Raw genomic sequence first — 456,426 nt, 5'->3', positions numbered from 1 at the left:
GCCATGATCGACACCACGGCGGTGATGCGGCCGATGGCGTTGGCCGTCGCCAGCGAAGCGAAATTGGGCGCATGCAAGATGAAGAACAGCGTGATCAGCCCGAAGACGACGAAGGTGATGTGGTCGCGCGCCAGGCGCTTTGCCTTTTGCCAGCCGGCAGCGCCTTTGGGCGCGGCGGCATCGGCGATGGAGACGGTGTTGGTCATGCGGCCTCCGGGGAATTGGCAAGCTGTTGCAGCACGGTGCGGATTTCTTCCTCGCCACGTGGCGTGGTCTCGCCCGGCACGAGCCGGCCATCGACCATGTAGATCAGCCGGTCGGCGAGACCGGCCAGTTCATCGAGTTCCGAGGTGATCAGCAGCACCGCCATACCCTTTTCGGCGGCACGCAGCACAAGCGCCCGCATCTCCGCCTTGGCGTTGATGTCGACGCCTGCTGTCGGCTCGTCGAGGATCAGCAATTTCGGATCGCTGGCAAACCATTTGGCGAACACCACCTTCTGCTGGTTGCCGCCGGAGAGCTCGGAAACCTCCTGTCCCGGCTCGCGGCAAGCAATGTGCAAGGCATCGCGGAAGCTGAAGAACATTTCGGTCTCGCGCCGTCGCGACAGAACGCCCGGCCAGCGCGACTGCAGGTCGCCAAGGTTGGGCAGCGCCACATTGGCCGCCAGGCTGTGCTGGGCGACCAGGCCCTCGGCGCGGCGGTCCTCCGGCACCAGCGCCATGCCGGCGCCGATCCGTGGCGGCGTCGCCAGCATGCCGATTTCGCGCCCACCAAGCCTGATGCTGCCGCGCGCATCGGGGATCAGCCCGAACAGCGCTTTGGCGAGCGTCGACCGGCCGCTGCCGACCAGGCCGGCGATGCCGACGATCTCACCCGCTTGTATCGAAAGGCCGACGTCGCGCAGCTTTCGCGCGCTGGTCAATCCCTTGACCTCGAGCATGGTCTTGCCGGGCTCGCGCGTCGAGCGGGCCACCGTTGCCGAGGCCGTCGAGCGTGCCATCAGTTTCGACACTTCGGGAATGGTGATCTCGCCGACGGCGAAGGGTCCCTGGATGCGGCCGTCCTTGATGAGGCTCAGCCGGTCCGCCACCCGAAAGATCTCCGACATGCGATGGCTGATGTAGACGATGCCGATTCCGGTGCCGCGCAACTGGGCAATGGTGGCGTGCAGCACGTCTTCCTCGCGCACGGTGAGCGACGATGTCGGCTCGTCCATGACGATCACCGATGCGCCGCGCGACAGCGCCTTGAGTATCTCCACCTGCTGGCGGGCGGCGAAGGGCAGATCCTCGATGCGCGCGTCGGGGTCGAGCGCAAAGCCCTGCCTTTCTATCAGCGCGGTTGCTTCGCGCCGGATGCGGCGGCGGTCGATGCGGCCGCCAAACAGCAGCGGCTCACGGCCGAGAAAGAGATTGTCGGCGACGCTCATCGCCGGCACCAAGCTCAACTCCTGGAAGATCATCGCGACGCCCGCTTCGAGCCGGTCGCGGGTCGAAGTGGCGAGCAGCGGTTCGCCGCGCATCAGGATCGTGCCTTCATCGGCCTTGCGGACGCCAAGGAGCACTTTCATCAGCGTGGATTTGCCGGCGCCATTCTCGCCGAGCAGCGCATGAACCTCGCCAGCGCGAACCTCGAAGTCGACCGTGTCCAGCACGGTGTTGGCGCCGAACCGCTTGACGATGCCGCGCATCGAGACCAGCGCGGCTTGAGGGTTGGCGGCAACGGACATAGCGGTCCTCGAAGCAAGGAGGGCGGCGGCACGATCCGCCGCCCGGATCGCGGGATCAGTAGCAGGCGCCGGCGCAAGCCTTGACGACATCGTCCGGCACGTCCTGCTTGGTCACCTGCTTGAGGGCCGAGAGCAGGTTGGCCTTCTTGACCCGCAACGACGGCAAGGAAATGTAGGGCGGCACTTTCTTGCCGAGCAAGGCGGCCGCACCAGACTGCGCCTCGGCTATGCCGAGATCGTAGGGCAGTTGCGCGCCGATGGCGACGATCTGGTCGCGGGCTATATAGAGCGCACTGTCCGGCCCCAGATCGTTGGTGGTGACGACGAGGTCGTTGCGGCCGAGCGACTCGGCGCCGGCCAGCGTCTGCATTGCAGGGTCGCCCCACACCGCGAAGATGCCCTTGATGTCGGGATGAGCGGTGAGCATGGCGACAGCCTTGTCATAGGCCTCGCGCGGCTGGGTGAATTTTTCGCGCGCCGCCACCGTGACGCCGGGATGGGCAGCCACCGACTTTTCGAAGCCGGCAACGCGGGCCGCGATCGAATAGTAGGATTCCTGGATGTAGGTCATCAGGCCGACTTCACCCTTGCCGCCAATCGCCTTGATCAGCTCGTCGGTGGCGAATACCGCGTTCTGCTCATTGTCGGACGCCACCACGGTGACATAGTCCTTGCCCGGCTCCATGCCGTAGGCAACGTTGTCCATGAAGACGATTTTCACACCGCTCTCGGACACCCGCTTGTAGGTGTCGGCCTGGCCCTTGGGGTCGATCGGCACGGAGAAGATCAGGTTGACCTTCTGGGCGATCATGCCCTCGAGCTGGTCGGCCTGGGCAGTCGGCGCCTGCTTGGCGTCGGTGACCGCCACGACCTTGATGCCATACTCCTCGAGCGTCTTCTTCAGCGCCTCGACCTGCAATGTGTTCCAGGGCGAGTCCATGGCCTGCATGGCAATGCCGGCGGTGAAATTGCCGGCCTTCAGCGTTGCCAGTTCTTCCGCGGTGAAGGTCAAGGACGCAGCCGGGCTCGCCGGTGCGCCATCGGGATAACCGACCACCGGCTGGCCCGTCGGCGAGAGCGGCAGAGGCACCATGAGTTCAGCGGCCTCGGGCGGCAGGTCGCCAGCAAAGGCCGGGGCGGCGATGGGCGAAGCCGAAAGCAATAGAGCAAGCGCGAGTGGACGAAGGCGAGACGGTCTGGTCACGAGTGTTCTCCGTATTGTTCCCCTGAACGGTTGATTCCGCTGCAGTTTTTCAAAGAAAATATTGCGGTAGATCCTTCTGAAGGCGGCGCAGCTCGCCTTCGTTGTAGCGAATGTGATGGGCGATGGTGTTGGCCGCCTTGCGCGGCCGCCCCGCTTCGATTTCGTCGACAACCATCGAGTGCTCGGCATAGGAAATCGCCAGGCGGCCGGGACGCGGCAGGCCGAGCCGGCGCACCCGCACGAGATGGAGCCGCGCCGCCGCGATCTGATCCCACAGCCCTGGCAATCCGGCGAGTTCGGCCAGCATGCGGTGAAACGCATCGTCGGCTTCATGGAAGCCGTCGACATCGCCGGCGGCGACGAGTTGCACCTGCTCGGCGAGCTGGTTGCGCAGCGCCGTCACCATTGCAATCTTCGGATGGGAGGCGAGCTCATGCACGACCTGCGCCTCGACAGCGCTGCGCAGGAACGAGCTCTCGATCACGTCGGCCGGCGAGATGCGCGAGACGTAGGAATTGACCTGCGGGATGACGGTGACCAGCCCGAGCCCAGCCAGACGGTTGATCGCATCGGTCACCGGCTGGCGCGATACGCCGAGCTCCCTGGCGATGTCGTCCTTGAGCAGCAGATCGCCCGGCCGGCGATCGACGCGGACGATGGTCTTCAGCAGTGCTTCGAACACGAACTCGGCGCGGCTGCGGCGCGCCGAAGCATCGATCGCGACGTCATCGTCATCTTCGTTTGCAGCCATTTCAGTGCCCTTTGCCTGGGGGTCGATGGCCACAGGCTAAGCACCAATATCGGTACAATCAAGCTGATTTTTGCCTATTTATTCAAATCAGCGGATACGCAATTCGTTATCATATTGTTTTTATTATATATTATTTTTTGATTGAGCTGTACTAAAATTTCAGTTTGCGACCTGTTCGGTTTCCACATATGGATACGAGGCGGCGTTCGGCGCGAGAAACCCCACTATTTCGGGATTCTCGTCAGCCGACCGCTGTCATGAGGGCGAAAGCAAAAATTTTAGTACGAGGCGTCGATGCTGTTGCGGAATGATCCTGTCGGGGCCTTTGTGGACTATCCGCCAATCCCGGTGGCGTACGCCAAGGCAGGACCGCTGGCCGGCCTGACGCTGGCGGTGAAGGATCTTTACGACGTCAGCGGCTATCCCACCGGCGGTGGCCATCCATTGCGGCGCGACTGGAGCGGTGGCAAGCCCGATACGGCGTCGGCGGTCCAGGCATTGCTGAACGCTGGAGCCCGGTTTATCGGCAAGACCCACACCGATGAGTTCGCCTATTCGATGAATGGCGAAAATCCGCACTACGGCACGCCGGTCAACCCGCGCGCGCCTGGCCGCATCCCCGGCGGGTCGTCGTCAGGCTCGGCAGCGGCGGTGGCGGCCGGCCTTGCCGATATCGCACTCGGCACCGATACTGGCGGCTCGATCCGGCTGCCCGCTTCCTATTGCGGGCTGATCGGGCTGCGACCGACGCATGACCGCATCGACACCCATGGCCTGCAACCGCTGGCGCGCAGCTTTGACACGGTCGGCTGGTTCGCGCGCGACATCGACGTCTATCAGACCGTGGCGCAGCTGCTGCTGCCGACAGCAGATCGACCGCCGATCACCCGCCTCTTCGTCGCCACGGATATTGCCGGTTATGTGCTGGACGAAGCCGGGCGCCACGCCTTCGAGGCAGCGCTCGACCGCCTCGCGGAAATCATTGAGGTCGCGGATGGCGTGACCGTTGCGCCGGATGGTTTCGATGCCTGGCGACCCATCTTTCGCACCATCCAGGCCTATGAGGCCTGGATGGACCATGGCGCCTGGATCAGCGAATACCGCCCGGATCTCGGCGACGGGGTGAGGGAACGCTTTGCCTGGGCTGCCAACGTTTCCAGGACAGACTACGCGATGGCTGTCGCTGCCAAGGCGACAGTCGGGCGACGCCTCGCCTCTCTCGTGCCTCCAGGCAGCGCCCTGGTCTTTCCGACGGCACCTTCGGTGGCCTTGCCGCTCGGCATGGCCGGAAGCGATCTTGAAGCCTATCGCGCGCGGTCGATCTCGATGCTCTGCTCGGCGGGACTGAGCGGATTGCCGCAGGTCTCGATGCCGGTCGCCGAGATAGAGGGCCTGCCCTTCGGAATTTCCCTGCTCGGCGCACCAGATTCCGAATTGTCATTGCTGGCTCTGTGCCGGCGGATGATGGAACTGGACGAGACTGACCGTCTCGGAAGAAAAAAGCCGCAACCGGCGAACCGGCTGCGGCCTTGAGGTCGAACGCCTTGGGAGATCAGGCGGCCTGGAGGTCGCCCGACAGTGCGAGGTCCGCTTCCTCGGACAATGTGCCGGCCATCGCGGCGGCGAATTTCTGCTGGTCGAGTTCACCTTCCCAGCGCGCCACGACGATGGTCGCCACCGCATTGCCAACGAAGTTGGTCAGCGCGCGGCATTCCGACATGAAGCGGTCGACACCGAGGATCAGCGCCATGCCGGCGACCGGAACCGTCGGCACCACCGAGAGCGTCGCCGCCAGCGTGATGAAGCCGGCGCCGGTGATGCCGGCGGCACCCTTGGAGCTCAGCATGGCGACGAGCAGCAGCAGGATCTGGTCGCCATAGGTGAGCGGCGTGTCGGTCGCCTGGGCAATGAACAGAGCAGCCAGCGTCATGTAGATGTTGGTGCCGTCGAGGTTGAAGGAATAGCCGGTCGGGATGACCAGGCCGACCACCGAACGGTTGCAGCCGGCGCGCTCCATCTTGGCCATCAGGCCGGGAAGAGCGGCTTCCGAGGACGAGGTGCCGAGCACGAGCAGCAGCTCTTCCTTGATGTAGCGGATCAAAGCGAGGATCGAGAAGCCGTTGTACCAAGCGACAGCGCCAAGGACGACCAGCACGAAGAGCAGCGACGTCAGGTAGAAAGTGCCGATCAGAAAGGCGAGGTTGGCGATGGCGCCGATGCCGTATTTGCCGACGGTGAAGGCCATGGCGCCGAAGGCGCCGATGGGGGCGGCCTTCATCAGGATGGCGACCAGGCGGAAGATCGGCGAGGTCAGCGCCTGCAGGAAATCGACGACCGGGCGGCCGCGCTCGCCGACCAGAGCGAGCGAAATGCCGAACAGCACCGAGAAGAACAGCACCTGCAGGATGTCGCCCTGCGCGAAGGCGCCGGTGATGGTGTCGGGGATGATGTTGAGGAGGAAGCCGACGATGGTCGTGTCATGCGCCTTCTCGGTGAAGGTCGCGACCTTCGTGGGATCGAGCGTTGCCGCATTGATGTGCATGCCGGCGCCCGGCTGGACGACGTTGGAAACGACCAGGCCGACAACCAGCGCCAGTGTCGAGAACACCAGGAAATAGATCATCGCCTTGCCGGCGACGCGGCCGACCTTTTTCAGGTCGGAGACGCCGGCAATGCCGGTCGTCACCGTCAGAAAGATGACCGGCGCGATCACCATCTTGACCAGTTTGATGAAGGCATCGCCAAGCGGCTTCAGCGAAGCACCGAGTTCGGGATAGAAATGACCGAGCAGGACGCCGGCGGCGATCGCCGTCAGAACCTGCACGTAGAGATGCCGGTAAAAGGGTACCTTGCCGCGCGGTTCGGCGGCAGCGAATGCTGGCTGCATGACGTCCTCCATGGCGCCCCGATCGAAAGCTCGACCTCCCGGGGCAAGTTTGTTTTGACCTCCAGCAGCCTCGCGACTGCTGAGCAGGTCATTGCAACTGCCGTGCCAGACTGAACGGCAAGCCTCCACCTTTGATTTTGTTGACTGTTTTTTGACATCGAGCCCGATGACGTCTGAGCGGAAGTGCGGACATCCGCATGAGCGAATTGTGCTTTGTGCGAAATCATGCACAAATAGGCGATGCTGCAACGTCCTGCCGCGGTCCTGTCGCCGACGCCCGAGCAACTCGGCAAACGTGCGCGCCGTGCCTGGCTGCTGTTTGCGACAATAGCGCTTGTGATCGTGGCGACGGCGCTCACCGGCGCCGGCCTTTATGCGCGCCGTGCCGAGGTCGCAACACTGGCGGCGCAAGGCCGCACCGACGCCAATCTGAAGGTTGCGCTGCTGCGCGCGGTGCTGGAAAGCCCGCGGGCGCTGCCGCTGCTTTTGTCGGAAGACCAGCAGGTGCACGACGCCCTGCAAAACAAGGGCGCAGTCGCGATCGACGTGCTCAACCGCAAACTCGAAGGGCTGGTCTCCGGCACCAAGGCTTCGGTGCTTTACGTCACCGGCGTCGACGGGTTCGCAATCGCTTCCAGCAACTGGCGCGAGGCAACCAGCTTCGTCGGCAACGACTATGGCTTCCGTGCCTATTTCTCCGGCGCCATGCAATCCGGAACCGCCGAGTATTTCGCCCTCGGCAACACCAGCAAGCGTCCCGGCCTCTACATTTCGCGGCGTGTCGGCAATGCGGCCGCACCGCTCGGCGTCGTCGTCGTCAAGATGGAGTTCGACCAGCTCGAGGCCGACTGGCACGAGGCCAACCGTCCGGCCTATGTCAGCGACGACCATGGCGTCGTGCTGATCACCAGCGTGCCGTCCTGGCGTTTCATGACCACCGCGCCGCTGGCCGGCCCCGTGGCTGCCGCCATCCGGAGCAGCCAGCAATTCGGCAACGCGCCGTTGATCCCGTTGCCGATCACGCGCCCCGAGGCATTGAGCCCTGACGTATCGATGGTCCATGCGATAACGCCGGGCGGCAGCGATGCCGAATATCTGAGGCTTTCGACACTGGTCCAATCGACGCCATGGCGGCTCGACTATCTCGTCCCGGCCGAGGCGCCGATCGCGGCCGCGGTGCGTGAAATGCGGCTCTTGGCACTGGGCGTGGTGGTGCCGCTGCTGGCGCTGGCCGGCTATCTCCTGTGGCGCCGGCAGTCGGCGCAGATGCGCATTGCGGCCGAACACGCAGCACGCATCGAGCTCGAACGCCGTGTCGTCGAGCGCACGCATGACCTCAGCCTCGCGCGCGACCGGCTGCAGGCCGAGATCACCGATCACCGCAGCACCGAGGCCAAGCTGCAGGTGATGCAGCAGGAGCTGGTGCAGGCCAACCGTCTGGCGACCCTCGGGCAGGTTGCCGCCGGCGTCGCGCATGAGATCAACCAGCCGGTGGCAACGATCCGCGCCTATGCCGACAATGCGCGTGTATTCCTGGAGCGCAAGCAAACCGCCTCGGCTGAAGAGAACCTTGGCGCGATTGCCGCGCTGACGGAGCGTATAGGCGGCATTACCGAGGAGTTGAAGGTCTTTGCCCGCAAGGGTCGCACGGCAGCCGAACCGGTCGAATTGCGCGGCGTCATCGAAGGCGCAGTGGTGCTGCTGCGAAGCCGCTTTGCCGGCCGGCTGGACGCGCTTGACATCACGCTGCCGCTGCCGACGCTCAAGGTGATGGGCAACCGGCTGCGGCTCGAACAGGTTCTGATCAACCTTTTCCAGAATGCGCTGGAGGCGCTGGATGGCCGCGACGACGCCAAGGTGCAGGTGTCGGCGGAGGAGACGGCGGACGGCGTGGCGCTTGCCGTCGCCGACAATGGACCAGGCATTTCGCCCGCTATCCTCAAATCCTTGTTCACGCCGTTCAACACGTCGAAGGAAAAGGGCCTCGGCCTCGGCCTCGTCATCTCGCAGGACATCGTCGCCGATTATGGCGGACGCATCGAGGTGGCGAGTGGCAGAGACGGCACGCGCTTCACCGTTCACCTCGCCAAGGCCCAATGATGGACACGGTCATCCTGATCGACGACGATAGCGAATTGTTGAGAGCCACGCGGCAGACGCTGGAACTGGCCGGTTTTTCGGTGTCGGCCTTTGCGACTGCCGCCGAGGCGCTGTCCGGGCTCGACACCAATTTTCCCGGCGTGGTGGTGTCCGACATCAGAATGCCGGGGATCGACGGCCTGCAGCTCTTCGACCGCGTCTTGCAGCTCGATCCTGATATCCCGGTGATCCTGGTTACCGGGCATGGCGACATCGCGGTTGCGGTCAAGGCGATCAAGGACGGCGCCTACGACTTCATCACCAAGCCTTTCGCCGCCGACCGGCTGGCGCAAAGTGTGGCGCGGGCGGCCGAAAAGCGCCGCCTGGTGATGGAGAACCGCCTCTTACGCGAAAATGCCGAGCAGGCGCAGGACGGGCTGCCGCTGATCGGCCAGACGCCGGCCATGGAGCGGCTGCGTCGGACGCTGCGGCAAATCGCCGACACCGATGTCGACGTGCTGGTGACCGGCGAGACCGGCTCCGGCAAGGAGGTGGTGGCCAGCCTGCTGCACCGCTGGAGCCGACGCGCCAAGGGCAATTTCGTGGCGCTGAATTGCGGCACGCTGCCGGATACGGTGATCGAGAGCGAACTGTTCGGCCACGAGGCCGGCGCCTTCACCGGTGCGCAGAAGAAGCGCATCGGCCGCATCGAGCATTCGAGCGGGGGGACTTTGTTCCTCGACGAAATCGAAAGCATGCCGGCTTCGACCCAGGTGCAGATGCTCAGGGTGCTGGAAATGCGCGAGGTGACGCCGCTCGGCACCAACGAAATCCGGCCGGTCGATCTGCGGGTCGTCGCCGCCGCCAAGGTCGACCTCGGCGATCCGGCCCAGCGCGGCGCCTTCCGCGAGGACCTCTATTACCGGCTCAACGTGGTGACGATCTCGATCCCGCCGCTGCGAGAACGCCGCGATGACGTGGCGCTTTTGTTCTTCTACTTCGCCGAGCGCGCCGCCGCCCGCTTCCGCCGTCAAATGCCGGCCGTGCCTGCTTCGGTGCACCGTTATCTCAGCCAGCATGACTGGCCGGGCAATGTGCGCGAACTCGCACATTTCGCCGAGCGTTTCGTGCTCGGGCTGGAGGAAGCGGCGCAAGCGCCGCCTTCCGCCGCGGTGGAGTCGGATGACGCCAGCTCGCTGCCGGAACGGCTGGAACGCTATGAGGCCGATGTGATCCGCGAGACACTTGGCCGCAATGACGGCGATGTCCGGCGAACGATCGAGGCGCTCGGCATCCCGCGCAAGACCTTCTACGACAAGCTGCAGCGGCACGGCATCGTGCGCAGCGATTTTTCGAGGTAAATCAGGGATGTGAACCATAGAGCGGTTTGCCGTTTCACCGAAACGGCGAACCGCTCTATCTCTTTGTTTCTGCGCAATTCCGGACGGAAAACCGCTCACACTTTTCCTAGAATTGCTTTAAAGCGTGGCGGATTTTGCGACCCTGCCCGAAAAAACCGTGGCAAGTCGGCATCAGAAGGTGTTGAACACCGCATCGGCCGCCTTCGGCAAGGCGCGATCCGGTTGCGCTCGGCAGATGTTGATGATTTGTTGCCGGTCAGCGGAGAATGAGTGATGCGAGAACCTGTCGGTCAAGATGAATATGGGTCGACGAATCCCTTCGATCCGGACGATCTGCCGAATTTGAACGCGATCGGCCCGGCCATGGGTGGTGGCAACGATTTCGAAAAATACGCCGTTGCCGTGATCATCGTGTTCGGCGCGCTGATCATTGGCGGGCTGATGGCTGCTTCCATGGCCTTCGGCCACCGCAACGGCTTCCTGTTCGCGCTTGGCGGCGCGACCGCAGCCTGGATATCGGGCAATGCACTGCTGCTCGACCGGCCGCGCATCTACGCGCTGTTCGTTGGCATCGCGGCGCTGATGCTGGTGGGGTCGACCCTCACACTCGTCTTACCCTGATCTAATACCCAAGAGCCTCGCCGGATGCGGCGCGGCTGTCGATGGCGCCGTTGTAGCGGGCGCCGCCGCCCTTCTCGATTTCCGCCAGGCTCTTGCCGCCGACCAGAATGCCGGCCGCCTGGCCCCATGTCTGCTTGGCGACATCGAGATGGTAGCCCATGCCGGCCAGCAGTTTTTCGGTGTCGGGCGACAGGCCGAACGGTTCGACCGAGATGGTGTCGGGCAGCCATTGGTGGTGGATGCGCGGCGCGTCGATCGCCTCCTGGATGTTCATGCCGTGGTCGATGACGTTGATAATCGCCTCCAGCGTGATGGTGATGATGCGCGACCCGCCGGGGCTGCCGATGACCATGAACGGCTTGCCGTCCTTGGCCACGATGGTCGGGCTCATCGATGACAGCGGCGTCTTCCTCGGCTGGATGGCGTTGGCCTCGCCCTGGACCAGACCATAGAGATTGGGCACGCCGGGCTTCTGGGTAAAATCGTCCATCTCGTTGTTGAGCAGGATGCCGGTGCCGTCGGCGACGACGCCGGCGCCGAACGAGCCGTTCAGCGTGTAGGTGACGGCGACCGCATTGCCGTCATTGTCGATGATCGAATAGTGCGTGGTCTCCTTCGACTCGCCAAAGCCCTTCGGCATCAGGTCCTGCGAGACGCCGGCGCGGAACGGATCGATCTTGGCTCGGATATCCTTGGCGTAGGCCTTGTCGAGCAGTTTCGAGACCGGATTGTCGACGAAATCGGGATCTCCGAGCGCCGAATTGCGGTCGACATAGGCGTATCGCATCGCCTCGACCATGACATGCACCGTCTCGGCCGAACCGGCGCCGAGATAGGACAGCGGATAGCCTTCCAGCACGTTGAGGATTTCGCAGATGATGACACCGCCGGAGCTTGGCGGCGGCGAGGATGTGATCTCGTAGCCACGATAGGTGCAGCTCACTGGCTTCAGTTCGCGCACCGCATATTGCTCGAAATCGGCCTTGGCCAGAATGCCGCCCTTGGCGCCGCTCGCCTTGACGATGGCATCGGCAATCGCGCCTTTGTAGAAGGCATCGGCGCCTTTCTCGGAGATCGCGACAAGCGATGTGGCGAGGTCCGGCTGCACCAGCCGCTCGCCGATGCCATAGGGCTTGCCATCTCTGAGGAAGATCGCGGCCGCGGCCGGGTCCTTGGCCAGACGGTCGGCGTTGGCAGCCAGCGTGGCGGCGTCGCCCTGATTGAAGATGAAACCGTCCTTGGCCAGCGCAATCGCCGGCGCCATCAGGTCTTGGCGCGACAGCGTGCCATACTTCTCGCGCGCCATCTCGAAGCCGGCGACGGAGCCGGGCACGCCGACAGCGAGGTAGCCGTCGAGGCTGGCGCCCTTCACCGGCTTGCCATCCTTGTCGAGATACATGGTCTTGGTCGCCGCCAGCGGAGCGCGCTCGCGAAAGTCGAGGAAAGTCGATTTGCCATCCTTGAAGCGGATGGTCATGAACCCGCCGCCGCCAATATTGCCGGCATCGGGATAGACGACAGCCAGCACATAGCCGACGGCGACCGCGGCATCCACAGCATTGCCGCCCTTCTTCAGCACCTCGACCCCGGCTTCCGATGCGAGATGCTGGGCGGTGACCACCATGCCGTGCTCACCCTTCACGGGTTGTGGCGAAGCGGCGAAGACGGCGGCGGATGGTGTGAACGCAAGCGCGAGTGAAAGGGTGACGCCAATCAGCGTCCGGCGGGTCAAGGGCATGGCGGTGCTCCTGGTGGCGGGTACGCCTAGGAAAGACCAGTCGGATGGATGAGTCCAATCAATAGTGACGGTCGGCGTTCCGTCACACCCCTCTCTGTCCTGCCGGACATCTCCCCCGCAAGGGGGGAGATTAGCAGCCTTGGCCACGGCGCTTTTCCTGCAAGATTGATAGTTGGCGAAAGCAGGAATCACGGCCGATCTCCCCCCTTGCGGGGGAGATGTCCGGCAGGACAGAGAGGGGTGCTCAAGCGCAAGCGATGGAGCGTCTAGACAATCCCACCAGAACCGCCCGCCACAGCCGGCCGTTCCGCCGCTACCTTCTCCCGGTATCCCGCCGCACGGTACGCCGCGACCGGATCGATGGCGCCCCCGGTCCTCAGCCGCGCCATGGCCAGGATCGGCTCGACATCGGTGCGGTAGGCCGCCTTCAGGGTCTGCGTCGCCATCAGCGCGTCATTGCCGTCCTGGAATCCTTCCAGCGCCTTGCGATCGACCAGCAGCGCCTGGGCGTAGGCGCGCTGCACCTCGACTGCCGACAGCATCAGGCTTTCGATCGGGTCCGTGACGTTGTGGCTCTGGTCGAGCATGTGGGCGGGGTCGAAGCCTTCGGCGCCCGAAAGCTCGGCATCGACCAGTTCATTGAAGACCAGGAACAGCCGGTAGGGGTCGATCGAGCCGGCGTCGAGATCGTCGTCACCATATTTGGAATCGTTGAAGTGGAAGCCGCCGAGTTTCTTGAACTGGATCAGCCGCGACACGATCATCTCGATGTTGACGTTGGGCGCATGGTGGCCGAGGTCGACGAGGCAGAAGGCCTTGTCGCCCAGCTCCTTGGCGATGAGGTAGTTTGTGCCCCAGTCCTGGACGACGGTGGAATAAAAGGCCGGCTCGTACATTTTGTGTTCGGTGAACAGCTTCCAGTCCGCCGGCAGCCCGGCATAGATCTCTTTCATGGCGTCGAGATAGCGCTCGAAGGCCTTGGCGAAATTGACCTGGCCGGGAAAATTCGAGCCGTCGCCGATCCACACGGTCAGCGCCCTGGAGCCAAGCGTCCTGCCGATCTCGATGCATTCGAGATTGTGCTCGACGGCCTGCCGGCGCGTGCCGGCATCGGCATGCGACAGCGAGCCGAATTTGTAGGACAGCGTCTGGTCTTTCGCGTCGGAGAAGGTGTTGGAATTCATGGCGTCGAAGCCGAGGCCAAAACGCGAGGCCGCCTGCTTCAGCCGGTTCGGATCGGCCTTGTCCCAAGGGATGTGCAAGGAGACGGTCGGCGTCGCCTGCGTCAGCTGGCTGATGACGGCGCAATCCTCGATCTTGTCGAAGATGTCGCGCGGCTCGCCGGCGCCTGGAAAGCGGGCAAAGCGGGTGCCGCCGGTGCCGACGCCCCAGGAGGGAATGGCAACGGCGAATTTTTCGACCTTGGCTCGGATAGCGTCGATGGCGATGCCGCGGCGATCGAGGCGTTCGCCGAGCGAGGCGTAGTCGCGTTCGAGGTCGGGTTTGCGAGCGGTGTTGTGACTGGCGACGAGGTCGGCGGAGATGATGGTTTCGGACAAACTGCTATTCCTCCCAAATGCGTTCCGTCAGCGCTGCCCCTCATCCGGCCCTTCGGGCCACCTTCTCCCCGTGAACGGGGAGAAGGAAGAAGGGCTAGCGCGTGAAGCTCTGCGCGTTGCCGGCGTCGACGTTGATGATGTTGCCAGTCGATTTGGCCGACATTTCGGAAGCGAAAAAATAGATCGCTTCGGCGATGTCTTCCGGGAAGACCGAGCGCTTCAGCATCGAGCGCGAGCGGTAGTGTTCTTCGAGATCGTCGGTCGACATCTTGTAGGCGGCGGCGCGCTGTTCCTTCCACTCGCCGGTCCAGATTTTCGAGCCGCGCAGCACCGCGTCGGGATTGACGACATTGACCCGGATCTGCGCTTCCGCGCCTTCGAGCGCCAGGCAGCGCGCAAGATGAATCTCGGCCGCCTTGGCGGTGCAGTAAGCGGCGGCGTTGGGCGATGCGGCCAACCCGTTCTTGGAAGCGACGAAGACGACATTGCCGCCGATCTTCTGGGCGCGGAACAGCCGGAAGGCTTCGCGCGAGACCAGGAAATAGCCGGTCGACAAGATATCCATATTCTTGTTCCACAGCGCCAGCGTCGTCTCCTCGATCGGCGCCGAGGAGGCGAGACCGGCATTGGACACCAGAATGTCGATGCCGCCGAACTCGACCGCTGTCTCGGCAAAGCCGGAGACGACCTGCTCTTCCGCGGTGACGTTGATCCGAACCGGCCGGACGAAGTCCTTGCCATAGGCTTTAGCCAGTTCCTCGCTGGCGCTGGCAAGTGCGGTCTCGTCGATATCGGCGAGCACCACGCAGGCGCCTTCGCGCAGCAGGCGGTTGGCCGTCGCGCGGCCGATGCCGCCGGCGCCGCCGGTGACCAGGGCGATCTGGCCGGCAAGCGATTTCGGCTTCGGCATGCGCTGCAGCTTCAAATCTTCGAGCAGCCAGTATTCGATGTCGAAGGCCTCCTGCGCCGGCAGGCCGACATAGGACGAGACGGTGGAGGCGCCGCGCATGACGTTGATGGCGTTGACATAGAACTCGCCGGAGATGCGCGCCGTCGCCTTGTCGCCGGCGAAGGTGAACATGCCGACGCCGGGCATCAAATAGACCACCGCATTGGGATCGCGGATGGCGGGCGAATCCGGATGTTTGCAGCCGTCGTAGTAGGCCTGATAGCCGACGCGATATTCGGCAATGTCGTCGGCGAGCCGCGCGATGACGGCGTCGACATCAGGCTTGGCCGGATCGAACTCGATCACCAGCGGCCGGATTTTTGTTCGCAGGAAGTGATCCGGGCATGAGGTGCCGAGCGCGGCCAGCGGGCGCAGATCCCTGGAGTTGACGAATTCGAGCACGGCGGCGGAATCGTCGAAATGGCCGAGCTTGTGGCTCTTCTCCGAAATCAGGCCGCGGATCCTCGGCATCAGTCTTGCCGCGATGGCGCGGCGCTCGGCGGCGTCGAGCGATTTCACCACTTCGCCGCCGAAAATGGCGAGACCCTCGGAGCGGCGCTCGAACCACTCGATCGCCTGGTTGATGACCGAGATCGTCGTTTCGTAGCATTCCTTGGGGCTGTCGCCCCAGGTGAACAGGCCGTGGCTTTCCAGGATGACGCCCTTGGCCTCGGGATGTTCGACGCAGAACTTTTCCAGCCACAGGCCGAGTTCGAAACCCGGCCGCTTCCAAGGCAGCCAGCCGATGGCGTCGCCGAAGATTTCTTTCGTCAGCGCCTTGGAATCCTTCGCGGCCGCAATGGCGATGATGGCATCGGGATGCATGTGGTCGACGAAAGGCTTCGGCACATAGGCATGCAGAGGTGTGTCGATCGAGGCCGCGCGCGGGTTGAGGTTGAAGGTGCAGTGAGGCAGATAGCCCACCATCTCGTCCTCGTGCGCGACGCCGCGATAAAGGCCTTTCAGCGCCCTGAGCTTATCCATGTAGAGGGTGGCGAAACCGTCGAGCTTGATCGAGGCGCTGTCGCCGCCGGAGCCCTTGACCCATAGCACTTCGACATCGGCGCCGGTGAGCGGATCCTTCTGCCGGATCTTCGACGAGGTGTTGCCGCCGCCATAGTTGGTGACGCGCTTGTCTGAACCCAGCGTGTTCGAACGATAGACCAGAAGCTCAGGCCCGCTCAGCCCCTTGGCCTTGGCGTCGTCCCAAAGGTTGGCGAGGCGCGAGCCGGAGCGCTTGTCGAGCATAGGTATCCTCCCTGGGACGCAAAAGGGTGCAGTCCATTTTGCCGGAAATGTCTACGCAAGCAGGCCACTTGTCAATCACAAACGATCAGAATCGATCATATTGCACTGCACAATGAAATTTTATGATCGGAAATGATTGACACTGGTTGTTTTCTAGTGCCTCATGACGATGCAGGGAGGAACCATGCACGAAAAAGAGCGCCACAGGATCATTCTGTCCGCCGTCCAGGAAAAACCTGTGGTGACGGTGCAGGAGATGGTCGATCTGACGGACTCCTCCGAGGCGACGATCCGGCGCGACATCGCGGCTCTCCACGTGCAAAAGCGCTTGCGCCGGGTGCGCGGCGGCGCCGAGGCGATCTCGCCGCCGCAATTCATCGGCCTCGCCGGCCGGCCCTTTTCGGTCAACGAAACGCTCAATGCGTCGCAGAAGCGGGCGATTGCACGGGAAGCGGTCGAGCTGTGCACAGACGGCGAGCCGATCATCATCAATGGCGGCACCACCACCTTCCAGATGGTGCATTTCCTGACCGGACGGCGCATGCCGATCTTCACCAATTCGTTCCCGATCGCCGAGCACCTGCTCAAGCACTCCAAGAACACCGTGATGCTGTCGGGCGGCACAATCTACCGCGAGCAGAACATCATCCTGTCGCCTTTCGACAATGACGTGACGCGCAATTTCTATGCGCGCCGCATGTTCATGGGGGCGCAGGGACTGGGGCCACTCGGCCTGATGGAAGGCGATCCGCTTTTGATCCAGGCGGAACAGAAACTGATCGACCAGGCCGACGAGCTGGTGGTGCTGGTCGATTCCTCGAAATTCCGCCAGCGCTCCAGCCTGATCCTGTGTGGTCTGAAGCGCATCGCCACCGTCATCACCGACGACGGCATCGAGGATCGCGAAGCCAACATGCTGGAGACCGCGGGCGTGACGCTGATCGTCGCCCGCAAATCGGCAAAGGAAGAATCTTCGCTGCAGGCCTGAGGGCCAACCTCACGCCCGCAGCGGTGATGGAATGCAACAACTCTAGGGAGGAACGTCAGATGAGCTTTTTGAAGAAATTGATGGTCACAGCGGCATTCTCGGCCGCCATGTTCGTGAATGCCGCCTATGCCGAAAACGTCAAGATCGCGCTGGTGGTGAAGTCGCTCGGCAACGGCTTCTTCGACGCCGCCAACAAGGGCGCCGAAGAGGCGGCCAAGGAACTCGGCGATGTCGACATCATCTACACCGGCCCGACCAAGGCGACCGCTGAAGCGCAGATTGAAGTGGTCAATTCGCTGATCGCGCAGAAGGTCAACGCCATCGCCATTTCGGCCAATGACGCCGATGCGCTGGTGCCGGTACTGAAGAAGGCCATGGAGCGCGGCATCACCGTCATCTCATGGGATTCGGGGGTTGCCAAGGAAGGCCGCCAGTTGCACCTCAACCCGTCCGACACCGGGCTGATCGGCGAGACCATCATCAAGCTTGCCGCCGACTATCTGCCGGAAGGCGGCGAAGTCGCCATCCTGTCGGCTTCGTCGACCGCGACCAACCAGAACGCCTGGATCGACGCGGCCAAGAAAATCTTGCCGGAGAAGTTCCCCAAGATCAAACTCGTCGCCACCGTCTATGGCGATGACGATTCGGCCAAGAGCACCGACGAAGCCAAGGGCCTGCTGAAGTCCTATCCGAACCTCAAGGCGATCATCGCGCCGACCACCGTCGGCGTCGTTGCCGCCGCCCAGGTCGTCACCGATGCAAACCTGATCGGCAAGGTCAATGTCACCGGTCTGGCGCTGCCGTCCGAGTTCAAGAAGTTCATCGACAATGGTTCCAGCCAGGCGGTTGCGCTGTGGAACCCGATCGACCTCGGTTACTCCGCCGTCTACCTCGCCCATGATTTGGCGGTGAAGAAGGAAGAGGCCAAGCCCGGCGCCACACTGTCGATCGGCCGCGTCGGCAAGGTCACGCTCGACGATACGAACTCGGCTGCAATGGCTCCGCCCTTCCAGTTCGACAAGACCAACATCGAGAAGTTCTCCAAGATCTATTGATCCGGAGCGCCAGTACCCTCCCCCTTGTGGGGAGGGTCGGCGAGGCGGTCTTGCGAAGCAAAACCGGCGAGACGGGGTGGGGGTGGCGACATCTCCATGTGCCAGGACCTTGATATGCTAGTAGACCCCCACCCCGCTCACGTTGTTCGCGACCCTCCCCACAAGGGGGAGGGTAAAGTGGCCCCGCGCCTGACGCTGTCGGGCGTCTCCAAAAGCTTTCCCGGTGTGCGCGCGCTGCACAATGTCAGCCTGTCGCTCTACCCCGGGGAGGTGACCGCGCTGATCGGCGAGAACGGCGCCGGCAAGTCGACGCTGGTCAAGATCATGACCGGCATCTACCAGCCGGATGCAGGCACGATCAGCATCGACGGCCAACCGGTGACCTTGCCCAGCGCGCATGCCGCCTTCGGCCATGGCGTCACCGCCATCCATCAGGAAACCGTGCTGTTCGACGATCTCAGCGTCGCCGAAAACATTTTTCTCGGCCATGCCCCGCGCACACGGTTCGGCACCATCGACTGGAGCACGATGCGAAAGAACGCGCGCGAAGTGCTCGACACCATGCATGCCGGCCATATCGACGCCGATGCTCGGCTGAAAGACCTCGGCATCGCCAACAAGCATCTCGTCGCCGTGGCGCGCGCCATGTCGATCGACGCGCAGATCGTCATCATGGACGAGCCGACCGCCGCCCTTTCGATGAAGGAGATCGAGGAGCTCTTTCTGCTCATCGAATTCCTCAAGGAGGAAGGCAAGGCGATCCTGTTCATCAGCCACAAGTTCGACGAGATTTATCGGATCGCCGACCGCTACACGGTGTTTCGCGATGGCGAGATGGTCGGCGAAGGGCTGATCAAGGATGCCGGCCAGAGCCAGATCGTACGCATGATGGTCGGCCGCTCGGTCGACCACATCTTCCCGCAACGCAAGGCCGAGATCGGCGCGCCGGTGCTGTCGGTCTCCGGTCTGTCGCATCCGACCGAGTTCAACGATGTCGGCTTCGAGCTGCACAAGGGCGAGATCCTCGGCTTCTACGGCTTGGTCGGCGCCGGGCGCAGCGAGGTGATGCAAGCGATCTCGGGCATTACCCGCACGAGCGCCGGCACGATCACTTTGGAAGGCAAGACGATCGCGCCGAAATCGGCAGCGGATTCGATCGACGCCGGCATCGTCTACGTGCCGGAAGAGCGTGGCAAGCAAGGCGTGGTGATCGGCCTGCCGATCTTCCAGAATGTCTCGCTGCCTTCGCTCAAGCGCACCTCCAAATCCGGCCTGCTGCGGCTGGCGGAAGAGTTTTCGCTCGCCCGCTCCTACACCGAGCGGCTCGACCTCAGGGCCTCCTCGCTCAGCCAGGATGTCGGCACGCTGTCGGGCGGCAACCAGCAGAAAATCGTCATCGCCAAATGGCTGGCGACCGCACCAAAAGTGATCATCCTGGACGAGCCGACCAAAGGCATCGATATCGGCTCCAAGGCCGCCGTGCACGGCTTCATGGCCGAGCTCGTGGCGCAAGGCCTGTCGGTGATCATGGTGTCGTCGGAACTGCCGGAGATTCTCGGCATGTCCGACCGCGTCGTCGTTATGCGCGAAGGCCTGGTCGCCGCGGTCTACGACAATAAAGACCTCGACGCCGAAACGCTGGTCCGGACGGCAGCGGGGATCGCGGTATGAAGGCTCTCCTGAAATACCGCGAAATCTGGCTGGCGGCGGCCATCATCGTTTTGATCGCTCTCATCTCGACGCGCTTCCCGGCCTTCGCCGATCCCGGCAATCTCGGCCAGGTGTTCAACGACACCTCGATCCTGATGATCCTGGCGCTGGGCCAGATGGTGGTCATCCTGACGCGCTCGATCGACCTGTCGATGGCCTCCAACCTCTGCTTCACCGGCATGGTGGTGGCGATGCTGAACGCCGCGCATCCGGAAATCCCGATCCCGCTGTTGATCGTCATCGCACTGCTGGTCGGGCTGGTGCTCGGCGCCATCAACGGGCTGCTGGTCTGGCGGCTGAACATCCCTTCGATCGTGGTGACGCTCGGCACGCTCACCATCTATCGCGGCGCGACTTTCGTTTTGTCCGGGGGCGCCTGGGTCAATGCCGACAAGATGAGCCCTGACTTCATCGGCTTCCAGCGCGCGGCCTTCCTCGGCATACCGGTTCTGTCGTGGATCGCCATTCTGGTCATCGCCCTGTTCTTCGTCGTGATGACACGCACGGCACTTGGCCGCTCGATCTATGCCATCGGCGTCAATCCGACGGCGTCGGTCTATGCCGGCATCGATGTCGGCCGCACCAAGTTCATCGTCTTCTGCATCTCCGGCATGATCGGTGGCCTCGCCGGCTATCTCTGGATCTCGCGCTATGTCATCGCCTCGGTCGAGGTCGCCAATGGCTACGAGCTCAACATCATCGCCGCCTGTGTCATCGGCGGCATCTCGATCGCCGGCGGCATCGGCTCGGTCGGCGGCGCGGTGCTCGGCGCACTGTTCCTCGGCATCATCTCCAATGCGCTGCCGGTCATCAACATCTCGCCCTTCTGGCAGATGGCGATCTCGGGCAGCGCCATCATCCTGGCCGTCGTGCTCAACGCGCGCGGCGAACGCCAGCAAGGCCGCATCATCCTCAGAAAAGCGGAGGCGGCATGAGCGACGTTCCGGCACCGCGCCACATCCCCGACCGGCTCGACAAGCCGCTCTCCTCGGCAATCTTTTCCTGGGAAGCGCTGCTGGTCGTGGTGGCGGTCGCGATCTTCGCCATCAACAGTTTCGCTTCGCCCTATTTCCTCGACGCCTATTCGCTGTCGGACCTGACCTTCAATTTCACCGAGAAGGGCCTGATCGCCTTCGCCATGGCGCTGCTGATCATTTCCGGCGAGATCGACCTTTCGGTCGCGGCAATCATTGCGCTCGCCTCGACCATGATGGGCATGGCGGTGCAGGCCGGCGCCGACACGCCCGTGCTGGTGGCGATCGGCATCGTCGTCGGGCTCGGCTGCGGCGCCTTCAATGGGCTGTTGGTGACGAGGCTCGGCCTGCCCTCCATCGTCGTCACCATCGGCACGATGAGCCTGTTTCGCGGCATCGCCTTCATCATCCTCGGCGACCAGGCCTACAAGGGTTACCCCGAGAGTTTCGCTTTCTTCGGACAGGGCTATGTCTGGTGGGTGGTGTCGTTCGAGCTGGTGCTCTTCCTCATAGCGGCCGTCGCCTACTGGTTCCTGCTGCATCGCACGAGTTTCGGCCGCCGCGTCTTCGCCATCGGCAACAATCCGGTGGCAGCACAATTTTCCGGCGTGCGCGTCGGCCGCATCAAATTCATCCTGTTTTGCCTGACCGGGCTGATGGCCGGCATCGCCTCGGTGCTGATCACCTCGCGCCTCGGTTCGACGCGGCCGTCGATCGCGCAGGGCTATGAGCTCGAAGTCATCACCATGGTGGTGCTCGGCGGGGTCTCGATCCTGGGCGGCTCCGGCAGCATTTTGGGCGTCGTGCTCGCCGCCTTCATCATGGGCCTGGTGACCTTCGGGCTCGGCCTGCTCAACGTGCCCGGCATCGTCATGTCGATCTTCATCGGCCTGCTGTTGATCGTCGTCATCGCGCTGCCGATCGTCTGGCGGCGACTGCGTGGTGGACGCTGATGCCTGAGAAATACGCCTTCAGGATGCAGCTCAAACCCGGGATGAAGGCCGAGTACAAAAAACGCCACGACGAGATCTGGCCGTCGCTCGTCGCGCTGCTGAGAGAGGCCGGCGTCTCCGACTATTCGATCCATCTCGATGAAGAGACCAACATCCTGTTCGGCGTGCTGTGGCGCCGTGACGATCATTCCATGGCCGACCTGCCGAAGCATCCGGTGATGAAACGCTGGTGGGCCCATATGGCCGACATCATGGAGACGAAGCCGGACAACGAGCCGGTGGCCATCCCCTTGGAAACCGTGTTCCATATGGCATGAGCGAACTTCGCCATATCGCCGTCATCGATATCGGCAAGACCAACGCCAAGGTGGCGCTGGTCGACCTCACGACGCTGAGCGAAGTCGCGCTGCGCCGCATGGCCAATGCACCGGTGCGGCAGCCACCCTACCCGCATCACGATGTCGAGGCGCTGTGGACATTCATCCTCAACAGCCTCGCCAGCCTCAACCGCGAACAGCACATAGACGCGATTTCGATCACCACTCATGGCGCGACCGGCGCGCTGGTCGACGCCGCGGGCGAATTGGTGCTGCCGGTGCTCGACTATGAGTTCGACGGACCCGACAGGCTGGCTTCGGAGTATGACGCGCTCCGTCCGCCCTTCACCGAAACCGGCACGCCGCGCCTGCCGCTCGGCCTCAATCTCGGTGCGCAGTTCTTTTGGCAGCAAAAGCGTTTTCCCGCCGAATTCGCCAAGGCCGCCGCGATGCTGATGTACCCGCAATACTGGGCCTTGCGCCTGACGGGCGTCGCTGCGAACGAAGTGACCTCGCTTGGCTGCCACACCGATCTGTGGGACCCATGGAAGGCCGATTTTTCCTCGATGGTCGACAGCCTGAAATGGCGCAGGCTGATGGCGCCGGTGCGGCCGGCCAGGGACCGCCTCGGCGCGATCCTGCTGGAGATCGCTAAACGGACCGGGCTCAATCCACAGACGCAGGTGTTCTGCGGCCTGCACGATTCGAATGCCTCGCTGCTGCCGCATCTCCTGTCCGACGCGCCGCCCTTCTCGGTGGTCTCGACCGGCACCTGGGTGGTATCGATGGCGGTCGGCGGCAGAGAGATTGCGCTCGATGCGGCGCGCGACACGCTGGTCAATGTCAGCGCGCTGGGCGCTCCCGTGCCCTCGGCCCGCTTCATGGGCGGGCGTGAATTTTCCCTGCTGACCAAGGACAAGCCGCAGGATTGCAGCGGCAGCGATGTGCTCGCGGTTCTGACCAAAAAGATGCTGCTGTTGCCGTCGACGCAGCAAGGATCGGGGCCGTTCCCGCACCATGCCGCGGCATGGCTTGGCGCCGACGGCATCAGCAAGGGAGAGCGCTTTGCCGCCATCTCGTTCTATCTGGCGCTGATGACGGCGACCTGCCTTGAGCTGATCGGCGCCGACGGGCCGACCACCGTGGAGGGACCATTTGCCCGCAACCGCCTCTTCGTCGGCATGCTGGCCGCAGCGACCGGGCGAACCATCATCGCCTCCGAGGCGGCCACAGGCACCAGCATCGGCGCAGCACTGCTGGCATCTCAGGAGAAGCCGATGCACGGCAAAGGCGAGCGGATAGAACCGCAGCCCGACCCGATCTGGGCGGCCTATGTCAGCGCCTGGCGCGCGGCCGTCGACGCGCGGAGCTGATCAGAGGATCCGCTTGCCGAAGGCCGACATGACGAAGTTGACGGCGTCGGTGGCGATCCTGGGCTCCAGATCGGCAGTCAGTCCGGAAACGTCCATCGACAGCAACCCGCCCGAAAGTGCTACCGCCTCCATCGCCTGGTGCGTCTCGCGCACCGTCAGTCCGCCGGAGCCTGCCGCCCATCCGGCGAATTCGGTGGCCGTCGGCGAATAGCTGACATGAAAGCCTTGCGTGCCCGACGAGGCGATGCGGATCGCCTCATGCATGAGGTCGCGCATGCCCATGGCGTCGATGTCGGTCATGGTGAAGGCCGAGACGCGCGAATCCTTCAGCACCCGCGCTTCGGCCGGATCGGCATGGCGCAGTCCGATGATGACGACATTTTCCGGCGACAGCTGCGGCTGCAGCGCGCCGGCCTTGTGATCGAGACCGAGCGTGCGCGCCAGTACCGAGGCTTCCGGCAATTCGCTCCCGTCCTCGTCCTCGGGCATCAGAGCGGCGATGGAATCGATCCAGATCAGGCCAAAGGAATGCGTCGCGCGTGCCGTTGCGGTCAGCGCCCTGTGGGCAATGCTGCGATCGGCGCCGGCAGCGAGCCGGATGAGCCCCGAAGGCGGCCGTTCGATGTCGGCCAGTTCCACCACATCGAAATTCATCCCCTCCAGCCGCGCGCCGGTGCCTTCGCGGGCGAGAATGCCGGCGGCTTCCCGTTCGGCCGAGATCGACACCATCTTGCGGCCGGAGAAGTCGGCGACGTCATGCATCGGCGCCTTCTCGACATATTCCGAAGTCATCGCGAGCAGCATGGCGCCGTAGTTCATGCGGAAGGCAACGCGGTCACCGACGGCGGGTCGCGGGTCGGCATCCTGCACATCGAGCAGCAGATGGTCGCTGGAGGCGCCGAGCACACGCACCCCGTTGGCGATCGGCGTCAGCCCTTCGACCAGCACGTCTTCGCGGCCGATATTGGCAATGGCGCGCAGCCGGTCGCCCTCATCGGGGAAGACTGGCTGGTTGCCGAAGGCGTCGTAGCCGGATTCGCCTATGGGACGCGATGGCTTGAGCTTGACCTCGATAATGTCGCTGGTCAGCCGGCAGGCATCGGGTTCGAGTTCCGGCCACGGCACATCGCGGAAGGTCTCGATGCCGCCTTGCAGGATCGCTTCGCCCACGCGCAGATTGTTGATGCCGGTTGGCAGCTTGCCTTCGAGCAGCAGCGTCAGCGACGACGAGGCGCCGCCGGAAATGAAGTCGAGGCTTTTGCCGGACAGACGCTCGGTCTTGTAGGCATGGGCGACGAGCTGGCCGAGATTTTCCGGCGTCGGCATGATGGCGCCGAAACAGCCGAGATTGGTGCCGATGCCGGCGATGCGTACCCCCTTGAACGCCAGGATCTGCTCGACGGTCGGGATCAGGTCGCTCGGCCAGATGCCTTCGCGGAGATCGCCGAGGTCGATCATCAGCATGATGTCGTGGACGCGGCCCATGCGCTCGGCGATGCGCGATATTTCGCGGATGGTGGTCAGCTCCGATTGCAGGCTGATGTCGACGGTGCGCACCACTTCCTCGACGCGCGCCATGGGTGGGCTGCGCAGCAGCATGATCGGCGCATTGATGCCGCTGTCGCGCAGCCGGCGGATGTTTTCGAAGCGCGATTCGGCAATGCCTGAAACGCCGCCGCGCAGCATCGCGCGCGCCACTTGCGGCATGCCGCAGGTGCCCTTGGTGACGCCGAACACCTTGATGCCTGCGAGCTTACAGCGTTCGACGATGGTGCGGGCGTTGCGCTCGATGCGGCCAAGGTCGATGGCGACTTGCGGTCCCGACATCGTTCAGCCCCTGTAGACCAGCCCTTGCGGGTCAATCTCCGGCTTGCGGCCGGCAACAAGGTCGGCCAGGAATTTGCCGGAACCGCAGGCCATGGTCCAGCCGACATGGCCGTGGCCGGTGTCGAGGTAGAGATTGCGATATTTGGCCTGGCCGATGACTGGCACGGAGTTCGGCATCATCGGTCTGAGCCCCGCCCAGAGCACGGCCTTCTTCTCGTCGAAGGCGCCGGGAAACAGATCCTTGCCGGTCCTGAACATGGTGGCGAAGTCGCTGGGCTTGTGAGTGCGGTCGAAGCCGGTGAATTCGGCGGTCGAGGCCAGCCGCAAGCGGTTGCCAAGGCGCGAATAGGCCATCAGCTGGTCCTCGTCGGCGCCGCCCATGGTTGGGCCCTTGTTCTCGTCTTCCAGCGGAATGGTCGCGGTGTAGCCCTTCACCGGATAGACCGGCAGGTCGATGCCGTAGCGGCGGCCGAGCAGGCCGCTCTCCGGACCCATCGAGATGACCACTGCATCGCCAGTGACCGGGCCGGCCGAGGTCATCACCGCGCGCACCCGGTCGCCGTCGATGTCGAGCCCTTCAACCGTGGTGTCGAACAGGAATTTAACGCCGAGCTTTTCGCTGGCATAGGCGGCGAGATTGTCGACGAACAGTCTGGAATCGCCTGTCTGGTCGATCGGCGAATAGACGCCGCCGGCGATCTTTTCCTTCACCCCGGCGAGGCCCGGCTCCAGCTCGATAAGCCGGTCGCGGCCGACGATTTCGATCGGCAGGCCGTGTTCGGCGAGATAGCGATAATTGTCGGTGCCGGTGTCGAGACTGTGCTGCGAGCGGAAGAAATAGAGGATGCCCTTCTTGCGCTCGTCATAGTGGATGCCGGTGTCGGCCGAGATGGCATTGATGCAGTCGCGCGAATAGAGCGCCAGGCGCAATTTGACCTGGCTGTTGGCGCGCAGCCGCGTCACCGTGCACTGGCGCAGGAAGCGCAGGCTCCAGGCGAGGAAATAGGGATCGAAGCGCAGCCTGACCTTGATGCCGAGATCATGGTTCCAGAGCGCGCGCAGGAAAGTCTTCAGCGCCGCCGGCGAGGCCCAGGCAGTGGCATCGCCCGGCGAGACCAGGCCGGCATTGGACTGGCTGGTTCCGCGTGCCGGCGCCGGATGGCGCTCGATCACGGTGACCTCGTGGCCGTCGCTCGCCAGGTAGTAGGCGGCGGCCGTGCCGACGACACCGGCTCCAAGCACCAAAACCTTCATGCCGCGCCCCCCAAGGATCGAACCGGGCAGCGCGCCTCCATGCACCGCCTTCGGACCCTCAATAGCGCGTCTCGCCGCGCCGGACGAGCCCTTGGCTCAACAGGTCAGCTTCGAACCGAGTTCTTGCTTGTGAGAATGCGCTCCCAGGCCAGCGCATCAGCGACGATCTGGTCGAGATCGTCACGCTGCGGCGCCCAGCCGAGTTCGGCGCGGGCAAGATCCGAATTGGCGACGATCGCCGCGGCGTCGCCGGGACGCCGGTCACCCATCTTGACCTCGAAATCCCGGCCAAAGGCGCGGCGCACGCTGTCAATGACCTCGAGCACCGAATAGCCATGGCTGTAGCCGCAATTGGCGACCAGGCTGTCGCCGCCGGCGCGCAGCCGCTGCAGCGCCAGCCGATGCGCCGCGGCGAGGTCGCTGACATGGATGTAGTCGCGCATGCAAGTGCCGTCCGGCGTCGGATAGTCGGTGCCGAACACCTGCATGAAGGGGCGCTTGCCGAGCGCGGTCTCGCAGGCGACCTTGATCAGATGCGTGGCGCCCGGGGTCGACTGGCCGGTGCGGCCCTTGGGATCGGCGCCGGCGACGTTGAAATAGCGCAATGCCGTGTAGCGCAAGGGATGGGCAAGTGCTGCATCGCGCAGCATCCATTCACTCATCAGCTTGGACAGGCCGTAGGGCGATTCCGGCGCCAGGCGGGCATCTTCGCGCACCGGCTCAAGGCCTGCGCCGCCATAGACGGCGGCGGTCGAGGAGAAGATGAAATTGGGCACGCCCTCTCGTACCGCGGTTTCGATCAGAGTGCGGGTCTTGGAAGTGTTGTTCTCGTAATAGGCGAGCGGATCGGAAACCGATTCGGGAACCACGATCGAGCCGGCGAAATGGATGATCGCGTCGACATGATTGTCCCGGATGATTGAGGCCACCAGTTCCCTGTCGGCGACATCGCCGACAACCAGCTTGGCTTCCGGCGCCACAGCCCATTCGAAGCCGGTGGAAAGCCGGTCGAGCACGACGACGCTCTCGCCGGCATCCAGCAGTTCCCAGACCATGTGGCTGCCGATATAGCCGGCGCCGCCTGTCACCAAAACCGTCATTCCGTATCCTCGCTATTCAAGATTTATCGGAAACTGTCTCAAACGCCGCCTTACTGGAAAGACCGCCGCAGGGCTATACAAGACCGGAATGTTAAATCCGTAACAGTCTCTCCGGCCCAAGGCATCGTACTGAAACAAAGTTGATCCACATCAAGGGAATAGGCCACGATCCCTGATCGTTAGGAACAGTGACGGGGCGTGGCATTTTGACCAAAACGGCCCGGTGGACGAGGAATGGGCCAATGATTATGATCCCGCGCAAAACTGGGAAGGCGACATGAACTATCAGCGGTTCTTCGAGGAAGCGATCGACCAGCTCCATGCCGAGCGGCGCTACCGTGTCTTCGCCGATCTCGAGCGCATTGTGGGTAAATTTCCCCGCGCGATCTGGCGTTCCAATGGCCGCGCCGAGGAAATCACGGTCTGGTGTTCCAACGACTATCTCGGCATGGGCCAGAACCCCGATGTCATCGCCGCGTTCCAGAACGCGGCCGGCAAGATGGGCTCGGGCGCCGGCGGCACCCGTAACATTTCCGGCACCAGCAACCCGCTGGTCGAGCTCGAAGTGGAACTGGCCGACCTGCACGACAAGGAAGCGGCCCTGGTCTTCACCTCCGGCTTCGTCTCCAACGAAGCCTCGATCTCGACCATTGCGCGGCTTTTGCCCAACTGCCTGATCATCTCGGATGAGTTGAACCACGCCTCGATGATCGAGGGCGTGCGCCGTTCGGGCGCCGAAAAGAAGATTTTCCGCCACAATGACGTCGCGCATCTCGAAAGCCTGTTGCAGGCGGCGGGTCGCGAACGCGCCAAGCTGATCGTGTTCGAGAGCGTCTATTCGATGGACGGCGACATTGCGCCGATCAAGCAGATCGTCGAACTGGCCGAGCGCTACAACGCCATGACCTATGTCGACGAGGTCCACGCTGTCGGCATGTACGGGCCGCGCGGCGGCGGCATCACCGAGCGTGAAGGCCTGGCCGACCGCATCGACATCATTGAGGGAACGCTGGCCAAGGCGTTCGGCACGCTCGGCGGCTATATCGCCGGCAACAGCGCCGTCATCGACGCGGTGCGCTCCTACGCGCCGGGCTTCATCTTCACCACGGCGCTGCCGCCGGCGATCGCCGCTGCCGCCACCACCTCCATCCGCCACCTGAAGCGCTCGCAGGCCGAACGCGATGCGCAGCAGCGCCAGGCGACGCGGACCAAGGAGGTTCTGTCTGCCGCCGGCCTGCCGGTGATGGAATCGCCCACCCACATCGTGCCGGTGCTGGTCGGAGACCCCGAACTCTGCAAGATGGCCAGCGACCGCCTGCTCGGCGTGCACGGCATCTACATCCAGCCGATCAACTACCCGACCGTGCCACGCGGCACCGAGCGGCTGCGCATCACGCCGACGCCGTTCCATACCGACGCGCTGATCGCGGGACTGCAGGACGCGCTGGTCGAGACATGGGATGCGCTCGGCATTCCCTACGGTTCGGCAGGCCGGCCCTCGGTGGCCAAGAGCGACCGGATCGTTCCGCTCCTCGTCCCCAAGTCCGGCGGCTGATGGCGGGCGGCCAAGGGCCGCCGCCTGGTCAAACCGTCTTCATCCACTTTGCCAGCCGGTGTGCCGCTTCCTCGAGCTGATCGAGGCGGCGGTGGAAACACAGCCGCAAAAACGCTTCACCGCCGGGGCCGAAGGCCGTTCCCGGCGCCAAGCCGACATTGGCCTTGTCGACAATGTCGAAGGCGGCCCGGCGCGGATCGGTGAGGCCGTCCACCGTGAAGAACAGGTAGAACGCACCTTGCGGCACGGTGAAGCGCGCCTTGCCGGTGGCGCCGATTATGTCGCAGACCAGGTCGCGCGCCGCGTGCGCGCGCTCCACCTGCTCGACGATGAAGCCATCGCCGTGGTCGAGGGCGGCGACCGCACCGCGCTGCATGAACTGGGCGACACCCGAGGTCGAATACTGGATCAGGTTCTCGAACACCTGCTGCAGGTCGGGATGGGTCTTGATCCAGCCGATGCGCCAGCCGGTCATCGCCCAATTCTTGGAAAAGGAGTTGACGAACAGGATGCGGTCTTCCGCGGTCGAAATGTCGAGGAAGGACGGCGCACGGCCGTGGCCGTAATGGAACAGCGCATAGATCTCGTCGGCGATGATCCACAGGCCCTTTTCGCGGGCGAGGTTCAGGATCGCCTGCAGCGTTTCCTTGTCGGCGGTCCAGCCGGTCGGGTTGGAGGGCGTGTTGACGAACAGCGCCTTGGTGCGCGGCGTGACCGCGGCGGCGATCTTGTCGACGTCGCAGGACCAGCCATTGCCGGACTGGTCGAGCGTGACGGCAACGGGAGTGGCGCCGGAGACACCGGCGGCAGCGGCGAAATTCGGCCAGGCAGGCGACAGATAGATAACCTCGTCGCCACTGCCAGCGACGGCAGCAAGCGCCAGCTGGATGGCATGCATGCCGGAACCGGTGGCGATGAATTCCTCTTCGGCGAAGCTCTTGCCGAAATGCCTGGCATAGTAGCGGGAAAGCGCTTGCCTGAGCTCCGGAATGCCCTTCTGCCAGGTGTAGAAGGTCTCGCCATTGGCAAGTCCCTTGGCGGCGGCTTCGGAGATGAAGGCAGGCGTCGGCAAATCGCCTTCACCGGCCCAGAGCGGGATCATGCCCTCGCGCGTACGGCCGTAATTGACGACGGCGACAATCCCGCTTTCGGGCGCGGCAACGGCTTCGGCGCGCAGGCTATCGATCAGGGTCATGGACAGGTCCGTTTTGATATCGAGCGAGTGCTTTTAGCAGATAGGACAAAAGAAAACCCCGGCCGCGAACGACCGGGGTTTTGGTCCAAGGACCTGCCTCGGCGCTATTTCCTGGCGAGCAGATCGCGAATTTCGGTGAGCAGCGCGACATCGGCCGGCGGCGGAGCCGCAGGTGCAGCCGGCTTCTCGCGCTCCAACCGCCGACGCAGATTGTTTACGCCCTTGACCATGAGAAAGATTACGAAGGCGATGATTACGAAATTCAAGGCGACGGTGATGAAGCTGCCATAGGCAAAGACCGCGCCTTGTTTGCGGGCATCTTCCAGGTTTGTGGCCGTCACAGCCTGCGACAAGCCAAGGAAGTAGTTGTTGAAATCGACGCCACCGAGCGCGCCGATGAAGGGCATGATGACGTCGTCAACCAGCGAAGTGACGATCTTGCCGAAAGCAGCGCCGATGATGACGCCGACGGCCAAGTCCATCACATTGCCCTTGGAAATGAATTCCTGGAATTCTTTCAGCATTCGACCCTCCTTGTCATGGCAGGCCGCGCTGCCGCCGTCCTCCGGCGCCGGCCCGGGCCCACAATAACAAAAACCCCCGGTTGCAAAACCGGAAAAGGAGCCAAAGCACCGCTTTGTGTTTACGCAACGTCATCAAGGACATATCAGCCGAAAGCCGCGATGGACTCGGGCTTCAAGCTGTGATTGCGTCGTGACGGCCAAAGAATAAAAGCGGCCACGGAGGGATTTTCGGGCCGTGCAGGGCTGGTTCATCGTCATCATTGCCGTCGCCTATGTGACGCTGCTGTTCGTCATCGCCAGTCTCGGCGACCGGCGCTCGGCGGCTTCCGGACCCGGTCGTGCCCGACCCTTCATCTATGCGCTCAGCCTTGCCATCTACTGCACCTCCTGGACCTTCTTCGGCTCGGTCGGCCTGTCCTCCGAGCGCGGCCTCGAATTTCTGGGCATCTATACCGGCCCGGTGCTGGTGTTCGTTTTCGGCTTTCCCTTGCTCAGCCGCATCGTGCGGCTGGCCAAGAGCGAGAAGATCACCTCGATCGCCGACTTCCTCGGCGCGCGTTACGGCAAGAGTTTTGCCGTCTCCGCGATCGCTACGCTGATCGCCACCATCGGCGCGGTGCCCTACATCGCGCTGCAATTGAAGGCGATCTCCGGCTCGGTCGGCCTGATGGTCGAGCACTATACGGGATCGCCGCCGTCCTTCGATCCGTTCGTCAGCGACATCTCGCTGGTCGTGGCCATGCTGCTGGCACTGTTTGCGGTGCTGTTCGGCACCCGCCATGCCGATGCCACCGAGCACCAGGACGGACTGGTGCTGGCGGTGGCTGTGGAAACCGTGGTCAAGCTCGCCGCCTTCCTGGCGATCGGCCTGATGGTCACCTTCCTGATCTTCGGCGGGCCGGGGGACATGATCGACAAGCTGGCCGAGAACAATCAGGTGCGGCAAGCGATGGGCTACAACACCTCGCTTGCCACCTGGCTGGTGCTGACCTGCCTGAGCGGCTTTGCCATCATCATGCTGCCGCGACAGTTCTACGTCACCATCGTCGAGAACCGCGGCGAAGCAGAACTGCGCACCGCGACCTGGGTGTTTCCGCTCTATCTTGTGGCGATCAACCTGTTCGTGCTGCCGATTGCCTTCGCCGGCCTGGCGCTGGTCGGTTCAAGGACCAGCAGCGACCTCTACGTGCTGTCGCTGCCTTTGTTCAGCGGCCATGATGTGCTGGCCATGGCGGCCTTCATCGGCGGCCTGTCGGCGGCGACCGCCATGGTGATCGTCGAAAGCGTGGCGCTGTCGATCATGATCTCCAACGACCTCGTCATCCCACTGTTCGTGCGCCGCCTGCTCAAGACCACGACGTCGGAGAATGAGGACTGGTCGACGCTGATCCTCAATGTGCGGCGTGGCGCCATCTTCATCCTGTTGTTCATCGCCTTCCTCTACTACCGCGAGAGCACCAATTCGGCGCGGCTGTCATCGATCGGCCTGATGTCGTTCGCGGCCATCGCCCAGTTCGCGCCGGCGCTGATCGGCGGGCTGATCTGGCGCGGCGCCAATGGCAGGGGCGCGGCACTCGGTATGGTCGCCGGCATCCTCGTCTGGGGCTACACGCTGCTTTTGCCTTCGCTGTCGGCGCCCGACGCCGAAATCGTCGTGCAAGGCCTGTTCGGCTTCGAGGCGCTGCGGCCGCAGGCTCTGTTCGGCACCGTCGCCGAGCCGTTGAACCACGGCGTGCTGTGGAGCCTGTCCGTCAACACGCTGTTCTTCGTGCTTGGCTCGCTGTCGCGCGCATCGGTGCCGCTGGAACGCATCCAGGCGTCGATCTTCGTGCCGCGCGAGGCCGGCCCGATGCCGAGCCTGCGCCGCTTCCGCACCGCCATTACCGTAAACCTCCTCAAGGACACCATATCGCGCTATCTCGGCGTCGAGCGGACCGAGCGCTCCTTCCAGTCGTTCGAAAAGGCCAATGGCGTCTCGCTCTACGGCAATGAGCAGGCAAGCATGGATGTCATCCGCTTTTCCGAGCAGCTGCTGGCGAGCGCTGTCGGCTCGTCGTCGGCGCGGCTCATCCTGTCGCTTTTGTTTCGCCGCAACGACCGCGAATCCAAGGATGCCTTCCGCCTGCTCGACGATGCCACCGAGGCGCTCCAGCACAATCGCGACTTGCTGCAGATCGCGCTCGACCAGATGGAACAAGGCATCACCGTCTTCGACCGAGATTTCCGGCTGATCTGCTGGAACCGACAATATCGCGAGCTGTTTGACCTGCCCGACGAAATGGGCCAGGTCGGCGTCTCGCTCGACCTGATCCTGCGCCACCTTGCCGACCGTGGCGACATCCCTGCCGACCAGCGCGTGGCGATGCTCAACCGGCTGACCAGCGTCGGCAGCCCATGGCAAATGGAGTTGAAGACCAGCGGCCGCATCCTGGAACTGCGCTCCAACTCGATGCCGGATGGCGGCATCGTCGCGACCTATGCCGACATATCGGGACGCGTCGAACAGGACCTGGCGCTGAAGCGGGCCAATGAATCGCTGGAGCAGCGGGTCAAGACGCGCACCATCGAACTGACGCGCGTCAATGAGGAACTGGCACAGGCGCAGATGCTGGCCGAGGAGGCCAATCTCGGCAAGACGCGCTTCCTCGCTGCCGCCGGCCACGACATCCTGCAGCCGCTGAACGCCGCCCGTCTCTACTGTTCATCGCTGATCGAAAAGGCCGGCAAGGGCCCGGCCGGCAAGGCCGCGGTCAACATCGAATCCTCGCTGGAATCGGTCGAGACCATTCTGGGCGCCGTGCTCGACATTTCTCGCCTCGACGCCGGCGCCATGAAGCCTGACGATACCGCCTTCCGCCTGGACGGGCTGCTGCGTCAGATCGGCAACGATTTTCAGCCACTCGCCGCCGAAAAGAAGCTCGACCTGACGATCATGGCCTCATCGCTCAGCGTCATGACGGACCGCAACCTGCTGCGCCGGCTGATCCAGAACCTGGTCTCCAACGCCATCAAATACACCAGGCATGGCCGCATCCTGGTCGGCGTGCGGCGGCGTGGCGAGCTCGCCGAGATCCAGGTGATCGACACCGGCATCGGCATTGCGGGCGACAAGCTGAACACGGTCTTCAATGAGTTCACCCGGCTCGACGAAGGGGTGCGCGAGGCCGAAGGCCTTGGCCTCGGCCTCTCCATCGTCGACCGCATCGCCCGCGTTCTCCGCCTCGAAATCCGGATCTTTTCCAACCCGGGCAAAGGCACGCGCTTTTCCGTCATCCTGCCGGTTGCGGCGGTTGAGGCGCCGCGGCGCGAGGTCGAGCCGAAGGCGCCTGCCCGCACTGCGAACTCACTGGCAGGGCTGCGCGTCATGTGCATCGACAACGACGCCCGCATCCTCGACGGCATGCGGCTTTTGCTCGAAGGCTGGGGCTGTAGTGTCGGCACGTTTTCCGGCTCGGAGGATTTCGCCAGGGCCGACATCCATCGTCCCGACATCGTGCTTGCCGACTATCATCTCGACGGCAGGAGCGGCCTCGACGTGATCGCGCGGCTGCGTGAGATCCACGGCCGCGACCTGCCGGCCGTGCTGGTTACCGCCGACCGCTCCACGGAGGTCCGTGCCGCTGCCGCTGCGCTTGACGTGCCGGTGATCAACAAGCCGCTGAAGCCGGCGGTGCTGCGCTCGATGATGGCCAGAGTCAGGCCGCTGGCTTCGGCGGCGGAGTAACGCAGTCTGCTATCGCGCTTCAGCGGTGGCCGAGGCTTATGACGTAGGCGCAGAACATGTCGGCCATGGCATCGGCATAGGCTTCGATTTCCGCATCCGTGCGCGGGCTGCCGGAAAAGTCCTTTCCCACCGAACTCAGCGTCGTCGTGATCAGATCGGCGGCGAGGTCCCGCATCGCTTCCGGTGTCTCGGGCAATGCCTCGCGCAGAAAAGTCTGGACCGTGCGCTCGCCTGACGCCTTTGCCTCATGCGCCTCGGGCGCGTCGCGATAGAGGGGTGCGGCGTCATGGAGCGCCCCGCGCACGGAAGCCTCCTCGCACTCCGAGCGGATGAAGGCATGGACAAGCCTGCGCAGCCGTTCGAGCGGCGGACGCTCGCCGTCCTCGAGTATGGTGCGCAGCAGGCCGCCCGTCTGCTGCCACTCATCGCTTTGCAGCCGGAACAGCAGTGCCGCCTTGTTGGGGAAATACTGGTAGAGCGAGCCGACGCTGACGCCGGCCCTTTCAGCGACGCGCGTGGTGGTGAAACGCTGCGCGCCCTCGCTCGCCAAAACCTGAACAGCCGCTTCCAAAATCGCCGAGATGAGCTCGACCGCACGCGCCTGCTTGGGCTGCTTTCGCGAGGAAATAGAAGGGCTTGGGCGTTCGGTCACGGTGCTTCCCGGCAATGCGAATTGGAAACCTGAAGGATTATTCGTATTTTCAGCACGACACAAGAACGCAGTCCTTTCGACAGGAGACTTTTCATGACCACCCTCACCAACGCCCCACTGGCACCGCTGCTTGCCCGCCTGTTCAAGGAGGCCGAAGCGGCGACGAGCCCTGCAGCGGCCGGGCTCTCGCCTGACGAGCGGGCACGCCTGCTCAGCAGCAAGACCGAATATGTCGATTTCTACGGACGGCTGAAGGACCTCTGGCTCGCGGTCTCGCCGGAGACCGGTACGCTGCTCTACATGCTGGCGCGCAGCAGCGGCGCGCGTGTCATCATCGAGTTCGGCACCTCGTTCGGCATCTCGACGCTCTATCTCGCGGCAGCGCTGAGGGACAATGGCGGCGGCCGCCTGATCACCACCGAGTTCGAGCCGTCCAAGGTGATGCGGGCCAAGGCCAACCTGACCGAGGGCGGTCTCATCGATCTGGTGGAAATCCGCGAGGGCGATGCGTTGCAGACGCTGAGCGCCGATCTTCCCGAGACGATCGATCTCCTGCTGCTCGATGGCGCCAAGGCGATCTACCCGGAGATACTGAGCCTGGTCGAAAGCCGGCTCAGGCCTGGCGCGCTGGTGATCGCCGACAACGCCGATTTCAGCCCCGACTATCTGGAGCGCGTGCGTTCCCCGGCCTCGGGCTACATGTCGACCCCGTTCGGCGACGATGTCGAACTGTCGGTGCGGTTGAGCTAAAGCCGACGGCAGACTGGTTGGCGGCAACCGAACAGAGCTGAGCGCGCCCCGTGCTCAGCCTACCGGCTGCAGCGGATCGCTGCCGATCTTGGACAGCTGGATCACCGCCTGGGTGCGGCTGTCGACGCCGAGTTTTTGCAGGATGGCCGAGACATGCGCTTTGACCGTCGCTTCGGAGACGCTGAGCTCATAGGCGATCTGCTTGTTGAGCAGGCCTTCGGCCAGCATGCCGAGCACGCGCGTCTGCTGCGGCGTCAGCGCCTGCAGACGCTTGATCAGGTCCGATATTTCCGGGTCGCGCTCGACGCCAAGGTCGATGCCGACGGGTGCGGCGATGTCGCCGGCGAGCACCGTCTGCACGGCGCGGCGGATCTCTTCCATGCTGGCCGATTTGGAGATAAAGCCCGAGGCGCCGAGATCGAGCGCACGCCTGATCGTAACCGGGTCGTCATGCGCCGACACCACCACCAGCGGCACCGCCGGATGGATGCCGCGCAACGAGATCAGGCCGGACAGGCCGCTGGCGCCCGGCATTGAAAGGTCGAGCAACACGAGGTCGACATCCTCATGGGCCACGACCAGCGCCTTGGCGCTTTCGAAATCGCCGGCCTCGTGAATGGCGGCGACATCGCCGACGCCGGCAAGCGCCTCTTTCAGCGCGCCGCGGAAAAGCGGATGGTCGTCGGCGATGACGAAGGTGTAGCCCGACGGCAAATATTCCTCCCAAATCCCGTTGTTGATTAGCGGCTTTTGCGGGACCGGACGATTATGCGGCGAAGCGTTCTGTTTTCAAGCGGCAAAGGCCGGACGGGGCATTTCCCCGCCGGGGCAGTTCAGGTCTTTTGCGAATTGAGCTTGGCGCCGTCGCCACTATCCTTGTCCATTTCCTTGACGATGCCCATGAAGCCACGCAGCATGCGCTCCATGTAGGTCATCGTCTTGTCGAAATCCTCCTCGCTCGGCAATTTCGATTCGAGGCGGGCGGACAGCGAATTCTCCAGCTTGGTGACGCGCTCGTCCATGGCCTTCATCGAGGCCTGCAAACGGTCGACCTCGTCCTGGAAGGCGGCGCGCTCGTCGGCCGCCATCTTGCAGACGAGCTGGCCTGAACGCTCCTCACAGATCGACATAGCGCCGGTCTGGGTGTCCATGCGGACGTAGCCGTTGGCCGATTTTTCCAGCCGGTAGCGATCGGTCTCCTCGGACCAGGCCGATGCCGCGACCAGCGAGACCAGTGCGGCGGGGATCAGTATGTGCTGCAGACGCATGTTCCATCCTCCACGAGCCAGTGTCGAGAACCTATCACAGCTTTGCGCCGTAAATGCGGAAGAGTTCCCTTCCCGGCATGATCGGTTCGGACTATAGCGCACTCATGTCTCAGATTATCTACAAGATCGCGCCCGAGGCGCTTTGGCGCGAGGCGGAGAAAAACGGCCGCTTCACCGGCGCTCCGATCGACATCGCCGATGGCTTCATCCATTTTTCCACCGCCGAACAGGCCAAGGAAACGGCGGCAAAGCATTTCGCCGGCCAGACCGAGCTGCTGCTGGTCGCTATCGACGGCGCGCGGCTGGGTGATGCGCTGAAATACGAGGTCTCGCGCGGCGGCGCGCTGTTTCCGCATCTGTACGGCGTGCTCGACATGAGCGCCGTGCTGTGGGTGAAACCATTGCCGCTCGGCGCCGACGGGGCACACCAGTTCCCGCGGATGGAGGCCGAATGAGCGTGCTCGACCGCATCGGCCAGAAACTGCTGTTCAGCTTCGATCCGGAAACGGCGCATGGCATGTCGATCGCGGCGCTGCGCTGCGGCCTGCCGGTCGGCGCGCGGCCGGTTCGCGACGACAGGCTGAAGGTCAGCCTCTGCGGCCTCGCCTTCCCCAATCCGCTCGGCATGGCCGCCGGCTATGACAAGAACGCCGAAGTGCCCGACGCATTGCTCGGCCTCGGTTTCGGCTTTGCCGAAGCCGGTACGGTGACGCCGCTGCCGCAGGCGGGCAATCCGAAACCGCGCATCTTCCGGCTGACCGAGGACGACGCGGTGATCAACCGGCTGGGCTTCAACAATGAGGGCCACGAAGCGGCGGAAAAGCGCCTGGCCGCGCGCAAGGGGCGCGGCGGCATTGTCGGCGTCAACATCGGCGCCAACAAGGACAGCGCCGACCGCATCGGCGACTATGAACTGGGCGTCTCGCGCTTTGCGAAATACGCCAGCTATCTCACCGTCAACATCTCGTCGCCCAACACGCCGGGCCTGCGCACCATGCAGGCGCGCGAACAACTCGGCGCGCTGTTGTCTCGGGTCATGTCGGCGCGTGCAGCAGCTTCGGCGCAGCCGCCAATCTTCCTCAAGATCGCACCGGATCTGGTCGAAGCCGAACTGGAGGACATCGCTGCCGAAGTCAGCGAAAAACAGATCGACGGCGTCATCGTTTCCAACACGACGCTGGCACGGACGGGATTGCGCAGCACGACCGGTGCAGGCGAGACCGGTGGTCTCTCGGGAAAACCGCTGTTCGAGCGTTCGACCATCGTGCTGGCGAAGATGCGCAGATTGCTTGGTCCGGAGCGCGCCATTATCGGCGTCGGCGGTGTCGATTCGGCCGAAACGGCGCTGGAAAAAATCCGCGCGGGCGCCGATCTGGTGCAGCTCTACACCGGCATGATCTATGCCGGACCGGCGCTGCCCGGCCGCATCCTTGCCGGAATGGTGCGGTTTGCCGACAGGGAAAGGCTGAAGTCGCTGCGCGAGTTGCGCGATGCCAGGCTCGATCAGTGGGCTGCCAAGCCGCTCTAAAAAGCGGTCCGCATCCTCAGCCGCAAAATCGTCAGCAGGCTGAAGCCGCGCACCAGCAGGAAGACGTGCAGCGCCGCCCACAGGCCGTGATTGCCCAGCGACGGCGCCAAGGTGAACAATGCGGCGCTGAAGGCGAGGAACGACAACAGCATCATGTTGCGCATGTCGCGCGACCATGTCGCACCGATGAAGACGCCGTCCATCTGGAAGGCCAGCACGCCGCTGAGCGGCGTGAGCGCCGCCCAAGGCAGATAGACATCCGCGACGTCGCGAACGTCCTGCGACGTGGTGATCACGGCGACCAGGCCGGCGCCGGCGAGCCAGAAGATCAGCGTCGCGGTTCCCGCCAGGCCGAAACCCCAGAACAGCGTCAACCGCACCGCCCGCCGGAACGAGGTTTCGGCGCGCGCGCCAATGGCGCGTCCCGCCAGCTGTTCGGCCGCCGTGGCAAAACCGTCGAGGAAATAGCCGGCGACAAGGAAGAAGTTCATCAGCACGGCATTGGCGGCCAGCATCAGCGTGCCGAACTGTGCGCCCTGGCGGGTGAACAGCGCGAAGGCGGCGAGCAGCGAGAACGAGCGGATCATGATATCGCGATTGAGCGACAGCATGCGCAGGAAGGCGCCCATGTCGAGCAGGCGATGCCGCGGCAGGCGCGGTGCGGCCCGAAACCGCCAGACGATGATGGCGAGGCCCAGCAGCATGGCCAGAAACTCGCCGGTGACGGTCGCCCAGGCGACACCGGCGACGCCCCAGCCGAGCTTCAGGCCGAGCAGGATGCAGAGCACGATGTTGATGCCGTTGAGCACCGCTTGTAGCATCAACCCAAGCCCGCCCTCGCCGCGCCCCAGCACATAGCCGAGGATGGCGTAGTTGATCAGCGCGAAGGGGGCGGCGAGCATCCTGATCCTGATATAGACGCCCATGGCCTCGCTGACGCTCGGTTCGCCGCCGATGAATTTCTGGCCGGCGATGGCGATCAGCGGCGCAAGGGCGGCAAGCGCGATGCCGGCGGCGACCGCGATCAGCACCGCGCGCCAGAACACGGCCTGCTCCTCCAGTTCGTCGCCGGCTCCGAAAGCCTGGGCGACGAGGCCGGTGGTGCCGGAGCGCAGGAAATTGAAGGTGTTGAAGACGACGTCGAAGACCAGTGCGCCGGCCGCCAGGCCGTCGAGCAGGGCGGCGTCGCCAAACTGCCCGACCACCGCCGTGTCGACGATGCCGAGCAAGGGCGTCGTCAGATAGGCGAGCGTCATCGGCACGGCGATGGCAAGCACCGAACGGTTGGTGACGGCGAAGGGCTTCGCGCCTGCTGGTGTTGCACCCGTGTCCAGGGGATTGCTGCCTTGCTGATTGCGGCTTGATCGAGCAGACGATGTGCCCCATTTTCCGGCCACCGTGCAACCACCCATGCCGTGACGGCCAACCGAAATCCCGGTCTGGCGCGAGCCCGCCGGATCCAGCCCATGCCTCTGCAGATCGTCCACCATCCCGACTATGATGCCGGCTTCGCCGTCAATCATCGCTTTCCGATGAGCAAATATCCGCTGCTGATGCAGGCCTTGCATGTGCGGGGTCTGATCCAGGCCGAGGCGCTGTCGATGCCCGAGCCGGCGCCGGCCTCCTGGCTGAAGCTTGCCCATGCGGCTGATTATGTCGACCAGGTCATCGCTTGCGCGGTGCCTGAAAAGATCGAGCGCGAGATCGGCTTTCCCGTGGGGCCACGTGTTTCGCTGAGGGCGCAACTCGCCACCGGCGGAACGGTGCTGGCGGCACGACTGGCGCTTGTCGACGGCATTGCCTGCAACACCGCCGGCGGCAGCCATCATGCGCGGCGCGCGCAAGGCGCGGGGTTCTGCACCTTCAACGACGTCGCCGTCGCTTCGCTGGTGCTGCTGGCCGAAGGTGCCGCCCAAAACATCCTGATCGTCGATCTCGACGTGCACCAGGGTGACGGCACCGCAGACATTCTGAAAGACGAACCACGCGCCTTCACATTCTCCATGCATGGCGAGCGCAATTATCCCGTGCGCAAGATCGCCTCCGATCTCGACATCGCGCTGCCGGATGGCACCGGCGATGCGGCCTACCTCAAGCGGCTGGGCGGCATCCTGCCGGTGCTCTCGGCCAGAGCGCGCTGGGACATCGTCTTCTACAATGCCGGCGTCGACGTCCATGACGAGGACCGGCTCGGCCGGCTGTCGCTCAGCGATGATGGCTTGCGCGCCCGTGACGCGATGGTGATCGGCCATTTCCGCGCGCTGGGCATTCCGGTCTGCGGTGTCATCGGCGGCGGCTATTCCACGGACGTGGCGTCACTGGCAGCACGCCACGCCATCCTGTTCGAGGTGGCCGCAGGCTTCGCGTGACTGGCGAAACTCACTTCCGAAAGTTGGCGACCCTGAGCAGGATGAAGACCGGCACCACGATCGCCGCACCGAGCACGATATAGCCGAAGAAGCGGTAGACGGCGTTGAAGCCGAGATTCCACAGATCGATGAAAAACGCCTGGATGCGGTAGAAGACGTCCATCGGCGTCCAGCCGAACGCGTTCATCACCAGGCCGACGAGGAACGACACGACCAGCAGCTTGATGATCACCCTGATGGGTGAGTCACCGAGAAAGCGCGTCACTGCGGACAAGGGCCTGCCTCCAGATTCGTGTGCCCCGGATTCGGGCTACAGGCCCACGAATACGCACTTGCTGCGCCCGTATCAAGGCAGGCCGGCCGGTGGAATCGTTAAAGACGGGTAAACAGATCAGCTATAAATTGCTGAAAATAAATAGAAAAATCTTCACCACTACGATCCGCGCAATGTGCGTGCAATTTTCGCCTGCGAGACAGGACGCGTCTTTAGAGCAATGGCCGTGCCGACATTTTCAACCGCAAGGCAGCGCCTTGCCGGCGCGGATTTCTGTTGCCCGTGAAAGACATCTAGCCGGAGCGCGGCCATCCCAAGGGCCGGCTCCACGATCAATCCGCGCGGCGGTGTTTCGTTGCGCATGCGTTGGAGTGTTGCAGTGTTTACTCAAACCAGAATTCTCATGGCGGCGGCGAGCGTTGCCATCTGCGTTGACGCACCGGCGATGGCCGCCGATCTCACGCCTGCCTATACCGATCCGCCGGCCTTCCAGTGGAGCGGCGCCTATGTCGGCGTGCATGGTGGTACCGCCTTCACCAAAATGCCGAACCCGTTTGCCGGCCGTAATGGCTGGAGCGGCGGCGTTCAGGCCGGCTACAACATCCAGACTGGACCGGCCGTGTTCGGCGCCGAGCTCGAAGGCTCCTATCTCGGCGGCGCCGAGCACGGGGTGGAAGGCGGCAAGATCAAGGAGAAATGGCGCGCCGCCGCCAAGGCCAAGGCCGGCCTCGCTTTCGACCAGACGCTGGTTTTCGGCACCGCCGGCGTCGCCATGACGACGTTCGAAAAGGGTGGCGGCGTGCGCGACGTCGACAGCCGCAAGCTCGGCTATCTCGTCGGCGGCGGCGTCGAGCAGGCTTTCGCCGGCGGCCTCTCGGCCAAGATCGAATATAACTATGTCCGCACGCCCAATGTGGAGACGAGATCGGCCTTCGGCACAGCGAAGACCGGTATCGGCAGCCAGGAACTGAAGGCCGGTATCAACTACCGGTTCTAGGAGCATGATCCCGAAAAGTGGGAACCGGTTTTCGGAAAAGATCATGCTCCAACTCACCTGATGCATGTCGCCCGGAAGTGCGCCGCGGTTCCGGGATAACGACATGCATCAGGAAAAGACCTGGCTGACGGAGAGCAGTTTTCCGTGGCGGCCCCCGCCGATCTCCACCGCGGGAAACTGCTTTTCTCCGTCGACCTTTGCGGAGCCATTCAGGGCCGGCCGCGTAATGTCGAGGCAATTTTCAAGGCCTAGCTGCAGGTCGTCTTTCAGCGCAGGAACCACACTCATGTCCACGTCGATAACGGGCCGCAAATGGGTCCCGAAAGTCTTGCTCGCGGCGGCCTTGCTGACGATCTCCGCCTGCGCGTCCGACATCATGAAAAACTATATCGGACAGCCGGTCGAATCGGTGGTGCTCGACTATGGTCCGCCAACCGCAATCGTCGATCTCGGTTCGGGCGAGCGCGCCTATCAGTGGCGCAAGACATCGACCAATGTCGTTGCCGGCTCGACCAGCGGCGAGGTCCGCCACACCAAGCACGGCACCGAATATGAGACGACCGAGACGCCGGGCTATGTCGAACGCCAGGAGTGTTTCTACACCTTCTATGCCCGCGCCTCCGGCGGCCGCTGGTTCATCACCAATTTCCGCCAGCCGAAGCTGGAATGTGAGTGAACGCGATTGCGCTTCTGGCTCTTGTGGCGGGGACGGGAACTGTCTACCGCCATGATCGCCTGCCGCAGGCTCCAGCAATGGCATCCCGGCATGAGTGAAGGACATCGGGCATGCGCATCCTTTTGATCGAGGACGAGCCGGAGATGGCGTCGGTGCTGAAAACCGCGCTGGAGCGCCAGGACCTTGTCGTCGATCACGTGTCGACGCTGGCCGACGCCGAGGCCATGGCGAGGCTGGGGACATTCGACGCCGTTGTGCTCGACCGCCGCCTGCCCGACGGCGACGGCCTCAGCCTCATCCCGCGCCTGCGCGCTTTGCATGTCGACGCACCGGTGATCGCGCTGACGGCGATGAGCGGTCTCGACGATCGCGTCAGCGGGCTCAATGCCGGCGCCGACGACTATATGGTCAAGCCTTTCGCCATCGAGGAACTGGTGGCGCGGCTGCGCGCGCTGCACCGGCGCCAGTTCACGGTCAGGGCCGAGCAGGCGGTGGTCGGCCGCCTCACCTATGATTTCCGCCATCGCGAAGCGCTGGTCGAGGATCAGGCGCTGGAACTGCCCAGGCGCGAGCGCCTGGTGCTGGAGACGCTGATCCGCCGGCCGGGCCGGGCCATCATGCGCAGCGCGCTGGAGGAAGCCGTCTATGCGCTCGATGACGAGATCGGCTCCAATGCGCTGGATGCGCATATATCGCGGCTGCGCCGCAAGCTCGACGATGTCGCCGCCGGCATCGAGATCAGGGCGATCCGCAACATCGGCTATCTCTTGCGGGCCACGCCATGAAGGCGGCGCGGCCGCGCTCGCTGCAATGGCTGCTGGTGCGCAGGCTGATCCTGCTGCAGGCGGCGATGCTCGCAATCTTCATCGCGCTGTGCGCCGCCGCGCTATGGATCTCCAATCCGCACTGGCTGGTCGACAACGAGGCCGCCGTCGCGGCGTTGAAGGGAGCTGTCGAGCGCAGCGACGACGGTGGGCTGGAGGTGCGTGAAACGGAAGAGCTTCGCCAGTTCCGCGAGCGCTTCCCGCACCTCTGGTACGTCATCCGTGACAGCAGCGGCCATGCCCTTCGTGCCGGCACCATTCCCGATGTCTATGCCAAAACCCCAGGCGACTTGCTAAGTGGCGTGGACCGCGCGACCCTTGAATTCTCCAGGGACGATGCGCGGCCCGAGGCCTATGTCGAAAACGTCGCTACCAAGGCCGGCCTGGTGCAGATCGTCACCTCGACACGGTCATCGCGCGGCGAGACCGACGGGCTTGAGATCAACATCTCGGCGACGGTCGACGTCGCCCACAATCCCGACGGCAGCCGCAACTGGCAGCGCGCTTTGCCGGCGCTGGCGCTGATCATCGCCACGCTGGTGCTGCCGATCGTCATCGTCATGGGCATCGCCACGCTGGTGACGACGCCCGCGGTCATCCGCCGGTCTTTTGCCGGCCTTGTCGACACCGCCCGGCAGGCGGCAGCGATCGACATCGGCACCAGGGCGACGCAGCTCGCCGTCGCCCAAGTGCCGCAGGAGATCGCACCGCTGGTGCAGGCCTTCAACCAGACGCTGACGCGGCTGGCCCAGGGCTATGACCGGCACAACCGCTTCCTCACCGACGCAGCACACGAGCTGCGCACACCGATCGCGATTTTGCGCACGCGCGCCGAGCTGTTGACGAAGGAGCCGCAAAGCGTGCGCATGCTCATGGATATCGAGCGCTTGTCGCATCTGGCACAGCAACTGCTCGACCACCAGATGCTCGAACGCCCGGCAAACGAGCGACAGATCGTCGATCTCGCCGAGCTGGCCAGCCGGGTCGCTGCTGACTTCGCCCCACTCGCCATCGAAGCCGGCTACGATCTCGCTTTTGAGCCGCCGCCCTGCAAGGTGGAGGTCGAGGCCAATGCGCTGCAGATCGAACGCGCGCTGGCCAATCTGGTGCGCAACGCCATCGACCATGGCGGCGGCGCCGGCATGATCACCATAGCGGCCGACGCGACGGGTGGCCTTGAAGTGCGCGATGAAGGCCCCGGCATTCCAGCGGCGGAGCACGAGAACATCTTCGAACCGTTCTACCGCCTGCAGCCGCAATCGCGTGGCGCCGGCCTCGGCCTCAACCTTGCCCGCCAGATCGCCAGACTGCATGACGGGACGATCCGGATTCTGGACGGTTCATGGCGCGGCGCTCGGGTGCGCATGGGACTGCCAGTGCGGCATTGATGCGGGCGCCAATCGGTTTCCAACAGCCGTTTCCGAAGAGCTGTCCAAGGGCGATTGCCCGAAGCAGGCCCATCATGATATCGAAGTGCCGACGCGGGTATGATGTAATGGTAGCTTGTCAGCTTCCCAAGCTGAACGCGCGGGTTCGATTCCCGCTACCCGCTCCAGCAAGAATCAATGATCTAGACGGAGTTTGCCGGCGCCTGACGCAAGCCTGCGCATTGCGACATTGTTCACGCCTGCACCTCGGCGCATATGGGAAGGTGCATGGCCACCTCATCGGCTTCCATCCGCATCAGTGTGTGCGAGAGGCCGCCATGATCGTCGATCCACTGCCGCACCCAATCGGGGTATTGCGAGAGCAGGTAGTTGGCAGCGACGGCGTTCTGACGAGCGCTGACGCCGTATGGCAGATGGAAGCCGAAGGATGCACGCGGGGTAACGCAAAGCTGCTCTACGGGCAGCGACAGATAGAGCGTGCAGGCGCTGTCGCACTCCCCGTCAAAGTACACTGGCTCGTCGGCGGCGCGCAGTTTGGCGACGTGCAAGGCGAAGGTCACGATCTGGCCACCGGGATTGCGGCTCACCGTCTCCGCGTTCGCGGGCAGCGCCGTCAGGGTGGCGGCGAAGAGCCCAATCGCCATGGTCTTCAACGTCCATCCAAGCTTTGCAAGCGACAGTTCAGTGTGCATCCTGTGGCCTCGCGTTTGTTTCGCGACGCCAACGCTAGCATCAAGATGGTTAACATTAGGCAGCGCTCATCAATCTTCCGATCAGTCTGTCATACTGGCGCGAGCGAGACGCCCGCCACCCGCTCCAGCTTGCTTCCGCGTATGCATTGAACAACAATAGGCCTGTCCGGACCCAGATCGGCGGCGGCAGGGAGCGAGTTGTTTGTGAAGGATCCGAATAAAAAAGGCGGTCGCCCAAATATCCTTGAAACGACGCTCGCAGCGGCTCTGCAGGACCAGAAAACGGTGGATGAGCAGCGCCAAAGCATTGCGCCGGTTGTCGACGGAATGTCTTTTCACGACAGCATTCGACACAATGACGATCGCGGCAGCGTCACCGAGGTCTATGATCCCCGCTGGGGCTGGCATCCCGATCCGCTGGTCTTTTCCTACATTTTCACCATTCGTCCGGGGATGGTGAAGGGCTGGGGCCTGCATAAGCTGCACGAAGACCGCTACTTCGTGATCAGCGGCGAGATGGAACTCGTTCTCTACGATCCAAGGCCGGACTCCAGCACGTATGGTAAAATTGCGAAGGTCTACCTTTCCGGTAGCCGTCCGCGTCTCGTCAACGTTCCAAAATTTGTCTGGCATGCTGACCGCAACATCGGGACGTCGGATGTCATCGTCATCAATTTTCCGACCATACAATACGACCACGCCAAGCCCGACAAGTATCGCTTGCCTATCGATACCGATCTCATTCCACATGATTTCGGTCCTGCTAAGGGATGGTGAGCAAACCCCGGTTCTCCATTCTGATGCCGACCCATTCACGCGTCGATGTCATCGGTCTGGCCATTCAATCGGTTCTGGATCAAACCGTCGGGGATTTCGAGTTGCTGGTCGTCGGCGACGGTGCCGTGGCCGGTACGAAAGACGTAGTCGACGGCTTTCGTGACTCCCGTATTCGCTTTTTCGATCTGCCAAAGGCACCAAGCTACGGTTATGCAAACAGGAACATCGCCCTGCGAGAGGCACGCGGCGAATTCATCGGCTTTGCCGCCGATGACGACCTGCTTTTTCCAGACCACTTTGAAACATTGGCGGAAGGGCTCAAGAATGGAGCGGCTATCGCGTACAGCCAGGCGCTCTGGGTTTCCACCGACGGCATCGCCGCACCGTTCCTGACCAATCTGGAACTGGCCGACGAATTTAAATTCTTTGTGGAAGTCGGAAACTCCATACCGGCCAGCTGCTTCCTCTACCGCACCGATTCCCTGCCGTTGCGAGACGCTTGGCCGGAGGATGAAGTTGCGGCGGCCGACTGGCGACTATGGCAGCGTATCATCCACGAAAACCCGCAGAACCCCTTCTGTTATTGTCGTGTTCCAACCGTTTTGCACTTCAGTGCGCGATGGAAAAACTCTCGCTTTTCCCTGTCTCCGCAACTTGCCATGATTCTTGATATCGCGGACAAAGCAGGCTGGTGGCCGCTGGCCTTGCGTGTCTCGATCCCGATGGACAGTTGTGAGCAGCGCGAATATTCGCGCCTGATGCGCTCCGAGCCCACGGCGTGGAGCCGGCGGACGCGTCACGCGGTCGGCGACGTGGTGGCCAAGCTTGCCTGGGAGGACATCAACGCAACGCGGCCAGCATTGGCGAAAGCCGAGGCTGAACGGGCAGCCTTGCAATTGGAGCTCTCAGCGCTGGGGAACAAGTTCGACCAGGCGCATCAAAGCAATGTGGAGCTGCAAAAGTCTCTTTCCGATGCAAAGCAGGAAAAGGACGAAATCGAGCGAGCGCTGCAGGGCCGTCAAGCAGATATCTTGGCGATTCATCAATCCAACAGTTGGCTCGCCACAGCACCGTTGCGCTGGATTTCCACAGCCCTGCGTTCAAGAAAACCCCGGAAGAAATAGCGCGCGACCTCTCATGAGTCGCCACTCAGGATTGAGGCAACGCGCCTCTATGGGCTGGCAAGTATTGCGGAATGCGAGGTCGATTGTTCCGCTATCCCACCTCCCGCAAGATGAAATCGTGCAGCATCTTGGCGGCCGGCGACAGCGCGCGGTTCTTGACCGTGATCAGGCTGTAGGGCCTCACCTCGATGTCGAACTCGGTCTGGACGACGTCGATGGCGCCGGCGAGACCGTCGGGGTTCTGGATGAATTTTGCCACCTGGATCGACACTGGGGCGATGGCATCGGACTGCGCCACCATGACCAGAGTCAGCAGCAGCGAGGAAGTGTTGAGGATGCGGTCCGGCAGCGCGATGTTGCGGTTCAAAAAGTTGCTTTCCATGGCCTGGCGCAGCGGCGAGCCGCCGGACTGGAAGACCCAGTCATAGGCGGCCGTATCTTCCAGCCGCACGGCCTTGCCATTGCTCAGCGGATGACCGCGGCGCACAATCAGGCAGGCCTTCTCGACGCCGATGACGCGCGATTCGAACAGCCGCGGATTGAGGTCGTCGGGGATGCGGGCGATGATGAAATCATGGCGGGTGGCAATCAGTTCGCGCGCCAAGACGTTCGACGTCTCGACCTGCATGGTGATCTCGATGCGCGGATAGAGGCGGCGGATTTCGCGGATCGCCGGCACCGCCAGTTCGATCGCCGGCGCCGTCACCGCGCCGAGGAACACCGAGCCGCCCTTGCCCGCCTTGAGTTCTGAAATCTCGCGGTCGGCCTCGCGCATTTCGAGCAGAATCGAACGCGCGCGCCGGGCCAGCGCCTTGCCGTAAGGGGTGAGCGTGATGCCGCGCGGCAGCCTTTCGCAGAGCTTGACCTGGAGCACCGCTTCCATCTCGGAAATCATGCGCGAGGCCGCCGGCTGCGAGATGTTCATCACCTGCGCCGCCGCACTCACCCGACCGTGATCGTCGAGTGCGGCGATCATGCGCATATGGCGCAGGCTCAAGCCACTGCGCAGAAGTGTTCCGCCATCGCCCGGCAATTCATCGTAACTGCCTGAAATTCCCTGAGGATTTGGCAACGTCGCCATGTTCTTGTCCGCTCCCAGCAATGTTCCGGCCCCTTTTAGTCATATACCGGTTTCGGTATAGCAACCACCGAAGATCGCATTTGACAGTTATGGCAAAGGGACACACCCTTCGCGCGTCCTCAAGACTTGACGGTCGATGACGAGCAAAATCGTATCGATTGAAATCAGGCGACTGAGGGCCGATTGGGAGGATACCGGAGATCGATATGACGGCGGCGGCGCTTTGGCGCATCCGCCCGACTGCGCGGCCCGCGAAGCCCCGAGGTGTCGCGTCCATCAACCAGGGAGAGTTTTACGTGAAAATCATCAAGACACTGGCCGCCGTCGCGGCCCTTGGCATTGCTGCCATGACCTACTCGGCGCACGCAGCCGACAAGGGTCTTGTCGGCGTGCTGATGCCGACCAAGACCTCGCAGCGCTGGATCAATGACGGTGACGCCGTCAAGTCCCAGCTCGAAGCTCTCGGCTACACGGTCGACCTGCAGTACGCGCAGGACGACATCCCCAACCAGCTCAGCCAGCTGGAAAACGAAATCACCAAAGGCCCGAAGGCGCTGATCATCGCCTCGATCGATGGCACCACGCTGTCGGATGCGCTGCAGAAGGCCGCTGACGCCGGCGTCGTCGTCGTCGCCTATGACCGCCTGATCAAGAAGACCGCCAATGTCGACTACTACACCACCTTCGACAATTTCGGCGTCGGCGTGATCCAGGCGAATTCGCTGGTCAAGGGCCTCAAGGAGCGCTTCCCGAACACCAAGCCGTGGAACGTCGAACTGTTCGGCGGCTCGCCGGACGACAACAACGCCTTCTTCTTCTACAACGGCGCCATCTCCGTCCTGCAGCCGCTGATCGATGACGGTTCGATCAAGATCAAGTCCGGCCAGACCGGCATGGACAAGGTCGGCACGCTGCGCTGGCTCGCGGCCACCGCCCAGGCCCGCATGGACAACCTTCTGTCGGCCAACTACTCGGACGGCAGCCGCGTCGATGGCGTTCTGTCGCCCTATGACGGCCTGTCGCGCGGCATCACCGCCTCGCTGCGCGCCGTCGGTTACGGCACCGACGCTCAGCCCTGGCCGATCGTGACCGGCCAGGATGCCGAGACCGCTTCGGTCAAGCTGATCATCACCGGTGAGCAGTACTCGACCGTGTTCAAGGATACCCGCGAACTGGCCAAGGCCACCGTCGAACTCGTCGACAAGGTGCTCTCGGGCGGCAAGCCGGACGGCCTCGACGAAAAGACCTACAACAACGACGTCAAGGTCGTTCCCTCGATCCTTTTGACGCCGCATGATGTCGACAAGTCGAACTACCAGGCGCTGGTCGTCGACTCCGGCTACATCAAGGCCGACGAACTGAAGTAAATTCGGTTGTAAAATCAGGGGTCCTGCGCAACGCAGGGCCCCTTTTCGTTCACCAGCGAGCCCGGTATTGTTACCGACCTCGCCGGCAGTGTTTGCCGACCTCTCAAGGAGCGGTAGTTCCCATGGCCTCGACGATTTTGGAGATGCGCGACATCACCAAGACGTTCCCCGGCGTGAAGGCGCTGTCGAACGTCAACCTCAGTGTCGAGGAAGGCGAGATCCATGCCGTGGTCGGCGAGAATGGCGCCGGCAAATCAACGCTGATGAAGGTTCTGTCGGGCGTCTATCCCGTAGGCACCTATGACGGCCAGATCATCTTCCAGGGCCAGGAATGCCATTTCAAGGGCATCCATGACAGCGAACACAGGGGCATCGTCATCATCCACCAGGAGCTTGCGCTGGTGCCGATGCTGTCGATCACCGAAAACATCTTCCTCGGCAACGAAAACGCCAAATACGGCGTCATCGACTGGGATGCCAACGAGGCGCGCACCGCCGCTTTGTTGAAGAAGGTGGGCCTCAATGAGGACCCCAAGACACTGATCACCGATATCGGCGTGGGCAAGCAGCAGCTGGTCGAAATCGCCAAGGCGCTGAGCAAGGACGTCAAGCTTCTGATCCTCGACGAGCCGACCGCGTCGCTGAGCGAGAAGGACAGCCAGGCGCTGCTCGACCTTTTGCTCGAATTCAAGCGGCAAGGCATGACCTCGATCCTGATCTCGCACAAGCTCAACGAGATCAACCGGGTCGCCGACAAGGTCACCGTCATCCGGGACGGCCGCACCATCGAGACGCTGGCCAAGAAGGACATCTCGGAAGACCGCATCATCACCTCGATGGTCGGCCGCTCGCTCGACGACCGCTACCCGCCGCGCGAGCCCAAGATCGGCGAAGTCGTGTTCGAGGTGAAGAACTGGTCGGTCTATCACCCGCTCCATGCCGAACGGCAAGTGATCAAGGGCATCGACATCAATGTGCGCAAGGGCGAGGTGGTCGGCATTGCCGGACTGATGGGCGCTGGCCGCACCGAATTCGCCATGAGCCTGTTCGGCCGCTCCTATGGCCGCCGTATCTCCGGCGAGGTGCTGCTCAAGGGCAAGCCGGTCGACGTCACCACGGTGAGCAAGGCTGTCCAGCACGGCATCGCCTACGTCACCGAGGACCGCAAGACCTACGGTCTCAACCTCATCGACCACATCAAGCACAACATCACGCTCGCCAATCTCGGCGGCGTGTCGCGCCACAGCGTGATCGATGATTTGCGCGAGCTTGCGGTCGCCAACGATTATCGCAAGAAGACCAACATCCGCGCTTCCAGCGTCTACCAGATGACGGGCAATCTTTCCGGCGGCAACCAGCAGAAGGTTGTGCTGTCGAAATGGCTGTTCGCCGATCCCGAGGTGCTGATCCTCGACGAGCCGACACGCGGCATCGATGTCGGCGCCAAATACGAAATCTACACGATCATCGCGCGCCTTGCCTCGGAGGGTAAGGCGATCGTGGTCATCTCGTCGGAAATGCCGGAATTGCTCGGCATCACCGACCGCATCTACGTCATGAACGAAGGGCGCATCGTCGGGGAAATGCCGGCGGCCGAAGCAAGCCAGGAAAAAATTATGCGCGCTATCGTTCGGGGAGAAGGAAAAGCAGCATGAGCACCGAGAGCGCCCCCGCCCCGCAGGGCAACGTCGTCGAAGAACAGCGTCCACGCATTGCCGTCTCGGCGCTGACGACGAATTTGCGCGAATACGGCCTGATCATCGCGCTGATCGTCATCATGCTGTTCTTCCAGTTCACCACCTCGGGAACGCTGTTCAAGCCGGTCAACCTCTCGAATCTGGTGCAGCAGAACTCCTTCATCATCGTGATGGCGCTGGGCATGCTGCTGGTGATCGTGTCCGGCTATATCGACCTCAGCGTCGGATCGGTGGCCGGTTTCATCGGCGCGCTGGCGGCCAACATGATGGTTATCTGGCAGCTCGGACCGCTCAGCAATCCGCTGGTGGTTTCGATCGTCTGCCTGATCGTCGGCGGCCTCATCGGCGCCGCGCAAGGCTACTGGATCGCCTACCACCGGATACCGAGCTTCATCGTGACGCTTGCCGGCATGCTGATCTTCCGTGGCATCTGCCAGGCGCTGCTCGGTGGTGGCTCCTCGGTCGGCCCGCTGCCGGACGACTTCAAGATGCTCAGCTCCGGCTTCATCCCAGACGTCATCGGCCCGCTGACGCTCGTCCCGCCGGTTGTGAACGCGGCCGGCAAGACCATCATGGGCAGCGGCGTGACGCTGCACATGACGACGGTCGTGCTGGGGCTGATCGCCGTGCTGGCCTATGCCTATTTCGGGGTGAGGACGCGGCGCAAGCGCGAACGCCACGGCTATGAAGCCGAACCCTTCACCCTGTTCGTCATCAAGACGCTGGTCGCCAGCGCGCTGGCGCTGTTCCTGGTCTATGAGTTCGCCAGCTACAGGGGCCTGCCGGTGGTGCTGCTGGTGATGGGCGTGCTGATCACGCTGTTCGTCTTCGTCACCAAGCGCATGACCATCGGCCGGCGCATCTACGCAATGGGCGGCAACCCCAAGGCGGCGCAGCTGTCGGGCATCAACACCGAGCGGCTGACGCTGATGGTGTTCATCAATATGGGCGTGCTGTCGGCGCTCGGCGGCCTGATCATCGCGGCGCGTCTTGGCCAGGCCGTGCCGGCCGCGGGCCTCGGCTCGGAGCTCGACGTCATCGCCGCCGTGTTCATCGGCGGCGCCTCGGCGATGGGCGGCGTCGGCCAGGTCATCGGCGCAGTGGTCGGCGGTTTCATCATGGGCGTGATGAACAACGGCATGTCGATTATGGGCGTCAATGTCGATTGGCAGCAGGTGGTCAAAGGCCTGGTGCTGCTCGGCGCCGTGATCTTCGACGTCTACAACAAGAACAAGGCCTGACCGGAGCAATTCCAGGAAAAGTGCATCGCGGTTTTCCGTCCGGAATTGCGTAGAAACAAAAGAACTGGGAGCGGGTTAGCTCAAACCTGAACCGCTCCCACGAGGCAAGCAGGAGGCATACGCTCGCGGCGCTGCCGGCAAGTTGTCGGCACAGAAGTCCCCCTGGGGATCAAGCCCGCGAGCGCAATCCGGACGAAGAGTTCAACCCGTGGCGCGGCGAGGTCCGAGCCGCGCAGGTCAAGGTTTGCCAAGACGCAACCGGGCCAAGGCACATGAGAGAGGGTTTCATCATGCTGATCTCCCAGATCCTCGACGACGCCGAGACCATCCGCGTCGTTGCCCGCAATGGCGGCGGCAAGACCAGGGTCATCAACGGCGCGCGCAGCGTCTATTCGCTGGCGATGGAAGCCGCCCGCACCGGCACCGGGCTGGCCGCGCTGATCGAGCGCAAGGGATACGGTGAAGCCGTCGACCTCGACGCTGTCTACAAGAAGGGCCGGCTGGTGTCGCCGATCAACCATCCCGATCCCGCGCATCTGCATCTGACGGGCACCGGGCTGACGCATCTGGGCTCTGCGGCAACGCGCGATTCCATGCACAAGAAACTCAGCGACGGCGGCGAGGAGCAGCTCACCGATTCCATGAAGATGTTCCGCATGGGGCTGGAGGGCGGCAAGCCGGCCAAGGGCCAGACCGGCGTGCAGCCGGAATGGTTCTACAAGGGCAACGGCACCATGGCGGTGGCGCCTGGTGCTGCGCTGATGTCGCCAGCCTTTGCGCAGGACGCCGGCGAGGAGCCGGAGATCGCCGGCATCTATGTCATCGGCGATGACGGCGCGCCCTTCCGCGTCGGCTTCACGCTGTCGAACGAGTTTTCCGACCACGTCACCGAGCGGGTGAACTACCTGTTCCTGGCGCATTCCAAGCTGCGCAACGCATCGTTCGGGCCGGAGATCCTGATCGGCGAACTGCCGGCCGACATCAGGGGCGCATCGCGCATCCTGCGTGATGGCAATCTTTTGTGGGAAAAGCCGTTCCTGTCGGGCGAAGCGAACATGTCGCACACCATCGCCAATCTCGAGCATCACCACTTCAAATACTCGGCCTTCCGCCAACCGGGCGACGTGCATGTGCACATGTTCGGCACGGCGACGCTGTCCTTCGCCGACGGCATCAGGACTGAGGCCGGCGACGTCTTCGAGATCGAAGCCGGGGATTTCGGCCTGCCGCTGCGCAACCCGCTGGAGATCGAGCAGCCGGTGAAGGTGGCGGTGAAGGCGTTGTAAACTGGGTGATCTCCCCCCTCGTGGGGGAGATGGCCGGCAGGCCAGAGGGGGGCGCTGTCCCGCCAGCGTTTCCGATCTAGCCAGCCCCTACCTTCGAACTTTTTTCTTAGCCTCGAAGAGGCCGCGTTCCTTCGCGCCCCCCTCTGCCCTGCCGGGCATCTCCCCCACGAGGGGGGAGATCAGCAGTTCCCGCGTCTCAATAAATATCGAAATCGAAATACTTCGCCTGGATCTTCTTGTACGTGCCGTCGGCAACAATCGCGTCGATCGCCGCGTTGAGCTTGTCGCGTAGCGCCGTGTCTTCCAGGCGCACGGCGATGCCAGCTTGCGTCTCCGTGCCCTTGACGTCGCCGACCAGCTTGCAGCAGCCGTCGCTCGCCTTCTTCAGCCAGTCCATCAGCACGAACTTGTCAGAGATGACCGCATCGAGACGGCCATTCTGCAGGTCGGTGATCGCCTCTTCCTGGGTCGGATACAGTTTTGCCTCCGCACCCGCCTTGCCATAGGCGTTCTGGGCGTAGTCGGCCTGGGTGGTCGAGGCCTGCGCGCCCACCGTCTTGCCGGCGAGGGCTGCCGGTTCGGTGGAGGTGAGCTCGCTGTCCTTCGGCGCCACCAGCGCCAGCGGCGTGGTGTAGTATTTGTTAGTGAAGGCGACCTGTTTCTTGCGCTCCTCGGTGATGCTCATCGACGCGATGATGGCGTCAAACTTCTTCGCCTGCAGGGCCGGGATGATACCGTCCCAGTCCTGGGTGACGATCTCGCACTCAACCTTCATTTGCGCGCACAGCGCATTGGCAATGTCGATGTCGAAGCCCTCGACCTTGCCGTCCGATGTAATGGTGTTGAAGGGCGGATAGGCGCCCTCGGTGCCGATCTTCAACTTCTCCTGCGCCTGCGCCATCGAACCGGCCGCGATCACCAGCACGGCGGCCGTTGCCGCCGAGACAATCCATTTTGAAATCTGCATGTTTGTTCCCCTTAAGCCGTTGTTTTTCCGGCAGCAGGGACAGCCAAGCATGGCAAGCCGACGCAGGCAAGTATTTTGCCCGCCTGTGATCGAGGGTCAGCCGGCGGTGCGGAAATGCTTGGAGAGCTTCAGGCCTTGCGCCTGATAGTTGGAGCCGAGGTCGGTGCCGTAGAGCGCCTGGGGCCGCTTGAGCATGTGTTCGTAGACCAGCCGGCCGACGATCTGGCCATGGTCGAGGATGAACGGCACTTCATGACTGCGCACTTCGAGCACCGCCCGGCTGCCGGTGCCGCCTGAGGCCGAATGGCCGAAGCCCGGATCGAAGAAGCCGGCATAGTGAACGCGGAATTCGCCGACCAGCGGATCGAACGGCGTCATTTCGGCGGCGTAGAGCGGCGGCACGTGCACCGCTTCGCGCGAGACCAGGATATAGAACTCGTCGGGATCGAGCACCAGTTCGCCGGCGCCGCTCTTGTAGAGCGGCTCCCAGAAGTCGACGGCGTCCTGCGCGGCGCGCTTGTCGACATCGACCAGGCCGGTGTGATGCTTGCCGCGATAGCCGACCAGGCCGTTCTGATCGCCGTCGAGATCGATCGACAGCGCAATGCCGCCGCCGGAAATGTTGGGCGGCTCGGTGGCGACCAGCATCTCGGCGCGGTGCAATTCGTTCAGCTCTGCCTCCGACAGCAAGGCATTGCCGGTGCGGAAGCGGATCTGCGACAGGCGCGAGCCGGCGCGTACGACGATCGGGAAGGTGCGCGGGCTGACTTCGAGATAGAGCGGCCCGTGATAGCCGGCGGCGATCTTGTCGAACTCGTGGCCGCGGTCGGTCATCACCCGGGTGAAGATATCGAGCCGCCCGGTCGAACTCTTCGGATTGGCCGAGGCGGAGACATTTGCAGGCAGCGCCAGGCTTTCGAGCAGCGGCACGATGTAGACGCAGCCGGTTTCCAGCACCGCGCCCTCGGAGAGACTAAACTCATGCAGTTTCAGCCGGTGAAGCTTGTCGGCCACCAGATGATCTGGACCTGGCAGGAACGAGGCGCGCACGCGAAAAGCCTTGTCGCCGAGCCTGAGATCGAGGCTCGCCGGCTGGACCTGATCGGAATCGAGCGCGCGCGGCGACTTCAACGCGCCGGATTGAAACAGCGCGGAAATGTCCTGATCGGGAAGAATGCCTGTCTGCCGCAAAGGCTGGCTCCGCTCGAAGGCCTCTATGTGGCAGGTTCTTGCCCGCAAAACCGCTGGACACTTTTGCGGAACCTGCCTTGGTACAAACCTCTTAATGAAGCCGGCAATTGACGCAAGCATGGCTGAGGTCTAAAGGGTCGTTATCCCGTGGTGATTTGGCCGGTCGGCTTGCAGCCACGTTAAACAAGTCGCTAAAGGACCGTCGGGCCGCAAGGCCGTATGGACCGGTTGCGACTTTCGCGGCCGGTTTTTTTGTGTCTGGAACAAAAGCGATGAGCACCAAGAAGCGTAACTGGAAGCCTCAGACCGCACTCGTGCACGGGGGAACGCTGCGTTCCCAGTTCGGCGAAACGTCGGAAGCGATGTACCTCACCCAGGGCTATGTCTATGAGACGGCGCAGGCCGCCGAAGCCCGTTTCAAGGGCGAAGAGCCCGGCTTCATCTATTCGCGCTACGCCAACCCGACCGTCGATATGTTCGAAAAGCGCATGTGCGCGCTGGAAGGCGCCGAAGATGCCCGCGCCACGGCGTCGGGCATGGCGGCGGTGACGGCGGCGCTGCTGTGCAGCGCCAAGGCCGGCGACCATATCGTTGCGGCGCGCGCGCTGTTCGGTTCCTGCCGCTGGGTGGTCGAGACGTTGGCGCCGAAATACGGCATCGAGGCGACACTGGTCGACGGCACAGACATCGCCAACTGGGAAAAGGCGGTCAGGCCGAACACAAAACTGTTCTTCCTGGAAAGCCCGACCAATCCGACGCTGGAAGTGGTGGACATATCAGCCGTCGCCTCGCTCGCCACCTCGATCGGCGCCAGGCTGATTGTCGACAACGTCTTTGCCACGCCCTTGCAGCAGAAGCCGTTGCAGCTCGGCGCCCATATCGTCGTCTATTCCGCAACCAAGCACATTGACGGCCAGGGACGGTGTCTCGGCGGCATCATCCTGTCGGACAAGAAGTGGATCGACGAGAATCTGCACGACTATTTCCGCCATACCGGGCCGAGCCTGTCGCCGTTCAACGCCTGGACGCTGCTGAAGGGCCTGGAGACACTGCCGGTGCGCGTGCGCCAGCAGACGGAAAGTGCCGGCAAGATCGCCGATTTCCTCGCCGGGCAGCCGCAGATCGCCCGCGTCATCTATCCCGGCCGCGCCGACCATCCGCAGGCCGATGTCGTCAAGAAGCAGATGACGGGCGGCTCGACGCTGATCTGCCTCGACGTCAAGGGCGGCAAGCAGGCGGCCTTCGCCTTGCAGAACGCGCTCGACATCGTGCTGATCTCCAACAATCTCGGCGACGCCAAAAGCCTGATCACCCATCCGGCGACGACGACGCACAAGAACCTCAGCGACGAGGCACGCGCCGAACTCGGCATCGGACCGGGAACGCTGAGACTGTCGGTCGGTCTGGAGGATACGGACGATCTGCTTGAGGACGTTGCGCAGGCACTGAAGGCGGCCAAATAGCGGAAAGCGGCAGACCGGGAACTACAGGCCCACTGCCTTGCGCAGGGCTTCGTTCATGCGCGTCTGCCAGCCATCGCCATCAGCTCTGAAGCGTTCGAGAACATCGGCGTCGAGACGCAACTGTATGGCGCGCTTTGGCCGTGCAAGCGGCGGCCGGCCAGCCTTGCGGCGCGAAACCGTATCGGTCAGTTGGGCATCCGGATCGGCCTCGGCGGCAGCCGTAATCGCTGCGTCTTCTTCGTCGGTCATCGCAGCGCGTGCCTTGCCGGCGAGCGCCAAAGCATCGGCACGCGACTGCCTTGGCGCAGTAGCCTCGCGGCGCACGATCGTCTTAGAGGTTTTCGACATAGTCCGTAATTTCCTGCCTTGTGGCCTTGCGTAGCGAAATAACGCGGATGGCGTGGCGTCGCTCGACATAAACCATCACATAGACGCTAACGTCGATCAGCCCGATGGCAACGAGACGATCCTCGCCAAAGTCCTCACTGTCATCGAGCCTGATAAGAGCATTGGCGAAATCGAAAGACGGAGCGATCGCAAAATCCACGCCGTGCTTGGCTCTGTTGGCCTTTGCCTTGTTCTCATCCCACTCGAACTGCATCGCGGCCAGCGCATTCCACAATTAATGTATACACAAAAATAGGGCAGTTCAATAATTTTTGTGTATACGATAATAGCCTCTGGAATCAAGCCGAACCGTCGCCTTCAGGCGCCCGACGAGGCCTCTTCCAGTTCCGTCATCGCCTTGGTGCGGATGGTCATGGCATTGCCGCGCCATTCGACCGCGCCGCCGAGCCAACCGCGCGACCAGATGGCGGGGAGCATCACATCGCGCACGATCATGGCGGTGACGATGCGCGGCGACAGATACCAGCCCTTGGCCCAGGCAAGCAGGCATTCCGGCACATAGGCAAAGGCCAGGACGCCCAAAGCTGTGCTGGGAAGGCTGACGCCGGCGCTTGCCGCCGCGACCAGCGCCAGCAGCAGCGGCACCGCGACGCCGGTCAGGATTTCGGGCGTGTAGAACAGCGGGAAGGTGACGCGGCGCAGCCGCGCCCAGCGCGTCTGGCGCGACCAGATCTCGGCAAAGGTACGCTGCCCGAGCGGCTGTTCGAAGGGCGAGGCAACGAGATTGACGCGCAGGCCGAGCCCATTGACCAGCTTGGTCGCGGCGGCATCTTCGGCGATCTCGGCGGCAAGCGCCTCGATGCCGCCATTGGCGTCGAGCATCGGCTTGTTCCACAGCATGCTCTTGCCCTGGGCAAAGCCGAGGCCCAGCGCCTCGCCGGTATATTGCCAGCGCGCCTGCAGCGTGTTGAGGAAGGCGCATTCGACCTCGGCCCAAAAACCATCCGGCCGCGAGCCGATCGGGGTCGAGCAGACAAGCCCGGTGTCCGGCCGCCAGGCCGCCATCAGATGCTGGACATAGTCGACAGGCATCAGCACGTTGGAATCGGCCAGGATGACCCAATTGTGCTGCGCCGCCTGCCAGCCCTTGACGCAGTTGTTGAGCTTGGGGTTGGCGCTGACCCGGTCATCGCCGATGAGGAGCTGCGCCGGGATCTCGGGATGGCCGGCGATCGCGGCGTTGATGAGCTTGACCACCGGGTCTTCGGCATGGGCGACGCAGAAGATCAGCTCATAGCGCGGCCAGTCGAGCGAGAAGGCGCGGGCAAGCGTCTCCTGCGTGAACGGCTCGACACCGCGCGAGGGCACGACGATCGAGACCGGCGGCGCCTTTCTGGCCGGCGGCGCAATCGGGCGCGGCCGCCTCAGGCTGAGCGAGGCGAGCACAATGCTGGCGAGATTGGAGAGAAGCAGGAGTGTCGAAAGCAGCGCTGCTATGACTGTCAGTTCCATCGAGATCTGGTCACTCCGGGAAAAAGCGGCCAGGAATGGGCCGTTTTCAACAGTTCGACAGAGCGCTGAGTCGCCCGACATGGTTTCATGCACACCACCATTGTCGTGTGTCACTTAAATGACATTGTTGTTCGGCACCTGCGCATGAGGCCTAATGCGGGCGTACGGCAAGAGCGCCGACAGGTCCGTTGGTGTCGTTTGGAGCAGCCTATGTACCGCGCCGTCACGCGCAACATCGAAGTGCAGGTCAGACCGTTCTACCTGGAGGATCGCTCGGATCCCCAGGAGAACCGCTATGTCTGGGGCTACCAGGTGACGATCGACAACCAGTCGGACGAGTTCGTGCAGCTTATGTCACGCTATTGGCACATCACCGACGGCACAGGCCGGGTCGAGGAAGTGCGCGGCGCCGGCGTCGTCGGCGATCAGCCCGAGCTCAATCCCGGCGACAGCTATCAATACACGTCCGGCTGCCCGCTATCGACGCCGTCGGGCATCATGGTCGGTCACTACACCATGCGCAACAAAAAGGGCGAGACGTTCGACATCGCTATTCCCGCGTTTTCGCTGGATCTGCCGGGGACGCGGCGAACGGTGAATTAGCTCTTTCTCCCCGTCACTATACGGGGAGAAATGTCCGGCAGGGCAATGAGGGGCGGCGCCGGCTTTTGAGATTGATTTCGTGAACATACATCGCGGCGAAATACGCGCGGCCATTCACTGATGGTCGCGCCGCCCCTCATCCGCCCTTCGGGCACCTTCTCCCAGTGGAACGGGGAGAAGGAAAAGGCGTCACTGCTTCGCAAATTCCGCCGGGTCGAAGTCGTACTGCTTCGAGCAGAACTCGCAGGCGACGTGGATGCCGCCATCCTCGGTCGAGTCCTTGATCTCCTGCGCCGAGAAGCCTTCAAGGATGCCGCGGATCTTGTCGCGCGAGCAGGAGCACTGATCCGCGACCGGCACGCCACCGAAGACGCGCACGCCATGTTCGTGGAACAGCCGGTAGAGCAGCCGTTCGGCGCCGATGGTCGGGTCGATCAGTTCGGTCGGCTCGATGGTGCCGAGCAGCGCCACCAGCTCACGCCACGAATTGTCGGCCGGCTCCTGCGTCACATCGCGCGGATCGCCGTCGCCGCCTGAGATATCAGGCACGCGCATGCGCTCGGGCGACTGCGGCAGAAACTGCGCCAGGATGCCGCCGGCCCGCCACTGTTCGCGCGCGCCGCCGGGACCCGGCGTCAGCAGCTTGGCCACCGACAGCCTGAGGTCAGTCGGGATCTGTTCCGACTGGCGGAAGTACGTGCGCGCGGCGTCTTCCAGCGTCTCGCCGTCGAGCTGGACGATGCCCTGATAGCGCTGCGTGTGCGCGCCCTGGTCGATGGTCAACGCCAGCACGCCGCTGCCCAGCAGCGTCTGCTGCGAGGTCTCGCCAGCGGCCACCAAGGCTTCCAGCCGGTCGGCGTCGAAGCGGGCATAGGCGCGCAATGCCGAGGGCGTGGAGAAATCCGCGACAAGCATGTCGACCGGCCCGTCGGTGCGGGTCTGCAGGATGAACTTGCCCTCGAACTTCAACGAGGTGCCGAGCAGCACCGTCAGCACACAGGCTTCCGCGAGCAGGCGGGCAACCGGCTCGGGATAGTCGTGGCGGCTGAGGATGGCGTCGAGCATCGGCCCGAGCTGCACAGTGCGGCCGCGCACGTCGAGCGGGCCGACCTCGAACGGCACGACGTGATCGTCGCCGGCATAGCCGAACTCGCCGAGTTTGGGGTGATGTTCAGTCACTTGATGCGTTTCCAACATGACAAAGCTCCAGGGCGCGGCCATGCGGCCCGGAGGGGTGCATGCGTCCAAACGCGCTTGATTTGCGTGATGCGGCGCAGATAGGCATCACGCCGCCCCAGATCAAGCGCCCAAGCACGTCAGGCACCAAGACACTTCAAGCCCCAAGACACCAGGCGAGCACGGCCTTCTGGGCGTGGAGCCGGTTCTCGGCCTCGTCGAAGACCACCGAATGCGGCCCGTCGATGACCTCGTCGGTCACCTCCTCGCCGCGATGCGCCGGCAGGCAGTGCATGAACAGGGCGTCGGGCTTGGCCCGCGCCATCAGCGCCGCATTGACCTGATAGGGTGAGAAGACATTGTGGCCGCGGGCGCGGTGTTCCTGGCCCATCGACACCCAGCAATCGGTGACGATGCAATCGACTTGGTCGACGGCTTCCTCGGGCGAGCGGGTGAAATGCAGCTTACCGCCATTGGTCTTCGACCAGTCGATATGCTTCTGCGCCGGCTCGCTGCCTTCCGGAACCGCGACATTGAGGTTGAAGCGGAAGCGCGCCGAGGCTTCGAGCAGCGAATGCAGCACATTGTTGCCGTCGCCGGTCCAGGCGATGGTCTTGCCGGCTACCGGACCCCGATGCTCCTCGAAGGTCATGATGTCGGCCATCAGCTGGCAGGGATGGGTGTCATCGGTCAGCCCGTTGATGACCGGGATGGTGGCGTTCTCGGTCAGTTCGAGCAGCCGTTCATGCGAGGTCGTGCGGATCATGATGGCGTCGACATAACGCGACAGCACCTTGGCCGTGTCGGCGATGGTCTCGGAGCGGCCGAGCTGCATCTCGGTGCCGGTCAGCATGATGGTCTCGCCGCCGAGTTGGCGCATGCCGACGTCGAAGGACACGCGCGTGCGCGTCGACGGCTTGTCGAAGATCATCGCCAGCACCTTGCCTTCGAGCGGCCTGGTGCGCTCGCCGGCCTTGAGGCGCGCCTTGCGCACCACCGCATCGTCCAGCATGAACCGCAGATCGCCTTCAGAAACGGCGGAAAGATCGGTGAAATGGCGAAGTGACATCAGGAATGGTTCCGGGGTTACTTCGCGGCGGCCGCGGTGATGGCGTCGGCCAGGCCCTTGGCGCCGGCGCGGATGCGGTCGAGCGCCTCGCCGATTTCGGTGTCGGTGACGGTGAGCGGCGGCAGCAGGCGAATGACGTTGTCGCCGGCCGGCACCGCCAGCAGATGCTGGTCGCGCAGCGCCATGTTGACCTTGGTGTTGGGCATCACGCATTTCAGGCCGAGCATCAGGCCGGTGCCCCTGATGCCTTCGATGACATCGGGAAATTCGTCGGCGACGGCCGCCAGGCCCTGCTTCATCAGCAATGCCTTGCGCTGGACGTCTTCGAGGAAACCGTCTTCCAGCACGACGTCGAGCACGGCATTGCCGACCGCCATCGCCAGCGGATTGCCGCCGAAGGTGGTTCCATGCACGCCTGCCGTCATGCCGACGACAGCTTCGTCGGTGGCCAGGCACGCGCCCATCGGGAAACCGCCGCCAATGCCCTTGGCGATTGCCATGATATCGGGCGTCACGCCGGTCCATTCATGCGCGAACAGCTTGCCGGTGCGGCCGATGCCGCACTGGACCTCGTCGAAGATCAACAGCAGGCCGTGCTGGTCGCAGAGCTGCCGCAGCCGCTTCAGCGATTGCACCGGCACCGGGCGGATGCCGCCCTCGCCCTGCACCGGCTCGATGAGGATCGCGGCGGTCTCTGGTGTGATCGCCTTCTCGGCGGCGTCGATATCGTCGAAGCCGACCTGGTCGAAACCTTCGACCTTGGGCCCAAAACCTTCGAGATATTTGTACTGGCCGCCGGCGGCGATGGTCGCCAGCGTGCGGCCATGGAAGGCGCCCTCGAAGGTGATGACGCGGAAGCGCTCGGGGTGGCCCTTGACGAACTGGTAGCGCCGCGCCGTCTTGATCGCGCATTCCAGCGCCTCGGCGCCGGAATTGGTGAAGAACACCTTGTCGGCAAAGGTGGCCTCGACCAGCCGCTCGCCCAACCGGGTCTGAGCCGGAATTTCGTAGAGATTGGAGACGTGCCAAAGCTTGGCCGCCTGTTCGGTCAGCGCCGCGACCAGATGCGGATGGCTGTGGCCCAACGAATTGACCGCGATGCCGCCAGCAAAATCGAGATATCGCTCGCCCTTGTCGGTAACCAGCCAAGTGCCTTCGCCATGGTCGAAGGCCAGGGGTGCGCGAGCAAAGGTCTCGTAAAGCGCCGAACCGCTCATTATATGCGTCTCCGGTACCGGAAAATCAAAAAAGCCGCCAAAGCGGCGGCCTTGTGCGGCTTATCGTGTTTTTCGGCCATGAAGTCAACGAAAACGTCGTGCAGAGGCGCGCGGCAAGCTCCCGACGAGACGCCGGCTCATAAGCGACCGGGCAAGTTGGGGAAAACCGAAAAAACCGATTCGTGTTGCACTTGGGACTCTTGTCACCGAGTCAACACATGAGGTAATTGTAGTCGGGAAATAACTAGATTTCGTGCGGCGGACCTAATCACCTAATATATGTGGTGTCTGCCCCGGCAAAGGTTGCCGGGTCGGGAATGGATTCCGGCTGCCGCACGCTTAGCAGGAGCGCGGTCTCATGAACTGGACTGACGAGCGGGTCGAACTTCTCAGAAAACTGTGGTCGGAGGGTTTGAGCGCAAGCCAGATCGCCGCCCAACTTGGCGGGGTCAGCCGCAACGCCGTCATCGGCAAGGTGCATCGGCTGAAACTGTCGGGCCGCGGACGCTCGACCGCAACGCCGGCGCGCCAGAAGAAAACGGCGCAGGGATCTTCCATCCAGAAGTCGGTGTCGCGCGCCGCAACCACGCAGCGCCACGTCACCACCTCGATCGGGGCAACCGCGCTGCAGACGCAGTTCGATGCCGAGCCGGTGGCTCGCCACTACATCCGCCCGGTCGAAAACGTTGTCGTGCCGATCTCGCGGCATCTGCAGCTCACCGACCTCACCGAGCGCACCTGCAAATGGCCGAATGGCGATCCGCTGTCGGAAGACTTCAACTTCTGCGGCAATGAGGCGGCCGAAACCGGACCTTACTGCAAGTACCACGCAAGGGTCGCGTTCCAGCCGGCTTCGGAGCGGCGCAGGAGCCGGTGAGCGAATAGCGAATAGCGAATAGCGAATAGCGAATAGAAACGGCTTGGCTTCCGTGACAGGGAGCAAGCCGTTTTTGCTATTCGCTATTCGCTTCTTTCACAGCCAGCCATTCTTGCGAAACCGCCAATACAAAAACGAGCAGATACAGGCGATCGAGAGCAATACGATGGGATAGCCATATTCCATCTTCAGTTCCGGCATGTCATCGAAATTCATGCCGTAGATGCCGGCGAAGGCTGTCGGCACCGCCAGGATGGCGGCCCATGATGCGAGCTTCTTGGAGATTGCTGTTTCCTGGCTCTGGCCGACCAGCAGACTGGCTTCGAAAGCGAAGGCAAGAACCTCGCGCAGGCTGTCGATCTTTTCCTGCACGGTGCGGATGTGGTCGGTGACATCGCGAAACAGCGGATGCATGGCGGTATGGATCTGCGGCAGGTCGGCGCTGGTCAGCCTGCGGCAGACCTCAACCAGCGGCAGTGCGGCATTGCGCAGGCGCAGCAGATCGCGGCGCAGCATGTAGAGCCGTTCGATGTCCGGCCCGGTCATCGGCTTCAGCAGAACCCTGTCCTCGATCGCCTCGACCTCGTCCTCGATTTGCTCGAGCACCGGCATGTAATTGTCGACGATGAAGTCGAGAATGGCATAGAGGACGAAATCCTCGCCCTTGGCCAGCGAATGCGGGCAGCTTTCCCAGTGCTGACGGACGGCGGCATAGGAGGTCGAGGGACCATGCCTGACGCTGACGATATAGCCTGAGCCGACAAACAGATGGGTTTCGCCGAAGGTGACGCGGCCGTCGATCAGCTGGGCGGTGCGGGCGACGATGAACAGGGCATCGCCATATTGCTCGATCTTGGGCCGCTGGTGCGGATGCTCGGCGTCTTCGATCGCCAGTTCATGCAGATGGAACTGTGCCTTGACGCGCAGCAACAGCTCGCGATCGGGTTCGAGCAGCCCGATCCAGACGACATGGCCCGATTTCCTCGCCCATTCGCCAGCCTCTTCGATCGGAATGTCTGCTATGCGCTTGCCGGCGGTGTAGACGCTCGAGGCGATGATGCCGGACGATGCCGGCACCGGCTTGAACTCTCGGACATATTCCATCGCAGCCTCCGGACGCAGAACCTTCAATAGGCCTGAGAAGCTTAACGCTGCGGTAGTTTAGCGCAATATGATTAAGCGTTCGAGGGGCGCGCGATCACTTCACCGGCAGCGGCGCCGGAAGGGCAACCTTGTCGGTCTTGTCGCCTTTCGGCCGCTCGGCCGGCATCTGATCGCCGGTGACGATGTAATAGATGGTCTCGGCAATGTTGGTGGCATGGTCGCCGATGCGCTCGATGTTCTTGGCGCAGAACAAGAGATGCGTGCAAGGCGTGATGTTGCGCGGATCTTCCATCATATAGGTCAGGAGCTCGCGAAACAGCGAGGTGTACATGGCGTCGATCTGGTCATCGCGATCGCGCACAAAGCCTATCCTGTCGACCGAGCGCGAGGCATAGACATCGAGCACTTCCTTGAGCTGGGTCAGCGCCAGCTCGGCCAGCGCCTCGAGGCCGCGAAACAGGCTGGTCGGCTGGCGGCCGTCGATGACGCTCACCACTCGCTTGGCGACATTCTTGCCGAGGTCGCCGATTCGTTCGAGGTCGGCGGAAATACGGATCGCGCCGACAATTTCGCGCAGATCCGTCGCCATCGGCTGGCGCTTGGCGATGATGACGATGGCCTTGTCGTCGATTTCGCGTTGGCCCTCATCAAGGACAATGTCGTCACGGATGACCTTCTGGGCGAGGCCGGGATCGGCATTGACCAGCGCCTGGATCGCCTGCTCGACCATGCGCTCGGCGTGACCGCCCATCGCAGCGATGCGCTTCGACAGGTATTTCAGCTCTTCGTCATAGGCGCTGACAATGTGAACGGACTGCATGGACGAAATGCCTTCCTGAATCCTTGGCCTGGAATCCTTGGCCTTTTGAGTCGTTTCCTCGAATCCTGTGCTGATACGCTAGCCGGATGACAGAAAGAAGAAACAGGCAGTTAGCAAATAGTACTGCCTCAGCGCGTCGGCAAATGGACCGTGAACGCCGCGCCCTTGCCAACTTCCGACTTGATCGAAAGTCTGGCGTTGTGACGCGTCAGGATGTGCTTGACGATGGACAGGCCGAGGCCGGTGCCTTTCTGGGTGCGGCTGCTCTCGACATCGATGCGGTAGAAGCGCTCGGTAATGCGCGGAATGTGCTCTTCGGGAATGCCTGGACCGTAGTCCCTGATGGTGACGTCGATGCCCGGTTCGGGACCGGCCTCACCGCGGGCGATCGACACCGTGACGCGTCCACCCGGCTGACCGTATTTGCAGGCGTTTTCCAACAGGTTCTCGAACACCTGGAACAGCTCGTCGCGGTCTCCGGGCACGTCGAGCGGCCCTTCGGCATAGTCGCGCTCGATGACGACGCTGTTCTCCCTGGCGAGCGGCCCGAGCGAGTCGATGACGCTGTCGATGGCCTGGCGCAGATCGACCTCGGTTCCCGGCTTCAGATAGGGCTTCATTTCCAGCCGCGACAGCGACAGCAGATCGTCGATCAGACGCGCCATGCGGCCGGTCTGGTTCTGCATGATCTGCAGGAACTGCTCGCGCGCCGCCGGATCGTTGCGGGCCGGGCCACGCAACGTCTCGATGAAGCCCGAGATCGAGGCAAGCGGGGTGCGCAACTCATGGCTGGCATTGGCGATGAAGTCGGCGCGCATGCGGTCGATGCGGCGCGTCTCGCTCTGGTCCTTGAACACCAGCACAAAGAGATCTGTGGCGTGGCCGACCGAGGACGCACTGACCCGGTAGGCCCGTTCGACCGGCAGTTTCTCGGTGTAGTCGACGGCATCCGAGGCGACCGTTCCCGACAGCACGCTGTCCAGCAGTGCCTGCATCTCAGGGGCGCGGAATTTCAACGACAGCGACAGGCCGGGCGCGATCCCGCCAAAGGCGGCAAAAGCGGCTGCATTGGCATGGACGATGGTGGCGGTGCGGTCGAAGATGATCAGCGGATCGGCAACGGCCGCCGCAAGATATTCGCCCGAAAGCCGCTGCAGCCCGCTCGCCTCGATCGCGGCAATGCTTTCAATGTACCGGCTGGCGCCGCCGGTCGGCAGCATGGCTGCGGCCAACAGCACAGCGCAGGCGAGCAGAGCGACATAGACGGACATGCCGGCGTAGCCATAGACGGCCGCAACGGCCACGATGCCGGCAGCGAGCAGCCAGCGGCTGTTCCACAGTCGCGCCTTTAGCGCCTGCGCCGTGGTCATCCGCTCTGCGCTGGTGTCAGCCATTCGCGCGTTCCGTGCCTTTGCGCCGGTCAGCCGAAACTTCCGCTGGACCAGCTTTCAGGCCCCCCATAGCATGAGTCCGCAAGCTGGAAAGGTTCGTCTCGATGAAAAAACCCAAGGAAAATCCTGCCGCAGAGCCGGCAAAAGGCCCTCTGAAGATCAGGATCGACGGCAAGGAGCGGGAGTTCGACATCGAAAACCCCGAGCTTCCGGATTGGATCGAGAACCACAAGCTGACCGCCGGCGGCTATCCCTACGACAAGAAAATGAAGGGCGAGGAGTATGACGAGACGCTTGAGCGGCTGCAGATCGAACTGGTCAAGGCGCAGGCATGGCTGCAGGCGACCGGCAAGCGGGTGATGTCGCTGTTCGAAGGGCGCGATGCCGCCGGCAAGGGCGGCACCATCTTCGTGCTGCGCCAGTATCTCAACCCTCGAACCGCGCGCAATGTCGCGCTGACCAAGCCGACGCCGACCGAAGTGGGGCAGTGGTACTTCCAGCGCTATGTCGCGCATTTCCCGACATCGGGCGAATTCGTGACCTTCGACCGCTCCTGGTACAATCGCGGTGGTGTCGAGCCGGTGATGGGCTTCTGCACGCCGGAGCAGCACGAGAAATTTCTCGACGAGACGCCGCATTTCGAGCGGATGATCTCCAACGAGGGCATCTATTTCTTCAAATTCTGGCTCAACATCGGCCGCGAAACCCAGCTCGAACGTTTCCACGACCGCCGCTGGTCTCCGCTGAAGAACTGGAAGTTCTCGCCGATCGACATTGCCGGTATCAGCAAATGGGACGACTACACCAAGGCCCGCGACCAGATGGTCGAACGCACGCACAAGGAATTTGCGCCCTGGATCATCGTGCGGGCGAACGACAAGCGGCGCGCACGGCTGGCCGTCATGCGGCGCATCCTGTTGTCGCTGCCCTATGACGGGCGCGATCTCGAAGCCATCGGCAAGCAAGACAAGAAGATCATCGGCGAAGGGCCGTCATTCCTGGAGAAGTAGTAGAGACTGGCCTGGAGAAGTAGAGACTGGCCTCGATAGGCAGAGGCTGAAATTACAGAGCCCACCCCGATGTCGGGGCGGGCTCTGTTGCCTTGTCTAGGCCGCCAGGCGGGCGATCCGCTGCCTCAGCGTGGTGTCGTCCTGCAGCGCCTGCTGGAACAGCGTGATCTCATCATCGATGCGGTCGCACAAAACGTCCGTATCGCCCTATGAGCGCTTTTGCAAAAGTGCGGCACCCAGCTTTTGGCCAGCTGCCTCGCTTTGCCTTCTCCGATCTCACGACGCCTGCCGCATGCCGAGCATGTCGGGCGTTCCTCTGGCCAGCACCGGGGCGTGATGGTTGCGGCGCGAGCGCACGACATCGAGCGTATGTTGGTTGAAGGTCAGCAAGGTGGCGACGACCTGCTGGGTGCCATAGCTGTGCTGATAACCGAGCGGCGTCGCCAGGAAGTGCAACTGCAGCGTCCGCAGCACCCACACCGGCTCGACCTCGATAATGACCTGATTGATATTGCGTGCAAGGCCCCATTCGACGAAGCCGGCGATCAGCTCGGTTCCGACCGTAGACACCCCGCGCTTGCCATCGCGAAAGCCTGGCGCCACCGCGTAGCGGGTGAGCTCCCAGACATTCGGCCCCGAAGGGCGGTTGCCCTCGCAGAGTTCCGGCATCACATCGCTCAGCAGATGCGGCCGTGTGGTCGGCAGCATGCGCAGATAGCCGGCAAGCTCGCCATTGCGGATGATGAGGTGATGTTCGGCCTCATCATGGTCGAACTGATCGATTTCGAGGCCATCCGGGCGGGCGAGATCGGTCCACTGCATCTCCTCGACGAAGACTTTGTAACGCAAGCGATGGACCGCCTCCCACAGGTCGGGTCGCTCCATCAGTTGTTGAGTGGTAAGGGTAAATAGCACTAGCCGTCTCCTTGGCTTAAGAGGAAGATACGGCCGGGCTTTCCCGAAAAAATTGCGCGAAGGTGTTGGCAAGGATTTCTAGGCTGCCTAGCCGACATGGCTAATATAGCCGCGCCTAATCGCCTCCGCGACGGCTTGCGCCCCGCTGTTGGCGCCGAGTCTGATTTTGGCGTTAAGAAAGTATTATTTCAGGTCGCGCAAAAGCGGTCCTGGTTTTGCGACGACGACACGCGTTGGTCGTCTTGAGACGACGATAGGATCGGTCTTCCCTGAAGATATTAATGCATGTCGCTCAAACGTGGCCCCGGCTTTGAGGCAACGACATGCATTCGTCAGCTGATATAGCCGTGCCTGATTGCCTCGGCGACTGCCTGCACGCGGTTGACGGCGCCCAGTTTGCTCTTGGCGTTGAGAAGGTGTTTCTCAGAGGTATGCTCCGAGATGCCGAGGATCTGCGAAATCTCCCACTCGGATTTGCCGACCGCCGCCCATTGCAGGCATTCGCGCTCGCGCGGCGTCAATTCAATGTGCTCGATCGTTTTAGCGGCCGTCATTTGAAGCTGCATGGCGCGGCCGATGGCATAGGTGGAGGCCAGCGAGACCATTGCGAATTCGGCGTCTGACAATTCGACCGCCTCACCGCCCAGCGAAACCAGCGCGATCTGGCCTTCGAGCGTGACCAGCGGAAAGGCGAGGCCGTCACGCAGCTTGAACTGGCGGGCGTCGCGCATCACCTCGTCGCTGCTCTTGTCGGCGGGCATATTTTGAACGGCGTCGCGCCATTGGAATGGCGCCCCCAACAGCTTCAAATGGCTGACGACCGGATCGTGGTCGACATAGTTGCGCGACAAGTAACGCTCCAGCCATTCGCTAGGCCAATCGCACAGCAGCACATGATCCTTCGTCTGGCTGCTCGGTGTACCGGGCTGCGGCACCGTTGCGGCTATCAGGGCCGTCAATCCGAAATTCGAGGTGACATTAAGCAGCTCCTCGCACACCGCAGCCGACGTGCCGGCACGCTGTACCCGGTCGATATATTCAAGTGTCCGGTCAAAATAACCCATCGCAACATCTACCCTATGTTGCCTACCGCTCTTGAGACTGATGCTACGTGCCTGACCCGCACTTTGCCATCAACCCCGGATTGCAAGCCGCATGCTTATTTTTTCTAACGCAGCAATCGCCAACCCCTGGCCGACTCTGCGCGGCTATTTGCAAACTAACTAAAGCATACCCCGAAATTTGCGCTTTGAAATCAAAAACAATTGTGCCTGCGCCGTTTTCGTATCAAAAGCCAACGGCCAAGACGGGCGGAGTTCTTTCGTGACATCTCGCTGGATAGCCATCGCCTTGCTGTCGCTGCTGGTCGGAGCGCAGCCGTTTGCCGGCGTCGCACGGGCGGCGGAACCGCAGGTGCCGGTGCTTTGGGACGCCAAGGAACGGCTGCCGAAACCGGATCTCTCGGCGCTGCCGAGACTCCGGTTCCTGACCACAACCGATTTCCCGCCCTTCAACTTTCTCGACGGCGCCGGCCGGCTGTCCGGTTTTCACATCGACCTGGCGCGGGCGATTTGTGCCGAACTCGACATCGCCGACAAATGCCAGATCCAGGCGCTGCCCTGGGCCGAACTCGACGACGCTTTGCAGAAGGGCGAAGGCGAAGCGATCATCGCCGGCATCGCCGCGACGCCGGAAACCCGGGCGAAGTATAGTTTTTCGCGCTCCTACCTGCAGTTTCCGGCGCGCTTCATCATGCCGAAAGCGAAGGCTTTCGCCGAGCCGATCCTCGACAAATTGCGCAGCAAACGGGTCGGCGTGCTGGCCGGCTCGGCGCATGAAAAGATGCTGCGCGATTATTTCGGCAACGTGCAGATCGTCCCCTTCGACCGGCAGGAAGACCTCTACAACGATTTGAAAAGCAGCAAGATCGACGCCGCCTTCGGCGACGGCATGCGCTTTTCCTTCTGGCTGGGCGGCACGGACGCGGCAGGCTGCTGCCGCTTCGCGGGTGGCCCGTACCTGGCCCCGGAATATCTGGGATCCGGCATGACCATTGCCACAAGGGCCGGCGACCCGGCGCTGGCAGCGGCCATGGACTACGCGCTGCAGGAGATTTCGGTGAAGGGAACGTTCGCCGAATTCTATCTGCGGTATTTCCCGGTCAGTTTTTTCTGATCCGGTCCGGTCAGTTTCTTCTGACCCGGTCCAGTCCGCTTTTCTGAGAGCTGCTGTATCAGGTCAGCGTGCGCAGGCGGGCCTTCGCGCCGCGCGCGATGGCTGCGGCGGTCAGCGTGTCGAGGTCGAGCTCGCGGCGGATCAATTGCAGCACCCGCAATTCCTCCATGCGCATTTCGAGATCGACGGCGGCAACCTCGAAGGCGGCGGCATAGGCAGTGTCGTGCAGCCGCTCCGGCAAAGCCTTGCCAACACGCTCGAGAACGCCTTCCAGCCCATCCTTTTCATGCAGCATCTTCTGGCAGTCCTGCGCGATGGCAATCAACCTGTCCTGATTGAAATCCTCGAACACCGGCCAGCTGCGGACGACGTCGCCGATGCGCGCCAGTTCGACATCGGTCATGTCACGGTCGGAAGCCGAGGTGATGACCATCAGGTAGATCAGGGCTTCATGCGTGGACGGCAAAGGCATTCAAAACTCCTTGATATTGGGTTTCGAAGGTAGGAACGCGGTATCCGCGCTGCAAGGAAAAACCGCCGCGCGCGTTGACGCCCAAGGCGTGCACGCCTAGAGACCGGTTGAAAAACTCCGATCCGGCGATGCCGGCGCATGATTTGGAAGACAGCGACATGACGGCATCAAACATCGCCGATCTCGACCCCGAAATGCTTGCGGCGGCAGCCGAAAGCAAGGCTTGGCCGTTCGAGGAAGCCAAAAAGATCATCGAGCGCTACAAAGGCGCCGACTTTCCCGAGACCGTCCTGTTCGAGACCGGCTACGGGCCGTCGGGCCTGCCGCATATCGGCACGTTCGGCGAAGTCGCGCGCACCTTGATGGTGCGCCACGCCTTCCACGTGCTGACCGAAAACAAGGTCAAGACCAAGCTTCTGTGCTTCTCCGACGACATGGACGGCATGCGCAAGATCCCCGACAATGTGCCGGATCGCGCAGCGCTCGAGCCGTACCTGCACATGCCGCTGTCGTCGGTGCCCAATCCGTTCGGCGGCGACTATGCGAGCTTTGCCGACCACAACAATGCGATGCTTTGCCGCTTCCTCGACACGTTCGGCTTCGATTACGAGTTCGCCAGCGCGACGCAGTACTACAAGGCCGGCCGCTTCGATGCGATGCTGCTGCGCGCCGCCGAGCGCTACGACCAGATCATGAAGGTGATGCTGCCGACGCTCGGGCCCGAGCGCCAGGCGACCTACAGCCCGTTCCTGCCGATCTCACCAAAGAGCGGCCGCGTGCTCTATGTGCCGATGAAGCATGTCGATGCCAAGGCCGGCACCATCACCTTCGACGATGACGGCACCGAGACGACGCTTGTCGTGACCGGCGGCAAGGTGAAATTGCAGTGGAAGCCGGATTTCGGCATGCGCTGGGCAGCGCTCGGCGTCGATTTCGAAATGTTCGGCAAGGACCACCAGACCAATGCCGTGGTCTACGACCGCATCTGCAACATCCTCGGCGGACGCGCGCCGGAGCATTTCGTCTACGAGCTGTTCCTCGACGAGAACGGCCAGAAGATCTCGAAGTCGAAGGGCAACGGGCTGACCATAGACGAATGGCTGCGCTATGCGCCGACCGAAAGCCTCGGCCTTTACATGTATCAGCGCCCAAGGCAGGCGAAGAAACTCTATTTCGACGTCATCCCGCGGGCCGTCGACGAATATTACACCTTCCTCGGCGCCTATCCGCGCCAGGACTGGAAGGAAAGGCTGGGCAATCCGGTCTGGCACATGCATGACGGCAAGCCGCCGGCGATCGACCTGCCGGTGCCGTTCTCGCTGCTGCTCAACCTGGTCAGCGCCTCCAACGCGCAGAACAAGGATGTGCTGTGGGGCTTCATCTCGCGCCATGCATCGGGCGTGACGCCGGCAACGCATCCCGAACTCGACCAGTTGGTCGGCTTTGCAATCCGCTACTTCGACGATTTCGTGAAGCCGACGAAGACGTTCCGGCCGGCCGACGACGTCGAACGCGTCGCGCTGGAGGCTCTTGGCAACGCGCTTGGCGCCCTGCCTGCGGGCGCCGATGGTGAAGCGATCCAGAACGCTTCGCTCAACGTCGCGCGCAAGATCGAACGCTATCAGGACCATTCCAAGCAGAGTCCGGACGGCGGCCCCGGCGTTTCCGGCGCTTTCTTCCAAATGATCTACCAGGTGCTGATCGGCCAGGAGCGCGGTCCGCGCTTCGGTTCGTTCGCAGCGCTTTACGGCATTGCCGAGACGCGCGCGCTCATTGAGCGGGCGCTGGCTGGGGAGCTGGCGGCATAACGTCCGTTCCGGCCGGCGGGACGTCCGTCGCCGGGCCATCGAGGATCGGTTGCGATGCCGTCGGGGCGGCTACCGGCGTCGGCGCCGGCGGCAGGCCGCCAAGATCGGGCGCGGCTCCGAAGATGCCCTTCTTGTCGGTGCGCGCCTTGTCGCCGGCTTCGACGTAAGGGCCGCCGGCGACCGCGCGCGCCCAGCCGTTTTCGACCAACCACAGGCCGACATCCTGCTTGCCGATGCGGCATTCGGCGGCGATCAGGCTGCGGTCGGCCTCCGCCGGCACCTTGCACGCCACGGCACGGCCGCGCAGGAAAGATCGGAACGCGGTGCGCGCGCGAGCCCCGCAAGCCCAGGACTTGCCATCCTCGCTGCAGGTCTCGTCCTCCTTGACTATATCGATGCCGGACACCGCAACGGAATAACCGTTGGCTTCGATCAGGCCGGCGGCGGATGCCACCGGCTGGAACAGTTTTGTCCCGCCCCAGTCGTCGACGGCTCTGGGCCGACGCGGCTTCGGCGGTCCGGCCAGCGCGAGATCGCTCAGCGGCGCACGCGGCTCGACCCGTTCGAGTTCCTCTGGTGCAAGCGGCGGCGGCGCGATCGCCTCGGGATCGATCGCTCTCGAATGCACCGGAGGCGAATGCGCCGGAGGCTCGGCGGGCTGTATCTGGGGGATGGCCGATGTTGCCGGCTCCTCGGGCACGGCCTCAGCGCCCGGGTCGATCTGGTCGACGACGACGCTGCTCTGCTCGGGCTGCAGGACGCGGCCGCCAAGGACGATCAGAGCGACCATGACTGGGACCGCCAGCACGGCCAGAACCAGTTGTAAGAGCCGCACTACTGGCTTGCCCAGACGATCCGCGCCACCCATTCGACATCGCGCATGGCGATGTCGCGGTCCGGGTGGTCGGGATTGAGCGAGATCAGCACGATCGATTTCGTCGTCTGACGGTCGAGCACCTTGGCCATGACCTCGCCGGCATTGGTCTTGACGACGACGCGGTCGCCCTTGCGGGTGGTGGCGCCCGGCTCGACGATCAGCACATCGCCATTGCGGTAGAGCGGCAGCATGGAATCGCCCTGCACCTTCAGCGCATAGGAGGTTTCCGTCGCCCGCGCCGGAAGCTCGACCAGATCCCAGCCCTGGCCGGAGGGATAGCCGGCATCGTCGAAGAAGCCGCCGGCGCCGGCCTGGGCAAAGCCAAGCAGCGGCACCGCTGAACGCTGTGCGGTCGCGGCGCCGGTATTGGCGCGGCCTTCGACCAACCCGGTGAATTCGTCGAGCGAGGCGCCCGTCGCCTCGATGATCTTGGCCAGCGATTCGGTCGAGGGCCAGCGCGGCCGTCCATCCGAGGACAGCCGCTTCGATTTGTTGAACGCAGTCGAATCAAGGCCTGCGCGCCGGGCCAGGCCCGAGGCCGACAGCGAATAACGCTCGGCGAGAGCGTCGATGGCGGCCCAAACGCGATCATGCGAGAGCAAGTCGCTCTCCCTTTAGATGGAGCATGATCTTTTCCAGAAACCGGTACCCACTTTTTGGGATCATGCTCAAAACAGGAAAAAATACCTTTCCTTCATAAGAGCGGTGGGCAGTCTTGTCCAGCGGCAGGGGCCAGGATGACGGAGTTTTGCACGCCCTATTGCGCCTTGACGTCAAGCGGCCGCGGCTCACGCGCGCCATTGTCGCGCGCCACCCAGCGGGCAAGCACACCCCGCAGCGCCTGGACCCCTCGCGTCGCCATTTGCGACCATTCCAGCAGCGGCCACAGGGTCAGCTGCACGACATCGTTGCGTGGCACGCCGGCCGCACCCATCGGTGCAGTGCACGGGCCGGGCACGCGGTAGGTGCCGAACATCCAGTCGAAGAAGGGGAATATATTGGCGAGGTTCTTGCCGTAGGCCTCGGGCACATCGGCATGGTGCCAGCGGTGGAAGCGCGGCGAGGCGACCAGCATGCGCAGTGGGCCGTGATCCCAGTCGACATCGATGTGGACGTAGATGTTGTGCAGCAGCAGGATCAGCGCACCGGCGCCGATAGCGTTCGCCGGCAGGCCGAGCCAGGTCAGCAGGATGGTGTAGGAACCCCACATCACCAGCATCTCCAGCACGTGGACGCGGTAGGTCGTCAGTGCATTGACTACGGGATCGGAGTGATGGATCGCATGCACCGGCCACAGCCACTTCATGTGCATGAGGCGATGGTTCCAGTAATTGGCGAAATCATAGGCCACTATGGCGACAAGGCTGAGCGCCCAGACCGGCAGGCTTTCCCAGACGGCGCCGGGCACGCTGGGGATGCCGAGCAGCCCGTACAGCGTCTTGATCTGCCCGGAGAGCAGCCAGATCCCAGGGATCAGGACGATGTTGATGTGAAAGATGGCCAGCGTCGCCGCCACGCTCTCGACTGCGCGCCGCGACCAGGAACCCCGCCAGCCCTTGCGGGCAATGTCGAGGGCGAGCAGCAGGAGCAGGAAGGCAAAGACGCACTGCTTGTCGGGATCGCTCGCCTGGCCGCGCCAGGCGACGAGCATGCCATTGATGTAGTCGACAATTCCGTCCACGCCGGCCCTCCAACCGCGCCAGGGAGCGACGGCGACCCATCGCGAAGCCAGCCCGGCAGCTCAGCCTTAGCGGAATTTGTTTAAGGGCGGTTGAATCCGGGCTTTGGCATTGAAGCTTTCGCCTGCGGCCTCAAATCCCTTTGGCCAGGCTGCGCAATCCCTGGTGGGAGGTCATGAAAGTCCGCTCGGCCTCTGTCGGCGGCCGCGGTTGAACGGAACGGCCAAGCGCTGCCACAACCTCGTCTATGTCGACAAAGCGGCGGCCGGGACGGTCGTAGACACCACCCGTCGTCATGATCAACGCGGCCGTCTCGCCATTGTCGAGGACAAAGCGGTGCCTGCCGATGACCTGGGTGCCCTCCCAGGTTTCGATCGAGGACACCACCTCAAAGCGACGCCACAGCCTGATCTCACGCACATAGACAGACTCCAGTCCGCCGATCATCGGCGCCCAGCCTTGTCTGCGCGCCAGCGCGATAAGGCCGACGCGCAGGAAGATATCGATGCGGCCGAGGTCGGCCAGCATCATGTAGCGGGCATTGTTGAGATGGCTGTTGAAGTCGATGTCGGTCGGCAGGCAGCGGAAAGCCAGGCGGCTTTCGCTGCCAACCATATAGGGGCCACGGCGCGAAGCCGTGGCCATCATGCGCGCCAGGCGCCCCCAGACGTACATCGGGCGCTAGATCAGGCGGCCTTCTTCACCTCGCCCTTCGCATAGGGATCGAAGCGCTGGTAGAAGGTCTCGCCCTTCTCGGCCAGGTCGAGCAGCAGCTTGGGCGCCTTGAACTCGGCGCCGTATTTCTTCTGCAGGCCCTTGGCGATTTTGACGAACTCCTTGGCGCCGATGCCGTCGATATAGGACAGCGCGCCGCCGGTGAACGGCGCAAAGCCGAAAGCGAGGATCGAGCCGACATCGGCCTCGCGCGGATCGGTGACGATGCCCTCTTCCATCACCCGCGCCGCTTCCAGCGCGATGGTGACCAGCAGGCGCTGCTGCAGCTCATCATAGTCGACCTTCTCGGCCTTCAGCTGCGGATAGAGGTTCTTCAGGCCGGGCCACAGCTTCTTCTTGGCGGGCTTGGCCGGATAGTCGTAAAAACCCTTGCCGTTCTTGCGGCCGAAGCGGCCATGRGTGTCGACCAGCGTGTTGATCAGCGCCATCTGCTTGGGGTCGACGGCCTTGTCGCCGAGGTCCCGGATGGTCTGCTTCATGATCTTCTGGGCAAGGTCGATCGCCGTCTCGTCGGTCAGCGCCAACGGACCGACCGGCATGCCGGCGGCCTTGGCTGCGTTCTCGATCATCGGCGCCGGAACACCTTCGATCAGCATCTTGTAGGCTTCTGACATGTAGCGCAGCACGCAGCGGTTGACGTAGAAGCCGCGCGTGTCGTTGACGACGATCGGCGTCTTCTTGATGGCGCGCACGAAGTCGATTGCCGTGGCCAGCGCCTTGTCGCCGGTCTTCTTGCCCAAAATGATCTCGACCAGCATCATCTTGTCGACCGGCGAGAAGAAATGGATGCCGACGAAATTCTTCGGCCGCGCTGAATTCTTGGCCAGCGCGGTGATCGGGATGGTCGAGGTGTTGGAGGCGAAGATCGCCGACGATTTCAGCACCGCTTCGGCCTGTTCGGTGGCAGCTTTCTTGACGGCCGAATCCTCGAACACCGCCTCGACGACGAGATCGCAGCCGGCGAGATCGGCATAGTCTGCCGTCGGCGTGATCAGCGACAAAAGCTTGTCCTTCTCCTCGGGCTTGGCGCGGCCCTTCTTGACCTGATCGGAGATCAGGCCATCGGAATGCGCCTTGCCCTTTTCGGCCGACGCCATGTCGCGGTCGAGCAGCACCACCGGGATGCCGGCCTTGGCGGTGACGAAGGCAATGCCGGCGCCCATGAAGCCGGCGCCGAGAATGCCGATCTTCTTGAACTTGGTTTCCGGCACGCCGGCCGGGCGGCGGGCGCCCTTGTTCAATTCCTGCAGCGAGACGAACAGCGAGCGGATCATTGCGGCCGCTTCCTTCGACTGCATGATTTCGGTGAAATAGCGCTGCTCGATCCGCAGACCGGTGTCGAACGGCACCAGCAGGCCCTCATAGACGCATTTCAGGATGGCTGCTGCGGCCGGATAATTGCCGTAGGTTTCGCGGCGCAGGATGGCGATGGCAGGCGGCCACAGGTTGAAGCCGGCGGGCGAATAGATCTGGCCGCCGGGCAGCTTGAAGCCCTTCTCGTCCCAAGGCTGGACGGCCTTCAGGCCGTTCTTGATCATCGCCTTGGCGGTGTCGATCAGCTTGGCGGGTTCGGCGACCTCGTGGATCAGGCCCATGGCCTTGGCCTTCTGCGCCGACAGGTTCTGGCCGGTGGTCAGCATCTGCAGCGCCTGCTGCTGGTCGGTCAGCCGCGGCACGCGCTGGGTGCCGCCGGCGCCCGGGAAAATGCCGACCTTGACTTCCGGCAGGGCCATCTTGACCTTGTCGGAGTCAGCGGCCACGCGGCCGTGGCAGGCCAACGACAATTCGAACGCTCCGCCCATGCAGGTGCCGTTGATCGCCGAAACCCAAGGCTTGCCCGACGTTTCGAGCTTGCGCCAGAGGCCACCCATGCGGCCGGCATTGTCGAACAAGAGTTTTGCCGCTTTCTGCGGGTCCTTGCCTTTTTCCTTGGCAAAGACCGTCAGCATCTTCTGCAGCATGGTGAGATCGGCGCCGCCGGAGAAGCTGTCCTTGCCCGAGGTGATCACCGCGCCCTTGATGCCGGCGTCGGCCACGACCTGGTCGATGATCTTGTCGAGCTCGTTCATCACCTCTTCGGTGAAGACGTTCATCGAGCGATCCGGCATGTTCCAGGTGACCAGCGCGATGCCGTCGGCGTCGGTCTCGACCGTGAAGTTTGTGTAGGTCATGTCTCTCTCCTTCCGGCCGAAATCAGACGCGTTCGATGATGGTTGCGGTGCCCATGCCGGCGCCGATGCACAGCGTCACCAGCGCGGTGTTGAGGTCGCGCCGCTCCAGCTCGTCCAGCACCGTGCCCAGGATCATCGCGCCGGTGGCGCCGAGCGGATGGCCCATGGCAATGGCGCCGCCATTGACGTTGATCTTGTCGTGCGGAATGTCGAAGGCCTGCATGTAGCGCAGCACCACGGAGGCGAAGGCTTCGTTGAGCTCGAACAGATCGATGTCCGACAGCTTCATCTTGGCGCGCTTCAACAGCTTCTCGGTGACGTCGACCGGACCGGTCAGCATCAGCACCGGCTCGGAGCCGATGTTGGCGAAGGCGCGGATGCGCGCGCGGGGCTTGAGGCCCATCGTCTTGCCGGCCTTCTTGGAGCCGAGCAGCACGGCGGCAGCACCGTCGACGATGCCGGACGAATTGCCGGCATGGTGGACGTGGTTCACCTCTTCCACTTCCGGATGCTTCTGCACGGCGACCGCGTCGAAGCCGCCCATTTCGCCTGGCATGACGAAGGACGGGTTGAGCGAGGCCAGCGACTGCATGTCGGTCGTAGGCCGCATATGCTCGTCATGGTCGAGGATAATGAGCCCGTTCTGGTCCTTGATCGGGATGACCGAATTCTTGAAGCGGCCGTCGGCCCAGGCCTTGCCGGCGCGCTTCTGGCTCTCGACCGCGTAGGCGTCGACGTCGTCGCGCGAGAAGCCGTATTTGGTGGCGATCAAATCGGCCGAGATGCCTTGCGGCACGAACCAGCCGGGCAGACCGACGGACGGGTCCATGAACCAGGCGCCGCCGGAGGCGCCCATGCCGACGCGCGACATCGATTCCACACCGCCGGCGATGACGATCTCGTCGGCGCCTTGCGCGATCTTGGCGGCGCCGAAATTGATGGCGTCGAGACCCGAAGCGCAGAAGCGCGAAATCTGCATGCCCGGCGCCTTGTTGTCGTAGCCGGCCTCGAAGGCGGCGGCGCGCGGAATGACCGAGCCGGCTTCGCCGACCGGATCGACGCAGCCGAAGATGATGTCGTCGACGTTTGCAGTGTCGAGCCCGTTGCGGTCGCGCAGCGCTTCAAGCGTCTTTGCAGCAAGCCGCACCGCCGGCACTTCATGCAGCGAGCCATCCTTCTTGCCCTTGCCGCGCGGCGTGCGCACGGCGTCATAGACATAAGCTTCGGCCATTTTCTTGCTCCTTGGGTTTGCCGGTCGTGGCTCTCAGAGAGAGCGGCCGATCAGCAATTTCATGATCTCGTTGGTGCCGCCGTAGATGCGCTGGACGCGGGCGTCGCGGAACATGCGGGCGATCGGATATTCATTCATGTAGCCATAGCCGCCATGCAATTGAAGGCATTCGTCGACGACTTTTCCCTGCAGGTCCGAGAGCCAGTACTTGGCCATCGACGCGGTCACCGGATCCAGCCCGCCATTGACGTGGCGGGTGACGCAATCATTGTAGAAGACGCGGCCGATGGTGGCCTCGGTCTTGAGCTCGGCGAGCTTGAACTGGGTGTTCTGGAACTCGATGATCGCCTTGCCGAAGGCCTTGCGATCCTTGACGTAGTCGATGGTCAGCGCCAGTGCGCGCTCGATCATGGCGATGGCGCCGGTGCCGATCTGCAGCCGCTCCTGCGGCAATTGCTGCATCAGCTGGATGAAGCCCTGGCCCTCGTCGTGGCCAAGCAGGTTCGAGGTCGGCACGCGCACGTCGTTGAAGAACAATTCCGACGTGTCGTTGGCCTTCAGGCCGATCTTGTCGAGGTTGCGGCCGCGCTGAAAACCTTCGACCTCGTCGGTCTCGACGACGATCAGCGAAGTGCCTTTGGCGCCCTTGGCCGGATCGGTCTTGGTGACGACGATGACGAAATTGGCCAGCTGGCCGTTGGTGATGAAGGTCTTCGAACCGTTGATCTTGTACTGGTTGCCGTCCTTCTCGGCCCGCGTCTTGACGCCTTGCAGGTCGGAGCCGGCGCCCGGCTCGGTCATGGCGATGGCGCCGATCAGTTCGCCGGTCGCCAGCTTCGGCAGCCACTTCTTCTTCTGCTCTTCAGAGCCGTAATGAAGGATATAGGGGGCAACGATCGCATTGTGCAGGCCGATGCCGAAACCGTCGACGCCGACATGGCCGATGGCCTCGATGATGGCGCTCTCATGTGCGAAGGTGCCGCCGGAACCGCCATATTCCTCGGGCATGGAGGCGCAGAGCAGGCCGGCGGCACCCGCCTTGCGCCAGCTCTCGCGGTCGACCATCTCGTTCTTCTCGAACTCGTCGTAACGCGGCGCGATCTCCTCCGACATGAAGCGATGCGCCATGTCGTAAAGCATGCCGACTTCGTCCGCCGCCCAGGCGGGCTTCGGCAAGGAGAGCACTTCGGCTGGATTTGTCGCCACGATTTCCTCCGCGTTCCGACAATGTGGGCCGGCTGGGCCGGCCCGACAAACCTAGAACGCTTCCGCAGGCAGCGCCATTAGCGTGTCCGCACCACTGGAAATGCGGGCGAGATGTGCCGACGTCTCGGGCATGATCCGCTCCATGAAGAAGCGCGCCGTCACCACCTTGTTGTCATAGAAGGACTGCGAACCGTTGGCGCCGGTCTTGGCCTGAGCCGCCTTGGCCATCTGCGCCCACATGTAGCCCAGTGCCACCAGGCCGAAGAGATGCATGTAGTCGGTCGAGGCGGCACCGGCGTTGTCGGGCTTGGCCATGCCGTTCTGCACCAGCCACATGGTCGCCGCCTGCAGATCATTGAGGCCCTTCTTCAGCGCCTTGGTGAACGGCGCCAGCTTCTCGTCGGAACGGTTCTCCTCGCAGAACTCGCCAACGTCTTTGAAGAACGCCTGGATGGCGCGGCCGCCATTGAGGCCGAGCTTGCGGCCGACGAGGTCGAGCGCCTGGATGCCGTTGGCGCCTTCATAAATCATGGCGATGCGGGCATCGCGCACGAACTGGCTCATGCCGTGCTCTTCGATATAGCCATGGCCACCGAACACCTGCTGCGCCATCACGGCGTGGTCGAAACCCTTGTCGGTGAGCACGCCCTTGATCACCGGCGTCAGCAGGCCGGTATAGTCATCGGCGGCCTGGCGATCCTTGTCGTCGGCGGAACGGTGGGCGATGTCGGACTTGATCGCCGTCCACAACGCCAGCGCGCGGCCAGCCTCGTTGAAGGCCTTCATGGTCATCAGCGAGCGGCGGATGTCGGGATGGACGATGATCGGGTCGGCCTTCTTGTCCGGCGCCTTGGCGCCCGACAGCGAGCGTCCCTGCAGCCGGTCCTTGGCGTAGGACACCGCGTTCTGATACGCGATTTCCGACAGCGACAGTCCCTGCAGGCCGACGCCGAGGCGGGCTTCGTTCATCATCGTGAACATCGCCTTCAGGCCGCCATTCTCCTCGCCGAGCAGCGTGCCCTCGGCCTCGTCATAGTTCATGACGCAGGTCGAATTGCCGTGGATGCCCATCTTCTCCTCGATCGAGCCGCAGGAGAGCGTGTTCTTCTCGGCCGGACTGCCCGACGCATCAAGCTTGAGCTTCGGAACGATGAACAGCGAGATACCTTTCACGCCTGCCGGCGCACCTTCGATGCGAGCCAGCACCAGATGGACGATGTTGTCCGCCATGTCGTGCTCGCCGGCCGAGATGAAGATCTTCTGCCCGGAAATCTTGTAGGTGCCATTGCCGTTCGGCACCGCCTTGGAGCGCAGCAGGCCGAGATCGGTGCCGCAATGCGGCTCGGTCAGGTTCATCGTGCCGGTCCAGGACCCCTCGACCAGCTTGGGCAGCCACGTCGCCTTCTGCTCGTCGGTGCCATGGGTGATGATCGCCGCGATCGCGCCCTGCGTCAGGCCGGGATACATCATCAGCGCCATGTTGGCCGAGACCATATATTCGGCAACCGCGGTGTGCACGGCATAGGGCAGGCCCTGGCCACCGAATTCGACCGGTGCCGCCAGCCCCATCCAGCCGCCTTCGCGATACTGGTCGTAGGCCTCCTTGAAGCCTTTCGGCGTCGTCACCGAGCCGTCGGCATGGCGCACGCAGCCTTCCATGTCGCCAACGCGGTTCAAGGGATGCATGACGTTTTCGGCGAGCTTGGCGCCCTCGGCGAGGATCGCCTCGACCACATCGGGCGTCGCGTCGGCAAATCCGGGAAGATTGGAATAGCGCTGGTAACCCAGCACCTCATTGAGCACGAACAGCGTGTCCTGGACCGGAGCCCTGTAGATCGGCATGTGTTTCCTCCACCATGCGGGTCTTTGGCCGCGAGATCGGGCCCCAAACCATGGGGCGGGGCAGCATGCGGACCAATGTTGAAAGCGGGATAGCAAAAATTGACGTTTGCGTAAACGTCAATTTTATCGCCGCGACAAAATTTCTTTGTGCCAGCCTATCGGCGCGAGGTGGCGGACGCCAGCGATGCATGGGAGTTTCCACCCGGGCGGATGGCAAAACAAAAGAGCCGCGCGGACGGACCGCGCGGCTCTTTTTATCAAAGCTCGTGCCGAAAGACGGCGATTTGAAATCAGCTGGCGGCGCTGGCCGGTGCGGTACGCTCGGACAGCATCTGGCGCACGGCCGACATCGAGCCGCTCAGCTCGTTGATGGCGTCGTCGATCAGCGCGCGCTGCTTCTGCAGGCGGGCAAGCTGCTTCTCCGACTTGTCGAGAGCCAGCCGCAGCTGCTTGGTGTTGGATCCGGTCGGATCGTAAAGATCCATCATCTGCTTGACGTCGCGCAGCGAGAACCCGACCTTGCGGCCGAGCAGGATCAGCTTCAGCCGCGCCTTGTCACGACGCGTGTAGAGGCGCGTTGCCCCGTCACGCTTCGGATTGAGCAGGCCCTTGTCTTCATAGAAACGCAGCGTGCGCAGCGTCACGCCGTATTTCTTGGCCATTTCGCCGATGCGCACGAGCTCCTCGCCGGCTTCGACAGACATATTGTTGGTATTGGCCGCGGCTTCGCCGGGCGAAACAAATTTCATGGTCACTGGCTTTCCCCTGTAGTGGCGTCGCGGTCTCGGACCTTGCAACGCCTGAGTGGAAGCGGGGGCATGCTTCCAGTCGTGGTTTCAACGAATTCATCGCAAAAGGCACGGACAGCGCCCCTCTTACGTTTACGTCAATTCTATATCGATAGCCGCCTCATGACGCAAGGGCGTTCTGGGATTGCGAAACCTTATGCCGCACCCCCGGTTCCGGGTCCGATCGGTCGCTGCGTGTATTTCAGCAATGCCGCAACTTCTTAAGGTTGGTTAACGCCTTGTTTACCACGATGGGTGAAATGTGCGCATGTCGGTCACCCGTGTTTATCCTGTAGCGAATTTTTCACGGTTTTTCGGAGCGCGGGCCTGGCCCGGAAAGCTCGTCTTTCGCCGTAGCAGTCGCGCGGCCGCCTTCGTTCCCGACGGGGACTTTGGGGAAAACTGGCAGCAAGCCGGCCATTCTGAAAACGGACGCATCGATGAACAGCAAGCGGTCCTATCTCGATACACTCAATGCCGGCAGGCTGCGCAGGCCGAACACCACGCTTGATGAATTGAACCGTTCGCTGGAAACACTGGAACAGCGGCTGGAACGCAAGCGCGAGGACGTCGGAGAACGCCTCGATCCGCGCCGGCCACCGGTCGAGCCGCGCTACGCCAGCGCCCAACCCTATGCCCAGCCGCCACGCTGGTACGAGGACCCGCAGCCCGCACCACGGGCCAAAAGCCCGGCACCGGCCGGTTTCGACCAGAACTATCAGGCGATCGCCCGCGACATCGACCGCGTGCGCGGCCAGGAAGACAGCGTCGCCGTGGTCGGCAAGATCGCCGGCGAATTGCGCGGCCTGCGCGAGGAACTGCGCCATCAGATGACGGTCGGCCTGCAACGCGAATTCGGCGCGTTGCGCAAGGATATCGAGCGGGCATTCCAGGCAAACAGCCAAGCGGGTGGCCAAGCAGGCAAGGGCAGCGCCGAACTCGGCCTCGAATTCGAGCGCCTGTCCGGCGCCATCCAGACGCTGGCCGAAAAGAGCGACGACAGAAGCGTCAACATGCTGCGCCTCGAGCTTGAGCAGGTGAAGACGGCGCTCGACACTTTGGCCCGCGAGGAGAGCGTGCAGAAGGTCGACAGCCGCTGGGACGATTTCGACCGGCGCTGGAGCGCATTCGAGGACCGCGTCGACGCTGACCAGCGCAGCCGCGCCGAAGGCCCGGGCCTGTCGGTGCTGACCGACCGGCTCGAACAGATCAGCAATGCCGTTCACAATCTGCCGGAATCGCTGTCGCTGCGTTCGATGGAAGAAAAGGTTCGCACGCTGGCCGGCGCCGTCGATCATTTCGTCAGCCAGCAGAACAACCGCGGCAGCGACACGTTCGGCCTGATCGACGAACGGCTTGACGAGATTTCGCGCGCCATCGTCGCCTCAACCGTTGCCGCGCAGGCCAATTCCATCGACCATGAGGCCTTCGACCGCATCGAGAAGCGGATCGATTCGCTGGCCCGACAAATCGAGGAAGTGGCGCAGGATCGCCCCGGCAACGCCGTCATGGATCGGCTGGGCACATTGTCGAACAGGGTCGACGACCTGGCGGGCCGCGCCAATCTGCCGGAACAGGCGATGGAGCGCCTCGGCAAGCAGATCGCGATGATTGCCGACAAGATCGACCGCGCCCCGGCCATGCCCGACGTCGACTATATCTTCCAGGGCCTGGAGCAGCGTTTCGACGCGCTGTCGGGCATGATGGAACGCCGGCAGGGCGATGCCATCGAACAGGGCAACATGCTGTTTCGCGATCTCGAGCGGCGGCTGGACGAGGTCGCCGACCGGCTGGACCAGCGCCAGCCGCAAGCCGACAACGCCGAAATCATGGACGCCATCGACGCCCGCTTCACCGCGCTTGCCAAGCGCATGGAGACGCGTGTTCCCGATCCTGCCAACGAGGCGGCGATCCGCGGCCTGGAAAGCCGGCTCGAAGACATTTCAAGCCGGCTGGAATCGTCGGCCGCCCAGGTCGCCGGCATCGATCCGGCGCTGATCCGCAGCCTCGAGGCTCAGGTCTCCGGCCTGTCGGCGCATCTGTCGAAACCCGGAACGCCGCTGCCGGAATTCGAGGACATCAGCCCGCGCCTCAACGAAATCGAAAAGTCGCTGGCCGGCACCCGCGAGTCGATCATGGGCGCGGCACGCGAAGCAGCCGAGAGCGCCGTGCGCTCGCTGGCCGATTCCAACGCCAACACCGCGGCCGTCACCGGCCTTGCCCAGGATCTGAAGACGCTGGAAGCGCTGACGCGCCGTTCGGACGAGCGCAATTCGCGGACATTCGAGGCCATTCACGACACGCTGCTCAAGATCGTCGACCGCCTGGGCTCGCTGGAGACCAGCGAACCGGCCGAGGCGGTGAGTGAACTTCTGGATACGCCTGCCGAGCCGGCACGGCGGGCCCGCGCGGCCCGCGCCTCCAAGATCGCGGTGCAGGACGCGCCGTCGATGGACATCGACCAGCCGCTGCCGCTGACCGGAGACATGGCCGACCTCGACGGCCGCGCCGCCGCCATCATGCGCAACGAACCCGATATGCGCGCCGACCCGGGTACGCGCAGCGACCCGGTCATGCGCAGCGAGCCTGTGCGGCGCTCGCCAGCCGAGGCTGCCGCGGCCGCTGCCCAGGCGGCGCTCGGTTCCGATGCGATTGCCGAGAAAGGCGAAGGCACGGCCAGGAAGTCGCTGTTCGGCGGATTGGCGCGCGCCTTCAGGGGCAAGAAGCAGGCGGACATGCCGCCGCTTGCCGGTTCGACGCCCGATGTCGACATGCCGAGCGTGGATCTCGACGAGCCGCTCGACCCGAAGCTCGCCAACCGCCCGCTGGAGCCGGGCTCCGGCGCGCCCGACCTCAACGCCATCATGAAGCGCGTGCGCGATGAGCGTGGCCCGCCGGCGCGCCAAAACACAGGCGATGCGTCGAAATCCGACTTCATCGCTGCGGCCCGGCGCGCGGCGCAGGCAGCCGCCGCCGAGGCCGACGCGCTGAAGCGCCAGTCCACCATGAAGGGCCCGGTGAAAGCGCTGCGGATCGGCGACCTGCTCAAGGCGCGGCGCAAGCCGATCCTGATGGGCGCGGTCGCGATCATGCTGGCGCTTGCCGGCCTGCAACTGGGCAAGGCCTTCTTCGCCGATCCGGTTGAAGTCGCCAGCAACGACACGGCGCCGATTGTCGCCTCGCAGCCCGTCGAGACCGCTTCGGTCAACGCTGCCAGCCAACCCAAGGCAGACGCGCAGCCGGCCGTGCAGGACGCGCCGGCCCGGATGGTCAGGCAGGCGGAACAGTCGCAGCCAGCCGCCAGGGATGACGCGCCGATCGAGGCTGCTTCGACAAGTTCTGTTGGCCCTGAAGTGCCAGCAGCCGAACCCGCGCCAGCGCCGATGGCTTTGGCCGATCCGTCCCCGGCGCCAAGCGCAGTGCTGCCGACGACCGCCATTGCGGAACCGGCGGCGGCGGAAGCGCAGCCAGCAGCCACACCTGCCGTCATGGCGCCCTCGGAAACCACCGGCGCCGTTCCTCCCACTGACACCGCGGCGACGCCTGTCGTCGCCAAGATCGAGATCCCGGCCGATGCCGGTCCGCAGGCCCTGCGCGACGCGGCCGCCGGCGGCGACGCCAAGGCACTGTTCGAGCTCGGTTCGCGCTATGCCGAATCGCGCGGCGTCAAGGAAGACATGGCGGCAGCCGCCAAATGGTATGAAAAGTCGGCCGAACTCGGCTTCGCGCCGGCCGAATACCGCATCGGCAATTTCTACGAGAAGGGCATCGGTGTCACGCGCGACGTCAAGAAGGCAAAGACCTACTACCAGCTCGCCGCCGCGCAAGGTAACGCCAGCGCCATGCACAACCTCGCCGTGCTCTTCGCCATGGCCGCGGACGGCGTGACCGACAATGAATCGGCCGCGCACTGGTTCCAGGCGGCCGCCGATGTCGGCGTCAAGGACAGCCAGTTCAATCTCGGCATCCTGGCAGCCAAGGGCGTCGGCATGAAGCAGAGCCTGGAAGAATCCTACAAATGGTTCGCGCTCGTCGCCAAGACCGGCGACAAGGATGCGGAGGCCAAGCGTGATGAAGTCGCTAGTGCGCTGCGGCCCGAACAGCTCGAGCGGGCGCGCGCCGCCGCCGAACTGTGGAAGCCGAAGCCGCTCGACCCGGCGTCCAACTCGGCCGACATTCCTGAATCCTGGCAGGAAGGCACGCCGCAGACGACCGCCAGCGTCGACATGAAGAAGGCGGTCAAGAACATCCAGCTCATCCTCAACAAAAACGGCTACGACGCCGGCGGCGCCGATGGCGTGATGGGCGGCAAGACCAAGACCGCGATCATGGCTTTCCAGACCGACAACAAGATGCAGGCGACCGGCGAAATCGACGAAAAGCTGGTGAAGGCGCTGCTGGCGCACAAATAACGGCAGATGCGTCGCTAACGCGACGCCCTTGCCACACATTTGCCTGTTAACTGATTGAGATGTTTTTTGTTTCGGCAGAGCGGAGGGGTTTGGCCCGACCGCCCCGTCGGCGCAAGGAAAAATTGGCTTTTCGGTGCGACAATGCCCTGGAATGGCTGCAATCGCCGACAGGCAAACTGATCGAGACTGACGGGTGGGCATCTATCTCCCGATCGCGGAAATTTCCGTCAACGTCTTCGTCCTGCTGGCGATGGGCGCGGCGGTGGGTTTCCTGTCGGGCATGTTCGGGGTCGGTGGCGGCTTTCTGATTACGCCGCTCTTGATCTTCTACAACATCCCGCCGGCGATTGCGGTCGCCACCGGCGCCAACCAGGTCATCGCCTCCTCCTTCTCCGGCGCGCTGTCGCACATGAAGCGCGGTACGCTCGACTTCAAGCTCGGCGGGGTACTGTTGGCCGGCGGCATTGTCGGTTCGACCGGCGGTATCTTCGTCTTTGCGTTCCTGCGGCGTCTTGGCCAGCTCGATCTGTTCATTTCGCTGCTCTACGTCGTGCTGCTCGGCACCGTCGGCGGGCTGATGCTGGTCGAGAGCGTCAATGCGCTGCGCGCCACGCGCAGCGGCGCCGCCCCAGTGCTGAAGAAATCCGGCCAGCACAACTGGATCCACCGGCTGCCGCTGAAGATGCGCTTCAGGGCCTCGAAACTGTTCGTCAGCGTCATCCCGGTGCTGGGCCTTGGCGCCGGCATCGGCTTCCTGTCGTCAATCATGGGCGTCGGTGGCGGCTTCATCATGGTGCCGGCGCTGATCTACCTGCTGAAAGTGCCGACCAATGTCGTCATTGGCACCTCGCTGTTCCAGATCATCTTCACCTCGGCCTACACCACGCTGGTGCACGCCACCACCAACCAGACGGTCGACGTCATGCTGGCCTTCCTGTTGATGGCGGGCGGTGTCGCCGGCGCGCAATATGGCGCCAAGGCCGGCCAGAAACTGCGCGGCGAACAGCTGAGGGCACTGCTGGCGCTGCTGGTGCTGGCGGTCGCCATCCGGCTTGCCATCGATCTCTTCGTCACGCCGCCAAACCTCTATTCGCTGACCGCGGCAGGCCTGAACTGATGCGGCGGTGGGGGATTTTTTCGGCCGCCGCTTTGCTTTTCGCCCTCGCCCTGCCGGCGACAGCACAGTCGCCGAACCCGCTGCCGGAAGGCATCCAGATCGGTCTCTCCACCGACAAAGTCTCGATCACCGCCGGGTTTTCCGGCGCGGATCTCACCATTTTCGGTTCGCTGGAAAACCCCGACCCGCTGGTTGCGCGGCAGGGGCGCTATGACGTCATCGTGGTGCTCGAAGGGCCGCCGCGGCCCGTGGTGGTGCGCCGCAAGGACCGGGTGCTCGGCGTCTGGGTCAATCTGGAATCCGAGACCTTCGAGAACGTGCCCGTGTCCTATTCCGTCGCCACGACGCGGCCGCTGCAGGACATCACCGAACCCAACAGCTACAAGCAGCTGTCGCTCGGCGCCTCCAACCTTTACATGCAGCCGGCCGACGCCACCGACAGCCCGGCAACGATCGAGGAATTCACCGTGGCATTGCGCGAGCGCAAGGCTGCGACCGGCCTCTACAGCGAGAATGTCGGCGGCGTGCAGTTCCTGTCGCAAAACCTGTTCCGCGCCACCGTGCGGCTGGCGCCCAACGTTCCGGTCGGAACGCACAAAGCCCGCGCCTTCCTGTTCAAGAGCGGCCTGTTCCTCAAGGAAAGCTCGGCCCAGCTCGAAATCCGCAAATCGGGTTTCGAACAGTCGATCTTCCGCGTCGCGCACGATTATTCCTTTCTCTACGGCGTCTTCGCCGTGTCGTTGGCGATGATCACCGGCTGGCTGGGCAGGCTGATCTTCCGCAAGGACTGACGCGCAAGACCCATTTCCCGGCAAAAAGGGGTTCCCCTTTCGCGGTTTATGCGATAGATCGCCGCCTCCCATCCCTCGGGCAAATACGCACAATCAATTCGGCAAGCGGTCCGGACATCCGGATGACAGTGCATTTCGGCGCTGGCCACCGCGACCCAATGACAGGAGGCTGCAATGCATCAGGCATTTGGCGGCATCGATTTCGGCACGTCCAACTCCACGGTGGGTGTGATCCGGAACGGCCAGGCACGATTGGTGGCGCTGGAAGGGGAACAGCCGACATTGCCCAGTGCGGTGTTCTTCAACTTCGAGGACGGCCATACCTATTTCGGCCGCCGCGCGATTGCCGACTATACAGACGCCATCGAAGGCCGGCTGATGCGGTCGCTGAAAAGCGTGCTTGGCAGTTCGCTCGCGCATGAGAAGACGCGCATCAAGGCGCGCCAGATCGGCTTCATCGACATTGTCGGCATGTTCGTCGGCCATTTGAAGAAGCGGCTCGAGGAAGATGCCGGCGCTCCGGTGGAGAGCGTCGTGCTCGGCCGTCCCGTGCAGTTCGTCGACGACGATGCGGACGCCGATGCCAAGGCGCAAGGCGAGCTTGAAAAGGCGGCGCGCGCGCAAGGCTTCAAGCACATCGCCTTCCAGTTCGAACCGATCGCAGCCGCACTCGACTACGAACAGGGCGTGGCGCGCGAAGAGCTGGCGCTGATCGTCGACATGGGCGGCGGCACGTCCGACTTCTCGATCGTGCGGGTGTCGCCGCAGCGCGCGCGCTCAGGTGACCGCAAGGACGACATCCTGGCCAATCGCGGCGTCCACATCGGCGGCACCGATTTCGACCGGCTGCTCAGCATCGCCCATGTCATGCCCAAGCTCGGCTATTTGACCCCGACCAAGGACGGCAAGCGCAATTTGCCGGCGAGCTATTTCATCGACCTGGCGACGTGGCAACGCATCAACCTGGTCTACACCGCCAAGGCGATGACAGACCTCAGGCAGATCCGCTTCGAGGCCAAGCGCGCCGACCTGGTCGAGCGCTTCATCCACATTGTCGAACATCGCTACGGCCATGCGTTGGCCGGACTGGTCGAACGAGCCAAGATCGCACTGACGGATCAGGCTTCCGCCGACGTGACGGTGGCATTGCCCGACGTGCATTTTGCCGCCGAAATCACGCGGACCGGTCTGGAAGAGACGATTGCCGCCGACATCGAACGTGTATCCGCGACGGTGCGGCAGACGATCGCTGATGCCGGCGTGAGAGCGTCCGACATCACCGCCGTGTTCCTCACCGGCGGTTCGACCGCCATCCCGCTGGCGCGGCGGGAAATCCTGTCGCTGGTGCCGCAGGCCGCTGTCATCGAGGGCGACATGTTCGGCTCGGTAGGCCTTGGCCTGGCGCTGGATGCGCGGCGGAAGTTCAGCTAGTCGCCTTAACCTTTGTCTGAAGAGGCGCCGAGATGCGCCTTGAGCGCCATCTGCGCCAGGCTTGCCTGGCGGTCGCGGTGGGTGATCATGGCGAAGTCGCGCTTCGGCAATTCGAGCGGCACGGACCGCAGACTGCCCTCAGCCACGGCACGTCCGACGACGAGGTCCGAGATGATGGTGGCGCCGGCGCCGGCCTCGACCGCCTGGCGAACCGCCTCATTGCTCGGCAGCACCAGAAAAATCTGCAGGTCGGCGAGCGATATGCCTTCGCGCCGCGCCAGATCCTCCAGCACCTCGCGCGTGCCCGAACCGCCTTCGCGGATGATCCAGCGCAAACCCCTGATGTCGGGGCGGCCCGGGGCGATTTCGGCGATCTCGGGATGCGAGGCGGCGACGACCAGCATCAGCCTGTCGACGTCGACCTTGGTGCGGCGCAGGATGTCGGACTCGGTGCGCCCTTCGACCAGGCCGAGATCGGCGGTGCCATCCAGCACATTGGCCTCCACCTGCCTGGTGTTGCCGATGCTGACGCTGAGCCGCACCGCCGGGTAGGCCTCGTGGAAGGACGCCAGCCGGCGCGGCAGCCAGTAGCTGGCGATGGTCAGGCTGGCGGCGATCGAAAGACTGCCGGCGACCGTCTGCGAGACATGCTCCAGAACGTTGCGGGCGGCGGCGGCGCGCTCCAGCACCGCCTTGGCCTCCGGCAGGAAGCGATGACCGGTCTGGGCAAGCTCGATGTTGCGGCCGACCCGGTTGAACAGATGGACGCCGTGCTGCTCCTCAAGGGCGCGGATGGCGGCCGATGCCGCCGACTGGGAGATGCCCAAAAGCTCTGCCGCCTTGGTCATGTGGCCGCGTTCGGCGACGGCGACGAAGATGCGCAACTGGTCAAGGGTCATGCGAAGTTCAGCTTTTGATGCATGTCGTTATCTCAAAACCGGGACCACTTTTGAGCGACATGCATTAACAACCAATTCCGATCGAATTTACAAGAACAACTGATTAGACAGATCGATAGCTTTATTCTACTTTTTCAGGCGAAGTTAGAAAAAATTCGCCAACAGATCGCAGCCAACAAAATGATCGGGCGGTTCAAATCCCTGCTTGCGCATTGGACCCGTGGCCTCAGGCGGCGGCTGGCCGGCGACCGCTATCACCCTGAAGAACACTATATGCGCGGCCCAGGACCGAAGACGCGGGCCAAATTCGCGGGTAGCAAAAGCGCACCGCGATCATGAACCCAGCTGCGCCGCGCGGGGCCAATTCCGCACCGTCGCAACGGCCGCTTGCCGATACGCGCGCGCCGGATGAAGGCGACGGCGTCGACACTTCGCCCGCCGTCGCCGACAGCATCGCCAAGACCACCTGCTATATGTGCGCCTGCCGCTGCGGCATCGACGTGCACATCAAGGACGGCAAGGTGCGCTACATCAACGGCAACAAGGATCATCCGGTCAATCGCGGCGTGATCTGCGGCAAGGGCAGTTCCGGCATCATGCAGCACTACAGCCCGGCGCGGCTGAAGAAGCCGCTGTTGCGCAGCGGCCCGCGCGGCTCGGGCGAATTCCGCGAGATCGAATGGGAAGAAGCGTTTTCGATCGCGACCGAGCGGCTATCGAACATCCGTCGGACCGATCCCAAAAAGCTTGCATTCTTCACCGGGCGCGACCAGTCGCAATCGTTGACCGGCTGGTGGGCAAGCCAGTTCGGCACGCCGAACTTCGCCGCCCATGGCGGCTTCTGCTCGGTCAACATGGCGGCAGGCGGTCTGTATACGATCGGCGGCTCGTTCTGGGAGTTCGGCGAGCCCGATTGGGACAACACCAAATACTTCATGCTGTTCGGCGTCGCCGAGGACCATGATTCCAACCCGATCAAGATCGGGCTCGGCAAGCTCAAGGCGCGCGGCGCCAAGGTGGTGTCGATCAACCCCTGCCGCACCGGCTACAATGCGATCGCCGATGACTGGATCGGCATCAGGCCTGGCACCGACGGCCTGTTCGTCTTCGCGCTGATCCATGAACTGCTGAAAGCCGGCCGCGTCGATCTCGATTATTTGCTGCGCTACACCAACGCGCATGTGCTGGTTGTCCAGGAGCCGGGCGCCGCCGACGACGGGCTTTTCCTGCGCGACGGCAACAACAATCCTGTCGCCTGGGACAGGGTGGCGAAGACCTCCGTCAACGCAGCCGATCCGGACGCGAAGCCAGCGCTGACCGGCAGCTACACGGTCAACGGCCGTCGCTGCGTGCCGGTGTTCCAGCTTGTCGCCGACCGCTATATGGGCGAGAGCTACGCACCCGACGCGGTTGCGGCGCAGTGCGGCATCCCGGCCGACACGATTCGCCGGATCGCCGCCGAGCTTGCCCATGTCGCCTTCGAACAGACGATCGAGCTGCCGATTGCCTGGACCGACTGGGCCGGCCGCCGGCACGAGACGATCAAGGGGCGGCCGGTGTCGATGCATGCCATGCGCGGCATCTCGGCCCACTCCAACGGTTTTCACTCCTGCCGCGCCATCCACCTTCTGCAGGTGCTGCTTGGCACGGTGGATGTGCCCGGCGGCTTTCGTTTCAAGCCGCCCTACCCGCGCTCGGCGCCGCCGGGACCGAAGCCGTGCGGCAAGACGGTCAAGCCGATGACGCCGCTGGACGGCATGCCGCTCGGTTTCGTGTGCGGGCCGGACGATCTCCTGGTCGACGACGCCGGCACGCCCTTGCGCATCGACAAGGCCTATTCCTGGGACGCGCCGCTCGCCGCGCACGGGCTGATGCATACGGTCATCCGTAATGCCTGGGCCGGTGACCCGTACCCGATCGACACGCTATTAATGTACATGTCGAACATGGCGTGGAACTCCTCGATGAACACCGTCGAGACCATTGCGATGCTCACCGACCATGACGGAGCGGGCAACTACAAGATCCCCTTCATCATCTATTCGGACGCTTATTATTCCGAGACGGTGCCGTTTGCCGATCTGGTGCTGCCCGACACCACCTATCTCGAACGTCACGACTGCATCAGCCTGCTCGATCGGCCGATCAGCCATGCCGACGGACCGGGCGACGCCATTCGCCATCCCGTCGTCGCGCCCGACCGCGATGTCAGGCCATTCCAGTCGGTGCTCATCGAGCTCGGCGCGCGGCTTGGCCTGTCCTGCTTCGTCAACGATGATGGGTCCGCGAAATACCGCGACTATGCCGACTACATCGTCAATCACGAGCGCACGCCCGGCATCGGCCCGCTCGCCGGCTGGCGCGGCAAGGACGGCACGTCTGTCGGCAAGGGCGAGGTCAACCCCGACCAGCTGCAGCGCTACATCGACAATGGCGGCTTCTGGCACCAGGATTTTGCCGCCGACCAGCGCTATTACAAGATGGCCAACCGCTCCTATCTCGACTTCGCGGAGCAGTTGGGATTCATCCCCAAGGCCGAGCCGATCGTCTTCCAGCTCTATTCCGAGCCGATGCAGCGCTTTCGCCTCGCGGCGCGCGGCCATGGCAAGGTCCAGCCACCGGAGAGCGAGCGCGCCCGCATCGAGACCTATATGGACCCGCTGCCCTTCTGGTTCATGCCCTTCGAGGAGGCGGCCGTCGATCTCGCAAAATATCCGCTGCATGCGCTGACGCAGCGGCCGATGCACATGTATCATTCCTGGGGGTCGCAGAATGCGTGGCTCAGGCAAATCACCAGCCAGAACCGGCTGTTCGTGCATCACAGAAAAGCGGCTGACCTCGGCCTTGTCGATGATGACTGGGTGTGGATCGAAAGCATCAATGGCCGCGTGAAGGGGCAGATCAAGCTGGTCGATGGCGTCAATGCGGATACGGTGTGGACCTGGAACGCCATCGGCAAAAGGCGCGGCAGCTGGGGGCTGAAGGATGACGCCGCCGAGAGCAATCGCGGCTTCCTGCTCAACCACATCATCGGCGACCAGACTTCGGCCGGCGCCAACGGCAGACGCTACTCGAATTCCGATCCGGTGACCGGACAGGCGGCATGGTTTGATCTCAGGGTGCGCATCGTCAAATGCGCGGCCGACGAAGCCGGCTTCACCGAGCCGCAATTCGAGAAATTCCGGCAGCCACCGCGTTTCGAGCCCGCGCCCGACATACTTCGCTTCGGCGCGGAATTCCGCATCAACAGGGAGGCCGCGGAATGACCTGCCTTCCCGCGCAAACCGACAAGAAGCTCGGCCTGGTCATCGACCTCGACACCTGCGTCGGCTGCCAGGCCTGCGTCACCGCCTGCAAGGAGTGGAACACCGGCGGCCATATGGCGCCGCTGACCGACATCGACCCCTATGGCGGCGATGTCGACGGCGTCTGGTTCAACCGCGTGCACAGCTACGAGCACACCACCGAGGCGGGCGGGCGCACGGTCAACTTCCCGCGCTCCTGCCTGCATTGCGAGACGCCGGCCTGCGTCACCGTCTGCCCGACAGGTGCCTCCTACAAGCGGGCGTCGGACGGCATCGTGCTGATCGACGAAAGCAAATGCATCGGCTGCAAATTGTGCAGCTGGGCCTGCCCCTATGGCGCACGCGAGTTCGACACCGATGTCGGCGTGATGAAGAAATGCACGCTGTGCATCGACCGCATCTACAACGACAATCTGGCCGAGGAAGATCGTGTACCGGCCTGCGTTGCCGCCTGCCCGACCAGCGCCCGGCATTTCGGGGATCTCGGCGACCCCACCTCGGCGGTGTCGCAACTGGTGGCGGAGCGCGGCGGCGTCGACCTGATGCCGGAGATGGGCTACAAGCCGACCAACAAGTACCTGCCGCCGCGGGCCCATACGCAACGCGCCGCATCGGTGCCGGCGCCAAGGCTCGAGCCGGTCAAGGCCGAGGGCGGTTTCCTCGGCTGGGTCGACCGCATGCTTTCGAACTGACATCCATGCATCCTGCCCTCTCGGTCGTTTTCTTCACCACCGCCACCGGCGCCGGCTACGGCCTGCTGGCGCTGCTTGGCGTGCTTGGCGGACCGGGTTTTATCCCGACCGATTTCTGGCTCGGCCTCATCGGTTTGGGCCTGGCGCTCGGCCTGATCGCTGCCGGCCTGTTGTCGTCGACCGGCCATCTCGGCCGGCCCGAACGCGCATGGCGCGCCTTCTCGCAATGGCGCAGTTCATGGCTGTCGCGCGAAGGCGTGGCTTCGGTCGCCACCTTCATTCCGGCCGGGCTGTTCGGCATCGGCTGGGTGTTCCTTGGCCGCAGCGGCGGCTGGGTGGCTGTTGCCGGGTTGCTGGCCGCCATCGGCGCGGTCGTCACCGTCTGCACTACAGGGATGATCTACGCCTCACTAAGGCCGATCGCGCAATGGCACAGCCCCTATACGCTGCCCGGCTACCTCATCTTCTCGGCGATGACCGGCACAGTGCTGTTCAACGCGCTGCTGCAGGCTTTCGCCATCGGTTCAACCGCCCTTGCCGCCGCCGGTCTGCTGCTGACCTTGCTCGGCTGGGGTTGGAAGCTCGCGACATGGCGCTACAATGACGCGCTGGAGATCACCACCACCGCTAACACGGCGACGGGGCTTGCCGGCGGCACGGTGCGCTCGCTGGAGTGGCCGCATACCGAAGAAAACTATCTGCTCAAGGAAATGGGCTTTCGCATCGCCCGCAAGCACGCCGCCAAATTGCGAGGGATTACGCAGGTTCTGGCTTTCGCCCTGCCCGTCCTGCTTTTGCTTGCTGTTCTATTTGCCTTGCCCTGGCCGCTCGCGGCGGTGCTGTCGGTGCTTGCGGCAATCGCTCAGTTCGCCGGCATGCTGGTCGAGCGCTGGCTGTTCTTCGCCGAGGCCAAGCACACCGTGACGCTTTACTACGGCCGGTAGAGCGTCGTTACGCGGCCCGCGCCCGTGGCGCCGCCGGCAAGTCCTTCAGCAGGATTTCGATCGCGGCATCGACCACCGCAGTTCGCCGGTCGTGTGCATAGAGGCCGTACTGAACGATGAGCGGGTCGGGCACCGATGTCTTCAGCACGCGCATTGAACCGCTGCGCACGGATTCCGGCGGAAGCAACCCGACGCCCAGTCCGTTCTCGATCGCCGCCTGCAGGCCGGTGACGCTCTGGCACGACAAAACGATCCTGTGCTGCCGGCCGGACGCGACCAGCGCCTCGATCATCCGCCTGCGCCAGGGACAGGTCGCACCGAAGGCGACGAGATCGAGCGGCCGTTCCGGGTCCAGCACATAGTCGGTCGCGCAGACCCATTGCAGCTCGACATTCCAGGTCGTCAGCGCATCGGCCGCTAGGACGGATGTCGGGGCGATCATGACGTCCAGTGCATCCTCGCCCCAGAGCCGTCCGAGCGCGACACTGTGCTCGACAGCCGCATCGAGGCTGATGTCGGGATAGGTGCGATGCAGCCGCCCGAGCGCGGCCGACAGCGCGGCTGTCGTGACTTCCTCAGCGAGGCCTATGCGCACGCCGCCGCCGATACCAGCCTGCTGCAGACGTGCCACCGCTTCATCGCCAAGTGCCAGGATGCGGGTCGCGTAACCCAGAAAGATCTCTCCCTCCGCGGTCGGCACAACGCCGCGGCCGGTGCGCTGGAACAGGTGCCGCTGGAGCAGACCTTCGAGCCGGCGCATCTGCATGCTCAGCGACGATTGGGTTCTGCCCGTCTGCGCGGCGACCCTGCTTAGGCTGCCTTGCCGGCAGACCGCGACATAGGTGCGAAGAAGGTCGAGTCCGATCTGTTCAGATATCATTTTCTTTGAACTCTGATGTCATCGCTATCAGTCTACAATGATATCGTGCCGCACGCTATCTCCCCTGCACGAGAACAACGCAGGGACAAAACCATGAAAGCGATCCGTGTTCACCAGCATGGCGGGCCAGACGTGCTCACCTTCGAGGATGTCGATATTGGCCAGCCCGGACCGGGCGAGGTGCGCGTGCGCAACCGGGCGGTCGGCCTCAACTTCGTCGACATCTATTTCCGCACCGGCGAATACGCGCCGCCCGCCTTGCCGTTCATCCCCGGCAATGAAGGCGCAGGCGAAATCGTCGCCGTCGGCGAAGGTGTCAGCGGCTTTGCGCCTGGCGACCGCGTCGCCTATATCGAGACGCTCGGCGCCTATGCCGAGGAACGCATCGTGCCGGCGCATTTCGTCGTACATCTGCCCGACGCCATCGATTTCGAGACGGGTGCTGCGATGATGCTGAAAGGGCTGACGGCGCAATATCTCTTGCGCCGCACGTTTCGCGTCGAGGCGGGCCACACCATCCTCGTGCATGCCGCGGCAGGCGGCGTTGGCCTCATTCTGACGCAATGGGCAAAACATCTTGGCGCGACCGTCATCGGCACGGTCGGCTCGCCCGAAAAGGCCGAGCTCGCTCTGGCGAATGGCTGCGACCATGTTATCGACTACAGCAGGGAGGATTTCGCCGCGCGGGTGAAAGAGATCACCCATGGCGACGGCTGCCATGTCGTCTATGACGGCGTCGGCAAGGCGACCTTCCCGGCCTCGCTCGACTGCCTGCGGCCGTTCGGCACCTTCGTCAGCTACGGCACGGCGTCAGGATCGATCCCGCCCTTCGACATCATGCTTTTGATGCAGAAGGGATCGCTGTTCGCCACCTGGCAGCTGCTGTTTCATCATCTCGCCAAACGCGAGGACGTTATCGCCATGAGCGAGGATCTGTTCGATGTCGTCTTGAGCGGTGCGGTGAAAATACCGGTGCACACGCGCATGCCTCTCGCGGAAGTGGCCGAGGCGCATCGCCGGCTCGAGGCACGGCAGACGACTGGCGCGACGGTGCTTATTCCGTAGAACTCAACCCGGCCGCAGCATGGCATAGGACATGGCGAAGATGCGTTCGGCGCCGAGCATGTAGGCCATCAGCGTCTCGCGGCGGAACAGACCGGAATAGGCGCGGTCGAGCACGTTGAGCGAACCGGTATAGGCGCCGAAGGCCGGCATGATCATGCGGCCGCCATCGCCGGCAAAGCAGCGCCGCCGCACCGAGCGGCCGCGCTGGACGATGCGCGCACAAGGATGCAGATGGCCCGCGACTTCGCCCTCGGTTCTCACCTTGGACGGTTCGTGGCGGAACAGCAGCGAACCGATGGCGAGTTCGCGCACCGTCTCACCCGGCAGATCCGCCGGCGCTTCCGGGTCATGGTTGCCGGCGACCCAGAACCAGTCGCGGCCGGCCATCAGCGCTTCCAGCCGCTCGCGGAAGGATTGGTGCATGCGCTCGGCGGCGCCGCCATCGTGGAAGGAGTCGCCCAGGCTGATGACGATCGCCGGCTGGTAGTCGGCGATCACCGCCTGCAGCCTGAGCAAGGTGGCGCCGGTGTCGTAAGGCGGGATCAGCGCGCCGCGCCGGGCAAAGGACGAGCCTTTTTCCAGATGCAGGTCGGAGACGGCGAGCAGCCTGAGATCGGGGAAATAGAGCACGCCGCGGGGATCGCAGACCGCGCGCTCGCCGGCGATGCCGACCATGTCGGCCTCGGCGATCAGCGATGCGCGCGCCAGCGAAAAATTCATGTCACCTCAAACCCGGTTGGCCCGGCCCTCGGCCCCATCGCCTCTTCGACCAGATCGGCGGCTTCCATCAGCAGGGACTCGTTGGCGCCGCCATTGACCGACTCCTTGCCGATCTCCAGCATCACCGGCAGAGCCAGCGGCGAAATCTGGTCGAGATGCTTATGCATGATTCGACCGCGCACACGCGAGAGCATCTCGCCAAGTCTGCTGACATCGAGCAGTCCGGACGAGGCATCGGTGCGCGTCGCCTGCAGCAAGATGTGGTCGGGTTCGTGGCTGCGCAGCACGTCGTAGATCAGGTCGGCGGACACCGTCACCTGGCGGCCACTCTTCTCCTGGCCGGGAAAGCGCTTCTCGATCAGTCCGGCAATGACGGCGCAGGTGCGGAAGGTGCGCTTCAGCATCCAGCTGTCGTTGAGCCAGGCCTCGAGGTCGTCGCCCAGCATGTCTTCATCGAAGAGCTGGCCAAGCGACGGTTTCTTCGCCTTGAACAGAGCCGCCATGTCGTCGAGCGCCCATACGGCCAGCGAATAGTCGGTGGCGACGAAACCAAGCGGCCTGGCATTGGCCCGCTCCAGCCGGCGCGTCAGAAGCATGCCGAGCGTCTGGTGCGCCAGCCTGCCCTCGAACGGATAGGCGACCATGTAGTGGCGGTTGCCGCGCGGAAAGGTCTCGACCAGCAGATCGCCGCGCTTGGGCAGCACCGACTTTTCCTTCTGCAGCCTGAGCCAGTCTGCGACCTGCTCGGGCAGCGCCTGCCAGCGGTCGCTATCGGCCAGCATGCCGCGCACCTGCTCGGCCAGATAGGTCGACAGCGGAAACTTGCCGCCAGCATAGGAGGGCACGATGATGTTGGCGCCAGCGCCGTTCGACACGACGCATTCGTTCTCCCGGATGCCCTCGAAATGCAGCACCTTGCCGGCGAACAGGAAATTGTCGCCGGGACGCAGCGTCTCGGCGAAATACTCCTCGATCTTGCCCAGCACCGGTCCGCCGCGCCCGACCATGCCGCGGCCCTGCCGGACATAGCGGACGTTGAGCTCCGGCATCTCGACGATGGTGCCGACGTTCAGGCGATATTGCTGCGCGATGCGAGGGTTGGAGACGCGCCACAGCCCGTCTTTGGTCTTGCGAATGCGGGCGTAGCGCTCATAGTTCTTCAACGCATAGCCGCCGGTGGCGACGAAATCGACGACCCGGTCGAAGGTCTGGCGCTCCAGCCCGGCATAGGGCGCAGCGCTGCGCACCTCCTCGAACAGAAGATCGGCGTCGAAAGGCGCGCCGCAGGCGACGCCCAGCACATGCTGCGACAGCACATCGAGCGCGCCATTGATCAGCGGCGGCGTGTCCTGCGCGCCGAGATAGTTGGCGTCGAGGGCTGCCCGGCATTCCAGCACCTCGAAGCGGTTGGCCGGGATGAGGATCGCCTTCGACGGCTCGTCCATGCGGTGGTTGGCGCGGCCTATGCGCTGCGCCAGCCGGCTGGCGCCCTTGGGCGCACCGACATGCACGACCAGATCGACATCGCCCCAGTCGATGCCGAGGTCGAGCGTCGAGGTGGCGACGATGGCGCGCAGCGCATTGTCGGCCATCGCCTTCTCGACCCTCCGGCGCTGGCCGACATCGAGCGAGCCGTGATGCAGCGCGATCGGCAGCGAATCCTCGTTCGCCCGCCACAGCTCCTGGAACAAAAGCTCGGCCTGGCTGCGGGTGTTGACGAACAGCAGCGTCATGCGGTGCTTCTGGATCGCCTCGTAGATTTCGGGGATGGCATAGCGCGCCGAGTGGCCCGACCACGGCACACGCTCGCGTGAATCGAGAATGGAGATGTCGGGTTTGGCGCCGCCTGAGACGGTGATGAGCCCGGCCATCTCGCCGGGTGGATTTTGCCCCACCAGCCAGCGCCGCAATTCATCGGGCTCGGCGACCGTTGCCGACAGGCCGATGGTCTGCAGGCCGGGCACGTAGGTGCGCAGCCGCGCAAGGCCAAGCGCCAGAAGGTGGCCGCGTTTCGAAATCACCAGCGAATGCAATTCGTCGAGCACGACATAGCGCAGATCCTCGAAGAAGCGCCCGGCATCAGGCGCCGCGATCAGCAACGCGAGCTGCTCCGGGGTGGTCAGCAGGATATCGGGAGGCGCCAGCTTCTGGCGCTGGCGTTTGTGGGAAGGCGTGTCGCCGGTGCGCGTCTCGATGCTGACGGGCAGGCCTATCTCTTCCACCGGCTTGCCGAGATTGCGCTCGATGTCGACGGCCAGCGCCTTCAACGGCGAGATGTAGAGCGTGTGGATGCCACGATGCGCCTGGCCGGGTTTGCGCCTCGGACGGTTGGCCAGTTCGGTCAGCGACGGCAGGAAGCCGGCCAGCGTCTTGCCGGCCCCGGTCGGCGCGATCAGCAGCACCGACTGCCCGGCCTGGGCTCTCGCCAAAAGCTCGATCTGATGGGCGCGCGGCGACCAGCCTTTCTCGCCGAACCATTTGATGAATGGTTCGGGCAAGGCGACGGTGGCATTGTGTTCGGCAAGGCGCGGCTGCTCGGTCACGCGAAAGAGGTAGCGCGAGCGAGCGCGAACGCCAAGGAAAATCGGAACAAAAGGTGATCGGGGATAGCTTTCCTCGCCCCGTTTACGGGGAGAGGATGCCGGCAGGCAGGTGAGGGGCAGCGCTAACTTGTGAGGTTGTCGACGTCAGCGCCGCCCCTCATCCGCCCTTCGGGCACCTTCTCCCCGTAGAACGGGGAGAAGGAAGAAGCTTACGGCCTGCGAAACCCCGTCGGCCCGCCATAGAGATACCCGATCCGATCGATCGCCTCCTTCAGCCCCTCGCGCGAGACCAGCATGGTGTGGCCGTTGGCGTGGATCATCGTCTCGGCGTCCGTCATGATGGCGACATGGCCCTTCCAGAACACCAGGTCGCCGCGCTTGAGCCCGGTATAATCCGGGCCGGGATCGAGCGGTTCGCCCAGGCCTGCCGCCTGCATGTCGGAATCGCGCAGGACATTGCGGCCGACCATGCGCATGGCCAGTTGCACAAGGCCTGAACAGTCGATGCCGAAGCCCGACGTGCCGCCCCAGAGATAGGGCGTGCCGAGAAACATCTCGGCCACCGCGACATAGTCGCCGGCGACATCGTCGAGCGGGCTGAGATGCCCTGCGATCAACGCTTCTCCGGAGGGCAACAGCGCATAGTGGGTGCCGCGCGTTTCGGCAGCGCCCGTCACGGTGACCGTCGAGCCCATCGACAATTGGCCGGAGATCGGGAAGCGAAGATCGGCGCCCGGATAGAGGAAGGTGCGCGGCGCCGAGACGATGTGGGTTGGCGCATACTCGCGGGCGCCCAACATGGTGGCACCGACATAGCCGACATAGCCGTCGCGCTCAGCCTGGACCCAGGCCCAGCCTTCGGCTTCCTCGAAGACAAGCACGTCGTCACCAAACAGAATTTGCGTGTTGACGCCGGCGTCCGGGAGAGGCGCCTTGCGGATATCAGCCACGGAGGCCGTGATGCGCGCCGGACGGCCGGTGACGAAGCGATCGGCCGATACCTCGCCTTTCAGCCTGGCATCGGCGAGGTCGGAACGGAAGGCGTGGAGGCGGGCATCCCTGGCAGTCAAATTGTTAATCCAGCTATCGGTGATCGGTCAGATGGGCAGTTCGTTGGCCCGAGCAACGATACCATCGCCGAAGCGCTCGACAAAGAGTGCGCCTTCGACCGTGCGCCTGATCAGCACGTTGCGCTTGTCGAGTTCGTCGCGATGGCGCGACACCAGCTTCAGCGCGCCCATCGTATCGAGCGCGCGGGTGATGACCGGCTTGGTGACGTTGAGGCGGGCTGCCAGGCCGCGCACCGTGTGCGGCGGCGGGTCGAGATAGATGGTGAACAGAATCGCCGTCTGGCGCATGGTGAGATCGGGCGCGTCATCGCGCACCTGCGACAGCATCACCTGCTGCCACAGTCGCATCGCCTGGCTCGGACGCATCGAAATCGACATCGCCCGAGCATGACGGCAAATTGTTTCGGTTCCGTTTCAGTTTTGGAGCCGTGCGCCAGGCCTCACGACCTTACGCATAGCGGTTCGAAATGATCCGCTCCAGCGCACGGATGCCTTGCGCTTCACCGCCGGCAGGGCCGTAGGGGCGATCGGACGGGTTCCAGGCAAAGATGTCGAGATGCGCCCAGCCCTGAGTCCGTTCGACAAAGCGCTTGAGGAACAGCGCCGCGGTGACCGAACCGGCAAAGCCGTCGGTCGTGACGTTGTTGATGTCGGCGATCTTCGAGGCCAGCCTGGCATCGTAGGGCCGCCACAGCGGCATGCGCCACAACGGATCCTCGACGGCAACGGAGGCCGCCGCCAGTTCGGACGCTAACGCTTCGTCGCCGGTGTAGAAAGGCGGCAGGTCCGGCCCGAGTGCGACACGCGCGGCACCGGTCAGAGTCGCCATGTCGATCAACAGTTCAGGCTCCTCGTCGTCGGCCAGCGCCAGCGCATCGGCGAGCACCAGCCGCCCTTCGGCGTCGGTGTTGCCGATCTCGACAGTGATGCCCTTGCGGCTGGTCAGAACGTCCCCAGGACGGAAAGCGTTGCCGGCAATCGAATTCTCGACGGCCGGGATAAGGACGCGCAGCCGGACCTTCAGCCCGGCGGCCATGATCATCGAGGCAAGACCCAGCACATTGGCGGCTCCGCCCATGTCCTTCTTCATCAACAGCATGCCCGACGATGGCTTGATGTCGAGGCCGCCAGTGTCGAAACAGACGCCCTTGCCGACCAGCGTCACCTTCGGTGCGCCTTCCGGTCCCCAAATCATGTCGATCAGGCGCGGCGCGCCGACCGAGGCGCGGCCGACCGCATGGATCATCGGAAAATTCTGCTTCAGCAGATCGTCGCCCTTGATCACCGATACTTCGGCGTTGTGTGCGGCAGCCAAGTTCCGCACCGCCTTCTCCAGCTCGTCCGGCCCCATGTCGCTGGTCGGCGTATTGACCAGATCGCGTGTCAGAAAGACGCCATCGGCGATGCGGCGGACACGGCCCGGATCGGCGCCGGACGGCAGCGCAAAGCGCAATGCCTTGCCTGGTTTCTTGCCGTAACGGGTGAAGACATAGCCGCCGAGCATCAAGGCGATGGCCGCGAGCTCCGGCTCGGCATGCGCCGTGACGAGGTGCCAGTCGCCTTGCGGCAGGGCTCTCGCCAGCGCCCCGATGGCCAGCGCGCCCTCGCCGTCACCGATACCGAACAAGGCGCCGGCAAGCGCACCGCTTTCGCCGGGCAGGACGAGCGTCCGGCCGGCCTCGCCGGAAAAGCCGTTGGCGGCCGCCCAGGCGATCGTGGAGGGCGAAAGCCCCAGGGCGTCCAGGCCATCCCTCGCAACCAGATGGACGGGCAAGGCCGTGTTTAGTGTCTCGACGAGTTCGACAGGCATTCGATGGTCTCCGGCGCAGGCTTGCAAGTCATCCCCAGTCACCTGACAGGGACGTCGAATGATTTCAACATCTATGCACAGAGGCCAGGCATAGGAAAATGCCAAGCCAATGGGCTTCCGGCGGGTAGCGTTCCGATCGCAACGGGCCGCTTTTTAACACTCCGTTAGGGTTAACAGAATATTTCTGGGGGAATGAAGACGGCCACGCAATGGCCGCGCGCAGGAATGGAGAGCCCCGTGCCGATGCCGACCAACCGCAGGATGAACGTCACGGGCAAACGGTTGGTCACCACGGCATTGCTGATGGCGCTCGCCGCCGGCGTCGCCGGGTGCGGAACCAGCAAGCTCACGACCGGCTCGATCGGACGCAGCAGCGGCAAACCGCTGGAAACCATGTCGGCCAGCGAGCTGCACAGCGCAACCGGGCGACTCGGCGAATCCTACGCAAAGAACCCCAACGACAAGCGGCTGGCGATGAATTATGCGGCGGCGTTGCAGATGGATGGCGATGCCGACCAGTCGCTTGCCGTGATGCGCAAGCTGGCGATCGCCTACCCCAAGGATCGCGATGTACTCGCCGCCTATGGCAAGGCACTCGCCGCCAACGGCCAGTTCGAGTCCGCGCTCGACGCGGTGCGCCGCGCGCAGACGCCGGAATATCCGGACTGGCGGCTGATGTCTGCGGAGGCCGCCATCCTCGACCAGATCGGCCAGAAAGATGAAGCGCGCCAGGATTACCGCAAGGCGCTCGATCTCAAGCCGAACGAACCCTCGATCCTCTCCAATCTCGGCATGTCCTATGTGCTGGAAGGCGATCTGCGCACCGCCGAGACCTATATGCGCACGGCCGCCCAGCAACCGAACGCCGACAGCCGGGTGCGCCAGAATCTGGCGCTGGTCGTCGGCCTGCAAGGCCGCTTCGACGAGGCCGAGAAGATCGCCTCGCAGGAGCTTTCGCCCGAACAAGCGCAAGCCAATGTAGCCTACCTTCGCCAGATGCTTGCCCAGCAGAACGCCTGGAGCCAGCTCAAGGATCAGGACAAGGGCAAGCCCGCGACCAACTGAGCGCCGAACACATCTCCGCGCAGCGCAAGATCCATCCACGTCAAAGCTGAAAAACCAAGAGCCGCATTGCCCTAGCAACGCGGCTCTTTCGTATGGCTGCAACGAAGCCTACTGGCTTGACGAATTGTGCTGGTCGCCGAAGATGCCGCGCTGGCTGACCTGCATGCCGGCTGGTCCGAGAATGATGGCGAACAAGACCGGCAGGAAGAACAGGATCATCGGCACGGTGAGCTTCGGCGGCAAGGCCGCGGCCTTCTTCTCGGCGGCATTCATGCGCATGTCGCGACTTTCCGAGGCCAGCACGCGCAATGCATGCGCCACGGGCGTGCCGTAGCGTTCGGCCTGGACGAGCGCCTGGGACACTGACTTCACAGATTCCAGGCCGGTACGAGCCGCCAAGTTTTCATAAGCAACCTTGCGCTCCTGCAGATAGGAGAGCTCGGCATTGGTCAGCACGAATTCTTCCGCCAACGCCACGGACTGCGAACCGATCTCCTCGGCGACCTTGCGCAAGGCAGCCTCAACCGACATGCCGGACTCAACGCAGATCAGCATCAGGTCGAGCGCATCCGGCCACGCCTGCTGGATCGACTGCTTGCGCTTGGCGGCACGGTTGTTGACGTAAAGGATTGGCGCGTAGAAACCGGCATAGGCGACAAGGATGCAGACGAACAGTTTCACGAAAGCCGGCCGGTCCGGCAACCCGCCGAGCACGAACAGATAGATCGCCGCCAGCGCGAAACCTACAAAAGGCAGGATCAGGCGGAAAAACAGGAATCGCGTCAGCGGATTCTGGCCGCGAAAGCCCGCCACTTTGAGCTTCTGCAGCGTGCCTTCATCGGCCAGCGCACGCCGCAGGTCCAGCCTGTCGACGATGTTGCGCATGCCGATCGACTGTTCCTCGCGCAGACCCTTGCGGCGGCGATCGGCTTCGCTGGCCAGCCGTGCGCGCTGCTTGGCGCGCAGCTCGTCCCGCTCCAGCGCCACCGATTTCATGCGTGCCTTGAGCTGGTTGCCGCCCAGGGCCGGCAGCAGCGTGAAGACGGTTGCGAACACCGCGATGCCGACCAGCAACGCGATCAGGAAGGCAGGATCGGTCAGCGATTTGACGACGTGGTCTGTCATTCGTTTAGTCTTTTCGTTCGAGCTTTCCGAAGTCGGGCCTAGACCTCAAAGTTCATCATCTTGCGCATCACCAGAATGCCGATCGACATCCAGACACCGGAACAGCCGAGGATCAGATTGCCGGTGCTGGTGGTGAACAACGGCATGATGTAATTCGGGCTCGACAGGTAGACGAGAAGGGCAACGACAAAAGGCAGCGCGCCGATAATGACGGCCGACGCCTTCGCTTCCATGGACAGCGCCTGGACCTTGGCCTTCATCTTCTTGCGATCGCGAAGCACGCGTGAAAGGTTGCCCAGCGCCTCGGAGAGGTTGCCGCCGGCCTGCGACTGGATCTGGATGACGATGCCGAAGAAGCTTGCCTCGCTGCACGGCATGGTTTCGGCCATGCGCAAGGTGGCATCGGGGATGGACATGCCAACCTGCTGTGAATCGACGATGCGGCGGAACTCGGTCTTGACCGGCTCCGGCGATTCATTGGCGATCAGGCGAATGGCGTCGTTAAGTGGCAGGCCGGATTTGACGGCGCGCACGATGATGTCGAGAGCGTTGGGAAATTCGTTGAGGAACGCCTTGACCCGGCGCGTGCGGCGAAACGAGACGAACCAGCGCGGCAGGCCAAGCGCGCCGGCCAGCAGCGCGCCTGGCAGGACCAGCAGCGGCGCGCCGGCGAAATAGGCAAGCGCCGTCAGCGCGATGCCGCACATGACGGAGTAGATATAGAAACGCTCTATCGAGACCTGCATGCCGGCCTGGCGGATCTGTGCCTTCAGCGGCGGCTTCTTGACAACGCGCTCGGTGGTCTTCTGCTTTTCATCCAGTTGTTTCAGCGAATCCTGAACGGATTTGCGCCGCTTGGCCGCCTCTGCGACACGGTCGCGCGAAGCCTTGACGACCGAACGATCGGTCTCGGCGGCCTTGATCGTCTCAAGCCGCTTGCCGGCCTGCTTCTCGTTGTTCATCCGGGTGAACAGGAAGGCATAGGCGATCGCGCCGGCGCTGAAGCCGGCGAGCACGATGAACGCCAGTACGGTGGTGTCAATTCCGAACATCAATCTCGGTCCCCACGCCTCCAGATGCGTCAGTCAGCGCGTTTCTCCATCGATTCCAGCGCATTGGCGAGGCGCTGTTCCTCGCCATAGTAGCGGGCGCGATCCCAGAAATGCGGACGGCCGATGCCGGTCGACACATGTTCGCCAAGCAGCCTTCCGTTCGCGTCCTCGCCCTTGATGTTATAGAGCACGATATCCTGCGTGATGATGACGTCGCCTTCCATGCCGATCACCTCGGTGATGTGGGTGATGCGGCGCGACCCGTCGCGAAGGCGTGCTGCCTGGATGATGACATCGATGGAGCCGACGACGATTTCGCGCACGGTCTTCTGCGGCAGCGAATAGCCACCCATGGCRATCATCGATTCGATACGGTTCAGGCATTCGCGCGGGCTGTTGGAGTGGATCGTTCCCATCGAACCGTCATGGCCGGTGTTCATCGCCTGCAGAAGGTCGAAAACCTCCGGTCCGCGCACTTCGCCGACGATGATGCGTTCGGGCCGCATGCGCAGGCAGTTCTTGACCAGGTCGCGCATAGTCACCTCGCCTTCGCCCTCGAGATTGGGCGGGCGGGTTTCGAGACGCACCACATGCGGCTGCTGCAGTTGCAGCTCGGCCGAGTCCTCGCAGGTGATGACGCGTTCCTCGCGGTCGATATAGTTGGTCAGGCAGTTGAGCAGCGTCGTCTTGCCGGAGCCGGTACCGCCGGAAATGACGATGTTGCAGCGGACGCGGCCGATGATCTTGAGGATTTCTGCGCCTTGCGGCGAGATGGCGCCGAACTTGACAAGCTGATCGAGCGTCAGCTTGTCCTTTTTGAACTTGCGGATGGTGAGCGCGGTGCCGTCGATGGACAGCGGCGGGGCGATGACGTTGACGCGGGAACCGTCTGGCAGGCGGGCGTCGCAGATCGGGCTCGATTCGTCGACGCGGCGGCCAACCTGGCTGACGATGCGCTGGCAGATATTGAGCAGCTGCTGATTGTCGCGGAAGCGAATGCCGGTCTGTTCGACCTTGCCGTTGACTTCGATGTAAACGTTCTTGGAGCCGTTGACCATGATGTCGGCGATATCGTCGCGGGCGAGCAACGGCTCCAGCGGGCCGTAGCCAAGCACATCGTTGCAGATGTCTTCGAGCAGCTCTTCCTGCTCGGCAATCGACATTGCGAAGTTTTTGATGGCGATGATGTCGTTGACGATATCGCGGATTTCCTCGCGCGCGCTCTCGGGATCGAGCTTGGCGAGCTGCGACAGGTCGATGGTGTCGATGAGCGCGGAGAAGACCTGGCTCTTGGTGTCGTAGTAGGTCTCGCTGCGTTCGCGCTGGACCTTTCTTGCCGGCTCAGGCGCCATCGGCGGCGCCTCAACGGCACGGCGAGCGGGCGGCATTGCCGGCGCAGCAGGCGGCGCTGCCGGCCGAGCAAGAACAGCCGTGTCGGCAGGCGTTGCAGCCCCCGGCGCCGCGGGCGGCGGTGCTGGCTGGCGGAATTCCGGGATGGACCGGCCGCCGTCGTCGGAGCCTCTTTTACCAAACATGATCGACTACCAATTCCGCTTGAGAAGCGTCATTTCTTGTTACGCGAGAGCTTGCCGAGCAGGCCGCCAAGGCCTGCCTTCTTCTTGGCTTTGATTTCGCTGCGACCGGTCAGCACATGCGCGATTTCATTGATCATACCGACGACCGGGCTCTTGGCATCCATCTCGCCCAGCATGCGACCGTTGTTGGCGGCGTTCCCAAACAGCAACGGGTCGAAGGCGATAACCGACATCGGCGTCAGGCTGAGCGGTTCGGCAAAGTCGGAAGCGGAGATCTCGGGACGTTTCGGCACCCCGGCCTGGTTGATGATGAGCTTCGGCGGCGGATCGTTCGGGCGAAGCCGGTTCAGCATATCGACCAGGTTCTTTGTGTTGCGCAGATTGGCCAGTTCCGGTGTCGCCGTGATGACGATCTCGTCGGCCTTCATCAGTGTGTTCTTGGTCCAGCCGGTCCAGATATGAGGGACGTCGAGCACCAGCAGCGGCACACTGCGCTGCGCGGTGTCGATGAGTTGCGTGAAGGCCTCGGGATCAAAGTCGTAGACCCGCTCCAGAGTGGAGGGGGCCGCAAGCAACGACAGATGCTCGGCGCACTGGGCAAGCAGCCGGTCGAGATAGACCTCGTCGATGCGTTCGGGTGAAAACACGGCCTCGGCGATGCCTTGCGCCGGGTCCTGGTCGAAATTTATGTTGGCCGTCCCGAAAGCCAGGTCGAGATCGGCGACAACCACTTCCGACTTGAACAGCGATGACATCGCCCACGCCACATTGTGGGCGATGGTCGAGGAGCCGACACCGCCCTTGGCGCCGATGAAAGCGATCGAGCGGCCGATCGGCTCGGCTTCCGGATCGACGAAGATCGACGACACCACGGAGACGACATCGGCCATCGACACCGGCGCGATGACATATTCGGAAATACCGAAGCGGATGAGTTCGCGGTAAAGCCCGACATCGTTGTAGTGGCCGATCACCACGACTTTCGAGGAGGGATCGCAATATTCGGAAAGCTGGGCAAGCTGTTCCAGCAGCTGCTTCGGTTCGCTGCGCGATTCCAGCAGGATCAGGTTCGGCGTCGGCGCAGACTGGTAGAATTCGATCGCCGTGGCGATGCCGCCCATATGCACTTTCAGATGCGCCTTGGCCATGCGGCGGTCCTCGCCGGCCCGCTCCACCGGATGCGCGACACCTTCCGTCTCGCAAAATGCCTGGATCGAGATACGCGGGACCGGCCGCAGCGCCTGCATCGCGGCAATATCTGATTGCGCGCTGTCGCCGCCGTCTACGGGCGTTTCGTAGGCAAGATTGCTCATCGTCATGCTCTTTCCGTGACTTCTCTTTCCGGTCCTTACGCGGGACTGGCGCTCCTAGTACGTCACTTCCGAATTGCCGAGGAACTCGTCCGAAATACCTCTGCCGCGATAGACGTCGATCACCGCACCGCGGTTCTCGGCGTCGATATCGGTCGGCTTTCTTGGCCCGAGCAGATCGGCCGGATTGGCGAGTTGCGCGGCGAGGTTGTTCTGAGACGAGCAGCCGTAATCGGCGTAGTGCTTGTTTTCCGAGGTCTCCAGAATGTCTTCGGGCCAGCGCCCGCATTTGTCGGTCTGGGCTCTCACCGAAATATAGGAGACGCGGATAGGCGCCGAGGCTTCGGGGACGACCGACTGATAGGAGGTTACGACGATCCGGTCCCGCTTGATGCCGCTGGCAATCGCCAGCCTGGCGAAATCGCGCGCCGCGGCAGTCGCTGCCACCTCGTTGGCCGAACCGATCGGGGTTGCGATCGTCAGCGCCGGGGCAGCGCTCCTGTCGTAGCCGTCGAGGAAGCCCAGAAGCGTGTCGCGCTGCGAGCCGGTCATGCCGCGATCACCGGCGCCGACCGGAAGGTCGATCTTCTGGTTCTTCTCGGCAATCACGATCGGATGGGTGGTGCGATAGTCATCGGGGATTGCACCAACCGTGATGCTGTCGCGCTTGGCGCAACCGGCGAGCGAGGCCGCGATCGCGATCGCCAGGATCGGTATTGCCGAGCGGCGAATCCGGGCACCACCGGACCGCACTGTTGCGGCGACCGCCATTGCCTTCGATGCTGACTGAGACATGTCCGCTCCCCGCTTACTTGTAGATGAAGCCGACAACGCCGTGATAGCGGCCGTTGGGCTTGTCGGTCTGCATGGTGCCGTAGACGCGGTTGACGCGGCCAAGGAACATGGCCGGGCCATCGCCGGCGGCATTGAAATTGTCGTCCGGCTTGGCCAGGTCGTTGCGCGCCACCGGCCGCGCCAGATAGGGCGTGATGATGATCACCAGCTCGCTTTCGTTGCGGACGAAATCGCGGCTGCGGAACAACGTGCCGAGCACCGGGATCTTGGCCAGGCCGGGCAGACCCGAGACCGCCTGGCGAACGTCGTCGCGAACCAGGCCGGCGATCATCATCGAGCCGCCTGACGGCAATTCGACGGTGGTGTCGGCAAGCCGCTTGCGGATCGACAGGAGCGTTGTGCCGGGCAAACTGGCGGCGCCTTCCAGGGTGGTCGCACCTTCCATGGTCGGCTCAGACACGGACGTCCTGACCTTGAGGCTGATCCGGCCCGCCGACAGCACCACGGGCTGGAACTCGAGGCCGATGCCATATTCGAGCTTTTCGTTGGTGTAGGTTACCTGGCCGGTCTGGTTGTCGGTCGAAACGTTGTTCGTACGTGCGGTGATGAGGTTGAATTCGCCGCCGGCCCTGAACGTTGCCTTCTCGCCCGAAACCGCCGTGAGGGTCGGTTCGGCAAGCGTCTTCATGACGCCGCTTTGCTCCATGGCGTTGATGTAGGCTTGAAGGCCATTGCCTCTCCCGTCACCCAGCAGATTCAGCCCCGCATTCTGCGAAAGCGGTTTGCCCAGCCCGTAGCTGGGCGAACTCAACGCACCGTAGGAAATGCCGTCAATGCTGCCGTTGCCGACCATGTTGACGCCGAGCTGCTTCATCACCGAGCGGCTGACTTCGGCCACGGTCACCTTCAGCGTCACCTGGTCGTCGCCGATGATCTGCAGCAGGTTGACGATCTTGGAGACCCGGCGTTCGGCATCTGGATTGTTGATGTCGACGCCGCCATTGGCATTGCCACCGGCCGCGGTCTGCGAATACTGGCCGGTCGTCGCTTCACCGCCGGACACGAAGATGGTTGCCAGATCGACGGCGCGCTTGGCATCGAGCGGCGTATCCACCGTGCCGGTCAGGACGACGTTATCGTTCAGCAGTTCAACCTTGATCTCGGCGTTCGGAAGGAAGCGCTTGAGATAGTCCTCCAATCCGGCGACGTCGCGTTCGACGGCTAGATCCAGGCTGACGATCTGCTCACCATTGGGACCGAAGACGAAGATGTTGGTTTCACCCACCGCCTTGCCGAACAGATAAATGCGCCTTGCCGTGCGGGTCACTGCATCGGCGACCGCCGGATTGGCGACAAGGATGTCGTAGGCGTCGCTCGGCAGGTCGATGACCACCGATTTGTTGAGGCCGAGCTTGACGCGTTGCGTGGCCGTCGAAGCCGTAACCCCGGCGGTCTTGCCGGCCGCTTTGGCCTCGAGGAGGCCACTTGCATGGGCTCCGAGGAAAAGCAGGCCGATTGCCGCAGCCATGGTGACAGGCAGTTTAGCGATGAACCTCATTTCCTTGCCCCTACTTCGGAAACTTCGCCCGATTTGATCAACCGCACCGTTCCGCGCCGCCCATTGCCGGAAACGAGGTAGTCGGCCTCATCGGTATGTTTTTCCTGATTGTCGGTGATCGAGCGCAGTGCAAGCGTCAGGCGATCGGCCATCTGCTGGGCGACCGTGATGATCTCGGCCTGCTGCGGCGTCAGCTCCAGCGTCGCCGTCTGTCCGACCCTGGTCTTCTTGCCTTCCTCGTCCTCCTGGATGGTCTGGTCGATCGCCAGGACGCGGATGTTCTTGAGGATGGTTTCGGTGGTGAATCCGCTGCCGGCGTTGCCGGTGTCGGATCTGCGGGTCATGATGACGTCGACAAAATCGTTGGGCAGGATAAAGCCGCCTGCCGAGGTATCGGCAGAGATCGCGGTGGCGACGGCCCGCATGCCGCTGGGCAGGATCGACGACATGAAGCTCTGCCCCTCGCCGATCAGCTTGGAGCGCCGCAAGGGCTCACCGGTGTACATCGCAACGCGGGCGACAGAACCTTTCAACTTCTCCAGCGCGTCGGGTTCGACAGCACGGGTGATGAAATTCGCGTTGATCCCTTCGGCCGGCCAGGATTCCCAGCTGATGTTGTTCTCAAGCGGACTGCCCATGGCGACGTCGCCGGAAAGCACAAGCACGTCCTGCAAGGCGATGGCCGGCGCCTGAGGGGCGTCGACAACGACCTGCTGGGGCGGCGGGGCCGCCACCATGTTCTTGGCAACGTAACCTGCACCACCCGCCGCAGCCACCGCTACGCCCAGAATGATCAGTCGGGATGCTGGCATCTGTCCGAACCCTCGCCTTTAGGCAAACCACCTAGCCAGGCCGGACTTTGCAGCGGCAATCGTCAAAACAAGGTTAATGTAATGCTTACGATCGTGATTAATTTAAGGTTTACATAAATTAGAATGACCCTTGCTCCCGACACCAAAAAGGCGGCCAAGCCGCCTTCTTTTCAGATCGATGCCGGATCGGCAAAGAGGTTTGCTGTTTCAGGTTGCCAGCCTTGCCAGCGCCCATACCATCAAGGGTGAATCCGGATAGGTCAGCAGCCCACCAATGCCGAGTGCAATGCCATAGGGAATGCCAGTCGTATCGTCGGCGAAATGGCGCAGAAACGGATTGTGGCTGGTGTAAATCGCCAGCGGCGATTTCCGATAGAGAAGGATGGCGAGCGTCAGCAGGCCACCGATGAACGTCGAGATCACGAGATATTCGACAAGGTGAGGGTTGAACCCCATCCAGACGGCGGTGCCGGCAAGCAGCTTGGCGTCGCCGCCGCCCATGCCGCCAAGCGCAAACAGACCGAAGGTCACTGCCAGCACCAGGGCACCGGCCGCGAAATGCCAGCCATAGGTTGCCCAATCCATGCCCGTCAGCGGCGCAACCACGGCAAACACCGCCAGCAACAACACCGGTACGCGGTTGGCGATCGTCATCGACAGCATGTCGGAGATCGCGGCAAAGAGCATGCAGAAGGGAAAGACGACGAAGATCAGGGCTTCAAGCATCGGCGCGGCGCCTTGGTCAACTTGTACAGGGCTTCAGCCTAGACAGGTTCGATTAACGATTGATGAGGCAGCGGTCTCAAATTTACTGATGTCGCCTGCGAATTGCGGATTGAGATCCTGCCCATCGCACAAATGAAACAAGGGCCGCAAAGAGCGGCCCTTGTTCCCAAAACAGTCGCTGATCCGTAATGTATTACGGAGCGTTGCCAGTCGAGACGGCTTTGGCGATGGCGTTGAACTTGACGCCCAGGGCGTTGCCGAGCGAGCCAGCACCGACCATGATGGCAAGCGCGATGAGAGCGGCGATCAGACCGTATTCGATAGCGGTCGCGCCGGACTCGTCCTTCACGAAGCGTGCGATGAGATTAGACATTCGAGAGCTCCTACTCCACGTGTTACAGCACTTCCGTCAACTTCTGTGGTGGTTGATCGGATGCTGCCAATCTAGGGAGAAGCTCTTTCAATCGGCTTAATAAACAGCCTTACCGATTCCTTTCGCGCGTCGAACAGCTTGCGTGGTTAACCGCAAACTAAACGCCGGACGGCGGCTCGCCGGCCCCATGGAAAGGCCGTGAAAAATGAGACTTCACGGCTGTCGACGGGGACACTCTTTATATTAGCTGGCGGCGAAATGCGCGCGAATATCCCCAGGGCCGGCCACCGGCTTAACCGTTGGTTCACCAATCTCGTTCATGTTCCGTTGAACAAGTCTGCCGCCGTGGAGCGCCTCGATGACCGCCATGAAATCGTCATTCCTGCTTGCCGCGCTTCTCGCCGTCCCGGCTTTTGTGCTGCCGGCCAAGGCCGGAGCCGGCATCGAAGTGACGATGAACCAGGCCAAGATCGTCAAACTGACACGCCCGGCCGACACCATCGTCATCGGCAATCCGGCGATTGCCGATGCCTCCGTTCAGGATGCATCGACGATCGTGCTGACGGGCAAAGGGTTCGGCGTCACCAATCTGGTTGTTCTCGACCAGGAGGGCAGCCCGATCGTCGACGAGCAGGTGACGGTGGTGCGCCAGGACGCATCGTCGGTGCGTATCTACAGGCGCGCTTCGGTACAGACCATGTCCTGCACACCCTATTGCGAGAGCTCGTTCAAAAGCGAGTCGGAGAAGGCTTCCGAAGCCGAAATGAGCGCCGGCCAGTAAGCGCCTGGGCGGCTCTCAGTTTCCCCTTCCCCGAAACGTCGCTTCGGTTAGCAGCGGGTTAATGCCTTCCCGCCGAATTTAACGGTCATCCAAACCGGACCTCAATGGGTTTTCGCTAGTGTTGCTGACGGTACCGCATCAGGATCGGCAGGGACGGGACATGGGCGACGTTTTGGACGGGCGTTTGGACGAGGATTCAGGACGCGAGATCACGCAGGCCAAGGCTGCACGCGTGACGTCTGCCCGCCGCTTCCTTGGCGATCGTCGCGGCAGCACCGCGATGGAATTCGCCATGCTGGCGATCCCGTTTGCGCTCCTGGTCTTCGCCATTCTCGAGAGCTGCATTTCATTTGCCGGACAGGAAGTGATGGCCAACATCACCGACGACGTCGCCCGCCAGGTGCGCACCGGCCAGTTGAAGCCGGCCGACCTGACCGGAACCAAGCTCAGGGACATGATTTGCAACAGGCTGGAGATCATGGTCGCCAAGACCTGCCCCGGACTTCTGGTGGATCTGCGCGAATATCCGACCTTTGCCGATGCCGCCACGGCTGGCTTCAAGATCGTCAATGGCGAGATCGTACTGACGCAAGGCACGAATTCGATGAGCTTCGCCGTGACGCCGGGCCTGGCGGAATCGAAGAACATGCTGCGGGTCTTCTACAAATGGCCGGTCATGACCGATTTCATGGCCAAATCGATGGCCAATCTGAAAGACGGCAACACGCTGCATTTCGCATCGGTGACCTGGCAGAACGAACCGTTCGACGACTGAGAACTCGGCGTTATCTTGGCTTAAAAGGGAAACAGGCATGTATCGTGCGGGGGCGCATCAGGGATTTTCGAGTATCTGGGCACGAGCGATGCGATTCTGCTCGGATCGCCGCGGCGTCGCGGCCATCGAGTTCGCCTTCATCGTGCCTGTGCTGCTGATCATGTATTTCGTCACCATGGAGGCCTCGCAAGCCATCGAGACCAGCAAGAAGGTCAGCCGCATCGGCTCCATGGTTGCGGATCTGGTCACACAGCAGCAGACAATCATGTCCGCCGACATCGATGCGATCATGAAAATCGGCACCTCGACCCTGCAGCCCTACAACCGCTCAACGCCGACGATCATCGTCACGGCGATACAGATCACGAACGAGACGCCGCCGAAGGTAAAGGTCGTGTGGTCGCGCAAGCTGGTCGCGGGCACCTATACCGTCGACGCCGCCAAGGACACCATCACGACAGTTCCCGCCACGCTCAAGATCGCTGACACGTTCCTCATCCGCGTCGAAAGCAAGCTCGGCTACAAGCCCATCATCACCTGGTCCGCCGACAGCGAAAAGCGACTTGGTCTGACCTCGGCTTTCGACTCGATAACGATGGGCGAGACCTATTACCTCAGGCCGCGCCGGAGCACGACGATCCCCTGCAGCAACTGCTGAAGTGCCGGATTTACTGACCGCTGCTGTCCGACAGCAGGCGCACGATGGCTGTTGCCATCGCATAGTCGCCAGCGGCTGCTGATATGAAGCCGCCGGAATGTTTCGATTCCACGAAATCGTAGACTTCCGGTGACTGCGATTTGAGATTGGTGAGGAAGACGGTCAGCCGGCGTTTGGCTTCGGGGTCGAGATCGCTGCGGACGGCGTGGGGACCGTAGCGCAGCACACCGGAGGTCCAGATGATCTGGAGCGCGGCCTTTGGAATTCCCGCCGCCTCCAGCCGTGCCGCCGTGCCGTCCGGATCAGCCGGCCGATCGCCGGCAATCGCCGTCGGGTTTTCCGCAGCGGCCCGCTCCCAGCCGAACACGGCATCGGCCTGGCCCTCGACCAGCATCCCTTCAGCAGCGGCGGCCGAGCCGGCATGAGTGAGGAATGGCGCATCCTGGCTGATCTTGATGCCATCCGCCGTCAGCCCGGCGAGCGGCAGAAGAGAGCCGCCGACATTATCGGAAGGCGCCATGGCGATGCGGTGCGTTTGCATGGCTGCGAGATCGGGAAGCTTGCCGTCGCGCGTCAACAGCACGGAGCGGATGCCGGTGGCACCGTCGGCATCGACCGGCGCCACCAGAGGTTCGACGCAACCGCAGCGCTCCGAGGCGGTGGCGTAGGCGGTCGCCGAATAGACCGCGTACTGAATGCGGGCAGTGGCCTGTGCCTCGATCAGCGCTGCATAGTCATGCGCGACGACGAATTCCACCTTCATGCCGAGCGCCTTGCCGTAGGCGTCCGTTAACAGGGCCAGACCCGGAACCGTGTTGCCGGCGCCCGGCTCGGCGACGATGCCGATCCGAAACGTCCCGATCTGGTCGCGCCAGTCGGCGTGCGCGGCGTGCGGCAAGGCCAGCAACGCCACGCTGGTCGCCAACGCCTTCCAACCCGGCCCTATCGCGACATCCGCCTGTCTCATCGTTTCATGCCCCGTGCCACCGTTCCTCGAACGCGTCGCATTCCGCAAGGATGCGTACAGCGCGCTTGGCCATTGCCGCCTGGTTTCCGATTTGCCAATGCCGCGACGGGACCTTATGTCTGGTCACCCAGACTGGCAATGACGGCACCGATGGCGCGCGCTTTCCTCTTCGTTCTCGATTCTTTCGGCATTGGCGGCGCCGCCGATGCCGAACGCTATGGCGACGCCGGCTCGAATACATTCGGACATATCGCAAAGGCCTGCGCGGAAGGCCGCGCCGATCGCGAAGGCCTGCGCAAGGGGCCGCTTCTGGTGCCCAACATGGTTTCACTGGGTCTCGGTCACGCGGCGGAAACCGCAACCGGCTTCCGGTTCGACAGCAAGGCCGGCGCTGTTTCAGCCGTCGCCTTCCACGGCGCCGCGCAGGAGATTTCGAGCGGCAAGGATACGCCGTCGGGTCACTGGGAAATCGCCGGCCTGCCGGTGCGCTTCGACTGGGGCTATTTCCCCGATACGGTGCCCGCCTTCCCTGCCGAACTGACCGAAGCGATGATCCGCGAGGGCAAGGTGCCTGGCATTCTCGGCAATTGCCATGCGCCGGGCACGGAGATCATCGAGCGCTTCGGCGAAGAGCATATCCGCACCGGCAAGCCGATCTGCTACACCTCGGTCGATTCCGTCCTGCAGATCGCAGCGCACGAGGTGCATTTCGGCCTGAAGCGGCTCTACGAGTTTTGCAAGACGGTGCGCCGGCTGGTCGACCCGCTGAAAATCGGACGGGTGATCGCACGGCCTTTCCTTGGCGAAACACCGGCCACCTTCGAGCGCACCTACAACCGCCATGACTACGCCGTGCCACCGCCCGAGCCGACGCTGCTCGACCGGCTGACTGGGCGCGGCAACCGGGTCATCGCGATCGGCAAGATCGGCGACATCTTCGCCCATCGCGGCATTTCGGAAGTGCGCAAGGCGCCCGGCAACATGGCGATGTTCGACAAGGCGCTGGCCGCGATGGACGATGCCGGCGACGGCGACCTGGTGTTCGCCAATTTCGTCGACTTCGACACCGAGTTCGGCCACCGCCGCGACGTTGCCGGCTACGCGGCGGCGCTCGAGGCCTTCGACCGGCGGCTGCCAGAGGCGCTGGCGAAACTCAAAGCCGGCGATCTGCTGATCCTCACCGCCGACCATGGCAACGACCCTACATGGCGCGGAACCGACCACACGCGCGAACGCATCCCGGTGATCGGCATCGCACCGGGCCTCACCGGCGGCGACATTGGGCTCAGGACCACCTTTGCCGATATAGGCGAGACCGTGGCCGAGCATCTCGCGCTGGCGCCCGGCCGTCATGGCACCTCCTTCCATGCGACGATAGGCGGCCATGCCTGAGCTGCCCGAGGTCGAAACGGTCCGGCGTGGCCTGCAGCCGGTTCTGGAAGGCGCGCGCATCACGCGTGTCGACGCACGCCGGCCCGATCTCAGATTTCCGTTTCCGGCGAAATTTGTGCAACGCCTGACGGGCAAAACCGTCACCGCGCTTGGCCGCCGCGCCAAATATCTCACCATGCATATGGATGGCGGTCCGGTGCTGATCTGCCATCTCGGCATGTCCGGCTCGTTCCGCATCGAAACGGCTGACGACAGCGAGACGCCGGGCGCGTTCCACCATGAGCGCTCCAAGGATGAGAAACACGACCATGTCGTGTTCCATGTCTCCTCGCCGGCCGGCGCCCGATCGCGTGTGACCTTCAACGACCCGCGCCGCTTCGGCTTCATGTTGTTTGCCGAAGGGCTGGCCGACGCACATCCGATGCTGGCGGGCCTGGGCATTGAGCCGACCGGCAATGCGCTGGACGGCGCCCTGCTCGCCTCGCTGCTGAAGGGCCGCAGATCGCCGTTGAAGGCGGCGCTGCTCGATCAGAAGCTGATTGCCGGGCTTGGCAATATCTATGTGTCGGAAGCGCTGTGGCGCGCCCACCTGTCGCCTTTGCGCGAGGCAGGAACCATTGCCGGGACCGGCAAGAAGGCCAAGGAGCAGAGCGAACGACTGGCCGAGGCGATCCGTTCGGTCATCGCCGACGCGATCGCCGCCGGCGGGTCGTCGCTGCGCGACTATGTGCACACTGACGGGTCGCTGGGCTATTTCCAGCATTCCTTCGCGGTCTACGATCGCGAGGGTGAGCCCTGCCCGACGCCAGGCTGCCGCGGCCATATAGAGCGGGTGGTGCAGAGCGGCCGTTCGACCTTCTATTGCCGGACCTGTCAGCGGTGAGCTAGACCGGTCTCTTCAATGCCGGAATGAGGAGGCCAGCCCATGAGCTATGAAACCATCATCGTGGAGACGCGCGGCAAGGTCGGCCTGATCACGCTGAACCGGCCCAAGGCGCTCAACGCGCTGAATGCCCAGGTGCTGGCGGACATATTGGCGGCGGCAAAAGGGTTCGATGCCGATCCGGGCATCGGCGCCATGGTCATCACCGGTTCCGAGAAGGCCTTTGCGGCGGGCGCCGACATCAAGGAAATGCAGGCCATCGCCTACGCCGACGCCTATGTGCAGGATCTTTTCGTCGGCTGGGAGGAATTTGCACGCACGCGCAAGCCGATGATCGCGGCGGTCGCCGGCTATGCGCTGGGCGGCGGCTGTGAGCTGGCGATGATGTGCGATTTCATCATTGCCGCCGATACGGCCAAGTTCGGCCAGCCCGAAATCACGCTCGGCGTCATTCCCGGTATGGGCGGTTCGCAACGGCTGACCCGCTTTGTCGGCAAGGCGAAGGCCATGGACATGTGCCTGACGGGGCGGATGATGGATGCCGCGGAGGCTGAGCGTTCCGGCCTGGCGTCGCGTGTCGTGCCCGCCACCGACCTGATCGAGGAAGCGCTGAAGGCCGCGGCCAAAATATCGGAGTTTTCGCTGCCCTCGGTGATGATGGCCAAGGAGGCCGTCAACCGCGCCTATGAGACGACGCTGGCCGAGGGTCTGCGCTTCGAACGCCGGCTGTTTCACTCGCTGTTTGCGCTCGACGACCAGAAGGAAGGCATGGCGGCCTTTGCCGAGAAGCGGAAGCCGAATTTCACCAACCGCTAAAGCGCGTCGCACTGAAACGGATTCAAGCGACGCGCTTTAAGTTTTTGTTTTAATGCATGTCGTTAGCCCAGAACCGCTGCACACTTCTTGGCGACATGCATTGGACTGCGGCAACGAGGGCCAAAAAGAAGCCAAAGCGGCGTTGACGTGCCGGGAAAGCTGAACTATAAGCCGCTCCAACCGAGGCGGCCGTTGGCTGCCCGTTTGTTTTTTGCGCCCTGCGGCATCCCGCATGCGCCCACCAGATCAGAAGAGAGGCACCATGGCCAATACCTCCTCGGCCAAAAAGGCAACGCGCAAGATCGCCCGCCGCGCAGCGATCAACAAGAACCGCCGCTCGCGCGTGCGCACCTATGTCCGCCAGGTCGAAGAGGCACTGGCTGCCGGCGACAAGGCAGCCGCGCTGGAAGCCTTCAAGGCCGCAGAGCCGGAATTGATGCGCGCCGCGACCAAGGGCGTGATCCACAAGAATACGGCATCGCGCAAGGTGTCGCGTCTGGCTCACCGCCTCAAGGTACTGTCGGCCTGATCGACTGTTCCTAAACTGTCGTTCTTTGAAACCCGGCCGATCGCGCCGGGTTTTTTCGTTTGCCGGCAAGCACTTAAAAAGAACGCCCGCAAAGCACACTCGGCCTGCATTCCAGAGTTCGGAATGCTTTGCCGGCACATACGCTCTCCGTGATATTCCAATCCGCCGAAATGGCCCATGCCAATAAATTCGGCTGTCACAAATTACTGATATTTTTCAATGACTTGTGGCCGGTGATCCACAGCTTGTTCACATCGCCTGTGGGCGACAGGCAACAAGTTGGTGTCAAGCGAATTATTTCAGAAAATTTCAAACCGCACAGCCATTTTCATATTCGCGGCAAAAGGGTTTGAATCACAATGGCTTTGTCAAAATCAGCGGTTCCAGGATGGGTCCCGAACCCTTCATCAGTAACCAGATTCCTTAAAAATCCGTTAGAGGTGGCCTTGCCCTATCCACAGCGATTTCGGTAATGTCGATCTATCGAAAGGGACGGGCCATTAGCCCATAACCCAGCCTGAATCGGCCAGCTCACAGTGGCAGAATTCATGACGCGGATCAATTCCGCGAACGGGTATGGTTTGTCTTTTCGATGCGGTAGGGGACTGGCGTAATTTGTACATGGCAGGTCGATGGCGCACCGGCGTTTTCGCCGGGTGGCGTTGCTTTGCCCAAACATGTCAGACGGACTGGCTTTAAGCAGCCGGGACCGATCCCTTGCTGACGAGGCAACGTCATCCGCCGGCGGCGGCGGTGGTGTTGTAGCGAAGATACGGTCGTCGGAAACATGGGTGCAGGAGGCGCACTCCCGGCGGAAAAAAGGTACAGAAGAACAAGGGACGCACAATCATGCAGAGCGGCATCGAGCGGGAGCTTACGGGCGACCTGCCATTTCCTGGAACATTGGTCGGAGCGCACGACATGGCGGCTTCCAGCGACGCGGAACAGAAGTTCGACCGGGTCAAGGCCCAGTTGAAGGCGCGTCTGGGAACCGAGGTCTATTCGAGCTGGTTCGGACGGATGAAGGTGGCGGAGGCTTCCCGGGGCATTGTACGCATCTCGGTGCCCACGGCCTTCCTGCGCTCGTGGATCAATGGTCACTATCTCGATCTCATCGCCGATCTGTGGAAGCACGAGGATCCGGAGGTCCTGAAGATCGAGATCGTCGTGCGCACCGCGACCCGTCCGGCCCGCAATGGTGTCGAGCCCGAAGCTGTGCCTGCACGCAAGATGACCAAGCAGACGCAGACCGCGCTGGCGGCTGGCACGGCGGGCCCAGGCCGGGTGGAGCGGGCGCCCGCGCCTCGCCCAGGCACGCCGATCGAGACCGAGTTCCGGCACAATGTGCTGGGGTCGCCGCTCGACCCGCGCTACACGTTCGGCTCCTTTATTGAAGGCCCGTCGAACCGGGTGGCTTTCGCCGCCGCCAAAGCCGTGGCGGAATCGCAGTCGAGCGCGGTGCGCTTCAACCCGCTGTTCCTCCATGCAACTGTCGGCCTCGGCAAGACCCACCTTTTGCAGGCGATCGCGGCCGAGTCGCTCAAGCAGAACCCGAAATCGCGCGTCGTCTACCTCACGGCCGAGTATTTCATGTGGCGCTTCGCCACCGCGATCCGCGACAACAATGCGCTGACGCTGAAGGAACAGCTGCGTGACATCGACCTGTTGATCATCGACGACATGCAGTTCCTGCAGGGCAAGTCGATCCAGCATGAATTCTGCCATCTCATCAACATGTTGCTCGACAGCGCCAAGCAGGTGGTGGTGGCCGCCGACCGGCCGCCGTCGGAACTGGAATCGTTGGAGCCGCGCGTGCGCTCGCGCCTCAATGGCGGCGTCGCGCTGGAAATGTCGGCGCCGGACTTCGCCATGCGCATCGGCATGCTCAAGCTGCGGCTTGCCACAGCCAAGGTCGACGATGCCTCGCTCAATATTTCGGAGGAGATCCTCAACCATGTCGCCCGCACGGTGACCGGCAGTGGGCGTGAACTGGAGGGCGCTTTCAACCAGCTTCTGTTCCGTCAATCGTTCGAGCCGGCAATCACCATCGACCGCATCGACGAAATCCTCGGCCACATCTATCGCTCGGGCGAGCCCAAGCGGGTGCGCATCGAGGACATCCAGCGCATCGTGGCGCGCCACTACAATGTGTCGAAGACAGAGCTTCTGTCGAACCGGCGCACGCGCACCATCGTCAAGCCACGGCAGGTCGCCATGTACCTGTCGAAGGTGATGACGCCGCGCTCGCTGCCGGAGATCGGCAGGCGTTTCGGCGGTCGCGATCACACCACGGTGCTGCATGCGGTGCGCAAGATCGAGGACCTTTCCGGCGTCGACAATACGCTGGCGCAGGAGCTGGAACTGCTCAGGCGGCTGATCAACGACCAGGCCTGAGCGGCGAGGCAAAAACGCCGGTTGGCGGCCATTGCCCGCTTTATCCCCAGAAAGCCCGCGTAACCGGCGCGAACCGGTGGCGCGGGCTTGCGTTTATTGGCTTTTTCCTGTCAGTTTGCATAGATTCTGAGCCTGTTCAGACCTTTCGCGGGGCGCCGCCCACTGGTGACCCGTTCATTCATTCAAGCGAGCCTGTTTCGTCATGCGTGTTATCCTGGAACGGTCAAATCTCCTGAAGTCGCTCAACCACGTTCACCGCGTGGTCGAACGGCGCAACACCATACCGATCCTGTCGAACGTGCTGCTCAGCGCCGAAGGCGCCAGCCTTGAAATGAAAGCCACCGACCTCGACCTCGAAGTGACCGAAGCGACACCGGCCAAGGTCGAGCGTGGCGGGGCGACGACGGTTCCGGCGCATCTGCTCTACGACATCGTGCGCAAGCTGGCCGACGGCGCCGAGGTGATGCTGAAGACCGACGAGGACGGCAATGCCATGACGGTGACGTCGGGCCGCTCGAGCTTTCGCCTGCAGTGCCTGCCGCAGTCCGATTTCCCCGAGCTTTCGGCCGGGTCGTTCTCGCATATCTTCCGGCTCGATTCCGTCGCCTTGAGAGGCCTGATCGAGAAGACACAGTTCGCCATCTCCACCGAGGAGACGCGCTATTATCTGAACGGCATCTACCTGCACACGCATGAGACAGGCGGCAAGCTGAAGCTGCGCTCGGTCGCGACCGACGGCCACCGCCTGGCGCGCGCCGAGATAGACGCGCCGGCAGGGTCTGAAGGCATGCCGGGCATCATCATTCCGCGCAAGACGGTCAGTGAGTTGCAGAAGCTGGTCGACGATCCGGATGTCGCTGTAACCACCGAATTGTCCGACACCAAGATCCGCTTCACCATCGGCAGCGTGGTTTTGACCTCGAAGCTGATCGACGGCACGTTCCCGGACTATCAGCGCGTCATCCCGACAGGCAACGACAAGAAACTGATCATTGATCGCCAGAGTTTTGCTGCCGCCGTCGATCGCGTCTCGACCATTTCTTCCGAGCGCGGCCGCGCGGTGAAGCTTTCGATCACCGAAGGCCAGGTGACGCTCGCCGTCAACAATCCGGATTCGGGCAGCGCCACCGAGGAACTGGCCGCCGATTACTCGTCCGATCCGATCGAGATCGGCTTCAACGCCAAATATCTGCTCGACGTCGCTGCTCAACTGACCGGCACGGAAGCGAAATTCATGCTGGCCGATGCCGGTTCGCCGACGCTGATCCACGATATGGCCGACGAAACTGCGCTCTACGTGCTGATGCCGATGCGGGTGTAGCCGCGCTGCGGCAAACCTTCGGCGCGACAATTGCGGCGACTTCGTTGGTGCATGTCGTTGTCTCAAAACCGGGACCACTTTTGAGCGACATGCATTAGGCGGATAGCGGTTGCCCGAGCAAAGCCATATAAGTAAGCTAACACTTACCAATTTCCGCAACTATGCGGCGCTGTCGATCGACCTTTCTCCGGGCGCCGTGGTGTTTTCCGGCGACAACGGCGCCGGCAAGACCAATCTGCTGGAAGCCATCTCCTTGCTGACGCCTGGCCGCGGCCTGCGCCGCGCGCCGTATGCCGACGTGGCCCGCGAAGGCAGCGATGGCGGCTTTGCGCTGCATGCAAGGCTCGACGGGCCGGATGGCCAGGTCGAGATCGGCACCGGCATCACCGGTGGCGAGGCGGCCGGCGAGGGCGGCCGCAAGGTGCGCATCAATGGTGCGCCGGCACGCTCGGCCGACGCCATGCTCGAGTGGCTGCGCGTCGTCTGGCTGACGCCGGCGATGGACGGCCTGTTCCCAGGACCGGCCGCCGACCGCCGGCGCTTCCTCGACCGGCTGGTGCTGGCGATCGATCCCGGCCACGGCCAGCGCGCGCTCGATTATGAGAAGGCGATGCGCGGACGTAACCGGTTGCTTACGGAAGGCTCGCGTGACGGCGCATGGTTCGATGCCATCGAGACGCAGATGGCCGAGACCGGCGTGGCGATTGCCGCGGCGCGCGCCGAACTTGTGCGCCTGCTTGCCGCGATGATCGACAGGTTGCCCAGCAGCGGGCCGTTTCCGCAGGCCGATATCAGCCTGTTCGGCGACCTGGAAAGCGATGTTGCCACAGCACCTGCCGTGGATGTCGAGGAACGCTATCGCGCCGCCCTCGCCGACGGCCGCGAGCGCGACCGCGCCGCTGGACGCACGCTGGACGGCCCGCACCGTTCGGATCTCCTCGTGCGCCACCGCCCGAAGGCGATGCCAGCCGAACTCTGCTCGACCGGCGAGCAGAAGGCGTTGCTGGTCGGCATCGTGCTATCGCATGCGAGGCTGACCGGCGAGATGTCAGGGATGACGCCAATCCTGCTGCTCGATGAGATCGCCGCCCATCTCGATGCCGGCCGGCGCGCTGCGCTGTTCTCGATCCTGGAAGAATTGAACTGCCAGGCCTTCATGACCGGAACGGATGCGGCGCTGTTTTCCAGCCTGAGAGGACGCGCACAGTTCCTCACGGTCGACCACGGCACGGTTGGGCCAACCAAAGACACCTGACAAGGTTTTTTGCCCGCTGTAAGGTCCGGCAATGACCCCTGCCGCCCTCACCGACGAAGAGCTTGAGCGTTACGCCCGCCACATCGTGTTGCCGGAGATCGGCGGCGCCGGGCAGCAGAGGCTGAAGCGGGCGCGGGTGCTGGTGATCGGCGCCGGCGGACTCGGCGCGCCGGTTCTGGAATATCTCGCTGCCGCCGGCGTCGGCACGCTCGGCATCGTCGACGACGACATCGTCTCGCTGTCCAATCTGCAACGGCAAGTGATCCACGCCACCGACACGATCGGCACGGCAAAGACCGACAGCGCCAAAGCGGCGATCGCCCGCATCAATCCCCATGTCGCGGTGGAACTGTACGAATTCAGGCTGACGGCCGAGAACGCCGCTGCCCTCATTGCGCGCTATGACATCGTCGTCGACGGCTCCGACAATTTCGACACGCGCTATGTCGTGGCCGATGCCTGCGCCGCAGAGAAGCGGCCGCTGGTGCATGCCGCCGTCGGCCGCTTCGACGGCACGGTGACGGTGCTGACACCGTTCGCGACCGGCGCCGACGGCAGGCCGAACCCGAGCTATCGCGACCTCTTTCCCGAGGCGCCGCCGGAAGGGCTGGTGCCGTCCTGCGCGGTGGCCGGCGTCGTCGGCGCGCTGACCGGTGTCATCGGCACGCTGCAGGCGATGGAGGCGATCAAGCTGATCACCGGCATCGGCGAACCGCTGGTCGGCCGCCTGCTGCTCTACGACGCGCTGTCGGCGCGTTTCGATACCATCCGCTACAAGAGAAACTGAGCGCATGGATCAGCCCACCGGCGTTTTGGTCACGCAGCTTGCCGCCGGCTTCGAGCGCTGGGACGAACTGCTCAGCCTGATCATGCGGGCCTTTGCGCCGATGGACGGTATCATCGACCCGCCATCCTCGGCGCATCTGCTGAGCGTCGAAAGCCTGAGGGACAAGGCGGGCCAGGAGACGGTGTTCCTGGCGCTGCAGGATGGCCGGATCGCCGGTTGCGTTTTCGCGCTGGAGAGGTCTGCCGATTTCTATGTCGGCAAGCTCGCCGTCGCGCCTGAGTTTCAGGGACAAGGTATCGGCAAGCGGCTGATGCAGGCGGTCGAGGATTTTGCCTGCAGCCGCAACAAGCCCGCCATCGAACTCCAGACACGGATCGAACTCACGGCAAATCACGCGACCTTTGCCCGTCTCGGCTTTCGCGAAACAGCGCGCACCGCGCATCAGGGCTATGACCGGCCGACTTCGATCACCATGCGCAAGGAGCTCAAGTGAGCCTCGCCCTCAGCGCGCAGGAGCAGGCAATCGCCTCCGGCCATGACGGCGCGGCGATGGCCATGCGCATCGTTGCCGAAAGTGCTGCGTTGCTCGGCGCGCCGCGGCTGATCCCGATCGCCTCGGCGCATATAGACGGGGCGCTCTATCACGGCGATTCCGGCACGCTGTTTGCCGAAAGGCTGGTCGAGGGCGGCGCGCGCGTTGCCGTGCGTTCGACGCTCAATGTCGGCGCGCTCGATTTGATGGGCTGCTCGCGTGTGCGCCTCGAAGAGCCGGCGCGCGGCATGGCGCGGCGGATGATGGAGGCCTACCGCAAGCTGGGCTGCGAGCAGAGCTGGACCTGCGCACCCTATCAGGCCGGCCACCGCCCGGCCCAAGGCAGCGATGTCGCCTGGGGCGAATCCAACGCCGTGGTGTTCTGCAATTCGGTGCTCGGCGCGCGCACCAACCGCTATGGCGATTTTTTAGACATTGCCTGCGCCATAGCTGGCCGCGCGCCGGATTACGGCCTGCACCGCGCCGAGAATCGGCAGGCGCGGCTGGTGTTCGATGTGTCCGGCCTCTCCGCCTCCTTCCTCGGTTCGGAGATCGCCTGGCCGGTGCTGGGCAGCCTCTATGGCCGCGAGGTCGGAAATGCCGTCGGCGTCGTCACCGGTGTATCCAGCCATCCCGGCGAGGATGCGCTGAAAGCCTTTGGTGCGGCGGCGGCATCGTCAGGCGCAGTCGGCTTGTTCCATATTGCCGGCGTGACACCAGAGGCGCCCGACGCCGAAACCATCCTGGCCGACGGCAGGCCGGAGACGGTCGTCCGCGTCACGCCGGAGATGGCCGCGAAGGCCCGCGCGAGCCTGTCCACGGCAGCCGCGCTGGACGCCATCGACGCGGTGGCGATCGGCAGCCCGCATCTGTCATCGGCCGAATTCGACGCGCTTGAGCGGTTGATCGGCGGGCGGCGGCTACACGTGCCGATTTACGCTTGCACCGGCCGTCATGTGCTCACGACGCTCGAACGGAGCGGCCAGCGCAAAACGCTTGAAGAGAGCGGCGTGATCATCGTTGCCGACACTTGCGTGGTGGTGACGCCGATCCTGCCGGAGCTCGGCAACGGCGTGCTGATGACCAATTCGGGAAAATTCGCGCAATATGCGCCGGGCAATACAGGCTACGCGGTGCTCTACGGCTCGCTGGCCGACTGCGTCGAAAGTGCCGTCATCGGTAAGCCGCGCTTTACGGATATTGCCGCATGAGCGCCTTGGCCGAAATCCTGGTGCCGGGTCGAGCAGGCGAAGGCGCAGCCCTTGTGCTGACCGCGCCGATCAGTTTCTGGGGCGGCGTCGATCCGAAGAGCGGCCGCATCGCCGACGTCCGTCACCCGCAGCATGGCGAGAGCATTTCGGGACGTGTGCTGTTCCTGCCCGGCACGATCGGCTCGTCCTCGGCGTCCGCCGTGCTGATGGAGCTCGTCCACAATGGCCACGCGCCGGCCGCACTCGTGCTGCACGAGCCGGACGCGATCCTGCTGCTCGGCTTGATCGTGGCGCGAGAGATGGACTGGCGAACGCCGGTGGCATTGCGGCTTGGGCGCGATGCGTTCGAGGCCTATCGCGGCAAGCATGTGAGCGTCACAGCGGACGGCGCCATCACTGCCTGAGAGCCGGCTTCAGGTCCGCAGTGGCAGCACACGGTCCGGCGGACGGTGGCCGTCGAAGAAGGCGCGGATGTTGATGATCACCTTCTCGCCCATGTCGATGCGGCCTTCGAGTGTCGCCGAACCCATATGCGGCAACAGCACCACCTTGTTCTTGGCGGCGAGTTTCAACAGCTTGTTGTTCAGCGCCGGTTCGTGCTCGTAGACGTCGAGGCCGGCGCCGGCGATCTTGCCGTCCTGGATCAGCTTGACCAGAGACTCCTCGTCGATGATGTCGCCGCGCGCGGTGTTTACGATGTAAGCGGTGGGTTGCATGAGCGCCAGCCGCCGCGCTGACAGCAAATGAAAGGTGGCCGGCGTCGACGGGCAATTGACCGAGATGATGTCCATGCGGGCAAGCATCTGGTCGAGGCTTTCCCAATAGGTCGCCTCCAGCCCTTCCTCAACCGCCGGCAGCACGCGATGGCGGTTGTGGTAGTGGATCGACAGGCCGAAGGCCTTGGCACGCCGGGCGACCGCGGTGCCAATGCGGCCCATGCCGACAATGCCGAGGCGCTTGCCCCAGATGCGACGCCCGAGCATCCAGGTCGGCGACCAGCCGGCCCATTTCTTGTCGCCGGTCAGCACATTGGCGCCTTCCGCCAGCCGACGCGGCAACGCCAGCATCAGCGCCATGGTCATGTCGGCGGTGTCTTCGGTCAGCACGTTGGGCGTGTTGGTGACGGTGATGCCTTTCTTGGCCGCCGCCTCCACGTCGATCTTGTCGACACCATTGCCGAAATTGGCGATCAGCTTGAGATTGTCGCCGGCCTGAGCAATCAGCGCCGCGTCGATCTGATCGGTGATGGTCGGCACCAGCACATCGGCTTCCTTGACCGCCGCCACCAGCTCCGGCTGCGTCATCGGCCGGTCCTCGACATTCAGCCTGGCGTCGAAGAGTTCGCGCATGCGGGTCTCGACCGGATCCGGGAGCTTGCGCGTGATGACGACGAGAGGCCGTTTTTTGCCTGCCATTGTTTCCTCGAACCCGATCTCGTTGAGACCTCTTTAACCAAGACAGGCGAAACTGAATACCGGTCGCGGTGCCTGCCACTCCTGTAACAAGCGGTGCCGCCGAAGACAAAGAAAAAGGGGCGCGATGGCCAAAGGGCACGCGCCGAAAGGAACGAAAGTGTCTGGTTTCGCGTCGCTTCGCCTGGTCCTCAGCGCAGCGCTTCTCGGCGCTCTCCTGCATTCCCCGCACGCCGCGGCGCAAGGCGCCGCTGCACCTGTGCAGACGGTGACGCTTGGACCCAGCGGCCTGCCACTGCCGCGTTTCGTCAGCCTGAAATCGGCCCGCGTCAACTCGCGCGTCGGCCCGGGCGCCAACTATTCCGTCGACTGGATGTACACCAAGGCCGGCCTGCCGATGGAAATCATCCAGGAATTCGACACATGGCGGCGCGTGCGCGACGCCGATGGCTCGGAGGGTTGGATCAACCAGTCGCTGCTGTCGGGCCGCCGCACGGCGATCGTCGCGCCGTGGCAGCGCAGCAAGGGTGGCCGAATCAATCTGCTCGACGATGCGGACAAGGACGCCAGCGTCATCGCCATCATCGAGCCGGGCGTGACGGGCACGATCAAAACCTGCGATGGCCAGTGGTGCGAAATGACCTTCGACGGCCACACCGGCTGGATCGCCCAGTCGCAGGTGTGGGGCGCCTATCCCGGCGAGCACGTCAAGAACTGAGATTGCTGGAAAGATCGCCTAGCGGCCGATGCGGCCGAGATGGGTGTCCTGAAAGCCGGTCGACAGCTTGAGGCCATAGCCGAGAGCGCGGTCGATGGCGATGTGGATAATCCAGATCAGCGCAATCGCGGCGGCCATCGAATCGGCCAGCACGTATCCGGCGAGCGCCAGCAGCAGCGGGACGATCAATATGTGCAAGGCGTTGTAGGCGATGGCGCCGACGCGCGGCCCGGCGACGTAGCCCAGCATCGACAGATCAGGCGCCAGGATGAGCAGGGCAAACAGCCACCAGGTAGTACTGGACAGCGTGTAAAGGACGATCCCCACCACTGCGACGGCGGCCCATTCGAGCCGGATTGCAAGATCGACAGGTCTCATGGAGTGCAGCTTAAATGCCGCGCTTCGGGCGCAGCCGCACCACGATGTCGACATTGGCGATCTCCATGCCCGCGGGTGGCTCCGGCAGGTTGGAGACGGTCACCGGACCGCTTTCGATGTCGAAAATCCGGTTTTCGCCTTCGATGTAGAAATGATGGTGATCGGAGGTGTTGGTGTCGAAATAGGTCTTCGACCCCTCGACCGCGAGAATGCGCAGCAGGCCGGCCTGGGTGAACTGGTGAAGGGCGTTGTAGACGGTGGCAAGCGAGACCGGCACGCCGGCGGCAATCGCCTCCTCATGCAGTTCCTCGGCCGAAAGGTGGCGGTCGCCCTTGGCAAAAAGCAGATCGGCCAGCGCAATGCGCTGGCGCGTCGGCCTTAGGCCGGCTTCGCGAACCCGCTTGTCCACAGCGACATTTTCCTTCCGGCAGCCCAGATCCATCTATTCGTCCAAGCCCACAGTTCCGCCTCAAGACACCCCCAGAGTGGCGAAAAAACGTCATCGACCGAAACTGGACACCTCTCGACATATATTCTGTTGGCCGAATGCGATCAATAGAGCGACGTGCGTCCAGTTGGACGCACTAAGTACGCTCTATCACTTTTTTGGCGTCGCATCGTGCTTTCCGGAAATCGAAATCGATTTCCGGGCCGATGCGAGAGCGCGCATTGACCCGGGCAGACGGGCGGGTTAAGCGCAAACGCCGGTTTCCGGCTCGAAATGGATTGTGTTAGGAAACCAACGACAAGGGCGCCCACCGCCCGGGACTATCATGGGGACGAGATTGATGGCGGGTTCGAAATCCAGCTACGATTACGAGGAATTGCTGGCCTGTGCCCGCGGCGAGCTGTTCGGGCCCGGCAACGCCCAGCTGCCCTACCCGCCGATGCTGATGTTCGACCGCATCACCGAGATCAGCGAAACCGGCGGCGCCCACGACAAGGGCTTCATCCGCGCCGAATTCGACATCAAGCCGGACCTGTGGTTCTTCGCCTGCCATTTCATCGGCAATCCGATCATGCCGGGATGCCTCGGCCTCGACGCCATGTGGCAATTGACGGGGTTCTACCTCGGCTGGCTCGGCGAACCGGGCAAGGGCATGGCGTTGTCGACCGGCGAAGTGAAGTTCAAGGGCATGGTGACGCCATCGGTCAAGAAGGTCGAATACGGCATCGATTTCAAGCGCGTCATGCGCGGGCGCCTGGTGCTCGGCATCGCCGATGGCTGGCTTAAGGCCGACGGCGAACCCATATACGCGGCGACAGACCTCAAGGTGGGGTTGTCCAAGCAATCGGCTGCCTGACCGGCGCCACTGCAGCAGGGCGTTTCCCGGAACGCGCAATGATGCTGCAGCATTTTGATTTTGCGTATGATCGCCGGCCAAAACCGGCTACGGTTTCGGGATCATCCGCTGGAAGGAGTTGCGAATGAGAAGGGTCGTCGTCACAGGCCTCGGCATCGTATCGTCGATCGGCAACAATGCCAACGAGGTGCAATCCTCGCTCTACGATGCCAAATCGGGCATCAGCTTCTCCGATTCCTTCGCCGAACACGGCTTCCGCTGCCAGGTCTGGGGCGCGCCGACGCTCGACCCGTCGGCCATGATCGACCGGCGCGCGATGCGCTTCCTCAGCCAGGGGGCGGCCTGGAACCATGTCGCCATGGACCAGGCGATCGCCGACGCCGGCCTTGGCGAAAGCGACATCACCAATGAGCGCACCGGCATCGTCATGGGATCGGGCGGTCCGTCCACCCGCACCATCGTCGAGGCAGCCGAGATCACGCTGAAGAACAACAGCCCAAAGCGCATCGGTCCGTTCGCGGTGCCGAAGGCGATGTCGTCGACCGCGTCGGCAACGCTCGCCACGTGGTTCAAGATCCACGGCGTCAACTATTCGATCTCATCGGCCTGCTCGACCTCTGCGCATTGCATCGGCAATGCCTACGAGCTGATCCAGTGGGGCAAGCAGGACGTTATGTTTGCCGGCGGCCATGAAGACCTCGACTGGACGATGTCGGACTTGTTCGACGCCATGGGCGCGATGTCGTCCAAGTTCAACGACAAGGCGTCAACGGCGTCCCGCGCGTACGACACCAATCGCGACGGTTTCGTCATCGCCGGCGGCGCTGGCGTCCTCATCCTGGAGGAACTCGAACACGCCAAGGCGCGCGGCGCCAAGATCTATGCCGAGATCGTCGGCTACGGCGCGACGTCGGATGGCTACGACATGGTGGCGCCGTCGGGCGAAGGCGCGGTGCGCTGCATGCGCCAGGCATTGGCGACGGTTTCGACCCCGATCGACTACATCAACACGCACGGCACCTCGACGCCGGTCGGCGATTCCAAGGAAATGGGCGCCATCCGCGAGGTGTTCGGCGACAAGATGCCGTTCATCACGTCGACCAAGTCGCTGACCGGCCATTCGCTGGGCGCCGCCGGCGTGCAGGAATCGATCTACTCGATCCTGATGATGCAGGGCGGCTTCATCGGCGAGAGCGCCCATATCGAAAACCTCGATCCGGAATTCGAGGGCATGCCGATCGTGCGCAAGCGTATCGACGACGCCAGGATCGACACGGTTTTGTCCAATTCGTTCGGTTTCGGTGGCACCAACGCAACGCTCGTTTTCCAGCGCTATTCCGCATAAGGATTTGCCGGCCATGGACGGACTGATGAAGGGCAAGCGCGGGCTTGTCATGGGCGTCGCCAACGATCATTCGATCGCCTGGGGCATCGCCAAGAAATTGTCCGAGCATGGGGCAGACCTCGCCTTCACCTATCAGGGCGACGCCTTCGGGCGCCGCGTCAAGCCGCTTGCCGAAAAGCTCGGGGCGTCGCTGGTCGTGCCCTGCGACGTCGAGGACAGCGCATCGGTCGCGGCCACCTTCGAGACGCTCGGCAAGGAATGGGGTGGGCTCGACTTCGTCGTCCACGCCATCGGCTTTTCCGACAAGAACGAGCTCAAGGGGCTCTACGCCGACACCAGCCGCGACAACTTCGTCCGCACCATGGTGATCTCCTGCTACTCCTTCACCGAGATCGCACGCCATGCCGCCCCGCTGATGAGCGATGGCGGCGCGATGATCACGCTGACCTATGCCGGTTCTGTCCGCGTCATGCCGAACTACAACGTCATGGGCGTCGCCAAGGCCGGGCTGGAAGCCAGCGTGCGCTATCTCGCCAATGATTACGGCCCGCGCGGCATCAGGGTGAACGGCATATCGGCGGGACCGGTGCGCACGTTGGCCGGTGCCGGGATTTCGGATGCGCGGCATATGTATTCCTACCAGCAGCGCAACTCGCCGCTGCGCCGCACGGTGACCATCGACGAGGTCGGCGGCTCGGCGCTCTATCTTTTGTCCGACCTCTCGTCAGGCGTCACCGGCGAAATCCATTATGTCGATTCCGGCTATCACATCGTGTCCATGCCAACGCTGGATGAATTGAAGCAGACCGACAGCGGACGCGATTAGAGCTTGTTCCATCCCGATGAAATCGGGGCTCTATCTCTTTTGGTTAAGCATGATTTCTGGACTAACGGTTCCCGTTTGTCCGAGAAAAGCTGCGACTGCCTTTCGCGATCACACTCCAGTTCTTCCAGTAAAATTAGATGCATTGGCAGAAACTCATTTTAAGGACATACCCGCTATAAGTCCTATGGCTAGGGCACTGCGCGTGCTTTAGGATTTATGAATTCGCGTGTGATCTTCCGGAAATTCGAGTTGATTTTTGGGATCGTGCAACAGGGACTGAGTAATGCCTGCTGTCAGCAACCCGAAGCGAACACCTGTGTTCCGGCTGCTCACCGTCGCCGCCTCGGGCCTTGGCAGTTTCGTTCTCGGGCTCTGGGGTCTCCAGTACGGTTTCGGTGACGGCTTTGCCGGCATGCAGGCGGGAACCATGGTCGGCATCGCGTCGGCCTTGTGCGCGCTGGCCGCCGCCGGTGCTGCACTCTCGTTCTTTGCCGGCGTCGATGAATCGGTTGACTACGTCTTCAACGAAACCCATTTCGACAAGCTCACCGGGCTTCTGGCGCGGCCGGCCATGGTCGGCAAGATTGCCGACGCGGCGTCAGCGACGATCAAGACTGGCGAGCCGGTGTTCCTCATCGATATCGACATCGACCGCTTCAAACAGATCAACGACGCCATCGGCTACAGCCATGGCGACGAACTGATCCGCGTCTTCACCAAGCGGCTGAAGGCCTGCATGCCCGAGGGCACGGTGATGGGGCGCATCGGCGCCGGCGAATTCGCCATCCTGGTCTCGGATCACGAGATCCAGGGATCGATGGAAGCCACTGTCGAAACCCTGATCGAGGAGATGCTGAAGCCCTATCAGCTTGATTCGCACCTGCAATCGGTCGGCATATCGGTGGGTATCGTGGCGATGCCGAAAGACGGCGTCGATCCGGTCCTCGTCCTGCGCCGCTCCAACCTGGCGCTGCAGAATGCCCGCGCCGGCGGGGTGGGCAACTGGTCGTTCTTCCATTCCGACATGGGCCAGGTCGCCGACTATCGTCACTGGATCGAATCCGAACTGCACATCGCCTTCGACCGCGGCGATTTCGACCTCCACTACCAGCCGCAGCTCGACCTGCGGAGCGGCCGCATCGTCGGCTACGAGGCGCTGATCCGCTGGAAGCATCCCGAACGCGGCATGATCCCGCCGATGGAGTTCATTCCGATCGCGGAAGAGACCGGCATGATCCACCCGATCGGCAATTGGGTGCTGCACAAGGCCTGCAACGATGCCCGCCATTTGCCCGAGGACTGCTTCGTTGCCGTCAACATCTCGCCGGTCCAGTTCATGACCAAGGATTTCGTCGGTATCGTGCGTGACGCCATGGCCAGCACCGGCATCAAGCCGTCACGGCTGGAGCTCGAACTGACCGAGACGGCGATGATGCAGGACCGCGACCGCGCCGCCATCATCCTGCAGCAGCTTGCCGACATGGGCATTTCGGTGGCCGTCGACGATTTCGGCACCGGCTATTCCAATCTGAGCTATCTGATCGACTTCGCCTTCGGCAAGCTGAAGATCGACCGCTCCTTCATCAGCCGCATGGACACCGATTCCAATTCGGGTGCCGTTGTCTCCACCATCGTCGGCCTGTCACGGGCGCTCGGCGTCGGCATCATTGCCGAAGGCGTCGAGACCGAGAACCAGGCCTCGCTCTTGCGAGCGGCCGGCTGTGAAATGGTGCAGGGCTATCTGTTCGGCAGGCCGGCACCGCTCAAGATCAAGCCCGGCGAGATCAGAGCGACCATTCCCGTCCACGAGCCGGCGCGTATCGTCAGCATGCATTGAGGCGGCGCTACGCGCCTTCCGGCCGTCGTCCTAGCGGCGTGCGGAAAAAACCTTGAACATGCCATCGCGGGCGAGTTCGGCGTGGCTGGAGAAGACAGCCTTCAGAACCGGCTCATAAGGCAGCTGGCGGTTTGCCACCATGAATAGCCGCCCGCCCGGCTTCAGCGCCTTGCCCGCCGCCTGGATCATGCCGGCGCCGATTTCCGGCTCGGCCGCACGGCTGCGATGGAAGGGCGGATTCATGACGATGGCGTCATAGCGCCGTTCGACCGGCTCGCTCAGCAGATCGATCCAGAAGAAGCCCGGCTCGAAGCCGGTCACGCCGATATTGCTTTTGGCCGCCTCAAGTGCGTCGAAATCCGCCTCGTAGAGGTCGAGCCCTGTAATGCCGGGTGAACTTGCCGCGACCTCGGCGGCGACATAGCCCCAGCCGGCGCAAAAATCAGCGATGTTGCCGCGCAGGTCTTTGGGCAGGTTGTCGACCAGAAGTTTTGAGCCGGCGTCGATGCGGTCGAAGGAAAACATGCCGGGCGCGGTGCGGAAGCGACCTTCGATCAGCGCGACAGGATTGGCGGTCCGGAGTTTTTCCACAGCGGCCAGATCGACAGGACGGCGAAGCCAGAAGGCAATGCCATGATGTTTCGGCAGATGGCCTTCGAGCGGGACAAGCTCGTCGATGCGCTTGCGCAGGCTGTCGATGCCGTCCTCTTTTCCACCGGCGACGACGATCAGCCCGCCAGGTGCAACGTGTGCGATCGCTTCGGCAATGCGCATCTCGTTCTGGCCGCGGTGGCGTCCGACGAGGACGAGGGCTGCATCGAATGCATCGCCTTCAAGGCGCGGCGTCACCTTGTGGCCGGCACGCTCCAGCACGCGGAAGTATGGCCGGAAACCCTGCACGAGATGCAGCGCTGCCTCAAAACCGTCCGGCAGGCGGAAGCCGGGCTCGGCGCCAAGGAACAGCACACGCTCGCCCTTTTGCGGCAGAGGCAGCGCCTCGGCCTCGAAAGGATGGAACAGTGTCTTCAGCGGCTCAGCGGCCATTCTTCGATCTCATGCCTGAAACAAACCGGGTCTTAAACGAAAACGGGCGCGACATACGCCGCGCCCGTTTCAATTTCACTATCAGACCGCTCAGGCGGCGTTTTCTTCGCCTTCGGCCTTCTTGTCGCGGGCGATTTCCTTGCCGGTGGCCTGGTCGACGACCTTCATCGACAGGCGGACCTTGCCGCGCTCGTCGAAGCCCATCAGCTTGACCCAGACCTTGTCGCCTTCCTTGACGACGTCCGAGGTCTTGGCAACCCGGTCGTTGGCAAGCTGCGAGATGTGGACGAGGCCGTCACGCGGACCGAAGAAGTTGACGAAAGCGCCGAAGTCGGCGGTCTTGACGACCGTGCCTTCGTAGATCTCGCCGACTTCCGGCTCGGCGACGATGGTGTGGATCCACTTCTTGGCCGCCTCGATCTCCTTGGCGTTCGACGAAGCGATCTTGACCGTGCCGTCGTCCTCGATGTTGATCTTGGCGCCGGTCTTCTCGACGATCTCGCGGATGACCTTACCGCCGGAGCCGATGACATCGCGGATCTTGTCGGTCGGGATGTGCATGACCTCGATGCGCGGCGCGAACTCACCGAGTTCGGGGCGGGCGCCGGTCAGAGCATGAGCCATCTCGCCGAGGATATGCTGGCGGCCATCCTTGGCCTGGTCCAGCGCGATCTTCATGATCTCCTCGGTGATGCCCTCGATCTTGATGTCCATCTGCAGCGAGGTGATGCCGTTGGCGGTGCCGGCGACCTTGAAGTCCATGTCGCCGAGGTGATCTTCGTCACCCAGGATGTCGGAGAGAACCGCGAAGCGCTCGCCTTCCTTGATCAGGCCCATGGCGATACCGGCGACGGGCTTGGCCAGCGGCACGCCGGCATCCATCAGCGCCAGCGAGGTGCCGCAGACGGTCGCCATCGACGACGAGCCGTTGGACTCGGTGATCTCCGAGACGACGCGCAGCGTGTAGGGGAACTGGTCAGCGGAGGGCAGCATCGGACGGATGGCGCGCCAGGCGAGCTTGCCGTGGCCGATTTCGCGGCGGCCCGGCGAACCCATGCGGCCGGTCTCACCGACGGAGTAGGGAGGGAAGTTGTAGTGAAGGAGGAACTTCTCCTTGTACATGCCGGTCAGCGAATCGACATACTGCTCGTCCTCGCCGGTGCCAAGCGTGGCAACGACCAGCGCCTGGGTCTCGCCGCGGGTGAACAGCGCCGAACCGTGGGTGCGCGGCAGGACGCCGACTTCGGAGACGATCTTGCGGACGGTCTTGAGGTCACGGCCGTCAATGCGCGAGCCGGTGTCGAGGATGTTCCAGCGCACGACCTTGGCCTGGAGTTCCTTGAACACCGAGCCGATCTGCTCGGACGTGTACTTGGCGTCTTCGCCTTCGGCCGGGGCAAACGCTGCCTTGACCTTGGCCTTGACGGCGTCGACGGCGGCGTAGCGCTTCTGCTTGTCGACGTTCTTGTAGGCTTCGCTGAGTTCGTCGCCGACGATCTTCAGCATCTCGGCTTCAAGCGCGGAATAATCCGGCGCCGTGAAATCGCGCGGCTCCTTGGCGGCAACTTCGGCCAGCTTGATGATGGCCTCGATCACCGGCTGGAAGCCCTTGTGGCCGAACATGACGGCGCCGAGCATCAGCTCTTCGCCAAGTTCCTTGGCTTCGGACTCGACCATCAGAACGGCGTCGGCGGTGCCAGCGACAACGAGGTCGAGCTTGGATTCCTGCATCTCGTCGACATGCGGGTTGAGAACGTATTCGCCGTTGATGTAGCCGACGCGAGCGCCGCCGACCGGGCCCATGAAGGGGACGCCCGAGAGCGTCAGAGCGGCCGAGGTGGCAACGATCGACAGGATGTCCGGATCGTTTTCGAGGTCATGCTGGACGACGGTGACGACGATCTGGGTGTCGTTCTTGTAGCCGTCGGCGAAGAGCGGGCGGATCGGGCGGTCGATCAGGCGGGAAACCAGCGTTTCCTTTTCGCTCGGACGGCCTTCGCGCTTGAAGTAGCCGCCCGGGATCTTGCCGGCGGCGTAGGTCTTTTCCTGATAGTTGACGGTCAGCGGGAAGAAATCGAGACCCGGCTTCGGCTCCTTCATCGAAACGACGGTGGCGAGAACCTTGGTTTCGCCGTAGGTCGCGAGCACCGCGCCGTCAGCCTGACGCGCGATCTTGCCGGTTTCCAGGATGAGCGGACGGCCGCCCCATTCGATTTCCACTTTGTGGTGATTGAACATGTCTTGTCCTTAATAAGCGGAAAGGGCCGCGCCGTTTCACGGTGCGCGGATGCCCTTTCCCTGGCTTCCTTTCTCGGGCAGCCACGGGCAAGACAACGGGAAGCTCGGGTAATTTCGGCGGCTGGTAAGCCGCACGAGCGTCCTGCAATCCTGCCCCATGACCGTCCATGGGCGGTTTCGAGTGGCCCTCTGCATGCTCGAAACCGGGTCTGGCCAATCGATGCGACTGGCAGAATGCGCGACCGGCGGGCTCTCCTTGGAAAGCCCGCCGGTCAATTCGTCAACGGCGCAGACCGAGCTTCTCGATCAGCGTCTGATAGCGCGCGTCGTCCTTGCGCTTGAGATAATCAAGCAGGCTGCGGCGCTGGGAGACGAGAGCGAGCAGACCACGGCGGGAATGGTTATCCTTCTTGTGGTCCTTGAAGTGGTCGGTCAGGTTCTTGATGCGCTCGGAAAGGATGGCCACCTGGACTTCCGGAGACCCGGTATCGCCCTTGGCGGTTGCGAATTCACCCATCAATTCTTTTTTGCGCTCGGCAGTAATCGACATCGTGTTTTTCCTTATCTGTTTGAGGAAACGGGTCGCCCTCAGCCGGGATGTCGTCCAGCAGGGGCCGGTGCAAGCGACGCGACACGGCGCGAAGCTGCGGCGCATATAGGGCAATTCCCCGGAAAACACCAGCCCAATTCATAAAGCCGGCTTGTCGCAGGCTTTTGCTGGCGAATCCAAGATTTCCCTGATGCCGGAGGCCTATAGCCACTTCTTGCTTTTGAAGAAGACGATCAGGCCGACAGCAACGGCCAGCATGAACAGCAGCGAAGCCGGATAGCCATAATAGGCCTTCAGTTCCGGCATGTTCCATGGCGAGGTTTCGGGGTCGAAATTCATCCCCCAGATACCAACCAGGAAGGTTAGCGGCATGAAGATCACCGAGACGATGGTCAGATAAGAGATGACATCGTTGGTGCGCGCCTGGCTCAGCGACAGATGCATTTCGATCAGTCCGGTCAGCATATCGCGCTGGTTCTCGACCAGTTCGATCAGCCGCAATGCATGGTCGAGCGTGTCGTTGAAGAAGATCTTCGTCTCGGACTTCACATAGGGCACGTCGTTGCGGATCAGCGTCGCCAGTGCGTCGCGCATCGGCCACAGCACGCCCTTCAGCACATTGGCGTCGCGCCGCAATTCGTGCAGCTGCCGCATCTGATGCTTGTGCGGGGTGTTGAGCATCTCGTCCTCGATGCCGTCGACCTCTTCGCTCGCCGCCTCAATCGGCGGGAAATAGCTGTCGACGATGGCATCGATCAGCGCATAGGCCAGATAGTCGGCGCCGCGCGACCGCAAGCGGTTGGGCAGCGAGGCGGCGATGCGCTTGCGCACCGGGTCGAAAGGATCGCCTTCACGCTCCTGGAAGGTGACGACGAAATTCCTGCCGAAGAACACCGCGATCTGCTCGTAGCGATGCACCTTGACGTCGTCGATCATGCGCATGACGACGAAGGCGTGGTCCTCGAAGAAGTCGACCTTCGGCCGCTGGCCGGTGTTGACCACGTCCTCCAAAGCCAGCGGATGCAGGTTGAAAATCCGGCCGATCTCCTCGATCAGCTGGATGTTGGCGAGACCTGTGCAGTCCAGCCAGACGACCGGCCAGTTGTCGCAATGGGTGTTGAGATCATCGATGCTGGCCTTGTCGATGGTCTTGAATTTTTCCGGCGAGATCAGCGTCAGGCGGAGCTCGGAGCGGCGCGCCGCCGGATCGGCGATCAGTGTGCCCGGCGAGGCGCCGACCGGCGGCCGCCGCGTTTTCACCGGCGCACGCTTCTTCACCGCCTCAGCCTTTGCCATCTGCCCCTCGGATGTAACCTCGACGTAAAACTAGACGAGAGTGGTCAGCCGGCAAAGACCCGCTTCGGCTTGAACATGCCTTGCTCGATGGCGCCGATGGCGACCAGCTTGCCACGCGCGGTAGCGCAGGCTTCCTCGGCCTCCACGGGCGCATCGCGGCCGCGGATGATGACCGGATTGCCAAGCCGGATTTTCGTCGCCGCTTCGTCGCTGATGGCGATCTGCGGCAGACAGTCGAGCGCGGCCGCCGTGTCGACAAGCAGCGCATCGATGGCGCCGAAGTCGATCGGCGCATCGGCAGCGTCGGCATCGCCGTCAGCTTCGCGCTGTTCGCCGAAGCGAGCGGCCTCCAGCTCGGCGACGGTGACGAAATCGTCCTGGGTGAACGGCTCGACCTCGACCCGGCGCAATTCGGCAATGTGGCCGAAACAGCCGAGGTCGCGGCCCATGTCGCGGGCCAGCGAGCGCACATAGGTGCCCTTGCCGCATTCGACCTCGAACAGGGTGCGGTCGGCGGCGTGCTCGACGATGTCCAAGCGGCCGATCTCGATCTCGCGCGCAGGGATGTCGACCGTCTCGCCCTCGCGGGCAAGGTCGTAGGCGCGTTCGCCTGCTATCTTGATGGCCGAGAATTGCGGCGGCGTCTGCATGATGACGCCGGTGTAGTTCGGCAGCAGCGCCCTGACGTCAGCTTCCGCCGGACGCCGGTCGGAATTTTGCGTCACCGGCCCTTCGAGGTCATCGGTCGAACGCTCCTCGCCCCAGGCGACGGTGAAACGGTAGATCTTGGCGCCGTCCTGAACGTAAGGCACGGTCTTGGTCGCCTCGCCGAGCGCGATCGGCAGCATGCCAGAGGCCAGCGGATCGAGCGTGCCGGCATGGCCGGCCTTCTCGGCCTGGAACAGCCATTTGATCTTGGAGACGGCTTCGGTCGAGCCCATGCCGACCGGCTTGTCCAGCACCACCCAGCCCGAAATCGGCCGACCCTTCTTCTTGCCGCGGCGCCCCACTATTTCTCGTCCTTGTCGTTGTTGTCTTCAGGGCCGAGATCGCGGGCGACTTCGGGCGATTTCAGGAGATCGTTGATCCTGGCGAAATTGTCGAATGACGTGTCGAGCTTGAAGCGAAACTCAGGCATGAACTTCATTTGCCGGAGCGCGCCGGAAACGCGGCCCCGGACGAATTTTGCATGCTTGTTCAACGCGTCGATCACCGCGCCGGTATCCTTGGCGCCGAGCGGCGAGACAAAGGCCGTCGCAACCTTCAGATCGGGTGACATGCGCACTTCCGACACCGAAACGACGGTGTTCTCGATCAGCGGATCGATAATCTCGCCGCGCTGCAAGGTTTCGGACAGCGCATGACGCACCTGTTCGGCGACGCGCAACATGCGCTGGGATGGGCTGGAGGCGGTTGGACGGGGCATTTTTCTCAATCCTGAAAGCGTGAAGCGCGGGATGGGACCGCGCCACACGTCTCATACTTGTTGTATGCATGTCGTTTGTCCCAAAACCGCTACGCACTTTTGGGCGACAGGCATTAAAACTTGGGCGGCGGTCTTTCGACCACCGCCCGGTCCTATCGACAGTATACGAACTCAGAGCGTTCTGGTCACCATCTCGACGCGGAAGCACTCGATGATGTCGCCGACGCGCATGTCTTCGTAGTTCTGGAAGGCCATGCCGCATTCCTGGCCGCCCGGGACTTCGGCAACTTCATCCTTGAAGCGCTTGAGCGTCTTCAGCGTGCCTTCGTGGATGACGACGTTGTCGCGGATCAGGCGCACGCCCGCACCACGCTCGACCTTGCCTTCGGTGACACGGCAGCCGGCGATCTTGCCGACCTTGGTGATGTCGAATATCTCGAGGATCTCGGCATTGCCGATGAAGGTCTCGCGACGTTCCGGCGACAGCAGGCCCGAAAGCGCCGCCTTCACGTCATCCACGAGGTTGTAGATGATCGAGTAGTAGCGGATTTCGATGCCGGCAGCGGCAGCCGCCGCACGTGCCTGCACGTTGGCGCGGACGTTGAAGCCGATGATCGCGGCACCCGAGGTCTCCGCCAGCGACACGTCGCTTTCGGTGATGGCGCCGGCGCCGGCATGAACGATGCGCGCACGCACTTCGTCGGTGCCGAGCTTGTCGAGCGCGGCATTGATCGCCTCGATCGAACCCTGCACGTCGCCCTTGATGACCAGCGGGAATTCCTTCAGCCCGCTCGTCTGCAACTGCGACATCATCTGTTCGAGCGAACCGCGCTGGCCGGCATGGCGAGCCACTGCCTTCTCGCGCGCCAGACGCTGGCGGTATTCGGTGATCTCGCGGGCGCGGGCCTCGTTGTTGACGACGGCGAAGCGGTCACCAGCCTGCGGCGTGCCCTGCAGGCCGAGCACCTCGACCGGCATTGCCGGCGGGGCTTCCTTGATCTGCTCGCCACGGTCGTTGACCAGCGCGCGCACCCGACCCCATTCGTTGCCGGCGACGAGAATGTCGCCCGGCATCAGCGTGCCGGTCTGCACCAGCACGGTGGCGACGGGGCCGCGGCCCTTGTCGAGCTGGGCTTCGATGACGACGCCCTCGGCGGTGCGGTCCGGATTGGCCTTGAGGTCGAGGATTTCGGCCTGCAGCAGGATCGCCTCGAGCAGCTTGTCGAGATTGGTGCCCTTGGTCGCCGAGACTTCGACGTCCAGCACTTCACCGCCCATCGATTCGACGAACACCTCATGGCGCAGCAGTTCCGAACGCACCTTCTGCGGATCGGCGCCGTGCTTGTCGATCTTGTTGATCGCCACGATGATCGGAACGCCGGCCGCCTTGGCATGGCTGATCGATTCGATGGTCTGCGGCATGACGCTGTCGTCGGCCGCCACCACGAGGATGGCGATGTCGGTGGCCTGGGCGCCGCGGGCGCGCATCGCCGTGAAGGCAGCGTGGCCGGGCGTGTCGATGAAGGTGATCTTCTGACCGTTCTTCTCGACCTGGTAGGCGCCGATATGCTGGGTGATGCCGCCGGCTTCGCCGGAGACGACATTGGCGTTGCGGATGGCGTCAAGCAGCGAGGTCTTGCCGTGGTCGACATGGCCCATGATGGTGACGACCGGCGGCCGCGACACCAGGTCCTCGGCATTGTCGGCGATGTTGAACAGGCCTTCCTCGATGTCGGACTCGGCGACGCGGCGGACCGTGTGGCCGAATTCGGTGGCGACCAGCTCAGCCGTGTCGGCGTCGATGATGTCGCCCGGCTTCAGGATCTGGCCTTGCTTCATGAAGTACTTGACCACATCGACGGCGCGCTCGGACATGCGCTGCGCCAGTTCCTGGATGGTGATGGTTTCGGGCAGGATCACTTCGCGCATAACCTTCTCGCGCGGCTCATTGTGCATCGCGCGCTTGAATTTTTCCTGGCGGCGACGCATCGACGACAGCGAGCGGGCGCGCGCATCCTCGTCGGAAAGCGCCGTGTTGAGGGTCAGCTTGCCGCGACGACGGTCTTCCTCAGCCTTGGTGGGCTTGGCCGGACGCGCCACTTCGGGCGTGACCAAACGGCGGACCGGGGCACCCGCGCCGCTTGGGCGCTTCGGCTTGACCTCTTCCTCGTCGTCGACCGTCGCCAGTTCGGCGGCGAGCGGCGCGCGACGGCGCGCCTCTTCCTCGGCACGGCGGCGGGACTCAGCCTCGGTCTGCAGACGAGCTTCTTCCTCGGCCTGACGGCGTGCCGATTCCTCGCGCTCGCGCTTGCGGCGTTCCTCATCCTCGGCGCGGCGCTTGGCGTCTTCGGCGGCGCGCTGACGATCCTCGACTTCACGAACCTTGGAGCCTTCGAGCGCCCTGCGCCGGGCTTCCATTTCGCCACGCGACAATTCGTTCAGCACCATGCCGCTGCGTTCGACCGGCGGCGGCGGGGGCGGCGCCTTGGGCGCTTCCTGCACCACGGGTGCTGCCACAACCGCGGGCTTGGGCGTCAAAACAGGTGCGGCCACCGGCTCCGGCTTGTCGCCGGGCATGGAGAATTTGCGCTTCTTGATCTCGACCTGGACCTGCTTGGTGCGGCCATGCGAGAAATTCTGGCGCACGACGCTCTGCTCGGTACCGGGGCGCTTGAGCGTCAAGGTCTTCTTCGGTGTAACACTCAACGTCTTGTCGTCGCCCGATTTCGTATCGCTCATTCCATATCCTCTGCAGCATCATCTTCGTCAGCAACGGCCGCAAGCATTGCCAGATCGTCGGGGGTTCCGCCCCGATATCGGTCGAGCGCAACCATGCGCTTCTCAACCGCCTTGCCCGCGTCTCCCGCGAGAACGGCAGCATGTATCACATTTGTGCCCCCCAATGCCAAGCTCAACTCGGCCTCGGAGAAAAGTTTGTAGGCAAGGACTGCAGGCCCGCCGAGGTGGACAGTTGCCCGCCGCGCCTGGCTGATCTTGCGCACGCCATCGTCGGACGCTTCGGTCGCGTGGAGCACGAAAAGCGCCAGTCCGCTGCGCACCGCGCTCTCGACCTTGGTGGCGCCGAGAGCGATCGCGCCAGCCTTGCGGGCAAGGCCGAGCATACCCAAAGCGGATCGTGCAAGCAGTCCGTCGACCATGCCGCCGAGATCTGGCGGTACGGTCACTTGCGCCTTGAAGGCGCGGGCAAACAGGTTTTTCGCCGCCGCCTTGTCGATATGTAGGCGGTCGGCGCTCACCCAACAACCACGGCCGGGCAGGTTTCTCTTGATGTCCGGAACGACGGCCGAATCCGGGCCGACGACGAAACGGATCAGCTCATCCGGCTCGGCTTGCCTGCGGGTAACGATGCAGGTGCGATCGTTCATCTCGTCCTGGGGCGGGTTGTGTGCGATGCGGTTTCACCTCACGCACCAACAGCTTCGTCAGCCGGGACCTGTTCGGCTGCAAGCTCGTCTTCGGTGATCCAGCCGGCCTTGAGGCGGGCTGCCAGAACCATCTGCTCGGCGTCAGTGCGCGAAACGCCGTGACTGGCGAGCACGCCCGGATAGACCTTGGTCTCGCCGTCCTTGCGTTCCTTCCAGCCGGTGAGGTCGTCGGCGGCATAGCCGGCGAAGTCCTCGATCGTCTTCACGCCGTCCTCGCCGAGCGTCACCATCATGGCGGTGGTGACGCCGGGGATTTCGCGCAGCTCGTCGGTGACGCCCAGCGCCTTGCGCTTCTCGTCATGCTCGGCTTCGATCTTCTCCAGATATTCGCGGGCGCGGGTCTGGATTTCCGAAGCGGTGTCTTCGTCGAAGCCGTCGATCGAGGCGATTTCGCCCGAGTCGACATAGGCAACTTCCTCGACGCTGGTGAAGCCTTCCGAGGCCAGCACCTGGCCGACCATCTCGTCGACATCGAGGGCTTCCATGAACAGCGACGAACGTTCGACGAATTCCTTCTGGCGGCGCTCGGATTCCTCGGCCTCGGTCAGGATGTCGATGTCCCAGCCGGTGAGCTGCGAGGCAAGACGCACGTTCTGACCGCGGCGGCCGATGGCCAGCGACAGCTGGTCGTCGGGAACCACAACCTCGATGCGCTCGGCATCCTCGTCGAGCACGACCTTGGCGACTTCCGCCGGCTGCAGCGCGTTGACGATGAAGGAGGCGGCCGAAGGCGACCACGGAATGATGTCGATCTTTTCGCCCTGCAATTCGCCGACCACCGCCTGGACGCGGCTGCCGCGCATACCGACGCAGGCGCCGACCGGATCGATCGAGCTGTCACGCGAAATGACGGCGATCTTGGCGCGCGAGCCCGGATCGCGGGCGACCGACTTGATCTCGATGATGCCGTCGTAGATTTCCGGCACTTCCATGGTGAAGAGCTTGGCCATGAACTGCGGATGGGTGCGCGACAAGAAGATCTGCGGGCCGCGCTGTTCGCGGCGCACGTCGTAGACATAGGCGCGGACGCGGTCGCCATACTTGTAGTTTTCGCGCGGGATCAGCTCGTCGCGGCGGATGATCGCCTCGCCACGGCCGAGATCGACGATGACGTTTCCATACTCGACGCGCTTGACGGTGCCGTTGACGATCTCGCCGATGCGGTCCTTGTATTCGTCATACTGGCGGTCACGCTCGGCTTCGCGCACCTTCTGCACGATGACCTGCTTGGCCGACTGGGCGGCGATACGGCCGAAATCCATCGGCGGCAGCTGTTCGGCGATGAAGTCGCCGAGCTGGGCGTCGGGGTTGCGCTCGCGGGCCGAGGAAATGGCGATCTGGGTGGCATAGTCGTCGACCTTCTCGACCACTTCCATCAGCCGCTGCAGCTTCATCTCGCCGGTGTTGGCGTTGATGTCGGCGCGGATGTTGGTTTCCTGGCCGTAGCGCGAGCGCGCGGCCTTCTGGATCGCATCGGCCATGGCGGCGATGACGATCGACTTGTCGATCGACTTTTCACGCGCGACCGCGTCGGCGATCTGCAGTAGTTCAAGTCTGTTGGCGCTTACAACCATGTCTTTATCTCCCGAACTGGGTGCCGGACCTTGGCCCGGCAGCTCAATCGTTATTCCTGTTCGTGTTCTTCCGTGGCGTCTTCGGAAACATCGTCTTCCGGCTCGCCGCGGCGTTTCTTGGCTTCCTTGCGCGCCCGGTTGTCCTTCGACAGGGCGTCGCGGATGAGGTCGTCGGTGAGGATCAGCCGCACATCGGCGATCGCGTCATAGGGAACGCGCACCGTCGGCTCCTCGCCATAGGCGGCCTTGTCGCGCTCGATCAGCACGTCGTCTTCGCCGGCTTCAGCGATCTTGCCCTTGAAGCGCTTGCGGTCGGCGACCAGCACCGAGGTTTCCATCTTCACCAGATGGCCGGTCCAGGTGACGAAATCCGACTTGCGGACCAGCGGCCGGTCGATGCCCGGCGACGACACTTCGAGATGATAGGCCTTTTCGATCGGATCGTCGACGTCGAGCGCCGGCGACACAGCGCGGCTGACCTCTTCGCAATCCTCGACGGTCATGGTGCCGTCCTCGCGTTCGGCCATGATCTGCAGCGTCAGGCCGTTCTGGCCCGACAGATGCACCCGCACGAGGCGGAAACCGATGCCGCGCAACACCGGCTGAACGATCAGCGCGATGCGCGCATCGATGCCGCTTTCGCGGATGATGCGGTCGTCGGCTTCGCTTGCCGTTGCAGTCATGCGGTTCCTGTCGTTGCTTTGCTGGAGCATGACCTTATCCGAAAACCGGGGACCACTTTTCGGGATCATGCTCTGATGCTGACCGGCAGGTAATAAAAAAGAGCGGGACCGGGTGGACCCACTCTTCGTCATACCGACCAAGAATTTGACGCTGATATAGACGATCCCGGCCGGTGTTTCAAGCCTCGATGCCAGTGCTGACCGTGACGGCCGCCGCTTACAGCTGCCGCGGCCATTTCTGGGACGCATGCATAACTGTGATGATCTCGATCTCGCGGCCGACCACCCGATACGGAATGAGGTACGGGATATCGGTCAACACAAGCTCCCGCGTGCCTCTTATCCGCCCTACGCGTCCCATCGCCGGCTGCCCGGCAAGATTGTCCGCCGCAGAAACGATGCGGGCAACGACCCGAGCGGCAGCGTAGGGGTTATCCTGTTCTATAAAGGCACCGATCTGGTCGAGTCGCCGCAGCGCGCGGATCGTCCAGCGGACCCGGCTCATCGGCCAAGAGACGGCTTGACGTATTTCGCCACCACGTCGGCTAACTCTTTTTCGCTTGCAAATTCGCCGCGGTCGGCCTCGCTCAGCCCGGCCTCGATCTCTGCAAGTTGCCATTCTTCCCTGGCAACATAGTCTTCGATCGCCTGCGCCGCGACGTAGGAGCGGGAGCGGTCAACTTTACCCGCCAAGTGGTCAAGCTTGGCCGCCGTCTCATCAGACAGCCTTATCGTAAAAGCAGCCATCGGCGCCTCTCTTCCGGTTATTTTGGAACCAATATGGTTCACATAGAATGTGATTGAACCAGTCCGGTTCGTCAATTGCTATGGACAATTTGCATTGCGCGAGGCGCATGCCGCCTATGCGGTAACGGCCCTGTGATTTCAGACGCCGCGTCCCTATCTATGTTGCACTGCACAAGAAGAGATGGCGCGCGGTGGCGCGCGAAAGGTCAAGCCAATGAACAACCGTACTGTGTTTTCCGCCATAGGCGACGCTTTTGCCCTGTTCGGCAGCGCCGTTGCCGCCTCGCGGGCCGTCGAAGCCGGCCGCAAGCCGCGCGCCAATGATTTGCGCCGGCTCGGCATGGACCCGACCGCGTTCGACAAGATCGGCCGTTTCTAAATCCGCAGCGGACCACGATGCCGGGACCGCTGGTCCCGCATCGGACTATTTCCTGATGAAGGTGAGATAGGCCGGCCGCCGGCCCTCGCGAATGGCTTTTGCCTCGTAGCGTGTGCCCGGCCAGCCCTCATAGGGCCGATGCCAGTCGGCCGCGTCCTCAGCCTGCCATAGGAGCGCGCCATGCGCCCGGCAGTGCAACAAGGTCCAGTTCACATAGGTGTCGATGTCGGACGCGAAGCGGAATTTTCCGCCGGGCTTCAGGACGCGCGCGAACCGATCGAGGTTGAGCGGGCCCACGAAGCGGCGCTTCCAGTGCTTTTTCTTCGGCCATGGATCGGGATAGAGCAGATCGATGCCATCGAGTGAGGCCTGCGGCAACCAGTCGAGCAGGCGCGTGGCGTCGTCGTTATGGACGCGAAGATTGGCGAGCGGCTTTTCCCGCACCGCCATCATCAGCTTGGCCATGCCGTTGACGAACGGCTCGACGCCGATGAAGCCGGTCGCCGGGGCTTCCATGGCCCGGTGCAGCAGATGCTCGCCACCGCCGAAGCCGATTTCCAGCCGAACCGTCGAAACATCCGCTGTAAACAGCGTGCGCAAATCCGCAGGCGCTTGTGCGGAGAGGTCGAGGCCATAGGCGCCAAGACCGCTTTCCAGCGCCGCCGCCTGCAGCGGGCGAATGGTCTTGCCATGCCGGCGACCGAAGAACCCTTCGGTCGCCCGGCTCCGCCTTTCCTTTGGTTCCATGGCCTAAGCGGCAACCGCGTCCTTGAGCGCCTTGGCCAGATCGGTCTTCTCCCAGGAGAAAGACCCGTCACGGCCGGCCTTGCGGCCGAAATGGCCATAGGACGACGTCTTGGCGTAGATCGGCTTGTTGAGGTCGAGATGCCTGCGGATGCCGGACGGCGACAGGTCCATCACGGTGCGCAGCGCATCCTCGAGCTTGGCCTCATCGACCTTGCCGGTGCCGTGCAGGTCGACATAGACCGACAGCGGCTGGGCGACGCCGATGGCGTAGGACAGCTGGATGGTGCAACGGTCGGCAAGCTTGGCCGCCACGACGTTCTTGGCGAGGTAGCGCGCCGCATAGGCGGCGGAACGGTCGACCTTGGTGGTGTCCTTGCCGGAGAAGGCGCCGCCGCCATGCGGGGCAGCACCACCATAGGTGTCGACGATGATCTTGCGGCCGGTCAGGCCGGCGTCGCCATCCGGCCCGCCGATGACGAACTTGCCGGTCGGGTTGATGTACCACATGCAGTCGTCGGCGATCTTGAGGTCGCCGAGCGCCTCGCGGATGTAAGGTTCGACGACCTTGCGGACCTTCTTGGAATCCCAGGACGAGTCGAGATGCTGGGTCGAGAGCACGATCTGCGTCGCTTCAGCGGCCTTGCCGTCGATATAGCGAACGGTGACCTGGCTCTTGGCGTCAGGACCGAGCTTGCCGGCCTCGCCATTGTTTTCGTGGCGGGCGGCGGCGAGCAGTTCGAGGATCTTATGGCTGTAGTAAATCGGCGCCGGCATCAGGTCCGGCGTCTCGCGGCAAGCATAGCCGAACATGATGCCCTGGTCGCCGGCTCCTTCTTCGCCCTGACGGTCGGCGGCGTTGTCGACGCCCTGGCCGATGTCGGGCGACTGGCCGTGCAGCAGAACTTCGATCTTTGCCGTCTTCCAGTGGAAGCCGGCCTGCTCGTAGCCGATTTCGCGAATCGCCTTGCGGGCGACCGACTTGAACTTGGCCGGGTTGACGACCGGGTGGCCGGCGGCATCCATCAGGATGTTGCCTTGCTTGTCTTTCTTCAGCAGCGTCTCGGGAACCCGGACCTCGCCGGCGATGACGACACGGTTGGTCGTGGCCAGCGTTTCGCAGGCGACGCGGACTTTCCAGGGGTCCATGCCGGTCTTCTTGGCCTCGCGATAGACCAGATCGACGATCTCGTCGGAGATGCGGTCACAGACTTTGTCGGGATGACCCTCGGCAACGGATTCCGAGGTGAAGAAGTAGTTCTGCCGCGTCACGGGTGTCCCCTCTTGAAAAAACGATCGGCAGGGCTGCCGATTTTGGCGCGCCACGTGTTAACGGTGCCGGGCGCCGCTCGTCAAGCGGTGCCGCAGTTCTGGCATGAATGTCGCAGCAATATATCTTGTACCACCGGCGGCACATGCCGCCGGCAGTCGAGCCATGGGGCTACTGTGGCCAACGGGTCAATCGACCTGGTGGTCGATAGACCCACGGGGGATCACTCGGCATCTTCGGCAGAAAGGGACTTCACCAGATCGATGATCCGGCGGCGCACCTTCACATCCGCTATCTTGACGAAGGCGCGGTTGAGCTGAAGTCCTTCCGGACTGCCGCAGAATTCGACGGCGAAAGCCATCGAGGCGTCCTCGGCAAATCCTCTGTTACCCAACGGCTCCTGCCCTGGCGCATCCTCGAAAAAGAAGGCGACAGGCACGCTGAGTATCGAGGCTATTGCCTGCAGACGGCTGGCGCCGACGCGATTCGTTCCCTTTTCATATTTTTGGATCTGCTGAAACGTAATACCGAGATTTTCACCCAGCTTTTCCTGGCTCATTCCAAGCATATTGCGCCGAAGCCGGACGCGACTTCCAACATGGATGTCGATCGGATTCGGTTTCTTCTTGTTTTCTTCTGTCATTTTTTCCTCGCCGAATTTTTCCGGCCTTTTCTATTTTTCTCGCCCAAACGAAGCCGGAGCCACCTGCCCCAACAGAAACACCAACCGACTTCGAGAAAATTAGGCGATAACAGTATGAGTTTCTAATGTGTCGACTGTCAATTCACCCGTAGCCGTTGCCTTACGTTCAATCCAAAGGCGATTGCGGCAAACAGGAACATGATCAGCATTCCGTTAATGCGCCGTTGAGCGGCGGAGATGAAAGCCTGGCCGGAGATGGGTACCCGCACGTCGATGGCGCCGCGCGCATCGACCGCCAGGGCGTCAACGATGCGCCCGCGCGTATCGACAACGGCCGAAATGCCGTTGTTGGCTGCGCGCAACAGGGGCAATCCATTTTCCACCGCGCGAATCTGTGCCTGCCTGAAATGCTGGTACGGCCCGGGCGTGTCGCCGAACCAGGCGTCGTTTGTGACATTCACAATAAGCTGGGATGACGTAGCGTCAACTGCCACCAAATCGGGAAAGATCACCTCGTAGCAAATAAACGGCAAGGCGCTGATGCCGGCGGGCAAGGCAATCGGGTGGCGTTCATTGCCGGCAGCAAAATTCATCGGCCCGGCGACCAATTGTTCGATGCCGAAGCGGCTGAGCAGACCGGAAAACGGCAGGTACTCGCCGAAGGGCACCAGATGGACCTTGTCGACGGCGTCGGCAATCTCACCCTTGTCGTTGATCGCCACCACGGAATTGTAATAGCGGCTGCCGGTCTCGGCCCCTGATCCGCTCTCCTCGCGCACGACGCCGGCAATCAGCATCTGCCCGGGCTGCAGCATGTCGCCGAGCGCGGTCAGCGCATCAGGGCGCTCGGTGAACAGAAACGGCACCGACGTTTCCGGCCACAAGATCAGCTGCGGCTTGTTGTGACCGGGATCCGGCGCTGCGGCCGACAGGCCCATCATGGTGGCGAAGATGCGGTCGCGCACCGACGCGTCCCACTTCTCGCTGAGATCGACATCCGGCTGCACGATGCGGACATCGAGATTGTGCGTCGCCGGCTTGTCGGGGGTCGCCAGCCTGAAATAGCCGAAGCCGACATGGGCGGCGACGAGAGCGGCAAGCAACACCAGTCCGAGGCGCAGATGCCGGCGCGCGGCGAGCAGAGCCGGCATGGCAAAGACAAAGACCGCCAGCGCGTTCATGCCGATCATGCCGGTCACCGACACGCTCTGCATCAACAGCGGCACCGGCATCGCCGCATAGCCGACGGCATTCCAGGGAAAGCCAGTGAACAGGAAGCCGCGCAGCCATTCGGTCAGACCAAAACCAAAGGCGAGGGCGGCGATACGGCCAATGTCGTTGGTCCATAACAGCCGGGCGACGACGGTGGCGAAGCCGTAGAAAAACGCCAATGCCAAAGGAATGCCGACGACCGCGAAGGGCAAGGCCCAGGCGAAACTGTCGGCCTCGACCAGAAGCGCTTCGCCGATCCACCACAGGCCAGCGAGGAAATAGCCGAAGCCGAACCACCAGCCGATGGCAAAGGCCGGCCGCAGGCGCCGGAGCCAGCTGTCGGACGCCTCGCCGGTGGCGCCGTCGAGCAGCCAGACCAGCAGCGGAAACGAGACGAAACAGACGGCGAAGAAATCGTAAGGCGCCTGGGCGAGCACCGCCAGCGCGCCGGCGAGAAACGCCACCAGCGCACGCCGCCAGCCCCAAAGCAGAATTATCCGGCCGGCCAGGCGCTCCATGCAGACTTCCCAGGTCGTGCGAATCAGGAGCCAAGATTTATCAGATTTATTGAAATGCGACTCGCTGCGAACCGGCCAATCCCTGCGTTACCGGTGCCAGCCTTCTATGCTGAAGCCGCTCAGCTGCTCAGCCTCCTCGCGCGGAACGACACGGATGGTCTGGGTAAAGGTCCAGACATGGCCTTCGGGGTCGCGGGCGCGGTATTGCCGCTCGCCGTAGAAATGGTCGGCCGGCTCTTCGACGATATCGGCGCCAGCCGCCCTCGCCCGTTCGCAATGCGCGTCCAGGCCGTCTTTCAGACGCACACAGACCGACTGGGTGTTCTTGCCGCCGACCGAAGCCGGGCTGGCGACGTGATCTGCCCATTCGGAATCAATGATGATGTAACCGTCGCCGAAACGCATTTCGGCATGGACCAGCTTTCCGTCTGCGTCGCCGACCACCATGCTCGGCGCGAAACCGAAAGCGGCTTCAAGCCAGACCAGCGCTGCCCTGGGGTCCCTGTAGAAAACCCCGGAACCGAACGTGGCGTGTTTGAACGGGTCTTCGACCGTCATGCGGAGCGAAATCAGGCCTGCTCGGTGCGGGCGGTTGCGCGGCGGCGGCGCTCGCCTTTCTGGTTCTGAACGATGCGCACGCGCTTGACGCGGCGCGGATCGGCGTCGAGCACGTGGAATTCGAAGCCGGGTATCGCCTGCACGACTTCGCCGCGCGCCGGCACGCGGCCGAGCGTGTTGAAGATCATGCCGCCAATGGTGTCGACATATTCGCCATGCTCGCCGGCGGTGAAATCCTCGCCGATCATCTTGGCGACCTCGTCGATCTCGGCCTTGCCGTCGACGACGAAGACGCCCTCGCCGGTCTGGGTGATCAGCGGTTCGTCTTCGTCATGTTCGTCCTCGATATCGCCGACAACCATTTCGACGATGTCTTCCAGCGAGGCGAGACCATCGGTGCCGCCATACTCGTCGATGACCAGCGCCATCTGGGTGCGCGTCGTCTGCATCCGGCCCATCAGGTCGGAGGCAAGCATGGAGGGCGGTACGAACAGCACCGGACGGATCAGATTGAGGTCGCCAATGGTGCGGCCAAGATCGACCTGGGCGAGGTCGAGAAGCGTCGTTGCCGGCGTCTTCCTTGATGTTCTGCCCTTCTTGACCCGGGCGACCTTGGTGATGTGGGCCAACACGTCACGGATGTGAACCATGCCGCGCGGGTCGTCGAGCGTCTCGGAATAGACCGGCATGCGGGAATGGCCGGACTGCTCGAACAGGCCGAGCAAATCGCCCAGCGTCGTGGTGATCTCGACCGCCTCGATGTCGGCGCGCGGCACCATGACATCCTCGACGCGTACTTCGCGCAGGCGCAGGATGTTGTTGAGCATGGCGCGTTCGCCGGGCGAAAAAGACTCGGCATCGCTGGTCGTTTCGGCAAGCGCGCCGGCGATTTCCTCGCGCAGGCTGGTGCCGTTGCGCTGCCGGAAAAGGCCTAAAACACGGTCGAACAGGGAGGGACCGGCAGGCGATGGCTCGCTGGCAATCCCACCAGAAACGGGGCTACCAGAAGCGGGGCTGCCGGTGATGGTACTCGGACTCGATCCCTCTTCCGTCGTATCGGAAGGCTTGGTCGCACTGCCAGCCTCGGGGCGGGCGGCAGTTTCTGGTTTGTCGTTCATCGTCGTCCGGTCAATTGGTCTTTTGTCATTACGTGTAGGGATCGGGAATGGCAAGCCTTGCAAGCGCTGCGCGCTCGATGGCTTCCATCTCCTCGGCCTCTGCATCGGTCTCGTGATCGTAGCCCAGCAGATGCAGCAGGCCGTGGATGACGAGATGGGTGATATGGTTCTCGAAGGGCTTCTCTTCCAGGGTCGCTTCGCGCGCCACCGTCTCGGCAGCGAGCACGATGTCGCCCAGCATCGGCGGTAATTTTCCACCCTTGGGGAACGGAAAAGCCGGGAAAGACAAGACGTTGGTGGCCTTGTCCTTGCCGCGCCAGCCGGCATTGAGGGTGCGGATATGGGCATCGTCGGAAAAAACGATGCTGAGCTCGGACGGGCCGGCAGCAGCGGTTTCGGCAAAGGCAGCCGACACGGCGCGATCGACAAGCAGCGTCAGCGCCGCCTCGCCGGGCCAATCGCCGGCCTCGACTGACAGATCGATCTCGACGGGGACCGAAAAATCCCCGCCGCCGGTTTTTATGCCTTCAGGCATGAGCCCGCATCGTCATGATCAGTTTTCGGCGCCGAGGCCGCGCGCCAGCTTGGCGTCGCGGTCATAGGCCCTGACGATTTCCGCCACCAAGGGATGGCGCACGACGTCGACATCGTTGAAGCGCACGGTTACCGCGCCGGCCACGCCGTCAAGCACACGCAAGGCCTCGACCAGGCCGGATTTGGTGCTCGGAGGCAGATCGATCTGCGTCGGATCGCCGGTGACGATCATGCGCGAATTCTCGCCGAGCCGGGTCAAAAACATCTTCATCTGCATCGGCGTGGTGTTCTGCGCCTCGTCGAGGATGACGGCGGCATGGGCCAGCGTGCGGCCGCGCATGAAGGCGAGCGGCGCGATTTCGATGACCTCGGCGGCAATGGCGCGCTCGACCTTGTCGGCCGGCATCATGTCGTAGAGCGCGTCGTAGAGCGGCCGCAGATACGGATCGACCTTTTCCTTCATGTCGCCGGGCAGGAAGCCCAGCCGCTCGCCGGCCTCGACCGCCGGGCGCGACAGGATGATGCGTTCCACCATGCCGCGTTCAAGCAGCATCGCCGCATGCGCCACCGCCAGATAGGTCTTGCCGGTACCGGCAGGGCCGATGCCGAACACCAGTTCCGAGCGCTCCAGCGCCCGCATATAGGCGTCCTGGTTGAGCGAACGGGCATAGATGGTCTTCTTGCGGGTGGATATCTGCGCGGCCGAAACCTTGCCCTTGCGCTCCAGCGTCGGCAGCGTCAGCTGGTCGTCGGCGGCGATCGCCATGCGCACGGCGCCATCGACGTCGGACTGGCCGATATCGGTGCCTTTCTGGAGAATGCCATAGAGATTGTCGAGCGCGCGGCGCGCCTGCTCGGCCGCCGAGGCCGAACCTTTGATGGTCAACTGGTTGCCGCGCGAGCGGATGTCGACGCCGAGCTTCTGCTCGAGCCTCGCCAGGTTCTCGTCGAACTGGCCGTACAGGGCGCTGGCAAGCTTGTTGTTGTCGAAAGTCAGAACGATGTGCGCCATGTCAGAGGCCCCGGACGTCTGGTTCTGGGGCAGAGTCTTCACTTCAGCAGCGCTCAACCGTCTCTCCTCATCTGCCGAGGCCATCAGGCCAGTTCGGCGAACAGGCTATTGTAGCCCGTCTTCGTGATTCGCACCCGGATAATGTCACCGATTTCGCCGGCCTTTTCATCAACAATAACCGGCTGCAGCCAGGGCGAGCGGCCGACCTTCTGGCCAGCCTGACGGCCGGGCTTCTCGATCAGCGTATCGATGGTGGTTCCGACCAGGCTCAGGCCGAAATCCTGCTGTTGTTTCAAGAGCAGCGCCTGCAGCCGCTGCAAGCGCTCATCCTTGACCGCTTCCGGCACGTGATCGGGCATATCGGCGCCAGGCGTGCCGGGGCGCGGCGAATATTTGAACGAGAAAGCCGAGGCGTAGTTGACCTGGCGCACCAGTTCCATCGTCGCCTCGAAATCGGCTTCGGTCTCGCCAGGAAAGCCGACGATGAAATCGCCAGACAGCGCGATATCGCCGCGGGCGGCGCGGATGCGCTCGAGCAGCGCCAGATAGTTGCTTGCCGTGTGCCTGCGGTTCATTGCCTTGAGGATGCGGTCGGACCCCGACTGCACCGGCAGATGCAGATAAGGCATCAAGGCCGGCAGATCGCGATGGGCGGCGATCAATTCGTCGTCCATGTCGCGCGGATGGCTGGTGGTGTAGCGCAGCCGCGCCAGGCCGGGGATTTCGGCCAGCCGGAACAGCAGGCGGCCAAGGCCCCATTCCGTGCCGTCGTCGCCCTTGCCGTGCCAGGCGTTGACGTTCTGGCCAAGCAGCGTCACCTCGCGCACGCCGGCCTCGGCCAGGCGCTCGGCTTCAGCGACGATCTGCGCCACCGGCCGCGACACTTCCGAGCCCCTGGTATAGGGCACGACACAGAAGGTGCAGAACTTGTCGCAGCCTTCCTGCACGGTGAGGAAAGCGGTGACGCCGCGCTTGATCACCTCGGCGCGCTTCGGCTGCGGCAGGTGCTCGAACTTGTCCTCGATGGCGTATTCGGTCTCGACGATCTTCTCGCCGCCGCGCACCCTCGCCAGCACGTCGGGCAACCGGTGATAGGTCTGCGGGCCGATGACGAGGTCGACGGCAGGCGAACGGCGGATGATTTCCGCGCCTTCGGCCTGCGCGACGCAGCCGGCGACGCCGATCAGCATTTCGCGCCCGGCTGCCGCGCGTTCGGCCTTCATGTCGCGGATGCGGCCAAGCTCGGAATAGACTTTTTCCGCCGCCTTCTCCCTGATGTGGCAGGTGTTGAGCAGCACCAGATCGGCCTCGGCAATGGCGTCGGTCGCGGTATAGCCGTCGGCGGCCAGCGCATCGGTCATGCGCTGGGAATCATAGACATTCATCTGGCAGCCATAGGTCTTGACGAAGACCTTTTTGGCAGCCGTGGAGCGCTCTGCCGGCTGTTCAGCCACGGCGCCAATGTCGTGCGTTTCAATCGTGTTCAAGTCCATCCGGCGGCTTCTAACGCCTTTCCGTGACAAAAAACAGACGATTCTCGGGATGCGCCTGAGGGCGCACGCGAGCTACCGGCTCGGAACCGGGTCGGCGAGTGCTGCCTGCATCATGGCGCGCACCTGGCTTTCCATCAGCCTAGACGTTTCCTTGCGGTTCGAGCCCTTGGCAAAGGCGATGGGTTCGCCGAAATGCACTTCGACGTCGAGCGCGCCCTCAGCCATCAGCACCTTGAGATGCGGCACCAGGTCCTGATCGCCGATCCAGGCCGCGATCGACCTGTGACGGCGGCCGAGCGGCACGCCGTGCACCCGTGTATAAGCGATCGCCAGCGGCTGGATGAAGACCTGTTCGGCGGCCCCTTCCGAAATCGCCATCGAGGCGGCGCCAAAGAGCGTGCTCTTGAACGGCAGGATGGTGTTGCCGTCGCCGGTCGAGCCCTCGGCAAACAGCACCATGGCGTCGCCCTTGGCCATGCGGCTGGCGATCTCGCTGGCCTGGTCGCCCGCCGTGCGCTTGCGCTCGCGCTCGATGAAGACGGTGCGCTGCAGTTTCGACAGCCAGCCGATCAGCGGCCATCCCTCCATATCCGCCCTGGCGATGAAGGTCACATCGGCAAAGGAGCCGAGCACCATGATGTCGGTCCAGGAAATATGGTTGGAGGCGACCAGCAGCGGGCGTTTTGTGGACAGCGCGCCTTTGACATGGATGCGCAGGCCGAGCGTGCGCACGATAAGCCTGTGCCAGACCTTCAGAATGACCGTTTCGCGCCAGATTCCGGTCTTCATCGACAGGAGCTGCAGCGGCACAAGCGCCAGCGAGCCGACGACAACGAGGCTCAGCGCCAGGAAAATCCTGATTTTTCCGATCATGCGCCTGACCTTATCCCGCGCTCTCGCTAACGAAGATCGCGGCGCATGACAAGCGCGCCGGTCGGGCCATGCTCGGTCGAGCGGTAATAATTGGCGCGGTGGCCGACCTGGCGGAAGCCGAGCCGCCGGTAAAGCGCTATCGCAGCGACATTGGTCTCGTCGACTTCGAGGAACAGCGCCTCGGCGCGCTGTGCATGCAATTCGCGCAGCACAGCGTCCATCAACTGCCAGCCGAGCCCCTGGCGGCGATGTGAGCGCGCCACCGCCACGGTCAGGATCTCGCCCTCGCCGGCGGCGAGCCTCGCCAGCACAAAGCCGACCGGCGGCTTGGCGCCTTGGCCGATTTCGCGCGCGGCATAACCGAACACGGTGTCCTGCTCGAGCAACGCGGCGAACTCGCCATCGGTCCACGGGCGAACGAAATCCTCGCGATGCAGCACCGACGCTGCCGGGCTGTCGGCGATGGTCAGCGGTTCGAGCGCATAGTCCCTGCGGCGCGGCTGGAGGAAAGGAATGCGCATTACTTTTCCTGCCGCGACAGAATGAACCCCGCCTGCGGCTTTGCGTCGGCGCCGCGCAGATAAAGCGGTTTCGGCTTTTCCCCCTCAGGCTTGGCAGCTGCCAACCGGGCGTAGATCGCGATGTCGGCGGTGGCTGATGTCGGGCCGATATCGAAGGTGCGTCCGACCGCCGCGGCGATCTGCTCAGCCGCGGTGCCGGCAAACACCGAAAGATTGTCCGCCGCCATTGCCGCGGCTTGCGCAAGTGTGGTCACCGCCGGACCATAACGCAAAATCGCTTCCGCATCGTAAAACGCGGCGTGGATCTCCTCGCGACCGGCGTCGAGCGCGGCCAGGACCGGGCGGCGGGGGAATGTCGCGCTTGCTTCCGCCGCCAAAGCTTCCAGCGTGGTCACGCCGATTGCCGGGATTTTCAGCGCCAGTGCCAGGCCTCGCGCCGCCGATACGCCGACACGCAAGCCGGTGAACGAACCCGGACCGACCGAGACGGCGACAGCGCCAAGGCCGGCATAGTCCGTACCGCCCGCCTTCAGCGCTTCATCGATGATGGCCATCAGGTGTTCGGCATGGCCCTTGCCGAGATCGCGCACCGAGCGGCCGAGCTCCTTGCCGTCCGCCGCATCGTAGATGCAGGCGGCGCAAAGATTGGCGGCACAGTCGATGGCGAGCAGTTTCATAAGGAAGCCGATTTCAAGAACAGCCTCCCTCTGCCCGCCATGGCGCGCCGCCGCAAGGGGAAAGTTACGCGGCTTCGCTTCGGCGTAGGCCGGACGGCTTACGCCGCCGGCGCGATGCGCAGCATATGGTTGTCCCAGACATAGTCTGGCTCCGAGCGCGTCGTCCCGCTGCCTTCGATGATGTCACCGGCGCCTGTCGTTGCCATGAAGCCGGGACCATCGGGCGCCAGGCCGCAGACCTCGACCAGCGCCTTTGTGGTCACGATCTCGCCGCTGGCGGCGTCGATGACGGCCAGCGAATTGCCTTCCGGCGACGACACCGCGACGGTCCCGGCGAGCGGATTGGCGGCGACCGAGCCGATATAGTTGCGGAAACCGGAGAGCACGTCCTGCGGCATGTCGAGCAGTTGCAGTTCCTTGCCGCGTGCGGCGCGGCCAATCAGCAGCGGGCGGTCGGTGCCCGGCCCGCGATACTGGCATCCGAACCATATGGTGCCTGACCCATCGGCATCCATGTGGCGGATCGACAGCTGGTGCAGCGCCGGCGGCAGTTCGTGTTTTTCGATGAGCTCGCCGGTGATGCGGTCGACCAGCACATAAGACGGCTTCATGGTCGCGATGTTGAGTTCGGCGCGGCCATAGTCCGGATGGGTCTCGATGCCGCCATTGGCGATGGCGATCGTCCTACCGTCGCCGAGCAGCAGAAGCTCGTGCGGCCCCATGCCATAAGTCGGGAACTCGCCGATGCGGCTGAACTTGGCGCGTGCATCATAGACGCCGACGACGCCGGCGGCGTTGTCGAAATCATTTTCGGTTGCGTAGAGCAGCGCGCCATCGGCCGAGAACACGCCATGGCCGAAGAAGTGCCGGCCGGTGATGCTGGCGATGGTCAGCGGCGCTTCGCGACCGGTGTGGTCGAAGACCACGGCGAAGATGCCGGGCTGTCTGGCGAAGACCACCGAGCGCTTCGATACCGGATCGAAGGTGACGTCATGGCCACGGTCGGGCAGGTCGATCGCATGCAGTAGTTTGCCGGCTTCCGACAGCACCGCCGCGCCAAAACTGCCGTCGCGCTTGACGAAGGCGGTGGCGAACACCGCATCCGTGCTGAGCGTATTTGCCCAGGCACGAGGCGCCATCGCGGTGACGAAGCCTGCGCCGGCAGCTCTCAGAAAATCGCGGCGATCGATCAGCGGCGTCCTCATGCTCAGTCTCCGTCCAGCGACGAAAAGCCGGCGGTCAGGCCGAATTCGGCGGTCAGCCGGGTGCCGATCAGGCCCGACAGGCTGGAGGTGATCAGCGCCAAATGCTTGAGCTTCTCGCGCTCAGCGGGATCGGCGAGCACCTTGTCGATCGGACCCTGGACGGATTTGGCGGTGGCGACACCGTTGGTGAGCTGGATATGGATCGATTCTGCCATCCAGCGCGCATCCTCGGGCAGCGCGTCGCCGAGCTTTGAAGTTGCGAACAGCGCGTCGATGCCCGAGAGATTTCCAGCCAACGACAGGCCGGTGTTTTGTGAGCGCCAATAGATCGCCTGCTTTGGCTTGTCGGCCTCCGGCTTGGCGCCGAGAAAACCTTTGAGGCGCACGTCGCGGACCATTTCCAGTTCGTTGATGAAGACGCCGACCAGTTCAGTCACCGCTTCGGTACCGTCGCGGTAGAGCGCGTTGTCGGGTCCCGGCTTGGCCCACAGGGCCGCGAACCCGTCCGGCTCTTTCCAGGCCGCATCGACATCGGCGGCAATAGTCTCGATATTTTTGGCGACCGCCGAGCCATAGGCGCAGCGATACGGATCGTCCTTGCCGGCCAGCACCTCGGAGCCGTCGCCATAGAGCACGAACTCCAGCGCCCCCAACCCCTGCATGGCGACGCTCTTGCCGGCCAGCTGTGCCGGATCGGTCGCGGTCGGGTCCTTGCCGGCGAGCGCCGCCTGCACCTGCTTCAGGCCGATGCTCTTGCGGTCGGGCCAGTAGAGCATGCGCTCCAGCCGGTTGTTCTCCTTGATCGGGCCGAAGGCGATGATTTCGGCCGACGACCAGGCTGCGACCGTGGCCGAGAACTCCGCATGCGCGGCATCGAGCGCGGTCTGCGAAGGCGCCTGGCAAAGCGCGTCCATGGCCTTGGCCAGGCCGCCGGCATGCTCGTGCAGGCTGGCATAGGCGGGACGGACGAAGCCGTCGATCGCGCGCTGGATGACGTCGGAGGCTTTCACCGAGGCCGATGCAGGCGAAGACATAGCCAGCGCAAGAGCGAGAACAGGCAGGAAACGCTTCAGCATCACAGTGACTCCAGGAATTTGACCAGTGCGCCGCGGTCGGCCACGTCGGCAGCGGCAAAGCGGTCGCGCGCTTTCTGCCCCTCGCCGCCATGCCACAGGATCGCTTCGGTAAGCGTACGCGCACGCCCGTCATGCAGGAAGAAGCTGTTGCCGTTGACTGTCTTGGTCAGCCCGATGCCCCAGAGCGGCGGGGTGCGCCAGTCGTTGCCTCTGGCTTCGCCCACAGCCTGGCCGTCGGCGAGATCGGGACCCATGTCGTGCAGCAGAAAGTCGGAATATGGCCAGATCAGCTGGAAGGCCTGCGCCTTGTTGGGCGTACCGCGCATGGTGACGAATTTCGGCGTGTGGCAGGCGATGCAGCCCATCTCATAGAACAGTTTTTTGCCCGCGAGCACCGCGGGGTCGCCGACATCGCGCCGCGCCGGCACGGCAAGGTTCTGCGAATAGAAGGTGACGAGGTCCATCACCGGTGGCGGCGCCTCGACCGGGCCCAGCCGCTTCTGGACGCCGTTCGGCATGGCCAGACAGGCCTTTTCGGCCGCAGTGCAATCACCCCAATGGTTGGGCTCTTCCGGCGTCGAAATGCCGATATCGCCGTCAAAGGCATCCGCCGCCTGCTGGCGGATCGAGGCGGTCTGCGCCTTCCAACCGAAGCGGCCGAGCATCAGTTCCCCGCTGCCGACGTCACGCACGATGTTGGGTCTTCCGGAAATCCCGTCGCCATCGCGATCATCGGGATCGGCATGGGCAAGGATATCTGCCGGCGCGATCTGTTCGATCAGGCCAAGCCCGATCATCGGCGGCGTCAGGCGCGGCGACAATGTGGTGCGCGGGTCAAGCGGGCCATAGCCAAGACCATCGATGGAATAACTCGGTTTGCGCAGCGAAACGAGGGGGCCGTCGCCAAGCGCAACCTTTTCCTCGCTGTAGTCGACACGCATGCGGCCTTCGCCCTTGAGGCCGGGGACCGCCAGTTCCTGCAATTGCGTGCCGTAGACCGGATCGGGAAAGTTCAGCACTTTGTGTGCGGCGATCTCGGCCTTCTCCTCAGCCGTGCTCGCATCGCGCGCCAGCCGCAGGAACATCGAGGTGCTGCGGTTGTCAGCTGCCGGCGGACGGCCGCGGCCATCCTTCAGATGACAATTCTGGCAGGCACGCTCGTTGAACAGCGGCCCGAGGCCATCCGAGGCCTGGGTCGAGGACGGCGACGACACCCAGTTCTTGCGGAAAAGCGCATTGCCGAGCTTGAAAGTGCCCTCTTCCTCGAAGGTGATGTTTTCAGCGGGTTGCGAGAAGGCGTCGCGGTCGGCCTGCTTGCGCGAGGTGCCGGCGCCACCTTGCATCGTCTCGAAGGATTCTGGCTTGGAGAAGTCCGTGGTCGGTCGGGTGACGGCAAGGACGCGGGCCTGATCCTTCGGCGTCAGGTCGGTGCGGCCCGTGGCAAGGCCGGCCGGTTCCGGCGAGCCGGCCAGAGCAGCGGTCGAAATTATCGCAAGGATTACAATCAAAAGCCCGCGAAACGCTTGGCATCGCGGGGTTTTGGGAAGCAGCGGGCCGTTAGCCCGCCGCGAGCGGCGCAGAAGATCTAGGGGGCGCCGCATTCCTGCATGGTCCTATTCCGCCTCGTCCGCCGATGCGGCGTTGAGCTGGCCGTATTTTTCCTCGCCGATCGAGGCCAGGAGGTCGAGCTGCGTCTCGAGGAAGTCGATGTGACCTTCCTCGTCGGACAGCAAATCCTCGAACAGCTTCATCGTCACGTAGTCGCCTGCTTCTTCACAGATCTCGCGCGAACGCTTGTAGGCGGTGCGCGCGTCATACTCGCCGGCTAGATCGGATTCGAGCACTTCCTTGACGTTCTGGCCGATGCGCAAAGGCGCCACGGACTGCAGATTGGGGTGGCCTTCGAGGAAGATGATACGGGCCACCAGCCTGTCGGCATGGTGCATCTCCTCGATCGATTCGGCGCGTTCCTTCTTTGCCAGCTTGGCGTATCCCCAGTCTTCCAGCAGACGGAAATGCACCCAGTACTGATTGACGGCGCCGAGCTCCAGGAAAAGAGCCTCGTTAAGCCGCTCGATGATCTGCTTTTCGCCTTTCATGGGTTCTGCTCCCGTATTGGACGCGCAGGCCTCTGACGCGATCCAGATGTGAAACGATGTCCACGCCGCTCGCCTCCGAGCGGGCGTGGTAATTTTCGGTGACCCGAATGATCGTTTCGACCACATTTGGGAAGCAGCCGCAACAGCGACCGCGCTTTTGCATCGTGTGATAGACTTTCGCCGGCACGATGAGCTGCCAGGGATCCTGATCCAGCAGATCGACGATCGTCTGCTCAATCTCCCTTTCAGTGATGATGTTGCAATGGCAGATCAGCATGGATTGGCTCTGGCTGACGGCGCCTCCTCCGCGCCGTTTGGCTGGTGGTTGGTTGAGGTGCTACTTGAACACCTTCTCCGGTGCATCGAGGCTGTCGGAACCTTCGAAAGCAATGTTGTTGAGCTTCAAGGCACCGACGGCGCGTTCGATCGACTTGGTCTGGTCGACCAGTGCGTCGATTGCCGCCTGCACGGTGGCGTTGCCTTCGGTGTTACCCTCGGCGATCTGCTGGTCATAGGCCTCGCCGGCCACCGCCCGCGCCTTGATCGCCTCCATCTTGGCAACCGAGACATCGAGCTTGTCGGACAGTTCCTTGTCGATCGCCGGATCGGCCGCCTTGACCATATCGTGCACCGACGGGCCCGAAACGACGGTGCCGTCGAGGCGGGTGTAGCTGGCGAGATAGGCGGCGCGGATGCCGATGGCGTCATAGAGATGCGAGTTGTAGGTGTTGTCGGAGAAGCAGTCGTGCTCCTCTTCCGGATCGTGCAGCAAGAGGCCGAGCTTCATGCGCTCGCCAGCCAGTTCGCCGTAGGACAGCGAGCCCATGCCGGTGAAGATCACCGAAATGGCGGTGTTCGGCTGGCCGTCGACGAGGTTCTTGCGGGCGGCGCCGTCTTCCTTCCAGTTGCCGACCATTTCCTGCAGGTCGGCGACCAGCAGGTCGCTGGCCGACTTCAGATACTCGGCACGGCGATCGCAATTGCCGCCGGTGCAGTTCTTGAGGTCATAGTCGGTGTAGGGCCGCTCGCCGGCGCCCGGGCCGGTGCCGTGCAGATCCTGGCCCCAGAGCAGGAACTCGATGGCGTGATAGCCGGTCGCGACATTGGCTTCGATGCCGCCGGCTTCCTGCAGCGTGCCGGATAGGAATTCCGGCGACAGCTTCGAAGCGTCGACTTTCTTGCCGTTGATCTCGATTTCCTTGTTGGCAATCACATTGGCGGTGTAGAGCGCGTTGGCATCGGACTCGGTGCCGTAGCTCTTGGCGACATAATCGATCAGGCCTTCGTCCAGCGGCCAGGAATTCACCTTGCCTTCCCAGTCGTCGACGATCTTGTTGCCGAAGCGATAGACCTCGGTCTGCTGGTAAGGCACGCGCGACGCCTTCCAGGCATCGCGGGCGGCGTTCAGCGTGTCCGCCGAAGGGTTGGCAAGCAGCGCGTCGACAGCCTTGTCGAGCGCCTGCGCCGTGGTCAGCGAATCCTCATATTTGGCCAGCGCGATGTCGGAATAGGTCTTGATGACCGCCTTGGCATCGATCTCCGCGGCCTTGGCCGGCAGGATGAAAACCGCCGCCGTCAACATTGCCGTGGCACCGATCGCAGCCAGCCTGCCGCCATATCGTGCTGTCATCATCATTCTCCAGTTCAAAGGGAATTCGGTAAAAGGCGCGCGTGCCAAGCGGTGCCAGGACATAGGCATGCCATGGGTCACGGCAGATACCGCGCCGCGCGGTTCACGGTAGAAAGACACCAAATGCCTCCAATCGAACGGGTTCAAGGCCCAAACATCAAAGGGATGCGCTGACGCGCGAGCCTCCATAAAACGATGGCGACGCCGGAAGTCAACTAGTGAACCCCAGAAAATTCAATTGAAACAACAGTTTAGAATTATTCTAAACTGGGACTATCAACTTTAAATCGTATCACCAACAGCCAAAGTGAGAGACACCGAGATTGACAGGCGACCGTTCCGGGTGCGACCCGGACCGGGGCTCTGGCGACGGCGGCAGACAATCGCCATCTGGCGGAACATCCTAGATTTGAAACAGGAATTCGGGGTTGCGATGAAGAATGGTGTCGTCATTGTCGGTGCGGGTCACGCGGGCGTGCAAGCGGCCGCCAGCCTGCGCGAGGAAGGCTATGACGGACCGGTTGTGCTGATCGGCGACGAGGACGAACTGCCCTACCACAAGCCGCCTTTGTCGAAGACCTTCATCAAGGATGCCGAGGCAAAGCCGCAGCCCTTGCGCGGCGAGGCCTTTTACACCGGCAGCACCATCGACTTTAGACCGGGCATCCGAATCGATCGCATCGATACGGCAGGCCGGACGCTGGACATAGCGGGCGGCGGCACGCTTGCCTTCGACCGCCTCATCCTGGCCACCGGTTCGCGACCACGGCTGCTGCCGCTGCCGGGCGCCGACCTCTCGGGCGTGCTGTCGCTGCGCTCGATCGCCGATGCGCGGCTGATCCGCGAACTCAGTGCGCAGAGCGACGACGTTGTCATTCTCGGCGGCGGCTTCATCGGACTGGAGATCGCGGCAACGCTGCGAGCGGCCGGCCGCAACGTCACCGTGGTCGAAGCGGTCGACCGGCTGCTCGGCCGCGCCGTGGCACCGGTAGTGGCGAGCCATGTCCGCCAGCGGCTGGAAACGATCGGCGTGCGCATCCTGACCGGCATCACCATTGCGAGGCTGGAAGGTGAAGACGGCCATGTCTCGGCCGCCGTCACGTCCACCGGCGAAAGGCTGCCGGCACGTATGGTGATCGTCGGTATCGGCGCGGTGCCGAATGTCGAACTGGCGCAGGCCGCCGGGCTGACTGTCGCCAACGGCATCCGCGTCGACCAGCAGATGCGCAGCTCGGTGCCGGATATTCTCGCCATCGGCGACGCCGCCTCCTACCGCCACTGGTCGACCGGCGGCGACGTGCGGCTGGAATCGGTGCAGAACGCCACCGACCAGGCGCGGCTTGCCGCGCGCACCATCACCGGCCACGCGGACGCCTATGGGGCGGTGCCATGGTTCTGGTCGGACATCGGCGACATGAAGTTGCAGATGGTCGGACTGACGTCGGGCGGCGACAGCCATGTCGTGCTGGGCGACCTCGCCGACAACAAGTTCTCGATCTACCACTATGCTGGAAGCCGGTTGCTCGGCATCGAATCGGTCAATCGCCCGGGTGACCACATGCTCGGCCGCAAGATGCTCGGCGCCGGGTTTTCGCCGACGCCGCAGACGGTGGCGGAAGGTCCTGATGGGATGAAGGCTGCGCTGGCTGCGTTTCAGCAGGATGAGCCGGCAAGGGCTGCGGGGTAGCGCACTTTACCCTCCCCCTTGTGGGGAGGGTCGATGCGAAGCATCGGGGCGGGGGCGGCGCCAAGCCCCCCACCCGGACCTTCGGTCCGACCTCCCCACAAGGGGGAGGTAGGGGTCGCCGCTAGGCCGCGCAGACTTCGCGGATCGAGCTTTCCAGGATGTCGAGCGCCTCGTTCATGACGTTGTCCTGGATGGTGATCGGCGCGAGGAAACGGATGACGTTGCCATAGACGCCGCAGGTCAGCAGGATCAGCCCCTTGTCGAGCGCCTTCAGCCGGATTGCGTTGGCGATCTCGGCCGATGGCAGGCCTTTCTTGACGTCGTTGAACTCGACAGCGTTCATGAAGCCGAGACCACGGATATCGACAATCTCGGGAACGTCGTCGCGGATCGCCGACAGGCGCTGCTTCAGCCGGGCGCCGAGCGCATTGGCGCGGTCACAGAGCTTTTCGTCTTCGATCACGTCGAGCACAGCGTGTGCCGCGGCAACCCCGATCGGGCTGCCGCCATAGGTGCCGCCGAGGCCACCAGGGCCGGGCGCATCCATGATTTCGGCCCGGCCGGTGACCGCCGACAGCGGGAAACCGCCGGCCAGGCTCTTGGCCATCGTGGTGATGTCGGCCGCGACCTCATGATGGTCCATCGCGAACATCTTGCCTGTGCGGGCAAAGCCGGTCTGCACCTCGTCGGCGATCAACAGCATGCCGTGCTGGTCACAGAGTTTGCGCAGCGCCGTCAGGAACTCGCGCGGCGCGTCGTAGAAACCGCCTTCGCCCTGAACCGGCTCGATGATGATGGCGGCCACGCGGGCCGGATCGACATCGGCCTTGAACAGCTTGTCGAGCGCGGCAAGCGAATCCGCGACCGACACGCCATGCAGCGGCACCGGGAACGGCGCATGGTAGACGTCGCCCGGCATGGCGCCGAAGCCGACCTTGTAAGGCACGACCTTGCCGGTTAGCGCCATGCCCATGAAGGTGCGGCCATGGAAGCCGCCGGCAAAGGCGATGACGGCCTGGCGGCCGGTGGCGTTGCGGGCGATCTTGATGGCGTTCTCGACGGCTTCAGCGCCCGTGGTAACGAAGATGGTCTTCTTCTCGAACTTGCCGGGCAGCATGGCGTTCAGCCGTTCGGCCAGCCTGACATAGCTCTCATAAGGCACCACCTGGTGGCAGGTGTGGGTGAAGCGGTCGAGCTGCGCCTTGACCGCCTCGATCACCTTGGGGTGCCGATGGCCGGTGTTGACGACGGCGATGCCGGAGGAGAAATCGATGTAGCGGCGGCCTTCGACGTCCCAGATCTCCGAATTTTCGGCGCGGTCGGCATAGATCTGCGTCGTCATGCCGACGCCGCGCGAGATCGACTGGTTCTTGCGTTCGGAAATGGCTGCGTTCTTCATGGTCATCCCTCGCCGGGCTGGCGCCCGCTCTTGCTTGACAGGTCTCAAGGCCTCTTCTGACCTTATTTCACGTTTTCCTCAAGTCGGCACCGTCGCCCGGCGATTGGGCCTGCCGCCGACCGATACGCGTACGAGGCCGGTTTCCTTTTTCCCGGGATCGATTATCCTCGCTTTTGTCTGTGACAGCTCACCCGTCATGAGCGGTCCGGATCGGTGAGGGACCCCATGAGCAGGAACGCGACTTCGTCCGCCCCGCAGCCCCCGGCCTCAGGCCTTTTTTCGTTTTCTCCCATCATCATCGTCTGCGCGGTGGCGCCGCTAATTCTGGCCGGTTGCCAGAAGCAGGAAGCGGCGGCCAAAAAGCTGCCGATCATGGTGCGCACCGAGACGGTGGCGATGGCCGATTATGCGCCAAGGACCTCACTGACCGGCGTGATTGCGGCGCGCACGCTGAACAATCTGTCGTTCCGTGTCGGTGGCCGCGTCGCCGAACGCCTCGTCGATGTCGGCCAGCATGTCAACAAGGACGCCGTGCTTGCCCGCATCGATCCGCAGGAACAGGAATCCGATCTGCGCTCGGCGCAGGCCGATCTCGACGCAGCGCAAGCGCAACTGACCCAGGCCGCCGCCGCCTTCGAACGGCAGAAGACCCTGCTCGCCCAGGGCTTTACCACCAGGCGCGACTATGATGCGGCCGACCAGGCGCAGAAAGTGGCGCAAGGCAGTGTCGATCGGGCGCAGAGCGCGCTTGCCAACGCCAAGGAGAACCTGTCCTTCACCGAGCTCAAGGCTGGTGCTGCCGGCGTCATCACCGCTCGCCAGGTCGAGGCCGGGCAAGTGGTGCAAGCGGCGCAGACTGTCTTCACCGTCGCCGAGGACGGCGACCGCGACGCGGTGTTCAACGTCCAGGAAACGCTGGTCGCCAAAACGGCGCCATCGCCGTCGGTGACGATCACGCTGCTGACCGACCCACAGGTTAAGGCCTTGGGCAAGGTGCGCGAAGTTTCCCCCGCGGTCGATCCGGCTTCGGGGTCGGTTCGGGTCAAGGTCGGTGTTGCCGACACGCCGGAAGGCATGCCGCTCGGCGCCACCGTCATCGGCTCGGTCAACGCCAGGCCGGCGAAAGCCATCATCCTGCCCTGGCAGGCGCTGACTTCGGTCGAGGGCAAGCCGGCTGTCTGGATTGTCGATCCCTCGACCAAAGCGGTGACAACAGCCCTGGTCAATGTGCTGGCCTTCGATTCCGGCGTGGTCGTCGTCGACAAGGGGCTGGAGGCCGGACAAAGCGTCGTCACCGCCGGTGGCCAGTTGCTCAGCCCCGGACAGGCGGTCGAGATCTCGGGAGCCGGACAATGAGGCGGCGGCGTATCCTGCTCTTTGTGTCTGCCTTGTCTGCAATAGCGGCGCTCGCTGGCTGCTCGAAATCGGAGGAAAAACCGCCCGAGATCATCCGGCCGGTGCTGTCGACGGTGATCGAGCCGCAGACGACGCGAACCTTCGGCTTCGCCGGCTCCATCGAGCCCCAGGTCAGCGCCGACCTCGCCTTCCGCCTGCTCGGCCGGGTCGTCTCGCGTGACGTCAAGGTCGGCGATATCGTCAGCAAGGGCACGACGATCGCCACGCTCGATCCGACGGCGCTGGAACTTGCGGTCCAGGCGGCCAGGGCCGAACTCTCCAATGCAGAGGCGCAATTCACCAACGCCGCCGCCAGCGAGGACCGCCAGCGCCAATTGCTTGCCGCCGCCAACACCTCGCAGGCCGTCTTCGACGCCGCGCAACAGGCGCGGCAAGCCGCCGAAGCCGGCGTCGAGCGCGCCAAGGCGGCGCTTGCCAAATCGCAGGAGCAGCTTGGTTACGCCAGGCTGTTTTCGGACTTCGACGGCGTCGTCACCGCGACCGGCGCGGAGGTGGGACAGACGGTCTCAGCCGGTCAGACGATCGTCACTGTGGCGCGTTCGGATTTGCGCGAAGCGGTGGTCGACATTCCCGACCAACTGACCGGCGACCTCTCCGTCGGCACACCTTTCGAGGTCATCCTGCAATCGCTGCCATCGATCCAAACCCAGGCCACGCTGCGCGAGATCGCGCCGCAGGCCGATCCCTCGACGCGCAGCCGCCGCGTCAAGCTGACGCTCACCGATCCGCCGCAAGCCTTCCGGCTCGGCTCCACCGTGACGGCGACACGGGTGGCGAAAGTGGCGCCGACGATCGAGCTGCCACTATCGGCACTGCTGCAGAAGAATGGCGGCGACAAGGTCTGGATCGTCGACGAAAAGACGTCGAGCGTCTCGACGCGCGAGATCAAGATCGCTTCGAAGAACAGCGCCAGCTTCATCGTCGCCGAAGGGCTCGAAGCGGGGATGCGCGTCGTCACCGCCGGCGTCCACAGCCTGGAGGAGGGCCAGAAGGTCAAGATCCCTAGAGGAGGCGCGTCATGAAGGGGTTCAACCTCTCCGACTGGGCGCTCAACCATCGCTCGCTGGTCTGGTACTTCATGCTGGTCTTCGTCGTCGCCGGCATCTTCGCCTACCTCAATCTCGGCCGCGAGGAAGATCCGAACTTCACCATCAAGACCATGGTTATCCAAGCCAACTGGCCGGGCGCCTCGGTCAACGAGACGGTGCGGCAGGTCACCGACCGGATCGAGAAGAAGCTCCAGGAGCTCGACAGCCTCGACTTCACCCGCTCGGTCACCACGGCGGGCAAGACCGTCATCTTCGTCAACCTGAAGGACACCACCAAGGCCCGCGATGTCGTGCCGAACTGGACCCAGGTGCGCAATATGGTCAACGACATCTGGGCGCAGTTTCCGCAAGGCGTGCAGGGTCCGTTCTTCAACGACCGTTTCGGCGACGTCTTCGGCAATATCTACGCCTTCACCTCGGACGGGCTGACGCCGCGCCAGTTGCGCGACTATGTCGAGGATGTCAGGACCCAGATCCTGACGGTGCCGAACGCCGGCAAGGTCGACCTGGTCGGCGCCCAGGACGAAGCCATCTATCTCGAATTCTCGACCCGTCAGATCGCAGCCCTCGGCCTCAACCAGCAGGCGATTGTGGCCAGCCTGCAGGACCAGAACGCCATCACGCCGTCGGGCGTCATCGAATCCGGGCCCGAGCGCGTCAGCGTGCGCGTCGGCGGACAGTTCACCTCCGAGGAAAGCCTGCGCGGCATCAATCTGCGCGTCAACGACCGCTTCTTCCGGCTGAGCGATGTGGCGACGATCCGGCGCGGCTATGCCGATCCGCCAACCGCCCTGTTCCGCTTCAACGGCCAGGACGCGATCGGGCTCGCCATCGGCATGAAGCCCAATGCCAACCTGCTCGAATTCGGCGCAGCACTCGAGAAGAAAATGGACGAGGTGCTGACCGACCTGCCGATCGGCGTCGGCGTGCATCTGGTTGCCGACCAGCCGGTGATCGTGGAGGAAGCCGTTTCCGGCTTCACCCGGGCGCTGTTCGAGGCTGTCGCCATCGTGCTTGCCGTGTCCTTCATCAGTCTTGGCATGCGCGCCGGCTTCGTCGTGGCGCTGTCGATCCCGCTGGTGCTGGCCATCACCTTTACCGTGATGGCGTATCTCGGCATCTCGCTGCAGCGCATTTCGCTGGGCGCGCTGATCATCGCGCTCGGGCTTTTGGTCGACGACGCGATGATTGCGGTCGAGATGATGGTGGCGCGGCTCGAGGTCGGCGACAATCTGCGCAAGGCGGCAACCTATGTCTACACATCGACCGCCTTCCCGATGCTGACCGGTACGCTGGTGACGGTCGCCGGCTTCATCCCGATCGGCCTCAACAACAGCGCGGCCGGCGAATACACCTTTACGCTGTTCGTCGTCATCGCGGTCTCGCTCCTGGTGTCATGGATCGTGGCGGTGCTGTTTGCGCCGCTGCTCGGCGTCACCATCCTGCCGGCGACGATGAAGCACAAACATGAGCAGGCCGGACGTTTCACCAAGCTGTTTCGGCGCGTGCTGGTGGGCTCGGTGCGCCATCACTGGCTGACCATCTTCGTCACGGTATTGTTGTTTGCCGGCTCGATAGCCGGCTTCGGCCTTGTCCAGCAGCAGTTCTTCCCGCCCTCGGACCGGCCCGAGCTGATCGTCGACTGGAGCCTGCCGCAGAATTCCTCCGTCACCGAGACGCGCGACCAGATCGAGCGCTTCGAAGGCCGGGCGCTCGCCGGCAATCCCGACGTCGACCATTTCTCGTCCTATATCGGCCAGGGTGCGGTGCGCTTCCTGCTCGCCTTCGACGTGCAGCCGGCCAATCCCTATTTCGGCCAGACCGTCATCGTCACCAAGAGCATCGAGGCGCGCAACCGGCTGAAGCCGGTGCTGGAGAAGCTGCTGCGCGAGGAATTCGTCGGCACCGACGCCTTCGTCAAGCCGCTCGAGCTCGGGCCGCCGGTCGGGCGCCCGGTGCAGTACCGTGTCGGTGGTCCCGACATCCAGACGGTGCGCGAACTGGCGCAGCAATTTGCCGGCCTGATCTCGGTCAATCCGAAGCTCGCGGCGCCGACCTTCGACTGGAACGAGCCGCAGCGCGTGCTGAGGGTCGACGTACTGCAGGACAAGGCGCGCCAGCTCGGCATCACCTCCTCCGACATCGCCAGCGCACTGAACAGCACGGTCGGCGGGGCCACCATCACCCAGGTGCGCGACGCCACCTATCTGATCAACGTCATCGCCCGCTCGCGAGAGGCCGAGCGCGGCTCGATCGACACGCTGCAGAACATGCAGCTGCCGACCGGCAACGGCGAGGCGATCCCGCTCGCGGCGGTGGCGAACTTCCGTTACGACCTCGAACAGCCGACGGTGTGGCGGCGCAACCGCATCCCGACGATCACCGTGCGCGCCGGTCTGGTTGGTGACGTGCTGCCGGCGACCGTCGTCAACGAATTGAAGCCGTCGGTCGACGCCTTCATCGCCAAGCTGCCACCCGGCTATTCGGTGGCGACCGCCGGCTCGGTCGAGGAAAGCGCAAAGAGCCAGGGACCGATCGCCGCGGTGGTGCCGCTGATGCTGTTCGTCATGGCGACCATCCTGATGATCCAGCTGCAGAGCTTCCAGCGCCTGTTCCTGGTGGTGGCGGTGGCGCCGCTCGGCCTGATCGGCGTGGTCGCGGCCCTGGTGCCTAGCGGCGCGCCGCTCGGCTTCGTCGCCATCCTCGGCGTGCTGGCGCTGATCGGCATCCTGATCCGCAACTCGGTTATCCTGATCGTGCAGATCGAGGATCTGGTACGGGAAGGCAAGGATCGCTGGGAGGCCGTCATCGAAGCGACCGAGCACCGCATGCGGCCGATCGCGTTGACGGCGGCCGCCGCCAGCCTGGCGCTAATCCCGATCGCGCGCGAAGTGTTCTGGGGCCCGATGGCCTACGCCATGATGGGCGGCATCATCGCCGGTACGGCGATCACGCTGCTGTTCCTGCCGGCGCTTTATGTGACTTGGTTCAGGATCAAGGAGCCGAGGGTGGAGGCGGACACCGTGGTGGAAAGCGCTGCTGTTGCGGAGACGTGAGGCAAGGTCGAGTTCCTTCGCGCCCCCCTCTGTCCTGCCGGACATCTCCCCCACGAGGGGGGAGATCAGCGGCTTTGGCGCAGCGCCAATTCTGCAACGCCGGTGATTAGCGAAAATCGCGACGGCAGCTGATCTCCCCACCCGTGGGGGAGATGGCCGGCAGGCCAGAGGGGGGCGCGACAGATCGCGGCGTAGGCTATCTAAACCCGCACAAACCCCTCGCTCGCCCTCAGCAGATTGCGCGTGTAATCCTTCTCCACCCGGTGCCCGATCAGCTGGCTTGCGGTGAGATTTTCGACCGCTTCGCCGTTCTGCATCACCATCAGCCGCTCGCACATATGGGTGATGATGGCGAGGTCATGGCTGACCATCAGGAAGGTCAGCTTGCGCCGCCGGCGGACCTCTTCGAGCAGGTTGAGCACCTCGGCCTGCACCGATGCGTCGAGGGCCGAGGTCGGCTCGTCGAGCAGCAGGATCGAGGGTTCGAGGATCAGCGCGCGCGCAATCGCAACACGCTGGCGCTGGCCGCCCGACAGTTGGTGCGCGTAGCGGAAGCGGAAGCCGTTGCCGAGGCCGACCTCGTCCAGCGCTTGCTGGATACGCTTTTCGCCGTCGGCAAAACCGTGGATGGCGAGCGGTTCCTGCAGCAGGCGGTCGACGGTCTGGCGCGGATGCAGCGAGCCATAGGGGTCCTGGAAGACCATCTGCACTTCGCGATAAAAAGCCTTGTCGCGGCGCGGTCCCAGCGTCTTGCCGTTGACTGTGATGGTGCCGGATTTGGCCGGCACGAGGCCGGCGATGGCTTTCAGCAATGTCGACTTGCCGGAACCGCTCTCGCCGACCAGCCCGAAGGAATCACCGGATTGCACGTCGAGGCTGACACCCTTCAGCGCGCGAAAACGGTCGAACACCACCTCCAGCCCGTCGATGGAAATGGCTGGAGTCATGCCGCCCACTCCGGCTTGCGGTCGAGCACCGGCAGCGGATGGCGTTCGTAACCGATCCTCGGCATGCAGTTGAGCAGGCCGCGCGTGTAGGGATGCTGGGCGTCGCGCAGTTCCGAGGCCTTGAGCTGCTCGACCACCTTGCCGGCATACATGACGATGACGCGATCGCAAAAAGAGGCGACCAGCCGCAGATCATGCGAGATGAAGATCAGCCTCATGCCGCGCTCGCTGACCAGCTTGTCGAGGATGTTCAGCACATCGAGCTGCACGGTGACATCGAGCGCCGAGGTCGGCTCATCGGCAATCATCAGTTCAGGTCCGGCGATCAGCATCATGGCGATCATGGCGCGCTGGCCCATGCCGCCGGAGACCTCGTGCGGATGGAGGTCGAAGACGCGCGACGGATCTCGGATCTGCACTGCTTCGAGCATGGCCAACGCCCGCTCGCGCGCCTCGGCCTTGGAGACCTTCTCATGTGTGCGCAGCGTCTCGACGATCTGGCGGCCAATGCTCATCACCGGGTCGAGCGAATATTTCGGATCCTGCAGGATCATGGCGATACGCTTGCCGCGCAGCGCCCGGCGCTGGCGAGCCGGCATGGCCAAAAGGTCGATGCCATCAAGGGCTAGCTTCTTGGCCGACACAAGGGCCTGCGGCGGCGTCAGCCCCATAATGGCGCGACCGGTCTGCGACTTGCCGGAACCGCTTTCGCCGACAATGCCGAGCCGCTCGCGGCCGAGCGAGAAGGTGACGCCGCGCACCGCCTGGATCAGGCCGGTGCGGGTCGGGAAGTCGACACGCAGATCGTCGACATCGAGAAGGGTGCCGCTCATTGATCGCCGCTCATTGGTCGCCACTCCGGGGATCAAGCGCGTCGCGAAGGCCGTCGCCAAGCAGGTTGAAGCCGAGGCTGACGATCAGGATGGCAAAGCCCGGCGCGCCGGCAACCCACCATTGGTCGAGCACGAAGCGGCGGCCCGACGCAATCATCGTGCCCCATTCCGGCAGCGGCGGCTGCGCGCCGAGGCCGAGGAAGCCAAGGCCGGCGGCGGTGAGGATGATGCCGGCCATGTCGAGCGTCACCCGGATGATCAGCGAGGAGATGCAGAGCGGCATGATGTGGCGCAGCACGATGCGGAACGGCGAGGCGCCCATCAGCTGCACCGCCTTGATGTAATCGGAGTTGCGCACGGTCAGCGTTTCGGCACGGGCGATGCGCGCATAGGGCGGCCAGGAGGTGATGGCGATGGCCAGCACCGCGTTCTCGATGCCGGGGCCAAGTGCCGCGACAAAGGCCAGCGCCAGGATGAGCTTGGGAAAGGCGAGGAAAATGTCGGTGATGCGCATCAGGATCGCATCGGTCCAGCCGCCCGCATAGCCGGCGACGGTGCCGACGAGCAGGCCGATGGGTGCGGCGATGATGGCGACGAGGATGACGACATAGAGCGTCCAGCGCGAGCCAAAAAGAATGCGCGAATAGATATCGCGGCCGAGATCGTCGGTGCCGAACCAGTGCGCCGCGCTCGGCGCCAAGAGCCTCGCGTTCTTCAGGTCACCAATGGTCGGCGAATAGGGTGCCAGCACATCGGCGAAGGCGGCGACGACCAGCAGCGCGATAATGATCAGCAGGCCGAGAAACGCCAGCCGGTTGGCGGAAAAACGCCGCCAGGCGACATAGGCGCGGCCGAGCCTTGCCTGCATGCGCGAAGCCGGCCGATCGCTCAGCAGCCACTCGCGTCGAGTCTGGATTGCCTCGGCGCTCATCCTGCTTTCGTCCTCGGATCAAGCACCTTGTAGAGCAAGTCGGACAGGAGGTTGATGCCGATGAACACCGAGCCGATGACGATGGTGCCGCCAAGCACGGCGTTCATGTCGGCGTTCTGCAGCGAATTGGTGATGTAGAGGCCGATGCCGGGCCAGGAAAACACAGTCTCGGTCAGCACCGAACCTTCGAGCAGCCCGGCATAGGACAGCGCGATAACCGTGACCATCGGCACGGCCGCATTGCGCAGCGCGTGGCCCCAGATGATGCGCGTCTCCGACAGGCCCTTGGCGCGCGCGGCGACGATGTATTCCTGCGACAGCTCGTTCAGCATGAAGGAGCGCGTCATGCGGCTGATATAGGCGAGCGAGAAATAGCCGAGCAGCGAGGCCGGCAGGATGATGTGGCGGTAGGCGTCGTAGAAGACATCCCATTGCCCCTGCATGGCGGCGTCGAGCAGATAGAAGCCGGTGATCGGCGTGAAGGTGTATTCGTAGACGACGTCCAGGCGCGCGGGGAAAGCCACCCATTGCAGCTTGGCGTAGAACAGGACCAGCCCCAGAAGCCCGATCCAGAAGATCGGCACGGAATAGCCGATCAGGCCGATGACGCGTACGATCTGGTCGATGAGGCTGCCGCGCCGGACCGCGGCGAGCACGCCAAGCGGCACGCCGATCAGCGTGCCGATCAGCGTGCCTAAAGTTGCCAGCTCGATGGTCGCCGGAAAGGCGCGGCGGATGTCGGTCATGACCGGATTGGTGGTCAGCACCGAAGTGCCGAAATCGCCATTCAGCGCGTTCTTCACATAGATATAGAACTGCTCGATCAGCGGCAGGTCGAGACCCATCTCGCGACGCGTGCGCTCGACGACATTGGCCGGCGCCCGATCGCCGAGCACCGCGAGCACCGGGTCGATCGGGATGACGCGGCCAATGAAGAAGGTCACCGCGAGCAGGCCAAGATAGGTCGTGATCGCGATGACCAGGAAACGGCCGATCGCTGAGGCAATAGCAACAGCACGGGCGCTTCCGCGCCCGGCTGGAACTTCGCTTTCAACCGCGCTCATGCGGCGCGTCCGCTAAACGCTATTCCTTGGAGACCGGCCCGACGAAGTTGCTGTCGAAGCTCGGGCCGAGCGCGAAGCCCTTCAGGTTTTTGCGCAGGCCGGCCACTTCCAACTGCTGGTGGATGACGACGAAGGGGCTGGTGTCGAGGATCTTCTTCTCCAGGTCCTGGTACATTGCGGCGCGCTTGGCCGCATCCTTCTCGAGCAAGGCGGCTTCCGTCTGCTTGGTCAGGTCCGGAATGTCCCAGGCGTTGCGCCAGGCGAGCGTCTTGGTCTTGCCTGCATCCGAATTGTCCGGGTTGGAGGCAAAGGTCTGGGCATTGGAGTTCGGATCGAAATAATCCTGGCCCCACTGGCCGATATATATGTCGTGGTTGCGGGCGCGATATTTGGTCAGCGTCTGCTTGCCGTCGCCGGGGATGATCTCCAGCTTGATGCCGGCCTGTCCCAGCGTCTGCTGGATCGATTCCGCCATGCCCGTGGTCGGCTGTCCCGTGCGTACGTCCATGGTGACGCTGAAGCCGTCAGCCAGACCGGCCTTGGCGAGCAACTCCTTGGCCTTGGCGACGTCCAACTTGAACGGATTCTCGTCCAGCTCACCCAGCACGCCTTTGGGCAGGAAGGTCTGGTGGATTTCGCCGATGCCCTTGAGGATGGTCGTGCTCAACGCATCATAGTCGACCAGATATTTGAAGGCCTGGCGAACCTCGGGTTTGGCGAGGTTAGGATTCTTCTGGTTGAGGCTGACGTAGTAGACGGTGCCCTTCGGCGCGCTGGTGGTGGTGAGGTCGGCGTTCTTGGCGATGGCGTCGAGGTCGTTGGGCTCGAGATTGCGGGCGACGTCGATGTCACCGGCTTCGAGCGCCAGGCGCTGCGCCGAGCTTTCCTTCATGTTGCGGTAGATGACGCGGGCAAGCTTGGCTTTCTCGCCATAGTAGTTGTCGTTGCGCTCCATGACGACGACCTCGTTGGCTCGCCATTCACGCAGCTTGTAGACGCCGGAGCCGGCATAGCCCGTCTTCAGCCAGGCGTTGCCGAAGTCGTTGTCGTATTTGTAGTCGGCGCTCGGCGTGACCGCTGCGACATGTTCCTTGACCAGCTTGGCATCGACCACCGAGGCGACCGTTGCCGACAGGCAGTTCAAGACGAAGCTCGGCGCATAGGCCTTGTCGACGGTGAACTGGAACGTCGCATCGTCGACCGCCTTGGCCTTGTCGGTGACGTTGTCGCCGCTGATGCCGAACTGGCCGATGATGAAGGCCGGGCTCTTGTCCAGCTTGACGGCGCGCTCGAACGAGTAGGCGACGTCGGCCGCGGTGACCGGATTGCCGGATGCGAATTTCAGGCCGGGCTTGAGCTTGAACGTATAGACCAGGCCATCGTCGGAGACGGTCCAGCTCTCGGCGAGGTCGCCCTTGACCTTGGAGGTGTCGCTGAGGTCGAGGCGCACCAGCAGATCATAGGTGTTGCCGGTGACCTCGGCGGTCGACAGCTCGAACGCCTCGCCCGGATCCATGGAGATGATGTCGTCGATGGCGAAACCTTCGACCAGCGTGTCGGCAGGCGTTACCGCGAAGGCGGGCGCTACGAGCAGCGCGGACAGCGCCGCCCCTGCGAGCAAAGCGCGCGAGCGTAGAGCAAACTTTTCCATCATCATGATGATCGTTCCCTGTTTTGTTGATTGTTGACCCCGAGTTCCCGGCTCAGGGCTGCAGTAATCTTTTTCGCGGCCGAAGGACGACCGTTAGACCCCTTACCGTGTTGATTTTTTTCCAATTGGTCAACACCCTATTCGGCAGCCTGCCAACCGGCAACGGGCATTTATGAGCCGGCGCAGTGGAGCAGAATGCGCTCTGCGCGTCGAAGCATGAGCGAGCCAATCAAGACCGCCGATTGGGAAAAATCTGCTCTTGTCAGTGCTACTTGATCGCGGCGACCAAATCGGCGTCGGGAAAGCAGGTGGCGGCGCGGCCGTTCTTTTCCTGCCAGCTGCCGATCGAGCGGCGGGTCTTGAAGCCGGGCAGTCCGTCGGCGCTGCCGACATCGTAGCCCTTGGCCTCCAGCGCCCGCTGCAAGGTGGCGATGTCGGAACGATGCAGACCGCCGACCGGACCCCATTTGCCGGCGAAGTCGGCATCGCCATGGGCGATGCGGTCGGCGCCGTGGCCGATGAACAGGGCATAGAGGTCGCTGGTATTGTATTCCTTCAGCACGTAGAAATTGGGCGTGGCGATGAAGGCGGGTCCGCTGCGCCCGGCCGGCATCAGCAGAAAGCCTTCGGCCTTCAGTTCGCTGCCCGGAAACCGTTTGCCGCCGACGCGGCTGATGCCCAGCGCCGCCCATTGCGATATCTTCCTGCCCTGGTCAGGGCCTTCTAGCGAGCAGGAAACGCTTGCCGGCACCGTGACCTCGAAACCCCAGCCGCGACCCTTTACCCAGCCGTAGTGGACGAGATAGTTGGCGATCGAGGCAAGCACGTCCGGGGTCGAATTCCAGATGTCGGGGTGGCCATCACGGTCGAAATCGACGGCATGCTTGAGGAAGGAGGTCGGCATGAATTGTGGCTGGCCGAGTGCGCCGGCCCAGGACGATTTCATGGCGCCGACCGGCGCCAGTCCGCGCTCGACGATCTCAAGGGCGGCCAGAACTTCGGTGCGGAAGAAATCTTTCTTGGTCGACATGAACGCCTTGGTGCCGAGCACCTGAAACGCATCGTAGGGCATTTTCGCCGCGCCGAACCCGGTTTCACGCCCCCAGATCGCCAACAGCACCTCGCGCGGGACGCCATAGCGCCTCTCGATGGCGGCCAGCGTCCTGGCATTGGCCGCTTCGCGCGTGCGCCCACCTGATGTGACGGCACGCACCGTCTTTTCGGCGAAATAGGCGCCGGGCGAGCCGAACTCGGCCTGATGCTGTTTTTGCGGAGTTTTGGGTTTCTCGCCGGGTAGGACGAGGTCGGGCAGTTTAAGATTCGGCTTCACGCCGTCGAAGGCGGCATCGAAGGTGGCTTTGGAGATGCCTTTGGTCTGGGCTTCGGGCCAGAGGTCGGTCTGGAGCCAGGTGCGGAACTGGTCGTCGATTTTGGCGGCGGATGCGGGAGAGGCGAAAAGCAGCGCGACAAGGGAGGCGAGAAACGTGACGAGCGCCAATCTGAAAGATCCGCGTTCTGTCGCGCCCCCCTCTGTCCTGCCGGACATCTCCCCCACAAGGGGTGAGATTAGCCGTGTTGGCGCCGCGCCCCTTCCTGCAACGTGGGAGACTGGCGAAAGCCGTCGTGACATCTGATCTCCCCCCTCGTGGGGGAGATGTCCGGCAGGACAGAGGGGGGCGCGAAGGAATGCAGTCATCTCGGCAGCACCCTCCGCGCCAATTGCGTCAAAACGCCGTCCGCGAGCGCAAAGCCGCCGCCAACGTTCCCTCGTCGAGATAATCAAGCTCGCCGCCGACCGGCACACCATGCGCCAGTCTGGTCACCTTGACCTCGAAACCGGAGAGCTGGTCGGTCAGGTAATGCGCCGTCGTCTGGCCCTCGACCGTGGCGTTGACGGCGAGGATCACCTCTTTGACCTCACCGCCGGCGACGCGGTCGACCAGTGAGCGGATGTTGAGCTGTTCGGGGCCGATGCCATCGAGCGGCGACAGCGTGCCGCCGAGCACGTGGTAGCGCACGTTCATCGCCGCCGCCCGCTCCAGCGCCCAGAGGTCGGAGACATCCTCGACAACGATCAGCGTTGAGGCATCGCGGCGCGGATCGGTGCAGATCATGCAGGGATCGGAGGTATCGACATTGCCGCAGGTCGTGCAGATGCGCACCTTGTCGGCCGCCTCGCCCATGGCGGCGGCGAGCGGCGACAAAAGCTGCTCCTTCTTCTTGATCAGGTGCAGGGCGGCGCGCCTGGCCGAACGCGGCCCAAGCCCCGGCACCTTGGCCAGCAACTGGATCAGGCGTTCGATCTCGGGACCGGCGATTCGCTTGGACATCGCATTGATCTAGGATTTTTCCGCGCGCTTTGAAACATGCCGCATACGCAAACGACCCGCCATGCTGCCATGACGGGTCGTGAAATGCTGCGGGCCTTTAGTAGGCGGAGAGCGGCCGGGTCTGGTCTACGATCATCGCGCCGATGGCGTCGGTGTTCTCAGGTGTCGACTGGAAGCCCATCGACGCTTCCTGCGTCGCTGATGGCACCGAGGTGATGTAGCGGGCGTTCAGCGTGCCACCGAAGCGCGAGGCATCGGGTTCGGCCATTGGCTCCTGCATCGCCACTTCGGTCTGCTTGGCGGCGACGCGGGCGCCCTTCACGGGGGCTACGGCTGCCGTCACATAGGTCTGCTCGGCCGGGGCGGCGATTGCCTTGGCCGCGCGAGACGCTGTGGCCTGCTTGGCGGGGTCCGGACGGACGATCGTTTTCACCACCGGCTCGGCGTAAGCCACCTGCACCGGCGCTTCAGGCACAGGCGCGCGCGGCGTCGCCGAGGCGACCATGGTCGTGCCTTCATCCGGCAGCGGCTTCCAGTTGCGGCCGCGCTTCTCATAGAAGGCGTTGCCGCCGGCTACCATGGTGTAGTGCATGTTCTTGTAGGGGAACTTCAGGCCGGCGGTGTGGAAGTACATGGTGTTCTTCAGCTTGGCCTTACGCTCGCCCTTGAGCACGGCGTCGGCGGCTTCCTCGACATCGGGCATCGCCTTGGAATTCATCGGCCGCGTCATCACGCCGGGCGCGAACTGGCCCGGTTCGCCGACGACCTGGCAAATGGTGGTGCCATGATTACCGGAACGCAACCGGTTCATCACCACCGTGCCGACGGCGATCATGCCGTCACGGCTCGAGCGGTTGGACTCGAAAAACATCGCCCGCTCCAGGCATTCCTTTTCCTTCGGCGTGTTGCGGTAGGCGCGCGGCGAGAGGAAGCTGGGGGTTATGGCGTCGGTCAGGCTGGCGACCGACATGCCGTGAGAAGACGTGGTCTGGCTGCAACCCRCCAGGAACAGTGGGGAGAAGATGATGCCGAGCAACAGCGGCGTCTTCCATCGCGTAGCGATCAACAAAAGTGCCTCATTTTCCAGATGCCAACCCGTCCCAGGATGTGGCAAGAATGAGACTCTTAAAGGCAAAAAGATGGCTAAAGGATTAGCATTCGTGCAGCATAGGTAAAACTTTATAAATGCCCGGATATGTCCGCGTGAGCAAAGCCGGGGAAAGTCTTAACAATAGCCCCGGCAGCCGATTTCCGTTCATAATCAATTAACTGGTGGCAGCCGGCTCAGAACGGCAATTTCATTCCGGGCGGGATCGGCAAGCCTGCCGTCAGCGCCTTGGTCTTCTCCTGCATGATCTGCTCGACCTTATTTTTGGCGTCATTGTGGGCGGCCAGAAGCAGGTCTTCGAGGATCTCGACATCGTCCTCCTTAAACAGCGACGGATCGATCTTCAGCGACTTCATCTCGAACTTGCCGGTCAGCGTGACGTTGACCAGGCCGCCGCCGGCCTGCCCGCTTGCTTCAAGCGTGGCGATCTCGTCCTGCATGGCCTGGAACTTGGCCTGCATTTCCTTCGCCTTGCCCATCAGGCCGAGAAGATCTTTCATGGTCGGGTCCTTTGCGGATTCGTGCTGTGGTCAGGTTTCGTCGTCGTCGCCCGGTGGCTCGACCGGCACTTCGGCCTTGTCGGTATCGACTTCCGGCGCGTCGGGAATGCGCACGTCGATGATCTTGGCGCCGGGAAAGCGCGCTAGGATGGCGGCCACCGTCGGGTCGCTTTTCGCATCGGAGAAAGCGGTCTCGCGCTTGGTCGATTCCATCTCGGCCAGAGTCTGGCCGCCCTCTTCCTTCGATAGCGACACCAGCCAGTTGCGGCCGGTCCAGGCGCGCAGCTTGGCGGTCAGCTCATTGAGCAGCATCTTGGGCGCATCATCGGTCAAGCTGACGTCGATGCGGCCGGGCTCGATCCGCACCAGGCGCACACAGCGCTTGACCTGCACCTTGAACGCCATGTCGCGCTGCAGGTCGGCGAGGGCGACGATGTCGGCCAGAGACTTCACCGGGACGGCGGGCGTTTCGACAACCGGTTCCGGCGCCGGGACAAAGGCGGCCGGCAAAGGTTGCGGCTCGACCAGCCGCATGGTCTGAGCGCCGCTGCCACTGGGCGTCGGCATGCGCGACTGCGCCACGGCGCTGCCGCCGCCATTGCCTAGTGTCCCCGGGCCGGGGCTGGCCGGCGCGCCATTCGGACGTGGCGTGCCGCTCGAGACGGAAGCGCCGCTCTCCAGCGATTTCAGTGCCTCGTCCAGTGTCGGCAGGTCGGCGGCGTGCGCCAGCCGGATCAGCACCATTTCACCGGCGCTGACCGGGCGGTTGGACGATTGCACCTCGGGAATGCCTTTCAACAGCATCTGCCAGGTCCGCGACAGCACCTTGACCGACAGCGTGCTGGCGAAGTCGGCGCCGCGCCGGCGTTCGTCCTCGGACAGTGAGGCATCGTCGGCAGCCGTCGGCACGAAGCGCAGCCGGGTGACGAGGTGGTTGAACTCGGCAAGATCGGTGAGCACCGCGGCCGGATCAGCGCCGGTGTCATACTGGTTGCGGAATTCGGCCAGCGCCGCCGCCACATCGCCTTTCATCACATGTTCGAACAGGTCGACGATGCGGGCGCGGTCGGCGAGCCCCAGCATGGCGCGCACCGCTTCGGCGCTGACGGCGCCGCCGCCATGAGCGATCGCCTGATCAAGGATGGACAGCGAATCGCGGGCCGAACCTTCGGCAGCGCGCGCGATCATTGCCAGCGCATCGTCGTCGACCGAAATGCCTTCCTTGCCGGCAATCGAGGAGAGATGCGCGACCAGCGCGCCGGCATCGATGCGCCTGAGATCAAAGCGCTGGCAGCGCGACAGGACGGTGATCGGCACTTTGCGGATTTCGGTGGTGGCGAAGATGAATTTGACGTGCGGCGGCGGCTCTTCGAGCGTCTTCAACAGGCCGTTGAAGGCCTGGGTGGAGAGCATGTGCACTTCGTCGATGATGTAGACCTTGTAGCGCGCCGACACTGGGGCATAGCGCACGCGCTCGATGATATCCCTGATGTCGTCGATGCCGGTGTGCGATGCGGCGTCCATCTCGATGACGTCGACATGGCGGCCTTCCATGATCGCCTGGCAGTGCTCGCCCAAAACGGCGAGGTCAACGGACGGCTGGTCGGCTGTCGGCGTCTTGTAGTTGAGTGCCCGCGCCAGGATGCGCGCCGTGGTCGTCTTGCCGACACCGCGCACGCCGGTCAGCATCCAGGCCTGGGCGATGCGGCCGGTGGAAAAGGCGTTGGTCAGCGTGCGGACCATCGGCTCCTGGCCGATCAGTTCGGAGAAATTCGACGGACGGTATTTGCGCGCCAGAACGCGATAGGCGGCGGCCTTTTGCTTATCCAGGTTTTCTGGGCCCGAATTTCCGGCTTCGCTCATTCGCCCGTAAAGCTCCAAAAGGCCGCGTCCGAGGCTGGCCGATTCCTGCTAATAGTCTCGCCCGCGCTGCAATGCGTCGTCAATGTCGCGAGAGGGGCCGATGAGGTGGGAGGCTGGAACAATGACCCGTTCCGGGCTCGTTAGGGCTGCTTCCTTCCGGACCTGACCCGGTTGGCGAGTGGATCGTCCACCACCAACCTCCCGCGTTCCATATCGGCAATTGCGCGATGAAATGCAAGGGTGCATTGAGAATCGGGCGCCCTCAAGCTCCGCCGCGCAATGAATCGCTTGCAGCCCCCGTGCAGCCGCTCTAGCGTTCATAGGTTGGGAAATAATGCGAGAAACGCAAGGGAAACGCCAATGCTGCCGGGCCTCAAGGCCGGATTCACGCTCGACTCCAGGCTGGAGGCAGACAGCGAGCAGCTGATGTGGCTCGGCCTGTGCGAACTCAGGGTGATGAACGACCGCCGCTGGCCATGGCTGGTCCTGGTGCCGCAGCGGCCCGGCATCGAGGAAATCCACGATATGACGCCGCTCGACCAGGCGATGCTGACCTTCGAGACCAATATGGTGGCGCAGGCGCTGAAAAGAACCACCGGCTGCACCAAGATCAACACCGGCGCGCTCGGCAACATCGTGCGGCAATTGCATGTCCATGTCATTGCCCGCTCCGAAGGCGATCCGGGCTGGCCGGGTCCGGTATGGGGGCACGGCATGCGCGAGCCTTATCAACGTTCCGACATCCGCCGGTTTGCGCAACAGATAAAGGCGGCGCTATAAACTGCGCCCGTGTCCATCCCTGAACCTTCGAGCTTCCATGACCTTTCGCCTGTTTGACGCGCCCTTGCGCGAACCGAGCCACTTCGTCGGTTTCGCCGGCAACACGATCGATCGGCAATCCGAGAACCGCGCCGACGATTCCGTCGAAAGGGCGCTCGCCGATCCCAGAGCACGGCTTTTGCCGATGCATGGCGGGCGGCTGTATCTGAAATTCAACGACGGCAATTTCGACCCGTGGTTCGATGTCGCCGGCAGCGAGCTACTGCGACCGTCCTTCGCGCATGGCGTCCTGCTTGGTTTTGCCGAGAGCGGCCCGGTGCTGGCCGTACCGGTCGGCCTCGATCCCGAACAGTTGCCGGAGACCATCAAGGCCATCGACTATCGCTCGGTCTATATGCAGGGGCTGATCGACGAGGCTTCCGCCGGCGCGCTGGCGCAAGGTGCGGCGCTGCTTGCCTGGCATGCCAGCCATCGTTTCTGCAGCAAATGCGGCCATGAATCGCAAATGCGTGCCGGCGGCTACAAGCGGCACTGCCCTAACTGTGGCACCGAGCATTTTCCGCGCACCGATCCGGTGGCGATCATGCTGACGGTGACACGCGAAAAATGCCTGCTCGGCCGCGGCCGGCATTTCGGCCCCGGCATGTATTCGGCACTTGCCGGCTTCATCGAGCCGGGCGAAACGATCGAGGCCGCGGTGCGCCGCGAGACGCTGGAGGAAGCCGGCATCAGGCTCGGCCGCGTCGTCTACCATGCCAGCCAGCCCTGGCCGTTTCCCTATTCGCTGATGATCGGCTGTTTCGGCGAGCCGCTCAACGAGAACATCCAGGCCGACCTCAACGAGCTGGAAGATTGCCGCTGGTTTTTCCGCGACGAGGTCCGCTCTATGCTGGAGCGGACGCACAAGGACAATCTGGTGACGCCGCCGAAAGGCGCCATCGCGCACCACCTGATCCGCGCCTGGGTCGATAGCGAGTAAGTAGGGATAACGGGAGCAAGAAATGATCCGTCACACCGTGATATTCACCCTCAAGCACCCGCAATACTCGCTGGAGGAAAAGCGGTTTCTCTCGGACGCCAAGCGCATCCTCAGCGCGATCAAGGGCGTCACCCAGTTCGAGCCGTTGCGGCAGGTCAGCCCGAAGAACGACTATCACTTCGGCTTCTCGATGGAGTTCGCTGATCAGGCTGCCTACACCAGATACAATGAGCATCCCGACCACATCGCCTTCGTGCGCGACCGCTGGGTGCCGGAAGTCGAGAGATTTCTCGAGATCGACTACGTGCCGCTGACCCTTCTGGTTTAAGGCTTAGTCCGCGACCTTCCACTGCTCGCGCGACTCGCTGGCGGGATAGACGCCCAGAATACGCACTTCGCGCGAGAAGAAGCGCAGCTCGTCTAGCGCTAGCTTGACCAGCGGATCGTCGGGATGGCCCTCGATATCGGCGTAAAACAGCGTCGCCGTGAAGGCGCCGAGCTGGTAGCTCTCCAGCTTGGTCATGTTGATGCCGTTGGTGGCGAAGCCGGCCATCGCCTTGTAGAGCGCGGCCGGCTGTGCCGCTGGGCTGTGGATAGCACTGGGAGCCTTCCGCCGAGAGCATCCCCGCAACCATCCCCTGAGCCTCTCGGATATTTGATAGGAGGTTCGAAATCATTGAGCCGCAGGCATGATAGAAATGCACCGTGTCTTGCTGGAGCAAAAGCGGAGCCCGCCATGCCTTTACTGCTTATCTTGCCTCCAATTTACATGAGCGTTAACTTCAATCAACCATCGCACCATAACATCGACTACACATACGACAGCAGATTCAATACCTGCATCGAGAGCCAGCCGGAATCCTATTGTGAATGTGTATTCGACACCTCAAAAATGCTTGAGGACAACGACAAGATACTAGATATATTCATAAATTCTAAAAATGAGAAATTAGTATTCAAGATGTTTGATGATCTTATATCAGGTGACGAATATGACTATCACGTTTTCCGATCAAGAAAAGATAAATCAGAATTTGTTAGGGGAAAGATGGAGCTTTTTCTGGCCGAAGTTAAGCGAAGGTGCGGCTCTTAAGGCTCAACATCACCGGCATTTCTCATGAGAGACGACCGTATCTGGATACCTATTTAGTCGGCGACCTTCCACTGCTCGCGCGACTCGCTGGCGGGATAGACGCCCAGAATGCGCACTTCGCGTGAGAAGAAGCGCAGCTCGTCCAGCGCCAGCTTGACCAGCGGATCGTCGGGATGGCCCTCGATATCGGCGTAAAACAGTGTCGCCGTGAAAGCGCCCAGCTGGTAGCTCTCCAGCTTGGTCATGTTGATGCCGTTGGTGGCGAAGCCGCCCATCGCCTTGTAGAGCGCGGCCGGCACGTTGCGGACGCGGAACATGAAGGTCGTCATCATCTTGGTGTCGGCCGAAGGCCGTTCGGCCAATCGCTTGTCCTTGGTCAGGACGACGAAGCGGGTGACGTTCGAGTCGGTGTCCTCGACATTCCTCTCGATGATGTCGAGCCCATAGAGTTCGGCGGCGAGAGCCGGCGCGAGCGAGGCCATGGTGCGGTCCTTGAGCTCCGACACCAGCTTGGCCGACCCCGCCGTGTCGCCGGCAATCACCGGCTTCCAGCCATTCTTGCGGATGTATTTGCGACACTGCCCCAGCGCATGGATGTGGCTGTGCACGGTCTTGATCTCTTCGCGCTTGACGCCCGGCAGCACCATCAGCTGGAAGTGGATCGGCAGGAAATATTCGCCGACGATGTGCAGTTTCGATTCCGGCAGCAGATGATGGATGTCGGCGACGCGCCCGGCGATGGTGTTTTCGATCGGGATCATGGCGAGGTCGGCCTTGTTGGTCTCGACCGCGTTGAAGGCATCCTCGAAGGTCGGGCACGGCAACGGAACCATGTCAGGGAACATGTTGCGGCTGGCGGTGTCGGAATTGGCGCCGGGCTCGCCCTGGAAGGATATTCTGTTGGTCTTTTCAGGCATGCCGATATCTCAGGTTGAAAGGATGGTTCTGGCGCGTTCGAGGTCTTCCGGCGTGTCGACGCCAAGCGGCAGCGACTGCACGATCTCGGCGTCGATGCGCATGCCGGCCTCCAGCGCCCGCAACTGCTCCAGCCGCTCGCGCCGCTCCAGTGGCGACGGCTTCAGCGCGACGAAGCGCTCGAGCGCCGAACGACGATAGGCGTAGAGACCGACATGGTGATAGAGCGGCCCCTCGCCCCAGGGTGCGGTGGCGCGGGTGAAATAGAGCGCCTTGAGCCGCGTCGCCGACAGCGGCGAACCGACGATCTTGACGACATTGGGATTGGTCTTTTCCTCGTCGCGGACGATCTCGACGCCAAGCGTGGCGATGTCGACCGCGGCGTCCTCGAACGGCCGCAGCGCAGCGCCGATGATTTCGGGATCGATGGTCGGCAGGTCGCCCTGCACATTGACGATGGTTTCGACCTTATGGCCGGGGTCGAGCGCGGTCAGCGCCTCGAAAATGCGATCGGAGCCGGATTCATGGTCGATGCGCGTCATCACCGCCTCGAAACCGTGCGCGCGCACCGCGTCGGCCACGCTTTGCGTGTCGGTTGCCACCACCACCCGGCCAAGCCCGGCCTCGGCGGCGCGGCGGGCGACATGCACGATCATCGGGGCCCCAGCTATATCGGCCAGCGGCTTGCCCGGCAGGCGGGTCGAGGCCATGCGGGCCGGGATCAGGATGAGCGTGGACATCGGGGCTGCTGGCGTTTGAAAAGACGATGGGAAAAGTGGCAAAAGGTCTCACTGGAAGCGCCCTTATAGGTGTTGCAACGCTGGAGCAAAAGACCTAGTTTCCGCCCGATTTGACCGGCTCGACGGGGTGGGTCACGATACCGACGGACGGAGTGGACGATCGGTCCGCCGGAAAAGGGAGCAAGGGGCGTATGGATTCCAACGAAGTCAACAAGCTGCTCGCCGGATTGCTCGGAACCTGTTTCGTCGTTTTCTCGGTCGGGCTGGTGTCTGACGCGCTGTTCGCCTCGCCCGCTCCGGAAAAGCCCGGCTACGCCATTGAGGCGACCGAGCCGGCCGAAGGTGGCGGCGCCGGACCTGCCGTAGAGGCCAAACCGATTGCCGATCTGCTGGCCACCGCCAATGTCGAGCAGGGTGCGGCTGTGTTCAAGAAATGCCAGGCCTGCCATTCCGGCGAAAAGGGCGGCCCGAACAAGGTCGGCCCGGATCTCTGGGACCTGATCGACCGACCGGTCGCCGAGCATGAGGGCTTCGCCTATTCGGCCGGCATGAAGGAATTCTCCAAGGGCGGCGCTGAAAAGTGGACCTATGACAACCTCAACCACTTCATCACCTCGCCGAAGAAGTTCGTGAAGGGCACGGCGATGGGCTTTGCCGGCCTGCCGAAGGACGAGGACCGCGCCAACGTCATCGCCTATCTGCGCACGCTGTCGGACAGCCCGAAGCCGCTGCCGACCCCAGGTGCCGCCGCCGACGCGAGCGCGCCAGCCAAGCCTGCCGAGGGTGCCGCTCCGGCAAAGCCGGCTGAAGGTGCTGCGCCAGCTCCGGCAGCGCCCGCGAAATAACCGATTTGTCATCTCGACGATCTCAAAAAAGCCGGGTTCAGCCCGGCTTTTTCTTTAGGAAAACCGCATATGCGGCGACAAAGCCGGCGCATGGCGGTTTTCACCGGCGTCAAATCATCTAGGATTGCCGGGCATCGCGAAGAGGAGAACGCATGACGGTTGGCCGTACGCTTCTGAGGTCCTTTTTTGTTGTGGCCGCCCTCGCAGGCGGTCTGCAGGCAGCCTTCCCGGATGAATGGCACACCACCTCCTCGCTGATCGGTCCCTCCAAATATGGCGAAAATTTCCAACGTTACGACTATGTGAACCCGGACGCGCCCAAGGGCGGGACCTACAATTCGGTCGTTTCCGGCACGTTCGACAGCTTCAATCCCTACATCGTGCAGGGCTCGCCGGCGGCCGGCCTGTTGCCGTTCGGCGGCGGCTTTCTCTACGATACGCTGATGGACCAGGCGACGGATGAAGGCAGCGTCAGTCACCCTCTCGTCGCCGATGCCTATAAATACCCCGCCGATTACTCGTCCGCGACCTACCGGCTGGACCCGCGCGCGAAATGGCATGATGGCCAGCCGATCACGGTCGACGACGTGATCTGGTCGTTCCAGGTGCTGAAGGCCAACAGCCCGTTGTACAGCCGCTATTTCGAAAACGTTACCGACGCGATCGCGGTTTCGGACCGCGAGGTCGAGTTTCATTTTGACCAGAAAGGCAATCGCGAGCTGCCCAAAATCCTTGGCGACCTTGTCGTTTTGCCCAAGCATTGGTGGGAAGGCACCGACGCCAGCGGCAAGAAGCGCGATATCACCAAGGGGACGCTGGAGCCGCCACTGGGTTCGGCCGCTTACAAGATCGCCAGCTTCAAGGCCGGTTCGGAGATCGTCTGGCAACGTGTGCCGGACTATTGGGCGGCCAAGCTGCCGGTGAAGATCGGCCGCGAGAATTTCGACATCCAGCATTTCACCTACATTCTTGACGACAACGCGTCCTGGGAGGCGTTCAAGAAGGGTGGTCTCGACGACATCAAGCCGGAAAACAGCTCGAAGCGCTGGGCGACGTTTTACGATTTCGCGGCGCTCAAGGCCGGCGATGTGATCAAGCAGGAGTTCAAGACCACCTCGCCCGAGCCCATGCAGGCTTTCATGCTCAACCAGAGGCGCCCGCTTTTTGCCGATCGTCTGGTCAGGGCCGCGCTCACCTACCCCTTCGATTTCGAGTCGATGAACCGCACGCTGTTCTTCGGCTTCAACAGCCGCACCCACAGCTATTTCCAAAGCACGGAATTGGCCTCGAGCGGCCTGCCGCAAGGCAAGGAACTGGAAATCCTGGAAAAGTACCGCGACAAGCTGCCGCCCGAACTGTTCACCCAGGAATTCAAGCTGCCGGTTTACGATTCGCCGCAGGCCGAGCGGAAATATCTGAAGCAGGCAGTCGACCTGTTCGCCCAGGCCGGCTGGGTGATCAAGGGCGGCAAGATGGTCAACGCCAAGACTGGCGAGCCATTCAAGTTTGAAATCCTAGGCTCGGGTGAAACCGACCAGGTCATCTCCAGCCCCTGGATCGCCAATCTGCGCAAGATCGGCGTCGATGCGACATTGCGCATCGTCGACCCGAGCCAATACACGAACCGCATCCGAGATTTCGATTACGACGTCATCACGGGGCAGCTTCAGCAGTCGGAATCGCCCGGCAACGAGCAGCGCGACTTCTGGAGTTCGAAGGCCGCCGATACGCCGGGATCGCGCAATTATTCTGGCATCAAGAACCCGGTCGTCGATGCCCTTGTCGACCGCATCATTTTTGCCACGGACCGCGATGACCTCGTCGCCACAACCCATGCGCTCGATCGTGTGTTGCTGTGGAACTACTATGTCGTGCCGCAATACTACCGTGCTGTGGTGTGGCTCGCTTACTGGAACAAATTCGGTATCCCGGAAAAGCAGCCCGGCTACCGTGGCGCCGATATCGATTCCTGGTGGATCGACGCCGAGAAGGAAAAGGCGCTCGCCGCCAAATACAAGGGCAGCAATTGATGGCGGGGCTTCCTCGCCGCGACTTCCTGGCGCTCAGTGCCGCGGCGACCGCCGCAACGCTGCTGCCGGGCAAGGCTTTCGCTGCCAGCCCGACCGGCGCAAAACTGCACGGCCTGTCGGCGTTCGGCGACCTCAAGTACAAGCCGGATTTCAGCCATTTCGACTACGTCAATGTCGATGCGCCGCAAGGCGGCACCTTCAATTTCCTGCCACGCACCTGGGGCTGGAACCAGGCGCCGACGACCTTCAATACGCTGAACTGCTTCGTGGCCAAAGGCGACTCGCCGCAGCGCCTGGAGATGTGCTTTGACACGCTGATGGTGCGGGCGCTCGACGAGCCTGACGCGATCTATGGGCTGATCGCCGATGGCGTGACGATCTCCGACGACCGCAACGCCTTCACCTTCTCACTTCGCCCGCAAGCCCGCTTCCATGACGGCACGCCGCTGACGGCCGAGGACGCCGCCTTCACGTTCAAACTGCTCAAGGACAAAGGGCACCCGGACTTTGCCCTGACACTGAAGCATCTGGATGACGCGGTCGCTGTCGACGCGCACACGCTCATCCTGAAATTCTCCGGCAAGCAGACAAGCCGCACCATTCTCAACGCCGCCGGCTTCCCGATCCTGTCGAAGGCTTTCTACTCGGCCAACCCGTTCGATTCCTCGCAAATGAACCCACCACTGGGCTCAGGGGCCTACAAAGTCGGCCGCTGGTCAGCGGGCGCATGGATCGAATATGACCGGGTGGCCGACTATTGGGGCAATGACCTGCCGGTCAATCGCGGTCAGAACAATTTTGCCCGCATCCGCGTCGAATTCTACCAGGCGCGCAGTGCATCTTTCGAAGCGTTCAAGAAGGGCGAGATTCTCTACAAGGAGGAATCCGTCTCGCGCATCTGGGCGACGGGTTACGACTTCCCCGCCTTCGCCGCCGGCAAGGTGGTGAAGAACGAATTCCCCGCCGAAACCATGCCGTCGATGCAAGCCACCGCCGTCAACCAGCGGCGCGAGCAGTTCCGCGATCCGCGCGTGCGCCAGGCTATCGGGCTCTGTTTCGATTTCGAATGGACGCGGCGCAATTTCTTCTACGGTTCCTACGAGCGCTCGCAATCCTGCTTCGAGCAGTCCGACTTTCGGGCAAAGGGCCCGCCGTCGCCAGGTGAATTGGCGCTTTTGGAGCCACTGCGCGACCAGATTCCAGCCGAGGCTTTCGGCGAAGCGGTGATGCAGGACGTATCGAACGGCTCGGGCCGTGATCGAAAACTGCTTGGCAAGGCTGCCAAGCTTTTGGCTGATGCCGGCTGGAAACGCTCCGGCAACTTCGTCGTGAACGACAAGGGCGCCAGGTTGTCGGCGGAGTTCCTGGTCGACGACGAGGTCTTCGAACAGGTCTACTCCCCCTGGATCGAGAACATGAAGGCGGTCGGCATCGATGCCTCGATACGGCTGGTTGATGCGGCGCAGTATCAGCTGCGGCAGAATTCGTTCGACTACGATCTCGTTTCAGCCGCCTTCATTTTCGGCGCCACGCCAACCTTTGACGATCTGGAGGTCTTCTTTCACTCACGGACCGCGAAGGTTACGGGTTCCCGCAACCTTCCGGGAACCTCCAGCCCGGCCATCGACGCGCTGATCGACGCAGCGGGCGCCGCGCAAGATCGCGAAAGCCTGACAATTGCCATGCGCGCGCTCGACCGGGTCTTGCGCGCCCGGCGCGATTGGATTCCAAGTTGGTTCCTGGCGAATCACCGTAGCGCCTACTGGGACATGTTCGGCTTTCCCGAGCACAAACCCGATTTCGGCTTTCCGGTCGAATCGCTGTGGTGGGTCGACAAGGGCAAGGCGGCGAAAATTGGCAAGGGCTGAGATGATCGTTCGCGCAGGATTGGCGGCCTGATGGGCGCTTATATACTGCGGCGCATCCTTTTGATGATACCGACCCTGTTCGGCATCATGGCGGTATCGTTCGCCGTTATCCAGTTTGCACCCGGTGGCCCTGTCGAACGGGTTATCGCCAGCCTTACCAACCAGGGCGGAGGCGATCGCCTCGGCGGTGGCGGCGGCGATGCCGGCGGCGGCGGCGGTAATTTCGATGTCGCAGGCGATGTCGGCTCGAAGTACCGAGGCGCGCAGGGGCTCGATCCCGAATTCATCAAGAAGCTGGAAAAGCAGTTCGGCTTCGACAAGCCGCCACTCGAACGTTTCGGCATGATGCTGTGGAACTATGCGCGCTTCGATTTCGGCGACAGCTATTTCCGCGACATCTCGGTGCTCGACCTGATCCTGGAGAAAATGCCGGTATCGATCTCGCTCGGGCTGTGGATCACACTTCTGTCCTACCTGATCTCGATCCCGCTCGGCATTCGCAAGGCGGTCAAGGACGGCTCCGCCTTCGACGTCTGGACCAGCGGCGTCATCATCGTCGGCTACGCCATACCGGCGTTCCTGTTCGGCATAATGCTGATGGTGCTTTTCGCCGGCGGCTCGTTCTGGGACTGGTTTCCGCTGCGCGGCATCGTTTCGGACAATTGGGACCAGCTCTCGTGGCCGGATAAAATCGTCGACTATTTCTGGCATATGACCTTGCCGCTGACGGCGCTGGTGCTATCGGCCTTTGCCACGACCACGTTGCTGACCAAGAACTCCTTCCTGGAAGAAATCCGCAAACAGTATGTGGTGACGGCGCGTGCCAAGGGCCTGTCGGAGCGGCGGGTGCTCTATGGCCATGTCTTCCGCAACGCCATGCTCATCGTCATTGCCGGCTTTCCCGCGGCCTTCATCTCCGCCTTCTTCACCGGCTCGCTCCTGATCGAGAACATCTTCTCGCTCGACGGTCTTGGCCTGCTGGGTTTCAAATCCGTGCTTGACCGCGATTATCCGGTGGTGTTCGCCACGCTCTACATTTTCTCGCTGCTCGGCCTGTTCGTTAACCTGCTGTCCGACCTCATCTACACATGGGTCGATCCGCGCATCGATTTCGAGCGGAGAGACGTCTGATGACGCAGGCCGCAGCCGAGATGATCCCCCCGAGGATCGCCCGCCCCCGGCTCTCGCCGCTCAACCTGCGGCGCTGGCAGAACTTCAAGGCGAACAAGCGCGGCTACTGGTCGCTGTGGATATTTCTCACCCTGTTCGTGCTGTCGCTGTTTTCCGAATTGATCGCCAACGACAAACCGATCGTCGCCTACTACAAGGGCGAGATCCTGTTCCCGGTGGCAGTCGCCTATCCCGAGGAAAAGTTCGGCGGGTTTTACGCTGTCACCGATTATCGCGATCCGGTCATCCGCGACGAGATCAACGCCAATGGCTGGATGATCTGGCCGCCGGTCCGCTATTCCTACCGCACCGTCAACAATGCGATCCCCGACGCCGCTCCGGCAAAACCGTCATGGGAATACGACGCGCAGAAGCGATGCAGCCAGTATCCGCAGGGCGCTGCCGATCCTGACTGCATCGTCGGCAACTGGAACTGGCTGGGCACCGACGACCAGGCGCGCGACGTTCTGGCGCGCATCATTTACGGGTTCAGGATTTCGGTGCTGTTCGGGCTGATCCTGACCGCGGGCTCTTCGGTGATCGGCGTCGCGGCCGGCGCGCTGCAAGGCTATTTCGGCGGCTGGACCGACCTTTTGTTTCAGCGTTTCATTGAAATCTGGTCGGCAATCCCCGTGCTCTACCTGCTGCTGATCGTATCCGCCATCCTGCCGCCGGGCTTCTTCATCCTGCTTGGGCTGATGCTGCTGTTCTCCTGGACGTCGCTGGTCAGCGTGGTGCGGGCCGAATTCCTCCGCGCCCGCAACTTCGAATATGTCAACGCGGCTCGCGCGCTTGGCGTGTCCAACCGCACCATCATGCTGCGCCATCTTCTGCCCAACGCCATGGTGGCAACGCTGACCTTTATGCCTTTCCTGGTTAGCGCCTCGATCTCGACGCTGACCTCGCTGGATTATCTCGGCTTCGGCCTGCCCCCCGGCACGGCGTCGCTCGGCGAACTGCTCAAGCAGGCGCAAAGCAATCTCAACGCCCCCTGGCTCGGCATATCGGGCTTCGTCGTCATCTCGCTGATGCTGTCGTTGCTGGTCTTCATCGGCGAAGCGACGCGCGATGCGTTCGATCCGCGCAAGGCATTCCGATGAGCGAGGCCCTGCTCTCTGTCCGCGATCTCAGCGTCGCCTTCACGCAGGGCGGCAATCAGTCGATTGCCGTCGACCACATCTCCTTCGATCTCGCCAAGGGCGAGACCGTGGCACTGGTCGGCGAATCCGGCTCGGGCAAATCGGTCTCGGCGCTGTCGGTGCTGAAGCTGTTGCCCTATCCGACGGCCAGCCATCCCTCGGGCAAGATTCTGTTCCAGGGCGCTGACCTTTTGGCGATGAACGAAAAGCAGCTGCGCAGCGTGCGCGGCAACAAGATCACCATGATCTTCCAGGAGCCGATGACCTCGCTCAATCCGCTGCACACGATCGAGCAGCAGATCGTCGAGATCCTGGCGCTGCATCAGGGCATGGGCGACCGCCAGGCCAAGGCGCGAACGCTGGCGCTACTCAAGGAGGTCGGCATACGCGAGCCGGAAAAGCGCCTCGACGCTTACCCGCACCAGCTGTCGGGGGGCCAGCGCCAGCGCGTCATGATCGCCATGGCGCTGGCCAACGAACCCGAGCTGTTGATCGCCGACGAACCGACGACGGCGCTCGACGTCACCGTGCAGGCGCAGATCCTCGAATTGCTGGCGGGGCTGAAGAGCCGCAAGGGCATGTCGATGCTGTTCATCACTCATGATCTCGGCATCGTCCGCAAGATCGCCGACCGCGTCTGCGTGATGACCAAGGGCAAGATCGTCGAGACCGGGCCGACGAAGGAGATCTTCGCCAACCCGCAGCATGCCTATACCAAACACCTTCTGGCGGCCGAGCCGAAAGGCAAGCCGCCGGCCGCCAACGATGCAGCCAAGCCGGTGATGACCGGCAAGGACATAAAAGTCTGGTTCCCGATCAAGAAGGGTTTTTTCCGCACCACCGTCGACAATGTGAAGGCGGTGGACGGCATCGACGTCACCGTACGCGCCGGCCAGACGCTTGGCGTGGTCGGCGAATCCGGCTCCGGCAAGACGACGCTCGGCCTGGCGCTGGCGCGGATGATCTCGTCGACCGGCACCATCCAGTTCAACGGCAGCGATATCAACCAGTTGTCCTTCAACGCCATGCGACCGCTGCGGCGCGAGTTGCAGATTGTGTTCCAGGACCCGTTCGGCTCGCTCAGCCCGCGCATGTCGGTGTCGGAGATCATCGAGGAAGGGCTGAAAATCCACGAGCCGAAGTTGTCGCCCGACCAACGCGACGACAAGGTCGTTGCCGTGTTGAAGGAGGTCGGGCTCGATCCGGCCACCCGCAATCGCTATCCGCATGAATTCTCCGGCGGCCAGCGCCAGCGCGTTGCCATTGCGCGCGCCATGGTGCTCAATCCGCGCTTCGTCATGCTGGACGAGCCGACCTCGGCGCTCGACATGAGCGTGCAGGCGCAAGTGGTCGACCTCCTGCGCAACTTGCAAGCCAAACATGACCTCGCCTATCTGTTCATCAGCCATGATCTGAAAGTCATCCGCGCCCTTGCCAACGACGTCATCGTCATGCGCAATGGCAGGATCGTCGAAGCCGGCCCGTCCGAACAGATTTTCGAGCGGCCGCAGACCGACTATACCAAGGCGCTGATCTCGGCCGCGTTCAGGATCGAGACGGCGCCGGTGGGCATCGTCAGCGAATAACAGGGAATACAATCCGCAAAATGGAAAAAGGCAAAATCCTGCTTGCCGTCACCGGCTTTCATCCGCAGCGCTGGCGCGAGCTACTGTCGGCGGAGCGCGAGGTGGTGCTGGAGCCGGACGGCGCCTCTGACCCGTCGATCACCTATGCGGTGGTCTGGAAGCAGAAGCCGAACTTGCTCAAGTCGCTGCCCAATCTGCGCGCCATCTTTTCGATCGGCGCCGGCGTCGACCACATCTTCGCCGATCCCGGCCTGCCCGACGTGCCGATCGTCAGGGTGGTCGCCGACAACCTCACCCAGTACATGACCGAGTATGTCGTCTGGCGGGTGCTCGACCATCACCGCCAGGGCATGCTCTACCGCGCGCAGCAGCCGAAGAAGACCTGGCACGAACCGCCGCAGCGGCCGGCCGGCGACATTTCGGTCGGCATTATGGGGCTCGGCAATCTCGGCCGCGCTGCCGCATCGGTGCTGTTGTCGCTCGGTTTTGCCGTCAATGGCTGGTCGCGCAACGACCGGCCGATGAAAGGCGTTTCGACCTATGCCGGCGAGGCCGGGCTGATCCCCTTCCTCAACGCCACCGACATACTGGTGGTGCTGTTGCCGCTGACGCCGGACACGCAAGGCATCATCAACCACGGCGTGTTGAAGGAATTGCGCAAGCGCAACGGCCTCGGCGGCTCGGTGCTGATCAATGCCGGGCGCGGCCGGCTGCAGAAGGACGCCGACATTTTGCGCGCGCTGGACGACGGCACGCTGAAGGAGGCAAGTCTCGACGTGTTCGAGGTCGAGCCGCTGCCGAAGACCAGTCCGCTCTGGGGTCATCCGAAAGTGTTCGTGACGCCGCATGCGGCAGCAACCTCGGACCCCGTCCACCTGGCCCCGATCATGCTGCGCCAGATGGACGCCTTCGAGCGCGGCGAGAAGCTCGACAATCTCGTGGATCGCAAGGCCGGTTACTGAGGAAGTCCAGGTTCAGCTCGGCAGCGCGAACTTCTTCTGCTTGTTGGGCTTGCCGCAGTCGCGCCGTTCTATCGAGCGATTCATGGCGTCGATCTTGCCGCTTGCCAGGTCGGTGTCGCGCTTGGCTTTCGAGCGTACATCCGGCGTGAACGGGCCGAAGCCCATCGCCGGATTGGAGAAGCTCGGCTTGGCGTCCGTCGACAGATGATATTGCTGCGCCAGCCCGTTGCGCTGCGCCAGCAACTGGTCGCAAGGCACGCCGTCATAGAGCAGCGACGACTGGATGTTTTCGTCCTGCCGTTCGGACATCGAACTGCCCATGCAGCCGGTCATCGCCAGGCAAGACGCCAAGACCATCATGTTCCAGCGCATCTGTTCCTCCTTAATGGCAAGCCGAGCGGACCTTTTCTCGGCAAATATCCTATCTGATGCCGCGCCGGACGAAAAAATCCTATTCACATTTTCGAACAGGACGAGACATCAGCCGGACGACAACGTCGCCAGCACGGCCAGCCCATCGACCGGCTGGCGGCGATCCCAGCGGATGACCGTGGGCTGCACGGACAACACCGACAGGCCGCCGGCGGCAAGCACCCGCTCGACATAGGCTTGAGAATGGGCGTAGCGGCGCGATGGCCGCAGCGCAAACCCGGCTACACCTGCCGCCTCGCCTTCAGCCGGTGTTTCGACGGAAAAGGCAAACAGGCCGTTGCCGGCCAGAATGCCGGCGATTGTCTTCACCACACAATCGAGTGCGCCGACATAGATGAACACATCGGCCGCCACCACCAGATCGGCTTTCGGTCCGCCATAGGCAAAATGCTGCAGATCGGCCTTGGCGAGCAGGTCGTAGACACCTTTGGCTCGCGCCTTTTTCAGCATGGCGGCGGAGATGTCATAGCCCTCGAGCCGGTCGGCCAGCGGCCGCAACCTCTCGCCCATCAGGCCGGTGCCGCACCCGAGGTCGAGCGCCAGTGAAAAGCGGCCTAGCCTTGCGGCGCGAATGGCAAGATCGAGAAACTCCGGCAGCCGGTAGCCGAGTTTATCAACCAGAGAGTCCTCGAAAGTTTCGGCATAATGGTCGAACAGCGTTTCGACGAAAGCGCTGGGTGGCGCCGCGGCGACCGGCGCCTTGCCGATCAGCTGCAGCTTCAGTGCTGCGCCCAGGCGATCCGCCGGGTCGAGCTTCAGCGCCATCGCCCAGGCCTGCGCCGCCAGGTCGAGCTGCTCCCTTGTCTCCTGCATCTCGCCGAGGCGGAACCAGCCCGCCGCCCATTGCGGCGCCAGCTCCAGCGCGCCGAGCAGCAATTCCGCAGCCGCCGCAGGGTCGCCCGAGCCGAAAAGCATTTCGGCGTAATCAGCACGGCGATCGGCGGTCAGGTCGCCGGACGAGGTTTTCAGCGTTTGCATGGCGATGGGTCCGCCGGCTGATGCGGCCGGTGGCTGGCTGTAGGACGAGTCAGCAGTCTCTTGCAACAGGCTTCCCGCGCCGGATTTTGTGCCTATCTTGGAACCATGCGCGCCAGCGACCTGCTCCACTCCCGGCCGGAAGGCCTTTATTGCCCGCCGGGCGATTTCTTCATCGACCCGGTGCGGCCGGTCAACCGGGCGCTGATCACGCACGGCCATTCCGACCATGCCCGCTCCGGCCATCGCTCGGTGCTGGCCACGCAACAGACGCTCGACATTATGGGGCTACGCTATGGCGAGGATTTTGCCGGAACAACGCAGGCCGCGACGCTCGGCGAAGCGATGGCGCTGAACGACGTCACCGTCACCTTCCATCCGGCCGGTCATGTTCTGGGCTCGGCGCAGATCGCGGTCGAGCACAAGGGCAGGCGCATCGTCGCCTCCGGCGACTACAAGCGCCGCAGGGATGCGACCTGCGCACCGTTTGAGCCGGTGAAATGCGACGTGTTCATCACCGAAGCGACCTTCGGCCTGCCGGTGTTTCGCCATCCGCCCGATACGGAAGAGATCGCCCGGCTGCTGAAATCGGCGGCGCAGTTTCCCGAGCGGTCGCATCTGGTCGGCGCCTATGCGCTGGGCAAGGCGCAGCGGGTGATGCGGCTGCTGCGCGATGGCGGCTATGACAGGCCGATCTATATCCACGGCGCGCTGGCAAAACTCAGCGAGTATTATCAGAGCCAGGGCATCGACCTCGGCACGCTGGAGCCGGCAACGGTGGACAGCGGCGGCAAGCAGGATTTTGCGGGCGCCATCGTCGTCGGCCCGCCATCGGCCTTTGCCGACCGCTGGGCGCGGCGCTTTCCCGACCCGATCTCGTGCTTTGCGTCAGGCTGGATGCGCATCCGCCAGCGCGCCAAGCAAGGCGGCGTCGAACTGCCGCTGATCATTTCCGACCATGCCGACTGGGACGAACTGACCGCCACCATCAAGGAGACCGGCGCCGGTGAAATCTGGGTGACGCATGGCCGCGAGGAAGCGCTGGTGCGCTGGTGCGAACTGGAAGGCATCGCCGCGCGGCCGCTGCATCTGGTGGGGTACGAGGACGAGGGCGATTGAGGTGAACCGTTTCGCCGAACTCCTCGACCGGCTGGTGCTGACGCCGTCGCGCAATGGCAAGCTGACGCTGCTTGTCGATTATTTCCGCAGCGTCGAGGACCCCGATCGCGGCCTGGCGCTGGCTGCAATCACCGGCGATCTCAACATCGCGGCAGTCAAGCCGGCCATGCTGCGCACGCTGGTCACCGAGCGCATGGACCCGGTGCTGTTCGGCTATTCCTACGACTATGTCGGCGACCTCGCCGAAACGGTCTCGCTGGTCTGGCCGCAAACGCCGGGGCATATCCCCAACCGGGAGCCGACGCTTGGCGATGTCGTGGCGAAGTTGCAGGCGGCGAGCCGTTCCGACGGCCCCAAGGTGCTGTCCGGCCTGCTCGACAGCGCCGGTATTTCGGCGCGCTTCGCCATCATCAAGCTGGTCACCGGCGGCTTGCGCATCGGCGTTTCGGCGCGGTTGGCCAAACAGGCGCTGGCCGATTTCGGCAAGGTCGATGTCGCCGAGATCGAGGAGCTGTGGCACGGGCTGACACCGCCTTACGTCTCGCTGTTCGCCTGGCTGGAAGGCAAGGCCGAAAAACCGCAGCGGACCGCACTTGCCTTGTTCAGTCCAGTGATGCTGTCGAACCCGGTCGGTGACGGCGACCTCGAAAAGCTCGATCCGGCCGACTATGCGGCCGAGTGGAAATGGGACGGCATCCGCGTCCAGGCGGTGTGCGAGGGCGGCGTGCGCCGGCTCTATTCGCGCACCGGCGACGATGTCTCAGGCGCCTTTCCCGATCTTGCCGAAGCCATGAATTTTTCCGCCGCGCTCGACGGCGAATTGCTGGTCGGCGAGCCCGCGGCGACAGGCACGTTTTCGGACCTGCAGCAGCGGCTGAACCGCAAGAGCGTGACGCCCAAGATACAGCAGCAATACCCGGCCTTCATGCGCTGCTACGATGCGCTGCAGATTGGTGGCGAGGATTTGCGCGCGCTACCCTTCCGCGAGCGACGGGTTCGCCTTGAAGTCTTCATCAAGACGCTCGACCCCAGCCGCTTCGATCTCTCGCCACTGGTCGACTTCGCTGACTGGCCGGCGCTGGAGCGGCTGCGGCAGGCGCCGCCGCACCCGATCATCGAAGGCGTGATGCTGAAGCGCTGGGATTCGCCCTATCTTGCGGGACGCCCGAAAGGCCCGTGGTTCAAATGGAAGCGCGATCCGCACACGGTCGATGCGGTGCTGATGTATGCGCAGCGCGGCCATGGCAAGCGCTCCAGCTTCTACTCGGACTATACGTTCGGCGTCTGGTCGGGGCCGGAAGGCGCGGAGGAACTGGTGCCGGTCGGCAAGGCCTATTTCGGCTTCACCGACGAGGAACTGAAGCAGATCGACAAATTTGTCCGCGACAACACAGTCGAGCGCTTTGGCCCGGTGCGCTCGGTGCGCGCCGACCGCAAGCAGGGGCTGGTGCTGGAAGTGGCGTTCGAAGGCCTGAACCGCTCGACCCGGCACAAATCCGGCGTCGCGATGCGATTTCCCCGCATTTCGCGGCTGCGCTGGGACAAGCCGACGGCCGAAGCCGACCGCATCGAGACGCTGCAGGCGTTGCTCGATCGCTAGAGAAAACTCCAAAGCAGGCAGGAGCGCAGATGATTTCCCGGTCAGAGAAAGTTGAACGGTTTCGTGCCCTGCACACATCCGGCTGCTTCGTCATCCCAAATCCGTGGGACATAGCCGGCGCACGGATGATGGCGGGTCTGGGCTTCAAGGCGCTGGCGACGACGTCGTCGGGGTACGCATTCTCAGAAGGCAGGAAAGACGGAGCGCTGGACGTCAGCCGCGACGAGAGCCTGGCCTATGCCGCCGAGATCGCGGCTTCGACCGATGTTCCCGTTACGGCCGATCTGGAGGACGGGTACGAAGATACGCCCGAGGGCGTCGCCGAGACCGTTCGGCTGGCGGCCGAGGCTGGATTGGCGGGGCTGTCCATCGAGGACCGGCAGCCGAATTCCAATGTGCCGATACGCGATTTCGACGACTCGGTGGCGCGGGTGGCTGCCGCCGCTGAGGCCGCGCGAAAACACAACATCGTGCTGACCGCCCGCGCCGACGGTCTCGGCAAAGGCGCCTATGATCTCGAAGAGGCCATTCGCCGCCTGAGGGCATTCGAGGCGCTCGGCGCAGAGGTTCTCTATGCGCCCGGCGTGCCGGACTTGGCGTCCCTCGAGAGGCTTTGCCGCTCCGTTAACGCGCCCGTGAATCATGTGATCGGCCAGGGTGTCTCCGGATTGACCCTTCACCAGATTGCGCAAGCCGGTGTGCGGCGGGTCAGCGTCGGTGGATCGCTTGCCCGCGCAGCCGGCGGAGCGCTGATGACCATATGCCAGGAGATTGCGATAGGCGACCTCACCGCATTGGACTCCGCCCCGGCATGGGGCGTCCTGCGCAACCCCAAGGCTGTGATCTAGATCACCGGCGCTGCCGGACTCACGGCTCGATCGAGACGCGGATCTCGTAGATGTCGACCGCCTTGCCCTGCTTGTCGAAGTCTGAGTTGATGGCGATGCTGCCGGCCGCGCCAGGGGGCTTGTCGGGGAATTTCACGTCGAACAGATATTCGTTGCGCTGCTGGCCAACGGCATAGCGCTTGCGGCCGCAATCGCCGAGATCGCCGAAATTGCAGTCGACGGAGATCTGCGTATCCTTGCCGTCCTCGGCGCGAGCGATGATGTCGAACACGGCATGTTTGCCGGCAAGCTTCTCCAGCACGCCTTGTCCGACATCGAAGCTGACGGCCGAGCCGGAAGCGCCGGAGCGGATGCGCAGGACGGGACCGGCATCGTCCTGTACGACATCGGCCGTGGCGTCGGACGGTGTCGCGACATGCGTCGGATCGGTCGGCGTGAACACATTGATCCATTCGCGCGCCTGTTCCGGGTTTCCAGGCTGCTGCGGCGCGTTTGTATCGGCGGGCGGCGTGAAATCGTCATCGTCGACAGTCGGCGGCGGCTCGGGCGGGGCCGTGTTGAGCTGCGCCGGCGTCTTGAAGACACCGGTCTGGACGGCGAAATAGAGGCCGATGCCGGCGGCGGCGAGCAACGTCACGCCGAAGAAGATGGCCGTCAGCGGCAGGCGGCGGCCCCTTATCCGCCTTTCGTCGCGGTCGGGCGCCACTTCCGTCGCGGCCTCGGCCGGCGCGGAATCGGCCATATCGATCGCCGGGGCGCCCGGCAGCGCGGCGTCGGGCATGATATCGGGGACAACCGGCAGGACGCGCGAGCGCGGCGCGTCGGATGCGTCAGGCTGCACCGGCCCGTCAACGACGATCGCCGGCGACGGCCCGGCTGCGACGCCAGTCGGGGCATCGATTGCGGGCGCTTCGGTGGCGCCTGGCGCCTGTACGGCATCTTGCGTCTGCGCAGCGCCCTGTGTCTGCACCGCGCCTTGCGTCTGCGCAGTGCCTTGCGCCTGCGCGGCGTCCTGCGTCGGCAGGGTGACATCCGGCACCGCCGGCAGGAATTCGGATTCGATCTCGGCGATCTTTTCCTGCACCGCCTTGCGACGCTTCATGGCGGCCTCGACCGTCACGCCGGGATTGGCCTGAAGGACGCGGTCGAGCGCGGCGAAGGCCGAGCGGTAGACCCTCTCGCGAAACGCCCGGTCCTCGGCATTGCCTTTCTCGAAGGCGTTGCGGATCGCTTTTTCGATCGCGTCCAAGCGAATTTCCCCTGTCCGTTCGCTCACATTGCCATGATCGTTAGCCGCAGGCGACCAATCAATCAACGGGCGAGCGACTGCATTCTGCCTTGGCGGGGCGTTGAAAGCCAATTTCCAGGGTTTTTGACAATAAAATCAGCCTGTTTCGTCACCTTCCCGGGCAATTTTCGCACAGAACGTCGACATATCCCCACGCGATCGAAAGCGAAACGGGACGTGGCTCATTCCCGCACCAACGGGAAAATGCCAGGACGAATTGCCGGATACCGCCTCGAAATCGCGGTTGCCCATCTTGAATTGGCGGCCGGTTGAGTCTATCACCCAGCCGATCTTGGAAGCCTTGGCGCTTCCCGGGCCGCTTTAGCTCAGTTGGTAGAGCACATCATTCGTAATGATGGGGTCAGGTGTTCGAGTCACCTAAGCGGCACCAGTTCTTCCCAATGTTTAGAATTGTTTGCGTAGGCGTCCCGCGCAGAACCTTATTTGGGCTGGCTCGCAAATAAGGAAGAGCTCGATTTGGCGTCGGCTGGTCAACCCCCACATGGGTTGTTAGGCTGAGCCATATGGGGGGCGTCACTTGGGTTCTTTCCTTTCGATATGGAGAGCTTGTCAATCTTGGTGGTTCGACACTATTCAGAGCATGAGTATGCGACTCTCGGATCTGAGCGAAACTATTCGATGGTCACTTATCGCGAATTTTGGCCAGTCGCCGGCTGTCCGTTTGACGATACTGGTTCCCTTCATAGGGTATTTGATCATCTTTAACGAGAACCTCCAATCGTACATCGGGTTGGTCTTCGACAAAATTGAGTACGTATCGATTCCACAATCGTCGTCGGGAGTGCACGCCACCCTACGATTTTACAATCTGTATTTCGGATTGCTGTTTCTCGGGATCGGATCTTTTCTCTACACGATCTTCGCCCCTCGACAGATCAAGCAGCACCCTCTCGTCGCTGACTATGTCAAGTACATGGATTCGATTGCCACCGAGAATCTTACCCGAGCGAGCTTAGACAATTTGCTTGGAATCTTTATGAGTTCAAATGACGATGAACAGCGGCATCCATCGTATGGGATGCCATCGTTCAGCTTCCCAAGTGAAATCTCGTCCCTCACACACGCCTTTATAAAATCAATCTACCTCAAATCGGAGTGGGCAAAGAAGCCGCCCGAACTTGACCCTACCGAAGAAGACTTCCCGGAGGGCGAAGAGCATCTAGCCGAAATTTTTACCGGTAGTGGCTATCTACTGACTAACGTTATCGTCGAGAGAATGTATGCAAATCGACGATTTGACTCGCACTTCGTAGACTCTATGTTCACTTCGGCTCTACAAGGTAGCCGAGATGTTTTTGTGCTCGAACATCAGGCTCTCGACTGCTCGAATTTTTTCGGAAGAGTATTTGTCGCCACTTTCTACGCCCTTGGCTTCTCAATCCTTTTCATCCCGACCGCAAAGGTCACATTCGCCATTATGAAAGCCTTGTATCTTGGCGAGGCGCCCTAGCTGGCAGACGGCCAAAGCCGGGCCTTGTAGCGCGACAGGCGTGCGCTTCGCCCCACGTGTCCGGGCGGCGCGCCCAACGCCCAGATCGTCTCTCCTAAACCGAAGAGCTTTGACGTAGACTCAAGCCCGCAATTGGGGCGGGTGGGAATCATGCACGAAGAAGAGCAACGGATGACAAAATGCCATCAGTGTCGCTTATCCATACCCGAAGGCGCTAAGGTTTGCACCCACTGTCAATCCTATCAGGATTGGCGGCGTTGGTTTTCTGTCTCAGGCACTGTACTGGCGCTGCTTACGGCATTGATATCCGTTCTCAGCTTTGCGGTGCCAAGTTTCATAGGCCTCGTCCATAAGCCTCATTCGGATATGTCTGCCCCCATGATCTCGCTGGAGGGCACTACTATCCGACTGCTGGTGGTCAACAATGGCGATGCTCCGGGGGTGTTTGTTCGCGCGGATACAGAAAGTGAGTATCTCGCTCCCGCGACTAAAATCCGATTGCGTGATGACCAGAAAGCGATCATTGCGCCCGGAAGCAATCTGCTGATGTTCGACGTGGTCCCGCTTCTCAGCGGAGATCAGTCTTATAGTAATTCGCTTGAAATGCTTATGCTCATTGAAGGAAAGAAAGAAACACCTAAGACGGACATTGTATTTGTGTTCGGGGATTCCGATGGCGAATTGCGAGTCAGCCGGTTGTCGTTGGATGCTGACAAAATGTTCGAATTGATGCGCGCGAACTCTGACCGATGCTCAGCGATCAAAGAGCCCGATTTCTACAATGGGTGCATCGGCCCCGGGGAGTTGGCCCCAGCTCCATCTGCCGGTTCCGGTACACCCTAGCAGCACGATCGTAATGATGGGTGTTCGAGTCACCTAAGCGGCACCAGTTCCCTACCCGACGCAAGCGAGCGACGGCCACCGCAAGCCAAGACACGTCACTCCCTGCGCAACCGCCTTCCTGTCCGCGTCGACACGCGCCATATGGCCGCCGCCACGCGTGCGGATATCTCCGGTTGTCAGCTCCAGCACCGGGATTGTCGCGCCATCGGGAAGGATTGCATCGTCAGACGCTTGGCTGTCGATTATGCTGCACTGCGCAGATCAATAGTTTCGATTCTGCCTGTTATTCAATAATATAAACTTCAATCATAAAATAACTCACCTATCATCTTGAAATATTTTTCAAACTGCTTGAGATATCAAGCCATTCTAGATTCCATATGTGCAATTAAAACAGGTCTTTCTGATACGATACAACTCATCCGGTGCGCGAGAAATCGGCCGTCGAGACAACGAACTTGCTGATTATATACGTTTTTTAGCATTCTCTCACGTAAATATTTCAGTTCGGTAGATATTTTGTGTTGCACCGCACCATTGCCGGGCTACACCATTTCCTTGGGGGATTCAGTACCGGGACGTGCGCCGTGGAGGAGTCCGCCAAGTTGACCTATCAGACCGGCGAAAATGGCTGATGGCGGTCGCGCGCGACAATCAGCTGGACGCGTTACGCGCCATCGCTGTCACGATGGTTCTCTATTCTCATTTCCTGGCGCCCAACGGGTCCTCCTTTTGGGGCCATATCGGCGTGCGGCTGTTCTTCGTGCTGAGCGGCTTCCTGATCACCCGACTGCTGCTCGAAGCCCGCGCCGCGGCCGAATTCGAAGCCGGCCCTGCATTGAGATCCTTCTACATCAGGCGGGCACTGCGCATATTCCCGCCCTATTTCGCAGTGCTCGGATTCGTTTGGCTGACCGATCTGGAGCAGTCCAGCGGATCGCTCGTCTGGCATGCGCTTTACCTGTCGAATTTCTGGTACGCGCTGCGCAACGAATGGACGCCCTGGCTGCTCTGCCATTTCTGGAGCCTGAGCATCGAGGAGCAGTTCTACATCGCCTGGCCGCTGGTCGTGCTTCTTGCACCGCGCCGGCGCGTGGAAGCGATCACTGTCGGCGTCATCCTGTTGTCGCTGGCCTATCGCTTCTACTGGCCGATCACCGCCACCCCGGCCTTGGCGCGCGACCTGCTGCCGCCGGCATCGATGGATGCGCTGGCGTTGGGTGCTTTGCTTGCCTGCCGACGAACCAGAGGCGTTGGCCTGCCGCAATGGATGCAGTTGGGCTGGCCGGTCCTTGCGGCGATCTTCCTGGCGATTGAGTGGCTTGTCCCGGCGCCGGCCGATCCCATGCTGGAATGGGCCCGCTGGGCGCTGCTGCAGATCCTGCCCCTGGTGCCGCTGGTGGCCATTGTCGCCGCCTGTTCAGCCGGCCTTGGCGGCGCCCTCGGCAGGGTTTTCGAACTGCCGCCACTGCTGTCGCTGGGCCGCATCAGCTACGGCGTCTATCTCTATCATCCGATCCTCCTGTCGCTCGCCGTCAAGTCACAGCCGTGGATTCCGCTCAATGTCTCGGAGCAGGGGCCAGGGCGGTTCCTGGTCGCGAGCGCCGCCACGATCGCGGTGGCTTCGATCTCGTGGACGGTTTTCGAAAAGCCGCTCAACGGCCTCAAGCGCCGCTTCCCCTATGTCGCGCGCTCCCAGGCACGCGCCGGCGATGCCGGCTGGCTCGGCAGGGCGGCGGAAGCCTATCCGGGCAGATCCCCCGACGGCCGCGCCGCGCTCGATCTCCAGCCAACGGATGCGCAGAGATGACCGCCGCGCCGCTCGTCTCCGTCCTGCTGCCGGTCTACAATGCCGGGCCTTATCTCGCCGCTGCGCTGGGGAGCATACTGCGGCAAGACTACGATCGCCTGGAGGTCATCGCTATCGATGACGGGTCGACTGACAATTCGCTCGAGATCCTCGAGCGATACCGCCGGGCCGACAATCGCGTCTCTGTCGTCTCACGTGAAAACCGCGGCCTCGTCGCCACCCTCAATGAAGGGCTGCGGCTGGCCCAGGGCGAGTTGGTTGCGCGAATGGATGCGGACGATGTCGCTTATCCCCGGCGCCTCTCGCACCAGGTGGCGCTGTTCGAGCGGCGGCCCGAGCTCGGCTTCTGCGGCGCCTGCGTCGATACCTTGCTTCACGGCCGTATCGCCAAGGGCAGGCTCGACCCGGTGTTCCGGCTCGGCCGGCTCGACATATTGTCGATGTTCTTCACGATATTCATGCACCCGACGGTGGTCTACAACCGGAAGGTCATAGGGAACGACGATCTCTATTACGATCCCGAATACAGGCACGCCGAGGATTTCGATCTCTTCAGGCGGCTTGCTCGCCGTTTCCCGGCGGCCCTGTCGCCCGATAACCTGCTCGTCTATCGCATCCATGCTGGAAGCGTGACCATGCGGCATGCCAAGGAAATGCGCAGGACGCATTTGCGGATCGTGGCCGAAAATCTCGAGCGTGAGGGGCTCGCGGAAGCCACCGCTGATCTGCGCGACATCGGCGAGGCCGTCTCTTTCGACACGGTTGCGCGCGCAGCCGATTTCATCCGTGCGCTGGAAGAGCGGATTTCCGCGCTGCCGGCCGACACACGGCCAAGCTTCGAAGCCGGCGCGCTGAACCTGTTCTATTTCCTCTACCAGCTCGTCAGCGACGAAAAAGAACCGCCGCTGACGCACGAATTGCTGACGCGGACAGCGAGATGGAACTTCATCCGGCGCCGCGAACAATATGCGCTGCGTCCCGGCGTCTGGGCGCCCTGGCTCAGCCTGGCCTCGATAGCGGCCGGAAAGCGGGCGGACGCGGTAGCATACTTCTTCAAAACCACGCCGGCAGAAGCGGTGCTTGAGCGTTATCAGCGAGGACTGGTATGACCGACAGGCCCCACCCGCTCCTGCACGATCACCCGTTTGCGAGTGCGCCTGTCCCGACAACTCAACGATCGGAGCGGCCGTCGTTCGAGGTCAGCTTCATCGTTTGCACGCGCGACCGCGCCGCCGTGCTGGAGGCCTGCATAGCGTCGATCCAGGCTGCATGCCGGGCCCACGCCGCCTTCGTGGCTGAGTTGGTGGTGGTCGACAATGGTTCACGGGACGGCACGTCAAAGCGGCTGGCCGGTATCGTCGAAACGTCCGACATCCCGGTCACAGCCGTCTCGGAGCCCCGTCCCGGACTGGCCGCTGCCCGCAATGCCGGATTGGCGCGGGCGCGAGGCCGCGTGCTGGTCTTCATCGACGATGACTGCAAGCTCGATCGCGACTATCTCCGCGACCTCGAGCGGCACTATCGGAGCGGCGAGACCTGGCTGATCCGCGGCGGTCGCGTCGAGCTCGGTGATGCCCGGGACCTGCCCTTCACCATCAAGCGCTGCGAGGCGCGCGAGCGGCTGACCCCGGCGGTCCACCCGGGCGGCTTCGTGCTCGGCTGCAACATGACCATGCACCGCGACGTCGCGGCCCGCATCGGGCCGTTCGACGAACGCTTCGGCGCTGGCGGCCCGTTACGCTCGGCTGAGGATACGGATTATCTCGTGCGGGCGATGCTGCTCGGCATGCCGGTCGAGTATGTGCCCGACATGACGGTCTTGCATCATCACGGCCGGCGAGACCGCAAATCGATCGACAGGCTGCACCGCGACTATAGTCTCGGTAATGGTGCGCTGTGCCTGAAACATGTCCGCCACGCCCCTTGGCTGCTTCGCCATGTCTATTGGTCCGCGCGGGCCGCGTTCAAGGAACTGGCGGGGCGTCCTCGCTTCGACCGCGACCTCGATCTGTCGCACTGGCCTATTGTCGTCATGAACCTGGCAGGTGCCGCCAGATTTGCGCTGCTCGTCATGATGGGATGGCCAAAACGGTTGCCGCTGCGCCAGGACCGGCAAGCCGGCGAAGCCAATGCGGAGGCCAGAGCGCGATAATGTCACTTGTTCCGTCAGCCCTGCCGATGCTGCGCCGCGCGCTTGGTGGCAGGCTGTTGCGGCTCGTTCCCGTCGTGGTCGGGCTCGGGCTTGCGGGCGCCGCACTGGAAGGCCTCGGCATCGGCCTTATCATTCCGCTGCTCGGCATCATTATGGGGCGTGGCGAAACATCCGGCATGGCCGGTTTCTCCGCCCTCCTCCAGCAGGTTGGAGCGGGCCTCGGCGAGCGCGAGCGGCTGATTGCCATTTCGGCCGCCATACTCGGTTCGATCGTGCTGAAGAATGTCTTTGCCTTCGCCAACACGCTGCTGACCAGCTTCATCTACGGCAAGGCAGGTTATTCGATCCGCAGCGCACTGTCGGAGCAGTTGCTCAGGGTCGGCTACCCCTTTTTCCTGCAGCAAAGCCCCGGACGGCTGCTCAACATCATTTCCAACGAATCCTGGCGAGCGTCCGACGCAATCCAAGCGCTGCTCGGCGCGATCGTCAGTGCCTCGGCCGCCATCATCCTGCTCGCCTTCCTCCTGCTCCTGTCCTGGCAGATGACGCTGCTGGTGATGCTGGGGCTGGCGCTTGTCCAGCTGGCGCACGGGATCTTGTCGTCCAATCTGAAGGCGCCGAGCCGCAGCGTCGTCTCCCGCAACAGCGCGCTCGCGTCGCAGATGCTGCATCTGGTGCATGCCGGGCGCCTGATCCGCATCTTCGGGCAGGAGAACCACGAAAAGGCGGTTTTCGCCAAAGCGTCCGACGGGGTACGGCGGGCGGCCTTCGTGCTTTCAATCCGCCAGGGCGTCCTGCCGCCACTGACCGAGGTGTTGCACGCGATGCTTTTCCTGGCGGTGGTGATCGGAGCCTGGCTGGCGAATGTAAGCTTCCCGCTGACCGTCGCCTTCCTCATCCTGCTCTACCGACTGCAGCCTCATATGCGCGCTTTGCAGATGTCGTGGAGTCAGCTGCAAGGCATGAGCGGCTCGCTGGAGGAAGTACAATGGCTGCTCGATCCTTCCGACAAGCCGGAGGCGCCGGCGGGCAGCCTACCGTTCGACGGCTTGCGCCAAGGGATCAGCTTCGATGATGTGAGCTTCGCCTATTCCGGTGCCCAGTCCGGCCCCGACGCGCGCGAGGCGGTGCTGCATCAGGCGGTGTTCGACATCCGCAGCGGCCGTTCGACGGCGCTGATCGGCCGCTCGGGCGCCGGCAAGACGACGATCGTCAATCTCCTGTGCCGCTTCGTCAAACCCGACAGCGGCAGGATCCTCGTCGATGGCGCACCGCTCGGTGAGATCGACCCAAGGCAGTGGCTGCGGAACATTGCCTTGGCCAGCCAGGAACTGGAATTGGTCGACGGCACCATCCTTGAAAACATTGTCTACGGCCACGACTCGGCGTCGGCCAGCGACGCCATGCGCGCCGCAAGGCTGGCCGAGGCACATGAATTCATCGAGCACCTGCCGCGGGGTTACGCGACACTTGTCGGATACCGGGGCGTCAACCTGTCAGCCGGACAAAGGCAAAGGATCGCCCTGGCGCGGGCGCTGGTGCGCGATCCCGATATTCTCGTCCTCGACGAAGCCACCAGTGCGGTCGATGGCTTGTCGGAAGCCGCCATTGTCGAGACGCTGAAGTCGCGGGCCGGCCGCCGCACCACCATCGTCATCAGCCATCACCACAGCACCATCTCGTTCTGCGACGACGTTGTGATCCTGAGCCGCGGCCGGGTGAAGAAACAGGCCCCCTTCGCAACGCTGGCAAAGCTCAGCATGGACGAGCTTTACCAGCACGGAGCGGGCGAGTGATGGGGCGCAGCCGAATCTGCGACGCGGCTTGCGCCCGGCAGCTCGCGGATTGCGGTCAATCCTGCCGGCAATCACCGCCGCGACGCATTCCCGATTGTGCAAAGCAAGTGCCCGCGAGGTCAGGCGGCCTTTTTCTTCGCCAGCCGCGCCTTGATCGAGGCGACGTCGGCGCGCGGTGTCGCGGCGAACAGCGTCCTCGTGTAGTTGTGCTTGGGGTCGGCGAAGACCTCTTCGCGCGAGCCGTATTCGACGGCTTCGCCGAAATACATCACCATCACATCGTCGGCGATGTAGCGCACCACCGACAGATCGTGGCTGATGAAGACATAGGTCAGCTGGAACTCGTCCTGCAGGTCGGCGAGCAGATTGAGCACCTGCGCCTGGACCGACAGATCGAGCGCGGAGACCGGCTCGTCGAGCACCAGCAGGCTCGGGTTCAGCATCAGCGCGCGCGCGATGGCGATGCGCTGGCGCTGGCCGCCCGAGAACATATGTGGGTAGCGATTGTAGTGCTCGGTTCCAAGGCCGACCTTCTTCAGCATCTTCATGGCGAGGTCGCGCCGCTCTTCGGCCGGCTTGTCGGTGTTGATGAGCAGCGGTTCGCCGAGCACATCGCCGATCTTCTGGCGCGGATTGAGTGAGCCGTACGGGTTCTGGAAGACGATCTGCACCTTGCGGCGCATTTCCTTGGTCAGGGCGTTCCTGGCGATGTCGACCTTGTTGCCGTCGATGAACAGTTCGCCGGACGTCGCCGGATCGATCAGCGTGATGATGCGCGCCAGCGTGGACTTGCCGCAGCCCGATTCACCGACGATGGCCAGCGTCTTGCCCTTGTCGACACTGAACGAAACGCCCTTGACCGCATGCACGGTGCGCGCACCACGGAACAGGCCACCGCCGACGTGATAGTCGCGCTTGATGTTCTTGCCTTCGACGACCCTGATGCTCATCACGCGACTCCGGCGGCCGGTTCGAACAGCATGTCGGAGACGGTCGGCAGGCGGTCGCCGACCGCGTTGTCCGGCAGCGCCGACAACAGCGCGCGCGTATAATTGCTCTTCGGCGATTCAAACAGCGACAGCACGTCGGCCTCTTCCATCTTGCGGCCCTTGTACTGGACGATGACACGGTCGGCCGTCTCGGCCACGACGCCCATATTGTGGGTGATCATGATCAGGCCCATGCCGTATTTGACCTGCAGCGAAACAAGCAGGTCGAGGATCTGTTTCTGGATGGTGACGTCGAGCGCGGTGGTCGGCTCGTCGGCGATCAGAAGCTTCGGATTGCAGGCGATGGCTATGGCGATCATGACGCGCTGGCACTGGCCGCCCGACATCTGGTGCGGGAACGAGTTCAGCCGTTCGGCCGGCTCGGCAATGCCGACCTGCGTCAAAAGCTCGATGGCGCGCTCGCGGCGCTGGGCCTTGTCCATGCCCATATGGAAGCGCAGCACTTCCTCGATCTGGAAGCCAACCGTGAAGCACGGATTGAGGCTGGCCATCGGCTCCTGGAAGATCATCGACATGTCCTTGCCGACGATCTTGCGACGCTCGGCCGGGCTCAGCTTCAGCAGGTCGCGGCCATTGAAGCTCATCTCGTCGGCAGTGACCGTCGCGGTCCACGGCAAAAGGCCCATCACCGCCAGCATCGACACTGATTTGCCGGAGCCGGATTCGCCGACGATGGCCAGCACTTCACGTTCGTTGACATGCAGCGAGACGCCGTCGACCGCGCGGAAAGGGCCGGATGCGGTCTGGAACTCGACGACGAGATTGCGGATGTTGAGCAGCGCCATCACGACCTCCTCAGCTTCGGGTCGAGCGCATCGCGAAGGCCGTCGCCGACCAGGTTGATGGCCAGAACGGTGATGAGGATGGCGAGGCCAGGGAAGGTCACCACCCACCAGGCGCGCAGGATGAATTCACGCGCCGAGGCGAGCATGGTTCCCCATTCCGGCGTCGGCGGCTGGGCGCCAAGGCCGAGGAAGCCGAGAGCGGCCGCCTCGAGGATGGCGTTGGAGAAGGACAGCGTGCCCTGGACGATCAGCGGCGCCAGGCAGTTGGGCAGGATGGTGCGCAGCATCAGCCGGATATGTCCCGCGCCGGCAACCTTGGCTGCGACCACGTATTCACGGCTCTTTTCGGCCATGACAGCGGCGCGCACCAGGCGCGCGAAATGCGGCTGCAGGACAAGCGCAATGGCCAGCATGGCGTTGAACAGGCCGGGGCCGAGGATGGTGACCAGAACCAGCGCCAAAAGCAGCGACGGGAAGGACAGGATCAAATCCATGACGCGCATGATCGCCACGTCGACCCAGCCGCGGAAATAGCCGGCCAGCAGGCCGAGCATGATGCCGCCGGTAAGTGCCAGGGTGACGACGACGGCGCCGATCAGCAGCGAGAAACGCGCGCCATAGAGCAGGCGCGAGAGCATGTCGCGGCCGACCGCGTCGGTGCCGAGCAGATATTCGGCGCTGCCGCCCGCCTGCCATGCCGGCGGCCGCAAGAAAGCGGTCTTGTCCTGGATGTCGGGCGCATAGGGCGCCAGCAGCGGCGCAAACAGCGCTGCCAGCACCAGCAGGATGAAGACGAACAGGCCGATGACGGCGCCGCGGTTCACCGAGAAATAGTGCCAGAAGGTCCTGAAGCCGGTCAGGCGGTCAGGATTGCCGGCGGCCATCGGGGCGATTTCGGTCGACTGGCTCATCACGCTGCCCTAATGCGCGGGTTGATGACGGCATAAAGCACGTCGACGATCAGGTTCACGGCCATGACGATAAGGGCGATCAAGAGCAAGCCCGACTGCACGACGACATAGTCGCGCTTGGATATGGAATCGACCATCCACTTGCCGATGCCCGGCCAGGCGAAGATGGTTTCGGTGAGAATGGCGCCGGCGAGCAGCGTACTGACCTGCAGGCCGATGGTGGTGACCACCGGGATGAGCGCATTGCGCAGCGCGTGCACGCCGATGACGCGGGACGACGACAGCCCCTTGGCGCGGGCGGTCCGCACATAGTCCTCGCCCAGCACTTCGAGCATGGCCGAGCGCGTCTGGCGGGCGATCACCGCCAGCGGGATGGTGCCGAGCACAATTGTCGGCAGCACCAGATGGCTCAATGCCGAGCGGAAAGCATCCCATTTGCCGTAGAGCAGGCTGTCGAGGGTCAGGAAGCCGGTGATCGGCTTGATGAAGAACTGCAGGCCGATGCGGCCGGAAACCGGGGTCCAGCCGAGATAGCCGGAGAAAAAGATGATCAGCAGCAGGCCCCACCAGAAGATCGGCATGGAATAGCCGACAAGGGCTGTGCCCATCAGCCCCTGGTCGAACCAGGAGCCGCGCTTGACCGCGGCGAAGATGCCCGCGGGAATGCCCAGCAGCATGGCGAAGATCATGGCGAAGACAGAGAGCTCGATGGTCGCCGGGAAGAGCGTCATGAAATCTTCGATGACCGGGCGCTTGGACGAGATCGAGACGCCAAAATTACCGGTCGCGGCATCGCGGACATAATGCGCGTATTGCTGCCAGATCGGCAGATTGTAGCCGAACTGTTCCTTCAGTTCCGCGTAGCGCTCGGGCGACACGCCATGCTCGCCGGCCATGGCAAGAATGGGATCGCCGGGCAGCAGCCTGACGAAAGCGAAGGCACAGATGGTGATGCCGATCAGCGTCGGGAGCACCAAGACGATTTTGTTGAGGAGATATCGGAGCATCTTGAAAAGGGGGCGGCGCTTGATTGCGCGCCGCCCGCCTAACAGTTCTATTCGGCCTTGTCGACGCCGTCGAAGCGATGAATGCCAAGCGGGTCCATCATGTAACCGCTGACATTCTTGCGCACGACGGAGTAGACTTGGCTGTGTGCCATGAGGAAGGCCGGGGCCTGCTTCTGGAACACAACCTGCGCCTCTTCATAGAGCTTGGTGCGTTCAGCCTGGTCGCTGGTCTTCTTGGCCTTCTGGATCAGGTCCTCGAAGTCCTTGTCGCACCAGCTGGAGTAGTTCGACACGCCGATGGCCGAGCAGGCGAACAGCGTGGCGAAGAAGTTGTCCGGATCGCCATTGTCACCGGTCCAGCCGATCTGGAAGGCGCCGGGGCGTTCCTTCTTCTTGCCTTCCTCGCGGTACTTCGTCCACTCGTAGCTGACGATCTCCGCCTTGACGCCGACCTTGGCCCAGTCAGCCTGGATCAGTTCGGCGGCGCGCTGGAAGTTCGGGTTGTAGGGACGGACGCGGTCCGAGGCCCAGAGCTGGATCTCCTTCAGACCGGCAGCCTCAAGCACCTTCTTGGCCTCATCCGGATTGTAGGCGTCGGACTTCACGTCCTTGTCCCACGACCACATGGTCGGCGGGATCAGGTTTACCGCAGGCGTGGCGCCGGCGTCCTGGAACAGCGCCTTGATGAGCGATTCCCGGTCGATCGCCTGGTTGAGCGCATGGCGCACTTCAGGCTTGTCGAGCGGCGGGATGGTGGTGTTGTAGCTCATATAGCCAATGTTCAGGCCGGCCTGGTCCATCAGGGTCACGTCGGCATTGGCCTTGATCGTGCCGATGTCGGCAGGATTCGGATAGGGCGCGATGTCGCATTCGCCGGCGAGCACCTTCTGGATGCGGGCGGTCGCGTCAGGCGTGATGGCGAAGACGAGATCGTCGATCTTTTCCTTGCCCTTGAAGTAATCCGGGTTGGCCGCATAGCGGATGACCGAATCCAGCTGATAGTCGACGAACTGGAACGGACCGGTGCCGATCGGCTTGGTCGAGAAGTCGGCCATCTTGCCTTCCTTCTCGAGCTGGTCGGCATATTCCTTCGACACGATCGAGGCGAAGTCCATGCCGAGATTGGCCAGCATCGGCGCGTTCGGCTCGGTCAGCGTCAGCTTCACGGTCAGGTCGTCGACCTTTTCCCACTTGGCGACATATTTCGGCATATCCATGCCGGTGTAGTAATCCCAGGTCAGGTTCGGCAGGTACTTTTCGCCGTTCCAGGGGTTTTCCTTGTTGAACTGGCGATCGAAGGAGAAGACGACGTCGTCAGCATTGAAGTCACGGGTCGGCTTGAAATAGTCGGTGGTTTGGAATTTCACGCCCGGATGCAGATGGAAAGTATAGACCAGACCGTCGTCGGAGATTTCCCATTTGTCGGCAAGGCCGGGCTCGATCTCGGTGCCGCCATGCTTGAACTCGACCAGGCGCGAATAGACGGTACGCGACGAGGCGTCGAAGTCGTTACCGCCCGTCGTGGTACCCGGATCGAAGTTGGCCGGCGAGGCCTCCGAGCAGTAGACCAGCGTCTTGGCATTGGCCACGCCGCCGAGGACGCTTGCAGCCAGCAACGCGGCTGCAAAAGTCAGTTTCTTTTTCATTGAGCACTCCCTGATGTTCTTCCAAGCCCCTCTATCAGGCTCGCGAAGCGCGCATATAAGCACCGTTTTTCAGGCTTTGGAACACCCTGTTTGCCTACCCCACCGTAAGCAGAAAATATTTCTCGGTCTTTGCCGAATCGCAGAAATAAATAGCAAAATCTGCTAATCACGAGATTGTTAACGACCGCATTTTTTCATTGATTGCCGGTATCGTGAGCACAAACATCCACGAGGCCGGGCTTCACTGCCGACACGACAGGATGCCGTTGCCGGAGCCGGCGTCGCGAGAAGGATTTCGGCGGCAAATCTTTGCCGTCCTGCCGTTGGGGCAAGACTTGCACGGCCGCCAATAGTCGCAATAGATAGATGACACGCCGGATTTCCCGGGAATCCGCGACATCGCTGCAGCGGAGGACGCCTCAGCCTATCGAGGCGGTGCAGCATGGAGCAAGCAACGAACGACTGAGGGAGGCTAGAGGTGGCAAAAGCAACAAAGACAACGGCCCCGGCGAAAGCAAAAGCGGCAACCGCTTCAAAACCCACCGCCGCTGTCGCCAAGCCGAAAGCGCCTTCGGCCAAAGCCGCCGCCAAGCCGAAGGCAGCCAGCGCGCCGGCGACGGCAAGCGCCAAGCCGGCCGCAAAACCTGCAGCCAAGCCAGCGGCCGCGAAGACGGCACCTGTTGCAAAGCCCGCCGCCAACCCCGCACCGAAAACGGCAGCAGCAAAGCCGGCCTCAAAGCCGGCGCCGAGCCCGGCCAAAAAACTGCCGAAGACACTCACGGCGCTTGCCGCAGGCCTGCCGGACAAGCCGTGGCTGAAAAGCTATTCGAAAGTCGTTCCGGCCGAGATCGGCACCCTGCCCTACAGTTCGATCGGCGACTTCCTGGTCGGCGCCTGCAAGCAGTTTTCCGGCCAGCCGGCATTCGTGTGCATGGGCAAGTCGATCTCCTATGCCGAGATCGAGCGGCAATCGGCCGCCTTTGGCGCCTATCTGCAATCGAAAGGCCTGCAGAAGGGCGCCCGCGTGGCGCTGATGATGCCGAACGTGCTGCAATATCCGGTGGCGATGATGGCCGTGCTTCGCGCCGGCTATGTCGTGGTGAACGTCAATCCGCTCTACACGCCGCGCGAACTGGAGCACCAGCTCAAGGATTCCGGTGCACAGGCGATCGTCATTCTCGAGAATTTCGCCAGCACGCTGGACGCGGTGATTGCCAGGACCGACGTCAAGCATGTGGTGGTCGCGGCGATGGGCGACATGCTCGGCGGCCTCAAGGGGACGATCGTCAACCTCGTCGTGCGCCGGGTGAAGAAGATGGTGCCGGCCTGGTCGCTGCCCGGCCATGTCAAGTTCAACGCGGCCGTGAAGGCCGGCGCCGGCATCGCCTTCAAGCCCGCCAAGATGGAAGCAAGCGACATCGCCTTCCTGCAATATACCGGCGGCACCACCGGGATTTCCAAGGGCGCTGTGCTGCTGCACTCCAATGTGCTGTCCAATGTCGCGCAAAATTCGCTGTGGCTGCAGGACGCCTACGCGATCAAGCCGAAGCCGGCGCATCTCAACTTCATCTGCGCGCTGCCGCTCTACCATATCTTCGCGCTGACGGTGAACGCACTGATGGGCATGCAACAGGGCGCCCAGAACGTGCTCATTCCCAACCCGCGCGATATTCCCGGCTTCGTCAAGGAGCTGCAGAAATATCCGGCGCACATTTTCCCCGGCCTCAACACGCTGTTCAATGCGCTGCTCAACAATGAGGACTTCCGCAAGCTCGACTTCAAACCGCTGATCCTGACGCTGGGCGGCGGCATGGCGGTGCAGAAGGGCGTCGCCGAGCGCTGGAAGGCGCTGACCGGCAACTCGATCACCGAGGGTTACGGGCTTTCGGAGACGTCGCCGGTGGCCACCGCCAACAAATTCAGCGACGGCAATTTCACCGGCACGATCGGCCTGCCTTTGCCGTCGACCGAGATCGCCATCCGCGACGATGACGGCAACAATCTGCCGCTCGGCGAGGTCGGCGAGATCTGCATCCGCGGGCCGCAGGTGATGGCCGGCTACTGGAACCGGCCGGACGAGACCGCCAAGGTGATGACCAAGGACGGTTATTTCAAATCCGGCGACATGGGCTTCATGGATGAGCGCGGCTACACCAAGATCGTCGACCGCAAGAAGGACATGATCCTGGTCTCCGGCTTCAACGTCTATCCGAACGAACTCGAGGAAGTCGTCGCCCAGCATCCGGGCGTGCTCGAAGTGGCGGCGATCGGCGTGCCGGACGAGCATTCAGGCGAAGTGCCAAAACTGTTCGTGGTCAAGAAGGACCCGGCGCTGACGGTCGAGGCGCTGATCGCCTATTGCCGCGAGAACCTGACCGGCTACAAGCGGCCGAAATACATCGAGTTCAGGACCGAACTGCCGAAGACGCCGGTCGGCAAGATTTTGCGCCGGGCGCTGCGCGAATAGTGGGTGATTTGCGGGACGGCCCTGGCGATGGCGGGATCGTGGACATTGGTCGACGTCCCGACGCGGCGACGTTCATCAAGGCGAACCTGCGGCTAACCCCTGTTCCAGCCCTTCCGGAAATCCAGCTCCATACGGCCCATCCCGGCAGCGGCCTGAGGCGGCTTGTCGATCAGCACCAAAGCGCGAACGACGATGCGGTCGAGCCCGACGACGACGCGTCTGAGCCGCAGCCGCCTTACTGGGCCTATGCCTGGGCTGGCGGCGCGGTGCTGGCGCGCTACATACTCGACCATCCGCAAAGCGTGGCCGGCCGCCGCGTGCTCGACCTCGGCGCCGGCTCCGGCCTCGTCGGCATCGCCGCCGCCAAGGCCGGAGCCGGCGCGGTGATGGCGGCCGAGATCGACCGCAACGGGGTCGCCGCGATCGGCCTCAACGCCGCGGCCAACGGTGTCGAGATCACCGTCCTCGACAAGGACATCACCACGGGTCCACCGCCGGCCGTCGACCTCGTGCTCGCAGGCGACGTGTTCTACGGCCGCGAAGTTGCCCTGCGGGTTATCCCGTTCCTCGACCGCTGCCTGGCTGCCGGCATCGAGGTGCTGGTCGGCGATCCCCGCCGCCATGACCTGCCGCTGTCCCGGCTGCGGCTGCTCGCCGAATATCAGGTGCCGGATTTTGGTGACGCGAAGGGTGCTGCGACGAGGCCGAGCGGGGTGTTTTCGTTCGAGGCGGAAGAGCGCTGAGACGACAAACGCTGATCGCTAAATGGCCGAGTTCGACCAAGCTGGCGTTGTGCCGGCACCAACATGAGCAACTGCTTTGCGCCTCAATTCGGACGTTTTGGTTTGGGGCGTCAGTTCCTGAATGCGGACCGGTATGGTCCTAAGCATCGGCTGCAGCCCTCGTAGAATCTAGTCTTCGAGAATGTTGTTGGGTTGGGCTGAAAATTTACAACAGACGTCACTTTGACTCCGGAGACCAGGACGCTACGGCCTCCTTTACAAACAGAAATATTGACACCAAAAGGCCGAGCCAAACGACAAACGGATGTGAGACCACAGCATCGCCAAATTTCATCTCGATCGCGATCTTTTGCGTTGGCCCATGGGTACCTGGAGTATCACGTTGGATCACAGCCTTTCCATCGGACGATTGTATCGAAGCGACAATCTCAAGATACGACACGTCGCCATCATCCTGTGCCCTGAGGTAGCCCGACGTTTTCACAAGACAATTCTTCTCCTGATCTTCAAAATCGAAAATGTCGCCAGGAAAAAGCGCAGTCTCGCTGATCAGTTGAGGCCCACCACTGCCATTGTTGAGAGCGCTGATGATCGCCGGACTGATGTTTCGATATATGGCCACCACACCCGACCGAAGCTGATTAGGCGTGTTCGCGCTGATGGACTGTCCGACCATGAGCTTGCCTGAAAACGGCATAAGCGTTGCTTCAGTGATGGGTATGTGAATTTCAGCGTCTTCCCATAGCGTGACCTTGTCAACGCCAGTCGTCAGTACCGGCGAACCTTCGCTGGTTTTCGAACAGGTACTGTCGAGAGGAGTTGCCTTGCGGATGATCATTACATGGCTCGGCGCCTTGCCTTGAGGATAGTCCCTCCCGTCAACCATATAGGGAGCGTCCACTATTGCGACTTCCAGGGTCGTTTCGCCGAACACAGCCAAGCTGATATTATCCGCGAGCGGCAAATATTGTTGGCCCGAGTTACCGTGCGCGCCGCCGCACAGCCGCTCCTTGTCAGCCACCACAGGTTTGATGAGATTTTGATTTTCGGGCGGCTCATCTGGATCATAGCAGATGTAAGCACCCGACAACGTCCATTGGTATTGCTGCTCCGAAGCAGACAAAGTTACTGTGACTATTTCGGATCTGCCGGTAAAAGATGTGAACCCATTGGTCGCCCAGGAATCATTTAGGATCTGGGCTATGAAATAGGCACACATTAGAAAAAACAATATGATAGACGCCTTGCGACATAGTTCGCTACCGCGCAGCTTCATTGGCCTCTTCCGCTGACGGCGACGTTGAAAATCCGCTCGGTTGGCAATCCGTTCCTTTGACGCAATTTTGTCTTTACACGAGCGATCCCGGTCGCCGTTGAAAGGAGTTTCAACCGGCATATCCGGTCGAACATGCCGTTCTTGCCATCATCACGATCGCACACGATTGGCTTTCCGATCGCAACATTGTTGGCGTCGACTTGAACCACCGTGCTGGTCTCATTCCCGGAATTGAGCCGAAGTTGCAAAACCGACGCTTCTCCCTCCTCGAGACGCGAATTCGGTCGCGCGGGGAAGATCCAATCGTCTTGCAGGAGACAAGCTTCCAATGGATTTTTGCTTTGGTCACGGGTGGAGAAGGCAACCATCACAGCGCCGCCTTCTCTGATGTCGTCGCCCAACTCGACATGTGCATCGATCCTCTCGACTGACTTTGTCAGTCGGAAAACAGCCGTACGTCGAAGGCTAGCCGTCTTGCTTGCCAAGTCCACACAGATACGCTCGCCTTGTTGCCCGTTGGGCACGACGAGCGAGAAAGTCTTGTCGAGCAATACCGCGGCGTCGTCGTTGGCGCTGGTAGTATCGCCATACAGGAGCGCATCGACGACGATGCGCTCTCCAGATTGATTGTTCACTTCACGCTGAGTGAAAACATACGCCCCGACCTCCTCAAGATCGTTTGACACGACACGAAAGGACGGATCCGCGACGGCTACTGGAACCGCAAAGCCAATCCAGCCTGCGAACGTGAGAACTCCTAAGGCGAGACCCTTCCGCTTCATGTTGCGCTCGTTCCTGGCTGGGCTTAAGAGCATTTGGCTTGGTGTTTTGTGATGCCATGGCGGAATTCCGCGCGCTAGTGGTTTGCTTCAGCTTTTGTTATCGAAACGACGACAGATGGCCTTTCTTGGAAAACTAGCGTCGGTGGTTCTCGCCGCAACGACTCTATGTGTTTTGTCGACGACACGCGACGCGTTGGCGAAAGTCCCGCTTGAAGTCGCTATCGGCAAGCCTGGCGATCAAGTCCACTTCAAGCCTGACGGCTATGGAGTCCTTGTCCGGTATAAGGACGAATGTCTTGTTGTCACCCCTGCTCATGTCGTCACATCAGACAGTGATAACGTCGATATTGAAGAAGTTACCGCTCGGCTGAATAATAAGTCTGCTTCTATTTCTTATATCGACGCCGACACAGACCGGGATATTTACGTCGGTTTGGTTGACCCCGCCAGCCCGCTCTTCAGCTTTTGCGACCAAACTGAGGATATGACGGAGCTGAACAGTGAGTATCTGGCGACTCTCTCGAATATGATCGAGAGCAATTTCCACACGCTTAAGCTTCACCAAACACCCTTGTCGATCGACCTCGTACCAGCGAGCGAGCGAACGCTAAACGATGCAAAACGGCGCCGCCCAATCCGGTACCGCTTGGCGCCATGTACGGCTGTAGACGCCAACGACTGTACGTTTCCCAAGCAGGGCTTCAGTGGATCAATCATTTCGATGCCTCTCCCTAACGGAGACGATCTTTGGCTGGGGCTGCATCAATTGCGCTGCGAACTGGTGTGTGGCGGAAGCGAGGAAACCTGGCAGGCCATTACAGTGATGCAAATCTACGAGTTCATGGCATCGCCGAATTCACCGCTCAACGCCAACACGCCACAACTACAGGCGCCGGACTTCACAACGCCGTTGCCGGGTTACGACGAGACGAGTTCCGGTTTTAAATCGGCGTCATACGATTTTGACGTGGCTTTCTCCAAGTTCCTGGCTGGGCTCGCCGTTATGCGCTTTCCGCAAGCGGCTGATGGCGCCTGCGCCCACAAGTGCTCGATATGGGAGCTGCGGAAATTCTACTCCAGCGAAACCAAATCCGGAGATCCGGAAGGATTTAAATCGACTTACGAGGATCTAGGTCCGTCCGGAAGCACTTTGGTAGGATCCACTGTCAAGTTTGCCGTGCCATTTGATCGGGTAGCGTTCCTCAATGTTATCGCGCAGGGGAAGCAATTGAATCAGGTCATCGACGAAACACAAAAACCACCTCCGAATCTGAGCCTCGGAGATCAACTGGGTTTCACCGTCAACGGATCTCCGGATGCTTGGATAAAATTCTACGAGCGCGTGCCAGCGCAATACGAGAGTTACGTGGAGGCGGTACATGTACTGTTTGATTCATATTGCAAAAATTTCAAACCGGCGTCGGAAAAAGAACCGGCTAGCAAGGGGGTGATCTTTTTTGGCGATATGGCGTCGTATGAAGATCCCTGTTTGAAAGGAATCTCGTGGGGCCAGATGATTGAGAAAGACCCGTCTTTTGTCATTTCCAAGTTGCGCGAAGGATTTTGAGATATATCGAAATACGCTCTCCTTATCCTTATTAGCGGCTTTGAGAGGATCTTGGTAGAATAGGACACGATCTGCTAACCAAACTGACGGCAATCGAGAACACAACCATCAACTTACCCAGGTGATGGTCTAATAGGATTGCGGAAAGCGTCCGAAGTCAGGAAGCTCCCCGTCAGACCGTCTCCTTGACCCGCGCCGACAGAAAGTCCGGCAGGTCGGCAACGGAATCCAGAACGACATCGGCGATCGCCGATAGCGATTCACGCGTGCCGGTGCCGGAGAGCACGCCGACCGCCAGCCCGCAGCCGCCGGCCCGCGCCATCTCCAGGTCGTGGCGATTGTCGCCGACCATGGCGATCTCGGCCGGCCTCAGCCCGGTCAGGTCGCAGAAGGCGAGGATGGTGTCCGGCGCCGGTTTCGGATTGGCGACCGCGTCATAGCCATAGGCGGCATCAAAGAGCTGGGCGACGCCGAGCGTGACCAGGGTCTTCTCCGCGCCGGCAGTCGAATCGTTGGTGGCAACGCCGAGCCGGTAGGCGCGTTTATGTAGCGCCGTCAGCGCGCCGACGATGCCGGGCAGCGCCACCGCCATCGACGAGCCCTGCACGGACGTGATCTCGTTGAAGCGGGCGACGGCCAGCATCTGGTCCTCGTCGGACAGGCGCGGGAACCACAATTCGACGACATCCATATTGGTGCCCGAGGCAAAGATCGAATCGGGCTTGAAGCGCTTGTTGACGAAATCGAAGCCCGCGGCCGACAGCAGCCTGTCTGCCTTCCAGCGATCGCCCTCGGCGGCGTCCATCGCCATGAAATCGGCAATGCTGAGCCAGGTCGCGTTGAAATCGACGAGCGTGCCGTCCTTGTCGAACAGGATGCCTTTGATGTCGGCCGGGTTTTTCATTGTGCACCCCGCAATTCCTGAATGCGGGCCACCAGCCCGGCGGTCGACGCGTCACGCTTGGCGGCGCTCTCCTTGCCTTCGACGACAGGCAAGAGGCCAGTCGCCAATTCCTTGCCGAGCTCGACGCCCCACTGGTCGAAGGAATTGATGTTGAACAAGGTTCCTTCGACAAACACGCGATGCTCATAGAGCGCGATCAGCCGACCGAAGGTGCGCGGGTCGAGCTTGCGATAGAGGATGGTCACCGAGGGGCGGTTGCCGGAGAAGACGCGGTGCGGAGCGATCTTGTCGACATCGGCCGGCTTCATGCCCTTGGCCAGCATCTGCGCCCGCGCCTCGTCCAGCGTGCGGCCCTTCATCAAGGCTTCCGACTGCGCCAGGCAATTGGCGAGCAAGAGATCGTGCTGATGTTTCAGATCAGGCTCGTGGCCTATCGCCGCGGCGAGGAACTCGACCGGGATGAAATCCGTGCCTTGGTGCAACAACTGGAAGAAGGCGTGCTGGCCGTTGGTGCCGGGCTCGCCCCAGACCAGCGGCCCGGTCGGCGTCGTCACCGGCGTGCCGTCAAGGGTGACGCCTTTGCCGTTCGATTCCATGTCGAGCTGCTGCAGATAGGCCGGCAGCCTGGACAGGCGCTGGTCGTAAGGGATGACCGCGCGGGCGGGATAGCCGCAGATCACGCGATGCCACCAGCCGACCAGCCCCAGCAGCGCCGGCAGGTTCTGCTGCAGGGGCGCGGTGCGGAAGTGCTCGTCCATCTCATGCGCGCCGTCGAGGAAGGCGCGGAAAGTGCGCGGGCCAATGGCGATCATCACCGGCAGGCCGATCGCGCCCCACAACGAATAGCGGCCGCCGACCCAGTCCCAGAAGCCAAACACGCGATCCGCTTCGATGCCGAACTTGGCCACCAGGCTGAGTGCGGTCGAGACGGCGGCGAAATGCTTGCCGACAGCTTCCTTGCCGAGTGCTTTCTGCACCCATTTGCGTGCCGTCTCGGCATTGGTCATCGTCTCGACCGTGGTGAAGGTTTTTGAAGCGATGATGAAGAGGGTGGTTTCGGCCGACAGACCCTTCAGCGTGTCATGGATATGGGCGCCATCAATGTTGGAGACGTAGTGCGCGCGCGGGCCGTCGTGATAGGGCGCCAGTGCCAGCGTCGCCATGGCCGGACCGAGATCGGAGCCGCCAATGCCGATGTTGACGATGTCGGTGATCTTTTTGCCGGTGGCACCTAGCGCCTTGCCGGAGCGAATGGCGTCGGCAAAGGCGCCCATGGCGTCGAGCACGGCAAGCACGTCCGCCTTGACGTCCTGGCCATCGACGGTGACGCCCTTGCCCGAGAGGTTGCGCAGCGCCGTGTGCAGCACGGCGCGGTCCTCGGTGATGTTGATCTTCTTGCCGGAAAACATCGCGGCGCGGCGTCCGTCGAGGTCGGCGGCGCTGGCGAGCTTTTCGAGCAGCTCCATGGTGCGCGCATCAACCGCGCATTTCGACCAGTCAAGCAGAAGGTCGCCGTCGCTGGCCGAATACGTCTCGAAGCGCTTGGGGTCGGCGGCAAAAGCCTCGCGCATCGTGCCCGATGCCGCCGCGCGCGCAGCACGCAAGGCGACAAGCTGTTTGTCGAAGGAGGAATGATCCACTGCCGGCTCCTGATACTTTTTCACGACATCTTATCAGACCGGATGTTTCCGGCGCGTGTCGTCGCGCAGGAGTTATTGAGCCGAATTCCATTTGTTTCAATGCGTGGGGATGACGCAGTGCATCACAAGGTTATGACGCAATGCAGCAGGTGGAGAGCGCCGTAATGGTGCAAATGCAGTTAGGTGCGAGGACGCGATGTGTCACGCGGGCGGGATGACGCAAGCGTCACCCGGGACGAATGATATGCGTCGCGCAGGGCACGCGACGACGCTGCGCGTCGCGCGATGGATCACTGGCATAAATCCCAGCGATCAGAAAAATTGATTGGCGCAACCCCTTGTGCCACGGTTACCTTCCGCTGGTCCAGCCAAGCAAAAAAGACTGGCCATCGAGGAACATCTCCCATGCCACAGCGTAACGACACGGCCATATGGTCCGGCCTGTTCCGGATTTCGGCGGAATCGGGCCAGACCTTGCAGGCGCAGATCCGCCAGGCGATCGTCGCCGCCATCCTCGACCGGCAGATTGCTGCTTCGATGCCGCTTCCGTCCTGCCGCATCCTGGCCGAAAAACTCGGCGTTGCGCGCGGCACCGTGGTGCTGGCGTTCCAGCAATTGGTCGACCAGGGTTTCCTGGTGGCGCGCGAACGGCGCGGCCATTTCGTCAATCCGGACGTGCTGGCAACCCCCGCCAAGCCGCACCAGAAGGCGCCTGACCAGCAGAACGAGATCGACTGGAAGGCACGCCGGCAGATCGCCGCCAGCGACATGCCGCCGCCGGCCAAGCACGACAACTGGATCAAGTCGTCCTACCCCTTCGTCTATGGCCAGTTCGACCCGGCGCTGTTTCCGACCGCCGAATGGCGCGAGTGTAACCGCATGGCGCTGGCCGTGCTGGAAATCCGTAACTGGGCCTCCGACATGGTCGACCGCGACGATCCGTTGCTGATCGAGCAGATCCAGGCGCGGCTGTTGCCGCGGCGCGGCATCTTCGCCAACCCGGACGAAATCATCGTCACGCTCGGCGCCCAGAACGCGCTCTATATGCTGGCGACGCTGTTGATGACCAAGGGTTCGAAAGTGGCGATGGAGGACCCGGGCTATCCCGACGCGCGCTCGATCTTCCGGCTTGCGGGCGCCGATATCCAGCCGGTTCCGGTCGACCAGTCCGGCATCGTAACCTCTTCCATCCCCAACGATTCCGGCTTTGTCTTCGTCACGCCCAGCCACCATTGCCCGACCATGGTGCCGCTGTCGGCGGAGCGCCGGCAGGACCTTCTGGCGCGCGCCAACCGCCACAACCAGATCATCATCGAGGACGGCTATGACAGCCAGCTTCTCGACGAGGCGCCGCAGCAGGCGCTGAAGAGCCTCGATCGTTCGGGACGCGTCATCTATGTCGGCTCGATGTCGAAGACGCTGGCTCCGGGCCTCAGGCTTGGCTACATCGTCGCTTCGGCTGGACTAATCGCCGAACTCAGGGCGCTGCGCCGCTTCATGCTGCGGCACCCGCCGGCAAACAACCAGCGCGCCGTTGCCCTGTTCCTGTCGCTTGGCCATCACGAAGCGCTGGTGCGGCGGCTGTCCTCGGCTTTCGACGAGCGCCGCAAGCGTCTGGTCCATGCGATTTCGGCATTTCTGCCGGAGTGGCGCTCGACCGATTCGGCCGGCGGCACATCGCTCTGGCTGGAAGGGCCGCGCGGCACCGATGCACGGGGTTTGGCTGAGGCCGCGGCCTCGCGCAGCGTCATCATCGAACCCGGCGACCGCTTCTTCGACCGCACCGAAAAGCCGTCGCGTTTCATGCGCTTGGGCATTTCCTCGATCGCGCTGCAGCATATCGAGCCGGGCATCCGCGAGCTCGCGACCGCGGCCGGACGCAGGCCGGCCGCAGCCTGATCTTGCCTGTGCCGGGGCTTTGAACAGCCCCGGCGTTTGGCATATCTCCAGCATTCTGCATTAGCTCTCTGGCATACTCGCCTGCACTGGCTGGCCCATAGGCTGGGCCAATGGCGGCGGCATAGTCGGCTGACAGAGGGACGAAGCAGGCCGACGGTGGACCAATCACCGCGCCGTGTTTCGCAAGCTAAGGTGGAGTGCCCCATGTCAGTGGCTGTCGAGAAGCAGGATGCGGCTCTTAAGCAGGATGCGGCTGTTAAGGATGCATCGGCCGACCAGCGTTCGCGACGATCCGGTGGGCGCGAGGCGCGCCGCGCCATGCGGGCCGCCCCTTTGGCCGACGATATCAGGCCGGTGCGTGCCGGCCTTGAAGGCGGCAGCTACGGCCCGCTCACCAGGAACGACCAGGAGCGCATCCATGAAGCGGTGCTAACGCTGCTGGAGACCGTCGGCTTTGCCAATGCCATTCCCTCCTGCATCGAAGCACTGACCGGGGTCGGCGCCATCTATGGCGACGACGGCCGCATCCGCTTCCCGCGCGGCCTGGTGCTGGACACGATCAAAAGGGCGGCGCGGAATTTCACGCTGCACGGCCAGGACCCTAGGCATGACATGCTGATCCAGGGCAAACGCGTGCATTACGGCACCGCGGGTGCTGCGGTGCATCTGGTCGATGTCGAAAAGCGCGAATACCGCGAGTCGCTGGTGCAGGACATTTACGACGCCGCCCGCCTCGTCGAAGGGCTCGACAACATCCACTTCTTCCAGCGGCCGATGGTGCCGCGCGACATTCCCGATCCGCTCGAAATGGACTTCAACACGCTTTACGCCTGCGTGATGGGCACGTCCAAGCATGTCGGCACCTCGTTCACGGTGCGCGAGAACGTCCAGCCGGCACTGGAAATGCTTTATGCGATCGCCGGCGGCGAGGAGAACTTTCGCGCCCGGCCGTTCGTGTCGAACTCCAACTGCTTCGTCGTGCCGCCGATGAAATTCGCCGAGGACGCTTGCGGCGTGCTCGAAGCCTGCGTCGAAGGCGGCATTCCCATCCTGCTTTTGTCGGCCGGCCAGGCCGGCGCGACCGCTCCGGCGGCGATTGCCGGCGCAGTGGTCCAGGCAGTGGCCGAAGTGCTCGTCGGTCTCATCTATGTCAACGCCATCAAGCCGGGACATCCGGCGATCTTCGGCACATGGCCGTTCGTTTCCGACTTGCGCACGGGCGCCATGTCGGGTGGCTCGGCCGAGCAAGCAGTGCTGACGTCCGCCTGCGCGCAGATGGCGCAATTCTACGACCTGCCGGGCGGTTCGGCCGCCGGCATGACGGACTCCAAACTCCCCGACATCCAGTCCGGCTACGAAAAGGGCATCACCGATGTGATGGCCGGTCTTGCCGGCCTCAACCTGGTCTATGAATCGGCTGGCATGCATGCCTCGCTGCTCGGCTTCTGCCTGGAAAGCCTGATCATCGACAACGACATGTTGGGCCACTGCCTGCGCTGCGTACGCGGCATCGAGGTGACCGACGAGGCGCTGTCGATCGACACCATCACTGAAGTCTGCATGAATGGCCCCGGCCATTATCTCGGCAACGAGCAGACGCTGCGGCTGATGCAGACCGAATATTTCTATCCGGCTGTCGGTGACCGCTTTTCGCCCAAGGAGTGGAACGAGAAGGGCCGGCCCGACATCTTGCAGCGGGCCATCATCGAGAAGAAACGCGTGCTGGCCGAGCGCTTCCCCCGCCATGTGCCGAAGCTGCTCGACGACAAACTGCGCGCCCGTTTCGGTGAGATGATCAAGCTGCCGCGCAGCGGCATGGGCGGGTAAGCGTTAACTTACAGAGATCAGCCCGCGCTTAGTTCAAAACGCTCGACCACATCGGCGCTGATCAGCTTGCCGTGCAGCGCCATCAGCACGATCTGCGCATCCAGGCTGTCGCCGGTTTCAAGCGCCGCCTCGATGCGGCGCTCTGCCTCCAGCCGTCGTTCCGGGCCGTTGGCCTGCTCGAACGTTTGTGGGCCTGCGATGCAATAGCTGAACAACTGCGCCACGGACCGATAGGCGTCCGGCGGCGGCTCGTCCGGCCAATGGTCCTTCATCAGATTGACGATGGTGAGCTTCACGCCTTCGGGAACAAGCGCCGGATGAAGGTCGGCGCCGCGCAGCGCATTGTCGAGTTCCCGCAGGTCGCCGGAGCGACCGAACATGCCCAGGAAACCGAGGGAAGAGCGCCGTTTTGTCATGATGGTCTTCCCTTATCGGAGCACTGCCGAGACCCCGCATATCTGTAGGTCCGACCCGGCCAAAACAAGGGCAGTCATGACAAAGGGCGGTCCGCTCTGCAGACCGCCCTTTCGATTTCGGCAAACGATGTCGCGCTCAGTGGTTGTCCCTGGGAACCCCTCTGGTGTGCGCGACGTCCTGATACTTCACCGCCGGCTTCAGCACCATGCCTTCGGAGAACTGGTCGACCATGCCGCGCTGGATCTCCTGCCACGGCGTCTGGTGCTGGGGATAGTGATAGCCGCCATTGCCCTGGAGTGCTGCGCGCCGCTTGGCGATCTCGTCGTCGCTGACGAGAATGTTGGCAGTGCCCTTGCGTAAGTCGATGCGCACACGGTCGCCGGTCTTGATCAGCGCCAAGCCGCCGCCAATGGCCGCTTCGGGCGAGGCGTTGAGGATCGAGGGCGAGCCCGACGTGCCAGACTGGCGGCCGTCGCCGATGCAGGCCAGAGCGTGGATGCCCTTCTTGATGAGGTAGGCCGGGGGCTGCATGTTGACGACCTCGGCACCGCCGGGATAGCCGATCGGGCCGGCGCCGCGCATGAACAGGATGGTGTGCTCATCGATGCCTTGCGCCGGATCGTCGATGCGGGCGTGGTAGTCCTCCGGCCCGTCGAAGACCATGGCATTGCCTTCGAAGGCTTCCGGGTCCTTGGGGTTGGACAGATAGCGCTCGCGGAATTCCGGCGAAATGCCGCTGGTCTTCATGATCGCGGAATCGAAGAGATTGCCGCTGAGGTTGATAAAGCCGGCATTGGCCTTGAGCGGCTTGTCGACGCTGCGGATGACATCCTGGTTCTCGTTGGCCACGCCGCGGCAATTGTCGCCGATCGATTTGCCATTCACGGTCACGGCGTCGGGATGCGGCAAAAGCCCGGCCTTCAAAAGCTCGGCCACCACCGCCGGCACGCCACCGGCATGGTGGTAATCCTCGCCGAGATACTCGCCGGTCGGCTGCAGATTGACGAGCAGCGGCACGTTGAGGCCTATCGCCTGCCAGTCGTCATTGCTGAGCGGCACGCCGAGATGGCGGGCAATGGCATTGAGGTGGATCGGCGCGTTGGTCGAGCCGCCGATCGCCGAATTGACGACGATGGCGTTCTCGAACGCCTTGCGGGTCATGATGTCGGATGGCTTCAGGTCTTCATGCACCATCTCGACGATGCGCTTGCCCGTCTCGTAGGAAATCTGGCCGCGCTCGCGGTAGGGTGCGGGGATCGCGGCCGAACCCGGCAATTGCATCCCGAGCGCCTCGGCCAGCGAGTTCATCGTGGTGGCGGTGCCCATGGTGTTGCAATAGCCGGTCGACGGCGCCGAGGAGGCGACGATGTCCATGAACTCGTCATAGTCGATCTCGCCTGCCGAAAGCCGCTGGCGCGATTCCCAGACAATGGTGCCGGAACCCGTGCGCTTGCCCTTGTGCCAGCCGTTGAGCATCGGGCCGACCGACAGCGCGATGGCCGGAATGTTGACGGTAGCCGCCGCCATCAGCAGCGCCGGGGTGGTCTTGTCGCAACCGATGGTGAGCACCACGCCGTCGAGCGGATAGCCGTAGAGGACCTCGACCAGGCCGAGATAGGCAAGGTTGCGGTCGAGCGCTGCGGTCGGACGCTTGCCGGTTTCCTGAATAGGATGGCACGGGAATTCGAAGGGGATGCCGCCCATCGAGACAATGCCTTCGCGCACGCGCTTGGCGAGTTCGATATGGTGTCGGTTGCAAGGCGACAGGTCCGAGCCGGTCTGGGCAATGCCGATCAGCGGCTTGCCCGACATCAGCTCGGCGCGCGTCAGGCCGTAGTTCAGATATCGCTCGAGATAGAGCGCGGTCATGCCTGGGTTGTCGGGATTGTCGAACCACTCCTGCGAGCGAAATTTCTTCTTCCTGGTGGGGGCGCCTGCCATCGTGGTCTCCGTATTTGTAAGACAAATCGATATGGCAACGCGTGGAAGCAGGCAAGAGGGCGCACGGTCGCAACCGGACTTTGGTGCGATAGACACGCAGGTGACCGTGCGTTAGGCCTTCTGGGAACAGCGCGGGAGGTGTCGATGGCTTTGGTGATCGAAGGCGAGGAACGCATTGCAGCACCCCTGCAGAAAGTGTGGGAAGCGCTGAACGACCCGAACGTGCTGCGGGAAAGCATTCCCGGCTGCCAGAGCCTCGAGATGAAATCGCCGACCGAAATGGCGGCGACCGTGGTGCTGAAGATCGGGCCGATCAAGGCGACGTTCAACGGCGAGGTGACGCTGAAAAACCTCAAGCCGCCGCACGCCTACACCATCCAGGGCGAAGGCAAGGGCGGCATTGCCGGCTTCGCCAAGGGCGGCGCCGACGTGACGCTGACGGCGGATGGACCGGATGCGACCGTGCTCAGATACGCGGCCAAGGCCGATGTCGGCGGCAAGATCGCCCAGCTCGGCAGCCGGCTGATCGAATCGACCTCGAAGAAACTGGCGGGGCAGTTTTTCTCGACGTTTGGCGAGAAGGTGGGCGGCTAAGCCTCTCTCATTCGAACACGATGCTCGGCACAGCAGCTTCCGCCGCGCCACGCTCTTCGTTGACCCGCTCCCAGACCTTCGACGCAATGTCGCGATAGATCTTGGCTTCAGCACTATCAGGCTTCGACGCCACCACCGGCGTACCTTCATCCGAGCTTTCGCGGATGCCCATTTCCAGCGGCACTTCGCCGAGGAAGGTCACGCCGAGGCGTTCGGCCTCGCGCCGCGCGCCGCCATGGCCAAAGATGTCGTAGCGCTTGCCGGTATCGGGAGCGATGAAATAGCTCATATTCTCGACGATGCCGAGCAGCGGCACATCGACCTTCTTGAACATATTCAACCCTTTACGGGCATCGATCAGCGCCAAATCCTGCGGCGTCGAGACGATGACGGCGCCGGCGAGCGGCACCTGCTGGGCCATTGTCAGCTGCGCATCGCCGGTGCCGGGCGGCATGTCGACGACGAGCACGTCGAGCCGGCCCCATTCGACCTCGCGCAGCATCTGCGTCAGCGCCGACATCACCATCGGTCCGCGCCAGATCATCGGCGTTTCCTCATCGACGAGGAAGCCCATCGACATCACCTTGAGGCCGTAATTCTCCATCGGTTTCAGGATCTTGCCGTCGACCGTCTGCGGCCGGCCATGGATGTTGAGCAGTTTTGGCATGGACGGGCCGTAAATGTCGGCGTCGAGCACGCCGACACGCAGACCATTGGCAGCGAGCCCGAGCGCGATGTTGACGGCGGTGGTCGACTTGCCGACGCCGCCCTTGCCGGAGGCAATCGCGATGATCGCCTCGATGCCGGGCACGCCACGCTTGCCCGAGCTTTGCGACGCCGGGGCGTGCGGTGCGGGACGCGGCGCGGCTGGCGGAGCCGGTGGTGCGGGTCTGGGTGCTGCGCGCGCCGGCACCGGCGCTTCCATGCCGCCACCCTTCTTTTCCGCCGTCAGCGCGACGACGGCGCCGGCGACACCGGGGATCGCCTTGACGACGCGCTCGGCAGCGGCGCGCAGCGGCTCCATCTCCTGCGCGCGGGCAGCGGGAACGGTAATCGAGAAAAACACTTTCGAATCGGCGATGAAAATCTCCGAAACCATACCGAGGTCGACGATGTTGCCGGTGAAGTCCGGCCCATTGACCGTCTTCAGACGCTCGGTGACGATTTCCTTGGTGACGGACATGGCGGCATTCCTCAGACGTTGGCTGGATCACCATGACTCGTCATGCTGATCTGGCTTCTTTGTTGGAGCATGATCTCCGGACAAAACGGTTCCCGTTTGTCCGAGAAAACCGATTTCCACTTTTCGGGATCATGCTCTGACCCAAGACGGCAGTTGGCCTGAGATAATGCAGTTCATCGCCAACACCAAGCGGCGGCGTCTGAGATCGGACAGTCCAGATCAGCAGAAGGCGAGTTCCAGGCGTCTTTCGGCCTGGGAGACGACCTGGCATTTCGTCTCAAAGCGGTCCGCCCTGATGACCAGCACGAACTGGTCAGGGATTCCGGCGATGTTCGAAACGTCGACGGTGGCGCCATCCTCGCCAAGGCTGCGGACCGTGCAATCGATGGTCGACATGCGGCTGTTGAATACGATCTGCCCTGCTTTGAGGACCCTGCGTCGCGGCCGTACCGCATCGTGTCCGTGGGGATTCCAGCTGACGATCCGGTTCCGGCCGGCGCTTTTCGCGCGATACATGGCCAGATCGGCGCGTTCGATCAGTTCCTGCAGGCTGGACGTCGTGGAATCGAGCGAGGCAACACCAAGGCTTGCGGTGACGGTCACGTTCAAAGTGCCGTGCGCGAGCCGCATGGTCTCGATGGCGCTGCGCAGGCGCTCGGCAATTTCAAGGGTCTCGTTGCGGCCGGCGTGCAGCAGGAAGGCAAACTCCTCGCCGCCAATGCGGCCAAAAATGTCGACATCCCGCAGCATGTTGCCGCACTGCTTCGCCAGGCCCTGCAGCACCTTGTCACCGACGCCATGACCAAACGTGTCATTGATCGATTTGAAATGGTCGACATCGAGGACAATGCAGGAGAAATCGAAATGCCCGCGCTGCGCCAGGGCAAAGGCCCTGCCGCCCTGCTCCATGAACGCCCTGCGCGCCAGAACGCCGGTCAGCGCATCGCTCGATGCATGCGCACGCAGCTCCAGATCCTCCATGGCAAGATCGGTCAGGTCCTGCAGAATGGCGGTCTCGCGCTCGCCGAATTGTCGCGGCGTATAGCCGATTGCGCAAACGCTGCCGATGTTGTGACCATCGCGGGTGCGCAAGGGTACACCGGCATAGAAACGGATGTGCGGATCGTTCCTGACATGCGGGTTGTCGGCGAAACGCAGGTCTTTCGTCGCGTCCTCAACGACCAGCGGGCCGTCCTGGAGGATGGTGTAGCGGCAAAATGTATCCTTGCGCGCGGCTTCGCTGGTGGCGAGGCCTTCGCAGGCCTTGTACCATTGGCGATGACCGTCAAACACCGAGACAATGGCAATCGGCACGTCGAGCACGGTCCTGATCAGCCGCGCGATGCGGTCGAAAGAGGCTTCGCGCGGTGTATCCAGAATGTCAAAACGATCGAGCGCCTGCAGACGCGCGGCTTCGCGCAGATCAGCATCGGCTGCAGCCTGCATTTCTGGCGGATGCTCACGGAGCATGCTAGGCACTCTACCTCCAGCGGCCTGACGCGGCGACCATCGCCCATGATGGCAAACCGAGTCTTATCAACTGGTTATTTCATGTCGCCGCGACCGGCCTCATATAAAACGATCCTTAACGAAGGGCTGCGCCCCGCAATGCCATGCGCCGGTGCGGGAAGGCTTGCGCCATGATCGACAAGCTGGAATTTTTCATCGCGCTGGCCAAGGAGGAGCATTTCGGCCGAGCGGCGGAAGCGTGCGGCGTCACCCAGCCGACGCTGTCGGCCGGGATCAAGCAGCTGGAAGGCCAGCTCGGCGTCATGCTGGTCAATCGCGGCTCGCGCTTTCAGGGGCTGACGCCGGAGGGCAAGCAGGTGCTGGTGTGGGCGCGCCGCATTGTCGGCGACTCCAGAACCATGCGTGAGGAGATGCGCGCCGCGCGCCACGGCCTGTCCGGCCGCATCCGCATCGCTGCCATTCCAACCGCGCTCGCCATGGTGGCGCGGCTGACGACGCCGTTTCGGGCCAAGCATCCCGGCGTCACCTTTTCGATCCTGTCGCGCACCTCGATCGAGGTGCTGTCGCTGCTTGGCAATTTCGACATTGATGCCGGCATCACCTATCTCGACAACGAACCGTTGGGACGAGTGACCAGCGTGCCGCTCTATGACGAGCGCTACCAGCTGATCACCGCGGTCGGGAATCCCTATTCGGATCGCGACAAAGTGACATGGGCCGAGCTCAGCCAGTTGCCGCTCTGCCTGCTGACGCCGGACATGCAGAACCGCCGCATCATCGACCAGCACCTGGCCGAGGCCGGCACCCAGGTGCGGCCGACGCTGGAATCCAATTCGATGATCGTGCTGTTTTCGCATATCAGAACCGGCAAATGGTCGTCGATCATGCCACTTAACCTCGCGGAAACATTCGGCTTTTCGGAGCCGATCCGGGCCATTCCGATCGTCGAACCGGATGCCAGCCACACGGTCGGACTGGTGGCGACGCCGCGCGAACCGCACACGCCGCTGGTGCAGGCGCTGCTGGACGAGGCGATGGCGCTGGCAGACGATTTCCGCAACCACCGCTAGGCTAGAGACTGGGTGCCGGACGTGCTTGATAGAAAATTTCTATCAAGCAACGGATCAGCTTTATTGATTTCGCGGGTTTCCTCTGTTTTTGTAACCACTTAGCGATAAACCGCTTCGACCAGGGAGGGCGCTGCATGCCAATGCAGCCTGCAAGTACCGAGATTCAGTCGCGCACGGCAGCGATCATCCAGGAGCTGAAGGGCCTCGAAGGCCCGCTGCTGCCGATCCTGCACGAGATCCAGGAAGAATTTGGCCACGTGCCGCAGGACGCGGTGCCCGTCATCGCCGATGGGCTGAACCTGTCGAGGGCCGAGGTGCACGGCGTCGTCACCTTCTATCATGATTTCCGTGCCCGCCCGGCCGGCCGGCACGTGCTCAAGCTCTGCCAGGCGGAGGCTTGCCAGTCGATGGGCTCGGATGCGGTTGCCGCCAAGATCAAGCAATTGCTCGGCATCGGTTTCCACGAGACCACCCGCGACGGGTCGGTTACACTCGAGCCTGTCTACTGCCTCGGGCTGTGCGCCTGCTCACCGTCGGCGATGCTGGACGGTGAGGTGATCGGGCGGCTCGATGACGAGAAGATCGAAGAGATCGTCGCGGAGGTACGCTCATGATCCCGCGCATCTACATTCCCGCCGATTCCGGCGCGCTGGCGCTCGGCGCTGAAAAGGTCGCAAAGACGATCGCCAAGGAATTGGYCGAACGGGGCATCGAGGCCAAGATCGTGCGCAACGGCTCGCGCGGTGCCTATTTCCTCGAACCCATGGTCGAAGTTGCGACCGAAAAGGGCCGCGTCGCCTACGGGCCGGTCAAGCCATCCGACGTCAAGAGCCTGTTCGACTCGGGCTTCCTCACCGGCGGCCATCACAAGCGCTGGCTGGGCGCGCCGGACAAAATCCCGTTTATCGCCAAGCAGACGCGCCTGACCTTCGCGCGTTGCGGCATCAACGACCCGCTGTCGCTCGAAGCCTACAAATCGCTGGGCGGACTGAAGGGCCTGCAGAACGCGGTGGCCATGGCGCCGCTCGACATCGTCAAGCAGGTCACGGAATCGGGCTTGCGCGGTCGTGGCGGCGCTGGCTTCCCGACCGGCATCAAGTGGAAGACGGTGCTAGATACCGCCAGCGAGCGTAAGTACATCGTCTGCAACGCCGACGAAGGCGACAGCGCCACCTTCGCCGACCGCATGATCATGGAGGGCGACCCCTTCGTGCTCATCGAAGGCATGACGATTGCCGGCATCGCCACAGGCGCGACCAAGGGCTTCGTCTATATCCGCTCGGAATATCCGCATGCGGTGGCTGTCATGAACAAGGCTGTCGAGGTCGCCCGCAAGGCAGGCGTGCTCGGCGTCAACGTGCTGGGTTCGCCCAACGCCTTCGACATGGAAATCCGGGTCGGCGCCGGCGCCTATGTCTGCGGTGAGGAAACGTCGCTGCTGAACAGCCTTGAAGGCAAGCGCGGCGTGGTGCGCGCCAAGCCGCCGCTGCCGGCGATCCAGGGATTGTTCGGCAAGCCGACGGTGATCAACAATGTGATCAGCCTGGCCTCGGTGCCGATCATCATGGACAAGGGTGCCGCCTTCTACAAGGATTTCGGCATGGGCCGCTCGCGCGGCACGATCCCGATCCAGATCGCCGGCAACGTCAAGCATGGCGGCCTGTTCGAGACGGCGTTCGGCCTGACGCTCGGCGAAATCGTCGACGACATCGGCGGCGGCACAGCGACTGGCCGGCCGGTGAAGGCAGTGCAGGTCGGCGGGCCCCTCGGCGCCTATTTCCCGCGCGGCCTGTTCGACACGCCGTTCGACTACGAAGAGTTTGCCAAGCGTGACGGGCTGATCGGTCATGCCGGCATCACCGTGTTCGATGATACCGCCGACATGCTGAAGCAGGCGCGCTTCGCCATGGAGTTCTGCGCCATCGAGAGCTGCGGCAAGTGCACGCCCTGCCGCATCGGCTCGACACGCGGGGTGGAGACCATCGACAGGCTTGCCGCCGGCATCGAGCCGGAAAAGAACCTGGCTCTGGTCACCGATCTCTGCAACACGATGAAGTTCGGATCGCTCTGCGCGCTGGGCGGCTTCACGCCCTACCCGGTGATGAGCTCGATCACCCATTTCCCCGAAGATTTCAAGCCCGCGCCGGCGCGCGTGGCTGCTGAATAGGAGCTGGCAGATGAATATCAAGGCCGACTTCCCGATACTCATCGAAGAACTCGACTACGGAACCCCGGAATCGAAGGCGCAAAAGCAGGTCACGCTGATCGTCGACGGCCGCAGCATCAGCGTGCCGGAAGGTACGTCGATCATGCGCGCGGCGATGGAAGGCGGGGTCGAGATCCCAAAACTCTGCGCCACGGACATGCTGGACTCGTTCGGCTCCTGCCGCGTCTGCCTTGTCGAGATCGACGGGCGCGGCGGCACGCCGGCATCCTGCACGACGCCGGTCGGCGAAGGCATGGTGGTGCGCACGCAATCCGAGCGGCTCGACGCCATCCGCCGCGGTGTCATGGAGCTTTACGTCTCCGACCATCCGACCGGCTGGAACGAGAAGGCCGGCACCGGGGTCAGTGAGTTCGACGTGGTGGCGAAGTCGGTCGGCCTGACCGAGAACCGCTATGGCGTCGAGGGCCGCAACCACGTCAAGGAAGAGAACGGTGTCGCGCCCGGCCACGGCTCGCTGGCGGTCGACTACATCGCCCGCGACGAGTCCAACCCCTATTTCACCTATGACCCGGCGCAGTGCATCGTCTGTTCGCGCTGCGTGCGCGCCTGCGAAGAGGTGCAAGGCACCTTCGCGCTGACGATCGAAGGCCGCGGTTTCGAATCGCGCATGGTCGCCGGCATGCACGAGGATTTCATCGCCTCCGAATGCGTGTCCTGCGGCGCCTGCGTGCAGGCCTGCCCGACCGATGCGCTGCGTGAAAAGACCGTGCTTGAGAAAGGCATGCCCGAGCGCTCCGCCGTCACCACCTGTGCCTATTGCGGCGTCGGTTGCTCTTTCAAGGCCGAAGTGAAGGGCGACGAAGTCATTCGCATGATGCCCTACAAGGACGGCAAGGCGAACCACGGCCACTCCTGCGTGAAGGGCCGTTTCGCCTATGGCTACGCGACCCACAAGGACCGCATCCTGTCGCCGATGATCCGGGAAAAGGTCTCTGACCCCTGGCGCGAGGTGAGCTGGGAAGAGGCGATCGCCCACACGGCCAAGGAATTCCGCCGTATCCAGTATCAATACGGACGCACCTCGATCGGCGGTATCACGTCGTCGCGCTGCACGAACGAGGAGACCTATCTGGTGCAGAAGCTGGTGCGCCAGGGCTTCCGCAACAACAATGTCGACACCTGCGCCCGCGTCTGCCACTCGCCGACCGGCTACGGCCTCGGCCAGACCTATGGCACCTCGGCCGGCACCCAGGATTTCGATTCCGTCGACTTCACCGATGTCGCCGTCATCATCGGCGCCAATCCGGCTTCCGCGCATCCTGTGTTCGCGTCGCGGCTGAAGAAGCGGCTGCGCCAGGGCGCCAAGCTGATCGTGCTCGATCCGCGCCGCACCGAAATGGTCAAGTCGGCGCATATCGAGGCCGACTATCACCTGCCGCTGAAGCCCGGCACCAACGTGGCGGTGCTGACGTCGCTTGCGCATGTCATCGTCACCGAAGGGCTTTTCGACGAAGCCTTCATTCGCGAACGCTGCGACTGGGTGGAGTTCCAGGATTGGGCTTCGTTTGTCGCCTTGCCGGAAAACAGCCCCGAAATCGTCGGCAAGCTGTCCGGCGTCGATCCCGAGTTGATCAGGGGTGCGGCGCGGATGTACGCCACCGGCGGCAACGGCGCGATCTATTATGGCCTGGGCGTGACCGAACACAGCCAGGGTTCAACCACGGTGATGGCGATCGCCAACCTCGCCATGGCCACCGGCAATATCGGCCGTCCCGGCGTTGGCGTGAACCCGCTGCGCGGCCAGAACAACGTGCAAGGCTCCTGCGACATGGGCTCCTTCCCGCACGAGCTGCCCGGCTATCGCCACATCTCCGGCGAGGCCGTGCGCGACATCTATGAGAGCCTGTGGGGCGTGAAGCTGGACGACGAACCCGGCCTGCGCATTCCCAACATGCTCGATGCCGCCGTCGACGGCACTTTCAAGGGCATCTACATCCAGGGCGAGGACATTCTTCAGTCCGACCCTGATACCAAGCATGTTGCCGCCGGCCTCGCTGCGATGGAATGCGTCGTCGTGCACGACCTCTTCCTCAACGAGACGGCGAACTACGCGCATGTGTTCCTGCCCGGCTCGACCTTCCTGGAGAAGGACGGCACTTTCACCAACGCCGAGCGCCGCATCAACATGGTGCGCAAGGTTCTGGAGCCCAAGGCGCGCTACGCTGACTGGGAGGCGACGCAGGAGCTTGCGCGCGCCGTGGGGCTGGACTGGAACTATCAGCATCCCTCGGAGATCATGGACGAGGTCGCCAAGACGACGCCGAGCTTCGCCGGCGTCTCGTTCGAGCTGCTCGACCGTGTCGGATCCGTGCAATGGCCCTGCAATGAGAAAGCGCCGCTCGGCACGCCAATCATGCATGTCGACAGCTTCGTGCGCGGCAAGGGCAAGTTCATCCGCACCGAATATGTCGCGACCGACGAGCGGACCGGGCCGCGTTTCCCGTTGCTGCTGACCACCGGCCGCATCCTCAGCCAGTACAATGTCGGTGCACAGACAAGGCGCACCGAAAACGTCATGTGGCACTCGGAAGACCGGCTGGAGATCCATCCGCACGACGCCGAAAACCGCGGCGTGCGTGATGGCGACTGGGTGCGGCTGACCAGCCGTTCGGGCGAGACGACGCTGCGTGCGTTGATCACCGACCGAGTGTCACCGGGTGTGGTCTACACCACCTTCCACCATCCGGACACGCAGGCCAACGTCATCACCACCGACTTCTCCGACTGGGCGACCAATTGTCCGGAGTACAAGGTGACCGCGGTGCAGGTCGGCGCATCGAACGGGCCTTCGGACTGGCAGCGCGACTACAACGAGCAGGCCGAGCAGAGCCGCCGTATCGCTCCGCTGCAGGCGGCGGAGTAATCTTGGCCGCGCGCCGCAAAGCGACGACGCAGATATCGCGGCTGGCGCACCGTGCCAGCGGCACGACCTCGGCCAACCGCATGGTGCCGGAAGAGACGCCGGTGGCGTTCTCGTTCGCCGGCACCACACATGCGGTGATGATGGCGAGCCCGGCCGATTTCGAGGATTTCGCGCTCGGCTTCTCGCTGACCGAAGGCATCATCGCTCAGCCCCAGGAGATCGAAGCGATCGAGGTCGAGGACCACGGTGCCGGCATCGACATCCAGATCCGGCTGAAGGACCAGGCCAACACCCGCTTCGAAGCGCGGCGCCGGCGCTTGGCCGGACCGGTCGGCTGCGGGCTGTGCGGCATTGAATCCATCGAGGAAGCGATGCGCTCGATCGACAAGGTCGGTGCGTCAAAACTTACGCTTGACGCCGACGACATCACCCGTTCGGTGAAGCTTCTGTCGAAGGTGCAGCCTCTGCATTCGGAAACCGGCGCGGTGCATGCCGCGGGCTTCTATGTACCAGGCAAAGGCATTGTCATGGCCCGCGAGGATGTCGGCCGCCACAATGCTTTGGACAAGCTGGCCGGCGCGCTTGCCAAGGCCGGCATTGATGGCGCATCGGGCGCCGTGGTGGTGACCAGCCGCGTTTCGGTCGAGATGGTGCAGAAGACGGCGGCCATCGGCTCGGCCTTCATCATGGCCGTCTCAGCACCGACCGCGCTCGCCATCCGCACCGCCGAAGAAGCCGGGATGACGCTGGTGGCGCTGGTGCGCGGCGACGATTTCGATGTTTTCACCCACCCGGAACGGGTGGCCTTGGGAGTTGCCCAGCATGTCGCATGACGAAGACCACATCACGAGCACCAGGGAAAAGCTGGTGCGCATGGCCAACCAGATTGCCGCCTTCTTCCATTCAAGGCCGCGCGAGGAAGGCGTGGCGGGTGTAGCCGAGCACATCAACAAGTTCTGGGAGCCCAGGATGCGCCGCCAGTTCTTCGAGATGCTGGACAGCGGTGGCGAAAATTTCGACGAGCTCGTCGTCGAGGCCTCGGCCCGGATCAAGCGGCCAAGGACCGAGGAGCAGGCCGATATGAGCATCGGCTACGTCCAACCGACTGGTGCAGAGAGCGCCGCTCCGCAGAAATAGCCGGGCGAATTCGGTTCGATCGCGGGGCTATATTCCTGTCTTCTAAAGTTTGACTGCCGCACCCGGCAGGCGTCTGCTATGGTCGGCGATCAGAAATCGTCTGGCCGGGCGGGATGGAATCGTGAGGCCGATCGAGACGCGATATGCCCTCAGCGGCGACGTGCGGATCGCCTATCAGGTGGTCGGCCAGGGATCGTTCGACCTGGTTTTCGTGCCGGGTTTCATCTCCAATCTCGACCTTCACTGGGAAGACGAAGGCTATACCAGGCTGTTGAGACGGCTCTCGGCATTCTCGCGGCTGATCCTGTTCGACAAGCGCGGCACCGGCCTGTCCGACCGGGTCGACCCGCGCCATCTGCCCAGCCTGGAGACCCGTGTGGACGATGTGCGGGCGGTGATGGATGCCACCGGCAGCGGCCGTGCGGCCCTGCTCGGCGCCTCGGAAGGCGCGCCGCTGGCGATGCTGTTCGCCGCCACTTATCCGGAACGAACGCGGGCGCTGGCGCTCTATGGCGGCTATGCGCATTTCCACAAATGGGTGATGCCGCCGGATCGCCTCGAGGCCTTCATCGCAACGGCCGGCACGGCCTGGGGCACCGGCGCCACTTTGCCCAACTTCGCGCCGGGCCGCGTCGATGACCCGCATTTCACCCAGTGGTGGGCGCGCTTCGAACGGCTGTCGGCCAGCCCGACGGCAGCGGCGGCGCTGGCCCGGATGAATGCCGACATCGACGTGCGTGACGTGCTTTCGGCGATCGGCGCGCCGACGCTGCTCATCCATCGCCGCAACGACGTGCGGGTCGACCCCGATGCCAGCCGCTTCCTGGCGAAAAGGATCGCGAATGCGAGACTGGTCGAAATCCCCGGGCGCGACCATCCGATCTGGACCGGCGACGTCGACCGGGTAGCCGACCTGCTCGAGGAATTCCTTACCGGCGAGCGTGCCGTGGCCGAAGCGGAGCGCGTGCTTGCCGCTCTTCTGGCGACACGCATCTACGACACGGCGCGGGTGGGCGACCGCATGTGGAGCGAACGCAGCGAGCGTTTCCAGGAGAGCTGGCGGCAGCTGGTCGGCCGTCATGGCGGACGCGTCGCCGGCATCCATGGCGAATTGATGATCTCGCGCTTCGACGGGCCAGCGCGGGCCATACGCTGCGCGGCGGCGCTGCGCGATGCGGCGCAACATATGGGCATTGCAAGCGCGCAGGGCGCGCATGTCGGCGAGGTCGAGATGCGCGGGCCGCCGGTCGGGCTGATGGCACGGGTGACGATGCAGATCGCCGCCCATGCTGGGCGCGGCGAAATTCTGGCGTCGCGGCTGGTCGCTGACCTGGCGGCCGGTTCCGGCCTGCATTTCATCGATGCCGGGCGTGTCACGGTGGATGAGCTGGACGAGCCGCTGGCGCTGGTCCAGGCGACGTCGGAACAGCACCTCGAGCCGGCCTGCCGGCCCAAGCCCAAGCCTGCCGAGCCGGCGCAACTGACGGCGCGTGAAAGCGAGGTGGTGGGCCTGATCGCCGATGGCAAGAGCAATGCCGCAATCGCTGCCGAGCTGAGGCTGAGCGAGCATACGGTGAAGCGTCATGTCGCCAACATATTGCTGAAGCTCGACCTGCCGTCACGAGCGGCGGCAGCGGCATTTTCCGCGAGGCACACTGGCCCGGACGGGCCATAGGGACCATGGCGCTTTCGGGCGAAGCGGCCAAGGCAGCCTCGGCGCTACCAATTCTCTCCATGCAGCCCAGGCGGATGTCGCCGGGAAGGCGCTGCGAACGGAGGATGCAATGCTGAAGTCAAACAGGTCGATCAAATCGCTGATGATCGCGGCAAGCGTTGGCGCGCTGTTCACCATCGCCCCTGCCAAGGCCGAGGATGCCGCGGCCGCCGCCGCTTTCAAGGATATCGAGGCGACGCTGGGCTCGGTGCCGGACATGTTCAAGACGCTGCCCGATGTCGCGGTTGCCGGCGCCTGGGCCGAGATCAAGGGCGTGCAGCTCAACCCCAAGACCGCGCTCGACGGCAAGACCAAGGAGCTGATGGGGCTGGCCGTCGCCTCGCAGATCCCGTGCCAGTACTGCATCTATTTCCACACCGAGGCGGCCAAGCTCAATGGCGCGACGGATGAGGAGATCAAGGAGGCGATCGCGATGGCGGCTATCGTGCGCCACTGGTCGACGATGCTCAACGGCAGCCAGGTCGATTTCGCTACCTTCAAACAGCAGACCGACGGAGTGTTCGCGGCCATCAAAGCCAAGTCGCAGTGAAAGACAATGCCGGCGATGGGCGCCGGCAGTGCTTGTGATCATCAACCGCCCGACCGACGGGCCATGGAGGAGAAAATGCTGACCAAGACGCAAAGCGTGGACGGCGCCGCGATCAAGAAAGCGATCGAAGGACGGGACGGCAGGATGCTGGCAAGCTTCTACGCCGACGATGCGCTGGTGCGGGTGATCGATCGCAACAACCCGCCGAGCAAGCCGCGCGAGATCCGCGGCCGGGCGGCAATCAGCACGTTCTGGGACGATATCTGCAGCCGGGCAATGACCCACAAGGTCGACACCACCATCGCCGATGGCGACAATCTCGCCTTCACCCAGGCCTGCGCCTATCCGGACGGGACAAGAGTGTTCTGTGCGGCGATGCTGGAACTGAAGAATGGGCGGATTGCGCGACAGACCGTCGTGCAAGCCTGGGACGAGTGAGGAGGAGAGACATGTTCAGCGCCAGATGGCAGATCGACGCCAAATTCGGACACAAGCAGACCGTGCTTGAACTGCTCAAGAAATGGGAGCGCGAAATCGGCTCCCAGGTCGGCATCGCCGACCTCAAGTTCCAGATCATGACCGGTTCGATCGGCGCCCGGGAAGCGACGGTCGAATCGCATCATCAGGTCGAAAGCCTTGCCCAGCTGGAGAGTTTCTTCGCCAGGATCGGCAAGATCGACGCGCACGCCAAATGGGGCAAGGAGATTGAGCCCTTCGTCGTGTCTGGCACCAGCCTTTGGAACATCTACCGCATCGTGGAGTAAAGCAATTCCAGGGAAAGTGTGAGCGGTTTCCCGTCCGGAATTGCGTGAAAACAAAGAGAACTGCGCGTTTCGGCCGTCAGTTGCGGCGGCCGAAATTCGTTTTCTGCCCGGCGAAGCGGCCTTCCCTGGCCAATCCGGCCGCTGCGACACGCGACGGCTGATTGGGCAGCGTTGCCTGTTTGGCCAAGGCGGCCGCTATCAGGGCGTCGGCCTGGCGGGCGCGCTGGTCCGCGCCGGCACCCCCGGCAAGGTTGCCGGCCGCAGCGTAGGCCTCTGCCCGCCGGCGGGGTCTGAAAGCGAGATAGAGAAGCAGCGCGCCGAGCAATCCACCGCCGATGACGATCGTCAGACGCGCGCCGGTCATGCCGGTGCGCTCGATCTGGGTCGGGTTGGCGGGGTTCTGGACGACGGTGAGCTTGTCGCCGACCTGCGGCTCGCGGCCACCGTCCTTGTTCAGCTCCATCGTCGCCTCGACGGCATCGGAGCCGGTGCCGACGCGCAAGGTGCCGGTGAATTTCTGCTTCACCTTCCACTCTTTGTCCGCGTGCACCGTCTTGAACGCCTCAACCAGTTCGCAGGGGATCGTGGCGGTGCTGACAGTCTTGTAGACGATCTTGTGGGCAGTCGATTCCATGTCGCATTCGACGTTGACCGCGATGACTTCGGCCGGCACTTGCGGCCAACCGCCTTTCTTCAGCATGTCCTTGCCGCCGAAGAAGGCCATCACCAGGCAGAAGCCACCAATCAATACCAGTTTGATCTTGGTCGTATTCATGCGCAAACCCCCTCGCCGCGCGGTTTCTCGGCAAGGAGGCTGCTCGTTCAGGTTGAATATTCAGTAAATCGTGAACTCTCGCCGTACCGCAAAAGTAACTAACGCTTAATATGCAGAAAACGGCACGGCTAATATTTTAGAGATAGTGGTATCCGCTACACGTGGGCCACCATCACATGCCGAACGGCGGTGTAATCCTCCAGCGCGTAGAGCGACATGTCCTTGCCGTAGCCGGACTGTTTCAGTCCGCCGTGCGGCATCTCGTTGGTCAGCATGAAGTGGGTGTTGATCCAGGTGCAGCCATATTGCAGGCGAGCGGCTGTCGCCATGGCGCGCGAGACGTCCTTGGTCCACACCGAGGACGCCAGACCATAATCGCTGTCATTGGCCCAGTTCACGGCTTCGTCGACCTCGGAGAAGCGGGTGATCGAGACGACCGGGCCGAACACTTCGCGGCGCACGATCTCGTCCTCCTGCAACGCGCCGGCAACGACGGTCGGCTGGTAGTAGAAGCCGGAGCCTTCGCCCGGCTTGCCGCCAGTGGTGATCTCGATGTGCTTCAGTTCGGAGGCACGCTCGACGAAGCTCGAGACGCGGTCGCGCTGGCGGCGCGAGATCAGCGGGCCGATCTCGTTTTCGGTGTCGTCCGGCTGGTTGTACTTGATGGTCGATACGGCCGAGGACAGGTCGGCGACGAGCTTCTCGTAGATCTTCTTGCCGGCATAGATGCGGCAGGCGGCGGTGCAGTCCTGGCCGGCATTGTAGTAGCCGAAGGCGCGCAGGCCGTTGACCACGGCGCCGAGGTCGGCATCGTCAAAGACGATGACCGGGGCCTTGCCGCCGAGCTCCAGATGGGTGCGCTTGACCGATTTGGCGGCGGCCTGCAGCACCTTCTTGCCGGTGGCGACGTCGCCGGTGATCGAGATCATGTTGATCTTGGCGTGATTGATCAGCGTGTTGCCGACGCTGTCGCCGCGGCCGAGCACGACATTGACGACGCCTTCGGGCAGCACCTCGGCCAGAATCCTAGCCAGTTTCAGCGCCGTCAGCGGCGTCTGCTCCGACGGCTTGAAGACGACGGTGTTGCCGCCGGCAATCGCCGGCGCCAGCTTCCAGGCCATCATCATCAGCGGATAGTTCCAGGGCGCGATCGAAGCGACGATGCCGATCGGGTCGCGCCGCACCATCGAAGTGTGGCCGGGCAAATATTCGCCGGCGACCACGCCAGGCATGGAACGCACCGCGCCGGCAAAGAAGCGGTAGCAGTCGACGATTGCCGGGATTTCGTCATTGAGCACGGCATTGATCGGCTTGCCGCAGTTCAGCGCCTCGAGCGCAGCGAACTCCTTGGCGTCGGCCTCGATGCGATCGGCGATCTTGAGGAGATACCCCGAACGCTGCGCCGGCGTGGTGCGCGACCACGTCACGAACGCTTTTTCGGCGGCCGCCACCGCTGCCTCGATCTGCGCCGGGCTCGCTTCCGGCAAATTGAGGATGGTCGCCCCGGTCTTTGGATTGAGGATCGGCTCCTCGGTCTCGGTGCCTTTGTCGAAGGTCGAGCCGATCAGCATCTGGGTGTCCATGGAGGTCTCTCCCTTATCGATTGGATTATTTGCCGGAACCGGCGATCTGGTCGCCGTCGCGGGTCAGGTAGTAGGCAAACAGGATGGGCAGCAGCGTTACCAGCACCACGACCATGGCGACGACATTGGTGACCGGACGCTGGCGCGGGCGGATCAACTCTTCCAGCATCCAGATCGGCACGGTCTGCTGCTGGCCGGCGGTGAAGGTGGTGACGATGACCTCGTCGAACGAGAGCGCGAAGGCGAGCATGCCGCCGGCGAGCAGCGCGGTTGCGATGTTGGGCAGCACGACATGCCGGAAGGTCTGGAAACCATCGGCGCCGAGATCCATCGAAGCCTCGATCATCGAGCCCGAGGTGCGGCGGAAGCGGGCAACCGCGTTGTTGTAGACGACGACCACGCAGAAGGTGGCGTGGCCGAGCACGATCGTCCAGAACGAGAACGGTATGTCGGCGAGCGAGAAGGCCGAGCGCAGCGCAATGCCGGTGATGATGCCGGGCAGCGCGATCGGCAGGATGACGAGCAGCGAGATGGTCTCACGGCCAAAGAATTTCGTCCGCGACACGGCAGCGGCACATAGCGTGCCCAGGATCAAGGCAATCGCCGTCGAGATGGCGGCGACGCGGACCGAGAGCGACAGCGCTTCCCACACATCCGGCCGGTTCCAGGTGACGGCGAACCATTGCGTGGTCAGCCCCGGCGGCGGCCAGACGAAGCTCTTTTCCTCCGTGGTGAAGGCGTAGACGAAAATCAGCAGGATCGGCAGATGCAGGAACAGCAGGCCGCAAGCGGCTGCGATTTTCAGGCCGAGCGGGGCGGATTGCGAACCGTCAGAGCGCATCGAAGGCCCCCATGCGCTTGGCACCCCAGAGGTAGAAGCCCATGATGACGATGGGCACCACGGTGAAGGCGGCCGCGAGCGGGATGTTGCCGGCGGTGCCCTGCTGCGAATAAACGGCCTGGCCGATGAAGAGCCTGGATGTGCCGATGATCTGCGGGATGATGTAGTCCCCCAGCGTCAGCGAGAAGGTGAAGATCGAGCCGGCGACGATGCCGGGCAGCGCTAGCGGGAACAGCACGTTGCGGAAGGTCTGGCCCGGCGATGCCCCGAGATCGGAGGACGCCTCGACCAGATTGCCGGGCACGCGCTCCAATGCCGCCTGCACCGGCAGGATCATGAAGGGCAGCCAGACATAGACGAAGGCGATGAAAGTGCCGGTGGCCGAGACCGACAGCGAGTTGCCGCCGACGACCGGCAGCGACAGCCAGCCATCGAGCACCCAGAGCAGATGCAGCTTGGCGAGCAGCCAGGTCAGAATGCCTTCCTTGGCGAGGATCAGCTTCCAGGCATAGATCTTGACCAGGTAGCTCGACCACAGCGGCAACATGACGCCGAGATAGAACAGCGCCTTCCAGCGGCCGCGCGCATAGCGCGCAGCATAGTAGGCGATTGGGAAGGCGATGACGGCCGACGCCAGCGTGACCAGGGCCGCCATCGTCACCGTGCGCAGGATGATGTCGAGATTGGCGGCCTGGAACAGGTCGCCATAGGTCTTCAGTGTGAACTCATGGTTGATGAGGCCGGAGAATTCGTCGATCGAGAAAAAGCTCTGCGCCAGCAACGCGAACAGCGAGCCGATATAGACAACCCCCAGCCATAGAACCGGCGGCGCCAGCATGAGGAAGAGCAGCAATTGCGGCCGGCGCCAGAACAGGTCGGACAGCGCACCGCGAATGCCGCCACTGCCCGGCAGGATGGCGGGTGCGGTGGCGCGCGGCATGGCGGCGTCGAGGCTCATGCCGGCTCATCCATCAGATGCAGATGCTCGCGGTTGAAGGTGAGCACCACCGCTTCGCCTTCCGCCGGCAGTTTTGTGCCGGCCGGCACGATGGCGTGCAGCCTCAAGCCATCGGCGTCGAGCGCCAGTCTTGTGGTGGCGCCGAGATAGTTGGTTCCGACCAGGCGCGCGGCAACTCCATCGCCTTTCGCAGCGCGGCCTATTCGAATGGATTCAGGGCGCAAGCTGCCCCATCGGTGCTGGCCGGAGTAACGCTGGACGAAATCCGGCGGCAGCACGTTGGACGAGCCGACGAAATCGGCGACGAAGCGGGTCTTCGGCCGCTGGTAGATGTCTTCCGGCGTGCCGATCTGCATGATCTTGCCGTCATTGAAGACGGCGACGCGGTCTGCCATTGACAGCGCTTCGCCCTGGTCATGGGTGACAAAGACGAAGGTGATTCCGAGCGCCTTTTGCAGCGACTTCAGCTCTTCCTGCATGTTCTCGCGCAATTTGAGGTCGAGCGCGCCGAGCGGCTCGTCGAGCAGCAGCACCTTGGGCTGGTTGACCAGCGCACGGGCAAGCGCGACGCGCTGGCGCTGGCCGCCGGAGAGCTGGCCGGGACGGCGGGCGCCATAGCCGGGAAGCCGCACCAGCGACAGCGCCTCTTCCGCAGCCTTATGCCGTTCAGCCTTGCCGACGCCCTTGACCATCAGCCCGTAGGCGACGTTGTCGAGCACGTTCAGATGCGGGAACAACGCGTAGTCCTGGAACACGGTGTTGACGTTGCGGCGATAGGGCGGCACGCCCTCGGCACGCTCGCCGAAGATAGAGATCGAGCCCGAGGTCGGCTGCTCGAAGCCGGCAATGAGGCGCAGGCACGTGGTCTTGCCGGAACCGGACGGACCGAGCATGGCGAAAAACTCGCCCGGCACGATGTCGAGATCGACCGCATCGACGGCGCGCACGCTGCCGAAATGGCGAGACACTTTCTGGAAGGAAACGGCCGAGGTCATGGGCTGCCAGTCTGTTGCAGGTTTGATGTGTTGATGTCGCGCGCCGCCCTACCTCCCCCTCGATGGGGGAGGTCGCGGCGAAGCCGCGGGTGGGGGTGGCTTGGCACGAACCGCCGCAACCCCCACCCCGACGCTGCGCGTCGACCCTCCCCACGAGGGGGAGGGTAGGAGCGATTACCGCCCGCCGATGACGCCGATATAGTCAGACACCCAGCGGTAATAGGGCACGCACTGGTTGTTCTGGCTGGCGCATTTCGACACCGGCGTCTTCCAGAACTTGATCTTGTCGAAATTGTCGTAGCCGTTGGTCTTGCAGCCTTCGTCGGTCAGAAGCTCGTTGCCCTTGCAGGCGGCGGGGACGACCGGCAGCGAACCGAACCAGGCCGAGACGTCGCCCTGGACCTTGGGCGACAGCGAATGCTCGAGCCACATATAGGCGCAGTTCGGGTGCGCGGCGTCGGCCTCCATCATGGTGGTGTCGGCCCAGCCGGTGACGCCTTCTTCCGGCACGGTCGAGGCGACCGGCTTCTTGGCGGCGACCAGCGTGTTGACCTGGTAGGGCCACGAACCCGAGGCGACGACGCCTTCGTTCTGGAAGTCGTCGACCTGGATGGCGGCGTCATGCCAGTAGCGGCCGACCAGCGTGCGCTGGACGCGCAGCAGGTCGAGCGCCGCCTTGTACTGGTCCTCGCTAAGCTCGTAAGGATCCTTGATGCCTAGCTCCGGCTTGTGGAACATCAGATAGTTGGCGGCATCGGCGATATGGATCGGGCCGTCATAGGCCTGGACGCGGCCCTTGTTGGACTTGCCGTCCGGCAGATTCATTTCCTCGAAGACGATGTTCCAGCTCTTGGGCGCTTCCTTGAACACATCGGTGTTGTACATCAGCACGTTCGGGCCCCACTGATAGGGGACGCCGTAATGCACCTTGTCGACGGTGAACCAGGGTGCATCCTTGAGGCGGTCGTCGACGCTCTTCCAGCTTGGGATGAGATCGGTGTTGATCGGCTGCACGCGCTTGCCGGCGACGAGGCGCAGCGAGGCGTCACCCGAGGCGGTGACGAGATCGAAGCCGCCCTCATTCATCAGCGAGACCATCTCGTCGGACGTGTTGGCGGTCTTGACGTTGACCTTGCAGCCGCTCTCCTTCTCGAAGGAGGTCACCCAGTCATAGCCCTTGTCGGTTTCGCCGCGCTCGATATAGCCCGGCCAGGCAACGATGCTGACCTCGCCTTCGCCCTTGCCAAGCTCCTTGACCTGGGCAACGGCCTGACCGGAAAAGGTCAGCGCGACCGTCAAAGCCGTGCACGTCTTCAGAAATGAATTCATCGTCAATCTCCCATTTTGGCGCCTGACTGCGAAGCCGGTCTTCGCTGCGGTCAGCCGCAGGCTGAAAAGCGTCAGTTCGTCCGATGGACGCTTACCGCTCTGGCGGCGGTTCGGTCCCTGAATGAAAAGTGCTTGGAAAATTCCGGTTTCGCAAATTCATTTATCAGAAACACGATATCGGTTTTTCCGATAGATAGATACCGAATGCATGTCGCTCAAAAGTGACACGGTGTCAGCGCTGCTGGCGTACCGTGCGCTGCGACTGGGCGAGGCCGATGAAGTCGCGCGCCGCCTGCGGCAGGCCGGAGCCGCGACGCCAGACCATGCCGACCTGGACCACCGGTAAAGTGCCTGAGATATCACGCGATTCGATGCGGTCGCCTTCCAGCGACCATGGCCGGTAGACAAGATCGGGCAGCAGCGCCACGCCCGCACCTGTGGCGACCAGGCTGCGCACCGCTTCCACCGAGCGGGTGCGGAAGGCGACATAGGGCTTCGCGCCGATCGCGGCCAGAAGCTTGCCGGTGCTTTCCTCGATCTCGTCGACGGTGAGCATGATCAGCGGTTCGCCGGCGATATCGCCAATTCCGATAATGTCGGCGCTGGCCAGTTTGTGGCTGAGCGGCACCCACAGCCGGTAGGCCGAGACTTCGAGGATTTCCGACTGCAGCGCCGTACGGTCGCGCAGGTTCGAGGTGACCATGACGGCGATGTCGAGCTTGCCGCCGATCAGCAGGTGCTCGAGATAGTCGCCATTGTCCTCGATGGCCGAGACATCGACGCCGGGATAGGCGCGGCGGTAGCGCGCCAGAAGATCGGACAGCACATAGCCGGCGACCAGCGAGGTGACGCCGAGCTGCAGGCGGCCGCCGGCCACCACCTGGTCGTCGGAGAAAGCGCGGCGCGCGTCGGAGACGTCAGCCAGAATCTTGGTGGCATGGCGCAGAAACTGGTGGCCTTTGTGGGTGATGTTGAGGCCGCGCGGATGGCGCTCGAACAGTTCGACGCCGAGATCGCTTTCCAGCTCCTTGATCGCCTCGGTGACCGAGGATTGCGAGATGGAAAGATTTTGCGCGGCGCCCGACACCGTGCCTTGCTCGGCGACGGCAATGAAGAACTGCAGCTGGCGGATGGTGAAGGCCATGGCCGGACTAAAGCGCGTCGCGCTGAAACGGATTCATGCGACGCGCTTTAGATCTTTGTTTCGATGCATGTCGTTCTCTCAAAACCGGGACCACTTTTGAGCGACATGCATTAGACACCGGCACGGCAGGGAAGGAAAGCCGGCGGCTGGCTTATCCCTGGCAGGCTAGCTGGCGCGGCCCGCTCAGCCGAACAACAGCCTGATGCGCCGCCGCCACTCCGGACCATAACGCAAGGTAAGCATGAAGGTCGCTTCCAGCGCCACGACGATGACGATGATGCGAAAACCGATGGCATAGGAATCCCGGCCGCTGCCGCGCATGAGATAGCCGGTGATGAGAAATCCGGTGTTCCAAAGCGTGGCGCCGAGCAGCGTCGCCGCCGCGAAGGGCAAGGGCGGCAGACACAGCGCGCCGGCGGCGATCGGCAGATAGTTGCGCACCGTCGGGATGAACTGCGCCAGCAAGGAGACCCGGACATGATGGCGGCGATAGGCCTCGGCAAGCCTGCTGTAGGTCGCATAGCGCAGGCAGACATATTTGCCGAAACGCTCGACCAACCTGTCGGCACGATCGGGTCCAATCCTGCGTCCCACGGAATACCAGACAAGGCAGCCTGTGATGGCGGACAGCGTCGTCACCAGGAGCAGGACCGCCAGCCTCGATAGATCAGGCGCTGCCGTCATGCCGAGAAAGAGCAGCAGAACATGCGAGGGCGGCAACGGCAGGATCTTCTCGGTAAAGGCGAGGCAGGCGACGCCGAGCAGGCCGAAGCCGAGGATCGCCGACAGCGGATCGGTCATGAGAAGCGCCAGTCATAGGTTTTGAGATTCTTGATCCTGGACACCTTATACACCGTCGCCGGCGGGAAATTGCGGAAGATCCGGCCAAGCCGGGTCGCTTCCAGGTCGAGCCTGTCGAGCAATGTCTGGTCGAAAGGGCAGCGGCCGCCCAATGTGTATTGGTAGAGGGCCGCGCCCGGCCGCAGAGCGTCGAACACGACTTCCAGTATAGCGAAAGCCTTGCGCGGTGACATCAACCGAAACGGCAGACTGCTGATGGCGGCGCCAGCCACCGGGCCGTCGCACAGCGGCGGATGGCGCAGACCCACCGCATCCATTTCGAAAATGCGCGCGGCGGGGAAGCGGCGCGCTAGCAGCGAGGCAAAGTCTGGGTCGGCTTCTATCAGGATTAAATCCTGCTCCCTGACACCACGCTCCAGCAGTGTCCGGGTAAACGGACCGGTGCCGGGTCCAAGCTCCAGCACCGGACCGGTCTCGGGGCCGATCTCACGTGTGATCAGGGCCGCAAGGCTGGACCTGGAGGGGGTAACGGCGCCGAGCCGGAGCGGCGCCAGTGTCCAGGCCATGAGGAAAGACAAGGCGTCATTTGCGGGCATGGTGACCTCACTGCTGATGCGGGCGATTCACTTGGGTCCGCGTTTCGATGAGTCGCTGTTTGCGGCGACCGGATTGCATGAACATTGCGAGGCGCAGCTTGAGCGAAAGATTTTGTCGCGCTCCGCTCTCCGGTGCTCGGGGGATCAGAATTCGCTAAGCGGCTGCGATGCTGAGGCGTGCACCAGCCTCCGCCAGGGCAGCGGCGATGTCGCGCGGCGGCGGCTGGTCTGTGGCGAGTTCGGAAAAGCCGTCGAAGCCGCAGACCTGGACCAGCCCCTGGCGGCCGAATTTGGTGTGGTCGGTGATGACCAAGGAACGCTGGCCGCGCGACAGCACCATGCGGGCGAACTCCGCCTCGTCCAGATCATAGTCCGCAAGGCCTGCGGCGGCATCGACAGCACCGATGGAAATCACCGCATGGCTGACCGAGAAGCGGCTGACAAAGTCGATCGCCGTGGCGCCGAAGGCTGCACCGGAATCGCTGCGCAGCTCGCCGCCAGCCATATAGACCTTGTTGCCATTGACGGTGGCCAGCGTGCGGGCGATGTCGGACGAGTTGGTGACCACCGTCAGCCGCCGGTGGCCGAGCAGTTCGCGCGCCAGGAACGATGTCGTGGTGCCGGTATCCAGCATCACGGATTCGCCGTCGCGGATGGTGGCGGCAACCATGCGGGCGATCAGCCGCTTGGCCTCGGCATTGTCGCGCATGCGCCGCTCGAACGGCGCTTCGCCGGTCATCGACGGCAGGCCGATGGCGCCATGCATCTTCAGCACCGAGCCATTGCCGGTGAGCGGCTTGACGTCACGGCGCACGGTTTCAAGCGAGACCCCCAGCCGATCGGCCAGGCTGGCAATGGTGACGGTGCCCTCTTCCTTCAGGAGACGGAGGATTTCGCCATGCCGTTTCGAATGGATCATGTGGCTTCCCGGATTTGCTGCGATGACCGGTTCTAAGGCAATACAGACGTTTTTAAAGGAATTGGAGGTGGTTTCGGGCAAAACACCCAAAAAAAGTCACAACATTTGATTGACACCCGGGCGGCACTGGCATGACATTGATGGTGTGACAGGCTTCGGAACTGCCACGGGAGGGTGATGGCAGAGCCGCAATTCACGGACCGGACCGTCTGGCCAGACCGTCTGGGATTGATCTGGCACAAAGGTTTTTCGAATCCGCGGGGGCGGAGACCGGGTATCAAAGCCTGGCCAAAGGGGCTCGTCGGTGCGGCGCTGGACAGAAGTTCCCGCGGCTCGCACCGACGAGGTTTTTGCGTTTCCCCAGCCCTGATTGCGCTATTCCCTCCGCCTTGTCGTGTCTCCGCCAAATCAGGGGTGGCCCGTGACTGCTGAAGATCGCATCCGGGCCTTGCCCTGCTGGAACGGCAGCGTCGACATTGCGCCGCTGCCGGGCGGCCTCAGCAACGCAAACTATCTGGTCAAGGACGCGGCCGGGCGGCACGTCGTGCGCTTCGGCCAGGACTATCCGTTCCACCACGTCTTTCGCGACCGTGAGGTGATGACGGCCCGCGCGGCGCACGCCGCAGGGTTCGCGCCGGCGGTCCACCATTCCGAACCCGGCATCATGGTGACCGAGTTTCTCGGCGCCAAAACCTATGTCGCCGAAGACGTGCGCGCCAATATCGGCCGCGTGGCCGCGCTGATGCGCGGGTTCCATCGCGAGATGCCAAATCACATTTCCGGCGCCGGCTTCATGTTCTGGGTCTTCCATGTCATCCGCGACTATGCGCGCACACTGAGCGAAGGCGGCAGCCGCAAGCGCGACGAGCTGCCACGGCTGCTGGCGCTGGCCGATGAACTCGAACGGGCGCAGAAACTGCTGCCGATCGTGTTCGGCCACAATGATCTTTTGCCGGCAAATATTCTTGACGATGGCAAAAGGCTGTGGCTGATCGACTTCGAATATGCCGGCTTCAACACCGCGATGTTCGATCTCGCCGGCGTTGCCTCCAATGCCGAGATGAGCGACGCCGAGTCCTTTGCCTTCCTCACCGCCTATTTCATGCGCGAGCCGGATGAGGCGATCCGCCGCTCGCACGCCGCCATGCAATGCGCGTCGCTGCTGCGCGAGGCGATGTGGAGCATGGTTTCCGAGCTTTATCTCGATGCGCCTGGGATCGACTACATCGCCTACACCGCAGAAAACCTGACGCGGCTCGACGCGGCGCTCGACAATTACCGCACGAAATACGGGACACAGCCATGACCTTGCCCAGCCAAGCCGGCATCGTCGTCATCGGCGGTGGCATTATCGGCTGTTCGACAGCCTATCATCTGGCGCGCGACCACAAGGCCGATGTCGTGCTGCTGGAGCAGGGCAAATTGACCTCCGGCTCGACCTGGCATGCGGCCGGGCTGGTCGGCCAGTTGCGCTCGTCGGCCTCGATCACCCGCGTGCTCAAATATTCGGTCGAGCTCTACAAGGGGTTGGAGGCCGAAACCGGGCTCGCCACCGGCTGGAAGATGACCGGGTGCCTCAGGCTCGCCACCAATGCCGACCGCTGGACCGAATACAAAAGGCTGGCGACGACGGCAAAAAGCTTCGGCATGGACATGCAGTTGCTGTCGCCGGCCGAGGTCAAAAAGATGTGGCCGCTCCTGGAGACCAGCGATCTCGTCGGCGCATCCTGGTTGCCGACCGATGGCCAGGCCAGCCCCTCCGACATCACGCAGTCGCTGGCCAAGGGCGCGCGCATGCATGGCGCGAAACTGTTCGAGGATGTCCGCGTCACCGGCTTCGACATGAAGAACGGGCGCATCACCGCGGTAAAGACCAACAAGGGCGACATAGCCTGCGACAAGGTGGTGAACTGCGCCGGGCAATGGGCGCGCCAGGTCGGCGCCATGGCCGGCATTTCGGTGCCGCTGCAGCCGGTCAAGCACCAATACATCATCACCGAAAAGATCGAAGGGCTGGCGACCGACGCGCCGACCATCCGCGACCCCGACCGCCGCACCTATTTCAAGGAAGAGGTCGGCGGGCTGGTGATGGGCGGCTATGAGCCGAACCCGCAGGCCTGGGCCACCGGCCTGCCCGGCGGCGATGTGCCCGACGAGTGGGAGTTCCGCCTGTTCGACGACGATTACGATCATTTCGAACAGCATATGAGCCAGGCGATCGCGCGGGTGCCGGCGCTGGAGCGGGCCGGCGTCAAGCAGATGATCAACGGACCGGAGAGTTTTACGCCGGACGGCAATTTCATCCTCGGCGTGGCGCCGGAATGCGCCAACATGTTCGTCGGAGCCGGCTTCAACGCCTTCGGCATCGCGTCGGGCGGCGGCGCCGGCTGGGTGCTGGCGCAATGGGTGGTCGACGGCGAGGCGCCACTCGACCTCTGGGTGGTCGACATCAGGCGCTTTTCCGGCCTGCACCGCGACCGGCAATGGGTCAGCGACCGCACGCTGGAAGCCTATGGCAAGCACTATACGATAGGCTTTCCGCACGAGGAGTATGTCTCGGGCCGGCCGCGCATCGTCTCGCCACTCTATGACCGGCTGAAGCTTCACCGCGCCGTCTTCGGCTCCAAGCTCGGCTGGGAGCGGCCGAACTGGTTTGCGCCCGAGGGCACCAAGCCTGAAGACATCTATTCGATGGGCCGGCAGAACTGGTTCTCAGCCGTCGGCGATGAGCACCGGCATGTGCGCGAAAAGGTCGGCATCTTCGACCAGTCCTCCTTTGCCAAATACGAGATGACAGGTGCGGATGCACCGAAGGCGCTGGACTGGATCTGCGCCAACGATGTCGCCAAGCCGGTGGGACGGCTGACCTACACGCAGCTTCTCAACACGCGCGGCGGCATCGAAGCCGACCTGACCGTGGCCAGTCTCGCCGAGGACAAATTCTACATCGTTACCGGCACCGGCTTCCGCACGCACGATCTCTCCTGGATCGGCGACCATGTCGACAAGGATCTCGACGTGACGCTGAAGGACGTCACCGAGGATTTCGGCACGCTGTCGTTGATGGGCCCGCGGGCCCGCGACGTGCTGGCAGCGGTCACGGAGGCGGATGTCTCGAATGCCGCCTTCCCGTTCGGCCATGCGCGCGAGATCGGGATCGCCGGCCATACGGTTCGGGCGTTGCGCGTCACCTATGTCGGCGAGCTCGGCTGGGAACTGCATGTGCCGATCGCGGCGACCGGCGAGATCTTCGATGCGCTGATGGCGGCCGGCGCGAAACACGACATCCGCCCGATCGGCTATCGGGCGCTGGAATCGTTGCGGCTGGAGAAGGGCTATCGCGCCTGGGGCTCCGACATAACGCCCAACGACACACCGAAGGAGGCCGGCCTCGGATGGGCAGTGAAGCTGAGAAAAAACACCGATTTCGTCGGTCGCAGGGCGCTGGAAAAGACCAGCGGCGCCGACCTAAAGAAACGCTTTGCCGGCTTCACGGTCGACGATCCCGGTATCGTGCTGGTCGGGCGTGAGACGATTCTGCGCAATGGCGAGCCAGTCGGCTATCTCACCAGCGGCGGCTATGGCTACACGCTGGCTAAGAACATCGGCTATGGCTATGTGCGCAATGCCGACGGTGTCAGCGACGACTTCCTCAGCTCAGGCGACTATGAGCTGGTGGTGGCGATGGAACGGACGCCGGCCAAGATCCATCTCGAGCCGATGTATGATCCGTCGATGAGCAGGATCAAAGCTTAAGGTGTGCCGATATTCAGGTGAGGCCGGCCTGCAAATGGCCGATACCTCCGCTTCCGGTGCTCGCGTACATTCAGTACGCTCCGCTCCGGTTCTCGTTATCGACCATTTTCGACTCAGCCTGACCTGAATCTCAACACACCTTAACGCGCGTCGGGTGAGATTCAGCTCACGCGCAACACAAGACCGCGGCTTGGGACCGTGTCGGCTTCGCCAGGCATCGAGATATAGGGCGCTGTCTCCTCGGCGCGAACGATCCTGCCCTCGGCTTCCAGTGCTGCGATGCGTTCGGCAAAGCCGGCGTTCCACAGCGTGTTCTTGACCGTCAGCACGATGACGCCGCCCGGCCGGCAGATGCGGATCAGTTCGTCCAGCCCCTCGGCGCCGACATGGCCGGAGGTGAAGACGCCGGCCGAAACGATGCCGGCATAGGCATTGTCGGCAAAAGGCAGCGGGCCGCCGAGCGCCAGGCAATGCAGCGCCGAATAGACACCCTTTGCCGCCGCCTTGGCCAGCATGCCCTGCGAAATGTCGAGCGCCTCAACCTTGGGGTAGCCGGTAATGGCCAGCCATTCGCCGATCAGCCCGGTGCCGGCGCCGGCATCGAGCAGCGGGGCGGCACCACGCGGCAAATGGCGGGCGAGCAGAGCCAGGCAGATTGTCGGGTGGCGGTAGCCGGCGGCCGACATGTCGGCATCGTAGGTTTCCGACCAGTTGTCATAGATCGCGGCCACGTCCTCGGGCCGTTGCGCCGCATAGGCGGCGCCGAGCCCGCCATGATCCTTGTTTCCCGCCATCGCTGTTTCTCCGCCAGCTCGATGCTCACCCTCGAACCGATGATAGCCAAACGGCGAAAACTGTGGAACCGTTATCGAAAGAAATAACACGCCAGGGGCAACAGGCATGGGGATGGACGAGGCACGCGCAACACTTGCCGCGATTCCGGCACTGGCCGGCTATGACGGACCGCTGGAGCGGCTGGGCGGGATGACCAATCTCGTCTTCCGGGCCGGCGATATCTGCCTTCGCATCCCCGGCAAAGGCACCGAGGAGTACATCAACCGCGCCAACGAAGCGGTGGCGGCAAGCGAGGCGGCCAAAGCGGGCGTCAGTCCCGAAGTGCTGCATGTCGACCCCAAGACGGGCGTGCTGGCGAGCCGCTTTGTCGCCGGTGCCGAGACGATGTCGCCGGAGAAGTTCAAGCTTCGGGCCGGCAGCCCGGCCCGCGCCGGAGAAGCCTTCCGCAAGCTGCATTCGTCCGGCGCGGTGTTTCCGTTCCGCTTCGAGCTGTTTGCGATGATCGACGACTATCTCAAGGTTTTGTCGACCAAGGACGTGGCCTTGCCGCCCGGCTACCACGATGTTGTGCGCGAATCCGACGCCGTGCGGGCGGCGCTTGCCGCCCACCCTTTGCCGATTGCCGCATGCCATTGTGATCCGCTGTGCGAGAATTTTCTCGATACGGGCGAGCGGATGTGGATCGTCGACTGGGAATATTCCGGGATGAACGATCCGCTCTGGGATCTCGGCGACCTCTCGGTCGAAGGCAGGTTCGACACAGCGCAAGAGGAAGAGATGATGCGCGCCTATTTCGGCGGCGAGGCAAAGCCGGCCGAACGCGGCCGTATCGTCATCTACAAGGCGATGTGCGACCTGTTGTGGACGCTGTGGGGATTGATCCAGCTTGCCAACAACAATCCGGTCGAAGATTTCCGCGCCTATGCAGACGGCCGTTTCGCCCGCTGCAAGGCGCTGATGGAAACGCCGGAGTTTTCAAGGCACCTGGCGGCTGTGCGCAAGGGTTAGTTCACGCCTTTCGGCACGTTCTCCGGCGGCACCACCGTCTCGACCACCTTCTGGCGGTGGAAGATGAACAGGCCGGCGAGAACGACGATGGCCGAGCCGATCAGGATGCGCGGTCCGGGCACGTCGCCGAAGAAGGCCAGGCCGAAGATCACGGCCCATAGAAGCAGGCTGTAATGCAGCGGCGCCAGCGTCGAGGCAGGCGCCAGTTTCAGCGCTCTCGTGATCATCAGATGGGCGCTGCAGGAGACGATGCCGAGCAGGAGCATGGCGCCGAAATCGAGCGCCGAAGGGGTCTTCCAGGCGCCGATGGTCATCACGGCGCCGACCAGCAGTGTGCCGATGGTCTGCCAGGTGACCAGCGTGGTGTCGCTGGTGCCGCGCAGGCGACGGCTGAGAATGATGGCGAAGGCGAAGGCAATGCTGCCGACCAGCGCGAAGAGCGAGGACTGCGAAAACGCCGCCGAAGAGGGCTTCAAGATGATCAGCACGCCGCAGAAGCCGACCAGGATGGCAGCCCAGCGGCGCCAGCCGACCTTTTCGCCGAGCAGGAAATGCGACAGTGCGGCCACATAGATCGGCCCGGCCATGTAGAAGCTCATCACATCGGCGAGCGGCAGATAGACGACGGCGGCATAGAACAAAGCGGTATCGACCGTCGTCGCCAGAACGCGCAGAAGCTGGAGGATTGGCCGCTCCATCTGGAACAGCTTGCCCGCGCCTTGATTGGCGATCATCGGCCCGAGCACGATGAAGGCGCCGATCGAGCGGATCAGCACCACCTGGCCGACGGAGAAGCTTGCGACCAGCCATTTGCCCATCGCGTCGTTCAACGCGAACATGAAGTCGCCGGCCAGCATCAGGAGAATGCCGGCCAGAAGCAGGTTCCTGATCGTAAAGTTGCGGGCAAGCGACTGGGCCATGCGGCTCCCTAACCGCAAGCGGCTGCTTTTGCGAGGGCAATCGGTAAGACCAGCGGCGGAAATCCGCTGTAGATATGCCTCTCGGGCTATTTTGGCCGCGGCCGGATGATGATCGGGCGATAGATGATCGGCCTGGCCCAGGGATCGAAAGCCGAAACGCTTCTGAGTTCGGCGCGCCGGTCGAGATCGATGCGTTGCAGGCACTCGGCAAAGGCGTCGTTCTTCTTGGTGAAGCCATAGGACCGGCATTTCGCCTCATCGGCGGCGCGGCGGTCCTCCACTGTGGTACAGCCCGCGCAAGCCGCCGCCAATGCCAGCGCCATCACTGTCTTTTGCCACATGCCATCCTCCTCGAACAAAAAGTGGAGGCTTACTGTAGATTTAATTGTGGCCGGACGAAGCATGCGACCTTGATGCAGATGCAACGGCCTGTTGGGCCTGAATTGAACGCAACTGGCGCCGAGAGATGTATTTCACAGACCGCTAATGCAACATGCCGGATGCTGCCAGCGGGCCGGGGTGACATCAGGATTGTCTTCGATTGCCCTCGCGCCCCTATGGAGGGTGCAATGCAAACGCAGAAACGCATTCCCGAGAAGAAAAAGCACTGCTACGGCGCGGTCATCGAAACGCGGCGCGGCAAGAAGGTGACGCTGAAGCTGACCTGTCATGGCAAGTGCACGGACGGCAAGTGCAAGAAGCAGTCGCGCAAAGACCATCACGGCACGACAATCACCTGGTGCGGCTGCAACGACCAGCCGGAAGGCTGCAACATCTTTATCGAGAAGAAGCACAATGGCGAGGAACGCTTCGACTGCTTCACGCTCGGTTGCGGCGAAGGTAGCGAATGTCTTCCCGTCGAACAGGGATCGAGCGAGGAGGATGGCGTGAAGACGACCATCTGGGTCTGTGCTTGCGTCCGGACCAAGAAACCGCCGGCTGTTGCTGCCTGACCAGATCAAGCCCTGCCTATGACAGAGCACCGGCGGCGTTGTGCCGCCGGTTGACCTCGCGCGGTCGGCCGGCAATCGACAGCCGTGTCTCCTGTTTCGTGCGCTCGGCCACCACCTTGCCCCTGGCGACGACGCACAGCCGTTCGGCGCGCAGGCGCAAGGCTTCGATCGGGTTGCCGGCGTCGAGGATGACGAAGCTGGCCCGCTTGCCCACGGCAAGACCGAGATGATCGAGACCCATGATGGCGGCGTTGACATTGGTGACCATGTCGAAGCAGCGCGCCATGTCGGCCGGGCTCGACATCTGCGCAACGTGCAGGCCCATGAAGGCGACGTCAAGCATGTCGGCGGTGCCCAGCGAATACCAGGGGTCGAGCACGCAATCCTGGCCCCAGCCGACACGGATGCCGAGCGCAAGCATTTCTTTCACCCGGGTCAGGCCGCGGCGCTTGGGAAACGTATCGTGGCGACCCTGCAGCATGATGTTGATCAGCGGATTGGGGATCGCCGACACCCCGGCCTCGGCAATCAGCGGCAAGAGCTTGGAGACGTAATAATTGTCCATCGAATGCATCGAGGTAAGGTGCGACCCCGCCACCTTGCCCTGCAGGCCTAGGCGCTGCGTCTCATAGGCAAGCTGTTCGATGTGGCGCGACAGCGGATCGTCGGTCTCATCGCAGTGCAGGTCGACCATCAGCCCGCGCTTTGCCGCTATTTCGCACAGTTCGGTGACGGAGCGGGTGCCGTCGGCCATGGTGCGTTCGAAATGCGGAATGCCGCCAACGATGTCGACACCCATGTCGAGCGCGCGCAGCGTGTTCTGCCGCGCCGTCGGCGAGCGGTAGAATCCGTCCTGCGGGAAGGCGACCAGTTGCAGGTCGATATAGGGCGCGACAATCTTCTTGACGTCGAGCAGCGCCTCGACCGCGAGCAAACGGTCGTCGCAGACATCGACATGGGTACGGATGGCAAGCAGGCCCATTGATACCGCCCAGTCGCAATAGGCGAGCGCGCGCTCGCGCACCGCTTCATGCGTCAAAAGCGGCTTCAGCTCGCCCCATAGCGAGATACCCTCAAGCAGCGTGCCCGAGGCATTGATGCGCGGAATGCCGTAGGACAGCGTGGCGTCCATATGGAAATGCGGATCGACGAAGGGCGGCGAGATCAAATTGCCGTGGGCATCGATCGCCGAGCCGGCGCTGACATGCAGTTCGGGCTCGATGGCGACGATCGTCTCGCCGACAATGCCGAGATCGGCGACGGTGCCATCGGGCAGCGTTCCGCCGCGCACAACAAGGTCGAAATCCATCTGTCGTCATCTCCCTGAAGATCGAACGTCACAATCGTGGCGCAAGAGACACCGTGCGCCAGCCGCCAGCCGCCGCGACAGCGAAAGGTTCCATCCGGCCACAACTCGCTCTATAAGCCGCCTTTCGCCCCTGTGGCGAATCCGAAATTCGTCTCAGTCAGGCATGGGATCCGCCATTGTTTCGCTTCTTCCGCTCGACGGAAAACCAGCGCCTCATCGCGAGGCTGGTCAGGGAATCCTTCCACGACCACAAATTCGGCTATGCCGCCGCGATTGCGTCGATGCTGGTGGTGGCCGCCATGACCGGCGCCAGCGCCTGGATTCTGCGCGAGATCACCAATGAATTCGTGATTTACAAGAGGCTCGACCGCGTCAACCTGATCGCCGGAGGGGTCGCCGCGATCTTCGTCTTCAAGGGCATCGCCAATTTCGTCCAGGCCTATTTCATGAGCCGCGTCGGCAACGCCATCATTGCCGACCGACAGCGCAAGATCTATGACCGCATCCTGGCGCAAGGCATCGAATTTTACCATTCGACCTCGTCGTCCGACCTGATCACCCGCATGACCAACAATGCGCAAGCGGCGCGCAGCGTGCTCGACCTCGTCGTCACATCCTATGTGCGCGATCTGTTGACGATGGTTGTGTTGGTCGGAGTCATGGTCTGGCAGCAGCCGGGGCTGTCGCTGATCTGCTTCGTCATCGGGCCTGTCGCCATTTACGGCGTCAACCACATATTGAAGCGTGTGCGCAAGATAGCGAAGCAGGAATTCCGCTCGCTCGGCCAGATCGTGCAGGTGATGCAGGAAACGGCAATCGGCGTGCGTGTCGTCAAATCCTTCGGTCTCGAAGGCGCGATGCGCAAGCGCATGTACAAGGCGGTGTCGGACGTCGAGAACCGCGCCAACAACATCGCCACGCTGGAGGCCGCCACCAGCCCGGTGATGGAAACGCTGGCGGGGCTGGCCATTGCCGGGTCGGTCCTGGTCAGCGGGCTTCTGGTGCTGGAGGGCGGCCAGATGCCGGGCAACATCATGGCCTTCATCGCGGCGCTGCTTTTGGCCTATGAGCCGGCAAAGCGCCTGGCGCGCGTCCGTATCTCGCTGGAGAGCGGCATTGTCGGCGTGCGCATGATGTTCGAGCTCGCCGACCGGCCGCTGACCTTGGCCGAAAAGCCGGATGCAAAGCCGTTGCTGGCCGGGCCGGGCGAAATCCATTTCGACAAGGTCAGCTTCGCCTATCCGGAAAGCCCGCCGGTGTTCGAAGGACTGGATCTGACGCTCGCGGCCGGCAAGATGACGGCGCTGGTCGGGCCCTCGGGTAGCGGCAAGTCGACCATCCTCAATTTGATCATGCGCATGTACGACCCGCAGGGCGGCAAGGTGCTGTTCGATGGCCAGGACATCTCCGACGCCACGCTCGCCTCGGTGAGGGAAAAGATCGCCTATGTCAGCCAGGACACGTTCCTGTTTGCCGGCACGATCATGCACAACATCCGGCTCGGGCGCGAGGGCGCCACTGACGAGGAAGTAATGGCCGCCGCAAGGGCCGCCAATGCGCATGACTTCATCAGTGCCCAGGCGAAAGGTTATGACACGGATGTCGGCGAGAACGGCGCGCTGCTGTCAGGCGGCCAGCGCCAGCGCATCTCGATCGCACGCGCCATGTTGCGCAATGCCGAGATCCTGCTGCTCGACGAGGCAACCAGCGCGCTTGACGCCGAGTCGGAAGCGCTGTTCCGCGACGCGCTGCAGCAGCTGACGGCCGGGCGCACCACCATCGTCATCGCCCACCGCCTGTCGACGGTGCACCAGGCCGACACGATCGTGGTGCTGGAAGCCGGCAAGGTGGTTGAAAGCGGCGCGCATCACACGCTGCTCAACCAGGGCGGGCTGTATCAGAAGCTTTATGAATATCAGTTGATGCCATAACGGAGTGCGATTATGCGCGCTGCTCGGCTCATGTCCTTTCTACGATCCGTCTTGTTGGGCACCTTTGCCGTGCAATCTCCTGCCATGGCCCTCGACTACGACAAGGCGCATCACCTCGACGCAGAGAGCCTCGCCGAACAAGGAATCGCAAAGACCTACCAAGACGTTTTGCCGGAGCTTCGGCAATATGTGAAAAACCCAATCGCAGTCGAGGAGAGCGTAGACACCTACGCTTCACGATACGCCGTGCGCGCGGCTGGCCAGGAGTTCGTGATATACGCGCCGGATAGTGTGGGCAGCGAAGACAAAAGCTGGGGCACGGCCACTTATGTCTTCTTCAAAATCATCAATGACCAACTCACCCATTCGGGCGTGCGATACTACGCGCTCAACGGTGGAAACGACCTGTTCGGCATCTTCTTGACACCATCACAGGCGGAAGACGCAAAGCGATCGCTGCCAACCCGTGCGGATTGGCCCTATCTTCCCGATCCGAAATCGCCTTGGTACGGCCAGCACCACTAGCCGGGCAGGATCACTCCGGCACGTGCCGCACCGCGCCCTTGTCAGCGCTGGTGGCGAAGGCGGCGTAGGCGCGCAGCGCGGTCGTCACCTTGCGCTTGCGCTTTTCCTCGGGCTTCCAGGCCAGGGCGCCCTTGGCCTCCATCGCCGAACGCCGAGCGTCGAGTTCGGCATCGCTGACCGCCAGGCGGATGGTGCGGTTGGGGATGTCGATCTCGATCGTATCCCCTTCCTGCACCAGTCCGATGGTGCCGCCTTCCGCGGCTTCCGGCGAAGCATGGCCGATCGACAGGCCGGAGGTGCCGCCGGAGAAGCGGCCGTCGGTGACCAGCGCGCAGGCCTTGCCGAGGCCCTTCGACTTCAGATAGCTCGTGGGATAGAGCATCTCCTGCATGCCGGGGCCGCCGCGCGGCCCTTCATAGCGGATGACGACGACGTCGCCGGCCTTGATTTCGTTGGACAGGATCGCCTTCACCGAAGCGTCCTGGCTTTCGAACACCCGTGCCGGGCCGGTGAACTTCAGGATCGATTCATCGACGCCCGCCGTCTTCACGATACAGCCATCGACCGCCAGATTGCCTTTCAGCACGGCAAGGCCACCATCCTTGGAGAACGGCGTCTCGGCCGAGCGGATGACACCCTTTTCACGATCGAGATCGAGATCGTCCCAGCGGCGGTCCTGGCTGAACGCCACTTGCGTCGGCACGCCGCCGGGGGCGGCGAGGAAGAAATCGCGAACGTTCTGGCTCGTGGTGCGGGAAATGTCCCAATGGTCGAGCGCTTCGCCAAGGCTCGCCGTGTGGACCGTCGGCAGGTCGCGGTTGAGCAGCCCGGCATTGTCGAGCTGGCCGAGGATGGCCATGATGCCACCGGCGCGGTGGACGTCTTCCATATGCACGTCCGACTTGGCCGGCGCCACCTTGCACAGCACCGGGACGCGGCGCGACAGCCGGTCGATGTCTTCCATGGTGAAATCGACCTCGCCCTCGTGGGCGGCGGCCAGAATGTGCAGCACGGTGTTGGTCGAGCCGCCCATGGCGATGTCGAGCGTCATGGCGTTCTCGAAGGCACCCTTGGAAGCGATGCTGCGCGGCAGCGCGCTCTCGTCATCCTGCTCATAGTAGCGCTGGGCGAGATCGACGATGAGATGACCGGCCTCGACGAACAGCCGCTTGCGGTCGGCGTGGGTCGCCAGCGTCGAACCGTTGCCCGGAAGCGACAGGCCGAGCGCCTCGGTCAGGCAGTTCATCGAATTGGCGGTGAACATGCCCGAGCACGAGCCGCAGGTCGGGCAGGCCGAGCGTTCGATGACCTTGACGTCCTCGTCCGAGATCTTGTCGTCAGCGGCCGCGACCATGGCGTCGACGAGATCGAGCGCCTGCGTCTTGCCGGCAAGCACCACCTTGCCGGCTTCCATCGGCCCGCCTGACACAAAGACGGTCGGGATGTTGAGGCGCAGCGAGGCCATCAGCATGCCAGGGGTGATCTTGTCGCAATTGGAGATGCAGACCATGGCGTCGGCGCAGTGCGCGTTGACCATGTACTCGACGGAATCGGCGATCAGCTCGCGCGACGGCAGCGAATAGAGCATGCCGTCATGGCCCATGGCGATGCCGTCATCGACGGCGATGGTGTTGAATTCCTTGGCGACGCCGCCGGCCTTCTCGATCTCGCGCGCCACCAGCTGGCCGAGGTCCTTGAGATGGACGTGGCCGGGCACGAACTGCGTGAAGGAGTTGACCACAGCGATAATCGGCTTGCCGAAATCACTATCCTTCATGCCGGTGGCACGCCACAAGCCGCGGGCGCCGGCCATGTTGCGGCCATGGGTGGTGGTGCGGGAGCGATAGGCAGGCATGAACATTCCTTAGCTGGCTGGCTGCGCCCAGTGCGGAGCGTGGCGGCGCTGAATTCGGACCGCAGGCGTTATAGACGCGCAAATATGGTCTGGCCACATTTTTGCAATGCGCCAGAACGCAAGGCGCAAGCGGGTTGACGAAAGTGGTTCAGCCGTATATAGCCAAATGGGTATATATCTTATTGGCTATGGACGCAAAATGAACCAGCTCGACGCCACCTTTGCTGCGCTTGCCGACCCGACGCGGCGCGCCATCCTTGCCCGGCTCATCCAGGGAGAAGCCTCGGTGATGGAACTGGCCGAACCGTTCGCTATGAGCCAGCCGTCAATCTCCAAGCATCTGAAAGTGCTGGAAGCCGCCGGGCTGATTTCACGCGGCCGCGACGCGCAGCGCCGGCCGTGCCGGCTGGAAGCTCGGCCGCTGGCCGAAGCCAATGACTGGCTGGAGCGCTACCGAAAGATCTGGGAAGGCAATTTCCAGCGTCTCGACGCCTTGCTGGGTGCCCTTCAGGCCGAGAAGAACCCCGACGCGGCGGACCAATAACCGGAAGCGGGCGGGCCACAGCTCGAACGCTCGCCGAAAATATCCGAAGCCCGTGTCGGATCGCCGGTCGGCCGGACGTCCTTGGGCAAACAGACAAACGCAGGAGGACCATCGTGAGCACCACCACCTTGCCCGGCTCGACCGTTGCGACATTGACCGTGACCACGCCGAGCGACCGTGAAGTCCAGATCACCCGCATCTTCGACGCGCCGCGGCCGGTGGTGTTCGATTGCTGGACCATACCGGAGCTTTTGAAAGGCTGGCTGCACGGGCCGGACGGCTGGCGGCTGGCTGTGTGCGAAATCGACCTCAGGGTGGGTGGTGCCACACGCTATGTCTGGCAGCACCGCGACGGTCGCAGCATGGGCATGAGCGGCGCCTATCGCGAGATCGTGCGGCCAAGCCGGATCGTCGCCACCGAACTGTTCGACGAGGACTGGACCGGTGGCGAGACGATCGGAACGGTGACCTTTGCCGAGCAGACCGGCAAGACCCTTTTGACGCAGACCGTGCTTTACGCCTCGCAGGCGTCCCGTGACGGCGCGCTCGGCACCGGTATGACCAGCGGCATGGCCGAAAGCTACGCCCAGCTCGACGCCTATCTTCTTTCGCTCCAGGACGCCGCGAAGGGCGCCGCCTGACCCTTCCCCCAAAGAAACCCACAACCTTCAAACACCGAGGAGAAAGACGATGCAAAAGATCACCACCTGTCTGTGGTTCGATGGCCAGGCCGAAGAGGCGACGAATTTCTACGTCTCCATCTTCAAGAATTCGAAGGTGACGAGCGTTTTGCGCTGGCCCGAGGGTCACGCCGATGCGGGCAAAGCGCTGGTGACCACGTTCGAACTCGACGGTGTGCAGTTTCAAGCGCTCAACGGCGGACCGCAATTCAAGTTCAACGAGGCGATGTCACAGTCGATCAACTGCAAGACGCAGGAAGAGGTCGACTATTTCTGGGACAAGCTCATCGAAGGTGGCGGCGAACCGTCGCAATGCAGCTGGCTGAAAGACAAGTTCGGCGTCTCCTGGCAGGTCGTGCCGGAGCAACTGCCGAAGCTGCTTCTCGATCCTGACCGGGCCAAGGCCGGCCGGGTGATGTCGGCGATGATGCAGATGGGCAAGATCGATATCGCCAAGATCGAAGCGGCGGCGAAGGGATAAGCTCTGGCCTGCTGCGGCCGGTTCTATCGCCGGATCAGGCCGTGCTCGCCAAGGATATGCGCAATGCGCTGGCCTACGACGGCCAGCGCATTTTGTTCGCGGAGCAAGGCAAAACCGCGCCGGGCGCGTGCCTCGGCTTCACCGGGAGAAGCATGGATGGCGCGCAAGGCATCAACTGCGGCGTCCGCGTTTGCGGTAGCCCAGACCTGATTTTTGGTCTGAACGTACTCGCCGCGGCGAACCGGCTCCAGCCTGTAGGCAACGGGGTAGCCGGTCAGCTCATTGATGAAATCGGTCGTGCCCCCGTAGTCCGTGGCGACGACGGCCTTGCCCGCCGCCAGAGCCTCGGCGGCGCCGAACCCAAACCCCTCGGACCGATGCAGTGAGATGAACGCGTCACATCCAGCCATCAGCGCATCTATGCCGATGCGATCCAAGGTACGGTCGACAATCTGGATACGATCATCCTGCGCCGCGATCTCGCCAAGCCAGTTCCGCAATCCATCGTCGCGCTCACCACGCGTCTTGACGATGAGTTCGACGTCACGTTTCGCCGCGGGAAAGGCGGCCCGAAAGGCATTGACGGCGGCCTGCGGATTCTTCCGCGCGACGTAGGAGTCAAAGTCCAGATAGGTGAAGAAGCGCAAGGTTGTGCGGTCCGTGCGCTGCGCCGGCTGCTGGAGAGGAAGGCGCACCGGCTGCGGCACATAGTGCAAGGTCAGGCCGGAAATGTCGGCAAGGGCCGAGGCGACAAACCTGGAAGGCGCCCAGACCTCGTCAAAATCACGGATTGCGGCATGCCACTCCCGAGGAACGCGTCCAAGCTCCCAAAAGGGATAGAGGACGTTCAGCCGACCCGGGGCAATGTCCTGGCGATAATGGTCGGTGGCAGCAAGGCCGGTAACGACCAGCTGGGCCTTGCGATCAACCAGCGGATTGCACTTGCTTGTGAACTCCGCCTCGTTTTCACGCCCGGGCAAAGCAAGGGAACGGGAAGAAACCGGCAGACGCGCTGCGTCGCAAGCATATACGATGTTGCGCGCTGCCTGGCCGAGTCCGATCTCCGAACACAGGTATCCGCTTACACACAAGCCATCCTCCAGATTGCGAGGAAGTGGAACAGGGTCGTGTCCGGACAGCTTCACCCGTATGGCATTGAGCTGCACGCCGCTTTGAAGCAGGCAGGACATCGGATTGTCGTGCCCGGGCCGAAAACCGGGAACCATCGCGGCGTAGCTTTCGATGTCGATCCCGTCCGCAGGCTTCCGCTTTTCTCGCCAGCCATCGCTCATATAGTGGGCGAAGGGATCAATGCCGCTGGCGGCGACGTCCCTGTGAGTGTTCAGGTACCATTGAGCATCGAAGACCCCGGCCAATTCAGCCAGTGTGCGAAGGTTGTTCTGTTTGAATTCAAGGCCAAGTACGGCCCGCAATTGCTTGCGCCACGGGATGAGCCGCCGAATGCGACGAGCAAGCCGCCGAATCAAACCCATTATCGTCACGAAATGCTTGCCCTATCTGTCCAGGGAAACCGAGCTTGCGGCTGCTCGCCCATATCGACATGCGGATTGCGAAAGGGATCGTGTTTCACCGCCTCGCCCCAACGCTCGGCAATGAGGCGCATGGCTGCGCTGCGCATCCTTTCCACCTCCGGCGTCTGCGCGAACCCTCGCGTCGCAGACTCGCGATGGATGATCCCATCGGTCGGCACTGCAATAACCCGAAGGCCCATTGCGCGCGCGCGCAAACAATAGTCGATATCGTTGTATTCGACAGGCAGGCTCACCTCGTCGAAACCGCCGATCTGCTCAAACACGGCCCGTCGCGTGGCAATGATGGCACCGGTCACAGCCTGATAGTTGCGCAAGGTACGCTGCACATGGAGATAGCCGTCCTCGTCTCCCGGAGCGCCTCGCAACATGTGCAGCGCCGCCACCACGGGATGCTCATTTGGAGTGCCGGCTCCCAAGACGATGCCGGCATGCTGCACCGTGCCGTCCGGATACAACAGGCGCGCTCCCACGACACCAACTTCCGGCCGCATCGCATGTCCGAGCATCATTTTCACTTGGCTGGGATCCGTAACCTCGACGTCGTTGTTGACCAGCACCACAACTTCCGCACTCGTGGCCGCCACGCCCAGATTGACCATACGCGAGAAGTTGAACCGGCCGCCGACCTTGACGATGCGAGCGCCGTGTCGCTCCTCAAGTTGCGCATAGAGCGCCAATGTCGCGAGGTCGGTGCTGGCATGATCCACGATCACCAGCTCCGGCGCGGGATCGTCGAGGAATTTCATCAACTGCACGCAACGTTCAAGAAGTTGCGGCTGGTCACGATTGGGGATGACGATCGCCACCGATCGCGGGGACTGAATGACGGCAGCACTTGTTGTCGAAGGACGCGGCAGACCGATGGGAAGGCGCATGACGGTCTCGGTGAGATGGCCCACGGCAAGCCGAGTGTTGGCCAGATTGCACAACCAACCATGCAGGGAGTCCAGCCGCCACCCCGAACGCTGATCGTGAAGAAGCTTTCGCGACGCCATGAAGGCGGTGCCGATATAATCCATTGCTACGATCAGGTCGGGATCCCAACCCGGTAGGAAACAGGGCTGCGCGGATGTCCCGGTTGCGGAGATGCGATCGTGATCACAGATGATCAGATCCGGCGCAGACGCGCCGCGCGAAGGCGAAAGCATGCGATTTAAAAGTGCAAAGGCATCGGGATCGAAAGTGGTGCCGGCAGGCGCGAAGACGATGTGGGTGCCGCGCCATAGGCGATCAACGGTGGGATCGGACAACACCTGCAGAGGATCTAGCGCGGGCTCTGCAAACAGGCCACGCAGCGTGACAAAGTCACCCGAATCCGGCAATTCCGTCTCACTGACGCCTGCAACCACGATCTCGATGTTGCGATGGGTCTGGCCAAGCAATGTCGAGAGCGTGCGGGCCATGGCATCGGCGTTCGTTGACACTCCACCGTAGACCAGAACCGTGATCAGATGGTGCCATACGGGCCGCTCGCCAGACGAGCCCATCCTCTCGGCAAGCCTGGACTGACGCCAATCGCTATAGCCCGCCAGGAGGGCTTCCCCTTCATTCATGCCGCCCAGCCCTTCTCCAAGGACGATTGTTATTCCAGCTTCCTTAGGACGACCATGTCCTGATAGTCGAGGGCGCCGCGCGGGATGTACTGGGCCACGCGCAAGAATCTCGACCAATGATCGAAGACATAACGGGTGCTGTGAAAGGCGGAGTGGTAGAAGTCCGGAAAATCGGGACCCCATTGATCGTCCTTGGTGTAGTACAACCCCCGGCCGTAGAAACTATCAGCGACCTGCTTTTTAAGAGGGGCTTCGGCCGGGATCGCATTGAAGTACTGATCGAAGGCATTCTGTCCGTGGACCGTGAGCGTAACGACGCCGCCGGGACGAAGGACACGCGCCAGCTCGGCAAGCCAGGCATCCTGATAGTCCTCGTCCAAATGGGACATCACGCTGTGATTGAAGATCAAGTCGAATGAGCCATCGCTGTAGGGCAGCGGAGGTTTGCCCTCGGTAAGGCTCGTTTCAACCCATGGCATATTCGCCGACACCCATTCAATCGCCTCGGCGTCGATTTCGTTTCCGTAAAGTTTGCGAGGCAATACCGGCACGGGCAGGTGCCGCAAGATGCGGCCGCAACCGCAGCCCCAATCGAGAACAGCGTCGAAATCGTCATATGACTTCTGAACGGAAGCCAGGGCCCGGTCCAGATCGCCCAGAGACCTTCGGCCCGATTCCACAAACCAATCGCCGTCTTCGGTACCGGCAACCTTGTAGCGCAGAACTGGCGGTGGAAGCTGGACATGCAAAGCGCCGCCGGATCCGTCACCGGCATCACCTGCTAGCTCAGGCGCCGGATTTGGTTCGGCTGCCGACGTGACACCATCTTCCGGTTTGCGCAACGCATCCTCGCGCAAAGCGTTGCGCAGGCTGTTGCGGGCCGACCTGATGCCACTCAAAATCCCAAACATCCGACCAAGTCCGCTGCGAGTTTAGCTTCTGATGAAGCATATGTCGGAACCGCGTTGGTTCGCCACAGAGATCGACCGATCGAATCTATGCCGCCCTGTCGCGGACCTGATAATCCTTGATGGTGGCGAAGCGGATGGCTTTCCAGCGCTCGGCTTCGTAGTTCAGCGAGAAGGCATGCTGGGCGAGGAACACCGGGTCGTTGTCGAGGTCGCGGGCGATGTCGCCGCGATGCGCCTCGATGAAGCGAAGCGTCTCGGCCTTGTCGTCGGCCGAAATCCAGCGGCAGACGGAAAAGCGCGACATCTCGAATTCCACCGGCAGCGTGTATTCGAAGTTCAGCCGTTCCTTGAGCACATCGAGCTGCAGGGCGCCGACGACGCCGACGATGGCCGGTGAACCGTCCTCGGGCGAAAACAGCTGCACGACGCCTTCCTCGGCCATCTGGTGCAGCGCTTCCTTGAGTTTTTTGGCCTTCATGGCGTCGCCGAGGCGGACGCGGCGCAGGATTTCCGGCGCGAAGTTCGGCACGCCCCTGAAGAGAATTTCCTCGCCTTCGGTCAGCGTGTCGCCGATGCGCAGCGTGCCGTGATTGGGAATGCCGACGACATCGCCCGCAAAAGCCTCGTCGGCGGTGACGCGGGTGCGGGCGAAGAAGAACTGCGGTGCCGACAGGCTCATCGGCTTGCCGGTACGCACCAGCTTGGCCTTCATGCCGCGCTCGAGCTTGCCCGAGCAGACGCGCACGAAAGCGATGCGGTCGCGGTGGTTGGGGTCCATATTGGCCTGGATCTTGAAGACGAAGGAGGTCATCTTGTCCTCGGTCGCCTCGACCTTGCGGGTGTCGGCCTCCTGCGCGCGCGGCGGCGGCCCGAAGGCGCCGAGCGCCTCGATCAGGTCGCGCACGCCGTAATTGCGCAGCGCCGAGCCGAAATAGACCGGCGTCAGATGGCCTTCGCGGAACGCGTCGATATCAAGCGGGCGGCAGGCTTCGCGCGCCAATTCCAGCTCCTCGATGAAGGCTTCGCGCTCGTTTTCCGGCAAAAGGCCGGCGACTCGGTTGGAATCGGGACCGTTGACCGGCGTACGGTCTTTCTCGGCGTCACCCTTGCGCACCGCGTTCAGTGCCAGATGATAGGTGCCGGCAAAGGTCTTGCCGCGGCCGATCGGCCAGGTGATGGGGGCGGTGTCCAGCGCCAGCTTCTGCTCGATCTCATCGAGGATTTCGAACGGGTCGCGGCTTTCGCGGTCCATCTTGTTGATGAAGGTGATGATCGGGATGTCGCGCAGCCGGCAGACTTCGAACAGTTTCAGCGTGCGCGGTTCGATGCCCTTGGCGGCGTCGATGACCATGACGGCGGAGTCCACCGCCGAGAGCGTGCGATACGTGTCGTCGGCGAAATCCTCGTGGCCGGGCGTGTCGAGCAGGTTGAAGACATTGTCCTCATATTCGAAGGTCATCACCGAGGTGACGACCGAAATGCCGCGCTCGCGCTCGATCTTCATCCAGTCTGACCGGGTCTGGATGCGGTCCTTCTTGGCCTTGACCTCGCCGGCAAGCTGGATGGCGCCGCCGAACAGCAGCAGCTTTTCGGTGAGCGTCGTCTTGCCGGCGTCGGGGTGGGCGATGATCGCGAAAGTGCGGCGGCGCGATACCGCCTGGTCGATGTCTTCAGCCAATTTACGGAATCCTGTCTGTGGCGCGGGCTTCTAGCAGCGCTTTCCCGGCCTGTCGAACGGAAACGCCTTCTGATAACCCTGGCGGCAGGTTCAGTCTCTGACGATCGCCGCCTGCTTGACCGAGCCAGTAATGTCCAGGCGCATAACCAGCCACTCGGAGTCGATCGAGAAGAGCCCCCTTTCCGAACCAAGCATATAGACCAGGCTCCAGTCCTCGAAATAGTCCGTCTTCGGCGGCTCGCCGAGCATGGCAACAATCTCCGCTCGCGATTTCCCGACCAGCGTCCCGGTCAGAAGCAAGCCGTCGGCAATGCGATGGCGCTTATGCAAGGGATCCCCCCAGCTATCGTCACCCGCCTGCCACCAGGATCGAACGAAGGGCAGCGGGCCGAAGAAGGCGGCATAGACGATGCCGGCTCCGGCCGCAGCAAAAACCAGCCTTTTTACCCAGCGGCGCAAGTGACCCCCCATGTGATTAAGCTGGACCGATCTACTTCGAGCTGTCCTGTTAACGCTCTTGGCGTTGCTTCAGGCCAACTCGCTCATGCGGCTCGCCCGAACGACCTCGGGAAGCCAGCCCGCAATGGCGCCGCCAATCGCGTCGGCATGGTCTTCCTGCAAATAGTGCGCGCCAGGCCCGAGATTGATGAACCGGCAGTTTTTCAGCCCGGCCGCGAATTCGCGTGCGGCCTGCGGCGCAATCAGTGCGCCCGGATCGCCCGCAAACAGCAGTTTCGGGTAGGTGGACAGCCGCAACGCGCGATGGTCATGTTCGCTGATGGCGGCAACGTCGGCGGGCTGGCCCTCGATCGGCAATTCCCTGGGCAGGCGCAGCACCGGCTTGCGCGATTGCGGCGTCGGGAACGGTGCCCGGTAGGCAGCCATCTCTTCGTCGCTCATTGTGCGCAACACCGAGGCCGGCAGCACCTTTTCGACGAAGACATTGTCCTCCAGGACCAGCTTTTCGCCGACACCTGGTGTGCGCAGCGCCTTGAACAGTTCGCGTGCCTGCGGGCGCTGGTGGAAATCCTCCCAGCGCTCGAAAGGCCGGATGAACTCCATGAAGGCGAGGCCGAGAATGCGTTGCGGACGCCTTGCCGCGAGATGAAAGGCCAGTGCACCGTGCCCCAGTCCTGCGCAACCAACACAACATCCCTGATATCGAGCGCCACCAGGAAGGCGTCGAGATAGCGGACATGATCGAAGAAGCGATAGTCGATATCGGGCTTGCCGGACTGGCCGTAGCCGATCAGGTCGGGTGCGATGCAGCGACCAAACGGCGCGACATGCGGGAGGATGTTGCGCCAGATATGGGATGAGGTCGGGTTGCCGTGCAGGAACAGAACGGTCGGGCCGGTCGCGCCAGCCTCGACATAGGACATGGTTGAATCGAGCACCGCGATCTGCAGCCGCTTCGATGCCATGGCGTCAGTCAGCTGTTTGTCGGTTTTTGAAATCATCTGGCCTGCTCCTTTGCAAATACCGTGCTGAAGATGATTTTCTTGAACCGCTCGAGTGGCTCCGGACTGCGCTCGACCTTCATCCGCAGCATGGCGCCTTGCCAGGACGACAACAGGAAGTCGGCGAGATCCTCGGCGTCGAATGCCCGGGTGATGTCGCCGGCCGCCTGGCCCTCGGCGATGCAGGCCGCGAAAGGCTGACGCCAGCGTTCGAAAATAGAGACCAGCCGCAGCCTAAGCGGCTCGCTGTGAACCGCCGTTTCCAGGCTGAGATTGCCGATCATGCAGCCGCGCGCCCACTCATGCGCCTCAAGCTTCGAGGTGATGACATCGAGGTAGCGGCGCAGCCTGCCGATGGGCGGCGTGCCGTCGCGCGCCAGCGCGTTCTCGACCAGCCCGCTGACATAGGCGAAGTAGCGGTCCACCACCTCGCCGGCGAACTCCTCCTTGGACGCAAAATGGTTGGTAAATGAGCCCGGCCGAGCATCGGCCGCGGCAACGATGTCGCGCACGCCGGCTGCGGCATAGCCGGAAGTCCAAATGGTCTGGAAGCCGGCATCAAGGAGTTTTTCGCGGAGTGATTGTCTAGCCATGGTCAAATAATACGTACGTACGTATTGTTGTCAAGCACAGAAGTTTGCATTGGCAAAAGCTGCCGCAAAATGGCAGGTGGGAGCTTATCGGGAACAGGATGGAGAACAGCGTGGCGAAGCAAATCATCGTCATCGGCGCCGGCATCATCGGCGCATCGATCGCCTGGCACCTGACCAAGGCGGGCGCAGGGGTCACCGTTGTTTCCGAGAGCGGCGCCGGTGGCGTCGCCACGCCCAATTCCTTTGCCTGGATCAATGCCAGCTGGGGCAACCCCGAAATCTATTTCCGGCTGCGCAGCCGTGCCATGGCCGAGTGGAAACGGCTGGCAAACGAGCTGCCGGGGCTGCCACTCAGATGGTGCGGCGGGCTGTGCTGGGATTTGCCGGCGGACAAGCTCGAAGCCTACGCGGCCGAGCATTCTGCATGGGGCTACGGCATCGAACGCGTCGACGCCAAGCGGGCGGCGCAGATCGAGCCCAACCTCGTCGAGCCGCCTGAATTCGCTGTCTATGTCGCGGAAGAAGGCGTGGCCGAGCCGGTTGCGGCGGCCAAGGCGCTGCTGGCCGATGCCGAACGGCGCGGGGCAAGAGTGATCGCTGGGACGGTGGATCGGCTAGCCTTCGTCAACGGCAAAGTCACCGGCATTGTCGTTTCGGGAGAAACTGTCAGCGCCGACGAAGTTGTCATTGCCGCCGGCACCGGCGCCCCGACCATAGCCGCCACCGCCGGCATCAAGCTGCCGATCGAGGCGCCGCCCGGCCTGATCGTCCACTCGCGGCCCTACAAGAAGCTGCTCAACGGGCTGGTGCATGCCGAGAGGCTGCATATGCGCCAGACCGCGGAGGGCCGCATCATTGCCGGCTCGGATTTCGCCGGCGGCGATCCGGGCGACAACCCTGACGCCACGGCGCGCGACTTGTTTGCGACGGCGAAGGCAGCCTTGCGCGGGGGCGACGGGCTGGAACTCGATTTTCACACGGTCGGCTGCCGACCGACGCCGACCGATGGCTTTCCGATCATCAGCCGCGCCGAAGGTGTCGATGGTCTCTATATCGCGGTCATGCATTCCGGCATCACGTTGGCGCCGGCGGTCGGGCTTTTCGCCAGCCGCGAAATCCTCGATGGCGAACGCGACCCGCTGCTTGCGCCCTACGGGCTGGAGCGCTTCGCTCAGTAGCCGGGCGGGTGGCGAAAGCCGTCGGTAAGCGGCTCCATCGCCTTGGCGATGCCGAGCAGCCGCGCTTCCGACCAGCGCTTGCCGACCAGTTGCAGGCCGATGGGCAAGCCGTCGCTGTCCTGCCCGCAGGGAATCGTCAGCGCCGGATGGCCGGAATAGTTGAACACCGCGCCATATGCCGGCAGCATCCAGTAGCTCTGCTCCTGGCCGTCGACGTCGATGGGCGTTCCGGGCTCGCAATGCGGGAAGGCCGTGGTCATGGCGACCGGGCACAGCAAGGCATCACAATTTTCGAAGAACCTGTCCCAGGCGAGAATGGACCTGTCACGGCGGGCGAGCGCCTCGAACCAGCGCGAGACCGGCGTCGGCTGCTCCGGCGGTTCGGGCTGCGCTGCCTCCAGCATCATGCCGATCAGCGCGCCGCCCTGCTCCAGATCGTCATGCAGATCGAGCTCAGGCAGTTTCGCTTCCTCCACAATCACCCCTGCCGACAGCAGCCGTTTCGCCACACTTTCGATAGCAACACTGATGTCGCTGGCTACCGGAAACCCGGCGAAGGACGGCGCGACGGCGATGCGCAGCGTCTTGAGATCGAGTTTCGGCATGGCGTCGACGGGCACCGGCTCGAGGTCGGTGTCAGCGCCATCCGGACCGGCGATGATCTCGTAGATCAGCGCCAGATCGTCGACACTGCGCGCCAGCGGGCCGAGGCAGGACATCAGCCGCACGCTGCGTGCAGCGGCGCCCGGATCGGGGAAGGCGCCGGCCAGCGACACGCGGTGCTCGGTCGGCTTCAGGCCATAGATGCCGCAGAACGCCGCCGGCAGGCGGATCGAACTCTGCATGTCGGTGCCGATGTCGAATGGCGCCATTCCAGTGGCCACCGCTGCCGCGGCGCCGCCGCTGGAGCCGCCCGATGTGCGCGTGAGGTTCCACGGATTGCTGGTGCGGCCGAACAGTGGATTGTCCGACTGCCAGTCGCCCAGCATGGTGGCGACATTGGTCTTGGCCATGAGAATGCCGCCGGAAGCCTTCAATCGGGCGACAACCGGGCTGTCTGCCTTTGCCACATGGTCGGCGAAAGGTGGAAAGCCGACCGTGGTCTTCATGCCAGCCGTTTCGTGCGTGTCCTTTAGAGTGAAGGGCACACCGTGCAATGGGCCGAGCACGTCACCGCGCGCCAGCGCCGCGTCGGCCTTTTTCGCGCGCTCGCGGGCGCCTTCGCGGTCGAGATTGATGACGGCGTTGACGGCCTCGTTGTGCTGGTCGATCTGTGCCAGATGCGCGTCAAGCGCTTCGACAGCGGAGGTTTTGCGATCTCGAATGGCAGCAGCCAGTTCGATGGTCGAGGAGAATACGAGGTCCATGATGAATGCTCCCGCTGCTGTCCCGCGTGTAACGGCTTGAAGCCAAGTTTCAGCATTTCCAGGACAGGCAGCGCTTGATCGGAATTGCGCTTGCTTGGTTCTTTGAGGTCGGCACTCTACGGCGCCCCCCTCTGTCCTGCCGGACATCTCCCCCACTTGGGGGGAGATCAGCAGCTTCGCCGACGGCGCCTTTCTTCAAACTTTGGAGATTGGCGAAAACCGCAATGACAGCTGATCTCCCCCCTTGTGGGGGAGATGTCCGGCAGGACAGAGGGGGGCGCGAAGGAATGCGGCTTAGATTACGACCTAGACGACCAGTGCCAACCGGGTTGACGCCGGCACAAACGGCCGGATGCTCATGCCATGACCTGTAATGGTGACGAAACTCGCCGGCGGGATCGCCTGCCAGTCGCCGCCTTCGCGGTCGAACGGCTCGGACACGATGCAGCGGCCGCCATTGCGGATCGAGGTGTAGAGCGTCGGTGCGTGGGCATCGCTGGCGTAGCGTACGGCATACAGCGCCTGCCCATCCGAAAAGGCTGCGGTGAGTTTCAAGGCTGGCTCAAGACCGGCCCGGCGCGACGCTTCGATGACGCGAGCGGTGGCGCGCGATACGGCACCTTGCGGATCGCCGTTGAGCCCCTCGTCGATCATCAGCAGGAAAAACAGTTCGGAATCGGTGGTGCCTTCGCGCTGGTCGAAGACGGCATCGGAGAGCGAATTCTCCAGCGCGCGGCGGATTTTTTCAAAGCCGCCGATCTGGCCGTTGTGCATGAACGACCAGCGGCCGGAGATGAAGGGATGGCAGTTCATGCGGCTGGTGGCGCCGCCGGTCGACGCTCTGACATGGGCGAGGAACAGGCCGGATTTGATCTGCCGGCACAGGCTCTTCAGGTTGGGATCCGACCAGGCCGGCAGGATGTCGCGGTAGAGGCCAGGCTCGGGCCGGTCGCCATACCAGGCAAGACCGAAGCCGTCGCCATTGGTCGGCGACTTGGCTTCCTGGGCGCAATGGCTCTGCGCAATCAGCGAATGACAGGGCGCGGTGACGATGTCTTCGAGGAAGACCGCTTCACCCAGATAGGCCGCCCATCGGCACATCGCTTTCGACCGTTCCTAGGCGCGATCCAAGAGAGCCTGGGGCTCCTTGACCGCGTGTGAGCCTCTGTTGTGCGTCCGCTCGTAGAGCTCGCGAACGATTCGGCTTGCCGTAGTCTCGAAGAGAAATGGCAAGAAAGCGTGAACAAGGGCGGCTCCGGCAGCCATCAGGAGGCGCGAGGAGAACCAGGCGGCAAAGGCCATGTGGCTGAAATAGGTTTCGCCGACCTTGGCCGGGTGCGAGGTGAACAACTTCGAAAACAGCGTCGTCATGGTGATCCCTCCTACCGGGATAAGCCCCGATGCTGGGTACCTTGCCATAGGGGAAAGGTTCATCGGTCTCAATTCGTCCTTGCCTAACGCTCTAGTTTGGGACATTCATCCCAACATGGCGCTTGAATTCGATGAAATAGACCGAAGATTGCTGGCCGAGCTGCAACGCGACGGCACGCTGTCGGTCGACCAGCTCTCGGAAAAAGTGTCGCTGTCGCGCAACGCCTGCTGGCGGCGCGTCAAGCGGCTGGAGGAGGACGGCGTCATCACTGGCCGGGTGGCGCTGGTCGATGCCGACAAGCTCGGGCTCGGTCTCTCGGTGTTCATCCTGATCCGCACCTCCAACCACGATCCGGACTGGCTGCAGAAATTCCGCGCCGCGGTAACCGGTTTCTCAGAGATAACCGGGGTCTACCGCATGTCCGGCGATCTCGACTATGTGCTGCGCGCACGCGTCGCCGATGTGAAGGCCTATGACCGGCTCTACCAGCGGCTGATCGCCAAGGTGGCGCTATCGGATGTCTCGGCTTCCTTCGTCATGGAGGAGATCAAGGAGACGACGGTGGTGCCGGTGGAACTGCGTTGAGGTATGTCGATATTCAGGTGATGCCGGCCTGCAAACGGCAGGTTTCTGCGCTTCCGGTGCTCACGTACTTTAAGTACGCTCCGCTCCGGTTCTCGAAACCTGTCGTTTTCGACTCGGCCTGACCTGAATCTCGCCATACCTCGGGTCATCGTGAGGCCTCAAAGAAAGCCGTTGATACCCTCTTGCGCGAGTTGACCGAATCGCGGTTCGCGCCGATAGGATCGATTTTATGCGCGCAGCCCTCCAAAACTCCTCCGTCATTGGTCCCACTGTCGGCTTCGTCAGGTTGCCGCATGGTGAAGGACTTCCCCTCCCCGCCTATGAAAGCACCGGCGCCGCCGGCATGGATCTGCGCGCCGCGGTGCCGGATGACCGGCCGCTGCTGATCCTGCCGGGCAAGCGCGCCCTGGTGCCGACCGGTCTGATCCTGGAAATTCCCGAAGGCATGGAAGGCCAGGTGCGGCCGCGTTCCGGCCTTGCCTTCAAGCATGGGCTGACGGTCCTCAATTCACCGGGCACGGTCGACAGCGATTATCGCGGCGAGGTCAAGGTGCTGCTGGTCAATCTTGGCGACGAGGATTTCGCGGTGACGCGCGGCATGCGCGTTGCCCAGATCGTGTTTGCCACAGTAACGCAAGCGACGGTCGAGGAGCGCAGCCTGGCCGGCGCCACGACACGCGGAGCGGGCGGGTTCGGATCGACCGGCACCGCTTGATGCCGGGCCTTCCAAAACTGGTCATCTTCGACTGCGACGGTATCCTCGTCGACACCGAGAACCTTGCCAACCGGCGACTTGCCGAATGGCTGAGCGCTGCCGGTTATCCCACCACATTCGAATATTGCCGCAAGCATTTCTCCGGCCGTAGCATGATCTCGGTGCAGAAAGAGATCGAAGCTTCGACCGACGTCCGGCTCGGGGCCGACTTCGTCGATCGCTGGAATGCCGGCCTGCCGGATCTGTTCTCGCACGGCGTCGAGGCTATCCCTTACGTCCGCGACTTCATCGAAGCGGTGCGCAAGGCCGGCATCGCCTATTGCGTCGCCACGTCGGCACGCATCTCGAAGATGCACATCACGCTCGGCCAGACCGGCCTGCTGCCCTTGTTCGAGCACGCCATGTTCTCCGCGACCATGGTCGGCCGCGGCAAGCCGTTCCCGGACCTGTTCCTGCATGCGGCAAAGACCATGGGTTTTGCGCCCGCCGACTGCATCGTCATCGAAGACAGCGTCGCCGGCACGCAGGCCGGCATTGCTGCCGGCATGCGCGTCTACTCCTATCATGGCGACCCCTATTCCGACCGCGACGGCTTGGCCGACGCCGGCGGCGTCCTGTTCGATGACATGCGCGAACTGGCCGGGCTGGTGCCGATCCACTGATCCGATCGTCAGCCCACGGCTGTACGCCTCGATTGTCCGTGCTAGCGTGCCGCCCGCCAACCCGAGGCCACGCATGAAATCCACCCTGCTTCGCTTCCTCCTCGCCCTTGTGCTGCTGCCGTGCCTGTGGAGGGCCGCTGGCGCGCAAGCTGATGACTATCCGGATCTTGGCAGTGCCATCCCCGGTCATGGCAAAACCACCTATCTCGACCTCGCCCGGATCGTCATTCCCGACCTGACCGGAGACAGCAACGGCTTCTACAGAGGTGGATTGCCGATCGACATGCGCCATATCGAAGGTCATGATTCCGGCGGCTCGCCGCCCGACACGGCGGGTTTTTCCGGTGCCGGCGCGCTCGCCATCAAGGCTGGCGGCAAGGACCGGCTGGCCATGCTGTTCGACCTCGGCGACTCTTCCGACAGCGCCGAAGGCTATGCGGTGCTGGCGCTCTACGACATCACCGGCAAGCCCGCACTGCTCGATGCCGTCAATGTCGCCGTCGACCGCAGCACCTCGTTTCGCGAACCCGGCAAGCTGTCTATCGACACCGGCGATGACGTGCTCATCACCACCAGCACGCATTTCAATTCGAGCCAGGGCTATGTCATCACACCGCTGATCATGATCCGCAACGACAAGTTCGAACTGGTCGACATGATCTATACGTTCGACGAGAACCTCTGCGCCTACAGGCGCACGCAGGATGTGGCGTTCCAGGCGATCGCCGACGAACAGCCTTATGCCGCGATCAAAGTGACGGTGACGGATGCCACGGCACCCAGCGACGAAAGCTGTGACGAGCAACCGCCCGAGGCTCAATCTCACGCGATTTCCGTCACCTATCACTGGGACAAGAAGACGTCGCACTACGTCAAGGATTCCGACGCGTTGGACAAATTGGCAGGAGAGAACGCCAAACGCTTCTGAGCCAACCGCATTCGTTTGCCCGGTGCATTTTGGCACGATAGAATCCGACCCACAGTTCCGCACATGAAGGGAAGCACCATGGACAAGGGCAAGATCTTTCGCGACCTGCACGCCTCGACCTTCGTCATGCCCAATCCCTGGGATGTCGGCACGACCAAGCTTCTGGCCTCCTTTGGCTTCAAGGCGCTGGCGACGACCAGCGCCGGCTTTGCCTTTTCGCGCGGCCTGCCCGACGGCGCGGTGACGTTCGAGGCGATGATCCACCATTGCCGCGAGCTGACGGCGGCCACCAGCCTGCCGGTCTCGGCCGATCTCGAGAAGGGCAAGGGCGACAGCGCCGAGCAGGCGGGCGAAACCATTTTCGCGGCCGCAGCGGCAGGCCTCGCCGGCTGCTCGATCGAGGACCATACGGGCGATCCGGACAAGCCGATCTACGAGTTTTCGCACGCCGTCGAGCGCGTCGCCGCGGCAGCGGAAGCCGCACGGGCGCTCAAGCACGATTTCGTCTTCACCGCGCGGGCCGAGAATTTCCTCTGGGACAGGCCTGACCTCGACGACACCATCAAGCGGCTGCAAGCCTTCGAAAAGGCCGGCGCCGACGTGCTTTATGCGCCTGGCCTGAGCGATGTCGAAACGATCCAGAAAGTCTGCTCAGCAGTGAGCAGACCGGTCAATGTCATGGCGCTGCCAAGCTTCACCATCGCCGACCTCGCCATGGCCGGTGTCAAGCGCATCTCGCTCGGGCCGTGGCTGACAAATTTCGCCTTCGGCATGCTGGAAACGGCGGCGCGCGAAATCCAGCAGGACGGCACGTTCGGCTTCACCCGCGCCGCCATGCCGTTCGGCAAGCTGCAGGCGCTGTTTTCCAAATCCTCAGGCTAAGGTTCCCGAATGACGCTCACCGTCGTCGACATGCACACCGGCGGCGAGCCGCTCAGGGTCATTACCGGCGGCTATCCAGATATCCCCAAGGGCACGATCCTGGAAAAGCGCGCCTATGTGCGCGACAATCTGGATCATTTGCGCAAGCTGCTGATCTTCGAGCCGCGCGGCCACTACGACATGTATGGCGCGCTGCTGGTCGAACCCGACCTGCCTGGCGCCGACCTCGCCGTGCTGTTCATGCACAATGAGGGCTACTCGACGATGTGCGGCCACGCCATCATCGCGCTCGGCCGCTATGCCGTCGATGAAGGCCTGGTCGAGCGGCGCGAGCCGGTGACGATTGTCAACATCGAGGCGCCTTGCGGCCTGGTCGTCGCTTCGGTGGAGGTCAGGGATGGCAAAGCCGGTGCCGTGTCGTTCGAGAGCGTGCCGGCCTTCCTGTTTGCCCGCGACCAGAAAATCGAACTGGCAGGATACGGCACCATCGCCTTCGACGTCGCCTATGGTGGCGCCTTCTATGCGCTGGCCGACTGTCATCAATTCGCTCTGGAATTCGGCCGCAGCCGGGTGCGGGATTTCGTTGATGCGGCAACCGCGCTGACCGAACGGCTGAAGGCGGAGTTCCCGCTGTCACATCCCGACCATGCCGATCTCGCTTTTCTCTACGGCACCATTCTGACCGACGGGCACGATGCGTTTTCCGGCGAGGCGACGAAAAATGTCTGCGTGTTCGCCGATGCCGAGGTCGACCGTTCGCCGACCGGCTCCGGCGTGACCGCGCGGCTGGCGGCGATGCATGCCAAGGGCGAGATCGACCTTGGCCGGGAGCGGACCTTCGAAAGCATCGCCGGCTCGCGCTTTTCCGGCGCGGCGGCGCGTACCACCAAAGCCGGGCCGCATGAGGCCATCATCGCACGCGTCGGCGGCCGCGCCTATTATTCGGGGCGGGCCGAATTCACCGTCGAGCCTGACGATGAACTTGGGCGCGGGTTTCTATTGCGTTGAGCAAGCCGCCTATCGCCTGGCGTTTTCCCGCGCGCCAACCGCCTTGTGCAGATGCACCATCATGGCGGCGGCGAAGAGCGGCGTCAAAAGGTTGAGCAGCGGCACGGCGAGGAAGGCGGCGATGAGCAGCCCGGCCAGAAACACCGTGCCGGCGTATTTCCTGCGCAACGCCCTCGCCTCGGCTTCGGGGCGAAAGCGCATGGCGGCAAATTCGAAGAATTCGCGGCCGAGCAGGTAGCCGTTGACGATGAAGAAGGCGGCGATGTTGATGCCCGGCACCAGCAGAAGCAGCAGGGCGACGATGTTGCCCGCTACAACGACGCCGAGGAATTTTATCGACAGCACCAGCGAACGCAGCGCCGGCATGGCCCTGCCGGCCGGGTCGTCAGGAAAGTCGGTGCGCTCGACCACTTCGGCGATGTCGTCGAGAAACAGGCCGGCAACGATTGCCGTCACCGGAGCAATCAGCAGCGCCATGCCGAAGGCAAGCGCGACGGCCGCGATGATGCCGCTCAACCATCCGGCCCAGGACGGCAGGCCAGGCAACAGGGAGTGGACCCACGGCAGGGCCAGCCAATCGACAACACCGGTCAAAGCGAACCACAAAGCGACCAGCGCCAGCACGGTCAACCCAAGTGTCTTCAGGAAAACCGCGCGGAATTCGGGAGAGAACAGCCGACTGAGGGCAGCGCGGGCAGCGTCAAGAATCACAGGGCGCCTCCAACCTCGGTCGAAATGGACATCTCCGAGATAGGCTGAGACCGCTTGGGCCGCAAGGTTGCTAGCGCGCCAGCACCCGCGAACGGGCGGGAATGGTCATCGCCGCGACGCCGGCGACGACGCAACCCATGCCCCAGAACGCCGTCGGCCCCAGGCTTTCACCGAGGAACAGGACACCGATGCCGACGCCGATCGGCACGCGCAGATAGGCTTGCGAGGTCGTGCCGACCGAACCCAGCGTGTGGATGAGGCGGAAGAAGATGCAGAAGGCCAGCGCCGTCGAGAACACCGACAAGGCCAGCAAGGCCAGGATCGACGCCATTGAAGGCGACAGCGTCCACGGGCGGTCGACCACAAGGCTCAAGGGGACGAGGATGACCGCGCCGCACAGCATCGAACCGGCGGCCGGCAGCATCGGGTCGAGTCCCCTGAAGCCGCGGCCGAAAATGGCGGCACCGGCATAGCAGATCGTCGCAGCGACGACGGCAAGCTGCGCCCACAATTGATGGCCGAGACCGCCAAGTGCCTGGGTGCCGACGATCAGGCAAATGCCGGCTATGCCCGCGCCGACGCCGAACAGCTTGCGTGCGGTCACCTGCTCGTGGCGGGTGATGAGCGCGGTCAGCAGGAAGGTGAAGATCGGCGATGTCGCGTTGAGGATGGTGGCGAGGCCGGCATCGATGGAGCGCTCGGCGGCGGCGATMAGCGTGAACGGCACGACGCTGTTCAGGCAGGCCTGGACCATGAAACGCCACCAGGTCGCGGCGTCCTTCGGCATGGAGAGGCCGCGCCAGCGGATCAGCGCGAGCAGGATGCCGCCGGCGATCAAGGTGCGGGCCGCGATGAAGGTGATCGGCGGGATCGTCTCGACGCCGATCTTGATGAATGTATAGGACGCGCCCCACAGAGCGGCCAGCACGCCAAGCAGCGCCAGTTCGGTGGTCATGTCGGTCTTTGCTTGCATGGTCCGCCAGCGCCTTCAATGGTTGCGATCGAGGCCTTTTAGTCCGGGAAGCGGACGAGATGCTTCGATGGCGATGCAACTGTAGCCGCACATCTCTGTGGCGCGCATGGTCCAGTTCGATTTGACGGCTAGGCAAAGCGATCTCAAATCGCTAGACCCGCGCCCGGCCGGCATGGCAGAAAGCCGGCAGGTTCCAAGGCGGAGACATTGATGCCGGATTATGACGTGCTTTGCATCGGCAATGCCATTGTCGACATCATCGCCCAGTGCGACGACGCTTTTCTCGAGACCAACGGCATCATCAAGGGTGCGATGAACCTCATCGACACCAAGCGCGCCGAGTTGCTCTACAGCCGCATGGGGCCGGCGATCGAGGCGTCCGGCGGCAGCGCCGGCAATACGGCGGCAGGCATCGCCAGCTTCGGCGGCCGCGCCGCCTTCTTCGGCAAGGTTTCGAACGACCCGCTCGGCGAAATCTATGCCCATGACATCCACGCCCAGGGCGTCGCCTTCGACACCAAACCGCTCCAGGGCCAGCCGCCAACGGCGCGCTCGATGATCTTCGTCACCCCCGATGGCGAACGCTCGATGAACACCTATCTCGGCGCCTGCGTCGAACTCGGCCCGGAAGACGTCGAGGCCGACAAGGCCTCGGGCGCCAAGGTCACTTATTTCGAAGGCTATCTGTGGGATCCGCCACGCGCCAAGGAGGCGATCCGGCAGACGGCAAAGCTAGCTCACGCGGCCGGGCGCGAAGTGTCGATGACGCTGTCGGATTCGTTCTGCGTCGACCGCTACCGCGACGAGTTCCTCGAGCTGATGCGCTCGGGCACTGTCGACATCGTCTTTGCCAACAGCCACGAGATCAAGTCGCTCTACCAGACGAAGTCCTTCGACGAGGCGCTGGAGGCTATTCGCAAGGACTGCAAGATCGCCGCAGTCACCCGCTCGGAAAAGGGCTCAGTGATCGTGCGCGGCGAGGAGACCGTCACCATCCAGGCGACGACGATCCGTGAACTGGTCGACACCACCGGCGCCGGTGACCTCTACGCCGCCGGTTTCCTCTACGGCTACACTGCGGGGCGCAGCCTGAAGGATTGCGGCGATCTCGGCTCGCTGGCCGCCGGGCTGGTGATCCAGCAGCTCGGGCCGCGGCCGCGGCAGAATCTGCGCAGCGCGGCCCAACTGGCCGGACTGCTGTAGTCCCGCTGCGTCACCTCTGACGAGGCATCAAACGACGCCTCTGTCGTGCGCTTGTCACAGAGCAGACCTACACGCACAGTGAGGCGTCTCGCGACTGACATTTCGAGGCGCCCCACAGACAGTTGGGGTGTCAAAATGCAAGACAGCAACCGGTCAGGTCGCTGCGTCTGTCGTTACTGCGTTTTCCGCTTTCCACTGTAGCCCGTTTCAACAACCGGCCGCAGCCTGGGAGGAGAGCGCGTGGCCAGCAAGACAGATGCATGACCAGATTTCAAAACCCGACGGACGGGATCTCGCAAGAAGCGCTGGCAGGCCTGGTGGCCGAGGCGGTTCAGCAGGCGCTGGTTCAGCACGGCATCACTTTGGATACCCAGGCACTGGCCTCAGCCAGCGCTATTGCGGGCAGCGTCGCCGCCGGCCTGACTTTCCTTTCGCAGACGCAACGGTTTGCCATCGAGACCATCAAGGGCGAATGGACCACGCTCGCCACCGAATTCGTCCAGTCGATAGCGGACAAGGCAGCGCGCCGAGGCACGACGACCAGCAATGTTGGCGCGGTTGACGAGCCAGCTCCCGCGGGCGATCCAGACAAGCCCGCCCCTCTCCTGCCCAGAGAGCGGATGGTTCAGTCGATGCTGATCGAGGACTGGGCCGGCGAGGTCGCCGGGTCGACCTATCTGGAAGAGAAGCTTCGCATCCCGCGCTCGACATTGCATCGCTGGCAAAGGCGCAGCGAAGTCATTGCGCTGCGCAAAGGCGGCCGCAAGCATGTCTTCCCGCTGGCCCAGTTCGTCGACGGCAGGCCGGCTGCAGGAATCAGCGAGGTGCTGTCGGCGATCGCCAATCCGAGGCTTGCCTGGTTCTGGCTGAACCGCGCCGCCCCGGAACTGGGCGGCCGCATCCCGATCGAGATGCTCAAGCAGGACATGGTGCAAGACGTCGTGTCGGCCGCGCGCGATTTTTCGCCGGCCTGATTACCGCTCCGATCGGGAACGACCGGCTGATCACGCCTCGCGTTACTAAGCCAGTTAAATTCATTTCACAAAACAGTCATAATCGAATTTTCAGGGCATATCTCGCCACATATTCCCATGTATCTCCGTCTCTTATGTACCGATTGTGCCAATTGTGCCATATTGTCAAATATATGACGTGATAATTGCGCAACAATACTTTTTGAAGAGTCGGAAAGCCGCTTTTGGGACACAATCTCTGTTGATCGCCGCCGCTGCATAGGCCATGTCGAAGGCGAGAGCACGGCGCGATGCGCGGCTTTCAATATGGGGTGAAGCGGCAGGCCCAAGCGCCGTGTCCGACCTGAATTTGAACCTTTGACTGGAGATTCAAGAAAATGAACATCAAGAGCCTTCTTCTCGGCTCCGCTGCGGCCCTGATCGCAGTTTCGGGCGCGCGCGCCGCCGACGCGGTCGTCGTCGCCGAGCCGGAACCGGCCGAATACGTCAAGATCTGCGACGTCTACGGCGCCGGCTATTTCTACATCCCCGGCACCGAGACCTGCCTGCGCATCGGCGGTTATATCCGCTACGACATCGGCGGCGGCGACGTCGGCTCGTTCGACGGCGCGACCAGCGACGACCACCAGGATGGCAACAGCAACGACACCTGGCGCAAGAACGCCCGCTTCACGCTGAAGACCTGGACCGGCCAGGAAACCGAACTCGGCACCTTGAAGACCTACACCGAGACCCGCTTCAACTTCGGCAACCGTCAGGCTGATGTCGGTGCGGATGGCCCTGGCGGCGACATCAATGCGGCTGGCAATGCCGCCACCGTCTCGCTGCGCTACGCCTATATCCAGCTCGGTGGCCTGCGCGTCGGTAAGGACGACACGGCTTTCGATACGTTCACCAACTATGCCGGCTCCGTCATCCAGGATACGCTGGTCCCCTACGGCGGGCAGGAGAGCAATGTCGTCCAGTACTACTTCGACGCAGGCAGCGGCTTCTCGGGCGTGATCTCGCTCGAAGAAGGCGCGGGCTTCCACACGATCGACAGCTATGTTCCGCATGTCGTCGGCGGCTTGAAGTACAAGGGCGACTGGGGCGCGGTCACGGGCGTCATCTCCTATGATAGCAACTACGAGGAAGTGGCGGGCAAGGTCCGTTTGGACGTCAACGTCAGCAAGGAGTTCACGCTGTTCGTCATGGGCGGCTATGGTACGGACGATAACCTCACAGACGACGCGGGCAACGCTTTCGATGCTCACGGCCGCGGCTTCTACAAGCAGTGGGGCGGCAACTGGGCAATCTGGGGCGGCGGCACCTATAAGTTCAACGAAAAGACCGCGTTCAACGCCCAGGTGTCTTATGACGACTGGAAGAACCTCGGCATCGCTGCAAACGTTGCCTATACCGTTGTGCCCGGCTTTACGGTCACGGCTGAAGTCGATTACCTTAATGCCGGCAAGTTCGGCGATGCCGACTTCAACAACTGGACCAAGGCCACCAAGAAGAGCAACGTCGGCGGCATTCTCCGCTTCCAGCGCTCGTTCTGATCGACCTGTCTCGACAAAAAGGCCCGCAGCACGTCGCTGCGGGCCTTTTTCATTCGAGTACCGGGGGTTGCTGTTTCGTCGCGATAAGCGCTTCGCTCAGGCGGACTGGCGAAGCTCGCCGGCTTCGGACCCCAAAGCGTCGGTGGTGACCAGCCGGTCGCGACCGCTTTTCTTGCCGATGTACATGAGCCGGTCGGCAAGCGCGACCAGCGCGTCCGGATCGGCAGCCTCCGTCGGATAGACCGCAACGCCGACAGTGCAGCCGACATGGATGTCGCCACCCGGAGCGGGAACCTTGATGCGCAGCCGCTCAAGCACGCGCTCCGCCACGCGCACGGCCTTCGCCCTGGCCTGATCCGCGTTCCCCGAAAACAGAAAGGCGAACTCGTCGCCGCCAAGGCGCGCGACGAAATCAGCGCTGCGCAGGATGGCGCGTAGCTTGTCCGACACGCGCTGCAGCAACGCATCGCCGGCCTCGTGGCCGAGCGTGTCGTTGACCTCCTTGAACCGGTCGAGGTCGATGAACAACAGGCCGGCCGCATCGCCGGAGCCGGCGCAACGGTCGATCACCGATTTCAGTTCGTTGTGGAAGGCGCGCCGGTTGGGCAGGTCGGTCAGCGCATCGTGGTTAGCCGAATGGTCGCTCTGCTGTTTGGCGAGCTCGATCTCGCGCTTTTGCGCCGAGAGCTCCTCATTGGCGGCCTTGAGCTCCAAAAGCAGCTCGGCATTGAGATCCTCGACGACCTTGCGGTCGCTGATGTCGACGACGAAGCCTTCGAGGAATTCGAGTTCGCCAGCCTCGTCCCAGACGCCGCCACCGATCTCTCGAACCCAGAGCGGCTCGCCGACCTGCGGCACGATGCGGTAATCGACGTTCCAGTTGCAGCGCGCCTCGATCGCCGTGTCGACGGCGGCATAGACGGCGGCGAGATCGTCCGGGTGGATGGCCGAGACATAGTCGCGCACCGCGTTGTGGATGAAATCGCTCGGCCGGTAGCCGCTGACGGTGAAGATGCCATCGCTGATATAGAGCATCGTGTAGGACGCATCGTTGCGGCAACGGTAAAGGTAGCCGTCCATGCGGCCGGTGATGCTGAGCAGCGCGTCCAGCCGCTCGTCGTGGTAGCCCCCCTGGCCAACCTCGGATGCAGAAACCCCGTCATGCTGCATGGCCGCACCCCCAAGTTAGCGGTCTGAGCGCGCCGTTGATGCCGTTACGGCAAGTCGGCAAGAGGGGTTTTATATCAGCTGAGTATTATCAATCTCTTATGGGGTGGGCGCTCGTATGCGCACCACTCCCTCAATTGCTTGCCGTGTAGGCCGCAATCGCGGCCATGTTGACGATATCGCTGTCCTTGGCGTTCAGCGAAACGATCTGCACCGGCTTGTTCAATCCAACCAGCAGCGGGCCGATGACGGTCGAGCCGCCGAGTTCCTGCAGCATCTTGGTCGAGATCGAAGCCGAGTGGAACGCCGGCATGATCAGCACATTGGCAGGGCCAGTCAGCCTGATGAACGGATACTGCGCCATGGCGCGCGCATTGAGCGCGACATCGGCGGCCATTTCGCCGTCGTACTCGAAATCGACGCGGCGTTTGTCGAGGATGCGCACGGCTTCCTGGACGCGCTCGGAACGCTCGCCCTGCGGATGGCCGAAGGTGGAATAGGCGAGCATGGCGAGGCGCGGCTCATAGCCCATGCGGCGGGCGAAACCGGCCGCCTCCTCGGCGATGTCGGCGATCTGCTCGGCATTGGGCATGTCGTGCACGGCGGTGTCGGCGACGAGCACCGTTTTGCCCCGCGCCAGCACGATCGACACGCCGATGACGCGGTGGCCGGGCTTGGCGTCGATGATGCGGCGGATGTCGTCGAGCGCGGTCGAATAGTTGCGGGTGACACCGGTGACAATGCCGTCGGCATCGCCCAGCGCCACCATGCAAGCGGCAAAATGGTTGCGATCATTGTTGATCAGCCGCTGGCAGTCACGAAACAGGAAGCCTTTGCGCTGCATGCGCTCATAGAGAAAGTCGGTGTAGATGCCGTTGCGGCGCGACAGGCGGGCATTGATGATCTCGATGCCTTGCTTGTTGAGGTCGATGCCGGCGTGCCTGGCATTCTCCTTGATGATGTCGTCGCGGCCGAGCAGGATTGCGGTGCCAAGCTTCTGGTTCACATAGGAGACGGCGGCGCGCATCACCTGCTCCTCCTCGCCCTCGGCAAAGACGATGCGCTTGGGCTGGCGGCGCACGCGGTCGTAGATGCGCTGCAAGGTGGAGGCGATCGGGTCGCGGCGGGCGGACAGCTCCTGCGCATAGCGGTCGAGATCGAGGATTGGCTTGCGGGCGACGCCCGACTCCATCGCCGCCTTGGCCACCGCGAGCGGGATGGCCGAGATCAGACGCGGATCGAACGGCACCGGAATGATGTAGTTGGGGCCGAACTTCGGCCGGTTGCCTTGGTAGGCGGCCGCGACATCGTCGGGCACGTCCTTGCGCGCCAGTTCGGCCAGCGCCCGGGCCGCGGCAATCTTCATGTCGTCATTGATGGTGGTGGCCCTGACATCCAGCGCGCCGCGGAAGATGTAGGGGAAGCCCAGCACATTGTTGACCTGGTTCGGATAGTCGGAACGCCCGGTGGCCATGATGGCGTCGGTGCGAATCTCGGCCACTTCCTCCGGCGTGATCTCCGGATCGGGATTGGCCATGGCGAAGATGATCGGGTTCTTGGCCATCGACTGCACCATCTTGGTGGTCAACGCGCCCTTGGCCGACAGGCCGAGGAAGACATCGGCACCATCCAGCGCCTCGGCCAGGCTGCGCGTGTCGGTCTTGACCGCATGCGCCGATTTCCACTGGTTCATGCCTTCGGTGCGGCCCTGGAAGACCACACCCTTGGTGTCGCACAGGATGATGTTTTCCGGCGCAAAGCCCATCGCCTTCATCAGCTCGATGCAGGCGATGCCGGCGGCACCGGCGCCGTTGCAGACCATTTTCGTGGTCTTCATGTCGCGGCCGGTGATTTCCAGCGCGTTGATCAATCCGGCGGCGGAGATGATGGCGGTGCCGTGCTGGTCGTCATGGAAGACCGGGATGTCCATCAGCTCGCGCAGCCGCTGCTCGATGATGAAGCATTCCGGCGCCTTGATGTCCTCGAGGTTGATGCCGCCGAAGGACGGACCGAGGAAGCGCACGCAATTGATGAACTCGTCGGCATCCTCGGTATCGACCTCGAGATCGATGGAATCGACATCGGCGAAACGCTTGAACAGCACCGCCTTGCCTTCCATCACCGGCTTGGAGGCCAGCGCACCGAGATTGCCAAGGCCGAGAATGGCGGTGCCGTTGGAGATGACAGCGACCATGTTGCCGCGCGTGGTATAATCGAAGGCACGGCTGGGGTCCTCGGCGATGGCCAAGACCGGAACCGCGACGCCAGGCGAATAGGCGAGGCTCAAATCGCGCTGCGTCGCCATCGGCTTGGTGGCGACGACCTCCAGCTTGCCAGGGCGGCCCATGGCGTGGAATTCCAGCGCCTCCTGGGCGCTGACGGACGGGCCGCTGTTTTCGGTTTTCTTGGCCATGATGCTCTTGATTTCCTCGCCGGTGCCGGACCCTTGAGACGGGCGCGTGTTTTTGACCTTCCGGATTAAGGCTACACGCCAGCGCTGTAAACCGCCAAGCGATCTTCACACCGGCCGCGCAAAATCTCGAACTCGGGCAAGGTCAAGTTGGCGGGGGCACAGACTCGCCGCAAGCCGTCACTGAAGCCAAGTCGTCCCCTGTTTTCGAAGCAGCCGGCATTAAACCGCCCGGCCACATCTGCTAGCGTGCCGGCATGAACATGCACACTTCAGCAGAAACCGACGCCCCCGAGGTGACACCGCCTGCCCCCACCGTCGGCGCCACGCCGATGATGGAGCAGTATATCGAGATCAAGGCGGCGAACCCGGATTCGCTGCTGTTTTATCGCATGGGCGATTTCTACGAGCTGTTCTTCGACGACGCCGAGAAGGCCAGCCGTGCGTTGGGCATCGTTTTGACAAAGCGCGGCAAGCACCAGGGCAACGACATCCCGATGTGCGGCGTGCCGGTGCATGCGGCCGACGACTATCTGCAGAAGCTGATCGGGCAAGGATTCCGCGTTGCCGTCTGCGAGCAGATCGAGGACCCGGCGGAAGCCAGGAAGCGCGGCGGCAAATCGGTGGTGCGCCGCGACGTCGTGCGGCTGGTGACGCCCGGCACCATCACCGAGGACAAATTGCTGGCGCCGTCGGAATCGAGTTTCCTGATGGCGCTGGGACGGGTGAAGGGCGGCAGCAGCGATCACGCCTTTGCACTCGCCTGGATCGAGATCTCGACCGGCGTCTTCCGCGTTGCCGAGACCACGGCCGACCGGCTGCTGGCCGATGTCTTCCGCGTCGACCCGCGCGAGCTGATCGTCGCCGAGCCGGTGTTTTACGATCCCGAGTTGAAGCCTGTGTTCGACGTCATCGGCCGTGTTGCCAGCCCACAGCCGCCTTCGCTGTTCGATTCGGCCTCGGCGGCAGGGCGCATCGCGCGTTTCTTCGAAGTGGCGACGCCGGACAGTTTCGGCGCCTTCTCGCGCGCCGAATTGTCGGCGATCTCCGGCGCCATCGCCTATGTTGAAAAGACGCAGAAAGCCGAGCGGCCGCCACTGTCACGTCCCGAGCGCGAAGAGCAGGGATCGACGCTGTTCATCGATCCGGCGACGCGCGGCAATCTGGAGCTGTTGCGCACGCTGTCGGGCAGCCGCGACGGCTCGCTGTTCAAGGCGATCGACCGAACGGTGACCGGCGGCGGCGCAAGGCTCTTGGCCGACCGGCTGATGGCGCCGCTGACCGATCCTGCGGCGATTGCCGCCAGGCTCGATTCGGTGTCGTTCTTCCGCGCCGAGACACGGCTCTGCCAGGCGGTACGGTCAAGCCTGAAAAGCGTTGCCGACATGCCGCGGGCGTTGTCGCGGCTGGCGCTCAACCGTGGCGGGCCGCGCGACCTCGGCGCGCTGCGCGCCGGTTTCGAGGCGGCCGGCGCAATTGCCGAAATCTTCGCCACCACCACCTTGCCCCATGAATTGGCGGAAGCACTTGCTGCTATCCAAGCGTTGCCTGCCGCGCTTGCCCAGCACCTGATGCAGGCACTCGGCGATGAACTGCCACTACTTCGGCGCGACGGCGGCTTCGTGCGCGGCGATTACCATGCCGAACTCGACGAAATGCGGGCGCTGCGTGATGAATCGCGCAAGGTGATTGCCGGGCTGGAGCGCTCGCTGATCGAGGAGACCGGCATCCGCTCGCTGAAAATCCGGCACAACAATGTGTTGGGTTATTACATCGAGGTGACCGCCAACCACCATTCGATCATGACCGGCAGCGATGGCGCCAAGGCGCGCTTCATCCATCGCCAGACCATGGCCAACGCGATGCGCTTCACCACGACCGAGCTTGCCGAGCTCGAGACCAAGATCGCCAATGCCGCCGACCGGGCGCTGAGCATCGAGCTCGCCGCTTTCGACACGCTGACGGCCGAGGCGGTCGGCGAAGCACAGGCGATCCGCGCCGGCGCGGATGCACTCGCCGTGCTCGACGTGTCGGCAGCGCTTGCGCTGTTGTCGGAGAGCGAAGCCTGGTGCCGGCCGCTGGTCGATGCCAGCCTTGCCTTCGATATTTCATGCGGACGCCATCCCGTGGTGGAACAGGCGCTGCGTCGCTCGGGCGAAGGGCCGTTCGTCGCCAATGATTGCGATCTGTCGCCGCAAGGCGGCGCCAAGGCTGGCGCGATCTGGCTGCTGACCGGTCCCAACATGGGCGGTAAATCGACGTTCCTGCGGCAAAACGCGCTGATCGCCATCCTCGCCCAGACCGGCTCGTTCGTCCCGGCGACATCGGCCCATATTGGCGTCGTCGACCGGCTGTTCTCGCGCGTCGGCGCCTCGGACGATCTGGCGCGCGGCCGCTCGACCTTCATGGTCGAGATGGTCGAGACGGCGGCGATCCTCAACCAGGCCGGCGAACGGGCGCTGGTGATCCTGGACGAGATCGGCCGCGGCACCGCCACTTTCGACGGTCTGTCGATCGCCTGGGCGGCAGTCGAATATCTGCATGAGAAGAACCGCTGCCGGGCGATCTTCGCCACCCATTTCCACGAAATGACGGCGCTGTCCGGCAAGCTGCCGCGGCTCCACAATGTCACCATGCGGGTCAAGGAATGGGAAGGCGACGTGGTTTTTCTGCACGAGGTCGGCAAAGGTGCCGCCGACCGTTCCTACGGCGTGCAGGTGGCACGTCTCGCCGGCCTGCCGGAAGCGGTGGTCGGCCGCGCCAAAGAGGTGCTGCACCAGCTTGAGGAAGGCGAAGTCTCCGGCAAAGCCAACCGGCTGGTCGACGATCTGCCGCTGTTTTCGGTGGCAATGAAGCGGGAAGCACCAAAGCCTGTGACGAGCGACGCACTGGGCGCTGCACTTGGCGAGATCAACCCGGATGAGATGACGCCGCGCGAGGCGCTCGAAGCTCTCTACAAGCTGAAAGGACTGGCGGGAAAACCGTAGTTCGATCCGGCCTTGATTCTATTGTACCGATTGGTACAATACCTCTCATCGCCTTTGCCGATGGGAGAATGATATGAGCCGTCCGCCGCTGCCGCCCTTTACCGCCGAGACCGCCGCGCAAAAGGCGCGTATGGCCGAAGACGCCTGGAACAGCCGCGACGCCGAACGCGTTTCGCTCGCCTATACCGAGGACAGCACCTGGCGTAACCGCGCCGAGTTTGTTTCCGGCCGCAGCGAGATCGTCGGCTTCCTCAAGCGCAAATGGGCGCGCGAGCTCGATTACCGGCTGATCAAGGAGGTCTGGACCTGGAACGACAACCGCATCGCGGTGCGCTTTGCCTATGAATGGCGCGACGACAGCGGCCACTGGTTCCGCTCCTATGGCAATGAGAACTGGGAGTTCGACGCCGCCGGGCTGATGCGTCGGCGCATCGCCAGCATCAATGACCTGCCTATTGCCGAGGCCGAGCGCAAATATCACTGGCCGCTCGGCCGCCGGCCCGACGACCATCCGGGCCTGACCGAACTCGGCCTTTAACCAAGCACATGCGCAGGATCGCGCCCGAGCGCGCCGATCTGCTCTCCGTCATCGGCGAGGTCTTTCGCGAGCATGGCTATGAAGGCGCCAGCCTGGCGCTGATCGGCGCGGCGACCGGCTTGGGCAAAGGCAGCCTCTATCACTTCTTTCCCGGCGGGAAGGAGGAGATGGCAGCGGCTGTGATTGCCCATATTGACGGCTGGTTCGAGGAGAATGTCTTCATACCGTTACAGGATAGGGCGAACCCGCAAGCCGGCATCGAGCGCATGCTGGAGGCGACCGACAGCTATTTCCGCTCAGGCCGCCGGGTCTGCCTGATCGGCGCCTTTGCGCTGGACGAGTCCCGCGATCTCTTCGCCAAGGCGATCAAAAGCTATTTCGGCCGCTGGGTGGCGCATCTCTCGGAAGCACTGGCCCACACCGGACACAGTCCGGCCAAAGCGGGAGAACTCGCCGAAGAGACGGTCGGCGCCATCCAGGGCGCACTCACACTGGCGCGCGCCTTCGACGACACGGCGGTGTTTTCGCGCGCGCTGCAACGGGCGCGGGCGGCGCTTGGCTAACTACAAGGGCTCGAAGCGGAAGCCTGTTTCGGCGCGGGAAACCCGACCTATGCCCGGTGAATCGAGATGCGCGCCGGCGACGTAGCAGTCGTTGTCGGCTGCAAGCGCCAGGATCTGCAGCCGGCTTGCCCGTGCCTGTTCCTGGTCGGCGTCGAACTCCCACGCAATCTCCGGGCGGTCGAACTGAAGCGACGGCACATGCACGATGTCGCCCCAGATCAACAGCGTTTCGCCCCCGCTGACAACGCGAAAGCATGTGTGGCCGGCTTCATGGCCAGGGGTGGCGATCGTATCGATATGCGCGTCAAGGCGCTGCCCAGCGTCGAGAGGCTGGGCGCGGTCGTGGAAGCGTTTCAGCCTCGCCACCTCGCGAAACATGCCGAGCTCAGCACGCGGGACAAGCAGGCGCGAGAGTTGCGGGAAGCCATCCCGGCCATCGGCAAGGATCAGCCCGTGTATATGGTCGAGATGGGTGTGGGTGAAGGCAACTGTCCGTATCCGATCGATGGCGATCTTCGCCTCGCGCAGGGCCTCGGGCAGATGCCCCATTGTCGGGTGCCAGGCGTTCGAGGAGCCCGTGTCGATCAGCGTTATGTCATCGCCGTCATCGATCGCAAAGGCGTTGACCGACAGCCTGAGCGCGCCGTCAACGAGAGACACCTGCGAGGGCAGATCATCGCCGAATGGCCGGTCTCCGGGCTGGCGTAGTCGTCGGACCGGCATGCCGACATAGCCGTCGCGCAGTGACGTGACCGCCATGGCTCCAATTTTGTAGGTGGTGTGACGAGGCCCGACTGAACTTCGTTCCAATCTAGATCATCTCCAAACCGCGCTTGCGGGTCGGCGGCGGGAAGGCACGGTCGAGTTCAGCGAGGTCTTCAGCCGTCAGCTTGATGTCGAGCGCGGCGACATTCTGGCGGACATGCTCCTGGCTGCTGGCCTTCGGGATGGCGATGACACCCGGCTGCGCCACCACCCACGCCAGCGCTATCTGTGCTGCGGTGGCGTTGTGGCGTGCGGCAATGGCCTCCAGCCTGGCATTGCGCGCCAGCGCGCCCTGCTCGACCGGCGAATAGGCCATCAGCGGGATACCGCGCTGCCGGCTCCATGGCTCAAGGTCGAATTCGGGGCCGCGCCGCGACAGATTGTAGAGCACCTGGTTGGTCTGGACATTGCCGCCCGAGCGCAGCCCGGTCAGCTCCTCCATCTCGTCGGTGTCGAAATTGCTGACGCCCCAATGGCGGATCTTGCCGGCCTTTTTCAGCGCTTCGAAAGCCTCGACGGTTTCAGACAGAGGTACGCTGCCCGGCCAGTGCAGGAGATAGAGATCGATGCGGTCGGTGCGCAGGCGCTTCAGGCTGTTTTCGCAGGCCCGCGCCACGCCGCTTCGCGAGGCGTTGGACGGCAGCACCTTGGAGACGAGAAACAGCTCGTCGCGGCGTCCGGCGATGGCTTCCGCCACCACCTCCTCGGCGCCGCCGCTGGCATACATTTCGGCGGTGTCGATCAGTGTCATGCCGAGGTCCAGCCCGAGCTTCAGGGCGTTGACCTCGCCGGTACGGCGGCGGGAATCCTCACCCATCTTCCATGTGCCTTGCCCCAGCACCTGGACGGCTTCGCCCGAAGGCAGCGTGGTGGTTCTGATCGTCGTGGGCATAGAGGCTCTATCTTTGTTTACGCAATTCCGGACGGAAAACCGCTTGCGCTTGTCCTGGAATTGCTGATGTGGCGAAGGATGCGCATGGCATCACAGGCGCGGGGAGAAATCCAGAAGGGATCTCTCCTGCACGGCAGCTGCCGCCCTACTTGACCGGATGAGCGGCGAGCCAGGTCTGCATTTGCTTGATCTCGGCTTCCTGGGCGGCGATGACGCCTTCGGCCAGCTTGCGGATTTCAGGATCCTTGCCGTTGGCGAGCTCCACCTTGGCCATGTCGATCGCGCCCCGATGATGCGGGATCATGCCGCGCACGAAATCGACATCGGCATTGCCGGTATATTGCGAGGCCATCATGTCGGAATGCATCTTGTCCATCGCCGCTTTGTAGCCTTCGGTCGACGGACTGGTCGCGTCTGTCGCCATCGCGCCCATGTCATGTTTCACCTCCTCGGACTGCGCCGGGACGCTTTCGAGGAAAACGGCAAGCAGCATTCCTGCGGCCATCAGCAAAAGCACGATCTTTTTAGCCAAGGTCATCCATGATCTCCTGTTGATTGGATTTCGTATTTGGGGGTTGAGTTCAGAGTTTCAATGTCCTGAGCCGCAATGCGTTGGCGATGACCGAAACCGAAGACAGGCTCATCGCCGCCGCCGCCAGCATGGGCGACAACAACGTACCGGTCAGCGGATAGAGCACGCCGGCGGCGACCGGCACGCCGAGCACGTTGTAGAGGAAGGCGAAGAACAGGTTCTGGCGGATGTTGCCGATCGTCGCCTGGGCGAGCGTTCGCGCCCGAACGATGCCGTTGAGATCGCCTTTGACGAGCGTGATACCGGCGCTCTCGACCGCGACATCGGCGCCGGTGCCCATGGCGATGCCGACATCGGCGGCGGCAAGTGCGGGGGCGTCGTTGACGCCATCGCCGGCCATGGCAACGCCGGCGCCTTTGGCGCGCAATTCCTCGACAAGGGCAGCCTTCTGCTCCGGCAGCAGGCCGGCGCGCACGTCGTCGATGCCGAGGCTTTTGGCGATGGCGCGCGCCGTGCGCTCATTGTCGCCGGTCGCCATGATGATCCTCAAGCCCCTGTCGTGCAGCGCCCGGATCGCCTCCACGGTGGTTGCCTTGACCGGATCGGCGACGGCGACGATGCCGGCCAGCTTTTTGTCCACCGCAACGAACATCGCGGTCTTGCCCCCGGCCTGCAGCACCTCGGCTTTGGCCGACAGGGAGGCGGTATCGATGCCGAGATCGGCCATCATGGCGGCGTTGCCGAGCGCGACCTTCCTGCCCGAAACCGTGCCGGAGACGCCCTTGCCGGTGACGGCTTCGAAGCCGCTGGCCTCACTGAGCGTCAGGCCACGCTCACCGGCGCCGCCGACAATCGCCTCGGCCAGCGGATGCTCCGAACCTTTTTCCAGGCCGGCGGCGAGCGCCAGCAATTCATTCTCCGACAGGCCTTCGGCAGCGATGACATCGGTTAGCCGAGGCTTGCCTTCGGTCAAGGTGCCCGTCTTGTCGACGATCAACGTATCGACGGAGGCAAAGCGCTCGAGCGCGGCGGCTTCCTTGATCAGCACGCCGGCATGCGCCCCGCGCCCGGTGGCGGTCATGATCGACATCGGCGTCGCCAGGCCGAGCGCGCAGGGACAGGCGATGATCAGCACCGAGACCGCCGAGACGATGGCGAAGATCAGGCTGGGCTCGGGGCCGAAGACCGCCCAGGCGGCGAAGGCGGCAAGCGCGACCAGCACGACGGCAGGCACGAAGTAGAAGGAGACGCGGTCGGCCAACCCTTGAATCGGCGCACGCGAGCGCTGCGCCTTGGCCACCAGTTCGACGATACGCGAAAGGGTGGTCTCGGCGCCAACCTTTTCAGCGCGCATGATCAGCGAGCCGTTTTTGTTGAGCGTGCCGCCGGTCAAGGCATCGCCGTCGGTCTTTTCGACCGGCAGCGGCTCGCCCGAGATCATCGATTCGTCGACCGAGGAGCGACCCTCAAGCACGATGCCGTCGACCGGTACGGCATCGCCCGGGCGGATGCGCAGCCGGTCGCCGGCCTTGACCGCATCGAGCGGCACGTCGGTCTCGGAGCCGTCCGCACCGATCAGTCGCGCCGTCTTCGGCGCGAGGTCGAGCAGCGCGCGGATGGCCGAGCCGGTCTTTTCACGCGCCCGCAATTCGAGGACCTGGCCGAGGAACACCAGCGCGACGATGACTGCGGCGGCCTCGAAATAGACCGGCACGGTGCCGCCGTGACCGCGGAACTGATGCGGGAAGATATCCGGAAACAGCGTGGCGACGACGCTGTAGAGATAGGCAGCGCCCACGCCGAGCGAAATCAGCGTCCACATGTTGGGACTGCGGTTGACCAGCGAATCCCAGCCGCGGTGGAAGAACGGGTAAGCCGCCCACAGCACGACCGGACTGGCCAGCGCCAGTTCCAGCCAGACCATCGTGCGCTCGTCGACAAAGGCCTGGAAGGTGAGCCCGAGCATCGGCGCCATGGCGACGATCAGCAGTGGCACGGACAAAATAGCGCTGACCCAGAACCGCCTGGTGAAGTCGACCAGCTCCGGGTTCGGGCCCTCGTCGCCGGTGGGTACGCCCATCGGCTCCAGCGCCATGCCGCAGATCGGGCAGGAGCCGGGCTTGTCTCTGATCACTTCGGGGTGCATCGGGCAGGTGTATTGCGTGCCTTTCGGCATTGGTTCTGGCGCCGGCCTGTCGCCGAGATAGTTTTGCGGCTCCGCCTCGAACTTCGCTCTGCAGCCGGCCGAGCAGAAATAGAAACCCTGCCCTTCGTGGCGGAAGAAATGTTTTGCGGTGGCGCGATCGACGCTCATGCCGCAGACCGGATCGATGGCGGTCAGGTATTTTTCCGGCTCGGCGACGAATTTAGCGCGGCAACCCGCGCTGCAAAAGTGAAAGAGGCGGCCGCCATGTTCGGCCGTCGGCTTGCCTGCGGCCGGATCGACGCTCATGCCGCAGACGGGATCGCGAATCACAGCCTCAGCGGCTGGCGCCGCAGCCTTTGGCACACAGCAGCTGCCATCGGCAGCGTGCGCGTGGTGGTGAGCTCGGAATGCGCCATCGAATAAATGCCTTCATGTCTGTCTGGATGCGGAGGTAGTGCTTCCAGTAACTGGAAGGTCAAGGGGCGATTTAGACTTTTTGATCAAGGCCGCCATCTGACGGCATCGAGGGAAAATCGCTTACGCAGTTTCGTTCCTATGTTATGGACGCGACCACCCTCATCCACTGCATCGATCCCACCTGAATGAAATGCCTGGTTATCAATCTCGATCGCTCCCGCGACCGCCTCGCCCATGTGACGGCCGAGTTCGCCCGCATAGGGGTTGCCTTTGAACGGGTCGCCGCCATCGACGCGCGCGATCGGCCGGATCTGGCCGAAATGCCGCAGGGCAAGAAGCAGTTGCGTATGGCTGACGGCGAGATCGCTTGCCTGCTCAGCCACAAACAATGCTGGTCGATGATTGCGGCAGGCGATGACGCCTATGGCGCCATCTTCGAGGACGATGTCGTCTTCGCTGACAATGCCGGCGCTTTGCTTGCCGATGTGGGTTGGATTCCCGCCGACGCGGACATCGTCAAGCTGGAAACATTCTTCAATCGAACCGTGATTTCACGCAAGCAGCTTGCCTGTGGCCACGGTTTTTCTGCGAGCAGGCTGTACGCCGTCCATATCGGCACGGCCGGGTACATCCTGTCGAGACAGGCCTCCCGAGACCTCATCGAGGCGACGAATGACATCGCCATTCCCGTCGATCAACTCATCTTCAATCCGCGTTTTGCGACCTCTTCCCGCGACATAATTTATCAGCTTGTGCCGGCTTTGTGCCTGCAGGCTCAGTTCCTTGGCGATGGACCAGTGCAATTGCCGAGCCTGCTCAAGCAGGAGCGCGAAGAGGAATGGGCCGCAAGCGGGATGGGTGAACGGCGCCACAAGCCGATCACCGCCAGGGTCCAGATCGAGACCAGGCGGCTGGCGCGGCAGATCGTCGATCTCTTCCGGCTCCGGCAGGAGAAGGTCATTCCGTTCAAGTATCGCGGCCGGCGCGTCCGTCGGCCCCATACACAGCGCCGTGAAAACGCGCTATAGACGCCGCCGAAAGGCGAGGCCAACCGGCAACTTATGGCAAAAATCTCCCTCAAACTCGACGAGCTGATCGACAGCGACGCCCTGCGCCGCGAGATGACGGCGCTGACCGCGGCCTCAGCCGGCAACGGTGCTGCGCCCGGCGCACGCGTCGACGCGCTCAAGCTGCTCAAGGGTCGGCTGACCGAGGGCCGCAAGGTCGCCGAGCGCATGCTGATGGACGATGGCAGCGGCGCGGCCTGCGCCGCCCGGCTGTCGCACCTCATGGACGAAATCATCCGCGCCCTCTACGAGTTCGCCGCGACCCATGTCTATCGGGTGAAAAACCCGTCGACCGCCGAGCGCATGGCTGTCGTTGCCGTCGGCGGCTACGGCCGCGGCACGCTGGCGCCGGGCTCCGACATCGATCTGCTGTTCCTGCTGCCCTACAAGCAGACGCCGTGGGGCGAACAGATCGTCGAATACATGCTCTATATGCTGTGGGACCTCGGACTGAAGGTCGGCCACGCCACCCGCAACATCGACGAGTGCCTGAGGCTGTCGCGCAGCGACATCACCATCCGCACCTCGATCCTGGAAGCGCGGTTCCTGTGGGGCGAGCAAAAGCTCTTTGACGAGCTGCTGACCCGCTTCGACCATGAAGTGGTGCGCACCACCGGGCCGGAATATGTGCAGGCCAAGCTCGCCGAGCGCGACGAGCGCCATGCCAAGGCCGGCGAAAGCCGCTATCTGGTCGAGCCCAACGTCAAGGACGGCAAGGGCGGCCTGCGCGATTTGCAGACGCTGTTCTGGATCGCCAAATACTTTTACCGCGTGCGCACCGGCGAGGAATTGGTCGACAAGGCCGTTTTCACCGAGGCCGAATACAGGGAATTCCTCAAGGCCGAGGACTTTCTGTGGGCGGTGCGCTGCCACATGCATTTCCTCACCGGCAAGCCCGAGGAGCGGCTGCATTTCGACATCCAGCGCGAAATCGCCGAGCGTCTCGGTTACACCACCCATCCCGGCCTGTCGGCGGTCGAGCGCTTCATGAAGCACTACTTTCTCGTCGCCAAGGATGTCGGTGATCTCACCCGCATCTTCTGCGCCGCGCTCGAAGAAGAGCAGGCCAAGCACGTGCCGGGCTTCAACCGCATCTTCCTCACCTTCCAGCGCCGCAAGCGCAAGCTGGCCGGCACGTCGGACTTCATCGTCGACAACCATCGTATCAACGTCGCCGACGACACGGTGTTCGAGCGCGACCCGGTCAATCTGCTCAGGCTGTTCTGGTTCGCCGACAAGCACGGGCTGGAATTCCACCCCGATGCACTGAAGCTGCTGACCCGTTCGCTCGGTCTCGTCAACAAGTCGCTGCGGCGTGACGAGGAGGCGAACCGGCTGTTTCTCGACATCCTGACCTCGGACCGCAATGCCGAGCTCAATCTGCGGCGCATGAACGAGGCCGGCCTGCTCGGCAAGCTGATCCCCGACTTCGGCAAGATCGTCGCCATGATGCAGTTCTCGATGTACCACCACTATACGGTGGACGAGCACCTGATCCGCTGCATCGGCGTTTTGGCCGAGATCGAGCGCGGCGACGGCGAGAAGGTGCATCCGCTGTCCCACACGCTGATGCCGGGGCTGAAGAAGAGCCGCGAGGCACTCTATGTCGCCGTGCTGCTGCACGACATCGCCAAGGGCAGGCCGGAGGATCACTCCGAAGCCGGCGCCCGGATCGCGCGGCGCATCTGCCCGCATATGGGGCTGTCGGCCGCCGACACCGAGACCGTCGCCTGGCTGGTCGAGAACCATCTCGTCATGTCGATGACGGCGCAAACCCGCGACCTCAACGACCGCAAGACGATCGAGGATTTCGCCGCGATCGTGCAGTCTGTCGAACGGCTGAAGATGCTGCTGATCCTTACCGTCTGCGACATCAGAGGCGTCGGACCGGGCGTCTGGAACGGCTGGAAAGGCCAGCTCCTGCGCACGCTCTACTACGAGACCGAACTGTTGTTGACCGGCGGCTTTTCGGAAGTGTCGCGCGCCCAGCGCACGGCGGCATCACGCGAGCGTCTGGCCGAGGCGCTGGCCGACTGGCCGGACAAGGCGCGCAAGCGCTATGTCGGCCTGCATTATGAGAATTACCTGTTGACCGTCGATCTTGCCGACCAGCTGCGCCATGCCGAATTCATCCGCGAGGCGGACGCGGCGGGCAAGAAGCTCGCTACTGTGGTCAGGACCCACCAGTTCGAAGCGGTGACCGAGATCACCGTTTTGGCGCAGGACCATCCGCGCCTGCTTTCGGTCATTGCCGGCGCCTGTGCGGGGGCCGGCGGCAACATCGTCGACGCGCAGATCTTCACCACGTCCGACGGCCGCGCCCTGGACATCATCCTGATCTCCCGGGAGTTCGACCGCGACGAGGACGAGCGCCGCCGCGCCGAGCGCGTCGGCCGGCTGATCGAGGACGTGCTGTCGGGCAAGAGCTGGCTGCCGGAAATGATCGAGAAGCGCACCAGGCCAAGGCGCGGCGCCAAGGTGTTCAAGATTCCGCCGCGCGCCGAAATCCGCAACACGCTGTCGAACCGCTTCTCGGTGATCGAGGTCGAGGGGCTGGATCGGCCGGGCCTGTTGTCGGAGATCACCAGCGCGTTGTCGGATCTTTCGCTCGACATCGCCTCGGCCCACATCACCACCTTCGGCGAGAAGGTCATCGACACTTTCTACGTCACCGACCTGACCGGACAGAAGATCGACAACCCGGCGCGCACCGCTGCCATCCACACCAGGCTGATCGCGGCCCTTGAGGGCATTGGCCCCGAGCGCGGCGGCAAGGCCAAGGCGGCGGCCGAGTGACCTTCACTTTGTCCCAATCACCCCCTTTCTCCCAATCATTCAGGCAATCTCCGCGCGCATGAGCCTCGTCAAGAAATTCGCCACCGTTGCGTCCGGCACGCTGATGAGCCGCGCGCTCGGCTTTGGCCGCGAAATGCTGATGGCGGCCGCCCTCGGCACCGGGCCGGTGGCGGACGCCTTCAACGCCGCCTTCCAGTTTCCCAACACGTTTCGCCGGCTGTTTGCCGAAGGCGCGTTCAACGCCGCCTTCGTGCCGCTGTTTGCCAAGGAGATCGAGACGCATGGCACCGACGGCGCCAAGCGCTTTTCGGAGGAAGTGTTCGGCGTGCTGTTCTCGGCGCTGCTGGCGCTGACCATCGCCATGGAACTGGCGATGCCGCTGATCGTGCGCTATCTGGTGGCGCCGGGCTTTGCCGACACGCCGGGCAAGTTCGAGACGACCGTCCTGCTTGCGACGATCATGTTCCCGTATCTCATCTGCATGTCGCTCGCGGCGATGATGGCCGGCATGCTGAATTCACTGCGCCGCTATTTCGCGGCAGCCGTCGCACCCGCTTTCCTCAACATCATCCTGATCAGCGTGCTCGGCTATGCCTGGTACCACGGCATGGATGCGCGCGAAGTCGGCTTCAGCCTGTCCTGGGGCGTGCTGGCGGCGGGGCTGGTGCAGCTCGCCATCGTCTGGATCGCGGTGCGCAATGCCGGCATCGCAATCGGCTTTCGCCGGCCGAAGATGACGCCCAACGTCAAGCGGCTGCTGATCCTGGCGCTGCCGGCGGCGATCACCGGCGGCATCACACAGATCAACCAGCTGATCGGCACGGCGATCGCCTCGGCGCAGGACAGCGCCGTGTCGTCACTCGCCTATGCCGACCGCATCTACCAGCTGCCGCTCGGCGTCGTCGGCGTCGCAGTGGCGATCGTGCTGTTGCCGGAACTGTCGCGGGCGCTGAAGTCCGGCAATCTGGTCGAGGCTGCCAATCTGCAGAACCGCTCGGTCGAGTTCACGCTGTTCATGACCTTGCCGGCGGCGGCCGCCCTCTGGGTCATGTCGGAGCCGATCGTGCGGCTGGTCTATGAGCGCGGCGCCTTTGCCGCCAACCATTCCACGCCGACGGTGGCCGCGATCCTGGCGATCTTCGGCCTCGGCCTGCCGGCCTTCGTGCTGATCAAGGCCTTCACCCCCGGCTATTTCGCCCGCGAGGATACGCGCACGCCAATGATGTTCGCCGCCATCTCGGTCGGCGTGAATGTCGCCACCGCGCTGACGCTGTTTCCGAAGATGGGTGCACCCGGCATTGCCGTGGCCTCGGCCGTCGCCGGCTGGGTCAATGCGGTGATGCTGCTTGCGGTGCTAATCCGCCGCGGCCATTGGGGCCGCGACGTGCCGTTGTTGAAGCGCATTCCCCGGCTGGTGCTGTCGGCGGCAGTGATGGCAGCGGCGCTCTATTTCGCCGAGCATTGGCTGGCCGTCAGGCTCGGCCCCGGCTCGCCACTTGTGATCAAGGCGACGACGCTGCTGGCGCTGGTCGCCGGCGGCGCGTTGCTCTATTTCGTCACCGCCTTTGCCACTGGCGGCGCCGATTTCGGCATGATCCGCCGCAATGTGAAACGCGGCTCGGGCAAGGCAACCCCACCCGCCGCAAACACCGAACTGGACGAGTAGTCGGGGCAGCCCGACGGCAAACACCGGTCTTGATCGCAAGGCCGCTCTCGTCCATAAGCGCGCCGTCGAAAGACTTTCGCCGCGCGCGAAACGGCCCTCCACAAGCCAAGGGAACAAAAATGACCGCCTTCAAACAGCTCGTCTTTTCCGGCGTCCAGCCGACCGGCAATCTGCATCTCGGCAACTATCTCGGCGCCATCAAGAAATTCGTTGCGCTGCAGGATACGTCCGACTGCATCTACTGCGTCGTCGACCTGCACTCGCTGACGGCACAGCTCGTCCATGACGATCTCGCCGACCAGACCCGCTCGATCACAGCCGCCTTCCTCGCCTCCGGCATCGACCCGACGAAGCACATCGTCTTCAACCAGTCGCGGGTGATGCAGCATGCCGAGCTTGCCTGGATCTTCAACTGCGTGGCGCGCATCGGCTGGATGAACAAGATGACGCAGTTCAAGGACAAGGCCGGCAAGGACCGCGAGAATGCTTCGCTGGGCCTGCTCGCCTATCCCTCGCTGATGGCAGCCGACATCCTGCTCTATCGCGCGACCCATGTGCCGGTGGGCGAGGACCAGAAGCAGCATCTGGAGCTGACCCGCGACATCGCGCAAAAATTCAACAACGACTTTTCGAGCCGCATCGCCAGCCTTGGCGTCGGCGTCGAGATGCAGGTCGGCGAAGAGACCGTGAACGGCTTTTTCCCGATCACCGAGCCGGTGATCGGCGGCCCGGCGGCGCGCATCATGAGCCTGCGCGACGGCTCCAAGAAAATGTCGAAGTCGGATCCGTCCGACCTGTCGCGCATCAATCTCACCGACGATGCCGACACCATCTCGAAGAAGATCCGCAAGGCCAAGACCGATCCGGAAGCCTTGCCGAGCGAGGTCGACGGACTGGAAAGCCGCCCGGAAGCGGAAAACCTGGTCGGCATCTATGCCGGGCTGGCCGAGATGTCGAAGGCCGACGTACTCAAGGAGTTCGGCGGCCAGCAGTTTTCCGTGTTCAAGCCGGCGCTGGCCGACCTTGCCGTGGAAAAACTGGCGCCGATAGCCGGCGAGATGCGCCGCATCGAGGGCGACCGCGCCTATGTCGATGCGGTGCTGAAGGATGGCGGCGAACGCGCCGGCGTGCTGGCCGAGACCACGATGAAGACTGTGCGCGACATTATCGGCCTGCTGCAGGGCTAAGCCCAACCATCACAGTGCACTGCACCACACTGGCACAAGGCCGGCGGCTTGCCGCCGGTCTGCCGTGGTGGCAGATTGCGGCCGAAATAGCATCGAGTAGATAGACATGGTCTCCAAACGCCTCAGTCGCGAAGCCGGCCATCGCAGGAAATTCCTGACGATCATCGACGACACGCCGGAGTGCGAGCGCGCCGTCGCCTACGCGTCGAAACGGGCGCAGAGCACCAGCGGCACGCTGGTGCTGCTCTACATCATCACGCCGGACGATTTTCAGCACTGGCTGGGTGTCGAGAAGATCATGCGCGAGGAAGCCAATGCCACGGCGCGGGCGGCGCTCGACGGCTATGCCAACAAGGTGCGCCAGAAGCTCGGCATCGAGCCCGAAATGGTGGTGCGCGAAGGCAAGCCGACCGAGGAGATCCATAAGCTGATCGAGGAAGACCAGGACATCGCCATTCTGGTGCTGGCGGCAGGCGCCGGCAAGGAAGGGCCCGGACCGCTGGTCGGCGCTGTCGCCGGCAAGGGCGCCGCCTTCCCTATTCCGGTCACAGTGGTGCCGCAGAATCTGTCGGACGAGGAGATCGACAGCCTCGCCTGACGCCCGCCCGGGATTCATTTCCCCAGCCAGCAAAAACATTCCGCCAGCCAGCCATTTCCAGCGACGCGTTTCGCTTGAATGTCCAGCCGATAGAGCCTATTTAGAATTATTCCAAACTATCGGCCCTTAAGGGCCTGGAGATAGCCATGTTCATCCAGACCGAATCGACGCCGAACCCGGCAACGTTGAAATTCCTGCCCGGCAAGGAAGTGCTTGTTGAAGGCACCGCGGATTTCCGCGATGCCGACAGTGCAGCGAGCGCCTCGCCGCTGGCCGGCCGGCTGTTCGAAATCCCCGGCGTCACTGGCGTGTTCTTCGGCTATGACTTCATCACCGTGACCAAGGACGGCCCCGACTGGCAGCACCTGAAGCCGGCCATCCTGGGCGCCATTATGGAGCATTTCATGTCGGGCGCGCCCGTCATGGTCAATGCCGGCCCTGCCGCCGAGACCAGCCAGACCGGCGAATTCTACGACAAGGCCGACGAGGAACTGGTCATCACCATCAAGGAACTGCTCGACACCCGCGTGCGCCCGGCGGTTGCCCAGGATGGCGGCGACATCACCTTCCGCGGCTTCGAAAACGGCACCGTGTTCCTGCACATGAAGGGCGCCTGCGCCGGCTGCCCGTCGTCGACGGCGACGTTGAAGCACGGCATCCAGAACCTGCTTCGGCATTTCGTGCCGGAAGTGCAGCAGGTCGAGCAGGTCTCTTAAGACCCCTTCGTCCATTCGAGCGAGCAACAAAAAACCGGGCCGAATTGCCCGGTTTTCTGTTTGGGACGTCCGTTGTTGCCTAGACGGTCCGCGTCATAAAACTTTTAGTTGACCATGACCTTTCCCGAAAACCGGTATCCAGTTTTCGCGATCATGGTCTCACATCACAATGACCTTGGCGCCGACCGACGTGCGGTCGTAGAGGTCGATGATGTCCTGGTTCATCAGCCGGATGCAGCCCGACGACATCGCCTTGCCGATCGAATTCCATTCCGGGCTGCCGTGCAGGCGGTAGCCCATGTCGCCGCCCTTGTTGAAAAGGTACATGGCGCGCGCGCCGAGCGGATTCTTCAGGCCCGGCTCCATGCCGCTGGCAAACTTGGCCAGTTCCGGCTGGCGCTGGATCATCTGCCGCGGCGGGGTCCAGGTCGGCCATTCGCGCTTCAGCGCGATGCGGGCGGTGCCGTGCCATTCAAAACCTTCGCGGCCGACGCCGATGCCGTAGCGGATCGCCCGGCCGTCGCCTTCGACGAAGTAGAGAAACTTGTTCTGGGTATCGACGATGATCGTGCCCGGCTTTTCAGAGGTGTCGTAGTTCACCTCCTGCCGGTGATACTTCAGCGGCACCTTCTCGATCGGGATGCGCGGCAGCTGATAGCCTGCATCGTTCACCGAACCGTAGTTGTTGCTGAAGAGCTGCGAGCCGATCGTGCTGCAACCCGAGATCGCGGTCGACAACGCAAGTGCAGCGACGATTGCAAATGACTTCATGCGCATGAAATGGTCCGATGCCCCGCCCAGAATCGAGCGGCACGTTGCGGCCGCTTTTCCTGAAATCATTCATGCTGGCATTTGCTTTGCTTGCCAAGCACGCGATGCCTATATGCAAGGGCTTACATGCCGGTAAGCCGTCAACTATGGCATTTCGGCAACAGGCGTCACAGGATTGTGAAGGAAAAACAATGGGCGGTCCTGTCGGATAGCCCAAAACCGAGGAACCACTATGAATGTTGGCGATGCCGCGGCGCGGTCCGGCCTGCCGGCCAAGACCATCCGCTACTATGAAGAGATCGGCCTGATCGCGCCGGCGCGTGCCGGCAATGGCTATCGCGACTATTCCAGCGACGACATCCACCGGCTGGCCTTCCTGCGGCGTGCCCGCAACCTCGGCTTTTCAATCGACGATTGCCGGCAGTTGATGGCACTCTACCGCGATCGCAACCGCGCCAGCCACGATGTGCGCGAGATCGCCGCCGCACATGTCAGCGCCATCGAGGAGAAGGTGCGCGAGCTGCAGTCGATGCGCGCGACGCTGCAGAAGCTCATCCACGCCTGCCATGGTGATGACCGGCCGGACTGCCCGATTTTGGATGATATTGCGGGATCGGCGTTGGGAGACGGGCCGGCTTCGGCCACGGTTTGAAAGGCTGCGTCGGGACGGACTGGCGCCCGGCGCGCACGAAATCCTCCAAAGGTCTAACATCTCATTTGGCTAAAATACGGAACGTCCAATGGACAAGAACGGAACCAAAGCGGTTACATCAGACCATTGTCCCAATGGCGCAAGACTTTAGTCCTGCCGTCTTATTCGCTAAGAACGGAAGGTGACCAGCACGACATAGGGCCGCCCCGGATCAATACCAGACTGCACCCAGACGAATATGGTGCGATCGCGTAAGGCGCTCGGATCAAGCCACCCCTGGGTTGACCCAGTCCTAATAGGAGGTGTTTCTGGTGGCCTGAGAATGCATACTGACACTGCTCCCAAGTCGTCGGATTTTGGCGCGGGCAAAGGTCCTCACTGTTTGTTAACCATAGAGTCCCCTTCCAAAAGGCGATTACTCGGTTGACTGGCCCAAACCCGAGAGACCGCTGACCAAGGCTCTGCTACAAAGCGGCCATGTCGTTTCAAACTTTTCCAAGCGTCGTAGGGGCAGCGATCCTTAGCGTGATCGGCATTCTCGCCTACCAGTGGCTTGGCCCCGTGGCGGTCGTCATTGTCGGCGGCATCGGTTTTCCAGCCATGATGGCCGTGGTCTACTACCGGGCCGATTTGAAAACCCGCAAGGGCGACGGGTGGAATCGTCCAAAAGATTAGGGGTTTTTAGGCTTGGGGACTTTCATGACACTGGCGATTCGGATTTTTGGAGTGCTCTACGCATTGATTGGCATCGCGGGCCTACTGGCTACGGCGTATGCCTCTACCGTGGTGCATGAGCCCAAGGGGTTCTTCTCGCTAGCAGGTACCGCTATGAACCTGGCGGCGTGGGGCGCTCTCCTTTATTGCGCTGGTTTAGCTATAGAGAAGCTCGAAGCAATACGCGCTCTACTCAAGCAACAGGCGCCCGGTTCATCGCCGCCCCTGGAAACTTCCGGGGCTACCTAGCCGTAGGGGAATAGCCGGTGCGGCCCGGGGCTCTCGCTTGGGGGTACAGGCCGCACCGGCTACTGCGGGTTATGATTGGATCTCCTCCCCGCACTGCCTAAGGTATTACATATTAGCAATTGCGCAACCAAGCGTTTTGGCTGCACTTGAGCATCATCAAGCCGTTTATATCGCCGCATTGCGAGCACTACAGGCAGACGCGCATCCTGCATGATGCGCGGCTACAGGCCGTGCGGGAAGTCACCGGGAAGGAAGTGGCATTCATTCGCTGGTTTGGAGCTGGGTCGGCCTAGAAGCCCTTGTCCTTCAGCGTGTTCGCGCCTCGCCCCTTACGGGCTTTGAGATCGGACCAGTAGGCCATCAAGATCATCAACGCTAGAACGCTGACGCCGAAGAAGAGTACAAACCCTATGGGGCCAAACCAATAGAAGGCCAGAAGCATAGCTATGCCGAAGGTTACGGATCCAACGTAACAGCGGAAACAGCGCGAAGGGAGCATGGCTGATTTGTAAGGTCAGTAGCCGTGACCGCAATTCACATGGGCGTTACGCTGCAAGCGATGGCGGGTCTGTCAAATATGTAATCGCCTTCCAAAATGGGTTCAAACCGTGAACAAAATCTGGCATGGTGGCTGCCATGCCGATCATTTCGCCGATTCCCCTCAATCCCCTGATCGACGGTCGCCAGTCGGAACGAGCCATGCTGGTGCGGCGTGGTGTGCAGCGTTTGTTGATGCAAATGGGCATGCATGTGCTGCCTGAACTGTCGCTGGCCACAGGCCGGCGCGCCGACAGGGCCGGTGAAGCCGCCAATGCGCGCTAGCGCACAAACCACGTCAGCCCCAGCATCAACATGCCGAACACGACGACGCAGTCGAGAATCCTCACCTGCCGAACACCGATTAGAGCCAGCCCGGTGCCAAGAAGCCCGCCAATCGTTCCCGAAAGTATCAACTGGGTCATGCTGCCTCCGACATCTGAACCTTAGCACATATGCCCGCAACATGCCCAGCGCGGCCGCGCGGGAGAAGCCATCAAGATAGCCATTCCCCTGCGGCTGGGTAGCGCCTAGCGCCTCTTGCCCTTGCCTGTCGGTTGAGAGCCGGTCTTTGACGGGCTGGCCTCCTTGAGAAGCCTCAAGGTTTCCTCGCGGGTTAGGCCGCATCTGCGGGCGTAGAAGTCCGCTTCGGCCATTCGTTCCCGGTCGATTGGTTCTTCTCGGCTCTGTTTTGCCTTCTTGCCCACCGTGCGAATCATAGCACCTTCAGGGTGTTAGCTCCACTTAGGGAAGGCGCCGGCCTGTCATAGCCTTAATGAAAGGCACACCCCGCACGAAATAGGGGGGAAGTGGCTGCTATTGATTTCGCGCGAGGAGCGCGCGGTTTTCCTCAAACTTTCGCTCGGCTAAGCTCGCAGCCTCAGGCCCTCCATCGCATACTTGGGACACCCATTGCTTCATTTCGTCAGTAAGAGCCCCCACCACCTCGCGGGTTTGGCTTGGGTCGAGGACGGCAGCAGTGAGATCAATGTCGACGACGACCTTGAATTCGGCGCTGCCCGCTTCTGCTGCAAGCACTACCAGTCGGGTTTGTCTACGGTTTGGTCCGTAAACGATGAGGTACGTCTCAGTCTGATCAAGGGCGTTCTTCAAGATTAGCTCTGCAGCTCCGTCATGTGTATCCGGGCACCGAAATTCGATTGGGTACAGCAGCTGCCTGTCAAAGGGTTTTTCTTCTGCAGCAGCAGAGGGGGGTGTCGTGGCGACCGACAGGAGAGCTGCGAGTGACGCCCACTGCAGTACTGCATAAACCCGGTTAGTCCTGCCCATAAAGGCCATGCCCCGTACTCGACCCCACCCGGACATTCCTACCTTTTGTCTGGGTGCGTCAAATACATTATCCCCTTCCAAAAACAGGTTCAAACCGTGAACAAAATCTGGCATGGTGGTTGCCATGCCGATCATTTCGCCGATTCCCCTCAATCCCCTGATCGACGGCCGCCAGTCGGAACGGGCCATGCTGGTGCGGCGCGGCGTGCAGCGGCTGTTGATGCAAATGGGCATGCATGTGCTGCCTGAACTGTCGCTGGCCACAGGCCGGCGCGCCGATCTGGTGGCGCTGACCCGGCAAGGCGACATCTGGATCATCGAGATCAAATCCTCGATCGAGGATTTTCGCGTCGACCGCAAATGGCCTGACTACCGGCTGCATTCCGACCGCTTCTTCTTCGCCACCCATCCCGGCGTGCCGGCGGAAATCTTCCCCGAGGAATGCGGCTTCATCCTTTCCGACGGCTACGGTGCGGAAATCCTGCGCGATGCGCCGGAGCACCGCATGGCGGCGGCAACGCGCAAGGCGCTGATGCTGCGCATTGCGCGGGCGGGTGCAGCACGGCTGCTGGCGGCGGAGCTTGCCGGGGTCGCGGTGCCGGCGCTGGAGGGGGAGAGCGAATAACAGTGCGCCGGGACGACAGTGCGTCGCCGCTGATGCTCAACCCATGGCTTCGCGCCGGCCCACCGATCCCTTGAGAGAATTTTTTGACCTAGCACCGATGATTTCCGCTCACCTCGGCTGTCCTGATCAGTAGGCGCGTCTGGATGGTCCCGGCGGCCGGAAAGAGAAGGTGATTCATGCGATCGTTACAAGGTCAGAATGTCGTCGTCATTGGAGGCAGCCGGGGCGTCGGCCGCTCGATCGTGCAGGCCGCGCTTGGCGAGGGCGCGACAGTGCTTGCCGTTGCTCGCGGTGCAGCCGCGCTGAAGGACCTCTCCTGGGAGACATCGGGTGTGAAGACGCTTGCGGTCGACGCCACCGACGAGACCGCACCCGATGCGGTTTTCGCCGCGCTCGAGCCGGACGTGCTGGTGATCTGCGCCGGCGCCCTTGCCCCGTCCGCGCCCCTCCAGGATCAGAGCTGGGAGGACTTCTCGGTGAACTGGGAAATGGATGTCAAGGCATCGTTCCTGTTCTGCAAGGCCGCGCTCAACAATCCGCTCAAGCCAGGCAGCCGGGTTGTGCTGATCTCCAGCGGCGCGGCCATGAGCGGCGGACCGCCGTTCTCCGGCGGGTATGCAGGCGCAAAACGCATGCAGATGTTCCTGGCCGGTCATTGCCAAAAGGAATCGGATCGGCTGGGCCTCGGCCTGCGCTTTATGGCGCTGGCGCCGGCTCGCATCATGCCGGGGACGGGCATAGGCGATGCCGGGCTCGATGGCTTTGCGGCTTATCTGGGCATCCGGCCTGCAGACATCCTGGCAGGCATGACCGACATGCAGACGCCGGCCGATGTCGGTCGCGCGGTGGTCGCGCTCGCCACCGGCAAACTGGAAGGCAGCTCGTTCGCCGTCAGCGGCAGCGGACTTGCGGCTGCAGCGTGAGGCGCGCACGATGCCAGGCAGCTTCAGCACCGCAGGTTCCTCCATGACAGACGCTCCTGGCCCTGTTGAGCCCCTGGGCCGGCCGATCCTCGATCGGCTGGCCTTCGAGCGTTTGACGGCGGCCCACCGCCGCGAGCTCAAACTCCATTGCTATCGGATGATGGGCTCGCTGCATGAGGCGGACGACCTTGTCCAGGACACGTTCCTGAGGGCCTGGCGCGGCAGGTCGCAGTTCGACGGCCGGGGCTCGGTGCGCGGCTGGCTCTATGCGATCGCCACCCGCAGTTGCCTCAACGCCATCAAGGCGCGGTCGACGGCGCATCGCATTCTCCGGCAGCCCGGACGACCTGAGAGCGACGGGCGGGCCACAGGCGGGCCCGCCGCCGAGTTAACCTGGCTGGAGCCGTATCCGGACACGGAGTTCCCGGACTTCGTTGACGGCGAGCCCGGGCCGGAAGCGCGCTACGAAGCCCGTGAAGCGGTGCAACTCGCCTTCGTGGCGGCGATCCAGGTTCTGGCGCCCAGGCAGCGGGCCATTCTGCTTCTGTGCGATGTGCTGGGATGGTCGGCTGTCGAGACGGCGCAATTGCTGGGCGGCTCGACCGCTTCGATCAACAGCGCGTTGCAGCGGGCCCGCGCAACGCTGGGCGAGCGATATCCTCAGGGGCGTCCGCTAGAGCGGTCACAGCCCAACCGACAAGAGGCCCTGCTGCTCGAACGCTACATGCAGGCCTGGCAGGCGGCCAGGCTCGACAGCCTTATCGAACTCTTGAAGGAGGACGCCACCTACCACATGCCACCATGGCGGGAATGGTACCGGGGACGCGAGGCGATCCATGCTTTCTTCGAGACCGTCTGGGGCAATTTCTCGGGTTACCGCACGGTGGCGGTCGGAGCCAACGCCCAACCGGCGGTCGGCGTCTATGCACGCAGTCATCAGGACCTTGTATGGCGCCCGCATTCGCTGCATGTCATCGAAGCTGCGGACGGCAAAATCGCCTCGCTGACGATCTACGTGCCGCCGCTCGGACCCGACCTGTTTGCGGCTTTCGGCCTGCCGCCTATCTAGTCTTCGTCGATCTCTTCCACCGCCGGCGCCATCAGCAGCACGGCGGCGCCGAGCAGCGCGGCAATGAACGAGCCCGCCAGAATGCCGACCTTGACCGCGTCCTGCAACGCCACGTCATTGGCGAAGGCGAGCAGGCCGATGAACAGGCTCATGGTGAAGCCGATGCCGCAGAGCAGCGAAATGCCGATCATGTGCAGCCAGCCGGCATTGACAGGCAGGTCGGCGAAGCCGAGCCGGATAGCGAGCGCCGACGAACCGAAGACGCCGACCAGCTTGCCCAGCACGAGGCCCGCGGCAACGCCGAGCGTCAGCGGTTCGACCAAAGCGGCGGCGCTGAGGCCGGCCAGCGACACGCCAGCATTGGCAAAACCGAAGATCGGGATGACGAAGAAGGGGACGATCTTGTGCAGGCCATGTTCGAGCCGGTGCAGCGGCGAATGGTCGAGATCGTGGCCACTGCCGGGAGACACTTTGAGCGGGATGGTGAGCGCCAGCGCCACGCCGGCCAGCGTCGCATGGACGCCCGATTTCAGCACCAGCACCCACAGGATGGCGCCGAGCACGAGATAGGGCGTCAGCGTCGTCACCCGCATGCGGTTGAGCACGATCAGCACCGCGATGACAGCGAAGGCGGCGGCGAGATAGGCGAGCGACAGGCCGCTTGTGTAGAAGATGGCGATGATGATGACGGCGCCGAGATCGTCGATGATGGCGAGCGCGGTGAGGAAGATTTTCAGCGATGCCGGCACACGGCTGCCGAGCAGCGACAGCACGCCGAGCGCAAAGGCGATGTCGGTGGCGGTTGGGATCGCCCAGCCGGCGAGCGCGGCCGGATTGTTGCGGTTAATAGCGACATAGACCAGCGCCGGGACCAGCATGCCGCCGGCGGCGGCGACGCCCGGCAGCACGCGGCGCGGCCAGGTCGAGAGCTGGCCGTCGAGCATCTCGCGCTTGATTTCCAGGCCGACCAGCAGGAAGAACACCGCCATCAGCCCGTCATTGATCCAGTGCGAGAGGCTGAGCGGGCCGAGATAGGCATGAAGCGCGGCGAAATAGGTGTCGGCCAGCGGCGAATTGGCAACGATCAGCGCAAGCGCTGCCGCAACCATCAGGATGATGCCGCCCGCCGCCTCGCCATCGAGGAATTCGCGCAGGATCGATTTCGGCTTGTCGTCGCGCATGTGTTCTCCGTTGCCGGGTTTCCCGGTGGCGTTGGTGATGATGCGCAAAGGTCGATGGCAGGGCAAGCGTCACACTTACCAAGCGCTGGCGCTGCCCCTCACCTGCCTGCCGGCATCCTCTCCCCGTATAGTGACGGGGAGAGGGGCGCTGTCATCTATGATTTCGCCAATCGCCGGCGTTGCGCCCAGCTTCTTTCTCCCCGTTCACGGGGAGAAATGCCCGGCAGGGCAATGAGGGGCGGCGCTGACGGTCGGCGACTGGCGGCCGGCGCCGCGGGCGCGTGAACCTCAGCGCGGTGCGCGCTTGGCCAGTATGCGCTGCAGCGTGCGGCGATGCATGTTCAGCCGGCGCGCGGTTTCGGAGACGTTGCGGTCGCACATTTCGTAGACGCGCTGGATGTGTTCCCAGCGCACGCGGTCGGCCGACATCGGGTTTTCGGGCGGGGCGGCGCGTTCGCCGGCGGTGCGGGTCAGTGCTGCAAAGACATCATCGGCATCGGCGGGTTTCGACAGATAGTCGATGGCGCCGAGCTTCACCGCCGTCACCGCGGTGGCGATGTTGCCATAGCCGGTCAGGATGACCGTGCGGGCATCGTCGCGCTTTTCGCGGATGGCGGCGACGACGTCGAGGCCGTTGCCGTCACCAAGCCGCATGTCGACCACCGCATAGGCCGGCGGATGGGCGCGCGCCTTGGCCACCGCCTCCTCGACGCTCTCGGCCGTCTCGACCACGAAACCCCTGGTTTCCATGGCCCGCGCCAGCCGAGTCAGGAACGGCTTGTCGTCGTCGACGATCAGCAGCGAGGTGTCCTCGCCTTCAACCATTGCGCCAATTGCTTCTTCGCCAGTCATCGTCTTTCAAAAATCCTGCTGCCGTAATTTTACGCAGATATAGTTCCTGAACGCCATTGTCCAATTTTGCCAGGTCCAACCAAAGCTTCAGGCGGTGTCGAACATCGAGGTTCCCACCGATTCCGGGTTGAGGAAGACGGTGCGCGGCCACGATATCTGCACGATGGCGCCCTCGCCCAACCCGCTCGAGTTGCGGAAATCGAGCGTGGCGCCGGAGCGTTCGAGCAAGGTCTTGGCGATGAACAGCCCGAGACCCAGGCCGCCGCCGTGTTCGTTGCCCTGGCGCGTCGACATGTAGGGCTCGCCGATGCGGTCGATGATTTCGGGCGGAAAGCCAGGCCCGTCGTCGATGATCGAGAAGGTGACGTCGAGCTCGTCCCAACTCCAGCGCACAGTGACGGTTTTGCGGGCGAAGTCGACGGCGTTCTCGACCAGATTGCCGAGGCCATAGATGACGCCGGGGTTTCGCCGTCCCACAGGTTCGGGGCCGATGCGCTCGCCCGGCCGCAGCTTGATCGAGATGCCGAAATCGCGGTGCGGCGCCGTCACCTCCTCGACCAGCGAGGTCAGCGGCAGCCGCGACAGATGCGCCTCACCTTCGGAGGACAGGCTGGTCAGCCGCTTCAGGATCTCGCGGCAGCGCTCGCTCTGCGACCGCAAGAGCTTGACGTCCTCTGCGTATTTCGGGTCGCCGCCCAGCGCCTTTTCCATCTCCTTGGAGACCAGCGCGATGGTGGCGAGCGGCGTGCCGAGTTCGTGCGCGGCGGCGGCTGCCAGACCATCCAGCGCCGACAGATGCTGTTCGCGCTGCAGCACCAGTTCGGTGGCGGCAAGCGCGTTGGCGAGCAGGCGGGCTTCCTCGGCGACGCGGAAGGCATAGATGGCGGTGAAGGCGATTGAGGAAAACACTGCCATCCATATGCCGGCGACATAGATGAACGGCATGGGCAGAGGCGCGCCCTCATACCAGGGCAGCGGCAGATGGAAGAACACCAGCAAGCTTGCCCCTACTATCACCAGCCCGCCAAGAATGGCGGTCAGCCGCAGTGGCAACGATGTCGCCGAGACGACGACAGGCACGGTCATCAGCAGCGAAAACGGATTGGTGAGACCGCCGGTCATGTAGAGCAGGCCGGCAAGCTGCAGGCTGTCGAAGGTCAGGATGAAGAAGGCCGGGAACGGGGTCAGCCGGTGCGCTGCCGGATAGCGGAAGGTCAGCACCAGGTTCAGCCAGGCCGAGCAGGCGATCAGTGCGAAGCAGAGGCTGACCGGCAGCGGGAATTTCAGCCCATAGGCGACGACCAGCACGGTCAGGCTCTGGCCGACAATGGCCAGCCAGCGCAGCCGGATCAGCGTGTTGAGGCGCAGCCGCTGGCTTTGCTGGAAGTCTGGCGCGTGCAGAATGTTGATCATGGCCAAGGATTATAGCCGGGAAAGGACGAGCGCTAGGTCCCTCGCGGTTTGGCGCGGGCCGTGGCAGTGGCGAGCAGCGGATTTTCCGGCCAGACATGGCGGGGATAGCGGCCGCGCATGTCGGTGCGCACATCGGCCCAGGAGCCGCGCCAGAAGCCGGGCAGGTCGCGCGTCGTCTGGATCGGCCGATGCGCCGGCGACAACAGCTCCAGCGTCAACGGCACGGTGCCGTTGGCGATGGCGGGATGGCGGTCAAGACCGAACAGCTCCTGCACGCGCACCGCCAGCACCGGCCATTCCCCATCATAGCGGATCGGCACGTGGCTGCCGGACGGCGCATCGAAATGGGTCGGCGCCAGTGTGCCGATCTTGCGCTGCAATTCATGCGGCACCAGCGCCATCAGGCCTGACGACAGCGCGCCCGGGTCGATCGCGGCGAAGGACGCCTTGCCGGTGAGGAAGGGCAGCAGCCAGTCGTCGAGGCGTTCGATGAGAGCCGCGTCCGAAACATCGGGCCAGGGGGCGCCGAGGCCGCGATGCAGCCAGCCAAGGCGCTGGCGCAGCGTCTCCCCCTCCTTGCCCCACTCCAGCAGAGAGAGCCCGTGTTCGCGCAAGGCATCCAGGATGGCGCGGTCGGCGTCAGTGCCGGAGGGTGCGGGCAGCATGCGCTCGGACAAAGTGATGGCGCCGAGCCTGGCGGTCTCACGCACGCGAACCGCGCGCCGCTCGCGGTCGAAGCTCGTCTCGCGGCGGGTCTCGATCCTGTCGGATAGGGCGGCGCGGATGTCGGCCTCGTCGACGGCCGCCGCCGCCGTGATGCGGGCGTTCTGCGCCTTGCCCTGCAGATCGGCGACGACCAGCCAGGCCTCGCCGGCCAGCGGATCGGCGGCGTCCACCATGGCACCGGAGCCGTTGGCGAGCACGAAACGCCCGCGCTCGCCGCGCGCTTTGGCGACGCGGTCCGGCCAGGCGTGGATGAGGAGTGCGCCACCCTCCCCCTTGTGGGGAGGGTCGGMGAGCGCGCCTTGCGCAGCAAGGCGAGGGAGACGGGGTGGGGGTGGCGCGCTCGGCCTACCCCCACCCCGCTCCGCTTCGCGGATCGACCCTCCCTGGGAGGGTGAAGAGGCCTGTTTCGCCAGCCGCTCTGCCAACTGCCTCGCCGCAATGGCGCGCGGCGATTTCTCGCTGCGAAAGCGCATCAGCCGGCGTTCGAGGTCGGCGCCGTCGCCGCCGAGACCACGCTCGGTGAGCAGCACGGCCAGCATCGCCGCCTCCAGTGCGTGGCCGCCGTGCGCGGCTTCGGCGACCATGTGCGCCAGCCGCACCGGCAGCGCCAGCTTGCGCATCGCGCCACCCTGCTCCGTCAGCCGGCCGGCTTCATCAATGGCGTGCAGTGCGCCGAGCAGCGTCCGCGCCTCGTTGAGTGCCGGCGTAGGTGGCGGATCGAGGAAGGACAGGCTCACCGGATCGGCGACACCGAAAGCGGCGCAATCGAGCAGCAGGCTGGAGAGATCAGCCTCGAGTATCTCGGGCGGCGTGAAGGCGGGCAAAGCCGCCGTCTGCTCGGCCCGCCACAGCCGGATGGCGACACCTGGCTGCGTACGCCCGGCGCGCCCAGCGCGTTGGTCGGCCGATGCCCTGGAAACCCGCACCGTCTCCAGCCGGGTCAGGCCGCTTGCCGGCTCATAGCGCGGCAGCCGCGACAGGCCGGAATCGATGACGACGCGCACGCCGTCGATGGTGATCGAAGTCTCGGCGATCGAGGTCGCCAGCACCACCTTGCGGCGACCCGTCGGCGCCGGTTTGATGGCGGCGTCCTGCGCCCTGTTGTCGAGCTGGCCGTAGAGCGGCACGATGTCGGTGTCGGCGCCGAGGCGGTCCTGCAGCCGCTCGGCGGTGCGCTCGATCTCGCGCTGACCGGGCAGGAAGGCGAGCACGCTGCCGCTCTCGTCGACCAGCGCCGAACGGATCGCCTTGGCCATGGCGTCTTCGACGGGAACGCCAGCCGGCCGCTCGTCGTAACGGACATCGACGGGAAAGGCGCGGCCCTCGCTTTCGATCACCGGCGCGCCGGACAGGAGCTTGGCCACGCGCGCGCCGTCGAGCGTCGCCGACATGACCAGCAAGCGCAGGTCGGGCCGCAGCGCCCCTTGCACATCGAGCGCCAGCGCGAGGCCGAAATCGCCGTCCAGCGAGCGCTCGTGAAATTCGTCGAAGATCACCGCCGAGACGCCGGGCAGCTCCGGATCGTCGAGGATCATACGCGCCAGAACGCCTTCGGTGACGACCAGGATTCTTGTCCGCACCGACATGCGGTTCTCCATGCGCATGGCATAGCCGACGGTGGCGCCGGGCTCTTCGCCGAGCAATTCGGCCATGCGGCGGGCAGCGGCGCGGGCGGCGAGCCGGCGCGGTTCGAGCAGGATGATCTTGCCTGTAGCCAGCCAAGGCGCATCGAGCAGCGCCAGCGGCACCAGCGTCGTCTTGCCGGCGCCGGGCGGCGCCACCAGCACTGCGCTGTTGCCGGCGCCGAGCGCCTCGCTCAGCGCCGGCAGTACGGCGGACACCGGAAGCTCCGGCAAGGGTCTTGTCGTCATCGCGTCCGCATATCAGCGGTCACCGTAACCGTGCAACCGGCTCAGAGACCGTTTGGAAATTCTACTCCGGCGGCCATCTGATGGCGTTTTCTGCGCTTCCGGTGCTCACGGACCCAAATGTCCGCTCCGCTCCGGTTCTCGAAACCACCACCATATGACCCGCCGCAGCGAATTTCGAAACGGTCTCTCACAGTCTTGTCCGCGCAAGCGGATTCCAGCGCACCGTACCCAACCGCACTTCCTCGCGCACCATGGTGAGCAGGCCGGAAGCGCCAACGACGGCGAGGCCGACCAGGGACAGCCAGTCGGGATATTCCTGGAAGAACAGCGCGCCGAGGATCACTGCCCAGACGATCTGCGAATAATGTGTCGGGGCGATGCGGTTGGCGGGCGCGTATTTGGCGGCCAGCAGCTGCAGCAACTGTCCGCAAGCGGCGAACGCGCCGGCCATCACCAGCCACAGCAGCTGCATCGCGTTGGGAAGGGTAAACGATGTGGCGGCGACGCCTATGCCGTTGAACACCAGGCCATACCCAACCAGCACGCCCAGCATGGTGGTGCGCTTTTCCTGCTGCGCCAGCGATCGGGTCAGGATGATGTTGGAGGCGGCCAGGAAGGCAACGGCGAAGGCGGCGAGGTGGCCGAGATGCAACTCGCGAAAACCCGGCCGCACCACCAGCATGACGCCGGCAAAGCCGGCAACCACCGCCAGCCAGCGCCATGGGCCGACCTTTTCCTTGAGCACCAGCGTCGAGAGAATGGTGACGCAGAGCGGCGCCAGGAAGACCAGTGCGTAGACTTCAGCCAGCGGAATGGTGGTGAAGGCATAGACGCTGAGCAAGCCCGATGCCATGCCGGCCCAGGCGCGGGCGTGCACCGCCCATGGCCGCTTGGTGCGCCAGAAACCATGCCAGCGCTCATCGGCCGGCCGGCTGAAAAACAGGAAGCCGCCGGCAAACAGCGTCACGAAGAAGGCGATCTCGAAGACGGTGAACTGTGCGCCAAGGCTCTTGATAACGGCGTCGCTGCACGAATAGCTTGCGTAGGCGATGAGAGCGAGCAGGATTCCGTTCGTCACGTGTTTCCATTCCGGGGAGAGTTAAGTGAAGGTATTGGCGCTCGGCGCGCATCCGGACGACATCGAGATATTAATGTTCGGTACGCTGGCCGCCTATGCGGCGCAAGGCGCAGAACTCACTTTTGCCATAGCCACGGATGGCGCCAGGGGCGGCAAGGGCGACCCCAACGTTCTGGCGCGTGTCCGGCGCGAGGAAGCGGCGGCCGCCGCGGCCTTGCTCGGCGCGACGCTTCACTTTCTCGACTTTCCCGACGGCGAACTGGTGGCCGATGCCGCGCTGATTGCTTCGCTTAAAGCGCTGATCCGCGAGACTGCAGCGGATCTGGTGATCACGCATGCGCCCAACGACTATCACGCTGACCACCGCGCGTTGTCGGACGGGGTGCGCATCGCAGCATCCTTCGCCGTGCCGATGCTGCATGCCGACACAATGGGCGGCACCGGATTTTCGCCGACGCACTATGTCGACATATCCGCCTACCGAGATGTCAAAACACAGGCGATCCGCGCGCATCGCTCGCAGCGGCCGGAACAATATGTCGACAGGGCGCGCGTGCAGAATGAATTTCGCGCCGGGCAATGCAACAGCACGCCCGGTTCCCTGGCCGAGGCTTTCCGCTTCGAGCCTACATTTCCCTTTGCCGATATTCGCGCCTTGCTGCCGCCCGCGCCGCCTGTACGGCCGGTGACGCCACAGACCAACGTTGTAGTCGACGCCGGCTAAGCAACTTCCGGGCGAGCCGCCCGGCAATCATTTCCCAACGATTTCAATGCCCGTTTCGCCATGCTGCGGCGCAGCAACGATTTCGCTTGCCTTGTTTAGTAAAAATTGCATCACTAAACAAATTACTAAACATCTGCGGCGCACCGCGCCGCCATGTTTGGGCCCTCGGAGGAGCGAGGGTTGAGGGGCTCTTGAAACCGCCATCCGGGCGCGTTTCGCAAATGGGAGGAAGGCATGAAATCGAGCTTGAAACTGGCGTTGGGACTGGCCTCGGCGATTACCGCGTCGACAGCCGTCTCGAACGTTGCGCACGCTGAAGACCTGACGCTGTGCTGGGCCGCCTGGGACCCGGCCAACGCACTTGTCGAACTGTCCAAGGACTTTACCAAGGAAACCGGCATCGGCATGAAATTCGAGTTCGTGCCGTGGACCAACTATGCCGACCGCTTCCTCAACGAGCTCAACTCGCACGGCAAGCTCTGCGACCTGATCATCGGCGACAGCCAGTGGATCGGCGGCTCCGCAGAGAACGGTCACTACGTCAAGCTGAACGACTTCTTCGACAAGGAGAAGATCAGCATGGACGACTTCGTGCCGGCAACCGTCGTCGGCTATTCCGAATGGCCGAAGAACACGCCGAACTACTGGGCGCTGCCGGCCATGGGCGACGTCGTCGGCTGGACCTACCGCAAGGACTGGTTCTCCAAGCCGGAACTGCAGAAGGAATTCAAGGAAAAGTACGGCTGGGATCTCGGCCCGCCGACCACCTTCGACCAGCTGAAGCAGATCGCCGAATTCTTCCAGAAGCGCGAGATCGACGGCAAGACCGTCTATGGCGCCTCAATCTACACCGAGCGCGGCTCGGAAGGCATCACCATGGGCGCCATGGACGTGCTCTACAGCTTCGGCTTCCAGTATGAAAACCCGAAGAAGCCCTACGAAATGGAAGGCTACGTCAACTCCGAGAAATCGGTGAAGGGTCTGGAGTTCTACAAGGCGCTCTATGATTGCTGCACCCCGCCCGGCGCATCGAACAGCTACATGGGCGAAGGCGTCGATGCCTTCAAATCCGGCCAGGTGGCGATGCATATGAACTTCGCCTTCACCTGGCCCGGCCTGCAGAAGGACGAGAATGTCGGCGGCGACAAGATCGGCTACTTCGTCAATCCCAAGGGTCCGGACGGCGAGCAGTTCGCCCAGCTCGGCGGCCAGGGCATTTCGGTGGTTTCCTATTCCGACAAGCAGGAATCGGCGCTGAAATACATCAAGTGGTTCGCCAACAAGGATGTCCAGGCCAAGTGGTGGTCGCTCGGCGGCTACTCCTGCCTGAACGCGGTGGTTAAGGATCCGGCCTTCCCGGCCAGCCAGCCCTACGCGCAGACCTTCCTCGACTCGATGGCGATCGTGAAGGATTTCTGGGCCGAGCCGAGCTACGCACCGCTGCTGCAGGCGTCGCAGAAGCGCTTCCACGACTATGTCGTCGCCGGTCAGGGTTCGGCCAAGGATGCGCTTGACGGCCTGGTCAAGGACTGGACGCAAGTGTTCCAGGACGACGGCAAGATGTAACCGGATCCACGGCTCCTCCCGAGCGTGACCGACGCGTCCCGTGCCGCCCTTGGCACGGGACGCAGTTCAGATAAATTCCAATGTCGAGACTTGAAGTGACCGAAGCAGGACTCACCATGCTCAATCGGACTGCGGAGAACGTTGCCCGGGCGACCCCGGAGCCGTTGGCCCGCAAGGTCCGGGGCATCAGCGACAAGGGCCTCGCCTGGCTGTTCATCTCGCCGACGATCCTTTTGCTGCTCGCCATCAATATCTTCCCGCTGTTCTGGGCGATCTATCTGTCCTTCACCAACTTCCGCGCCAACCGGCCGAACGAGGTGGTGAAGAACCTCGGCTTTGCCAACTACCAGCGCATCCTCGGCGACCAGGACATCTGGATCGCCATGCAGACGACGGCGCATTTTGTGTTCTGGACCATCCTGTTGCAGACGCTGATCGGCTTCACGCTGGCCTGGCTGATCGACCGCAAATTCCGCGGCCACGCCTTCTGGACGACCATCATCCTGGTGCCGATGATGCTGTCGCCGGCGGTGGTCGGCAATTTCTGGCGCTTCCTCTACGAGCCGCAGATCGGCCTGTTCGCCTACGCCATCTCATTCGTCACCCGCATCCCGCCGACCGACATCCAGATGCTGTCCAACGTGTCGCTGGCGCCGTGGTCGATCATCATCGTCGACACCTGGATGTGGACGCCCTACGTGATGCTGATCTGCCTCGCCGGGCTGCGCTCCATCCCCGAATACATCTATGAGGCGGCCGAGGTCGACCGCGCCTCCAACTGGCGGCAGTTCTGGTCGATCACACTGCCGATGGCGCTGCCGTTCATCATGCTGGCGGTGCTGTTTCGCGGCATCGAGAACTTCAAGATGTTCGACATGGTCAATCTGTTGACCGGCGGTGGTCCCGGCTCGACCACAGAGGTCGCCTCGATCACGCTGAAACGGCAGGCTTTCGAGAGCTGGCGCACCGGCTATTCCTCGGCTTTCGCCATCATCCTGTTCGTGGCGGTGTTTGGCCTCGCCAACATCTACGTCAAGGCGCTCAACAAGGTGAAGCAGAGATGAGCCTGACCACCGCCCATTCCGTCGTTGCCCCTTCGGGGACAGCAAAAGGCATCGCCGGCACGATCATCGTCGCCTACGCGCTGATCTCGATCGTGCCGCTGCTGTGGATTTTTGCCACCAGCTTCAAGACGCCGCCGGATTCGATCGCCTATCCGCCAAAAATCGTCTTCCAGCCCAGCATCGAAGGCTACTGCAACCTGTTCACGACAAGGACGCGGCAGACGCCGGAATACATCAACTCGCTGGGGCCGGCGACCGGCTTCTGCGACGAGACGGTGCGCAAGCGCAACATGGTGATTGCCGGCCCGTCCAACTTCCTGCCGCGCTTCGTCAACTCGCTGATCATCGCCTTCGGCTCGACCTTCTGCGCCGTCTTTCTCGGCACGCTGTCGGCCTACGGTTTCTCGCGCTTCAAGGTGCCGCTGGCGGATGACCTGCTGTTTTTCATCCTGTCGACGCGCTTCATGCCGCCGATTGCGGTCGCGATTCCCATCTACCTGATGTACCGCGAGCTCGGCCTTTCCGACACCGCGCTCGGCATGATCCTGCTCTACACGGCGGTCAACGTGTCGCTGGCAGTGTGGCTCTTGAAAGGCTTCATCGACGAGATCCCGCGTGAATACGAGGAAGCGGCGATGATCGACGGCTATACCAGGCTGCAAGCCTTCTGGCGCACCGTGCTGCCGCAGGCGACTACCGGCATCGCCGCCACCGCCATCTTCTGCCTGATCTTCGCCTGGAACGAATATGCTTTCGCGGCGCTCTTGACCTCGGGCACAGCACAGACGGCTCCGCCCTTCATCCCCACCATCATCGGTGAAGGCGGCCAGGACTGGCCGGCAGTGGCGGCGGGCACGACGATCTTCCTGGTGCCGATCCTCGTCTTCACCATCCTGCTCCGCAAACAATTGCTGCGCGGCATCACCTTCGGCGCGGTGCGCAAATGAGCCTGACCCAGCCCACGAAACGCAAATCGCGCTGGCCGCGCTGGGCTCGCCGCGGCCTGTTGGAAAACATCGCGACGGCGATCATCGCCATCGGCTTCCTGATGCTGTTCCAGCCCTTCGCGCTGGCGCTCTACACCTACTCCTTCATCACCATGCTTGCCGGCACGGTGATGTTCATCATCGTCTCGAAATTCCCGGAATAGTCATGGCCGAAATCCGCGTCCAGAACCTGAGAAAGGCCTTCGGCGATTTCGTCGCGGTGCAGGATTCGAGCTTCGTCGTCGAGGATGGTGAGTTCTTCGTCATGCTTGGTCCGTCGGGCTGCGGCAAGACGACGACGTTGCGCATGATCGCCGGGCTCGAACTGCCGACCGGCGGCCAGATCCTGCTCGGCGGCGAGGACGTCACCATGCGGCGGGCACGGGAACGCGACATCGCCTTCGTGTTCCAGCTGTTTGCGCTGTATCCGCACATGAATGTGCGCAAGAACATCGGCTTCCCGCTGTTGGCGCAAGGCATGCCCTCGGCTGAAATCCGGCAACGCGTCGAAGAGACGGCGAAGCTTTTGCGCATCGACCATCTGCTCAACAAATCGGTCTCGGGGCTCGCCGGTGGCGACCGCCAGCGCGTGGCGCTTGGCCGCGCCATCGTGCGGCGGCCCAAATGCTTTTTGATGGATGAGCCGCTGGGAACGCTCGATACGGAATTCCGCGACCTGATGGTGCATGAGCTGCGTGAGCTGCACAACCGCATCCGTGCCACCACCGTCTATGTCACGCACGACCAGATGGAAGCGATGTCGATGGCCGACAAGATCGCTGTCATGAACCATGGCGTCATCGAACAGTTCGGCAGCCCACGTGAAATCTACGACCGCCCGGCGACCATGTTCGTCGCCGACTTCATCGGCTCGCCGCCGATGAATTTTCTGGGCTTTGGCGGCGGACTGGCCAAGGGGGCGAAGGAGATCGTCGTCCAGGGCGCGAAGGTGGCGGTGCCGGAGGTACGCGAGGACATCGCACCCGCCGACATGGCGCTCGGCATAAGGCCGGAACATATCCGCTTCGATGACGCGTCAAAGCTGCGCGGTGCGATCTACGGCACCGAATATCTCGGCACCACGCAGATCGTCGCGGTGGAAACAGCGGACGGCATCATCAAGGCGCGGGTGCCGGCCGAAATCCGGCTCGCCGCCGGCGATCATGTCGGCCTGACCCTGAACAGCGCGCGGCTGTCACTGTTCGACAAGGGATCGGGCCGCGCCGTGCGCACCGCGATCCACGATACGGCCTCTCAAGGGAGAGCGCAGCATGGCTGACATACACATCAAAGGCGTGACCAAGAGCTTTGGCGACCATGCCGCCGTCAGCAATCTCGACCTCCAGATCAAGGATGGCGAGTTCGTCGTGCTGCTTGGTCCCACCGGTGCCGGGAAGACGACCACGCTGCGGTTGATCGCCGGGCTGGAGCAGCCCGACAGCGGCACGATCCATATTGGCGGCCACAATGCGACGATGCTGTCGCCGGCCGAGCGGGACACTGCCTTCGTGTTCCAGCAATATTCGCTCTATCCGCATCTGTCGGTCTACGACAACCTCGCCTTTCCGCTGCGCTCGCCGGCGCGGAAAATACCGGAAGACCAGATTCGCCGCCGCGTCGAAGAAGTGGCGAAAATGGTGCGCATCCATCACAAGCTGAACAACCGCTCGACCAAGCTTTCCGGCGGTGAAATGCAGCGTGTCGCCATCGGCCGGGCGCTGGTGCGCAAGCCGTCGATCTATCTGATGGACGAACCGCTGTCGTCGCTGGACGCCAAGCTGCGCGCCGATCTCAGGCTCGAGCTGAAACGCATCCAGGCCGAACTCGGCGCCACCATGCTCTACGTCACCCATGACCAGATCGAGGCGATGACCATGGCCGACCGCATCGGCATTCTTGCCGATGGCGTGCTGGTGCAGATCGGCACGCCGCGTACGATCTATTCGGAGCCGGCAAACCTTCACGTCGCGGCGCGGCTCGGCCAGCCGGCGATCAATCTTCTACCGGCGGGACTGCTGCCCGATGGCGGCGCTCCGACCGGCACCAAGACGATCGGCGCACGCACCGAACACCTGTCGATCGAGAAAGCGAAAAACGGCCACGCCGACGGCGTCGTCGACTGGGTCGAGCATCTCGGCGACCAGAACCATCTGCATGTGACGGTCGGCCCGAAGAAGCTGGTGACGCTGACCGACCCCGATACGGATCTGGCGCAAGGCGACAAAGTGGTGATCCGCTACCGCTCGCCGCTCTATTTCGGCGCCGATGGGCAAAGGTTGATGTGAGGTTTTCGGTGTCTCGCCAAGGGTGTGGCACCGGCTTCCGATTGACGAATACAGGACGAATTCGATGAAGCACTTTTTCAACCGCAGGGAAACGATCGTCACCGAGGCGCTGGACGGCCTGTTGCGGACCATCGGTTCGGGGGATCTGGCGCGCCTCGATGGTTATCCCGAGATCAAGGTCGTGCTGCGCGCCGACTGGGACAAGGCAAAAGTTGCAGTCATCTCCGGCGGCGGCGCCGGACACGAACCCTCGCATGCCGGCTTCGTCGGCAAGGGCATGCTGACGGCGGCGGTTTCCGGCGAGATCTTCGCCTCGCCGAGCGTCGAGGCGGTGCTGGCGGCGATCCGCGCGGTGACTGGCCCGGCCGGCTGCCTGCTGATCGTCAAGAACTACACCGGCGACCGGCTCAATTTCGGCCTGGCGGCCGAAAAGGCGCGCGCCGAGGGGTTTCGTGTCGAGATGGCGATCGTCGCCGACGACATCGCTTTGCCGGATATCAACCAGCCACGCGGCGTTGCGGGCACCTTGTTCGTGCACAAGATCGCAGGCCATCTCTCAGAGACGGGAAGCGATCTGACAGCGATCGCGACGGCGGCGCGCGCGGCGGCGAAGGACATCATTTCGCTCGGCATGTCGCTGTCGTCCTGCTCCATCCCTGGCCAGCCGCATGAAGAGCGGTTCGGCGAAAACGACGGCGAGCTCGGCCTCGGCATCCATGGCGAGCCGGGCGTCGAGCGGATCGCGGTGCAAAGCGCCGACAAGCTCGTGGCGATCATGGCGGAGCGGTTGGCAGCACGGCTCGACCCGACGGCCAGCCACGCGCTGCTGATCAACAATCTCGGTTCCGTGCCGCCGCTGGAAATGTCGCTTGTCGCCAATGCTGTGCTGACCTCGCCGCTGGCCAAAACCGTCAAGCTGGCGATCGGCCCCGGCCCGCTGATGACGGCGCTCAACATGAACGGTTTTTCGCTGTCGCTGATCAAGCTCGATGCGGCGCGCGAAGCCGCCCTGCTGGCGCCGGTCGGCCCGCACGCCTGGATGCCGGCAAAGCCGGTTGCAGCGCCGGCCATCGTGCCGATGGCGAAAGCGGCCGGAAAGAGCGCAGCCCAAAAAGCCAGCCAGGACGCCGGCACCAGGCGTTTGATCGTCACGATCTGCGAACGGCTGATTGCGCTCGAAGAGACATTGAACGGGCTGGATGCCAAGGCGGGCGATGGCGATACCGGCTCGACGGTGGCGACCGGCGCGCGCAGCGTATTGGAAAAGCTCGATGCGCTGCCGCTGGCCGACCCGGCCGCAACGCTTAAGGCAGTGGGCGATCTTCTGGGCGTTGCCATGGGTGGCTCCTCGGGCGTGCTGCTGTCGATCTTCTTCACTGCGGCAGCTCAGGCTTCGAATACTGGGGCGCCCCTTTCCAAGGCGCTGCTTGCCGGGCTTGACCGGATGACCTTCTATGGCGGCGCCAGAGTTGGCGACCGCACCATGGTTGATGCCCTGGAACCGGCGTTGAAAGCCCTCGACGCCAAGGGCCTGGACGCTGCGGCGACAGCAGCCCGGCATGGCGCCGAGGCCACTGCCGCCATGGAGAAGGCGAAAGCCGGACGATCCGCCTATGTCGGCACCAAATTGCAAGGTGTGGTCGACCCCGGTGCGCATGCCGTGGCCGAAGTGTTTGCGGCCGCCGCCGCGCTGTATGCAGCGGCCTGACGGCATGCTTCAGTTGTCGAATGAAATTTCTTTCGATACTGCCGGCAGGACCGAAACCGGGAATTTCGATATGGCGGCGTTTGACCTTGCCAGGCTGATCACAGCCGCAGCGGACAGGATTGCCGCTCACGCCAACGAGTTGACCGCGCTCGACCAGGCGATCGGCGACGGCGACCATGGGCTGAATATGAAGCGTGGCTTCGAGGCGGTGCGGGCCGAAGCCGCGGCATTTTCGGCAAAGCCACTGCCCGAAGCCCTGAAGGGGATCGGCACCAAGCTGGTGATGACGGTGGGGGGCGCTTCTGGACCGCTGTTCGGCACGCTGTTCCTGGCGCTCGGCAAGGAGATTTCGGCAGCGCCCGATCGCGGCGATCTGACGGCTGCCTTCGGCAAGGCTATCGAAGCGGTGGCCGCCCGCGGCAAGTCGCAGGTCGGCCAGAAGACGATGCTCGATGTGCTGCAACCGGTGCATGACGCACTGGCGAAGGGAAAGACAGGTTCCGAGATCGCTGACATCGCTGACCGGGCGGCCGAGGCGACCGTCCCGATGAAGGCTTTGCGTGGCCGCGCCTCGTTCCTTGGCGACCGTTCTATCGGTCACATGGACGCCGGCGGACGCTCGGTCGCGTTGCTGGTGCGGGCGGTCGGCGAAGCGCTTAGAGGTCAGCCATGAGCAATGTCGGCATCGTCATCGTTTCCCATTCGCCGCTGGTCGCCGAAGGCACAGCCGACATGGTGCGCCAGATGGTGGGCGACGAAGTGCCGCTTGCATGGTGCGGCGGAAACGGCCATGGCGGGCTCGGCACCAGCGTCGAGGCGATCATGGGCGCCATCGAAAAGGCCTGGTCGGAGGCCGGTGTCGCCATTCTGGTCGATCTCGGCGGCGCCGAGACCAACTCGGAGATGGCGGTGGAAATGATCGGCGAGCCGCGGGCGCAGAAGATTGTCGTCTGCAACGCGCCGATCGTCGAAGGCGCTGTGATGGCGGCAACCGAGGCGTCCGGCGGCGCCTCGCTGAAGGAAGTGGTGGCGACGGCGCATGAATTGTCGCCGTCGTGAGTGAACGGGAAGTTTGACAAGCATGTCCGCATTTGCCGAGGCCACTGTCCTGATCACCCACGAGGTGGGTCTGCATGCGCGCCCTTCGGTGAAGTTCACCAAGCTTGCCAAGAGCTTTGCCGCCGAGGTGGAAATAGCGCTCGCCGCCAACGGCCCGTGGTTCGACGCCAAGAGCATCGTCAAGGTGATGGCAACCAAGGCGCCGAAAGGCACCATGCTGCATATCAGGGCCAGCGGCGAAGCCGCCACCGAGGCGGTCGGCGCGCTGGCCGAGCTGGTGCGGCGCGATTTCGACGAGGGTGCGGGCCATGCCCGAACCGCTTAGGCTGCAAGGCATTTCGGCTTCGGCCGGCTATGCCGAGGGGCCGCTGTTCAATCTCGACCGCGGCCCTGCGCGCTACGCAGGCAAGGCGACAGCCGGCGAGGAGAAGGCTGCACTGGAAGCAGCCATCGCCAGCGCGACGGACCGGCTCGCGACACTGATCGAAACCGCCGATGACGAGGCCGCCGGCATCCTCGAGTTTCAGCTCGCGATGCTGGAGGATGAGGCGCTGACCGGACCGGCCTTTGCGGCGATCCCGACGGGAATTCCGGCTGACATGGCCTGGCGGCAGGCGCTGGACGCCGAGATCGCCGGCTATGAAACATCGGACCAGGATTATTTCCGCGCCCGCGCCGCCGACATCAGCGACATCAGGGACCGGGTGCTGCGCGCGCTGACCGAGGAGGATGAGAGCACCGCACCGGCCGGCTCCATCCTCTATGGCGAGGACATCGCGCCGACGCGCTTTCTCGAAACCGATTGGAGCGCCGGCGGCGGCATCGCGCTAAGAGCCGGCAGCACCGCCAGCCATGTCGCCATGCTGGCGCGCTCGCGTGGCGTGCCCATGGTGGTGGGGCTTGGCTCTTCGCCGGCTAATCCCAATGGCCTGGCGCTGCTCGATGCCGAGCATGGCGGCATTGTATTGGCACCATCGACGGCCGAGATCGAGGCGTTTCACCGTTCGTCGTCGTCCTTCGCGGCGCGGCGCAGCAATGCGGAAACCTATCTGGCGAAGCCGGCGGTAACCAAGGCCGGAACGGCTGTGCGCGTGCAGGTCAACATCGCCGATCCATCCGAAGTCGACAGCATCGACATTTCGACCTGCGATGGCGTCGGGTTGATGCGCACCGAATTCCTGTTCGGCAAGGCGCCGCCGGACGAGGAAACGCAATACCGCGCTTATCGAAAAGTGCTGGAGTGGGCCGGCGACAAGCCGGTGACTATCCGGACCGTCGATGCCGGCGGCGACAAGCCGGTGCCGGGCTTCACGGTCGAAGAAGGCAACCCGTTCCTCGGCCTGCGCGGCATCAGGCTGTCGCTGGCAAGGCCGGACGTGTTTCGTGTGCAGATTCGGGCGTTGCTGCGCGCCGCCGTGCACGGCAATCTGAAGGTGATGTTTCCAATGATTGCCGTCGTCGAGGAGTACCAACGCGCCGCCGCTCTGTTCGCAGAAGAACAGGCAGGGCTCGCCGCGCGCGGGGTCGCGCACAAAATGCCGCCACTCGGCATCATGGTCGAGGTGCCGTCGGTGGCTATCGCGCCGGAGGCGTTTGCCGATGTCGCGTTCTTCTCGATCGGCTCCAACGATTTGACCCAGTATGTGATGGCCGCCGCCCGTGACAATGCTGCGGTGGCGCATCTCAATTCGGTCCGCCATCCGGCCGTGCTGCGGCTCGTTGCGGAAGTGACCGCGTTCGGCTTGCGCGCGAAAATCCCGGTCAGCCTTTGCGGCGATGCCGGCGGCGACCCCGCGGCGATACCGGCGCTGATCGAGGCCGGCTTGCGCGATCTTTCCGTCGCTCCGGCACAACTTGCCATGGCCAAGGCGGCTATCGCAGATGTTGCGGTCTAGGCGTGGCTGAGATGGTCGACAAGACACCAGAACCCGGCTCCGAGGAGGCGATCCGCGCCTACAAGACGATCCTGTCGCAGGTCATCGACCAGCGCCCGTCGGGCATGCGCCAGCGCCTTGCCGACGCGCTGGGCAAGCATCGCAGCTTCGTGACGCAGATCTCCAGCCCGGCCTATTCGATCCCGATCCCGTCGAAACATTTGCCGGCTATTTTTTCTGTCTGCCACTTCAGCCCGGCCGAGCGCGATCATTTTCTGGCTGCCTATCATCTTGCGCATCCGGGGAAGCTGTCGGTAGCCGCAGGCATGCGCAAGACCCGGCATGTGTCGCTGATCGTGCCGGATTTTGGCGACGACAAGCAGAACGCGGCGCTCGACAGGGCTGTCAATGATTTCATCCAGAAGATCACCAGCATCACCGGTAAAAGCGGGGGCTGAGCGTTTCCTGGCGTTCGGGAGGACACATGAAGAAATTTATGAATTCAGTCGACACGGTGCTGACCGAAAGCCTCGATGGCTTCGTTTCCGCCCATGCCGACATCCTGGTGCTGGGTGACGAGCACAAATTCATCCGCCGCAAGGTGCTGAAGCCGGGGAAGGTGGCGCTGATCTCGGGCGGTGGCTCCGGCCACGAGCCGCTGCATGCCGGCTTTGTCGGCCACGGCATGCTGGACGCCGCCTGCCCCGGCCAGGTGTTTACGTCGCCGACGCCGGACCAGATGCTGGCTGCGGCTGAAGCCGTCGACACCGGCGCCGGCTGCCTGTTCATCGTCAAGAACTATGAAGGCGATGTGATGAATTTCGACATGGCGGCCGAGATGGCCGACGGTATCCTGCAAGTGGTGACGAATGACGACGTCGCGGTCGAAAACTCGTCCTACACGACCGGCCGGCGCGGCGTTGCCGGCACGCTGGTGGTCGAAAAGATCATCGGCGCCGCCGCCGAGCAAGGCATGGCGCTGGCGGATCTCAAGGCGCTCGGCGATCGCGTCAACGGTGCGACGCGCTCAATGGGCGTGGCGCTGACCAGTTGCACCGTGCCGGCGGCCGGCAGGCCGACCTTCGACATTGGCGATGGCGAGATGGAATTCGGCGTCGGCATCCATGGCGAGCCCGGCCGGCGTCGCGACACGCTGAAAAGCGCCGATGTCATCGCCGGGGAAATCTGCGCCGCGATCCTGGGCGATCTCGGCGCCAAGGCGAAGGGCCCCGCCCTGCTGTTCATCAACGGCTTCGGCGGCACGCCGCTGATGGAGCTTTATCTGATGTACAACAGCGCCCGCAAAATCTTCGAAAATAGCGGCGTGACGGTGACCCGCTCGCTGGTCGGTTCCTATGTGACGTCGCTCGACATGGCGGGCTGCTCGATCACGCTGACCATGCTGGATAGCGAAACGACGTCTTTATGGGATGCGCCTGTGCACACCGCTGCGCTGCGTTGGGGGGTCTAGACTAGCCGTCCGTCTATCGTGCCGACGGAGCCGTGTCCGCCGTAACGCTGGACAGTTTGCCCGCCTTGCGCAGCACCGGCGTCTCATATTGTTTCTTGGTCATCTCACCCCCTGCTCCATGACAGCCTTGGCCGTCAGCCCGCCGGACCGATCGGACCGGACGCACCGTTGTCCGCCGTCACGCTGGACAGCTTGCCTGCCTTGCGCAGCACGGGCGCTTCGTATGGCTTCTTGGTCATCGCATTTCCCCCTTTGCCGGCAAGTCCATAGTGGCCCCGATAAGGCCACTGGCTCCGGCTTCAGCAAAACCGAAAGTCGCAGAAGTCTTAGGGCGGCGGAACCTTTGACACCCCGCCGGCCACTTGGCTGGACAATTTTCCCGCCTTGCGCAGCACAGGCGCCTCGTACTTTTTCTTGGTCATTCCAATGCCCTCCAGATTGCAATGCAAAAGAATGGACGGAAACCACCGAAAGTCAATTCATGAGCCGGTTCTGCCACGCCACGCTGGCTTCATGCATGCTTTTCTGCAACATACGCCCTCCCAGAGCAGTTCACTGAAACGGCGAACTGCCCTGGCTTCTTGTTTTGACGCAATTCCGGATGGAAAACCGCTGCACACCTTTCCTGGAATTGCTCGAATGGGCGAACGACTTCCGGATTGATGCTGCCATCTCTTGCGCCTGCCGATGAAAAACTGCTGCTGACCTTCGCCGACCCGGAGGCGCCGGCTGCTATCGGCAATGACGTTGCTGCCAGGACCTTGCTGGCGCTGCTCGCCAATGCCGAGTTCCACGGCGTGCTGCCGATCATGCTGCGCAAGCTCAGGGAAATCGGCGACGCCCAGCTGCCGGCGGACGCCGCCTTGCAGCAAAAATTGTCGGACCTGCGCGACCAGTCGACGCTGGCGACCGGCCAGTCGATGCTGCTGCAGTATCATGGCGACCGCATCATGAAGACATTGGCGGCGAAAGGCGTTCCGGCCCGCATCGTCAAAGGGCCGGTCTTCGCGCGCAAACTTTACCGCCACGCCGCCGACCGGCCTTTCACCGACATCGACATTCTGGTCGAGCCGGCCAGCATCGCCGAGGCCAATGCGGTGATTGCCGGATGCGGCTTCGATCTTTGGAGCGGCGAGGCGCAGTCGCAGGATTTGCAGGAATTCAAATGGCTGGAGAAGGAGAATACCAGCCTGCTGATCGAACTGCACGGCAATCTAGTGCACGATTCCGGCATGCGGCGGCGGCTGTCGCTCGGCTTCCGCGAATTGCAGACCATCGATGGCGGCGAAACAGACACGCCGGCCGCGTTGCTGACCATCGCCATCGTGCATGCCGCGGGCGGGCACAAGTTCCACCGGCTGCAGCTCTGTGTCGACGTGCTCCAGGGCGTGCGCGCGCTTCGGTCATCCGAGGATGAGGTTCGGCTGTTCGAGGCGGCGCGGATGAGCGGCATCGAGCTCGAACTGGCGACGGTCCTCAACGTGACGGGGCGGCTGTTTGATGCACCGCGCGCGATCGAACTGGCCGGGCGCATCAAGCCCGACCTGTCGATACGTCTCGCCAAATGGCTCATCACCGGCGATACGCTGCTCGGCGTCAATTCCAGGGACAAGATGCATTCGCGTCTGCGCCGCGACGCCTTCCGCTGGGTCCAGCGGCTCACCCGATCCAAGCCCTATGCAGCCTGAGCAGGCCGTGGATCCGGAAGCGCCGCTCTCGGCAGTCTTTGTCTGCGAAATATTCTCTCTCACCGCACCGATGCTGGCTGCCTGGGTTGAGAAAGGTCATCGCATCGCTGCAATTGTCGTGCCCGGCCCGCTGCCGGGCAAGCAGTCGAGCTTCAGCACATGGCGGCGGCGCCGGCGCCGCAGGCCAGTCTTAAGGCGCTATCTCGGTCACAGACACCCACCGCTGATCGAGTTCGGTCCGCCCTATGATTGGGCAAAGCTGGGGCATCGGCTGGCTGCGCTCAAGGCCGATCTCCTGATCTGCTTCGGTTTTCGCGGGCTGATCCCGCAGACGGTGCTGACGCTGTTTCCAAAAGGCGGGGTGAACCTGCATCCGGCGCTGCTGCCGCACTATCGCGGGCCGCATCCGATTCACAGGCTGGTCATCGACGGCAACCACGAAATCCACGGCGGAGTGACGCTTCACAGGATGACGGCGGCATTCGACCAGGGCGATATTCTGGCGCAGGTCGCGTTATCCCCAGGGGACTGGCATTCGTCAGCGACGGTCTCAGCCGCTACAGCCGTCGCAATGGCCAGGCTGGTGGCGGACGCCGCACCCGAGCATTGCCGTGGCAGGCTGACCGGCATGCCCCAGCCGAGCGGCGAGTATGTTTGGGCGCAGCTGGGGCGAAACCCGCTGGTTGTTGGCGGCGAATGGTCGAGCGCCCATGTCGCCCGACTATGCCGCATCGTAGGGCCCAGCGTTGCGGTCAACGTGCTGGTAAACGGCAAACCGGTGCGACTGGCGCAACCTATCCTGCGGCCCCGACCCGTGACCGGCAAGGCGCCGATGCACCGATGGGGCGTGGTGGCATTTGATTGCGCGGACGGGCGCGTTGTTCACCTGGCCTACAACCGGCTAAGCCGACTGCTTATGCGACTGCGGCGAAAATCCGGATCCGTGAGCCAGCGAAGGCCGGCGCTTCCGATACGAAAATTTGGATCTGACGACTGAGTGCGCCCTAGAGCGGTTCGGCGCTTCACGGAATCGCTGAACCGCTCTAAGTATTTGTTTTTACGCAATTCCGGGCGGAAAACCGTTACACACTTTTCCTGGAATTGCTCTAGTCTGCCAGCGCGGCGCGGATCAATGTCGAGGCATCGGCGGGGTTCGCGCCGACTCCCAGCGTAAAGGTCGGAACCGCTTTGACCAGCGTTGCGATCGTTGCCATGCGACGCTTCTGCGCCTGCAAAAGGCCGGTCATGCCGGTCCTGACATTGTCGGTGGCGAGCGCCACCATGGCGTCTGTCCTGGTCATGGGGGAGAGCCGGGTTTGCGCATCCGCCGAGCGGGCCAGATGAAGCAGCGCCGCAACCGGCCTGTCGATTGTCTCCTCGATGCGGATGATCTCGGCGAGACGCTCCAGCGAAACGGCCTGCTCGCCATTGGCGTCCCATTTGTCGCCAAGGCAGGGAGCCACGAAAGGCAGCATTGTGGCCGTGTGGCGATGGACCTTGACCTTGCGCGGCAAGCCCCAGGCCGTAATGCCGCCGCCGGCCAAAACCTTGAGGATCATGGCGTCGTCCGAGCACAGGCCGAAGCCTTGCGAGGCCAGCGCCAGCGACGTCGTCGACTTGCCGGTGCCGCTCGGCGCGTGGATCAGCACGAGCGCGTCGCGGCCGGGCAAAGTCAGGCCGGCGGTGTGGAGCATGTGCTGACCGCCGGCATCGAGCGCGGCATCCAGCACCATCATCAGCAACGTCCATTTGACCTTGGCGTCGGGATGAACGCGGATCTCGGCCCAGCCCTCGTCGGCATTGATCGAGACGGTCTGCAGGCCGGGAAAGATCAGATGAACGAGGACGCCGCCATCGATCAGCCGGCAATGGCCGTCCTCCGGCACATCGCCGTCGAAAGCGAGTTTTCCGGCAGGCGATTCCTGCAACTCCGATGTCTCCACGATGTTGACGCGGAAAGCGGGCTCGACGGGGTCAGCCATACGCAACGTGCCAAGCAAAAGGTCGAAGCTCGGCCAGAGATCGGCCCGCGAGGCCGATATGCTGATGACCTGGCCCTTGAGGTCAAAACAGAACGTGGCCGCCGAACCGGTCAAGCGGCATGCGCCTTTCCGGCGTCGGCGTGATGGCGATAGATCTGCACCATGCCGGGCAGGCTGTCGCTGACCACCGGCCGGCCGTCGAGGCAGACCCAGCAATGGGCCGACATGCGCGGTTCCTGCATCGACTTCGGATCGACGCCGAAGCGCAGGTCCGGATCGAAGCCGGCAAAGCGCAGGAAGCGGTGGGCGAGCAGGCCTTCCCTGAGGCATCTGCGATCGCGCATCAGCCAGGGGTGCCGGACGGTGCGGTTGACGGCAGCCACGATGTAGGCGGATGACAGGCCGCGATAGGGGGTAGGCGCGCTGAGCGGCGCCCATTTCAACACCGATTCGAAGCTGCGGTGGCCGATCAGGACCGGCATCAGCCGCGCGCTTGTCCACAAATGGACGCGAAACAGGGTGCGCAGGAGAACGCCGTCCGCCATCAGAGAGCCGGGTCGGCCAGAATGCCTTCGCTTACCAGCTCAGCGGCCAGCGCCGCCATGTCCTGGTCGAGCGTATCCTTGTCGACCTCGAACTCGTCGGAAAGCAGGACGACGATCTGGTCGAGGCTGCGGGCGCCGTCGACCTTGTCGAGAAAGGCTTCGGTGGTGCCGTTGCAGGTGTAAAGCTGGCCGCTGCGCGCCAAAAGCACGACAGCGCCGTCGCCGACATGCTGGACCGAGGCGTCGTCCGCCAGCCGCAGGACCATTTCAGAAGCGATTTGGGCCATGGCGCCCTCCAGACCATTTTGCTGGAGAGCAGATAGCGCGGCGATGCGGCGCTGTCCATTGCGCGGGCGAGAAGGAGAACAGGTCAGTCTGACCGACCTGTGGCAATTCCGCAACGGCAACACCTCTACTACACACGCAACCAAAACATGGTGGGGACATCCAATCCTGGGTTGTGGTAGCTTCCACATCGTTCAAGGCCTGAAGGCAGGAAAGCACCCCAGAAATAGTCGCGATAATCACTGCTGCAAACCGTCAAGCCGGCTATCGGGCGGGGTCAAAGTCTTGCTTTCCTTACCTTAAGTAAGCTATGGAGTCGCCGGGTTTTGGGAGAGCATTGGGTATGCGTTACAATTGGGAGCGTGCTCCGACGGCGTTCGAACGCCATCGGAAGGCACTGGCAGCCGCCATATTGATTGCCGGTGGCGTCGGTCTGATGCTGGCGGCTTTGCCGCTTTAAGACCTGATGTCTGACTCGATGGATGCCCTGTTTCAGGGCTCATAAGCCGTTGCGCCTGCCGCAAGGCAGGCTGCGGCTCAGCGTGGCAGTTTGTTCAGCGCACTTGGCCGGTCACGGCGATGAAGCGGCGGTCGCGTCCTTCGAAGCCCTGGCTGAAACGCTGCACCAGCACGGCCAACACAGCCGGCTTGCCGGGCGGGGTGTATTCATAGGCTTCCGACAGGCTGTAGGAGACCGGGCAGTTGCGTGAGCCGGGCACGGCCTTGTCCTCGTGCATCACCTTGAACGGCTTGCCGTCCTGTCCCTGCAAGGTCAGGCGAAAACCGAGCGCCTTGCCTGTCTTGTCGCCCGCGGGCCGCTCGCTTTCATTGGCATCCTCGAAGCTTGTCGAACAGTCCGTCTTGCTATCAGCCAGGATCTGGTCGAGCTGGATGGTCGAGATGCCGGTTTCGTCGAAGCGCGGCATCAGCCATTTCTGCGCGGCCTTCTCAAGACGGAAGATGTCGTTGTACTCGACCAACTCGTCCGGGAAGGTGAACCTGTCGAAGGCGGTGCGTTCGCCGCGCTCGGCAATGGCATATTTGGCCAGGATGGGCGCGGCCTGCTTTGCCGCCTTGGCGCGGGCCTGTTCCAGCGTCGTGGTCGCTTCTTCCGATTCGTCGATGACGAGGATCGGCTTGCCGCCGACGTAGTCATCGGTGCTCGTGTCGATGATGTCGATCTGCGACCAGCCGGAAATGGCGGCGTCGAGTTCGCCATACTGCTCGAAGGCGAAATATTTGCCGTCGGGCGAAAAGCCGATGATGCGCCTGGCCGCGGCATCGCCGGCCTGGGCAGCGGAAACGATCGTCAACAGCAGCGCTGCCCCCGCAGCAAATCCAAGCCCGTATCGCACCATCATTGCGGGCCCTGCCCCGATTTCAAACCCGGGCAATCGTGCCCGCAATTTGTGGCCAAGGCGAGATCGACTATCTGCCGAATTTCGGGAGCCACACGGCATTTGGGGGAAGACATGGCCGAAAAAACCCGCATAGGCTATTGCAAGGTAGGGAATTTTGCCGGGAGGGATGAATGGCGTCACGCTACCATGAGGTCTACGACGGCTGGAAACGCGACCCGGAACAGTTCTGGGCCGATGCCGCCGAGGCGATCGACTGGTATTCGCCCTGGACCAGCGTGTTCGATGCCAGTGCGGGCGTTTACGGGCGCTGGTTCAACGGCGCCACCTGCAACACCTGCTACAACGCCATCGACCGCCATGTCGCCGGCGGCCGCGCCGACCAGATCGCGCTGATCCATGACAGCGCCATCACCGGCACGGTCAAGAAATTCACCTATGCCGAACTGAAGCGCGAAGTGGTGGCGCTGACGTCGGTGCTGAAGAACCGCGGCATCGTCAAGGGCGACCGCGTGATCATCTACATGCCGATGGTGGCGGAAGCGGCGATCGCCATGCTGGCCTGCTCGCGCATTGGCGCGGTGCACTCGGTGGTGTTCGGCGGCTTTGCCTCGCATGAGCTTGCCACCCGCATCGACGACGCCAAGCCGAAGCTGATCATTTCGGCGTCCTGCGGCCTGGAACCGGGACGCGTCGTTGCCTACAAGCCGCTGCTCGACAAGGCGATCGAGATGTCGAAGCACAAACCGGACGCCTGCCTGATCCTGCAGCGCGACCAGCTGCGCTGCGAGTTGAAAGACCATTACGACATCGATTTCGCCGACGCGGTCGCGCGCGAGCGCGCGGCAGGCGCCAATGTCGACTGCGTGCCGGTGCTCGCCACCGATCCGCTCTACATCATCTACACCTCCGGCACGACCGGCCAGCCGAAAGGCATCGTGCGCGACAATGGCGGCCATATGGTCGCGCTCAAATGGACGATGGAAAACGAGTTCGGCGTGAAGCCTGGCGAAGTGTTCTGGGCGGCATCCGATGTCGGCTGGGTGGTCGGCCATTCCTACATCGTTTACGGGCCGCTGCTGCATGGCGCGACAAGCGTGATGTTCGAGGGCAAGCCGATCGGCACGCCCGACGCCGGCACCTATTGGCGAGTAATTGCCGAGCATGAGGTCGTCGCGCTGTTCACCGCGCCAACCGCCTTCCGCGCCATCAAGGGGCAGGACCCCAAGGGCGAATTCGTGCCGAAATACGATCTGTCCAAATTCCGCACCTTGTTCCTCGCCGGCGAACGCGCCGACCCCGAAACCATCAAATGGGCGGAGCAGAAACTCAACGTGCCGGTGGTCGATCATTGGTGGCAGACCGAGACCGGCTCGCCGATGACCATCAACCCGGCGGGCCTCGGCCTTTTGCCGGTGAAATACGGCTCACCCRGCGTGCCCATGCCCGGCTACGACATCCGCGTGCTCGACGATGCCGGCCATGAAGTGCCGCGCGGCACGCTGGGCAATGTCGTGGTCAAACTGCCGCTGCCGGCCGGCTGCCTGCCGACGCTGTGGAACGCCGACGCCCGGTTCAGGCAGGCCTATCTCGAGGAGTTCCCCGGCTACTACAAGACCGCCGACGCCGGCATGGTGGACGAGGACGGCTACCTCTATGTCATGTCGCGCACTGACGACATCATCAACGTCGCCGGCCACCGGCTGTCGACCGGCGCCATGGAAGAGGTGCTTTCAGCGCATCCCGATGTCGCCGAATGCGCCGTCATCGGCATCGCCGATGCCATGAAGGGCCAGATCCCGCTCGGCTTCGTCGTGCTCAATGCCGGCGTTGCCCGCGATGCCGCTGCCATCGAAAGCGAGGTGGTGGGGCTGGTGCGCGAACGGATCGGCCCGGTCGCCGCGTTCAAGACGGTGGTGACGATCAAGCGCCTGCCCAAGACGCGCTCCGGCAAGATCCTGCGCGGCACCATGCAGAAGATCGCCGACAAGGAAGCGTGGACGATGCCGGCGACCATCGACGATCCCGTCATCTTCGACGAGATCACTGCGGCGCTCAAAGACCGCGGCATCGGGGTCTGACCACCGCGCCGCGGGGGCGGGGTCGCACAGAGGCGCGGTGGCAAAATCATCCCGCACTGCAATCGTCTGTTGTGCAATGCAGCAACGGACTTTAAAGTTGCTGCGGGGGGTCATTCCGAAGGTACGGCATGGCTCAGCACAAGACGACATTCGGCGGCGTCGACATATTGCGTTTTTTGGCCGCCGTCATGGTGATGTTCTACCACTACGGCTTCTGGGTGTGGGCATTTCCGGACGGTATTTCGGCCCGCGCCACTGGCGGCATTCCACCGCATCCTGAAATGGCCGTTGTCGGCTCCGGCTGGGTCGGCGTCCAAATCTTCTTCGTCATCAGCGGCTTCGTGATCGCCTTCAGCGCCGAGCGCTTGACGCCCTTGCGGTTCTTCGAGGCACGGGTGAAACGGCTGGCGCCGGCAGTCTGGGTCTGCGCGCCGATCACCGCTGTCGTGCTGCTCTATCTCGGCCTCAGCTGGCCGACAGATGCGGTGGTCCGGCTGTTGCGCACCGGGCTGTTCGTTCCCTTCGATCCGTGGGTGGACAGCGTCTACTGGACGCTTGGCATCGAGATCGCCTTCTACGCCGTCGTCTGGACCTTGCTGCGGCTCGGCCGCTTCGATCTGATGGAGACGGTCGCCATCGTCATCGGGCTGGTCAGCACGCTGTTCTGGTGCCTGTATTACCCTCTCGATCTTTCCAACCTCGCCGAGACGCGCTGGCTGCAGCTGACGCTGGTGCATCATGGCTGCTTCTTTGCGCTCGGCGTGCTGTTGTGGCTGATGCGGTTCAAGGCGGTGACCCCGGCTCGGCTCGGCTTTGCGGCATTGTTCCTGGCTGGCGGCGTGCTGGAGATCATGAGTTCCGTCGACGTGCACGCCATCAAGGTCGAAGCGGCGATGCCTTATGCGCCGCCGATCGTCATCTTCCTCGCCGCGGTGGCATTGATGGCATGGTCGTTGCGGCTCGATTTGTCCTGGTCCGGCTGGCGCCGCATCGGCCTGATGACCTATCCGCTCTATCTCCTGCACGACGTCGTCGGCGCGGCGATGATCGGCGCCATGATGCGCGCCGGCGTGCCCTATCTCTTGGCGATCGCATTTGCCGGGGCGACGATGATCGCTGCCAGTTGGCTGGTGGCGATCGAGGCCGAGCCGCGCATCCGGCTGCTGCTCGACCACACCGTGTTCCGCTACCGCCTCAAGGCCGCCTGACGGCTAGAGCGTTCACCGTTTCACGGAAACGGCGAGCCGCTCTATCTCTTTGTTTTGACGCAATTCCGGACGGAGAACCGCTTCACACTTCTCCTGGAATTGCTCTAAGCCTCGATACCGGCCGGCGAAAGCTGCCTGCCAACGTTATGGAATTTCCAACGCCTGCCCTGTATCCACGGGTTTGCGGTGCGCCACGAGGGCGCATCCGCGGAAACGAAACCCGACTTTCGGCAGGCATCGAGCCCCAGTGGCCTTGTTTCAGAGATCCAGACCCCCACGGACGGCGCCGCGCGAGCGCTTCGAAATGGATATGGAGGACACGGTCGTCTACGCGATCGGCGACGTGCATGGCTGCTACAAGGAATTGCTGTCGCTGGAAGAGAAGATCGCGCTCGACGCGCAGCAATTTCGCGGGCGCAAGATCATCGTCATGCTCGGCGACTATATCGACCGCGGGCCGCAATCGGCGCGCGTGCTCGACCATCTTCTGGCGCCCCCGCCACAAGGCTTCCTGCGCGTCTGCCTGGCGGGAAACCATGAAGTCGCAATGCTGCACTATCTCGACGGCTATCTGTCGCGGGACCGCTGGCTGGCGGTCGGCGGCCGAGAGACACTGTTTTCCTACGGTGTCGATCCAGCGCGGCTTGCCAACCTCTATACATCCGGCGACGAGGTCGACCGGCGCATAAGGGAGGTCGTCCCGGCCAGCCATATCGACTTCCTGCGCAGCCTGCCGGTGTTGCTCTGTTCGGACAAATTCGTCTTCGTCCATGCCGGCATCAGGCCGGGCATCGACCTTGTCGCGCAGGATGAGCAGGACCTGCTCAACATCCGCGACGAATTCTTCGACGCCGTCCATCTGCTCGACCGCTTCGTGGTGCATGGCCACACACCGGTCGACATGCCCCGGCTCGACGGCAAAAGGCTCGGCATCGACACCGGCGCCTTTCAGAGCGGCCGGCTGACGGCGCTGAGGATCGCTGCCGGCAAATACGGCAAGCTGCTCTTTTCCTAAACGCAGCAGCTAGAGCTCTTTGTTTTCACGCAATTCCGGACGGGAAAACCGCACACACTTTTCCTGGAATTGCTCTTGCGCAGAAAAGGCAGAGCGATTGTCTTTTGCGTGCTTCAAATTCAAGATAATCGTTACGATAATACTTGCCGCGGACAGTTGAATGGCGCTTGTCAGGGAGCATGAGGATGAGGATCGGCATTCCGGTTTACGATGAAGTCGACATGCTCGATGTGACAGGCCCGTCCGAAATGTTCGGCTGGGCGGGATTCGAGATAGACCTGCTTGCGGAAAAGCCGGGCATGAAGCGGTTCCGCGGCAAGGGTTTCCGCTTCGAAGTTTCCAAAGGCTTTGCCGATGCGCGCAAATATGATGCGCTCTGGGTTCCCGGCGGCGACCCGAAGGCGCTTGCCAAGATCATTGAGGACCCCAAGCGGAGGTATCTCGATTTCCTGATCAAGCAGGCGAAGCGCACGCCGATGGTATGCTCGGTGTGCGAAGGCGCAATGCTGCTCGCCGCCGCGGGGCTGCTGGACGGATACAATGCGACCACGCACTGGGCGTTCATCCCCTGCTTCGCCGAGCGCTTTCCCAAAGTCATCGTCGCCGGAGGCAATCCGCGCTTCGTGCTCGACCGCAACCGCCTGACCGGCGGCGGGATTTCGTCGGGACTGGACGAAGCGCTGATGTTGATCCAGCTCATGAAAGGGACGGTTGCCGCGCAGCAGGTTCAGCAAACGACGCAGTACTATCCCTCTCCGCCAGTCAGCAGCGCCATACCGCCGGCGCCGGCGTCTTGCCCCATTCCGCAAGCCAAGGGACCAAAGCAGGCCAGCGTCTAACACTGGCCTGCTTGAACTCGTTCTGCGCCGGCTTTACGCGGCCGTCTTGGCGCGCAATTCCGACTTTTCGAGATAGTAGGTCGAGTAGCGATCGAAGAATCGTTCCGAACCGCCGAGCGAGCTGTATTTCGCCAGCTTCTTCAGATCGACCTTGTTGAGCACGGCGCCGACGACCTTGTTGGCGACGTAAGGCTCCTGCTCCAGCAGCGAGCGCACCATGGCGCGTGGCGTGCGGCCCCATTCGGCGACCAGCACGAAGCCGTCGACCAGCGGCGCGAAAGCCTTGGCGTCGACCACGGGCCCGAGCGGCGGCAGGTCGACGACGATGTACTCGAACGTCTCCTTGGCGTTGTCGATGAAGCGCCGCATGCCGGCCGACGAAAGCAGCTCGCTGGTGTGCGAGAACTGCCCGCGCAGCACGGCCGGGATGATCGCCAGCTTGGTCTGGCGGTCGACCTTGCCGACCGACTGCCAGGTCTGGCCGTTGACCACGGCTTCCATCAGCCCTTGCTCGGCCTCCATGCCGAGGTTGCGGCTGAGGCCCGGATTGCGCAGATCGGCATCGATCAAAAGGGTCTTCGAGCCGTTGGCGGCAAGCAATCCGGCCAGATTGGCGGCGACCGTCGATTTGCCCTCGCCAGGCAGGACCGAGACCACGCCGATAACCCGGCTGCCTTGCCCTTCCATGACGACGTCGAAGGCGATCTTGGCGTTGCGCAGCGTTTCGGAGAACATCGATGCTGGCGCATCGACGCTGACCCGCATGCGCGCCCGCTTTTCGGCCGCCGACAAGGTGTTGGTGTTTTTGGCATCCGCCGCACCGTCGTCCGTATCCTTGCCCAGCCTGCCGCCGATCGTCGGGAGGTAGCCGAGGAATTTGAGGCCGACGCGATCGCGAACGTCCTCGCCGGTCCTGAAGAAGCGTTCGTTGAACTCGTTCAGGCCACCAAAGCCGGCGCCAAGCAGCACGCCGAGCACCAGTGACAGCGCCAGCACCCTGGAGGAGCGCGGGCTCGAGGCGGAAAGCGGCTGCGAGGCATCCGAGATGATGCGCACCTTGCCGACCGGGAAGGACTGCTGCTGGGAGGCTTCCTCATAGCGGCCGAGGAAGGTCTGGTAGAGCGTGGTCAGCGCCTGCGCCTGCTGGTCAAGTTCGCGCAGCTTGACCTGGCTTTGGTTGTCGATGGAGCTCTTGCCGGCAGCGTCGGCGATCTTCTGCCGCAGCGACGTCTCGCGCGAAAGCGCGACTTCATATTCGTTGCGATAGCTTTCGGTCAGTTGCTTCAACTCGCCGAAAATCTGTGTCGACAGATCGGCTTTCTCCTTGGCCAGCGCCACGGCTTGCGGATGCTCGGCGCCGAAATTGGCCGTCACGTCCTGCAGCCGCTTGGCGACCGTGAGATAGCGGGTCTTGAGCGTTGCGATGACGGAACTCGCCGGCTGGTCGCTCGATATGGCGGAATCGTTGAAGGCGTTGTCGGAACCGCTTTCGACGATGGTCTTGTATTGCTGGTAGCGGGCACTGGCGCGCGCCGTATCGGCCTGCGCGACGATGAGCTGTGCGGTGAGGTCGGCGATCTGCTTGTCGCTGATCAGCTGGCCGTCGCTGTTGGCGGCCAGGCCGTGCTCGGACCTGAACTTCTCGACCGCGAGCGCCGCTGCCTGCGAGTTTTGCCGCAGCTCGGTCAACCGGCCCTGCAGCCAGACCGCCGCGCGCTCGGTGGCGTCGAAGCTGGCGTTGAGCTGGTCGGCCAGATAGGCATCGGCATAGGCCTTGGTGATGGCGGTGGCCAGCGCCGGATTCGTCGACTGGTAGCCGATGGCCAGCACATAGGAGCGGCCGTTGCGCTGCGCCAGCACCTCGCTCTGCAGCTTCAGCACGGCATAGTCGTGGCGCGCCGTCTGCATCATGGCCTGGCGTGTCGCCTCGTCGATGTTTTCCATGCCGGGAATCTGGTCGGCGGAACTGGAGCGGAAATAGCCGATCACGCCGCGCACGAAACCGATGCCCTTGACCAGCGCCGATTGCGGCGGGTTCATGAACTCTGCGTTCTCGTCGAGCTTCAGCTTGTCAACGACCACCGAAGCCAACCGCGCCGAGGTGATGATTTCGATCTGGCTGAGCAGGGCGGCGTCGGTCTGCATGGTGACGGATGCAGCCGAGATGTCGTCGACGACCTTGTTCAGGCCTTCGTCGATCAGCACGCTGGCGACCGACATATATTGCTTGGGCGTGGTCTGCAGATAAAGCACGCCCAGGAACAGGCCGATGATGGCGCAGACCGCCACCACCTTGACCTGACGCGCCGCCATGCCAAGCAGGCGCTCGACGTCGATGAAGTCTTCACCCTTTTCCTGGTCGGTGTTGGGCAATGGCATCCTCTTGTCGAGAGGAAAGCTGGCATAATTCATCTTCGGTCCAATTCTAGGTTACAGGCGCCGGAGCGAGACGGGGTCAGGCCCCGTCTCATCCGAAGCTGCGGAGATCGGGGGCGAAATATGCAACGCAAGCTTCATGCCATCTGGCGCCGGACCTGAACGGCCGGGCGCGCAAGCATGAGCTGCGCCATCGTCCAAACGCATATGCCCTCGAAAGATGGGCATTATGCGGCCACTTCCTGACGCTCATGCGACCGCACGAACTCCTGAAGCATTTTGAAGACCGGCCCCTTCATGTCGTCGCGCGCCAGCGCAAAGGCGATGGTGGCCTCGATGAAGCCTTCCTTGGAGCCGCAGTCGAACATGCGGCCGTGGAACGGCTGGGCATAGAAAGACTGGCTTTTCGCCAGGCGGACCATGGCGTCGGTGAGCTGGATTTCATTGCCGGCGCCGCGCTGCTGGTTGCCCAGCAACGAGAAGATCTCGGGCTGCAGGATGTAGCGGCCGTTGATGTAGTAATTCGACGGCGCATTGGCCGGCGCCGGCTTTTCGACCATGGCCGTCACCTCGAAGCCGCCGCCGACCTCGGCGCCTCGGCCGACAATGCCATATTTGCTGGTCTCGGACGGCTCGCAGCGCTCGACGGCGATGACGTTGCCGCCGGTCTGCCGATAGAGATCGACGGTCTCGGCCAGGCAGCCGCGGCCGCCGAAGGACACCATGTCGGGAAGCAGCAGCGCAAACGGCTCGTCACCGATGACTTCGCGCGCGCACCATACCGCATGGCCGAGGCCCTGCGGCGACTGCTGGCGGATGAAGCTGGTGGCGCCGGCCACCGGCAACATGCTTTCAAGTGCCTCCAGCTGAGTCTTCTTGCCGGTCTGCTCAAGCGTTCCGATCAGTTCAGGATGCAGGTCGAAATAGTCCTCGATGACAGCCTTGTTGCGGCCGGTGACGAACACGATGTGCTCGATACCGGCTTCGAAAGCCTCGTCGACCGCATATTGGACGACCGGCCGGTCGACCACGGGCAGCATCTCCTTGGGCATCGATTTGGTCGCCGGCAGGAACCGTGTTCCAAGCCCCGCCACCGGGATGACTGCCTTCCTGACTTTCTGCATCTGGTATTCCTTCTGAGAGAAAAGATTTCTACCTATCGCCGGCTTTGAAAACGCCCTGCATGCTTCATCTCCCCGTCCCAACGGCAAACTGTGCCGCCACCCTCCGTAGCCGGACGGCAATCGGCATCGACATATGCCTGACAGCCGCCGGATCACTTAGCGCGGTGCGTAACGCCTTCAACGGCGAGCGCGCCTTTATGTGCTGGACCAGCGACAGGAACGATGCCGCCTTGCGCAGGCTGCGGGCGCGCCTGGCGAAGGCGGCCGCGGCAGCCGCGTCCATGGAATTCGCCTCGGCGAAGACCGCATCGGCCTTGCGCATCGCCTCGACATGGTGAAGCTCGAGCACGCGCGAGATCGAACCTGTGCGGATATGGTAGATATAGCCGGTCGTCGGCTCGACCACGCATTTGCCGCCCTTGGCCAGCGCGTTGGCCAGCAGGATGTAGTCCTCGCCGATGCTCATATTTTCATCATAGCGAAGTCTGTTTTCGGTCAGGAAGCGGCGCTGGAAGATCGGCTTGAGATAGCCGAGATTGAAGGTGGACTCGAAAACGATGTTGCCGGCGATGTAGTCGGCGAGCGAAATCTCGCGCAGGCTTTCCAGATAGTCGGCGGGAAACATCGTCGCTTCTGCAACGCCGTCCTCGCGCACCACCTGGAGGTTGTCGACGGCGATCACTGCGCCTGACTTTTCCGCCCGCGCGATCATGGCAGCAAGCCGCCCGGGAAGGACGGCATCGTCGGAATCGAGCACCGCTACCCAGCGGCCGGAAGCCAGGTCGAGCCCGGCATTCCTGGCGCCGCCCGGTCCGCGGTTTGCGGGCAGTGCGACGACGCGGACGATGTCCTGCGGGTAGGCTCTTGCGACGTCGAGCGTGTTGTCGCGCGACTGGTCGTCGACGACGATGATTTCAACGCTGACATCGCGCTGGGCGATGGCGCTGGCAATCGCCCGATCGAGCGTTGCCGCGGCATTGTAGGCGGCGATGACAAAGGAGACGTCAGGCTGCACGCTTGCCTCCCTGCTGCGGCGCGGTGAGGCCGTACTGACGAATTTCGCTGATACCGACCAGGCCGCTGACGACACCGACATGCATGATGCCGCGCAAGACGCTGCGGTTGCGGCGGACCGGGCTGATCGCGGTGAGCGCCGCCATTCCGAAACAGTAGGCGGCCTTGGCCGAGGCAAGGCCGATATTCTTCGCGCGTCTGACAGCACCGGCATTTTGGCCGATGAGGTGGCCATGCGTCTGGCCGAAGCGGAAGCGGCGGCGGCGCAGCCAGTCGAACGCGGCTCGCGAGCGCGGCACCACTTCCTCGACCCAGGCTTCCGGCGCGAAAGCGATGCGGCCGCCGTCCCTGACCATGCGATCGAAGAATTCGGTGTCCTCGCCGCCGCTCTGGCCGCGCGCCAGGCTGAAGCGTCGCTCGCGCAGGCTGTCGGCGCTCTTCCTCAGAAGCACGTTGCAGGTGTAGCCGGTGCGGATCTCGCCCTGCACCCAGACCGGCAAGGTCGAATGGAAATCGCCCTTGCGCATCCAGTCCGGCGCATCCGGGCGGTAGAGCGCCCTCACCGGACCGAGCACGGCCTCGGCGCCGCTTGTCTCCGCCGCAGCGACCAATTCGGCCAGCCATTGCGCGGAGGCGGTTTCGTCGTCGTCGATGAAGGCGACGAAATCCGCCGTGCTGGTGTCGAGGCAGGCGTTGCGGGCGACCGAGATGTTGCGCGCCGGGGCGTGCCGGTAGCGGACCAGCAGCTTCAATTCCCGCGCCAGTTCAGTCACGAGCGCCTCGGCCGTCGGCTCGTCATCATTGTCGGCGATGATGACGCCAATGCCGAAGCCGGCAGGCATATTCAGAGCAGCGAGCGAGCGCAGTGTGTCGGCTAGCTCCGGCCGCCGGAACGTGCAGACGCAGATGTCGATGCGGCGATCCCTGGAGGCCATGCCCATCACGCCACCTTGCGCTGCGATCGCGCCCCGAGCAGTTGCAGCCAAAAGCCGACCGACCAGCCGAAATGCATGACCATGGCCGAAATGCCGGCCAACACATTGTTGGGATTGCGCTGGGTAATCGCGGTCACGATGCCATAGCCGACACAGACCGAGGCCCAGACCAGCAGCGGCACCGCCGCCAGCCAGTGGATGAAGGAAAATGCAGCGAGGAGAACGACCGGCGCCACCAGCAGCGGGATCATCTGCCGGACCTTCGGGATCATGCGGTGCTTGAGCACGTTCTTGGCGCGGCCACGGCCATAGCCGAGATATTGGAAATACAGGCCTTTCAGCGATGAACGCGGATAGTAGACCATCTGCGTCTTGCCGCTCATCCAGATGCGGTAGCCGGCCTGGCGCAGCCGATAATCGAGCTCGGCATCCTCATTGTGGCTGAAGCTCTCGTCATAGCCGCCGACCGCGGTGAAGGCCGAAATCCGGATCAGCGCGTGATGGCCATGGTCGACCCATTCGCCGGCCGACAGATGCCGGTGCTTGGAGCCGCCGGTGCCGAGCTTGGAATTCTGCGCCGCCGCCACCGCCTTCTGCACCGCACCGCTGCCGCTGGTCAGCATCGACACGACAACCGAATCCGCCGATGTGGCCAGTGCCTCCTCGACCAGCCGGTCGCAGAAATCGGCGGGATAGCCGCCATGGGCGTCGATGCGGATCAGGTATTCGGCGCTGGCGCCGTAGCTCGCGACGGCGAGGTTGATCGCCGCGCTCTGGATGCGCTTTGAGTTGTGCAGCAGGATGACCTGAGGATCCTTGGCTGCAACCGCCTCGACAATGGCCAAAGTGCCGTCGGTGCTGCCGCCATCGGCAACGACGATGCGGGCGCCGAGCCTCAGCGAGGCTGGCCTCAGCTGTTCGAGCAGCGCACCGATATGCGCCGCCTCATTGAGGCACGGAATGACGATCAGGCTTGGCGGCAGCGCCTTGGTTTGCGTCATCGGTGCCTTTCCATGCTCTGCACTTTTGTTATTGCCTGTCATGCCTAGGCCAGCGCTTCGGTGACGAACGAACCAGGGGCAACCGCAAGTCCCCGCAGCCTGTCGACAAACGCGCGGCAGTCGCTGCGGTCGTAGCTCCAGGTCCTCGGATTGCGGGCCAGCACGCGCGCCTTGGCCTTGCCGAAGCGCTCCTGGTCCATCCGGCCGAGCGCGGTTTCCAGCGTCTGCGGCGTTGCTTCGGAAAGCAGGATGCCGATGTCCTGCTGGTTGAGGAAGCGCCCGGTCTCGGTGTTGCCCATCGAGATCGGCACAGCGCCGAAGCGGCAGCCTTCATAGAGGCGGTTGGGCAGCAGCCATTCCGAATTCTGCCCCTCCTCGAAGAAGTCGATGGCCCAGGAGAAATGCACTTCGCCGTAGATCGCCGCCATGTCTTCCGGGTTGCGGTAGGGGCCACGGAAGGAGAGGTAGGGCTCGGCTTCGACAAAAGCGTGGAAATCCGGAAATTCGGAGAGTGCCGGACGGCCGCGCAGGACGACCTCGAAGCGCCCGCCTTGGCGGCGCGTGAAATCGGCCAGCAGTTCCAGCGAGCGGCGGCAGCGCAGCGCGCCGAACCAGCCGATCCGCCAGGGCGGCGCGACCGGGTTTTCGGCCTTCAGGCGATCGTCCGCGGCGATCGGCGCGGTTTCGAAATATTTGTTTTCGACCAGCTCCACAGGTGCTGCGACTTGCCCGAACGGCTTGAAATAATTGGCGATGAAGGCCGGCGAACTGGTCACCAGAAGCTTCACGTCGCGGGCGAGATAGCGTTCCGCGGTGCGCAGCGCCTTGCCCAGCATGTCGTTGCGAAGCACAAGGCGGTGGATGTCGAGGCATTCGTAGACGATCGGCACGCCGCCGCGAAAAGTAGCCTTGGCACGCCTGGCAAGCGCCAGCATTTCCAGATTGCGCGCAATGATGAGGTCCGGCTTCGGCATCGCCGCAAGCTTCGAGCCGATCGACAGCGCCGCCTTGGCGACCGCCGCCATGCGCTGGCCGAATCGGCCGTCACGCGTCGCGCCAAGGTCGATCGGCTGCAGGCCCTCGACGTCGCGAACAGCATTTGTGGTCCGACGGAAGCCGGCCAATGTGACCCGCGCGCCGCCTGCCCTGAGCATTATGATCCGCCGGCGCACGGCCGGGTCGGAAACGTCGTGCACAAGGTACAAGACATGCAGCATGAAAACTCGACCGCTGTTGGCCCACCCAAGGGAATGCTAACCCAGCTTTTGCTGCATCGCAACATTTTTGGTGCGCCGTAGCAATAAGTGCACGTTTTTTGTTGCACTGCAAAAACGTATTGCTGTAGTTTGTTGATGGCGGCGGGCGCCGGTCGTGACGAAGTCGGACCGGCGTAAAATCAGGAATCCTGAATTTGGAAACCAGTGCATTCGATCCGCCCGAGGGCTCACTGCGCAAATCGGTCGGACGCGGCGCTGTCGTTACCGCCATGGCGCAAAGCGTCCGGGTCGCAACGCAGATCGTCTCCGTCATCGTGCTGTCGCGGCTTCTGTCGCCGCAGGATTTCGGCGTGGTGGCGATGTGCGCGCCGGTGCTCGCCTTCATCGCACTGTTCCAGGATTTCGGCCTGACCCAGGCGACCATCCAGAAGACCGGGATCACGCATGGCGAGGTCAACTACCTGTTCTGGGTCAACGTCGCCGTCAGCGCGGTGCTGGCCTGCGTGCTTGCTGGCGCCGCACCCGTGGTCGCCGCCTTCTATGGCGAACCCAGGGTGACGGGCCTGGTGGCCGCGTTCGGGCTGCAGATCATGGCCTATGGGCTCGGCGCCCAGCATCTGGCGCTTTTGACGCGTCGCATGCAGTTCGCCCGGCTGGCGGCAATCGAGGTGGCAAGCGCGGTCTTCGGGCTGGCCGTTTCGATCGCCTGGACCTTCATCGACCGGTCCTACTGGGCACTCTTCGCCGGCACGCTGACGGGTGCCGTGTTGCCGACGCTTTGCTACTGGGCAAGCTCGCAATGGCGCCCCGGCCTGCCGCGCAAGGTCGACGGCATCAGGGCGCTGATCAATTTCGGTGCCGGCATTACCGGCTTCAACTTCGCCAACTTCTTTGCCCGCAATCTCGACAATGTGCTTATCGGCAAATATTGGGGCGAGGCGCAGCTCGGCCTCTATGACCGTGCCTACAAGCTGCTGTTGTTTCCGCTGAGCCAGATCACCAATCCGCTGTCGAAGGTGATGGTGCCGGCGCTGTCCAGGCTGAAGGACGAGCCGGACCGCTACCGCAGCGCCTATCTGCGCGTCATGCCGCTGATCCTTCTGGTGGCGCTGCCGGGCGTAGCCTTCGCCACAGCCATGTCCGACGTGCTCATTCCTTTCGTGCTTGGCGAACAATGGCGTGCAAGCGCCTCGATCTTCCTGGCGCTCGGCTTTGCCGGGCTGTTGCAGCCGCTCAACAATCCCGCGGGTTGGCTGTTCGTCAGCCAGGGCCGCTCCGGCGATTTCATGCGCTGGGGCATTGTGACCGCGGTGACATCGGTGATCGCCTTCGTGATCGGCCTGCCCTATGGCGCGTTCGGCGTCGCGGTCGCCTATGCGGTCAGCGAATATATGCGCACGCCATTCCTGTGGCTCTATGTCGGCAAGAGCGGACCGTTGCAGGCGCGCCATGTGCTCACCGGGGCAGCGCCTTTCGTGCTCGGCGCGCATCTGGCGCTGGCCGCCGTGTGGTTCGCCAAGCCGCTGCTACCCGCGCAGCCGGTCATCGCACTGGCCGCAGGAGCCGTGCTCGCCTACGTCATCACCATTGCCGTCTCGCTGATGTTCGGCGCCGGCCGCGAGGCGCTCCGGGAGGCCATGAAGTTGATACCTGCACGGGGCTTTGCCCCGGCACCCAGCGAGGCGAAGTGACCATGTTTGTCGCGCGTCTATTTGAGGGCTAGCACCATGAATTACCGATCGATCTCAGACATGAACGACGCCATCCTGCGCAATCTGCATCGGTTGCCGCGCGACATCGACCTGGTGGTGGGCGTGCCGAGGAGCGGCATTCTTGCGGCGACGCTGGTCAGCCTGACGGCCAACATCCCGATGACCGATCTCGACAGTTTTCTCGCCGGCAGGATCTACACGTCGGGTATCACCAAGCGGCGCGCCGCGCTCGACCGGCAGCATTCCGAGATGCGCAAGATCCTGGTCATCGACGACAGCATCGCCGGCGGCAATGCCATACGCGATGCCCGCAACAAGATCACGGCCGCCGGTCTCCAGGGCGACGTCATCTACGCCGCCGTGTTTGGCCTGCAGCCAGAGCATCAGGAGACGGATGTCGTCCTCGAGGTCGTGCCGCATCCCCGGATGTTCCAGTGGAATTTCATGCACCATATCTTCCTCGAGCAATGCTGCGTCGACATTGACGGCGTGCTCTGTCTCGATCCGACCGAGGAAGAAAACGACGACGGGCCGATTTACGAGAAATTCCTGGCCGAGGCGCGGACGCTGCTCGGACCGACCCGCAAGATCGGCTGGCTGGTCACCAGCCGGCTGGAAAAATACCGCAAGCTGACCGAAGCCTGGCTCGCCAAACACGAGATCAAGTACGACCACCTGATCATGCTCGATTTGCCGAGCAAGGCGGAGCGGCAAAGGCTCGGCGCGCATGGCAGCTTCAAGGCCGAGTTCTACCGCAAGTCGGATGCCATCCTGTTCATCGAGAGCGAGCACGAGCAAGCGCGCAAGATCGCCAAGCTGTCGGGCAAGCCGGTGCTGTGCGTCGAAACCAACATCGTCTCCTTCCCCGACGCGCTGTCTCTGCCGGCGCTGGAGCAGGCGGCGCGCAACCTGCCGGCCAGGCTGCGCCAGATCAATTCGCCCGAGGGACGCAAATCCGTGGTCAAGAAGGCGGCGCGCACGCTGCTGGGCGAGCGCGGCTACGAGACGTTGAAAAATCGCGTCAAGCGGCCGGCCTGAACGCGTCGATCCCAGCGCTACGCGGCCTTGCGCGAGCGCTGTTGCGCCGCCCGGTCGATCAGCGAAAAGAAGGTCGCGAACTGCGCTTCCGGGTTGAGCGCGGGTCGTTCCGAGAAGGCCCGCGCCGCCGCTGATACCCGCTCATATTCCTCGCTGTCGTTCCACAACCGCCTGACCGCTACCGCCCACTCGGCGAGCGGCGCGTCATAGTCCAGCACGACGCCGCCGGAGCCGATCGCTTCGGGCAGGCCGCCACGGCGCGAGCCGACGACGGGAATGCCGCTGCAATGGGCTTCCGACGCCACACGGCCCCAGGCCTCTTCCCACTTCGAGGGCGCCAGCAGAATCTTCGTGCGGCCGTAGACGGTCTTCATGTCGCTGGTGCGGTTCTCCAACGTGACGTTGCCGAGCGGTGCAATGGTTGCTTCGATGCGGGCGCGATGGTCGTCCTCCAGCTTCCAGCTCTCGACGAACAGGAACGGGATTTCGGGGCAGGCGCCGGCAATGCGCACCGCAAGATCGAAGCCTTTTTCCTCATAGGGATTGATCAGCGTGACGAATTGCCCGGTCGTCGCCGTCGCGTAATGCGCAGGGTTGATGGTCGGCGGAATGACCGTCGCCTCGATGCCGAATTTTTCCTTGTAGGTGCGCGCCGTGAATTCGGAATTGGCGATGTACAGCGCAGACTTCAGGTCACGCAAATCGCCGGAGAGTTCGTGGAATTCGACGTTCCTGAGATAGACGACCAACGGCACGCCCTCGGCCTGCAGCGCCTTGCCGATCGGAACCGAGTTGTGGCACTGGACCACGGCGACATCCGGCTTGAGCTTCTTGACGGCAAAGCCCGCCGCCTCCCACGGAAACCAGGCCCGCACCACCGGGTAGCCAAGGTGGGAATCGATGGCGCCGCGCTGGCGCAGCAGCTTCATCTTGGCGCGCGCCTTGAGGCCGAACATGCCGTCGCCGAACAGAGCGGCCAGCACAGAGGCTTCGTGGCCATGTTCGATCAACTGCTCGGCCAGATGGTGGGTGCTGGACTGGACCCCTCCGCTGAACTCGGGTGGGTAGCCGCTGCCTCCTGCAAAAAGCACTTTCATCGGACTGTGTTCCTTGTCGTTATTCTGGACGGCGGCAGACGGCGCCGTTGCCGGGCTCAAGCGACCTTGGGCGGCTCCAGATTGGCGAATGGATTGGTGCATGACTGCCACCCGGTGAAGCGGATGGGATCGTTCGGCGAGCTGCGCCAGGCATAGTCGGTCAGCATGTGGAATTCGGCGAGCACGACGCGGTCGAAATGCCTGAGATAGCGGCGCTTCTCCCGCGGCAGCAGCTCGCGTGCCTGACCCAGTTTCGCCGTCTCGAGCAAGGTGACGGCGTCGCCCAGGTTTCCGCTCGGGGATATCCAGGGGTTGCGATTTTGAAATTCCAGCACGAACTGCTGCAGATGCTCGACGCGGATATTCAATTTGCCAAGATATTTTTCGAGCGTGATCAGGACCAGATCCTCATCCGAAAAAGAGGACACGGCGGCATAGGCGATGCCGGTCGAGGCCACTCCCCCGGCGACGAAGGCCAGTGCTGCACGGCGCGATATCTTCATCATTCCGGCAGCTCCCTTCATGCCGCGATCCGGCTTGCCGCCCGCAAGGAGAGTGCGGCCGCCGTCAGGCTCGGATTGACGCAGGAACAGGTCGGATAGGTGCTGGTGCCGACAACGACGAGGTTCCTCAACTGGTGGTGGATCAAGTCGCGGTCGACCACCGAATCGGCCGGGCCAGTACCCATCCGCAACGTCCCCTGGACATGCGATTCGGTCGGCCTTATGCCGCGGTCGAAAATCCGTTCCACCGGCAGCGGGGCGAGCAGCGCCGGCAGCTTGTCCAGCGCTTTCGCCATGCCCTGGACGGCATAGTCGGAAGCGCCCTTGAACGAGACGAAGGCGTTCTCGTCCTCGTCGAGGACAACGTGATTGTCCGGGTCGAGCAGGTTTTCCGTCACCATGACGATCGGCAACGTCTGCCTCAGCCGCCCCTTCTCCGCCCGCATGCCGTGCTGCCAGCGGTTTTCGAAATAGACCAGGGCTGCCGCATGTTCGGCCCGGTGCGGGCCGTCATACAGGCCGAAATTCAACCCGGTGGTGATGGTGGAGCCGTCGAAATTGTCGACGCCGTCGAGATAGACCTCAAAATTCCAGCCATAGGATTCATGCAGGCCGAGGCCGACGAACTCGCTGCCCAGTCCGGAGCGCAGCATGATCGCCGGGCTCTGGATGGCGTTGGCGCCGAGCACGAACAGGTCGCCACTGACCGTGTACTCCTTACCGTCATGCATGAACGTCACGGCGCGGACGGAACCGCCGACATGATCGAGCCGCCGCACTTCGGCGCCGAGGCAGACCGAAACGTCGGGATGCTCGAAGACGTGCATGAGGCCATTGTTGACGGTGAATTTCGCATCGGCCGGACAGAGCCAGCAACGCAGATTGGCGCAGCACGCGGTCCGCTGCGACGTCGGCACCCGGGCGCGCGCGGTCGGCATGACGAAATGCTGCCCCGGCTGCGCCGCCTTCATCATCCGGTCCGGCGTCGACATGCGATGCGGCGGCTGCGGAAACGGTTTTGAGCGCGGCAGCATCGTCGCCATGTCGGGATCGCCTGAAATCGACATGACCTCTTCGGCCTCGCAGTAGAATGGCTCGAGCTCGTCATAGGAGATCGGCCAGTCATTGCCGATGCCATAGAGGCTCTTCAGGCGAAAATCGCTGGGATGGAACCTGGGCGTCTGTGCAAACCAGCAATTGGTGCCGCCGCCAAGCCCGATCGTATAATTCCAGGGCTTGTCGGCATTGTCGGTCTTGTAGGTCGTCTCGTCATCGATGTCGGTGTTGGCGTTCTGCTCGAGCTGCCACTCATGCGTGTTGTGGCGGCCCCACTCCAGCACCAGGACGCGCGCCTTGCGGCGCTGCGCGAAGGCATGCAGGAAGAAGGACGATCCGAAACCGGAACCGATGACGACGAGATCGAAATGCTCGTTGGCGATTTGCTCGGGTTTGACGTCAAGCACCATCAGATTTTGCCTTTCTGGCGACACGCCCCCCCTTAGCGTCGTTCGTCCAGGCCCAACCCCCCGGTCAGCCGTTTTTCGATGTCGCGCTTGAAGCGCGTCGCGTTGAAGCCGATTCAGGCGACGCGCTTCAAGCCGTTGTTTCAAAGCATGTCGATGTCTCAAAACCGGGGGCACTTTTGAGCGACACGTATTTTGTTTCGATGCATGTCGTTGTCCCAAAACCGGAACCACTTTTGAGCGACATGCATTTGCGTTCATGCCTGTCAGGCCGCCATCCTGCCGATCGAGAAATACTCGATGCCGTGGCGGGCGATGACCTTGGGATCGTAGAGGTTGCGGCCGTCGAAGATGACCGGCGTGGTCAGCGCATCCTTCACCGCGTCGAAGGACGGGGCGCGGAAGCTCTTCCATTCGGTGGCGATCAGCAGCGCGTCGGCGCCGCGCAAGGCCGCCTCCTTGGTGCCGCACAAAAGCAGATCGTCACGCAGGCCGTAAATGGCCTGGCATTCCTGCATCGCCTCGGGATCATAGGCCTGCACATTGGCGCCGGCCTGCCACAGCGCTTCCATCAGGACGCGCGCCGGCGCCTCGCGCATGTCGTCGGTGTTGGGCTTGAAGGCGAGGCCCCAGAGCGCAAAGGTCTTGCCCTTGAGATTGCCCTTGAAATAGCGGTGCACCTTGTCGAACAGCACCGACTTCTGCTCGTTGTTGCGCTCCTCGACGGCGCGCAGCAGCTTGGCGTCGAACTTGACGCCTTCGGCGGTCTTGATCAGCGCGCGCACGTCCTTGGGGAAGCACGAGCCGCCATAGCCGAGGCCGGGATAGATGAAGTGGTAGCCGATGCGCGGATCCGAGCCGATGCCCTTGCGCACCTCCTCGATGTCGGCGCCGAGCTGCTCGGCCAGATTGGCCATCTCGTTCATGAAGGAGATCTTGGTCGCCAGCATGCAGTTGGCGGCGTACTTCGTGAATTCGGCGCTGCGCACGTCCATCACGATCATCTTCTCGTGGTTGCGGTTGAACGGCGCGTAGAGCTCGCGCATCACCGCCTCGGTGTCCTCGCTGTTGGTACCGACGATGATGCGGTCGGGTTTCATGCAGTCGGCGACGGCGGAGCCTTCCTTGAGGAATTCCGGATTGGAGGCGACGTCAAAGGCCAGATCGTCACGTCCGCGCGCCTTCAGCGTCTCGGCAATCTTGGCCTTGACCTTTTCGCAGGTGCCGACCGGGACGGTCGACTTGCCGACGACGATCTTGGGACTGTCCATCTCGCGGCCAATGGTCTCGGCCACCGCCAGCACGTATTTGAGGTCGGCCGAGCCGTCCTCGCCGGGCGGCGTGCCGACCGCGATCATCTGGATCTCGCCATGCTTGACCGCGGCTGCGGCATCGGTGGTGAACTGGATGCGGCCGGCGGCGTGGTTCTCCTTGACCAGGGCCTCCAGTCCGGGCTCGAAAATCGGCACGAAGCCCTGGTTGAGCCGCTCGACCTTTTTGGCATCGACATCGACGCACACCACCTGGTGCCCGACTTCCGCCAGCACCGCCGCCTGCACGAGACCGACATAGCCAATTCCAAAGACCGTCAAATTCATTCGGGTTAATTCCTGTTCACGCCCTTTGGCCTGACATGGCCGAGCCGGTTCAGATCTACTTTATGCTGCTTACACTACATGCCAGCGATTCTGGAAACTGGCACGGCTGGCCGAGCGCGGTGAAGGCGACGCGTTGCACCTGCATCGACACCTGGCGGCCGGGATCCGAAAAGGCGCCCATCCAGCTTTTCAGTGTGTCGCTGCCCCAGAGGCTGAAGAATATCTTCTGCGAATGGGTCGGCAATTCCTCCGGGTCGGTTACTTCCTGGACCAGCTTGCCGTTAACGTACCAGCGCAGCCGGTCCTTTTCCCAGATGAAGGCATAGTCGTTGAAGCCCTTGTCGGTGCCGCCTTCGACCTCGGCCAGTTTCTCGTTCTTGGGCTTGCCGGCGATGTAGCTGTTGACCTGCACCTTGGAGGTATCCTTGGTCAGGACCTCGAAGTCGATCTCATACCAGGGCTGTTTGTCGGCAGGGCCGATATAGGTGAAGAAAGCGGCGTTGAGACCGGAGCCGGTGTCGGTCTTCATCCGCGCCTCATAGGTCCCGTAGCCGAAGCGCTGCTTGGTCTGGATCTCTGCGCAGGCGAACTCGCGGTCCTTCAGTTTGCGCTTTTCGAAGCCGAGCGTCAGCATGTTGTCGGAAAGTTTGACCAGGCTTTTCGACCAGGTGCAGTTCTGATGGTTGCCGTTCGACCAACCGTCGGAAACATACCAGCGCGAACGATCGAAACTCTTGAAATCGTCGACGAAGGACGGAGCGCTTTGCATCTCCGGGGAGGCATCCTGGGCGCGGGAGGGCTGCGCGGCGCCGAAGAGTGCTGCGGCTGCCGCCAGCAGAAGCGCACCGACGGAGAGAAGACGCAATTGCCGACTTGGCTGCGCCGACGCCATGGCATCGATTGTCACGATGGTCTTCGGATCTGCGTTCATATCAATTCACCTTTGTGCTGTTCCGCCCCAACCCAAAGTCACCGACTGGCCCACATTGCTAATGGGCCGATCCCGATCCTCCGTCCCCGAAACTTTCTCTTCTGTGCCTCGTATGACCGGCTTCAGCCGAAGCGGCCCGCGGATTTGACGTAGTCACCTTGCTGCTCGGAACCCTGGCCATTTTCCTCGACGATCGCGTCGAGTGAATGACGCAGTTCCTTCATCCGGCTGGTCTGGCGCACCAATTCGGCGATGCGCTGTTCGCAGTTCAGAATCGACTTCGTCAGATTGCCGACTTCCGACTGCTTGCTTGCCGATGCTGACCCGTTCTCCATCGATTCGACCAGGAAGGCCGCGTTGGTGGACTTCGACCGGTAGCGGTTCTCCAGTCCGGTTTTCTCGGCCGCGATTTCGGCCGCGATCTGATCCAGCAGCTTTGCCAGACGGTCGAAACGCGCCAGATCGGTCTGCTTGTCCCGGGCCGGGTCCCTGGACCTGAAGCTGAAAATCGAAGCCATCCGCTTGGCCTTCCAAAATTGCTGCACCGCAACATACAGTGCCATCGTCGGAACGCGTAGGCAACCTTTGAGTTTCAGAAACGCAATTTTTTCGCCTCTCGCGGTGGCTGCCCGGGCTTAAGCGGAGCCTACTTTTCCGCCGTGATGGTGGTGCCGGCCATGAGGAACCGCAAGGGCGGCACGGGCTGCTGCCGCGGTGACAAACCAGCGTGGCGAAACAACGCATCGAGCTTGTCGGAGGCGACGCCGACAACGATGGGAATGAGGTTGGACTGGCTGGCCAGCGCATAGGCGGCGGCCGAGGCCATGCCGCGCTCGGCCTTCACATCGAGGAAATTACGCAGCCGGTATTTGTCGCGCACATGCCGCTCGTGCTTGCGCAGCACGGCCTTGGAGCCTTCCGGCAGGCTGTCGATCTTGAGCAGCGCCAGATCGGCATCGGCCAGACGCTTCAGATCTTGCGTCTTGTGGCGGCCGCTCAGCGAATCGGCACGCACGATCGCGCCATAGCCGCAGGAGCGGATGACCTTGAATCGCGCGCCAAGTGCAAAGGCGCGGGCATAGAGTTCATAGTCTTCGCCCAGACGCAGGTTCTCGTCGTAGCGCAGCCCGTGCCGGTCGAGGAAAGCCCTTGATATGACTGGTTTGAGAAAGCCGAGTTCGCCGCGCTGGACGCGCCGCCTGGAGATGTTGCCTTCGATGAAGCGCTCGAAATCCAGGAACTCCGGCTCGGCCGAAAAGGACGGGGCGACGATCTTGGAAACATCGGTCGCCGTATCGTCACGGATCAGCATGATGTTGTCGGCGGCGAAATCCCAATCGGTACTGGCAAACAACTGGCGGAACCGGCCCTCAAGGAAGAAATCATCGGCGTCGAGAATGCTGATGAAGGGCGATTTGGAGCCGGCGATGGCGGCATTGCGGGCAAAGGACGGGCCACGGTTGAGGTCGAGGCGGATGACCGACAGCCGGCCGGTGCCATCGTCGGCGGCGGTGGCGACTTTTGCGGTGTCGTCGGTGGAGGCATCGTCGACGACGACGACTTCCGCCACCTCCGGCTCGCGCAGCGCAGACGCAATGGCCGCGGGAATGGTCCGGGCCGCGTTGCGGGCCGCGATGATCACGCAGACCTGGGGTACTGTCATGGGGGCGCCTTTCAATTCCATGGATGGTTGCTGACTTTGCCCTGCCCCTTATCCACCGCAGGGTGCCCCAACCCATCCTCCCATGATCCGTCGCCACCCAACCGGGACGGAATCGTCTCTGCCTGCTGCCGTTCCGCGATAGCCATCATCACCGGCCTTCCGGCCGTTCGAAAATCCGCCGGCTGAGGTCGGCGGACGCAGCCCAGCCGGCCTCGGTCAGGTAGCGGACCGGTTCGCGGCCGCACAGTTCCCACAAAACCGTCCGCCGCTGCGGCCATCTCAGCGACGACAGCCACGGCGCGATGACCATGTGGAACAAATCTTCATTGCCGATGCGTGACAGGATCCGCGTCGCCTGATCCGACAGCAGCGTGCCGGCGCCGCCAAGCAGCACGTCGGCGGCGCGCAGGCCCAGCAGCAGCGTGTCGGCCAGCCCCTGCTCGGCCGCATGGTCGAGCACGGTCTGCTGCTCTGCCTCGCTCAGGCGGCTGGCGGCGGCCCTGATATCGCAGACATAGCCCGCGCATGGCTCGCGGTTGAACAGTGCCTTGGCAACGCTGATGCAGGACAAAAGCAAAGTGTCGGAAGCCGAAATGAAGGGCACGCTGGAGCCGGCGATCGCAAGCATGCGCTTGCGGCGCAGGAAGCCGTCCGTGTCGCGTGGGCTTGGCGATCCCGGCTGCTGCAGCCGGTAATGGAGATCGACGGTGGACAGTCTCTCGCCTTGGCTGCGAACCATGTGCTGTTCGCCCAAAAACCGCACCCACCAGACAGAGCGGGACTTGCCGGCGACCTCGTAGCCGATCGAGCGCAGTGCATCGCGGGCTTTGAAGAAGCCGGCCGGCGACACCAATATGTCGACATCGCCGGACGGCTTCATGAAATGGTCGCCATAGAGCAGTTGCTGCTGGAACGGTCCCTTCAGGAAGACGAAATCGATCCTGCTGTCGCGCAGCGCCCCGTCGATGGCCATCGAATCCATGATGCCGGTCGAGTTCATCGCGATCGTTCGCCGACGGTAGGTGTCGAGCCACGCGAGCAGCCCAGGTGGGGTCTCGCCTCCGGGTGGGCGTGATAAGGCCTTCAGCACAAAGGTCGCGACCTTGTTCAGCCGCGCGATGTCGTAAACATCGGCAACGGAGATGGCTGGGGCAGGCGCGGTGCTGGCACTCGCCTCCGGGTTGAAGAACAGCCGCAGGCACGCCTGGACATAGGCCACTTCGTCGGCGCAACCGGCGGCGCGCAATCTCTCGAAGGTCCCTTCCTGCAAGGCCATATGCTGCAGCATCTCCGCAAAAAATTTTGTGAGGCGCGTTATATTGCAAGTGCGAAGGAAAGCATCGCCAAATTCAGCTGCCGCGTCCAGTTTTTCCTTTGAGGCCGGTTAGCCTACAACCATAGCGTTTATCGACGCAATTGTGCAACGCAGCACAGGTGTCGGCGGGATCGGATCCGCCGGCGGCACAACTGCAGCAATTTTCGTGCGACTTCGCTCGAGCCTAAAAGGTGGGCATTCCAGTTGGAAAATTTAGTGTAATCAAATCATATGCTTAATTAATGGCCACGGATAGATTGTTGAATTCACCCGGGATGGGCGGCTAGAGTGCAGATGCAAGCGTTTTGATCACCCTTGAAGGCAGCCGCAACCGAGAATTGATTAACGGCGGGTAAATCAGACTTGACTCATAAATGCTGCCATGCAGCTATCGCGGTGCAGCAATAGACCGCTGCCGGCAATCGACAGGCCGCTTCCAGTCCGTATTGGAGAGTAAAATGGAACAGAATGTTGAAAAGCATGAGTACGAAACCCCTAGCCTGACGGTCCACGGCTCGATCGAGACCATCACGCAAGGCGGTAGCGGCTCGACAGCTCTCGACGCCTCGTTTCCGGCACATACGCCGGTCGGCGAACTCACCTTCTCCTGAGACTATTCTCGTTGGGGTGACAAGTCCGGACTCTGAAACAGAGCGCACTAAGGAGAGTCGGGGCTCCGGTCCCGGCTCTCGCGCGCTGTCTGGAAGTGCCGAAGCGTTGGTGTTGTAAGCAGTGTGTCGTGTGAGCGAGGTTTAGGATGGACTGGAACCCCTCGGAGCATGATCGGGTGAGCGCGAGCAAGGATGCGGTTGCCTGCGAATTCGGCAACGGCCTGGCGCTGCTCGATATGCGGTCCAACATCTACTACAGCCTGAACAGCGTCGGGGCCTATATTTGGGAACTGATCCAGGAGCCGAAGCCGATTGCGGAAATCCGCAGCGCCGTGCTCGAGCGCTACAATGTCGAGCCCGAACGCTGCAAGGCCGATGTCGACGGATTGTTGAAAGGCCTGGCGGACGCCGGGCTTGCGAGGCTCCATGATGAGGAACTTGTCTAGAGTCCTCTCGCTGAGCGGGCCGAAGATGCTCTTCCTCGCCCACTGCCTCGCGGTGGTCGTCGCGGTGCGGCTGGGGCTGACACTGTTTTCCTACAACAGAGTGCGCCGCGTGGTGACGCGGCTCGACGCGAGCGAGCCGGCCGGCATCGGCGATCTCAGGCGCGTCGCCTGGGGCGTTGCCGCCGCGGCCCGGCTGGTGCCAGGCGCAAGCTGCCTCACCCAGGCGCTTTCCGGCCAGTATCTGCTTGCCCGCCAGGGCAACGCTTCGAAGATCCGCATCGGCATCGAGCGCGATACCGGCACTGAATTGAAGGCGCATGCCTGGCTGGTCAGCGGCGACCACATCGTGCTTGGCGGCTCGCTTGGCAGGTTTACCCATCTTGTCGATCACGGTCAGTGACCGATGAGCGGCGTCGCCGGAATTCTGCTCAGGCAGGAAGGCAAGCCGGCCGCCGCGGCCGACATCCAGCGCATGCTTGCCCGCATGCAGCATCGCGCGCCTGACGGCAGTTCGTGGTGGATGGACGCAAGCGTCGTTCTTGGCCACGCCTGGCTCAACACCACCGATGAAGCCGGCCCCGGCCCGCTGACGATGGCCGGCGGCAAGCTTGCGATCACCGCCGACTGCCGGCTGGACAATCGCGACGAATTGCTGGCCAGGCTCGGCATCAGGGACAGTTCGGTTGCCGACGCCGTGCTGTTGATGCGCGCCTATCTGCGCTGGGGCGAAGCCTGCCCCAACCATCTGCAAGGCGACTTCGCCTTCGCCATCTGGGATGGCGAACGCCAGCAGCTGTTTTGCGTGCGCGACCATTTCGGCGTCAAACCCTTCTACTACCATTCGAGCGACCGGCGCTTCGTCTTTGCCTCGGAGATCGGGCCGATCCTCGATGTCGGCGGCATCGACATGCGCATCAGCGAACACCAGATTTCCGGATTTCTCGCCGGGCTGCCCGACGATCCGCAATCGACCGCCTATGCCGATATCTTCCGCCTGCCGGCGCGCCACAGCCTGACGGTGACCGGCAACCAGGTGGTGTTGCGCCGATACTGGCAGATCGAGCCATCGCCAAGGCCGATGCGACAGGATGCGGCGGAGGAATTCCGCCATCTGTTTTCGCAATCTGTCCGCAACCGCATGCGCGGCACGCCGGCGGTCGGAGCGATGCTGAGCGGCGGGCTCGATTCCTCCTCGATCTCTTGCGTTGCGGGCCTGCAAAATGCTGCGCAGCAAAAATCCAGGCTGCCGACCTTTTCGCTGGTGTTCGAAAAGGGCTCGCCGATGGACGAGCGGCCCTTCATCGAGGCGGTGCTGGCGCAGCAGAAGGTCGACGGCACCTTGATTTCCGTCGGCAATTACGCGCCTTTCGCCGAGTTCGAGCGCATCCTGGAAGAGCAGGAAGAAACGTTCCTGGCGCCCGGCCTGTCCCTGACCCGCGATATCTACAGAACAGCAGGCGCCAAAGGCATGAAGGTGCTGCTGGACGGCCATGGCGGCGACGAGGTGGTTTCGCAGGGCTACGGCCATCTGCACGAACTCGCCGATGCCGGCAAATGGATGGAGCTGTGGCGGGAACTGCGCAGCGCCTCCAACACCTATGGCGACGGCATGCTCGGCCTCTACTACCAGTTCCTCACCCTTTACGGGCCGGCCTGGCGCATCGCGAAAATCAGGCGGCTCGCGAACCGTGCGCTCAGCAAACTGTGGCGCCGTCCCAACGGGCGACCGGCGACGAGCTGGCGCGGCCTGATCAATCCGGATCTGGCGATGCGCACCGACCTCGTCGAGCGGTTTCGTCGGGCCGGCTATATGCCGCCCGCGGTCTCAGCCAGCGAGACCCTGACCCATCGCTGGCTGCTGTCGAGCGGCATGGTACCGCACGCCTTCGAGGTCCTCGACAAGGCCGCCGCCAATTTTGGCGTCGAGCCGCGCTATCCCTTTTGGGACAAGCCGCTGGTCGAGTTCTGCCTGGCGCTGCCAGGTGCCGAGAAACTGAACCAGGGCTTTGGCCGTTCGGTTCTGCGGCGCGCCATGGAAGGGATTCTGCCGCCTGAGGTGCAATGGCGGCGCGACAAGATCGATTTCACCTCCAATCTGGTCAAAGGCATGCTGGGCAACCACCGCGATCTTCTGGACAAGGTGCTGGTGAAGGACGCGGATCGGATCGCGCCCTACGTCAACCTGGCGGCAGTAACCGCCGCCTATGGCCGCATTTCCAGCCAGCCTGAGGCCGCCACCTTGCCCGATGTCCAGTATGTCTGGCGCTCGATCGCGCTGTCGCTGTGGCTGCGGCAAGTGCAACTGCGCGGGAGCCATGCATGACGCCGGCCAACATGTCGCTCGCCGCTGATCACCGCCATCCGGGTGCAGACCGCATGCCGCATTTCTACAAGGCTTATGGGCTGACGATCAGCTCAGAGATCGAATTGCCCGAGCTGGAGCCGAGCGCGCCGGCCTCTGTCGATGTCCTGATCACGGTCGGCCGGATCGACCTGCCAAAACCCTCACCCGAGACCGGAACCGCTTTCCGCTTCGAGCCACAGCAGCAATATCTTGCGTGGCAGACGGTCGGCGCCTTCCTGATCACCGACGCCTGCCGCATCGAGGTGGAGCCGGCGCCTGATGTTGACGATGCGCTGCTGGCGTTTCCGCTGCTCGGCCCGGTCATGGCGCTGCTCCTGCACCAGCGCGGCCTGCTCATCCTGCATGCCAGCGCCATTGCCGTTGGCGGCAAGAGCGCTGTTTTCATGGGCGACAAGGGCGCCGGCAAATCGACGACGGCGAGCGCGATGATCCGCGCCGGACATCGCTTGCTGACCGACGATGTCGTGGCGCTCGATCTCACCGAACAGCCAATGATCGTTCCGGGCTTTCCGCAACTAAAACTCGCCGCCGATGCCGCCGCCGCCATACCGCTCGGCCAGGCAGAAATACGTCCGCAAGTGCATGCGGCCATCGACAAGATGCAGCATCGCCTGCATGGCGGATTTTCGGCAGATGCGGTGCCGGCGACGCGGATCTACATCCTCGAGCGCGGCGACAAGGCGGCAATCACGCCGCTGCCGAGCATCGGCGCCCTGCCGGCAATCATCAAATTTTCCTATGTCACGCGTTTCGGCCGTCCGGCTCTGGTCGGCGACTTTGCCACGACGCATCTTCGCCAGTGCGCCGCTTTGGCCAGCCAGGTCGGCGTCTGCCGCCTCGAAGTGCCGACCGGGCTCGACCGCATCGACGAAGCCGTCGCCCTGATCGAAAACGATCTGGCGGCCGGCAACCGGCCGCGGTGACTAGACATGTCGGCATCGAAGATCTTTGAGCTGTCGTTCTACCGTGACGTTGCCGGCTTAGGCGCTGTCATGGCCAGGATCGGCGGGCGCAGAACGCTGACGGCGCTGCTGTTCCTGATCCTTGGAAGCCTGACCGAAGGCATCTCGATCCTGCTTCTGGTGCCGCTGCTGCATCTGGTCGGACGACCCGAACAGAACTTTGCGGTCAAGCTGCCGAACAATGACTTCGTGCGCTGGCTGGCGCCGGACGGGACGCTGCAACTGACGACAGTGCTTTGCCTGTTGGTCGGGCTTGTCGCGCTGCAGGCGGCGTTCAACCGCTACAAATCCGTCTACATGGCGCGGCTGCTGCTCGACTTCATCAACCGGCTGCGCATGAACCTGTTCGAGAGCATCGGCAAAGCGCGCTGGGGCATTTTTGCCCGCATGCGCAGCTCCGATCTCGACCATGCGCTGACCGGCGACATCGACCGCGTGCAATCGGCGGCGTTCTCGCTGCTGCTTCTGGTGCAGATCGCAGTGCTGTCGGCGGGCTATCTCGTGGTTTCGCTGTTCATTTCGCCTGTCATGACCGCGTTCGCCATCGTCATCGGCATAGTCATGTTCCTGGCGCTGCAGCCGTTTCGGGCGCGGGCGAGCGCCTTCGGCCGGGTTTTGACCACCAATCGCCAGGAGCAGTACCGCACGGTCTCGGAGTTCCTCGGCGGCATCAAGGTGGCCAAGAGCCTGAACGTCGAAGCGACCTACTACGCGCAGCTTCGCGCGACGCTGGAGAAGATGAAGACGGACAACATCAATTATGTCCGCAACAGCACCATCGGCACGGCTTTGTTCCAGGTCGCCAGCGTCATCGGCCTCAGCCTGTTCATCTATGTCGCTTTGGTCCGCTTCAATCTTTCGCTGGCCGAGATCGTCGTGCTGCTTTTGGTGTTCATGCGCATTGCGCCGCGCTTCATGGATATGCAGATGCAGGCGCAGCAGGTGCTGATCAATCTGCCCGCCTACGCCTCGATGCGCGACATGCAGGCGCGTTTCGATGCCGAGCGCGAACCGGCGAGTGTCGAATCCGACGCCAAGCTGTCGCTCGATATCGGGCTCAACATTCGCAACGTCTCCTTTGCCTATGAGGCCGGCGGCAAGCCGGTGGTGAGCGACGTCACCTTCGGTCTTCCCGCCGGCAAGGTGACGGCACTGATCGGCCCGTCAGGCTCGGGCAAGAGCACGCTCGCCGACATGCTGCTTGGCCTGCTGGAGCCGAGCGAAGGCAAGATCCTGGCCGACGGCGTCGAGATCAATGGTGCGAACCGGCGGCGCTGGCGCGATCAGGTGGCCTATGTGCCGCAGGATGTGTTCCTGCTGCACGACACCATCGCCTCCAACCTGCGCCTCGCCGCGCCGCAAGCCAGCGACGAGGAACTGTGGGCCGCGCTGCGCGCCGCGCATGGCGCCGACTTCGTCGAACGGCTGGAGCTGAAGCTCGACACGGTGGTCGGCGATCGCGGCGTGCGGCTTTCGGGCGGCGAACGCCAGCGCATAGCACTGGCGCGCGCGCTGCTGCGCAAGCCCTTGCTGCTCATTCTCGATGAGGCGACCAGCGCGCTCGACTGGCAGAACCAATCCCTGATCGCCAAATCGATCGATGGGTTGCGCGGATCGATGACCATCCTGACCATCGCGCACAGGCCATCGATGATAGCCTTCGCCGACTGGGTGGTTGCGATCGAAGCCGGCCGGATCGTCGAAGTTGGGCAATATCAGAGGTTGAAGGCGAAGGCCGGCAGCCGCCTGTCCAAAATGCTTTCAGGCGAGCAATCGGAACCGGAGCCGGCCGAGGCAAGCTGAGTCCGGCTGCAGACGATCCGAGGCCGGCGTTGCGCCGCCCTCAGCCTGTGTTCAATGCACGCTGCGCCTGGCCGAGAGCTTCTCGCCTTCGGCCGACTTTTCCGCGCCCAGGCTTCGTTCGGCGTCGCGAGCCCTGTCGGCCGATGTCGGCGCGCTCCTGGCGATCATCACATAGACCAGCAGGAAATAACCGATCTGGATGAGGACAGCGCAGCCAATGACGCGAAGCACCGTTGTGGTGACCGTCGCGCCGTCGGCATAGGACCACGCGACTACAATCGCGAGGGCGAAAACCATTCCAATGACGAATTTTGGTAATGACATGATCGGCGGCCCGTCAACCGGCCCGAGCATGCAAAAGCGATGACTTACCCACCCGAGTATCTCCCCATTCGCCATGCGAGCTTATTCAGCTGCTCTTTTTCGGCCGGTTGCTTCCGGCCTTCCCAACCCATCCAGACTCTAACAGAAATAATTTGCGACTCTATTAAGGCGCGAAACTGACAGCAAGGGCAACCGGCGATAATTTTCAGTCTGCCGAGGCCTTCGACTCTGCCATGCTGCGATGCACACGCAGGGGTGGTGGCCTAACTCGCCACGCAATTTATGCTGCAGTAAAATGTATGATGTTGATTAGTATTTTATTTGATTACATTAGCAAAACGACGGATTCGAAAATCAGTTAAAGCCATTCCCTCTGCGGCAAAGGACGATTCGCCCAAAAACGGCCCCAAAACGGCACTGCATTTTCTTGTGTTGCTCGTTGTTCGTCACAAACGTGCCATAAAGGGCAAAATTTGGGCAGGAGACGTTTATTATTTAGTCAATTCATGACGTGACTATTTCACCCGTATGGGAAATTGTGTGTTGCGCTGCAGCATTTTTTTGGTATCGTGACATAAACCATCCGTTCAACGTATGGAGCTTTTGCATGAGGGATGTTGCCAAGTCGGCCAACGCGGCATTTTCGCAGGTCGGCGTAGATTTTCCGCCACCAATCGGCGGGCTGCTAAAGCGCAGTTTCGATATTTTCGGTTCACTTGTCGGCCTGGTGGCGCTCAGCCCGCTGTTCCTGATGGTGGCCCTTCTGGTCAAGCTTTCCGACGGTGGCTCGATCTTCTACGGACACAAGCGAATCGGGCGCGGCGGGCGGATTTTCCCCTGCCTCAAGTTCCGCACCATGGTCGAAGACGGCGAACGCGTGCTGACCGCTTATCTGGCGGCCAACCCGGAAGCCAACGCCGAGTGGATCGCGACCCGCAAGCTGAAGAATGATCCGCGCGTCACCCGCGTCGGCGCCGTTCTGCGCAAACTCAGCCTCGACGAGTTGCCGCAGATCATCAACATCCTGCAGGGCGACATGAGCCTTGTCGGGCCTCGTCCCGTGGTGCGCGACGAGCTTGAGATCTATGGAAGTGCTGCGGTCTACTATCTGAAGTCGCGGCCGGGCCTGACCGGGCTCTGGCAGGTCAGTGGGCGCAACGATGTCTCTTATGACAGCCGCGTCGCGTTCGATCGCCACTATGTCGAGAACTGGTCGCTGTTCGAAGACGTTCGCATCATCCTCAAGACCGTGCCTGCGGTATGGATGTCGCGCGGTTCCTACTGACCGACCGCAACGGGTCAGCAATCGGGCCGGTCCGGCCCGAAGCCAATCCGGCCCCAAGCCATGCGGCGACGGGCCGGTCTTGCATTGCAGCCGCGGTGCTCAACTGGCACTCGGCAGCAGGCCTATCGGGCGGATGGGGCCAAAACGGATCGGAAACGTTCAGTTGAAAACAAACCTATCAGCATATTGTCGCCTTGCCGGCCCGATGCGGCCGGCACGGCTCGTTGCCACGTGCCTCGCACTGTCGCTCACGGTTCCGGCGCTCGCTGTTCCCGCAATGGCCGACGAGTACCGGCTCGGCTCGCAGGACAAGCTCAACATCCGCGTCGCCGAATGGCAGACGGTTGAAGGCACCTTCCGTGACTGGTCGGCGGTGAACGGCGAATATTCGGTCGGGCCGGCCGGCAATCTGTCGGTGCCGTTCGTCGGCGAATTGCCGGCTGCCGGCAAGACCACGTCGGAGATTGCGGCCGCCATCAGCGTTGCCTTGCAGCGCAAGCTTGCCTTGTCGGACAAGCCGGAAGCTTCGGTGGAAATGGTGCAGTTCCGGCCGTTTTACATTTCGGGCGAAATCCAGACGCCGGGCCAGTTCCCCTATGTGCCCGAACTGACCGTGCTGAAAGCGATCAGCATTGCCGGCGGCATCAGGCGCAACGCCGACTACGGCTCGCAGCTCGGCAAGGACCTGGTCACCGCCAAAGGCAATTTCGACATTTATGACGACCAGCGCGTGCGGCTGATCGTCAAGCGTGCCCGCATCGACGCCGACCTCGCGGGACAGGCGAGTTTCGAGGCGCCGAAGGAGGTCGAGGGCGATCCGCGCTTGCCGACCATCGTCGCCGACGAAATGCAGATCCTGACCTCCGACCAGAAGGCGCTGAAGCTGAAGCTGCAGGCGCTCGACGATCTGAAAGGGGTTCTGCAGTCCGAAATCGAGGCGCTGCAGAAAAAGATCGTCAACCAGCAGAAGCAGGTCGATCTGGCGCAGCAGCAAGCGGACAGCATCGGTCCGCTGGCGCAAAAGGGCCTGGTCGCCAACGCACGCCTGCTTTCCTCGCAGCAATCGGTCACCGACCTGCAAGGCAAGATCCTGGACTATGAGACGGCGATCCTCACCGCCAAGCAGTCGGTCAGCAAAGCGACGCAGGACGCCATCGATGCCCAGAACACGTTGAGCTCGAGCCTTGCCGCCGACCGGCAGCAGGTCGAGGCGGACCTCAATGAGGCGGCACTCAGGGTCAACATGCAAAAGGGCCTGATCACCCAGGCATCGGATCCCGCCACGACTGCCGCCATCACAAACAACAATGAAGAGCCGACGCTCACCTATTCGCTGGTGCGCGTTGCCGACGGCAAGACCAGCGAGATCGACGCCAAGGAAGACACGCCGGTGCTGCCGGGCGACGTCATCAAGGTGAAGCTGGCGCCTACGGCCAGCCAGTAGTTCCTGTCGCGGGGTCTCACTCGACGAGGTCCGCGCAACGGAGGCGGGAGGAATAAGTTCGGCTCGTTCGCGCCAAGGCGCGAGCGAGCAATTCCGTTTCGACCGCTTGAAGGCATCCCATGCAACCCGCCGCCCCGCGCCACGTCTACCTCAATCTCGACGCCATCCGCGGCGTGGCGGCGATCAGCGTGATGCTCTACCACTTCTCGCCGTTCCTGGCCGACGGCAAGGTGCTGCCGTCGAGCTATCTGGCGGTCGACCTGTTCTTCCTGCTCAGCGGCTTCGTCATCGCGCATGCCTATGACCGCAAGATCGAGAACGGCATGGGTTTCGGCACCTTCGTGGCGATCCGCCTGATCCGTCTCTACCCGCTCTATCTCGCCGGCACGCTGCTTGGCTTCTTCTATCTCATGGTCAAGAACCGGCTGATTCCGGCCGAATACATGCCGCTGTCCGAGATCGGCACGATGCTGACAACGGGCATGTTCTTCATCCCGCTGGTCAGCGACGCCTATCACACGATCTTTCCGCTCAATCCGGCGTCGTGGTCGCTGTTCTTCGAGCTGATCGTCAACATCGCCTATGTCGCCGTCTTCGTCCTGCTGACGAACCGCGTGCTGACAGTCCTCATCGCCGTCAGCCTCGTGCTGCTGGTGGTCGCCTCGATCGTGGCCGGCACGCTCGACTTCGGCATGACCGGCGCGACCATCATCAGCGGACTGCCGCGCGTCTGTTTCTCGTTCTTTCTCGGCGTGCTGCTTTGCCGTTCCATGGCGCGCTATCAAAGCGGGCTCGGCTTCCTGCGGCATGGCTGGTGGGTCGAGGCCGCGATCGCGCTGACGCTTGTCGTCTTCGCCATCGCGCCGGCCGGCGGCGCCCGCGTCGCCTACGATCTCGCCTGCATCGTCTTCATCTTCCCGGCCCTGGTGGTGGTCGGCGCTGTGGCGCCGACGGCTCCGCGCCTGTCAGGCCTCTATGGCTGGCTCGGGCGAATTTCCTACCCGATCTACATCATCCACACGCCGATGCTGATGATCATCGCCGGCGCCGGCAAGGCCGCCGCGATCGACCCGTTCGCGCATCATCCCTGGTTCGGCATCGTCATGGCGGGTTCGGTCGTCGTCATCGCCGACATCGCCACGCGTCTCTATGACGAGCCACTGCGGCGCTTCCTGCAGCGGCTGATGCAGCGCAAGCGGGCAGTCGCCTAATCCTCCAGGACGGCCGCAAGTAAGGCTTTCGCCCTACGAGTACCCCACCCTTAATCCCTCCCCACAAGGGGGAGGGAGACTTCCGTTTGCGCTGACCGCAGCAGATTTATTGATGCTTGGCTGAACCTGATCAGCGAAGGCGTGCGGCAGCTTTCCCTCCCCCTTGTGGGGAGGGATTAAGGGTGGGGTCCTCTTCGCAAAACTCTCTTCGCGACAGCCGTGCCTGAACCGTCAGACGCGTGCCGGCATGCGGCCGTTGGGCACCTTCTCGTCCGGCACCGGAGCATAGGTCCGGCTTGCCCTGGCAACCGGCACCGGGCGCAGCTTGAACAGGCCGTAATAGACGATGAACGAGGCCATGAAATAGGGGCCGAGGATCTCGACCTCGAAGAAGGAGCGGATCAGCATCATGCCGACCGCGCCGGCAAGCACCACCGAATCGGCACTCCAGTCGCCGAACACCACTTTCGAAACATGGCCATAGAAGGAACGCAGGATGATCAGCGCCAGCATGACCACGCCGACAAAGCCGAGTTCGACCAGCGTCTCGATATAGGTGTTGTGGAAATGGAAGCCGGTGCGGGTCGAGATGTAGAACTCCGCCCATAGCCGTTCCGGATCGGCAAAGCCCTGTATCCAGTAGGCGGCATAGCCATAGCCGAGCAGCGGACGCTGCTGTGCGGCTTCCCAGCCCTGTTCCCACAGATAGGTGCGGCCAGTAAGCGTCGAATCCTTGCCGAAGATGCCGAGCACGACGTCGAGCAGGCCGAGATTCAGCGCAGCCACCACACCCGCCACCAGCGCGCCGGCCCCGACGACGAACAGCACGCGGCGATAACGGCGCGACAGAACCTTGCTCATGGTGAGCAAGGCAACGACGCCGATCACCGCCGGCAGCGAAGCGACCGACGTCGCCGAATGGGCGATCGCCAGCATATAGACCGACAGCAGGATGATCGGCGCGGTCCAGACGAAGCTCATCCAGTTGCGCCGGTAGAAGACCAGAAAAGCCAGGCAGAAGAAGATGCCCAGCGAGGCGAAGAAGCCGATCTGGTTCTTGGAGCCGAAGGCGCCGACGAAATTGGTGGTGCCGTCGATCGTGTCGAGCGCATAGGCGCCGACCTTCAGCGAGTAAAGCAGCACGATGAAGATGCCGATCAGCGAGCCCAGCACCAGCGTGCGTGTGCTGATGGTGCGCGCGGCGATGTAGGCGCAGAGGATGTGGGAGAAATATTGCAGCCCCGCCCGCGCGCTGGTGCCGGCCGCTTGCGACCAGAACAGCGACAGGCAGACATAGGCGGCAAAAAGCAGCGGCAGCCAGGCGCTGGAAAGATCGCGCGCGAAGCGCCGGTAGTCGACGAACAGCAGCGGCAGCCACACCAGATAGTAGGCGAGGATCAGTATCTGGCCGAAATTGGTGGAATAGGCGAAGGCAAAGACCGACACGGCAACGGCAAAGGCGGCATAGGCCTTGTTGTTGTCCGGATCGATCAGAATGGATTTCGGAATCTTCATGCCGGATCTTTCATCCGTTGGTCTCGAGCAGTTCACCGTTTCATGGAAACGGCGAACCACTCTGCCTCTTTGTTTTGCGCAATTCCGGACGGAAAACCGTTCCGCACTTTTCCTGGAATTGCTCTAGAGAGCGGGCGTAAACGCCCACAGTGGCTTTCCGGCACCGATTGTGCACTGCAGCATAATCTAGCGCCCTATCGCTGGCGGCTCAACCGGAAATGTTGTCACGGGCAAAGGCGCGCCGGCCAAAACGACCATGCAACAGCCAAATGGCGTGAATACGGCCTGCTCCCTCAAATCCAAGGGGTGGCGACTACCACAGCGCTCCGCCGGTGACCTGGATGTTTTCCATGGTGATGCCCTTGGCGAGGTCCGAACACAGGAACACGGCGAGTGCCGCAATCTCCTGCGGCTGCAGCAGGCGCTGCTGCGGATTGCCCTTGGCGATCTCGGCCATGGCTTCCTCGGCCGTCCGGCCCTTGCCCTCACGTTCGACGACCTGCGCCACGTTGCGGCGCATCAGTTCGGTCTCGACCCAGGTCGGGCTGATCATAACGCAGGTGACGCCGTGCGCCGCGCCCTCCAGCGCCACGCAGCGGGTGAGGCCGAGCAGGCCGGCCTTGGAGGCGCAGTAGGCCGGATTGTCCTTCCAGCCGACGGTGGCGGCGGTCGAGCCGATGTTGACGATGCGACCCCAGCCGCGCTCGATCATGCCCGGCAACACGGCGCGGGTGACGCGGAAGGCACCGGTGAGGTTGGTGTCGACGATCTTGTCCCACAGCGCGTCGGAATGGCCGCAGACCGGCTGCTCGGCGGTGGTTCCGGCGGCGTTGACCAGGATGTCGGCGGGGCCGATGACGGCTTGCGCTTCGGCTGCAAACCGGTTGGTCACCTCGCTGTCGCGGACATCGAGATGCGCGGCATGGACCCTGGTGCCGTGGGCCGAAAGGGCCGAACGCACGCGCTCGATTTCGTCGGCGCCCGGGTAGTAGGCAGCGTCCGATCTATTGGCGTCGGCGGGCGCAATGTAGGAGCCGACCGCGACATTGGCGCCAGCTTGCGCCAGCGCCGTGGCAATGGCGAAACCCATCCCCGAAAACCCGCCGGTGACGATCGCGCTGCGGCCGGAAAGGTCTGTCATGGGTGGCCGGTCTCCGATGCCGAAATCCGATGCGCTATTCATAGGCCGGCGCCGGCAAGGAGCGCTACCTCGCCGGCGACATGGTCACAAAATCAGTTTCCTTAAAGTGGCTTGCCCAGCCACTCGCGATAAAAACCTTCGAGATCCGGTTCGAAATCATGGACGATCGGATAGCCCGGTGCTGCCGCCTCAACCTCGTGCATGGTGCCGCATTGCGGGCAGATGAACTCGCGGATCTCCATCCATTGCGGATCGGGGATATCGCTGTTGGGGTAGATTTCGCGCAGGGCCTCCTCGGTGTTGCGCACGATGATCGCAGCCTTGAGCTTCCAGTTCTTGCGATAGTCGCCGAAGGAATGGCCGCATTCGCAGCGCGTCACGCGCTCGTCGCCGCTCTGGCAGATGAACAGATGATCCGAGACCGGCAGCAGGATGGGATCTTTCCAGCCGACGCGGTCCTGCAGCACTGCAACGTACTTGAAGAAGCGGTCGTCGTCCTTGTAGGCGCTCATGACGCGGCGCGTCTGCGGCCAGGGCAGCGTGCCCGCGACCAGATCGGCAATGACTTCCTTGCTGTATGAGGTCATGGCTTTGCTCCCGGCATGAAGATCGATTTGGCGTCGACGTTCCAGAAATCGCTGAAATCCTTGGTGAAGCGCGACGACAGTTTGATCGCACTGGCGTACATTTTCTTCACCTCGGGCGCGAAGTCGGCCTTTTCGACACGGCTGCGTTCGGTGGCGATCCACTCCGACACCGGCTTGGCCTGGGCGAGCCGTTTGGCGCGCATCTCGGCGCGGTGGCGCTTGGTGGCCTCGAGGTTGGCGACGGGGTAGCCCTCTTCATCCTCGTCCAGCATGATGCCGAAAATGCCCTCGGCGGCTTCCTTGGTGAGATAGCCGTTCTCGACATCCGCGGCAGTCTTGATGGGATCGCGCTCCAGCACATCGCCATAGCCGCCGCCGCCATTGTAGGAATGGGTGAAGACGTCGCCGGTCTTGTGCGGGGCGGTGATGTAGGGCCCCTCCATCGTCACATGCTCGCCCTGAAACCTGAGTTCGAGGTCCGACCGATGCGGGTTGGTGCCGGTGTGATGCGCCAGCGGCGCGCCCTTTGCGGCGAGCTCGAAGATGTTGGAGTTGCGCACCGCGCGATGCTTCTGGCAGGTCGGCGCCGGATAGCCGCCGCACATGCCGCCATTGTCGAAGACGCGCGACGAATGCTCCGAGGTTACCAGCCTGAGATGGTCGGTCTTCGAGACCAGCCAGGTCGAGATGAAGGCGCAGCCGCCGCGATATTTGCCGGCGCCGCCGGAATTGGGAACGATCGAGCGGCCGATATAGAGCATCGGCATGTTCTGTTCCCAGATCTCGATGTTACCCATGTCGGATTCGGGGTTCCAGCCGACATAGGCGGTGTCGAGCCCGTCCTTGATGGCCAGTGCACCTGAGCCTGCGGCTGCGCATTCGAAATGTGCCATGCCGAACAGTTTGCCGTACTGGCTGGTGCCGCCCATCTCGATCATCGGGCTGTTGACCTGGCCGACGAAAGCTTCCTCGACAAAGCCGCGTCCGATGAAGGAGCGCGACAACAGCCGTTGGAAGACGCCATAGGCCGGTAGCAGCAAGGCCCATGAGGTGGCGGTCGCCACCATCTCATTGTCCGGGTTGGTCCAGGTGCCATGCGGCAGTTTCAGCTCGGTCGCCATCCAGGCGCCGTCATTGACCAGGCCTTCGAAGTTCATGTGCTGGGTCAGCGTCACGAACATGCCGCCATCCATGCCCGCCGGCGTGCAGTTCATCGAATGATAGCCCCAGGGCTGCGTGCCCTCGAAGTCCATCTTGATCTTGCCGTCGGTGGTGATCTCCATCTCGATCGGAATGTTGTAGAGCCAATCGGGATCACCCAGCGGCTGGTAGCCGGGCTTGCCCTTGGTGACGTGACCGTAAAAAGTGTGGCCGCGATAGATGCCGGGCACGGTGAGCTGGCGGGTGCGGGCGAGCTGGGCGCGGCGGCCTTCCTCGATGAACTCCTTCGACACCTGCATCCAGTAGTCGAGGCCGATCTCGTCGATCAGCGCCTTGACGCTTTCGCGCATGTCGATGCAAGAGGCGACCTTGGCCTTCTCGTCGAGCACCCAGTAGATCGGCATGCGCAGATTGCGCTCGCAGCGGATGACATAGTCGCGGCGGATCTCATCATTCTCGCCGACCTTTTCGGCGCAGACGAACAGACCTTCGGTGAAGCGCTCCTGTGCCAGTGCCACGTCGCCGCCGGGCGTGATCCCGCCGGCCTCGAGCTCGTGGCAGACCGCGCCGGCCCAGCCGACCAGCTTGCCGGAATGGAAGATCGGCACGACGTCCATCACGTCGGGCACCTGGACGGTGCCGATGAAGGCGTCGTTGTTGGCGAAGATGTCGCCCTCGCGAATGCAAGGGTTTTCCTCGTAGCCGTTGCGGATCATCCATTTGATGAAGCGGCTCATCGTGTGCACATGCACCATGATGCCGTTGGAGAGCGCGATCGCGTCGCCTTCCGGCGTGTAGATAGCGACGACCATTTCGCCGACTTCGCGCACACCGGGCGAAGCCGAGATGCGGCGGGCCATTTCGCGTGCCGAGACGCAATAGGCGCGCAGCTTGGTGTGCAGCGTCTCGAACTTCAGCGGATCCTGGTTGCGCAGATGGAGCTCGGTGATGCCGTCATAGCAGCCGGTCTCTTCCATCAGCCGTTCGGATTCGATCAGCCGTTCGCGGATGCGCAGGGCGGAGGCGGGTTTGTCCAGCATGGCGTTCGCCCTTCTCAAGCGTGGGTGTAGTGCAGCAGCGTCCATTCATCGACATGGACACGGTCTTGCGGGTGAACGACGAGCGTTGTCGCCGGATGTTCGATGATGGCCGGGCCGATGACCTCGTGGCCGGGCTGCAAAAGGTCCATCTCGTAGAGATTGGCCTTGTGCCAGCGTCCGCCAATGTAGGCCTCACGCACGCCCTTGTGGGCCGATGCCGGATCCGACTTGCCGAGCGGGCGCTTCAAGAGCACCGGCTTGACCTTGTCGGCGGTGGCGATGAGGCCGAGTTCGGTGATCGAGAAGCCGGCTTCGCCATAGCGCGAGACGCGATGGTTGACCTTGGCATAGACCGCTTCGAACTCGTCGATGACCTTGCGCATGTCGTCGGCGGAATTGATTGCCGACAGCGGCGCCATCACTTCGACGTCCTCGAGCTGGCCGGTGTAGCGCATCATCAGGAACGGCACGGTCTTGATCTTCTCGCGTGCGTGGCCGTCCTCGATCATTTCGTCGACCGCAGCCTTGGTCAGATCGTCCCAGACAGTGGTGACCTTCTTGCCGAAAGCGGCGAGTTCGTCATCGCTGGCCCGCGCGCCGATGTCGTGCTGCGTCGACACGGAGTGGCGGCGCATGAAATCGGCGGTGGTGCAGCCGAAGGCGGAGAAGGCGGCGGCGAATTGGAAGGTGATGATGTCCTTGAAGCCGATGCCCCTGGAGCAGCCGGCCAGATGCAGCGGACCCGATCCGCCATAGGAGAGCAGCGTGAACTCGGAGGGATGAATGCCCTGGCCGGAGATGACGCGGCGCAACGCGTTGTTGGCGTCGGCCTCCAGCATGTCGATCATGCCTTCGGCGGCTTCCTCGACACCCACGCCAAGCAGGCGCGAGCATTTTTCCTCGAAGGCGGCCCTCGCCTTCTCGACCTGCAGCACGACCTTGCCGCCGAGGAAGTAATACGGGTTGAGGCGGCCGAGGATGGCGTCGCAATCGGCAATGGTGGGTTCGGTGCCGCCTTTGGCGAAGCAGATCGGGCCGGGATCGGAGCCGGCGCTTTCCGGTCCGAGCGAGACCTTCTTGGTCAGCGGGTCGACCTTGAGGATCATGCCGGCGCCGGCGCCGATCGTATCGAGATGCAGCGTCGGCACGTTGAGCTTGAAGCGATCCATCAACGGCTCGTTCTCGATCCGCGTCTGGCCGCGGGTGATGACGCCCATGTCGAAGGAGGTGCCGCCCATATCCGAGCAGATCAGCGAGTCGTTGCCGATCAGCTTGCCGACATAGGCCGCACCGAGGATGCCGCCGATCGGGCCGGAGATCATGGTTTCATGCAGGCGCGGATGGTTGATCGAGGTCAGGCCGCCGAAGGAGAGCAGCGTCTGCACGCCATATTTGAAGCCGTATTTCTTGGCGACGTCCTCGATGCCCTTGAGCTGCTTGCGGCCCCGCGAGGTGGCGTAGGCCTCGATCAGCACCGAGTTCAGGCGCGACTGTTCGCGGATGACCGGGCGGACCTCGTGGCTGGTGTAGACGCGGATATCGGCGCCCGCGGCAGCGACCTCCTCGCGGCAGATCTCGGCGATGCGCTTCTCATGCGTCGGATTGACGTGCGAGAAGATCGTCATGATGCAGATGCCCTCGACCTTGTCGGCGATGAGCTTTTTGGCGGCGATGTGCACCTCGTGCTCGTAGAGCGGCAGGATGATATCGCCGAACTGGTCGATGCGCTCGGTGACGCCATGAGTGCGGCGGCGCGGCACCAGCGGATCGGGATGCTGGTGGGTCACCGCATGCAGGCGGTCGGCATAGGAATAGTCGGCCCAGGCCTGCAGGCCGCGGCCCATCAGGATCATGTCCTCGAGGCCCTTGGTGGTGATCAGGCCAAGGCGGCGGCCGGTGCGTGACAACAGCGTGTTGAGCATGCCGGTGCCGGAATAGAGTACGACGTTGACGCCGGAGAACAGCGTCTCCAGCGAGATGCCCCAGGCATCGGCCGCGTCTTCGGCCGAGGCAAGGAAGCCTTCGGCCTCGTCCTTCGGCGTGGTCGCCGATTTGCCGATCTTGAAGTGGCCGTCCTGATCGACAAGGATGGTGTCGGTCATGGTGCCACCGGCGTCGATGCCGATAACGATGGGGTTGGTAGTGATCTGGTCCACGGGTCGCCTTCCCTCTTCGAGAACGACCGCAGGCTAGAGGCTCGGTGCCGGATCGCGCCATATGCCTAAAGACACAATGACCGCGCGGCTGACATCGCCGAGAAAAGGGCATGCGCATGAGCACTATCTGGGGGCCGCTGGCAAAGGCGATCGCCGCCACCGGTACGGACAGGCATGTCGACTGCCTGATCGACCTGATCGGCGCGGACATTGACCATGATCTGGTGACGGTAACGCGCTATTCGGCGACGCAGACGCCCGAGTTCATCAAGCACCGGCGCTTCTCCGACGAGATGGTGCAGCGCTATCTCGCCAGCTACTACGTTTTCGACCCTTTCTACGCCTCGTGGCGACGCAAGCGCCGGCTGGGCATCCTGCCGCTCAAGGGCCTGGCCGACGAGGAAGCCAAGCGCGGCCAGTACATAGCCGGCTTCCTGGCGCAGTCGGAAATCTGCGACGAGGTCGGCATCATGCTGGCCGATGGCGGCGACTGGTGCCTCGGTATTTTCCTCGACCGTTCGACGGCCTCCTTCAAGGACAGCGAGATTGCTCTGCTGGAGGAGCGGTTGCCGGTGTTCGAAGCCTTGCATGCGCTGGACACCAAGGCGCGCGGAGCCGAGTTCTCCCGCACCTCGGCGCCAACCGGCCCCGGCGCTTCGCCCCGGCAAGAGCCGACCATCCCTGCTAGCCTATGGCCGGAGCTTTCGCTGCGCGAGAGCGAACTGGTGCAACTGATCCTGGCGGGTCATCCGACCGCCAACATCGCCGGGCGGCTCGGCATCACCGTCGGCACGGTAAAGAACCACCGCCGCCGCATCTACGAAAAGCTCGACATCACCACCGAGCGGGAACTGTTCTTGCAGTTCTTCCAGCACCGGGCGGACGGTTAGGAGCTGGCCGCCTCTGACTGGCCTCGCGTGCCCCGACGAATGGTATCGATGAGGGCGCGGAGCGCCGGCGCCATCTGCCGCTGTGCCGGATAACAGAGGTAGTAGCCAGGGAAGGGTGCCGACCAGGCCTCAAGCAGCGGGACGAGGCGCCCTTCGGCGATATGCGCTTCGATCAGATGTTCGCTGGCGAAGGCGATGCCGAGCCCGTCGACCGCCGCCTGCACGCCAAAATCCTTCTGGCTCGCTATGACAGGCCCTTCCACGGCGACCTCGAACCACTTGCCGTTGGCCATGAACTCCCATTTGTACGGGGTCGCCTGGCCAGGCCATCGCCAGCCGATGCAGCTGTGGGCGAGCAGGTCGCGCGGGTGAAGCGGCGTGCCGCGTCGCGCGAGATAGTCGGGTGAGGCGACCGCTGTCTGGCGCAGCTCGGGACCGAGTTTCACCGCGATCAGATCCTTGTCGATGACCTCACCCAGCCGGATGGCAACATCATAGCCCTCGGCAACGATGTTCACCACGGTATCGTCGAGCGTGACGTCCAGGACCACCTCGGGATAGGCGTCGCTGAACGCCCGCAATATGGGCGTCAAATAAAGGCTGGCGGCACTGTGAAAGCAGTGCATCCGTACTGTCCCGGCGGGATGGGCTCGCCGTTCGCTTGTTTCGCCCAACGCCTCGCCGAGCTGATCGACGGCGGGCTTGACGCGCTCGAAAAGTCTGGCGCCGGCCTCGGTCAGAGAGACGCTTCGGGTCGTGCGATTGAACAGGCTGACGCCGACGCGCTCCTCGAGCCCGCGGACCATCTGGCTCAGCGCCGAAGACGACACACCGAGCTTCTCCGCGGCGCGGCTGAAATTGAGCGAGCCAGCCACGGCCACAAAGGCGCGAAGCTGGTTGAAGTCGCCAGCAGACGGAAGGACAGGGTCCATGGTCACCCGTGATTGCGTAGTTCAGCTAACAAGGCTGATAAGGGCGCGCCAGTTAAACGCGGCCGGGGAAACCCTTATAGCAAGCGCATTGCCAGACCTGAAGGGAAGCCATCATGACCACGTCAGACATCCAATCGCCGGGAGCCGAGGGGCTGGCCGCCCTGGCTCAAACCTATTTCGACGCGGCCCACGACATGGACGCCGACAAATTCGCTTCCATCCTGCACGAGGCGGCCTTTGTGACGCGAAAGGGCGAAAACGACACTGTCGTCGTTACCCCTGTTGCCGCCTGGCTGGACATCGTTCGCACGCTGAAGTCGCCGCGAGAAACCGGTGTCGAGCGCAAGGACCAGATACTGTCGATCAACCTGGTGCGCGACATGGCGCTCCTCAAACTCAGCCTGCGAATCCCGCCGCGTGAGGTGACCGACCTTTTGTCGTGTCTCTTCCTCAACGGCCGCTGGCAAATCGTCCAGAAGGTGTTCAACGCCGAACAGCTTCGCTGATCGATCGACATCGACCGAGGCGGGCCAGATCGAAATCGTCGTCAGTCGTGCAATTGCCGGGAAATCGGCGGGCCGACGGTAAAGTCGGAAAAGGTGACTTCGAACCCTTCGCGCTGCGGCGAGCAGCACATCATGCCGACATCGACCGACTTCGAGATCGGGAAGTAGGCCAGCCGCACTGGCTTCCAATGGCCATCGGTCGCATCCAGATACTGGATGCGGATGGCCTCGGCGTGGCGGGTCAGCCGGATGCGCACGCCATTGGGGTCGTTGGGGATGCTGACCAGCGACCAGTCGGAGGTGTCGTTGGTGACGACGACGGAAAAGTAGGCCAGCCCGTCGGTGTATTCGATGCCGGCCTTGATCCAGTGCGTTTCGCTCAGGCGCAGCATCAGCCCGGCCTGGTCGTAGAGCACCTTGTAGTCGCCCTTGACGGTGACCTCGGCGCTGAAGTCCCCCTCGACCGGCCGGTAGAGGAAATGACCATTGTCTCGCCAGAAACCATAAAAGGTCTCGCGCCAGAAATCAGTTTCCTTGCCGGTGCGCACATGCACCGTACCGTCGCCGAACACATGGTGCGGCGGCGGGTTGAGCCAGGTCAGGTCCTCGTTGGCCGAAGTCACCGGCACACCCACCGATTAGCCGGCAAATGTGTAGGCCGTCTTCACCGTGGTGTAGAACTCCGCGGCATAGCGGCCCTGTTCGCGCGGGCCGTAGCTCGAGCCCTTGCGGCCGCCGAACGGGACATGGAAATCGACGCCTGCGGTCGGCAGATTGACCATCACCATGCCGGCCTCGGAATTGCGCCGGAAATGCGTGGCGTGTTTGAGGCTCGAGGTGCAGATTCCGGAGGTCAGGCCGAAAGGCGTGTCGTTGGCCACCGCCAGCGCCTCGTCATAATCCTTGACGCGGATGACGTTGGCGACCGGCCCAAAGATTTCCTCGCGCGAAATGCGCATGGCGTTGGTGCTCTCGGTGAACAGCGCCGGCCGGAGGTAATAGCCCGGCGTTCCGCGGTCGAGTCGCTCGCCGCCGAAGGCAAGGTTGGCGCCTTCCTGATTGCCAATGGCGATGTAGTCCTCGTCCTGCTTCAGCTGGCTCGCATCGACGACCGGGCCGATCTGGGTCTTGGCGTCGAGAGCATCGCCAATGACGAGTTTCTCCAGGCGCTCCTTGAGTGCTGAGACGAAGCGGTCATGAATGCCTTCGGTCACCACCAAACGCGACGAGGCCGTGCAGCGCTGGCCGGTCGAGAAATAGGCGCCGTTGATGGCGCAATCGACAGCGATGGCGAGGTCGGCGTCATCCAGCACGACGAGCGGGTTCTTGCCGCCCATTTCGAGCTGGAACTTGCGCATGTGTTCGACACTTGCCGCGGCGACGCGTTTGCCGGTACCGACCGAGCCGGTGAAGGTGATGGCGTTGAGGTCGGGGCTGTCGAGCATGGCCTGACCGACTACCGAGCCCTTGCCCATCACCAGGTTGAGCACGCCTTTCGGCAGACCGGCGCGGTGCAGGATGTCGACGATTGTCCAGGCGCTCTCCGGCACGAGTTCGGCCGGCTTGAAGACGATGGTGTTGCCGTGGGCGAGCGCCGGGGCGATCTTCCAGGTGGGAATGGCGATGGGGAAATTCCACGGCGTGATGATGCCGACCACGCCGACGGCCTCGCGGGTGATTTCGACGCCGACGCCGGGACGCACGCTGGGAACCAGTTCGCCCGACAGGCGCAGCGTCTCGCCGGCGAAGAAATCGAAGATCTGGGCGGCGCGGATGGTCTCGCCAATGCCCTCTGCCAGAGTCTTGCCCTCTTCGCGCGACAGCGAACGGCCAATCTCGTCCTTGCGCGCCATGATCTCGTCGGACGCCTTCTTCAGCACGCTGTGACGCGCAAGCGGCGCCGAGCGCGACCAGGCCGGGAAAGCGGCCTTGGCCGCAGCAATGGCCTGCTTTGCCTGTTCGGCTCCGGCCGAGGCGTATTCGCCGACGACATCGCCGGTATCGGACGGGTTGATGTTGCGCGAGCCGGCTTCGCCGACCCACTCGCCATCGATCAGATTCTTGCGGAACAGGGTCATGTCGCGGTTTCCTTGTAATTGTTTCGCTGGCGGGTGCCGTATGTCCGAACCATTTATCAGACAAATGACGACCCTGTGAGGGGCGAAGTGACGCTGGCGACTGGATAGCCGATGGCGCGCCGCTGTGAAAGCCGCGCTGCTAGAGCGTTCACCGTTTCTCGGAAACGGCGAACCGCTCCAGCTCTTTGTTTTACGCAATTCCGGACGGAAAACCGCACACACTTTTCCTGGAATTGCTCTGACCGACGAAATGACGCGGGCCTTTTGTCAGCCCGGAAAAGTCCAGAACAGGCAGGCCAGCGTCGCCGCGGCGAAGATGACGAAGACCAGGCTTCTGAGCAGGATGTTGCGGCGCAGCTCGTTCATGGTGAAATGGCAGCCGACGATGGCCGCGGCAAACAGGAAGCGCCAGTTGACCAGCGCCCACAGCACGCTGCTCTGGCCGAAGGCCCAGCGGGCAACGAGGCAGCCGACAATCGTGGCGAACAGCGCGATCACCGCCCAGAACAGCGCGTCCGCTGCATGGGTGAGGACGATGCCGGCGGCGCGGATCGGCAGGAACATCATCAGCATGGCGCTGAAGAAATAGACGGCGGCGAGCGGCAGGAACGAACCGGCATCGGCAATGCCGTCGAGCCGCCTCACGCCAATCGCGCCATAGGGATAGCCGTGCCTGGCGACCGCCAGGCTGAGCGCCATCAGCAATGCGGTGAACAATGCAACCAATGCGAATGTGGAGAGAGCCTTGCTCATGCCGTTCCTTGTCTTGAGGCCCAATCGGGGCCGAATCACAAGGGACGATTTTAGCCCACGGTCCAGGATTGCGCGTCAGCTTTGCTGCGCGTCCCGCTCTTCACCGATCGCTGTTTTCGAAAGCGCCCATGCCTTGCGCGATCAGATTGGTGGCCATGACCAGAGAGACGATGGCCGCCGAGTTGAAGATCACCACCCACCATTTGCCGCCGGTCAGGAACCCGTAGCCGTCCGCGACGGCCAGCCCCCAATCGGCGGAGGGCGGCTGGATGCCGAGGCCGAGGAAGCTCAGCGTCGCGATCGAGAAAAAGGCGTAGCCGAGGCGGGTGACCAGTTCGATGAGGATGGTCTCGCGGACATTGGGCAGGATCTCCAAAAACATGATGGCGAGCGAACTCTCGCCGCCGAGCCGGGCAGCACTGACATAGTCGCGTTCGCGCTGCTCGCGCACGGCGGCACGCACCGTTCTTGCCACCAGCGGCGCATAGGCGATGCCGATCACCAGGATGACGGTGAGGTTCGACGGCCCGAGCGCGACCAGCGTCATGGTGACAAGGACGATGAAGGGAAAGGCCATCAGCGTGTCGAGGAGTCTCGCGCCGATGGCATCGACCAGCCCGTCGAAATAGCCGAGCACGAGCCCAAGCACACTGCCGGCGGCGACGCCGAGCAAGGTTGCTGCCGGCGCGACCAGCAGGATGTCGCGCGAGCCGACGATGATGCGAGACAGCACATCGCGGCCAAGCTGGTCGGTGCCGAACCAGTGCGCTGCGTCGGGTGGCGTCAGCATGACGAGAAAATCCTCGGCATAGGGGTCGTAAGGCACAAACAGGTGGCCAAATACCGCGCAGCCTATCCAGAACAGCAGGATCAGCGAGCCGACGATGACCGAGAGCGGCAATTGCGAAACCGTCTCGCGGAGCCGGCTCGCGGCCCGCCAGCCCAGCGCGCCCCGTCGCGGCACGGGAAACTCCATCAGTTCCATCATGGCGACACACGGCGGCGCTGCCGCGGATCGAGCAAGGCGTTGACGAGATCGCCGGCAGCGGCTGACAGGACGAAGATCGTCGCCATCACCAGCACGCCGGCTTCGAGCATCGGGAAATCGCGCGACTTGGCGGCGTTCAGCACAAGATTGCCGAGACCCTGTATGCCGAACAGCGCTTCGATCACCACCAGCCCGCCAAGCATGTAGCCGGTCTGGGTCGCCAGAACCGCGATGGTCGGCGTCAGCGCATTGCGCAACACATGCCGGATAAGGATTTCGCGCCGCTCGAGGCCTTTCAGCACGGCGGTGCGCGTATAGTCGGCGGCCAGCGCCTCGATCACGCCGGCCCGCGTCATGCGGGCGATGTAGCCGGCGAGGTTCAGCACCAGCGGCAACGCCGGCAGGATCAGATAATAGCCGCTGACCCAGAGGCCGGCGCCGTCGGGCGCAGCCCCGGTGATCGGGAACCAGTTCAGCCACAGGCCGAAGACGATAAGCAGCAGCAGGCCGGAGACGAAGTCCGGCACGATGCCGAAGGACACGCCGGCGAGCACGATCAGCCGGTCGATAAAGCGCCCCTGGTTGAGCCCGGCAATAATGCCGGCGCCGATGCCGAGCGGCAGCAGAAAGACGAGGATGACACCGGCAAGGGCTGCCGAGCGCTTGAGGCTTTCCAGGACGAAGGGCGCCACCGGCAGGCGCAACGACAGCGAGGTGCCGAAATTGCCCGTCAGAGCGCTGCTGAACCAGTGCCAATATTGCACGAGCACCGGCTGGTCGGCCCCGAGTTGCTTGTTCAGCGCGGCGACCGCCTCCGCATCGGCGAACGGGCCGAGCATAAGGCGGCCGACATCACCGGGCAGAACCTGCCCGGCGAAGAACACCAGCATGCTGACCAGCCACAGCGTGAGCAGAAGCGTGGCTGCCCGCACCGACAAAGTGCGGCCGGTCAGCATCGCGTTGTGGCTCCCCGCATGGTTGGGCTTTTCACGATCATGCCTGGGCGAAGGTGACGCGATCGAGCAGCAGATGCGAGATCGCCGTGAAGCGGACGCCCTCGACCTTCGACGAGACGATGCGGCTGTATTGCGAGAAATAGCTGATGATCAGCGGCGTCTCGTCGAGCAGCAGGGTCTGGATCTTGCCGGCCGCCAGGCGCTGCGCCTGCAGGTCGCGGGCCTTGCCGTATTCCAGCAGCAAACCGTCATAGGCCGGGCTGTTGAAATGCGCCGCGTTCCAGGCGCCCGAGCTCTTCAGCGTGGCGTTGAGGAAGATGTCGGGCGTGCCGCGATGGCCGAAATCGGTGATGCCGAGATTGGAATCGAGCCATGGCGAAGAGCCGAACTTCGCCGAACCGTAATAGGCGTCCTGCGGCAGGACGTTGAGCTTGATGTCGATGCCGGCCTTCTTGGCAAAGTTCTGGATCAGCACCGCATAGTCGGGAATGTCATAGGCACGTTCGGTGGTCAGCGTCACCGGGAAGCCGTTCGGCACGCCGGCTTCGCCAAGCAGGCGCTTGGCCTCGGCGATGTCCTGCTTGCGCTGCGGCACCGACGGATCGGCCGACGGGAAGATCGGCGCGAACGGTGTGTCGTTGCCGACAATGGCGCGGCCCTTCAGCAGACCCTTGACCACCGCCTCGCGGTCGATGGTAAGCGCCAGTGCGCGGCGAATGCGCTTGTCGGTGAACGGCGCCTGGTCGGTGCGCAGATGCACCTCGTCATGCGAGCTTGCCTGCACGCTGAGGAGCTTGAAGTTGGGATTGCCTTCGATCGCCAATTCCAGGCGGGTCGTGCTGGGGATGACGTCGAGCTGGCCGGCCTGCAGCGCCAGCACCTGCGCCTGCTCGTCGTCGAAGAACTTGATCTCGACGCGGTCAGGCAGCGCCTTGTCGCCCCAATAGTCGGGGTTGCGCACGAAGCTTGCGCCCTGCTTGGGGCGGAAGGATTCAAGCTTGAACGGGCCGGTACCGTTGAAAGTCTTCTCGAAGTCGCCGGCATAGTCGGCCGGCAGGATGACGGCGTTGTAGACGTCGGAGGAGACATAGAAGGGGAAGTTGCTGTTGGGCCCGTCGAGATCGAAGGCGATGGTTTCATCGTCGACAACCTTGGCGCCGCCCTTGGACAGAATGCCTTTGTAAGCCGACAAAGCCGACGAACCGCTGGCCGGATCGACGAGCCGCTCGAAGCTCGCCACCACGTCCTTGGCGGTGACCGCGCGGCCATCATGGAACTTCACGCCGGTCCGCAGCTTGAAGGTCCAGCGGCTGGCGGTCTCGTCGGCCTCCCAGGACAGAGCGAGCTTCGGCTGCAGGCCGTCCTTGGGATCGTCAAGGATGAGATACTCGCCGACCTGGCTGATCACACCGATGCTGGCCGGATCGGTGATCGAGACGGGATCGATGGCCTTGGTCGGCTGGCCCAGGCCAACGCGGACCGTGCCGCCGGCGCCGGCAGCGCGCGCCGAGCCAAAACCAACCAGTCCTTGCGAGGCGGCAAAGCCGGTAAGGCCGATCAGGGCGGCATATTTCAGGAGATCGCGGCGCTTGAGGAAGCCGGCCTGATGTTCGTCGACGGCGACATTCCAGATGTCGCCGGACAGATTGCGAAGTGTGTCGATATCGTTGCGTTTGGTCATTTTGAAACCCCTGTCTGAAATGACTGTTGAATTGCTTTAGGCGACGGGTTCGCCGTCGAGATGGATGCGGTCGACGGCTTGCGGGTAGAAGGCGATGAGGCCCTTGATCTTGGGCATTTCGGCAATCGGATCGCGATAGCTCCAGGCGATATCCGGGCTCACCGAGCCGTCGGCACGCCGGCCGGACCAGTAGGAGGCAATGCCCTTGTAGGGACAGCGCGTCGTTGTGTCCGAGGCGACCAGCGGGTCGAGCCTGACATCGTCGGGATGCAGGTAGAAGCGCGTCGGCAGATGCGTCTCGAACAGCAGCACCGGACGATGGCTGTCGGCGATCAGCTCGCCGTCGAACCAGATCTGGACATGGCTAGAGCTCTGCAGCACATCGATGCGCGCGTATGGGTCGCGCGCGTGGACGAAGACCTCTTCTTCTTCCTCGAACCATTGGTCGACCGCCTTCCAGGTGAAGGCGATGCGGCCAGCCAGCGGCGACAGGTTTTCATCCGGCGGGGAGACGAAAGACCATGCGGCGTTGGGAGACGCCTTCTCTCCCGTGTCCAGGTCCCAATAGGTGGTTTCGCCGCCGACGGGATGCGGCTGGCGGTGCTCGGACGGTTTCAGCAACGAGCGATCCACCGACGAGGCCGGGAAGAAATAGATCGGCAGGAAATGGTTGGAGCGCAGCACCAGCACGTTGCGGCTGTCGGCGATGGTGCGGCCGGCGAATTTGACCCGGATGCGCTTGGGGCTGTGCAGGACGTTGATGAGCTGCGGAGCGGTGGCTTCGCGGGGCTGGAGTTTGGGCGCTGCTGTCATGATCGTTGCTCCAGGTCAGGATACGGCGCGCGCATTGTCGCGCTGTTCGGCAAAGCGGTTGGCCGGCCGCGCCAGGCCAAAGCGGTCGCGCAGCGTTCCAGGTGCGTATTCGGTGGGGAATACGCCGCGGTGCTGCAGCTCGGGTACGACCTGCTCGGCAAAATTCACCCAATCTTCCGGCAGCAGCGGGAACATCAGGTTGAAACCGTCGGCGGCTCCGGCCTCGAACCAGTCCTGCAGCTGGTCGGCGATCTGTGTCGGCGTGCCGACGACGGTCGGCACCGAACCGCTGTTGGCAAGCTTGCGGGCGATCTCGCGCAAAGTGAGGTTCTGCTTGGACCATTCCTTGACCCGGTTGAGCGAGGTGCGGCCGCCATTGAAGGTGCTCTCGTCCGGCAGCGGCGGCAGCGGGCCGTCCGGCGGGAAGACCGAGAGATCGACGCCACTCCAGCTCGAAAGCAGATCGATGCCGACGCGATCGGGCAGCAAGCTCTGCAGATACTCCTGCCGCTCGCGGCCTTCCGCTTCTGAAGCTGCGACGATGGGCAGGATGCCCGGCAGGATCTTGAAGCTCTCGGGCTTGCGGCCATAGCGGGCGAGGCGCTCGTTGATGTCCTGGCGATATTTGAGGCCGTCTTCCCTCGTGCTGTAGATGGCGAAGTGCGCGTCGGCGTGGGCGGTGGCGAAATTCTTGCCGTCCTCGGACGAGCCGGCCTGGACGATCAGCGGGTGGCCCTGCGGCGGACGCGAGACGTTGAGCGGGCCGCGCACCTTGAAATGCTTGCCCTTGTGGTCGATCGGATGAACCTTGTCGGGGTCGGCGAAATAGCCTGACGCCTTGTCGATCAGCAGCGCTTCGTCTTCCCAGCTGTCCCACAGCGCCTTGACGATATCGAGGAATTCGGTGGCGCGTTCATAGCGGAATGCATGCTCGATATTGCCGTCGCGGCCGAAATTGCGGGCCTCTTCGTCCATGGCCGAGGTCACGACGTTCCAAGACGCCCTGCCCTTGCTGATGTGATCGAGCGAGGCGAACATGCGGGCGACATTGTAAGGCTCGCTGTAGGAGCTCGACGCCGTGGTGATCAGGCCGATGTGCTTGGTGGCGCCGGCAAGCGCCGACAGCAGCGTCAGCGGCTCGAGCCGTGCATTGGCATAGTGCGCGACGCCGCTTTGCACCGAATCCCAGATCGCGACATGGTCGGCGACGAAGATCGTATCGATCCTGGCGCGCTCGGCGGCCTGTACGAGATCCCTGTAGAATTCGAAGTCCAGCACCTCGCGGCCCGGCGCGCGCGGATGACGCCACGACATGCGGTGATCGCCCTGCGGATTGAAGAAAAAGGCGCTGAGGATCATGTGGTCGCGTGCCATGCCGGTCTCCTTCCAGAACTGCTCCAGCGGACCGTCGCGATGCCTCGAGCGGCTGCGACAATCTCTCCAGAGCGATGAAAGGTAGATTGCGCTCGAGCCTTATTCGAGTAATTTTATAGAGATTATATGTTGCGCAAGCGGAAGCGATTGCCCTTCAAGGCCGCGCCGGAAGAAAGTGGTTTCAAGTGTGATGTCGTCATCGGTTCTGAACGTCGAGCAGCTCACCGTCGCCTATGAGGGCCGCCGGGCAGCGCATCCTGCCGTCAACGGCGTATCGCTCAGCATCGGCGAAGGCGAAGCGCTCGGCCTGGTCGGCGAGTCCGGATCGGGAAAGAGCTCGGTGGCGCTCGCGATTCTGCGCTATCTGCCGCGCAACGCTAAGGTTGCGGCGTCAGCGCTCGAATTCCAGGGCCGCGAGATCCGCGATCTCTCAGGCGAGCAGTTGCGCCGGCTAAGGGGCGACCGCATCGCGGCCGTCTACCAGCATCCGGGCGCGGCACTCAATCCGGCCATGACCATCGGCCGGCAGATCACCGAGACGATCATGCGGCATCGCCCGGTTCGGCAGGACGAGGCGCGCGGGCGCGCCGCCGAACTGCTCGCCCGCGTCAGGGTGAGCAATCCCGAGCGGGTGCTCGATCTCTACCCGCACGAGCTCTCCGGCGGCATGCAGCAGCGCGCCAACATCGCCATTGCCATTGCGCTCGACCCATCGCTGCTGGTGCTGGACGAACCGACGACGGCGCTCGACGCCAGCGTCCAGTCCGAAATCATCGCCATCCTGCAAGATTTGCGGCGCGACCACAAAACCAGCGTCCTGCTGATCAGCCACGACATCAACATGGTGCGCCGCGCCTGCGACCGGGTGGCCGTCATGCAGTCAGGGTCGGTGGTCGAAAGCGGCATCGCCAACGATGTCTTCGAGAACCCGGCCCACGCCTACACCAAGGCGCTGATCGCCTCGATCCCGGCGCTCAATTTCACCAAGCGCGACGGCAGGCTGGCCGAGACGCACGGACCCGGCCCGTCGACTCACCTGCCCGTCATCAGCGATCAACCGGAAGCCCCGCGCCCGATCGCCGTCGCCTGCAAAGGCATCAGCCATGCCTTCGACGCGCAAGCCGTGCTGCACGATATCGACCTGCAGATCGGCCAGGGCGAGACGTTCGGCCTGATCGGCGAATCCGGCTCCGGTAAGTCGACACTGGCCAGGATCGTCACCGGCCTGCAGGTGCCTGACACCGGATCGGTCGAGCTGTTCGGCCGCACGGTCGCACCGCGCGTCGAGAAACGAAGCTTGAGCGAGCGGCGCGACGTGCAGATGGTTTTCCAGTCACCCGACCGCACGCTCAACCCGCGCCAGCGGATTGGCAGGATTCTTGGTCGTCCGCTGCGGCGGCTGGCCGGCCTTGGCCGTGGTGAGGTGAGGCAGCGCGTCGGCGACCTGCTGGCTTCGGTGCGTCTTGCCGCCACCACCGTCGACCAGAAGCCGCGGTCGCTGTCCGGCGGCCAGCGGCAACGAGCGGCGATTGCGCGCGCCTTCGCCGGCGTGCCGAAGCTCGTCGTGCTGGACGAGCCGACCTCGGCGCTCGACGTGTCCGTGCAGGCGACCGTGCTTAACCTGCTCAACGACCTGCAGCGCGACAAGGACACGACCTATCTGTTCATCAGCCACGACCTCCGGGTGGTGCGCTACATGGCCGACAGGATCGGTGTGCTCTATCGCGGCCGCCTGGTCGAGACCGGTTCCTCCGAGCAGATTTTTCGCGGGCCAAACCATCCCTATACGAAATTGCTGCTGGCCGCGTCCTCGGATGAGACGGTGCCGAAGGCTCCGGCTCAGCTCGATCTCGCGGGACAGGCGTCCGAGACCTCCGGATGCGCTTTCGCCAGCCGCTGTCCAGTCGCCCTTCCTGATTGCCGAAAGGCGCAACCGCCCATTAGGCAGGCCGGCGACGGTCATCGGATCGCCTGCTGGCGAGTTGAAAGCGATCTCTGATCGCGAAGCGGGCCATGCCAAAACCCGCCTTCGAAGAGATGTCCCCCGGCCGATACGGCCGAGGGACGGGCTTGGGAGGCCGGATCAGTTGGCGACCTTGCCGCAGGTGGTGAGAGCGTCCTCAGGCGTGCAGACTTCGGTGCCGGTTTTGATGAACGGTTCGACCGTGCCGCCCTTGCTCAGCTTGTCCAGCGCCATGATGGTCTCGAAGCCCATGTCATAGGGGCGCTGGCCGATGTTGTAGTGGCTGAGGCCGGTAGCGAGCAGCGGCAGCTGCGGACCGAAATTGTCGCCGAAGACGACGACCAGACCCTTGCTGTCGAGACGTGCCTTCAGCGGCGTCATCGCCTGCTTGTAGGCTTCCGGCGCGTATTGCGCCCAACCGCCAACCGCAACGAAGGCGCTGAGTTCGGGATTGTTGGTCATGACGTCGCGCACCTGCTGGGCGGCAAGCGTGATGTCGTCATTGTTGTAGACCGGGCAGCCCGCCGGCTCGGTCCAGCCATTCTGGCCGGTCAGCGTCTCGACGCCCTTGTCCTTGGTGACGCCGGCCAGCGTGTCGCGGATGCCTTGCACGCGCGCCTTGAGGTTTTCCGAAGCCGGCGCGCCGGACTGGATGCAGACGGTGCCGTCCTTCTTGTGGGCGAGCACCTTCTGCGCCAGCGCCACGCCGAACTCATAATTGTCGGTGCCGATATAGGTCGAGCGCAGGCCGGCATCTTCCGGCAGGACGTCGGTATCATAAGTGACGACCGGGATACCCTTTTCCTTGGCCATCTTCATGATGCGGGCCATGGCTTTCGGATTGCCGGCCGAAATGCCGAGCCCCGCGACGCCGCGCGTGACCATGTCCTGCGCCAGCTGCACTTCCTTGGCCTCGTCATATTCCGTCGGCCCGATATAGGTGCATTTGACGTCGCCGAGCTTCTTGGCGGCGGCTTCGCAACCAGCCTGGATCGGCGGGCTGAAGGCGTTGTTGAGGACCTTGAAGACAAGCGCGAATTCGCGCTCTTCGGCATTGGCTTGGACCGCCGTCATACCGATGGCGAGACAGGCGAGAGAGAGCGTGGTTGTAAGCGTTTTCGACAGCGACATTGTTTCCTCCATTTGGGTTCGCCGTGACGTGTCCGCCCTCATTCTTCGTTGGAGCATGATCTCTCGAGATCACGTTCTAGCGTCGCACAGAGCGGATTCTTTCCAGGAGGACGGCTGCAAGGATGAAGCACCCCACAAACGTGCCCTGCCAGAACGGGTTGACGCCTGCCAGAAGCAGCGCGTTGCGAATGGTTTCGACGAGAATGGCGCCGATGCCGGCGCCGAGCGCCGAGCCGAAGCCGCCGGTCAGCGAAGCGCCGCCGATGACGGTCGACGCAATGACCTGCAGCTCGTAGCCGGTGCCGATGGAGTTGGTGACCGCGCCCAGCCAGCCGACGAGGAAGATGGCGGTCACCGCCACCATGAAGCCGCTGAACGCATAGGCCGAGATCTTGATCAGATCGACGGGAATGCCCGACAGCCGCGCCGCCGGCTCGTTGCCGCCGATGGCGAAGAGATAGCGGCCCCAGCGCGACATGGTCAGCAGGAAATGCAGGACGATCACGCCGATGACCAGCGCGTAGACCACGTTGGGAAGGCCGAGCGTGTAGCCGCCGCCGAGCGCGACGATCGCATCGCTTGCCCGGCCGAATTCGTAGAACACCTGGTTGTTGGTCAGCACCAGCGCCAGGCTGCGGCCGATCGACAGCGTCGCGAGCGTGACGATGAAAGGCGGCAGCTTGACGTAGGCGATGATCGTTCCGTTGACGGCGCCGCACAGCACGCCCATCGCCAGCGTCGCCAAGATGCCGACCACCAGCGGCATGTCGGCGTTGAGCACGATGCCCAGCGTCACGCCGCACATGCCCAGGATCGAACCGACCGAGATATCGATGCCGCCGCTGATGATGACCGGCGTCATGCCGATGGCCATGATGCCGATGAAGCAGGCGTTCTGGAAAATGTTGAGCAGGTTGCCGGGCGTGGCGAACTTAGGTGCGATCATCGAGACGACGAGGCCGAGCACCAGTATGGCGATGGCGATCCAGGTTTCCTGCGCCAGCAGCACGCGGTTCAGCAGCGTGCGGCTCGACCCTTTCAGAAGGTCGATCTCCATTCCGGGATGGTCGTCGGGGGCGCTCATGGCGTAGCTCCGTGGCGAGGCTGTTTCAGGCGGTCTGGATGGCGCCGGTGATCAGGCCGGTCACTTCTTCGGGGCTGGATTGGGCGATCGGCTTGTCAGCGACCTTGCGGCCGCGGCGCATCACCACGACGCGGTCGCAAACTTCGAACACGTCGGGCATGCGGTGGCTGATCAGGATGACCGAAAGGCCCTGGTCCTTCATACGCCGGATCAGCGCCAGCACTTCGGCGACCTGCCTGACGCTGATCGCCGCGGTCGGCTCGTCCATCAGCACGATCTTGGATTTGGCCAGCCGGGTCCGTGCGATGGCCACTGCCTGCCGCTGGCCGCCCGACATGCGCACGACGAGATCGGCGGGCCGCGTCTCCGACTTCAGCTCGCGAAAGATCTCGGCCGAGCGCTGGTTCATGCTCTTGTGGTCGAGCACCTTCAGCGGGCCAAGTTGCCTCATGATCTCGCGGCCGAGGAAGACATTGGCCGACGCCGTCAGATTGTCGCAAATCGCCAGATCCTGGTAGACGACCTCGATGCCGTGCCTGCGCGCATCCGCAGGCCCCGACAACAGCACCGGCTTGCCTTCCAGCACATAGGTGCCAGACGTCGGCTGGAAATTGCCGGCGATGGTTTTGACCAGCGTCGACTTGCCGGCGCCATTGTCGCCCATCAGGCCGAGAACCTCGCCCTCATTGATGTCGAGCGAGACATTGTCCAGCGCGCGGACGGCACCGAAATCCTTCACGATATGTTCGAGACGCGCTAGAACCGGCATCGCATCCTCCCATGCCAATTTGTAAGTTTTGGATACAAATCACTGATCGAAACGCCGGTCAATAGGCTCGGAAGGCCAAATATTTTGTTGCATTGCACTCTATTTTGTCCCTTTCAAATCACAGAGGAAGTCGATTAGTATGTCAATCAAACAAATCGCGGAGGAAAATGTGCTGGTGTCGACCGATCTTCGGCCGAATGAAACGCGGGCCCTTGCGGCGCTGTTTCGAGCCGGCGCGTTGAGCCGGGCAGCGCTTGCGCGCGACCTCGGCCTGACCCGATCGACCACTGGCGCCCTGGTGCTCGGCCTGACCGAAGCCGGTCTGGCGCGCGAGCGATCGGATGGAGCGGATGACGAGCAAGATGGCGAGGGCCGGGTCGGCCGCCCCGGTATCCTGGTCGAGATCGAAGGCAATGGCGGCTTCTTCCTTGGCGCCTATATCGGGGTGAACTGGATCGCGACGGTCGCCGTCGACCTTGCCGGCGCGCAGCGTGCCGGCGCCTCGAGGGCCTTTGCCGGCCCAGGCAGCACGCCTGAAGCGGCGGTCGCCATTATCAAGGAGCTTGTCGGAGAGATCCGCTTGCAACTACCTGCGGGTGCGCGCCCCTACGGGCTCAACGTCGCCGTGCCCGGCTTCCCCGCCGCTGATGGCGTTTCATACCATGCCACCATCCTTGGCTGGCACGGGGTCAATCTGGCGGAGCTTTTGGGCAACGCGTTTGGCGATGGTTTTCCGATCCTCCTGGAAAACGATGCCAATGCGGTCGCGGTGGCCGAGACATACCGGGCACAGCCGGGACAGGACGATGAGGACGCCCTGGTCATCCTGATCGAGAACGGCGTTGGCGGCGGCATCATCAATGCCGGCAGGCTGCATCGCGGACGGCTCGGCGGCGCCGGCGAAATCGGGCACTTACGCATTGGCGACGAAGGTTTCGTCTTCGACGCCAAGCGCCCGGGCCGGCTTGAATCCTATGTCGGCAAGGATGCGCTGCTCGCCCGCTACCTCCACATAAGCGGGCGGCGCGCCGGCGTGGATGAGTTTGTCGCAGCCCTTGCCGGGGGCGATCCGGCTGCCATCGCCACGGCGCGCGACTGGGCGCTCTGGTTTGGCCGCGGCCTGGCGACGCTTGCCTGCACCTTGCAGCCGGAGCGCATCATCCTCTCGGGCTCGGTCAATGCCGTCTATCCCTTTGTCGCCGAACAGGTGGAAGCTTTCCTGCTGGACTTCCTCGCCGAAGGTTATCCCGTTCCCACGGTCGAACTGTCGCGCGTCGGTGCCGACGGCCCGGCCTTGGGCGCTGCCTGCCTGCTGCACCAGGCAGCTTTGTCGGGCGATCCGCAATTTCAGCTTCGCGGCCTCGCCGCGCGCTAATCAGGAGAAGAATCCATGCCTCGCAAAGATGAAAAGCGGCTGCGTGTCGGCGTGCTCGGCTGCGGCCCGATTGCACAGGCGGCGCATTTCGAATCCTGCACCAAGGCGCGCAATGCCGATCTCTATGCGATTTGCGATGTCGCCGACGATCTGCGCGACAGGATGGCCGCCACTTTCGCGCCTGAGAAATCCTATGCCGACTATGGCCAGATGCTGGCCGATCCCGACCTCGATGCCGTCATCATCGCGACATCGGATACGTTTCACGTCAAGGCCGCGGAACTGGCGCTCGATGCCGGCAAGCACGTGCTGTGCGAGAAGCCGCTGGGCGTTTCGATCGAGGAGGTTGAAGGCTTGCGGGCTGCGCTCGACAAGAGCGGCAAGGTGCTTCAGGTCGGCCATATGAAGCGCTTCGATCCCGGCATCCAGGCGGCTAAAGCCTTCGTCGACGACGAGATGGGTGAGCGGCTGGCGTTCAAGGGCTGGTATTGCGACAGCACCCACCGCTATCCGATGACCGATGCGGTGCAGCCGCTGATCATCACCAGCGCCAAGGCGCGCAAGCCTTCCGTCAATCCCAAGGCGGATCTGCGCCAGTACTACATGCTGGCGCATGGCAGCCATCTGCTCGACACGGCACGCCATCTGCATGGCCCGATCGAGGCGGTCGAGGCCCGGCTCACCGAACGCTATGGCGCCTTTTGCTGGTTCGTCACCACCATCTTCGCCGACGGTTCGGTCGGCCACCTCGACCTGACGGTGGCCGTGCGCATGGACTGGCACGAAGGGTTCCAGATCTACGGCCAGAACGGCAGCGTTCTCGCGAAGACCTATAACCCCTGGTACTACAAGAGCAGCGAGGTCGACATTTTCCGCGAGGCCGATGGCAGCTGGCATCGCACGCTTGGCGCGGATGGCCACTTCTATCGCCGCCAGCTCGAAGGCTTTGCCGATGTCGTGCTGAATGGCGCGCCCATGGTCGGCGCCGGCATCGACGACGGCATCGCATCGGTCAGGGGCATGGCGGCAATCGCCCGCTCCGCCGCTGCCGGCGGCCGCGCCGTCAATCTCGCCGATGTCGACGGGGTTGTGTGATGCAGCTTGGTATCTTCGCCAAGACTTTCGCCGCCACTGGCGCCTTGCCGGTGCTGCGCGCGGTGGCGGATGCCGGCTACGCGGCGGCGCAATTCAATATGGCCTGCCTTGGCCTGCCGTCGATGCCGGACAGCATCGAGCCCGATGCGGCCCGATCCGTCGCTGAGGCCAGCGGCAAGACCGGTGTTTCGATTGCGGCCGTGTCGGGAACCTACAACATGATCCATCCGGATCGCAGGGTTCGTGTGTCAGGTCTTGCCCGGCTTGAGGTGCTCGCGGCATCATGCGCCGATATGGGCACAAGGCTGATCACGCTCTGCACCGGCACCCGAGATGCGCAGGATCAGTGGCGCTGGCACCCCGACAATGCCACAGAGGCCGCCTGGAGCGACCTTCGGGCGGAAATGGAAGCGGCGATCGCGATTGCCGACCGCTTCGACATCGAGCTTGGCATCGAACCGGAACTGGCCAATGTCGTCTCCAGTGCGAAGGCGGCTCGCCGACTGCTCGACGAGATGAACAGCAAGCGCCTGCGCGTCGTGCTCGACCCGGCCAATCTGTTCGAAGCGGCAGACATAACCGAGCGTCATCGCCTGATCGACGAGGCTGTCGATCTGCTGGCCGTGGAGATCGGCATGGCTCATGCCAAGGACCGCCATGCCGACGGCAGTTTCGCCGCCGCCGGACAAGGAGTCGTCGACTTCCCGCATTTCATTAGCCGTCTGAAAGCCGCAAGCTTCGACGGGCCTTTGATCACGCATGGTCTGACGGAAGCCGAGGCGCCTGAAGTCGGCGCCTTCCTTCGCGGCGTCCTCGAAGAAAGCGGAAAAGCGTGAAAACGACCTTCAACCGCGATGGCGTCGACCTTGCCTACCGGGACGTCGGCGCCGGCCTTCCCGTCATCTTCCAGCATGGGCTGGGCGGCGATGAGGCGCAGGTCGCCGACGTGTTTCCCGATCTGCCGCAGACACGGCGCGTGACGCTCGAATGCCGGGGCCAGGGTGGGTCCGGCTACGGGCCGGTCGAGCGGCTTTCGATCGCGACCTTTGCCGAGGACGTAGAAGCACTGGCAGACGATCTCGGCATCGGCCCGGCTGTTGTCGGCGGCATCTCGATGGGCGCGGCGCTGGCGCTGCGCCTGGCGGTGCACCGGCCGTCTCGCGTGCGCGCGCTGGTGCTGGCACGGCCTGCATGGGTGTCCGAGCCGGCGCCGGCCAATATGAAACCCTATGCCGTGGTCGGCGACCTTCTAATGCGCCATTCACCTGAACAAGCCAGGCATCTGTTCGATGAAAGCCCTGTATCAGCCGAACTGGCCAGGCTGGCGCCGGACAATCTCGTGAGCCTGCAAGGCTTCTTCACTCGCCCGGACCCGGCTCTGTTCGGCAGGCTGCTGGTGGCAATCGCGGGCGATGGTCCCGGCGTCAGCGAGGCCGACATCCGCGCTATTGCAGTGCCGACCCTGGTCATCGGTCATGGCCATGATCTCGTCCATCGTCTGGCGGACGCGCAGGCGCTGGCCAGGCTCATTCCGTCCGCCCGACTTTGCACCATCACCGCCAAGTCGCAGGATCGCGTCGCCTATCGACGGGAATTTCGCGCCTGCCTTTCGGAATTTCTGGAAACGCTGGCATGACCGACAGTACGACGGATGACACGATTGCCGTGGTCGAGATCGGCGGCACGTCGGTCAAGGTTGGCTTCGCCGACCACGGCAATCCGGTGGATTTCGCCCGCACCTATCCGACCGCGCAATTGCGCCAGGGCGCGCCGGTGGCGGGACTGGCCGACGCTGTCACCGCGGCCTGTCGCGATGCCGGTCTCAAGCCCGCGCGCGTCGTTGCGACTGTGCCGGGTTTCATCGACCGCGATTTCGACACGGTGCTGCACACGGCCAACATTCCCGAATTGAACGGAATCCGGCTGGGCACCGAACTGGCTTCGAGACTTGGCATTCCCGTTCGGCTTGAACGCGATGTCGTGCTGCAATTGCTGGGTGAAAGCGTTGCAGGCGCGGTGAAGCAGCAAAAGGAGGTGCTGGCGGTCTATCTCGGCACCGGCATCGGTGCGGCCTATCTCGGCAAGGATGGCATTTTCAGGGGCGGCGGCTGGGCGCTCGAAATCGGCCACATGCCGATCTACCGGCCCGACGAGAGCGGACCACCGAACCGGGTCGAGACCTATGCCTCGGGGGCAACGCTCGTCGACCTTGCGGCGGACTACGACATCCCGGTGGCCGATCTGTTTTCGGCGACCGGGCAGCCGCCGTCGCTGCGCGAATGGCTCGACGAGATCGTCTGGCAGCAAGCGGTGACCATCGCAACGGCAGCCGCTTTGTTTTCCCCGCAGACGATCCTGATCGGCGGCGGCATCGTCGACATGAAGTCCTATCCCCGCCAGACGCTCAAGCAGCGCGTCGCGGACAGCCTGCCGCACTCGCTTCTTGTCCAGCCTCTGGACATACGCTGGGCGGCCCTGGGCTGGCAGGCGGCCATTCACGGCGCGGTGCTGCTCGGCGCGGTGTGATCGCCGTGTTGCTGCCCGCAGCGGATTACTTGATCGTTTTCCCGTCTGCCCCAAACCGGTAGGTCTTCCCCGGCTCTGGCGTCGCGTACAGCGTTGCACCGGGCTCGGCATCGTAGACACCGAAAATACGGACGGTGATCAGCCCGGCCTTTTCGCAGTCGAGATAGAGGTTGGTGTCGGCGCCGAGATGCTCGGCATGCACCACCGTGCCCTTCCAGGCGCCGGACTTGGCGTCGACCGTCAGGTGTTCAGGCCGCACGCCGATGGTCTTGGCCGTCTCGCCCAGCCGCGCGCCGTCGATGAAATTCATCTTCGGCGAGCCGATGAAGCCGGCGACAAATTCATTTGCCGGCGAATTGTAGAGTTCCATCGGGCCACCGATCTGCTCGATCTTGCCGGCATTGAGCACGACGATCTTGTCGGCCAGCGTCATCGCCTCGACCTGGTCGTGGGTGACGTAGATCATCGTCGCCTTCAGCCGGCGGTGCAGCTGCGCGATCTCCAGCCGCGTGTTGACGCGCAGCGCCGCATCGAGGTTCGACAGCGGTTCGTCGAAGAGAAACAGTTTCGGCTCGCGCACCACGGCGCGGCCGATAGCGACGCGCTGGCGCTGACCGCCCGACAGTTCGGCCGGCCGCCGCTCGAGATAAGGCTCCAGCGACAGCATCGACGAGGCAATGCCGATGCGGCGCTCGATCTCTGGGGCCGGCGTGCCCGCCTGTTTCAGGCCTAAGCCCATATTGTTCTTCACCGTCAAATGCGGGTAGAGCGCATAGGTCTGGAACACCATGGCGATGCCGCGCTTTGCTGGCGGCGTGGCCGAGACATCAGCGCCGTCGATGACCACCCGGCCCGAGGTCGAATCCTCCAGCCCGGCAATGACCCGCAGCAAAGTCGACTTGCCGCAGCCCGACGGGCCGACGAAGACGACGAATTCACCATCCGTCACTTCGAGGTTGATGCCTTTCAGCACCTCCACCGGCCCGAAGGCCTTCTTCACATTCTCGATTACCAGCGAGCCCACGATATTTGTTCCTAGCTCTAGAGTTTGACGGCGGCGCCGCTGCGCACGCTCTCATCGGCGGCAAGGCAGACGGCGAGCGACTTTACGGCGTCGTCCATGTGGCGGGTCAGGTCGATGTCTTCCCGGATCGCCTTCAGCACAAAGGCCTGTTCGAGGTCGCAGAGGTCTTGGTGGCCGGGCTCGCCTTCCATCGACAGCATTTCGTCCGGCCTGGCGAATTTGCCGTCCGCCCCGGTCGCTGCACTGTGCAGGCGGATGGTCGAGGTCTTGGTGTGGGTGTCGATGTCATCGGACTTCACGCCTTCCTTCATGACGATCGACACGCAGCCATTGGGCGAAATCACGTCCTTCACGAAGAACGCCGTTTCCGAGATCATCGGTCCCCAGGCGGCCTCATACCAGCCGACAGAGCCGTCATCGAACAGCACCTGCAGATGGCCGTAATTGTACATGGTCGGCGCGATTTCCTCGGTCAGCCGCAGCCCCATGCCACGCACCTCGACCGGCTTGGCGTCGGTGATCTGCAGCATCACGTCGAGATAGTGAACGCCGCAGTCGACGATCGGCGAGGTCGTCTGCATCAACTGCTTGTGCGTCTGCCAGGTCGGGCCTGACGACTGCTGGTTGAGGTTCATGCGAAACACGTAAGGGCCGCCGAGCTTGCGCGCCTCGGCGATCAGCCGGACCCATGACGGATGGTGGCGCAGGATATAGCCGATCACCAGCTTCTTGCCGTTGGCCTTGGCCGCGGCGACGACGCGCTTGGCGTCGGCCACCGTCGTTGCCAGCGGCTTTTCGACAAAGACGTGGCAGCCGGCCTCGAACGCCTTCACCGCGTAGTCGGCATGGCTGTCGGAATAGGTGGCGATGCAGGCGATATCGGGCTTTTCGTCACGCAATGCGTCGTCAAAAGAGCGCTTGATGCCATAACCCGACAGACCGTCCGGCAGCGGCACGTCGGAACGGTTGATCAGTGCTGCGATCTCAAAGCCCGGATTGGTGTGATAGGCCAGCGCATGGCTGCGGCCCATATTGCCGAGGCCGGCGACGACAACGCGAAGGGGCTTTTCTAAACTCACTTGACGGCTCCGGAGGTGATGCCGCGGATCAGCTGCCGCGAGAAGATGACGTAGAGGATCAGCACCGGCATGATCGCCAGCGACAGCGCTGCCAGGATGGCGTTCCAGTTGGTGACGAACTGGCCGAGGAACAGCTGCGCGCCGAGCGTCACCGTCTTGGTCTCTTCCGACGGAGCCAGGATCAGCGGGAACCACAGATCGTTCCAGATCGGGATCATGGTGAAGACGGCGACCGTCGCCATGGACGGCCTGACCAGCGGCAGAACCAGCCGGAAGAAGATCGTGTATTCCGACAGGCCGTCGATGCGTCCGGCATTCTTCAGATCGTCGGACACCTGCTTCATGAATTCAGACAGGATGAAGACGGCCAGCGGCAGGCCCTGCGCGGTGTAGACCAGGATCAGCGCCGTCAGCGTGTTGACCAGCCCGCTCGCCACCATCAATTGCAGGATGGCGACGGTTCCGAGCCGGATCGGGATCATGATGCCGAGCGCGAGGTAAAGCCCCATCAGCGTGTTGCCGCGGAAGCGGTATTCCGACAGCGCAAACGCCGCCATGGCGCCGAACAGAAGCACGAAGAACAGCGAGGCCACGGTGACGACGAGGCTGTTCTGGAAATAGTGGATGAAATCGCCCTGGCCGATCACGGTGTTGTAGCCGATCAGGTCGAAGGTCTTTGGCGTCGGCGGCGTCAGCGGTTCGCTGAAAATGCCGGCGCGCGACTTGAACGAGTTCATGATGACCAGGATCACCGGAAACAGCGCGATCACCGTGTAGGTCAGCAGGATCGCGTGGGCGCCGATGGTGCGCGGCAGGGAACGGGTTGCGGTGCTCATCTGGCGCCCCTCAGAACTGGTAGCGACGCAGGCGCGTCTGGACGAGGAAGAGGTAGACGCAGACGCCGCCGAGGATGATCAGGAACATCATCGTGGCGATCGCCGCACCCATATTGGGGTCACCGACCTGCAGCTGGAAGCCGAAGAAGGCGCGGTAGAGGAAAGTGCCCAGAATATCGGTCGAATAGTTAGGCCCGGCGAGCGCGCCTTGCGCGGTGTAGATCAGGTCGAAGGCGTTGAAATTGCCGACGAAGGTCAGGATCGAAATGATGCCGATCGACGGCAGGATCAGCGGCAGCTTGATCTTCCAGAACTGCGACATGCCGGTGATGCCGTCGCATTCGGCGGCTTCGATCACCTCTTCGGGGATCGACAGCAAGGCGGCATAGATCAGCATCATCGGGATGCCGATGAACTGCCACACCGAGATCAGGCTGAGCGCGGTCAGCGCGTATTGTTCCTTGCCAAGCCATGGCGTGAAGAAGCTTTTCAGGCCGACCAGGTCCATCAGATGCGGCGCCACGCCCCAGAGCGGCGACAGGATCAGTTTCCAGGCGAAGCCGACAATGACGAAGGACAGGATGGTCGGCACGAAGATCGCCGTGCGGTAGAAGGCAGCGAACCTCAGCCGCGGGCTGGACAACAATGCCGCCAGCATGACGCCGATCGGGTTCTGCACCAGCATGTGGATGATGAAGAACCAGACGTTGTTACGCAGCGCATTCCAGAAATTGACCGACCAGTTGGGGTCACCGAACAGAGTGCGGAAATTGGCAAAGCCGACGAACACTTGGTGCTGCTCGATATTGCGGAACAGCGACAGCTGCAGTGTGCCGGCCAGCGGCAGGATCATGATCGCCGTATAGACCAGCAGCGCCGGCGCCAGGAAGACGCCGATATGCCAGCGGAACGGTCGTTTCGGTCGTGTTTCTGCGGCCATGAGTGCGGTCCCCGCCGTCTCTCGGTTCCAAAAGGGTATCGATGCCAGATGATGCCTCGATGCACGGCCCTGATGTCCTTACCCCGGCATGGGCAGGACGAAGGCCTGCGACTGGTCAGCTAGCCTTTCCCCACAGACGAGAGGGTAAGGCCGAGAGGCAGTGCCGACAATCGCAATCTGTAAAGTTGAAGGCCGGCCGGGCACGCGCCCGGCCGGTCTGTCGTTGGAGCCTTATTTGCCCGGCTTGTACCAGCTGTCGAGGCCGGTCTGCAGCTTCTTGGCGGCAGCTTCCGGCGTATCGGTGCCATTGATGACGTTGGCCGATTCAACCCACGTCTCGTTTTCAAGGTTCGGCGTGCCGCGCGACAGGATCTGGTAGGTCGAGCGGATCGTCGACTTGCACTTGTCGCGCCAGGAGACGAATTCCTGCGCCAGCGGGTCTTCCATCTTCACCGGGTTGGAGTTCAGGCTGAAGAAGCCCGGCAGTGCATTGGCGTAGATGGTGGCGAAGTCCGGCGAGGCGACCCAGGACAGGAAGGTCTTGGCCGCATCGGCATTCTTCGACGCTGCATTCAGGCCCATGCCGATATCGGTATGGTCGGAGATGTAGCAGGTGTCGCCGGCCTTCTCGACCGGCGGCGGGAAGGCGCCCATCTTGAACTGCGCCTGGGTGTTGAACAGGCCGATTTCCCACGAGCCGGCCGGGTAGATGGCAGCGCGACCGAGGGTGAACAGGTTCTGGCTGTCCGGGTAGGTCTGGGCTTCGAAGCCGTCGCCGAGATATGGCTTCCACTTGGCAAGCTCAGCATAGGGCGCGACCCAGTCGGCGTCGGTCAGCTTCTGCTCGCCCTTGATCAGGGCTGCGCGGCCGTCTTCGCCCTTCCAGTAGTTCGGGCCGATGTTCTGATAGCCCATGGTCGCGGCTTCCCAGAGATCCTTGGTGCCCATCGCCATCGGAATGTAGGTGCCGTCGGCCTTGATCTTGTCGAGCGCGGCGAAGAACTCGTCACGCGTCGTCGGCACCTTGATGCCGAGCTTGTCGAAGGCGTCCTTGTTGTAGATGAAGCCGTGGATGACCGAGGCCATCGGCACGCAGAAGCTGGACTTGCCGTCGTCGGTCTGCCAGGCGGCCTTGGCGACCGGCGAGAAGTTTTCCATGCCGGGCAGCGCGCTGAGATCGGCAAGGTTGCCCTTCTTGAACAGTTCGAGCGACTTGTCGAACGGGCGGCAGGTGATCAGGTCGCCAGCCGAGCCGGCGGCGAGCTTGGCGCCGAGTGCGGCGTCATATTCGGTCGGCGCCGAGGGTGCGAACACCACCTTGATGCCGGGGTTCTTGGCTTCGAAGGCCGGGATCAGCTTGTCCTTCCAGATGGTGAGGTCGTCGCCGCGCCAGCTTTCGATGTTGAGGGTAACGTCAGCGGCATGAGCCAACCCGGCGGTGCCGAGAATGCTGGTGCCGAGAAGCAGTGCCGTCAGTAGTTTCGTTGTCATGCTAGTCTCCCTGTTGACCTTTTTCAGGTTCGGTTTTGAGAACAGAGGCCTTGGCGCCCTTGTTCCCCTCGATCGCGGAAAGGGCTGGCCTGAGCTTCTGGCCGGTCCGTTCCAGTATCTTCTCGGCCACGTCGGCGTTGGCAGCGCCGGCGGCGAGCAGAATGGCTGTTTTGACGACGCCGCCGCTCTGCTCGAGCAGGCGCGCGGCATCTTGCCGGTCGTGACCGCTGATGGCGGCGACGATGCGGGCCGCGCGATCGCGCAGCTTGATGTTGTCGGCGGTGAGATTGACCATGTAGCCGTCATGGACATGGCCGAGATGGATGGCGGTCAGCGTCGACAGCATGTTGAGCGCGATCTTCTGCGCGGTGCCGGCGCCCATGCGCGTCGAGCCGGCAATCACTTCCGGCGGTGTCTCCAGCAGGATGGCGACGTCGGCCAGCCTGAGCAGCGGCGTGTCCTTGTTGTTGGCAATCGCGATGGTCGCCGCGCCACGGTCGCGCGCATCCTTAAGCGCCTGAACAGCATAGGGCGTCGAGCCGCTGGCTGAAATGGCGATCAGGCAGTCGCCCTTGCCGATGCCAGCGCCGGCAACTGCCGCCGAGGCCTCGTCGGTGTCGTCTTCCGGCCCGCCGGCCAAGGTCTTGAAGGCCTCGTCGCCGCCGGCGATCAGGATGACGATGCGCTCGCGCTTGATGCCGAAAGTGCCGGGCAATTCCAGCGCGTCGGCCAGCGCCATCAGGCCGGAGCTGCCGGCCGCCGCATAGGCGAGCTTGCCGCCACCGTTCAGCCGGCCGGCGATGATCTCGGCCGCGGCGGCGATGGCGGGAATGGCGTCGCGGACGGCCTTGGCGGCCTCGATCTGCGCATTGGCGAGCGAAGACAGGATGATGTCCGGGGCCTGGATATCCAGTCCCTCGGCATTCCTGTGAAGCGCTTCGGTGCGCGGTTCGGCCATCCCTGTCCCTCCGATGAAGGAACAATACCAAAAAAATACCACTTGTCCACACGCATTAACGGATTTGAACGCCAGAAATCGCTGAGCCGACGAAATGCCTAGGTTTTTCAATAAAATACGCCTTAATCTTTTTGAAACGGAAATTAATCCTTGGCTATTGGTATTTTATTGGTATTATCCGCCCGGAGGAGAATTCGTGTGAATTTCGTGCTCGGTATCGATGGCGGCGGCACCAGCTGCAGGGCAGCCCTTGCGACAGGCGATGGCGCGGTCATTGGCCGTGCCAAAAGCGGTGCGGCCAACATACGCACCGATCTCACCGGCGCCCGCACTCATATCGTCGAGTCGGCGCGACAGGCCTTCATCGCTGCCGGGCAGAATCCGGACCTGATCCCGCAGACACCAGCCATTCTTGGTCTTGCCGGCGCCAATGTCGGCACCTACCGGCAGCAGCTCGAAGCAATTCTGCCGTTCAGCATCAGCCGCGTCGAGACCGACGCCGAGATCGCGCTGGAAGGCGCGGTCGGCTCCGGTGACGGCGCCATGGCCATTCTCGGCACCGGCACCGCCTATATGGCGCGCAAGGGCGGGGTATCACGCGCCATTGGCGGCTGGGGTTTCCAGGTCGGCGACCAGGGCAGCGGCGCCCGCATCGGCCGCGACCTGCTTGAACAGACGCTGCTTGCCCATGACGGTGTCCGCCCGCGCTCAGCCCTGACCGACAGCATGATGGCCACCTTCCGCAACAATCCCGAAGACGTGGTCGAGTTCACCACCAATGCCAAGCCCGGCGATTTCGGCGGCTTCGCGCCCAAAGTGTTCGAGCATGCCGAGAAGGGCGACGCCGTCGCCAACTGGATCGTCGACAAGGCGGTCGCCGATGTCGAGGCATCGCTTGGCGCGCTCGGCCTCTCCGATGGCGCACCGCTCTGCCTGCTCGGCGGTCTGGCGCCGCTTTATGCGCCGCGCCTTTCCCAGCGCTACCAGGCGTTGCTCAAGGCGCCGCTCGACGATGCGCTGGGCGGCGCCGTGCAGATGGCGGCCCGTATCTTCGCCAAGGCGGAGGCGGCACGATGAGCGAGGCCGCCGACCAGATCTTCGCCACGCTGAAGCAATCGTCGCAAAGTGGCGCGCCGCTCTATCTGCAACTGCGGAAAAGCATCGAGGACGCCGTCAATCGCGGCCTGATCGGACCGGGCGACGCGCTGCCTTCCGAGCGCGACATCGCGACCAAGGCCGACATTTCGCGCGTCACCGTGCGCAAGGCGGTGCAGGACCTGGTCAAGGGCGGCATCCTGGTGCAGCGCCATGGCTCCGGCACCTTCGTGGCGCCACGCATGGAGCGCGTCGAGCAGTCGCTTTCGCGGCTCACCTCCTTCACCGAGGACATGGCGCGGCGCGGCATGGCGGTGCGTTCGGCCTGGCTCGACCGTGGCCTCTATGCGCCCTCGCCCGACGAGATGATGGTGCTTGGTCTGTCCTCCAGCGAATTGGTGGCGCGTGTGTCGCGCCTGCGCATCGCCAACGACACGCCGCTGGCCATCGAACGCGCCTCGCTGTCGGCCAGCGTGCTGCCCGACCCCGCCGGGATAGGCTCTTCTCTCTATGCGGCGCTGGAATTGACCGGCAACCGGCCGGTGCGCGCCGTGCAGCGCATTTCGGCCGCCAATCTGGGCGACGGCGACGCACGCCTGCTCGAAGTGCCGCCGGGCATTGCCGGCCTGCACATCGAACGCATTTCCTATCTCGCGAGCGGCAAGGTAATCGAATTCACCCGCTCCATCTACCGGGGCGACGCCTATGATTTCGTCGCCGAACTGCGGCTGACAGGGCCGAGCGAAGAGGGCCGACCATGATCCCCAACACCACCCACATGCGGCGCGAGATCGACGAAATCCCCGAAGCGGTCGCGCGCCTGCTCGACGGCTCGGCGGCGGTGCTGACCGAGGCCGGCCGCGGCATTCGCGAGCGCGACCCGAGCTTCATCGTCACCGTCGCGCGCGGCTCGTCCGACCATGCCGCCACTTTCATGAAATATGCCGTCGAACTGACCGCCGGTCTGGCCGTGGCATCGGTTGGCCCGTCGATCGCTTCGATCTACGGCGCCAAGCTCAAGCTTGCGGGATCAGCCTGCCTGGCGATCTCGCAATCCGGCAAAAGCCCCGACATCGTCGCCATGGCCGAGACGGCGCGGGCCGGCGGATCGCTCACCGTTGCCATCACCAACACCGCGGATTCGCCGTTGGCGCGCGCCTCGGATTTTGCCATCGACATTCTGGCCGGACCTGAGCGGAGCGTCGCGGCAACCAAGACCTTCGTCAACTCTGCGGTCGCCGGGCTGGCGCTGATGGCGCATTGCACCGGCGACGACAAGCTGCTGGCCGCGCTTGCCCGCCTGCCCGAACATTTCAGCAAGGCGATCGCTTGCGACTGGATGGCGCTGGCCGGCGCATTGGAGACGCCGCAGTCGCTGTTCATTCTTGGCCGTGGCCCATCCGCAGCGATGGCCAACGAGGCGGCGCTGAAATTCAAGGAGACCTGCGGCATGCATGCCGAGGCCTATAGCGCTGCCGAAGTCATGCACGGCCCGCTGGCGCTGGTCGGGCCGGGTTTTCCGGTGCTGGCGTTGGCCGCCCGCGACGCCTCGGAACCTTCCGTGGCCGAGGCTGCCGACAACCTTGCCGGCAAGGGTGCTGCCGTCTTCATAACCTCAGACAAGTCCAGGAGTGCGCGGCCGCTGCCGCATGTCGCCACGGGGCATCCCTTGACCGACCCGCTGACGCTGATCGTGTCCTTCTACGGCTTCGTCGAGGCCTTCGCACGCCATCGCGGCCTCGATCCGGATGTACCGCGCAATCTGCGCAAGGTGACGGAAACCGTATGAGCGACCGTTTTGCCCTGACTGGCGCCCGGATTTTCGACGGCGACGACTGGCATGATGATGCCGCCCTCCTCGTGCACGGCGATGTGGTCGAAGGCATCCATCCCGTCGGCGCCATTCCTTCCGGCGTCGCCCGGATCGACACCGGCGGCGGCATGCTGGCGCCGGGCTTCGTCGACCTGCAGGTCAATGGCGGCGGGGGGGTCATGCTCAACGACCATCCCGATGTCGCTTCGCTGGCAACCATTTGTCGGGCGCACGTGCCATTCGGCACCACGGCGCTGCTGCCGACGCTGATCACCGATACGCCTGAGATCACCGCCGCCGCCATGGCCGCCGGCGCGGAAGCGGCACGGCAGAAGCTGCCGGGCTTTCTCGGCTTGCATCTCGAGGGCCCGCATCTCTCCGTCGCGCGCAAGGGCGCGCATGACCCGGCGCTGATCCGGCCGATGACGGATGCCGATCAGGCGGCCCTGATCGCGGCGTGCAAAAACCTGCCGGTGCTGCTGACGACGATCGCGCCGGAATCCGTCGAGCCTGCCCGCGTCGCCGCACTTGCCAAGGCCGGCATCGTCGTCAGCCTCGGCCATTCCGACACCGGCTACGCCACGGCCAAAGCCTTTGCCGAAGCCGGCGCCAGCGTGGTCACCCATCTGTTCAACGCCATGAGCCAGATCGGTAACCGCGAGCCAGGACTGGCAGGTGCGGCCATCGACATAGGCGGTCTCTCGGCAGGGATCATTGCCGATGGCATCCATGTCGATCCTGCCACGATGCTGATCGCGCTGCGCGCCAAGCAGGGACCGGGCAGGATCGTGCTGGTCACCGACGCCATGGCGACGATCGGCACCGACATGACCTCGTTCACGCTCAACGGCCGCATCATCTACCGCAAGGACGGCAGCCTGCGGCTGGCCGACGGCACGCTGGCCGGCGCCGATCTCGATATGATCTCCGCCGTCCGCTATGTGCATAGGATTGTCGGGCTCGACCTGTCGGAGGCCTTGCGTATGGCCTCGCTCTATCCGGCGCAAGCCGTCGGCCAGGCGCACCGGCTCGGCCGTTTCGCCAACGGCACTGCAGCCGATATCGTCGCGCTGTCGGACGACCTCGACGTCCAGGGCGTGTGGATCGGCGGCGACAGGGTTTTTGCCGCTGCCGGGACTTTACGTTAGGGTCAAAACTCAAAGAGTTTGGTCCCGGTTGGAGCGTAGCGGATGGCCTTGGTGCAGCGTTGGATCTGGGCCGGCAACTGGAGCCCGCTGATCGACGAAATTGGTCGCATGGCTGGCGCGACCTTGGACGCCGGATTGCGCAAGATCCTCGACGATGATCTCAAGGAAACAGACACAGATGCATCGCCGCCGCGATGGGCATCGTGCGAATTCGGTGGTCCCCATCCGATTGCCGCCTGGTTCGGAATCGATCAGGGAACGGACGTCTTGCATGTCCGAATCGATGTGCCAGACAACCTTTCCATTCGCGCCGAGACAATGCTTGATCTGATGCAGTCATATTCGTTTGTGGCGCCTCGCTAATCGGGCGCAGGGTCGGACCATTCACCACTAGAGAACTTGCCCATGCATGATGTCGATTGCGTTGTCGCTGGCGCCGGTGTTGTCGGCCTCGCCATTGCCCGTGCGCTGGCGCTGTCGGGCCGCGAGGTGCTGGTGGTCGAGAAGGCCAATGCCATCGGCACAGGCATCAGTTCGCGCAATTCGGAAGTGATCCATGCCGGGCTCCACTATGCGCCGGGCAGTCTGAAAGCCCGGCTCTGCGTCGACGGCCGCGAGTTGCTCTATGCCTACTGCAGCGAGCACGGCGTCGCCCACCGGCGCACCGGCAAGCTGATTGTTGCCGTCGAACCCGACCAGTTGGACAGGCTGCATGCGATCCAGATCAACGCGGCGCAATGCGGAGTGGGTGACCTCGCTCTTTTGACCCGCGCGGAGGCCGAAAGCCTCGAACCCGCGCTGACCTGTGACGGTGCGCTGCTGTCGCCATCGACCGGCATAGTCGACAGCCAGGCCCTGATGCTGGCGCTGCGCGGCGACGCGGAGGCAGCCGGCGCATCCTTTGCTATGCTCACCACGGTCTCCGGCGCGGCTGTCGAGGCAGATGGTATCCGGATCGACACGCGCGACGCCGATGGCGAGGGTTTCACGCTGAAGGCCGGCGCCTTGATCAACGCCGCCGGGCTCCATGCCCAGGCCTTGGCCAGACGCATCGAAGGCTTCCCGCAAGACCTCGTACCGCCACTATGGCTGGCACGCGGCAATTATTTCGCGCTGTCCGGCCGCTCGCCCTTTTCACGGCTGATCTATCCGGTGCCCGTCCATGGCGGCCTTGGTGTGCACCTGACCCTCGACATGTCCGGCAGTGCGCGCTTTGGCCCTGATGTCGAATGGATCGACCACGTCGACTATACCGTCGATCCCGGCCGAAGCGCTGCCTTCTATGGGGAGATCAGGCGCTACTGGCCCAGCCTTGCTGATGGCGCGTTGCAACCGGCCTATGCCGGCGTCAGGCCAAAACTATCCGGTCCAGGCCAGCCGGCAGCCGATTTCATCATCCAGGGGCCGGCCGATCATGGCGCCGGGCAAATCGTCAATCTGTTCGGCATCGAGAGCCCTGGCCTGACGGCAAGCCTGGCAATCGCCGACCATGTCATGGAACTGCTCGGTCTGGAATGACGGGCTGTTGTTGTCTCAGGCTATGAAACCTTTTGATTTCGAGGCCGTTGTCGGGGCGTATGTCCGAGGCGAAATCCAAATCGAAACCGGTCAGCAGCATCAGACCGCGCGATGCCGCGAAGTCGCGCCGGGAAAAGCCATCACGACAGAAGCCGAGCGACCGACGAACGGGCGAGGAGAAGCAGCGCGAAAAGAAGCCAACGCCCGCCGACGCAGCGCCGGAGGTCGACGGCCAGGCGGGGCCACCGCCGGATGCCATCGAACCCGATCCGCAGCTGACGCCCGAAGAGGCCGAGCAGGCGCGCAAGAAATACCTCTTGAAGCGTTTCTGGATCAGCGGGCGTGGTTACTGGGCAAGGCATGGCGACAGGCTCGCCTGGCCGTTGACGATCGGGGTGCTGCTGCTGATCTGCATCAACATCGGTTTCCAGTATGGCATCAATGTCTGGAACCGCTCGATGTTCGATGCCCTCGAGCAGCGCAACGCCCGCACAGTCTATTTCCTCAGCGCCGTATTCGTGCCGCTGGTGATCTGCAGCGCCAGCCTTGTCGTCGCGCAGGTCTACCTGCGCATGACGATCCAGCGCCGCTGGCGTTCCTGGCTGACCACCGGGGTCGTCGGGCGCTGGCTGGCAAACGGCCGCTACTACCAGCTGAACCTCGTGGGCGGCGACCACCAGAACCCCGAGGCCCGCATGACCGAGGATCTGCGCATTGCCACCGAGTCGCCGGTCGATTTCATCGCCGGCGTCCTCAACGCGTTCCTGTCGGCCTCGACCTTCATTGTCGTGCTGTGGACCATCGGCGGCGCACTCACCCTGCCGATCGGCGGCGAGAGCATCACCGTTCCCGGCTTCCTGGTCATCACCGCGATCATCTATGCCGCCATCACCTCGACCTCGATGGTGGTCATCGGCCGCAATTTCGTCCAGCTCTCCGAGCGGAAGAACCAGGCGGAGGCCGAGCTGCGCTACACGCTGACGCGCGTGCGCGAAAACGGCGAGAGCATCGCCTTGCTGGGTGGCGAGGAGGAGGAGCGCGGCGGCATCGACAGGAATTTCGGCCATGTGCTGAAGCAGTGGGCTCTGCTGACCGGACAGCACATGCGCACGGCGGCGGTGTCGCAGGGATCGAGCCTGTTTGCGCCGGTCGTGCCGATCCTGCTGTGCGCGCCAAAATTCCTCGAAGGCTCGATGACGCTTGGCGAGGTGATGCAGGCGGCATCTGCCTTTGGCATCGTGCAAGGCGCGTTCGGCTGGCTGGTCGACAACTATCCGCGTCTCGCCGACTGGAACGCCTCCGCGCGGCGCGTTGCCTCGCTGATGATGTCGCTCGACGGGCTCGAGCGCGCCGAGCAGAGCGATGCGCTCGGACGCATCAACCGGGGCGAAACCAAAGACGGCGCCATCCTCAGCCTCGACAATCTTTCCGTGACACTCGACGACGGCACCTCCGTGGTCAAGGAAACCGAGGTCGTGATCGAGCCGGGCGAGCGGGTGCTGGTGGCTGGCGAATCCGGTTCGGGCAAGTCGACGCTGGTGCGGGCCGTCGCCGGCCTGTGGCCATGGGGCGGCGGCAGCGTCAATTTCCACGCCGACAGGCGCCTGTTCATGCTGCCGCAACGCCCCTACATCCCCATCGGCACGCTTCGCCGCGTGGTCGCCTATCCCGCGGCGGCGGACAAGTGGACGATCAAGCAGATCAAGGCTGCCCTCGACAAGGTGGGGCTTGGCTATCTCACCGACAGGATCAGGGAAGACGCGCCATGGGACCAGACGCTGTCGGGTGGCGAAAAGCAACGCCTCGCCTTCGCGCGCCTGCTGCTGCATCGCCCCGATATCGTGGTGCTGGATGAAGCGACTTCGGCGCTCGACGAGAAGAGCCAGGACACGATGATGGGGACGGTGATCCACGAACTGCCCAATGTCACCATCATCAGCGTGGCGCACCGCGCGGAGCTCGAAGCCTTCCACAGCCGCAAGATCACCCTGGAAAGGCGTGAGGGCGGTGCCAAGCTTGTCAGCGATGTCGACCTCATCCCGCGCAAGGGCAAACGCAGCCTGCTGAACCGCGCCCTGTGGGGTTCCGGGACTCCAAAGCCGCGCCGATAGGGACGGCCCTGCCGAACCGCGAACAGGTGGTCAAGCGGAGCGTCTGAAACGCAGTGATTAGCCGGCTTTCTATTGACTATAGAGAGCCTTGTAGGTCTCGCGCAGAACATTCTTCTGCACCTTGCCCATCGTGTTGCGCGGCAATTCATCGACGAAGATGACCTGCTTCGGGTGCTTGTATTTCGCCAGCCGGCCGGCAATGGCGCCAACGATCTCGTCCCCGGTAATCTGCGACGCAGGCGCCCGCACCACGACAGCGGTAACGCCTTCGCCGAAATCGGGATGGGCAATGCCAATGACCGCGCTTTCGGAGACGCCGTCGAGCCCGTCGATCTCGCTCTCGATCTCCTTGGGGTAGATGTTGTAGCCGCCGGAAATGATCAGGTCCTTGCCGCGGCCAACGATGTGGACGTAGCCGTCGGCATCGATGAGGCCGAGATCGCCAGTAATGAAGAAGCCGTCGTCGCGGAACTCCGCCTTGGTTTTCTCGGGCATGCGCCAGTAGCCGGAAAAGACATTCGGCCCCTTCACCTCGATCATGCCGACCTCGCCCTGGGCAAGCGCTGTGCCGCTGTCGGGATCGGTGATGCGCAGCGCGACTCCCGGCAGCGGGAAGCCGACCGTGCCGGCGCGGCGCTCGCCTTCATAGGGGTTCGAGGTGTTCATGTTGGTCTCGGTCATGCCGTAGCGCTCGAGGATGGCGTGGCCGGTGCGTTCGCGCCAGGCTTTATGCGTTTCGGCAAGCAGTGGCGCCGAGCCGGAAATGAACAGGCGGATGGTCTTCGCTGCCTGTGCGTCGAGCCCTTCCTGCTGCAATAGCCTGGTATAGAAGGTCGGCACGCCCATCAGAACTGTTGCGCGCGGCAGGAGCGAGACAACGTGACCCGCGTCGAACTTCTGCTCGAACAGCATCGAGGCGCCGGCCATCAGCACGACATTGGTCGCAACGAACAGGCCGTGCGTGTGGAAGATCGGCAGCGCATGGATCAGCACGTCATCCCCAGTGAAACGCCATTGATCGACCAGCACGCGCGCATTGGAGGCCAGGTTTTCGTGGCTGAGCATGGCGCCCTTCGAGCGGCCGGTGGTGCCCGATGTGTAGAGGATTGCGGCCAGATCGTCCGGCCCGCGCGCCACATGATCGAAATCCGCAGGCTGTTGCGCGGCCAGTTCGGTCAGCGAGCCTTCGCCCTTGCTGCCAAGCGTGGCGGTTACCGCCCCCGACGCCTGCGCCAGCGGTGCAATATCACCTGCCCGCGCCGGGTCGCAGACGACCAGCCGCGGTTCGGCATCACCGAAGAAATAGCCGAGCTCGGCCAGCGTGTAGGCGGTGTTGAGCGGCAGGAAGACCGCGCCGACGCGCAGGCAGGCGAGGTAAAGGAAAATGCATTCGGGGCTTTTTTCGACTTGCACGGCAACGCGGTCGCCCGGCTCGACGCCGAAATGCTTCAGCGCCTGCGCCAATTGCGCCGACCGCGCCAGCATGTCGCCATAGCGGATCGAACGCCCGTCATCGGTCTCCATCAGGGTGCGCTCGGGCGCGGGCATGCGGTCGCGAAAGGCGTCGAACAGGTGATTGCTCATGCGTCTTCCCTAGCGCATGGCTTCGAAAAAAAACAACCGCTTGTGGGAAAACCACCGCAGCGGATTTCGGATCGAAACGGAAATGTTGCTATCTGCGGCCGCGCAGCGCCTTGTGGGCACTTGCCCGGGCATCGCCGCTCTCGTTGAAGCGCTCCATGCACATGGCCGCCGTCAGACGGTAGTGGCTGAGCAGCGCTTCGACGGCGCCATCGGCATCGCCTTCCACGGTGCGCTCGGCGATCAGGCGATGCTCGCCGATTTCGTCGCGATCGCTGCCATCCTGGGAGATCAGCCGGTAGCGGGAGGCCTGATCGGAAAGCTGGTCACAAAAGCCGGTCAGCCAGTGCGACCGGCAGCCTGCGATCAGTGCCCGATGGAAGGCGCGATGCAGCTTTTCCCATTCCGGGTTGTTCGAAGACGGATCTTCCGGCAAACGGCGCTGCGCGCGCGCCAGCCGATGCAAGGCCAGCACCAGTTGCTCTTCCCATTCGCCGGTGCGGTTGGCAATTGATTCGCGCAATGCCCGCTCTTCCAGCCAGCAGCGGGTGCGCGTCAGTTCCTCCAGTTCCGGTGCACTGACCGGCATGATGAAGAAACCGCGCTGGTCGTGCCGGCCAAGCAGGCCTTCGGAAGCAAGCCGGTTGAGAGCCTCGCGGACAGGCGAGGCGCCGGCGCCGTAGCGGGAAACCACCCATTCGACCCGAAGCTTGCTTTCACTTTCAAACACGCCACGCAGGAGATCGTCGCGAAGTTGTTGATAGACCGTGCTGGCGAGTGTGCTCTTGGCCCCCGCGCCTTCGCTCATATCGGCAGATCCGTAGGTCAATATGACTCCTATCGCTCTCCCATGCTCCGCCTGCTCGTTCGCAAAGCAAACGAATCCCCTGTACTTGTACTATATGCCCTAAGGCATCCATGGCTCAAGGGGAAGATCACGATATTCGACTTAAAGAGGAAGGTTTGCACATCTTAGCCCGGGGGAAGTAACGAATATCGTGAAAAACTTGTTCTTGTGAAGAAACTTTGCTTCCCGGCGCGGCTAGCGTCTTCACCTCTCGGTTGCGAGTTCCGGAATACGGGTAATTTTTTCTTAACGCGCGTCAGATTGCCGAACCGGCCCCTCCCGCAATGGAGGTGCCTTCGGCATTCATACACTAGATTTTGGCCTTCATATGTAGTGCCAGATGCCATGATCGCCTCACTCGGCGCGACTGTCAGCCCTGGCAACTGCCGCCAATTGACCGCTTTCCGGGAGATTTCGGTGGCTGAAAGATCAGACCAACAGAGCAGAGCTGTCGGGATTTTCCTGAACCCGATATCAGCCGGCAGCCCGGTCGGCCGCGGTTCGGATGGCTTCGATATTGGCCCGGTAGGCTTCGACGCTGCCGCCCTTGAAGATCGCCGCGCCCGCCACCAGCACGTCGGCTCCGGCGGCGGTGACCAGAGGGGCCGTTTCCGGCGACACGCCGCCGTCAATCTCGATGCGGATCGGCCGGTTGCCAATCAGTGCCTTGACCCGCTTGACCTTGTCGACCATGGCCGGGATGAAGGCCTGGCCGCCAAAGCCTGGATTGACGGTCATGATCAGGATCAGGTCGAGCCGGTCGAGCACATATTCGATCGCGCTTTCCGGGGTCGCCGGATTGAGCGACACACCAGCCCTCTTGCCGAGACCCTTGATGGTCTGCAGCGAACGGTCGAGATGCGGTCCGGCCTCGGCATGAACGGTCAGGCCGTCGCAGCCGGCATCGGCGAAGGCGGCCAGATAGGGATCGGCCGGCGCAATCATCAGATGGCAGTCGAAGAAAGCCTTGGTGCGGTTGCGGATGGCCTTGATCACCGGCGGGCCGAAGGTGATGTTGGGCACGAAATGTCCGTCCATGACGTCGAGATGGATCCAGTCGGCGCCGGCGGCCGCGACCGCCTCGACCTCGTCGCCGAGCTTCGAGAAATCCGACGCCAGCACCGATGGCGCAATCAGGGTCTTCCCGGCCATGTCCGCTTCCCGTTGTTGAGCTTGCTTCCGCCCTAATCGTCTCGACGCCGCTTGTCGACAGGAATCCGGTGTGAGCGGATGATCCACACAATGCAGAGAGGCGGCCGTGGGCCGCCTCTCCAGGTCTGTAGCGTCAAATTTCAGTTCGCGTGACGCCGCGGTTTGGCCAATCCCGGCGCAAACAGCTTGCCGCTGCCTTGCTTCAATCTCTGCAGATTGAACGTCTTGACGGGTGGCTTGGGCACGCAATGTCCACGCACCAGCTTTTCGGTTGTCCGGCAGCCAGTGGTGATGACGGCGTCCTTCACGCATGCCTTGCCAACCAGGTGGTAGCCGCGTTTGCAGTCGATGACGACGGGAGGCTTGCGCACGCACCTGCCGTTGATGCGCAATTCGTCGCGCCTGCACTGGTCGGCGATCACAGGGTTCCGCACGCATTTCAAGCCGACCTGACGATAGCCTGGCAGGCAGTGAATGCTGACACCGATGCACCTGCCGTTGACAAGCTTTTCGGTGCTCTTGCACGCGGCGACGATCGGCTTGTCGATGCATCTGCCACGCAGCAATGTCTGGCTGGGCAGGCATTTGCGGCCGGGATCGACGACGACCGGCGGCAGTCTCGGCTTGCCCAAGTCCGGCCGCGTGCTCGAGACGAGATCGTCGGCCTCCGGTTCGGAGGTGCGCTTTATGCAGGTGAAATCCTCCTTGTCGGTATCGACGCTGGCGATGGAGCCGTTCTGCTTGATCTCCTGCAGGGTGCACTGGATCGAACGGGTCCTGACGATGCTGAGATCATGTGCAGCACTTGCCTTGAAGACGCCGCCATCGTTGAAGGCGACGGTGGTGCCGGTGAAGAAGGCGCCATTCGAACAGCCGATCCGGTAGTGAAACGCGCCGGGCTCGTCGCGGCTCACTTCGAATGCGACCTGACCTTTGCGAGGGCAGAGTTTTCTCGCTCCTGCGCTGTCGGAAACGGTGACTTCGCCTTGCCAGTCGGCCTTTGCCGGCGGATTGTCGGGATCGGCCTGCGGGGCGTCGGTGAAACCACCGCCGCCGGCGCCGGTGCAATGCACGGTGATGTCCTTCCAGCCGTCGAAGGGTTCGAACGGTCCATTGCCGACGATCTCGGTCTTGTACTGGAAATAGGCCGTGGCGCCGACGTTCTCCCATTTCTCATAGCTGGCGAAATAGCCATTCTTGCTCGCGTCGTACGATGCCCACGCCTGCTTGAACTCGGAGGTGATCGGTCCGCCGTCCTTCTGCCGCCAGATGCGCATCGAGACCGGTCCGGCCTGATTGGCCTGCGCCCGGCTGGTGACCTTCAGCGAGGGACAGACCGTGCCAGGGGTCGAGCCCGGTTGGTTCGACTGGTAGGTGGTCAGGAACAGCTTGACGTTCTCGACCTCGAACTCGCCGAAATCGGCAGTGATGTCCTGGACATTGGGCTTGATCACCGGGTCGCAGACGACCTGCACCTGGAAGGTGCCATGCGCGGCGTAGTGCGAGTCGAAAAGCGGATGGGGCCAGCTGCCCTGCTGGGTTTCGGCGACGGCATTGCCCATGTCGAGCGCCTTGTCGGTAAGCGCCGTGAAGCTGGCGTCGAATTTGTGGCTGAACGAGTAGGATTTCGTCGGACCGTCGGCCTGCAGGTGCTGGTTGCACTTGGCGATGATCTGGTCGCCAAAGGGCACGATGGCAATGCCGGTGTCCGATGACAGGGGTATATTGGACGGATCAAAGGCGAAGTTTTCCTGGTGGTCGTAGTCACGGCTGACCGGCGACGCGCTCCAGATCGGCGGAAACGGGCCGCATTGGCCGGGTCCGCAGATGCCGAGTGCGACACCGACATCCAGAACGTAGCCGGGCCAGCGTGTATCGATCTTCATGTGGCCCCAGAACTGGACGGTGCCGCTCTTCAGCGTGTCCCATTTCTGCTTGTCGCTCGAAACGACGTGGAGCGTGGTGTTGGCGCTCTGCGTGTCGAACGACATCGACTTGATGTTGGCCTGTGCGGCGAAAGCGGAGGGGGTGGCTAGTCCGGCTGCGAACAGGGCAACGGTCGCAACCGTAGTGCGAAAGGCGTAGCTGACTGAAGACATTTCTCTCTCCTGAAGTTTGTTTCCTTCAGGCGTTGGTCGTCGCTCGAGGCCGCAAGGTTCACGCCAAGCAAAAACCCCGCCGGATCGCTCCGGCGGGGTTTTGGTCGAAGATCAAGCCAGGATCACGGCTTGGAGTTCTGGATGTTGTTGCCAGCCGGATCCTGCTGTTCAACGCTTGGCCTGCGCTTCGGCGCGAACTGCTGCAGCACGTTCGGATTGAGCAACAGGCTCGGATCGAGCGTCGGCTGGCGGATGGCCCGGCAGTTCGGGAACCGCCCGACCGTGCCTTCAGGGCAGCGCCGCCTGATCGGTTGGCACTGGCCGTTGACCATCACCGAGCCCGGGGCACATTCTTCCGGCTTCGGCCTCGGCTTGCGGCATGCACCGTCGATCACCTGGGTGCCGCGCGGGCAAACGCACTCGCCGCGCTTGTTGTGCACCTGGCCGCGTATGTCGCACTGTTCCAGCACAGGCCGCTTCTGCCGGCAGGCACCGCCCCGCACCTCGGTTCCCCGTGGGCAGACGCAATTGCCGTTGGCGTCGTGAACCTGGCCGCGGATGGAGCACTGCTCGGGCTTGGGCCGGATCGGCCGGCAGACCTTGCCCCTGACCTCGGTGCCGTCCGGGCAGACGCAATCGCCATTGGCGTTGTGTATCTGACCACGGATCGAGCACTGTTCAGGCTTCGGCCGGATCGGCCGGCAGGCTCCATTGCGCACCTCGGTGCCACGCGGGCAGACACAATCGCCGTCGGCGTCATGAACCTGGCCGCGTATGCTGCACTGCTCGGGCTTCTGCTTGTCGCGCACGCAGGCATTGGCCTGTCGGTCGAGATGCGTGCCGTCCGGGCAATAGCAGCCATTGCCGTCCGACGTCGGGACCGAACCGGGGATCGTGCAGCCCGGCTTGTCGATCTTGACGCAGGCGCCGTTCTCGAGCTCGGTTCCGCGTGGGCAGACACAGCGTCCATCCTCGGTGCGGATCTGGCCCTTGAGCAGCACGCACGGCCTTGGCTTTGGCTCGACGATGACGCCACCGTCGGGCGAGCACTGGCCGTTGCGGAACGTAGTGCCTTTCGGACACACGCACCGGCCGGCGTCGTTCATCACAAAGCCCGGCGAGCACTCTTTCTTCACCTCACGCTTTATGGTGAAGGGATGGCACGCATAGGCCTTGCCGCGATCGCCCTGGATGTTGGTCTGATCGCCGGACAGCATGTCGCCGCCTTGCACCCTGGTATCAGGAGACAAGACACCGACGCAGTTCTGGCCGCTGACATTGCCCTGCAGGTTGGCCAGGCGGCCGTCGTCGGGAAGGACCACGGTGACAGTGTGCACGTGGCTTTCCCCGGCGCCGAGCGTCAGGTTGGCGATGCAGGACAGAGGCAGCGTCGTCGGTTCCGGCGAGCAGCCGAAGGGCGGCGAGATCGAGGTGATCTCAACGCCTTCGAGCCGGCCGAGCCCGTCCACGCCGACCGCATCGCCGATGCGGACCGGACCCGAGAATGGGGTCTGGCCGTCATTGGTAATGGTGATCTCGAACGAGCAGGGCTGTCCGGGCTGGCACTCGGCATCGCCCGTCTTCTTGACGCTGATGGTGGAGATGCCACCGCCCTTGGCGCAGGCCTGGCCGAACGGGTAGACAACGTCGTCTCCCGGAGCCGGACCATACGAGCCGCGTGCGCAGTTCTCGAACGCGCCATTGGCCGAGACCGTCACATCGAAGTGCCGGCTGGTTCCGGGCGTCATGACGGCGCCGGGAATCTGGCACGACAGCGCGTTGGCCGGAACCGCTCCGCAGGCCCATTCCGCGCCGTCGGGTGTGACGGTCTGGATCTGGATCGGCGCGCCGCCTGCTATCAGCGTGGCGGCATCATTGACCCGCACCGGACCGGTGGGGGCAGCGGTGCCAAGGCTGATGACGGTGATGCGGCAGGAAACCACCGCCGCGCCGGCCAGCGAGCCATTGCACGTCTTGGTTATGCGCAAGGCTGGCTTGCCGCCATTGGGATGCCGGAAGCGTTCCTTGGCGCAGGCCTTGTTGTTGGTGAGGTCGACCTCACCAGGGACAGGCTTCAGCGCCGCGCAGTTTTCCACCGTATCCGACTGGTAGCCGGCCGGCATCACCGCCTTGACGACGATCGGCGTCGAGGCGCCCGGCATCAGCACGATGCCGGCATTGTAGCAGCGGAACTGGCCGGGGCCGTTCGGTCCGCATGCCCAGGGCGGAGACGGGCCGAAGGTCGAAGAGGCCGGCGCGCCGCCCGGGTAATTGTCGATGACCGTCAGCGGCCCATTATAGGGGACGCTGCCATTGTTGATGATGTCGATCACGAAGTAGCAGATGCCGGCGGGCGTACAGACCGGAATGCGGGCACGCTTCTTCAGGATCAGGTCGACCTTCTTGTCGACCGGCGGCCGGCAGTCCGGGTTGCGATCGCCACGCCGGCAGATCGGGATCGAGGCGCAGCCGCGATCGTTCTGCTGGCTGCCGAACAGCGGCTTGCCGCTTGCGCCGTAATTGTAGGTGGCGCAGTTGCGCAGCGCGCCGCCTTGCCAGCCACCGGCCGGCTTGAAGCCGAGCTTGAGGTCGACGGAGGCGCCCGGATTGAGCGTGGTCACCGGATAGGTGCACGTCATCGGGGTCACACCGGGCACGCAGACCCAGGGTGGATTGGGCCCTGAATCCAGCGTCGAGCCGGCCGGCAGCGTCACCTCGTCGAGCACGATCTTGCCGTGATAAGGCGCTCCGCCGACATTGGTGACCCGGATGGTGAAGTCGCAGCCGCCACCCATCGTGCACCGTGTGACATCGGCGCGCTTTTCGACCTTGAGGTCCGGCTCCTTGTCGGGCGGACATCTGAGGTCACGCGGGATGACGATGTCGATGGTCTGCGTGCAGCACAGGCCCCAACCCTCCTCCGGGCCGGCATAGGTCTCGATGCCGGTGACGATGAGGTGGATGACGTCGCCAGGCGATGCGCCGATGATCTTCCAGTTGAGCACGCCACCGCCCGCCGGCACCAGCTGGGTGTCGGGGATGATGGTGATGCCGGGGGTGGTCGTCGACACCTGCACCCACTTGCCGCCCATCTCCGGGCCGACAGGCATGTGATAGATGAAGGCGCCGCCGCCGGGCACGCAATCGACCGTGCCGCGCTCCACCTTGAAGCATTCCCGGTCGGGAGGCGGAGGCCGCTTGTCGCAGTTGGTGAGGTCGATCTTGATCGAGGTCTTCACGCCGGTCTTGAAGTCGCCATCGTCGGGCTTGCCCGGATCCTGCGACGGGATGATGACCCCGGCGCCGACGCCTGGCGTCACCTTGATCACGCCCTGATTGTCGACGACCGTCGGCGATGGAAACGCCGCATGGTCGATCTTGGCGGTGATCCTGAAATTGATGACGCGTTCATTGGCAGCGCCAGCGCCATCGAGATCGGTGGCGGAAATCCGGAAATCGGAAACCGTCGCCGTATCGTTCGGATTGGCGGAGGTGCTGACCGTCGCGCCCGGCAATGGTCCGCCGGACGCATCCGTGCCGTCGCCGGACACGTTGACGTTGACGATCGCAAGACCGTGCGGAAGCTGATCCTTGAAGTCGAGCTGGAGTTTCTTCAGCCTGGCCACGAAGCTTGGGTCGGCAAAGCCTTGCGGGTCCCCGCGCAGGCCGAAGCTCAGGGAGTAGACGACATAGTCGCAGCTCCGCTGGGTGCCTTTCTTGGTGAAGAACGGCACGACCCGTTCCGGCCTCGGCGTGACGATTTTCGAGTTGTCGAGGTCGAGCCGCAGTTCCGGGGTGATCGGGACGGCGTCTTCCGCGTGGCTTGCCACAGGGGTGTACATGGCGACCGCGATACCGGCCGCCATCAGCCAGCGCGCGCCGCGCCTGGCGTATGACAGGGGTCTCATGATGGTCTCCATGACGGTTTTCTGGTTGCGTGTTGCGGTTGGGGAAAGTGCTGAAGTGTTCATCTTCCCCTCCTCAACGTTCGCAGCTGACGGCTGGGGTTCTGAGCGGCAAAGTCATCTTGCAGCAAGGGTAGTAGCCACCCTTGTCCTTGTCGGATTGCCTGTAGAAGCAGAGCCCGACATCGACTGTGTCGCCCGGATAATGGCCGGTGATGTCGATCGTGTAAGGCTTGCCGGGCGCGTGCGACTGGGGTGATGTCACCCCGACGCCTGGCGTCCTGGACTGGGCCTTGATCGAATCGCCGCCGAAGCCGGCATGGTCATGGAGATAGAGGTCGGCCTGGAGGCCGCGAGGCGTGCAGTAGAACTGGACATCCTCGACATCGATGCACGGCGGCAGATCGCCGGGCGGTGGGAAGTCAGGCGGATAGAAGGGCGGCAGGTAACCGCCGGGGATTTCTTCATAATAGCCGGCACGGCCTTCGCAGGGGTGCCAGACCTCGACGTCGCCGACATGGCCTTCCACTTCGGGGTCTTCAAAATAGCCGTCGAAATCGACGAACCACGAGCCGAAGGGCGGCACGTTAGTCGGCTTGACCAGCGGCGTCGGCGTGATCTGCACGCCGTGCACGGCAAGCGGCCCGCCGGCGGCGAGCTGGTCGGCCAGCGTCGGGTTGTCGCGCAGTTTGTCGCCGGTGTTGACCAGCGTGTCGGTGCACACGCCGGTGTTGAGATTGCCTTCGGCGTCGTAGCCATATTGCAGGTCGAGGCCGCCGGCCGACTGCCGGTTGCCTTGCGGGAAGCCGACCGCATATTCCTGCGGCTCTTCCACCCATTCGGATTCCGTCGCCGGATCGTCGGGGCTTTCGCGCCAGTAGCGAATGACCTCGCCTTTGCCGGAATCGGCGAACTGGCTGTAATCATAGCGGTTTTCCACCGGACCGCGCTGCGCCAGGTACATGAAGCCCTGATTGTCGAAGGCGATGTCGGTGACGGCGTAGTCTTTGTCGGCTTTGACCGTCAGCTCCCAGCGCGGATCGCCGGCGAATGTGCCGTCGCGGGCAATGCCCACCGACCAGACTTCAGACTTTTCGCCGACCGAGTAGTAGACCCGGCCGCCATGATAGGCGACCGCCCAGACGCGGCGTTCATCCTGCGTGTAGCCCCAGGTGTCGGGGTCTTCGCTATCGAAGGCCGCCCCCTGTATGTCCATCACCGCGCCGTCGTCGGCGACGGGTGCCAGCCCATGCGCCGGCCGTCCGGCAACGCCATGGTCGAATGTATCGATCAGCGTGCCATTGGCGTCAATGCGGTGGATGAGGCCGGTGTCGAGGTCGCTGGCGAAGAACTCGCGATGATTGCTGTCGAAAGTTACGTCGCCGATGCCGGGACCGCTGTTGGTGTCGATGTCGGCGAATTTGGAGACGGCGCCGGTAATGCCGTCGATCTTCCAGATCGTGCCGGGACCGCCGCCGTTTTCGGTGCCGAACTGGCCGTCCATGAATACGGTGCCGGCCGTGCCGCGGCGCTGCCGCTCGGGCCGGCCGTCGGAATCTTCGTCTGGGGTGACGATGCGGACGCCGTGCAGCGAGGTGGCGCCGGCATAGAGGTTGGGCATGCCGGACGGGACGCCATCGCGCACACCGTCGTCATAGGTGATGGCGAACACCTGGCCGATCTGTTCGGCCGTCACCTCGAAGGGCGGCGGCGTGTAGACGAGCTGGCCGGAGGCCGGTCCGCCCAGCGCCGAAACGTCGAAAACGCGCAAGGTGGCGCGCGTCGTGTCGATGAAGGTTTCGTCGACCGGGTCGACGCCGGGCGGCAGCCCTTCGTCGAAATTGGGAATGACGGTGCCGGAAAATCCGGTCACCGCCATCGAGCCGGGATAGATGATCTGGGTTTCCTGCGCCCGTGCAGCTGTGCCCAGCCAGAGCGTGGCGCTCAGCGCCAGGGCAAGCAAACCGCCGGCCAGATGGAGCGAACGGCGCAAACCGCCGCGTGGAGATGGCATGGACGTAGCGCGATCGCAGGACATAAAACTCCCCCCGAAGTTTTCGGGAGGAACATCCGGCTTGGCCGCGCGAATCAGGGCAAGGCGCGGCGTTCCGTCACGTTCGTCCCTGATCGAATTGTCTGCTTTCCTCATCCTCACGATACGCCTGCTCTTGCGCAGGGTCAACGGAATCAGCCGAAAGCCCAGTGCATCGACCCCATCCCGAAGGCGGTGGTCGCGCTGAGCTCCCGTTGTTCCCGGAGACCTTGGAGTCTCTGGGGTCCTGGTCATTGGGGGCATCCTTTCCGGCCCCGCACCATGCGGCGCCTGAGCGTCAGTCGCAGGCGGAAGCGGAAAGGTTCATCCAAAACGGCGGCCGAGACTGTTCGCCATTTCACATAAGCGGCGACTAATTCTTGTGTCAGGCTACTCAGGATGGAAACCCGCCTGGTGCGAAAGACCGGCCGGCTTACTTACTGTCAGTGCCGGGTTCTGCTAGCGTCATCCCAACCCTGGGGGGTATCATGACACGCAGGCACTTCGTTCTGTTGCTGGCGGCGTTTTTTTCATGTGCGTTGCCGGTCCATCAATCCCTGGCCAAGACCTTGGTCTACTGCACCGAGGTCAGTCCGGACACGTTCGATCCAGCGCTCGCCTCCGGCGCCCGCGACGCCTCGGCCACCGCTCTCTACAACCGCATCGTCGAGTTCGAGCCCGGCACCACCAAGGTGCGTCCCGGCCTTGCCGAACGCTGGGAGGTTTCCGATGACGGTCTCACCTACACATTCCACCTACGGCATGGGGTGAAATTTCACAGCATCGAGGGCTTTACGCCGAGCCGGGACTTCAACGCCGACGATGTGCTGTTCACCTTCGACCGGCAGGGCAATGCGCAGAACCCGTTCAACAACTATGCCAAACGCCAGTACATCTATTTCGACGGCATTGGCATGGCACGCCTCGTCGCCGGTTGGCGCAGGGTTGACGACTATACGGTGGTGCTGACGTTGAAGGCACCGCATTCGCCGATGCTTGCCGACCTGGCGTTGGATTTCGCTTCGGTCGTCTCGAAGGAGTATGCCGAGAAGCTCGTCGCCGAGAAGCGGCTGCTCGATCTGGCGCTGAAGCCGGTTGGGACGGGTCCGTTCCAGCTTGTCGACTATCAGCAGGATGCGGTCATCCGCTACAAGGCCAACCCGGACTACTGGCGCGGCCGACCGAAGATCGACGACCTCGTCTTCGCCATCACCACCGATGCCAGCACTCGCATGGAAAAGCTGCGTGCCGGCGAATGCGATCTCATGCCCTATCCAAATCCGGCCGACCTCGAGGCGATCAAGGCGACGCCCGGCATCAAGGTCATGCGGCAGGAAGGCCTCAACACCGGATACCTCGCCTTCAACACGCTGCAGAAGCCCTTCGACGATCCGCGGGTGAGAAAGGCGATCGCCATGGCCATCGACACCCAGGCACTGGTCGACGTCGTGTTCCGCGGCACCGGCGAAGTCGCACGCAATCCGCTGCCGCCAACCTCCTGGGCCTATGACAAGACAAGCCCCGGTCATGTCTTTGACCCGGCTGCCGCCAGGCAGGCGCTCGCCGATGCCGGCATCAAGGACCTGCATATGAAGATCTGGGCCATGCCGGTGCAGCGCCCGTACAACCCCAATGCGCAGCGCATGGCTGAAATGATCCAGTCCGACTTGGCAAAGATCGGCGTCAGCGTCGACATCGTCACCTATGAGTGGACGGAATATCTTGCCCGCTCAAAGGCACGCGACCGCGACGGCGCCATGCTGTTCGGCTTCACCGGCGACAATGGCGACCCCGACAATTTCCTGTCCGTGCCGCTCGGCTGTGCCGGCGTCGGCACCACCAATCGCGCCAACTGGTGTTTCCCGGCCTTCGACGACCTGCTCAAGCAGGCAGCCGGGATCGCCGACCCCGCTGCCCGCGCGAAACTTTATGCGCAGGCGCAGACGATCTTCAGGGAGCAGATGCCGTGGGTCGTCATCGCCCACTCCGTGGTCTCGGTGCCGATGCGCGATCGGGTGACCGGCTATGTCATGGACCCGTTTGATCACCATGATTTCTCGGGCGTCGATATCAAGGAATAGCGGCTCGTGGCGGCCGATCTCGATGTCTATGTGGAGAGCCTGCGCAATTTCCACCTGGTGCGGGGCTACAGCATTACGCAGCTGCTGCCCTACCTGGAACAGGCCGGGCTGAAGGTCCGCCTGCTGGACCGGCCGGCCCGCCAGGACAGGGCGCCCGCGGCCCTGCTGCATATCGACCTGACCGTGGTTCCGGCGCCCTACCGGGAGATCGGCCAACGTTACGAGCGCAGCATCAATGGCCGCGCGCTGTCCATCCACAGATACCTCTATTCGACGCTGAAACTGGAGGCCGGCGACAGCCACAAGGGGCCGGTCATTGTCAAAACCGTCCTCAACTCCAGGGGCCGGCCTGAGCAGCGCTGGTGGCAACACCGCAACGGCCTGACCCGGAGCGCGCATGCCATCCGCAAGCTCTTCGACCCCGGCTACAAGGAACGCCTGTGCCCGCCCTATCGTGTCTACCAGACGATCGGCGAGGTCCCGCAGGATGTATGGCGCAACGATCGGCTGATGGTCGAGAAATTCGCCTTCGAAACCCTCGATCTGCCGATCGTTAAGCATCGCTACATGTTCCTGCTCGGCGCCGAGATCAACATGCGGCAGGTCTATGACGACGTGCTGTGCGCCGGCTCAAAAATCCTGAGCAATGAGGTCGGCGGCGCCGTCCCGCCGGAGGTGCTGGCGGTGCGGCAGCGGCTCAACCTGGATTTCGGGGCCATCGACTATTTCATTGTCGACGGCAAAGGCGTTGTCGTCGATGCCAACAAGACCGTCGGCTCAAACCCGGAATGGCTGAAGAAGAACCGCTTTCGCCAGGAATTCAACGATCGCATGGCCGAGGCGCTGATCGCCTTCGTCCGTGGTTGAGCCGGATCACCAGACCCAGCCGCCTCTGCCTAGCACCGACACCGCCTCGACGATGCGGCTGAAGGAGGCGCGCGCGCGGCCGACCGTGTGCCTGGCCCGGAGATAGCCATGCACCAGCCCAGGCTCCTCGAACCAGGTGGCGTGGCCGCCTGCTGCAAGGACGCGGTCGCGGTAGGCCTCGCCATCGGACGACAGCGGATCGCACTCGGCGGTGATCAGCACAGTCGGTGGCAGGTAGGCGAAATCGGTGTCGGCGAGCGGCGACAACGTGATGTCACCGGTGCCGTCAGCGCCGCCGGTGCGGATGTGCTTGTAGAAGTCGAGATCGCGCATGGTCAGCATCGGCGCTTCCGCATGCGTCACGTAGGAGCCCCTCGAGCGGTCGCCGCCGAGGCCGGGATAGATCAGCACCTGGCCGATTGGCCGCTTTGCATGGCCACGCGTTGCGTGGGCGACGGCTGCGCAGAGATTGCCGCCGGCGCTGTCGCCGCAGAGCAGGACGGGACGGTCGTAGGTTTTGGCAGCCCATTCGAAGGCATGCAGCGCATCGTCGAAGGCGGCCGGGTGCAGATGCTCCGGCGCCAGCCGGTAGTCGACGGAGACCACCTCGAAGCCGGTGCGGGCGCACAGTTCGGCGCAGACATCGTCATGGCTGTCCAGCCCGCCGAGGATGAAACCGCCGCCATGAATGTAGAGCACCATCGCCGCCTTGTTCGGCGAGACGGAGCGATAGATGCGGATCGGAATGTCGTGCGCGGCAATGATGGTCGTTTCCACCGTCACGCCGTCGGGATAGCCGGCAAAGAATTCGCGGCACATCAGGTCATAAATCGCGCGCTGCTGGGCAATGGTGTAGTCGATTGTGTCGGGCGGATAGTAGGAATTGGTTCGCTCGATGAAGGCCCAGGTCTCGGCGTCGATGAGGGTTTTGTAGTCGGTCATGCTGGTCGCGCCGACTGTAAAGGCCGAGCCCAGGCACCCCCCTCTGGCCTGCCGGCCATCTCCCCCTCAAGGGGGGAGATTGGATTTCGCGAAGGCTTTCGCCAATCGCCAACGTTGGTAGATGAGCGCTGATATCCGAGCTGCCAATCTCCCCCCTTGAGGGGGAGATGCCCGGCAGGGCAGAGGGGGGTGCCTCGCGCCATCACCTGGAGATTACTTCCCCTTCCACACTGGCTCGCGCTTTTCCGCAAACGCGCGGAACCCTTCCATACCGTCCTCGGAGCCATAAAGCGCATCGACGGTCGCCAATTGCCGGCCCGTCACCTTGTTCATCGCTTCCTGGAAGGTCAGCGCCTCGGCCACCCGCGCCGTCTCCTTGATCGCGGCGAAGACCAGCGGCGGGCCGCTGGCCAGCAGCCTTGCGATCTCCCAGACGCGATCTTCGAGCTTGTCCTTGGGCAGCACCTCGTTGACCAGGCCCCAGCGATGCGCTTCCGCGACATCCATCCAGCGGCCGGTGAGCAGAAGATCCATGGCGACATGGTAGGGAATGCGCTTCGGCAGCTTGATCGTCGCTGCGTCGGCCAATGTGCCGGCGCGGATTTCGGGCAGTGCGAAGGAGGAATGGTCAGAGGCGTAGATGAGATCGCAGGACAGCGCCAGCTCGAAGCCGCCGCCCACCGCCATGCCGTTGACGCAGGCGATGACGGGCTTGTTGAGGTCGCGCAGCTCCTGCAGGCCGGCAAAGCCGCCGACGCCATAGTCACCGTCGACCGCGTCGCCGCCGGCAGCAGCCTTCAAATCCCAGCCGGCGCAGAAGAACTTGTCGCCGGCGGTCTTGACGATGGCGACGCGGAGCTCCGGATCGTCACGGAACGCCTTGAACGTTTCGCCCATCAATCGCGACGTCTTCAGGTCGATGGCATTGGCCTTCGGCCGGTCGAGTGTGACCTCGAGGATGGTGCCCTCGCGGCGGGTCGAAATGACGTCAGACATTCTTCTTGTTTCCCAGCACCAGCAGCGCGTCGGCGATCCAGGCGCCCTTGCCTTCGGCGCAAACGATCAGCGGGTTGATGTCGAGTTCCTCGATCTCGCCGGCGTTCTTCTGCACGAAGTCGGCAATGCCCGCGATGGCCTCGATGGCAGCCGCGACATCGGACTTGGGCCGGCCGCGATAGCCCTCGAGCAGCGGGAACAGCTTCAGGCGGCGCAACGCCGCCTCGATATCGTCGCGCGTCGCCGGCAGCATCAGGGTGACGCTGTCGCGCAACAGTTCGACCAGCACGCCACCGGTGCCCAGCGTCATCACAGCGCCGAACATCGGGTCGCGGGTGAAGCCGACGATCAGTTCGGCGACGCCGTCGCGCACCATGCGCTCGACATAGAGCCCGGTGCCGAGCGGCAGCAGATCGTGCGCCGCCGTGCTGACGGATTCGGCGTCCCTCAGGTTCAGCCTGACTGCGCCGACTTCCGACTTGTGGGTGACGCCGAGCGCCTTCAGCGCCACCGGGAAGCCGAGCGCCATCGACGAAATCACGGCATCGACCGCATTGGCGGCGCGTTCGCCCTTCGGCACCGGCAAGCCGGCCTTGATCAGCCGCTCCTTGGCTTCGGCCTCGTCAGGCGTCACATGGCCGCCTTCGGAAGCGCCGGCAGCCGATGTATCGATCGACTGCGCCTGCGGTTCGGCCCAGGCCCAGCCGATGAAGGCTGCCGCACCTGCGGCATCCATGGCTTCGGAAATGCCGAACAACGGCACCATGCCGCGCGCCATCAGCTCGGCGGTGTACTCCTCCGGCAGGTTCTCCGGCAGCGAGGAAACGATGGCGCCATGCGCCTTGTTGGTCTTCAGCGCCGATTCGAAGGCGCGCAGCGTTGCCCACCAGTCGGTGACCGAGCAGCGGTCGGGACGCGGAAAATCGAGCACCAGCATGTTGAGGTCGAAGCCTCCCGACACCATGGCGGTGAAGGTGGCGGTCATCGCCGGCTCGTTGTTCCAGATGAAGGTGTGGTAGTCCAACGGATTGGCGACAGCCACCAGCGGCCCGAGCGTCGATTTGACATGGGCGCGGTGCTTGCTGGTGAGCTCCGGGAAATTGACCCAGCGCCCTTCGGCGCTGTCGGCCATCACCGAGGCTTCGCCGCCGGAGCAGCTCATCGACGACAGACGATAGCCGGGCAGCGGACCGGTGACGTGCAGCAGCTTCAGCGCCTCGATGAAGGCGGGTATGGAATCGACACGCGCAATGCCAAGCCGCCGCAGGAAAGCGCCCGAAGCGGCATCCGAGCCGGCAAGCGATGCGGTGTGCGAGACGGTCGCCTGCCTTGCCTGTTCGGAGCGCCCAACCTTCATGGCGATGATCGGCTTTTTCAGTTCGCGCGCCCGTGCCGCCAGCTTCTCGAAGCCGGCTACCGAATCGAAGGCCTCGATGTGCAGACCGAGCGAGGTAACGCGGTCATCCTCGATCAGGCCGAGCGCCATTTCGGACAGGCCGGTCTGCGCCTGGTTGCCCGCCGTCATCAGGAAAGCGATCGGCAGGCCGCGCTTCTGCATCGTCATGTTGATGGCGATGTTGGAGGACTGGGTGATGATGGCGACGCCCTTGGCGCCTTCGGGCAGCCTGATGCCGCCATGCTGGTCGGGCCACAGCAACGCGCCATCGGCATAGTTGATCAGGCCATAGCAATTCGGGCCGATGATCGGCATCTGGCCGGCAGCCGCCACCAGTTCGGCCTGCAGCCGCTCACCGTCGTCGTCATAGGCCTCGGTCTCGAGAAAACCCGCGGCAAAGCAGACGGCGCCGCCGGCGCCACGCTCAGCCAGCGCCTTGACCACCTCGATGGTCAAATGGCGGTTGACGCCGACAAAGGCAGCGTCGGGCGCAGCGGGAAGGTCTGCAACGGAGCGATAGGCCTTGCGGCCAGCGACCTCGTCCTTGGTTGGATGCACCGGCCAGATTTCGCCGGCAAAGCCCATCTTGATCGATTGGGCAACGACGGCAGCGGCCTGCGCCCCGCCGAACACAGCTATCGACTTCGGGCGCAGGAGACGTTCGAGTTTATGCATGGCCATCTTTTCGTTTGAGCATGATCTTCTCCCCAAAACCGGGGCCCGGTTTGGGGGCCATCATGCTCTATGCTCCGAACGGACGCAGCAGCGCCCGCGAAATAATATGTCGCTGAATCTCCGAAGTGCCTTCCCAGATGCGCTCGACGCGGGCGTCGCGCCAGATGCGCTCCAGCGGCAGGTCGTCCATCAGCCCCATGCCGCCATGGATCTGGATGGCCTCGTCGGCAACGTAAGCCAGCATTTCGGTAGCCTTCAGCTTGGCCATCGCCATGTCCTGATCGGTGACGGTGCCCTGATCGTACTTCCAGCCGGCTTCGAACACCATCAGGTCGGCGGCCTTCAATTCGGTCGCCATGTCGGCGAGCTTGAATGACACGCCCTGGAACTTGCCGATCTGCTGGCCGAACTGCTGGCGCTGCGCGGAATATTCGATGGCATGGCCAAGCGCCCGCTCGGCACGGCCGAGGCAAGTGGCGCCGACCTGCAGGCGGGTGGCGCCAAGCCAGGAATTGGCAACCTCGAAGCCCTTGTGCACTTCGCCCAACACCTGGCTCGCCGGCAGCCGGCAATCGTCGAATTCGAGGATGGCGTTGGTGTAGCCGCGATGCGAGACGTTGCGGTAGCCATCGCGCACCGTGAAACCCTTGGTGCCCTTGTCGACGAAGAAGGCGGTGATCTTCTTGCGTTTTCCGCGCGGCGTTTCTTCTTCGCCCGAAGCCATGAAACAGATCGCGAAATCGGCGAGATCGGCGTGGCTGATAAAATGCTTGGTGCCGTTGAGCACCCAGTCATCGCCGTCCTGCACGGCCGTTGCCTTCATGCCACGCAGGTCGGAGCCGGCGCCGGGCTCGGTCATCGCCAGGCAGTCCCACTTCTCGCCGCGGATGCAAGGAAACAGGTATTTTTCGCGTTGCTCCGGGGTGCCGGCCAGAAGGATGTTGGAGGGGCGCGCCACGCAGGTCCAGTGCAGCGCATAGTTGGCGCGGCCGAGCTCCTTTTCGTAGAGCAGCCAGGTCACCGTATCGAGGCCGGCGCCGCCGACGTCAGTCGGCATGTTGGCGGCATAGAGCCCGGCTTCGATCGCCTTGACCTTGATCTCCTCGATCAGTTCACGGCGCAGCACGCCGGTGCGCTCGACCTCACGTTCATGCGGGTAAAGCTCGTTCTCGACGAAGGCGCGCGTCGTCTCGACGATGAGTTTTTGCTCTTCCGAAAGACCGAAATCCATCGTCTCAGCCCTTCTTCTTGCCGGTCTTTTTCTTCGGCTTTTCCGCCTTCTTTACCGGCTTGGAAGCCTTGGCCTTCTCGGCTGCCTTGGAGGCCACCGGCTTCTTCGCCGCCAGCTTGGCCAACTGCCTGGTATAGTCCTTGTGCAAGGCGCCGGCGCCCCAGCCCTTGCCTTTGTTCTGCTTCGACAGCGCGTCCATAATGGCGACCAGATTGTCGTCGCGGATCTTTTCCAGTTCACGGATCGACAGGCCATGCGCCTGGTCGTCCGACTGGGTGGCGATCAGGTCGACCAGCTCATCGTTAAACTCCGGCACATCCATCAGCTTGGTCCACGGCCATTTCAGGCACGGCCCGAACTGCGCCATGAAGTGGCGCATGCCGGCCTCGCCGCCGGCGACGCGATAAACCTGGAACATGCCCATCTGCGCCCAGCGCAGGCCAAAGCCGTAGCGCATGATGTCGTCGAGTTCCTCGACCGTGCAGATGCCGTCCTTGATCAGCCAAAGCGCCTCGCGCCAGGCCGCTTCCAGCAGGCGGTCGCCGACAAAGGCCTCGATCTCCTTGCGGATGACGACAGGCTTCATGCCGATCGATGCATAGATTTCCTTGGCTACCTCGATTGCCTCGGGGAACGTCTGCTCGCCGCCGACGATCTCGACCAGCGGCAGGAGGTAGACCGGGTTGAAGGGATGTCCGACAACCAGCCGCTCCGGATGCTTCTTCATCGCCACCTGCATGTCGGTCGGCTTGATGCCGGAGGTCGACGAGCCGACAATGGCGTTGGCCGGCGCATAAAGGTCGATCTCGGCCAGCACACGGTGTTTGAGGTCGAGCCGCTCCGGCACGCTCTCCTGGATGAAGTCGGCGTCGGCCACCGCTTCGGCGATGGTCTTGGCGAAGGTCAGCTTGCCCTCCTTGGGCAGGCCGCCGGGAACCATCTGCTTGTAGGCGCGGCGCGCGCCCTTCATCACTTCAGAGACCTTGCGCGACGCTTCCGGGTCCGGATCGAAGATCGACACGTCGATGCCATTGAGCAGCAGCCGCGCCACCCAGCCGGCGCCGATGACACCGCCGCCGATAGCGGCCGCCTTGTTGATGATGCTCATGGTCAGGCTCCGGTTCTTGTCTTGGCTGTTTGAGGGTCGATGAGAGGCACGCGCTCGCCGGCGCGGATCACGGAGGCGTCGTAGGCCTTGCGGGCGAAGACTTCGAGCACGAAGGGGCGGAAGAACTCGATCGGCAGCGTGTCATAGTCCGGGTCGAAGCTCGACTGGTCCCAGCGTTCGCAAAACTGGTCGCAATCGTCGAAATAGGCATGGCCGGCGAAGCGGTCGCGGGCGTGACGGTTACCGCCGAGATGGTGGGCATAATAGAGGCGCTGGAAGTCTCCGTGCTTTTCCACCACCCAGGTGCATTGCTCGCGCACGAAAGGCTTCAGGATCGAGGCGGCGTATTCGTCGTGGTTGTAGGGCGCGTAGATGTCGCCGATGTCGTGCAGCAATGCGCAGGCGATCCAGTCGGTGTCGGCGCCGTCGCGCCACGCCCGCGTCGCCGCCTGCAGCGAATGGCCGAGCCTTGTGATCTTGTAGCCGGATAGGCCCTCGTCGAGCTGGACCAGCGCATCGAGCAGACGCTCGCCGGTCCTGGCCGCATAGTCGATCTCATGCGCGGTCAGGAACTCGTAGTCGTCCCGGTCGCCATCCTTCATCGCGGTGAATTTGACGGTTGCCATGCCGACCTCCCCCAATTACGCGGCGATCGGCGCCCGCTTGGTCAGGTTCAGCTTCTTGCGCACTTCCTCCGGGCCCAAAATCCTGGCGCCGAGATTGGTGACGATGCTGGCGGCGCGTTCGACCAGCTGCGCGTTGGTCGCCAGCACGCCCTTGTCGAGCCACAGATTGTCTTCCAACCCGACGCGGACATTGCCGCCGGCGAGTACGGCTGCGGCGGCATAGGCCATCTGGTTGCGGCCAATGGCGAAGGCCGACCAGTTCCAGGTCGACGGCACATTGTTGACCATCGCCATGAAGGTGTTGAGGTCATCCGGCGCACCCCACGGCACGCCCATGCAGAGCTGCACCAGTGCGTCGGCGTTGAGCACCTTCTCCTCGACCAGCTGCTTGGCGAACCAGAGATGGCCGGTGTCGAAGGCCTCGATCTCCGGCTTGACGCCGAGCGCCGTCATCATGCCGCCCATGGCGCGCAGCATGCCGGGCGTGTTGGTCATGACATAGTCGGCCTCGGCGAAGTTCATGGTGCCGCAATCCAGCGTGCAGATCTCCGGCAAGCACTGGCGCACATGTTCCATGCGGTTGGTGGCGCCGCCCATATCGGTGCCTTTTTCATTGAGCGGCAGCGGCGCCTCCGGCGAACCGAACACCATGTCGCCGCCCATCCCCGCCGTGAGGTTCAGGATCATGTCGACATTGGCGTCGCGGATGCGTTCCGTCACTTCGCGGTAGAGATGGACATCGCGGCGCGGCTTGCCGGTCTCGGGGTCGCGGACATGGCAGTGGACGATGGCAGCACCCGCCTTGGCCGCGTCGATCGCCGAATCGGCGATCTGCTTGGGCGAGCGCGGCACATGCGGCGAACGGTCCTGCGTGCCGCCAGAGCCGGTGACGGCACAGGTAATGAAGACCTCACGGTTCATCGCGAGCGGCATGGCAATTTCCTCCCAGTCAAGACAGACCACAACATTGCGCTACTTGCGGGAAACTGTTTTGCGATTTACGAAGCTTCCATGATCAAAAGCGAAAAACCGACCATCTTTCGCTCGGAACGCTCGCCGCTCAAGGTGACGCTGCTGGTGTTTTCCGGCTCGTCCATCATGTGCGTGGCCTCGGCCGTCGACCCTTTGCGCGCCGCCAACCGCATCTCCGGCGAGACGCTGTTCGATTTCAAACTGGTCTCGGTCACCGGCGAGGCACCGGTCACCACATGCGGCCTGCCGGTGGCGGTCAGCGGCCGCTTCGATGCGGCCGAATCAACCGATGTCCTTGTCGTCGTCGCCGGCTTCGGCACCCAGAATTACGCGACATCGGCTTTGCTTTCGGGCTTGCGCCGCGCGGCCCGGGCCGCCCGCGCCTGTGGTGGCGTCGAGGCCGGCACCTGGCTGGTGGCGCGCGCCGGCCTGCTCGAAGGCCGCAGCGCCACCACCCATTGGGAAGACATGGAGGATTTTTCCTCGGCTTTCCCGGGCGTCGATGTCCGCCCGGACCGCTATGTCATCGACGGACCGGTCTTCACCTCCGGCGGGGCGTCGCCGACCTTCGACCTGATGCTGCATCTGATCCGCACCCGCCTCGGCATGGCTGTCGCGCTCGATGTCGCCAGCGTTTTCATCTATGATCAGGCGCGCGCCGCGACCGACGCGCAGCCGCTGGTTTCGCTCGGCCGGCTCGACGGCTACGACCCGCGTCTGGCGCAGGCAATCAGGCTGATGGAATCGCATGTCGACCAGCCGCTGACCATCGATGCGGTAGCGAAACGCGCCGGGGTGACGGCACGGACATTGGAAAGCATTTTCCGCAAGTCGATCGGCGAGACGCCGGGCGCCTATTATCTCAGGCTGCGGCTGGGTGCGGCGCGGCGGCTGGTGGTCGATACAAGGATCGCCATGGCGGATATTGCCGGGCGGACGGGGTTCTCGTCCGCCGCGGCATTTTCCAGAGCGTTTTCAAGAGCGTTTGGCGAAGCCCCAGTCAGGCTTCGTCGAGGATAGATTTTTGTATTGTCGCAATTCCCAAGGGAAAGCGCTCCGCGCTTTTCCCGGGAAAACCGCGTCACACTTTTCCTGGAATTGCTCCAGAGGGGATTACGCGGCGTTCTGTCGGTCGCTGCCGGCGTCCATCTGCGAGCGCATCTGCCTCGCCAGCCGGACTTCGAAACGGCTGCTGACAGCACGATCCCATTCGTTCTTCACGTTGTCGGTCGGCCGCGGCAGAGCCATCAGCCGGTCGATGATCGATCCGGTCTCGCCGGATGAGAGTAGGGCGTCGATTTCGCGTTCGTGTTGCATCATCGGTTCGCCTCCTTCCTTTTCACCCGCCACAACGGACCTCTTATACGAGATACGTGACGGCAGTTTGAAGGCAAGAGCGAGGTCATTGAGGGGCGGCCAAGGGCAAACCTTGTCGTCGCCAGCGCCCTTTGGCGCAAAGCTGTGCTCTACAGCAAATTCCGAATCGGCAGAGGATCAGTCCAGCCGTTTCTCGAACAGCACGGTGGTGAAGCCGCTGTCCCACTCATCGTCGGGATAGCGGTCCTTTTCGACATAGCCGACCGCCTTGTAGACGTTTTGGGCGCGTTCGTTGAACGTGTCGGTCTCGAGCCGCACCTGTTGAAAGCCGGCGGCGCGGATCGCCTGCTCGGCATGCGACAGCAGCTTGCCGCCGACGCCCTGGCCCTGATGGCCTCCCCTGACATGCACGGCTTCGATGAAGTCGCCGCGCCAGTGGATCATCCCGGCAATCCGGCCATCGATTTCAGCCACGGTGAACTCCGGCCAGCTCTCCTCGACATAGCGCCCGCCAATATCGGTCTCGACATAGCGCTGCGCCGACGCCTTGCTGACATGCGGCAGCCAGGTGCCTTCAAAGGTTTCCTGCAGCACCTGTTTCAGGGCCGGGACATCGCCTGTCCGTGCCTTGCGTACCGTAATGTCAGCCACTGTCGTCTCCGCTCGCTCACGAACGGCTGACTAGCAGAGGCGGGCCGCGGCGGCTTTCAGCCACGCGCGGCTTATGTCGGTTCCACGTCTCAGACGTAGCGGTTGACGATGTTTTCCAGCAGTTCCTGGCGGCCGGAGCGCGGCTGCGGCTCGATCTTCTTCTTGACCACGCGCTCGGCGATGTCTTCCAGCGAGCGCTTGCCCGAGAGCATCGCCTTGGCCTCGGCGGAGTTCCAGCCGGCATAGCGTTCGGCAAGCGGGCCTGACAGCGCCTTGTCCTCGACCATCTTCGCCGCAGCCTTGAGACCGCGCGCACAAGAATCCATACCACCGATGTGGCCGATCAGCAGATCCTGCGGATCGAGCGACTGGCGGCGCAGCTTGGCGTCGAAATTGGTGCCGCCGGTCTTGAATCCGCCGGCCTGCAGGACCTGATAATAGGCCAGCGCCATTTCCGGCACATTGTTGGGGAATTGATCGGTGTCCCAGCCCGACTGGTAGTCGTTGCGGTTCATGTCGATGGAGCCGAAGACGCCGAGCGCATTGGCCAACGCCAGCTCATGCTCGAAGGAATGGCCGGCCAGGATAGCGTGGCCCTGCTCGATGTTGAGTTTGACTTCCTTCTCGAGGCCGAAGCGTTTCAGGAAGCCATAGACCGTGGCGACGTCGTAGTCATACTGGTGCTTGGTCGGCTCCTGCGGCTTCGGCTCGATCAGGATCGTGCCCTTGAAACCGATCTTGTGCTTGTAGTCGACGACCAGGCTGAGGAAGCGTCCGGCCTGCTCCTGCTCGCGGGCAAGGTCGGTGTTGAGCAGCGTCTCATAGCCTTCGCGGCCGCCCCACAGCACGTAGTTCTCGCCCTTCAGCCGCTTGGTGACGTCGATGCAGCTTTTCACCGTCGCCGCCGCATAGGCAAAGACATCGGGATCGGGATTGGTGGCGGCGCCCGACATGAACCGACGGTTGGAGAACAGGTTTGCCGTGCCCCAGAGCAGCTTGACGCCGGTCTTTTTCATCTTGCCCGCGAAATAGTCGGCGATCTCGTCGAGACGGGCAGCGCTTTCGGAGAAATCCTTGCCTTCCGGGCGCACATCGGCGTCGTGGAAGCAGAAATAGGGCGCGCCAAGCAGCGAGAACATCTCGAAGGCGACGTCGGCTTTCAGCTTCGCCAGTTCCATCGTGTCGATTCCACCCGCCTTGGGGAACCAGGGACGGTCGAAGGTCTGGCCGCCGAAGGGATCGCCGCCCGGCCAGGCGAAGGAATGCCAGTAGGCGACGGCGAAGCGCAGATGGTCTTCCAGCCGCTTGCCGGCGACGACCTCATCCGGGTTGTAGAAGCGGTAGGCCAGCGGATTGGTCGAATCCGGTCCTTCATACTTGATCGCTTTGATATCGCCGAAAAATCCGCTGCTCATGATGTCTGTCCTCTCTCGAATAGTTCGCCCTGATTACCTCAGGCGTAATTGGTTTCGCTCTCGCTCGGGGTGAAAAGGGTCGTGTCAAAGCCACTCAACGAAGGAGACAGACCATGACCGACCTCAGCAAAATCGCCGAAGGCTACATCACCGCCTGGAACGAAGCCGATGCGGGTCGCCGCGCCGAACTGCTCAAGGCAACCTTCACCGAAGACGTCAGCTACCGCGATCCGCTGATGCAGGGCGACGGCCATGCGGGTGTCGCCGCCCTGATCGACGGTGTGCAACAGCGCTTTGCCGGCTTCCGATTCTCGCTGAAGGGTCAGCCGGACGGATTTGGCGACGCAATCCGCTTCTCGTGGAATCTCGGACCGGAGGGTGTTCCGTCGGTTATCGAAGGCACCGATATCGGCGTTATCGAGAATGGGCGGCTGAAGAGCGTCACCGGGTTTCTGGACAAGGTGCCGGCGCAGTGATGCTAACTGGTTAGGGGTGGTGCGAGGCACCCCCCTCTGGCCTGCCGGCCATCTCCCCCTCAAGGGGGGAGATTGGCTGTCGCGTTGGCCTTCGCCAACTGCCAACGTGGAAAGACATGAGGCATCGCCAAGCCTGCTGATCTCCCCCCTTGAGGGGGAGATGCCCGGCAGGGCAGAGGGGGGTGCCTCGCGCTTACTCACGCGGTCACAGCCTTGATCGCCGGATACAGCGCCCGGTAGCGCTGATAGGCATCCGTATAGGCGCCAGCGAGCGAACCATCCGGCTCCACCGTCGCATCCGTCCGCGGCGCGGTGCACACCGCCAGTGGATCCGCCCCCGTGGCCGCAATCAGCCCGAGCCTTGCCGCACCAAACGCAGCGCCGAAATCGCCATCGGCGGGAATATCCACCGGCACCTGCAGCGCGGTCGCAATCGCCTTCAGCCAGTAGCGCGAGCGCGAGCCGCCGCCGATCGCGGTCACCCGCGTCAGCGTCGTGCCCGCCGTCTTCAAGGCTTCGAGACTGTCACGGAAGGCAAAGGCGACGCCTTCGAGCACGGCCTGCGTCAGCACCGCACGGCTCGATTCATGCGCCAGCCCGGTGAAGGAGCCGCGAATGGCGGAATCATTGTGCGGCGTGCGCTCGCCCGAGAGATAGGGCAGGAACGACACGCCGCTCGGCGCCTTCAGCGTGTCGCCAAGTTCGGCAG

The 456,426-nt window shown here is 63.3% G+C and carries 411 protein-coding genes, 2 tRNA genes, 1 other RNA gene, 4 pseudogenes and 1 riboswitch (2 of these 419 running past the window's edge); of the genes and pseudogenes, 189 read left to right on the top strand and 229 right to left on the bottom strand.

All coding sequences use genetic code 11. The features are described 5' to 3' along the window. The 4 genes in view from AC1DYJ_RS02320 to AC1DYJ_RS02305 are tightly spaced (at most 55 nt apart) and all read right to left on the bottom strand, a layout consistent with a single transcriptional unit that may run on beyond the window. Window positions 1-206, bottom strand: partial view of an ABC transporter permease gene (locus AC1DYJ_RS02320; protein ID WP_477279617.1) — the start only. It extends 772 nt beyond the left edge of the window; only the first 206 of its 978 coding nucleotides appear in the window; its start codon is at window positions 204-206; its stop codon lies beyond the left edge, outside the window. After that, complete coding sequence (locus tag AC1DYJ_RS02315) at window positions 203-1,732, bottom strand: sugar ABC transporter ATP-binding protein (protein WP_477279615.1); 1,530 nt, start codon at window positions 1,730-1,732, stop codon at window positions 203-205. Before AC1DYJ_RS02315 ends, AC1DYJ_RS02320 begins: the two co-directional genes overlap by 4 nt. Before the next feature lie 55 nt (window positions 1,733-1,787). Beyond that, a complete protein-coding gene (locus AC1DYJ_RS02310) occupies window positions 1,788-2,936 on the bottom strand; it encodes a substrate-binding domain-containing protein (protein ID WP_477279613.1) in 1,149 nt (382 codons plus the stop codon). 49 nt (window positions 2,937-2,985) lie between these two features. After that, entirely contained in the window at window positions 2,986-3,687 is a 702-nt protein-coding gene (locus tag AC1DYJ_RS02305; protein ID WP_477279611.1) for a GntR family transcriptional regulator, read from the bottom strand. 294 nt (window positions 3,688-3,981) lie between these two features. On the opposite strand from AC1DYJ_RS02305, the gene AC1DYJ_RS02300 reads away from it, so the two are divergent. Beyond that, the gene (locus tag AC1DYJ_RS02300) at window positions 3,982-5,220 is read left to right on the top strand and encodes an amidase (protein ID WP_477279609.1); all 1,239 of its coding nucleotides are present in this window, start codon (window positions 3,982-3,984) and stop codon (window positions 5,218-5,220) included. 19 nt (window positions 5,221-5,239) lie between these two features. On the opposite strand, the gene AC1DYJ_RS02295 is transcribed toward AC1DYJ_RS02300, so the two are convergent. Beyond that, entirely contained in the window at window positions 5,240-6,574 is a 1,335-nt protein-coding gene (locus AC1DYJ_RS02295; RefSeq protein ID WP_477279607.1) for a dicarboxylate/amino acid:cation symporter, read from the bottom strand. 240 nt (window positions 6,575-6,814) lie between these two features. Here AC1DYJ_RS02295 and AC1DYJ_RS02290 point away from each other — a divergent pair, with 240 nt between their 5' ends. The 3 genes from AC1DYJ_RS02290 (at window position 6,815) to AC1DYJ_RS02280 (ending at window position 10,635) form a co-directional block, all read left to right on the top strand. Beyond that, window positions 6,815-8,674 (top strand): sensor histidine kinase, encoded by a 1,860-nt coding sequence (locus AC1DYJ_RS02290; protein WP_477279605.1) that lies wholly within the window; start codon window positions 6,815-6,817, stop codon window positions 8,672-8,674. Next, window positions 8,674-10,014: a sigma-54-dependent transcriptional regulator gene (locus AC1DYJ_RS02285; RefSeq protein ID WP_477279603.1), complete on the top strand. Its 1,341-nt coding sequence runs from the start codon at window positions 8,674-8,676 to the stop codon at window positions 10,012-10,014. The genes AC1DYJ_RS02290 and AC1DYJ_RS02285 overlap by 1 nt, the downstream gene beginning before the upstream one ends. A gap of 273 nt (window positions 10,015-10,287) precedes the next feature. After that, entirely contained in the window at window positions 10,288-10,635 is a 348-nt protein-coding gene (locus tag AC1DYJ_RS02280; RefSeq protein WP_477279601.1) for a hypothetical protein, read from the top strand. A gap of 1 nt (window position 10,636) precedes the next feature. Here the strand turns inward: AC1DYJ_RS02280 and ggt are convergent, their stop codons facing one another. From ggt to AC1DYJ_RS02265, 3 genes are all read right to left on the bottom strand, one after another. After that, entirely contained in the window at window positions 10,637-12,373 is a 1,737-nt protein-coding gene (gene ggt, locus AC1DYJ_RS02275; protein ID WP_477279599.1) for a gamma-glutamyltransferase, read from the bottom strand. Window positions 12,374-12,639: 266 nt separating this feature from the next. Beyond that, window positions 12,640-13,932 (bottom strand): L-rhamnose catabolism isomerase, encoded by a 1,293-nt coding sequence (gene rhaI, locus AC1DYJ_RS02270; RefSeq protein ID WP_477279597.1) that lies wholly within the window; start codon window positions 13,930-13,932, stop codon window positions 12,640-12,642. Window positions 13,933-14,026: 94 nt separating this feature from the next. Further along, entirely contained in the window at window positions 14,027-16,129 is a 2,103-nt protein-coding gene (locus AC1DYJ_RS02265; RefSeq protein ID WP_477279595.1) for a bifunctional rhamnulose-1-phosphate aldolase/short-chain dehydrogenase, read from the bottom strand. Between the two features lie 184 nt (window positions 16,130-16,313). Between AC1DYJ_RS02265 and AC1DYJ_RS02260 the strand changes: the two genes are divergently transcribed. The 7 genes from AC1DYJ_RS02260 (at window position 16,314) to AC1DYJ_RS02230 (ending at window position 23,499) form a co-directional block, all read left to right on the top strand. Beyond that, window positions 16,314-17,117, top strand: coding sequence for a DeoR/GlpR family DNA-binding transcription regulator (locus tag AC1DYJ_RS02260; protein WP_192258893.1), 804 nt, complete (start codon window positions 16,314-16,316; stop codon window positions 17,115-17,117). A 59-nt stretch (window positions 17,118-17,176) separates the two neighbouring features. Further along, entirely contained in the window at window positions 17,177-18,172 is a 996-nt protein-coding gene (gene rhaS / locus AC1DYJ_RS02255; RefSeq protein ID WP_454578380.1) for a rhamnose ABC transporter substrate-binding protein, read from the top strand. A 114-nt stretch (window positions 18,173-18,286) separates the two neighbouring features. Then, a complete protein-coding gene (locus AC1DYJ_RS02250) occupies window positions 18,287-19,843 on the top strand; it encodes a sugar ABC transporter ATP-binding protein (protein WP_477279591.1) in 1,557 nt (518 codons plus the stop codon). Beyond that, window positions 19,840-20,817 carry an ABC transporter permease gene (locus tag AC1DYJ_RS02245; protein WP_477279589.1) on the top strand — a complete coding sequence of 326 codons (978 nt, stop codon included), beginning with the start codon at window positions 19,840-19,842 and terminating at the stop codon, window positions 20,815-20,817. Before AC1DYJ_RS02250 ends, AC1DYJ_RS02245 begins: the two co-directional genes overlap by 4 nt. Continuing rightward, the gene (locus AC1DYJ_RS02240) at window positions 20,814-21,809 is read left to right on the top strand and encodes an ABC transporter permease (RefSeq protein ID WP_477279588.1); all 996 of its coding nucleotides are present in this window, start codon (window positions 20,814-20,816) and stop codon (window positions 21,807-21,809) included. Before AC1DYJ_RS02245 ends, AC1DYJ_RS02240 begins: the two co-directional genes overlap by 4 nt. After that, window positions 21,809-22,126, top strand: coding sequence for an L-rhamnose mutarotase (rhaM, locus tag AC1DYJ_RS02235; protein WP_477279586.1), 318 nt, complete (start codon window positions 21,809-21,811; stop codon window positions 22,124-22,126). The genes AC1DYJ_RS02240 and rhaM overlap by 1 nt, the downstream gene beginning before the upstream one ends. After that, window positions 22,123-23,499: an FGGY-family carbohydrate kinase gene (locus AC1DYJ_RS02230; protein WP_477279584.1), complete on the top strand. Its 1,377-nt coding sequence runs from the start codon at window positions 22,123-22,125 to the stop codon at window positions 23,497-23,499. The genes rhaM and AC1DYJ_RS02230 overlap by 4 nt, the downstream gene beginning before the upstream one ends. On the opposite strand, the gene AC1DYJ_RS02225 is transcribed toward AC1DYJ_RS02230, so the two are convergent. From AC1DYJ_RS02225 to galE, 3 genes are all read right to left on the bottom strand, one after another. Next, on the bottom strand, window positions 23,500-25,326 hold the full coding sequence (locus tag AC1DYJ_RS02225; RefSeq protein ID WP_477279583.1) for an alanine racemase: 1,827 nt from the start codon (window positions 25,324-25,326) through the stop codon (window positions 23,500-23,502). Window positions 25,327-25,329: 3 nt separating this feature from the next. Next, a complete protein-coding gene (locus tag AC1DYJ_RS02220; RefSeq protein ID WP_477280199.1) occupies window positions 25,330-26,610 on the bottom strand; it encodes a D-amino acid dehydrogenase in 1,281 nt (426 codons plus the stop codon). A 74-nt stretch (window positions 26,611-26,684) separates the two neighbouring features. Continuing rightward, entirely contained in the window at window positions 26,685-27,680 is a 996-nt protein-coding gene (gene galE, locus AC1DYJ_RS02215) for a UDP-glucose 4-epimerase GalE (RefSeq protein ID WP_477279581.1), read from the bottom strand. A gap of 277 nt (window positions 27,681-27,957) precedes the next feature. Here galE and hemA point away from each other — a divergent pair, with 277 nt between their 5' ends. After that, the gene (hemA, locus tag AC1DYJ_RS02210) at window positions 27,958-29,235 is read left to right on the top strand and encodes a 5-aminolevulinate synthase (RefSeq protein WP_477279579.1); all 1,278 of its coding nucleotides are present in this window, start codon (window positions 27,958-27,960) and stop codon (window positions 29,233-29,235) included. A gap of 28 nt (window positions 29,236-29,263) precedes the next feature. On the opposite strand, the gene AC1DYJ_RS02205 is transcribed toward hemA, so the two are convergent. Continuing rightward, entirely contained in the window at window positions 29,264-30,430 is a 1,167-nt protein-coding gene (locus AC1DYJ_RS02205) for a pyridoxal phosphate-dependent aminotransferase (RefSeq protein WP_477425920.1), read from the bottom strand. Between the two features lie 104 nt (window positions 30,431-30,534). Then, on the bottom strand, window positions 30,535-30,954 hold the full coding sequence (mscL, locus tag AC1DYJ_RS02200; RefSeq protein ID WP_477279575.1) for a large conductance mechanosensitive channel protein MscL: 420 nt from the start codon (window positions 30,952-30,954) through the stop codon (window positions 30,535-30,537). A 235-nt stretch (window positions 30,955-31,189) separates the two neighbouring features. Here mscL and AC1DYJ_RS02195 point away from each other — a divergent pair, with 235 nt between their 5' ends. Beyond that, window positions 31,190-34,678, top strand: a complete 3,489-nt coding sequence (locus tag AC1DYJ_RS02195) for a hybrid sensor histidine kinase/response regulator (RefSeq protein ID WP_477425918.1) — start codon at window positions 31,190-31,192, stop codon at window positions 34,676-34,678. Between the two features lie 19 nt (window positions 34,679-34,697). Here the strand turns inward: AC1DYJ_RS02195 and AC1DYJ_RS02190 are convergent, their stop codons facing one another. Further along, entirely contained in the window at window positions 34,698-35,330 is a 633-nt protein-coding gene (locus AC1DYJ_RS02190; protein ID WP_477279571.1) for a TetR/AcrR family transcriptional regulator, read from the bottom strand. Window positions 35,331-35,423: 93 nt separating this feature from the next. On the opposite strand from AC1DYJ_RS02190, the gene AC1DYJ_RS02185 reads away from it, so the two are divergent. Continuing rightward, the gene (locus tag AC1DYJ_RS02185; protein ID WP_477279569.1) at window positions 35,424-36,080 is read left to right on the top strand and encodes an O-methyltransferase; all 657 of its coding nucleotides are present in this window, start codon (window positions 35,424-35,426) and stop codon (window positions 36,078-36,080) included. 54 nt (window positions 36,081-36,134) lie between these two features. Here the strand turns inward: AC1DYJ_RS02185 and AC1DYJ_RS02180 are convergent, their stop codons facing one another. Together AC1DYJ_RS02180 and AC1DYJ_RS02175 are read right to left on the bottom strand one after the other, a co-directional pair. Continuing rightward, window positions 36,135-36,794 carry a response regulator gene (locus tag AC1DYJ_RS02180; RefSeq protein WP_477279567.1) on the bottom strand — a complete coding sequence of 220 codons (660 nt, stop codon included), beginning with the start codon at window positions 36,792-36,794 and terminating at the stop codon, window positions 36,135-36,137. Window positions 36,795-36,913: 119 nt separating this feature from the next. Beyond that, a complete protein-coding gene (locus tag AC1DYJ_RS02175; protein WP_477279565.1) occupies window positions 36,914-37,348 on the bottom strand; it encodes a hypothetical protein in 435 nt (144 codons plus the stop codon). Between the two features lie 104 nt (window positions 37,349-37,452). Here AC1DYJ_RS02175 and AC1DYJ_RS02170 point away from each other — a divergent pair, with 104 nt between their 5' ends. Further along, the gene (locus AC1DYJ_RS02170; protein ID WP_477279563.1) at window positions 37,453-37,803 is read left to right on the top strand and encodes a DUF952 domain-containing protein; all 351 of its coding nucleotides are present in this window, start codon (window positions 37,453-37,455) and stop codon (window positions 37,801-37,803) included. Next, the gene (locus AC1DYJ_RS02165) at window positions 37,800-38,876 is read left to right on the top strand and encodes a quinone-dependent dihydroorotate dehydrogenase (RefSeq protein ID WP_477279561.1); all 1,077 of its coding nucleotides are present in this window, start codon (window positions 37,800-37,802) and stop codon (window positions 38,874-38,876) included. Before AC1DYJ_RS02170 ends, AC1DYJ_RS02165 begins: the two co-directional genes overlap by 4 nt. Here AC1DYJ_RS02165 and AC1DYJ_RS02160 read toward each other — a convergent pair. Further along, window positions 38,873-40,210, bottom strand: a complete 1,338-nt coding sequence (locus tag AC1DYJ_RS02160) for an MATE family efflux transporter (RefSeq protein ID WP_477280198.1) — start codon at window positions 40,208-40,210, stop codon at window positions 38,873-38,875. The genes AC1DYJ_RS02165 and AC1DYJ_RS02160 overlap by 4 nt on opposite strands. Before the next feature lie 132 nt (window positions 40,211-40,342). Between AC1DYJ_RS02160 and AC1DYJ_RS02155 the strand changes: the two genes are divergently transcribed. Continuing rightward, entirely contained in the window at window positions 40,343-41,245 is a 903-nt protein-coding gene (locus AC1DYJ_RS02155; RefSeq protein WP_477279559.1) for a histone deacetylase family protein, read from the top strand. 10 nt (window positions 41,246-41,255) lie between these two features. Here AC1DYJ_RS02155 and AC1DYJ_RS02150 read toward each other — a convergent pair whose 3' ends face one another. Next, on the bottom strand, window positions 41,256-41,519 hold the full coding sequence (locus AC1DYJ_RS02150) for a DUF6460 domain-containing protein (RefSeq protein WP_477279557.1): 264 nt from the start codon (window positions 41,517-41,519) through the stop codon (window positions 41,256-41,258). 403 nt (window positions 41,520-41,922) lie between these two features. Between AC1DYJ_RS02150 and AC1DYJ_RS02145 the strand changes: the two genes are divergently transcribed. Then, a complete protein-coding gene (locus tag AC1DYJ_RS02145) occupies window positions 41,923-42,516 on the top strand; it encodes an outer membrane protein (protein WP_477280197.1) in 594 nt (197 codons plus the stop codon). A 108-nt stretch (window positions 42,517-42,624) separates the two neighbouring features. Here the strand turns inward: AC1DYJ_RS02145 and AC1DYJ_RS02140 are convergent, their stop codons facing one another. Then, window positions 42,625-42,894, bottom strand: coding sequence for a hypothetical protein (locus AC1DYJ_RS02140; RefSeq protein WP_477280215.1), 270 nt, complete (start codon window positions 42,892-42,894; stop codon window positions 42,625-42,627). Here AC1DYJ_RS02140 and AC1DYJ_RS02135 point away from each other — a divergent pair. The 4 genes from AC1DYJ_RS02135 (at window position 42,803) to AC1DYJ_RS02120 (ending at window position 45,571) form a co-directional block, all read left to right on the top strand. Next, window positions 42,803-43,192: a hypothetical protein gene (locus tag AC1DYJ_RS02135; protein WP_477279555.1), complete on the top strand. Its 390-nt coding sequence runs from the start codon at window positions 42,803-42,805 to the stop codon at window positions 43,190-43,192. The two genes, AC1DYJ_RS02140 and AC1DYJ_RS02135, sit on opposite strands and share 92 nt — an antisense overlap. A gap of 110 nt (window positions 43,193-43,302) precedes the next feature. Continuing rightward, complete coding sequence (locus tag AC1DYJ_RS02130) at window positions 43,303-43,977, top strand: response regulator transcription factor (protein WP_477279553.1); 675 nt, start codon at window positions 43,303-43,305, stop codon at window positions 43,975-43,977. Continuing rightward, the gene (locus AC1DYJ_RS02125; protein ID WP_477279551.1) at window positions 43,974-45,404 is read left to right on the top strand and encodes a sensor histidine kinase; all 1,431 of its coding nucleotides are present in this window, start codon (window positions 43,974-43,976) and stop codon (window positions 45,402-45,404) included. The genes AC1DYJ_RS02130 and AC1DYJ_RS02125 overlap by 4 nt, the downstream gene beginning before the upstream one ends. A 93-nt stretch (window positions 45,405-45,497) precedes the next feature. Then, window positions 45,498-45,571: transfer RNA gene (locus AC1DYJ_RS02120), tRNA-Gly, on the top strand. Window positions 45,572-45,637: 66 nt separating this feature from the next. On the opposite strand, the gene AC1DYJ_RS02115 is transcribed toward AC1DYJ_RS02120, so the two are convergent. Beyond that, entirely contained in the window at window positions 45,638-46,096 is a 459-nt protein-coding gene (locus AC1DYJ_RS02115; RefSeq protein ID WP_477279549.1) for a hypothetical protein, read from the bottom strand. Window positions 46,097-46,300: 204 nt separating this feature from the next. Here AC1DYJ_RS02115 and AC1DYJ_RS02110 point away from each other — a divergent pair, with 204 nt between their 5' ends. Together AC1DYJ_RS02110 and AC1DYJ_RS02105 are read left to right on the top strand one after the other, a co-directional pair. Next, complete coding sequence (locus AC1DYJ_RS02110) at window positions 46,301-46,873, top strand: polysaccharide biosynthesis C-terminal domain-containing protein (protein WP_477279547.1); 573 nt, start codon at window positions 46,301-46,303, stop codon at window positions 46,871-46,873. Beyond that, a complete protein-coding gene (locus AC1DYJ_RS02105) occupies window positions 46,867-47,997 on the top strand; it encodes a glycosyltransferase family 2 protein (protein ID WP_477279545.1) in 1,131 nt (376 codons plus the stop codon). The genes AC1DYJ_RS02110 and AC1DYJ_RS02105 overlap by 7 nt, the downstream gene beginning before the upstream one ends. Before the next feature lie 91 nt (window positions 47,998-48,088). Here the strand turns inward: AC1DYJ_RS02105 and AC1DYJ_RS02100 are convergent, their stop codons facing one another. After that, window positions 48,089-49,078, bottom strand: a complete 990-nt coding sequence (locus tag AC1DYJ_RS02100) for a LysR family transcriptional regulator (protein WP_477279543.1) — start codon at window positions 49,076-49,078, stop codon at window positions 48,089-48,091. Between the two features lie 296 nt (window positions 49,079-49,374). On the opposite strand from AC1DYJ_RS02100, the gene chvE reads away from it, so the two are divergent. The 4 genes from chvE to araD1 all read left to right on the top strand — a co-directional run bounded on the left by chvE (window position 49,375) and on the right by araD1 (window position 54,669). Continuing rightward, window positions 49,375-50,445 (top strand): multiple monosaccharide ABC transporter substrate-binding protein, encoded by a 1,071-nt coding sequence (gene chvE / locus AC1DYJ_RS02095; protein ID WP_023688685.1) that lies wholly within the window; start codon window positions 49,375-49,377, stop codon window positions 50,443-50,445. Window positions 50,446-50,567: 122 nt separating this feature from the next. After that, complete coding sequence (gene mmsA / locus AC1DYJ_RS02090) at window positions 50,568-52,100, top strand: multiple monosaccharide ABC transporter ATP-binding protein (protein ID WP_477279541.1); 1,533 nt, start codon at window positions 50,568-50,570, stop codon at window positions 52,098-52,100. After that, window positions 52,097-53,383: a multiple monosaccharide ABC transporter permease gene (gene mmsB / locus AC1DYJ_RS02085; RefSeq protein WP_477279539.1), complete on the top strand. Its 1,287-nt coding sequence runs from the start codon at window positions 52,097-52,099 to the stop codon at window positions 53,381-53,383. The genes mmsA and mmsB overlap by 4 nt, the downstream gene beginning before the upstream one ends. Before the next feature lie 290 nt (window positions 53,384-53,673). Then, a complete protein-coding gene (gene araD1, locus AC1DYJ_RS02080) occupies window positions 53,674-54,669 on the top strand; it encodes an AraD1 family protein (protein WP_477280196.1) in 996 nt (331 codons plus the stop codon). 196 nt (window positions 54,670-54,865) lie between these two features. Here the strand turns inward: araD1 and AC1DYJ_RS02075 are convergent, their stop codons facing one another. Beyond that, a complete protein-coding gene (locus tag AC1DYJ_RS02075) occupies window positions 54,866-55,636 on the bottom strand; it encodes an ABC transporter substrate-binding protein (RefSeq protein ID WP_477279538.1) in 771 nt (256 codons plus the stop codon). Between the two features lie 96 nt (window positions 55,637-55,732). Then, window positions 55,733-56,827: a 2'-deoxycytidine 5'-triphosphate deaminase gene (locus tag AC1DYJ_RS02070; protein WP_477279536.1), complete on the bottom strand. Its 1,095-nt coding sequence runs from the start codon at window positions 56,825-56,827 to the stop codon at window positions 55,733-55,735. A 137-nt stretch (window positions 56,828-56,964) separates the two neighbouring features. Next, window positions 56,965-57,042, top strand: a riboswitch (SAM riboswitch). A gap of 57 nt (window positions 57,043-57,099) precedes the next feature. Between AC1DYJ_RS02070 and AC1DYJ_RS02065 the strand changes: the two genes are divergently transcribed. Further along, entirely contained in the window at window positions 57,100-58,290 is a 1,191-nt protein-coding gene (locus tag AC1DYJ_RS02065) for an O-succinylhomoserine sulfhydrylase (RefSeq protein ID WP_477279534.1), read from the top strand. Window positions 58,291-58,311: 21 nt separating this feature from the next. On the opposite strand, the gene AC1DYJ_RS02060 is transcribed toward AC1DYJ_RS02065, so the two are convergent. The 3 genes from AC1DYJ_RS02060 to AC1DYJ_RS02050 form a co-directional block, all read right to left on the bottom strand. After that, window positions 58,312-58,638, bottom strand: a complete 327-nt coding sequence (locus tag AC1DYJ_RS02060; RefSeq protein WP_477279532.1) for a BrnA antitoxin family protein — start codon at window positions 58,636-58,638, stop codon at window positions 58,312-58,314. Next, window positions 58,622-58,912 carry a BrnT family toxin gene (locus AC1DYJ_RS02055; protein ID WP_477279530.1) on the bottom strand — a complete coding sequence of 97 codons (291 nt, stop codon included), beginning with the start codon at window positions 58,910-58,912 and terminating at the stop codon, window positions 58,622-58,624. The genes AC1DYJ_RS02060 and AC1DYJ_RS02055 overlap by 17 nt, the downstream gene beginning before the upstream one ends. Window positions 58,913-58,995: 83 nt before the next feature. Beyond that, a complete protein-coding gene (locus AC1DYJ_RS02050) occupies window positions 58,996-60,150 on the bottom strand; it encodes a ceramide glucosyltransferase (protein ID WP_477279528.1) in 1,155 nt (384 codons plus the stop codon). Between the two features lie 210 nt (window positions 60,151-60,360). Between AC1DYJ_RS02050 and apaG the strand changes: the two genes are divergently transcribed. After that, window positions 60,361-60,753: a Co2+/Mg2+ efflux protein ApaG gene (gene apaG / locus AC1DYJ_RS02045; RefSeq protein ID WP_477279526.1), complete on the top strand. Its 393-nt coding sequence runs from the start codon at window positions 60,361-60,363 to the stop codon at window positions 60,751-60,753. Between the two features lie 189 nt (window positions 60,754-60,942). Here the strand turns inward: apaG and AC1DYJ_RS02040 are convergent, their stop codons facing one another. The 3 genes from AC1DYJ_RS02040 to AC1DYJ_RS02030 form a co-directional block, all read right to left on the bottom strand. Further along, window positions 60,943-61,974: an Hsp33 family molecular chaperone gene (locus AC1DYJ_RS02040; protein ID WP_477279524.1), complete on the bottom strand. Its 1,032-nt coding sequence runs from the start codon at window positions 61,972-61,974 to the stop codon at window positions 60,943-60,945. A 112-nt stretch (window positions 61,975-62,086) separates the two neighbouring features. Continuing rightward, window positions 62,087-62,998 (bottom strand): ornithine carbamoyltransferase, encoded by a 912-nt coding sequence (gene argF / locus AC1DYJ_RS02035; protein ID WP_352587336.1) that lies wholly within the window; start codon window positions 62,996-62,998, stop codon window positions 62,087-62,089. A gap of 17 nt (window positions 62,999-63,015) precedes the next feature. After that, window positions 63,016-64,215 (bottom strand): acetylornithine transaminase, encoded by a 1,200-nt coding sequence (locus AC1DYJ_RS02030; protein WP_477279522.1) that lies wholly within the window; start codon window positions 64,213-64,215, stop codon window positions 63,016-63,018. 358 nt (window positions 64,216-64,573) lie between these two features. Here AC1DYJ_RS02030 and AC1DYJ_RS02025 point away from each other — a divergent pair, with 358 nt between their 5' ends. Next, complete coding sequence (locus tag AC1DYJ_RS02025) at window positions 64,574-65,092, top strand: GcrA family cell cycle regulator (protein WP_477233711.1); 519 nt, start codon at window positions 64,574-64,576, stop codon at window positions 65,090-65,092. A gap of 96 nt (window positions 65,093-65,188) precedes the next feature. Here the strand turns inward: AC1DYJ_RS02025 and AC1DYJ_RS02020 are convergent, their stop codons facing one another. From AC1DYJ_RS02020 to AC1DYJ_RS02010, 3 genes are all read right to left on the bottom strand, one after another. Further along, complete coding sequence (locus AC1DYJ_RS02020) at window positions 65,189-66,196, bottom strand: magnesium and cobalt transport protein CorA (protein WP_477279520.1); 1,008 nt, start codon at window positions 66,194-66,196, stop codon at window positions 65,189-65,191. Window positions 66,197-66,290: 94 nt separating this feature from the next. After that, window positions 66,291-67,016: a phosphate signaling complex protein PhoU gene (gene phoU / locus AC1DYJ_RS02015; protein WP_477279518.1), complete on the bottom strand. Its 726-nt coding sequence runs from the start codon at window positions 67,014-67,016 to the stop codon at window positions 66,291-66,293. Window positions 67,017-67,144: 128 nt separating this feature from the next. Next, window positions 67,145-68,410, bottom strand: coding sequence for an ATP-binding protein (locus tag AC1DYJ_RS02010; protein WP_477279516.1), 1,266 nt, complete (start codon window positions 68,408-68,410; stop codon window positions 67,145-67,147). Between the two features lie 101 nt (window positions 68,411-68,511). Here AC1DYJ_RS02010 and ppk2 point away from each other — a divergent pair, with 101 nt between their 5' ends. Then, complete coding sequence (gene ppk2, locus AC1DYJ_RS02005; RefSeq protein ID WP_477279514.1) at window positions 68,512-69,417, top strand: polyphosphate kinase 2; 906 nt, start codon at window positions 68,512-68,514, stop codon at window positions 69,415-69,417. Window positions 69,418-69,513: 96 nt separating this feature from the next. On the opposite strand, the pseudogene AC1DYJ_RS02000 reads toward ppk2, so the two are convergent. From AC1DYJ_RS02000 to AC1DYJ_RS01990, 3 genes and pseudogenes are all read right to left on the bottom strand, one after another. Continuing rightward, window positions 69,514-69,624 (bottom strand): annotated as a pseudogene (locus AC1DYJ_RS02000) (enoyl-CoA hydratase-related protein); the annotation flags it as partial. A gap of 69 nt (window positions 69,625-69,693) precedes the next feature. Beyond that, window positions 69,694-70,302, bottom strand: a complete 609-nt coding sequence (locus tag AC1DYJ_RS01995) for an acyl-homoserine-lactone synthase (RefSeq protein WP_477280195.1) — start codon at window positions 70,300-70,302, stop codon at window positions 69,694-69,696. Window positions 70,303-70,664: 362 nt separating this feature from the next. Then, the gene (locus AC1DYJ_RS01990; protein ID WP_477279512.1) at window positions 70,665-71,396 is read right to left on the bottom strand and encodes a helix-turn-helix transcriptional regulator; all 732 of its coding nucleotides are present in this window, start codon (window positions 71,394-71,396) and stop codon (window positions 70,665-70,667) included. A gap of 289 nt (window positions 71,397-71,685) precedes the next feature. Between AC1DYJ_RS01990 and AC1DYJ_RS01985 the strand changes: the two genes are divergently transcribed. After that, window positions 71,686-72,507: a transporter substrate-binding domain-containing protein gene (locus tag AC1DYJ_RS01985; protein WP_477280194.1), complete on the top strand. Its 822-nt coding sequence runs from the start codon at window positions 71,686-71,688 to the stop codon at window positions 72,505-72,507. A 58-nt stretch (window positions 72,508-72,565) separates the two neighbouring features. On the opposite strand, the gene AC1DYJ_RS01980 is transcribed toward AC1DYJ_RS01985, so the two are convergent. Both AC1DYJ_RS01980 and AC1DYJ_RS01975 read right to left on the bottom strand, forming a co-directional pair. Continuing rightward, the gene (locus AC1DYJ_RS01980; RefSeq protein WP_477279510.1) at window positions 72,566-72,979 is read right to left on the bottom strand and encodes a tellurite resistance TerB family protein; all 414 of its coding nucleotides are present in this window, start codon (window positions 72,977-72,979) and stop codon (window positions 72,566-72,568) included. After that, window positions 72,957-73,154 (bottom strand): hypothetical protein, encoded by a 198-nt coding sequence (locus tag AC1DYJ_RS01975; RefSeq protein WP_477279509.1) that lies wholly within the window; start codon window positions 73,152-73,154, stop codon window positions 72,957-72,959. The genes AC1DYJ_RS01980 and AC1DYJ_RS01975 overlap by 23 nt, the downstream gene beginning before the upstream one ends. On the opposite strand from AC1DYJ_RS01975, the gene AC1DYJ_RS01970 reads away from it, so the two are divergent. Next, window positions 73,138-74,787: a lysine--tRNA ligase gene (locus AC1DYJ_RS01970; RefSeq protein ID WP_477279507.1), complete on the top strand. Its 1,650-nt coding sequence runs from the start codon at window positions 73,138-73,140 to the stop codon at window positions 74,785-74,787. The genes AC1DYJ_RS01975 and AC1DYJ_RS01970 overlap by 17 nt on opposite strands. Here the strand turns inward: AC1DYJ_RS01970 and AC1DYJ_RS01965 are convergent. The 9 genes from AC1DYJ_RS01965 to AC1DYJ_RS01925 all read right to left on the bottom strand — a co-directional run bounded on the left by AC1DYJ_RS01965 (window position 74,750) and on the right by AC1DYJ_RS01925 (window position 85,277). After that, the gene (locus tag AC1DYJ_RS01965) at window positions 74,750-75,622 is read right to left on the bottom strand and encodes a thermonuclease family protein (protein ID WP_477279506.1); all 873 of its coding nucleotides are present in this window, start codon (window positions 75,620-75,622) and stop codon (window positions 74,750-74,752) included. The genes AC1DYJ_RS01970 and AC1DYJ_RS01965 overlap by 38 nt on opposite strands. Beyond that, window positions 75,622-76,266 carry a S24 family peptidase gene (locus AC1DYJ_RS01960; protein ID WP_477279505.1) on the bottom strand — a complete coding sequence of 215 codons (645 nt, stop codon included), beginning with the start codon at window positions 76,264-76,266 and terminating at the stop codon, window positions 75,622-75,624. Before AC1DYJ_RS01960 ends, AC1DYJ_RS01965 begins: the two co-directional genes overlap by 1 nt. A gap of 155 nt (window positions 76,267-76,421) precedes the next feature. Next, the gene (locus AC1DYJ_RS01955; protein WP_477279504.1) at window positions 76,422-77,345 is read right to left on the bottom strand and encodes a sterol desaturase family protein; all 924 of its coding nucleotides are present in this window, start codon (window positions 77,343-77,345) and stop codon (window positions 76,422-76,424) included. Window positions 77,346-77,475: 130 nt separating this feature from the next. Next, complete coding sequence (locus AC1DYJ_RS01950; RefSeq protein WP_477279503.1) at window positions 77,476-78,018, bottom strand: thioesterase family protein; 543 nt, start codon at window positions 78,016-78,018, stop codon at window positions 77,476-77,478. Between the two features lie 11 nt (window positions 78,019-78,029). Then, on the bottom strand, window positions 78,030-80,249 hold the full coding sequence (locus AC1DYJ_RS01945; protein ID WP_477279502.1) for a 3-hydroxyacyl-CoA dehydrogenase NAD-binding domain-containing protein: 2,220 nt from the start codon (window positions 80,247-80,249) through the stop codon (window positions 78,030-78,032). Window positions 80,250-80,271: 22 nt separating this feature from the next. After that, window positions 80,272-81,480, bottom strand: a complete 1,209-nt coding sequence (locus AC1DYJ_RS01940) for an acetyl-CoA C-acetyltransferase (protein WP_477279501.1) — start codon at window positions 81,478-81,480, stop codon at window positions 80,272-80,274. 33 nt (window positions 81,481-81,513) lie between these two features. Then, on the bottom strand, window positions 81,514-82,686 hold the full coding sequence (locus AC1DYJ_RS01935; RefSeq protein WP_477279499.1) for an acyl-CoA dehydrogenase family protein: 1,173 nt from the start codon (window positions 82,684-82,686) through the stop codon (window positions 81,514-81,516). Between the two features lie 51 nt (window positions 82,687-82,737). After that, entirely contained in the window at window positions 82,738-84,528 is a 1,791-nt protein-coding gene (locus AC1DYJ_RS01930; RefSeq protein ID WP_477279497.1) for an acyl-CoA dehydrogenase, read from the bottom strand. Window positions 84,529-84,818: 290 nt separating this feature from the next. After that, the gene (locus AC1DYJ_RS01925; RefSeq protein ID WP_477280193.1) at window positions 84,819-85,277 is read right to left on the bottom strand and encodes a MerR family transcriptional regulator; all 459 of its coding nucleotides are present in this window, start codon (window positions 85,275-85,277) and stop codon (window positions 84,819-84,821) included. 479 nt (window positions 85,278-85,756) lie between these two features. Between AC1DYJ_RS01925 and AC1DYJ_RS01920 the strand changes: the two genes are divergently transcribed. From AC1DYJ_RS01920 to AC1DYJ_RS01905, 4 genes are all read left to right on the top strand, one after another. Then, a complete protein-coding gene (locus tag AC1DYJ_RS01920; protein ID WP_477279496.1) occupies window positions 85,757-89,728 on the top strand; it encodes a peptidoglycan-binding protein in 3,972 nt (1,323 codons plus the stop codon). A 193-nt stretch (window positions 89,729-89,921) separates the two neighbouring features. After that, window positions 89,922-90,845 carry a sulfite exporter TauE/SafE family protein gene (locus AC1DYJ_RS01915; protein WP_023669608.1) on the top strand — a complete coding sequence of 308 codons (924 nt, stop codon included), beginning with the start codon at window positions 89,922-89,924 and terminating at the stop codon, window positions 90,843-90,845. After that, entirely contained in the window at window positions 90,845-91,636 is a 792-nt protein-coding gene (locus AC1DYJ_RS01910) for a TIGR02186 family protein (protein ID WP_477279494.1), read from the top strand. The genes AC1DYJ_RS01915 and AC1DYJ_RS01910 overlap by 1 nt, the downstream gene beginning before the upstream one ends. A gap of 174 nt (window positions 91,637-91,810) precedes the next feature. Further along, the gene (locus tag AC1DYJ_RS01905; RefSeq protein ID WP_477279492.1) at window positions 91,811-93,067 is read left to right on the top strand and encodes an Hsp70 family protein; all 1,257 of its coding nucleotides are present in this window, start codon (window positions 91,811-91,813) and stop codon (window positions 93,065-93,067) included. Between the two features lie 5 nt (window positions 93,068-93,072). On the opposite strand, the gene AC1DYJ_RS01900 is transcribed toward AC1DYJ_RS01905, so the two are convergent. Further along, window positions 93,073-93,966 (bottom strand): LysR substrate-binding domain-containing protein, encoded by an 894-nt coding sequence (locus AC1DYJ_RS01900; protein ID WP_477279490.1) that lies wholly within the window; start codon window positions 93,964-93,966, stop codon window positions 93,073-93,075. A gap of 335 nt (window positions 93,967-94,301) precedes the next feature. Between AC1DYJ_RS01900 and AC1DYJ_RS01895 the strand changes: the two genes are divergently transcribed. The 3 genes from AC1DYJ_RS01895 to AC1DYJ_RS01885 are packed head-to-tail and all read left to right on the top strand — an operon-like array spanning window position 94,302 to window position 98,907. Then, on the top strand, window positions 94,302-97,232 hold the full coding sequence (locus AC1DYJ_RS01895; RefSeq protein ID WP_477279488.1) for a molybdopterin oxidoreductase family protein: 2,931 nt from the start codon (window positions 94,302-94,304) through the stop codon (window positions 97,230-97,232). Then, entirely contained in the window at window positions 97,229-97,963 is a 735-nt protein-coding gene (locus tag AC1DYJ_RS01890) for a 4Fe-4S dicluster domain-containing protein (RefSeq protein ID WP_477279486.1), read from the top strand. The genes AC1DYJ_RS01895 and AC1DYJ_RS01890 overlap by 4 nt, the downstream gene beginning before the upstream one ends. A gap of 5 nt (window positions 97,964-97,968) precedes the next feature. After that, a complete protein-coding gene (locus AC1DYJ_RS01885; protein WP_477279484.1) occupies window positions 97,969-98,907 on the top strand; it encodes a dimethyl sulfoxide reductase anchor subunit family protein in 939 nt (312 codons plus the stop codon). A 7-nt stretch (window positions 98,908-98,914) separates the two neighbouring features. Here the strand turns inward: AC1DYJ_RS01885 and AC1DYJ_RS01880 are convergent, their stop codons facing one another. Beyond that, entirely contained in the window at window positions 98,915-99,787 is an 873-nt protein-coding gene (locus AC1DYJ_RS01880; protein ID WP_477279482.1) for a LysR substrate-binding domain-containing protein, read from the bottom strand. A gap of 93 nt (window positions 99,788-99,880) precedes the next feature. Here AC1DYJ_RS01880 and AC1DYJ_RS01875 point away from each other — a divergent pair, with 93 nt between their 5' ends. Then, window positions 99,881-100,852 carry a quinone oxidoreductase family protein gene (locus AC1DYJ_RS01875; RefSeq protein ID WP_477279480.1) on the top strand — a complete coding sequence of 324 codons (972 nt, stop codon included), beginning with the start codon at window positions 99,881-99,883 and terminating at the stop codon, window positions 100,850-100,852. Window positions 100,853-100,855: 3 nt separating this feature from the next. Here the strand turns inward: AC1DYJ_RS01875 and pdeM are convergent, their stop codons facing one another. The 5 genes from pdeM to AC1DYJ_RS01850 all read right to left on the bottom strand — a co-directional run bounded on the left by pdeM (window position 100,856) and on the right by AC1DYJ_RS01850 (window position 106,995). Continuing rightward, window positions 100,856-101,572: a ligase-associated DNA damage response endonuclease PdeM gene (gene pdeM, locus AC1DYJ_RS01870; protein WP_477279478.1), complete on the bottom strand. Its 717-nt coding sequence runs from the start codon at window positions 101,570-101,572 to the stop codon at window positions 100,856-100,858. Beyond that, entirely contained in the window at window positions 101,569-104,115 is a 2,547-nt protein-coding gene (locus AC1DYJ_RS01865; protein WP_477279476.1) for a ligase-associated DNA damage response DEXH box helicase, read from the bottom strand. Before AC1DYJ_RS01865 ends, pdeM begins: the two co-directional genes overlap by 4 nt. Before the next feature lie 209 nt (window positions 104,116-104,324). Continuing rightward, entirely contained in the window at window positions 104,325-105,185 is an 861-nt protein-coding gene (locus AC1DYJ_RS01860; protein ID WP_477279474.1) for a C40 family peptidase, read from the bottom strand. 27 nt (window positions 105,186-105,212) lie between these two features. Next, complete coding sequence (locus tag AC1DYJ_RS01855; RefSeq protein ID WP_477279472.1) at window positions 105,213-105,563, bottom strand: MarR family winged helix-turn-helix transcriptional regulator; 351 nt, start codon at window positions 105,561-105,563, stop codon at window positions 105,213-105,215. 70 nt (window positions 105,564-105,633) lie between these two features. Further along, complete coding sequence (locus tag AC1DYJ_RS01850; protein ID WP_477279470.1) at window positions 105,634-106,995, bottom strand: leucyl aminopeptidase family protein; 1,362 nt, start codon at window positions 106,993-106,995, stop codon at window positions 105,634-105,636. Window positions 106,996-107,238: 243 nt separating this feature from the next. Here AC1DYJ_RS01850 and AC1DYJ_RS01845 point away from each other — a divergent pair, with 243 nt between their 5' ends. Next, complete coding sequence (locus tag AC1DYJ_RS01845; protein WP_477280192.1) at window positions 107,239-108,060, top strand: tetratricopeptide repeat protein; 822 nt, start codon at window positions 107,239-107,241, stop codon at window positions 108,058-108,060. A gap of 108 nt (window positions 108,061-108,168) precedes the next feature. Here the strand turns inward: AC1DYJ_RS01845 and AC1DYJ_RS01840 are convergent, their stop codons facing one another. From AC1DYJ_RS01840 to AC1DYJ_RS01795, 10 genes are all read right to left on the bottom strand, one after another. After that, window positions 108,169-109,185, bottom strand: coding sequence for a type II secretion system F family protein (locus tag AC1DYJ_RS01840; protein WP_477279468.1), 1,017 nt, complete (start codon window positions 109,183-109,185; stop codon window positions 108,169-108,171). Window positions 109,186-109,223: 38 nt separating this feature from the next. Next, window positions 109,224-110,237 (bottom strand): type II secretion system F family protein, encoded by a 1,014-nt coding sequence (locus AC1DYJ_RS01835; protein ID WP_477279466.1) that lies wholly within the window; start codon window positions 110,235-110,237, stop codon window positions 109,224-109,226. Between the two features lie 29 nt (window positions 110,238-110,266). After that, a complete protein-coding gene (locus tag AC1DYJ_RS01830; protein WP_477279464.1) occupies window positions 110,267-111,772 on the bottom strand; it encodes a CpaF family protein in 1,506 nt (501 codons plus the stop codon). Window positions 111,773-111,801: 29 nt separating this feature from the next. Then, entirely contained in the window at window positions 111,802-113,085 is a 1,284-nt protein-coding gene (locus AC1DYJ_RS01825) for a CpaE/TadZ family protein (RefSeq protein ID WP_477280191.1), read from the bottom strand. A 54-nt stretch (window positions 113,086-113,139) separates the two neighbouring features. Beyond that, on the bottom strand, window positions 113,140-113,877 hold the full coding sequence (locus tag AC1DYJ_RS01820) for a CpaD family pilus assembly protein (protein ID WP_477279462.1): 738 nt from the start codon (window positions 113,875-113,877) through the stop codon (window positions 113,140-113,142). A gap of 13 nt (window positions 113,878-113,890) precedes the next feature. Continuing rightward, window positions 113,891-115,435: a type II and III secretion system protein family protein gene (locus AC1DYJ_RS01815; RefSeq protein WP_477279460.1), complete on the bottom strand. Its 1,545-nt coding sequence runs from the start codon at window positions 115,433-115,435 to the stop codon at window positions 113,891-113,893. Next, window positions 115,432-116,247 carry a Flp pilus assembly protein CpaB gene (cpaB, locus tag AC1DYJ_RS01810; protein WP_477279458.1) on the bottom strand — a complete coding sequence of 272 codons (816 nt, stop codon included), beginning with the start codon at window positions 116,245-116,247 and terminating at the stop codon, window positions 115,432-115,434. The genes AC1DYJ_RS01815 and cpaB overlap by 4 nt, the downstream gene beginning before the upstream one ends. Before the next feature lie 207 nt (window positions 116,248-116,454). Beyond that, complete coding sequence (locus AC1DYJ_RS01805) at window positions 116,455-116,973, bottom strand: A24 family peptidase (protein WP_477279456.1); 519 nt, start codon at window positions 116,971-116,973, stop codon at window positions 116,455-116,457. A 193-nt stretch (window positions 116,974-117,166) separates the two neighbouring features. Then, window positions 117,167-117,346 (bottom strand): Flp family type IVb pilin, encoded by a 180-nt coding sequence (locus AC1DYJ_RS01800; protein WP_477279454.1) that lies wholly within the window; start codon window positions 117,344-117,346, stop codon window positions 117,167-117,169. A gap of 243 nt (window positions 117,347-117,589) precedes the next feature. Then, window positions 117,590-117,715 carry a hypothetical protein gene (locus AC1DYJ_RS01795; protein ID WP_477279452.1) on the bottom strand — a complete coding sequence of 42 codons (126 nt, stop codon included), beginning with the start codon at window positions 117,713-117,715 and terminating at the stop codon, window positions 117,590-117,592. Between AC1DYJ_RS01795 and AC1DYJ_RS01790 the strand changes: the two genes are divergently transcribed. The 3 genes from AC1DYJ_RS01790 (at window position 117,705) to AC1DYJ_RS01780 (ending at window position 119,560) form a co-directional block, all read left to right on the top strand. Then, window positions 117,705-118,127 carry a pilus assembly protein N-terminal domain-containing protein gene (locus AC1DYJ_RS01790; protein WP_477279450.1) on the top strand — a complete coding sequence of 141 codons (423 nt, stop codon included), beginning with the start codon at window positions 117,705-117,707 and terminating at the stop codon, window positions 118,125-118,127. The genes AC1DYJ_RS01795 and AC1DYJ_RS01790 overlap by 11 nt on opposite strands. Window positions 118,128-118,287: 160 nt before the next feature. Continuing rightward, a complete protein-coding gene (locus tag AC1DYJ_RS01785) occupies window positions 118,288-118,902 on the top strand; it encodes a TadE/TadG family type IV pilus assembly protein (protein WP_477279448.1) in 615 nt (204 codons plus the stop codon). Window positions 118,903-118,939: 37 nt separating this feature from the next. Then, window positions 118,940-119,560 carry a TadE/TadG family type IV pilus assembly protein gene (locus AC1DYJ_RS01780; protein ID WP_477279446.1) on the top strand — a complete coding sequence of 207 codons (621 nt, stop codon included), beginning with the start codon at window positions 118,940-118,942 and terminating at the stop codon, window positions 119,558-119,560. A 10-nt stretch (window positions 119,561-119,570) separates the two neighbouring features. Here the strand turns inward: AC1DYJ_RS01780 and AC1DYJ_RS01775 are convergent, their stop codons facing one another. After that, complete coding sequence (locus tag AC1DYJ_RS01775; protein ID WP_477279444.1) at window positions 119,571-120,527, bottom strand: phosphate/phosphite/phosphonate ABC transporter substrate-binding protein; 957 nt, start codon at window positions 120,525-120,527, stop codon at window positions 119,571-119,573. A gap of 150 nt (window positions 120,528-120,677) precedes the next feature. Here AC1DYJ_RS01775 and AC1DYJ_RS01770 point away from each other — a divergent pair, with 150 nt between their 5' ends. The 11 genes from AC1DYJ_RS01770 (at window position 120,678) to AC1DYJ_RS01720 (ending at window position 132,051) form a co-directional block, all read left to right on the top strand. Then, window positions 120,678-121,919 (top strand): phosphopentomutase, encoded by a 1,242-nt coding sequence (locus AC1DYJ_RS01770; RefSeq protein WP_477279443.1) that lies wholly within the window; start codon window positions 120,678-120,680, stop codon window positions 121,917-121,919. Further along, entirely contained in the window at window positions 121,912-122,802 is an 891-nt protein-coding gene (mutM, locus tag AC1DYJ_RS01765; RefSeq protein ID WP_477279441.1) for a bifunctional DNA-formamidopyrimidine glycosylase/DNA-(apurinic or apyrimidinic site) lyase, read from the top strand. The genes AC1DYJ_RS01770 and mutM overlap by 8 nt, the downstream gene beginning before the upstream one ends. Window positions 122,803-122,844: 42 nt before the next feature. Continuing rightward, entirely contained in the window at window positions 122,845-123,618 is a 774-nt protein-coding gene (locus AC1DYJ_RS01760; protein WP_477279439.1) for an enoyl-CoA hydratase, read from the top strand. A gap of 262 nt (window positions 123,619-123,880) precedes the next feature. Continuing rightward, window positions 123,881-124,147 (top strand): 30S ribosomal protein S20, encoded by a 267-nt coding sequence (gene rpsT / locus AC1DYJ_RS01755; protein ID WP_142868388.1) that lies wholly within the window; start codon window positions 123,881-123,883, stop codon window positions 124,145-124,147. Between the two features lie 849 nt (window positions 124,148-124,996). Beyond that, entirely contained in the window at window positions 124,997-126,541 is a 1,545-nt protein-coding gene (gene dnaA / locus AC1DYJ_RS01750; RefSeq protein ID WP_477279437.1) for a chromosomal replication initiator protein DnaA, read from the top strand. A gap of 202 nt (window positions 126,542-126,743) precedes the next feature. After that, window positions 126,744-127,862, top strand: a complete 1,119-nt coding sequence (dnaN, locus tag AC1DYJ_RS01745) for a DNA polymerase III subunit beta (protein ID WP_023669575.1) — start codon at window positions 126,744-126,746, stop codon at window positions 127,860-127,862. A gap of 109 nt (window positions 127,863-127,971) precedes the next feature. Next, window positions 127,972-129,117 carry a DNA replication/repair protein RecF gene (gene recF / locus AC1DYJ_RS01740; RefSeq protein ID WP_477279435.1) on the top strand — a complete coding sequence of 382 codons (1,146 nt, stop codon included), beginning with the start codon at window positions 127,972-127,974 and terminating at the stop codon, window positions 129,115-129,117. A gap of 31 nt (window positions 129,118-129,148) precedes the next feature. Then, entirely contained in the window at window positions 129,149-129,904 is a 756-nt protein-coding gene (locus AC1DYJ_RS01735) for a molybdopterin-synthase adenylyltransferase MoeB (protein WP_477279433.1), read from the top strand. A gap of 4 nt (window positions 129,905-129,908) precedes the next feature. Then, window positions 129,909-130,397, top strand: a complete 489-nt coding sequence (locus AC1DYJ_RS01730) for a GNAT family N-acetyltransferase (protein WP_477279431.1) — start codon at window positions 129,909-129,911, stop codon at window positions 130,395-130,397. Further along, window positions 130,394-131,647 (top strand): aconitase X, encoded by a 1,254-nt coding sequence (locus tag AC1DYJ_RS01725; RefSeq protein WP_477279429.1) that lies wholly within the window; start codon window positions 130,394-130,396, stop codon window positions 131,645-131,647. Before AC1DYJ_RS01730 ends, AC1DYJ_RS01725 begins: the two co-directional genes overlap by 4 nt. Continuing rightward, a complete protein-coding gene (locus AC1DYJ_RS01720; RefSeq protein ID WP_477279427.1) occupies window positions 131,644-132,051 on the top strand; it encodes an aconitase X swivel domain-containing protein in 408 nt (135 codons plus the stop codon). The genes AC1DYJ_RS01725 and AC1DYJ_RS01720 overlap by 4 nt, the downstream gene beginning before the upstream one ends. Before the next feature lie 9 nt (window positions 132,052-132,060). Here AC1DYJ_RS01720 and AC1DYJ_RS01715 read toward each other — a convergent pair whose 3' ends face one another. Next, window positions 132,061-133,062: a 2-hydroxyacid dehydrogenase gene (locus AC1DYJ_RS01715; protein WP_477279425.1), complete on the bottom strand. Its 1,002-nt coding sequence runs from the start codon at window positions 133,060-133,062 to the stop codon at window positions 132,061-132,063. A 157-nt stretch (window positions 133,063-133,219) separates the two neighbouring features. On the opposite strand from AC1DYJ_RS01715, the gene AC1DYJ_RS01710 reads away from it, so the two are divergent. Then, window positions 133,220-133,777: an SH3 domain-containing protein gene (locus AC1DYJ_RS01710; protein ID WP_477279423.1), complete on the top strand. Its 558-nt coding sequence runs from the start codon at window positions 133,220-133,222 to the stop codon at window positions 133,775-133,777. Window positions 133,778-133,795: 18 nt separating this feature from the next. Here AC1DYJ_RS01710 and AC1DYJ_RS01705 read toward each other — a convergent pair whose 3' ends face one another. Next, on the bottom strand, window positions 133,796-134,155 hold the full coding sequence (locus AC1DYJ_RS01705; RefSeq protein ID WP_477279421.1) for a DUF4260 domain-containing protein: 360 nt from the start codon (window positions 134,153-134,155) through the stop codon (window positions 133,796-133,798). A 10-nt stretch (window positions 134,156-134,165) separates the two neighbouring features. Continuing rightward, a complete protein-coding gene (gene irrA, locus AC1DYJ_RS01700) occupies window positions 134,166-134,597 on the bottom strand; it encodes an iron response transcriptional regulator IrrA (RefSeq protein ID WP_477233666.1) in 432 nt (143 codons plus the stop codon). Between the two features lie 346 nt (window positions 134,598-134,943). Between irrA and fabA the strand changes: the two genes are divergently transcribed. The 4 genes from fabA to AC1DYJ_RS01680 all read left to right on the top strand — a co-directional run bounded on the left by fabA (window position 134,944) and on the right by AC1DYJ_RS01680 (window position 139,467). Beyond that, entirely contained in the window at window positions 134,944-135,459 is a 516-nt protein-coding gene (gene fabA, locus AC1DYJ_RS01695; RefSeq protein ID WP_477279419.1) for a 3-hydroxyacyl-[acyl-carrier-protein] dehydratase FabA, read from the top strand. 124 nt (window positions 135,460-135,583) lie between these two features. Further along, on the top strand, window positions 135,584-136,804 hold the full coding sequence (gene fabB / locus AC1DYJ_RS01690; protein ID WP_477279417.1) for a beta-ketoacyl-ACP synthase I: 1,221 nt from the start codon (window positions 135,584-135,586) through the stop codon (window positions 136,802-136,804). 13 nt (window positions 136,805-136,817) lie between these two features. Further along, window positions 136,818-137,630: an enoyl-ACP reductase FabI gene (fabI, locus tag AC1DYJ_RS01685; protein WP_181056307.1), complete on the top strand. Its 813-nt coding sequence runs from the start codon at window positions 136,818-136,820 to the stop codon at window positions 137,628-137,630. A 283-nt stretch (window positions 137,631-137,913) separates the two neighbouring features. Next, window positions 137,914-139,467, top strand: coding sequence for a putative bifunctional diguanylate cyclase/phosphodiesterase (locus AC1DYJ_RS01680; RefSeq protein WP_477279415.1), 1,554 nt, complete (start codon window positions 137,914-137,916; stop codon window positions 139,465-139,467). Window positions 139,468-139,497: 30 nt separating this feature from the next. On the opposite strand, the gene AC1DYJ_RS01675 is transcribed toward AC1DYJ_RS01680, so the two are convergent. The 12 genes from AC1DYJ_RS01675 to AC1DYJ_RS01620 all read right to left on the bottom strand — a co-directional run bounded on the left by AC1DYJ_RS01675 (window position 139,498) and on the right by AC1DYJ_RS01620 (window position 152,471). Further along, complete coding sequence (locus AC1DYJ_RS01675) at window positions 139,498-140,511, bottom strand: class I SAM-dependent methyltransferase (RefSeq protein WP_477279413.1); 1,014 nt, start codon at window positions 140,509-140,511, stop codon at window positions 139,498-139,500. Window positions 140,512-140,601: 90 nt separating this feature from the next. Next, window positions 140,602-142,749, bottom strand: a complete 2,148-nt coding sequence (pnp, locus tag AC1DYJ_RS01670; RefSeq protein WP_477279411.1) for a polyribonucleotide nucleotidyltransferase — start codon at window positions 142,747-142,749, stop codon at window positions 140,602-140,604. Window positions 142,750-143,029: 280 nt separating this feature from the next. After that, window positions 143,030-143,404: a 30S ribosomal protein S15 gene (gene rpsO / locus AC1DYJ_RS01665; RefSeq protein ID WP_281035917.1), complete on the bottom strand. Its 375-nt coding sequence runs from the start codon at window positions 143,402-143,404 to the stop codon at window positions 143,030-143,032. Between the two features lie 96 nt (window positions 143,405-143,500). Continuing rightward, the gene (gene corA, locus AC1DYJ_RS01660) at window positions 143,501-144,595 is read right to left on the bottom strand and encodes a magnesium/cobalt transporter CorA (RefSeq protein WP_477279409.1); all 1,095 of its coding nucleotides are present in this window, start codon (window positions 144,593-144,595) and stop codon (window positions 143,501-143,503) included. A 44-nt stretch (window positions 144,596-144,639) separates the two neighbouring features. Further along, complete coding sequence (gene truB, locus AC1DYJ_RS01655; RefSeq protein ID WP_477279407.1) at window positions 144,640-145,605, bottom strand: tRNA pseudouridine(55) synthase TruB; 966 nt, start codon at window positions 145,603-145,605, stop codon at window positions 144,640-144,642. Beyond that, window positions 145,605-146,021 carry a 30S ribosome-binding factor RbfA gene (gene rbfA / locus AC1DYJ_RS01650; protein WP_477279405.1) on the bottom strand — a complete coding sequence of 139 codons (417 nt, stop codon included), beginning with the start codon at window positions 146,019-146,021 and terminating at the stop codon, window positions 145,605-145,607. The genes truB and rbfA overlap by 1 nt, the downstream gene beginning before the upstream one ends. 171 nt (window positions 146,022-146,192) lie before the next feature. Further along, the gene (infB, locus tag AC1DYJ_RS01645) at window positions 146,193-148,760 is read right to left on the bottom strand and encodes a translation initiation factor IF-2 (RefSeq protein WP_477279403.1); all 2,568 of its coding nucleotides are present in this window, start codon (window positions 148,758-148,760) and stop codon (window positions 146,193-146,195) included. Further along, entirely contained in the window at window positions 148,757-149,407 is a 651-nt protein-coding gene (locus tag AC1DYJ_RS01640) for an RNA-binding protein (protein ID WP_112566403.1), read from the bottom strand. The genes infB and AC1DYJ_RS01640 overlap by 4 nt, the downstream gene beginning before the upstream one ends. Window positions 149,408-149,445: 38 nt before the next feature. Beyond that, window positions 149,446-151,041, bottom strand: coding sequence for a transcription termination factor NusA (gene nusA, locus AC1DYJ_RS01635; RefSeq protein ID WP_477279400.1), 1,596 nt, complete (start codon window positions 151,039-151,041; stop codon window positions 149,446-149,448). A 50-nt stretch (window positions 151,042-151,091) separates the two neighbouring features. After that, a complete protein-coding gene (gene rimP, locus AC1DYJ_RS01630; RefSeq protein WP_477280190.1) occupies window positions 151,092-151,724 on the bottom strand; it encodes a ribosome maturation factor RimP in 633 nt (210 codons plus the stop codon). Window positions 151,725-151,941: 217 nt separating this feature from the next. Beyond that, the gene (locus AC1DYJ_RS01625) at window positions 151,942-152,229 is read right to left on the bottom strand and encodes a type II toxin-antitoxin system RelE/ParE family toxin (RefSeq protein ID WP_477279398.1); all 288 of its coding nucleotides are present in this window, start codon (window positions 152,227-152,229) and stop codon (window positions 151,942-151,944) included. Continuing rightward, window positions 152,226-152,471 carry a CopG family ribbon-helix-helix protein gene (locus AC1DYJ_RS01620; protein ID WP_477279396.1) on the bottom strand — a complete coding sequence of 82 codons (246 nt, stop codon included), beginning with the start codon at window positions 152,469-152,471 and terminating at the stop codon, window positions 152,226-152,228. Before AC1DYJ_RS01620 ends, AC1DYJ_RS01625 begins: the two co-directional genes overlap by 4 nt. A 214-nt stretch (window positions 152,472-152,685) precedes the next feature. On the opposite strand from AC1DYJ_RS01620, the gene AC1DYJ_RS01615 reads away from it, so the two are divergent. Further along, window positions 152,686-152,850, top strand: a complete 165-nt coding sequence (locus tag AC1DYJ_RS01615) for a hypothetical protein (protein ID WP_436246063.1) — start codon at window positions 152,686-152,688, stop codon at window positions 152,848-152,850. 45 nt (window positions 152,851-152,895) lie between these two features. Here AC1DYJ_RS01615 and trmB read toward each other — a convergent pair whose 3' ends face one another. The 18 genes from trmB to AC1DYJ_RS01525 all read right to left on the bottom strand — a co-directional run bounded on the left by trmB (window position 152,896) and on the right by AC1DYJ_RS01525 (window position 170,033). Next, on the bottom strand, window positions 152,896-153,597 hold the full coding sequence (trmB, locus tag AC1DYJ_RS01610; protein ID WP_477279394.1) for a tRNA (guanine(46)-N(7))-methyltransferase TrmB: 702 nt from the start codon (window positions 153,595-153,597) through the stop codon (window positions 152,896-152,898). A 3-nt stretch (window positions 153,598-153,600) separates the two neighbouring features. Next, on the bottom strand, window positions 153,601-154,866 hold the full coding sequence (gene metK / locus AC1DYJ_RS01605) for a methionine adenosyltransferase (RefSeq protein ID WP_477279392.1): 1,266 nt from the start codon (window positions 154,864-154,866) through the stop codon (window positions 153,601-153,603). Between the two features lie 221 nt (window positions 154,867-155,087). Continuing rightward, on the bottom strand, window positions 155,088-155,507 hold the full coding sequence (locus AC1DYJ_RS01600) for a helix-turn-helix domain-containing protein (RefSeq protein ID WP_477279390.1): 420 nt from the start codon (window positions 155,505-155,507) through the stop codon (window positions 155,088-155,090). A 137-nt stretch (window positions 155,508-155,644) separates the two neighbouring features. Then, entirely contained in the window at window positions 155,645-157,237 is a 1,593-nt protein-coding gene (gene lnt / locus AC1DYJ_RS01595; protein WP_477279388.1) for an apolipoprotein N-acyltransferase, read from the bottom strand. Between the two features lie 87 nt (window positions 157,238-157,324). Next, on the bottom strand, window positions 157,325-157,795 hold the full coding sequence (locus AC1DYJ_RS01590) for a VOC family protein (protein WP_477279386.1): 471 nt from the start codon (window positions 157,793-157,795) through the stop codon (window positions 157,325-157,327). Window positions 157,796-157,806: 11 nt separating this feature from the next. Next, window positions 157,807-158,913 (bottom strand): hemolysin family protein, encoded by a 1,107-nt coding sequence (locus AC1DYJ_RS01585; RefSeq protein WP_477279384.1) that lies wholly within the window; start codon window positions 158,911-158,913, stop codon window positions 157,807-157,809. A 28-nt stretch (window positions 158,914-158,941) separates the two neighbouring features. Further along, the gene (gene ybeY / locus AC1DYJ_RS01580) at window positions 158,942-159,448 is read right to left on the bottom strand and encodes an rRNA maturation RNase YbeY (RefSeq protein ID WP_477279382.1); all 507 of its coding nucleotides are present in this window, start codon (window positions 159,446-159,448) and stop codon (window positions 158,942-158,944) included. 18 nt (window positions 159,449-159,466) lie between these two features. Then, complete coding sequence (locus tag AC1DYJ_RS01575; protein ID WP_235984004.1) at window positions 159,467-160,459, bottom strand: PhoH family protein; 993 nt, start codon at window positions 160,457-160,459, stop codon at window positions 159,467-159,469. Between the two features lie 83 nt (window positions 160,460-160,542). Then, window positions 160,543-161,952 carry a tRNA (N6-isopentenyl adenosine(37)-C2)-methylthiotransferase MiaB gene (gene miaB / locus AC1DYJ_RS01570; protein ID WP_477279380.1) on the bottom strand — a complete coding sequence of 470 codons (1,410 nt, stop codon included), beginning with the start codon at window positions 161,950-161,952 and terminating at the stop codon, window positions 160,543-160,545. 72 nt (window positions 161,953-162,024) lie between these two features. Further along, window positions 162,025-162,825 carry a lyso-ornithine lipid O-acyltransferase gene (gene olsA / locus AC1DYJ_RS01565; RefSeq protein WP_477279378.1) on the bottom strand — a complete coding sequence of 267 codons (801 nt, stop codon included), beginning with the start codon at window positions 162,823-162,825 and terminating at the stop codon, window positions 162,025-162,027. Between the two features lie 26 nt (window positions 162,826-162,851). Next, a complete protein-coding gene (gene rimI / locus AC1DYJ_RS01560) occupies window positions 162,852-163,346 on the bottom strand; it encodes a ribosomal protein S18-alanine N-acetyltransferase (RefSeq protein WP_477279376.1) in 495 nt (164 codons plus the stop codon). Then, the gene (gene tsaB, locus AC1DYJ_RS01555; RefSeq protein ID WP_477279374.1) at window positions 163,346-164,023 is read right to left on the bottom strand and encodes a tRNA (adenosine(37)-N6)-threonylcarbamoyltransferase complex dimerization subunit type 1 TsaB; all 678 of its coding nucleotides are present in this window, start codon (window positions 164,021-164,023) and stop codon (window positions 163,346-163,348) included. Before tsaB ends, rimI begins: the two co-directional genes overlap by 1 nt. Window positions 164,024-164,121: 98 nt before the next feature. Continuing rightward, the gene (locus AC1DYJ_RS01550) at window positions 164,122-165,228 is read right to left on the bottom strand and encodes a DUF1513 domain-containing protein (protein WP_477279372.1); all 1,107 of its coding nucleotides are present in this window, start codon (window positions 165,226-165,228) and stop codon (window positions 164,122-164,124) included. A 2-nt stretch (window positions 165,229-165,230) separates the two neighbouring features. Then, the gene (locus tag AC1DYJ_RS01545; protein WP_477279370.1) at window positions 165,231-166,304 is read right to left on the bottom strand and encodes an imelysin family protein; all 1,074 of its coding nucleotides are present in this window, start codon (window positions 166,302-166,304) and stop codon (window positions 165,231-165,233) included. Continuing rightward, window positions 166,304-167,905, bottom strand: a complete 1,602-nt coding sequence (locus AC1DYJ_RS01540; protein WP_477279368.1) for a di-heme oxidoreductase family protein — start codon at window positions 167,903-167,905, stop codon at window positions 166,304-166,306. The genes AC1DYJ_RS01545 and AC1DYJ_RS01540 overlap by 1 nt, the downstream gene beginning before the upstream one ends. A 12-nt stretch (window positions 167,906-167,917) precedes the next feature. Next, the gene (gene bfr / locus AC1DYJ_RS01535) at window positions 167,918-168,403 is read right to left on the bottom strand and encodes a bacterioferritin (RefSeq protein ID WP_477279366.1); all 486 of its coding nucleotides are present in this window, start codon (window positions 168,401-168,403) and stop codon (window positions 167,918-167,920) included. After that, window positions 168,369-168,680 carry a (2Fe-2S)-binding protein gene (locus AC1DYJ_RS01530; protein WP_477279364.1) on the bottom strand — a complete coding sequence of 104 codons (312 nt, stop codon included), beginning with the start codon at window positions 168,678-168,680 and terminating at the stop codon, window positions 168,369-168,371. Before AC1DYJ_RS01530 ends, bfr begins: the two co-directional genes overlap by 35 nt. A gap of 60 nt (window positions 168,681-168,740) precedes the next feature. Beyond that, window positions 168,741-170,033, bottom strand: a complete 1,293-nt coding sequence (locus AC1DYJ_RS01525; protein WP_477279362.1) for an imelysin family protein — start codon at window positions 170,031-170,033, stop codon at window positions 168,741-168,743. Window positions 170,034-170,466: 433 nt separating this feature from the next. Between AC1DYJ_RS01525 and AC1DYJ_RS01520 the strand changes: the two genes are divergently transcribed. After that, window positions 170,467-171,720, top strand: coding sequence for an NAD(P)/FAD-dependent oxidoreductase (locus AC1DYJ_RS01520; RefSeq protein WP_477279360.1), 1,254 nt, complete (start codon window positions 170,467-170,469; stop codon window positions 171,718-171,720). Between the two features lie 121 nt (window positions 171,721-171,841). Here the strand turns inward: AC1DYJ_RS01520 and AC1DYJ_RS01515 are convergent, their stop codons facing one another. Then, window positions 171,842-173,119, bottom strand: coding sequence for a 4-aminobutyrate--2-oxoglutarate transaminase (locus tag AC1DYJ_RS01515; protein ID WP_477279358.1), 1,278 nt, complete (start codon window positions 173,117-173,119; stop codon window positions 171,842-171,844). A 225-nt stretch (window positions 173,120-173,344) separates the two neighbouring features. Here AC1DYJ_RS01515 and AC1DYJ_RS01510 point away from each other — a divergent pair, with 225 nt between their 5' ends. From AC1DYJ_RS01510 to AC1DYJ_RS01500, 3 genes are read left to right on the top strand one after another with little or no spacing between them, the layout of a single operon-like run. Further along, on the top strand, window positions 173,345-174,475 hold the full coding sequence (locus AC1DYJ_RS01510) for an efflux RND transporter periplasmic adaptor subunit (protein ID WP_477279356.1): 1,131 nt from the start codon (window positions 173,345-173,347) through the stop codon (window positions 174,473-174,475). Beyond that, window positions 174,472-175,557 carry an efflux RND transporter periplasmic adaptor subunit gene (locus tag AC1DYJ_RS01505; RefSeq protein WP_477279354.1) on the top strand — a complete coding sequence of 362 codons (1,086 nt, stop codon included), beginning with the start codon at window positions 174,472-174,474 and terminating at the stop codon, window positions 175,555-175,557. The genes AC1DYJ_RS01510 and AC1DYJ_RS01505 overlap by 4 nt, the downstream gene beginning before the upstream one ends. Continuing rightward, window positions 175,554-178,640: an efflux RND transporter permease subunit gene (locus AC1DYJ_RS01500; RefSeq protein WP_477279352.1), complete on the top strand. Its 3,087-nt coding sequence runs from the start codon at window positions 175,554-175,556 to the stop codon at window positions 178,638-178,640. The genes AC1DYJ_RS01505 and AC1DYJ_RS01500 overlap by 4 nt, the downstream gene beginning before the upstream one ends. 200 nt (window positions 178,641-178,840) lie before the next feature. Here AC1DYJ_RS01500 and AC1DYJ_RS01495 read toward each other — a convergent pair whose 3' ends face one another. From AC1DYJ_RS01495 to ffs, 11 genes are all read right to left on the bottom strand, one after another. Then, window positions 178,841-179,587: an ABC transporter ATP-binding protein gene (locus AC1DYJ_RS01495; RefSeq protein ID WP_477279350.1), complete on the bottom strand. Its 747-nt coding sequence runs from the start codon at window positions 179,585-179,587 to the stop codon at window positions 178,841-178,843. Next, window positions 179,584-180,420 (bottom strand): ABC transporter ATP-binding protein, encoded by an 837-nt coding sequence (locus AC1DYJ_RS01490; RefSeq protein ID WP_477279348.1) that lies wholly within the window; start codon window positions 180,418-180,420, stop codon window positions 179,584-179,586. Before AC1DYJ_RS01490 ends, AC1DYJ_RS01495 begins: the two co-directional genes overlap by 4 nt. 10 nt (window positions 180,421-180,430) lie before the next feature. Then, the gene (nikC, locus tag AC1DYJ_RS01485) at window positions 180,431-181,351 is read right to left on the bottom strand and encodes a nickel transporter permease (RefSeq protein WP_477279346.1); all 921 of its coding nucleotides are present in this window, start codon (window positions 181,349-181,351) and stop codon (window positions 180,431-180,433) included. Continuing rightward, complete coding sequence (locus tag AC1DYJ_RS01480) at window positions 181,348-182,415, bottom strand: ABC transporter permease (RefSeq protein ID WP_477279344.1); 1,068 nt, start codon at window positions 182,413-182,415, stop codon at window positions 181,348-181,350. The genes nikC and AC1DYJ_RS01480 overlap by 4 nt, the downstream gene beginning before the upstream one ends. A 19-nt stretch (window positions 182,416-182,434) precedes the next feature. Continuing rightward, window positions 182,435-184,072: an ABC transporter substrate-binding protein gene (locus tag AC1DYJ_RS01475; RefSeq protein ID WP_477279342.1), complete on the bottom strand. Its 1,638-nt coding sequence runs from the start codon at window positions 184,070-184,072 to the stop codon at window positions 182,435-182,437. A gap of 262 nt (window positions 184,073-184,334) precedes the next feature. After that, a complete protein-coding gene (locus AC1DYJ_RS01470) occupies window positions 184,335-185,612 on the bottom strand; it encodes a lytic murein transglycosylase (RefSeq protein ID WP_477279340.1) in 1,278 nt (425 codons plus the stop codon). 178 nt (window positions 185,613-185,790) lie between these two features. Next, window positions 185,791-186,396 carry a recombination mediator RecR gene (gene recR, locus AC1DYJ_RS01465; RefSeq protein ID WP_181056352.1) on the bottom strand — a complete coding sequence of 202 codons (606 nt, stop codon included), beginning with the start codon at window positions 186,394-186,396 and terminating at the stop codon, window positions 185,791-185,793. Window positions 186,397-186,493: 97 nt separating this feature from the next. Next, window positions 186,494-187,462 (bottom strand): cell wall hydrolase, encoded by a 969-nt coding sequence (locus AC1DYJ_RS01460; protein WP_477425915.1) that lies wholly within the window; start codon window positions 187,460-187,462, stop codon window positions 186,494-186,496. Between the two features lie 218 nt (window positions 187,463-187,680). Beyond that, the gene (locus AC1DYJ_RS01455; protein WP_454588116.1) at window positions 187,681-188,004 is read right to left on the bottom strand and encodes a YbaB/EbfC family nucleoid-associated protein; all 324 of its coding nucleotides are present in this window, start codon (window positions 188,002-188,004) and stop codon (window positions 187,681-187,683) included. Between the two features lie 30 nt (window positions 188,005-188,034). Continuing rightward, entirely contained in the window at window positions 188,035-189,867 is a 1,833-nt protein-coding gene (locus AC1DYJ_RS01450; protein ID WP_477279336.1) for a DNA polymerase III subunit gamma/tau, read from the bottom strand. Window positions 189,868-189,972: 105 nt separating this feature from the next. Next, window positions 189,973-190,069, bottom strand: an RNA gene (ffs, locus tag AC1DYJ_RS01445) — signal recognition particle sRNA small type. 158 nt (window positions 190,070-190,227) lie between these two features. Between ffs and AC1DYJ_RS01440 the strand changes: the two genes are divergently transcribed. From AC1DYJ_RS01440 to AC1DYJ_RS01430, 3 genes are read left to right on the top strand one after another with little or no spacing between them, the layout of a single operon-like run. Further along, window positions 190,228-190,647, top strand: coding sequence for an HIT domain-containing protein (locus tag AC1DYJ_RS01440; RefSeq protein ID WP_142868516.1), 420 nt, complete (start codon window positions 190,228-190,230; stop codon window positions 190,645-190,647). A 37-nt stretch (window positions 190,648-190,684) separates the two neighbouring features. Continuing rightward, entirely contained in the window at window positions 190,685-191,626 is a 942-nt protein-coding gene (gene nudC, locus AC1DYJ_RS01435; protein WP_477279334.1) for an NAD(+) diphosphatase, read from the top strand. A 22-nt stretch (window positions 191,627-191,648) separates the two neighbouring features. Continuing rightward, window positions 191,649-191,954, top strand: coding sequence for a Dabb family protein (locus AC1DYJ_RS01430; protein ID WP_477279332.1), 306 nt, complete (start codon window positions 191,649-191,651; stop codon window positions 191,952-191,954). Window positions 191,955-191,957: 3 nt separating this feature from the next. Here AC1DYJ_RS01430 and AC1DYJ_RS01425 read toward each other — a convergent pair. Then, a pseudogene (locus AC1DYJ_RS01425) lies at window positions 191,958-192,200 on the bottom strand (prephenate dehydratase); the annotation flags it as partial. Window positions 192,201-192,302: 102 nt separating this feature from the next. Here AC1DYJ_RS01425 and AC1DYJ_RS01420 point away from each other — a divergent pair. Then, entirely contained in the window at window positions 192,303-192,719 is a 417-nt protein-coding gene (locus AC1DYJ_RS01420; RefSeq protein WP_477279330.1) for a hypothetical protein, read from the top strand. A gap of 53 nt (window positions 192,720-192,772) precedes the next feature. Here AC1DYJ_RS01420 and AC1DYJ_RS01415 read toward each other — a convergent pair whose 3' ends face one another. After that, complete coding sequence (locus tag AC1DYJ_RS01415; RefSeq protein ID WP_477408893.1) at window positions 192,773-193,636, bottom strand: prephenate dehydratase; 864 nt, start codon at window positions 193,634-193,636, stop codon at window positions 192,773-192,775. Window positions 193,637-193,645: 9 nt separating this feature from the next. After that, window positions 193,646-194,374, bottom strand: coding sequence for a 3-deoxy-manno-octulosonate cytidylyltransferase (locus AC1DYJ_RS01410; protein WP_477279326.1), 729 nt, complete (start codon window positions 194,372-194,374; stop codon window positions 193,646-193,648). Between the two features lie 191 nt (window positions 194,375-194,565). Between AC1DYJ_RS01410 and AC1DYJ_RS01405 the strand changes: the two genes are divergently transcribed. The 7 genes from AC1DYJ_RS01405 to AC1DYJ_RS01375 all read left to right on the top strand — a co-directional run bounded on the left by AC1DYJ_RS01405 (window position 194,566) and on the right by AC1DYJ_RS01375 (window position 203,974). Beyond that, window positions 194,566-195,219: a c-type cytochrome gene (locus AC1DYJ_RS01405; RefSeq protein ID WP_477279324.1), complete on the top strand. Its 654-nt coding sequence runs from the start codon at window positions 194,566-194,568 to the stop codon at window positions 195,217-195,219. 152 nt (window positions 195,220-195,371) lie between these two features. Next, a complete protein-coding gene (locus AC1DYJ_RS01400) occupies window positions 195,372-197,249 on the top strand; it encodes an extracellular solute-binding protein (protein WP_477279322.1) in 1,878 nt (625 codons plus the stop codon). Beyond that, window positions 197,249-199,117, top strand: a complete 1,869-nt coding sequence (locus AC1DYJ_RS01395) for an extracellular solute-binding protein (protein ID WP_477279320.1) — start codon at window positions 197,249-197,251, stop codon at window positions 199,115-199,117. Before AC1DYJ_RS01400 ends, AC1DYJ_RS01395 begins: the two co-directional genes overlap by 1 nt. 30 nt (window positions 199,118-199,147) lie before the next feature. Further along, entirely contained in the window at window positions 199,148-200,248 is a 1,101-nt protein-coding gene (locus AC1DYJ_RS01390) for a microcin C ABC transporter permease YejB (protein ID WP_477279318.1), read from the top strand. After that, the gene (locus AC1DYJ_RS01385) at window positions 200,248-201,387 is read left to right on the top strand and encodes an ABC transporter permease (protein WP_477279316.1); all 1,140 of its coding nucleotides are present in this window, start codon (window positions 200,248-200,250) and stop codon (window positions 201,385-201,387) included. Before AC1DYJ_RS01390 ends, AC1DYJ_RS01385 begins: the two co-directional genes overlap by 1 nt. After that, entirely contained in the window at window positions 201,384-203,012 is a 1,629-nt protein-coding gene (locus tag AC1DYJ_RS01380; RefSeq protein WP_477279314.1) for an ABC transporter ATP-binding protein, read from the top strand. The genes AC1DYJ_RS01385 and AC1DYJ_RS01380 overlap by 4 nt, the downstream gene beginning before the upstream one ends. A gap of 20 nt (window positions 203,013-203,032) precedes the next feature. Further along, the gene (locus AC1DYJ_RS01375) at window positions 203,033-203,974 is read left to right on the top strand and encodes a 2-hydroxyacid dehydrogenase (protein ID WP_477279312.1); all 942 of its coding nucleotides are present in this window, start codon (window positions 203,033-203,035) and stop codon (window positions 203,972-203,974) included. A gap of 12 nt (window positions 203,975-203,986) precedes the next feature. Here the strand turns inward: AC1DYJ_RS01375 and AC1DYJ_RS01370 are convergent, their stop codons facing one another. Together AC1DYJ_RS01370 and AC1DYJ_RS01365 are read right to left on the bottom strand one after the other, a co-directional pair. Next, a complete protein-coding gene (locus AC1DYJ_RS01370) occupies window positions 203,987-204,346 on the bottom strand; it encodes a hypothetical protein (RefSeq protein ID WP_477279310.1) in 360 nt (119 codons plus the stop codon). 108 nt (window positions 204,347-204,454) lie between these two features. Then, on the bottom strand, window positions 204,455-205,384 hold the full coding sequence (locus AC1DYJ_RS01365; RefSeq protein ID WP_477279308.1) for a methyltransferase domain-containing protein: 930 nt from the start codon (window positions 205,382-205,384) through the stop codon (window positions 204,455-204,457). 105 nt (window positions 205,385-205,489) lie between these two features. Here AC1DYJ_RS01365 and AC1DYJ_RS01360 point away from each other — a divergent pair, with 105 nt between their 5' ends. Genes AC1DYJ_RS01360 through AC1DYJ_RS01350 form a run of 3 tightly spaced genes read left to right on the top strand, consistent with a single transcriptional unit; the run spans window position 205,490 to window position 208,948 of the window. After that, window positions 205,490-206,500, top strand: a complete 1,011-nt coding sequence (locus AC1DYJ_RS01360) for a ligase-associated DNA damage response exonuclease (RefSeq protein WP_477279306.1) — start codon at window positions 205,490-205,492, stop codon at window positions 206,498-206,500. 1 nt (window position 206,501) lies between these two features. Then, a complete protein-coding gene (locus AC1DYJ_RS01355) occupies window positions 206,502-208,100 on the top strand; it encodes a cisplatin damage response ATP-dependent DNA ligase (RefSeq protein ID WP_477279304.1) in 1,599 nt (532 codons plus the stop codon). A 29-nt stretch (window positions 208,101-208,129) separates the two neighbouring features. Further along, entirely contained in the window at window positions 208,130-208,948 is an 819-nt protein-coding gene (locus tag AC1DYJ_RS01350) for an isocitrate lyase/PEP mutase family protein (protein WP_477279302.1), read from the top strand. A gap of 19 nt (window positions 208,949-208,967) precedes the next feature. Here AC1DYJ_RS01350 and AC1DYJ_RS01345 read toward each other — a convergent pair whose 3' ends face one another. Then, window positions 208,968-210,197, bottom strand: coding sequence for a hypothetical protein (locus tag AC1DYJ_RS01345; RefSeq protein WP_477279300.1), 1,230 nt, complete (start codon window positions 210,195-210,197; stop codon window positions 208,968-208,970). Between the two features lie 354 nt (window positions 210,198-210,551). Between AC1DYJ_RS01345 and AC1DYJ_RS01340 the strand changes: the two genes are divergently transcribed. The 7 genes from AC1DYJ_RS01340 (at window position 210,552) to AC1DYJ_RS01310 (ending at window position 218,308) form a co-directional block, all read left to right on the top strand. After that, a tRNA-Thr gene (locus AC1DYJ_RS01340) sits at window positions 210,552-210,627 on the top strand. Window positions 210,628-210,843: 216 nt separating this feature from the next. Then, complete coding sequence (locus AC1DYJ_RS01335; protein WP_477279298.1) at window positions 210,844-211,707, top strand: hypothetical protein; 864 nt, start codon at window positions 210,844-210,846, stop codon at window positions 211,705-211,707. Window positions 211,708-211,857: 150 nt separating this feature from the next. Beyond that, on the top strand, window positions 211,858-212,550 hold the full coding sequence (locus tag AC1DYJ_RS01330; RefSeq protein WP_477279296.1) for a hypothetical protein: 693 nt from the start codon (window positions 211,858-211,860) through the stop codon (window positions 212,548-212,550). A 634-nt stretch (window positions 212,551-213,184) separates the two neighbouring features. Next, complete coding sequence (locus tag AC1DYJ_RS01325; protein ID WP_477279294.1) at window positions 213,185-214,360, top strand: acyltransferase family protein; 1,176 nt, start codon at window positions 213,185-213,187, stop codon at window positions 214,358-214,360. Further along, entirely contained in the window at window positions 214,357-215,469 is a 1,113-nt protein-coding gene (locus AC1DYJ_RS01320) for a glycosyltransferase family 2 protein (protein WP_477279292.1), read from the top strand. Before AC1DYJ_RS01325 ends, AC1DYJ_RS01320 begins: the two co-directional genes overlap by 4 nt. Next, on the top strand, window positions 215,466-216,512 hold the full coding sequence (locus AC1DYJ_RS01315) for a glycosyltransferase family 2 protein (protein ID WP_477279290.1): 1,047 nt from the start codon (window positions 215,466-215,468) through the stop codon (window positions 216,510-216,512). The genes AC1DYJ_RS01320 and AC1DYJ_RS01315 overlap by 4 nt, the downstream gene beginning before the upstream one ends. Further along, window positions 216,512-218,308 carry an ABC transporter ATP-binding protein gene (locus AC1DYJ_RS01310; RefSeq protein ID WP_477279288.1) on the top strand — a complete coding sequence of 599 codons (1,797 nt, stop codon included), beginning with the start codon at window positions 216,512-216,514 and terminating at the stop codon, window positions 218,306-218,308. The genes AC1DYJ_RS01315 and AC1DYJ_RS01310 overlap by 1 nt, the downstream gene beginning before the upstream one ends. Before the next feature lie 119 nt (window positions 218,309-218,427). Here AC1DYJ_RS01310 and AC1DYJ_RS01305 read toward each other — a convergent pair whose 3' ends face one another. Genes AC1DYJ_RS01305 through AC1DYJ_RS01285 form a run of 5 tightly spaced genes read right to left on the bottom strand, consistent with a single transcriptional unit; the run spans window position 218,428 to window position 223,667 of the window. Next, window positions 218,428-219,258: a dipeptide ABC transporter ATP-binding protein gene (locus AC1DYJ_RS01305; RefSeq protein WP_477279286.1), complete on the bottom strand. Its 831-nt coding sequence runs from the start codon at window positions 219,256-219,258 to the stop codon at window positions 218,428-218,430. Further along, complete coding sequence (locus tag AC1DYJ_RS01300; RefSeq protein ID WP_477233586.1) at window positions 219,258-220,103, bottom strand: ABC transporter ATP-binding protein; 846 nt, start codon at window positions 220,101-220,103, stop codon at window positions 219,258-219,260. The genes AC1DYJ_RS01305 and AC1DYJ_RS01300 overlap by 1 nt, the downstream gene beginning before the upstream one ends. Continuing rightward, a complete protein-coding gene (locus tag AC1DYJ_RS01295; RefSeq protein ID WP_454588178.1) occupies window positions 220,103-220,987 on the bottom strand; it encodes an ABC transporter permease subunit in 885 nt (294 codons plus the stop codon). Before AC1DYJ_RS01295 ends, AC1DYJ_RS01300 begins: the two co-directional genes overlap by 1 nt. A gap of 26 nt (window positions 220,988-221,013) precedes the next feature. Then, window positions 221,014-222,021: an ABC transporter permease subunit gene (locus AC1DYJ_RS01290; RefSeq protein ID WP_025583791.1), complete on the bottom strand. Its 1,008-nt coding sequence runs from the start codon at window positions 222,019-222,021 to the stop codon at window positions 221,014-221,016. A 47-nt stretch (window positions 222,022-222,068) separates the two neighbouring features. After that, the gene (locus tag AC1DYJ_RS01285; protein WP_025583793.1) at window positions 222,069-223,667 is read right to left on the bottom strand and encodes an ABC transporter substrate-binding protein; all 1,599 of its coding nucleotides are present in this window, start codon (window positions 223,665-223,667) and stop codon (window positions 222,069-222,071) included. Window positions 223,668-224,145: 478 nt separating this feature from the next. Here AC1DYJ_RS01285 and AC1DYJ_RS01280 point away from each other — a divergent pair, with 478 nt between their 5' ends. Beyond that, window positions 224,146-226,134 carry a long-chain-fatty-acid--CoA ligase gene (locus tag AC1DYJ_RS01280; protein WP_025583795.1) on the top strand — a complete coding sequence of 663 codons (1,989 nt, stop codon included), beginning with the start codon at window positions 224,146-224,148 and terminating at the stop codon, window positions 226,132-226,134. 38 nt (window positions 226,135-226,172) lie between these two features. After that, a complete protein-coding gene (locus AC1DYJ_RS01275) occupies window positions 226,173-226,877 on the top strand; it encodes a class I SAM-dependent methyltransferase (RefSeq protein ID WP_477279283.1) in 705 nt (234 codons plus the stop codon). Between the two features lie 217 nt (window positions 226,878-227,094). Here AC1DYJ_RS01275 and AC1DYJ_RS01270 read toward each other — a convergent pair whose 3' ends face one another. Both AC1DYJ_RS01270 and AC1DYJ_RS01265 read right to left on the bottom strand, forming a co-directional pair. After that, entirely contained in the window at window positions 227,095-228,153 is a 1,059-nt protein-coding gene (locus tag AC1DYJ_RS01270) for a hypothetical protein (RefSeq protein ID WP_477279281.1), read from the bottom strand. After that, window positions 228,150-228,935: a hypothetical protein gene (locus tag AC1DYJ_RS01265; protein WP_477279279.1), complete on the bottom strand. Its 786-nt coding sequence runs from the start codon at window positions 228,933-228,935 to the stop codon at window positions 228,150-228,152. The genes AC1DYJ_RS01270 and AC1DYJ_RS01265 overlap by 4 nt, the downstream gene beginning before the upstream one ends. A 115-nt stretch (window positions 228,936-229,050) precedes the next feature. On the opposite strand from AC1DYJ_RS01265, the gene AC1DYJ_RS01260 reads away from it, so the two are divergent. Then, window positions 229,051-230,502 (top strand): hypothetical protein, encoded by a 1,452-nt coding sequence (locus AC1DYJ_RS01260; RefSeq protein ID WP_477279277.1) that lies wholly within the window; start codon window positions 229,051-229,053, stop codon window positions 230,500-230,502. 172 nt (window positions 230,503-230,674) lie between these two features. On the opposite strand, the gene AC1DYJ_RS01255 is transcribed toward AC1DYJ_RS01260, so the two are convergent. Continuing rightward, window positions 230,675-231,406, bottom strand: coding sequence for an HAD family hydrolase (locus tag AC1DYJ_RS01255; protein WP_477279275.1), 732 nt, complete (start codon window positions 231,404-231,406; stop codon window positions 230,675-230,677). Beyond that, window positions 231,403-233,046, bottom strand: coding sequence for a glucose-6-phosphate isomerase (pgi, locus tag AC1DYJ_RS01250; RefSeq protein ID WP_477279273.1), 1,644 nt, complete (start codon window positions 233,044-233,046; stop codon window positions 231,403-231,405). The genes AC1DYJ_RS01255 and pgi overlap by 4 nt, the downstream gene beginning before the upstream one ends. Before the next feature lie 405 nt (window positions 233,047-233,451). Between pgi and pdxR the strand changes: the two genes are divergently transcribed. Further along, on the top strand, window positions 233,452-234,945 hold the full coding sequence (gene pdxR, locus AC1DYJ_RS01245) for a MocR-like pyridoxine biosynthesis transcription factor PdxR (protein ID WP_477279271.1): 1,494 nt from the start codon (window positions 233,452-233,454) through the stop codon (window positions 234,943-234,945). A 204-nt stretch (window positions 234,946-235,149) separates the two neighbouring features. Beyond that, on the top strand, window positions 235,150-236,772 hold the full coding sequence (locus AC1DYJ_RS01240) for a trimethylamine methyltransferase family protein (RefSeq protein WP_477279269.1): 1,623 nt from the start codon (window positions 235,150-235,152) through the stop codon (window positions 236,770-236,772). Between the two features lie 17 nt (window positions 236,773-236,789). Here AC1DYJ_RS01240 and AC1DYJ_RS01235 read toward each other — a convergent pair whose 3' ends face one another. After that, the gene (locus AC1DYJ_RS01235) at window positions 236,790-237,188 is read right to left on the bottom strand and encodes a hypothetical protein (RefSeq protein ID WP_477279267.1); all 399 of its coding nucleotides are present in this window, start codon (window positions 237,186-237,188) and stop codon (window positions 236,790-236,792) included. 136 nt (window positions 237,189-237,324) lie between these two features. Further along, complete coding sequence (locus AC1DYJ_RS01230; RefSeq protein WP_477279265.1) at window positions 237,325-239,130, bottom strand: IlvD/Edd family dehydratase; 1,806 nt, start codon at window positions 239,128-239,130, stop codon at window positions 237,325-237,327. A gap of 144 nt (window positions 239,131-239,274) precedes the next feature. On the opposite strand from AC1DYJ_RS01230, the gene AC1DYJ_RS01225 reads away from it, so the two are divergent. Next, window positions 239,275-239,724 (top strand): SRPBCC family protein, encoded by a 450-nt coding sequence (locus AC1DYJ_RS01225; protein WP_477279263.1) that lies wholly within the window; start codon window positions 239,275-239,277, stop codon window positions 239,722-239,724. A 7-nt stretch (window positions 239,725-239,731) separates the two neighbouring features. On the opposite strand, the gene AC1DYJ_RS01220 is transcribed toward AC1DYJ_RS01225, so the two are convergent. Both AC1DYJ_RS01220 and AC1DYJ_RS01215 read right to left on the bottom strand, forming a co-directional pair. Beyond that, window positions 239,732-240,907 carry an Mrp/NBP35 family ATP-binding protein gene (locus tag AC1DYJ_RS01220; RefSeq protein WP_477425912.1) on the bottom strand — a complete coding sequence of 392 codons (1,176 nt, stop codon included), beginning with the start codon at window positions 240,905-240,907 and terminating at the stop codon, window positions 239,732-239,734. A 219-nt stretch (window positions 240,908-241,126) separates the two neighbouring features. Then, window positions 241,127-242,377 (bottom strand): sensor domain-containing diguanylate cyclase, encoded by a 1,251-nt coding sequence (locus tag AC1DYJ_RS01215; protein WP_477280189.1) that lies wholly within the window; start codon window positions 242,375-242,377, stop codon window positions 241,127-241,129. 170 nt (window positions 242,378-242,547) lie between these two features. Here AC1DYJ_RS01215 and AC1DYJ_RS01210 point away from each other — a divergent pair, with 170 nt between their 5' ends. From AC1DYJ_RS01210 to AC1DYJ_RS01165, 10 genes are all read left to right on the top strand, one after another. After that, complete coding sequence (locus AC1DYJ_RS01210; protein WP_477279259.1) at window positions 242,548-243,447, top strand: LysR family transcriptional regulator; 900 nt, start codon at window positions 242,548-242,550, stop codon at window positions 243,445-243,447. Between the two features lie 134 nt (window positions 243,448-243,581). After that, a complete protein-coding gene (locus AC1DYJ_RS01205; RefSeq protein ID WP_477279257.1) occupies window positions 243,582-244,061 on the top strand; it encodes a formate dehydrogenase subunit gamma in 480 nt (159 codons plus the stop codon). After that, window positions 244,058-245,614 (top strand): formate dehydrogenase beta subunit, encoded by a 1,557-nt coding sequence (locus AC1DYJ_RS01200; protein WP_477425911.1) that lies wholly within the window; start codon window positions 244,058-244,060, stop codon window positions 245,612-245,614. The genes AC1DYJ_RS01205 and AC1DYJ_RS01200 overlap by 4 nt, the downstream gene beginning before the upstream one ends. Window positions 245,615-245,624: 10 nt before the next feature. Beyond that, window positions 245,625-248,537, top strand: coding sequence for a formate dehydrogenase subunit alpha (gene fdhF, locus AC1DYJ_RS01195; RefSeq protein WP_477279253.1), 2,913 nt, complete (start codon window positions 245,625-245,627; stop codon window positions 248,535-248,537). A 2-nt stretch (window positions 248,538-248,539) separates the two neighbouring features. Continuing rightward, complete coding sequence (gene fdhD, locus AC1DYJ_RS01190; protein ID WP_477279251.1) at window positions 248,540-249,370, top strand: formate dehydrogenase accessory sulfurtransferase FdhD; 831 nt, start codon at window positions 248,540-248,542, stop codon at window positions 249,368-249,370. Beyond that, on the top strand, window positions 249,360-249,674 hold the full coding sequence (locus AC1DYJ_RS01185; protein WP_477279249.1) for a formate dehydrogenase subunit delta: 315 nt from the start codon (window positions 249,360-249,362) through the stop codon (window positions 249,672-249,674). Before fdhD ends, AC1DYJ_RS01185 begins: the two co-directional genes overlap by 11 nt. A 121-nt stretch (window positions 249,675-249,795) precedes the next feature. Continuing rightward, window positions 249,796-251,349, top strand: a complete 1,554-nt coding sequence (locus AC1DYJ_RS01180; RefSeq protein WP_477279247.1) for an alpha/beta fold hydrolase — start codon at window positions 249,796-249,798, stop codon at window positions 251,347-251,349. 109 nt (window positions 251,350-251,458) lie between these two features. After that, window positions 251,459-251,938 carry a carboxymuconolactone decarboxylase family protein gene (locus AC1DYJ_RS01175; RefSeq protein WP_477279245.1) on the top strand — a complete coding sequence of 160 codons (480 nt, stop codon included), beginning with the start codon at window positions 251,459-251,461 and terminating at the stop codon, window positions 251,936-251,938. Between the two features lie 75 nt (window positions 251,939-252,013). Beyond that, window positions 252,014-252,376 (top strand): nuclear transport factor 2 family protein, encoded by a 363-nt coding sequence (locus tag AC1DYJ_RS01170; protein ID WP_477279243.1) that lies wholly within the window; start codon window positions 252,014-252,016, stop codon window positions 252,374-252,376. 11 nt (window positions 252,377-252,387) lie between these two features. Continuing rightward, the gene (locus tag AC1DYJ_RS01165) at window positions 252,388-252,702 is read left to right on the top strand and encodes a hypothetical protein (protein ID WP_477279241.1); all 315 of its coding nucleotides are present in this window, start codon (window positions 252,388-252,390) and stop codon (window positions 252,700-252,702) included. A 76-nt stretch (window positions 252,703-252,778) separates the two neighbouring features. Here AC1DYJ_RS01165 and AC1DYJ_RS01160 read toward each other — a convergent pair whose 3' ends face one another. The 10 genes from AC1DYJ_RS01160 to AC1DYJ_RS01115 form a co-directional block, all read right to left on the bottom strand. Next, entirely contained in the window at window positions 252,779-253,477 is a 699-nt protein-coding gene (locus AC1DYJ_RS01160; RefSeq protein WP_477279239.1) for a hypothetical protein, read from the bottom strand. 155 nt (window positions 253,478-253,632) lie between these two features. Continuing rightward, window positions 253,633-255,060 (bottom strand): gamma-aminobutyraldehyde dehydrogenase, encoded by a 1,428-nt coding sequence (locus AC1DYJ_RS01155; RefSeq protein ID WP_477279237.1) that lies wholly within the window; start codon window positions 255,058-255,060, stop codon window positions 253,633-253,635. 25 nt (window positions 255,061-255,085) lie between these two features. Next, window positions 255,086-255,901, bottom strand: coding sequence for an ABC transporter permease (locus AC1DYJ_RS01150; protein ID WP_477279235.1), 816 nt, complete (start codon window positions 255,899-255,901; stop codon window positions 255,086-255,088). Continuing rightward, window positions 255,891-256,859 carry an ABC transporter permease gene (locus AC1DYJ_RS01145; RefSeq protein ID WP_477279233.1) on the bottom strand — a complete coding sequence of 323 codons (969 nt, stop codon included), beginning with the start codon at window positions 256,857-256,859 and terminating at the stop codon, window positions 255,891-255,893. The genes AC1DYJ_RS01150 and AC1DYJ_RS01145 overlap by 11 nt, the downstream gene beginning before the upstream one ends. Beyond that, window positions 256,856-257,854 (bottom strand): ABC transporter ATP-binding protein, encoded by a 999-nt coding sequence (locus AC1DYJ_RS01140; RefSeq protein WP_477279231.1) that lies wholly within the window; start codon window positions 257,852-257,854, stop codon window positions 256,856-256,858. Before AC1DYJ_RS01140 ends, AC1DYJ_RS01145 begins: the two co-directional genes overlap by 4 nt. A gap of 174 nt (window positions 257,855-258,028) precedes the next feature. Then, entirely contained in the window at window positions 258,029-259,183 is a 1,155-nt protein-coding gene (locus tag AC1DYJ_RS01135; protein WP_477279229.1) for an ABC transporter substrate-binding protein, read from the bottom strand. 232 nt (window positions 259,184-259,415) lie between these two features. Further along, window positions 259,416-260,327, bottom strand: coding sequence for a LysR family transcriptional regulator (locus AC1DYJ_RS01130; RefSeq protein WP_181056415.1), 912 nt, complete (start codon window positions 260,325-260,327; stop codon window positions 259,416-259,418). 183 nt (window positions 260,328-260,510) lie between these two features. Further along, window positions 260,511-261,128, bottom strand: a complete 618-nt coding sequence (locus AC1DYJ_RS01125; RefSeq protein ID WP_477279227.1) for a DedA family protein — start codon at window positions 261,126-261,128, stop codon at window positions 260,511-260,513. After that, complete coding sequence (locus tag AC1DYJ_RS01120) at window positions 261,125-261,724, bottom strand: class I SAM-dependent methyltransferase (RefSeq protein WP_477279225.1); 600 nt, start codon at window positions 261,722-261,724, stop codon at window positions 261,125-261,127. Before AC1DYJ_RS01120 ends, AC1DYJ_RS01125 begins: the two co-directional genes overlap by 4 nt. Before the next feature lie 154 nt (window positions 261,725-261,878). Beyond that, window positions 261,879-262,643: a DeoR/GlpR family DNA-binding transcription regulator gene (locus tag AC1DYJ_RS01115; protein ID WP_477279223.1), complete on the bottom strand. Its 765-nt coding sequence runs from the start codon at window positions 262,641-262,643 to the stop codon at window positions 261,879-261,881. A 421-nt stretch (window positions 262,644-263,064) separates the two neighbouring features. On the opposite strand from AC1DYJ_RS01115, the gene AC1DYJ_RS01110 reads away from it, so the two are divergent. Further along, window positions 263,065-263,949 (top strand): phosphotransferase, encoded by an 885-nt coding sequence (locus tag AC1DYJ_RS01110; protein ID WP_477279221.1) that lies wholly within the window; start codon window positions 263,065-263,067, stop codon window positions 263,947-263,949. Then, window positions 263,946-266,399 (top strand): GcvT family protein, encoded by a 2,454-nt coding sequence (locus tag AC1DYJ_RS01105; protein WP_477279219.1) that lies wholly within the window; start codon window positions 263,946-263,948, stop codon window positions 266,397-266,399. The genes AC1DYJ_RS01110 and AC1DYJ_RS01105 overlap by 4 nt, the downstream gene beginning before the upstream one ends. A 161-nt stretch (window positions 266,400-266,560) precedes the next feature. Here the strand turns inward: AC1DYJ_RS01105 and AC1DYJ_RS01100 are convergent, their stop codons facing one another. After that, a complete protein-coding gene (locus AC1DYJ_RS01100; protein ID WP_477279217.1) occupies window positions 266,561-267,193 on the bottom strand; it encodes a class I SAM-dependent DNA methyltransferase in 633 nt (210 codons plus the stop codon). A gap of 106 nt (window positions 267,194-267,299) precedes the next feature. Between AC1DYJ_RS01100 and AC1DYJ_RS01095 the strand changes: the two genes are divergently transcribed. Next, complete coding sequence (locus AC1DYJ_RS01095) at window positions 267,300-268,202, top strand: phosphotransferase (protein WP_477279215.1); 903 nt, start codon at window positions 267,300-267,302, stop codon at window positions 268,200-268,202. Here AC1DYJ_RS01095 and AC1DYJ_RS01090 read toward each other — a convergent pair. Continuing rightward, the gene (locus AC1DYJ_RS01090; RefSeq protein WP_477279213.1) at window positions 268,199-269,122 is read right to left on the bottom strand and encodes a DMT family transporter; all 924 of its coding nucleotides are present in this window, start codon (window positions 269,120-269,122) and stop codon (window positions 268,199-268,201) included. The two genes, AC1DYJ_RS01095 and AC1DYJ_RS01090, sit on opposite strands and share 4 nt — an antisense overlap. 86 nt (window positions 269,123-269,208) lie before the next feature. Continuing rightward, entirely contained in the window at window positions 269,209-269,463 is a 255-nt protein-coding gene (locus tag AC1DYJ_RS01085; protein WP_477279211.1) for a hypothetical protein, read from the bottom strand. 228 nt (window positions 269,464-269,691) lie between these two features. Here AC1DYJ_RS01085 and AC1DYJ_RS01080 point away from each other — a divergent pair, with 228 nt between their 5' ends. Then, on the top strand, window positions 269,692-270,075 hold the full coding sequence (locus AC1DYJ_RS01080; protein WP_477279209.1) for a hypothetical protein: 384 nt from the start codon (window positions 269,692-269,694) through the stop codon (window positions 270,073-270,075). A 16-nt stretch (window positions 270,076-270,091) separates the two neighbouring features. On the opposite strand, the gene AC1DYJ_RS01075 is transcribed toward AC1DYJ_RS01080, so the two are convergent. Then, entirely contained in the window at window positions 270,092-271,384 is a 1,293-nt protein-coding gene (locus AC1DYJ_RS01075; protein WP_477279207.1) for an amidohydrolase family protein, read from the bottom strand. Window positions 271,385-271,560: 176 nt separating this feature from the next. Between AC1DYJ_RS01075 and AC1DYJ_RS01070 the strand changes: the two genes are divergently transcribed. Continuing rightward, window positions 271,561-273,315: an ABC transporter ATP-binding protein gene (locus AC1DYJ_RS01070; protein WP_477279205.1), complete on the top strand. Its 1,755-nt coding sequence runs from the start codon at window positions 271,561-271,563 to the stop codon at window positions 273,313-273,315. Between the two features lie 84 nt (window positions 273,316-273,399). Further along, on the top strand, window positions 273,400-273,840 hold the full coding sequence (locus tag AC1DYJ_RS01065; protein ID WP_477425909.1) for a hypothetical protein: 441 nt from the start codon (window positions 273,400-273,402) through the stop codon (window positions 273,838-273,840). A 10-nt stretch (window positions 273,841-273,850) separates the two neighbouring features. Here AC1DYJ_RS01065 and ilvD read toward each other — a convergent pair whose 3' ends face one another. After that, window positions 273,851-275,695, bottom strand: coding sequence for a dihydroxy-acid dehydratase (gene ilvD, locus AC1DYJ_RS01060; RefSeq protein WP_477279201.1), 1,845 nt, complete (start codon window positions 275,693-275,695; stop codon window positions 273,851-273,853). Between the two features lie 199 nt (window positions 275,696-275,894). Between ilvD and AC1DYJ_RS01055 the strand changes: the two genes are divergently transcribed. The 3 genes from AC1DYJ_RS01055 (at window position 275,895) to AC1DYJ_RS01045 (ending at window position 277,400) form a co-directional block, all read left to right on the top strand. Further along, window positions 275,895-276,239 carry an ArsR/SmtB family transcription factor gene (locus tag AC1DYJ_RS01055; protein ID WP_477279199.1) on the top strand — a complete coding sequence of 115 codons (345 nt, stop codon included), beginning with the start codon at window positions 275,895-275,897 and terminating at the stop codon, window positions 276,237-276,239. A 113-nt stretch (window positions 276,240-276,352) separates the two neighbouring features. Further along, window positions 276,353-276,880 (top strand): SRPBCC family protein, encoded by a 528-nt coding sequence (locus AC1DYJ_RS01050; protein ID WP_477279197.1) that lies wholly within the window; start codon window positions 276,353-276,355, stop codon window positions 276,878-276,880. Between the two features lie 49 nt (window positions 276,881-276,929). Further along, window positions 276,930-277,400, top strand: coding sequence for a VOC family protein (locus AC1DYJ_RS01045; RefSeq protein WP_477279195.1), 471 nt, complete (start codon window positions 276,930-276,932; stop codon window positions 277,398-277,400). A gap of 23 nt (window positions 277,401-277,423) precedes the next feature. Here AC1DYJ_RS01045 and AC1DYJ_RS01040 read toward each other — a convergent pair whose 3' ends face one another. The 7 genes and pseudogenes from AC1DYJ_RS01040 to AC1DYJ_RS01010 all read right to left on the bottom strand — a co-directional run bounded on the left by AC1DYJ_RS01040 (window position 277,424) and on the right by AC1DYJ_RS01010 (window position 285,148). Beyond that, window positions 277,424-278,893: a glycosyltransferase gene (locus AC1DYJ_RS01040; protein WP_477280188.1), complete on the bottom strand. Its 1,470-nt coding sequence runs from the start codon at window positions 278,891-278,893 to the stop codon at window positions 277,424-277,426. A 5-nt stretch (window positions 278,894-278,898) separates the two neighbouring features. After that, window positions 278,899-280,506, bottom strand: a complete 1,608-nt coding sequence (locus tag AC1DYJ_RS01035) for a glycosyltransferase (RefSeq protein ID WP_477279193.1) — start codon at window positions 280,504-280,506, stop codon at window positions 278,899-278,901. 29 nt (window positions 280,507-280,535) lie between these two features. Continuing rightward, window positions 280,536-281,417, bottom strand: a complete 882-nt coding sequence (locus AC1DYJ_RS01030; protein WP_477279191.1) for a class I SAM-dependent methyltransferase — start codon at window positions 281,415-281,417, stop codon at window positions 280,536-280,538. Between the two features lie 85 nt (window positions 281,418-281,502). Next, complete coding sequence (locus AC1DYJ_RS01025; protein ID WP_477279189.1) at window positions 281,503-283,095, bottom strand: peptide chain release factor 3; 1,593 nt, start codon at window positions 283,093-283,095, stop codon at window positions 281,503-281,505. Window positions 283,096-283,185: 90 nt separating this feature from the next. Then, on the bottom strand, window positions 283,186-283,554 hold the full coding sequence (locus tag AC1DYJ_RS01020) for a hypothetical protein (protein ID WP_477425907.1): 369 nt from the start codon (window positions 283,552-283,554) through the stop codon (window positions 283,186-283,188). Window positions 283,555-283,623: 69 nt separating this feature from the next. Next, window positions 283,624-284,519: pseudogene (locus AC1DYJ_RS01015) on the bottom strand (haloalkane dehalogenase). Between the two features lie 32 nt (window positions 284,520-284,551). Then, window positions 284,552-285,148: a TetR/AcrR family transcriptional regulator gene (locus AC1DYJ_RS01010; RefSeq protein ID WP_477279185.1), complete on the bottom strand. Its 597-nt coding sequence runs from the start codon at window positions 285,146-285,148 to the stop codon at window positions 284,552-284,554. Window positions 285,149-285,246: 98 nt separating this feature from the next. Between AC1DYJ_RS01010 and AC1DYJ_RS01005 the strand changes: the two genes are divergently transcribed. Beyond that, window positions 285,247-286,326: an NAD(P)/FAD-dependent oxidoreductase gene (locus AC1DYJ_RS01005; protein WP_477279183.1), complete on the top strand. Its 1,080-nt coding sequence runs from the start codon at window positions 285,247-285,249 to the stop codon at window positions 286,324-286,326. Here AC1DYJ_RS01005 and AC1DYJ_RS01000 read toward each other — a convergent pair. From AC1DYJ_RS01000 to AC1DYJ_RS00990, 3 genes are all read right to left on the bottom strand, one after another. Next, entirely contained in the window at window positions 286,320-287,693 is a 1,374-nt protein-coding gene (locus AC1DYJ_RS01000; RefSeq protein ID WP_477279181.1) for an amidase, read from the bottom strand. The two genes, AC1DYJ_RS01005 and AC1DYJ_RS01000, sit on opposite strands and share 7 nt — an antisense overlap. A 306-nt stretch (window positions 287,694-287,999) precedes the next feature. Then, a complete protein-coding gene (locus tag AC1DYJ_RS00995; RefSeq protein ID WP_477279179.1) occupies window positions 288,000-288,794 on the bottom strand; it encodes a class II glutamine amidotransferase in 795 nt (264 codons plus the stop codon). A 15-nt stretch (window positions 288,795-288,809) separates the two neighbouring features. Then, window positions 288,810-289,064: a DUF6356 family protein gene (locus AC1DYJ_RS00990; protein WP_112560713.1), complete on the bottom strand. Its 255-nt coding sequence runs from the start codon at window positions 289,062-289,064 to the stop codon at window positions 288,810-288,812. A 115-nt stretch (window positions 289,065-289,179) separates the two neighbouring features. Between AC1DYJ_RS00990 and AC1DYJ_RS00985 the strand changes: the two genes are divergently transcribed. The 6 genes from AC1DYJ_RS00985 to AC1DYJ_RS00960 all read left to right on the top strand — a co-directional run bounded on the left by AC1DYJ_RS00985 (window position 289,180) and on the right by AC1DYJ_RS00960 (window position 293,845). Next, window positions 289,180-289,650 carry an Lrp/AsnC family transcriptional regulator gene (locus AC1DYJ_RS00985; protein WP_477233545.1) on the top strand — a complete coding sequence of 157 codons (471 nt, stop codon included), beginning with the start codon at window positions 289,180-289,182 and terminating at the stop codon, window positions 289,648-289,650. 229 nt (window positions 289,651-289,879) lie between these two features. Beyond that, entirely contained in the window at window positions 289,880-290,365 is a 486-nt protein-coding gene (gene dut, locus AC1DYJ_RS00980; protein WP_477279177.1) for a dUTP diphosphatase, read from the top strand. Continuing rightward, on the top strand, window positions 290,365-291,027 hold the full coding sequence (locus AC1DYJ_RS00975; protein ID WP_477279175.1) for an HAD family hydrolase: 663 nt from the start codon (window positions 290,365-290,367) through the stop codon (window positions 291,025-291,027). Before dut ends, AC1DYJ_RS00975 begins: the two co-directional genes overlap by 1 nt. A 73-nt stretch (window positions 291,028-291,100) precedes the next feature. Next, entirely contained in the window at window positions 291,101-291,955 is an 855-nt protein-coding gene (locus AC1DYJ_RS00970) for a hypothetical protein (RefSeq protein WP_477279173.1), read from the top strand. A gap of 78 nt (window positions 291,956-292,033) precedes the next feature. Then, window positions 292,034-292,837, top strand: a complete 804-nt coding sequence (locus AC1DYJ_RS00965) for an isocitrate lyase/PEP mutase family protein (RefSeq protein WP_477279171.1) — start codon at window positions 292,034-292,036, stop codon at window positions 292,835-292,837. A gap of 9 nt (window positions 292,838-292,846) precedes the next feature. Beyond that, window positions 292,847-293,845, top strand: coding sequence for a proline racemase family protein (locus AC1DYJ_RS00960; protein ID WP_477279169.1), 999 nt, complete (start codon window positions 292,847-292,849; stop codon window positions 293,843-293,845). 9 nt (window positions 293,846-293,854) lie between these two features. On the opposite strand, the gene AC1DYJ_RS00955 is transcribed toward AC1DYJ_RS00960, so the two are convergent. Both AC1DYJ_RS00955 and AC1DYJ_RS00950 read right to left on the bottom strand, forming a co-directional pair. Further along, on the bottom strand, window positions 293,855-294,556 hold the full coding sequence (locus tag AC1DYJ_RS00955; RefSeq protein ID WP_477279167.1) for a sulfate transporter family protein: 702 nt from the start codon (window positions 294,554-294,556) through the stop codon (window positions 293,855-293,857). A 70-nt stretch (window positions 294,557-294,626) separates the two neighbouring features. Continuing rightward, complete coding sequence (locus AC1DYJ_RS00950) at window positions 294,627-295,529, bottom strand: DMT family transporter (protein WP_477279165.1); 903 nt, start codon at window positions 295,527-295,529, stop codon at window positions 294,627-294,629. A gap of 210 nt (window positions 295,530-295,739) precedes the next feature. Between AC1DYJ_RS00950 and AC1DYJ_RS00945 the strand changes: the two genes are divergently transcribed. The 3 genes from AC1DYJ_RS00945 (at window position 295,740) to AC1DYJ_RS00935 (ending at window position 299,247) form a co-directional block, all read left to right on the top strand. Beyond that, entirely contained in the window at window positions 295,740-296,732 is a 993-nt protein-coding gene (locus AC1DYJ_RS00945; RefSeq protein ID WP_477279163.1) for an adenosine kinase, read from the top strand. A 260-nt stretch (window positions 296,733-296,992) separates the two neighbouring features. Next, window positions 296,993-297,706, top strand: coding sequence for an antitoxin Xre/MbcA/ParS-like domain-containing protein (locus AC1DYJ_RS00940; RefSeq protein WP_477279161.1), 714 nt, complete (start codon window positions 296,993-296,995; stop codon window positions 297,704-297,706). A 377-nt stretch (window positions 297,707-298,083) separates the two neighbouring features. Next, window positions 298,084-299,247, top strand: coding sequence for a porin (locus tag AC1DYJ_RS00935; protein WP_477425906.1), 1,164 nt, complete (start codon window positions 298,084-298,086; stop codon window positions 299,245-299,247). 96 nt (window positions 299,248-299,343) lie between these two features. Here AC1DYJ_RS00935 and AC1DYJ_RS00930 read toward each other — a convergent pair whose 3' ends face one another. Both AC1DYJ_RS00930 and AC1DYJ_RS00925 read right to left on the bottom strand, forming a co-directional pair. Continuing rightward, complete coding sequence (locus AC1DYJ_RS00930; protein ID WP_477279157.1) at window positions 299,344-300,417, bottom strand: diguanylate cyclase domain-containing protein; 1,074 nt, start codon at window positions 300,415-300,417, stop codon at window positions 299,344-299,346. A 130-nt stretch (window positions 300,418-300,547) separates the two neighbouring features. Further along, window positions 300,548-302,827 (bottom strand): NADP-dependent malic enzyme, encoded by a 2,280-nt coding sequence (locus tag AC1DYJ_RS00925; protein ID WP_477279155.1) that lies wholly within the window; start codon window positions 302,825-302,827, stop codon window positions 300,548-300,550. A gap of 254 nt (window positions 302,828-303,081) precedes the next feature. Between AC1DYJ_RS00925 and mutS the strand changes: the two genes are divergently transcribed. The 3 genes from mutS to AC1DYJ_RS00910 all read left to right on the top strand — a co-directional run bounded on the left by mutS (window position 303,082) and on the right by AC1DYJ_RS00910 (window position 306,912). Continuing rightward, window positions 303,082-305,811, top strand: coding sequence for a DNA mismatch repair protein MutS (gene mutS, locus AC1DYJ_RS00920; RefSeq protein WP_477279153.1), 2,730 nt, complete (start codon window positions 303,082-303,084; stop codon window positions 305,809-305,811). A gap of 73 nt (window positions 305,812-305,884) precedes the next feature. Beyond that, complete coding sequence (locus AC1DYJ_RS00915) at window positions 305,885-306,349, top strand: nuclear transport factor 2 family protein (RefSeq protein WP_477279151.1); 465 nt, start codon at window positions 305,885-305,887, stop codon at window positions 306,347-306,349. An 8-nt stretch (window positions 306,350-306,357) separates the two neighbouring features. Continuing rightward, the gene (locus AC1DYJ_RS00910) at window positions 306,358-306,912 is read left to right on the top strand and encodes a TetR/AcrR family transcriptional regulator (protein ID WP_477279149.1); all 555 of its coding nucleotides are present in this window, start codon (window positions 306,358-306,360) and stop codon (window positions 306,910-306,912) included. On the opposite strand, the gene AC1DYJ_RS00905 is transcribed toward AC1DYJ_RS00910, so the two are convergent. From AC1DYJ_RS00905 to AC1DYJ_RS00890, 4 genes are all read right to left on the bottom strand, one after another. Beyond that, complete coding sequence (locus tag AC1DYJ_RS00905) at window positions 306,913-307,671, bottom strand: MBL fold metallo-hydrolase (RefSeq protein ID WP_477279147.1); 759 nt, start codon at window positions 307,669-307,671, stop codon at window positions 306,913-306,915. It lies immediately after the preceding gene. 52 nt (window positions 307,672-307,723) lie between these two features. Then, window positions 307,724-308,569 (bottom strand): aldo/keto reductase, encoded by an 846-nt coding sequence (locus AC1DYJ_RS00900; protein WP_477279145.1) that lies wholly within the window; start codon window positions 308,567-308,569, stop codon window positions 307,724-307,726. Between the two features lie 145 nt (window positions 308,570-308,714). Beyond that, window positions 308,715-309,107, bottom strand: coding sequence for a CopM family metallochaperone (gene copM / locus AC1DYJ_RS00895; protein ID WP_477279143.1), 393 nt, complete (start codon window positions 309,105-309,107; stop codon window positions 308,715-308,717). Between the two features lie 43 nt (window positions 309,108-309,150). After that, window positions 309,151-311,553: a heavy metal translocating P-type ATPase gene (locus AC1DYJ_RS00890; protein ID WP_477279141.1), complete on the bottom strand. Its 2,403-nt coding sequence runs from the start codon at window positions 311,551-311,553 to the stop codon at window positions 309,151-309,153. 296 nt (window positions 311,554-311,849) lie between these two features. Between AC1DYJ_RS00890 and AC1DYJ_RS00885 the strand changes: the two genes are divergently transcribed. The 6 genes from AC1DYJ_RS00885 to AC1DYJ_RS00860 all read left to right on the top strand — a co-directional run bounded on the left by AC1DYJ_RS00885 (window position 311,850) and on the right by AC1DYJ_RS00860 (window position 319,694). Then, window positions 311,850-312,692: a glycosyltransferase family 25 protein gene (locus AC1DYJ_RS00885; RefSeq protein WP_477279140.1), complete on the top strand. Its 843-nt coding sequence runs from the start codon at window positions 311,850-311,852 to the stop codon at window positions 312,690-312,692. 33 nt (window positions 312,693-312,725) lie between these two features. Further along, a complete protein-coding gene (locus AC1DYJ_RS00880; protein ID WP_477279138.1) occupies window positions 312,726-315,527 on the top strand; it encodes a [protein-PII] uridylyltransferase in 2,802 nt (933 codons plus the stop codon). Window positions 315,528-315,585: 58 nt separating this feature from the next. Further along, on the top strand, window positions 315,586-317,193 hold the full coding sequence (gene murJ / locus AC1DYJ_RS00875; RefSeq protein WP_477279136.1) for a murein biosynthesis integral membrane protein MurJ: 1,608 nt from the start codon (window positions 315,586-315,588) through the stop codon (window positions 317,191-317,193). A gap of 119 nt (window positions 317,194-317,312) precedes the next feature. Beyond that, the gene (trpS, locus tag AC1DYJ_RS00870; protein ID WP_477259171.1) at window positions 317,313-318,380 is read left to right on the top strand and encodes a tryptophan--tRNA ligase; all 1,068 of its coding nucleotides are present in this window, start codon (window positions 317,313-317,315) and stop codon (window positions 318,378-318,380) included. 106 nt (window positions 318,381-318,486) lie between these two features. Then, window positions 318,487-318,978, top strand: a complete 492-nt coding sequence (locus AC1DYJ_RS00865) for a universal stress protein (protein ID WP_023672856.1) — start codon at window positions 318,487-318,489, stop codon at window positions 318,976-318,978. A 146-nt stretch (window positions 318,979-319,124) separates the two neighbouring features. After that, window positions 319,125-319,694: a NifU family protein gene (locus tag AC1DYJ_RS00860; RefSeq protein WP_112560600.1), complete on the top strand. Its 570-nt coding sequence runs from the start codon at window positions 319,125-319,127 to the stop codon at window positions 319,692-319,694. Between the two features lie 159 nt (window positions 319,695-319,853). Here AC1DYJ_RS00860 and AC1DYJ_RS00855 read toward each other — a convergent pair whose 3' ends face one another. Then, a complete protein-coding gene (locus tag AC1DYJ_RS00855; protein WP_477279134.1) occupies window positions 319,854-320,471 on the bottom strand; it encodes a L,D-transpeptidase in 618 nt (205 codons plus the stop codon). A gap of 226 nt (window positions 320,472-320,697) precedes the next feature. Here AC1DYJ_RS00855 and cueR point away from each other — a divergent pair, with 226 nt between their 5' ends. From cueR to AC1DYJ_RS00835, 4 genes and pseudogenes are all read left to right on the top strand, one after another. Next, window positions 320,698-321,117, top strand: coding sequence for a Cu(I)-responsive transcriptional regulator (gene cueR, locus AC1DYJ_RS00850; protein WP_477279132.1), 420 nt, complete (start codon window positions 320,698-320,700; stop codon window positions 321,115-321,117). Between the two features lie 525 nt (window positions 321,118-321,642). Further along, window positions 321,643-321,792, top strand: coding sequence for a hypothetical protein (locus AC1DYJ_RS00845; RefSeq protein ID WP_477279130.1), 150 nt, complete (start codon window positions 321,643-321,645; stop codon window positions 321,790-321,792). 24 nt (window positions 321,793-321,816) lie between these two features. Continuing rightward, entirely contained in the window at window positions 321,817-322,080 is a 264-nt protein-coding gene (locus tag AC1DYJ_RS00840; RefSeq protein ID WP_477279128.1) for a hypothetical protein, read from the top strand. 636 nt (window positions 322,081-322,716) lie between these two features. Further along, window positions 322,717-322,872 (top strand): annotated as a pseudogene (locus tag AC1DYJ_RS00835) (MmcB family DNA repair protein); the annotation flags it as partial. 26 nt (window positions 322,873-322,898) lie between these two features. Here the strand turns inward: AC1DYJ_RS00835 and AC1DYJ_RS00830 are convergent. Continuing rightward, window positions 322,899-323,042 carry a hypothetical protein gene (locus AC1DYJ_RS00830; protein ID WP_477279126.1) on the bottom strand — a complete coding sequence of 48 codons (144 nt, stop codon included), beginning with the start codon at window positions 323,040-323,042 and terminating at the stop codon, window positions 322,899-322,901. 391 nt (window positions 323,043-323,433) lie between these two features. Further along, window positions 323,434-324,042, bottom strand: coding sequence for a hypothetical protein (locus tag AC1DYJ_RS00825; protein ID WP_477279124.1), 609 nt, complete (start codon window positions 324,040-324,042; stop codon window positions 323,434-323,436). On the opposite strand from AC1DYJ_RS00825, the gene AC1DYJ_RS00820 reads away from it, so the two are divergent. The 3 genes from AC1DYJ_RS00820 to AC1DYJ_RS00810 all read left to right on the top strand — a co-directional run bounded on the left by AC1DYJ_RS00820 (window position 324,032) and on the right by AC1DYJ_RS00810 (window position 326,524). After that, window positions 324,032-324,532, top strand: a complete 501-nt coding sequence (locus AC1DYJ_RS00820) for an MmcB family DNA repair protein (protein ID WP_181056465.1) — start codon at window positions 324,032-324,034, stop codon at window positions 324,530-324,532. The two genes, AC1DYJ_RS00825 and AC1DYJ_RS00820, sit on opposite strands and share 11 nt — an antisense overlap. 176 nt (window positions 324,533-324,708) lie before the next feature. Further along, window positions 324,709-325,455: an SDR family NAD(P)-dependent oxidoreductase gene (locus AC1DYJ_RS00815; RefSeq protein ID WP_477279122.1), complete on the top strand. Its 747-nt coding sequence runs from the start codon at window positions 324,709-324,711 to the stop codon at window positions 325,453-325,455. A gap of 43 nt (window positions 325,456-325,498) precedes the next feature. Further along, a complete protein-coding gene (locus AC1DYJ_RS00810) occupies window positions 325,499-326,524 on the top strand; it encodes an RNA polymerase subunit sigma-70 (RefSeq protein WP_477279120.1) in 1,026 nt (341 codons plus the stop codon). On the opposite strand, the gene nhaA is transcribed toward AC1DYJ_RS00810, so the two are convergent. From nhaA to AC1DYJ_RS00785, 5 genes are all read right to left on the bottom strand, one after another. Continuing rightward, complete coding sequence (gene nhaA, locus AC1DYJ_RS00805; protein ID WP_477279118.1) at window positions 326,521-327,705, bottom strand: Na+/H+ antiporter NhaA; 1,185 nt, start codon at window positions 327,703-327,705, stop codon at window positions 326,521-326,523. The genes AC1DYJ_RS00810 and nhaA overlap by 4 nt on opposite strands. Before the next feature lie 288 nt (window positions 327,706-327,993). After that, window positions 327,994-328,557 carry an ActR/PrrA/RegA family redox response regulator transcription factor gene (locus tag AC1DYJ_RS00800; protein ID WP_023672848.1) on the bottom strand — a complete coding sequence of 188 codons (564 nt, stop codon included), beginning with the start codon at window positions 328,555-328,557 and terminating at the stop codon, window positions 327,994-327,996. Window positions 328,558-328,644: 87 nt separating this feature from the next. Beyond that, complete coding sequence (locus tag AC1DYJ_RS00795; RefSeq protein WP_477279116.1) at window positions 328,645-329,970, bottom strand: ActS/PrrB/RegB family redox-sensitive histidine kinase; 1,326 nt, start codon at window positions 329,968-329,970, stop codon at window positions 328,645-328,647. 32 nt (window positions 329,971-330,002) lie between these two features. After that, window positions 330,003-332,567 (bottom strand): ATP-dependent helicase HrpB, encoded by a 2,565-nt coding sequence (hrpB, locus tag AC1DYJ_RS00790; RefSeq protein ID WP_477425904.1) that lies wholly within the window; start codon window positions 332,565-332,567, stop codon window positions 330,003-330,005. Between the two features lie 187 nt (window positions 332,568-332,754). Next, window positions 332,755-333,645: a DMT family transporter gene (locus AC1DYJ_RS00785; RefSeq protein WP_477279112.1), complete on the bottom strand. Its 891-nt coding sequence runs from the start codon at window positions 333,643-333,645 to the stop codon at window positions 332,755-332,757. A 25-nt stretch (window positions 333,646-333,670) separates the two neighbouring features. On the opposite strand from AC1DYJ_RS00785, the gene AC1DYJ_RS00780 reads away from it, so the two are divergent. From AC1DYJ_RS00780 to dhaK, 14 genes are all read left to right on the top strand, one after another. After that, the gene (locus AC1DYJ_RS00780) at window positions 333,671-334,369 is read left to right on the top strand and encodes a PIG-L deacetylase family protein (protein WP_477279110.1); all 699 of its coding nucleotides are present in this window, start codon (window positions 333,671-333,673) and stop codon (window positions 334,367-334,369) included. 234 nt (window positions 334,370-334,603) lie between these two features. Further along, window positions 334,604-335,935, top strand: coding sequence for an ABC transporter substrate-binding protein (locus AC1DYJ_RS00775; protein WP_477279108.1), 1,332 nt, complete (start codon window positions 334,604-334,606; stop codon window positions 335,933-335,935). A gap of 116 nt (window positions 335,936-336,051) precedes the next feature. Continuing rightward, entirely contained in the window at window positions 336,052-336,999 is a 948-nt protein-coding gene (locus tag AC1DYJ_RS00770) for a carbohydrate ABC transporter permease (RefSeq protein WP_031198535.1), read from the top strand. Then, the gene (locus AC1DYJ_RS00765; protein WP_112560588.1) at window positions 336,996-337,946 is read left to right on the top strand and encodes a carbohydrate ABC transporter permease; all 951 of its coding nucleotides are present in this window, start codon (window positions 336,996-336,998) and stop codon (window positions 337,944-337,946) included. Before AC1DYJ_RS00770 ends, AC1DYJ_RS00765 begins: the two co-directional genes overlap by 4 nt. Next, a complete protein-coding gene (locus AC1DYJ_RS00760) occupies window positions 337,943-338,149 on the top strand; it encodes a hypothetical protein (protein ID WP_112560587.1) in 207 nt (68 codons plus the stop codon). The genes AC1DYJ_RS00765 and AC1DYJ_RS00760 overlap by 4 nt, the downstream gene beginning before the upstream one ends. A 2-nt stretch (window positions 338,150-338,151) precedes the next feature. Continuing rightward, a complete protein-coding gene (locus AC1DYJ_RS00755) occupies window positions 338,152-339,264 on the top strand; it encodes an ABC transporter ATP-binding protein (RefSeq protein WP_477279106.1) in 1,113 nt (370 codons plus the stop codon). Then, complete coding sequence (locus AC1DYJ_RS00750; RefSeq protein ID WP_477279104.1) at window positions 339,257-340,270, top strand: ABC transporter ATP-binding protein; 1,014 nt, start codon at window positions 339,257-339,259, stop codon at window positions 340,268-340,270. The genes AC1DYJ_RS00755 and AC1DYJ_RS00750 overlap by 8 nt, the downstream gene beginning before the upstream one ends. Window positions 340,271-340,334: 64 nt before the next feature. Further along, window positions 340,335-341,978 (top strand): dihydroxyacetone kinase subunit DhaK, encoded by a 1,644-nt coding sequence (locus AC1DYJ_RS00745; RefSeq protein WP_477279102.1) that lies wholly within the window; start codon window positions 340,335-340,337, stop codon window positions 341,976-341,978. A 70-nt stretch (window positions 341,979-342,048) separates the two neighbouring features. Further along, window positions 342,049-342,651 (top strand): dihydroxyacetone kinase subunit DhaL, encoded by a 603-nt coding sequence (gene dhaL / locus AC1DYJ_RS00740; RefSeq protein ID WP_477279100.1) that lies wholly within the window; start codon window positions 342,049-342,051, stop codon window positions 342,649-342,651. After that, complete coding sequence (gene dhaM, locus AC1DYJ_RS00735) at window positions 342,648-343,037, top strand: dihydroxyacetone kinase phosphoryl donor subunit DhaM (RefSeq protein WP_142867578.1); 390 nt, start codon at window positions 342,648-342,650, stop codon at window positions 343,035-343,037. The genes dhaL and dhaM overlap by 4 nt, the downstream gene beginning before the upstream one ends. A 22-nt stretch (window positions 343,038-343,059) precedes the next feature. Next, window positions 343,060-343,362: an HPr family phosphocarrier protein gene (locus AC1DYJ_RS00730; RefSeq protein ID WP_477279098.1), complete on the top strand. Its 303-nt coding sequence runs from the start codon at window positions 343,060-343,062 to the stop codon at window positions 343,360-343,362. Continuing rightward, complete coding sequence (gene ptsP / locus AC1DYJ_RS00725) at window positions 343,346-344,932, top strand: phosphoenolpyruvate--protein phosphotransferase (RefSeq protein ID WP_477279096.1); 1,587 nt, start codon at window positions 343,346-343,348, stop codon at window positions 344,930-344,932. Before AC1DYJ_RS00730 ends, ptsP begins: the two co-directional genes overlap by 17 nt. Before the next feature lie 11 nt (window positions 344,933-344,943). Beyond that, window positions 344,944-345,369, top strand: a complete 426-nt coding sequence (locus AC1DYJ_RS00720; protein WP_477279094.1) for a hypothetical protein — start codon at window positions 344,944-344,946, stop codon at window positions 345,367-345,369. A 26-nt stretch (window positions 345,370-345,395) separates the two neighbouring features. Next, complete coding sequence (gene dhaK, locus AC1DYJ_RS00715; RefSeq protein ID WP_477279092.1) at window positions 345,396-346,382, top strand: dihydroxyacetone kinase subunit DhaK; 987 nt, start codon at window positions 345,396-345,398, stop codon at window positions 346,380-346,382. 134 nt (window positions 346,383-346,516) lie between these two features. On the opposite strand, the gene AC1DYJ_RS00710 is transcribed toward dhaK, so the two are convergent. Next, window positions 346,517-346,621 (bottom strand): lasso RiPP family leader peptide-containing protein, encoded by a 105-nt coding sequence (locus tag AC1DYJ_RS00710; protein ID WP_477279090.1) that lies wholly within the window; start codon window positions 346,619-346,621, stop codon window positions 346,517-346,519. Window positions 346,622-347,044: 423 nt separating this feature from the next. Here AC1DYJ_RS00710 and AC1DYJ_RS00705 point away from each other — a divergent pair, with 423 nt between their 5' ends. Both AC1DYJ_RS00705 and AC1DYJ_RS00700 read left to right on the top strand, forming a co-directional pair. Next, window positions 347,045-348,070, top strand: coding sequence for a nucleotidyltransferase family protein (locus tag AC1DYJ_RS00705; RefSeq protein WP_477279088.1), 1,026 nt, complete (start codon window positions 347,045-347,047; stop codon window positions 348,068-348,070). Further along, on the top strand, window positions 348,060-349,067 hold the full coding sequence (locus AC1DYJ_RS00700) for a formyltransferase family protein (RefSeq protein ID WP_477425902.1): 1,008 nt from the start codon (window positions 348,060-348,062) through the stop codon (window positions 349,065-349,067). Before AC1DYJ_RS00705 ends, AC1DYJ_RS00700 begins: the two co-directional genes overlap by 11 nt. Before the next feature lie 109 nt (window positions 349,068-349,176). On the opposite strand, the gene AC1DYJ_RS00695 is transcribed toward AC1DYJ_RS00700, so the two are convergent. The 4 genes from AC1DYJ_RS00695 to AC1DYJ_RS00680 form a co-directional block, all read right to left on the bottom strand. After that, complete coding sequence (locus tag AC1DYJ_RS00695; RefSeq protein ID WP_477279084.1) at window positions 349,177-350,166, bottom strand: serine kinase; 990 nt, start codon at window positions 350,164-350,166, stop codon at window positions 349,177-349,179. Next, the gene (locus AC1DYJ_RS00690) at window positions 350,163-350,597 is read right to left on the bottom strand and encodes a lasso peptide biosynthesis B2 protein (protein ID WP_477279082.1); all 435 of its coding nucleotides are present in this window, start codon (window positions 350,595-350,597) and stop codon (window positions 350,163-350,165) included. The genes AC1DYJ_RS00695 and AC1DYJ_RS00690 overlap by 4 nt, the downstream gene beginning before the upstream one ends. Then, window positions 350,597-350,884, bottom strand: a complete 288-nt coding sequence (locus AC1DYJ_RS00685) for a PqqD family protein (protein ID WP_454575842.1) — start codon at window positions 350,882-350,884, stop codon at window positions 350,597-350,599. Before AC1DYJ_RS00685 ends, AC1DYJ_RS00690 begins: the two co-directional genes overlap by 1 nt. Window positions 350,885-351,436: 552 nt before the next feature. Continuing rightward, window positions 351,437-352,243, bottom strand: a complete 807-nt coding sequence (locus tag AC1DYJ_RS00680; RefSeq protein ID WP_477279080.1) for a DUF2259 domain-containing protein — start codon at window positions 352,241-352,243, stop codon at window positions 351,437-351,439. 170 nt (window positions 352,244-352,413) lie between these two features. Between AC1DYJ_RS00680 and AC1DYJ_RS00675 the strand changes: the two genes are divergently transcribed. The 4 genes from AC1DYJ_RS00675 to AC1DYJ_RS00660 all read left to right on the top strand — a co-directional run bounded on the left by AC1DYJ_RS00675 (window position 352,414) and on the right by AC1DYJ_RS00660 (window position 357,383). Continuing rightward, window positions 352,414-354,321, top strand: coding sequence for a propionyl-CoA synthetase (locus AC1DYJ_RS00675; RefSeq protein WP_477425901.1), 1,908 nt, complete (start codon window positions 352,414-352,416; stop codon window positions 354,319-354,321). 128 nt (window positions 354,322-354,449) lie between these two features. Continuing rightward, window positions 354,450-355,529 (top strand): acyltransferase family protein, encoded by a 1,080-nt coding sequence (locus AC1DYJ_RS00670; protein ID WP_477279077.1) that lies wholly within the window; start codon window positions 354,450-354,452, stop codon window positions 355,527-355,529. Window positions 355,530-355,833: 304 nt separating this feature from the next. Then, window positions 355,834-356,544, top strand: a complete 711-nt coding sequence (locus AC1DYJ_RS00665; protein ID WP_477279075.1) for a metallophosphoesterase family protein — start codon at window positions 355,834-355,836, stop codon at window positions 356,542-356,544. Between the two features lie 185 nt (window positions 356,545-356,729). Next, window positions 356,730-357,383 carry a DJ-1/PfpI family protein gene (locus tag AC1DYJ_RS00660; RefSeq protein ID WP_477279073.1) on the top strand — a complete coding sequence of 218 codons (654 nt, stop codon included), beginning with the start codon at window positions 356,730-356,732 and terminating at the stop codon, window positions 357,381-357,383. Between the two features lie 33 nt (window positions 357,384-357,416). Here AC1DYJ_RS00660 and AC1DYJ_RS00655 read toward each other — a convergent pair whose 3' ends face one another. The 6 genes from AC1DYJ_RS00655 to AC1DYJ_RS00630 form a co-directional block, all read right to left on the bottom strand. After that, a complete protein-coding gene (locus AC1DYJ_RS00655) occupies window positions 357,417-359,795 on the bottom strand; it encodes a polysaccharide biosynthesis tyrosine autokinase (protein ID WP_477279071.1) in 2,379 nt (792 codons plus the stop codon). A gap of 191 nt (window positions 359,796-359,986) precedes the next feature. After that, the gene (gene galU, locus AC1DYJ_RS00650; RefSeq protein WP_477279069.1) at window positions 359,987-360,883 is read right to left on the bottom strand and encodes a UTP--glucose-1-phosphate uridylyltransferase GalU; all 897 of its coding nucleotides are present in this window, start codon (window positions 360,881-360,883) and stop codon (window positions 359,987-359,989) included. A 64-nt stretch (window positions 360,884-360,947) separates the two neighbouring features. Further along, a complete protein-coding gene (locus tag AC1DYJ_RS00645; protein WP_477425899.1) occupies window positions 360,948-361,898 on the bottom strand; it encodes a glycosyltransferase family 2 protein in 951 nt (316 codons plus the stop codon). Beyond that, window positions 361,888-362,832, bottom strand: coding sequence for a glycosyltransferase family 2 protein (locus tag AC1DYJ_RS00640; RefSeq protein ID WP_477279066.1), 945 nt, complete (start codon window positions 362,830-362,832; stop codon window positions 361,888-361,890). Before AC1DYJ_RS00640 ends, AC1DYJ_RS00645 begins: the two co-directional genes overlap by 11 nt. 5 nt (window positions 362,833-362,837) lie before the next feature. After that, window positions 362,838-363,833, bottom strand: a complete 996-nt coding sequence (locus AC1DYJ_RS00635) for a glycosyltransferase family 2 protein (protein WP_477279064.1) — start codon at window positions 363,831-363,833, stop codon at window positions 362,838-362,840. A 44-nt stretch (window positions 363,834-363,877) separates the two neighbouring features. Then, window positions 363,878-365,050 carry a glycosyltransferase gene (locus tag AC1DYJ_RS00630; protein ID WP_477279062.1) on the bottom strand — a complete coding sequence of 391 codons (1,173 nt, stop codon included), beginning with the start codon at window positions 365,048-365,050 and terminating at the stop codon, window positions 363,878-363,880. A 194-nt stretch (window positions 365,051-365,244) separates the two neighbouring features. On the opposite strand from AC1DYJ_RS00630, the gene AC1DYJ_RS00625 reads away from it, so the two are divergent. Together AC1DYJ_RS00625 and AC1DYJ_RS00620 are read left to right on the top strand one after the other, a co-directional pair. Further along, a complete protein-coding gene (locus AC1DYJ_RS00625; RefSeq protein WP_477279060.1) occupies window positions 365,245-366,741 on the top strand; it encodes a lipopolysaccharide biosynthesis protein in 1,497 nt (498 codons plus the stop codon). A 36-nt stretch (window positions 366,742-366,777) separates the two neighbouring features. Continuing rightward, window positions 366,778-367,800 (top strand): phosphoribosyltransferase, encoded by a 1,023-nt coding sequence (locus tag AC1DYJ_RS00620; RefSeq protein WP_477279058.1) that lies wholly within the window; start codon window positions 366,778-366,780, stop codon window positions 367,798-367,800. A gap of 17 nt (window positions 367,801-367,817) precedes the next feature. Here the strand turns inward: AC1DYJ_RS00620 and AC1DYJ_RS00615 are convergent, their stop codons facing one another. The 8 genes from AC1DYJ_RS00615 to AC1DYJ_RS00580 all read right to left on the bottom strand — a co-directional run bounded on the left by AC1DYJ_RS00615 (window position 367,818) and on the right by AC1DYJ_RS00580 (window position 376,331). Further along, complete coding sequence (locus tag AC1DYJ_RS00615; RefSeq protein WP_477279056.1) at window positions 367,818-368,897, bottom strand: glycosyltransferase; 1,080 nt, start codon at window positions 368,895-368,897, stop codon at window positions 367,818-367,820. Window positions 368,898-368,953: 56 nt separating this feature from the next. After that, window positions 368,954-369,403, bottom strand: a complete 450-nt coding sequence (locus AC1DYJ_RS00610; protein ID WP_477279054.1) for a hypothetical protein — start codon at window positions 369,401-369,403, stop codon at window positions 368,954-368,956. Window positions 369,404-369,417: 14 nt separating this feature from the next. Beyond that, window positions 369,418-370,866, bottom strand: a complete 1,449-nt coding sequence (locus AC1DYJ_RS00605) for a GMC oxidoreductase (protein ID WP_477279052.1) — start codon at window positions 370,864-370,866, stop codon at window positions 369,418-369,420. 263 nt (window positions 370,867-371,129) lie between these two features. After that, a complete protein-coding gene (locus tag AC1DYJ_RS00600; protein ID WP_477279050.1) occupies window positions 371,130-372,461 on the bottom strand; it encodes a UDP-glucose dehydrogenase family protein in 1,332 nt (443 codons plus the stop codon). Between the two features lie 55 nt (window positions 372,462-372,516). Beyond that, window positions 372,517-373,392: an endo-1,3-1,4-beta-glycanase ExoK gene (gene exoK, locus AC1DYJ_RS00595; protein ID WP_477279048.1), complete on the bottom strand. Its 876-nt coding sequence runs from the start codon at window positions 373,390-373,392 to the stop codon at window positions 372,517-372,519. Between the two features lie 122 nt (window positions 373,393-373,514). Beyond that, window positions 373,515-373,910 carry a hypothetical protein gene (locus AC1DYJ_RS00590; protein WP_477279046.1) on the bottom strand — a complete coding sequence of 132 codons (396 nt, stop codon included), beginning with the start codon at window positions 373,908-373,910 and terminating at the stop codon, window positions 373,515-373,517. A gap of 128 nt (window positions 373,911-374,038) precedes the next feature. Continuing rightward, the gene (locus AC1DYJ_RS00585) at window positions 374,039-375,055 is read right to left on the bottom strand and encodes a glycosyltransferase family 2 protein (protein WP_477279044.1); all 1,017 of its coding nucleotides are present in this window, start codon (window positions 375,053-375,055) and stop codon (window positions 374,039-374,041) included. Window positions 375,056-375,203: 148 nt separating this feature from the next. After that, window positions 375,204-376,331 (bottom strand): nucleotidyltransferase family protein, encoded by a 1,128-nt coding sequence (locus AC1DYJ_RS00580; protein ID WP_477279042.1) that lies wholly within the window; start codon window positions 376,329-376,331, stop codon window positions 375,204-375,206. A 497-nt stretch (window positions 376,332-376,828) separates the two neighbouring features. Here AC1DYJ_RS00580 and AC1DYJ_RS00575 point away from each other — a divergent pair, with 497 nt between their 5' ends. The 6 genes from AC1DYJ_RS00575 (at window position 376,829) to AC1DYJ_RS00550 (ending at window position 382,557) form a co-directional block, all read left to right on the top strand. Beyond that, window positions 376,829-376,981 carry a lasso peptide gene (locus AC1DYJ_RS00575; protein WP_477279040.1) on the top strand — a complete coding sequence of 51 codons (153 nt, stop codon included), beginning with the start codon at window positions 376,829-376,831 and terminating at the stop codon, window positions 376,979-376,981. A gap of 176 nt (window positions 376,982-377,157) precedes the next feature. Beyond that, window positions 377,158-377,427: a PqqD family protein gene (locus tag AC1DYJ_RS00570; RefSeq protein WP_312037240.1), complete on the top strand. Its 270-nt coding sequence runs from the start codon at window positions 377,158-377,160 to the stop codon at window positions 377,425-377,427. Continuing rightward, window positions 377,420-377,827 carry a lasso peptide biosynthesis B2 protein gene (locus tag AC1DYJ_RS00565; RefSeq protein WP_477279038.1) on the top strand — a complete coding sequence of 136 codons (408 nt, stop codon included), beginning with the start codon at window positions 377,420-377,422 and terminating at the stop codon, window positions 377,825-377,827. The genes AC1DYJ_RS00570 and AC1DYJ_RS00565 overlap by 8 nt, the downstream gene beginning before the upstream one ends. A gap of 3 nt (window positions 377,828-377,830) precedes the next feature. Continuing rightward, window positions 377,831-379,750, top strand: coding sequence for a lasso peptide isopeptide bond-forming cyclase (locus AC1DYJ_RS00560; protein WP_477279036.1), 1,920 nt, complete (start codon window positions 377,831-377,833; stop codon window positions 379,748-379,750). Beyond that, window positions 379,747-380,715 carry a phosphoenolpyruvate carboxykinase (ATP) gene (locus tag AC1DYJ_RS00555; RefSeq protein ID WP_477279034.1) on the top strand — a complete coding sequence of 323 codons (969 nt, stop codon included), beginning with the start codon at window positions 379,747-379,749 and terminating at the stop codon, window positions 380,713-380,715. Before AC1DYJ_RS00560 ends, AC1DYJ_RS00555 begins: the two co-directional genes overlap by 4 nt. A gap of 6 nt (window positions 380,716-380,721) precedes the next feature. Next, window positions 380,722-382,557 carry an ABC transporter ATP-binding protein gene (locus AC1DYJ_RS00550; protein ID WP_477279032.1) on the top strand — a complete coding sequence of 612 codons (1,836 nt, stop codon included), beginning with the start codon at window positions 380,722-380,724 and terminating at the stop codon, window positions 382,555-382,557. 51 nt (window positions 382,558-382,608) lie between these two features. Here AC1DYJ_RS00550 and AC1DYJ_RS00545 read toward each other — a convergent pair whose 3' ends face one another. Next, window positions 382,609-382,881, bottom strand: coding sequence for an exopolysaccharide production repressor exox (locus AC1DYJ_RS00545; RefSeq protein WP_477280187.1), 273 nt, complete (start codon window positions 382,879-382,881; stop codon window positions 382,609-382,611). Window positions 382,882-383,488: 607 nt separating this feature from the next. Between AC1DYJ_RS00545 and AC1DYJ_RS00540 the strand changes: the two genes are divergently transcribed. The 3 genes from AC1DYJ_RS00540 (at window position 383,489) to AC1DYJ_RS00530 (ending at window position 386,821) form a co-directional block, all read left to right on the top strand. Beyond that, window positions 383,489-384,166, top strand: a complete 678-nt coding sequence (locus AC1DYJ_RS00540) for a sugar transferase (RefSeq protein ID WP_112560555.1) — start codon at window positions 383,489-383,491, stop codon at window positions 384,164-384,166. A 205-nt stretch (window positions 384,167-384,371) separates the two neighbouring features. After that, complete coding sequence (locus AC1DYJ_RS00535) at window positions 384,372-385,610, top strand: polysaccharide biosynthesis/export family protein (protein ID WP_477280186.1); 1,239 nt, start codon at window positions 384,372-384,374, stop codon at window positions 385,608-385,610. A gap of 119 nt (window positions 385,611-385,729) precedes the next feature. Then, window positions 385,730-386,821 (top strand): acyltransferase family protein, encoded by a 1,092-nt coding sequence (locus AC1DYJ_RS00530; RefSeq protein WP_477279030.1) that lies wholly within the window; start codon window positions 385,730-385,732, stop codon window positions 386,819-386,821. 231 nt (window positions 386,822-387,052) lie between these two features. On the opposite strand, the gene AC1DYJ_RS00525 is transcribed toward AC1DYJ_RS00530, so the two are convergent. From AC1DYJ_RS00525 to AC1DYJ_RS00505, 5 genes are all read right to left on the bottom strand, one after another. Beyond that, window positions 387,053-388,336 carry an O-antigen ligase family protein gene (locus AC1DYJ_RS00525; protein ID WP_477279028.1) on the bottom strand — a complete coding sequence of 428 codons (1,284 nt, stop codon included), beginning with the start codon at window positions 388,334-388,336 and terminating at the stop codon, window positions 387,053-387,055. A gap of 313 nt (window positions 388,337-388,649) precedes the next feature. Next, window positions 388,650-389,477: an SDR family NAD(P)-dependent oxidoreductase gene (locus tag AC1DYJ_RS00520; protein ID WP_477279026.1), complete on the bottom strand. Its 828-nt coding sequence runs from the start codon at window positions 389,475-389,477 to the stop codon at window positions 388,650-388,652. 101 nt (window positions 389,478-389,578) lie between these two features. Further along, window positions 389,579-390,064, bottom strand: coding sequence for an acetone carboxylase subunit gamma (locus tag AC1DYJ_RS00515; RefSeq protein ID WP_477279024.1), 486 nt, complete (start codon window positions 390,062-390,064; stop codon window positions 389,579-389,581). Then, window positions 390,061-392,265 (bottom strand): hydantoinase B/oxoprolinase family protein, encoded by a 2,205-nt coding sequence (locus AC1DYJ_RS00510; RefSeq protein ID WP_477425897.1) that lies wholly within the window; start codon window positions 392,263-392,265, stop codon window positions 390,061-390,063. Before AC1DYJ_RS00510 ends, AC1DYJ_RS00515 begins: the two co-directional genes overlap by 4 nt. Window positions 392,266-392,279: 14 nt before the next feature. Beyond that, on the bottom strand, window positions 392,280-394,421 hold the full coding sequence (locus AC1DYJ_RS00505; protein WP_477279020.1) for a hydantoinase/oxoprolinase family protein: 2,142 nt from the start codon (window positions 394,419-394,421) through the stop codon (window positions 392,280-392,282). 110 nt (window positions 394,422-394,531) lie between these two features. Here AC1DYJ_RS00505 and AC1DYJ_RS00500 point away from each other — a divergent pair, with 110 nt between their 5' ends. After that, window positions 394,532-395,311 carry a helix-turn-helix transcriptional regulator gene (locus AC1DYJ_RS00500; RefSeq protein ID WP_477279018.1) on the top strand — a complete coding sequence of 260 codons (780 nt, stop codon included), beginning with the start codon at window positions 394,532-394,534 and terminating at the stop codon, window positions 395,309-395,311. Here AC1DYJ_RS00500 and AC1DYJ_RS00495 read toward each other — a convergent pair. Continuing rightward, complete coding sequence (locus AC1DYJ_RS00495; RefSeq protein WP_477279016.1) at window positions 395,308-396,243, bottom strand: LysR family transcriptional regulator; 936 nt, start codon at window positions 396,241-396,243, stop codon at window positions 395,308-395,310. The genes AC1DYJ_RS00500 and AC1DYJ_RS00495 overlap by 4 nt on opposite strands. 113 nt (window positions 396,244-396,356) lie before the next feature. On the opposite strand from AC1DYJ_RS00495, the gene AC1DYJ_RS00490 reads away from it, so the two are divergent. Then, window positions 396,357-396,749, top strand: coding sequence for a nuclear transport factor 2 family protein (locus tag AC1DYJ_RS00490; RefSeq protein WP_477279014.1), 393 nt, complete (start codon window positions 396,357-396,359; stop codon window positions 396,747-396,749). Window positions 396,750-396,790: 41 nt separating this feature from the next. On the opposite strand, the gene AC1DYJ_RS00485 is transcribed toward AC1DYJ_RS00490, so the two are convergent. The 8 genes from AC1DYJ_RS00485 to AC1DYJ_RS00450 form a co-directional block, all read right to left on the bottom strand. Continuing rightward, complete coding sequence (locus AC1DYJ_RS00485; protein ID WP_477279012.1) at window positions 396,791-397,372, bottom strand: DUF1349 domain-containing protein; 582 nt, start codon at window positions 397,370-397,372, stop codon at window positions 396,791-396,793. Between the two features lie 15 nt (window positions 397,373-397,387). Beyond that, the gene (locus AC1DYJ_RS00480) at window positions 397,388-398,827 is read right to left on the bottom strand and encodes an aldehyde dehydrogenase family protein (protein ID WP_477279010.1); all 1,440 of its coding nucleotides are present in this window, start codon (window positions 398,825-398,827) and stop codon (window positions 397,388-397,390) included. Window positions 398,828-399,094: 267 nt separating this feature from the next. Next, a complete protein-coding gene (locus AC1DYJ_RS00475; protein WP_477279008.1) occupies window positions 399,095-399,580 on the bottom strand; it encodes a hypothetical protein in 486 nt (161 codons plus the stop codon). Between the two features lie 100 nt (window positions 399,581-399,680). Then, window positions 399,681-400,544, bottom strand: coding sequence for an ABC transporter permease (locus AC1DYJ_RS00470; protein ID WP_477279006.1), 864 nt, complete (start codon window positions 400,542-400,544; stop codon window positions 399,681-399,683). Window positions 400,545-400,564: 20 nt separating this feature from the next. Next, window positions 400,565-401,524, bottom strand: coding sequence for an ABC transporter permease (locus tag AC1DYJ_RS00465; RefSeq protein ID WP_477279004.1), 960 nt, complete (start codon window positions 401,522-401,524; stop codon window positions 400,565-400,567). 37 nt (window positions 401,525-401,561) lie between these two features. After that, the gene (locus tag AC1DYJ_RS00460; RefSeq protein WP_477279002.1) at window positions 401,562-403,205 is read right to left on the bottom strand and encodes an ABC transporter substrate-binding protein; all 1,644 of its coding nucleotides are present in this window, start codon (window positions 403,203-403,205) and stop codon (window positions 401,562-401,564) included. A 36-nt stretch (window positions 403,206-403,241) separates the two neighbouring features. Continuing rightward, window positions 403,242-404,018 carry a DUF427 domain-containing protein gene (locus AC1DYJ_RS00455; protein ID WP_477279000.1) on the bottom strand — a complete coding sequence of 259 codons (777 nt, stop codon included), beginning with the start codon at window positions 404,016-404,018 and terminating at the stop codon, window positions 403,242-403,244. A 15-nt stretch (window positions 404,019-404,033) separates the two neighbouring features. Beyond that, window positions 404,034-405,392: an LLM class flavin-dependent oxidoreductase gene (locus AC1DYJ_RS00450; RefSeq protein ID WP_477278998.1), complete on the bottom strand. Its 1,359-nt coding sequence runs from the start codon at window positions 405,390-405,392 to the stop codon at window positions 404,034-404,036. A 190-nt stretch (window positions 405,393-405,582) separates the two neighbouring features. Here AC1DYJ_RS00450 and AC1DYJ_RS00445 point away from each other — a divergent pair, with 190 nt between their 5' ends. Beyond that, entirely contained in the window at window positions 405,583-407,391 is a 1,809-nt protein-coding gene (locus tag AC1DYJ_RS00445; protein ID WP_477278996.1) for a dipeptide ABC transporter ATP-binding protein, read from the top strand. Between the two features lie 84 nt (window positions 407,392-407,475). On the opposite strand, the gene AC1DYJ_RS00440 is transcribed toward AC1DYJ_RS00445, so the two are convergent. The 3 genes from AC1DYJ_RS00440 to AC1DYJ_RS00430 form a co-directional block, all read right to left on the bottom strand. Continuing rightward, the gene (locus tag AC1DYJ_RS00440; protein WP_477278994.1) at window positions 407,476-408,486 is read right to left on the bottom strand and encodes a sugar-binding protein; all 1,011 of its coding nucleotides are present in this window, start codon (window positions 408,484-408,486) and stop codon (window positions 407,476-407,478) included. Between the two features lie 76 nt (window positions 408,487-408,562). After that, complete coding sequence (locus tag AC1DYJ_RS00435) at window positions 408,563-409,543, bottom strand: ABC transporter permease (protein WP_477280185.1); 981 nt, start codon at window positions 409,541-409,543, stop codon at window positions 408,563-408,565. Window positions 409,544-409,595: 52 nt separating this feature from the next. Next, window positions 409,596-410,339, bottom strand: coding sequence for an ATP-binding cassette domain-containing protein (locus AC1DYJ_RS00430; protein ID WP_477233461.1), 744 nt, complete (start codon window positions 410,337-410,339; stop codon window positions 409,596-409,598). A gap of 139 nt (window positions 410,340-410,478) precedes the next feature. Between AC1DYJ_RS00430 and AC1DYJ_RS00425 the strand changes: the two genes are divergently transcribed. The 5 genes from AC1DYJ_RS00425 to AC1DYJ_RS00405 are packed head-to-tail and all read left to right on the top strand — an operon-like array spanning window position 410,479 to window position 415,335. Continuing rightward, a complete protein-coding gene (locus AC1DYJ_RS00425) occupies window positions 410,479-411,714 on the top strand; it encodes an ROK family transcriptional regulator (protein WP_477278992.1) in 1,236 nt (411 codons plus the stop codon). 15 nt (window positions 411,715-411,729) lie between these two features. Continuing rightward, window positions 411,730-412,809 (top strand): Gfo/Idh/MocA family protein, encoded by a 1,080-nt coding sequence (locus tag AC1DYJ_RS00420; protein WP_477278990.1) that lies wholly within the window; start codon window positions 411,730-411,732, stop codon window positions 412,807-412,809. Then, the gene (locus tag AC1DYJ_RS00415) at window positions 412,809-413,645 is read left to right on the top strand and encodes a sugar phosphate isomerase/epimerase family protein (protein WP_477278988.1); all 837 of its coding nucleotides are present in this window, start codon (window positions 412,809-412,811) and stop codon (window positions 413,643-413,645) included. Before AC1DYJ_RS00420 ends, AC1DYJ_RS00415 begins: the two co-directional genes overlap by 1 nt. Further along, complete coding sequence (locus AC1DYJ_RS00410; RefSeq protein WP_477278986.1) at window positions 413,642-414,445, top strand: alpha/beta fold hydrolase; 804 nt, start codon at window positions 413,642-413,644, stop codon at window positions 414,443-414,445. The genes AC1DYJ_RS00415 and AC1DYJ_RS00410 overlap by 4 nt, the downstream gene beginning before the upstream one ends. Further along, window positions 414,442-415,335 (top strand): ROK family protein, encoded by an 894-nt coding sequence (locus tag AC1DYJ_RS00405; RefSeq protein WP_477278984.1) that lies wholly within the window; start codon window positions 414,442-414,444, stop codon window positions 415,333-415,335. The genes AC1DYJ_RS00410 and AC1DYJ_RS00405 overlap by 4 nt, the downstream gene beginning before the upstream one ends. A gap of 25 nt (window positions 415,336-415,360) precedes the next feature. Here AC1DYJ_RS00405 and AC1DYJ_RS00400 read toward each other — a convergent pair whose 3' ends face one another. From AC1DYJ_RS00400 to AC1DYJ_RS00375, 6 genes are all read right to left on the bottom strand, one after another. Beyond that, window positions 415,361-416,359: an ABC transporter ATP-binding protein gene (locus AC1DYJ_RS00400; protein ID WP_477278983.1), complete on the bottom strand. Its 999-nt coding sequence runs from the start codon at window positions 416,357-416,359 to the stop codon at window positions 415,361-415,363. 17 nt (window positions 416,360-416,376) lie between these two features. Then, on the bottom strand, window positions 416,377-417,438 hold the full coding sequence (locus AC1DYJ_RS00395; RefSeq protein WP_477425895.1) for a Gfo/Idh/MocA family protein: 1,062 nt from the start codon (window positions 417,436-417,438) through the stop codon (window positions 416,377-416,379). Next, window positions 417,435-418,274, bottom strand: coding sequence for a carbohydrate ABC transporter permease (locus tag AC1DYJ_RS00390; RefSeq protein WP_454575885.1), 840 nt, complete (start codon window positions 418,272-418,274; stop codon window positions 417,435-417,437). Before AC1DYJ_RS00390 ends, AC1DYJ_RS00395 begins: the two co-directional genes overlap by 4 nt. A 10-nt stretch (window positions 418,275-418,284) precedes the next feature. Further along, window positions 418,285-419,214 (bottom strand): carbohydrate ABC transporter permease, encoded by a 930-nt coding sequence (locus AC1DYJ_RS00385; RefSeq protein WP_477278979.1) that lies wholly within the window; start codon window positions 419,212-419,214, stop codon window positions 418,285-418,287. A gap of 231 nt (window positions 419,215-419,445) precedes the next feature. After that, entirely contained in the window at window positions 419,446-420,705 is a 1,260-nt protein-coding gene (locus AC1DYJ_RS00380; protein WP_477278977.1) for an ABC transporter substrate-binding protein, read from the bottom strand. Window position 420,706: 1 nt separating this feature from the next. Next, window positions 420,707-421,663 (bottom strand): N-acetylmuramic acid 6-phosphate etherase, encoded by a 957-nt coding sequence (locus tag AC1DYJ_RS00375; RefSeq protein ID WP_477278975.1) that lies wholly within the window; start codon window positions 421,661-421,663, stop codon window positions 420,707-420,709. 198 nt (window positions 421,664-421,861) lie between these two features. On the opposite strand from AC1DYJ_RS00375, the gene AC1DYJ_RS00370 reads away from it, so the two are divergent. The 7 genes from AC1DYJ_RS00370 to AC1DYJ_RS00340 are packed head-to-tail and all read left to right on the top strand — an operon-like array spanning window position 421,862 to window position 429,348. Then, window positions 421,862-422,740, top strand: coding sequence for a glucosamine kinase nucleotide-binding domain-containing protein (locus tag AC1DYJ_RS00370; RefSeq protein WP_477278973.1), 879 nt, complete (start codon window positions 421,862-421,864; stop codon window positions 422,738-422,740). After that, window positions 422,737-423,519: a GntR family transcriptional regulator gene (locus AC1DYJ_RS00365; RefSeq protein ID WP_477278972.1), complete on the top strand. Its 783-nt coding sequence runs from the start codon at window positions 422,737-422,739 to the stop codon at window positions 423,517-423,519. Before AC1DYJ_RS00370 ends, AC1DYJ_RS00365 begins: the two co-directional genes overlap by 4 nt. After that, window positions 423,516-424,547, top strand: a complete 1,032-nt coding sequence (locus tag AC1DYJ_RS00360; protein ID WP_477278970.1) for an SIS domain-containing protein — start codon at window positions 423,516-423,518, stop codon at window positions 424,545-424,547. Before AC1DYJ_RS00365 ends, AC1DYJ_RS00360 begins: the two co-directional genes overlap by 4 nt. Further along, the gene (gene nagA, locus AC1DYJ_RS00355; protein ID WP_477425893.1) at window positions 424,544-425,719 is read left to right on the top strand and encodes an N-acetylglucosamine-6-phosphate deacetylase; all 1,176 of its coding nucleotides are present in this window, start codon (window positions 424,544-424,546) and stop codon (window positions 425,717-425,719) included. The genes AC1DYJ_RS00360 and nagA overlap by 4 nt, the downstream gene beginning before the upstream one ends. Before the next feature lie 42 nt (window positions 425,720-425,761). Next, window positions 425,762-426,082: a hypothetical protein gene (locus tag AC1DYJ_RS00350; protein WP_477278966.1), complete on the top strand. Its 321-nt coding sequence runs from the start codon at window positions 425,762-425,764 to the stop codon at window positions 426,080-426,082. A 42-nt stretch (window positions 426,083-426,124) separates the two neighbouring features. Beyond that, a complete protein-coding gene (locus tag AC1DYJ_RS00345; protein WP_477278964.1) occupies window positions 426,125-427,237 on the top strand; it encodes an NAD(P)/FAD-dependent oxidoreductase in 1,113 nt (370 codons plus the stop codon). Window positions 427,238-427,296: 59 nt separating this feature from the next. Continuing rightward, complete coding sequence (locus tag AC1DYJ_RS00340; RefSeq protein ID WP_477278962.1) at window positions 427,297-429,348, top strand: ABC transporter ATP-binding protein/permease; 2,052 nt, start codon at window positions 427,297-427,299, stop codon at window positions 429,346-429,348. Window positions 429,349-429,417: 69 nt separating this feature from the next. On the opposite strand, the gene AC1DYJ_RS00335 is transcribed toward AC1DYJ_RS00340, so the two are convergent. The 6 genes from AC1DYJ_RS00335 to AC1DYJ_RS00310 all read right to left on the bottom strand — a co-directional run bounded on the left by AC1DYJ_RS00335 (window position 429,418) and on the right by AC1DYJ_RS00310 (window position 440,946). Then, the gene (locus tag AC1DYJ_RS00335; RefSeq protein WP_477278960.1) at window positions 429,418-430,932 is read right to left on the bottom strand and encodes a malonate--CoA ligase; all 1,515 of its coding nucleotides are present in this window, start codon (window positions 430,930-430,932) and stop codon (window positions 429,418-429,420) included. 88 nt (window positions 430,933-431,020) lie between these two features. Next, a complete protein-coding gene (locus tag AC1DYJ_RS00330) occupies window positions 431,021-431,758 on the bottom strand; it encodes a GntR family transcriptional regulator (protein WP_477278958.1) in 738 nt (245 codons plus the stop codon). 492 nt (window positions 431,759-432,250) lie between these two features. After that, window positions 432,251-432,928 carry a ribulose-phosphate 3-epimerase gene (rpe, locus tag AC1DYJ_RS00325; protein ID WP_477278956.1) on the bottom strand — a complete coding sequence of 226 codons (678 nt, stop codon included), beginning with the start codon at window positions 432,926-432,928 and terminating at the stop codon, window positions 432,251-432,253. Between the two features lie 140 nt (window positions 432,929-433,068). Then, window positions 433,069-435,027: a hypothetical protein gene (locus AC1DYJ_RS00320; RefSeq protein ID WP_477278954.1), complete on the bottom strand. Its 1,959-nt coding sequence runs from the start codon at window positions 435,025-435,027 to the stop codon at window positions 433,069-433,071. A 122-nt stretch (window positions 435,028-435,149) separates the two neighbouring features. Then, window positions 435,150-438,998, bottom strand: coding sequence for a DUF7929 domain-containing protein (locus AC1DYJ_RS00315; protein WP_477278952.1), 3,849 nt, complete (start codon window positions 438,996-438,998; stop codon window positions 435,150-435,152). Window positions 438,999-439,008: 10 nt separating this feature from the next. Further along, on the bottom strand, window positions 439,009-440,946 hold the full coding sequence (locus tag AC1DYJ_RS00310; RefSeq protein WP_477278950.1) for an NHL repeat-containing protein: 1,938 nt from the start codon (window positions 440,944-440,946) through the stop codon (window positions 439,009-439,011). A gap of 506 nt (window positions 440,947-441,452) precedes the next feature. Between AC1DYJ_RS00310 and AC1DYJ_RS00305 the strand changes: the two genes are divergently transcribed. Together AC1DYJ_RS00305 and AC1DYJ_RS00300 are read left to right on the top strand one after the other, a co-directional pair. Continuing rightward, window positions 441,453-443,045: an ABC transporter substrate-binding protein gene (locus AC1DYJ_RS00305; protein WP_477278948.1), complete on the top strand. Its 1,593-nt coding sequence runs from the start codon at window positions 441,453-441,455 to the stop codon at window positions 443,043-443,045. 6 nt (window positions 443,046-443,051) lie between these two features. Beyond that, window positions 443,052-443,912 (top strand): hypothetical protein, encoded by an 861-nt coding sequence (locus AC1DYJ_RS00300; protein ID WP_477278946.1) that lies wholly within the window; start codon window positions 443,052-443,054, stop codon window positions 443,910-443,912. 6 nt (window positions 443,913-443,918) lie between these two features. Here AC1DYJ_RS00300 and AC1DYJ_RS00295 read toward each other — a convergent pair whose 3' ends face one another. The 7 genes from AC1DYJ_RS00295 to bcoG all read right to left on the bottom strand — a co-directional run bounded on the left by AC1DYJ_RS00295 (window position 443,919) and on the right by bcoG (window position 451,819). Then, window positions 443,919-444,854 (bottom strand): alpha/beta hydrolase, encoded by a 936-nt coding sequence (locus tag AC1DYJ_RS00295; protein ID WP_477278944.1) that lies wholly within the window; start codon window positions 444,852-444,854, stop codon window positions 443,919-443,921. Window positions 444,855-445,067: 213 nt separating this feature from the next. After that, window positions 445,068-445,850, bottom strand: coding sequence for a carnitinyl-CoA dehydratase (locus AC1DYJ_RS00290; RefSeq protein WP_477278942.1), 783 nt, complete (start codon window positions 445,848-445,850; stop codon window positions 445,068-445,070). Beyond that, entirely contained in the window at window positions 445,843-447,921 is a 2,079-nt protein-coding gene (locus tag AC1DYJ_RS00285) for an acetate--CoA ligase family protein (RefSeq protein WP_477278940.1), read from the bottom strand. Before AC1DYJ_RS00285 ends, AC1DYJ_RS00290 begins: the two co-directional genes overlap by 8 nt. Window positions 447,922-447,988: 67 nt before the next feature. Beyond that, the gene (locus AC1DYJ_RS00280) at window positions 447,989-449,152 is read right to left on the bottom strand and encodes an acyl-CoA dehydrogenase family protein (RefSeq protein ID WP_477278938.1); all 1,164 of its coding nucleotides are present in this window, start codon (window positions 449,150-449,152) and stop codon (window positions 447,989-447,991) included. A gap of 4 nt (window positions 449,153-449,156) precedes the next feature. Next, a complete protein-coding gene (locus AC1DYJ_RS00275; protein WP_477278936.1) occupies window positions 449,157-450,260 on the bottom strand; it encodes a carnitine 3-dehydrogenase in 1,104 nt (367 codons plus the stop codon). A 2-nt stretch (window positions 450,261-450,262) separates the two neighbouring features. Beyond that, window positions 450,263-450,886, bottom strand: a complete 624-nt coding sequence (locus tag AC1DYJ_RS00270) for an HD domain-containing protein (RefSeq protein WP_477278934.1) — start codon at window positions 450,884-450,886, stop codon at window positions 450,263-450,265. Window positions 450,887-450,901: 15 nt separating this feature from the next. After that, window positions 450,902-451,819, bottom strand: a complete 918-nt coding sequence (gene bcoG / locus AC1DYJ_RS00265) for a 3-dehydrocarnitine:acetyl-CoA trimethylamine transferase BcoG (RefSeq protein WP_477278932.1) — start codon at window positions 451,817-451,819, stop codon at window positions 450,902-450,904. A gap of 78 nt (window positions 451,820-451,897) precedes the next feature. On the opposite strand from bcoG, the gene AC1DYJ_RS00260 reads away from it, so the two are divergent. Continuing rightward, on the top strand, window positions 451,898-452,878 hold the full coding sequence (locus AC1DYJ_RS00260; protein ID WP_477278930.1) for a GlxA family transcriptional regulator: 981 nt from the start codon (window positions 451,898-451,900) through the stop codon (window positions 452,876-452,878). Window positions 452,879-452,971: 93 nt separating this feature from the next. On the opposite strand, the gene AC1DYJ_RS00255 is transcribed toward AC1DYJ_RS00260, so the two are convergent. The 3 genes from AC1DYJ_RS00255 to xylA form a co-directional block, all read right to left on the bottom strand. Beyond that, window positions 452,972-453,178, bottom strand: a complete 207-nt coding sequence (locus AC1DYJ_RS00255; RefSeq protein ID WP_477278928.1) for a hypothetical protein — start codon at window positions 453,176-453,178, stop codon at window positions 452,972-452,974. A 174-nt stretch (window positions 453,179-453,352) separates the two neighbouring features. Then, entirely contained in the window at window positions 453,353-453,826 is a 474-nt protein-coding gene (locus AC1DYJ_RS00250; protein WP_477278926.1) for an N-acetyltransferase family protein, read from the bottom strand. A gap of 89 nt (window positions 453,827-453,915) precedes the next feature. Next, a complete protein-coding gene (xylA, locus tag AC1DYJ_RS00245; RefSeq protein ID WP_477278924.1) occupies window positions 453,916-455,241 on the bottom strand; it encodes a xylose isomerase in 1,326 nt (441 codons plus the stop codon). A 113-nt stretch (window positions 455,242-455,354) separates the two neighbouring features. Here xylA and AC1DYJ_RS00240 point away from each other — a divergent pair, with 113 nt between their 5' ends. Beyond that, window positions 455,355-455,717 carry a nuclear transport factor 2 family protein gene (locus AC1DYJ_RS00240; RefSeq protein WP_477278922.1) on the top strand — a complete coding sequence of 121 codons (363 nt, stop codon included), beginning with the start codon at window positions 455,355-455,357 and terminating at the stop codon, window positions 455,715-455,717. Between the two features lie 197 nt (window positions 455,718-455,914). Here the strand turns inward: AC1DYJ_RS00240 and xylB are convergent, their stop codons facing one another. Next, window positions 455,915-456,426 carry the 3' portion of a xylulokinase gene (gene xylB / locus AC1DYJ_RS00235; RefSeq protein WP_477278920.1) on the bottom strand. Its footprint extends 943 nt past the window's final position, so the window shows 512 of its 1,455 coding nt (coding positions 944-1,455); its start codon lies off the right edge, out of view; its stop codon occupies window positions 455,915-455,917.

This window comes from Mesorhizobium sp. P2_B11, assembly GCF_056404855.1.
The sequence above is the reverse complement of the archived record's forward strand: the minus strand, read 5'-3'. Positions and strand labels throughout refer to the sequence as shown.

Coding starts and splice junctions, on each gene's coding strand:
- AC1DYJ_RS02315 (WP_477279615.1), bottom strand. CDS start 1,732: ATGTCCGTTGCCGCCAACCCTCAAGCCGCGCTGGTCTCGATGCGCGGC.
- AC1DYJ_RS02305 (WP_477279611.1), bottom strand. CDS start 3,687: ATGGCTGCAAACGAAGATGACGATGACGTCGCGATCGATGCTTCGGCG.
- AC1DYJ_RS02300 (WP_477279609.1), top strand. CDS start 3,982: ATGCTGTTGCGGAATGATCCTGTCGGGGCCTTTGTGGACTATCCGCCA.
- AC1DYJ_RS02295 (WP_477279607.1), bottom strand. CDS start 6,574: ATGCAGCCAGCATTCGCTGCCGCCGAACCGCGCGGCAAGGTACCCTTT.
- AC1DYJ_RS02290 (WP_477279605.1), top strand. CDS start 6,815: ATGCTGCAACGTCCTGCCGCGGTCCTGTCGCCGACGCCCGAGCAACTC.
- AC1DYJ_RS02285 (WP_477279603.1), top strand. CDS start 8,674: ATGGACACGGTCATCCTGATCGACGACGATAGCGAATTGTTGAGAGCC.
- AC1DYJ_RS02280 (WP_477279601.1), top strand. CDS start 10,288: ATGCGAGAACCTGTCGGTCAAGATGAATATGGGTCGACGAATCCCTTC.
- ggt (WP_477279599.1), bottom strand. CDS start 12,373: ATGCCCTTGACCCGCCGGACGCTGATTGGCGTCACCCTTTCACTCGCG.
- AC1DYJ_RS02265 (WP_477279595.1), bottom strand. CDS start 16,129: ATGCTCGACAAGCGCTCCGGCTCGCGCCTCGCCAACCTTTGGGACGAC.
- AC1DYJ_RS02260 (WP_192258893.1), top strand. CDS start 16,314: ATGCACGAAAAAGAGCGCCACAGGATCATTCTGTCCGCCGTCCAGGAA.
- rhaS (WP_454578380.1), top strand. CDS start 17,177: ATGAGCTTTTTGAAGAAATTGATGGTCACAGCGGCATTCTCGGCCGCC.
- AC1DYJ_RS02250 (WP_477279591.1), top strand. CDS start 18,287: ATGCTAGTAGACCCCCACCCCGCTCACGTTGTTCGCGACCCTCCCCAC.
- AC1DYJ_RS02245 (WP_477279589.1), top strand. CDS start 19,840: ATGAAGGCTCTCCTGAAATACCGCGAAATCTGGCTGGCGGCGGCCATC.
- AC1DYJ_RS02240 (WP_477279588.1), top strand. CDS start 20,814: ATGAGCGACGTTCCGGCACCGCGCCACATCCCCGACCGGCTCGACAAG.
- rhaM (WP_477279586.1), top strand. CDS start 21,809: ATGCCTGAGAAATACGCCTTCAGGATGCAGCTCAAACCCGGGATGAAG.
- AC1DYJ_RS02230 (WP_477279584.1), top strand. CDS start 22,123: ATGAGCGAACTTCGCCATATCGCCGTCATCGATATCGGCAAGACCAAC.
- AC1DYJ_RS02225 (WP_477279583.1), bottom strand. CDS start 25,326: ATGTCGGGACCGCAAGTCGCCATCGACCTTGGCCGCATCGAGCGCAAC.
- galE (WP_477279581.1), bottom strand. CDS start 27,680: ATGACGGTTTTGGTGACAGGCGGCGCCGGCTATATCGGCAGCCACATG.
- hemA (WP_477279579.1), top strand. CDS start 27,958: ATGAACTATCAGCGGTTCTTCGAGGAAGCGATCGACCAGCTCCATGCC.
- AC1DYJ_RS02205 (WP_477425920.1), bottom strand. CDS start 30,430: ATGACCCTGATCGATAGCCTGCGCGCCGAAGCCGTTGCCGCGCCCGAA.
- mscL (WP_477279575.1), bottom strand. CDS start 30,954: ATGCTGAAAGAATTCCAGGAATTCATTTCCAAGGGCAATGTGATGGAC.
- AC1DYJ_RS02185 (WP_477279569.1), top strand. CDS start 35,424: ATGACCACCCTCACCAACGCCCCACTGGCACCGCTGCTTGCCCGCCTG.
- AC1DYJ_RS02175 (WP_477279565.1), bottom strand. CDS start 37,348: ATGCGTCTGCAGCACATACTGATCCCCGCCGCACTGGTCTCGCTGGTC.
- AC1DYJ_RS02170 (WP_477279563.1), top strand. CDS start 37,453: ATGTCTCAGATTATCTACAAGATCGCGCCCGAGGCGCTTTGGCGCGAG.
- AC1DYJ_RS02165 (WP_477279561.1), top strand. CDS start 37,800: ATGAGCGTGCTCGACCGCATCGGCCAGAAACTGCTGTTCAGCTTCGAT.
- AC1DYJ_RS02155 (WP_477279559.1), top strand. CDS start 40,343: ATGCCTCTGCAGATCGTCCACCATCCCGACTATGATGCCGGCTTCGCC.
- AC1DYJ_RS02145 (WP_477280197.1), top strand. CDS start 41,923: ATGGCGGCGGCGAGCGTTGCCATCTGCGTTGACGCACCGGCGATGGCC.
- AC1DYJ_RS02135 (WP_477279555.1), top strand. CDS start 42,803: ATGTCCACGTCGATAACGGGCCGCAAATGGGTCCCGAAAGTCTTGCTC.
- AC1DYJ_RS02140 (WP_477280215.1), bottom strand. CDS start 42,894: ATGATGTCGGACGCGCAGGCGGAGATCGTCAGCAAGGCCGCCGCGAGC.
- AC1DYJ_RS02130 (WP_477279553.1), top strand. CDS start 43,303: ATGCGCATCCTTTTGATCGAGGACGAGCCGGAGATGGCGTCGGTGCTG.
- AC1DYJ_RS02125 (WP_477279551.1), top strand. CDS start 43,974: ATGAAGGCGGCGCGGCCGCGCTCGCTGCAATGGCTGCTGGTGCGCAGG.
- AC1DYJ_RS02115 (WP_477279549.1), bottom strand. CDS start 46,096: ATGCACACTGAACTGTCGCTTGCAAAGCTTGGATGGACGTTGAAGACC.
- AC1DYJ_RS02105 (WP_477279545.1), top strand. CDS start 46,867: ATGGTGAGCAAACCCCGGTTCTCCATTCTGATGCCGACCCATTCACGC.
- AC1DYJ_RS02100 (WP_477279543.1), bottom strand. CDS start 49,078: ATGGCGACGTTGCCAAATCCTCAGGGAATTTCAGGCAGTTACGATGAA.
- mmsA (WP_477279541.1), top strand. CDS start 50,568: ATGGCCTCGACGATTTTGGAGATGCGCGACATCACCAAGACGTTCCCC.
- mmsB (WP_477279539.1), top strand. CDS start 52,097: ATGAGCACCGAGAGCGCCCCCGCCCCGCAGGGCAACGTCGTCGAAGAA.
- araD1 (WP_477280196.1), top strand. CDS start 53,674: ATGCTGATCTCCCAGATCCTCGACGACGCCGAGACCATCCGCGTCGTT.
- AC1DYJ_RS02075 (WP_477279538.1), bottom strand. CDS start 55,636: ATGCAGATTTCAAAATGGATTGTCTCGGCGGCAACGGCCGCCGTGCTG.
- AC1DYJ_RS02065 (WP_477279534.1), top strand. CDS start 57,100: ATGAGCACCAAGAAGCGTAACTGGAAGCCTCAGACCGCACTCGTGCAC.
- AC1DYJ_RS02060 (WP_477279532.1), bottom strand. CDS start 58,638: ATGTCGAAAACCTCTAAGACGATCGTGCGCCGCGAGGCTACTGCGCCA.
- AC1DYJ_RS02050 (WP_477279528.1), bottom strand. CDS start 60,150: ATGGAACTGACAGTCATAGCAGCGCTGCTTTCGACACTCCTGCTTCTC.
- apaG (WP_477279526.1), top strand. CDS start 60,361: ATGTACCGCGCCGTCACGCGCAACATCGAAGTGCAGGTCAGACCGTTC.
- AC1DYJ_RS02040 (WP_477279524.1), bottom strand. CDS start 61,974: ATGGCCGCGCCCTGGAGCTTTGTCATGTTGGAAACGCATCAAGTGACT.
- argF (WP_352587336.1), bottom strand. CDS start 62,998: ATGTCACTTCGCCATTTCACCGATCTTTCCGCCGTTTCTGAAGGCGAT.
- AC1DYJ_RS02030 (WP_477279522.1), bottom strand. CDS start 64,215: ATGAGCGGTTCGGCGCTTTACGAGACCTTTGCTCGCGCACCCCTGGCC.
- AC1DYJ_RS02025 (WP_477233711.1), top strand. CDS start 64,574: ATGAACTGGACTGACGAGCGGGTCGAACTTCTCAGAAAACTGTGGTCG.
- AC1DYJ_RS02020 (WP_477279520.1), bottom strand. CDS start 66,196: ATGGAATATGTCCGAGAGTTCAAGCCGGTGCCGGCATCGTCCGGCATC.
- phoU (WP_477279518.1), bottom strand. CDS start 67,016: ATGCAGTCCGTTCACATTGTCAGCGCCTATGACGAAGAGCTGAAATAC.
- AC1DYJ_RS02010 (WP_477279516.1), bottom strand. CDS start 68,410: ATGGCTGACACCAGCGCAGAGCGGATGACCACGGCGCAGGCGCTAAAG.
- ppk2 (WP_477279514.1), top strand. CDS start 68,512: ATGAAAAAACCCAAGGAAAATCCTGCCGCAGAGCCGGCAAAAGGCCCT.
- AC1DYJ_RS01995 (WP_477280195.1), bottom strand. CDS start 70,302: ATGGAGCGACCCGACCTGTGGGAGGCGGTCCATCGCTTGCGTTACAAA.
- AC1DYJ_RS01990 (WP_477279512.1), bottom strand. CDS start 71,396: ATGGGTTATTTTGACCGGACACTTGAATATATCGACCGGGTACAGCGT.
- AC1DYJ_RS01980 (WP_477279510.1), bottom strand. CDS start 72,979: ATGCCTTTGCCGTCCACGCATGAAGCCCTGATCTACCTGATGGTCATC.
- AC1DYJ_RS01970 (WP_477279507.1), top strand. CDS start 73,138: ATGACGGCATCAAACATCGCCGATCTCGACCCCGAAATGCTTGCGGCG.
- AC1DYJ_RS01975 (WP_477279509.1), bottom strand. CDS start 73,154: ATGTTTGATGCCGTCATGTCGCTGTCTTCCAAATCATGCGCCGGCATC.
- AC1DYJ_RS01950 (WP_477279503.1), bottom strand. CDS start 78,018: ATGTACGTCTGGGGGCGCCTGGCGCGCATGATGGCCACGGCTTCGCGC.
- AC1DYJ_RS01940 (WP_477279501.1), bottom strand. CDS start 81,480: ATGGCCGAAGCTTATGTCTATGACGCCGTGCGCACGCCGCGCGGCAAG.
- AC1DYJ_RS01930 (WP_477279497.1), bottom strand. CDS start 84,528: ATGCCGATCTACAGGGCTCCGGTCCAGGACACGCTGTTCGTGCTCAAT.
- AC1DYJ_RS01925 (WP_477280193.1), bottom strand. CDS start 85,277: ATGAAATTTGTTTCGCCCGGCGAAGCCGCGGCCAATACCAACAATATG.
- AC1DYJ_RS01920 (WP_477279496.1), top strand. CDS start 85,757: ATGAACAGCAAGCGGTCCTATCTCGATACACTCAATGCCGGCAGGCTG.
- AC1DYJ_RS01910 (WP_477279494.1), top strand. CDS start 90,845: ATGCGGCGGTGGGGGATTTTTTCGGCCGCCGCTTTGCTTTTCGCCCTC.
- AC1DYJ_RS01905 (WP_477279492.1), top strand. CDS start 91,811: ATGCATCAGGCATTTGGCGGCATCGATTTCGGCACGTCCAACTCCACG.
- AC1DYJ_RS01900 (WP_477279490.1), bottom strand. CDS start 93,966: ATGACCCTTGACCAGTTGCGCATCTTCGTCGCCGTCGCCGAACGCGGC.
- AC1DYJ_RS01895 (WP_477279488.1), top strand. CDS start 94,302: ATGAACCCAGCTGCGCCGCGCGGGGCCAATTCCGCACCGTCGCAACGG.
- AC1DYJ_RS01890 (WP_477279486.1), top strand. CDS start 97,229: ATGACCTGCCTTCCCGCGCAAACCGACAAGAAGCTCGGCCTGGTCATC.
- AC1DYJ_RS01885 (WP_477279484.1), top strand. CDS start 97,969: ATGCATCCTGCCCTCTCGGTCGTTTTCTTCACCACCGCCACCGGCGCC.
- AC1DYJ_RS01880 (WP_477279482.1), bottom strand. CDS start 99,787: ATGATATCTGAACAGATCGGACTCGACCTTCTTCGCACCTATGTCGCG.
- AC1DYJ_RS01875 (WP_477279480.1), top strand. CDS start 99,881: ATGAAAGCGATCCGTGTTCACCAGCATGGCGGGCCAGACGTGCTCACC.
- pdeM (WP_477279478.1), bottom strand. CDS start 101,572: ATGAATTTTTCGCTGGCGCGCGCATCGCTGATCGCCGAGGCCGACATG.
- AC1DYJ_RS01855 (WP_477279472.1), bottom strand. CDS start 105,563: ATGTCGATTTCGATGCGTCCGAGCCAGGCGATGCGACTGTGGCAGCAG.
- AC1DYJ_RS01850 (WP_477279470.1), bottom strand. CDS start 106,995: ATGCCTGTCGAACTCGTCGAGACACTAAACACGGCCTTGCCCGTCCAT.
- AC1DYJ_RS01845 (WP_477280192.1), top strand. CDS start 107,239: ATGCCGACCAACCGCAGGATGAACGTCACGGGCAAACGGTTGGTCACC.
- AC1DYJ_RS01840 (WP_477279468.1), bottom strand. CDS start 109,185: ATGACAGACCACGTCGTCAAATCGCTGACCGATCCTGCCTTCCTGATC.
- AC1DYJ_RS01835 (WP_477279466.1), bottom strand. CDS start 110,237: ATGTTCGGAATTGACACCACCGTACTGGCGTTCATCGTGCTCGCCGGC.
- AC1DYJ_RS01825 (WP_477280191.1), bottom strand. CDS start 113,085: ATGAGCAATCTTGCCTACGAAACGCCCGTAGACGGCGGCGACAGCGCG.
- AC1DYJ_RS01820 (WP_477279462.1), bottom strand. CDS start 113,877: ATGTCTCAGTCAGCATCGAAGGCAATGGCGGTCGCCGCAACAGTGCGG.
- AC1DYJ_RS01815 (WP_477279460.1), bottom strand. CDS start 115,435: ATGAGGTTCATCGCTAAACTGCCTGTCACCATGGCTGCGGCAATCGGC.
- cpaB (WP_477279458.1), bottom strand. CDS start 116,247: ATGCCAGCATCCCGACTGATCATTCTGGGCGTAGCGGTGGCTGCGGCG.
- AC1DYJ_RS01805 (WP_477279456.1), bottom strand. CDS start 116,973: ATGCTTGAAGCCCTGATCTTCGTCGTCTTTCCCTTCTGCATGCTCTTT.
- AC1DYJ_RS01800 (WP_477279454.1), bottom strand. CDS start 117,346: ATGTCTAATCTCATCGCACGCTTCGTGAAGGACGAGTCCGGCGCGACC.
- AC1DYJ_RS01790 (WP_477279450.1), top strand. CDS start 117,705: ATGACCGCCATGAAATCGTCATTCCTGCTTGCCGCGCTTCTCGCCGTC.
- AC1DYJ_RS01795 (WP_477279452.1), bottom strand. CDS start 117,715: ATGGCGGTCATCGAGGCGCTCCACGGCGGCAGACTTGTTCAACGGAAC.
- AC1DYJ_RS01785 (WP_477279448.1), top strand. CDS start 118,288: ATGGGCGACGTTTTGGACGGGCGTTTGGACGAGGATTCAGGACGCGAG.
- AC1DYJ_RS01780 (WP_477279446.1), top strand. CDS start 118,940: ATGTATCGTGCGGGGGCGCATCAGGGATTTTCGAGTATCTGGGCACGA.
- AC1DYJ_RS01775 (WP_477279444.1), bottom strand. CDS start 120,527: ATGAGACAGGCGGATGTCGCGATAGGGCCGGGTTGGAAGGCGTTGGCG.
- AC1DYJ_RS01770 (WP_477279443.1), top strand. CDS start 120,678: ATGGCGCGCGCTTTCCTCTTCGTTCTCGATTCTTTCGGCATTGGCGGC.
- mutM (WP_477279441.1), top strand. CDS start 121,912: ATGCCTGAGCTGCCCGAGGTCGAAACGGTCCGGCGTGGCCTGCAGCCG.
- AC1DYJ_RS01760 (WP_477279439.1), top strand. CDS start 122,845: ATGAGCTATGAAACCATCATCGTGGAGACGCGCGGCAAGGTCGGCCTG.
- rpsT (WP_142868388.1), top strand. CDS start 123,881: ATGGCCAATACCTCCTCGGCCAAAAAGGCAACGCGCAAGATCGCCCGC.
- dnaA (WP_477279437.1), top strand. CDS start 124,997: ATGCAGAGCGGCATCGAGCGGGAGCTTACGGGCGACCTGCCATTTCCT.
- dnaN (WP_023669575.1), top strand. CDS start 126,744: ATGCGTGTTATCCTGGAACGGTCAAATCTCCTGAAGTCGCTCAACCAC.
- AC1DYJ_RS01735 (WP_477279433.1), top strand. CDS start 129,149: ATGACCCCTGCCGCCCTCACCGACGAAGAGCTTGAGCGTTACGCCCGC.
- AC1DYJ_RS01730 (WP_477279431.1), top strand. CDS start 129,909: ATGGATCAGCCCACCGGCGTTTTGGTCACGCAGCTTGCCGCCGGCTTC.
- AC1DYJ_RS01720 (WP_477279427.1), top strand. CDS start 131,644: ATGAGCGCCTTGGCCGAAATCCTGGTGCCGGGTCGAGCAGGCGAAGGC.
- AC1DYJ_RS01715 (WP_477279425.1), bottom strand. CDS start 133,062: ATGGCAGGCAAAAAACGGCCTCTCGTCGTCATCACGCGCAAGCTCCCG.
- AC1DYJ_RS01705 (WP_477279421.1), bottom strand. CDS start 134,155: ATGAGACCTGTCGATCTTGCAATCCGGCTCGAATGGGCCGCCGTCGCA.
- irrA (WP_477233666.1), bottom strand. CDS start 134,597: ATGGATCTGGGCTGCCGGAAGGAAAATGTCGCTGTGGACAAGCGGGTT.
- fabA (WP_477279419.1), top strand. CDS start 134,944: ATGGCGGGTTCGAAATCCAGCTACGATTACGAGGAATTGCTGGCCTGT.
- fabB (WP_477279417.1), top strand. CDS start 135,584: ATGAGAAGGGTCGTCGTCACAGGCCTCGGCATCGTATCGTCGATCGGC.
- fabI (WP_181056307.1), top strand. CDS start 136,818: ATGGACGGACTGATGAAGGGCAAGCGCGGGCTTGTCATGGGCGTCGCC.
- AC1DYJ_RS01680 (WP_477279415.1), top strand. CDS start 137,914: ATGCCTGCTGTCAGCAACCCGAAGCGAACACCTGTGTTCCGGCTGCTC.
- AC1DYJ_RS01675 (WP_477279413.1), bottom strand. CDS start 140,511: ATGGCCGCTGAGCCGCTGAAGACACTGTTCCATCCTTTCGAGGCCGAG.
- pnp (WP_477279411.1), bottom strand. CDS start 142,749: ATGTTCAATCACCACAAAGTGGAAATCGAATGGGGCGGCCGTCCGCTC.
- rpsO (WP_281035917.1), bottom strand. CDS start 143,404: ATGCGCCGCAGCTTCGCGCCGTGTCGCGTCGCTTGCACCGGCCCCTGC.
- corA (WP_477279409.1), bottom strand. CDS start 144,595: ATGGCAAAGGCTGAGGCGGTGAAGAAGCGTGCGCCGGTGAAAACGCGG.
- rbfA (WP_477279405.1), bottom strand. CDS start 146,021: ATGCCCCGTCCAACCGCCTCCAGCCCATCCCAGCGCATGTTGCGCGTC.
- infB (WP_477279403.1), bottom strand. CDS start 148,760: ATGAGCGATACGAAATCGGGCGACGACAAGACGTTGAGTGTTACACCG.
- AC1DYJ_RS01640 (WP_112566403.1), bottom strand. CDS start 149,407: ATGAACGATCGCACCTGCATCGTTACCCGCAGGCAAGCCGAGCCGGAT.
- nusA (WP_477279400.1), bottom strand. CDS start 151,041: ATGGTTGTAAGCGCCAACAGACTTGAACTACTGCAGATCGCCGACGCG.
- rimP (WP_477280190.1), bottom strand. CDS start 151,724: ATGACTGCAACGGCAAGCGAAGCCGACGACCGCATCATCCGCGAAAGC.
- AC1DYJ_RS01625 (WP_477279398.1), bottom strand. CDS start 152,229: ATGAGCCGGGTCCGCTGGACGATCCGCGCGCTGCGGCGACTCGACCAG.
- AC1DYJ_RS01620 (WP_477279396.1), bottom strand. CDS start 152,471: ATGGCTGCTTTTACGATAAGGCTGTCTGATGAGACGGCGGCCAAGCTT.
- AC1DYJ_RS01615 (WP_436246063.1), top strand. CDS start 152,686: ATGAACAACCGTACTGTGTTTTCCGCCATAGGCGACGCTTTTGCCCTG.
- trmB (WP_477279394.1), bottom strand. CDS start 153,597: ATGGAACCAAAGGAAAGGCGGAGCCGGGCGACCGAAGGGTTCTTCGGT.
- AC1DYJ_RS01600 (WP_477279390.1), bottom strand. CDS start 155,507: ATGACAGAAGAAAACAAGAAGAAACCGAATCCGATCGACATCCATGTT.
- lnt (WP_477279388.1), bottom strand. CDS start 157,237: ATGGAGCGCCTGGCCGGCCGGATAATTCTGCTTTGGGGCTGGCGGCGT.
- AC1DYJ_RS01590 (WP_477279386.1), bottom strand. CDS start 157,795: ATGACGGTCGAAGACCCGTTCAAACACGCCACGTTCGGTTCCGGGGTT.
- AC1DYJ_RS01585 (WP_477279384.1), bottom strand. CDS start 158,913: ATGAACGACAAACCAGAAACTGCCGCCCGCCCCGAGGCTGGCAGTGCG.
- ybeY (WP_477279382.1), bottom strand. CDS start 159,448: ATGCCTGAAGGCATAAAAACCGGCGGCGGGGATTTTTCGGTCCCCGTC.
- AC1DYJ_RS01575 (WP_235984004.1), bottom strand. CDS start 160,459: ATGGCGCACATCGTTCTGACTTTCGACAACAACAAGCTTGCCAGCGCC.
- miaB (WP_477279380.1), bottom strand. CDS start 161,952: ATGGACTTGAACACGATTGAAACGCACGACATTGGCGCCGTGGCTGAA.
- olsA (WP_477279378.1), bottom strand. CDS start 162,825: ATGATCGGAAAAATCAGGATTTTCCTGGCGCTGAGCCTCGTTGTCGTC.
- rimI (WP_477279376.1), bottom strand. CDS start 163,346: ATGCGCATTCCTTTCCTCCAGCCGCGCCGCAGGGACTATGCGCTCGAA.
- tsaB (WP_477279374.1), bottom strand. CDS start 164,023: ATGAAACTGCTCGCCATCGACTGTGCCGCCAATCTTTGCGCCGCCTGC.
- AC1DYJ_RS01550 (WP_477279372.1), bottom strand. CDS start 165,228: ATGAGGACGCCGCTGATCGATCGCCGCGATTTTCTGAGAGCTGCCGGC.
- AC1DYJ_RS01545 (WP_477279370.1), bottom strand. CDS start 166,304: ATGCTGAAGCGTTTCCTGCCTGTTCTCGCTCTTGCGCTGGCTATGTCT.
- AC1DYJ_RS01540 (WP_477279368.1), bottom strand. CDS start 167,905: ATGCGGCGCCCCCTAGATCTTCTGCGCCGCTCGCGGCGGGCTAACGGC.
- bfr (WP_477279366.1), bottom strand. CDS start 168,403: ATGAAAGGCGAAAAGCAGATCATCGAGCGGCTTAACGAGGCTCTTTTC.
- AC1DYJ_RS01530 (WP_477279364.1), bottom strand. CDS start 168,680: ATGCTGATCTGCCATTGCAACATCATCACTGAAAGGGAGATTGAGCAG.
- AC1DYJ_RS01525 (WP_477279362.1), bottom strand. CDS start 170,033: ATGACAGCACGATATGGCGGCAGGCTGGCTGCGATCGGTGCCACGGCA.
- AC1DYJ_RS01520 (WP_477279360.1), top strand. CDS start 170,467: ATGAAGAATGGTGTCGTCATTGTCGGTGCGGGTCACGCGGGCGTGCAA.
- AC1DYJ_RS01515 (WP_477279358.1), bottom strand. CDS start 173,119: ATGAAGAACGCAGCCATTTCCGAACGCAAGAACCAGTCGATCTCGCGC.
- AC1DYJ_RS01510 (WP_477279356.1), top strand. CDS start 173,345: ATGAGCAGGAACGCGACTTCGTCCGCCCCGCAGCCCCCGGCCTCAGGC.
- AC1DYJ_RS01505 (WP_477279354.1), top strand. CDS start 174,472: ATGAGGCGGCGGCGTATCCTGCTCTTTGTGTCTGCCTTGTCTGCAATA.
- AC1DYJ_RS01500 (WP_477279352.1), top strand. CDS start 175,554: ATGAAGGGGTTCAACCTCTCCGACTGGGCGCTCAACCATCGCTCGCTG.
- AC1DYJ_RS01495 (WP_477279350.1), bottom strand. CDS start 179,587: ATGACTCCAGCCATTTCCATCGACGGGCTGGAGGTGGTGTTCGACCGT.
- AC1DYJ_RS01490 (WP_477279348.1), bottom strand. CDS start 180,420: ATGAGCGGCACCCTTCTCGATGTCGACGATCTGCGTGTCGACTTCCCG.
- nikC (WP_477279346.1), bottom strand. CDS start 181,351: ATGAGCGCCGAGGCAATCCAGACTCGACGCGAGTGGCTGCTGAGCGAT.
- AC1DYJ_RS01480 (WP_477279344.1), bottom strand. CDS start 182,415: ATGAGCGCGGTTGAAAGCGAAGTTCCAGCCGGGCGCGGAAGCGCCCGT.
- AC1DYJ_RS01475 (WP_477279342.1), bottom strand. CDS start 184,072: ATGATGATGGAAAAGTTTGCTCTACGCTCGCGCGCTTTGCTCGCAGGG.
- AC1DYJ_RS01470 (WP_477279340.1), bottom strand. CDS start 185,612: ATGTCCGGCAGGACAGAGGGGGGCGCGACAGAACGCGGATCTTTCAGA.
- recR (WP_181056352.1), bottom strand. CDS start 186,396: ATGTCCAAGCGAATCGCCGGTCCCGAGATCGAACGCCTGATCCAGTTG.
- AC1DYJ_RS01455 (WP_454588116.1), bottom strand. CDS start 188,004: ATGAAAGATCTTCTCGGCCTGATGGGCAAGGCGAAGGAAATGCAGGCC.
- AC1DYJ_RS01450 (WP_477279336.1), bottom strand. CDS start 189,867: ATGAGCGAAGCCGGAAATTCGGGCCCAGAAAACCTGGATAAGCAAAAG.
- AC1DYJ_RS01440 (WP_142868516.1), top strand. CDS start 190,228: ATGCTGCCGGGCCTCAAGGCCGGATTCACGCTCGACTCCAGGCTGGAG.
- nudC (WP_477279334.1), top strand. CDS start 190,685: ATGACCTTTCGCCTGTTTGACGCGCCCTTGCGCGAACCGAGCCACTTC.
- AC1DYJ_RS01430 (WP_477279332.1), top strand. CDS start 191,649: ATGATCCGTCACACCGTGATATTCACCCTCAAGCACCCGCAATACTCG.
- AC1DYJ_RS01415 (WP_477408893.1), bottom strand. CDS start 193,636: ATGCCTGAAAAGACCAACAGAATATCCTTCCAGGGCGAGCCCGGCGCC.
- AC1DYJ_RS01410 (WP_477279326.1), bottom strand. CDS start 194,374: ATGTCCACGCTCATCCTGATCCCGGCCCGCATGGCCTCGACCCGCCTG.
- AC1DYJ_RS01405 (WP_477279324.1), top strand. CDS start 194,566: ATGGATTCCAACGAAGTCAACAAGCTGCTCGCCGGATTGCTCGGAACC.
- AC1DYJ_RS01400 (WP_477279322.1), top strand. CDS start 195,372: ATGACGGTTGGCCGTACGCTTCTGAGGTCCTTTTTTGTTGTGGCCGCC.
- AC1DYJ_RS01395 (WP_477279320.1), top strand. CDS start 197,249: ATGGCGGGGCTTCCTCGCCGCGACTTCCTGGCGCTCAGTGCCGCGGCG.
- AC1DYJ_RS01390 (WP_477279318.1), top strand. CDS start 199,148: ATGGGCGCTTATATACTGCGGCGCATCCTTTTGATGATACCGACCCTG.
- AC1DYJ_RS01385 (WP_477279316.1), top strand. CDS start 200,248: ATGACGCAGGCCGCAGCCGAGATGATCCCCCCGAGGATCGCCCGCCCC.
- AC1DYJ_RS01380 (WP_477279314.1), top strand. CDS start 201,384: ATGAGCGAGGCCCTGCTCTCTGTCCGCGATCTCAGCGTCGCCTTCACG.
- AC1DYJ_RS01375 (WP_477279312.1), top strand. CDS start 203,033: ATGGAAAAAGGCAAAATCCTGCTTGCCGTCACCGGCTTTCATCCGCAG.
- AC1DYJ_RS01370 (WP_477279310.1), bottom strand. CDS start 204,346: ATGCGCTGGAACATGATGGTCTTGGCGTCTTGCCTGGCGATGACCGGC.
- AC1DYJ_RS01365 (WP_477279308.1), bottom strand. CDS start 205,384: ATGCAAACGCTGAAAACCTCGTCCGGCGACCTGACCGCCGATCGCCGT.
- AC1DYJ_RS01360 (WP_477279306.1), top strand. CDS start 205,490: ATGCGCGCCAGCGACCTGCTCCACTCCCGGCCGGAAGGCCTTTATTGC.
- AC1DYJ_RS01350 (WP_477279302.1), top strand. CDS start 208,130: ATGATTTCCCGGTCAGAGAAAGTTGAACGGTTTCGTGCCCTGCACACA.
- AC1DYJ_RS01335 (WP_477279298.1), top strand. CDS start 210,844: ATGCGACTCTCGGATCTGAGCGAAACTATTCGATGGTCACTTATCGCG.
- AC1DYJ_RS01330 (WP_477279296.1), top strand. CDS start 211,858: ATGCACGAAGAAGAGCAACGGATGACAAAATGCCATCAGTGTCGCTTA.
- AC1DYJ_RS01325 (WP_477279294.1), top strand. CDS start 213,185: ATGGCGGTCGCGCGCGACAATCAGCTGGACGCGTTACGCGCCATCGCT.
- AC1DYJ_RS01320 (WP_477279292.1), top strand. CDS start 214,357: ATGACCGCCGCGCCGCTCGTCTCCGTCCTGCTGCCGGTCTACAATGCC.
- AC1DYJ_RS01315 (WP_477279290.1), top strand. CDS start 215,466: ATGACCGACAGGCCCCACCCGCTCCTGCACGATCACCCGTTTGCGAGT.
- AC1DYJ_RS01310 (WP_477279288.1), top strand. CDS start 216,512: ATGTCACTTGTTCCGTCAGCCCTGCCGATGCTGCGCCGCGCGCTTGGT.
- AC1DYJ_RS01305 (WP_477279286.1), bottom strand. CDS start 219,258: ATGAGCATCAGGGTCGTCGAAGGCAAGAACATCAAGCGCGACTATCAC.
- AC1DYJ_RS01300 (WP_477233586.1), bottom strand. CDS start 220,103: ATGGCGCTGCTCAACATCCGCAATCTCGTCGTCGAGTTCCAGACCGCA.
- AC1DYJ_RS01295 (WP_454588178.1), bottom strand. CDS start 220,987: ATGGCCGCCGGCAATCCTGACCGCCTGACCGGCTTCAGGACCTTCTGG.
- AC1DYJ_RS01290 (WP_025583791.1), bottom strand. CDS start 222,021: ATGCTCCGATATCTCCTCAACAAAATCGTCTTGGTGCTCCCGACGCTG.
- AC1DYJ_RS01285 (WP_025583793.1), bottom strand. CDS start 223,667: ATGAAAAAGAAACTGACTTTTGCAGCCGCGTTGCTGGCTGCAAGCGTC.
- AC1DYJ_RS01270 (WP_477279281.1), bottom strand. CDS start 228,153: ATGAAGCTGCGCGGTAGCGAACTATGTCGCAAGGCGTCTATCATATTG.
- AC1DYJ_RS01265 (WP_477279279.1), bottom strand. CDS start 228,935: ATGAAGCGGAAGGGTCTCGCCTTAGGAGTTCTCACGTTCGCAGGCTGG.
- AC1DYJ_RS01260 (WP_477279277.1), top strand. CDS start 229,051: ATGGCCTTTCTTGGAAAACTAGCGTCGGTGGTTCTCGCCGCAACGACT.
- AC1DYJ_RS01255 (WP_477279275.1), bottom strand. CDS start 231,406: ATGAAAAACCCGGCCGACATCAAAGGCATCCTGTTCGACAAGGACGGC.
- pdxR (WP_477279271.1), top strand. CDS start 233,452: ATGCCACAGCGTAACGACACGGCCATATGGTCCGGCCTGTTCCGGATT.
- AC1DYJ_RS01240 (WP_477279269.1), top strand. CDS start 235,150: ATGTCAGTGGCTGTCGAGAAGCAGGATGCGGCTCTTAAGCAGGATGCG.
- AC1DYJ_RS01235 (WP_477279267.1), bottom strand. CDS start 237,188: ATGACAAAACGGCGCTCTTCCCTCGGTTTCCTGGGCATGTTCGGTCGC.
- AC1DYJ_RS01230 (WP_477279265.1), bottom strand. CDS start 239,130: ATGGCAGGCGCCCCCACCAGGAAGAAGAAATTTCGCTCGCAGGAGTGG.
- AC1DYJ_RS01225 (WP_477279263.1), top strand. CDS start 239,275: ATGGCTTTGGTGATCGAAGGCGAGGAACGCATTGCAGCACCCCTGCAG.
- AC1DYJ_RS01220 (WP_477425912.1), bottom strand. CDS start 240,907: ATGTCCGTCACCAAGGAAATCGTCACCGAGCGTCTGAAGACGGTCAAT.
- AC1DYJ_RS01215 (WP_477280189.1), bottom strand. CDS start 242,377: ATGCTCCGTGAGCATCCGCCAGAAATGCAGGCTGCAGCCGATGCTGAT.
- AC1DYJ_RS01210 (WP_477279259.1), top strand. CDS start 242,548: ATGATCGACAAGCTGGAATTTTTCATCGCGCTGGCCAAGGAGGAGCAT.
- AC1DYJ_RS01205 (WP_477279257.1), top strand. CDS start 243,582: ATGCCAATGCAGCCTGCAAGTACCGAGATTCAGTCGCGCACGGCAGCG.
- fdhF (WP_477279253.1), top strand. CDS start 245,625: ATGAATATCAAGGCCGACTTCCCGATACTCATCGAAGAACTCGACTAC.
- AC1DYJ_RS01185 (WP_477279249.1), top strand. CDS start 249,360: ATGTCGCATGACGAAGACCACATCACGAGCACCAGGGAAAAGCTGGTG.
- AC1DYJ_RS01175 (WP_477279245.1), top strand. CDS start 251,459: ATGCTGAAGTCAAACAGGTCGATCAAATCGCTGATGATCGCGGCAAGC.
- AC1DYJ_RS01170 (WP_477279243.1), top strand. CDS start 252,014: ATGCTGACCAAGACGCAAAGCGTGGACGGCGCCGCGATCAAGAAAGCG.
- AC1DYJ_RS01165 (WP_477279241.1), top strand. CDS start 252,388: ATGTTCAGCGCCAGATGGCAGATCGACGCCAAATTCGGACACAAGCAG.
- AC1DYJ_RS01160 (WP_477279239.1), bottom strand. CDS start 253,477: ATGAATACGACCAAGATCAAACTGGTATTGATTGGTGGCTTCTGCCTG.
- AC1DYJ_RS01155 (WP_477279237.1), bottom strand. CDS start 255,060: ATGGACACCCAGATGCTGATCGGCTCGACCTTCGACAAAGGCACCGAG.
- AC1DYJ_RS01150 (WP_477279235.1), bottom strand. CDS start 255,901: ATGCGCTCTGACGGTTCGCAATCCGCCCCGCTCGGCCTGAAAATCGCA.
- AC1DYJ_RS01145 (WP_477279233.1), bottom strand. CDS start 256,859: ATGAGCCTCGACGCCGCCATGCCGCGCGCCACCGCACCCGCCATCCTG.
- AC1DYJ_RS01140 (WP_477279231.1), bottom strand. CDS start 257,854: ATGACCTCGGCCGTTTCCTTCCAGAAAGTGTCTCGCCATTTCGGCAGC.
- AC1DYJ_RS01135 (WP_477279229.1), bottom strand. CDS start 259,183: ATGAATTCATTTCTGAAGACGTGCACGGCTTTGACGGTCGCGCTGACC.
- AC1DYJ_RS01130 (WP_181056415.1), bottom strand. CDS start 260,327: ATGGCCTTCACCATCCGCCAGCTGCAGTTCTTCATTGCCGTCGCCGAG.
- AC1DYJ_RS01125 (WP_477279227.1), bottom strand. CDS start 261,128: ATGACCGATCCGCTGTCGGCGATCCTCGGCTTCGGCCTGCTCGGCGTC.
- AC1DYJ_RS01120 (WP_477279225.1), bottom strand. CDS start 261,724: ATGCCCGCAAATGACGCCTTGTCTTTCCTCATGGCCTGGACACTGGCG.
- AC1DYJ_RS01115 (WP_477279223.1), bottom strand. CDS start 262,643: ATGATCCATTCGAAACGGCATGGCGAAATCCTCCGTCTCCTGAAGGAA.
- AC1DYJ_RS01105 (WP_477279219.1), top strand. CDS start 263,946: ATGACCTTGCCCAGCCAAGCCGGCATCGTCGTCATCGGCGGTGGCATT.
- AC1DYJ_RS01100 (WP_477279217.1), bottom strand. CDS start 267,193: ATGGCGGGAAACAAGGATCATGGCGGGCTCGGCGCCGCCTATGCGGCG.
- AC1DYJ_RS01095 (WP_477279215.1), top strand. CDS start 267,300: ATGGGGATGGACGAGGCACGCGCAACACTTGCCGCGATTCCGGCACTG.
- AC1DYJ_RS01090 (WP_477279213.1), bottom strand. CDS start 269,122: ATGGCCCAGTCGCTTGCCCGCAACTTTACGATCAGGAACCTGCTTCTG.
- AC1DYJ_RS01085 (WP_477279211.1), bottom strand. CDS start 269,463: ATGTGGCAAAAGACAGTGATGGCGCTGGCATTGGCGGCGGCTTGCGCG.
- AC1DYJ_RS01080 (WP_477279209.1), top strand. CDS start 269,692: ATGCAAACGCAGAAACGCATTCCCGAGAAGAAAAAGCACTGCTACGGC.
- AC1DYJ_RS01075 (WP_477279207.1), bottom strand. CDS start 271,384: ATGGATTTCGACCTTGTTGTGCGCGGCGGAACGCTGCCCGATGGCACC.
- AC1DYJ_RS01065 (WP_477425909.1), top strand. CDS start 273,400: ATGGCCCTCGACTACGACAAGGCGCATCACCTCGACGCAGAGAGCCTC.
- ilvD (WP_477279201.1), bottom strand. CDS start 275,695: ATGCCTGCCTATCGCTCCCGCACCACCACCCATGGCCGCAACATGGCC.
- AC1DYJ_RS01055 (WP_477279199.1), top strand. CDS start 275,895: ATGAACCAGCTCGACGCCACCTTTGCTGCGCTTGCCGACCCGACGCGG.
- AC1DYJ_RS01045 (WP_477279195.1), top strand. CDS start 276,930: ATGCAAAAGATCACCACCTGTCTGTGGTTCGATGGCCAGGCCGAAGAG.
- AC1DYJ_RS01040 (WP_477280188.1), bottom strand. CDS start 278,893: ATGGGTTTGATTCGGCGGCTTGCTCGTCGCATTCGGCGGCTCATCCCG.
- AC1DYJ_RS01035 (WP_477279193.1), bottom strand. CDS start 280,506: ATGAATGAAGGGGAAGCCCTCCTGGCGGGCTATAGCGATTGGCGTCAG.
- AC1DYJ_RS01030 (WP_477279191.1), bottom strand. CDS start 281,417: ATGTTTGGGATTTTGAGTGGCATCAGGTCGGCCCGCAACAGCCTGCGC.
- AC1DYJ_RS01010 (WP_477279185.1), bottom strand. CDS start 285,148: ATGGCTAGACAATCACTCCGCGAAAAACTCCTTGATGCCGGCTTCCAG.
- AC1DYJ_RS01005 (WP_477279183.1), top strand. CDS start 285,247: ATGGAGAACAGCGTGGCGAAGCAAATCATCGTCATCGGCGCCGGCATC.
- AC1DYJ_RS01000 (WP_477279181.1), bottom strand. CDS start 287,693: ATGGACCTCGTATTCTCCTCGACCATCGAACTGGCTGCTGCCATTCGA.
- AC1DYJ_RS00995 (WP_477279179.1), bottom strand. CDS start 288,794: ATGTGCCGATGGGCGGCCTATCTGGGTGAAGCGGTCTTCCTCGAAGAC.
- AC1DYJ_RS00990 (WP_112560713.1), bottom strand. CDS start 289,064: ATGACGACGCTGTTTTCGAAGTTGTTCACCTCGCACCCGGCCAAGGTC.
- AC1DYJ_RS00985 (WP_477233545.1), top strand. CDS start 289,180: ATGGCGCTTGAATTCGATGAAATAGACCGAAGATTGCTGGCCGAGCTG.
- dut (WP_477279177.1), top strand. CDS start 289,880: ATGCGCGCAGCCCTCCAAAACTCCTCCGTCATTGGTCCCACTGTCGGC.
- AC1DYJ_RS00975 (WP_477279175.1), top strand. CDS start 290,365: ATGCCGGGCCTTCCAAAACTGGTCATCTTCGACTGCGACGGTATCCTC.
- AC1DYJ_RS00970 (WP_477279173.1), top strand. CDS start 291,101: ATGAAATCCACCCTGCTTCGCTTCCTCCTCGCCCTTGTGCTGCTGCCG.
- AC1DYJ_RS00965 (WP_477279171.1), top strand. CDS start 292,034: ATGGACAAGGGCAAGATCTTTCGCGACCTGCACGCCTCGACCTTCGTC.
- AC1DYJ_RS00960 (WP_477279169.1), top strand. CDS start 292,847: ATGACGCTCACCGTCGTCGACATGCACACCGGCGGCGAGCCGCTCAGG.
- AC1DYJ_RS00945 (WP_477279163.1), top strand. CDS start 295,740: ATGCCGGATTATGACGTGCTTTGCATCGGCAATGCCATTGTCGACATC.
- AC1DYJ_RS00940 (WP_477279161.1), top strand. CDS start 296,993: ATGACCAGATTTCAAAACCCGACGGACGGGATCTCGCAAGAAGCGCTG.
- AC1DYJ_RS00935 (WP_477425906.1), top strand. CDS start 298,084: ATGAACATCAAGAGCCTTCTTCTCGGCTCCGCTGCGGCCCTGATCGCA.
- AC1DYJ_RS00930 (WP_477279157.1), bottom strand. CDS start 300,417: ATGCAGCATGACGGGGTTTCTGCATCCGAGGTTGGCCAGGGGGGCTAC.
- AC1DYJ_RS00925 (WP_477279155.1), bottom strand. CDS start 302,827: ATGGCCAAGAAAACCGAAAACAGCGGCCCGTCCGTCAGCGCCCAGGAG.
- mutS (WP_477279153.1), top strand. CDS start 303,082: ATGAACATGCACACTTCAGCAGAAACCGACGCCCCCGAGGTGACACCG.
- AC1DYJ_RS00915 (WP_477279151.1), top strand. CDS start 305,885: ATGAGCCGTCCGCCGCTGCCGCCCTTTACCGCCGAGACCGCCGCGCAA.
- AC1DYJ_RS00910 (WP_477279149.1), top strand. CDS start 306,358: ATGCGCAGGATCGCGCCCGAGCGCGCCGATCTGCTCTCCGTCATCGGC.
- AC1DYJ_RS00905 (WP_477279147.1), bottom strand. CDS start 307,671: ATGGCGGTCACGTCACTGCGCGACGGCTATGTCGGCATGCCGGTCCGA.
- AC1DYJ_RS00900 (WP_477279145.1), bottom strand. CDS start 308,569: ATGCCCACGACGATCAGAACCACCACGCTGCCTTCGGGCGAAGCCGTC.
- copM (WP_477279143.1), bottom strand. CDS start 309,107: ATGACCTTGGCTAAAAAGATCGTGCTTTTGCTGATGGCCGCAGGAATG.
- AC1DYJ_RS00890 (WP_477279141.1), bottom strand. CDS start 311,553: ATGAGCGTCGATCCGGCCGCAGGCAAGCCGACGGCCGAACATGGCGGC.
- AC1DYJ_RS00885 (WP_477279140.1), top strand. CDS start 311,850: ATGAAATGCCTGGTTATCAATCTCGATCGCTCCCGCGACCGCCTCGCC.
- AC1DYJ_RS00880 (WP_477279138.1), top strand. CDS start 312,726: ATGGCAAAAATCTCCCTCAAACTCGACGAGCTGATCGACAGCGACGCC.
- murJ (WP_477279136.1), top strand. CDS start 315,586: ATGAGCCTCGTCAAGAAATTCGCCACCGTTGCGTCCGGCACGCTGATG.
- trpS (WP_477259171.1), top strand. CDS start 317,313: ATGACCGCCTTCAAACAGCTCGTCTTTTCCGGCGTCCAGCCGACCGGC.
- AC1DYJ_RS00865 (WP_023672856.1), top strand. CDS start 318,487: ATGGTCTCCAAACGCCTCAGTCGCGAAGCCGGCCATCGCAGGAAATTC.
- AC1DYJ_RS00860 (WP_112560600.1), top strand. CDS start 319,125: ATGTTCATCCAGACCGAATCGACGCCGAACCCGGCAACGTTGAAATTC.
- AC1DYJ_RS00855 (WP_477279134.1), bottom strand. CDS start 320,471: ATGCGCATGAAGTCATTTGCAATCGTCGCTGCACTTGCGTTGTCGACC.
- cueR (WP_477279132.1), top strand. CDS start 320,698: ATGAATGTTGGCGATGCCGCGGCGCGGTCCGGCCTGCCGGCCAAGACC.
- AC1DYJ_RS00840 (WP_477279128.1), top strand. CDS start 321,817: ATGACACTGGCGATTCGGATTTTTGGAGTGCTCTACGCATTGATTGGC.
- AC1DYJ_RS00830 (WP_477279126.1), bottom strand. CDS start 323,042: ATGACCCAGTTGATACTTTCGGGAACGATTGGCGGGCTTCTTGGCACC.
- AC1DYJ_RS00820 (WP_181056465.1), top strand. CDS start 324,032: ATGCCGATCATTTCGCCGATTCCCCTCAATCCCCTGATCGACGGCCGC.
- AC1DYJ_RS00825 (WP_477279124.1), bottom strand. CDS start 324,042: ATGATCGGCATGGCAACCACCATGCCAGATTTTGTTCACGGTTTGAAC.
- AC1DYJ_RS00815 (WP_477279122.1), top strand. CDS start 324,709: ATGCGATCGTTACAAGGTCAGAATGTCGTCGTCATTGGAGGCAGCCGG.
- AC1DYJ_RS00810 (WP_477279120.1), top strand. CDS start 325,499: ATGACAGACGCTCCTGGCCCTGTTGAGCCCCTGGGCCGGCCGATCCTC.
- nhaA (WP_477279118.1), bottom strand. CDS start 327,705: ATGCGCGACGACAAGCCGAAATCGATCCTGCGCGAATTCCTCGATGGC.
- AC1DYJ_RS00800 (WP_023672848.1), bottom strand. CDS start 328,557: ATGACTGGCGAAGAAGCAATTGGCGCAATGGTTGAAGGCGAGGACACC.
- AC1DYJ_RS00795 (WP_477279116.1), bottom strand. CDS start 329,970: ATGATCAACATTCTGCACGCGCCAGACTTCCAGCAAAGCCAGCGGCTG.
- AC1DYJ_RS00775 (WP_477279108.1), top strand. CDS start 334,604: ATGAAATCGAGCTTGAAACTGGCGTTGGGACTGGCCTCGGCGATTACC.
- AC1DYJ_RS00770 (WP_031198535.1), top strand. CDS start 336,052: ATGCTCAATCGGACTGCGGAGAACGTTGCCCGGGCGACCCCGGAGCCG.
- AC1DYJ_RS00765 (WP_112560588.1), top strand. CDS start 336,996: ATGAGCCTGACCACCGCCCATTCCGTCGTTGCCCCTTCGGGGACAGCA.
- AC1DYJ_RS00760 (WP_112560587.1), top strand. CDS start 337,943: ATGAGCCTGACCCAGCCCACGAAACGCAAATCGCGCTGGCCGCGCTGG.
- AC1DYJ_RS00755 (WP_477279106.1), top strand. CDS start 338,152: ATGGCCGAAATCCGCGTCCAGAACCTGAGAAAGGCCTTCGGCGATTTC.
- AC1DYJ_RS00750 (WP_477279104.1), top strand. CDS start 339,257: ATGGCTGACATACACATCAAAGGCGTGACCAAGAGCTTTGGCGACCAT.
- AC1DYJ_RS00745 (WP_477279102.1), top strand. CDS start 340,335: ATGAAGCACTTTTTCAACCGCAGGGAAACGATCGTCACCGAGGCGCTG.
- dhaL (WP_477279100.1), top strand. CDS start 342,049: ATGGCGGCGTTTGACCTTGCCAGGCTGATCACAGCCGCAGCGGACAGG.
- dhaM (WP_142867578.1), top strand. CDS start 342,648: ATGAGCAATGTCGGCATCGTCATCGTTTCCCATTCGCCGCTGGTCGCC.
- AC1DYJ_RS00730 (WP_477279098.1), top strand. CDS start 343,060: ATGTCCGCATTTGCCGAGGCCACTGTCCTGATCACCCACGAGGTGGGT.
- ptsP (WP_477279096.1), top strand. CDS start 343,346: ATGCCCGAACCGCTTAGGCTGCAAGGCATTTCGGCTTCGGCCGGCTAT.
- AC1DYJ_RS00720 (WP_477279094.1), top strand. CDS start 344,944: ATGGTCGACAAGACACCAGAACCCGGCTCCGAGGAGGCGATCCGCGCC.
- dhaK (WP_477279092.1), top strand. CDS start 345,396: ATGAAGAAATTTATGAATTCAGTCGACACGGTGCTGACCGAAAGCCTC.
- AC1DYJ_RS00710 (WP_477279090.1), bottom strand. CDS start 346,621: ATGACCAAGAAGCCATACGAAGCGCCCGTGCTGCGCAAGGCAGGCAAG.
- AC1DYJ_RS00705 (WP_477279088.1), top strand. CDS start 347,045: ATGCTGCCATCTCTTGCGCCTGCCGATGAAAAACTGCTGCTGACCTTC.
- AC1DYJ_RS00700 (WP_477425902.1), top strand. CDS start 348,060: ATGCAGCCTGAGCAGGCCGTGGATCCGGAAGCGCCGCTCTCGGCAGTC.
- AC1DYJ_RS00690 (WP_477279082.1), bottom strand. CDS start 350,597: ATGGCGGACGGCGTTCTCCTGCGCACCCTGTTTCGCGTCCATTTGTGG.
- AC1DYJ_RS00685 (WP_454575842.1), bottom strand. CDS start 350,884: ATGGCCCAAATCGCTTCTGAAATGGTCCTGCGGCTGGCGGACGACGCC.
- AC1DYJ_RS00680 (WP_477279080.1), bottom strand. CDS start 352,243: ATGATGGTGCGATACGGGCTTGGATTTGCTGCGGGGGCAGCGCTGCTG.
- AC1DYJ_RS00670 (WP_477279077.1), top strand. CDS start 354,450: ATGGCTCAGCACAAGACGACATTCGGCGGCGTCGACATATTGCGTTTT.
- AC1DYJ_RS00665 (WP_477279075.1), top strand. CDS start 355,834: ATGGATATGGAGGACACGGTCGTCTACGCGATCGGCGACGTGCATGGC.
- AC1DYJ_RS00660 (WP_477279073.1), top strand. CDS start 356,730: ATGAGGATCGGCATTCCGGTTTACGATGAAGTCGACATGCTCGATGTG.
- AC1DYJ_RS00655 (WP_477279071.1), bottom strand. CDS start 359,795: ATGAATTATGCCAGCTTTCCTCTCGACAAGAGGATGCCATTGCCCAAC.
- galU (WP_477279069.1), bottom strand. CDS start 360,883: ATGCAGAAAGTCAGGAAGGCAGTCATCCCGGTGGCGGGGCTTGGAACA.
- AC1DYJ_RS00640 (WP_477279066.1), bottom strand. CDS start 362,832: ATGGCCTCCAGGGATCGCCGCATCGACATCTGCGTCTGCACGTTCCGG.
- AC1DYJ_RS00635 (WP_477279064.1), bottom strand. CDS start 363,833: ATGACGCAAACCAAGGCGCTGCCGCCAAGCCTGATCGTCATTCCGTGC.
- AC1DYJ_RS00630 (WP_477279062.1), bottom strand. CDS start 365,050: ATGCTGCATGTCTTGTACCTTGTGCACGACGTTTCCGACCCGGCCGTG.
- AC1DYJ_RS00620 (WP_477279058.1), top strand. CDS start 366,778: ATGAATTACCGATCGATCTCAGACATGAACGACGCCATCCTGCGCAAT.
- AC1DYJ_RS00615 (WP_477279056.1), bottom strand. CDS start 368,897: ATGAAAGTGCTTTTTGCAGGAGGCAGCGGCTACCCACCCGAGTTCAGC.
- AC1DYJ_RS00610 (WP_477279054.1), bottom strand. CDS start 369,403: ATGATGAAGATATCGCGCCGTGCAGCACTGGCCTTCGTCGCCGGGGGA.
- AC1DYJ_RS00605 (WP_477279052.1), bottom strand. CDS start 370,866: ATGGTGCTTGACGTCAAACCCGAGCAAATCGCCAACGAGCATTTCGAT.
- AC1DYJ_RS00600 (WP_477279050.1), bottom strand. CDS start 372,461: ATGAATTTGACGGTCTTTGGAATTGGCTATGTCGGTCTCGTGCAGGCG.
- exoK (WP_477279048.1), bottom strand. CDS start 373,392: ATGAACGCAGATCCGAAGACCATCGTGACAATCGATGCCATGGCGTCG.
- AC1DYJ_RS00590 (WP_477279046.1), bottom strand. CDS start 373,910: ATGGCTTCGATTTTCAGCTTCAGGTCCAGGGACCCGGCCCGGGACAAG.
- AC1DYJ_RS00585 (WP_477279044.1), bottom strand. CDS start 375,055: ATGACAGTACCCCAGGTCTGCGTGATCATCGCGGCCCGCAACGCGGCC.
- AC1DYJ_RS00580 (WP_477279042.1), bottom strand. CDS start 376,331: ATGGCCTTGCAGGAAGGGACCTTCGAGAGATTGCGCGCCGCCGGTTGC.
- AC1DYJ_RS00575 (WP_477279040.1), top strand. CDS start 376,829: ATGGAACAGAATGTTGAAAAGCATGAGTACGAAACCCCTAGCCTGACG.
- AC1DYJ_RS00560 (WP_477279036.1), top strand. CDS start 377,831: ATGAGCGGCGTCGCCGGAATTCTGCTCAGGCAGGAAGGCAAGCCGGCC.
- AC1DYJ_RS00555 (WP_477279034.1), top strand. CDS start 379,747: ATGACGCCGGCCAACATGTCGCTCGCCGCTGATCACCGCCATCCGGGT.
- AC1DYJ_RS00550 (WP_477279032.1), top strand. CDS start 380,722: ATGTCGGCATCGAAGATCTTTGAGCTGTCGTTCTACCGTGACGTTGCC.
- AC1DYJ_RS00545 (WP_477280187.1), bottom strand. CDS start 382,881: ATGTCATTACCAAAATTCGTCATTGGAATGGTTTTCGCCCTCGCGATT.
- AC1DYJ_RS00540 (WP_112560555.1), top strand. CDS start 383,489: ATGAGGGATGTTGCCAAGTCGGCCAACGCGGCATTTTCGCAGGTCGGC.
- AC1DYJ_RS00535 (WP_477280186.1), top strand. CDS start 384,372: ATGCGGCCGGCACGGCTCGTTGCCACGTGCCTCGCACTGTCGCTCACG.
- AC1DYJ_RS00530 (WP_477279030.1), top strand. CDS start 385,730: ATGCAACCCGCCGCCCCGCGCCACGTCTACCTCAATCTCGACGCCATC.
- AC1DYJ_RS00525 (WP_477279028.1), bottom strand. CDS start 388,336: ATGAAGATTCCGAAATCCATTCTGATCGATCCGGACAACAACAAGGCC.
- AC1DYJ_RS00520 (WP_477279026.1), bottom strand. CDS start 389,477: ATGACAGACCTTTCCGGCCGCAGCGCGATCGTCACCGGCGGGTTTTCG.
- AC1DYJ_RS00515 (WP_477279024.1), bottom strand. CDS start 390,064: ATGACCTCATACAGCAAGGAAGTCATTGCCGATCTGGTCGCGGGCACG.
- AC1DYJ_RS00510 (WP_477425897.1), bottom strand. CDS start 392,265: ATGCTGGACAAACCCGCCTCCGCCCTGCGCATCCGCGAACGGCTGATC.
- AC1DYJ_RS00500 (WP_477279018.1), top strand. CDS start 394,532: ATGCGCATGAGCACTATCTGGGGGCCGCTGGCAAAGGCGATCGCCGCC.
- AC1DYJ_RS00495 (WP_477279016.1), bottom strand. CDS start 396,243: ATGGACCCTGTCCTTCCGTCTGCTGGCGACTTCAACCAGCTTCGCGCC.
- AC1DYJ_RS00490 (WP_477279014.1), top strand. CDS start 396,357: ATGACCACGTCAGACATCCAATCGCCGGGAGCCGAGGGGCTGGCCGCC.
- AC1DYJ_RS00480 (WP_477279010.1), bottom strand. CDS start 398,827: ATGACCCTGTTCCGCAAGAATCTGATCGATGGCGAGTGGGTCGGCGAA.
- AC1DYJ_RS00475 (WP_477279008.1), bottom strand. CDS start 399,580: ATGAGCAAGGCTCTCTCCACATTCGCATTGGTTGCATTGTTCACCGCA.
- AC1DYJ_RS00465 (WP_477279004.1), bottom strand. CDS start 401,524: ATGCTGACCGGCCGCACTTTGTCGGTGCGGGCAGCCACGCTTCTGCTC.
- AC1DYJ_RS00460 (WP_477279002.1), bottom strand. CDS start 403,205: ATGACCAAACGCAACGATATCGACACACTTCGCAATCTGTCCGGCGAC.
- AC1DYJ_RS00455 (WP_477279000.1), bottom strand. CDS start 404,018: ATGACAGCAGCGCCCAAACTCCAGCCCCGCGAAGCCACCGCTCCGCAG.
- AC1DYJ_RS00450 (WP_477278998.1), bottom strand. CDS start 405,392: ATGGCACGCGACCACATGATCCTCAGCGCCTTTTTCTTCAATCCGCAG.
- AC1DYJ_RS00445 (WP_477278996.1), top strand. CDS start 405,583: ATGTCGTCATCGGTTCTGAACGTCGAGCAGCTCACCGTCGCCTATGAG.
- AC1DYJ_RS00440 (WP_477278994.1), bottom strand. CDS start 408,486: ATGTCGCTGTCGAAAACGCTTACAACCACGCTCTCTCTCGCCTGTCTC.
- AC1DYJ_RS00435 (WP_477280185.1), bottom strand. CDS start 409,543: ATGGAGATCGACCTTCTGAAAGGGTCGAGCCGCACGCTGCTGAACCGC.
- AC1DYJ_RS00430 (WP_477233461.1), bottom strand. CDS start 410,339: ATGCCGGTTCTAGCGCGTCTCGAACATATCGTGAAGGATTTCGGTGCC.
- AC1DYJ_RS00425 (WP_477278992.1), top strand. CDS start 410,479: ATGTCAATCAAACAAATCGCGGAGGAAAATGTGCTGGTGTCGACCGAT.
- AC1DYJ_RS00420 (WP_477278990.1), top strand. CDS start 411,730: ATGCCTCGCAAAGATGAAAAGCGGCTGCGTGTCGGCGTGCTCGGCTGC.
- AC1DYJ_RS00415 (WP_477278988.1), top strand. CDS start 412,809: ATGCAGCTTGGTATCTTCGCCAAGACTTTCGCCGCCACTGGCGCCTTG.
- AC1DYJ_RS00405 (WP_477278984.1), top strand. CDS start 414,442: ATGACCGACAGTACGACGGATGACACGATTGCCGTGGTCGAGATCGGC.
- AC1DYJ_RS00390 (WP_454575885.1), bottom strand. CDS start 418,274: ATGAGCACCGCAACCCGTTCCCTGCCGCGCACCATCGGCGCCCACGCG.
- AC1DYJ_RS00385 (WP_477278979.1), bottom strand. CDS start 419,214: ATGGCCGCAGAAACACGACCGAAACGACCGTTCCGCTGGCATATCGGC.
- AC1DYJ_RS00380 (WP_477278977.1), bottom strand. CDS start 420,705: ATGACAACGAAACTACTGACGGCACTGCTTCTCGGCACCAGCATTCTC.
- AC1DYJ_RS00375 (WP_477278975.1), bottom strand. CDS start 421,663: ATGGCCGAACCGCGCACCGAAGCGCTTCACAGGAATGCCGAGGGACTG.
- AC1DYJ_RS00365 (WP_477278972.1), top strand. CDS start 422,737: ATGAGCGAGGCCGCCGACCAGATCTTCGCCACGCTGAAGCAATCGTCG.
- AC1DYJ_RS00360 (WP_477278970.1), top strand. CDS start 423,516: ATGATCCCCAACACCACCCACATGCGGCGCGAGATCGACGAAATCCCC.
- nagA (WP_477425893.1), top strand. CDS start 424,544: ATGAGCGACCGTTTTGCCCTGACTGGCGCCCGGATTTTCGACGGCGAC.
- AC1DYJ_RS00350 (WP_477278966.1), top strand. CDS start 425,762: ATGGCCTTGGTGCAGCGTTGGATCTGGGCCGGCAACTGGAGCCCGCTG.
- AC1DYJ_RS00345 (WP_477278964.1), top strand. CDS start 426,125: ATGCATGATGTCGATTGCGTTGTCGCTGGCGCCGGTGTTGTCGGCCTC.
- AC1DYJ_RS00340 (WP_477278962.1), top strand. CDS start 427,297: ATGTCCGAGGCGAAATCCAAATCGAAACCGGTCAGCAGCATCAGACCG.
- AC1DYJ_RS00335 (WP_477278960.1), bottom strand. CDS start 430,932: ATGAGCAATCACCTGTTCGACGCCTTTCGCGACCGCATGCCCGCGCCC.
- rpe (WP_477278956.1), bottom strand. CDS start 432,928: ATGGCCGGGAAGACCCTGATTGCGCCATCGGTGCTGGCGTCGGATTTC.
- AC1DYJ_RS00320 (WP_477278954.1), bottom strand. CDS start 435,027: ATGTCTTCAGTCAGCTACGCCTTTCGCACTACGGTTGCGACCGTTGCC.
- AC1DYJ_RS00315 (WP_477278952.1), bottom strand. CDS start 438,998: ATGAACACTTCAGCACTTTCCCCAACCGCAACACGCAACCAGAAAACC.
- AC1DYJ_RS00310 (WP_477278950.1), bottom strand. CDS start 440,946: ATGCCATCTCCACGCGGCGGTTTGCGCCGTTCGCTCCATCTGGCCGGC.
- AC1DYJ_RS00305 (WP_477278948.1), top strand. CDS start 441,453: ATGACACGCAGGCACTTCGTTCTGTTGCTGGCGGCGTTTTTTTCATGT.
- AC1DYJ_RS00295 (WP_477278944.1), bottom strand. CDS start 444,854: ATGACCGACTACAAAACCCTCATCGACGCCGAGACCTGGGCCTTCATC.
- AC1DYJ_RS00290 (WP_477278942.1), bottom strand. CDS start 445,850: ATGTCTGACGTCATTTCGACCCGCCGCGAGGGCACCATCCTCGAGGTC.
- AC1DYJ_RS00285 (WP_477278940.1), bottom strand. CDS start 447,921: ATGCATAAACTCGAACGTCTCCTGCGCCCGAAGTCGATAGCTGTGTTC.
- AC1DYJ_RS00280 (WP_477278938.1), bottom strand. CDS start 449,152: ATGGATTTCGGTCTTTCGGAAGAGCAAAAACTCATCGTCGAGACGACG.
- AC1DYJ_RS00275 (WP_477278936.1), bottom strand. CDS start 450,260: ATGAGCATCATCAACAAGGCGGCCGCTATCGGCGGCGGTGTCATCGGC.
- AC1DYJ_RS00270 (WP_477278934.1), bottom strand. CDS start 450,886: ATGGCAACCGTCAAATTCACCGCGATGAAGGATGGCGACCGGGACGAC.
- bcoG (WP_477278932.1), bottom strand. CDS start 451,819: ATGCCGCTCGCGATGAACCGTGAGGTCTTCATTACCTGTGCCGTCACC.
- AC1DYJ_RS00260 (WP_477278930.1), top strand. CDS start 451,898: ATGATCAAAAGCGAAAAACCGACCATCTTTCGCTCGGAACGCTCGCCG.
- AC1DYJ_RS00255 (WP_477278928.1), bottom strand. CDS start 453,178: ATGATGCAACACGAACGCGAAATCGACGCCCTACTCTCATCCGGCGAG.
- xylA (WP_477278924.1), bottom strand. CDS start 455,241: ATGAGCAGCGGATTTTTCGGCGATATCAAAGCGATCAAGTATGAAGGA.
- AC1DYJ_RS00240 (WP_477278922.1), top strand. CDS start 455,355: ATGACCGACCTCAGCAAAATCGCCGAAGGCTACATCACCGCCTGGAAC.